This window comes from Streptomyces sp. AN091965 (assembly GCF_022698285.1).
Lineage (GTDB): Bacteria > Actinomycetota > Actinomycetes > Streptomycetales > Streptomycetaceae > Streptomyces.
In genome coordinates this window covers 5360870-5817692 of sequence record NZ_JALDMY010000001.1, presented here as the reverse complement: position 1 = coordinate 5817692, position 456823 = coordinate 5360870, and the positions used below count along the sequence as shown (strand labels likewise).

General features: G+C 71.8%; 411 protein-coding genes, 5 tRNA genes, 3 rRNA genes and 4 pseudogenes (2 of these 423 cut by a window edge). 138 read left to right on the top strand and 285 right to left on the bottom strand.

Going from position 1 to position 456823, the window contains the following annotated elements; translation table 11 throughout:
• From alr to MQV74_RS24825, 3 genes are all read right to left on the bottom strand, one after another.
• Positions 1-277, bottom strand: the 5' portion of a protein-coding gene (alr, locus tag MQV74_RS24835; protein WP_242721198.1) for an alanine racemase. Its footprint begins 881 nt before the window's first position; the window shows 277 of its 1158 coding nt (coding positions 1-277); the start codon lies at positions 275-277; its stop codon lies off the left edge, out of view.
• Between the two features lie 410 nt (positions 278-687).
• Positions 688-2157 carry an NAD(P)H-hydrate dehydratase gene (locus MQV74_RS24830; RefSeq protein ID WP_242721196.1) on the bottom strand — a complete coding sequence of 490 codons (1470 nt, stop codon included), beginning with the start codon at positions 2155-2157 and terminating at the stop codon, positions 688-690.
• A gap of 49 nt (positions 2158-2206) precedes the next feature.
• The gene (locus tag MQV74_RS24825; protein ID WP_242721194.1) at positions 2207-2575 is read right to left on the bottom strand and encodes a holo-ACP synthase; all 369 of its coding nucleotides are present in this window, start codon (positions 2573-2575) and stop codon (positions 2207-2209) included.
• Positions 2576-2740: 165 nt separating this feature from the next.
• Here MQV74_RS24825 and coaA point away from each other — a divergent pair, with 165 nt between their 5' ends.
• Positions 2741-3739: a type I pantothenate kinase gene (gene coaA, locus MQV74_RS24820; RefSeq protein ID WP_242721192.1), complete on the top strand. Its 999-nt coding sequence runs from the start codon at positions 2741-2743 to the stop codon at positions 3737-3739.
• Between the two features lie 55 nt (positions 3740-3794).
• On the top strand, positions 3795-4745 hold the full coding sequence (locus MQV74_RS24815; protein WP_242721190.1) for a DUF389 domain-containing protein: 951 nt from the start codon (positions 3795-3797) through the stop codon (positions 4743-4745).
• On the opposite strand, the gene glmM is transcribed toward MQV74_RS24815, so the two are convergent.
• From glmM to MQV74_RS24795, 4 genes are all read right to left on the bottom strand, one after another.
• A complete protein-coding gene (gene glmM / locus MQV74_RS24810) occupies positions 4742-6100 on the bottom strand; it encodes a phosphoglucosamine mutase (RefSeq protein WP_242721188.1) in 1359 nt (452 codons plus the stop codon). The two genes, MQV74_RS24815 and glmM, sit on opposite strands and share 4 nt — an antisense overlap.
• A gap of 128 nt (positions 6101-6228) precedes the next feature.
• Complete coding sequence (rpsI, locus tag MQV74_RS24805; protein ID WP_138961328.1) at positions 6229-6744, bottom strand: 30S ribosomal protein S9; 516 nt, start codon at positions 6742-6744, stop codon at positions 6229-6231.
• 41 nt (positions 6745-6785) lie between these two features.
• Positions 6786-7229 (bottom strand): 50S ribosomal protein L13, encoded by a 444-nt coding sequence (gene rplM / locus MQV74_RS24800; protein WP_172384587.1) that lies wholly within the window; start codon positions 7227-7229, stop codon positions 6786-6788.
• A 210-nt stretch (positions 7230-7439) separates the two neighbouring features.
• A complete protein-coding gene (locus tag MQV74_RS24795) occupies positions 7440-8666 on the bottom strand; it encodes a glycosyltransferase 87 family protein (RefSeq protein ID WP_242721185.1) in 1227 nt (408 codons plus the stop codon).
• Between the two features lie 74 nt (positions 8667-8740).
• Here MQV74_RS24795 and MQV74_RS24790 point away from each other — a divergent pair, with 74 nt between their 5' ends.
• The gene (locus MQV74_RS24790; protein ID WP_242721184.1) at positions 8741-9589 is read left to right on the top strand and encodes a hypothetical protein; all 849 of its coding nucleotides are present in this window, start codon (positions 8741-8743) and stop codon (positions 9587-9589) included.
• 21 nt (positions 9590-9610) lie between these two features.
• Here MQV74_RS24790 and truA read toward each other — a convergent pair whose 3' ends face one another.
• The 48 genes from truA to MQV74_RS24550 form a co-directional block, all read right to left on the bottom strand.
• Positions 9611-10465, bottom strand: coding sequence for a tRNA pseudouridine(38-40) synthase TruA (gene truA, locus MQV74_RS24785; RefSeq protein WP_242721181.1), 855 nt, complete (start codon positions 10463-10465; stop codon positions 9611-9613).
• A gap of 121 nt (positions 10466-10586) precedes the next feature.
• Complete coding sequence (gene rplQ, locus MQV74_RS24780) at positions 10587-11087, bottom strand: 50S ribosomal protein L17 (RefSeq protein WP_242721179.1); 501 nt, start codon at positions 11085-11087, stop codon at positions 10587-10589.
• A gap of 137 nt (positions 11088-11224) precedes the next feature.
• Positions 11225-12247: a DNA-directed RNA polymerase subunit alpha gene (locus tag MQV74_RS24775; protein WP_016645160.1), complete on the bottom strand. Its 1023-nt coding sequence runs from the start codon at positions 12245-12247 to the stop codon at positions 11225-11227.
• Positions 12248-12362: 115 nt separating this feature from the next.
• Positions 12363-12767, bottom strand: a complete 405-nt coding sequence (gene rpsK, locus MQV74_RS24770; protein ID WP_003948617.1) for a 30S ribosomal protein S11 — start codon at positions 12765-12767, stop codon at positions 12363-12365.
• A gap of 65 nt (positions 12768-12832) precedes the next feature.
• Positions 12833-13213, bottom strand: a complete 381-nt coding sequence (rpsM, locus tag MQV74_RS24765; RefSeq protein WP_242721177.1) for a 30S ribosomal protein S13 — start codon at positions 13211-13213, stop codon at positions 12833-12835.
• Between the two features lie 190 nt (positions 13214-13403).
• Positions 13404-13517 carry a 50S ribosomal protein L36 gene (gene rpmJ / locus MQV74_RS24760; RefSeq protein WP_003948619.1) on the bottom strand — a complete coding sequence of 38 codons (114 nt, stop codon included), beginning with the start codon at positions 13515-13517 and terminating at the stop codon, positions 13404-13406.
• A 59-nt stretch (positions 13518-13576) separates the two neighbouring features.
• Positions 13577-13798 carry a translation initiation factor IF-1 gene (gene infA, locus MQV74_RS24755; protein WP_003948620.1) on the bottom strand — a complete coding sequence of 74 codons (222 nt, stop codon included), beginning with the start codon at positions 13796-13798 and terminating at the stop codon, positions 13577-13579.
• A gap of 218 nt (positions 13799-14016) precedes the next feature.
• Positions 14017-14853 (bottom strand): type I methionyl aminopeptidase, encoded by an 837-nt coding sequence (map, locus tag MQV74_RS24750; RefSeq protein WP_242721174.1) that lies wholly within the window; start codon positions 14851-14853, stop codon positions 14017-14019.
• Between the two features lie 151 nt (positions 14854-15004).
• Positions 15005-15661 carry an adenylate kinase gene (locus tag MQV74_RS24745; RefSeq protein ID WP_242721170.1) on the bottom strand — a complete coding sequence of 219 codons (657 nt, stop codon included), beginning with the start codon at positions 15659-15661 and terminating at the stop codon, positions 15005-15007.
• Positions 15661-16974 carry a preprotein translocase subunit SecY gene (secY, locus tag MQV74_RS24740; RefSeq protein WP_242721167.1) on the bottom strand — a complete coding sequence of 438 codons (1314 nt, stop codon included), beginning with the start codon at positions 16972-16974 and terminating at the stop codon, positions 15661-15663. Before secY ends, MQV74_RS24745 begins: the two co-directional genes overlap by 1 nt.
• Before the next feature lie 248 nt (positions 16975-17222).
• Complete coding sequence (rplO, locus tag MQV74_RS24735) at positions 17223-17678, bottom strand: 50S ribosomal protein L15 (RefSeq protein ID WP_138961319.1); 456 nt, start codon at positions 17676-17678, stop codon at positions 17223-17225.
• A gap of 2 nt (positions 17679-17680) precedes the next feature.
• A complete protein-coding gene (gene rpmD, locus MQV74_RS24730) occupies positions 17681-17860 on the bottom strand; it encodes a 50S ribosomal protein L30 (protein WP_052580766.1) in 180 nt (59 codons plus the stop codon).
• Positions 17860-18465, bottom strand: a complete 606-nt coding sequence (gene rpsE, locus MQV74_RS24725) for a 30S ribosomal protein S5 (RefSeq protein WP_030685449.1) — start codon at positions 18463-18465, stop codon at positions 17860-17862. Before rpsE ends, rpmD begins: the two co-directional genes overlap by 1 nt.
• A gap of 40 nt (positions 18466-18505) precedes the next feature.
• Positions 18506-18889: a 50S ribosomal protein L18 gene (gene rplR, locus MQV74_RS24720; RefSeq protein ID WP_138961318.1), complete on the bottom strand. Its 384-nt coding sequence runs from the start codon at positions 18887-18889 to the stop codon at positions 18506-18508.
• 3 nt (positions 18890-18892) lie between these two features.
• Positions 18893-19432, bottom strand: a complete 540-nt coding sequence (rplF, locus tag MQV74_RS24715) for a 50S ribosomal protein L6 (RefSeq protein WP_242721164.1) — start codon at positions 19430-19432, stop codon at positions 18893-18895.
• A 24-nt stretch (positions 19433-19456) separates the two neighbouring features.
• Entirely contained in the window at positions 19457-19855 is a 399-nt protein-coding gene (gene rpsH / locus MQV74_RS24710) for a 30S ribosomal protein S8 (protein ID WP_018528360.1), read from the bottom strand.
• A gap of 212 nt (positions 19856-20067) precedes the next feature.
• A complete protein-coding gene (locus MQV74_RS24705; RefSeq protein ID WP_003948630.1) occupies positions 20068-20253 on the bottom strand; it encodes a type Z 30S ribosomal protein S14 in 186 nt (61 codons plus the stop codon).
• 5 nt (positions 20254-20258) lie between these two features.
• Entirely contained in the window at positions 20259-20816 is a 558-nt protein-coding gene (gene rplE / locus MQV74_RS24700) for a 50S ribosomal protein L5 (protein WP_138961315.1), read from the bottom strand.
• A complete protein-coding gene (gene rplX / locus MQV74_RS24695; protein WP_018543913.1) occupies positions 20816-21139 on the bottom strand; it encodes a 50S ribosomal protein L24 in 324 nt (107 codons plus the stop codon). Before rplX ends, rplE begins: the two co-directional genes overlap by 1 nt.
• 2 nt (positions 21140-21141) lie before the next feature.
• Positions 21142-21510 carry a 50S ribosomal protein L14 gene (gene rplN, locus MQV74_RS24690; RefSeq protein WP_003974257.1) on the bottom strand — a complete coding sequence of 123 codons (369 nt, stop codon included), beginning with the start codon at positions 21508-21510 and terminating at the stop codon, positions 21142-21144.
• Positions 21511-21619: 109 nt separating this feature from the next.
• Positions 21620-21907 carry a 30S ribosomal protein S17 gene (gene rpsQ, locus MQV74_RS24685; protein WP_016434628.1) on the bottom strand — a complete coding sequence of 96 codons (288 nt, stop codon included), beginning with the start codon at positions 21905-21907 and terminating at the stop codon, positions 21620-21622.
• Positions 21907-22131, bottom strand: coding sequence for a 50S ribosomal protein L29 (gene rpmC, locus MQV74_RS24680; RefSeq protein ID WP_010036720.1), 225 nt, complete (start codon positions 22129-22131; stop codon positions 21907-21909). Before rpmC ends, rpsQ begins: the two co-directional genes overlap by 1 nt.
• A complete protein-coding gene (rplP, locus tag MQV74_RS24675; protein WP_030685469.1) occupies positions 22131-22550 on the bottom strand; it encodes a 50S ribosomal protein L16 in 420 nt (139 codons plus the stop codon). Before rplP ends, rpmC begins: the two co-directional genes overlap by 1 nt.
• Positions 22551-22555: 5 nt before the next feature.
• On the bottom strand, positions 22556-23395 hold the full coding sequence (rpsC, locus tag MQV74_RS24670; protein ID WP_030567260.1) for a 30S ribosomal protein S3: 840 nt from the start codon (positions 23393-23395) through the stop codon (positions 22556-22558).
• Positions 23395-23742: a 50S ribosomal protein L22 gene (gene rplV, locus MQV74_RS24665; RefSeq protein WP_030685471.1), complete on the bottom strand. Its 348-nt coding sequence runs from the start codon at positions 23740-23742 to the stop codon at positions 23395-23397. Before rplV ends, rpsC begins: the two co-directional genes overlap by 1 nt.
• A gap of 42 nt (positions 23743-23784) precedes the next feature.
• Positions 23785-24066: a 30S ribosomal protein S19 gene (gene rpsS / locus MQV74_RS24660; RefSeq protein WP_003948639.1), complete on the bottom strand. Its 282-nt coding sequence runs from the start codon at positions 24064-24066 to the stop codon at positions 23785-23787.
• Positions 24067-24078: 12 nt separating this feature from the next.
• On the bottom strand, positions 24079-24915 hold the full coding sequence (gene rplB, locus MQV74_RS24655; RefSeq protein WP_030685474.1) for a 50S ribosomal protein L2: 837 nt from the start codon (positions 24913-24915) through the stop codon (positions 24079-24081).
• 38 nt (positions 24916-24953) lie between these two features.
• Entirely contained in the window at positions 24954-25370 is a 417-nt protein-coding gene (gene rplW, locus MQV74_RS24650) for a 50S ribosomal protein L23 (RefSeq protein WP_030685476.1), read from the bottom strand.
• Complete coding sequence (rplD, locus tag MQV74_RS24645; protein WP_030685479.1) at positions 25370-26020, bottom strand: 50S ribosomal protein L4; 651 nt, start codon at positions 26018-26020, stop codon at positions 25370-25372. Before rplD ends, rplW begins: the two co-directional genes overlap by 1 nt.
• 8 nt (positions 26021-26028) lie before the next feature.
• On the bottom strand, positions 26029-26673 hold the full coding sequence (gene rplC, locus MQV74_RS24640; protein ID WP_138961312.1) for a 50S ribosomal protein L3: 645 nt from the start codon (positions 26671-26673) through the stop codon (positions 26029-26031).
• Positions 26674-26687: 14 nt separating this feature from the next.
• A complete protein-coding gene (gene rpsJ / locus MQV74_RS24635) occupies positions 26688-26996 on the bottom strand; it encodes a 30S ribosomal protein S10 (RefSeq protein WP_003948644.1) in 309 nt (102 codons plus the stop codon).
• 512 nt (positions 26997-27508) lie between these two features.
• A complete protein-coding gene (gene tuf, locus MQV74_RS24630; protein ID WP_030685484.1) occupies positions 27509-28702 on the bottom strand; it encodes an elongation factor Tu in 1194 nt (397 codons plus the stop codon).
• A 149-nt stretch (positions 28703-28851) separates the two neighbouring features.
• A complete protein-coding gene (gene fusA, locus MQV74_RS24625) occupies positions 28852-30978 on the bottom strand; it encodes an elongation factor G (protein ID WP_030685487.1) in 2127 nt (708 codons plus the stop codon).
• A 39-nt stretch (positions 30979-31017) separates the two neighbouring features.
• Positions 31018-31488: a 30S ribosomal protein S7 gene (rpsG, locus tag MQV74_RS24620; RefSeq protein WP_003974303.1), complete on the bottom strand. Its 471-nt coding sequence runs from the start codon at positions 31486-31488 to the stop codon at positions 31018-31020.
• A gap of 2 nt (positions 31489-31490) precedes the next feature.
• On the bottom strand, positions 31491-31862 hold the full coding sequence (gene rpsL, locus MQV74_RS24615) for a 30S ribosomal protein S12 (protein ID WP_003948652.1): 372 nt from the start codon (positions 31860-31862) through the stop codon (positions 31491-31493).
• A gap of 334 nt (positions 31863-32196) precedes the next feature.
• Positions 32197-32649 (bottom strand): DUF1707 and DUF4190 domain-containing protein, encoded by a 453-nt coding sequence (locus MQV74_RS24610; RefSeq protein ID WP_278195087.1) that lies wholly within the window; start codon positions 32647-32649, stop codon positions 32197-32199.
• Between the two features lie 176 nt (positions 32650-32825).
• Positions 32826-36725, bottom strand: coding sequence for a DNA-directed RNA polymerase subunit beta' (locus MQV74_RS24605; protein ID WP_242721158.1), 3900 nt, complete (start codon positions 36723-36725; stop codon positions 32826-32828).
• 94 nt (positions 36726-36819) lie between these two features.
• Positions 36820-40305: a DNA-directed RNA polymerase subunit beta gene (rpoB, locus tag MQV74_RS24600; protein WP_242721155.1), complete on the bottom strand. Its 3486-nt coding sequence runs from the start codon at positions 40303-40305 to the stop codon at positions 36820-36822.
• 605 nt (positions 40306-40910) lie between these two features.
• Positions 40911-41300 (bottom strand): 50S ribosomal protein L7/L12, encoded by a 390-nt coding sequence (rplL, locus tag MQV74_RS24595; RefSeq protein ID WP_172384593.1) that lies wholly within the window; start codon positions 41298-41300, stop codon positions 40911-40913.
• A gap of 111 nt (positions 41301-41411) precedes the next feature.
• Positions 41412-41939 carry a 50S ribosomal protein L10 gene (rplJ, locus tag MQV74_RS24590; protein ID WP_030685499.1) on the bottom strand — a complete coding sequence of 176 codons (528 nt, stop codon included), beginning with the start codon at positions 41937-41939 and terminating at the stop codon, positions 41412-41414.
• Between the two features lie 311 nt (positions 41940-42250).
• A complete protein-coding gene (locus MQV74_RS24585; RefSeq protein WP_242721152.1) occupies positions 42251-43114 on the bottom strand; it encodes an LppX_LprAFG lipoprotein in 864 nt (287 codons plus the stop codon).
• Between the two features lie 125 nt (positions 43115-43239).
• Positions 43240-44142, bottom strand: a complete 903-nt coding sequence (locus MQV74_RS24580) for a hypothetical protein (protein WP_242721137.1) — start codon at positions 44140-44142, stop codon at positions 43240-43242.
• Between the two features lie 228 nt (positions 44143-44370).
• Entirely contained in the window at positions 44371-45093 is a 723-nt protein-coding gene (gene rplA, locus MQV74_RS24575; RefSeq protein WP_138961307.1) for a 50S ribosomal protein L1, read from the bottom strand.
• A gap of 81 nt (positions 45094-45174) precedes the next feature.
• Positions 45175-45609 carry a 50S ribosomal protein L11 gene (gene rplK / locus MQV74_RS24570; RefSeq protein ID WP_016645192.1) on the bottom strand — a complete coding sequence of 145 codons (435 nt, stop codon included), beginning with the start codon at positions 45607-45609 and terminating at the stop codon, positions 45175-45177.
• Positions 45610-45881: 272 nt separating this feature from the next.
• Positions 45882-46409 carry a hypothetical protein gene (locus MQV74_RS24565; RefSeq protein WP_242721134.1) on the bottom strand — a complete coding sequence of 176 codons (528 nt, stop codon included), beginning with the start codon at positions 46407-46409 and terminating at the stop codon, positions 45882-45884.
• A gap of 285 nt (positions 46410-46694) precedes the next feature.
• Positions 46695-47606: a transcription termination/antitermination protein NusG gene (gene nusG / locus MQV74_RS24560; protein WP_242721131.1), complete on the bottom strand. Its 912-nt coding sequence runs from the start codon at positions 47604-47606 to the stop codon at positions 46695-46697.
• 77 nt (positions 47607-47683) lie between these two features.
• The gene (gene secE, locus MQV74_RS24555) at positions 47684-47968 is read right to left on the bottom strand and encodes a preprotein translocase subunit SecE (RefSeq protein WP_242721128.1); all 285 of its coding nucleotides are present in this window, start codon (positions 47966-47968) and stop codon (positions 47684-47686) included.
• A 107-nt stretch (positions 47969-48075) separates the two neighbouring features.
• A tRNA-Trp gene (locus MQV74_RS24550) sits at positions 48076-48148 on the bottom strand.
• Between the two features lie 362 nt (positions 48149-48510).
• Between MQV74_RS24550 and MQV74_RS24545 the strand changes: the two genes are divergently transcribed.
• Complete coding sequence (locus MQV74_RS24545) at positions 48511-49737, top strand: pyridoxal phosphate-dependent aminotransferase (RefSeq protein ID WP_138961303.1); 1227 nt, start codon at positions 48511-48513, stop codon at positions 49735-49737.
• A gap of 129 nt (positions 49738-49866) precedes the next feature.
• Positions 49867-50886 carry an adenosine deaminase gene (locus tag MQV74_RS24540; RefSeq protein WP_242721125.1) on the top strand — a complete coding sequence of 340 codons (1020 nt, stop codon included), beginning with the start codon at positions 49867-49869 and terminating at the stop codon, positions 50884-50886.
• Here MQV74_RS24540 and MQV74_RS24535 read toward each other — a convergent pair.
• On the bottom strand, positions 50876-51487 hold the full coding sequence (locus tag MQV74_RS24535) for a TetR/AcrR family transcriptional regulator (protein ID WP_242721122.1): 612 nt from the start codon (positions 51485-51487) through the stop codon (positions 50876-50878). The two genes, MQV74_RS24540 and MQV74_RS24535, sit on opposite strands and share 11 nt — an antisense overlap.
• 83 nt (positions 51488-51570) lie before the next feature.
• Between MQV74_RS24535 and MQV74_RS24530 the strand changes: the two genes are divergently transcribed.
• Positions 51571-52209, top strand: a complete 639-nt coding sequence (locus MQV74_RS24530; RefSeq protein WP_242721119.1) for an NAD(P)-dependent oxidoreductase — start codon at positions 51571-51573, stop codon at positions 52207-52209.
• Positions 52210-52254: 45 nt separating this feature from the next.
• Here the strand turns inward: MQV74_RS24530 and MQV74_RS24525 are convergent, their stop codons facing one another.
• From MQV74_RS24525 to MQV74_RS24490, 8 genes are all read right to left on the bottom strand, one after another.
• Entirely contained in the window at positions 52255-53310 is a 1056-nt protein-coding gene (locus MQV74_RS24525; protein WP_242721116.1) for a UDP-N-acetylmuramate dehydrogenase, read from the bottom strand.
• A gap of 120 nt (positions 53311-53430) precedes the next feature.
• Positions 53431-54879, bottom strand: coding sequence for an MFS transporter (locus tag MQV74_RS24520; protein ID WP_242721113.1), 1449 nt, complete (start codon positions 54877-54879; stop codon positions 53431-53433).
• 127 nt (positions 54880-55006) lie between these two features.
• Entirely contained in the window at positions 55007-55627 is a 621-nt protein-coding gene (locus tag MQV74_RS24515) for a TetR/AcrR family transcriptional regulator (RefSeq protein ID WP_242721110.1), read from the bottom strand.
• Positions 55628-55798: 171 nt separating this feature from the next.
• Positions 55799-56227, bottom strand: coding sequence for a MaoC family dehydratase (locus tag MQV74_RS24510; protein ID WP_138961296.1), 429 nt, complete (start codon positions 56225-56227; stop codon positions 55799-55801).
• Positions 56228-56231: 4 nt separating this feature from the next.
• Positions 56232-56690, bottom strand: coding sequence for a MaoC family dehydratase N-terminal domain-containing protein (locus MQV74_RS24505; protein ID WP_242721107.1), 459 nt, complete (start codon positions 56688-56690; stop codon positions 56232-56234).
• A 261-nt stretch (positions 56691-56951) separates the two neighbouring features.
• Positions 56952-57116, bottom strand: a complete 165-nt coding sequence (gene rpmG, locus MQV74_RS24500; RefSeq protein WP_003956487.1) for a 50S ribosomal protein L33 — start codon at positions 57114-57116, stop codon at positions 56952-56954.
• A gap of 88 nt (positions 57117-57204) precedes the next feature.
• A tRNA-Met gene (locus MQV74_RS24495) sits at positions 57205-57277 on the bottom strand.
• Positions 57278-57326: 49 nt separating this feature from the next.
• Positions 57327-57399: transfer RNA gene (locus MQV74_RS24490), tRNA-Thr, on the bottom strand.
• Between the two features lie 394 nt (positions 57400-57793).
• Between MQV74_RS24490 and MQV74_RS24485 the strand changes: the two genes are divergently transcribed.
• Positions 57794-59026, top strand: coding sequence for an amidohydrolase family protein (locus tag MQV74_RS24485; protein ID WP_242721104.1), 1233 nt, complete (start codon positions 57794-57796; stop codon positions 59024-59026).
• A 79-nt stretch (positions 59027-59105) separates the two neighbouring features.
• Positions 59106-59762 carry an SDR family oxidoreductase gene (locus MQV74_RS24480; protein WP_242721101.1) on the top strand — a complete coding sequence of 219 codons (657 nt, stop codon included), beginning with the start codon at positions 59106-59108 and terminating at the stop codon, positions 59760-59762.
• Positions 59763-59790: 28 nt separating this feature from the next.
• On the opposite strand, the gene MQV74_RS24475 is transcribed toward MQV74_RS24480, so the two are convergent.
• Entirely contained in the window at positions 59791-60012 is a 222-nt protein-coding gene (locus tag MQV74_RS24475) for a hypothetical protein (RefSeq protein WP_138961292.1), read from the bottom strand.
• Positions 60013-60343: 331 nt separating this feature from the next.
• A tRNA-Tyr gene (locus MQV74_RS24470) sits at positions 60344-60425 on the bottom strand.
• A 196-nt stretch (positions 60426-60621) separates the two neighbouring features.
• Here MQV74_RS24470 and MQV74_RS24465 point away from each other — a divergent pair.
• Complete coding sequence (locus tag MQV74_RS24465) at positions 60622-61110, top strand: YajQ family cyclic di-GMP-binding protein (RefSeq protein WP_030684979.1); 489 nt, start codon at positions 60622-60624, stop codon at positions 61108-61110.
• A gap of 148 nt (positions 61111-61258) precedes the next feature.
• On the opposite strand, the gene MQV74_RS24460 is transcribed toward MQV74_RS24465, so the two are convergent.
• A complete protein-coding gene (locus tag MQV74_RS24460) occupies positions 61259-61525 on the bottom strand; it encodes a GlsB/YeaQ/YmgE family stress response membrane protein (RefSeq protein WP_242721098.1) in 267 nt (88 codons plus the stop codon).
• A 98-nt stretch (positions 61526-61623) separates the two neighbouring features.
• On the opposite strand from MQV74_RS24460, the gene MQV74_RS24455 reads away from it, so the two are divergent.
• Positions 61624-62895: an APC family permease gene (locus tag MQV74_RS24455; RefSeq protein WP_242721095.1), complete on the top strand. Its 1272-nt coding sequence runs from the start codon at positions 61624-61626 to the stop codon at positions 62893-62895.
• A gap of 244 nt (positions 62896-63139) precedes the next feature.
• Here the strand turns inward: MQV74_RS24455 and MQV74_RS24450 are convergent, their stop codons facing one another.
• The 12 genes from MQV74_RS24450 to MQV74_RS24395 all read right to left on the bottom strand — a co-directional run bounded on the left by MQV74_RS24450 (position 63140) and on the right by MQV74_RS24395 (position 74694).
• Positions 63140-63577 carry a YccF domain-containing protein gene (locus tag MQV74_RS24450; protein WP_138961289.1) on the bottom strand — a complete coding sequence of 146 codons (438 nt, stop codon included), beginning with the start codon at positions 63575-63577 and terminating at the stop codon, positions 63140-63142.
• Entirely contained in the window at positions 63574-64437 is an 864-nt protein-coding gene (htpX, locus tag MQV74_RS24445) for a zinc metalloprotease HtpX (RefSeq protein WP_138961288.1), read from the bottom strand. Before htpX ends, MQV74_RS24450 begins: the two co-directional genes overlap by 4 nt.
• Positions 64438-64619: 182 nt before the next feature.
• The gene (locus tag MQV74_RS24440; protein WP_374120679.1) at positions 64620-66188 is read right to left on the bottom strand and encodes an NADH-quinone oxidoreductase subunit N; all 1569 of its coding nucleotides are present in this window, start codon (positions 66186-66188) and stop codon (positions 64620-64622) included.
• Positions 66185-67762, bottom strand: a complete 1578-nt coding sequence (locus MQV74_RS24435; protein WP_242721092.1) for an NADH-quinone oxidoreductase subunit M — start codon at positions 67760-67762, stop codon at positions 66185-66187. Before MQV74_RS24435 ends, MQV74_RS24440 begins: the two co-directional genes overlap by 4 nt.
• A gap of 6 nt (positions 67763-67768) precedes the next feature.
• Positions 67769-69802 (bottom strand): NADH-quinone oxidoreductase subunit 5 family protein, encoded by a 2034-nt coding sequence (locus tag MQV74_RS24430; protein WP_242721089.1) that lies wholly within the window; start codon positions 69800-69802, stop codon positions 67769-67771.
• Complete coding sequence (nuoK, locus tag MQV74_RS24425; RefSeq protein WP_242721086.1) at positions 69799-70233, bottom strand: NADH-quinone oxidoreductase subunit NuoK; 435 nt, start codon at positions 70231-70233, stop codon at positions 69799-69801. The genes MQV74_RS24430 and nuoK (MQV74_RS24425) overlap by 4 nt, the downstream gene beginning before the upstream one ends.
• Positions 70233-70871, bottom strand: coding sequence for an NADH-quinone oxidoreductase subunit J family protein (locus MQV74_RS24420; RefSeq protein ID WP_242721083.1), 639 nt, complete (start codon positions 70869-70871; stop codon positions 70233-70235). The genes nuoK (MQV74_RS24425) and MQV74_RS24420 overlap by 1 nt, the downstream gene beginning before the upstream one ends.
• Positions 70868-71380, bottom strand: coding sequence for a 4Fe-4S binding protein (locus MQV74_RS24415; protein ID WP_242729084.1), 513 nt, complete (start codon positions 71378-71380; stop codon positions 70868-70870). The genes MQV74_RS24420 and MQV74_RS24415 overlap by 4 nt, the downstream gene beginning before the upstream one ends.
• 110 nt (positions 71381-71490) lie before the next feature.
• Positions 71491-72459 carry a complex I subunit 1/NuoH family protein gene (locus tag MQV74_RS24410; protein ID WP_138961283.1) on the bottom strand — a complete coding sequence of 323 codons (969 nt, stop codon included), beginning with the start codon at positions 72457-72459 and terminating at the stop codon, positions 71491-71493.
• Positions 72456-73667 carry an NADH-quinone oxidoreductase subunit C gene (locus MQV74_RS24405; protein ID WP_242721080.1) on the bottom strand — a complete coding sequence of 404 codons (1212 nt, stop codon included), beginning with the start codon at positions 73665-73667 and terminating at the stop codon, positions 72456-72458. Before MQV74_RS24405 ends, MQV74_RS24410 begins: the two co-directional genes overlap by 4 nt.
• Positions 73664-74311: an NADH-quinone oxidoreductase subunit B gene (locus MQV74_RS24400; protein WP_242721078.1), complete on the bottom strand. Its 648-nt coding sequence runs from the start codon at positions 74309-74311 to the stop codon at positions 73664-73666. The genes MQV74_RS24405 and MQV74_RS24400 overlap by 4 nt, the downstream gene beginning before the upstream one ends.
• Entirely contained in the window at positions 74302-74694 is a 393-nt protein-coding gene (locus MQV74_RS24395; RefSeq protein ID WP_030684951.1) for an NADH-quinone oxidoreductase subunit A, read from the bottom strand. The genes MQV74_RS24400 and MQV74_RS24395 overlap by 10 nt, the downstream gene beginning before the upstream one ends.
• A gap of 248 nt (positions 74695-74942) precedes the next feature.
• On the opposite strand from MQV74_RS24395, the gene MQV74_RS24390 reads away from it, so the two are divergent.
• The 5 genes from MQV74_RS24390 to MQV74_RS24370 all read left to right on the top strand — a co-directional run bounded on the left by MQV74_RS24390 (position 74943) and on the right by MQV74_RS24370 (position 82254).
• Positions 74943-76124 carry a sensor histidine kinase gene (locus MQV74_RS24390; protein ID WP_242721075.1) on the top strand — a complete coding sequence of 394 codons (1182 nt, stop codon included), beginning with the start codon at positions 74943-74945 and terminating at the stop codon, positions 76122-76124.
• 258 nt (positions 76125-76382) lie between these two features.
• Positions 76383-77774 carry a sensor histidine kinase gene (locus tag MQV74_RS24385; protein ID WP_374120678.1) on the top strand — a complete coding sequence of 464 codons (1392 nt, stop codon included), beginning with the start codon at positions 76383-76385 and terminating at the stop codon, positions 77772-77774.
• Between the two features lie 421 nt (positions 77775-78195).
• Positions 78196-78855 carry a response regulator transcription factor gene (locus MQV74_RS24380; protein ID WP_275940281.1) on the top strand — a complete coding sequence of 220 codons (660 nt, stop codon included), beginning with the start codon at positions 78196-78198 and terminating at the stop codon, positions 78853-78855.
• Between the two features lie 392 nt (positions 78856-79247).
• Positions 79248-81179, top strand: coding sequence for a 2-oxoacid:acceptor oxidoreductase subunit alpha (locus MQV74_RS24375; protein WP_242721069.1), 1932 nt, complete (start codon positions 79248-79250; stop codon positions 81177-81179).
• On the top strand, positions 81172-82254 hold the full coding sequence (locus MQV74_RS24370; protein ID WP_242721066.1) for a 2-oxoacid:ferredoxin oxidoreductase subunit beta: 1083 nt from the start codon (positions 81172-81174) through the stop codon (positions 82252-82254). Before MQV74_RS24375 ends, MQV74_RS24370 begins: the two co-directional genes overlap by 8 nt.
• Positions 82255-82297: 43 nt before the next feature.
• Here MQV74_RS24370 and MQV74_RS24365 read toward each other — a convergent pair whose 3' ends face one another.
• Positions 82298-82684: a winged helix-turn-helix transcriptional regulator gene (locus MQV74_RS24365; RefSeq protein WP_242721063.1), complete on the bottom strand. Its 387-nt coding sequence runs from the start codon at positions 82682-82684 to the stop codon at positions 82298-82300.
• A 102-nt stretch (positions 82685-82786) separates the two neighbouring features.
• On the opposite strand from MQV74_RS24365, the gene MQV74_RS24360 reads away from it, so the two are divergent.
• Positions 82787-83647, top strand: coding sequence for an SDR family oxidoreductase (locus tag MQV74_RS24360; RefSeq protein WP_242721061.1), 861 nt, complete (start codon positions 82787-82789; stop codon positions 83645-83647).
• Positions 83648-83856: 209 nt separating this feature from the next.
• Positions 83857-84777: an EamA family transporter RarD gene (rarD, locus tag MQV74_RS24355; protein WP_242729082.1), complete on the top strand. Its 921-nt coding sequence runs from the start codon at positions 83857-83859 to the stop codon at positions 84775-84777.
• On the opposite strand, the gene MQV74_RS24350 is transcribed toward rarD, so the two are convergent.
• Complete coding sequence (locus MQV74_RS24350; RefSeq protein WP_242721058.1) at positions 84731-85597, bottom strand: NmrA family NAD(P)-binding protein; 867 nt, start codon at positions 85595-85597, stop codon at positions 84731-84733. The genes rarD and MQV74_RS24350 overlap by 47 nt on opposite strands.
• A gap of 101 nt (positions 85598-85698) precedes the next feature.
• Here MQV74_RS24350 and MQV74_RS24345 point away from each other — a divergent pair, with 101 nt between their 5' ends.
• Positions 85699-86559: an AraC family transcriptional regulator gene (locus MQV74_RS24345; RefSeq protein ID WP_242721055.1), complete on the top strand. Its 861-nt coding sequence runs from the start codon at positions 85699-85701 to the stop codon at positions 86557-86559.
• On the opposite strand, the gene MQV74_RS24340 is transcribed toward MQV74_RS24345, so the two are convergent.
• A complete protein-coding gene (locus MQV74_RS24340; RefSeq protein ID WP_242721052.1) occupies positions 86496-87962 on the bottom strand; it encodes an MFS transporter in 1467 nt (488 codons plus the stop codon). The two genes, MQV74_RS24345 and MQV74_RS24340, sit on opposite strands and share 64 nt — an antisense overlap.
• An 89-nt stretch (positions 87963-88051) precedes the next feature.
• Between MQV74_RS24340 and MQV74_RS24335 the strand changes: the two genes are divergently transcribed.
• The gene (locus MQV74_RS24335) at positions 88052-88561 is read left to right on the top strand and encodes a winged helix-turn-helix transcriptional regulator (protein WP_242721049.1); all 510 of its coding nucleotides are present in this window, start codon (positions 88052-88054) and stop codon (positions 88559-88561) included.
• An 8-nt stretch (positions 88562-88569) separates the two neighbouring features.
• Positions 88570-88764, top strand: a complete 195-nt coding sequence (locus MQV74_RS24330; RefSeq protein WP_242721046.1) for a VOC family protein — start codon at positions 88570-88572, stop codon at positions 88762-88764.
• A gap of 9 nt (positions 88765-88773) precedes the next feature.
• On the opposite strand, the gene MQV74_RS24325 is transcribed toward MQV74_RS24330, so the two are convergent.
• Complete coding sequence (locus MQV74_RS24325) at positions 88774-89160, bottom strand: cupin domain-containing protein (RefSeq protein ID WP_242729080.1); 387 nt, start codon at positions 89158-89160, stop codon at positions 88774-88776.
• 288 nt (positions 89161-89448) lie between these two features.
• Between MQV74_RS24325 and MQV74_RS24320 the strand changes: the two genes are divergently transcribed.
• Positions 89449-90390: a helix-turn-helix domain-containing protein gene (locus MQV74_RS24320; RefSeq protein ID WP_242721043.1), complete on the top strand. Its 942-nt coding sequence runs from the start codon at positions 89449-89451 to the stop codon at positions 90388-90390.
• A gap of 629 nt (positions 90391-91019) precedes the next feature.
• On the opposite strand, the gene MQV74_RS24315 is transcribed toward MQV74_RS24320, so the two are convergent.
• Positions 91020-91907, bottom strand: coding sequence for a TIGR03619 family F420-dependent LLM class oxidoreductase (locus MQV74_RS24315; RefSeq protein ID WP_242721040.1), 888 nt, complete (start codon positions 91905-91907; stop codon positions 91020-91022).
• Between the two features lie 135 nt (positions 91908-92042).
• Between MQV74_RS24315 and MQV74_RS24310 the strand changes: the two genes are divergently transcribed.
• From MQV74_RS24310 to MQV74_RS24295, 4 genes are all read left to right on the top strand, one after another.
• The gene (locus MQV74_RS24310) at positions 92043-92753 is read left to right on the top strand and encodes a hemerythrin domain-containing protein (protein WP_242721037.1); all 711 of its coding nucleotides are present in this window, start codon (positions 92043-92045) and stop codon (positions 92751-92753) included.
• Positions 92754-92847: 94 nt separating this feature from the next.
• Complete coding sequence (locus tag MQV74_RS24305) at positions 92848-94293, top strand: hypothetical protein (RefSeq protein WP_242721034.1); 1446 nt, start codon at positions 92848-92850, stop codon at positions 94291-94293.
• Between the two features lie 209 nt (positions 94294-94502).
• Positions 94503-95456, top strand: a complete 954-nt coding sequence (locus tag MQV74_RS24300; RefSeq protein WP_242721030.1) for a M28 family metallopeptidase — start codon at positions 94503-94505, stop codon at positions 95454-95456.
• Positions 95457-95536: 80 nt separating this feature from the next.
• Positions 95537-96133, top strand: coding sequence for a flavodoxin family protein (locus MQV74_RS24295; RefSeq protein ID WP_242721027.1), 597 nt, complete (start codon positions 95537-95539; stop codon positions 96131-96133).
• Positions 96134-96188: 55 nt separating this feature from the next.
• Here the strand turns inward: MQV74_RS24295 and MQV74_RS24290 are convergent, their stop codons facing one another.
• The 7 genes from MQV74_RS24290 to MQV74_RS24260 form a co-directional block, all read right to left on the bottom strand.
• Positions 96189-97157 (bottom strand): ABC transporter permease, encoded by a 969-nt coding sequence (locus tag MQV74_RS24290; protein ID WP_242721024.1) that lies wholly within the window; start codon positions 97155-97157, stop codon positions 96189-96191.
• The gene (locus tag MQV74_RS24285) at positions 97144-98076 is read right to left on the bottom strand and encodes an ABC transporter ATP-binding protein (RefSeq protein ID WP_242721022.1); all 933 of its coding nucleotides are present in this window, start codon (positions 98074-98076) and stop codon (positions 97144-97146) included. The genes MQV74_RS24290 and MQV74_RS24285 overlap by 14 nt, the downstream gene beginning before the upstream one ends.
• Complete coding sequence (locus MQV74_RS24280) at positions 98073-98222, bottom strand: hypothetical protein (protein ID WP_242721019.1); 150 nt, start codon at positions 98220-98222, stop codon at positions 98073-98075. Before MQV74_RS24280 ends, MQV74_RS24285 begins: the two co-directional genes overlap by 4 nt.
• Positions 98223-98429: 207 nt before the next feature.
• The gene (locus tag MQV74_RS24275) at positions 98430-99644 is read right to left on the bottom strand and encodes a LolA family protein (protein ID WP_242721016.1); all 1215 of its coding nucleotides are present in this window, start codon (positions 99642-99644) and stop codon (positions 98430-98432) included.
• 344 nt (positions 99645-99988) lie between these two features.
• Complete coding sequence (locus tag MQV74_RS24270; protein WP_242721013.1) at positions 99989-100930, bottom strand: CHRD domain-containing protein; 942 nt, start codon at positions 100928-100930, stop codon at positions 99989-99991.
• Between the two features lie 141 nt (positions 100931-101071).
• A complete protein-coding gene (locus tag MQV74_RS24265; protein ID WP_242721010.1) occupies positions 101072-102082 on the bottom strand; it encodes a polyprenyl synthetase family protein in 1011 nt (336 codons plus the stop codon).
• A 353-nt stretch (positions 102083-102435) separates the two neighbouring features.
• On the bottom strand, positions 102436-103281 hold the full coding sequence (locus tag MQV74_RS24260; protein ID WP_242721007.1) for an HAD family hydrolase: 846 nt from the start codon (positions 103279-103281) through the stop codon (positions 102436-102438).
• 438 nt (positions 103282-103719) lie between these two features.
• Between MQV74_RS24260 and MQV74_RS24255 the strand changes: the two genes are divergently transcribed.
• The gene (locus MQV74_RS24255) at positions 103720-104013 is read left to right on the top strand and encodes a hypothetical protein (RefSeq protein ID WP_242721004.1); all 294 of its coding nucleotides are present in this window, start codon (positions 103720-103722) and stop codon (positions 104011-104013) included.
• A 72-nt stretch (positions 104014-104085) separates the two neighbouring features.
• Here MQV74_RS24255 and MQV74_RS24250 read toward each other — a convergent pair whose 3' ends face one another.
• Both MQV74_RS24250 and MQV74_RS24245 read right to left on the bottom strand, forming a co-directional pair.
• On the bottom strand, positions 104086-105288 hold the full coding sequence (locus MQV74_RS24250) for an FAD-dependent oxidoreductase (protein ID WP_242721001.1): 1203 nt from the start codon (positions 105286-105288) through the stop codon (positions 104086-104088).
• Positions 105289-105405: 117 nt separating this feature from the next.
• Positions 105406-106653, bottom strand: coding sequence for a carboxylate--amine ligase (locus MQV74_RS24245; protein WP_242729078.1), 1248 nt, complete (start codon positions 106651-106653; stop codon positions 105406-105408).
• Between the two features lie 213 nt (positions 106654-106866).
• On the opposite strand from MQV74_RS24245, the gene fahA reads away from it, so the two are divergent.
• Entirely contained in the window at positions 106867-108186 is a 1320-nt protein-coding gene (fahA, locus tag MQV74_RS24240) for a fumarylacetoacetase (RefSeq protein ID WP_242720998.1), read from the top strand.
• A gap of 42 nt (positions 108187-108228) precedes the next feature.
• On the opposite strand, the gene recQ is transcribed toward fahA, so the two are convergent.
• Positions 108229-110085: a DNA helicase RecQ gene (recQ, locus tag MQV74_RS24235; protein ID WP_242720995.1), complete on the bottom strand. Its 1857-nt coding sequence runs from the start codon at positions 110083-110085 to the stop codon at positions 108229-108231.
• Between the two features lie 258 nt (positions 110086-110343).
• Between recQ and MQV74_RS24230 the strand changes: the two genes are divergently transcribed.
• On the top strand, positions 110344-110892 hold the full coding sequence (locus tag MQV74_RS24230) for a hypothetical protein (RefSeq protein WP_242720992.1): 549 nt from the start codon (positions 110344-110346) through the stop codon (positions 110890-110892).
• 70 nt (positions 110893-110962) lie between these two features.
• Here the strand turns inward: MQV74_RS24230 and nuoN are convergent, their stop codons facing one another.
• The 14 genes from nuoN to MQV74_RS24160 all read right to left on the bottom strand — a co-directional run bounded on the left by nuoN (position 110963) and on the right by MQV74_RS24160 (position 127143).
• On the bottom strand, positions 110963-112612 hold the full coding sequence (gene nuoN, locus MQV74_RS24225; RefSeq protein ID WP_242720989.1) for an NADH-quinone oxidoreductase subunit NuoN: 1650 nt from the start codon (positions 112610-112612) through the stop codon (positions 110963-110965).
• A complete protein-coding gene (locus tag MQV74_RS24220; protein WP_138961254.1) occupies positions 112609-114180 on the bottom strand; it encodes an NADH-quinone oxidoreductase subunit M in 1572 nt (523 codons plus the stop codon). The genes nuoN and MQV74_RS24220 overlap by 4 nt, the downstream gene beginning before the upstream one ends.
• 5 nt (positions 114181-114185) lie before the next feature.
• Entirely contained in the window at positions 114186-116132 is a 1947-nt protein-coding gene (gene nuoL / locus MQV74_RS24215) for an NADH-quinone oxidoreductase subunit L (protein WP_242720986.1), read from the bottom strand.
• 14 nt (positions 116133-116146) lie between these two features.
• Entirely contained in the window at positions 116147-116446 is a 300-nt protein-coding gene (gene nuoK / locus MQV74_RS24210; protein WP_030678055.1) for an NADH-quinone oxidoreductase subunit NuoK, read from the bottom strand.
• Entirely contained in the window at positions 116443-117309 is an 867-nt protein-coding gene (locus tag MQV74_RS24205; RefSeq protein ID WP_242720941.1) for an NADH-quinone oxidoreductase subunit J, read from the bottom strand. The genes nuoK (MQV74_RS24210) and MQV74_RS24205 overlap by 4 nt, the downstream gene beginning before the upstream one ends.
• On the bottom strand, positions 117306-117995 hold the full coding sequence (nuoI, locus tag MQV74_RS24200) for an NADH-quinone oxidoreductase subunit NuoI (RefSeq protein ID WP_242720939.1): 690 nt from the start codon (positions 117993-117995) through the stop codon (positions 117306-117308). Before nuoI ends, MQV74_RS24205 begins: the two co-directional genes overlap by 4 nt.
• Positions 117988-119346, bottom strand: a complete 1359-nt coding sequence (gene nuoH, locus MQV74_RS24195) for an NADH-quinone oxidoreductase subunit NuoH (RefSeq protein WP_242729076.1) — start codon at positions 119344-119346, stop codon at positions 117988-117990. The genes nuoI and nuoH overlap by 8 nt, the downstream gene beginning before the upstream one ends.
• Before the next feature lie 5 nt (positions 119347-119351).
• Entirely contained in the window at positions 119352-121868 is a 2517-nt protein-coding gene (locus MQV74_RS24190) for an NADH-quinone oxidoreductase subunit G (protein WP_242720936.1), read from the bottom strand.
• Positions 121865-123226 carry an NADH-quinone oxidoreductase subunit NuoF gene (gene nuoF / locus MQV74_RS24185; protein WP_242720933.1) on the bottom strand — a complete coding sequence of 454 codons (1362 nt, stop codon included), beginning with the start codon at positions 123224-123226 and terminating at the stop codon, positions 121865-121867. Before nuoF ends, MQV74_RS24190 begins: the two co-directional genes overlap by 4 nt.
• Entirely contained in the window at positions 123223-124053 is an 831-nt protein-coding gene (nuoE, locus tag MQV74_RS24180) for an NADH-quinone oxidoreductase subunit NuoE (RefSeq protein ID WP_242720930.1), read from the bottom strand. Before nuoE ends, nuoF begins: the two co-directional genes overlap by 4 nt.
• A gap of 26 nt (positions 124054-124079) precedes the next feature.
• Entirely contained in the window at positions 124080-125417 is a 1338-nt protein-coding gene (locus MQV74_RS24175; RefSeq protein ID WP_242720927.1) for an NADH-quinone oxidoreductase subunit D, read from the bottom strand.
• On the bottom strand, positions 125417-126166 hold the full coding sequence (locus MQV74_RS24170) for an NADH-quinone oxidoreductase subunit C (RefSeq protein WP_242720925.1): 750 nt from the start codon (positions 126164-126166) through the stop codon (positions 125417-125419). The genes MQV74_RS24175 and MQV74_RS24170 overlap by 1 nt, the downstream gene beginning before the upstream one ends.
• Positions 126163-126717, bottom strand: a complete 555-nt coding sequence (locus tag MQV74_RS24165) for a NuoB/complex I 20 kDa subunit family protein (protein WP_030678080.1) — start codon at positions 126715-126717, stop codon at positions 126163-126165. The genes MQV74_RS24170 and MQV74_RS24165 overlap by 4 nt, the downstream gene beginning before the upstream one ends.
• A gap of 66 nt (positions 126718-126783) precedes the next feature.
• Positions 126784-127143: an NADH-quinone oxidoreductase subunit A gene (locus MQV74_RS24160; RefSeq protein ID WP_138961244.1), complete on the bottom strand. Its 360-nt coding sequence runs from the start codon at positions 127141-127143 to the stop codon at positions 126784-126786.
• Positions 127144-128125: 982 nt separating this feature from the next.
• Between MQV74_RS24160 and MQV74_RS24155 the strand changes: the two genes are divergently transcribed.
• Positions 128126-128986: a C40 family peptidase gene (locus MQV74_RS24155; protein ID WP_242720922.1), complete on the top strand. Its 861-nt coding sequence runs from the start codon at positions 128126-128128 to the stop codon at positions 128984-128986.
• Positions 128987-129060: 74 nt separating this feature from the next.
• Here the strand turns inward: MQV74_RS24155 and MQV74_RS24150 are convergent, their stop codons facing one another.
• On the bottom strand, positions 129061-130353 hold the full coding sequence (locus MQV74_RS24150; protein WP_242720919.1) for a geranylgeranyl reductase family protein: 1293 nt from the start codon (positions 130351-130353) through the stop codon (positions 129061-129063).
• A gap of 97 nt (positions 130354-130450) precedes the next feature.
• Here MQV74_RS24150 and MQV74_RS24145 point away from each other — a divergent pair, with 97 nt between their 5' ends.
• Both MQV74_RS24145 and MQV74_RS24140 read left to right on the top strand, forming a co-directional pair.
• A complete protein-coding gene (locus tag MQV74_RS24145; RefSeq protein WP_374120677.1) occupies positions 130451-130996 on the top strand; it encodes a GNAT family N-acetyltransferase in 546 nt (181 codons plus the stop codon).
• A gap of 88 nt (positions 130997-131084) precedes the next feature.
• Positions 131085-131450, top strand: coding sequence for a PASTA domain-containing protein (locus MQV74_RS24140; RefSeq protein ID WP_242720916.1), 366 nt, complete (start codon positions 131085-131087; stop codon positions 131448-131450).
• Between the two features lie 174 nt (positions 131451-131624).
• Here the strand turns inward: MQV74_RS24140 and MQV74_RS24135 are convergent, their stop codons facing one another.
• From MQV74_RS24135 to MQV74_RS24060, 15 genes are all read right to left on the bottom strand, one after another.
• On the bottom strand, positions 131625-134207 hold the full coding sequence (locus MQV74_RS24135; protein WP_278194209.1) for a zinc-ribbon domain-containing protein: 2583 nt from the start codon (positions 134205-134207) through the stop codon (positions 131625-131627).
• Between the two features lie 151 nt (positions 134208-134358).
• Complete coding sequence (locus MQV74_RS24125; protein WP_242720913.1) at positions 134359-135054, bottom strand: demethylmenaquinone methyltransferase; 696 nt, start codon at positions 135052-135054, stop codon at positions 134359-134361.
• Positions 135055-135187: 133 nt separating this feature from the next.
• Positions 135188-135730: an imidazolonepropionase-like domain-containing protein gene (locus tag MQV74_RS24120; protein WP_242720911.1), complete on the bottom strand. Its 543-nt coding sequence runs from the start codon at positions 135728-135730 to the stop codon at positions 135188-135190.
• A 17-nt stretch (positions 135731-135747) separates the two neighbouring features.
• Positions 135748-136962: a cyclic dehypoxanthinyl futalosine synthase gene (mqnC, locus tag MQV74_RS24115; RefSeq protein WP_242720908.1), complete on the bottom strand. Its 1215-nt coding sequence runs from the start codon at positions 136960-136962 to the stop codon at positions 135748-135750.
• Between the two features lie 94 nt (positions 136963-137056).
• Positions 137057-137779: a prepilin peptidase gene (locus MQV74_RS24110; RefSeq protein WP_374120676.1), complete on the bottom strand. Its 723-nt coding sequence runs from the start codon at positions 137777-137779 to the stop codon at positions 137057-137059.
• Between the two features lie 2 nt (positions 137780-137781).
• Positions 137782-140853: a bacterial transcriptional activator domain-containing protein gene (locus MQV74_RS24105; RefSeq protein WP_242720905.1), complete on the bottom strand. Its 3072-nt coding sequence runs from the start codon at positions 140851-140853 to the stop codon at positions 137782-137784.
• Between the two features lie 386 nt (positions 140854-141239).
• Positions 141240-141719: a TadE/TadG family type IV pilus assembly protein gene (locus MQV74_RS24100; RefSeq protein ID WP_242720904.1), complete on the bottom strand. Its 480-nt coding sequence runs from the start codon at positions 141717-141719 to the stop codon at positions 141240-141242.
• Positions 141716-142165 (bottom strand): TadE/TadG family type IV pilus assembly protein, encoded by a 450-nt coding sequence (locus tag MQV74_RS24095; RefSeq protein WP_242720901.1) that lies wholly within the window; start codon positions 142163-142165, stop codon positions 141716-141718. The genes MQV74_RS24100 and MQV74_RS24095 overlap by 4 nt, the downstream gene beginning before the upstream one ends.
• The gene (locus MQV74_RS24090) at positions 142162-142596 is read right to left on the bottom strand and encodes a TadE/TadG family type IV pilus assembly protein (RefSeq protein WP_242720898.1); all 435 of its coding nucleotides are present in this window, start codon (positions 142594-142596) and stop codon (positions 142162-142164) included. The genes MQV74_RS24095 and MQV74_RS24090 overlap by 4 nt, the downstream gene beginning before the upstream one ends.
• A 68-nt stretch (positions 142597-142664) precedes the next feature.
• A complete protein-coding gene (locus MQV74_RS24085) occupies positions 142665-142916 on the bottom strand; it encodes a hypothetical protein (RefSeq protein WP_138961232.1) in 252 nt (83 codons plus the stop codon).
• A gap of 76 nt (positions 142917-142992) precedes the next feature.
• Positions 142993-143922, bottom strand: coding sequence for a type II secretion system F family protein (locus MQV74_RS24080; RefSeq protein ID WP_242720894.1), 930 nt, complete (start codon positions 143920-143922; stop codon positions 142993-142995).
• Positions 143919-144914 carry a type II secretion system F family protein gene (locus tag MQV74_RS24075; RefSeq protein ID WP_242720891.1) on the bottom strand — a complete coding sequence of 332 codons (996 nt, stop codon included), beginning with the start codon at positions 144912-144914 and terminating at the stop codon, positions 143919-143921. The genes MQV74_RS24080 and MQV74_RS24075 overlap by 4 nt, the downstream gene beginning before the upstream one ends.
• Before the next feature lie 4 nt (positions 144915-144918).
• A complete protein-coding gene (locus MQV74_RS24070; protein WP_242720888.1) occupies positions 144919-146226 on the bottom strand; it encodes a CpaF family protein in 1308 nt (435 codons plus the stop codon).
• On the bottom strand, positions 146223-147056 hold the full coding sequence (locus tag MQV74_RS24065) for a hypothetical protein (protein WP_242720885.1): 834 nt from the start codon (positions 147054-147056) through the stop codon (positions 146223-146225). The genes MQV74_RS24070 and MQV74_RS24065 overlap by 4 nt, the downstream gene beginning before the upstream one ends.
• Positions 147057-147075: 19 nt before the next feature.
• Entirely contained in the window at positions 147076-147804 is a 729-nt protein-coding gene (locus MQV74_RS24060) for a hypothetical protein (protein WP_242720882.1), read from the bottom strand.
• Positions 147805-148458: 654 nt separating this feature from the next.
• On the opposite strand from MQV74_RS24060, the gene MQV74_RS24055 reads away from it, so the two are divergent.
• Complete coding sequence (locus MQV74_RS24055) at positions 148459-149352, top strand: S1 family peptidase (protein ID WP_242720879.1); 894 nt, start codon at positions 148459-148461, stop codon at positions 149350-149352.
• 181 nt (positions 149353-149533) lie between these two features.
• Here MQV74_RS24055 and MQV74_RS24050 read toward each other — a convergent pair whose 3' ends face one another.
• Positions 149534-150055, bottom strand: coding sequence for a DinB family protein (locus MQV74_RS24050; RefSeq protein WP_242720876.1), 522 nt, complete (start codon positions 150053-150055; stop codon positions 149534-149536).
• Positions 150056-150381: 326 nt separating this feature from the next.
• Here MQV74_RS24050 and MQV74_RS24045 point away from each other — a divergent pair, with 326 nt between their 5' ends.
• The 11 genes from MQV74_RS24045 to MQV74_RS23995 all read left to right on the top strand — a co-directional run bounded on the left by MQV74_RS24045 (position 150382) and on the right by MQV74_RS23995 (position 159175).
• Positions 150382-151050 carry a hypothetical protein gene (locus tag MQV74_RS24045; protein WP_242720873.1) on the top strand — a complete coding sequence of 223 codons (669 nt, stop codon included), beginning with the start codon at positions 150382-150384 and terminating at the stop codon, positions 151048-151050.
• Positions 151047-152093, top strand: coding sequence for a hypothetical protein (locus MQV74_RS24040; RefSeq protein WP_242720871.1), 1047 nt, complete (start codon positions 151047-151049; stop codon positions 152091-152093). The genes MQV74_RS24045 and MQV74_RS24040 overlap by 4 nt, the downstream gene beginning before the upstream one ends.
• Before the next feature lie 213 nt (positions 152094-152306).
• The gene (locus tag MQV74_RS24035) at positions 152307-152615 is read left to right on the top strand and encodes a hypothetical protein (RefSeq protein ID WP_242720868.1); all 309 of its coding nucleotides are present in this window, start codon (positions 152307-152309) and stop codon (positions 152613-152615) included.
• Between the two features lies 1 nt (position 152616).
• A complete protein-coding gene (locus MQV74_RS24030; RefSeq protein ID WP_242720865.1) occupies positions 152617-153855 on the top strand; it encodes an enoyl-CoA hydratase/isomerase family protein in 1239 nt (412 codons plus the stop codon).
• A gap of 33 nt (positions 153856-153888) precedes the next feature.
• Positions 153889-154791: a hypothetical protein gene (locus tag MQV74_RS24025; RefSeq protein ID WP_242720862.1), complete on the top strand. Its 903-nt coding sequence runs from the start codon at positions 153889-153891 to the stop codon at positions 154789-154791.
• A 38-nt stretch (positions 154792-154829) separates the two neighbouring features.
• Positions 154830-155492 (top strand): hypothetical protein, encoded by a 663-nt coding sequence (locus tag MQV74_RS24020; RefSeq protein ID WP_242720859.1) that lies wholly within the window; start codon positions 154830-154832, stop codon positions 155490-155492.
• Between the two features lie 258 nt (positions 155493-155750).
• A complete protein-coding gene (locus MQV74_RS24015; RefSeq protein WP_138961220.1) occupies positions 155751-156071 on the top strand; it encodes a hypothetical protein in 321 nt (106 codons plus the stop codon).
• Positions 156068-157279 (top strand): putative T7SS-secreted protein, encoded by a 1212-nt coding sequence (locus tag MQV74_RS24010; protein WP_242720856.1) that lies wholly within the window; start codon positions 156068-156070, stop codon positions 157277-157279. The genes MQV74_RS24015 and MQV74_RS24010 overlap by 4 nt, the downstream gene beginning before the upstream one ends.
• Before the next feature lie 2 nt (positions 157280-157281).
• Positions 157282-157905, top strand: a complete 624-nt coding sequence (locus MQV74_RS24005) for a hypothetical protein (protein ID WP_242720853.1) — start codon at positions 157282-157284, stop codon at positions 157903-157905.
• An 8-nt stretch (positions 157906-157913) separates the two neighbouring features.
• Positions 157914-158603: a hypothetical protein gene (locus MQV74_RS24000; RefSeq protein WP_242720850.1), complete on the top strand. Its 690-nt coding sequence runs from the start codon at positions 157914-157916 to the stop codon at positions 158601-158603.
• Positions 158600-159175: a hypothetical protein gene (locus tag MQV74_RS23995; protein ID WP_242720847.1), complete on the top strand. Its 576-nt coding sequence runs from the start codon at positions 158600-158602 to the stop codon at positions 159173-159175. Before MQV74_RS24000 ends, MQV74_RS23995 begins: the two co-directional genes overlap by 4 nt.
• Positions 159176-159266: 91 nt before the next feature.
• Here MQV74_RS23995 and MQV74_RS23990 read toward each other — a convergent pair whose 3' ends face one another.
• Positions 159267-159566, bottom strand: a complete 300-nt coding sequence (locus MQV74_RS23990) for a WXG100 family type VII secretion target (RefSeq protein WP_150512489.1) — start codon at positions 159564-159566, stop codon at positions 159267-159269.
• 364 nt (positions 159567-159930) lie between these two features.
• Between MQV74_RS23990 and MQV74_RS23985 the strand changes: the two genes are divergently transcribed.
• The gene (locus MQV74_RS23985) at positions 159931-164520 is read left to right on the top strand and encodes an FtsK/SpoIIIE domain-containing protein (RefSeq protein WP_242720844.1); all 4590 of its coding nucleotides are present in this window, start codon (positions 159931-159933) and stop codon (positions 164518-164520) included.
• Between the two features lie 119 nt (positions 164521-164639).
• Here the strand turns inward: MQV74_RS23985 and MQV74_RS23980 are convergent, their stop codons facing one another.
• Positions 164640-166343 (bottom strand): protein kinase domain-containing protein, encoded by a 1704-nt coding sequence (locus MQV74_RS23980; RefSeq protein WP_242720841.1) that lies wholly within the window; start codon positions 166341-166343, stop codon positions 164640-164642.
• Between the two features lie 145 nt (positions 166344-166488).
• Between MQV74_RS23980 and MQV74_RS23975 the strand changes: the two genes are divergently transcribed.
• Positions 166489-167496: an alpha/beta hydrolase gene (locus MQV74_RS23975; RefSeq protein ID WP_278194206.1), complete on the top strand. Its 1008-nt coding sequence runs from the start codon at positions 166489-166491 to the stop codon at positions 167494-167496.
• Between the two features lie 18 nt (positions 167497-167514).
• On the opposite strand, the gene MQV74_RS23970 is transcribed toward MQV74_RS23975, so the two are convergent.
• Positions 167515-168369 (bottom strand): menaquinone biosynthetic enzyme MqnA/MqnD family protein, encoded by an 855-nt coding sequence (locus MQV74_RS23970; RefSeq protein ID WP_242729058.1) that lies wholly within the window; start codon positions 168367-168369, stop codon positions 167515-167517.
• A gap of 560 nt (positions 168370-168929) precedes the next feature.
• Here MQV74_RS23970 and MQV74_RS23965 point away from each other — a divergent pair.
• Positions 168930-169133, top strand: a complete 204-nt coding sequence (locus MQV74_RS23965; RefSeq protein ID WP_016645643.1) for a cold-shock protein — start codon at positions 168930-168932, stop codon at positions 169131-169133.
• A gap of 388 nt (positions 169134-169521) precedes the next feature.
• Here MQV74_RS23965 and MQV74_RS23960 read toward each other — a convergent pair whose 3' ends face one another.
• From MQV74_RS23960 to MQV74_RS23935, 6 genes are read right to left on the bottom strand one after another with little or no spacing between them, the layout of a single operon-like run.
• Positions 169522-170349 carry an ABC transporter ATP-binding protein gene (locus MQV74_RS23960; protein WP_242720838.1) on the bottom strand — a complete coding sequence of 276 codons (828 nt, stop codon included), beginning with the start codon at positions 170347-170349 and terminating at the stop codon, positions 169522-169524.
• Positions 170346-171293 (bottom strand): ABC transporter ATP-binding protein, encoded by a 948-nt coding sequence (locus tag MQV74_RS23955; RefSeq protein ID WP_242720835.1) that lies wholly within the window; start codon positions 171291-171293, stop codon positions 170346-170348. The genes MQV74_RS23960 and MQV74_RS23955 overlap by 4 nt, the downstream gene beginning before the upstream one ends.
• A complete protein-coding gene (locus tag MQV74_RS23950) occupies positions 171293-172141 on the bottom strand; it encodes an ABC transporter permease (RefSeq protein WP_242720833.1) in 849 nt (282 codons plus the stop codon). The genes MQV74_RS23955 and MQV74_RS23950 overlap by 1 nt, the downstream gene beginning before the upstream one ends.
• Positions 172138-173097 carry an ABC transporter permease gene (locus MQV74_RS23945; RefSeq protein ID WP_278194205.1) on the bottom strand — a complete coding sequence of 320 codons (960 nt, stop codon included), beginning with the start codon at positions 173095-173097 and terminating at the stop codon, positions 172138-172140. The genes MQV74_RS23950 and MQV74_RS23945 overlap by 4 nt, the downstream gene beginning before the upstream one ends.
• 6 nt (positions 173098-173103) lie before the next feature.
• The gene (locus tag MQV74_RS23940) at positions 173104-174795 is read right to left on the bottom strand and encodes an ABC transporter substrate-binding protein (protein ID WP_242720830.1); all 1692 of its coding nucleotides are present in this window, start codon (positions 174793-174795) and stop codon (positions 173104-173106) included.
• Positions 174792-176054, bottom strand: coding sequence for a C45 family autoproteolytic acyltransferase/hydolase (locus tag MQV74_RS23935; RefSeq protein WP_242720827.1), 1263 nt, complete (start codon positions 176052-176054; stop codon positions 174792-174794). The genes MQV74_RS23940 and MQV74_RS23935 overlap by 4 nt, the downstream gene beginning before the upstream one ends.
• A 91-nt stretch (positions 176055-176145) precedes the next feature.
• Between MQV74_RS23935 and MQV74_RS23930 the strand changes: the two genes are divergently transcribed.
• Positions 176146-177240 carry a MurR/RpiR family transcriptional regulator gene (locus MQV74_RS23930; protein WP_278194204.1) on the top strand — a complete coding sequence of 365 codons (1095 nt, stop codon included), beginning with the start codon at positions 176146-176148 and terminating at the stop codon, positions 177238-177240.
• A 26-nt stretch (positions 177241-177266) separates the two neighbouring features.
• Here MQV74_RS23930 and MQV74_RS23925 read toward each other — a convergent pair whose 3' ends face one another.
• Entirely contained in the window at positions 177267-177782 is a 516-nt protein-coding gene (locus MQV74_RS23925) for a helix-turn-helix domain-containing protein (RefSeq protein WP_242729052.1), read from the bottom strand.
• A gap of 199 nt (positions 177783-177981) precedes the next feature.
• Here MQV74_RS23925 and MQV74_RS23920 point away from each other — a divergent pair, with 199 nt between their 5' ends.
• Together MQV74_RS23920 and MQV74_RS23915 are read left to right on the top strand one after the other, a co-directional pair.
• Positions 177982-178716 (top strand): AzlC family ABC transporter permease, encoded by a 735-nt coding sequence (locus tag MQV74_RS23920; protein ID WP_242720824.1) that lies wholly within the window; start codon positions 177982-177984, stop codon positions 178714-178716.
• Complete coding sequence (locus tag MQV74_RS23915) at positions 178713-179027, top strand: AzlD domain-containing protein (RefSeq protein WP_242720821.1); 315 nt, start codon at positions 178713-178715, stop codon at positions 179025-179027. The genes MQV74_RS23920 and MQV74_RS23915 overlap by 4 nt, the downstream gene beginning before the upstream one ends.
• Before the next feature lie 74 nt (positions 179028-179101).
• Here MQV74_RS23915 and MQV74_RS23910 read toward each other — a convergent pair whose 3' ends face one another.
• On the bottom strand, positions 179102-180868 hold the full coding sequence (locus MQV74_RS23910; protein ID WP_242720818.1) for an AMP-dependent synthetase/ligase: 1767 nt from the start codon (positions 180866-180868) through the stop codon (positions 179102-179104).
• A 166-nt stretch (positions 180869-181034) separates the two neighbouring features.
• On the opposite strand from MQV74_RS23910, the gene MQV74_RS23905 reads away from it, so the two are divergent.
• Together MQV74_RS23905 and MQV74_RS23900 are read left to right on the top strand one after the other, a co-directional pair.
• On the top strand, positions 181035-182087 hold the full coding sequence (locus tag MQV74_RS23905; RefSeq protein ID WP_242720815.1) for an AraC family transcriptional regulator: 1053 nt from the start codon (positions 181035-181037) through the stop codon (positions 182085-182087).
• Between the two features lie 98 nt (positions 182088-182185).
• Positions 182186-183352: a lipase family protein gene (locus MQV74_RS23900; protein ID WP_242720812.1), complete on the top strand. Its 1167-nt coding sequence runs from the start codon at positions 182186-182188 to the stop codon at positions 183350-183352.
• Between the two features lie 60 nt (positions 183353-183412).
• Here MQV74_RS23900 and MQV74_RS23895 read toward each other — a convergent pair whose 3' ends face one another.
• The gene (locus tag MQV74_RS23895; RefSeq protein WP_242720809.1) at positions 183413-184933 is read right to left on the bottom strand and encodes an MFS transporter; all 1521 of its coding nucleotides are present in this window, start codon (positions 184931-184933) and stop codon (positions 183413-183415) included.
• A gap of 212 nt (positions 184934-185145) precedes the next feature.
• Between MQV74_RS23895 and MQV74_RS23890 the strand changes: the two genes are divergently transcribed.
• Complete coding sequence (locus MQV74_RS23890; RefSeq protein ID WP_242720806.1) at positions 185146-186015, top strand: helix-turn-helix domain-containing protein; 870 nt, start codon at positions 185146-185148, stop codon at positions 186013-186015.
• Between the two features lie 13 nt (positions 186016-186028).
• On the opposite strand, the gene MQV74_RS23885 is transcribed toward MQV74_RS23890, so the two are convergent.
• The gene (locus MQV74_RS23885; protein ID WP_242720804.1) at positions 186029-187552 is read right to left on the bottom strand and encodes an alpha/beta hydrolase; all 1524 of its coding nucleotides are present in this window, start codon (positions 187550-187552) and stop codon (positions 186029-186031) included.
• A 374-nt stretch (positions 187553-187926) separates the two neighbouring features.
• On the opposite strand from MQV74_RS23885, the gene MQV74_RS23880 reads away from it, so the two are divergent.
• Together MQV74_RS23880 and MQV74_RS23875 are read left to right on the top strand one after the other, a co-directional pair.
• Positions 187927-189249, top strand: a complete 1323-nt coding sequence (locus MQV74_RS23880) for a 3-oxoacyl-ACP reductase (RefSeq protein WP_242720801.1) — start codon at positions 187927-187929, stop codon at positions 189247-189249.
• A 786-nt stretch (positions 189250-190035) separates the two neighbouring features.
• Positions 190036-190866 (top strand): MaoC/PaaZ C-terminal domain-containing protein, encoded by an 831-nt coding sequence (locus tag MQV74_RS23875; protein ID WP_242720799.1) that lies wholly within the window; start codon positions 190036-190038, stop codon positions 190864-190866.
• Positions 190867-190963: 97 nt separating this feature from the next.
• Here the strand turns inward: MQV74_RS23875 and MQV74_RS23870 are convergent, their stop codons facing one another.
• From MQV74_RS23870 to MQV74_RS23855, 5 genes are all read right to left on the bottom strand, one after another.
• A complete protein-coding gene (locus MQV74_RS23870) occupies positions 190964-192304 on the bottom strand; it encodes a dicarboxylate/amino acid:cation symporter (protein ID WP_242720796.1) in 1341 nt (446 codons plus the stop codon).
• Between the two features lie 88 nt (positions 192305-192392).
• Positions 192393-192524 (bottom strand): hypothetical protein, encoded by a 132-nt coding sequence (locus MQV74_RS40875; RefSeq protein WP_267885626.1) that lies wholly within the window; start codon positions 192522-192524, stop codon positions 192393-192395.
• 154 nt (positions 192525-192678) lie between these two features.
• Positions 192679-192972 (bottom strand): DUF4229 domain-containing protein, encoded by a 294-nt coding sequence (locus MQV74_RS23865; protein WP_242720793.1) that lies wholly within the window; start codon positions 192970-192972, stop codon positions 192679-192681.
• A 106-nt stretch (positions 192973-193078) separates the two neighbouring features.
• Positions 193079-194242: an aminofutalosine synthase MqnE gene (gene mqnE, locus MQV74_RS23860; protein ID WP_242720791.1), complete on the bottom strand. Its 1164-nt coding sequence runs from the start codon at positions 194240-194242 to the stop codon at positions 193079-193081.
• 105 nt (positions 194243-194347) lie between these two features.
• Positions 194348-194803 (bottom strand): Lrp/AsnC family transcriptional regulator, encoded by a 456-nt coding sequence (locus MQV74_RS23855; protein ID WP_138961196.1) that lies wholly within the window; start codon positions 194801-194803, stop codon positions 194348-194350.
• A 139-nt stretch (positions 194804-194942) separates the two neighbouring features.
• Between MQV74_RS23855 and MQV74_RS40870 the strand changes: the two genes are divergently transcribed.
• Complete coding sequence (locus tag MQV74_RS40870) at positions 194943-195074, top strand: hypothetical protein (RefSeq protein WP_269078153.1); 132 nt, start codon at positions 194943-194945, stop codon at positions 195072-195074.
• 31 nt (positions 195075-195105) lie between these two features.
• Here the strand turns inward: MQV74_RS40870 and MQV74_RS23850 are convergent, their stop codons facing one another.
• From MQV74_RS23850 to MQV74_RS23840, 3 genes are read right to left on the bottom strand one after another with little or no spacing between them, the layout of a single operon-like run.
• On the bottom strand, positions 195106-195780 hold the full coding sequence (locus MQV74_RS23850) for a UbiX family flavin prenyltransferase (RefSeq protein ID WP_374120675.1): 675 nt from the start codon (positions 195778-195780) through the stop codon (positions 195106-195108).
• Between the two features lie 35 nt (positions 195781-195815).
• Entirely contained in the window at positions 195816-196718 is a 903-nt protein-coding gene (mqnP, locus tag MQV74_RS23845; RefSeq protein ID WP_242720784.1) for a menaquinone biosynthesis prenyltransferase MqnP, read from the bottom strand.
• Positions 196715-198166: a menaquinone biosynthesis decarboxylase gene (locus MQV74_RS23840; RefSeq protein ID WP_138961193.1), complete on the bottom strand. Its 1452-nt coding sequence runs from the start codon at positions 198164-198166 to the stop codon at positions 196715-196717. Before MQV74_RS23840 ends, mqnP begins: the two co-directional genes overlap by 4 nt.
• 88 nt (positions 198167-198254) lie before the next feature.
• Here MQV74_RS23840 and MQV74_RS23835 point away from each other — a divergent pair, with 88 nt between their 5' ends.
• Positions 198255-198554 carry a PLD nuclease N-terminal domain-containing protein gene (locus tag MQV74_RS23835; protein ID WP_242720781.1) on the top strand — a complete coding sequence of 100 codons (300 nt, stop codon included), beginning with the start codon at positions 198255-198257 and terminating at the stop codon, positions 198552-198554.
• A 118-nt stretch (positions 198555-198672) separates the two neighbouring features.
• Positions 198673-199593 carry an isopenicillin N synthase family dioxygenase gene (locus MQV74_RS23830; protein ID WP_242720778.1) on the top strand — a complete coding sequence of 307 codons (921 nt, stop codon included), beginning with the start codon at positions 198673-198675 and terminating at the stop codon, positions 199591-199593.
• A gap of 5 nt (positions 199594-199598) precedes the next feature.
• Here the strand turns inward: MQV74_RS23830 and MQV74_RS23825 are convergent, their stop codons facing one another.
• Positions 199599-199925: an ArsR/SmtB family transcription factor gene (locus MQV74_RS23825; RefSeq protein WP_242720775.1), complete on the bottom strand. Its 327-nt coding sequence runs from the start codon at positions 199923-199925 to the stop codon at positions 199599-199601.
• Between the two features lie 110 nt (positions 199926-200035).
• On the opposite strand from MQV74_RS23825, the gene MQV74_RS23820 reads away from it, so the two are divergent.
• The gene (locus tag MQV74_RS23820) at positions 200036-201013 is read left to right on the top strand and encodes a quinone oxidoreductase family protein (protein WP_242720772.1); all 978 of its coding nucleotides are present in this window, start codon (positions 200036-200038) and stop codon (positions 201011-201013) included.
• Here MQV74_RS23820 and MQV74_RS23815 read toward each other — a convergent pair.
• The 8 genes from MQV74_RS23815 to hemL all read right to left on the bottom strand — a co-directional run bounded on the left by MQV74_RS23815 (position 201010) and on the right by hemL (position 209783).
• Entirely contained in the window at positions 201010-201513 is a 504-nt protein-coding gene (locus MQV74_RS23815; RefSeq protein WP_242720769.1) for an SRPBCC domain-containing protein, read from the bottom strand. The genes MQV74_RS23820 and MQV74_RS23815 overlap by 4 nt on opposite strands.
• A 52-nt stretch (positions 201514-201565) precedes the next feature.
• Complete coding sequence (gene ccsB / locus MQV74_RS23810) at positions 201566-202690, bottom strand: c-type cytochrome biogenesis protein CcsB (RefSeq protein WP_242720765.1); 1125 nt, start codon at positions 202688-202690, stop codon at positions 201566-201568.
• Positions 202687-204591, bottom strand: a complete 1905-nt coding sequence (locus MQV74_RS23805; RefSeq protein ID WP_242720762.1) for a cytochrome c biogenesis protein ResB — start codon at positions 204589-204591, stop codon at positions 202687-202689. Before MQV74_RS23805 ends, ccsB begins: the two co-directional genes overlap by 4 nt.
• 3 nt (positions 204592-204594) lie before the next feature.
• Entirely contained in the window at positions 204595-205317 is a 723-nt protein-coding gene (locus MQV74_RS23800; RefSeq protein ID WP_242729050.1) for a cytochrome c biogenesis CcdA family protein, read from the bottom strand.
• 65 nt (positions 205318-205382) lie between these two features.
• Positions 205383-206030 (bottom strand): TlpA family protein disulfide reductase, encoded by a 648-nt coding sequence (locus MQV74_RS23795; RefSeq protein ID WP_242720759.1) that lies wholly within the window; start codon positions 206028-206030, stop codon positions 205383-205385.
• A 102-nt stretch (positions 206031-206132) separates the two neighbouring features.
• Positions 206133-207479, bottom strand: a complete 1347-nt coding sequence (locus tag MQV74_RS23790; RefSeq protein ID WP_242720756.1) for a hypothetical protein — start codon at positions 207477-207479, stop codon at positions 206133-206135.
• 298 nt (positions 207480-207777) lie between these two features.
• Positions 207778-208425, bottom strand: a complete 648-nt coding sequence (locus MQV74_RS23785) for a histidine phosphatase family protein (protein WP_242729048.1) — start codon at positions 208423-208425, stop codon at positions 207778-207780.
• 32 nt (positions 208426-208457) lie between these two features.
• Positions 208458-209783 carry a glutamate-1-semialdehyde 2,1-aminomutase gene (hemL, locus tag MQV74_RS23780; protein WP_242720753.1) on the bottom strand — a complete coding sequence of 442 codons (1326 nt, stop codon included), beginning with the start codon at positions 209781-209783 and terminating at the stop codon, positions 208458-208460.
• 368 nt (positions 209784-210151) lie between these two features.
• On the opposite strand from hemL, the gene MQV74_RS23775 reads away from it, so the two are divergent.
• The 5 genes from MQV74_RS23775 to fxsT all read left to right on the top strand — a co-directional run bounded on the left by MQV74_RS23775 (position 210152) and on the right by fxsT (position 219387).
• Positions 210152-210589 (top strand): hypothetical protein, encoded by a 438-nt coding sequence (locus MQV74_RS23775; protein WP_030565229.1) that lies wholly within the window; start codon positions 210152-210154, stop codon positions 210587-210589.
• A 160-nt stretch (positions 210590-210749) separates the two neighbouring features.
• Positions 210750-211790 carry an effector-associated domain 2-containing protein gene (locus tag MQV74_RS23770; RefSeq protein WP_242720750.1) on the top strand — a complete coding sequence of 347 codons (1041 nt, stop codon included), beginning with the start codon at positions 210750-210752 and terminating at the stop codon, positions 211788-211790.
• Positions 211787-213406: a VMAP-C domain-containing protein gene (locus MQV74_RS23765; protein ID WP_242720748.1), complete on the top strand. Its 1620-nt coding sequence runs from the start codon at positions 211787-211789 to the stop codon at positions 213404-213406. The genes MQV74_RS23770 and MQV74_RS23765 overlap by 4 nt, the downstream gene beginning before the upstream one ends.
• A 6-nt stretch (positions 213407-213412) precedes the next feature.
• On the top strand, positions 213413-214744 hold the full coding sequence (locus tag MQV74_RS23760) for an AAA family ATPase (protein ID WP_242720745.1): 1332 nt from the start codon (positions 213413-213415) through the stop codon (positions 214742-214744).
• Entirely contained in the window at positions 214741-219387 is a 4647-nt protein-coding gene (gene fxsT, locus MQV74_RS23755; protein WP_242720742.1) for an FxSxx-COOH system tetratricopeptide repeat protein, read from the top strand. The genes MQV74_RS23760 and fxsT overlap by 4 nt, the downstream gene beginning before the upstream one ends.
• A 51-nt stretch (positions 219388-219438) precedes the next feature.
• Here fxsT and MQV74_RS41210 read toward each other — a convergent pair whose 3' ends face one another.
• Positions 219439-221358 carry an aKG-HExxH-type peptide beta-hydroxylase gene (locus MQV74_RS41210; protein WP_242720737.1) on the bottom strand — a complete coding sequence of 640 codons (1920 nt, stop codon included), beginning with the start codon at positions 221356-221358 and terminating at the stop codon, positions 219439-219441.
• Positions 221355-221573 carry a hypothetical protein gene (locus tag MQV74_RS23745; RefSeq protein ID WP_242720734.1) on the bottom strand — a complete coding sequence of 73 codons (219 nt, stop codon included), beginning with the start codon at positions 221571-221573 and terminating at the stop codon, positions 221355-221357. The genes MQV74_RS41210 and MQV74_RS23745 overlap by 4 nt, the downstream gene beginning before the upstream one ends.
• Positions 221574-221713: 140 nt before the next feature.
• Between MQV74_RS23745 and MQV74_RS23740 the strand changes: the two genes are divergently transcribed.
• The 5 genes from MQV74_RS23740 (at position 221714) to MQV74_RS23720 (ending at position 224775) form a co-directional block, all read left to right on the top strand.
• The gene (locus MQV74_RS23740) at positions 221714-222250 is read left to right on the top strand and encodes a GNAT family N-acetyltransferase (RefSeq protein WP_242720731.1); all 537 of its coding nucleotides are present in this window, start codon (positions 221714-221716) and stop codon (positions 222248-222250) included.
• Between the two features lie 124 nt (positions 222251-222374).
• Positions 222375-222710: a YnfA family protein gene (locus MQV74_RS23735; RefSeq protein ID WP_138966917.1), complete on the top strand. Its 336-nt coding sequence runs from the start codon at positions 222375-222377 to the stop codon at positions 222708-222710.
• Between the two features lie 73 nt (positions 222711-222783).
• Positions 222784-223572: an SDR family NAD(P)-dependent oxidoreductase gene (locus tag MQV74_RS23730; protein WP_242720727.1), complete on the top strand. Its 789-nt coding sequence runs from the start codon at positions 222784-222786 to the stop codon at positions 223570-223572.
• Positions 223569-223778 (top strand): hypothetical protein, encoded by a 210-nt coding sequence (locus tag MQV74_RS23725; RefSeq protein WP_242720724.1) that lies wholly within the window; start codon positions 223569-223571, stop codon positions 223776-223778. Before MQV74_RS23730 ends, MQV74_RS23725 begins: the two co-directional genes overlap by 4 nt.
• 169 nt (positions 223779-223947) lie before the next feature.
• On the top strand, positions 223948-224775 hold the full coding sequence (locus tag MQV74_RS23720; RefSeq protein ID WP_242720721.1) for a hypothetical protein: 828 nt from the start codon (positions 223948-223950) through the stop codon (positions 224773-224775).
• A gap of 44 nt (positions 224776-224819) precedes the next feature.
• On the opposite strand, the gene MQV74_RS23715 is transcribed toward MQV74_RS23720, so the two are convergent.
• Positions 224820-226013, bottom strand: coding sequence for an RtcB family protein (locus tag MQV74_RS23715; RefSeq protein ID WP_242720718.1), 1194 nt, complete (start codon positions 226011-226013; stop codon positions 224820-224822).
• A gap of 192 nt (positions 226014-226205) precedes the next feature.
• Here MQV74_RS23715 and MQV74_RS23710 point away from each other — a divergent pair, with 192 nt between their 5' ends.
• Both MQV74_RS23710 and MQV74_RS23705 read left to right on the top strand, forming a co-directional pair.
• The gene (locus tag MQV74_RS23710) at positions 226206-227117 is read left to right on the top strand and encodes a DUF3558 domain-containing protein (protein ID WP_242720715.1); all 912 of its coding nucleotides are present in this window, start codon (positions 226206-226208) and stop codon (positions 227115-227117) included.
• Positions 227118-227252: 135 nt separating this feature from the next.
• Positions 227253-228146: a DUF3558 domain-containing protein gene (locus tag MQV74_RS23705; protein WP_242720713.1), complete on the top strand. Its 894-nt coding sequence runs from the start codon at positions 227253-227255 to the stop codon at positions 228144-228146.
• A 93-nt stretch (positions 228147-228239) separates the two neighbouring features.
• Here MQV74_RS23705 and MQV74_RS23700 read toward each other — a convergent pair whose 3' ends face one another.
• Positions 228240-229163 carry a trypsin-like serine peptidase gene (locus MQV74_RS23700; protein ID WP_242720710.1) on the bottom strand — a complete coding sequence of 308 codons (924 nt, stop codon included), beginning with the start codon at positions 229161-229163 and terminating at the stop codon, positions 228240-228242.
• Between the two features lie 226 nt (positions 229164-229389).
• Between MQV74_RS23700 and MQV74_RS23695 the strand changes: the two genes are divergently transcribed.
• Complete coding sequence (locus MQV74_RS23695; RefSeq protein WP_242720707.1) at positions 229390-230904, top strand: DUF2637 domain-containing protein; 1515 nt, start codon at positions 229390-229392, stop codon at positions 230902-230904.
• A 377-nt stretch (positions 230905-231281) separates the two neighbouring features.
• Here the strand turns inward: MQV74_RS23695 and lysS are convergent, their stop codons facing one another.
• Positions 231282-233048: a lysine--tRNA ligase gene (lysS, locus tag MQV74_RS23690; RefSeq protein ID WP_242729047.1), complete on the bottom strand. Its 1767-nt coding sequence runs from the start codon at positions 233046-233048 to the stop codon at positions 231282-231284.
• Between the two features lie 226 nt (positions 233049-233274).
• Between lysS and argS the strand changes: the two genes are divergently transcribed.
• Positions 233275-235032, top strand: a complete 1758-nt coding sequence (argS, locus tag MQV74_RS23685; protein ID WP_242720705.1) for an arginine--tRNA ligase — start codon at positions 233275-233277, stop codon at positions 235030-235032.
• 25 nt (positions 235033-235057) lie between these two features.
• Here the strand turns inward: argS and MQV74_RS23680 are convergent, their stop codons facing one another.
• Both MQV74_RS23680 and MQV74_RS23675 read right to left on the bottom strand, forming a co-directional pair.
• Positions 235058-236263 carry an aminotransferase-like domain-containing protein gene (locus MQV74_RS23680; protein ID WP_242720702.1) on the bottom strand — a complete coding sequence of 402 codons (1206 nt, stop codon included), beginning with the start codon at positions 236261-236263 and terminating at the stop codon, positions 235058-235060.
• Between the two features lie 119 nt (positions 236264-236382).
• Positions 236383-237933: a helix-turn-helix domain-containing protein gene (locus tag MQV74_RS23675; RefSeq protein ID WP_242720700.1), complete on the bottom strand. Its 1551-nt coding sequence runs from the start codon at positions 237931-237933 to the stop codon at positions 236383-236385.
• Between the two features lie 206 nt (positions 237934-238139).
• Here MQV74_RS23675 and MQV74_RS23670 point away from each other — a divergent pair, with 206 nt between their 5' ends.
• From MQV74_RS23670 to MQV74_RS23660, 3 genes are all read left to right on the top strand, one after another.
• The gene (locus MQV74_RS23670) at positions 238140-238865 is read left to right on the top strand and encodes a DUF4232 domain-containing protein (RefSeq protein WP_242720698.1); all 726 of its coding nucleotides are present in this window, start codon (positions 238140-238142) and stop codon (positions 238863-238865) included.
• 86 nt (positions 238866-238951) lie between these two features.
• Positions 238952-239485, top strand: coding sequence for a DUF4232 domain-containing protein (locus MQV74_RS23665; RefSeq protein WP_278194202.1), 534 nt, complete (start codon positions 238952-238954; stop codon positions 239483-239485).
• A 199-nt stretch (positions 239486-239684) separates the two neighbouring features.
• Complete coding sequence (locus MQV74_RS23660; RefSeq protein ID WP_242720695.1) at positions 239685-240575, top strand: NAD(P)-dependent oxidoreductase; 891 nt, start codon at positions 239685-239687, stop codon at positions 240573-240575.
• A 10-nt stretch (positions 240576-240585) separates the two neighbouring features.
• Here the strand turns inward: MQV74_RS23660 and MQV74_RS23655 are convergent, their stop codons facing one another.
• From MQV74_RS23655 to MQV74_RS23625, 7 genes are all read right to left on the bottom strand, one after another.
• Positions 240586-241548, bottom strand: a complete 963-nt coding sequence (locus MQV74_RS23655) for a zinc-binding dehydrogenase (RefSeq protein WP_242720693.1) — start codon at positions 241546-241548, stop codon at positions 240586-240588.
• 92 nt (positions 241549-241640) lie between these two features.
• Positions 241641-242630, bottom strand: coding sequence for a porphobilinogen synthase (gene hemB, locus MQV74_RS23650; protein ID WP_242720691.1), 990 nt, complete (start codon positions 242628-242630; stop codon positions 241641-241643).
• A 140-nt stretch (positions 242631-242770) separates the two neighbouring features.
• Positions 242771-244441 carry a uroporphyrinogen-III synthase gene (locus MQV74_RS23645; protein ID WP_242720689.1) on the bottom strand — a complete coding sequence of 557 codons (1671 nt, stop codon included), beginning with the start codon at positions 244439-244441 and terminating at the stop codon, positions 242771-242773.
• Positions 244438-245397 carry a hydroxymethylbilane synthase gene (hemC, locus tag MQV74_RS23640; RefSeq protein ID WP_242720687.1) on the bottom strand — a complete coding sequence of 320 codons (960 nt, stop codon included), beginning with the start codon at positions 245395-245397 and terminating at the stop codon, positions 244438-244440. The genes MQV74_RS23645 and hemC overlap by 4 nt, the downstream gene beginning before the upstream one ends.
• Positions 245394-247085 carry a glutamyl-tRNA reductase gene (locus MQV74_RS23635; RefSeq protein ID WP_242720685.1) on the bottom strand — a complete coding sequence of 564 codons (1692 nt, stop codon included), beginning with the start codon at positions 247083-247085 and terminating at the stop codon, positions 245394-245396. The genes hemC and MQV74_RS23635 overlap by 4 nt, the downstream gene beginning before the upstream one ends.
• Complete coding sequence (locus MQV74_RS23630) at positions 247082-247837, bottom strand: redox-sensing transcriptional repressor Rex (protein ID WP_030687529.1); 756 nt, start codon at positions 247835-247837, stop codon at positions 247082-247084. Before MQV74_RS23630 ends, MQV74_RS23635 begins: the two co-directional genes overlap by 4 nt.
• Before the next feature lie 456 nt (positions 247838-248293).
• Positions 248294-248593 carry a glutaredoxin family protein gene (locus tag MQV74_RS23625; RefSeq protein ID WP_242720683.1) on the bottom strand — a complete coding sequence of 100 codons (300 nt, stop codon included), beginning with the start codon at positions 248591-248593 and terminating at the stop codon, positions 248294-248296.
• Between the two features lie 130 nt (positions 248594-248723).
• On the opposite strand from MQV74_RS23625, the gene MQV74_RS23620 reads away from it, so the two are divergent.
• From MQV74_RS23620 to MQV74_RS23610, 3 genes are all read left to right on the top strand, one after another.
• Entirely contained in the window at positions 248724-249662 is a 939-nt protein-coding gene (locus tag MQV74_RS23620; RefSeq protein WP_242720681.1) for an HAD family hydrolase, read from the top strand.
• Positions 249663-250358: 696 nt separating this feature from the next.
• Positions 250359-251129 carry an ECF subfamily RNA polymerase sigma factor, BldN family gene (locus MQV74_RS23615; RefSeq protein ID WP_138961157.1) on the top strand — a complete coding sequence of 257 codons (771 nt, stop codon included), beginning with the start codon at positions 250359-250361 and terminating at the stop codon, positions 251127-251129.
• A 346-nt stretch (positions 251130-251475) separates the two neighbouring features.
• On the top strand, positions 251476-252708 hold the full coding sequence (locus MQV74_RS23610) for a DUF5667 domain-containing protein (RefSeq protein WP_242720679.1): 1233 nt from the start codon (positions 251476-251478) through the stop codon (positions 252706-252708).
• Between the two features lie 89 nt (positions 252709-252797).
• Here the strand turns inward: MQV74_RS23610 and MQV74_RS23605 are convergent, their stop codons facing one another.
• The 11 genes from MQV74_RS23605 to MQV74_RS23555 all read right to left on the bottom strand — a co-directional run bounded on the left by MQV74_RS23605 (position 252798) and on the right by MQV74_RS23555 (position 265378).
• Positions 252798-253970 carry a lysophospholipid acyltransferase family protein gene (locus MQV74_RS23605; RefSeq protein ID WP_242720677.1) on the bottom strand — a complete coding sequence of 391 codons (1173 nt, stop codon included), beginning with the start codon at positions 253968-253970 and terminating at the stop codon, positions 252798-252800.
• Between the two features lie 14 nt (positions 253971-253984).
• Positions 253985-255088, bottom strand: coding sequence for an NAD-dependent epimerase/dehydratase family protein (locus tag MQV74_RS23600; RefSeq protein ID WP_242720675.1), 1104 nt, complete (start codon positions 255086-255088; stop codon positions 253985-253987).
• Between the two features lie 337 nt (positions 255089-255425).
• Positions 255426-255524 (bottom strand): 30S ribosomal protein bS22, encoded by a 99-nt coding sequence (locus MQV74_RS23595; RefSeq protein ID WP_003948845.1) that lies wholly within the window; start codon positions 255522-255524, stop codon positions 255426-255428.
• 132 nt (positions 255525-255656) lie between these two features.
• On the bottom strand, positions 255657-255866 hold the full coding sequence (locus MQV74_RS23590; protein WP_157164103.1) for a helix-turn-helix domain-containing protein: 210 nt from the start codon (positions 255864-255866) through the stop codon (positions 255657-255659).
• Positions 255867-255995: 129 nt separating this feature from the next.
• Positions 255996-256811: a phosphatase gene (locus MQV74_RS23585; RefSeq protein WP_242720672.1), complete on the bottom strand. Its 816-nt coding sequence runs from the start codon at positions 256809-256811 to the stop codon at positions 255996-255998.
• A gap of 250 nt (positions 256812-257061) precedes the next feature.
• Positions 257062-258234, bottom strand: a complete 1173-nt coding sequence (locus MQV74_RS23580) for an acetoin utilization protein AcuC (RefSeq protein ID WP_242720670.1) — start codon at positions 258232-258234, stop codon at positions 257062-257064.
• A complete protein-coding gene (locus MQV74_RS23575; RefSeq protein ID WP_242720668.1) occupies positions 258185-259450 on the bottom strand; it encodes an MFS transporter in 1266 nt (421 codons plus the stop codon). The genes MQV74_RS23580 and MQV74_RS23575 overlap by 50 nt, the downstream gene beginning before the upstream one ends.
• 43 nt (positions 259451-259493) lie before the next feature.
• Positions 259494-260150, bottom strand: a complete 657-nt coding sequence (locus tag MQV74_RS23570; RefSeq protein WP_242720666.1) for an HAD family hydrolase — start codon at positions 260148-260150, stop codon at positions 259494-259496.
• Between the two features lie 62 nt (positions 260151-260212).
• Positions 260213-260329: ribosomal RNA gene (rrf, locus tag MQV74_RS23565) — 5S ribosomal RNA — on the bottom strand.
• A 90-nt stretch (positions 260330-260419) separates the two neighbouring features.
• Positions 260420-263543: ribosomal RNA gene (locus MQV74_RS23560) — 23S ribosomal RNA — on the bottom strand.
• Positions 263544-263853: 310 nt separating this feature from the next.
• Positions 263854-265378: ribosomal RNA gene (locus tag MQV74_RS23555) — 16S ribosomal RNA — on the bottom strand.
• Together the 16S, 23S and 5S rRNA genes form the textbook arrangement of a ribosomal RNA operon.
• An 867-nt stretch (positions 265379-266245) precedes the next feature.
• On the opposite strand from MQV74_RS23555, the gene trpS reads away from it, so the two are divergent.
• A complete protein-coding gene (gene trpS / locus MQV74_RS23550; protein WP_242720664.1) occupies positions 266246-267283 on the top strand; it encodes a tryptophan--tRNA ligase in 1038 nt (345 codons plus the stop codon).
• Here trpS and MQV74_RS23545 read toward each other — a convergent pair.
• Positions 267211-268209: a GlxA family transcriptional regulator gene (locus MQV74_RS23545; protein ID WP_242729043.1), complete on the bottom strand. Its 999-nt coding sequence runs from the start codon at positions 268207-268209 to the stop codon at positions 267211-267213. The genes trpS and MQV74_RS23545 overlap by 73 nt on opposite strands.
• Positions 268210-268385: 176 nt before the next feature.
• Between MQV74_RS23545 and MQV74_RS23540 the strand changes: the two genes are divergently transcribed.
• Complete coding sequence (locus MQV74_RS23540) at positions 268386-268985, top strand: cysteine hydrolase family protein (RefSeq protein ID WP_242720662.1); 600 nt, start codon at positions 268386-268388, stop codon at positions 268983-268985.
• A gap of 94 nt (positions 268986-269079) precedes the next feature.
• Here MQV74_RS23540 and proC read toward each other — a convergent pair whose 3' ends face one another.
• From proC to MQV74_RS23520, 4 genes are all read right to left on the bottom strand, one after another.
• Positions 269080-269907, bottom strand: coding sequence for a pyrroline-5-carboxylate reductase (gene proC / locus MQV74_RS23535; protein WP_242720660.1), 828 nt, complete (start codon positions 269905-269907; stop codon positions 269080-269082).
• 101 nt (positions 269908-270008) lie between these two features.
• A complete protein-coding gene (locus MQV74_RS23530) occupies positions 270009-270746 on the bottom strand; it encodes an ABC transporter permease (RefSeq protein WP_242720658.1) in 738 nt (245 codons plus the stop codon).
• Between the two features lie 195 nt (positions 270747-270941).
• The gene (locus MQV74_RS23525) at positions 270942-271790 is read right to left on the bottom strand and encodes an ABC transporter ATP-binding protein (RefSeq protein ID WP_242720652.1); all 849 of its coding nucleotides are present in this window, start codon (positions 271788-271790) and stop codon (positions 270942-270944) included.
• Between the two features lie 224 nt (positions 271791-272014).
• On the bottom strand, positions 272015-272521 hold the full coding sequence (locus tag MQV74_RS23520) for an EamA/RhaT family transporter (protein WP_242720650.1): 507 nt from the start codon (positions 272519-272521) through the stop codon (positions 272015-272017).
• A 162-nt stretch (positions 272522-272683) separates the two neighbouring features.
• Here MQV74_RS23520 and MQV74_RS23515 point away from each other — a divergent pair, with 162 nt between their 5' ends.
• Positions 272684-274936, top strand: coding sequence for a protein kinase domain-containing protein (locus MQV74_RS23515; protein ID WP_242720648.1), 2253 nt, complete (start codon positions 272684-272686; stop codon positions 274934-274936).
• A 98-nt stretch (positions 274937-275034) separates the two neighbouring features.
• On the opposite strand, the gene MQV74_RS23510 is transcribed toward MQV74_RS23515, so the two are convergent.
• The 5 genes from MQV74_RS23510 to MQV74_RS23490 all read right to left on the bottom strand — a co-directional run bounded on the left by MQV74_RS23510 (position 275035) and on the right by MQV74_RS23490 (position 280289).
• On the bottom strand, positions 275035-275352 hold the full coding sequence (locus MQV74_RS23510) for an SH3 domain-containing protein (RefSeq protein WP_242720647.1): 318 nt from the start codon (positions 275350-275352) through the stop codon (positions 275035-275037).
• A gap of 162 nt (positions 275353-275514) precedes the next feature.
• Positions 275515-277368, bottom strand: a complete 1854-nt coding sequence (ilvD, locus tag MQV74_RS23505; protein ID WP_242720644.1) for a dihydroxy-acid dehydratase — start codon at positions 277366-277368, stop codon at positions 275515-275517.
• A 165-nt stretch (positions 277369-277533) separates the two neighbouring features.
• A complete protein-coding gene (locus tag MQV74_RS23500; RefSeq protein ID WP_242720643.1) occupies positions 277534-278166 on the bottom strand; it encodes a TetR/AcrR family transcriptional regulator in 633 nt (210 codons plus the stop codon).
• The gene (locus MQV74_RS23495) at positions 278163-278987 is read right to left on the bottom strand and encodes a sugar phosphate isomerase/epimerase family protein (RefSeq protein ID WP_138961140.1); all 825 of its coding nucleotides are present in this window, start codon (positions 278985-278987) and stop codon (positions 278163-278165) included. Before MQV74_RS23495 ends, MQV74_RS23500 begins: the two co-directional genes overlap by 4 nt.
• A 369-nt stretch (positions 278988-279356) precedes the next feature.
• On the bottom strand, positions 279357-280289 hold the full coding sequence (locus MQV74_RS23490) for a Ppx/GppA phosphatase family protein (RefSeq protein WP_242720641.1): 933 nt from the start codon (positions 280287-280289) through the stop codon (positions 279357-279359).
• A 71-nt stretch (positions 280290-280360) separates the two neighbouring features.
• Between MQV74_RS23490 and MQV74_RS23485 the strand changes: the two genes are divergently transcribed.
• On the top strand, positions 280361-281371 hold the full coding sequence (locus MQV74_RS23485) for a hypothetical protein (RefSeq protein ID WP_374120674.1): 1011 nt from the start codon (positions 280361-280363) through the stop codon (positions 281369-281371).
• A gap of 9 nt (positions 281372-281380) precedes the next feature.
• Here MQV74_RS23485 and MQV74_RS23480 read toward each other — a convergent pair whose 3' ends face one another.
• Complete coding sequence (locus MQV74_RS23480; RefSeq protein WP_374120673.1) at positions 281381-283096, bottom strand: BACON domain-containing protein; 1716 nt, start codon at positions 283094-283096, stop codon at positions 281381-281383.
• Positions 283097-283334: 238 nt separating this feature from the next.
• Here MQV74_RS23480 and radA point away from each other — a divergent pair, with 238 nt between their 5' ends.
• Together radA and disA are read left to right on the top strand one after the other, a co-directional pair.
• Positions 283335-284744 (top strand): DNA repair protein RadA, encoded by a 1410-nt coding sequence (radA, locus tag MQV74_RS23475; RefSeq protein WP_242720637.1) that lies wholly within the window; start codon positions 283335-283337, stop codon positions 284742-284744.
• A gap of 90 nt (positions 284745-284834) precedes the next feature.
• Positions 284835-285959, top strand: a complete 1125-nt coding sequence (gene disA, locus MQV74_RS23470; RefSeq protein WP_144320268.1) for a DNA integrity scanning diadenylate cyclase DisA — start codon at positions 284835-284837, stop codon at positions 285957-285959.
• A gap of 108 nt (positions 285960-286067) precedes the next feature.
• Here the strand turns inward: disA and MQV74_RS23465 are convergent, their stop codons facing one another.
• Entirely contained in the window at positions 286068-286892 is an 825-nt protein-coding gene (locus MQV74_RS23465; RefSeq protein WP_242720635.1) for a hypothetical protein, read from the bottom strand.
• 229 nt (positions 286893-287121) lie between these two features.
• Here MQV74_RS23465 and MQV74_RS23460 point away from each other — a divergent pair.
• A pseudogene (locus MQV74_RS23460) lies at positions 287122-287748 on the top strand (phosphatase PAP2 family protein); the annotation flags it as partial.
• A 465-nt stretch (positions 287749-288213) separates the two neighbouring features.
• On the opposite strand, the gene MQV74_RS23455 reads toward MQV74_RS23460, so the two are convergent.
• On the bottom strand, positions 288214-288900 hold the full coding sequence (locus tag MQV74_RS23455; RefSeq protein WP_242720633.1) for a response regulator transcription factor: 687 nt from the start codon (positions 288898-288900) through the stop codon (positions 288214-288216).
• The gene (locus tag MQV74_RS23450) at positions 288897-290474 is read right to left on the bottom strand and encodes a sensor histidine kinase (protein WP_242720631.1); all 1578 of its coding nucleotides are present in this window, start codon (positions 290472-290474) and stop codon (positions 288897-288899) included. The genes MQV74_RS23455 and MQV74_RS23450 overlap by 4 nt, the downstream gene beginning before the upstream one ends.
• Positions 290475-291269: 795 nt before the next feature.
• Here MQV74_RS23450 and MQV74_RS23445 point away from each other — a divergent pair.
• From MQV74_RS23445 to cseC, 5 genes are all read left to right on the top strand, one after another.
• Complete coding sequence (locus MQV74_RS23445) at positions 291270-292202, top strand: A/G-specific adenine glycosylase (RefSeq protein WP_138961133.1); 933 nt, start codon at positions 291270-291272, stop codon at positions 292200-292202.
• Between the two features lie 256 nt (positions 292203-292458).
• On the top strand, positions 292459-292998 hold the full coding sequence (locus MQV74_RS23440; RefSeq protein ID WP_138961132.1) for a SigE family RNA polymerase sigma factor: 540 nt from the start codon (positions 292459-292461) through the stop codon (positions 292996-292998).
• An 86-nt stretch (positions 292999-293084) separates the two neighbouring features.
• Positions 293085-293672: a hypothetical protein gene (locus tag MQV74_RS23435; protein WP_374120672.1), complete on the top strand. Its 588-nt coding sequence runs from the start codon at positions 293085-293087 to the stop codon at positions 293670-293672.
• Positions 293673-293757: 85 nt separating this feature from the next.
• On the top strand, positions 293758-294471 hold the full coding sequence (gene cseB, locus MQV74_RS23430) for a two-component system response regulator CseB (RefSeq protein ID WP_242720627.1): 714 nt from the start codon (positions 293758-293760) through the stop codon (positions 294469-294471).
• 14 nt (positions 294472-294485) lie between these two features.
• Positions 294486-295958 (top strand): two-component system sensor histidine kinase CseC, encoded by a 1473-nt coding sequence (cseC, locus tag MQV74_RS23425; protein WP_374120790.1) that lies wholly within the window; start codon positions 294486-294488, stop codon positions 295956-295958.
• Between the two features lie 10 nt (positions 295959-295968).
• Here cseC and MQV74_RS23420 read toward each other — a convergent pair whose 3' ends face one another.
• From MQV74_RS23420 to MQV74_RS23410, 3 genes are all read right to left on the bottom strand, one after another.
• Entirely contained in the window at positions 295969-296412 is a 444-nt protein-coding gene (locus tag MQV74_RS23420; protein WP_242720623.1) for a VOC family protein, read from the bottom strand.
• Positions 296413-296469: 57 nt separating this feature from the next.
• Positions 296470-296928 (bottom strand): helix-turn-helix transcriptional regulator, encoded by a 459-nt coding sequence (locus tag MQV74_RS23415; RefSeq protein ID WP_374120671.1) that lies wholly within the window; start codon positions 296926-296928, stop codon positions 296470-296472.
• Positions 296929-297109: 181 nt separating this feature from the next.
• Positions 297110-298669, bottom strand: coding sequence for an MDR family MFS transporter (locus MQV74_RS23410; protein ID WP_374120670.1), 1560 nt, complete (start codon positions 298667-298669; stop codon positions 297110-297112).
• Positions 298670-298847: 178 nt separating this feature from the next.
• On the opposite strand from MQV74_RS23410, the gene MQV74_RS23405 reads away from it, so the two are divergent.
• Positions 298848-299429 (top strand): TetR/AcrR family transcriptional regulator, encoded by a 582-nt coding sequence (locus MQV74_RS23405; protein ID WP_242720621.1) that lies wholly within the window; start codon positions 298848-298850, stop codon positions 299427-299429.
• Between the two features lie 24 nt (positions 299430-299453).
• Here MQV74_RS23405 and MQV74_RS23400 read toward each other — a convergent pair whose 3' ends face one another.
• Positions 299454-300011 carry a M23 family metallopeptidase gene (locus MQV74_RS23400; protein WP_242720619.1) on the bottom strand — a complete coding sequence of 186 codons (558 nt, stop codon included), beginning with the start codon at positions 300009-300011 and terminating at the stop codon, positions 299454-299456.
• 345 nt (positions 300012-300356) lie between these two features.
• Here MQV74_RS23400 and MQV74_RS23395 point away from each other — a divergent pair, with 345 nt between their 5' ends.
• Positions 300357-303443: an NACHT domain-containing protein gene (locus MQV74_RS23395; protein ID WP_242720617.1), complete on the top strand. Its 3087-nt coding sequence runs from the start codon at positions 300357-300359 to the stop codon at positions 303441-303443.
• Between the two features lie 180 nt (positions 303444-303623).
• Positions 303624-304601 (top strand): PDDEXK nuclease domain-containing protein, encoded by a 978-nt coding sequence (locus MQV74_RS23390; protein ID WP_242720614.1) that lies wholly within the window; start codon positions 303624-303626, stop codon positions 304599-304601.
• Positions 304602-304963: 362 nt separating this feature from the next.
• Here MQV74_RS23390 and MQV74_RS23385 read toward each other — a convergent pair whose 3' ends face one another.
• A complete protein-coding gene (locus MQV74_RS23385; RefSeq protein WP_242720612.1) occupies positions 304964-307489 on the bottom strand; it encodes an ATP-dependent Clp protease ATP-binding subunit in 2526 nt (841 codons plus the stop codon).
• 465 nt (positions 307490-307954) lie between these two features.
• Between MQV74_RS23385 and MQV74_RS23380 the strand changes: the two genes are divergently transcribed.
• Entirely contained in the window at positions 307955-308611 is a 657-nt protein-coding gene (locus MQV74_RS23380; RefSeq protein ID WP_242720610.1) for an SCO3374 family protein, read from the top strand.
• Here MQV74_RS23380 and MQV74_RS23375 read toward each other — a convergent pair.
• The 11 genes from MQV74_RS23375 to MQV74_RS23325 form a co-directional block, all read right to left on the bottom strand.
• Positions 308590-308925 carry a histone-like nucleoid-structuring protein Lsr2 gene (locus MQV74_RS23375; protein WP_030679881.1) on the bottom strand — a complete coding sequence of 112 codons (336 nt, stop codon included), beginning with the start codon at positions 308923-308925 and terminating at the stop codon, positions 308590-308592. The two genes, MQV74_RS23380 and MQV74_RS23375, sit on opposite strands and share 22 nt — an antisense overlap.
• A gap of 224 nt (positions 308926-309149) precedes the next feature.
• Positions 309150-309743 carry an amino-acid N-acetyltransferase gene (locus MQV74_RS23370; RefSeq protein WP_242720608.1) on the bottom strand — a complete coding sequence of 198 codons (594 nt, stop codon included), beginning with the start codon at positions 309741-309743 and terminating at the stop codon, positions 309150-309152.
• A 9-nt stretch (positions 309744-309752) separates the two neighbouring features.
• On the bottom strand, positions 309753-310187 hold the full coding sequence (locus MQV74_RS23365) for a BlaI/MecI/CopY family transcriptional regulator (RefSeq protein ID WP_242720606.1): 435 nt from the start codon (positions 310185-310187) through the stop codon (positions 309753-309755).
• Between the two features lie 165 nt (positions 310188-310352).
• Complete coding sequence (locus MQV74_RS23360; protein WP_242720604.1) at positions 310353-310532, bottom strand: hypothetical protein; 180 nt, start codon at positions 310530-310532, stop codon at positions 310353-310355.
• Positions 310533-310545: 13 nt separating this feature from the next.
• A complete protein-coding gene (locus tag MQV74_RS23355; RefSeq protein ID WP_242720602.1) occupies positions 310546-311211 on the bottom strand; it encodes a hypothetical protein in 666 nt (221 codons plus the stop codon).
• A 198-nt stretch (positions 311212-311409) separates the two neighbouring features.
• On the bottom strand, positions 311410-311628 hold the full coding sequence (locus MQV74_RS23350) for a hypothetical protein (RefSeq protein ID WP_242720600.1): 219 nt from the start codon (positions 311626-311628) through the stop codon (positions 311410-311412).
• A 138-nt stretch (positions 311629-311766) separates the two neighbouring features.
• Positions 311767-312573, bottom strand: coding sequence for a type III pantothenate kinase (locus MQV74_RS23345; RefSeq protein ID WP_242720598.1), 807 nt, complete (start codon positions 312571-312573; stop codon positions 311767-311769).
• 6 nt (positions 312574-312579) lie between these two features.
• On the bottom strand, positions 312580-313602 hold the full coding sequence (nadC, locus tag MQV74_RS23340; RefSeq protein ID WP_242720596.1) for a carboxylating nicotinate-nucleotide diphosphorylase: 1023 nt from the start codon (positions 313600-313602) through the stop codon (positions 312580-312582).
• A complete protein-coding gene (locus MQV74_RS23335; protein ID WP_242720594.1) occupies positions 313599-315302 on the bottom strand; it encodes an L-aspartate oxidase in 1704 nt (567 codons plus the stop codon). The genes nadC and MQV74_RS23335 overlap by 4 nt, the downstream gene beginning before the upstream one ends.
• Positions 315303-315357: 55 nt before the next feature.
• On the bottom strand, positions 315358-316359 hold the full coding sequence (gene panC / locus MQV74_RS23330) for a pantoate--beta-alanine ligase (protein ID WP_242720592.1): 1002 nt from the start codon (positions 316357-316359) through the stop codon (positions 315358-315360).
• Entirely contained in the window at positions 316356-317354 is a 999-nt protein-coding gene (locus MQV74_RS23325; RefSeq protein ID WP_374120669.1) for a Rossmann-like and DUF2520 domain-containing protein, read from the bottom strand. Before MQV74_RS23325 ends, panC begins: the two co-directional genes overlap by 4 nt.
• 136 nt (positions 317355-317490) lie before the next feature.
• On the opposite strand from MQV74_RS23325, the gene MQV74_RS23320 reads away from it, so the two are divergent.
• Positions 317491-318729 (top strand): threonine aldolase family protein, encoded by a 1239-nt coding sequence (locus tag MQV74_RS23320; RefSeq protein WP_242720590.1) that lies wholly within the window; start codon positions 317491-317493, stop codon positions 318727-318729.
• Here the strand turns inward: MQV74_RS23320 and MQV74_RS23315 are convergent.
• Positions 318689-318925 carry a hypothetical protein gene (locus MQV74_RS23315; RefSeq protein WP_242720588.1) on the bottom strand — a complete coding sequence of 79 codons (237 nt, stop codon included), beginning with the start codon at positions 318923-318925 and terminating at the stop codon, positions 318689-318691. The genes MQV74_RS23320 and MQV74_RS23315 overlap by 41 nt on opposite strands.
• Positions 318926-319209: 284 nt before the next feature.
• On the opposite strand from MQV74_RS23315, the gene MQV74_RS23310 reads away from it, so the two are divergent.
• Positions 319210-320319: a DUF5937 family protein gene (locus MQV74_RS23310; RefSeq protein WP_242720586.1), complete on the top strand. Its 1110-nt coding sequence runs from the start codon at positions 319210-319212 to the stop codon at positions 320317-320319.
• Positions 320320-320347: 28 nt separating this feature from the next.
• Here MQV74_RS23310 and MQV74_RS23305 read toward each other — a convergent pair whose 3' ends face one another.
• Both MQV74_RS23305 and MQV74_RS23300 read right to left on the bottom strand, forming a co-directional pair.
• The gene (locus MQV74_RS23305; protein WP_242720584.1) at positions 320348-321022 is read right to left on the bottom strand and encodes a response regulator transcription factor; all 675 of its coding nucleotides are present in this window, start codon (positions 321020-321022) and stop codon (positions 320348-320350) included.
• A 160-nt stretch (positions 321023-321182) separates the two neighbouring features.
• Positions 321183-322385 carry a sensor histidine kinase gene (locus MQV74_RS23300; RefSeq protein ID WP_242720582.1) on the bottom strand — a complete coding sequence of 401 codons (1203 nt, stop codon included), beginning with the start codon at positions 322383-322385 and terminating at the stop codon, positions 321183-321185.
• Between the two features lie 105 nt (positions 322386-322490).
• Here MQV74_RS23300 and MQV74_RS23295 point away from each other — a divergent pair, with 105 nt between their 5' ends.
• Complete coding sequence (locus MQV74_RS23295) at positions 322491-323519, top strand: SAM-dependent methyltransferase (RefSeq protein ID WP_242720580.1); 1029 nt, start codon at positions 322491-322493, stop codon at positions 323517-323519.
• On the opposite strand, the gene MQV74_RS23290 is transcribed toward MQV74_RS23295, so the two are convergent.
• Positions 323484-324626 (bottom strand): NADH-quinone oxidoreductase subunit D, encoded by a 1143-nt coding sequence (locus MQV74_RS23290; RefSeq protein ID WP_242729027.1) that lies wholly within the window; start codon positions 324624-324626, stop codon positions 323484-323486. The two genes, MQV74_RS23295 and MQV74_RS23290, sit on opposite strands and share 36 nt — an antisense overlap.
• A gap of 115 nt (positions 324627-324741) precedes the next feature.
• Here MQV74_RS23290 and MQV74_RS23285 point away from each other — a divergent pair, with 115 nt between their 5' ends.
• Positions 324742-325254: a PH domain-containing protein gene (locus MQV74_RS23285; RefSeq protein ID WP_242720578.1), complete on the top strand. Its 513-nt coding sequence runs from the start codon at positions 324742-324744 to the stop codon at positions 325252-325254.
• Positions 325251-326609: a PH domain-containing protein gene (locus MQV74_RS23280; RefSeq protein ID WP_374120668.1), complete on the top strand. Its 1359-nt coding sequence runs from the start codon at positions 325251-325253 to the stop codon at positions 326607-326609. The genes MQV74_RS23285 and MQV74_RS23280 overlap by 4 nt, the downstream gene beginning before the upstream one ends.
• A 234-nt stretch (positions 326610-326843) precedes the next feature.
• On the opposite strand, the gene MQV74_RS23275 is transcribed toward MQV74_RS23280, so the two are convergent.
• The 4 genes from MQV74_RS23275 to MQV74_RS23260 all read right to left on the bottom strand — a co-directional run bounded on the left by MQV74_RS23275 (position 326844) and on the right by MQV74_RS23260 (position 330541).
• Positions 326844-327926 (bottom strand): hypothetical protein, encoded by a 1083-nt coding sequence (locus MQV74_RS23275; RefSeq protein ID WP_242720576.1) that lies wholly within the window; start codon positions 327924-327926, stop codon positions 326844-326846.
• Positions 327927-328085: 159 nt separating this feature from the next.
• A complete protein-coding gene (locus tag MQV74_RS23270) occupies positions 328086-329048 on the bottom strand; it encodes an ABC transporter substrate-binding protein (protein ID WP_242720574.1) in 963 nt (320 codons plus the stop codon).
• Between the two features lie 75 nt (positions 329049-329123).
• The gene (locus MQV74_RS23265; protein ID WP_138961108.1) at positions 329124-329804 is read right to left on the bottom strand and encodes an ABC transporter permease; all 681 of its coding nucleotides are present in this window, start codon (positions 329802-329804) and stop codon (positions 329124-329126) included.
• Positions 329801-330541 (bottom strand): ABC transporter permease, encoded by a 741-nt coding sequence (locus MQV74_RS23260; RefSeq protein ID WP_242720572.1) that lies wholly within the window; start codon positions 330539-330541, stop codon positions 329801-329803. The genes MQV74_RS23265 and MQV74_RS23260 overlap by 4 nt, the downstream gene beginning before the upstream one ends.
• A gap of 308 nt (positions 330542-330849) precedes the next feature.
• Here MQV74_RS23260 and MQV74_RS23255 point away from each other — a divergent pair, with 308 nt between their 5' ends.
• Positions 330850-332007 (top strand): ABC transporter ATP-binding protein, encoded by a 1158-nt coding sequence (locus MQV74_RS23255; RefSeq protein ID WP_242720570.1) that lies wholly within the window; start codon positions 330850-330852, stop codon positions 332005-332007.
• Between the two features lie 69 nt (positions 332008-332076).
• Here the strand turns inward: MQV74_RS23255 and MQV74_RS23250 are convergent, their stop codons facing one another.
• Entirely contained in the window at positions 332077-333210 is a 1134-nt protein-coding gene (locus MQV74_RS23250) for an alpha/beta hydrolase (RefSeq protein ID WP_242720568.1), read from the bottom strand.
• A gap of 280 nt (positions 333211-333490) precedes the next feature.
• Here MQV74_RS23250 and MQV74_RS23245 point away from each other — a divergent pair, with 280 nt between their 5' ends.
• The 6 genes from MQV74_RS23245 (at position 333491) to MQV74_RS23220 (ending at position 338536) form a co-directional block, all read left to right on the top strand.
• Positions 333491-335308 carry a phosphatidylglycerol lysyltransferase domain-containing protein gene (locus MQV74_RS23245; RefSeq protein ID WP_242720566.1) on the top strand — a complete coding sequence of 606 codons (1818 nt, stop codon included), beginning with the start codon at positions 333491-333493 and terminating at the stop codon, positions 335306-335308.
• Between the two features lie 30 nt (positions 335309-335338).
• A complete protein-coding gene (folP, locus tag MQV74_RS23240) occupies positions 335339-336232 on the top strand; it encodes a dihydropteroate synthase (RefSeq protein WP_242720564.1) in 894 nt (297 codons plus the stop codon).
• A gap of 182 nt (positions 336233-336414) precedes the next feature.
• Positions 336415-336858: a nuclear transport factor 2 family protein gene (locus tag MQV74_RS23235; protein WP_374120789.1), complete on the top strand. Its 444-nt coding sequence runs from the start codon at positions 336415-336417 to the stop codon at positions 336856-336858.
• Positions 336859-337034: 176 nt separating this feature from the next.
• Positions 337035-337394: a dihydroneopterin aldolase gene (gene folB, locus MQV74_RS23230; RefSeq protein WP_138961101.1), complete on the top strand. Its 360-nt coding sequence runs from the start codon at positions 337035-337037 to the stop codon at positions 337392-337394.
• Complete coding sequence (gene folK / locus MQV74_RS23225) at positions 337391-337987, top strand: 2-amino-4-hydroxy-6-hydroxymethyldihydropteridine diphosphokinase (RefSeq protein WP_242720560.1); 597 nt, start codon at positions 337391-337393, stop codon at positions 337985-337987. The genes folB and folK overlap by 4 nt, the downstream gene beginning before the upstream one ends.
• A gap of 60 nt (positions 337988-338047) precedes the next feature.
• Positions 338048-338536, top strand: a complete 489-nt coding sequence (locus tag MQV74_RS23220; RefSeq protein WP_242720558.1) for a DUF3180 domain-containing protein — start codon at positions 338048-338050, stop codon at positions 338534-338536.
• A gap of 243 nt (positions 338537-338779) precedes the next feature.
• Here the strand turns inward: MQV74_RS23220 and folE are convergent, their stop codons facing one another.
• The 6 genes from folE to dacB all read right to left on the bottom strand — a co-directional run bounded on the left by folE (position 338780) and on the right by dacB (position 346424).
• A complete protein-coding gene (gene folE, locus MQV74_RS23215) occupies positions 338780-339385 on the bottom strand; it encodes a GTP cyclohydrolase I FolE (protein WP_138961098.1) in 606 nt (201 codons plus the stop codon).
• A 113-nt stretch (positions 339386-339498) separates the two neighbouring features.
• On the bottom strand, positions 339499-341535 hold the full coding sequence (gene ftsH / locus MQV74_RS23210) for an ATP-dependent zinc metalloprotease FtsH (RefSeq protein ID WP_242729023.1): 2037 nt from the start codon (positions 341533-341535) through the stop codon (positions 339499-339501).
• Between the two features lie 203 nt (positions 341536-341738).
• Positions 341739-342299: a hypoxanthine phosphoribosyltransferase gene (gene hpt / locus MQV74_RS23205; protein WP_030679974.1), complete on the bottom strand. Its 561-nt coding sequence runs from the start codon at positions 342297-342299 to the stop codon at positions 341739-341741.
• Between the two features lie 76 nt (positions 342300-342375).
• Positions 342376-343461, bottom strand: coding sequence for a tRNA lysidine(34) synthetase TilS (gene tilS, locus MQV74_RS23200; RefSeq protein WP_242720556.1), 1086 nt, complete (start codon positions 343459-343461; stop codon positions 342376-342378).
• A gap of 237 nt (positions 343462-343698) precedes the next feature.
• Positions 343699-344820 carry a zinc-dependent metalloprotease gene (locus MQV74_RS23195; RefSeq protein ID WP_138961095.1) on the bottom strand — a complete coding sequence of 374 codons (1122 nt, stop codon included), beginning with the start codon at positions 344818-344820 and terminating at the stop codon, positions 343699-343701.
• Between the two features lie 92 nt (positions 344821-344912).
• Entirely contained in the window at positions 344913-346424 is a 1512-nt protein-coding gene (gene dacB, locus MQV74_RS23190) for a D-alanyl-D-alanine carboxypeptidase/D-alanyl-D-alanine endopeptidase (protein WP_242729021.1), read from the bottom strand.
• Between the two features lie 97 nt (positions 346425-346521).
• Between dacB and MQV74_RS23185 the strand changes: the two genes are divergently transcribed.
• A complete protein-coding gene (locus MQV74_RS23185; protein ID WP_138966881.1) occupies positions 346522-347013 on the top strand; it encodes an inorganic diphosphatase in 492 nt (163 codons plus the stop codon).
• A gap of 183 nt (positions 347014-347196) precedes the next feature.
• The gene (locus MQV74_RS23180; protein WP_242720553.1) at positions 347197-348855 is read left to right on the top strand and encodes a threonine/serine exporter family protein; all 1659 of its coding nucleotides are present in this window, start codon (positions 347197-347199) and stop codon (positions 348853-348855) included.
• Positions 348856-348871: 16 nt separating this feature from the next.
• Here the strand turns inward: MQV74_RS23180 and MQV74_RS23175 are convergent, their stop codons facing one another.
• Together MQV74_RS23175 and MQV74_RS23170 are read right to left on the bottom strand one after the other, a co-directional pair.
• Positions 348872-350056 (bottom strand): DedA family protein, encoded by a 1185-nt coding sequence (locus MQV74_RS23175; protein ID WP_242720551.1) that lies wholly within the window; start codon positions 350054-350056, stop codon positions 348872-348874.
• A 204-nt stretch (positions 350057-350260) separates the two neighbouring features.
• Positions 350261-351019, bottom strand: a complete 759-nt coding sequence (locus MQV74_RS23170; RefSeq protein WP_242720544.1) for a MerR family transcriptional regulator — start codon at positions 351017-351019, stop codon at positions 350261-350263.
• 167 nt (positions 351020-351186) lie between these two features.
• On the opposite strand from MQV74_RS23170, the gene MQV74_RS23165 reads away from it, so the two are divergent.
• Positions 351187-352599, top strand: coding sequence for a glutamate decarboxylase (locus MQV74_RS23165; RefSeq protein WP_242720542.1), 1413 nt, complete (start codon positions 351187-351189; stop codon positions 352597-352599).
• Between the two features lie 113 nt (positions 352600-352712).
• Here MQV74_RS23165 and MQV74_RS23160 read toward each other — a convergent pair whose 3' ends face one another.
• The 6 genes from MQV74_RS23160 to MQV74_RS23135 form a co-directional block, all read right to left on the bottom strand.
• Complete coding sequence (locus tag MQV74_RS23160) at positions 352713-353546, bottom strand: ABC transporter permease (RefSeq protein ID WP_242720540.1); 834 nt, start codon at positions 353544-353546, stop codon at positions 352713-352715.
• Complete coding sequence (locus MQV74_RS23155) at positions 353543-354505, bottom strand: ATP-binding cassette domain-containing protein (protein ID WP_242720538.1); 963 nt, start codon at positions 354503-354505, stop codon at positions 353543-353545. The genes MQV74_RS23160 and MQV74_RS23155 overlap by 4 nt, the downstream gene beginning before the upstream one ends.
• A 138-nt stretch (positions 354506-354643) precedes the next feature.
• Positions 354644-355291 (bottom strand): PadR family transcriptional regulator, encoded by a 648-nt coding sequence (locus tag MQV74_RS23150; protein ID WP_242720536.1) that lies wholly within the window; start codon positions 355289-355291, stop codon positions 354644-354646.
• Between the two features lie 67 nt (positions 355292-355358).
• Positions 355359-355907, bottom strand: a complete 549-nt coding sequence (locus MQV74_RS23145) for a DinB family protein (protein ID WP_242720534.1) — start codon at positions 355905-355907, stop codon at positions 355359-355361.
• A gap of 388 nt (positions 355908-356295) precedes the next feature.
• The gene (locus MQV74_RS23140; RefSeq protein ID WP_242720533.1) at positions 356296-357753 is read right to left on the bottom strand and encodes an aldehyde dehydrogenase family protein; all 1458 of its coding nucleotides are present in this window, start codon (positions 357751-357753) and stop codon (positions 356296-356298) included.
• 61 nt (positions 357754-357814) lie between these two features.
• Complete coding sequence (locus tag MQV74_RS23135; protein ID WP_242720531.1) at positions 357815-358726, bottom strand: helix-turn-helix domain-containing protein; 912 nt, start codon at positions 358724-358726, stop codon at positions 357815-357817.
• Between the two features lie 316 nt (positions 358727-359042).
• On the opposite strand from MQV74_RS23135, the gene MQV74_RS23130 reads away from it, so the two are divergent.
• A complete protein-coding gene (locus tag MQV74_RS23130; protein ID WP_242720529.1) occupies positions 359043-359558 on the top strand; it encodes an ATP-binding protein in 516 nt (171 codons plus the stop codon).
• A 201-nt stretch (positions 359559-359759) separates the two neighbouring features.
• Here the strand turns inward: MQV74_RS23130 and MQV74_RS23125 are convergent, their stop codons facing one another.
• The 5 genes from MQV74_RS23125 to rpmG (MQV74_RS23105) form a co-directional block, all read right to left on the bottom strand.
• Positions 359760-359999 (bottom strand): DUF397 domain-containing protein, encoded by a 240-nt coding sequence (locus MQV74_RS23125; protein ID WP_171075823.1) that lies wholly within the window; start codon positions 359997-359999, stop codon positions 359760-359762.
• A gap of 309 nt (positions 360000-360308) precedes the next feature.
• The gene (locus tag MQV74_RS23120; protein ID WP_242720527.1) at positions 360309-360644 is read right to left on the bottom strand and encodes an ArsR/SmtB family transcription factor; all 336 of its coding nucleotides are present in this window, start codon (positions 360642-360644) and stop codon (positions 360309-360311) included.
• 307 nt (positions 360645-360951) lie between these two features.
• The gene (locus MQV74_RS23115) at positions 360952-362094 is read right to left on the bottom strand and encodes a CobW family GTP-binding protein (protein ID WP_242720525.1); all 1143 of its coding nucleotides are present in this window, start codon (positions 362092-362094) and stop codon (positions 360952-360954) included.
• Positions 362094-362381, bottom strand: a complete 288-nt coding sequence (locus MQV74_RS23110; RefSeq protein WP_242720523.1) for a type B 50S ribosomal protein L31 — start codon at positions 362379-362381, stop codon at positions 362094-362096. The genes MQV74_RS23115 and MQV74_RS23110 overlap by 1 nt, the downstream gene beginning before the upstream one ends.
• A 5-nt stretch (positions 362382-362386) precedes the next feature.
• Positions 362387-362551 carry a 50S ribosomal protein L33 gene (rpmG, locus tag MQV74_RS23105; RefSeq protein WP_030361075.1) on the bottom strand — a complete coding sequence of 55 codons (165 nt, stop codon included), beginning with the start codon at positions 362549-362551 and terminating at the stop codon, positions 362387-362389.
• A gap of 72 nt (positions 362552-362623) precedes the next feature.
• Here rpmG (MQV74_RS23105) and rpmB point away from each other — a divergent pair, with 72 nt between their 5' ends.
• Together rpmB and rpsN are read left to right on the top strand one after the other, a co-directional pair.
• A complete protein-coding gene (rpmB, locus tag MQV74_RS23100; RefSeq protein ID WP_138961079.1) occupies positions 362624-362860 on the top strand; it encodes a 50S ribosomal protein L28 in 237 nt (78 codons plus the stop codon).
• The gene (rpsN, locus tag MQV74_RS23095) at positions 362860-363165 is read left to right on the top strand and encodes a 30S ribosomal protein S14 (protein ID WP_242720521.1); all 306 of its coding nucleotides are present in this window, start codon (positions 362860-362862) and stop codon (positions 363163-363165) included. Before rpmB ends, rpsN begins: the two co-directional genes overlap by 1 nt.
• Before the next feature lie 134 nt (positions 363166-363299).
• Here rpsN and MQV74_RS23090 read toward each other — a convergent pair whose 3' ends face one another.
• The 3 genes from MQV74_RS23090 to MQV74_RS23080 all read right to left on the bottom strand — a co-directional run bounded on the left by MQV74_RS23090 (position 363300) and on the right by MQV74_RS23080 (position 367333).
• Positions 363300-365432, bottom strand: a complete 2133-nt coding sequence (locus MQV74_RS23090; RefSeq protein WP_242720519.1) for an FUSC family protein — start codon at positions 365430-365432, stop codon at positions 363300-363302.
• Positions 365433-365688: 256 nt separating this feature from the next.
• Positions 365689-366066, bottom strand: coding sequence for a MerR family transcriptional regulator (locus MQV74_RS23085; RefSeq protein ID WP_242720517.1), 378 nt, complete (start codon positions 366064-366066; stop codon positions 365689-365691).
• Position 366067: 1 nt separating this feature from the next.
• Positions 366068-367333 carry a DUF2786 domain-containing protein gene (locus MQV74_RS23080; RefSeq protein WP_242720515.1) on the bottom strand — a complete coding sequence of 422 codons (1266 nt, stop codon included), beginning with the start codon at positions 367331-367333 and terminating at the stop codon, positions 366068-366070.
• 84 nt (positions 367334-367417) lie between these two features.
• On the opposite strand from MQV74_RS23080, the gene MQV74_RS23075 reads away from it, so the two are divergent.
• The gene (locus tag MQV74_RS23075; RefSeq protein WP_242720513.1) at positions 367418-369598 is read left to right on the top strand and encodes an FtsX-like permease family protein; all 2181 of its coding nucleotides are present in this window, start codon (positions 367418-367420) and stop codon (positions 369596-369598) included.
• Between the two features lie 91 nt (positions 369599-369689).
• On the opposite strand, the gene MQV74_RS23070 is transcribed toward MQV74_RS23075, so the two are convergent.
• Complete coding sequence (locus tag MQV74_RS23070; RefSeq protein ID WP_242720511.1) at positions 369690-370529, bottom strand: nitrilase-related carbon-nitrogen hydrolase; 840 nt, start codon at positions 370527-370529, stop codon at positions 369690-369692.
• A 119-nt stretch (positions 370530-370648) separates the two neighbouring features.
• Here MQV74_RS23070 and MQV74_RS23065 point away from each other — a divergent pair, with 119 nt between their 5' ends.
• Positions 370649-372352 (top strand): bifunctional 3'-5' exonuclease/DNA polymerase, encoded by a 1704-nt coding sequence (locus MQV74_RS23065; protein WP_242720509.1) that lies wholly within the window; start codon positions 370649-370651, stop codon positions 372350-372352.
• A gap of 50 nt (positions 372353-372402) precedes the next feature.
• Here the strand turns inward: MQV74_RS23065 and MQV74_RS23060 are convergent, their stop codons facing one another.
• The 7 genes from MQV74_RS23060 to MQV74_RS23030 form a co-directional block, all read right to left on the bottom strand.
• Positions 372403-375390 carry an AfsR/SARP family transcriptional regulator gene (locus MQV74_RS23060; protein ID WP_242720507.1) on the bottom strand — a complete coding sequence of 996 codons (2988 nt, stop codon included), beginning with the start codon at positions 375388-375390 and terminating at the stop codon, positions 372403-372405.
• A 147-nt stretch (positions 375391-375537) separates the two neighbouring features.
• The gene (locus MQV74_RS23055) at positions 375538-376803 is read right to left on the bottom strand and encodes a tyrosine-type recombinase/integrase (protein ID WP_242720505.1); all 1266 of its coding nucleotides are present in this window, start codon (positions 376801-376803) and stop codon (positions 375538-375540) included.
• Between the two features lie 646 nt (positions 376804-377449).
• Positions 377450-377692, bottom strand: a complete 243-nt coding sequence (locus MQV74_RS23050; RefSeq protein WP_242720503.1) for a helix-turn-helix transcriptional regulator — start codon at positions 377690-377692, stop codon at positions 377450-377452.
• Positions 377693-377944: 252 nt separating this feature from the next.
• On the bottom strand, positions 377945-379558 hold the full coding sequence (locus MQV74_RS23045) for an ATP-binding protein (protein WP_242720500.1): 1614 nt from the start codon (positions 379556-379558) through the stop codon (positions 377945-377947).
• Between the two features lie 59 nt (positions 379559-379617).
• The gene (locus MQV74_RS23040) at positions 379618-380220 is read right to left on the bottom strand and encodes an HNH endonuclease (protein ID WP_242720498.1); all 603 of its coding nucleotides are present in this window, start codon (positions 380218-380220) and stop codon (positions 379618-379620) included.
• Positions 380221-380222: 2 nt separating this feature from the next.
• Complete coding sequence (locus MQV74_RS23035) at positions 380223-381011, bottom strand: hypothetical protein (RefSeq protein WP_242720497.1); 789 nt, start codon at positions 381009-381011, stop codon at positions 380223-380225.
• Complete coding sequence (locus MQV74_RS23030; protein ID WP_242720495.1) at positions 381008-381568, bottom strand: hypothetical protein; 561 nt, start codon at positions 381566-381568, stop codon at positions 381008-381010. Before MQV74_RS23030 ends, MQV74_RS23035 begins: the two co-directional genes overlap by 4 nt.
• A gap of 366 nt (positions 381569-381934) precedes the next feature.
• On the opposite strand from MQV74_RS23030, the gene MQV74_RS23025 reads away from it, so the two are divergent.
• On the top strand, positions 381935-383071 hold the full coding sequence (locus MQV74_RS23025) for a helix-turn-helix domain-containing protein (protein ID WP_242720493.1): 1137 nt from the start codon (positions 381935-381937) through the stop codon (positions 383069-383071).
• Here the strand turns inward: MQV74_RS23025 and MQV74_RS23020 are convergent.
• From MQV74_RS23020 to MQV74_RS23000, 5 genes are all read right to left on the bottom strand, one after another.
• A complete protein-coding gene (locus MQV74_RS23020; RefSeq protein ID WP_242720491.1) occupies positions 383055-383861 on the bottom strand; it encodes an NUDIX domain-containing protein in 807 nt (268 codons plus the stop codon). The genes MQV74_RS23025 and MQV74_RS23020 overlap by 17 nt on opposite strands.
• Positions 383862-385733: 1872 nt before the next feature.
• Positions 385734-387692 (bottom strand): sensor histidine kinase, encoded by a 1959-nt coding sequence (locus MQV74_RS23015; RefSeq protein ID WP_242720489.1) that lies wholly within the window; start codon positions 387690-387692, stop codon positions 385734-385736.
• Positions 387693-387768: 76 nt separating this feature from the next.
• Entirely contained in the window at positions 387769-388530 is a 762-nt protein-coding gene (locus MQV74_RS23010; protein WP_242720487.1) for a response regulator transcription factor, read from the bottom strand.
• A gap of 92 nt (positions 388531-388622) precedes the next feature.
• Positions 388623-388991 carry a hypothetical protein gene (locus MQV74_RS23005; RefSeq protein ID WP_242729014.1) on the bottom strand — a complete coding sequence of 123 codons (369 nt, stop codon included), beginning with the start codon at positions 388989-388991 and terminating at the stop codon, positions 388623-388625.
• Between the two features lie 82 nt (positions 388992-389073).
• Entirely contained in the window at positions 389074-392526 is a 3453-nt protein-coding gene (locus MQV74_RS23000) for a BTAD domain-containing putative transcriptional regulator (RefSeq protein WP_242720485.1), read from the bottom strand.
• A 120-nt stretch (positions 392527-392646) separates the two neighbouring features.
• On the opposite strand from MQV74_RS23000, the gene MQV74_RS22995 reads away from it, so the two are divergent.
• The 4 genes from MQV74_RS22995 to MQV74_RS22980 all read left to right on the top strand — a co-directional run bounded on the left by MQV74_RS22995 (position 392647) and on the right by MQV74_RS22980 (position 396922).
• A complete protein-coding gene (locus MQV74_RS22995; RefSeq protein WP_242720483.1) occupies positions 392647-393582 on the top strand; it encodes an alpha/beta fold hydrolase in 936 nt (311 codons plus the stop codon).
• 99 nt (positions 393583-393681) lie between these two features.
• Positions 393682-394935 (top strand): sensor histidine kinase, encoded by a 1254-nt coding sequence (locus MQV74_RS22990; RefSeq protein ID WP_242720481.1) that lies wholly within the window; start codon positions 393682-393684, stop codon positions 394933-394935.
• Positions 394899-395543, top strand: a complete 645-nt coding sequence (locus tag MQV74_RS22985) for a LuxR C-terminal-related transcriptional regulator (RefSeq protein WP_242720478.1) — start codon at positions 394899-394901, stop codon at positions 395541-395543. The genes MQV74_RS22990 and MQV74_RS22985 overlap by 37 nt, the downstream gene beginning before the upstream one ends.
• Positions 395544-395707: 164 nt before the next feature.
• Positions 395708-396922, top strand: a complete 1215-nt coding sequence (locus tag MQV74_RS22980) for an RICIN domain-containing protein (protein WP_242720476.1) — start codon at positions 395708-395710, stop codon at positions 396920-396922.
• On the opposite strand, the gene MQV74_RS22975 is transcribed toward MQV74_RS22980, so the two are convergent.
• Both MQV74_RS22975 and MQV74_RS22970 read right to left on the bottom strand, forming a co-directional pair.
• On the bottom strand, positions 396892-397596 hold the full coding sequence (locus MQV74_RS22975) for a class I SAM-dependent methyltransferase (RefSeq protein WP_308402304.1): 705 nt from the start codon (positions 397594-397596) through the stop codon (positions 396892-396894). The two genes, MQV74_RS22980 and MQV74_RS22975, sit on opposite strands and share 31 nt — an antisense overlap.
• Positions 397597-397652: 56 nt before the next feature.
• On the bottom strand, positions 397653-398417 hold the full coding sequence (locus MQV74_RS22970; protein WP_242720474.1) for a hypothetical protein: 765 nt from the start codon (positions 398415-398417) through the stop codon (positions 397653-397655).
• 130 nt (positions 398418-398547) lie between these two features.
• Here MQV74_RS22970 and MQV74_RS22965 point away from each other — a divergent pair, with 130 nt between their 5' ends.
• Positions 398548-399327 (top strand): TetR/AcrR family transcriptional regulator, encoded by a 780-nt coding sequence (locus MQV74_RS22965; RefSeq protein ID WP_242720473.1) that lies wholly within the window; start codon positions 398548-398550, stop codon positions 399325-399327.
• Between the two features lie 84 nt (positions 399328-399411).
• On the opposite strand, the gene MQV74_RS22960 is transcribed toward MQV74_RS22965, so the two are convergent.
• The 9 genes from MQV74_RS22960 to MQV74_RS22920 form a co-directional block, all read right to left on the bottom strand.
• On the bottom strand, positions 399412-400959 hold the full coding sequence (locus MQV74_RS22960; RefSeq protein ID WP_242720471.1) for an AMP-binding protein: 1548 nt from the start codon (positions 400957-400959) through the stop codon (positions 399412-399414).
• A gap of 199 nt (positions 400960-401158) precedes the next feature.
• Positions 401159-401232, bottom strand: a tRNA-Thr gene (locus MQV74_RS22955).
• Between the two features lie 109 nt (positions 401233-401341).
• Positions 401342-402949, bottom strand: a complete 1608-nt coding sequence (locus MQV74_RS22950; RefSeq protein WP_242720469.1) for an alpha/beta hydrolase — start codon at positions 402947-402949, stop codon at positions 401342-401344.
• Between the two features lie 325 nt (positions 402950-403274).
• On the bottom strand, positions 403275-404480 hold the full coding sequence (locus MQV74_RS22945) for a DNA polymerase III subunit delta' (RefSeq protein WP_242720467.1): 1206 nt from the start codon (positions 404478-404480) through the stop codon (positions 403275-403277).
• A gap of 381 nt (positions 404481-404861) precedes the next feature.
• The gene (tmk, locus tag MQV74_RS22940; RefSeq protein ID WP_242720465.1) at positions 404862-408224 is read right to left on the bottom strand and encodes a dTMP kinase; all 3363 of its coding nucleotides are present in this window, start codon (positions 408222-408224) and stop codon (positions 404862-404864) included.
• Between the two features lie 252 nt (positions 408225-408476).
• Positions 408477-411299, bottom strand: coding sequence for a type I DNA topoisomerase (gene topA / locus MQV74_RS22935; protein WP_242720463.1), 2823 nt, complete (start codon positions 411297-411299; stop codon positions 408477-408479).
• Positions 411300-411681: 382 nt separating this feature from the next.
• Entirely contained in the window at positions 411682-411879 is a 198-nt protein-coding gene (locus tag MQV74_RS22930) for a hypothetical protein (RefSeq protein WP_242720461.1), read from the bottom strand.
• A 287-nt stretch (positions 411880-412166) separates the two neighbouring features.
• The gene (locus MQV74_RS22925) at positions 412167-413675 is read right to left on the bottom strand and encodes a DUF7059 domain-containing protein (RefSeq protein WP_242729010.1); all 1509 of its coding nucleotides are present in this window, start codon (positions 413673-413675) and stop codon (positions 412167-412169) included.
• Between the two features lie 32 nt (positions 413676-413707).
• Positions 413708-414307, bottom strand: coding sequence for a TetR/AcrR family transcriptional regulator (locus MQV74_RS22920; protein ID WP_242720459.1), 600 nt, complete (start codon positions 414305-414307; stop codon positions 413708-413710).
• A gap of 179 nt (positions 414308-414486) precedes the next feature.
• Here MQV74_RS22920 and MQV74_RS22915 point away from each other — a divergent pair, with 179 nt between their 5' ends.
• The gene (locus tag MQV74_RS22915; protein WP_242720457.1) at positions 414487-415314 is read left to right on the top strand and encodes a class I SAM-dependent methyltransferase; all 828 of its coding nucleotides are present in this window, start codon (positions 414487-414489) and stop codon (positions 415312-415314) included.
• A gap of 213 nt (positions 415315-415527) precedes the next feature.
• Here MQV74_RS22915 and MQV74_RS22910 read toward each other — a convergent pair whose 3' ends face one another.
• From MQV74_RS22910 to bldG, 4 genes are all read right to left on the bottom strand, one after another.
• On the bottom strand, positions 415528-416112 hold the full coding sequence (locus MQV74_RS22910) for a small secreted protein (RefSeq protein WP_138961052.1): 585 nt from the start codon (positions 416110-416112) through the stop codon (positions 415528-415530).
• Positions 416113-416318: 206 nt separating this feature from the next.
• The gene (locus MQV74_RS22905; RefSeq protein ID WP_242720455.1) at positions 416319-418721 is read right to left on the bottom strand and encodes a sodium-translocating pyrophosphatase; all 2403 of its coding nucleotides are present in this window, start codon (positions 418719-418721) and stop codon (positions 416319-416321) included.
• Positions 418722-419494: 773 nt separating this feature from the next.
• Positions 419495-419914 (bottom strand): ATP-binding protein, encoded by a 420-nt coding sequence (locus MQV74_RS22900; protein ID WP_242720453.1) that lies wholly within the window; start codon positions 419912-419914, stop codon positions 419495-419497.
• Between the two features lie 118 nt (positions 419915-420032).
• Entirely contained in the window at positions 420033-420374 is a 342-nt protein-coding gene (bldG, locus tag MQV74_RS22895; RefSeq protein ID WP_030677886.1) for an anti-sigma factor antagonist BldG, read from the bottom strand.
• 81 nt (positions 420375-420455) lie between these two features.
• Here bldG and MQV74_RS22890 point away from each other — a divergent pair, with 81 nt between their 5' ends.
• A complete protein-coding gene (locus tag MQV74_RS22890) occupies positions 420456-422909 on the top strand; it encodes a DEAD/DEAH box helicase (RefSeq protein ID WP_242720451.1) in 2454 nt (817 codons plus the stop codon).
• A 405-nt stretch (positions 422910-423314) separates the two neighbouring features.
• On the opposite strand, the pseudogene MQV74_RS41205 reads toward MQV74_RS22890, so the two are convergent.
• From MQV74_RS41205 to MQV74_RS40850, 3 genes and pseudogenes are all read right to left on the bottom strand, one after another.
• Positions 423315-423515: pseudogene (locus tag MQV74_RS41205) on the bottom strand (Rv3654c family TadE-like protein); the annotation flags it as partial.
• A 134-nt stretch (positions 423516-423649) separates the two neighbouring features.
• Entirely contained in the window at positions 423650-424114 is a 465-nt protein-coding gene (locus MQV74_RS22880) for a TadE family type IV pilus minor pilin (RefSeq protein WP_242720450.1), read from the bottom strand.
• Positions 424101-424208: a DUF4244 domain-containing protein gene (locus MQV74_RS40850; protein WP_278195030.1), complete on the bottom strand. Its 108-nt coding sequence runs from the start codon at positions 424206-424208 to the stop codon at positions 424101-424103. Before MQV74_RS40850 ends, MQV74_RS22880 begins: the two co-directional genes overlap by 14 nt.
• Before the next feature lie 450 nt (positions 424209-424658).
• Here MQV74_RS40850 and MQV74_RS22870 point away from each other — a divergent pair, with 450 nt between their 5' ends.
• The 3 genes from MQV74_RS22870 to MQV74_RS22860 are packed head-to-tail and all read left to right on the top strand — an operon-like array spanning position 424659 to position 428039.
• Entirely contained in the window at positions 424659-425756 is a 1098-nt protein-coding gene (locus MQV74_RS22870) for an ABC-three component system protein (RefSeq protein ID WP_242720448.1), read from the top strand.
• The gene (locus MQV74_RS22865) at positions 425753-426214 is read left to right on the top strand and encodes an ABC-three component system middle component 2 (RefSeq protein ID WP_242720446.1); all 462 of its coding nucleotides are present in this window, start codon (positions 425753-425755) and stop codon (positions 426212-426214) included. The genes MQV74_RS22870 and MQV74_RS22865 overlap by 4 nt, the downstream gene beginning before the upstream one ends.
• On the top strand, positions 426207-428039 hold the full coding sequence (locus MQV74_RS22860; protein ID WP_242720444.1) for a hypothetical protein: 1833 nt from the start codon (positions 426207-426209) through the stop codon (positions 428037-428039). Before MQV74_RS22865 ends, MQV74_RS22860 begins: the two co-directional genes overlap by 8 nt.
• Positions 428040-428150: 111 nt before the next feature.
• Here the strand turns inward: MQV74_RS22860 and MQV74_RS22855 are convergent, their stop codons facing one another.
• On the bottom strand, positions 428151-429335 hold the full coding sequence (locus MQV74_RS22855) for a helix-turn-helix domain-containing protein (RefSeq protein ID WP_242720442.1): 1185 nt from the start codon (positions 429333-429335) through the stop codon (positions 428151-428153).
• A gap of 190 nt (positions 429336-429525) precedes the next feature.
• On the opposite strand from MQV74_RS22855, the gene MQV74_RS22850 reads away from it, so the two are divergent.
• From MQV74_RS22850 to MQV74_RS22820, 8 genes are all read left to right on the top strand, one after another.
• A complete protein-coding gene (locus MQV74_RS22850; RefSeq protein WP_242720440.1) occupies positions 429526-429921 on the top strand; it encodes a hypothetical protein in 396 nt (131 codons plus the stop codon).
• The gene (locus MQV74_RS22845; RefSeq protein WP_242720438.1) at positions 429918-430100 is read left to right on the top strand and encodes a hypothetical protein; all 183 of its coding nucleotides are present in this window, start codon (positions 429918-429920) and stop codon (positions 430098-430100) included. The genes MQV74_RS22850 and MQV74_RS22845 overlap by 4 nt, the downstream gene beginning before the upstream one ends.
• A 221-nt stretch (positions 430101-430321) precedes the next feature.
• Positions 430322-430795, top strand: coding sequence for a GNAT family N-acetyltransferase (locus tag MQV74_RS22840; RefSeq protein WP_242720437.1), 474 nt, complete (start codon positions 430322-430324; stop codon positions 430793-430795).
• A gap of 46 nt (positions 430796-430841) precedes the next feature.
• A complete protein-coding gene (locus MQV74_RS40845) occupies positions 430842-430970 on the top strand; it encodes a hypothetical protein (RefSeq protein ID WP_278194198.1) in 129 nt (42 codons plus the stop codon).
• 64 nt (positions 430971-431034) lie between these two features.
• Complete coding sequence (locus tag MQV74_RS22835; protein WP_242720434.1) at positions 431035-432633, top strand: asparagine synthase-related protein; 1599 nt, start codon at positions 431035-431037, stop codon at positions 432631-432633.
• 203 nt (positions 432634-432836) lie between these two features.
• Positions 432837-433676 carry a hypothetical protein gene (locus MQV74_RS22830; protein ID WP_242720433.1) on the top strand — a complete coding sequence of 280 codons (840 nt, stop codon included), beginning with the start codon at positions 432837-432839 and terminating at the stop codon, positions 433674-433676.
• Complete coding sequence (locus MQV74_RS22825) at positions 433676-434671, top strand: hypothetical protein (RefSeq protein ID WP_242729000.1); 996 nt, start codon at positions 433676-433678, stop codon at positions 434669-434671. Before MQV74_RS22830 ends, MQV74_RS22825 begins: the two co-directional genes overlap by 1 nt.
• The gene (locus MQV74_RS22820; RefSeq protein WP_242720431.1) at positions 434668-435240 is read left to right on the top strand and encodes a hypothetical protein; all 573 of its coding nucleotides are present in this window, start codon (positions 434668-434670) and stop codon (positions 435238-435240) included. Before MQV74_RS22825 ends, MQV74_RS22820 begins: the two co-directional genes overlap by 4 nt.
• A gap of 49 nt (positions 435241-435289) precedes the next feature.
• Here the strand turns inward: MQV74_RS22820 and MQV74_RS22815 are convergent, their stop codons facing one another.
• The 6 genes and pseudogenes from MQV74_RS22815 to MQV74_RS22790 form a co-directional block, all read right to left on the bottom strand.
• Entirely contained in the window at positions 435290-435868 is a 579-nt protein-coding gene (locus MQV74_RS22815; RefSeq protein ID WP_242720429.1) for a DUF6262 family protein, read from the bottom strand.
• A complete protein-coding gene (locus MQV74_RS22810) occupies positions 435865-438216 on the bottom strand; it encodes a tyrosine-type recombinase/integrase (protein WP_242720427.1) in 2352 nt (783 codons plus the stop codon). The genes MQV74_RS22815 and MQV74_RS22810 overlap by 4 nt, the downstream gene beginning before the upstream one ends.
• A gap of 173 nt (positions 438217-438389) precedes the next feature.
• Positions 438390-439559, bottom strand: a complete 1170-nt coding sequence (locus MQV74_RS22805) for a tyrosine-type recombinase/integrase (protein ID WP_242720425.1) — start codon at positions 439557-439559, stop codon at positions 438390-438392.
• 417 nt (positions 439560-439976) lie between these two features.
• Positions 439977-440792, bottom strand: a complete 816-nt coding sequence (locus MQV74_RS22800) for a type II secretion system F family protein (protein ID WP_242720423.1) — start codon at positions 440790-440792, stop codon at positions 439977-439979.
• Positions 440792-441703 (bottom strand): type II secretion system F family protein, encoded by a 912-nt coding sequence (locus MQV74_RS22795; protein WP_242728998.1) that lies wholly within the window; start codon positions 441701-441703, stop codon positions 440792-440794. The genes MQV74_RS22800 and MQV74_RS22795 overlap by 1 nt, the downstream gene beginning before the upstream one ends.
• Positions 441704-441711: 8 nt before the next feature.
• Positions 441712-442014, bottom strand: a pseudogene (locus MQV74_RS22790) (TadA family conjugal transfer-associated ATPase); the annotation flags it as partial.
• A 196-nt stretch (positions 442015-442210) separates the two neighbouring features.
• On the opposite strand from MQV74_RS22790, the gene MQV74_RS22785 reads away from it, so the two are divergent.
• Both MQV74_RS22785 and MQV74_RS22780 read left to right on the top strand, forming a co-directional pair.
• The gene (locus tag MQV74_RS22785) at positions 442211-442717 is read left to right on the top strand and encodes a DUF6932 family protein (RefSeq protein WP_242720421.1); all 507 of its coding nucleotides are present in this window, start codon (positions 442211-442213) and stop codon (positions 442715-442717) included.
• Positions 442714-443685: a hypothetical protein gene (locus MQV74_RS22780; RefSeq protein ID WP_242720419.1), complete on the top strand. Its 972-nt coding sequence runs from the start codon at positions 442714-442716 to the stop codon at positions 443683-443685. The genes MQV74_RS22785 and MQV74_RS22780 overlap by 4 nt, the downstream gene beginning before the upstream one ends.
• On the opposite strand, the gene MQV74_RS22775 is transcribed toward MQV74_RS22780, so the two are convergent.
• The 4 genes and pseudogenes from MQV74_RS22775 to ssd form a co-directional block, all read right to left on the bottom strand.
• Entirely contained in the window at positions 443682-446132 is a 2451-nt protein-coding gene (locus tag MQV74_RS22775) for a site-specific integrase (protein WP_242720417.1), read from the bottom strand. The genes MQV74_RS22780 and MQV74_RS22775 overlap by 4 nt on opposite strands.
• Positions 446129-447424, bottom strand: a complete 1296-nt coding sequence (locus tag MQV74_RS22770; protein ID WP_242720415.1) for a tyrosine-type recombinase/integrase — start codon at positions 447422-447424, stop codon at positions 446129-446131. The genes MQV74_RS22775 and MQV74_RS22770 overlap by 4 nt, the downstream gene beginning before the upstream one ends.
• Before the next feature lie 57 nt (positions 447425-447481).
• Positions 447482-448357: pseudogene (locus MQV74_RS22765) on the bottom strand (TadA family conjugal transfer-associated ATPase); the annotation flags it as partial.
• Positions 448354-449496: a septum site-determining protein Ssd gene (gene ssd, locus MQV74_RS22760; protein WP_242720413.1), complete on the bottom strand. Its 1143-nt coding sequence runs from the start codon at positions 449494-449496 to the stop codon at positions 448354-448356. The gene ssd and the pseudogene MQV74_RS22765, both read right to left, overlap by 4 nt.
• Before the next feature lie 523 nt (positions 449497-450019).
• Here ssd and MQV74_RS22755 point away from each other — a divergent pair.
• Positions 450020-450847, top strand: a complete 828-nt coding sequence (locus MQV74_RS22755; protein WP_242720411.1) for an HAD family hydrolase — start codon at positions 450020-450022, stop codon at positions 450845-450847.
• A gap of 483 nt (positions 450848-451330) precedes the next feature.
• Here MQV74_RS22755 and MQV74_RS22750 read toward each other — a convergent pair whose 3' ends face one another.
• Complete coding sequence (locus MQV74_RS22750) at positions 451331-452158, bottom strand: oxidoreductase (protein WP_242720409.1); 828 nt, start codon at positions 452156-452158, stop codon at positions 451331-451333.
• Between the two features lie 101 nt (positions 452159-452259).
• On the opposite strand from MQV74_RS22750, the gene MQV74_RS22745 reads away from it, so the two are divergent.
• Positions 452260-453240, top strand: a complete 981-nt coding sequence (locus MQV74_RS22745) for a nucleotide-binding protein (protein WP_242720407.1) — start codon at positions 452260-452262, stop codon at positions 453238-453240.
• A 93-nt stretch (positions 453241-453333) separates the two neighbouring features.
• Here MQV74_RS22745 and MQV74_RS22740 read toward each other — a convergent pair whose 3' ends face one another.
• A complete protein-coding gene (locus MQV74_RS22740; RefSeq protein WP_242720405.1) occupies positions 453334-454623 on the bottom strand; it encodes a hypothetical protein in 1290 nt (429 codons plus the stop codon).
• A 294-nt stretch (positions 454624-454917) separates the two neighbouring features.
• On the opposite strand from MQV74_RS22740, the gene MQV74_RS22735 reads away from it, so the two are divergent.
• Positions 454918-456823, top strand: partial view of a bifunctional SulP family inorganic anion transporter/carbonic anhydrase gene (locus tag MQV74_RS22735; RefSeq protein WP_242720403.1) — the 5' portion only. The gene runs 527 nt beyond the window's last position; the window shows 1906 of its 2433 coding nt (coding positions 1-1906); its start codon is at positions 454918-454920; its stop codon lies off the right edge, out of view.

The window sequence follows — 456823 nt, the reverse complement described above, 5'->3', positions numbered from 1 at the left end:
AGGGCGACCCCGGCGTCCACAGCCAGCACATCACGCGCCCACCGACACCCGCGGCCCGCAGCGCGAGCGCCTCCTCCGGCGTGGCGGTCCCGACCCAGTCGGCCCCCGCGTCCAACGCGGCCTTGGCACACGGCACCATTCCGTGCCCGTACCCGTCCGCCTTCACGACGGCCATGAACGCGGCACCGGGCGCGTGCGCACGCAGCGTCCGCACGTTGGCCCGAAGGGCAGCGAGGTCGATCTCAGCGCGCACGCGCGGCAGTGCAGTATCAGTCATCGTCGAACAGTCTCTCAGAGCGGAAGAGAACCCCGCCGAAGAGCCACCCCACATGGCACGTACGGGACAAATCACCACCACCGGAAGAACACCGAACGTCCGCCCCACCGACGGAAAGCCGCCGACGAAACATGAGGGGACGCACCGGTATGTCCGCCCGGAGCACCCCGAGTGCGCCGCGTCGCGCGGGGAGGCCGACCCGCGCAGGTGACGGCGAGGACGGACATACCGGGGCGGCCCCGCCCCACCACGGCCGGACGGCACACCACGACGCAGGCGCAGACGAACGACGCACCCCGGGAGGCGTCACACCCCAGGGAAGGCGACGCACCCCAGGGAAGGCGACGCACCCCAGGGAAGGCGACGCACCCCAGGGAAGGCGACGCACCCCAGAATGGCGGCGCCCCGCGCTAGCCGCGCCGCACGTCCCGCCAGGCCGCCGGAACGGCCTCCGCCACGTCCTGCGCGCCCACCGGCGCCCCCTCGGCCGCGAGCCGCCCCGCGAGCCCGTGCAGAAACGCCCCCACCGCCCCCGCGTCCCGAGCCCCGAGCCCCGCCGCGAGCAGCGCCCCGGCAAGCCCCGACAGCACGTCCCCGCTCCCCGCGGTGGCCAGCCACCCGGTCCCCGTCGGATTGACCCGCACGACACCCCCGCCGGCCCCGGCGACCAGCGTCGTGGACCCCTTGAGCAGCACCGTGGCCCCGTACCGCCCGGCCAGCTCCCGCACCGCGTCGAGCCGGGCCGCCTCGACCTCCGCCCGCCCCACCCCGAGCAGCGCGGCCGCCTCCCCCGCGTGCGGGGTGAGCAGCGTCGGCGCGCCCCGCCTCCGCACGGCCGAGGCGTCCACGAGCCGCAGCCCGTCCGCGTCGACGAGCACGGGCACCTCCGCGGCGACCACGTCCCGCAGCCGCTCCCCCGCGTCCCCGTGCCCGTCCCCGAGCCCCGGCCCCACCACCCAGGCCTGCACGCGCCCGGCCTTGGGCACCGGCCCCGCCGACACCAGCGCCTCGGGGAAGCGGGCGATGACGGCGTCCGCGGCGGGCCCCACGTACCGCACGGCCCCGGCGCCCCCGCGCAGCGCGCCGGCGACGGTGAGGACGGCCGCGCCCGGGTAGCGGGCGGACCCGGCGACGACGCCGAGGACCCCGCGCCGGTACTTGTCGCTCTCGGCCCCCGGAACCGGAAGAAGCTGCTCCACATCGGCGTACTGCAGGGCCTCCACCGCGGGCGCGTACGCGGAGAGTTCAGCACCGAGCCCGATGTCCACGAGCCGCAGGGCCCCGGCGTACTCCCGGGCGGGATCGACGAGGAGCCCGGGCTTGTACGCGCCGAACGTCACGGTCGCGTCCGCGCGCACGGCCGCGCCGCGCACTTCGCCGGTGTCGGCGTCGACCCCGCTCGGCAGGTCGACGGCCACGACCAGGGACCCGGACTCCTCGGCGGCACGGGCGAGTTCGGCGGCGCCGGGCCGCAGGCCGCCCTTGCCGCCGATGCCCACGATCCCGTCGACAACAAGGTCGGCACCCGAAAGGGAGGCGAAGGCAGGGCCGGAACCGCCCCCCGAGCCGTCGACCACCCGCCCCCCGGCCCCCCGCAACGCCGCGAGCCCGCCCGCATGAGCCCGCTCCGGCGAGAGCAGCACGGCCGTCACCCCGCCCCCGCGCCGAGCGAGCCGCGCCCCGGCATGGAGCGCGTCACCGCCGTTGGCCCCGCTGCCGACCAGGAGCACGACACGCGCCCCGTACACCTTCCCGAGCAATTGCCCGCAGGCCACGGCGAGCCCCGCCGCGGCCCGCTGCATCAGCGCCCCTTCGGGAACCCGCGCCATCAGCGCGCGCTCGGCCGCCCGTACGTCCTCCACGCGATACGCAGTACGCATCCACCAAGTCTCGCGCACACCGCGCGCCCCGGCAGCACCGCGGCAGGGGCTACCCCTCGGCGATGACGACCGCGGAGGCCACGCCCGCGTCGTGGCTCAGGGACACGTGCCACCCGCGCACCCCCAGCGCCTCGGCCCGCGCGGCCACGGTCCCGGAGACCCGCAGGCGGGGCTGCCCGGTCTCCTCCACGTACACCTCGGCGTCGGTCCAGCGCAGCCCGGGCGGCGCGCCGAGGGCCTTGGCGAGCGCCTCCTTGGCGGCGAACCGGGCGGCGAGGGACGCGACCCCGCGCGGCTCACCGCTGGGCAGGAACAACTCCTGCTCCACGAAGAGCCGTTCCCGCATCCCCGGCGTCCGCTCCAGGGACGCGGCGAACCGGTCGATCTCGGCGACGTCGATACCCACACCAATAATCACGGCGGCAGCTAACCACGAAGGCCGTAGCGCCGAAGCACCACCACAACGACGGAGGAGCCCGAACGGATCGGAGGGCCCCGGACAGGAGAGATCGGAGGGCCCCGGACAGGAGAGAGGTGACACACCCCACCCGCACGGACGTTCAAACTGCCGTAACAATGGACTGTGATCTCTTTGGTCTCCTCGCCGCCACGGGGCGCCAACCGGCACAAGCCGGAGGCGACCCCTTACGTCGACCTCACCCGTTCCGAGTGGAGCGCGCTGCGCGAAAAGACGCCGCTGCCCCTGACCGCCGCCGAGCTGGAGAAGCTGCGCGGCCTCGGCGACGTCATCGACCTCGACGAGGTGCGGGACATCTACCTCCCGCTCTCCCGCCTCCTCAACCTCTACGTGGGCGCCACCGACGGCCTGCGCGGAGCGCTCAACACCTTCCTGGGCGACACCGGCGTGAAGGGCTCCCAGTCGGGCACGCCCTTCGTCATAGGGGTCGCGGGTTCCGTCGCCGTGGGCAAGTCGACGGTGGCGCGGCTGCTCCAGGCCCTGCTCTCGCGCTGGCCCGAGCACCCGCGCGTGGAGCTGGTGACGACGGACGGCTTCCTGCTGCCCACCAAGGAGCTCCAGGCGCGCGGCCTGATGTCGCGCAAGGGCTTCCCGGAGTCGTACGACCGCAGGGCACTGACCCGCTTCGTCGCCGACGTCAAGGCGGGCAAGGACGAGGTGACGGCACCGGTCTACTCGCACCTGATCTACGACATCGTGCCCGGCCAGCGCCTGACGGTCCGCCGCCCCGACATCCTCATCGTCGAGGGGCTGAACGTGCTGCAGCCCGCCCTGCCCGGCAAGGACGGCCGCACCCGCGTGGGCCTGGCCGACTACTTCGACTTCAGCGTGTACGTCGACGCCCGCACCGAGGACATCGAGCGCTGGTACCTGAACCGGTTCCGCAAGCTGCGCGAGACCGCCTTCCAGAACCCGTCGTCGTACTTCCGGAAGTACACGCAGGTCTCCGAGGAGGAGGCGCTCGACTACGCCCGCACCACCTGGCGGACCATCAACAAGCCGAACCTGGTGGAGAACGTGGCGCCCACGCGCGGCCGCGCCACGCTCATCATCCGCAAGGGCCCCGACCACAAGGTGCGCCGGCTCAGCCTGCGCAAGCTCTGAACCGGCCCGCGCGAACTCTGAAGGGGACGCGTCAGCGGGGCGTTAAGGTGCGGGCATGCTCCATCTGCGCCTGATCACCCCGGCGGACCGAACGGACGCCGTGGTGCGTCTGATCGAGAAGACGCCCGGTACGACCCACCTCGCCGTCGTGCCGGGCGCGGCCCGCAACCCGTCGGGCGACATCGTGATGTGCGACGTGGCCCGGGAGGCGGGCGACGAGCTGCTCGGCGGCCTGCGCGCCCTGGAGATCGACAAGCACGGCTCGATCGCCCTGGAGAACATCGACCTGTCGCTGTCCCTGCGGGCCGACAAGGCGGAGGACGAGGCGCCGGGCGAGGGCGCGGACGCGGTCCTGTGGGAGCACCTGGCGGACGCCACGCACGAGGAGTCCACGCTCTCCGTCACGTACGTCGCCTTCATCACGCTCGCCACGATGATCGCCGCCTGCGGCGTCGTCCTCGACAACGCGATCCTCATCGTGGGCGCGATGGCGGTGGGCCCGGAGTTCGGCCCGCTCGCGGGCTTCTGCACGGCGCTCGTGCAGCGCGCCCCGCGCCTGGCGCTGCGCTCCCTGACCGCGCTGATCGCGGGCTTCGCGATCGCCATGGCGGTCACGGTGGCGTTCAGCTTCTTCATGGACGCGGTCGATCTCTTCGACCAGGCGGCGCTGGAGGCCAAGCGGCCCAACACCAACTTCATCTACCGGCCCGACTGGTTCTCCTTCGTCGTGGCCGTCCTCGCGGGCGCGGCGGGCACCCTGTCGCTGACGTCGGCGAAGTCGGGCGCGCTCGTGGGCGTCGCCATCTCGGTGACGACGGTCCCGGCGGCGGCGAACGCCGCGGTGGCCTTCAGCTACGACGAGTACCGCCAGGCCTGGGGCTCCACCGAGCAGCTCCTGCTCAATCTGCTCGGCATCGTCCTCGCCGGTACGTTCACGCTGCTCGCCCAGAAGCTGCTCTGGGCCCGGCAGCGCGAACGCACCGCGAAGAAGTTCGGCCTTCCCTAACCGAGCGCGGACTTCACCACGTCCGCGAGGCGCCCGGCCACCGAGCGGGCCTGCTCGATGTCGGCGGCCTCCACCATCACGCGCACCAGCGGCTCGGTGCCGGAGGGGCGCAGCAGCACCCGGCCGGTCTCGCCCAGCTCGCGCTCGGCGTCGGCGACCGCGGTGGCCAGCTCCGTCGAGGTCCGCACCCGGGTCCGGTCCACGTCCGGCACGTTGATGAGGACCTGCGGCAGCCGCTCCATGACGGCGGCCAGGTCCTTGAGGCTGCGGCCGGTCTCGGCGACGCGGGCCGCGAGCAGCAGGCCGGTGAGGGTGCCGTCGCCGGTGGTGGCGTGGTCCAGGGCGATGACGTGCCCGGACTGCTCGCCGCCGAGCGCGTAGCCGCTGGCCTTCATCTCCTCCAGGACGTACCGGTCGCCGACGGCGGTCTGCACGAACTTCAGGCCCTCGCGCTCCATGGCCAGCTTGAAGCCCAGATTTGACATGACTGTGGCGACAACGGTGTCGCGGCGCAGCACACCGCGCTCGCGCATGCCGAGCGCGAGCACGGCGAGGATCTGGTCGCCGTCGACCTCGGCGCCCGTGTGGTCCACGGCGAGGCAGCGGTCGGCGTCGCCGTCGTGCGCGATGCCGAGGTCGGCGCCGTGCTCGACGACGGCGGCCCGGAGCAGCTCCAGATGGGTCGAGCCGCAGCCCTCGTTGATGTTCAGGCCGTCGGGGGACGCGCCGATGGTGACGATCTCGGCGCCCGCGCGCGCGAAGGCCTCCGGGGAGACCCGGGCGGCGGCCCCGTGTGCCTCGTCCAGGACGATCCTCAGCCCGTCGAGGCGGTTCGGCAGTACGCCGATCAGATGCGCCACGTACTGGTCGAGCCCCTGGTCGTACGAGGTGACACGGCCGACCCCGGCGCCGGTGGGCCGTTCCCAGGGAGCGCCGGTGCGGTGCTCCTCGTAGACGGACTCGATGCGGTCCTCCAGGTCGTCGGCCAGCTTGTGGCCGCCGCGCGCGAAGAACTTGATGCCGTTGTCGGGCATGGCGTTGTGGCTGGCGGACAGCATCACACCGAGGTCGGCGCCGAGCGCGGCGGTGAGATGGGCCACCGCCGGGGTGGGCAGCACGCCCACGCGCAGGACGTCCACGCCCGCGCTCGCCAGGCCCGCGACGACCGCGGCCTCCAGGAACTCCCCGGACGCGCGCGGGTCACGCCCCACCACCGCTGTCGGGCGATGGCCCTCGAAGGTGCCCGCTTCGGCGAGCACGTGCGCCGCGGCGACCGAGAGACCGAGCGCGAGCTCCGCCGTCAGATCGGCGTTGGCGACACCGCGCACACCGTCCGTGCCGAAGAGTCGTCCCACTGCTGTCCTCCGAACATTCCGACATTCCGAGCGTCCACCCCGGATCGACGGGGCGCTGATAAACGAAACGCCCCGGCAGCACACAGGGTGCCGCCGAGGCGTTCGTGAGTACTAGCAGGCAGCGATGTTTAGCGCTTGCTGTACTGCGGGGCCTTGCGGGCCTTCTTGAGACCGGCCTTCTTGCGCTCGACCGCACGGTCGTCGCGCTTGAGGAAGCCGGCCTTCTTGAGGGCGCCGCGGTTGTTGTCCACGTCGGCCTCGTTCAGGGCGCGGGCCACGCCGAGGCGCAGGGCGCCGGCCTGACCGGAGACACCGCCACCCGCGATGCGGGCGACGACGTCGTAGCGGCCCTCGAGCTCGAGGACCTTGAACGGCTCGTTGACTTCCTGCTGGTGCACCTTGTTGGGGAAGTAGTCCTCAAGGGTGCGACCGTTGATCTTCCACTTGCCGGTGCCCGGGACGATCCGGACGCGGGCGATGGCGTTCTTGCGACGGCCCAGGCCGGCGGCCGGCTGCGGGTCGCCGAAGCGCGCGGCGTTCGACTCCGAGGTGTACTCGCCCTCGACGGGCGCCTCGGACTCGGTGGTGTAGTGCTCGATGTCGACGGTCTCGTCGATCGGCTGCTCAGCGGTGGTCTCGGCCACGATGATCCTCAGATTCTCTTCGTCTTAGGGGGTGGCCGGACTTACTGCGCGACCTGGGTGATCTCGAACGGCTGCGGCTGCTGCGCGCCGTGCGGGTGCTGGTCACCCTTGTAGACCTTCAGCTTCGAGAGCATCTGACGGCCCAGCGAGTTCTTCGGGAGCATGCCCTTGACGGCCTTCTCGACGGCCTTCTCGGGGTTCTTCTCGAGCAGCTCGTCGTAGCGGACCGAACGGAGGCCGCCCGGGTAGCCAGAGTGGCGGTAGGCCATCTTCTGGGTCTTCTTGTTGCCGGACAGGTGCACCTTGTCGGCGTTGATGATGATGACGAAGTCACCGGTGTCAACGTGGGGCGCGTAGATCGGCTTGTGCTTGCCGCGCAGGAGAGAGGCGGCGGTGGTCGCCAGACGTCCCAGGACGATGTCCTGGGCGTCGATGACGTGCCACTGACGGGTCACGTCGCCGGGCTTGGGGCTGTACGTACGCACTTCGTAGCCTTCGCTTCTTCAGTGGATGGGGTCCAGACACACGGCACCCAGGAAGCGATCATGCAGCTGGGGCTCACAATGCCGGGGACGCTGCCCGTATGCGAGCCACTGGTAACTGCTCCAGGGAACCTACGTAAGGGCCCTTTCGCGTGAGAACGAGGAAGCCAATACGTATCAGTCCCCGAGACTACCCGCGCCGCCCCGTATGGGTCAAAACGCGGCCCTGGAGACCGGCACCGCCGACCCCGCCGCCTCGGGCGGTCCTGCCGGTCCTGCGTCATCCACAGTAACCGCCCTCGGCCGCAGACAGCACCGCGCGACCGCGAAGGCCAGCACACAGAGCGTGACGCAATCCTTGAAGGCCCGCCGCACCCCCGGCTCGAGCCCCACCCACGCGAACCCCGGCACCTGCGGCACCAGCGCCACCCAGAACCCGGCCCCGCGCACCACGGCCCCCGCCTCCCCCGCCCCCGCGAGGAGCAGCGGCACCACGACCAGCAGATAGTGGTCGTACGAGGGCCGGGACACCAGGAACGCGGCCAGCATCAGGGCCACCGCCGTCTCCACGACCCGCCCCGCCCCCGCGTCCCCGCGTCCCCACCGCCGCCACGCACACCACACCCCCACCACGGCCCCCGCCCCCGCCACGAACGACGCCGCCACCCCCGGCACCCCGAGCCGCGGCAGCACGGCCGCCGGCGAGGCCTCGTAGAGCCGGACGAAGCTGTCGCCGCCGCGCAGGAGGAAAGGGAGCGTACGGGTGAGGAAGCCCGCCGGGTCGGGCAGCAGGAGCGCCGCGGCGGCGGAGACCGCGACCGGCACGCCCACCGCGATCCCCAGCTCCCGCCACCGCCGCGCGAAGACGAAGAGGAGCAGCACCGGCACCAGGAGCGGCTTCACGGCCACCGCGACCCCGAGCACCGCCCCGGCCCGCCCCCACCGGCCCCGGCACACGCACAGCAGCGCCAGCGGCAGCGCGGCCGCCGACGCCACGGTCCAGTTCCCGAGCTCCACCAGGTGCCCGAAGGGCGCGAAGCCCAGGGCGAGCCCGAGCAGGCCGAACACCGCGAAGCGGCTCCCCAACGGCACCCCGTGGATGCGCAGCGCACCCGCCCAGCCGCCCGCGAGGGCCGCCACCACCCCCACCGGCACGAGGACCCGCACCACCCCCTGCGGCAGCACGGCCTGCGGCACCGCCGCGAGCACGGCCCCCGGGAGGTACAGGAAGTGCCGGTCCGCGTACGGAGAGCGCCCTTCGAGCCAGGCCCCGGCCGCCCGCACCACGATCCCGTTGTCCATGCCGCCGTCCGGCACGCGGCAGGCGACGCGCAGCACGAGCGCGCCGAGGACCACCCCGAGCACCGCCCACGCCTGCCACGCGGCGGGCCGCAGCCACCACCCCGTACCACCGGAAACATCACGTTTGCCCGCGTTCATGCGGCTCAGGCTAGGGCGAGAACCCGCCCCGGCCCCGGCTCAACATCCCCACCGCCCCGTCTAAGATGCCGCGCATGAGCTTTGGGCAAGGGGGACCTCAGTGGGGTCCGGGGGGCTCTCAGACCCCGGACTGGGCGGCGCTGGCCGAAGCCTCCGAGAAGCGCGCCCGTCGCCGCAAATGGCTCCTCCTCGGCGGCGGCGCCCTCGCCACCATCGGCGTCGCCACGGCCGTGGCCGTCGCCGTCGTCTCCGCGAACGGCGACGACGCCGCCGCCTCCAACAAGCCCGCGAACGAACTGCCCTCGTCACCGGACATCCCCGGCGCCTCCTCGGCCCCGGAGCCGTCCTTCGAGGCGACCACTCCCCCGCCCCCGCCGGACCCGAAGGACTACATCTCCGACGCGGACAAGGACAAGGCGCCCCTGAGCGCCGCGATCCTCTTCCCCGGCACGAAGCTGACCTCCGGCGACAAGGTCTACAAGAAGGGCGCCACCGCCGACACCAAGCGGTGCGCCTCGGTGACCCAGCCGGTCCTCGGCCGGGTCCTCACCAAGAACAAGTGCACCAAGCTGATGCGCGTCACCTACGCCCGCAACGGCATCGCCGTCACCGTCGGCGTGGCCGTCTTCGGCACCGAGGCCCAGGCCGCCGAGGTCAAGAAGCAGGCCGACAAGGGCCTGGTCACCTCGCTGCCCGGCAAGGGCGTCGCCACGTTCTGCCGCACGGCCGTCTGCCGCGGCACGTACAACGCGTACGGCCGCTACGCGTACTTCACGACGACCGGCTTCCTCGGCGGCAAGGACGTCACGGAGAAGGACCGCAAGGCGTACGAGGTCGGCGACGACCTCGCCCGCTTCGCCTTCAACCAGATCAACCGCCGCGGCGAGGCACAGGCCTCCGCCGCCGCCAACAACCCCGAGTAGAACGAACGCTCTATCCAGAGCTCAGCAACAACCCGCCGACGGCAGCGACCGCTTGTTCCGCGCCTCCGCGCTGCGCGCCGCGAGCAGCTCGTCCGCCGGATAGCCGACCTCTTCGAGCGTGAGCCCGTGCGGCCGCACCACGTGCACCGCCGAGTCCCGCACCCCCGCCGCGAGCACCTTGCCCGGCCAGTCCGGCGGCCGGTGCCCGTCCCCCACGAACAGCATGGCCCCCACCAGGGACCGCACCATGTTGTGGCAGAAGGCGTCCGCCCGCACGGTCGCTTCGAGGATCCCGTCGGGACGCCGCTCCCAGCGCAGCTCCTGGAGCGTGCGGATGGTCGTCGCCCCCTCGCGCCGCTTGCAGTACGCGGCGAAGTCGTGCTCGCCGATGAGCGCCCGCGCGGCCTCGTTCATCGCGTCCAGGTCGAGCGTCCAGTCGTGCCACAGGACGTGACCGCGCAGCAGCGGATCGACGCCGCCGGGATGGTCGGTCACGCGGTACGCGTACCGCCGCCAGATCGCCGAGAACCGCGCGTTGAACCCGGCCGGAGCCTCCTCCGCCCGCCAGATCCGCACGTCGTGGGGCAGCCGCCCGGCGAGCCGCCGCAGCAGCTTCTCGCGGTGCTCGGCCCACAGGCCCTCCGGCAGGTCGACGTGCGCGACCTGGCCGCGCGCGTGCACCCCGCTGTCGGTCCGCCCGGCCACGGTCAGCTCGTACGTCTCGCTCGACCGCGTGACCGTGCGCAGCGCGTCCTCGATCTCGCCCTGGACGGTCCGCTGGCCTTCGCGCTGCTTCGCCCACCCGGAAAAGTCCCGGCCGTCGTACGACAGATCAAGGCGCACCCGGACGAACCCGGGCTTCACTTCCTCACTCACACACAGATCCTCTCAGGAACGCGAAAGCGGGCCCGCCCCGAAGGGCGGACCCGCTCCTGACCCGCTTCCGAAGGCTCAGCCTCAGGCGTCCGGATCACCTCCGCTGACGCGGAGAAAGGACTCAGGCGTCCTTGGACTCCTCGGCCGGGGCCTCGACAGCCTCGTCGGACTTGGCCTCGACGGCCTCGTCCTTCTTCAGGGCGTCTTCCTTGACGGCGCGCTTCGTCGCCGCCTCGGCCTCACCGGTGGCCTGCTGGGCCACGGTCAGGGCCTCCACCAGCTCGATGACGGCCATGGGCGCGTTGTCGCCACGGCGGTTACCGATCTTGGTGATACGGGTGTAGCCACCCGGGCGGTTCTCGTAGCGCGGGCCGATCTCGGCGAAGAGCGTGTGGACGACGCTCTTGTCCGTGATGACCTGGAGCACCTGACGGCGGTTGTGAAGGTCGCCCTTCTTCGCCTTGGTGACCAGACGCTCCGCGAACGGACGCAGGCGGCGGGCCTTCGCCTCGGTCGTGGTGATGCGGCCGTGCTCGAAGAGATCCTTGGCGAGGTTCGCCAGCATCAGCTTCTCGTGCGCGGCGCTGCCGCCCAGACGGGCACCCTTGGTGGGCTTCGGCATGGTGTTTCTCCTAGTGATCTGCCCCGGCCGTATCAGGTACCGGGGTCAGTGGACCCGCGCCCCGTAAGGGGTGCGGGGAACTGCGCGCGCAACCACAACGCGCGCGCAGCCAAAATCAGACCGTCAGTCCCGAGCTCTTAGTACTGCTCAGTCTCGACGAAACCCGCATCCGCGTCGTCATCCGCGCCGAAGGCGTCCGCCGCAGCGGTCGGGTCGAATCCGGGCGGGCTGTCCTTGAGGGCCAGACCCATGCCGTTGAGCTTCATCTTGACCTCGTCGATGGACTTCGCACCGAAGTTGCGGATGTCCAGGAGGTCGGCCTCGGAGCGGGCGACGAGCTCACCCACGGAGTGGATGCCCTCACGCTTGAGGCAGTTGTAGGAGCGGACCGTGAGCTCCAGCTCCTCGATCGGCAGCGCCAGGTCGGCGGCGAGCGCGGCGTCCGTCGGGGACGGACCCATGTCGATGCCCTCGGCGTCGATGTTGAGCTCGCGGGCCAGACCGAACAGCTCGACCAGGGTCTTGCCGGCGGACGCCATGGCGTCGCGCGGGCGCATGGCCTGCTTGGTCTCGACGTCGACGATCAGCTTGTCGAAGTCGGTGCGCTGCTCGACTCGGGTGGCCTCGACCTTGTAGGTCACCTTGAGGACCGGCGAGTAGATGGAGTCGACCGGGATGCGGCCGATCTCCTGGCCGACCTGCTTGTTCTGCACGGCGGAGACGTAGCCGCGACCGCGCTCGACGGTCAGCTCCATCTCCAGCTTGCCCTTGCCGTTGAGCGTGGCGAGGACGAGGTCGGGGTTGTGCACCTCGACACCGGCCGGCGGCGCGATGTCGGCGGCGGTGACCAGACCCGGGCCCTGCTTGCGCAGGTACATCACGACCGGCTCGTCGTGCTCCGAGGAGACGACCAGCTGCTTGATGTTGAGGATGAGGTCGGTGACGTCCTCCTTGACGCCCGGCACGGTGGTGAACTCGTGCAGGACACCGTCGATGCGGATGGACGTGACAGCCGCACCCGGGATCGAGGAGAGGAGCGTACGACGCAGGGAGTTGCCGAGGGTGTAGCCGAAGCCCGGCTCCAGCGGCTCGATGACGAACCGGGAGCGGAACTCGTCGACGACCTCTTCGGTCAACGAGGGACGCTGAGCGATCAGCATGTAGCGATTCCTTCAGTCAGGGGCACCCACTATTTGATGCCCTGAGTAGTACAAGGGTACGGGCGGTACGGCCCAAAGGAGCCGTACCGCCCGAAAACCTCAAGTCAAGCGAACGTCAGACGCGGCGACGCTTGGGCGGACGGCAGCCGTTGTGCGGGGTCGGCGTGACGTCCTGGATCGAACCGACCTCGAGGCCCGTGGCCTGGAGGGAGCGGATCGCGGTCTCGCGGCCGGAGCCCGGACCCTTCACGAAGACGTCGACCTTGCGCATGCCGTGCTCCTGCGCGCGACGCGCGGCCGACTCGGCGGCCATCTGCGCGGCGAACGGGGTGGACTTGCGCGAGCCCTTGAAGCCGACGTGGCCGGCGGAGGCCCAGGAGATCACGTTGCCGGTCGGGTCCGTGATGGACACGATCGTGTTGTTGAACGTGCTCTTGATGTGCGCGTGGCCGTGAGCGACGTTCTTCTTTTCCTTGCGGCGCACCTTCTTGGCAGCGCCCTGACGACCCTTGGGGGGCATCTTTAACTCCTACGGGAGGTGGTCGGTCCTGCAGCGTCAGCTGTCGATAGACCGCTGAGCGAGGACTACTTCTTGCCCGGCTTCTTCTTACCGGCGATGGCGCGACGCGGGCCCTTGCGGGTGCGAGCGTTGGTGCTGGTGCGCTGACCGCGGACGGGCAGGCCACGACGGTGGCGCAGACCCTGGTAGCAGCCGATCTCGACCTTGCGGCGGATGTCGGCCTGGATCTCGCGACGGAGGTCACCCTCGGTCTTGACGTTCTGGTCCACGTACTCGCGGATCTTGACGAGGTCGTCCTCGGTCAGGTCGCGAACACGGGTGTTGCGGTCGACACCAGTGGCGTCCAGCGTCTGCTGGGACAGCGTCCGGCCGATGCCGAACACGTAGGTGAGGGCGACCTCGATGCGCTTGTCGCGCGGGAGGTCAACACCTTCAACGCGTGCCATTCATGGCTCCTGTGAATCTACGGAGGTCTTCAGCAGAACCACTCCCAGCCGCCGTATGAGGTACGTACTGGGTCCCCGGCCTCCGACCGGGGGTGTCGCCCTCCATTACCTGATGGACCTAGAGAGGGACGGGTCCTGCATATGTGCTGTTACGTGCGTCGCGCGAAAATCTGCGAGTGCAGTACGTGCGTCAGCCCTGGCGCTGCTTGTGGCGCGGGTTGTCGCAAATGATCATGACCCGGCCGTGACGGCGGATCACCCTGCACTTGTCGCAGATCTTCTTGACGCTCGGCTTGACCTTCATGGGTGTGAGGTTCTCCGGGTCAGTGCCACCACCCCGCCGGAGCGGGATACAGGCAAGATCTACTTGTACCGGTAGACGATCCGGCCACGCGTCAGGTCGTACGGAGACAACTCCACCACGACCCGGTCGTCAGGGAGGATGCGGATGTAGTGCATGCGCATCTTGCCGCTGATGTGTGCCAGGACCTGGTGGCCGTTCTGGAGCTCGACCTTGAACATGGCGTTCGGCAGAGACTCGACGACAGTGCCCTCGATCTCGATGGCACCTTGCTTCTTGGCCACGCTTCGCCCTTCGAATCGACTACCTTGATCGACTCTCTGCGGAGACGCAGACATGCGGATGCACGAGAGCCGACGCGTCAGTCTACGTCAGTGCACCCGGAAAGACGAATCGAGAAAGAATGCCCGCCCGGGAAGATCCTTAAGCGGCACCGCGGCAGCCCTCACCCACTGTGCCCAGACGCCGCACAAACGTGGACCGGGGCGCGGCCCGGCAGGCCTCAGCCCAGCGGGTCGGGCGCAGCGGTGACGCCGTACTCGGCGAGCTTCGCCTTGCCCCCGTCGGGCGCGGTGAGCACCAGCGGCCCCTGCTCGGTCAGCGCGACCGAGTGCTCCCAGTGCGAGGACCACGTGCCGTCCGTGGTGATGACCGTCCAGTCGTCCGACAGGACCTCGGTCTTCGCGGTACCGAGCGACACCATCGGCTCGATCGCGAGGCAGAACCCGGGCACCAGCTTGGGGCCGCGCCCGCGCCGCCGCTCCACGTAGTTCAGCACGTGCGGGTCCATGTGCATCTCGGTGCCGATGCCGTGGCCGCCGTAGTCCTCGATGATCCCGTACTTGCCGGACGCGGGCCGCGGCTGACGGCGGATGTACGTCTCGATGGCGCGGGAGACGTCGACGAGCCGGTTGCCCAGCTTCATGGCCGCGATGCCGGCCCACATCGACTCCTCGGTCACCCGGGACAGCTCGACCAGCTCCGGAGCGTGACCGCTGCCCACGAACGCGGTGAAGGCGGCGTCGCCGTGCCAGCCGTCCACGATCGCGCCCGCGTCGATGGAGATGATGTCGCCGTCCTCCAGGACGACCTCGTCGCTCGGGATGCCGTGCACGACGACCTCGTTCTTCGAGGTGCAGATGGTCGCGGGGAAGCCGCCGTACCCGAGGAAGTTCGACTTGGCACCGTGCTCGGCGATCACCTTGCGCGCCACGTCGTCCAGGTCCTTGGTGGTGGCGCCCGGCACGGCCGCCGCCCGCGTGGCCTGGTGGATGGCGGCGACGACAAGTCCCGCCGCACGCATCTTGGCGATCTGCTCGGGAGTCTTGATCTGCACCATGTCCGGGCCTGAGCCTTTCTGAACCTACGAGTACGACGTACGGCATACGAGGAGCACTCACCACGATACGGCCGCGGCAGTGCCCCTCGCGCCCCGCCCACAGCTGGGCCGCGGCACCCGCCCGGGGTGCCGCGGCCCAGTCACATCCGTGTCAGGCGTTCTCGCCCTGGAGGGCGGACATCGCCCGCTGCGTGACCTCGTCCACCTTGCCGAGGGCCGAGATCGTGACGACCAGGCCCTGCGCCTTGTAGTGATCGATGATCGGCTCGGTCTCGCGGTGGTAGACGTCGAGCCGCTTGCGCACGGTCTCTTCCTTGTCGTCGCCGCGCTGGTAGAGCTCGCCGCCGCAGACGTCGCAGACGTCCTGCTGCTTCGGCGGGCTGTACGTCACGTGGAAGACGTGGCTGGAGTCGTTGCGGCAGATGCGGCGGCCCGCGATGCGCTTGACCACCTCGTCCTCGGGGACCTCCAGGTCGAGGACCGCGTCCAGCTTCTGGCCGTCGGCCTTGAGGGCCTCGTCCAGGGCCTCGGCCTGCGACACGTTGCGCGGGAAGCCGTCCAGCAGGAAGCCGTTCTCCGCGTCGGCCTGGGCCATGCGGTCCTTGGCCATGCCGATGGTCACCTCGTCCGGGACGAGGTTGCCGGCGTCCATGTAGGACTTGGCCAGCTTGCCGAGCTCCGTCTGCTGGCTGATGTTGGCGCGGAAGAGGTCGCCCGTGGAGATGTGCGGGATCGACAGGTTCTTGGCAAGGAACGCGGCCTGCGTTCCCTTGCCGGCACCGGGCGGCCCGACGAGGACGATTCGCATCAGCGGAGGAACCCTTCGTAGTTGCGCTGCTGGAGCTGGCTCTCGATCTGCTTCACGGTCTCCAGGCCCACACCCACGATGATGAGGATGCTCGTTCCACCGAAGGGGAAGTTCTGGTTGGCCCCGAAGCCGACCAACGCCATCGTTGGCACAAGAGCGATCAGACCCAGATACAGCGAGCCCGGCCAGGTGATCCGGTTGAGTACGTAGCTCAGATACTCAGCGGTCGGTCGGCCAGCCCGGATGCCCGGGATGAAGCCACCATACTTCTTCATGTTGTCCGCGACTTCCTCCGGGTTGAAGGAGATCGCCACGTAGAAGAAGGCGAAGAAGACGATCAGGACGAAGTAGGTGACGATGTAAATCGGGTGGTCACCCTTGGTCAGGTTCTGCTCGATCCACGTCTTCCAACCGGACTGACCACCGGCGAACTGGGCGACGAGCGCCGGGATGTAGAGCAGCGACGAGGCGAAGATCACAGGGATGATGCCCGCCTGGTTGACCTTCAGCGGGATGTACGTCGACGTGCCGCCGTAGGACCTGCGGCCGATCATGCGCTTCGCGTACTGCACCGGAATGCGGCGCTGTGCCTGCTCGACGAAGACCACCAGGCCGACCATGAACAGGCCGACGAGGATGACGGTGCCGAACTCGATCCAGCCGCCGGCCAGGTCACCCGACTTCTTGATGCCCCACAGGGCGGCCGGGAAGGTCGCGGCGATCGAGATGAACATCAGGATCGACATGCCGTTGCCGATGCCGCGGTCGGTGATGAGCTCACCGAGCCACATGACGGTGGCCGTACCGGCGGTCATGGTGATGACCATCGTGATGGTGACGAAGATCGACTGGTCGGGGACGATCTCCGAGGCGACCGGGCAGCCCTGGAACAGGGTGCCGGTGCGGGCGGTGGCCACCAGGCCGGTGCCCTGCAGGATCGCCAGCGCGATGGTCAGGTAGCGCGTGTACTGCGTGATCTTGGCCGTGCCCGCCTGGCCCTCTTTCTTGAGGGCTTCCAGACGCGGGATCACCACGGTCAGCAGCTGCAGGATGATGCTCGCCGTGATGTACGGCATGATGCCGAGCGCGAAGATCGTGATCTGCAGGAGCGCGCCGCCACTGAACATGTTGACCAGACCGAACAGGCCCTGGTTGGCATTGGCCGCGTCGATACAGGTCTGGACGTTCTTGTAGTCGATGCCCGGAATCGGGATATGCGTCCCGAGCCGGTAGATCACGATGATGCCGAGCGTGAAGAGCAGCTTCTTGCGCAGGTCGGGCGTCTTGAACGCCCGGGCGAACGCGGTGAGCACGGTGCCTCCTGCGACCCCCGCGCTACTGCGTCAGAGGTGACGGTGGTGTGTCCGACGGATAAGTACGTGTGTGTCTAACTGAAAGCCAAGAACCGCCCGGCCGGTCGCGAGGACAGACCGCGCGGAAAGTAACAGTGCACGCCACCTTACCGGCGACCGTGCCCCCCTTGGAACGACCAACCGGGGATGCCCCTTTTGTGGGGCATCCCCGGTCGGGATCGCTCAAGTCATCGAGACGCCTGAGAACTTCAGACGAGCTCGGTGACGGTACCGCCGGCGGCGGTGATCTTCTCCTTGGCGGAGCCGGAGACGGCGTCGACCGTCACCTGCAGCGCCACGGTGACCTCGCCCTGGCCGAGGACCTTGACAAGGCTGTTCTTGCGAACGGCGCCCTTGGCGACCAGGTCGGCCACCGTGACCTCGCCACCCTCGGGGTAGAGGGCGGTGAGCTTGTCCAGGTTGACGACCTGGTACTCGGTCTTGAACGGGTTCTTGAAGCCCTTCAGCTTCGGGAGACGCATGTGGAGGGGCATCTGGCCACCCTCGAAGCGCTCCGGAACCTGGTAACGGGCCTTCGTGCCCTTGGTACCACGACCGGCCGTCTTACCCTTCGACGCCTCACCACGACCGACACGGGTCTTGGCGGTCTTGGCGCCGGGAGCCGGACGGAGGTTGTGGATCTTCAGCGGGTTGTTCTCCGCCATGATCAGACCTCCTCAACCGTCACGAGGTGGCGGACGGTGTGCACCATGCCGCGGAACTCGGGGCGGTCCTCCTTGACGACCTGCGTGTTGATGCCCTTGAGACCAAGGGAACGCAGGGTGTCACGGTGGTTCTGCTTGCTGCCGATGTACGACTTCACCTGCGTGATCTTGAGCTGCGCCATTACGCACCAGCCCCGGCACGCGCACGCAGCAGAGCGGCGGGAGCGACGTCCTCGAGCGGCAGACCACGGCGGGCCGCGATCTCCTCGGGACGCTGCAGACCCTTGAGGGCCGCCACGGTCGCGTGCACGATGTTGATCGCGTTGTCGGAGCCCAGGGACTTCGACAGGATGTCGTGAACACCGGCGCACTCGAGCACGGCACGCACGGGACCACCGGCGATAACACCGGTACCCGGCGAAGCCGGCTTGAGCAGGACGATGCCCGCGGCCTTTTCACCCTGAATCGGGTGCGGGATGGTACCGGCGATACGCGGGACCTTGAAGAAGTGCTTCTTGGCCTCCTCAACGCCCTTGGCGATGGCGGCCGGCACCTCCTTGGCCTTGCCGTAACCGACACCCACGGTGCCGTCGCCATCGCCCACCACGACCAGCGCGGTGAAGCTGAAGCGACGACCACCCTTCACAACCTTGGCGACGCGGTTGATCGCGACAACGCGCTCAACGTACGCGGTCTTCTCGGCGGCAGCTGCGCCGCCGTCACGGCCCTTCCGGTCCCGCCGCTCGCCGCCACCGGCACCGCTGCCGCGGCGCTGGGGTCCAGCCATTGGATTTACCTCTCTCTTTTCCGCTAGCTACGCAGCGAGCTCAGAACTTGAGCCCGGCCTCGCGGGCGGCGTCGGCCAGGGCCGCGATGCGACCCGCGTACCGGTTACCGCCACGGTCGAACACGACAGCCTCGACACCGGCGGCCTTGGCACGCTCGGCGACCAGGGCGCCGACCTTGCCGGCCTGCGCCGACTTGTCGTCCGAGCCACCACGGATGGACGCGTCCAGGGTCGACGCCGACGCCAGGGTGTGACCCTGGATGTCGTCGATGACCTGGGCCACGATGTGGCGGTTGGAGCGCGTCACGACCAGGCGCGGACGCTCAGCCGTACCCGAGATGTGCTTACGGATCCGGATGTGACGACGCTTGATGGCAGCACGCTTGTAAGCGTCGCCCTTAGCAATCTTGACACCGTATGCCATGGCTTACTTACCCGCCTTTCCGACCTTGCGGCGGATGACTTCGCCCTCGTACTTGACGCCCTTGGCCTTGTACGGGTCAGGCTTGCGCAGCTTGCGGATGTTGGCCGCAACCTCGCCGACCTTCTGCTTGTCGATGCCCTCGACCGAGAACTTGGTCGGCGACTCGACCTTGAACGAGATGCCCTCGGGCGCCTCGATCAGGATCGGGTGGCTGTAGCCGAGCGAGAACTCCAGGTTGGAGCCCTTCGCCAGGACGCGGTAACCGACACCGCTGATCTCGAGCTTCTTCACGTAACCCTGGGTCACACCGGTGATCATGTTCGCCACCAGCGTGCGGGACAGGCCGTGCAGGGCCTTGTTCTGACGCTCGTCGTTCGGGCGGGTGACGTTCAGAACGCCGTCCTCACCCTTAGCGATCTCGATCGGCGACACGACGGTGTGGTTCAGGGTGCCCTTGGGACCCTTCACCTGGACCGTCTGGCCGTCGATGGTGACGTCCACGCCGGCGGGAACCGTGATGGGGAGCTTGCCAATACGCGACATAGCTGTTTCCTCCGTTCCCTTCCGCTACCAGACGTAGGCGAGGACTTCCCCACCCACGCCCTTCTTGCCCGCCTGCTGGCCGGTGAGCAGACCGTGGGACGTGGAGATGATGGCCACGCCCAGGCCGCCGAGCACCTTCGGCAGGTTGGTGGACTTCGCGTAAACACGCAGACCAGGCTTCGAGATCCGCTTGATGCCCGCGATGGAGCGCTCACGGTTCGGCCCGAACTTGAGCTCGAGAACGAGGTTCTTGCCGACCTCGGCGTCCTCGACCTTCCAGCCCGTGATGAAACCCTCCTGCTGGAGGATCTCCGCGATGTGCGACTTGATCTTGCTGTGCGGCATCGCCACGGTGTCGTGGTATGCCGAGTTCGCGTTCCGCAGACGCGTAAGCATGTCTGCGATCGGATCAGTCATGGTCATGAATTGGCCTTCGGCCTCTCTCGCCGGGGTTTCCTGTCTGCGCCATCCCTCTCCCCACTCATGGGCGGGACGGGTGCGGCGCGGGGACCTACGGCGTAGTAAGTCGTACGAGGGCGGCAGGGCGCCCAACCACACAAGCCTAAGGCATGCGCGGCCGGGCCCCCACCGACCTCATTGCTTACCGAGAGACTCCGGTCATCCCAACTAGGGGATTACCAGGAGCTCTTGGTCACGCCCGGCAGCTCGCCACGGTGAGCCATCTCACGAAGGCACACGCGGCACAGGCCGAACTTGCGGTACACGGAGTGCGGGCGGCCGCAGCGCTGGCAGCGGGTGTAGCCACGCACACCGAACTTGGGCTTGCGAGCAGCCTTAGCGATCAGAGCCTTCTTCGCCATCTCGCTCACGCCTCCTTGAACGGGAAGCCGAGGTGACGAAGGAGCGCGCGGCCCTCAGCGTCGTTGGTCGCCGTGGTCACCACGGTGATGTCCATACCCCGGACACGGTCGATCTTGTCCTGGTCGATCTCGTGGAACATGACCTGCTCCGTGAGACCGAAGGTGTAGTTGCCACGGCCGTCGAACTGCTTGGGGGACAGACCACGGAAGTCGCGGATACGCGGCAGCGCGAGCGACAGGGTGCGGTCCAGGAACTCCCACATGCGGTCGCCACGGAGCGTGACGTGGGCACCGATCGGCTGACCCTCACGCAGCTTGAACTGCGCGATGGACTTGCGGGCCTTGGTGATGGCCGGCTTCTGACCGGTGATCGTGGTCAGGTCACGGACGGCACCGTCCATGAGCTTGGAGTCACGGGCGGCGTCGCCGACACCCATGTTGACCACGATCTTCACGAGGCCGGGGATCTGCATGACGTTCTCGTACGAGAACTCCTCCTGCAGCTTGCCCTTGATCTCCTCGCGGTACTTCGTCTTGAGGCGCGGAGTGGTGGTGGTCGTCATCAGATGTCCTCACCCGTCCGCTTGGCAACGCGGATCTTGTTGCCCTCGTCGTCGAAGCGGTAGCCGACGCGCGTGACGACCTTGTTGCCGTCCTTCTCAACGACCAGCTGGACGTTGGAGACGTGGATCGGCGCCTCGGTCGTGACGATGCCACCGGCCTGGGAGCCGGAGGCCGTGGGGCCGGCCTTCGTGTGCTTCTTGACCCGGTTGACACCCTCGACCAGGACGCGCTCGTCGCGCGGGTAAGCGGCAATGACCTTGCCCTGCTTGCCCTTGTCCTTGCCGGTGATGACCTGGACCAGGTCACCCTTCTTGATCTTCATGCTTACAGCACCTCCGGCGCGAGCGAGATGATCTTCATGAACTTCTTCTCGCGCAGCTCACGGCCCACCGGGCCGAAGATACGGGTGCCGCGAGGGTCGCCGTCGTTCTTCAGAATGACGGCGGCGTTCTCGTCGAAGCGGATGTACGAGCCGTCCGGACGGCGGCGCTCCTTGACGGTGCGAACGATGACCGCCTTGACGACGTCACCCTTCTTCACGTTGCCACCGGGGATCGCGTCCTTGACGGTGGCGACGATGACGTCACCGATGCCCGCGTAGCGGCGACCCGAGCCACCGAGAACACGGATGGTGAGGATTTCCTTCGCACCCGTGTTGTCGGCGACGCGAAGTCGCGACTCCTGCTGGATCACGTCTATCTCCTGTTTGTCTGCCGGTTCCCGGCAGGGGCCTCGTCCCTAGAGGGAGTGGGGCCCCTGCCGAGCCTGGCGGAACTGAACCTGAAGGAAACCCTTCAGGTAATTACTTGGCCTTCTCGAGGATCTCGACGACGCGCCAGCGCTTCGTCGCGGACAGCGGCCGGGTCTCCGCGAGGAGGACACGGTCGCCGACGCCCGCGGCGTTCTGCTCGTCGTGCGCCTTGAGCTTGTTCGTACGGCGGATGACCTTGCCGTACAGCGCGTGCTTGACGCGGTCCTCGACTGCGACGACGACGGTCTTGTCCATCTTGTCGCTGACGACCAGACCCTCACGGGTCTTGCGGAAGCCGCGTGCGGCCTTCGTCTCTTCAGTCACGTTGCTCTCGCTCATCAGGCGCTCTCCACCGTCTCGATGCCCAGCTCGCGCTCACGCATCAGGGTGTAGATCCGCGCGATGTCCTTACGGACGGCCTTGAGCCGACCGTGGTTCTCGAGCTGGCCCGTCGCCGCCTGGAAGCGGAGGTTGAACAGCTCTTCCTTGGCCTCGCGGAGCTTGTTGAGGAGCTCCTCGTTGCCCAGCTCGCGCAGCTCGGACGCCTTGGTACCGGCCGACATCACGCTTCACCTGCCTCGCGCTTGACGATCCGGCACTTCATCGGCAGCTTGTGGGCCGCACGGGTCAGCGCCTCACGGGCGATCTTCTCGTTGGGGTACGACAGCTCGAACATGACGCGTCCGGGCTTGACGTTGGCGATCCACCACTCCGGCGAACCCTTACCGGAACCCATGCGGGTCTCGGCAGGCTTCTTGGTGAGGGGACGGTCCGGGTAGATGTTGATCCAGACCTTGCCGCCACGCTTGATGTGGCGGGTCATCGCGATACGCGCGGCCTCGATCTGACGGTTGGTGACGTACGCCGGGCCCATGGCCTGGATGCCGTACTCACCGAACGCAACCTGCGTGCCACCCTTGCTCATGCCCGAGCGCTTGGGGTGGTGCTGCTTGCGGTGCTTGACCCTACGGGGGATCAGCATGTCGGTCAGGCCTCCGTTCCGGTGCTCTCAGCAGCCGGAGCGGCAGCGGCGGGAGCCTCGGCCTTGGGGGCCTCGGCAGCCGGCGCGGACTGCTGCTGCGGCTTGCGGCCGCGGCCGCCACGCTCGCCACCACGGCCACCGCGGGCCGGGCGGTCGTTGCCACCACGGGCCGGGCGGTTGCCGGCGCGGGCAGCGGCGTTCTCGGCGCGGACCTCAGCGATGTTCTTGACGTCGCCCTTGTAGATCCAGACCTTCACGCCGATGCGGCCGAAGGTCGTCTTGGCCTCGAAGAAGCCGTAGTCCACGTTGGCGCGGAGCGTGTGCAGGGGCACACGGCCCTCGCGGTAGAACTCCGAGCGGGACATCTCGGCACCGCCGAGACGACCGCCACACTGGATCTTGATGCCCTTGGCGCCCGCCTTCATCGCCGACTGCATGCTCTTACGCATGGCGCGACGGAAGGAGACGCGGGAGGACAGCTGCTCGGCAACGGCCTGGGCCACGAGCTGAGCGTCCGTCTCGGGGTTCTTGACCTCGAGGATGTTCAGCTGGACCTGCTTGCCCGTGAGCTTCTCGAGGTCACCGCGGATGCGGTCGGCCTCGGCGCCACGGCGGCCGATGACGATGCCGGGACGAGCGGTGTGGATGTCCACACGCACGCGGTCACGGGTGCGCTCGATCTCCACCTTCGAGATGCCGGCGCGCTCCATGCCGGACGTCATCATCCGACGGATGGCGACGTCTTCCTTGACGTAGTCCTTGTACAGCTTGTCGGCGTACCAACGCGACTTGAAGTCGGTCGTGACACCGAGCCGGAACCCGTGCGGGTTTACCTTCTGGCCCATTACCGGGTTCCTTCCTTGCTGCTGACGACCACGGTGATGTGGCTGGTCCGCTTACGGATCCGGTAGGCACGGCCCTGAGCACGCGGACGGAACCGCTTCAGGGTCGGGCCCTCGTCCACGTACGCCTCGCTGATGTACAGCGACGACGCGTCCGTGTGGTCGTAGTTGTGCGCGGCGTTGGCGATGGCGCTGTCCAGCACCTTGCCGACCGGCACGCTGGCGGCCTGCGGGGCGAAACGCAGGACCGCCTGAGCCTCCGTGGCATCCATGCCACGGATGAGGTCCACCACGCGGCGGGCCTTCATGGGCGTGACGCGGATGTACCGCGCCTGGGCCCTGGCTTCCATGGTTGTCCCTTCGGTGTTAGTCATAGTCGATTCCACCCCGCCTTAGCGGCGCTTCGACTTCCGGTCGTCCTTGACGTGACCCCGGAAGGTGCGCGTCGGCGAGAACTCGCCGAGCTTGTGGCCGACCATCGACTCGGTGACGAACACCGGGATGTGGGTCTTGCCGTTGTGCACCGCGATCGTGTGGCCGAGCATGGCCGGGACGATCATCGAGCGGCGGGACCAGGTCTTGATGACGTTCTTGGTGCCGGCTTCGTTCTGGACATCCACCTTCTTGATCAGGTGGTCGTCGACGAAGGGCCCCTTCTTCAGGCTACGAGGCATCTCAACCCGTCCTTAGCGCTTCTTGTTCGTCTTGCGGCGGCGGACGATGTACTTGTTCGACGCCTTCTTGGGCGAACGAGTACGGCCTTCCTTCTTGCCCCAGGGCGAGACCGGGTGACGACCACCGGAGGTCTTGCCCTCACCACCACCGTGCGGGTGGTCAACCGGGTTCATCACGACACCGCGAACGGTGGGACGGACGCCGAGCCAGCGCTTGCGGCCGGCCTTGCCCCAGTTGATGTTCGACTGCTCGGCGTTGCCGACCTCACCGATGGTGGCGCGGCAGCGGACGTCGACCAGACGGATCTCGCCCGACGGCATGCGCAGGTGGGCCATCGAGCCCTCCTTCGCGAGCAGCTGCACCGAGGCACCCGCGGAGCGGGCGAACTTGGCGCCGCCGCCCGGACGGAGCTCGATCGCGTGGATCGTGGTACCGACCGGGATGTTGCGCAGCGCCAGGTTGTTGCCGGGCTTGATGTCGGCGCCAGGGCCGTTCTCAACCCGGTCACCCTGCGACAGGTTGCGCGGAGCGATGATGTAGCGCTTCTCGCCGTCTGCGTAGTGCAGCAGGGCGATGCGCGCGGTGCGGTTCGGGTCGTACTCGATGTGCGCGACCTTCGCCGGCACGCCGTCCTTGTCGTGACGACGGAAGTCGATCACGCGGTAGGCGCGCTTGTGTCCGCCACCCTGGTGGCGAACGGTCACACGACCGGCGTTGTTACGGCCGCCCTTGCTGTGCAGCGGGCGGACCAGCGACTTCTCCGGCGTGGACCGCGTGACCTCGACGAAGTCGGCGACGGAGGAGCCACGGCGGCCCGGCGTCGTCGGCTTGTACTTGCGGATTCCCATTTCTCAGTCCTCGTCCGATATTCGGACCAGGGTCTCCGTTAGGAGGCCTGGCCGAAGATGTCGATACGGTCGCCCTCAGCGAGGGTCACGATCGCGCGCTTGGAGTCGGCACGCTTGCCGAAGCCCGTACGAGTGCGCTTGCGCTTGCCCTGGCGGTTGAGCGTGTTGACGCCGGTGACCTTGACCGAGAAGACCGCCTCGACGGCCTGCTTGATCTGGGTCTTGTTGGCGCCGGGCGCGACGACGAAGGTGTACTTGCCCTCGTCGAGCAGCGCGTAGCTCTTCTCCGAGACGACCGGCTTGAGGAGCACGTCACGGGGGTCCGTGAAGCTCTTGCTCAGCGGCGTCTCGACGGTGTTCTTGCCCTCGGTGGCGTGGCGCTTCGCCTTGGCGACGCGCGCGGCCTTGGCGGCCTTGGCGGCCTTCGAGGCGATAGCGGGGTGACGGATAGCCATCAGGCCTCGCTCCCTTCGGTGTCATTGGCCTTCGGGCCCGACACGAAGGACTCGAACGCGGCCTGGGTGAAGACCACGTCGTCCGAGACGAGAACGTCGTACGTGTTCAGCTGGCCCGGCTCCAGGATGTGGACCTGGGGCAGGTTACGGGCGGACAGCACGGCCTTCTCGTTCTCGCGCTCGACGACCAGGAGCACGTTCTTGCGCTCGCTGATCTTGCCGAGGAGAGCCTTGACGGCCTTCGTGGAGATGTCGCCCTCGACCACGTCGGAGACGACGTGGATGCGGCTGTTGCGGGCCCGGTCGGTGAGGGCACCGCGCAGGGCGGCGGCCTTCATCTTCTTCGGGGTCCGCTGCGAGTAGTCACGCGGCACGGGACCGTGCACGACGCCACCACCGGCGAACTGCGGCGCGCGGGTCGAACCCTGGCGGGCGCGGCCGGTGCCCTTCTGGCGGTACGGCTTCTTGCCGCCACCACGGACCTCGCCGCGCGTCTTGGTCTTGTGCGTGCCCTGGCGGGCAGCGGCCAGCTGCGCGACAACGACCTGGTGGATCAGCGGGATGCTGACCTTCGCGTCGAAGATCTCCGCGGGGAGCTCGACGGTACCGGCCTTGTCGCCTGCCGGCGAAAGGATCTCAACAGTGCTCATCGGTTACCTCAGGCCCCCTTGGCCGCGGTGCGGACCAGGACGAGGCCGCCGTTCGGACCGGGAACCGCGCCCTTGATGAGCAGCAGACCCTTCTCCGCGTCAACGGCGTGGACGGTCAGGTTCTGGGTGGTGACCCGCTCGTTGCCCATGCGGCCCGCCATGCGGAGGCCCTTGAACACGCGGCCCGGGGTGGCGCAGCCACCGATGGAACCGGGCGAGCGGTGCTTGCGCTGGGTGCCGTGGCTGGAGCCGAGGCCACCGAAGTTGTGGCGCTTCATGACACCGGCGAAGCCCTTGCCCTTGCTCTTGCCGGTCACGTCGACCTTGACGCCCGACTCGAAGGTCTCGGCGGTGAGCTCCTGGCCGAGGGTGTACTCGGACGCGTCCGAGGTACGGATCTCGACGAGGTGGCGACGGGGGGTCACGTCGGCCTTGGCGAAGTGGCCCTTGAGGGGCTTGTTCACCTTGCGCGGGTCGATCTCGCCGAAGGCGATCTGGACCGACTCGTAGCCGTCGCTGTCATTCGTACGGACCTGGGTAACAACGCAGGGCCCGGCCTTGACCACGGTCACGGGGACGACACGGTTGTTCTCGTCCCAGACCTGGGTCATGCCGAGCTTCTCGCCCAGGATGCCCTTGATCTGCTTGGTCATCTCTTCCGTGCCTCTCAGAGCTTGATCTCGATGTCAACGCCGGCCGGAAGGTCCAGGCGCATCAGCGAGTCAACGGTCTTGGGCGTCGGGTCGAGGATGTCGATCAGGCGCTTGTGCGTGCGCATCTCGAAGTGCTCGCGCGAGTCCTTGTACTTGTGCGGCGACTTGATGACGCAGTACACGTTCTTCTCAGTGGGCAGCGGCACCGGGCCCGCGACCGACGCACCAGTACGCGTCACCGTCTCGACGATCTTCTTCGCCGAGGAGTCGATGACCTCGTGGTCGTAGGCCTTGAGCCGGATGCGGATCTTCTGTCCCGCCATGGCTACTTAGTAGTCCTTTGTCTCGAACGCTCTGGCCCCCGGAAGGCCCGTTTTTCTACTTCCTCCGACCCACGCGGTCGGGCGTGTCGCAGTCCCGCTCACACAGATCTCCCGAAGGATTTCCCTGCTAGGGGCTGCGGCCCTGGATGACCGCGGGTCCGGGGGAAGAAACCCACCGGGTGCCTGGCCGAGCCACCGCACCGCACTTCCCGAAAGATTCCCGTACGTCCGCCACAGCGCTGCCTTACGGCAGATGGGGCGACGAGTACTGTGGGACTCGCTTTCAGTCCTCCCGGCGGGAGGCGCACAGCATCGGCACTCAACCGAGCAACCTGAACAGTGTGCCACACCTGGGACGACGAAGGCCAATCGAGCCGATTGTCAAGCGGCACGGCCGCCCGCGGCGCGCCCCGGAACGACAAAAGGCCCCACCCGCCGTAACGGCGAGCGGGGCCTCTTGCTGCGCTCAGTTCAGAGCAGCCGGGTCACCCCGACCAGCAAGCAAGCGGAGCTTACTTGGTGATCTTGACGACCTGGCCGGCGCCGACGGTCCGGCCACCCTCACGGATGGCGAACTTCAGGCCCTCTTCCATGGCGACGGGCTGGATGAGCTCCACCTTCATCTCGGTGTTGTCACCCGGCATGACCATCTCGGTGCCCTCGGGGAGGGTCACGACGCCGGTCACGTCCGTCGTACGGAAGTAGAACTGCGGGCGGTAGTTGTTGAAGAACGGGGTGTGACGGCCACCCTCGTCCTTCGACAGGATGTACGCCTGCGCCTCGAACTCGGTGTGCGGGGTGACCGAGCCCGGCTTGATGATGACCTGGCCGCGCTCGACGTCCTCGCGCTTGATGCCGCGGAGCAGCAGACCGACGTTCTCACCGGCCTGGCCCTCGTCGAGCAGCTTGCGGAACATCTCGATGCCGGTGACCGTGGTGGTGGTCTTCTCGGTCTTGATGCCGATGATGTCGACGGTCTCGTTGACCTTGAGGACACCACGCTCGATACGACCGGTGACGACGGTGCCACGACCGGTGATCGTGAAGACGTCCTCGATCGGCATCAGGAACGGCTTGTCGACGTCACGCTCGGGCTGCGGGATGGCCTCGTCGACGGCCTTCATCAGGTCGAGGACGGACTTGCCCCACTCGGCGTCGCCCTCGAGCGCCTTGAGCGCCGAGACCTTGACGACCGGGACGTCGTCGCCCGGGAACTCGTACTCGGAGAGGAGCTCACGGACCTCGAGCTCGACGAGCTCCAGGATCTCCTCGTCGTCCACCATGTCGGCCTTGTTCAGGGCGACGACGATGTACGGAACGCCGACCTGGCGGGCCAGGAGCACGTGCTCCTTGGTCTGCGGCATCGGGCCGTCGGTGGCGGCGACCACGAGGATGGCGCCGTCCATCTGCGCGGCACCCGTGATCATGTTCTTGATGTAGTCCGCGTGACCGGGGCAGTCGACGTGGGCGTAGTGACGCGTCTCCGTCTGGTACTCGACGTGCGCGATGGAGATGGTGATACCGCGCTGACGCTCTTCGGGAGCCTTGTCGATCTGGTCGAAGGCCGAGGCCTCGTTCAGGTCGGGGTACGCGTCGTGCAGCACCTTGGTAATGGCGGCCGTGAGGGTCGTCTTACCGTGGTCAATGTGACCGATGGTGCCGATGTTGACGTGCGGCTTAGTCCGCTCGAACTTCGCCTTCGCCACTGGGGTCCTCCTGTGGAGTGGTTCTGTACGCCTTACTTCATCGGCGCCAGGTGATCTTTGCTGGGGTGCCGACCGCCGGGGCATTCCTCACGGATCGCGGGGTTTGCCCCGGCCGACGGTGTCAAGCCTAAAGCGTGTGCTCGGGTGAGCTACTCGCCCTTGGCCTTCGCGATGATCTCCTCGGCGACGTTCCGCGGAACCTCGGCGTAGGAGTCGAACTGCATCGAGTAGCTTGCGCGACCCGACGTCTTGCTGCGGAGGTCTCCGACGTAGCCGAACATCTCCGACAGCGGAACCAGGCCCTTGACGACCCGGGCGCCACTGCGCTCCTCCATGGCCTGGATCTGGCCACGGCGGGAGTTGATGTCGCCGATGACGTCGCCCATGTAGTCCTCGGGCGTGGTGACCTCGACGGCCATCATCGGCTCGAGCAGCACGGGCTTGGCCTGCCGCGCGGCCTCCTTGAAGGCCTGCGAACCGGCGATCTTGAAGGCGAGCTCGGAGGAGTCGACCTCGTGGTAGGCGCCGTCGAGCAGCGTGACGCGGACGCCCGTCATCTCGTAGCCCGCCAGGATGCCGAACTGCATGGCCTCCTGCGCACCCGCGTCCACCGACGGGATGTACTCCCGCGGGATGCGGCCACCGGTGACCTTGTTCACGAACTCGTACGACGCGTCGCCGTCGACGATGGGCTCGATCGCGATCTGCACCTTGGCGAACTGACCGGTACCACCGGTCTGCTTCTTGTGGGTGTAGTCCACGCGCTCGACGGCCCGACGGATCGTCTCGCGGTACGCGACCTGCGGCTTGCCGACGTTCGCCTCGACGCGGAACTCGCGCTTCATGCGGTCGACGAGCACCTCGAGGTGAAGCTCGCCCATACCACCGATGATGGTCTGGCCGGTCTCCTCGTCCGAGTGGACCTGGAAGGAGGGGTCCTCCTCCGAGAGGCGCTGGATGGCGACACCCAGCTTCTCCTGGTCGCCCTTGGACTTCGGCTCGATGGCGACCTGGATGACCGGCGCCGGGAAGTCCATGGACTCCAGGATGACCGGGGCCTTGTCGTCACAGAGCGTCTCGCCCGTGGTGGTCTGCTTCAGACCCATGACGGCGACGATGTCACCGGCGCCCACCGACTCGATCTCCTCACGCTTGTTCGCGTGCATGCGGTAGATCTTGCCGATGCGCTCCTTCTTGCCCTTGACGGAGTTCAGCACGGCGGTGCCGGAGTCAAGGCGACCGGAGTAGATCCGGACGAAGGTGAGCTTGCCGAGGTGCGGGTCGCTCGCGATCTTGAACGCGAGGGCCGCGAGCGGCTCGTCGTCGGACGGCTTGCGCTTGACGATCTCCTCCGGGTCCTTGGTGCCGTGGCCCTCGATGGCCTCGACGTCCAGGGGGGAGGGGAGGTAGCGCACGACCGCGTCGAGCAGGGGCTGGACGCCCTTGTTCTTGAACGCGGTGCCGCAGAACACGGGGGTGACGGTGGTGTCGCCGCCCTTGCCCGAGGCGATGGTGATGCGACGGATCGCCGCGTACAGCTGCTCCTCGGTGGGCTCCTGGCCCTCGAGGTACAGCTCCATCATCTGCTCGTCGTTCTCGGCGACGGCCTCAAGCAGCTTGCCGCGCCACTCGTCGGCGGCCTCGGTGTGCGTGGCCGGGATGTCGACGATGTCGTAGGCCTCGCCCATCTTGGTCTCGGCGGACCAGACGAAGGCCTTCATCGTGACGAGGTCGACGACGCCCTTGAAGTCAGCCTCCGCGCCGATGGGCAGCTGCATGACGATCGGGGTCGCACCGAGGCGGTCGACGATCATGTCGACGCAGCGGTGGAACTCGGCACCCGTACGGTCGAGCTTGTTGACGAAGCAGATGCGCGGGACGCCGTAGCGGTCCGCCTGACGCCACACGGTCTCGGACTGGGGCTCGACACCGGCGACGCCGTCGAACACCGTCACGGCACCGTCGAGCACGCGCAGGGAGCGCTCCACCTCGACGGTGAAGTCGACGTGCCCGGGGGTGTCGATGATGTTGATCGTGTGGTCGACGTCGTTCAGCGGCCAGTGACAGGTGGTGGCAGCAGAGGTGATCGTGATGCCACGCTCCTGCTCCTGCTCCATCCAGTCCATCGTGGCGGCACCGTCGTGGACCTCACCGATCTTGTACGAGACACCGGTGTAGAACAGGATCCGCTCGGTGGTCGTCGTCTTGCCCGCGTCGATGTGAGCCATGATGCCGATGTTGCGCACCTTGGCCAGGTCAAGTGAAGTGGTAGCCATATCGGCTCAGTCTTCTCTCGGTCTCGATGGGGGTAGCGACTACCAGCGGTAGTGCGCGAAGGCCTTGTTGGACTCGGCCATCTTGTGGGTGTCCTCACGCTTCTTCACAGCGGCACCCAGGCCGTTGGAGGCGTCGAGGAGCTCGTTGAGCAGACGCTCGGTCATGGTCTTCTCGCGACGGGCGCGGGAGTAACCCACCAGCCAGCGCAGGGCCAGCGTGTTGGCACGACCGGGCTTGACCTCGATCGGCACCTGGTAGGTCGCACCACCGACGCGGCGGGACTTGACCTCGAGGGTCGGCTTGATGTTCTCCAGCGCGCGCTTCAGCGTGATGACCGGGTCGTTGCCCGTCTTCTCACGCAGACCCTCCATGGCGCCGTAGACGATGCGCTCGGCGGTGGAGCGCTTGCCGTTCAGCAGCACCTTGTTGATGAGGGAGGTCACCAGAGGAGAGCCGTACACCGGGTCGATGATGACCGGGCGCTTCGGGGCGGGGCCCTTACGAGGCATTCTTACTTCTCCTTCTTGGCGCCGTAGCGGCTGCGGGCCTGCTTGCGGTTCTTGACACCCTGGGTGTCGAGGGAGCCGCGGATGATCTTGTAGCGAACACCCGGCAGGTCCTTCACACGGCCGCCGCGCACGAGCACGATGGAGTGCTCCTGCAGGTTGTGTCCCTCACCCGGGATGTAGGCCGTGACCTCGATACCGGAGGTCAGACGCACACGCGCGACCTTCCGGAGCGCCGAGTTCGGCTTCTTCGGGGTGGTCGTGAACACACGCGTGCAGACGCCACGGCGCTGGGGCGAACCCTCGAGTGCGGGCGTCTTGTTCTTCTCGACCTTGTCCTGCCGGCCCTTCCGGACCAGCTGCTGGATCGTAGGCACTACTTCTCCGGTTTCTGTGTGCCGAATAGTAAAGCTAACCTGGAACGTTGCCGACCCACGCGGTCGGGTGTGTCGAATGCTGCAGACCCCCGCTAAAAGCGAGAAGGGCGCAGATTGCGGTGGCCGGATCAGACTCACGATGCGGTTGAAGACACGCGCGCGAGCCCAGGCACACCCCAGGCACAAGGTCTGAGCGTACCTACCTCATTGGCTGCGGTCAAAACAAATACCCCGCACCCCGGACACGCCGGGCGCCTCGGGCGCCGTGAACCGTTGATCGACTTTCGGCCCCGTCCGCCGTCACCGTCCGCCGACTTCTGCCGCCGGACGAGCCCTATCCCCCGGCCGCCGCAGTGATCAGCAGCAGGAGGAGCGCCCACCCGGCGATCCACACCCACCCCAGGGCCAGGCCCGCCACCGCCTGGCCGTCGCCGCCCTCGCGGCTGCGGCGGATCTCCGAGCGGGCGATGTGGCCGAGAACGACCGCGGGCAGCGCCGAGGCGCCGAAGGTGAAGAACGTCGCGATCCCGCACACCAGGGCCGCGGTGGCCTTGCCGTTCGTGGGCGGCGCCGCCATGAAGGTGTGCGGCACCGCGGGCGGGGCCTGGGGGAAGCCCGTGGGGCCCTGCGGCAGGTCGGCGACCAGGAGGCCCAGCTCCCCCACCGTACGCGCCTGGTAGGCCCGCTCGACGCGGCGCTCGTACTCGTCCTGCTGGAGGCGGCCCTCGGCGAAGCCCGCGCGCAGCACGTCGACCGCGCGCTCCCGGTCGGAGTGGCCCGCCAGCATCGACGGCTGCCCCTGCTGTCCCGGCCACGGCGCCGGCTGCCCCCACGGACTGGTCACGATACGCACGCTCCCCCACACGATGTGTGCCCTCCATCATGCGGCAAAGCGCCGCGGGGCGGCCACCCGACTCTCGTCGGGCGACCGCCCCGCGGTGTGTCTCGCGCTGGAGGCGAGGACTACTGGTTGTAGGGACCGTAGTCGTAGTCCTCCAGCGGAACGGCCTGGCCGGAGCCCGTGCCGAACGGCGAGTAGTCGATGTCGTCGTAGCCGACGGCCGAGTACATCGCGGCCTTGGCCTCCTCGGTCGGCTCGACCCGGATGTTGCGGTAGCGGGACAGACCCGTACCGGCCGGGATGAGCTTACCGATGATGACGTTCTCCTTGAGGCCGATGAGGCTGTCGGACTTGGCGTTGATCGCCGCATCCGTCAGGACTCGGGTCGTCTCCTGGAAGGAGGCGGCCGACAGCCAGGACTCCGTCGCCAGCGAGGCCTTGGTGATACCCATCAGCTGCGGACGGCCGGAGGCGGGGTGACCGCCCTCGGTGACCACACGACGGTTCTCGGTCTCGAACTTCGAGCGCTCGACGAGCTCGCCCGGCAGCAGCTCCGCGTCGCCGGACTCGATGATCGTCACGCGGCGCAGCATCTGCCGGATGATGATCTCGATGTGCTTGTCGTGGATCGACACGCCCTGCGAGTTGTAGACCTTCTGGACTTCGCCGACCAGGTGGACCTGGACCGCGCGCTGGCCGAGGATGCGCAGCACGTCGTGCGGGTTGGTGGCACCCACGGTGAGCTTCTGGCCCACCTCGACGTGGTCGCCCTCGCCCACGAGCAGACGGGCACGCTTCGAGATCGGGAACGCCGTCTCGTCGCTGCCGTCGTCCGGGGTGACGACGAGCTTCTTGGTCTTCTCGGTCTCCTCGATGCGGACGCGGCCCGCGGCCTCGGAGATCGGGGCGACACCCTTCGGCGTACGGGCCTCGAAGAGCTCGACGACACGGGGCAGACCCTGGGTGATGTCGTCACCGGCCACACCACCGGTGTGGAAGGTACGCATCGTCAGCTGGGTACCGGGCTCACCGATGGACTGGGCGGCGATGATGCCGACCGCCTCACCGATGTCGACCAGCTTGCCGGTGGCGAGCGAGCGGCCGTAGCAGAAGGCACAGGTGCCGACCGCGGACTCACAGGTCAGGACCGAGCGGGTCTTGACCTCCTCGACGCTGTTGGCGACCAGGGCGTCGATCAGGACGTCACCCAGGTCGACGTTGGCGGGCGCGATGACCTTGCCGTCGATGACGACGTCCTCGGCCAGCATGCGGGCGTACACGGACGTCTCGACGTTCTCCGTCTTGCGGAGCACGCCGTCCTCGCCACGGACCGCGATCTTCAGCTTCAGGCCGCGCTCGGTGCCGCAGTCCTCCTCGCGAATGATGACGTCCTGGGAGACGTCGACCAGACGACGGGTGAGGTAACCGGAGTCGGCGGTACGGAGAGCCGTGTCCGCCAGACCCTTACGGGCACCGTGCGTGGAGATGAAGTACTCGAGCACGGAGAGGCCCTCGCGGAACGAGGCCTTGATCGGACGCGGGATGGTCTCGTTCTTCGCGTTCGACACCAGACCGCGCATACCGGCGATCTGCCGCATCTGCATCATGTTTCCTCGGGCACCCGAGTCAACCATCATGAAGATGGGGTTGGTCTTGGGGAAGTTCGCGTTCATCGCCTCGGCGACCTCGTTGGTCGCCTTGGTCCAGATCGCGATGAGCTCCTGCGTGCGCTCTTCCTTGGTGATCAGACCGCGCTCGTACTGCTTCTGGACCTTCTCGTCCTGCGCCTCGTAGCCCGCGACGATCGCCTTCTTGGCCTCGGGGACCACGACGTCGGAGATGGCCACGGTGACGCCGGAACGGGTCGCCCAGTAGAAGCCGGCCGCCTTCAGGTTGTCGAGCGTCGCCGCCACGATGACCTTGGGGTAGCGCTCGGCGAGGTCGTTGACGATCTCGGAGAGCTGCTTCTTGCCGACCGAGTAGTCGACGAACGGGTAGTCCTCGGGCAGCAGCTCGTTGAAGAGCGCGCGGCCCAGGGTCGTCCGCAGCCGGAAGCTGTCGCCCTGCTGGTACTCCTGCTCACCCTCCTCGGCGACCGGCGGCACCCAGCCACGCGGCGGGATGGTGCCCACCGGGAAGCGGATGTCGACGGACGACTGGAGCGCGAGCTCGTCGGCGTCGAACGCCATGATCGCCTCGGCGGTGGAGCCGAACGCACGGCCCTCGCCCTTGACGTCACGCAGCTCGCCGTCGGTGGTGAGGAAGAACAGACCCAGGACCATGTCCTGCGTCGGCATCGTCACCGGACGGCCGTCGGCGGGCTTGAGGATGTTGTTCGAGGACAGCATCAGGATGCGGGCCTCGGCCTGCGCCTCCGCGGAGAGCGGCAGGTGCACGGCCATCTGGTCACCGTCGAAGTCCGCGTTGAACGCGGTGCAGACGAGCGGGTGGATCTGGATGGCCTTGCCCTCGACCAGCTGCGGCTCGAAGGCCTGGATGCCGAGGCGGTGCAGCGTCGGCGCACGGTTCAGCAGAACCGGGTGCTCGGCGATGACCTCTTCGAGGACGTCGTACACGACCGTGCGGCCGCGCTCGACCATCCGCTTGGCGCTCTTGATGTTCTGCGCGTGGTTCAGGTCGACCAGGCGCTTCATCACGAACGGCTTGAAGAGCTCAAGCGCCATGGCCTTGGGCAGACCGCACTGGTGCAGCTTCAGCTGCGGACCGACGACGATCACGGAACGCGCGGAGTAGTCCACGCGCTTACCGAGAAGGTTCTGACGGAAGCGGCCCTGCTTGCCCTTCAGCATGTCGCTGAGGGACTTCAGGGGGCGGTTGCCGGGACCGGTGACCGGGCGACCGCGGCGGCCGTTGTCGAACAGCGCGTCGACGGCCTCCTGGAGCATGCGCTTCTCGTTGTTCACGATGATCTCGGGCGCACCGAGGTCGAGAAGGCGCTTCAGGCGGTTGTTGCGGTTGATCACGCGGCGGTACAGGTCGTTCAGGTCGGAGGTCGCGAAGCGGCCACCGTCCAGCTGCACCATCGGACGCAGGTCCGGCGGGATGACCGGGACGCAGTCGAGGACCATGCCCTTGGGGCTGTTGGAGGTCTGCAGGAAGGCAGACACGACCTTCAGCCGCTTCAGCGCACGGGTCTTCTTCTGGCCCTTGCCGGTGCGGATGATCTCGCGGAGGCGCTCGGCCTCCTCGTCGAGGTCGAAGGACTCCAGGCGCTTCTGCAGCGCCGCGGCACCCATCGAGCCGTCGAAGTACGTGCCGAAGCGGTCACGCAGCTCGCGGTAGAGCAGCTCGTCGCCCTCGAGGTCCTGGACCTTGAGGTTCTTGAAGCGCGACCAGACCTCGTCCAGGCGGTCGATCTCGCGCTGCGAACGGTCGCGCAGCTGCTTCATCTCGCGCTCGGCGCCCTCGCGCACCTTGCGGCGCACGTCGGCCTTGGCGCCCTCGGCCTCGAGCTCGGCCAGGTCGGTCTCGAGCTTCTTGGCGCGGGCCTCGAGGTCGGCGTCGCGGCGGTTCTCGATCTGCTGACGCTCCACGGAGACGTGCGCCTCCAGGGAGGGCAGGTCGCGCGTGCGGCGCTCCTCGTCCACGAACGTGATCATGTACGCGGCGAAGTAGATGACCTTCTCGAGGTCCTTCGGCGCGAGGTCGAGCAGGTAGCCCAGACGCGACGGGACACCCTTGAAGTACCAGATGTGCGTGACGGGCGCGGCCAGCTCGATGTGGCCCATCCGCTCACGACGCACCTTGGCGCGAGTGACCTCGACGCCGCAGCGCTCGCAGATGATGCCCTTGAAGCGGACACGCTTGTACTTGCCGCAGTAGCACTCCCAGTCCCGGGTCGGACCGAAGATCTTCTCGCAGAAGAGTCCGTCCTTTTCGGGCTTGAGGGTGCGGTAGTTGATGGTCTCGGGCTTCTTGACCTCGCCGTGGCTCCACTGACGGATGTCGTCCGCGGTAGCCAGGCCGATCCGGAGCTCGTCGAAGAAGTTGACGTCGAGCACTATGCGTCAATCCCTCTCAGGGTCGTGTCTCAATCAATGGTCTGTCGGGGTCCGGGGGCCCGCCACCCCGGTGTCGGGGGTGGCGGGGGACCCGTCAGACCTCTTCGACGCTGCTCGGCTCGCGCCGGGACAGGTCGATACCGAGCTCCTCCGCGGCGCGGAAGACGTCCTCATCCGTGTCGCGCATCTCGATGGACATGCCGTCCGAGGACAGCACCTCCACGTTGAGGCACAGGGACTGCATTTCCTTGATGAGCACCTTGAAGGACTCGGGAATGCCGGGTTCGGGAATGTTCTCGCCCTTGACGATGGCCTCGTAGACCTTCACGCGGCCGGTGACGTCGTCGGACTTGATCGTCAGCAGTTCCTGGAGGGCGTACGCGGCGCCGTAAGCCTCCAGCGCCCACACCTCCATCTCACCGAAGCGCTGGCCACCGAACTGAGCCTTACCACCCAGCGGCTGCTGGGTGATCATGGAGTACGGACCGGTCGAGCGGGCGTGCAGCTTGTCGTCGACCAGGTGGTGCAGCTTGAGGATGTACATGTAGCCGACCGAGATCGGCTCCGGGAACGGCTCGCCGGAGCGGCCGTCGAACAGCGGGGCCTTACCGGTCGGAAGCACCATGCGCTCGCCGTCGCGGTTCGGGATCGTGTGCTCGAGGAGACCGGCCAGCTCGTCCTCGCGGGCGCCGTCGAACACCGGGGTGGCGACGTTGGTGCCCGGGGCGACCGAGTCGGCGCCGATCGCCTGCAGGCGCTCGGCCCACTCGTCGGCGAGGCCGGAGACGTCCCAGCCGCGGCTGGCGAGCCAGCCGAGGTGGATCTCCAGGACCTGTCCCGGGTTCATTCGGGACGGCACACCCAGCGGGTTGAGGATGATGTCGACCGGAGTTCCGTCCTCGAGGAACGGCATGTCCTCGATCGGAAGGATCTTCGAGATGACGCCCTTGTTGCCGTGACGGCCGGCGAGCTTGTCACCGTCGGTGATCTTGCGCTTCTGGGCCACGTAGACGCGGACCAGCTGGTTCACGCCCGGCGGGAGCTCGTCGCCCTCTTCGCGGTCGAAGACGCGGACGCCGATGACCTTGCCGATCTCACCGTGCGGCACCTTCAGGGAGGTGTCACGGACCTCGCGGGCCTTCTCACCGAAGATCGCGCGCAGCAGGCGCTCCTCCGGCGTCAGCTCGGTCTCACCCTTGGGCGTGACCTTGCCGACGAGGATGTCGCCGGCGACGACCTCGGCACCGATGCGGATGATGCCGCGCTCGTCGAGGTCGGCGAGGACCTCCTCGGAGACGTTCGGGATGTCCCGGGTGATCTCCTCGGGGCCCAGCTTGGTGTCACGGGCGTCGACCTCGTGCTCCTCGATGTGGATCGAGGAGAGGACGTCGTCCTGCACGAGGCGCTGCGACAGGATGATCGCGTCCTCGTAGTTGTGGCCCTCCCACGGCATGAAGGCCACGAGCAGGTTCTTGCCCAGGGCCATCTCGCCTTCCTGGGTGGCGGGACCGTCGGCGAGGACCTGGCCCTCGATGACGCGCGCGCCTTCCTCGACGATGACCTTCTGGTTCACCGAGGTGCCCTGGTTCGAGCGGGAGAACTTCGCGACGCGGTACGTGGTGTACGTGCCGTCGTCGTTCGTGACGGTGATGTAGTCCGCGGAGACCTCCTGGACCACACCCGCCTTCTCGGCCTTGATGACGTCACCGGCGTCGACGGCGCAGCGGTACTCCATGCCCGTACCGACGAGGGGGGCCTCGGCGGTGATCAGCGGCACGGCCTGGCGCATCATGTTCGCGCCCATGAGCGCGCGGTTGGCGTCGTCGTGCTCGAGGAAGGGGATCATCGCGGTCGCGACCGACACCATCTGGCGCGGCGAGACGTCCATGTAGTCCACGTCCGTCGGCGCGACGTAGTCGACCTCGCCGCCGCGGCGGCGGACCAGGACGCGGGCCTCGGCGAACCGGAGCTCGTCGGTCAGCGGCGCGTTGGCCTGGGCGATGACGAATCGGTCCTCTTCGTCAGCGGTCAGGTAGTCGACGTCGTCGGTGACCTGACCCTCGACGACCTTGCGGTACGGCGTCTCGATGAAGCCGAACGGGTTGATGCGGCCGTACGAGGCGAGCGAACCGATCAGACCGATGTTCGGGCCTTCGGGCGTCTCGATCGGACACATGCGGCCGTAGTGCGAGGGGTGCACGTCACGGACCTCGAAGCCCGCCCGCTCACGGGAGAGACCACCCGGACCGAGCGAGTTCAGACGCCGCTTGTGGGTGATGCCCGACAGCGGGTTGTTCTGGTCCATGAACTGCGACAGCTGGCTGGTGCCGAAGAACTCCTTGATGGAGGCGACGACCGGCCGGATGTTGATCAGGGTCTGCGGCGTGATCGCCTCGACGTCCTGGGTGGTCATGCGCTCGCGCACGACGCGCTCCATACGGGCGAGACCCGTACGGACCTGGTTCTGGATCAGCTCGCCGACGTTACGGATGCGGCGGTTGCCGAAGTGGTCGATGTCGTCGGTCTCGACGACGATGGACGCACCGCTGTCGCCCACGGTCTCGGTCTCACCGGCGTGCAGCTTCACCAGGTACTTGATCGAGGCGATGATGTCCTCGACCGTGAGGACGCCGGCCTCGAGCGGGGCGTCCGCGCCCAGCTTCTTGTTCACCTTGTAGCGGCCGACCTTCGCGAGGTCGTAGCGCTTCGGGTTGAAGTACAGGTTCTCGAGCAGCGTCTGCGCGGCCTCGCGGGTCGGCGGCTCGCCCGGACGGAGCTTGCGGTAGATGTCGAGCAGCGCGTCGTCCTGGCCCTGGGTGTGGTCCTTCTCCAGGGTGGCGCGCATGGACTCGTACTCGCCGAACTCCTCGAGGATCTGCTCGGTCGTCCAGCCGAGGGCCTTGAGCAGCACGGTGATCGACTGCTTGCGCTTGCGGTCGATGCGCACGCCGACCATGTCGCGCTTGTCGATCTCCATCTCCAGCCAGGCACCCCGGGACGGGATGATCTTGACCGAGAAGATGTCCTTGTCGGACGTCTTGTCGATGGAGGAGTCGAAGTAGACGCCGGGCGAACGGACGAGCTGCGACACCACGACACGCTCGGTGCCGTTGATGACGAAGGTGCCCTTGTTCGTCATGAGCGGGAAGTCGCCCATGAAGACCGTCTGGGACTTGATCTCGCCGGTCTCGTTGTTGGTGAACTCAGCGGTGACGAAGAGCGGGGCGGCGAACGTGAAGTCGCGCTCCTTGCACTCGTCGATGGAGTTCTTCGGGGGCTCGAAGCGGTGGTCCCGGAACGTCAGGGACATCGACCCGGAGAAGTCCTCGATCGGGGAGATCTCCTCGAAGATCTCCTCCAGACCGGACTTGGTGGGGACGTCCTGTCCGGACTCCAGAGCCGCCTCGACACGAGCCTTCCACGCGTCGTTGCCGAGCAGCCAGTCGAAGCTCTCGGTTTGCAGCGCAAGAAGGTTCGGAACCTCGAGGGGCTCCTTGATCTTTGCAAAGGAGATGCGCAGCGGGGCGGTGCTGGCGCCGTTGTTCGTATTCGCGGTCGAGGCAGTGCGCGAGGCGGCCAAGAGGGGGTCCTTCCGAGGGCTCGGACTCACTACGCGCGTACCGGTCCCAGCCCTGGCACGGAGGAGAGACGGTCCCGAAGTGGCCAAAAGGCCAGGTCAGAGCGGCTTCAACTCACGATGCTCACGGATGGGCATGCCCCTGGTGACGGGCAGGAGGCAGCTAACAGGCAGCGCAAAGGGTCAGTGTAGCCACCTGGCCCACTGATGTCCAGTGCGGGTTTCTGAAGACCCTCTGTGTTCTCAACACCTGCGGCAAGCCACGTCCTCAACGCACATCGATACTGCCCTCTTCGCCGCCGATCCATGCCTCGGATGCGGATCCTTGTGACGACGCGTCCTGAGAATTGCGCGCTGCGTGCGGTTCGTCAAGGCCCCCCTGCCCTGACAGGCTCCGATTCAGGAACGTTCGGAGTCCGCTCGGAGGCACAACGAAGATCACCATACTCGCCGGTGCCGACAGTGCAAGGCAGCCGTCACGGGAACGCCGAAGGGCGACCACCCAACTGGGTGATCGCCCTTCAGTGTGTGCGCGTTACAGCGCGGGAGCCGTGTGGTCCCTCACAGGACCACGAGGCTCGAGGAGTCGCGTACGACCCCGTGAGGTGTTACTTGACCTCGACGGAGGCGCCGGCGCCCTTGAGGGCCTCGGCGGCCTTCTCCGCGGCGTCCTTGGCGACCTTCTCGAGGACCGGCTTCGGGGTGCCGTCGACGAGGTCCTTGGCCTCCTTCAGACCCAGGGAGGTCAGCTCACGCACGACCTTGATGACCTGGATCTTCTTGTCGCCGGCGCCGGTGAGGATGACGTCGAACTCGTCCTTCTCCTCCTCGGCAGCGGCGGCGGCGCCACCAGCGGCACCACCGGCGACGACGACCGGCGCGGCAGCGGCGGCGGTGACGTCGAACTTCTCCTCGAAGGCCTTCACGAACTCGGAGAGCTCGATGAGGGTCATCTCCTCGAACTGCGCGAGCAGCTCGTCCTGGGTGAGCTTCGCCATGATGGCGGTCCTTCCACTAATTCGGCAGGTGCCGGATGTACTGGTGTGGCGGGCGTACGTCTGGCCCGCTGTGACCGTCGCCGTCAGACGGCGGTCAATGTGCGAGCCGAGTTACTCGGCACCGCCCTGCTCGTCCTGCTTGGCACGGAGCGCGTCCACGGTGCGGACGAGCTTCGACGGCAGCGCCTGGAAGACAGAGGCAGCCTGAGACTGCTTGCCCTTGAAGGCACCGGCCAGCTTGGAGAGCAGAACCTCGCGGGACTCGAGGTCCGCAAGCTTCTTGATGTCGTCGGCGGACAGCGCCTTGCCGTCCAGAACGCCGCCCTTGATGACAAGAGCGGGGTTCTCCTTGGCGAAGTCACGCAGACCCTTCGCCGCCTCGACCGGGTCACCGGTCACGAAGGCGACAGCGGTCGAGCCCTTGAGGTGCTCGTCCAGCTGAATCCCGGCCTCGTTGGCCGCGATCTTGGTCAGCGTGTTCTTCACCACACGGTACTGAGCGTTGTCGCCGAGAGAACGACGGAGCTGCTTGAGCTGCGCCACGCTCAGTCCGGTGTAAGAAGTCACAACAGCAGCGTTGGAGTCGCGCAGCTTCTGCGTGATCTCCTCGACGGCTGCGACCTTGTCGGACGTCGCCATGAGCCTCGGCCTCCTTCCGGGGTGATGATCCTCGACTGACCCTTCTCGATCAGCCGTGTCGCCGGACCGCCTGAATCAGGCACAAGGAAGGGGCTCTGCACAAAACGAAACGCCCCGGCGCAGGCGCACGGGGCGTGAGCTCGACCGGACACTGACGCGTCCAGGAGCACTTCCTCGGTCACCTGCGCGGGTCGTCCGCAGTTCAGCGGATCCTTCGGCCGCCGCGCACTCTCACGAGCACACGACAACGACCAGCGGTCTTTGGCTTCTCCGGAAGGCTACGCGAACGGGGCCGCGTCAGGCAAATCGGGTCAGCCCTTGGCACCCGCGCCCTTCATCATCTCGGCGAGGTCCATGACCTGGCTCTTCGGCGGCGCCGTGACCGTCACCGGCTTGTTCACGTCGAAGAACGTGATCGTCATGTCGAACTTGCCCTTGTCGCCCTTGCCCTGGGTGCGGAACTGCTTCGCCCGGTCGTCACCGTCGATCCACATGTCCATCGAGAGCTTCTCGATGCCCATGGCCTCGAACTTCTCGATGTTCTTCGTCCGGCTCGCCCGCGTCTTCGCGTCCTCGTCCTTCAGGTCCGCGCGGAGGTCGGCCAGGGTGACCGTGCCCTTGTAGCGGGTGGTCTCGACGCCGTCGACCTTCTCCTCGCCGACCTTCTTCACGTCCTTGGAGCCGGTCAGGAAGGCGGCCTCCTCGGCCGGGTTCTTCTCGGCCTGGCTGGACATGGAGGAGCCCGCGGGCTCGCCCGCGCCCTGCTTCTGCATGGCCTTGGCGTCGAACTTCATCCAGCTCTTGCCGTCCGTCTCGGCGGTGGGCTTGCCACCGCCGAGGTACAGGCCGCCGTCGACGAGCCGGATCTCGGCCTTCTGACCCGGCTGGTCGAGCGAGGTCATCTTCATCCGCATGGCGAGCGGCTTCGCCGTCATCGACGCCTCGGCCTGCACGCGCCCGTCGCCGGGCACCTGGCCCTTCATGCGGAAGCTGAACGACTTCAGCCGCTCGCTGTTCTTCGCGGCCTTCTTCACGGCCGCGGCAGGCGAGAGGTCGTCCCCCGCGCCGTCCGACTTCTTCTCCGTGCCGCAGCCCACCGCACCACCGGCGAGCAGCAGGGCCGCCACGGCGGCCCCCACCGCCCTCTTACGACCCTTACGTACGGAAACGATCATTACCCCACCCCTAGGAACATTTGATCCATTTATTGCGGTGGGCTGAGGTTACCTGACGGACGCGCGCGGGGGCTCGGGGATATCTTCCGAGGTCAGACCGAGATCGGGCCGCTATCGGACCGAGATCAGGTGGCGGGCTGACGGTTCATCAGGTCCTTGAAGTCGGCGGTGTCGGCCGCGGGCGGCTCCTCGGCGGAGACCGCGGTGCCGTAGTCGCTGTAGTACGCGGTCGCGGCCAGCTCGCCGGTCTTCATCTGGCCCTTCTCGACCTTCTTGACCAGCAGGTTCTCGTCGTTGACCCAGATGTCGACGGTCTCGGTGGTGACGCCCGCCTGCTCCAGCTGCCGCTTCATGTCGGAGAGCTGGGAGGCGCTGAGGCCGGAGGACTTCTCCGCGAGCTCGGCGACGTCGACGGTGCCCGAGTAGTGCGTGGTGTTCACGCCCCGGACCTTCTCCTCGCCGACCTTCTTCACGTCACCGGAGGCGAGCAGCATCTTCACCGACTGGTGCGGCGTGCTGTTCTGCATCGCGTCCTTCATGTACGCGCCCGAGCCGCCGCCGACCCGCTCCAGGTCGTCGTACGCGTACTTCACCCAGTGCTTGCCGTCGGCCTGCGCGGCGAAGCGGTCGCCCATCTTCGCGTAGTACGCGTCGGGCAGATAGCGGGCCTCCATCGAGGTGCTGCCCGTCTGGCGCATCGTTTCCGCGAGCTGGCCGCCGGTGTACGTGATCGTCATGTTGCCGGTGAGGCCGTCCTGCCAGCCGAGGACGCCGCTGGCCTTCATGGACATCACCGAGCCCATGGTGGTCTCGGACTCCACCTTGGCCGAGTCCGCCTTGTCGGTGGACTTCTCGATGGTGCGCAGGGCGGCTATCGGGCCGGCGCCGAGGCCGCCGCCCCCGCCCTTGCCGGAGGAGCCCTTGGAGTCGCTGTCCGAGCCGTCCGACGAGCCACAGGCGGTGATGCCGGTCAGTGCCGTCGCGGCCGCGATCGCCAGCGCCACGCGGCGTACTGTCGTGCCGTTCATGTCGTCCCACCCCTTGCGTCCATGGAGAGCCAGCACGCTAGCGCGGCCCACCCCCCGGCGTCCTCCGTACGTAGTCGACATCACGTACGGCGAAGTCACTTGCGGAGAAAGCTCGTTCACGGGAAAACCCGTTCCCCCAGCATCTACCCGTACAACGGGACGGGTCCCGCACCACGAATGGTTGCGGGACCCGTCGGATACGCGCCAGACGCGCGGCTGCCGTCAGTGTCAGACGGCGGCCGGGTCCTCCTCGACGAGGAGGTTGCGGGTGCGGTTGGAGTCGACCGGAATGCCGGGGCCCATCGTGGTGGTGATGGCGGCCTTCTTGATGTAGCGACCCTTGGCGGCCGACGGCTTCAGACGGAGGATCTCCTCCAGGGCCGCGGCGTAGTTCTCCACCAGCTTGGTGTCGTCGAAGGACACCTTGCCGATGATGAAGTGCAGGTTCGAGTGCTTGTCGACGCGGAACTCGATCTTGCCGCCCTTGATGTCGTTGACAGCCTTGACGACATCGGGGGTCACGGTGCCGGTCTTCGGGTTCGGCATCAGACCACGCGGACCGAGCACGCGGCCGAGGCGGCCGACCTTGCCCATGAGGTCCGGCGTGGCGACGACGGCGTCGAAGTCCAGGCGGCCCTTGGAGACCTCGTCGATCAGCTCGTCGGCGCCGACGATGTCGGCCCCGGCGGCTTCCGCGGCCGCAGCACGGTCACCGGTCGCGAAGACCAGGACCCGGGCGGTCTTACCGGTGCCGTGCGGGAGGTTCACGGTGCCACGGACCATCTGGTCGGCCTTGCGCGGGTCGACACCCAGACGGAAGGCGACCTCGACGGTGCCGTCGAACTTGGTCGAGGAGGTCTCCTTGGCGAGACGGACGGCCTCGAGCGGGGCGTACAGCTTCTCCCGGTCGATCTTGGCGTCCGCAGCGCGGAGAGTCTTGCTGCGCTTCACTTCGTACTCCTGAGGTTCAGGTTTGGAGTTCGTGGTCCGGGCCAGCGCTGGCCCTGCCACTCAAGGTCAAACGGGGGAGGATCAGCCCTCGACCGTGATGCCCATGGAACGGGCGGTGCCGGCGATGATCTTCGACGCGGCGTCCAGGTCGTTCGCGTTGAGGTCGGGCATCTTGGTGGTGGCGATCTCGCGGACCTGCGCCTCGGTGATCTTGGCGACCTTGGTCTTGTGCGGCTCGCCGGAGCCCTTCTCCACGCCCGCGGCCTTGAGGATCATCTTCGCGGCCGGCGGGGTCTTGGTGATGAAGGTGAAGGAGCGGTCTTCGTAGACCGTGATCTCCACCGGGATCACCCAGCCACGCTGCGACTCGGTCGCGGCGTTGTAGGCCTTGCAGAACTCCATGATGTTCACGCCGTGCTGGCCCAGCGCGGGGCCGACAGGCGGGGCCGGGTTGGCGGCGCCGGCCTGGATCTGGAGCTTGATCAGCCCCGTGACCTTCTTCTTCTTGGGAGGCATTGCTCTCTCCGGGTCCTAGTGAGAGTGTTGAGCAGCCCCCTCCGACATGATCCAGCGGCGTTCCGCGACGACCGTCACACGATCGTCTGGATCATTTGGATGGAGGCATACCGCCCTACGATAACGGGTAACGCGCTGGGGCCCAAACCGGCCCCCGAGCAGGCCCGTGGGCCCGCCCCCGTGTGACGGGCCCACGGACGTATCGGTGGCCCCGCTCGGCGAGGGCCGGGAGGGCGACCCCCGCCGAGCGAGCATGGGAAGCGCGGCTCGGCTCAGCAGCGCTTGGACGTCAGCGCCTGGCCCGGCAGCGGGTCGCCGGGGGCGCGCAGCTGGCCGATCGCCGCGGTGCACTCGGCGGCGGTGGCGGCGGGCAGCGACCAGAACTCCGCGCTGTTGGTGCGGTTCCACCAGTCCTGGCCGACGATCTCGTCCCGGGAGTAGCTGTAGACGCCGGTGCTGACGTCGTAGTCCTTGATTTTGTCGCGGAAGCTCTTCCACACCCACACGTAGCCGTAGTTCTTCTTGCACGAGGGCGAGTAGAACTGCTTGACCGATGCCGCGTGCGCGCCGCCCCGGTCGATGTAGGCGGTGGCCCCGATCTGGTACGCGTCGGCACAGACCCCCGCGGCCTGTGCCTTGGCGCTCCTCGGGTTGCCGTCCGCGGAGGGCGCCGTCGACTGGGGCGCGACCCCGCGGGCGCCGGGCGCGGGGGCGGGGCCGGTGCCGGCGAGCGCGGAGCCGCCGCCGAGCAGGACGAAGGCACAGGCAGAGGCGGCGATCGCGGTCTTGCGAGCTCTCATGAGGTGTCCCCTTGCTCGTGGTGAGTGAGCCCATCCGGCCATAGCGCAGCAGAGCACCACAAATCGCCGCGCCAGGGTCGCAGGAATCCCCTTGGGCGTGGGTGGTGCGTCGTGGAGAGCGGCGGGAGGCCGGAAGGTTCCGTCTATCAGGTCAGACAGCCCGAGCCGCCCGATGGTTGTGGTGCGGAACACATTTACTTGCCCCGGGCCCGTGCGGGGGCATGCGACAGGGCCCCCGCCCGGCGGAAGTCCGCTGGTCGGGGGCCCTGTCGGAAGAGCGTCGCGTCAGTTCTTCTGGATCTGGTCGAAGCTGAGCTCGACCGGGGTCTCGCGGCCGAAGATCTCGACGAGGCCCTTGACCTTCTTCGAGTCGGCGTTGATCTCGTTGATCGTGGCCTGGAGCGTGGCGAAGGGGCCGTCGGTGACGGTGACCGAGTCGCCGACCTCGAAGTCCAGGACCTGGACCTCGACCTTGCGCTGCGGGGCGGGCTTGCCCTCGGCCTCGGCGGCCTCGCGGGCTGCCTTCTCCTCGGCCTCCGGGGCGAGCATCTTGACGATCTCGTCCAGGGTCAGCGGGTACGGGTCGTAGGCGTTGCCCACGAAGCCGGTGACGCCGGGGGTGTTGCGGACGACGCCCCAGGACTCGTTCGTCAGGTCCATGCGCACCAGGACGTAGCCGGGGAGCTTGTTCTGACGGATCGTCTTGCGCTCGCCGTTCTTGATCTGGGCGACCTCTTCCTGCGGCACCTCGGCCTGGAAGATGAAGTCCTCGACGTTGAGCGAGACGGCGCGCTGCTCGAGGTTGGTCTTCACGCGGTTCTCGTAACCGGCGTAGGTGTGGATGACGTACCACTCGCCGGGCAGGCCGCGCAGCTCGTCACGGAGGGCGGCGACGGGGTCGACCGGCTCGGCGGGCTCCGCCTCCTCGACGTCGGCGTCGGCCTCGTCCTCGACGGACTCGGCGGCAGCGGCGTCCTCGTCGAGCTCGGCGACGGCGTCGTCGTCCTCGTCGGTCTCCGCGACGGCCTCGGCCTCGTCGTCCTCGTGCACAGCGGCTTCTTCGGCAGCCTCACCGGCGGCGGCGTCGGCAGCCTCGACCTCGTCCGGGTCCACGGCGTCCGCCGCCTCGACGATGTCGATCTGGTCCTCCACGGACTCCGCCGACTCGATGGCGTCGTTCAGGTTCGGGTCAGACACGGTGGCTGCTTCTTCCTGGATGCATGGGGGTGGAACGCGCGAAAGGGACGCCTGGTGCGGCGCCCTTCGCTTTCGGCCTAGCCGAAGACGTACTTGATGAGGTGGCTGAAGCCGTAGTCAATCACGGTCACCAGACCGATCATGATGACGACGAAGACGATCACGACGGTGGTGTACGTCGTGAGCTGGTTCCGGGTGGGCCAGACGACCTTGCGAAGCTCGGCGACGATCTGGCGGTAGAAGAGCGCGAGACGGCCCAGGGGGCCCTTCTTGCCGCGCTTGCCGCCCTTGCGGCTCTTCTTGGACTCCGGCGCCTCGTCCTGGGCATCAGGCATGTCGATGGAGCCCACGGCGTCCGTCACTCGTCCTCACCTGATTCCGGGTCGTGGCCGTGCCGCGCCCGGTTGAGCCGCACGGCGGTGCAATGCAGTACGTACATGCGCACACATCCTGGCGAAGGAGTGTGTAGCAGGGCCGGAGGGACTTGAACCCCCAACCGCTGGTTTTGGAGACCAGTGCTCTACCAATTGAGCTACGACCCTTTGGTTTCCCCCAACCTACCGCATCCGACCATGTGCACGGAGTGCGGTGGAAGGAGCGGCCGGTGAGGGCCAACGACGAGTGAGTGTACGTGGTCCGGAGCGCCCCGTCGAACAGCTTGGGTTCCGCCGGTCGTTCCGGGGGCGCTCGCGGGTCCGGCGGGCGCCCCGCGAGCGGCCGGACCAGGGGCGGGTCGGGGGCGGGCCGGGGCCGTCGGCGAAGGCGACCCGGCGCCGGGAGAGGGGCGGGGCCGAGGCCCGGGACGGGGCGGAGCCGAGGCCGGGAGCGGGGCGGGGCCGAGGCCCGGCGGGCCATCCGGCAAACCCGTGTGCCCGGGCCCCTCGGGGTCTGGAACGATGGGCGCATGAGCGCTGTCACTCCACCCACCGAGCGCCGGGTCTCCGCCCGAGTCGGCGCGATCTCCGAGTCCGCGACCCTCGCCGTCGACGCCAAGGCCAAGGCCCTCAAGGCCGCCGGGCGCCCGGTGATCGGTTTCGGCGCGGGCGAGCCCGACTTCCCGACCCCGGACTACATCGTCGAGGCGGCCGTCGAGGCCTGCAAGAACCCGAAGTACCACCGGTACACCCCGGCAGGCGGCCTGCCCGAGCTGAAGGCCGCGATCGCCGCGAAGACGCTGCGCGACTCGGGCTACGAGCCCGAGGCCGCCCAGATCCTCGTCACCAACGGCGGCAAGCAGGCCATCTACGAGGCCTTCGCCGCGATCCTCGACCCGGGTGACGAGGTCATCGTCCCGGCGCCGTACTGGACGACGTACCCGGAGTCGATCCGTCTCGCGGGCGGCGTCCCGGTCGACGTCGTCGCCGACGAGACCACCGGTTACCGCGTCTCGGTCGAGCAGCTGGAGGCCGCGCGCACGGAGAAGACCAAGGTCGTCCTCTTCGTGTCGCCGTCGAACCCGACGGGCGCGGTCTACAGCCGCGAGGACGCGGAGGCCATCGGCCGCTGGGCGCACGAGCACGGCCTGTGGGTGATGACCGACGAGATCTACGAGCACCTCGTCTACGGAGACGCCGAGTTCACGTCGCTGCCCGCGCTCCTGCCCGAGCTGCGCGACAAGTGCATCGTGGTGAACGGCGTCGCGAAGACGTACGCGATGACCGGCTGGCGCGTGGGGTGGATCATCGGCCCGAAGGACGTGGTGAAGGCCGCGACGAACCTCCAGTCGCACGCCACCTCCAACGTCTCCAACGTCGCGCAGGCCGCCGCCATCGCCGCCGTCTCCGGCGATCTGACCGCCGTCGAGAAGATGCGCGAGGCCTTCGACCGCCGCCGCAGGACGATCGTGCGGATGCTGAACGAGATCGACGGCGTCGTCTGCCCCGAGCCCGAGGGCGCCTTCTACGCGTACCCGTCGGTGAAGGGCCTCATCGGCAAGGAGATCCGCGGCAAGCGCCCGCAGGACTCCGTCGAGCTGGCCGCGCTGATCCTGGACGAGGTCGAGGTCGCGGTCGTCCCGGGCGAGGCCTTCGGCACGCCGGGCTATCTGCGCCTGTCGTACGCCCTCGGTGACGAGGACCTCGTCGAGGGCGTCTCGCGGATCCAGAAGCTGCTCGCGGAGGCGCGGGACTGACCCGCCGCCGCCCCGGGGAACGGGCCCGCCGCATCACGTGATGCGGCGGGCCCGTTCCTTCGTTCGGTGACGTACCTCATGGGAAGAAGCGGCTACCGGGACCGGGGGTGCGTACGGCAAGATCCTGGAATGGAGCGTGTACGAGACGTCAGCGAGCTGCCCAAAGCCCATCTGCACCTGCACTTCACCGGGTCGATGCGGCCCTCCACCCTCCTGGAGCTCGCCGACAAGTACGGCGTCCATCTGCCGGCCGCGCTGACCGGCGGGACCCCGCCGAAGCTGCGCGCCACCGACGAGCGCGGCTGGTTCCGCTTCCAGCGGCTCTACGACATCGCGCGGTCCTGTCTGCGCGAGCCGGAGGACATCCAGCGGCTGGTGCGGGAGGCCGCGCAGGAGGACCTCAGGGACGGTTCCGGTTGGCTGGAGATCCAGGTCGACCCGACGTCGTACGCGCCCCGGCTCGGCGGGCTCATCCCGGCCCTGGAAGTCATCCTGGACGCCGTCGACAGCGCCTCGCGCGAGACCGGCCTGGGGATGCGCGTCCTGGTCGCCGCGAACCGCATGAAGCACCCGCTGGACGCGCGCACGCTGGCCCGGCTCGCGGTCCGGTACGCCGACCGCGGCATCGTCGGCTTCGGCCTGTCCAACGACGAGCGGCGCGGCATGGCCCGGGACTTCGACCGGGCCTTCGCGATCGCGCGGGAGGGCGGCCTGCTCGCGGCCCCGCACGGCGGTGAGCTGACGGGCCCCGCCTCGGTGCGCGACTGCCTCGACGACCTGCACGCGCGCCGCATCGGCCACGGCGTGCGCGCGGCCGAGGACCCGCGGCTCCTGAAGAAGCTCGCGGAGCGCGGTGTGACCTGCGAGGTGTGCCCGGCGTCGAACGTGGCCCTCGGTGTCTACGAGAAGCCCGAGGACGTGCCCCTGCGCACGCTGTACGACGCCGGGGTGCCCATGGCGCTGGGGGCCGACGACCCGCTCCTGTTCGGCTCGCGGCTCGCCGCGCAGTACGAGATCGCGCGGCGCCACCACGGCTTCAGCGACGCCGAGCTCGCCGAGCTCGCGCGGCAGTCGGTGCGCGGCTCGGCCGCCCCCGCCGGGGTGCAGGAGAAGCTGCTCGCCGGGATCGACGGGTGGATCAGCGGCTGACGCCGGCCAGGAGCGTGCGGGCGATCCCCGCGGCGAAGGCGTCCACGGGCTGCGGGGGCCGCTTGCCGACCGTGGCGTCGTAGGCGAAGGCGCGCTGGGCGCAGGCGCCCAGGAGCAGCGAGGCCGCGGCGAAGGTGTCGGCGTCGGGGCCGATGCGGCCCGCGTCGCGTTCGGCCCGCAGATAGGTGTCCAGGGCCTCGATGGGCATGTGGGGGCCCATGCCGCGCTCGCGCATGGCGTCGTCGTGGCGGCGCTTGAGCTTGGTCTCCGCGTACAGGGAGGCGGCGACCGGGAAGCTCTGTGCGTAGAACTCGCAGGCCAGGACGGCGATCTCGGTGAGGTTCTGCTCGACGGTGCGCTCCCCCGGCTCCTCGATGAGGCGGCGAAGGAGCGGTCCGAGGCGCGGCAGGCGCTCCTGGAGGACGCCGACGAACAGGTCTTCCTTGCTCGTGAAGTGCTTGTAGAGCGCGGCTTCGGAGCAGCCCGCGGCCTTCGCGATCTCCTTGGTGGTGGCCCGGGCGAGACCGAGCGTGACCATGAGCTCGTGGGCCGCGTCGAGGATGCGTTCGCGCGTGGGCCGCTGCGGTGCCTGCCGTTCCATGAACCGTCCAAACGGGCTTGACGACGGGGTGAGTGCGTACTCACTCTAGTGGTGAGTGAATACTTACCCACCTGGAGGGCGCGATGAGGATCACGGTGTTCGGGGCGAGCGGCGGCATCGGCGGGGAGATCGTCCGGCAGGGCCTCGCGGCGGGGCACGAGGTCACGGCGGTGGTGCGCGACCCGGCGCGCCTGGCGGCGACCGGGGACCGCCTGGAGGTGTTCCGCTCCGGCCTCACGGACCCGGAGGAGCTGCGCGGGGCCGTGGCGGGGCGGGACGCGGTGCTCTCCGGCCTGGGGGCGCGCGGACGCGAGGACGCGCGCGCGGGGATCGCGACGCGCCTCACCGTGCCGGTGCTGCGCGCCATGGAGGCGGAGGGCGTGCGCCGCCTCCTGGTGGTGAGCGCGGCGCCGCTGGCCCCGGCGGCGGAGCGCGAGCCGCTCGCCGACCGCGCCATGATGGCCGTGGTGAGCAGGGTGCTCAAGCCGGTGTACGCGGATCTGCGCGTCCTGGAGGGCGAGCTGGCGCGCAGCGCGACGGACTGGACGTCCGTCCGCCCACCGCGGCTCCTCGACAAGCCGCTGACGGGCGTCTACCGCACGGCCGTCGGGCGCAATCCGCGCGGCGCCCGGCAGATCGGCAGGGCCGACGTGGCGCACGCCATGCTGACGATGATCGACGACCCGGCGACGGTGAAGCAGGGCGTGGGCGTGGCGTACTGAGCGCCCCCGGGGCCTGCGGGCTCATCGGGCTCTACGGGGGCGGCGCTACAGGCTGACGCCCACCGTCACCGGCTCGTTGACGAGCGTGACCCCGAAGGCGTCCCGTACGCCCGCGACGACCTCGCGCGCCAGGTCGAGCAGGTCCTGCGTGGTGGCGCCGCCGCGGTTGGTGAGGGCCAGCGTGTGCTTGGTGGAGATGCGGGCGGGGCCCTGGCCGTAGCCCTTGGGGAACCCGGCCCTGTCGATGAGCCAGGCGGCGGAGGTCTTCACGTGGCCGTCGCCCGCGGGGAAGGCGGGCGGGGCGACATCCGGGCCGAGCCGGTCGGCCACGCGCGCGTGGAAGGCGGCGAACTCCGCGTCGGTGAGGATCGGGTTGGTGAAGAACGACCCGGCCGACCAGCTGTCGTGGTCCTCGGCGTCGAGCACCATGCCTTTACCCGCGCGCAGCTTCAGGACGGTCTCGCGGGCGACGGCCGCCGGGACGCGGTCGCCGACCTCGACGCCGAGCGTGCGGGCCGTCTCCGCGTACCGGATGGGGGCGCTCATGCCGTCCGCGTCCTCCAGCGCGAAGCGCACGCGCAGGACCACATAGCGCTCGGGGTCGGCCTTGAAGCGGCTGTGGCGGTACGAGAACACGCACTCCTCGTTCGAGAGGGTGACCGTCTCGTGGGTCCTGCGGTCGTACGCGACCACTTCGGTGATGGTCTGGGAGACCTCCTGGCCGTACGCGCCCACGTTCTGGATGGGGGTCGCGCCCGCGGAGCCGGGGATCCCGGCGAGGCACTCGACGCCCGCGAGGCCGGCCGCGACGGTCCGCTCCACGGCGTCCGTCCACACCTCGCCCGCCGCGAGCTCCAGCGTGGTGCCGTCGAGCGCGAAGCCGGTGGTGGCGATGCGCAGCGCGGTTCCGGCGAAGCCCTTGTCGCCGATGACCAGGTTGCTGCCGCCGCCGATGAGCAGCAGCGGCGTACCGGAGGCGTCGGCCTCGCGGACGGCGGCGACCACCTCGGCGTCGGTCGTCGCGGTGATCAGCCGGTCGGCGGGGCCGCCGAGCCGGAAGGTGGTCAGCGGGGCGAGGGGGGCGTCGTCAAGTACCTGCACGCACACCAGGGTATGCGGGCCCGCTCCCCCACCCGGGCGGCGGGCCTCCGGGACACCGGGCGGGGAAGCAAGGAACCCACCCGCCCAGGAGGGGCGGGTGGGTTCCTGGGCGCTACGGCCTCACGCGCTGACCGGCACCCGGTCCTCCGCCGCCGCAGGGACGCCGGAGCCGTCGGCCTGCCCGGCCCGCCCGGCCCGGCGGCCCGGCAGCAGCGCCGCGGCGGCGGCCGCCAGGGCGACGACTCCCGCGCCCACCCACAGCGCGGGCTCCAGCCCGTCCACGAACGCCCGCGGCGACTCGTACCCGCCCTGCGCGGAGAAGACCGAGGCGAGGACGGCGATGCCGAGCGCGCCGCCCACCTCGCGCAGCGCGTTGTTCGCTCCGGAGGCGATGCCCTGCTCGGCGGGGCGGACGCTGGACATGACCAGGCTCGCGGCCGGGGCGAAGTACAGGGCCATGCCGATCCCGCTGATGATCAGGGCGGGCAGCTGGGCGGCGTACGACACGTCCGGGGAGACGATCATGGCGAACCAGCCGAGGCCCACGGCCTGGAACGCGAGGCCCGCGGTGACGACCGGGCGGCCGCCGATGCGGTCGGAGAGGTACCCGGCGATGGGGGCGACGATCATCGGCATGCCGGTCCAGGGCAGCATCCGCAGCCCCGCCTCGGTCGGCGAGTAGCCGAGCACGCCCTGGAGGAACTGGCTGAGCAGGAAGATCGAGCCGAACATCCCGACGAACATCAGCAGGCTGGCGGCGTTGATCGCGGAGAAGGCACGGTTGCGGAACAGCCGCATGGGCAGCATCGGGGCCCGGTTGTGGATGCCGTGGTGCACGAACCCGGCGAGCAGCGCGCCGCCCGCGATCAGGCCGGTCAGGACGGGCGCGCTGGTCCAGCCGTCGACGTTGCCGCGGATCAGGGCGTAGACGATGCCGAACAGACCGCCGCTGGCGAGCAGGGTGCCGGCGATGTCGAGCCGGGCGCCGGTGCCGTACGACTCGGTGAGGCGCAGGCGGGCCAGCGGCAGCAGGGCGATGCCCAGCGGAACGTTCAGCCAGAAGATCCACTGCCAGGACACGTGTTCGGTCAGGGCGCCGCCGATGAGCGGCCCGCTGGCGACCGCGAGGCCGTTGACGGCCCCCCAGATCCCGTACGCCATGCCGCGCTTGGCCGCGGGCACGGCGGCCGTGAGCAGGGTGAGGGTGAGCGGCATCATGATGGCCGCGCCGACGCCCTGCACCGCGCGGGCCGCGATCAGCTCCTCCAGGCCGGGCGCGAGGGCGGCGGCCGCGGAGGCCGCGGTGAAGACGGCGAGGCCCGCCCCGAAGAGCTTGCGGCGTCCGAACCGGTCCCCCAGGGCCGCGCCGAACATCAGGAGCACGGCGAAGGTGAGGGTGTAGGCGCTCACCGTCCACTCCAGGTCCTCGAGCCCGCCGCCGAGGTCCTCCCGGATGGAGGGCAGCGCGGTCGTGACGACGAGGTTGTCCAGGGCCGCCATGAACCCGGCGACGCTGGTGATGACGAGGGCCCACACGACTCTTCCGCGCGGTGCTGCTTGCTGTGACATCGCTCCCCCAGAGACTGTTTTACAGACGCCGTCTTTGCAGACGCCGTTTTGGTTAGTAATTGATGACTAACTTCTGCGGGCAGAAGAACGCCCGGACACCGGGCGATTCCACCGGGGCCGGACGCCCCTACGAGGACTGCCCCGGAGCCCGCGCCGCCTCCGGCTCCTTCACGAGCAGGGGCCTCTTCGCCTCCCCCGGAGGCTGCGCCGAGGCGTAGAACCCTTCCCACACCCGGTGCTCAGGCGGAAAACCCATGGCCGACAGGGCATTGAGCAGCATCCCGTAGGCCAGGAAAGTCGTCGTCTCGTCCACGTCGGCGCCGAGCGGCAGGTGCACGGTCTCCCAGAGCTCCATCCAGCCGGCGCGCACCATCTCGCCGAATTCGTAGTCCCCGGCCGCCTCGGCGGCGGCCACGGCCACGTACGTCTGGAGCTGCATGTGCAGCTTGTCGGGATCCTCCGTGATGAGGCCGTGGTACGCCCGCGCCATGGAGTGCAGGGCCTCTTCGCCCTCGAGCCCCTCGCTCGCCGCCTCGAACACCTTCCGGACCTCTTCGCAGCAGCGCGCCGACGCCGCGAGGAACATCGCCTTCTTGCCGGGGAAGAGACGGAAGAGATACGGCTGCGAGACCCCGACGCGCTTGGCGATCGCCTCGGTGGACGTCCCGTGATAGCCACCTCGGGCGAACTCGCTCATCGCCGCCCGAATGACGCTCTCGCGTCGCTCCTCCGCGCTCATCCTGACCATGCGAGTAAGTTAGTACTCAATCACTAACTAAGTCAAGGGGGTCGGGACGGCGTCAGCGGGTCCTGCGGAACGCCGCCCCGGCGCGGAGCGTTGATCAGGCCGGGGGCCCACAACGCGTAAGGGGCGCCCCGCAATGGAGAACGCCCCTTACCTCTCGCTTCCTCGCCGCCGTCAGGCCAGCCGCACGACCGCGCGCGACATCCCGAGGACCTTCTGCCCGGCGCTGGTCGCCAGCAGGTCCACGCGGACCTTGTTGTCGTCGAGCTTGGCCGCGACCTTGGCGCTGACCTCGATCGTCGCGCCCTCGTCGTCGTTCGGGACCACGACGGGCTTGGTGAAGCGCACGCCGTACTCGACGACGGCGGCCGGGTCACCGGTCCAGTCCGTCACGACGCGGATGGCCTCGGCCATGGTGAACATGCCGTGCGCGATGACGTCCGGCAGGCCGACCTCCACCGCGAACTTCTCGTTCCAGTGGATGGGGTTGAAGTCCCCGGAGGCGCCCGCGTACCGCACCAGCGTGGCGCGCGTCACGGGGAAGGTCTGGGCCGGCAGCTCCGTGCCGACCTCCACGTCGTCGTACGCGATCTTCTCTGCCATCGCCTTACGCCTCCTCGGTCGCGGCCGCGCGCGCGACGAGCTTGGTCCACGCGGTCACCACGTGCTCGCCCGCCTCGTCGTGGACCTCGCCGCGGATGTCCAGGATGTCGTTGCCCGCCATCGACTTGATCGCCTCGATGGTCGAGGTGACGGTGAGCCGGTCGCCCGCGTACACGGGGCGCGTGTACGCGAACTTCTGGTCGCCGTGCACGACGCGGCTGTAGTCGAGCCCCAGCTGCGGGTCCTCGATGACCTGGCCCGCGGCCTTGAACGTGATCGCGAACACGAAGGTCGGCGGGGCGATGACGTCCCGGTGGCCGAGCGCCTTGGCGGCCTCCGGGTCGGCGTACGCCGGGTTGGCGTCGCCCACCGCGACCGCGAACTCGCGGATCTTCTCGCGGCCGACCTCGTACGGGTCGGTGGGCGGGTAGGTCCGCCCGACGAAGGACTGGTCGAGCGCCATGGCTCGGCACCTCCTGCAGCTGGGTTCCAATGAGCTCGGATTCTCGCGAGCCCGGTACCGCCGGTGGCGCGCCCGCACGGAGCCGCAGACCGGCTACGGGCTGGGCGAGAGATCGAGCAAGAGACGCTACCGGCGATCCGTGAAGACTGGGTCCAGCAGATCTCTTCTGGATCTACTGGATCTACAAACAACTACTGGATCTACAAACGACTAGAGGCCGCCCCCGAAACAACGGGGGCGGCCTCTAGTTCTAGCCTGTGTTTATCGCGTCTCGCGGTGCGCGGTGTGCGAGTTGCAACGCGGGCAGTGCTTCTTCATCTCAAGACGGTCCGGGTTGTTACGCCGGTTCTTCTTGGTGATGTAGTTCCGCTCCTTGCACTCCACGCAGGCCAGCGTGATCTTCGGGCGGACGTCGGTGGCAGCCACGTGAGTGCTCCTATGACGGACGGATGGACGGATGAACGCATAAAGAGTAGCCGATCGAAGGACCGACCCCGCAATCGGCTACTGTGTGTAGCGGTGACCGGACTTGAACCGGTGACACAGCGATTATGAGCCGCTTGCTCTACCGACTGAGCTACACCGCTGCAGATGTGATGCGGTTCCTCGCCGAGGCGAGGAAACCCTTCACATCAGAGCCCCAAAACGGAATCGAACCGTTGACCTTCTCCTTACCATGGAGACGCTCTACCGACTGAGCTATTGGGGCGAGCGATGAAGACATTACACGCTCGGCAGCCGTTCGCCCAAATCCGTTTCGCGAGGCCCGTCCGGGCTCGTGGCAGGTGCCCCGATCGGCCCGTCCCGTACGCGTCGCAGCGCCTCACGAGCCATCACCGAGCACGCGCGCCACACCGGTACGCGGACCCCCTGGCGTCACGCGGGCACGTGGGTCCACCAGCGCCGCACCGGCACGCCTGAGCGCGCCCGCGCCACGGCGGCAGGGCTCACGCGCCCCGACAGCGCGGCTCCCGCACCACAGCGGTACGACTATTGCGCTCCTCCGCGAAGCGGGGCCGCCGCCGTCCTAGGCTCGCCTCACGCTGCGTGATCTTGCGCGCCTCGAAGCCGCGTCCGCGCCGCCCCCGAGCCCCAGGAGCGCGATGCCCGACAGTCAGCCGCAGCAACCCCACTCCGCCGAGCCCGACGCCACCTCCGGAGCCCTGCTGCTCTGCGGGGCACGGCTCGTGGACGGCAGGGCCGTGGACGTCCGGGTCGGCGCCGGGCGCATCGAGGCCGTCGGCACGGCGGGCAGCCTCAGCGCGCACGCCGCGCGCGTGGACCTGAGCGGCTTCCTGCTGCTGCCCGCCGCCGTCGAGCCGCACGCCCACAGCGACACGGCGCTGTCCGCGCTGCGCGAGGGGCCCGTGTCGTACGACGCGCAGGACGTCCAACGCCGTACCACCGAGGCGGCGTTGTTGCAGCTGGGGCACGGGGCGACGGCGCTGCGCGCGCACGTACGCGTCGGGGACGTGCAGGGTCTTGGCTGTCTGGAGGCGGTGCTCCAGGCGCGCCGGTCGCTGCGCGGGCTCGTCGACCTGTCCGTGGTCGCGGTGCCGCGGCTCCTGACGGGCGCGGCCGGGGCCGACGGGCTCGCGATGCTGCGGGACGCGGTGCGGATGGGGGCCTCCGTAGTGGGTGGTTGCCCGGATCTGGACCCCGATCCGACGGGGTACGCGGAGGCGGTCCTCGACCTCGCGGCGGAGTACGGCCGCCCCGTCGACCTGCACACGGACGGCGGCGACCCGGCGCGCCTCGGCCGGTTCGCCGCCATGGCCGGGGGCTTGCGGCCCGGTGTGGCCGTCGGCCCCTGCGGTGGTCTGCGGCGGCTGCCCTCCGACGTGGCCGCGCGTGCGGCGGAGCAACTCGCGGCGGCCGGGGTGACGGTGGTGTGCCTGCCGCAGGGCGGCTGCGGCGCGCTGCCGGGCGGCACTGGCACGCCTCCGGTGCGCCTGCTGCGGGCCGCCGGGGTGCGGGTCGCGGCGGGCAGCGGCGCGCTGCGCGACGTCGCGAACCCCGTGGGCCGCGGGGATCCGCTGGAGGCGGCGTACCTCCTGGCCTCGCGCGGCGGGCTGCGCCCCGACGAGGCGTACGCCGCGGTGAGTTCGGTCGCCCGCGAGGCCATGGGCCTGCCGCCGGTCAGGGTCGAGGCGGGCTTCCCCGCCGAACTCCTCGCCGTGCGCGGCGACAGCCTCGAAGGGGCGCTGTCGCTGGCGTACAGCCGTGTGGTGGTGCATCGGGGGCGCGTGGTGGCGCGGACGAGCGCGGTGCGCGAGTACTGCGACTCCGCGGCCGCGGTGGCGCTCGGCCTGCCGCGGCAGGGGCGGGGGGCGTGACGGCGTACGCCTGCGGGGACAGGGGCGTCGCGGGTGCCGTCCGAGGCCGAGCGGCCGGATCTGCCGTACCGTCGGAGGCATGCGCATTGTCATCGCTGGAGGCCATGGACAGATCGCCCTGCGTCTGGAGCGGCTGCTCGCCGCGCGCGGGGACGAAGCCGTAGGAATCATCCGCAATTCGGCGCACGAGTCGGACCTGCGGGACGCCGGTGCCGAGCCGGTGCTGTGCGACCTGGAGTCGGCGTCCGTCGAGGAGGTCGCGGGGCATCTGGAGGGCGCGGACGCGGTCGTGTTCGCCGCGGGCGCGGGCCCGGGCAGCGACGCCGCCCGGAAGGACTCCGTGGACCGCGCGGCCGCCGTCCTGTTCGCGGACGCGGCGGAGCGGGCCGGGGTGCGGCGGTACGTGGTGGTGTCGTCGATGGGCGCGGACCCGAACCACGCGGGGGACGAGATCTTCGACGCGTATCTGCGGGCCAAGGGCGAGGCCGACGCGGACGTACGCGGCCGTGCGGCCCTCGACTGGACGATCCTGCGCCCGGGGATGCTCACGGACGACGCGGGCACGGGTCTCGTGCGCCTGGAGGCGTCGACGGGGCGCGGCCCCGTCCCTCGCGACGACGTGGCCGCAGCGCTCGCCGAGCTCCTGGAGACCCCGGCGACGGCGGGCCTGACCCTCGAACTGGTCAGCGGTTCCATGCCGGTGTCGGTGGCCGTGAAGTCGGTCGCCGGGAACTGACCCGCACGTCACCGGTCGCGGACGGGGCTCAGAACAAGGGCAACTGTCCGGGGAATTCAGGCACTACGTAGCCGTCGAGTGCGGGCTGCGCGGCACCGATCTGGGCGTGCCGGCGCGAGCCGGGGCACGAGACCAGGTCCTCCCCGCCGCGGGGCCCCGGCGGATCGTGACGAGCGAACCGCCCGCCGACGACGGCGATTTCGCGCCGACACTCCGGGCAGTGCCTGCGACGCGCTGAACTGGACGACATGTCACCAGTGTGCCCACGGCACCCGCGTGCGTCGCGCACCCGCTCCCGCGTCGGCGCCACCTGACCGTCGGCGCCACCTGGCCTGCGAAGGGGGCCGCCGCTCCGGGGGCCGGGCCGCCCCCGCACGTCCCGGGGCCTTGGCCGACGGCGCCGTGCGCCCAGGGCGAGGGTGCGATCGAGGCAAGGGCGGGACCGGGCCATTGTGAGGCAGATCACCCATTTTCGATCTGCTTTTCGATCGGCGCAAGTGATCGCCGAATACCCCCTCAGGGAAACGCAAAGACCCTCTCCGACCTGCGTAAACACAGATCGGAGAGGGTCTCTCTCAGCGTGGCGGCGCCAGGATTCGAACCTGGGAAGGCTGAGCCGGCAGATTTACAGTCTGCTCCCTTTGGCCGCTCGGGCACACCGCCGGGTTTGCTGCCTGGCCCCGCTCTCGCGGTGCTCCGTGGCAACGACGTAAACGATACCCGATGCCCAGGGGTGCTTCGCCACCCGATTGATCGGCACCCGGCGCGGGGGCAGTGGCTAGGCTTTGCGGATGCGGTCGGCGACTGAAGGCCGTGTACCCGCTGAGTACGCAGATACCGATACAAGGAGCCACAGGACATGGCCGACTCCAGTTTCGACATCGTCTCGAAGGTCGAGCGGCAGGAGGTCGACAACGCCCTCAACCAGACGGCCAAGGAGATCTCGCAGCGCTACGACTTCAAGGGCACGGGTGCCTCGATCTCGTGGTCCGGCGAGAAGATCCTGATGGAGGCGAACGGCGAGGACCGCGTGAAGGCGATCCTCGACGTGTTCCAGTCCAAGCTGATCAAGCGGGGCATCTCGCTGAAGTCGCTGGACGCGGGCGAGCCGCAGCTGTCCGGCAAGGAGTACAAGATCTTCGCGTCGATCGAGGAGGGCATCTCCCAGGACAACGCGAAGAAGGTGGCGAAGATCATCCGCGACGAGGGCCCCAAGGGCATCAAGGCGCAGGTGCAGGGCGAGGAGCTGCGCGTCAGCTCGAAGAGCCGTGACGACCTCCAGACCGTGATCGCCCTCCTGAAGGGCAAGGACTTCGACTTCGCGCTGCAGTTCGTGAACTACCGGTAGGTAGTCGAGTACGCGGTCGAGTCGTACGCACGCCGTGGGACACAAGGGGGCGGGCACCCGGATCGGGTGCCCGCCCTTGCTGCTGGCTGCGGTCTGTGTGGGGAACTCGTAGGTGCCTCGCGGGGACGTCCACGGCCGTCCGGCGGAGTCAGCGCCGGGAGTGGCCGAAGAGGATGCGGTAGGCGATGAGCAGGACGAGCGAGCCGCCGATGGCCGCCGTCCAGGTCGCGCCGTCGAAGAAGTGCTCGGCTATGGGCCGGTCGAGGAAGCGGGCGGAGATCCAGCCGCCCACGAAGGCGCCCGCGATGCCGATCACCGTCGTGCCGACGAAGCCGCCCGGGTCGCGGCCCGGGAGCAGGATCTTGGCGGTGGCACCGGCGAGGAGGCCCAGAATGATCCAGCTGATGACACCCATGCGGTGACCTGACCTTTCGTGCCTTTTCGTGCGTTGTTGTCCTGTGGGACGTCGCGAGGGGCGGTGGCGGTTCCCTCAGGTCGCTAGGGTGCGGGCCCATGACGGGGCGGACGGGACGACGGGGGCCTGGCGAGGCCGGGGAGCTGCGGCGGACGCTCGGGGTCCGCGACGCCGTGGTGATCGGGCTCGGCGCGATGGTGGGGGCCGGGATCTTCGCGGTCCTCGGGCCCGCGGCCGCCGCGGCCGGGTCGGGGCTGCTGGTCGCGCTCGCGGTCGCCGCCGTGGTCGCGTACTGCAATGCCGTGGCCTCGGCCCGGCTCGCGGCGCGCTACCCCGCGTCCGGCGGGACGTACGTGTACGGGCGGGAGCGGCTCGGGGAGTTCTGGGGCTATCTGGCGGGCTGGGCGTTCGTCGTCGGCAAGACGGCCTCCTGCGCGGCCATGGCGCTGACGGTGGGGGCGTACGCGTGGCCCGGGCAGGCGCACGCCGTCGCGGTGGCCGCCGTGGTGGCCCTGACGGCCGTGAACTACCTGGGCGTGCGGAAGTCGCTGTGGCTGACCCGGGTGATCGTGGCTGGGGTGCTCGCGGTCCTCGTGCTGGTCGTCGCGGTCTGTCTGGGCTCTTCGGAGGCCGCGGCGGGGCGCGTGGACGTGGGGCTCTCCGGCGGCTTCGGCGGGGTCCTGGAGGCGGCGGGGCTGCTGTTCTTCGCCTTCGCCGGGTACGCGCGCGTGGCGACGCTGGGCGAGGAGGTACGCGACCCGGCCCGCACCATTCCGCGCGCGGTTCCCCTGGCCCTCGGCATCGCGCTCGCGGTGTACGCGTGCGTGGCCGTGGCGGTGCTCGCCGTCCTGGGGGCGGGCGGGCTCGCGGAGGCTTCGGCTCCGCTGGCGGACGCCGTACGGGCCGCGGGGGTGCCGGGCCTGGTGCCGGTGGTGCGGGTGGGGGCGGCCGTGGCGGCGCTCGGGTCGCTGCTCGCGCTGATCCTGGGCGTGTCGCGGACGACGCTCGCCATGGCGCGCGACCGCCATCTGCCGGGGGCGCTCGCCGCCGTGCACCCGCGCTTCCAGGTGCCGCACCGGGCGGAGCTCGCCGTGGGCGCAGTGGTGGCCCTGTTGGCCGCGACGGTGGACGTGCGCGGCGCGGTGGGCTTCTCGTCGTTCGGGGTGCTCGTGTACTACGCGATCGCCAACGCGTCGGCGTGGACGCTGAGTCGGGCGCCCCTCGCGCGCGTGGGGCCGGTGGTGGGCGCCGCGGGGTGCGTGGTGCTGGCGTTCGCGCTGCCGGGGGTTTCGGTGGCGGTCGGTGCGGCAGTGGTGGCGATGGGGGGCGTGGCCTACGGGGTGCGGCGGTGGCTCGGGGGGCGGGGCTGACGTGGGGCCCGGGGCCGGCCCGGCGGGGCGTCAGTTCCTGGCGGGGGCAGACGATCCCCGGCGGTCCCCGGTTCGCGGTCCCCCGGCTATGGCCCTGCCTTGTCCGCGAGTGAGCCCCTGCTGCGGGGTGTGCCGTGCTCGGGAAGGCGCCGCCGGGCCGTGCCTTCGCCGCCGGGGCGCCGCGCCGACCCACCGGACAGGCCCTAGTGGGCCCTCGGCCGGAACCCCGCCTCTTCGGAGCGGGTCACCACCCCTGGTTCTGCGGATGCCCGGCGGGTGCCGGTCGTACCGACGCCGCGCCGAACGGCTCGTCCGTGGGCACGATTTCGCGGCCCAGGGGCATCAGGGAGATCGGGATCATCTTGAAGTTGGCGAGGCCCAGTGGGATGCCGATGATCGTGAGGCACAGCAGGACGCCGGTGATGATGTGGCCGATGGTCAGCCACCAGCCCGCGAGGATCAGCCACACCACGTTGCCGATCAGGGACGGCGCGCCCGCGTCGGACCGCTCGACGGCCTTGCGGCCGAAGGGCCACAGGGCGAAGAGGCCGATGCGGAAGGCCGCGAGGCCGAGCGGGATGCCGATGATCGTGATGCACAGGACCACGCCCGCGACCAGGTAGGCGAAGCACATCCACAGTCCGCACAGGACGAGCCAGATGAGGTTCAGGATTACTTTCATCGCGGGCGACCTGCCATCTTTTCGAGCCGGGCGATGCGCTCCGCCATCGGCGGGTGGGTGGAGAACATCTTCGACATACCCTGGCCCGGCCGGAACGGGTTCGCGATCATCATGTGACTCGCCGTTTCCAGCCGCGGCTCGGGAGGGAGCGGCAACTGCTTCGTACCGGCGTCGAGTTTACGCAACGCGCTCGCGAGGGCCAGGGGGTCGCCGGTGAGCTGGGCGCCGGACGCGTCGGCCTCGTACTCCCTGGAGCGGCTGATGGCGAGCTGGATGATGGAGGCGGCCAGCGGGCCGAGCAGCATGATCAGGAGCATGCCGAAGATGCCGGGGCCCTCGTTGTCGTTCGACCGGCCGATGGGAATCAGCCAGGCGAAATTGACCAGAAACATGATGACCGAGGCGAGGGCGCCGGCGACCGAGGAGATCAGGATGTCCCGGTTGTAGACGTGGCTCAGCTCGTGGCCGATGACGCCGCGCAACTCGCGCTGGTCGAGGATGCGCAGGATGCCCTCCGTACAGCAGACGGCGGCGTTGCGCGGATTGCGGCCCGTCGCGAAGGCGTTCGGCGCCTCGGTGGGCGAGATGTACAGCCGGGGCATGGGCTGGCGGGCCTGGGTGGAGAGCTCGCGCACCATGCGGTACAGCTCGGGGGCCTCGAATTCGCTGACCGGGCGGGCGCGCATGGCGCGCAGGGCCAGCTTGTCGCTGTTCCAGTACGCGTACGCGTTCGTCCCGATGGCTACGAAGAGCGCGACGATCAGGCCCGTACGCCCGAAGAAACTGCCGATGACGAGGATGAGTGCCGACAGTCCCCCGAGGAGTACGGCGGTTTTCAGCCCGTTGGTTCGGCGGTGCACGGTACGCCCTCCTGGTGGTGCGCGGGGGAACCCTCTGCTTGCTGGTCTTCCACTGTTCAGTGGACCCTCCCTTCCTGGTCAACGCCAGGCGGGGGGAGCTAGTTCCCTTGTGCGCGCCGGAGCCGCTGTGGGCCGCCCGGGTGACGCGGTCGTCTCCCGGGCGGAGCGGCTTCAGGAGGGCGTCAGAACGGGCTGGTCCCGGTGAACCTCAGGACGATCTGGGGCGCTCCGGAGAGGGCGATTCCGAGGACCGCGGTCGCGGCGATGGCCGCGGTGAGCGGGGCGGGGACGCGGTGCCGGGCGGGCTCGCCCTCGGGGGCGCGGAACAGCAGCGCCGTCCACTGGAGGTAGTAGTACAGGGCGATCACCACGTTGACGGCCATGATCACGGCGAGCCAGCCGAGGCCCGCGTCGACGGCCGCCGAGAAGACGGTGACCTTCGCAAAGAGGCCGATGATGCCGGGGGGCAGGCCGGCGAGGCAGAGCAGGAAGAAGGCCAGGGTGAGGGCGGACAGCGGGCTCTTGGCGTACAGGCCCCGGTAGTCGCTGACGCGGTTCTTGCGCTGCGTGCGGCCGACGAGCGCGGCGACGGCGAAGGCCCCCAGGTTCACGACGGCGTACATCAGGGCGTAGGCGACGGTGGCGCCGACGGCGTCCCTGGGGGCGTCCTCGCCCCGCCCGTTGTCGAATCCGGCCGACGCGATCGGCACCAGGAGGTAGCCCGCCTGGGCGACCGACGACCAGGCGAGCAGTCGGACCGCGCTGTACGCGCGCGTGGCCTGTTGTCTGAGGGCAGCGACGTTGCCCGCCGTCATGGTGAGCGCGGCCAGTGCGGCGATGGCCGGGCCCCACACGTCGTCGTACGACCGGAAGCCGACGACGGTGACGAGGATGAGGCCGGTGAAGCCGACCGCCTTGCCGACGACCGAGAGGTACGCGGCGACGGGCAGGGGCGCGCCTACGTAGGCGTCGGGTACCCAGAAGTGGAAGGGGACGGCCGCCACCTTGAAGGCGAATCCGACGAGGGTCAGCACGACACCGGCCTGGGCGAGCGTCTCCAGCTGCCCGTCGACCTGCCCGAGCTTCTCGTCCAACTCGGTGAGGTAGAGGGTGCCCGTGGCCGCGTACACGAAGCTCACGCCCAGGAGGGTCACGGCGGTGGCGGCGACCGAGGAGAGGAAGAACTTCAGGGCGGCCTCGGAGGACCACTTGTCCCCGCGCTTGAGGCCGACCAGGGCGAACGCGGGCAGGGAGGCGACTTCGAGGGCGACGACGAGCGTGGCCAGGTCGCGGGAGGCGGGCAGCAGGACGGCGCCCGCGACCGATGACAGGAGCAGGAACCAGAACTCCCCTTCGGGGAGCTCCCTCTTGGCGGCCCGCGCGTCCTTGAGGGTGCTCAGGGACAGCAGACCGGCGAGCAGCGCTCCGCCGAGGACGAGGAGCTGGATGGCGAGGGTGAACTCGTCGACCGTGTAGCTGCAGACGGTGCCGCCCGTGCCGACCACGCAGAAGGTGTCGCGGTGGTGGGAGTCGGCGATCGGCAGCATGGAGAGCGCGGCGGCGGCCAGGCCCGCGAGGGAGATCCAGCCGAGGAGCGCCTTGCGGTGCTCCCCTACGAAGAGGTCGATCACGAGCACGGCGAGCGCGACGACGGCCGTGATGGTGGGCGGCAGGATCGCGGGCCAGTCGACGCTCTGGACGACGCTGGCCGCGCTCTCGACGAAGGCGCTGTCGGTGGGGGCCACGGTCACGACTTTCCTCCCGCGAGGAGCTGCTGCACGGCCGGGTCGGTGAGGCCGAGGAGGGCCGCGGGCCAGAGTCCGGCGAGGACGGTGAGGGCGACGAGCGGCGTCCAGGCGGCGAACTCGTAGGCGTGGACGTCGGCGAGCCGGGGCGCTTCCGCTCCGACGGCCGGGCCCATGCACACGCGGCGGACGACGATGAGCATGTACGCGGCCGTCAGGAGGGTGCCGAAGGCGGCGACCGCCATGAACGTGAGGTACGCCGGGCGGCTGAGGTCGTCCGCGGGCTTGAACGCGCCGAACAGAGACAGCATCTCGCCCCAGAACCCGGCGAGGCCCGGCAGCCCGAGCGAGGCGACGGCCCCGAAGGCGAGCAGGCCGCCGAGGCGCGGGGCCTTGCCGTAGAGGGCGGCGCCGGACCCCTCGGAGAGGGCGTCGAGGTCGCTGGTGCCGGTGCGGTCCTTGAGGGCGCCGACGAGGAAGAACAGCAGGCCGGTGATCAGGCCGTGGGCGATGTTCGCGAACAGGGCGCCGTTCACGCCGGTCGGGCTCATCGTGGAGATGCCGAGCAGCACGAAGCCCATGTGGCCGACGGACGAGTACGCGATGAGGCGCTTGAGGTCGCCCTTCGCGCCGGGTCGCGCGAGCGCGAGGCAGGCGAGCGAGCCGTAGATGATCCCGACGACGGCGAACGCGGCGAGGTAGGGCGCGAAGGTCCGCATGCCGTCCGGCGCGATCGGCAGCAGGATCCGGACGAACCCGTACGTACCCATCTTCAGCAGGACACCGGCCAGCAGGACCGAGCCGACGGTCGGGGCGGCGGTGTGGGCGTCCGGCAGCCAGCTGTGCAGCGGCCACATCGGCGTCTTGACCGCGAGCCCGACGCCGATCGCCAGAACGGCGATGACCTGCACGGACTTGGTGAGCTCGGGGTGATTGTCAGTGGCGAGTGCCACCATGTCGAACGTGCCCGACCTGAGACCGATGAGGAGGAGGCCGAGCAGCATCACGACGGAGCCGAGCAGCGTGTAGAGGATGAACTTCCAAGCCGCCTGCGTGCGTTCGGCGCCGCCCCAGCGGGCGATGAGGAAGTACATCGGGATGAGGACCATCTCGAACGCGAGGAAGAACAGCAGCAGGTCGAGGACGGCGAAGGTCGCGAGGGTGCCGGACTCCAGCACGAGCACCAGCGCGACGAATGCCTTGGGGGACGGCCCCGCAGGCATTTTGAAGTAGCTGTACAGCGCGCAGAGGAAGGTCAGCAGCGCGGTCAGGACCAGAAGGGGGAGGGAGATGCCGTCGATGCCGAGGTGGATGCGCACGTCGAGCGCGGGGATCCAGCTGATGTCGGTCGTGGCCTGCATCTTCGACGGGTGGTCGTGGTCGAAGCCCAGCGCGAGGACGATCGCGGCGAGCAGGATCGCGCCGGTCACGGTCACGCCGTGGCGCAGCACGGCCTGGTCGGGCGACTTCCCCTTCAGCCCGGGCGGCGCCGGGAGGAGGGCGGCCACGGCGCCGACGAGCGGACCGACCACGATCAATGCGAGAAGGAACTGCATCACGGACTCACTGATACCGATCACTGCTGCTCACGCTCCGGCGGTGGCGACGAGGACGGCGGCGACCGCCAGGACGACGGTGCCCGCGAGCAGCGCGCTCAGATAGGTCTGCACGTTGCCCGTCTGCGCGCGCCGGACGGCCGCACCGAGCAGGCGGGGCGCGGCGCCCGCACCGCGGACGTACGTGTCGACGACCTCGCGGTCGAGGAAGCGGACGAGGCGGGCAGCCGCCTGGACGGGGCGGACGAACAGGGCCGCGTAGACGGCGTCCAGGTGGAAGCCGGCGGCGGCGTGGCGGTGCAGCGGACCGAGCAGCAGACGGCCGGGGTCCGCCGGGTCGGGGGCGCTCGCGATGTCGCCGTACGCGGGGGTGTGGGTGGCGATGGCCTCCGCCTCGACCTCTCCCCCGTCGGCCTCGGACGGGGTCTCCCCGGTTCGAGCGGAGCCGAGGACGTGGAGACGGGCGGCGACGGCGCCGATCGGCACGCGGGCCGCGAGGGCCGTGGTGTGCCGCCAGGCGCCGTAGGTGACGAGGGCGCCGACGAGGGCGAGGCCGGTGCCGAGGACGGAGGTGGTGAGCTTCGGGGCGAGTTCGTGGCCGTCGAACCAGTCCGGCAGGGCGCCGACGGCCAGGCCGAAGGCGAGCGAGGGGACGGCGAGCACCCAGAGCACGGCGGTCATCGTGACGGGCTGCCTGCCGTGGTCGGGGGCTTCCGTACCGGTGCCGTGGAACGCCAGGAGCCATAGCCGGGCCGCGTAGGCGGCGGTGAGGAGGGCGCTGACCAGGCCCGCGGCGAGGACGATCCAGCCCGCCGCTCCGGGGACGGACGCGGCGTGCCCGGTGGCCGCGTGCTCGGCCGCGCCGAGCACCGCCTCCTTGGAGAAGAAGCCGCTGAACGGCGGGATCGCGGCGAGCGCGAGGAGCGCCACGGTCATGGTCCAGTAGGCGTCGGGGACGCGGGCGCGCAGGTTCCGCATGCGGGACATCGCGGCCAGGGAGTTGGTGCCCGCCGCGTGGATGACGACGCCGGCGGCGAGGAAGAGGAGCGCCTTGAAGGCGCCGTGGGACAGGAGGTGGAAGACGGCGGCACCCCGGTCGCCGACGGCGAGTGCGCCGGTCATGTAGCCGAGCTGACCGATCGTCGAGTACGCGAGGACGCGCTTGATGTCGTCCTGGGCGAGCGCGGCCAGGGCGGAACCGGCCATGGTGACGGCGGCCATGACGGCGAGGACGACCAGGGCCGCCGACGAGGCGGCGAAGACGGGGAGGAGCCGGGCGACGAAGTAGACACCGGCGGCGACCATCGTCGCGGCGTGGATCAGCGCGGAGACGGGTGTCGGGCCCGCCATCGCGTCGGGCAGCCAGGTGTGCAGCGGGAACTGCGCGGACTTGCCCGCCACGCCCGCGAGCAGCAGCAGGGCGATCAGCGTCGGGTGGTCGAGGCCGCCGTCCGCGACGGTCGCGAGGACGGTGGTGATCCGGAACGAGCCGGCGTCGACGGCGAGCGCGAACAGGCCGATCAGGAAGGGGACGTCGCCGAGCTTGGTGACCAGGAAGGCCTTCAGGGAGGCGGCTCGGGCCTCGGGGGTCTCCCAGTAGTGGCCGACGAGGAAGTACGAGCAGATGCCCATGACCTCCCAGCCGACCAGGAGCACCATCAGGTCGCCGGAGTAGACGACGAGCAGCATCGCGGAGGTGAACAGCGACACGAGGGCGGCGTACGAGGGGTAGCGCGGGTCATCGCGCAGGTAACCCGTCGAGTAGATCTGCACGCAGGAGGCGACGACGCCGACGAGGACGGCGACGAGCGCGGCGAAGCCGTCGATGTGCAGGGCGAGGTCGATCGGCACCGAGCCTGTGGGCGTGAGCTGGGTGGCCGCGTCCACGGCGGAGTCGCCGCCCTGGCGGGCGGCCACGACGGCGGCGAGGACCAGCGACGTCAGGGTGGGCAGCACCGCGAGGGGCCGCACCAGGCCGGGGACGGTGCGGCCGAGCAGCAGCCCGGCGGCGGCGCCGAGGAAGGGCAGGAGGGGGACGAGGACGGCGAGGGTGGTCGTGGTCACGCGGTGGCCTCGGCCTTCTGCGACTGCTGAGACGTCGGGGGCTGCTGGGCCGCCTTGTCGGGGGCGGGCTCGGGCTCGTCGAGGGCGGCGCCGTCCAGGTCGTCGTCGCCGTCGTCGCCGTCGGGGAGTTCGGCGGTGTCGCGGAGGTCGTCGACGGCGGAGGTGCCGCGGTTGCGGTAGACGGCCAGGACGATCGCGAGGCCGATGCCGATCTCGGCGGCGGCGATGGCGATGGTGAAGAGCGTCAGGGCCTGGCCGGAGTGGAGCGTGTCGCGCAGCCAGACGTCGAAGGCGACGAGGTTGAGGTTGACGGCGTTGAGCATGAGCTCGACGGACATCAGGACCAGGATCGCGTTGCGGCGGGCGAGCACGCCGTACAGGCCGACGCAGAAGAGGAGGACGGCGAGGACGGCGGGGTAGGCGAGGTGCATCAGCGGGTCCTCTCCTGTGGGGCCGTCGCGCCCTTGGGGGGCTGCGGGCCGCTGCGGCTCTTCGGGCCCCTCGGGGGCTTGCCGCCGGGGTCCTCCTTGGACTTGCGGGACAGCACGATCGCGCCGACCAGTGCGGCGAGGAGCAGCACGGACAGCGCCTCGAAGGGCAGCACCCAGTTCCGGAAGAGGAAGGCGCCGGTCACCTCGGTGGAGCCCTGGGCGGGGCCGTCCAGGTCGATCCACTGCGTACGGAAGGCGTCCACGACGACCCACACCAGGGCGGCAGCGGCGGCGAGGGCCACGGCGAGCGCGACCCAGCGGTTGCCCGAGTCGGCGTCCGGGGAGCGGCCGATGGGGGCCCTGGTGAGCATCAGGCCGAAGAGGAGGAGGACCACGACGGAACCGACGTAGATGAGGACCTGCACCCAGGCGATGAACTCGGCGCTCAGGAGCAGGTACTCGACGGCGAGCCCGCCGAGCGCCACGACCAGCCAGAGCGCGGCGTGCACGAGCTGTTTGGTGGTGACGGTGACGATCGCGGCGCCGAGGGTGACGAGGCCGACGAGGAGGAAGGCGATCTCGACGCCGTTCGGGGACAGGAAGCCGTGGGGGGCCGCGGCGGCGACGTGGGCGTTCACGCGTCCCCCTCGGGCTCGGTGGCCTGCTGTTCGGCGGCGTCCCGCTCGGCGGCGAGCTTGTCGGCGGCCTTGCGGGCGGCGGCCAGTTCCTTGGGTTCCTCGGCGGCGGGGTCGAGGGCGGGCGGGGCCGGGACGGTCCACATCCACTCGCGGAGCTTGTCGCGCTCGTGGGTGAGCTCGCGGATGTCGGTCTCGGCGTACTCGAACTCCGGGGACCAGAACAACGCGTCGAAGGGGCAGACCTCGATGCAGATGCCGCAGTACATGCAGAGGGAGAAGTCGATGGCGAAGCGGTCGAGGACGTTGCGGCTGCGCTCACGGCCGCCGGGCGCGGCGGCCGGGACCGTCTCCTTGTGGGAGTCGATGTAGATGCACCAGTCGGGGCACTCGCGGGCGCAGAGCATGCAGACCGTGCAGTTCTCCTCGAACAGGCCGATGACGCCGCGAGTACGGGGCGCCAGGTCGGGCTGGACGTCGGGGTACTGCTCGGTGACGGACTTCCGCGTCATCGTGCGGAGGGTGACGGCCAGGCCCTTGGCGAGGCCGCTTCCGGGGATGGATAGGCGGGGCCGCCCGGAGGGCGTCGTCGAGGGGCGGTGGTCGGGTGACGGGCGGGCCATCAGTTGATCGCCACCTTCACGATTCCGGTGAGCGCGATCTGCGCCAGGGCGAGCGGGACGAGGAGGGTCCAGGAGAGCTTCTGGAGCTGGTCCTCGCGGAGCCGGGGGTAGGTGACGCGCAGCCAGATGACGACGAAGGCGAGGAGGCCGGTCTTCAGGAGGGTCCACACCCAGCCGAGGCCGTCGGCGCCCCCGGGGCCGTGCCAGCCGCCGAGGAAGAGGACGGTGGTGAGGCCGCACAGGACGACGATCCCGGCGTACTCGGCGAGGAGGAACAGCGCGAAGCGCAGTCCGGTGTACTCGGTGTACGCGCCGAAGATGATCTCGGAGTCGGCGACCGGCATGTCGAAGGGCGGGCGCTGGAGTTCGGCGAGCCCGGCCACGAAGAAGACCACGGCGCCGACGATCTGCCAGGGCAGCCACCACCACTCGAAGGCGTTGAGGATGCCGGGCAGCGAGACCGTGCCCGCGGCCATCGCGACGGAGGCGGCGGCGAGCAGCATCGGCAGTTCGTACGCGAGCAGCTGGGCCGCGGTGCGCAGGCCGCCGAGCAGGGAGAACTTGTTGGCCGACGCCCAGCCCGCCATCAGCGAGCCCAGGACGCCGACGCCCATGACGGCGAGAACGAAGAAGATGCCCGCGTCGACGACCTGGCCGACGGCGCCCTCCTGGGGGCCGATGGGGATGGCGACGAGGACCAGGAGGTAGGGCAGCAGGGCGACGGCCGGGGCGAGCTGGAAGATGCGGCGGTCCGCGTCGGCGGGGACGACGTCTTCCTTCTGCGCGAACTTCACGCCGTCGGCGACGAGCTGGGCCCAGCCGTGGAAGCCGCCCGCGTACATGGGGCCGAGGCGGCCCTGCATGTGGGCCATCACCTTGTGCTCGGTCTGGCCGACGATCAGGGGCAGGGCGAGGAAGGCGACGAAGACGACGAGGAGTCGCAGGGTGACGTCGAGGGCGTCGTTCACTGCGGGCCTCCTTCGGTGCCGGTGTCCGGGGCGTTGCCGGTGTCCCGGGTGGTTCCGGTGCCCCGGGTGGTGCCGTTCTCCCCGGTGTCTCCGGTGTCTCCGGTGTCTCCGGTGGTCCCGGAGTCCTCTTCGTTCGCTGTGGTCTCTGTGGTCTCGGTCGGTGCCGTGTTCTTCGCCGGTGCCGCGTTCTCTGGCGGTGCCGTTTGAGGTTTCCGCTCGGGGTCCTGCTGCGGCGTGTCGAAGGCCGGGCGGGCGTGGTGCCACGGGGCGTCGGAGGCGCGCGGCGCGGGCTGCGGCTTGTCCGGCGCCGGGGCGGCCGGGGCGGGGGCGTCGGCGGCAGGGGCCTCGGGGGGCTGCGCCGCGTCCGCCGGAGCGGGTGTCTGCGCCGCCGTACGCTGCGACGCCGACCCCTGGCTCACGCTGCGCGCGCGGCGCGGCGGCCGGGCGGGAGCGGGGGCCTGGTCGGCGGCGGGGGCGCCGGTGGCCGGAGCCTCGGCGGTCGGGGCCTCGGCGGTCGGGGAGGCGCTCTGGCTGGCCGAGCCCGCGCTCGCCGTCCGCGTGCGCCGTGCGGGGCGCTCCCCCGCGGCCGCGGCACGGCCCGCGCCGCGTGCGGGGCGCGCCGGGGCGGCGGGCAGCTGGCCCTTCAGCGGGCCCCACTCGTTCGGGTCGGGCACGCCGGGCGGAAGCATCTGGCGCCGCTTGGGGCCACCGTGCGCCGCCCCCGCCGCGGGCTCCCCCGGTTCCTTCGCCCCTGGCCACGCCTTCGCGACCCGGGCCGCGAGCACGAAGTCCTTGCGCAGCGGATGGCCTTCGAAGTTCTCCGGAAGCAGCAGCGGAACCAGGTGCGGATGGCCCTCGAAGCGCACGCCGAACATCTCGTGGGTCTCGCGCTCGTGCCAGGCCGCGCCCGCGTAGACGTCGACGGCGGAGGGCAGGACGGGCGCCTCGTGCGGAACCGTCGTACGGACGAGGAGGCGCCGCACCGGGGACAGCGCCACCACGTGGGCGCTCACGCGAAAGCCCGTGCCCGGTTCGTCGACGGCGCTCAGCCAGTCGAAGTACGTGCAGCCGAGCGTGGACCGGGCGGTGCGCAGGGCTTCGGGCCAGGACGCGGGCGGCACGTCCACGGTCAGGAGTTCGTACGACTCCTCGGCGGTCGCCTCCGCGCCGAACAGTTCCTCCACGGGGGCGGACAGCCAGCCGGTCATCTGCCGTCCTCCTGTGCCGAAGCCGAAGCTGCCGCGGACGTGGGCGCGGGCGCGGGCGGCGCCACCAGATCGCTGCGCAGCGCGGCCGTCGACGGACGCGCCCCGTTGGCGGCGTACCGCTCACCGAGGGACTCCCGCGCGATCTTCTCCTGGAGCTTGAGGATGCCCTGGAGCAGCGCCTCGGGGCGGGGCGGGCAGCCAGGGACGTACACGTCGACCGGGATGATCTGGTCGACGCCCTTGGTGACGGAGTACGAGTCCCAGTACGGGCCGCCGCAGTTGGAGCAGGCGCCGAAGGAGATGACGTACTTGGGCTCGGGCATCTGCTCGTACAGGCGCTTCACGGCGGGCGCCATCTTGTCCGTGACCGTGCCGGACACGACCATCAGGTCGGCCTGGCGCGGGCCCGGTGCGAACGGGATGACGCCGAGCCGGATGAAGTCGTGGCGGGCCATGGAGGCCGCGATGAACTCGATGGCGCAGCAGGCGAGCCCGAAGTTGAAGACCCACAGGCTGTAGCGGCGGCCCCAGTTGAGGACCACCTTCATCGGCTCGGGGGCGAGCCGGGACAGGACGCCCAGCTTCTTCGGCTCCGGGAGGAGCACGGGCTCGGCCGGCCCCGCGGGCTCCTGGTTCACGTCCATGTGAGGACGCCCTTCTTGTAGGCGTACAGCAGTCCCACGGCGAGGAAGCCGAGGAAGATGAACATCTCGACGAGGGTCGTCGCGCCGTAGCCGGACTCGGCGAAGACCGTCGCCCACGGGAAGAGGAAGATCGAGTCGACGGCGAAGATCACGTAGAGGAAGGCGTACACGTAGTAGCGCACCTGGGTGTGCGCCCAGCCCTCGCCGACCGGGTCCACGCCGCACTCGTACGTGAGGAGCTTCTCGGGGGTCGGCACGACGGGCCGCAGCAACCGCCCGGCGCCGAAGGCGACGGCGACGAACAGCACGCCGACCACGGCGAGCAGTCCGACGACGGAGTACGACTCGTAGTAGCTCGCCGCGACGTACGTCGTCCCTGGCACGTCAGCCCCTCGCTCCCTGCACTCCGTGACTCGCCCTGTTCGACGATCTGTACGCACGGGAGTCTAGGGCCTGCTAAAGGCGAGGTAAGCAGACCGTCACGGACCGGTCGGCCGCGGGTCCGTCATCGGCCGGATCCGCCGGATCGGTTCGCCGGATCCACCACAGCGATCTGGTGGGGTTATCCACAGTCCGGTTCGGCGGCCCCCCTCATGGCGCGCGGGGCCGCACGCCGGGCACTCTTGCTCATATGACCCCACGTTCCACGTCTTCGCAGGCCACACCTGAGCCACTGCCGCCTGCCCGGTTCGCGTACGACGCGCACACCTGGAAGGAGATCCTGCACCTCCTGCTGAATCTCCCGGCGGGCCTGGTCGGTTTCACGTACGTGGTGACGGCGTGCTTCATCGGCGGATTCCTGTCGTTCACGGTCATCGGTCTGCCGCTGCTCGCGCTCGCGTTGTACGGGGCGCGGCTCTTCGGCAAGTTCGAGCGGGCGCGGGCCCGGACGCTGCTCGGCGTGCACATCGACGAGCCGAGCCCCATGCCGCTGAGAGCGCGGCGCGGCGGCGGGGTCCTCACCTGGCTGTGGTCGACGCTGAAGGACCCGGTGGGCTGGCGGGCCGTGCTGTACGGCTTCATACGCCTGCCGTGGGGCATCGCGACGTTCACGCTGACGCTGTGCGGCCTGTTTCTCCTCTGGCCGGTGCTGCCGTTCGTGGTGCGGGCGCTCGCCAACGCCGACCGGGCGATGGCCCGCGGCCTGCTCTCGCCGTCGGACGAGCTGGAGCGGCGCATCGCGGAGCTGGAGTCGGACCGGGGTGTGGTCGTGGACACCGCCGCGGCGGACCTGCGGCGCATCGAGCGGGACCTGCACGACGGCGCGCAGGCCCGGCTCGTCGCCCTGGCCATGGGGCTCGGCCTCGCCAAGGAGAAGCTTCTTGAGGACCCGGACGCGGCGGCGGCCATGGTCGACGAGGCGCACGGCGAGGTGAAGCTCGCCCTCCAGGAGCTGCGCGACCTGGCCCGGGGCATCCACCCCGCGGTCCTCACCGACCGCGGCCTGAGCGCGGCGCTGTCCTCGGTGGCCGCGCGGTGCACGGTGCCGGTGAAGGTGACGGCCGATCTCCCCGCGCGCCCGGCGGCGGCGATCGAGGGCATCGCCTACTTCACGGTCTCCGAACTCCTGCAGAACGTGTCCAAGCACAGCGGCGCCCGCACCGCCGGCGTCGAGGTGTGGCGCTCGGACCAGCGGCTGCTCATCCAGGTGCGCGACGACGGGCGCGGCGGCGCCAGCCTGGACGGCGGCACGGGCATGGCGGGCCTCTCGGAGCGGCTCGGCGCGGTCGACGGCCTGTTCATCATCGACTCGCCGCAGGGCGGTCCGACGACGATCACGGCGGAGCTGCCGTGGCGTGACCGGACGGAGTGAGACAGGCGGGTGAGACAGGCGGAGTGAGGCGGACGGAGTGAGGCAGGCGCGGCGCGGACGCCGGGCCGGAGCACGCCCTTCCGCCGACGGGGCCCACATCCCCCCGGAGGGTAGGGAAAACCCCCGGCCGAAGACGCCGACGCGCTCCATGGTCCATCACACGCCCCGGAGCGCACTCTGGGAGTACGACAAGAGGGAGCCCGCGCCGGTCACGGAGGGCCGGGAACCGCGCGGGACGAACAGGAACGGACGGCAGCGATGGCCACGGACTACGGACAGGGGTACGGACGCCTCATGAGGAGCGACCTCGACGGCCGCTGGGCCGAGGACCACGGGGGCGACGGGGGGAACGGGGCCCTGACGGCCCGCCACCACCGCCTCCCGGTCTGGCTGCGGGCGCCCTTCGAGGGGCGCACCCTGCGGGAGTTCGTGTACGTGCTGCTGTCGATGCCCCTCAGCGTCATCGGCTTCTCCTTCGCGGTGACGACGCTCACGCTCGGCGTGGGTCTGCTGATCACGTTCATCGGCATCCCCGTCCTCGCCCTGGCGCTGACCGCCTGCCGCGGCTTCGGCGCCCTTGAGCGGGTGCGGGCGCGGACGCTGCTCGGCGTCGACGTGAAGGACCCGCACCCCCTCCAGCCGCGCGGCTCGGGGCCGCTGGCCTGGATGGGCGCCGTCCTGAAGAGCGGCGTCTCCTGGCGGCACGCGGTGTACGCCGTCGTCCACATGCCGTGGGCGATCTTCGCCTTCGTGGTGGCGCTGGTCTTCTGGACGTACGGCTGGGCGATGCTCACGTACCCGCTGTGGTTCTGGGTCTTCCCGGCGTACGCGGGCCAGGGCGGCATCCAGCTCTACGGGGACGCCACGCACCACATCTACCTGGACAACCCCTTCGAGATCGGGCTCACCGCGCTCACCGGTCTGCTGATCACGCTGGCCACGCCCTGGATCATCCGTGCCCTGACCACCGTCGACCGCGTCCTGGTCTTCGGGCTCCTCGGCCCCTCGCGGCTGGTGTCGCGCGTCGAGGAGCTGGAGTCGGACCGGGGTGTGGTCGTGGACACCGCCGCGGCGGACCTGCGGCGCATCGAGCGGGACCTGCACGACGGCGCGCAGGCCCGGCTCGTCGCCCTGGCCATGGACCTCGGCCTCGCCAAGGAGAAGCTCGCGGAGGACCCGGAGGCGGCGGCCCGGATGGTCGACGAGGCCCACGGCGAGGTGAAGGTGGCCCTCCAGGAGCTGCGCGACCTCGCGCGGGGCATCCACCCCGCCGTGCTCACCGACCGGGGGCTGGACGCGGCCCTCTCCTCCCTCGCCGCGCGGTGCACCGTGCCGGTGGAGGTGGAGGTCGACCTGCCCGCCCGGCCGGCGGCGGCGATCGAGGGCATCGCGTACTTCACGGTCTCCGAGCTCCTGCAGAACATCAGCAAGCACAGCGGGGCCTCGCGGGCGTCCGTGGACGTGTGGCGGGTGGCGGACCGGCTGATGCTCCAGGTGACCGACGACGGGCGGGGCGGGGCCGACGTGGATGCGGGCTCCGGGCTCGCGGGGCTCGCTGAGCGGTTGGACGCGGTGGACGGGATCCTCGTGGTGGAGTCCCCCGTCGGCGGCCCGACCCTGGTGACGGCGGAGCTCCCCTGGCGGGGCTAGCCCCCCCGGCCCCGGGCGGCCCTGACCGGCGCCCCACCCCCGCGCCACGTCAGCCCTGACCAGCGCCCCCACCCCGCGCCACGTCAGCCCTGACCGGCGCCACCCCACCCGCGCCCCGACGCCGTGACCGGCGCACCTCACCCGCACCCCGGCGCTCTGACCGGCCCAGCCCCACCCGCACCCCGGCGCCCCGGACCGGCGCCCCACCCCCGCCCCGCCCCGCTCCGCGCCGCGTCTCCTCCACGACCACCGGAGCGGCCGGAAAGCCACGCCCCGGACGGGCTTGATCTGCCCGTTCGGGGCGCTCGGCTGTTCGGACGTGGCCGGAGTCAGCCCCATGGGGGTCCGGATGCTGGGATGCTGGGGTCTGGCAATGGGGTGGGGACAGGCTGTGGGGGGCCGGAACATCGTGGAGGACAAGGTGCGGGTGGTCATCGCCGAGGATTCAGTGCTGCTCAGGGAGGGGCTGACCCGGCTGCTGACCGACCGCGGACACGACGTGGTCGCGGGCGTGGGCGACGCGGACGCGCTGATCAAGACGATCACGGAGCTCGCCGCCCAGGACGAGCTGCCGGACGTCGTGGTCGCGGACGTGCGGATGCCGCCGACGCACACGGACGAAGGGGTGCGCGCGGCCGTGAAGCTGCGCAAGAGCCATCCGGGGCTCGGCGTGCTCGTGCTGTCCCAGTACGTGGAGGAGCAGTACGCGACGGAGCTGCTCGCGGGGTCGAGCCGGGGCGTGGGCTATCTGCTCAAGGACCGGGTCGCGGAGGTCCGCGAGTTCGTGGACGCGGTGGTGCGGGTGGCGCAGGGCGGGACCGCGCTCGACCCGGAGGTCGTGGCGCAGCTGCTCGGGCGCAGCCGCAAACAGGACGTCCTCGCGGGGCTCACCCCGCGCGAGCGGGAGGTCCTGGGCCTGATGGCCGAGGGGCGGACCAACTCGGCCATCGCACGGCAGCTCGTCGTGAGCGACGGGGCCGTGGAAAAGCACGTCAGCAATATCTTCTTGAAGCTCGGACTTTCCCAGAGCGACGGCGATCACCGCAGGGTGCTTGCCGTGCTCACGTATCTGAATTCCTAATTCCGTATTTCCGGTGTCCTTCCGGAAACGTCCGGCCCCATTCCGGGGCGTTCGGGATTCACCATCCGCCCACCGCGCTGACATCGTGTCAGGGGCGCCGGACGAGGTACTCCGACCAGGGCGGGGACGTCCCGGCAGCGGGACAGCGCCCAGCGCAGGAAGGCGCCGGTCCTAGGCCCGGCGCCCTACAACCAAAGGATGAGCGGAGAGCGTCTTCATGAGAGGCCGGGGGGCGAGGCAGAACGTGATAAATCAGGGCATCAAGCTGTCTCAAAGGTGCGTCCACCATGCGAGCAGCCCCAGGAAGGTACCCCTTACAGACGTAGGGTGGGCGGTGGGAGGGCAGGTCTGCCTGCGATCCCGCACAGTCGCCTCGAGGGAGGTCCAGTTCAGTGACCAGCCAGGTCAGTAGCCCGGCCGAGCAGGCCGACGAAGCCGTAGTCGGGGAACAGCGCAGGCCCGCGGGCGAGAAGGACGTACGCCGTCTCGACCGAGTGATCATTCGTTTCGCGGGTGACTCCGGTGACGGCATGCAGCTCACCGGTGACCGGTTCACCTCCGAAACGGCATCCTTCGGCAACGACCTGTCGACGCTGCCGAACTTCCCCGCCGAAATCCGTGCCCCCGCCGGCACCCTGCCGGGCGTCTCCAGCTTCCAGCTGCACTTCGCCGATCACGACATCCTCACCCCGGGCGACGCGCCGAACGTATTGGTCGCGATGAACCCGGCCGCCCTCAAGGCGAACATCGGCGACGTGCCGCGCGGCGCCGAGATCATCGTCAATACGGACGAATTCACCAAGCGGGCCATGCAGAAGGTGGGGTACGAGACCTCGCCGCTGGAGGACGGCTCGCTCGACGGGTTCCAGGTCCACCCGGTGCCGCTGACCACGCTGACGGTCGAGGCGCTGAAGGACTTCGACCTGTCCCGCAAGGACGCGGGCCGCAGCAAGAACATGTTCGCGCTCGGTCTGCTCTCGTGGATGTACCACCGGCCGACCGAGGGGACCGAGCGGTTCCTGCGGACGAAGTTCGCCAAGAAGCCGAACATCGCGGAGGCGAACATCGCCGCGTTCCGCGCGGGCTGGAACTTCGGCGAGACGACCGAGGACTTCGCGGTCTCCTACGAGGTGGCGCCCGCGGCGACCGCGTTCCCGCCGGGCACCTACCGGAACATCTCCGGCAACCTCGCCCTCGCCTACGGCCTGATCGCCGCCTCGCGCCAGGCCGACCTGCCGCTGTACCTGGGCTCGTACCCGATCACGCCCGCCTCGGACATCCTGCACGAGCTGAGCAAGCACAAGAACTTCGGCGTGCGCACCTTCCAGGCCGAGGACGAGATCGCGGGCATCGGCGCCGCCCTCGGCGCCGCTTTCGGCGGCTCGCTCGCGGTGACCACGACGTCGGGGCCCGGCGTGGCCCTGAAGTCGGAGACGATCGGCCTCGCGGTGAGTCTGGAACTGCCGCTCGTGGTCGTGGACATCCAACGCGGCGGGCCCTCCACCGGCCTGCCCACCAAGACGGAGCAGGCCGACCTGCTCCAGGCGATGTACGGCCGCAACGGCGAGGCGCCGGTGCCGGTGGTCGCCCCGCGCACCCCGGCGGACTGCTTCGACGCCGCCCTGGAGGCGGCCCGGATCGCGCTGACGTACCGCACGCCCGTCTTCCTGCTGAGCGACGGCTACCTGGCCAACGGCTCCGAGCCGTGGCGCATCCCGGAGTCGGACGAACTGCCGGACCTGCGCGTGCAGTTCGCCTCCGGGCCGAACCACACCCTGGCGGACGGCACCGACGTCTTCTGGCCGTATCTGCGGGACCCGAAGACCCTCGCCCGGCCGTGGGCGATCCCCGGCACGCCGGGCCTGGAGCACCGCATCGGCGGCATCGAGAAGCAGGACGGCACGGGCAACATCTCGTACGACCCGGCCAACCACGACTTCATGGTCCGCACCCGTCAGGCCAAGGTCGACGGCATCGACGTGCCGGACCTCGAGGTCGACGACGCGACCGGCGACGCACGGCTCCTGGTCCTCGGCTGGGGCTCCACGTACGGGCCGATCACCGCCGCCGTGCGCCGGCTGCGCGCCGCGGGGCAGAGCGTCGCGCAGGCCCATCTGCGCCACCTCAACCCCTTCCCGCGGAACCTGGGCGACGCCCTGAAGCGTTACGACAAGGTGGTGATCCCCGAGATGAACCTCGGTCAGCTCGCCACACTGATCCGCGCCGAGTACCTCGTGGACGCGGTCTCCTACAACCAGGTCAACGGAATGCCGTTCAAGGCCGAGCAGCTCGCCACGGCTCTCAAGGAGGCCATCGATGGCTGACACCACGATCGAGGGGCCCACCGGCTCCGAGACGCTGCTGAAGCTCGTGCCCAAGGCCGAGGCCAAGCAGTCGATGAAGGACTTCAAGTCCGACCAGGAAGTGCGCTGGTGCCCCGGCTGCGGTGACTACGCGGTCCTGGCCGCCGTCCAGAGCTTCATGCCCGAGCTCGGCCTGGCCAAGGAGAACATCGTCTTCGTCTCCGGCATCGGGTGCAGCTCCCGCTTCCCGTACTACATGAACACGTACGGGATGCACTCCATCCACGGCCGCGCCCCCGCCATCGCCACCGGCCTCGCCTCCTCGCGGCGCGACCTGAGCGTCTGGGTCGTCACCGGTGACGGCGACGCCCTGTCCATCGGCGGCAACCACCTGATCCACGCCCTGCGGCGCAATGTGAACCTGAAGATCCTGCTGTTCAACAACAGGATCTACGGCCTCACCAAGGGCCAGTACTCCCCCACCTCCGAGGTCGGGAAGATCACCAAGTCGACGCCGATGGGTTCGCTCGACGCGCCCTTCAACCCGGTGTCCCTCGCGATCGGCGCCGAGGCATCCTTCGTCGCCCGCACGGTGGACTCCGACCGCAAGCACCTGACCGAGGTCCTCCGCCAGGCCGCCGACCACCCGGGCACGGCCCTGGTGGAGATCTACCAGAACTGCAACATCTTCAACGACGGCGCCTTCGAGGTCCTCAAGGACAAGCAGCAGGCCGAGGAGGCCGTGATCCGCCTGGAGCACGGCGCGCCGATCCGCTTCGGCACCGAGGGATCCAAGGGCGTCGTGCGCGACCCGGCCACCGGCGACCTCAAGGTCGTCCCCGTGACCGCGGAGAACGAGGGCGACGTCCTCGTCCACGACGCCCGCGCCGCGTCCCCGACCACGGCCTTCGCGCTCTCGCGCCTGGCCGACCCGGACACGCTGCACCACACCCCGATCGGCGTGTTCCGCAGTGTGGAGCGGCCGGTGTACGACACGCTCATGGCCGACCAGCTCGACACGGCCATCGAGCAGCACGGCAAGGGCGACCTCGCGGCGCTGCTCGCCGGCGGCGACACCTGGACGGTCGTCGGCTAGCCGCCGCCACCGCCCGCGTACGACGAGGCCCGGTCCTGACCCTTCAGGACCGGGCCTCGTCGTACTTCTCGCGCGCCTTCAGTACGTCGTCCATGCGCCGGTCCGTCCAGGCGGCGAGGGCCCTGACCTGCTCGGCGGCCTCGCGCCCCAGGCCGGTGAGGGAGTAGTCGACGTGCGGCGGGATGACCGGCCTGGCCTCGCGGAGCACCAGGCCGTCGCGCTCCAGGGTCTGGAGGGTCTGGGCCAGCATCTTCTCGCTGACGGTCCTGCCGGTCCTGCTGACCTCGCGGCGCAGCTCGCTGAAGCGGTACGAGCGCTCCGCGAGCGCGATCAGGACGAGGACGCCCCAGCGGCTCGTGACGTGCTCCAGGACCAGGCGGTGGGGGCACAGCTGCTCGGCGTCCGGGGTCCCCTGATTGCTTACGGCCATGCCAGTACCTTACTTCAAAGTGGGTACTTACGGATGGTTAGTGCCCTAGCTAGGGTGAGTGCCATACCTCATCCCAACAGGACGTACAGGGAGCAATCACCCATGAGCATCGTCGTCACCGGAGCCACCGGACACCTCGGCCGCCTCGTCGTCGAGGGGCTGCTCGACGCGGGCGTCCCCGCCGACCGGGTCGTGGCCGTCGTACGGAACAAGGAGAAGGCCGCCGGCCTCGCCGCGCGCGGCATCGAACTGCGGATCGCGGACTACAGCGCGCCCGAGACCCTCGCGGGCGCCTTCGCGGCGGGCGACAAGGTCCTGCTCGTGTCCGGCAGCGAGATAGGCCGCCGGGTGCCGCAGCACCGGGCCGTCATCGACGCGGCGCGGGCCGCCGGGGTCGCGCACCTGGTGTACACGGGCGTCCTCGGCGGGCCCGACGCCGACTTCGACCTCGCCGCCGAGCACAAGGAGACCGAGCGGGCGGTGCTCGAATCGGGCCTTCCGTACACGTTCCTGCGCAACGGCTGGTACCACGAGAACTACACCGAGCACCTCGCCCCCGTCCTGGAGCACGGGGCCGTCGTCGGCAGCGCCGGGCCCTCGGGCCGCGTCGCCTCCGCCGCCCGCGCCGACTACGCCGCCGCGGCCGTCGCCGTCCTGACCGGCGAGGGCCACGAGGGGCGCGCGTACGAGCTGAGCGGGGACGTGGCGTGGAGCTTCCCCGAGTACGCGGCGCAGGTCGCGGAGGTGTCCGGCAAGGACGTGACGTACGCCGAGGTGTCGCCCGCGGAGCATCTGGCGGTGCTGACCGGGGCGGGGCTGCCGGAGCCCATCGCCGCGGTGCTCGTGGACGTGGACGCGGCGATCAGGCGCGGGCTGCTGGCCGGGACCAGCGGGGACCTCGCCCGGCTGATCGGGCGGCCCACCACTCCGCTCGCCACGGCTGTTGCTGCCGCCCTGGCCTGATCGTCTCGTCTGTGGCCGCCGGCCGGTGGGCACAGCGGGGGCGGGGGGTGTCATGACCGTATTCCGATACGGGCATGACAGGCGGGTGTCACGGGCGCTACCTTCGGGATGCAGCGTGGGGCTGCCGGTACGGAGGAGGAACTGTGGGACCTGCGCAGGCGAAGGGGGAAGCCCGCACAGGCCTCCTGAACGGCATCGCCGCCTACGGCATGTGGGGCCTCGTGCCCCTCTTCTGGCCGCTCCTCAAGCCCGCGGGCGCGGGCGAGATCCTGGCCCACCGCATGGCCTGGTCCCTCGTGGTCGTCGCCGTCGCGCTGCTCTTCGTACGCCGCTGGGCCTGGGCCGGTGAACTGCTCCGCCAGCCCCGCAAACTGGGCCTCGTCGCCATCGCCGCGTCCGTCATCACCATCAACTGGGGCATCTACATCTGGGCCGTGAACACCGGCCACGTCGTCGAGGCCTCCCTCGGCTACTTCATCAACCCCCTGGTCACCATCGCGATCGGCGTCCTGCTGCTGGGCGAGCGGCTGCGGCCCGTGCAGTGGGCCGCCGTCGCCGTGGGCCTGGCCGCCGTGCTCGTCCTCGCCATCGGCTACGGCAGGCCGCCGTGGATCTCGCTCTGCCTGGCCTTCACCTTCGCGACGTACGGCCTGGTGAAGAAGAAGGTCAACCTCGGCGGCCTGGAGTCCCTGGCCGCCGAGACCGCCGTGCAGTTCCTGCCCGCCGTCGCCTATCTGGTGTGGCTCGGCACCCAGGGCGACCTCGTGTTCGGCACGGAGGGCGCCGGGCACGCCGCGCTCCTCGCCGCGACCGGTGTGGTGACGGCGGCGCCGCTGGTCTGCTTCGGCGCCGCCGCGATCCGCGTGCCGCTGTCCACGCTGGGGCTGCTGCAGTACCTGGCGCCCGTGTTCCAGTTCCTGCTCGGCATCCTGTACTTCCACGAGGAGATGCCGCCGGAGCGGTGGGCCGGGTTCGCCCTGGTGTGGCTGGCGCTCGCGCTGCTGACCTTCGACGCGTTCCGCTTCGCGCGGCGCAACGCGGCCCGGGCCGCCGCCGCGCGGCAGGCCGTCCCGCCTCCCGCCGTCAGGCCCACGCACCCCGCGCCGCCGCCGACTTCACGTACGCGCTGAAGTCCCTCGGCGCCCGGCCCAGTACGTCCTGGACGCCCGTCGCGAGCGGCGAGAGGTGGCCCTCGGCCGTGAACGTGAAGACGGCGGCCAGTTCGCGCGCCAGCGGCTCGGGGACCTCCGTCGCACGGAGCTCCGTCAGGAACTGCTCCTCCGTGACCGCCTCGAAGCGCATCGGGCGGCCCGACGCCGCCGCGATCTCCGCGACCGCGTCCGCGTAGCTGAGGGCGCGCGGCCCCGAGAGGTCGTACACACGGTGGGTGTGGCCCTCCTCGGTGAGCAGCGCGGCCGCGACCTCCGCGATGTCCTCGACGTCGACGAACGGCTCGACGACGTCGCCGACCGGCAGGGCGAGGCGGCCCGCGAGCAGCGGCGCGTGGGCGAAGTCCTCGTCGAAGTTCTGCGCGAAGTTGTTGGCGCGGATCACCGTCCAGTCGACGTCCGTCTCCCGGACCACGCGGTCCGCCCGGGCCATGCCCGCGAGGAAGGACTCGCCGGACACCTCGACGCCGCGCCCGGACAGGACCACGAAGCGGCGCACGCCCGCCGCCACGGCCTGGGCCACGAAGTCGGTGACGGGCTCCGGCTCCTCCGGCGCGACCAGGTAGAGGGCGGACACGCCGTCCAGTGCCGCCGACCAAGTAGAGCGTTCGTTCCAGTCGAAACGGGTCTCGCCGGAGCGGGAGGCCGCCCGCACGGTGTGGCCCGCCGCACGCAGCCGGGGCACGAGCCGGCGCCCGGTCTTGCCGGTGGCGCCGAGCACGAGGATCAGATCGTCGGTACGCGGTGTCGTCTGAGGCGCTGTCTGGGGTGTCGTCGTCATGCGTCCAGCCAACCCCCGTGCCGCTCCTGGAGACATGGGCGTCCGTCTCGACCCCATAGGCATCCGTCCAACCGACCCGGACGCCCGTCTACGGTGGGGGCATGGACGCTCTGGGGGATCTGCTGCGCGGCATCCGCGCGGACGGCGCGCTGTTCGCTCGTACGGTGCTGCGCGGGGCGTGGGAGCCGGAGCGGACGGAGCCCGCCGCGCTGACCCTGGTCATGGTGTTGCGGGGGCAGGCACACGTCACGGGACCGGGCGGGACGCGCACCCTGGGGCCGGGCTGCGCCGCCGTGTGCACCTCGGGCCCGTTCGGCGTCGCCGCCACGGGCGACGCGGAGACCGAGCTGGTCACCGGCACCTACCAGTGGGACGGCAGTGGCGGGCGGCGGCTGCTCAGCGCGCTGCCGCCGGTGCTCGTGGTGCCCGGCGGCGAGGAGTGTCTGGCCATCATCGGCCTGATCGCGGACGAGGTGGCGACCGACCGGGCGGGGCGCCAGTACGTGATGGACCGGATGCTCGACTGGCTGCTCGCCTGCACCTTGCGGGAGTGGTTCGACCTGCCCGAGTCCTGCCCGCCCGCCTGGTACCGGGCGCTGGGCGACGACGTGGTGGGCCCGGCCCTGCGCGCCATGCACGAGGAGCCGGGCCGGGCCTGGACGGTGGCGGCGCTGGCCGCGCGCGCCCGGGTCTCGCGCGCGGCCTTCGCCCGCCACTTCACCGATCTCGTCGGGCGGCCGCCGATGGCGTACCTCACCGAGTGGCGCATGACGCTGGCCGCCGAGCTGCTCGCCGAGCCGGGTGCGACGGTGGCGTCCGTGGCCGGACGGGTCGGATACGCCGACGGGTTCGGCTTCAGCGACGCCTTCAAGCGGATCCGCGGGATCACCCCGAGCGGTCACCGCGCGTCGCTGCTCACGGGCAGGGCGGCGGCGGGCTCCTCGCTCCGGGCCGCGGGCTGACCCGGCCGCCCACCGCGCACCACCCCGGCCAGGGCGACGGCCACGCCCACCAGAGCGAGGGCCACCGGCACCACGAGGGCCGCGCGGAAGGCGTCGAGCGAGTGCCCGGTCCCGTCCGCGCCGCCGTGGCCCCCGGCGACGAGCCCGTACACGGCCGTCACGCCCGAGACCCCGATCGCCGCCCCGAACTGCGTGGCGGTGTGCAGGATTCCGCCCGCGAGGCCCTGCTCCCGCGCGGCGACGCCGTCGGTCGCCGCGATCATCAGCGGCCCGTACGCGAGGGCGAAGGACGTGCCCGCGATGAGCAGCGTCGGGAACATCGCCGCGTACGTCCAGTCCATGCCGACCGGCAGGAAGAGCGCGTACGCGAGGGCCGCGAGCAGGAAGCCGCCGAGGATCACGCGGGCGTGGCCGTAGCGGTTCACCAGGCGGGGCGTGAGGGTCGGCGCGAGCACCACGTCGCAGCCCATCACGACGAGGGCGACCGCCGTCTGCCACGACGACCAGCCGCGCAGCTCCTGCAAGTACAGCGTGAGCACGAACTGGAAGCCCATGAAGGCGCCGAGGAACAGCAGCGCGCCGAGCCCGGCCCGCACCACCGTGCCGGTGCGGAAGATGTCGAGGCGCACGAGCGGCACGGCCGCGCGGCGCTCGATGCCGACGAACGCGGCGATGAGCAGCAGCCCGCCGAGGGCCGCGCCGAGCGTCAACGGCCAGCCGTCGAGGCCGTGTTCGAGCCGTACGACGCCGTAGGCGAGCAGCAGCATGGCGCCCGCGGCCGCCGCCGCGCCCGGCAGGTCGAAGCCGCCCGAGCGCAGGGTCGCCGACGCCTTCGCCGCGGGCGCGTCGGCCGCGGGCACCAGCCGGACGGCGGCGGCGAGGATCGCGGCGGCGAGGACGACCGGGGCGAAGAACACCCACTGCCAGCCGAGTTCGGTGAGCAGTCCGCCGATGACCAGGCCGAGCGAGAAGCCGCCCGCCGAGGTGCCCGCGAACACGAGCAGCGCCTTGTTGCGCTCGGGGCCCTCCGCGTAGGAGGTGGTGATGATGGACATCGCGGCGGGCGTCATGAACGCGGCGGCCACACCGGTCACGAACCGGGCCACGATCAGCATCCAGCCCTCGGTCGCGAGGCCGCCCAGCCCGGAGAAGACCAGGAAGACGCCGAGCCAGGTCAGGAACATCCGGCGCCTGCCGAGCAGATCGGCCGCGCGGCCGCCGAGCAGCGTGAAGCCCGCGTAGCCGAGGACGTACGAGCTGATCACCCAGGCCGCGGTGGCCGTCGACAGGTCGAGGTCGGACCTGATCGTGGGGATCGCGATGGCGAGCATCGCGATGTCGGCACCCTCCAGGAAGATCGTGCCGCAGAGGACGAGCAGCAGTGCCCACGCACGGGCGCCCATGGTGACTCCTCGATTCAACCCGTTGGTTACCCAACTGATGGCCGGTTCCTTCTTGTAACCGTGGACAGCGTGCGGCAGCATCGACGGGTATGGAAGAAGGCACTTTGAAGTCACCGAGTAACTCCGGAGGCACCGTGCCCCACGGCGCGGCCCAGGAGTACGGGAACGGGCTGGACTACGGGGACGCCGACCCCTTCCAGTGGGACACCCGCGAGGACTGCCAGGTGCGGCAGATCCTCGACCGGATCGCCGACAAGTGGTCACTCCTGGTGATCGCGCTCCTCGACCAGCGCCGACTGCGCTTCACCGAGCTGCGGCGCGAGATCGACGGCATCAGCCAGCGGATGCTCACCGTCACCCTGCGTCAGCTGGAGCGCGACGGCCTCGTGCGGCGCACGGTCCACCCGGTGGTGCCGCCCCGCGTCGAGTACGAGCTGACGCCGCTGGGCGGCACCCTGCACCACACCATCCAGTCCCTGGTCACCTGGACCGAGGAACACCAGAACGAGATCGCGGCGGCGCGGTCGTCGTACGACGCGCGGGCGAACGACGCCGGGGCGGGCGCGGGGGCCGACCCCGGCCCGGGGGCGGGCGCTTGAATGGCCGCATGACCCTGCACTGGAAGCTCGTCATCGACGCGCACGACCCGCACGCCCAGGCCGCCTTCTGGGCCGAGGCGCTCGGCTACGTGGTCGCCCGCCTGGAGACGCTGGGCGCGGCCGTGCAGCGGCGGGTGCGGGCCGCGGGCGGCGCGTGGACGCTGATGACGGACCCGGAGGGGAACGAGTTCTGCGTCCAGTGAGGGCTGACGCTAGGCGTTGAGGGCGTGACCGGTGGTCACGTCCACGTGGTCGGGGACCTCGTCGTGGCGGTCCCCGACCGTCAGCGTGCCCGTGGGCTCGAAGAGCAGGATCCGGGTGCCGGGGCGCGCGGTCGGCTTGTGCTCGGTGCCGCGCGGGACGGTGAAGACCGACCCCTTGGGCAGGGTCACCGTGCGCTCCCCCGCGGGCTCGCGCAGGGCGATCTCCAACTCCCCCTCCACGACGAGGAAGAACTCGTCGGTGTCATCGTGCACGTGCCACACGTGCTCGCCCTCGACCTTCGTGACGCGCACGTCGTAGTCGTTGACGTGCGTGACGATACGGGGGCTCCAGTGCTCGTCGAAGGCAGCGAAGGCCTGGTCGAGAGCGATCGGCATACGCCTCTGAACTGCGCTTTCCATGGTCATGAGGCCATCGTGACCCTTGGCGCGCGCGACCACGAGTGCTAGAAATCGCATATGGCGCAACAAAACTCGCGGGGGCCCGGGGGCGGGCCGGGGACCGGGGCGTGGGGTGGGGCCGAAGCCCGGCGGGCGGGGGCCGAAGCCGGGCTGTCGGGAGCCGGGGCCGGACGGCCGGGGGCCGAAGCCGCACGGCCGGGGGCCGGGGGCGGGCGGCCCGGGGGCGGGGGCGGGCGGCCCGGGGGCGGGGCGGGGCATCGGGTCGTGGTCATCGTTGATGAGAACTCCAATCCCTTCGAACTCGGGTGCGTCACCGAGATCTTCGGCCTCCAGCGGCCCGAACTCGGCCGCCCGCGGCCCGCCCTGTACGGCTTCGCGCTGTGCTCGCCCGAGCCTCGCACCCTCATGCGGGACGGCTTCTTCACGCTCACCGGGGTGGCCGGGATCGAGGCCGCCGACACCGCCGACACGCTGATCGTGCCCAACCGGCCCGACACCGAGGTGCCGCGCCGCCCCGCCGTCCTGGACGCCGTACGGCGCGCGCACGCGCGCGGGGCCCGGCTCGTCGGCTTCTGCAGCGGCGCGTTCACGCTCGCCGAAGCCGGGGTCCTCGACGGGCGCCGCGCCACCGCGCACTGGCAGTGGGCCGACGACTTCCGGGCCCGCTTCCCCGCCGTCCGGCTCGAACCCGACGTCCTCTTCGTCGACGACGGCGACATCCTCACCGCCGCGGGCAGCGCCGCCGCGCTCGACCTCGGCCTGCACATCGTGCGCCGCGACTTCGGCGCGGAGGTCGCCGTGTCCGTGTCCCGGCGGCTCGTCTTCGCCGCCCACCGCGACGGCGGACAGCGGCAGTTCGTGGAACGGCCCGTCCCCGACGTCCCCGACGAGTCCCTCGCGCCGCTCCTCGCCTGGGCCCAGGAGCGGCTCGACGAACCCCTCACCGTGGGCGGGCTCGCCGCGCGGGCCGCCGTCAGTCCCGCCACGCTGCACCGGCGGTTCCGGGCGCAGTTGGGTACGACGCCGCTGGCCTGGCTGAACGGGGAGCGGGTGGGGCTCGCGTGCCGGCTCATCGAGCGCGGGGAGGAACGGCTCGACGTCGTGGCCCGGCGCAGTGGGCTCGGCTCCGCGGCCAACCTCCGCGCGCGGCTGCGCCGGGCCACGGGGCTCAGCCCCTCCGCGTACCGCCGCCGCTTCGGCCCCTGACGGGTAGGTTTCCCGCTCCCCGGCGCGGCCCCGGCTTCGCCGGGCGGGGGCCGAGGCGTGGCACCGTGGCCGACGCCCCCCGCTACCGCGGCGGGTCTCTCCCACCCACCCACCCGTCACACCCGGCTTCGCCCGACCGGCCCCGACGCGGGGCGCCGCGGGTGCGTGATCGGCTGACACCGCCCCTGCGGGGCGGGGGTGGCGGGCGGGTCCACGCCTGCCGGGGCGCGGGGTCGGTGCGAAGGCAGCGCTTCGCTGGGCCCGGGCGGGGGCGGCGGGCGGGTCCACGCCGCGCGGAGGAGCGGAGCTGGTGCGGGGGTGGGCCCCGCTGGGCCCGCGCGGGGGCGTGGGGCCGGTGCGAGGGGCGAGCCTCGCTGGGCCCGGGCGGGGGCGGTGGGTGGGGCCACCCCGCGCGGGGCGCCGCGCCCCCCGCTGTGGGCAATCGTCCCGCAGGGCGAGTGGGGCATCCCCTGCTCGACCGAAGCCGAGAGCTCGGGGAAGGGAGGGCACAGCCCCAGGTGCCGCCCAGCCGTTGGGCAGGGGGGCACCCGGGCCCCGCCCGGCAAAACGGGCCGAGCCGAGCGCGGCGGGCCCCGGCTGGGGCGGAGGCCGAGCCCCGGGCGGCGGGGTCAGCCCGCGCGGAGCAGGTCCAGTACCCGGGCGCCCAGGTCCAGCGCCGCCCCCGGCTCCCGTACACACTGCTGAAGGTCCACGAAACACCCCTCGACCTCGGCCCCCCGGACCCCGCGCAGCACCCCCGCGATCTCCTCCGCCGAAGCCCCCGGCTTCGGGTTGTGGCGGATCTCGCGGCGCAGCGCGCCGGGGTCGCGCCCGGCGGCCTCCGCGGCGCCGCGGGCGATGGACCACAGGCCCGCCAGCGCCTCGGGCGGCAGCGTGACCCCGACCCAGCCGGCGGCACGGCGGCCGACGCGGGCCATCGCGGCGGGGCTGAAGCCGCCCAAGTACACCGGAGGACCGGCCTGCTGGACGGGCCGGAGGCCGACGTAGGAGCGGGGGATCCGCCAGTGCGGCCCCTCGTGCTCGAAGGTCTCCTCGGTCCAGATGCCCTCCAGGACGTCCAGGATCTCGTCGAGGCGCGCCCCCCGCTTGCCGAAGTCCGCGTTCACGGCCGTGTACTCGTCGCGCAGCCAGCCGATGCCGAGCCCCGCGTCGAGGCGGCCCCCGCTGACGCGGTCGAGCGTGGTCAGGGTGCGGGCGAGCAGCAGCGGCGGGTACCAGGGGGCGTTGAGGGTGCTGGTGCCGAGCCGGACCCGGGTGGTCGCCGCGGCGGCGACGGTGAGGACCGTCAGGGGGTCCATGAAGGTCTTGTACTCGGGCGGGTACGGGTTGTCCGGGGTGTGACCGGGGTACAGATCGCTGGGCGCGACCGGCGTGAGCGAGCGGTCCCCGACCCACAGCGAGTCGAACCCGGCGGCCTCCGCGTCCCGGGCGAACGGCGCGATGGACTCTTCCCGGGCGTGGGTGCCGTACTGCGGCAGGGCGATACCTATGTGCATGGGCCCATCCTGCGTGCGGGGGCGGCCCCGGACCGCGTAGCTCCACGTGTGACCCGCGCCACCCGAGCCCGTGGAGGGCCCGGTCGTTCAACGGCTGTTGACCGGTTCTGTACCTGCCTCCTCCACAGTCTCTCCATGACCAACCACGCCCTGGCCCCCGCACCCGACCTGACCGGCATCCGCCTCGCCCACCGCGCGATCACCGGCGACATCGCGCGCCTGGCCGCGCTGGTCGAGGGCATCGCCGCGTCCGGCCGCCCGGTGACCGGCGCGTGGGCCCTCTCCATCGCCACGTACGTGCACCGCTACAACGTCGGCGTCCGGCACCACCACGACAACGAGGACGCCGTCCTGTGGCCGGTGATCGCCGCCGCCGTCGAACAGGCCCTGACGGACGGCTCCTTCGTGGAGGGCCTCTCCCCCGAAGGCGTCGCCGACCTCGCCTCGCTCACCGAGGACCACACCGCCCTCGACCGGCTCCAGGACGCCTGCGACTGGGCGGCCACGCTGTTCGGCGAGGATCCCGCGCGGCACGCCCGCCGTCTCGCCGACGCGCTCGCCGTGCAGCACGCGGCCCTCGCGGGGCACATCGCGGCTGAGGAGCGGGAGCTGTTCCCGGTCATCACGCGGCACGTCGGCGCCGAGGACTACGCCGCCGCCGAGGCCAGGATCCGCGCGGCCACGCCCGTCGAGCACGCGCCGTGGCTGCGGGCCTGGCTGATGTCGTGGGCCACGGCCGACGACCTGCGCGCCCTCGCCCCGCGCGGCGGCACGTCGCCCGTGGCCGACACGGTGTTCCGGGCCTACGCCGAGCACGAGGTGGAGGTCTTCGGCCCGGTCTCCTGACGGCCCGGGAGAGCGCCACGTTCACGACAGCGCGGGCCACGCCCGGCGGCAGGCGTACTCCCGCCGTAATGCCCGTATTCCTTACGGTTGTCGGGTGGCGCTCGACTTGCGGAAACAGGAAGCGCGACGCTCCACGCGTCGCGACCGCGAACAGCGTGCTCACCGGCTTCTGCTCGCCGTCTGCGCGCTGTTCGCCCTCACCTCGCTCGCCCTCGTCCCGCTCGGGCTGCGGCTCGGCTGGGACGAGCTCGTCTACGCGAGCCGCTTCGGCCCGTTCGCGGGCCCGGGCGCCGGGGTGCCCTTCAGCGCGCCCCGCACCCGGGGCGTACCGCTGCTCCTCGCGCCCGTCGCCACCTGGAGCGACTCGGCCGTGCTGCTGCGCGCCTGGCTGACGCTCCTGGCGAGCGCCGCGCTCTACCTCGGCTTCCGCCCCTGGGTGCGGGCCGCGCCGGACCGCCCCGAGGCCGCTCCGGTGGCCGCGGGCCTGTACGGCAGCCTGTGGATCACCCTGTTCTACGCGAACGCCGCCATGCCGAACCACTACACCGCCATGGGCGCCACCGGTGCCGTCGGGCTCTACCTGCACCGCCGTCCCACGGCGGGCGCCTGCGCGGGCGTCGCGGGCGGCCTCGCCCTCGCCACCCTGATGCGGCCGAACGACGGGGCCGCCGTCGCCGGGCCGCTGCTGCTCGCCACGGCCCTGGTGCCGAGGTGGCGCTCGGGCGCCCGCGCGGCCGCGGCCCTCACCGGCTTCGCGGCGGGCTTCCTGCCCTGGGCGATCGAGGCGTACGTTCGCTTCGGTGGCGTCCGCGAACGGCTCAGCTCCGCGAGCGAGGTGCAGGGCGGGCTGCGGCTCACCGACTCCGCGCTGCACCTGTTCACCGCCCTTGACGGGCCGCTGCTCTGCCGCCCGTGCTCCGGCGACGGGGTGCGGCCGACCGCCCTGGGGTGGTGGCTGCTGCTCGCCGTCCTGGTGCCGCTCGGCCTGTGGTCGGTGCGCGGGCTGCGGCGCACGGCCGCCGGGGGTCTGCTGGCCGTGGCCGTCGCGGTCTCGGCCGCACTGCCGTACGTGCTCGTGGTGCCCTACACCGCACCGAGGTTCCTGCTGCCCACGCACGCGCTGCTCGCCGTGCCCGCCGCCTTCGGGGTGCTCGCGACGGCCCGTGCGGCGCGGCGCGCGCGGCTGCGGAAGGCGGCGGTGGGCGCCTTCGCCCTGGCCCTCGCGGCCCATCTAGCCGCGCAGCTCACCCTGGCCTCCTCCACCTACCGCATCCAGGAGTCCGCGAGGCGCGACTGGGTGCGGGTCGCCGCCGTCCTGCACGAGCGGGGCGTACGGCCGCCCTGTCTCCTCGGCGGCAACACGTCGGTGATTCCGCTTGCCTATGCCGCGGGCTGCGAGCCCTCGCCCCGCGGTGCCGAACGCCGCCCCACCGCCCTGGTCATGCGGGAAGCGCCGCCGCCGGCCTGGGCCCGGTCCTGGACCCGGGCACCGGTTCCGGATACATACGCGCCCGGCTGGGTCGTGTACGTGCGGCCCTGAGACGGCCGGCCCTGCCGCGCCCCCGCGGATCCGCCCACACGCGTACGAAGAGCGCACGGTATGCGGAACTACGCGTCCGGATCCCGCTCTTGACGTGAACTCAACACGCCTCCACCATCGGGCACTCCAGGCTCATTCGACGTTCAACTCGGGATGTGAGCCCCGGGAATCCACCCGGAATTCACCACACAGAAGCCGGAGCCCCCCACATGAGACTCTCCGCTCCCGGACGCACCGCGACCGCGGCCGCCATAGCCGTCGCCGCGCTCCTGACGACCAGCGCGATATCCACCGCGGCCACCGGGACGACGGCGCCGACGCGCGCCGCCGCCCCCGACATCCCGGTGGCCAACGTCAAGGCGCACCTCTCGCAGCTGCAGTCCATCGCCTCCGCCAACGGCGGCAACCGCGCGCACGGCAGCGCGGGCTACAAGGCCTCGATCGACTACATCAAGGGCAAGCTGGACGCCGCCGGATACACCACGACCGTCCAGCAGTTCACGTCCAGCGGCCGGACCGGCTACAACCTGATCGCCGACTGGCCCGGCGGCGACCCCAACCAGGTCATCATGTCGGGCTCGCACCTCGACAGCGTCAGCCGCGGCGCGGGCATCAACGACAACGGCTCGGGCTCGTCGGCCGTCCTGGAGACGGCGCTCGCCGTGTCCCGTGAGCAGTACAAGCCCACCAAGCACCTGCGGTTCGCCTGGTGGGGCGCGGAGGAGCTGGGCCTCGTCGGCTCCTCGTACCACGTGCGGAACCTGCCCGCCGCGGAGCGCACGAAGATCAAGGGCTATCTGAACTTCGACATGATCGGCTCGCCGAACCCCGGCTACTTCGTCTACGACGACGACCCCACCATCGAGCGGACCTTCAAGACCTACTACTCGGGCCTGAACATCGGCACCGAGCCGGAGCGCGAGGGCGACGGCCGCTCCGACCACACCCCGTTCAAGAACGCGGGCGTCCCGGTCGGCGGCATCTTCACCGGCGCGAGCACCGCCAAGACCTCGGCCCAGGCCCAGAAGTGGGGCGGCACCGCGGGCCAGGCCTTCGACCGCTGCTACCACTCGTCGTGCGACACCACGGCGAACATCAACAACACGGCGCTGGACCGCAACAGCGACGCGATCGCCTACGCGGTATGGGGCCTGTCGCAGTAAGCCGATCATCCCTGGACGGAGATCCTTGCGTGTGCATATAGTGCACGCGCAAGGATCCGCCGCACCGCCCAGGGAGCGTCATGACCCGGAAATTCCTGTTCGTCCTCGGCAGCGCCCGTCCCGACGGCAACACCGAGATCCTGGCCCGCAAGGCCGCCGAGCAGCTCCCCCCGGACGTCGAGCAGCGCTGGCTCAGCCTGGCCGACCACCAGGTCCCCGACCTGGAGGACCTGCGCCACCACCCGTCGTACGGCCGCGCCCGCCCGCTGCCCGTCGGCGACAACGAGGCGCTGCTCCTGGAGGCCACCCTCGACGCCACGGACATCGTCATCGTGTCGCCGCTGTACTGGTACTCGGTCTCGGCCTCCGTCAAGCGCTACCTCGACTACTGGGACGCCTGGCTTGAGGTCCCGGAGCTCGGCTTCCAGGACGCCATGAAGAGCCGCACCCTGTGGGGCGTGACGGCGCTCGCGCACCGCGAACAGGAGGTGGCGGAGCCGCTGATCGGCACGCTGCGCTACTCGGCGGCGTACTTCCCGATGCGCTTCGGCGGCGTCCTGCTCGGCAACGGCACCCGGCCCGGCCAGGTGCTCGACGACACCGAGGCGCTGACCCGCGCCAAGACGTTCTTCGCCCAGGAGCCGCCGCTCGCGCGCTACCCGTACGACACCGAGTGACCGGTGGCCGTCAGCTCGGTGCCCGCCCGCTCGGCGGCCGTCAGCCCGGAGGCCGTCAGCTCGCGATGTCCTTCGCCCCGAAACGCGCCCACGCCGCCGAGCCGAACACACCCGCGTACAGCGCCTGAAGGCCGAGGTTCCGCACCAGGTCGTCCCAGTAGACCGGGTCGCGCATGAGGTCCGCGAAGGACAGCCAGTAGTGCGGGAACAAGTACGGGTGGACCGCGTGCAGCTGCGGGATCTGGTCGACGATCTGGACGGTGATGAGCAGGCCCACCGTCGTCGCCATCGCGGCGATGCCACTGCCCGTCAGCGTCGACACGAAGAGCCCGAGCGCCGCCACGCCGATCAGTGAGGCGGCGACGACGAGCGCGATGAGCAGCGCGCGCAGCAGCCCGTCGGCGAAGCCGATGCGCGTCCCGGAGATCGTCGTGACCTCTCCGAGCGGGAACAGCAGGGCGCCGACCGCGAGCGCCGACGCGGCCACGACCAGAGTCGCGACCACGCAGAAGACCAGCATGGTCGCGTACTTGGCGAGCAGCAGCCGGGTGCGGCCCGCGGGCGCCACCAGGAGATAGCGCAGCGTGCCCGCGCTGGCCTCGCCCGCGATCGCGTCGCCCGCGACGACGCCGACCGCCATCGGCAGGAAGAACGGCAGCGTCGCGGCGAGCGCTGTGAAGACCAGGAACAGGCCGTTGTTGGTGACCTGCGCGATGAACGCGGGACCCTCGCCGTCCGGGCCGCCCGCGCCGACCGAACCGCCGTCGCTGGTCTCGATCTTCACGGCGATGCCCACGAGGATCGGCACGGCGGCCAGGACGGCGAGCAGCGCGAGGGTGCGCCAGCGCCGGAACGTCACGGACAGCTCGCTGCGGAACAGACCGAGGCTCCACAGGAGGCTCGGTGTGCGGGGCGCGCCGCCGCCCGCCTTCTCCGCGGAGCCCTTGCCCGTCACACCCGTCTCGTCTCTCACGCCCGCCTCGCCTGTCATGCCGGCCCCTGGTGTCACTTCAGCCCGCGACATCGAATCCCTCTCCCGTCAGCGCCACGAACGCGTCCTCCAGGGAGGCCCGTTCGACGCCGAAGCCGCGGACGCGGACGCCCGCGCCGACCAGCGCGGCGGTCACGTCGGCGAGGTCCGGCACGCGGTCCGGGCCCGGCGGCTCGCCCGTCACGCGGTCCTCCTCCACGACGACGTCCGCGACGCCCTGCTCCTTCAGGACCCGGGCGGCGTCGGCGGTGTCCGGTGTCGTCACGACGAGCCGCCCCCGCGCGCCCGCGGCGAGCTCGGCCACCGGGCCCTGGGTGATCAGACGGCCCTGTGCCATCACCGCGGCGTGCGTGCACACCTGCTCGATCTCGTCGAGCAGGTGGGAGGAGAGGAAGACCGTCGTGCCGTCGGACGCCAGCTCCCGCACCAGGGAGCGGATCTCCCGCATGCCCTGCGGGTCGAGGCCGTTCGTCGGCTCGTCGAGCACCAGCAGCTCGCGCGGCTGGAGCAGCGCCGTGGCCAGGCCCAGGCGCTGCTTCATCCCGAGCGAGTACGCCTTGGCCTTCTTGCCCGCGGCGGCGGTCAGGCCGACCCGGTCGAGCGCGGCCTCGGCGCGGGCGCGGCGGGTGCGGGGGTCGGCCGTCGGATCGGCGGCGTCGTACCGGCGGAGGTTCTCGCGGCCGGAGAGGAAGCCGTAGAGGGCGGGGCCCTCGATGAGCGCGCCCACGCGCGGGAGCACGGTGCGCTGGGCGCGCGGCATGGGGCGGCCGAGCACCGAAGCCCGGCCTGACGTCGGCTCGATCAGGCCCATCAGCATGCGGATGGTCGTGGTCTTGCCCGAGCCGTTGGGCCCGAGGAAGCCGAAGACGCTGCCGCGGGGCACGACGAGGCTCAGCCTGTCCACGGCGACGTGTTTGCCGTACCGCTTCGTCAGCGCGGAGGTCTCGATCACGCTGTCCCCGCGCGCGCGGTCACCACGTGCACGGTCTTCACGTGCGCCGCCTCCGCTTGCACGGTCTCCGCGTGCGCGGTCGCCATGTGCACGGTCTCCGCGTGCACCGTCCTCGCGTGCGCCGTCCCCGCGTGCATGTTCTTCACGTGCACTGTCCCCGCGTGCACGGTCACCGCGTGCGCTGTCGCGCGAGTCCCCGTCGGTGCTCGGCACCCGTTCCTCCTGTCGTCCGGCCGGCGGCCGGTGGTCGTGCTGGTCCCGCCGTCGCCGGTAGGGGGCCGGGGCCGAGCGCCGTCGCGGCGGGCCGGGGGGGTGCCCCGGCCCGCCGCCCGGTCGCCCGTCGGCGCCCCGCGCTAGCGGTTCGCCGCCTCGACCAGCGCGTCCTTCGTCACCGCGCCCACGTACACCTTGCCGTCGTCGGTGATCAGGGCGTTGATCAGCCGGGTCTTGAAGACCGTGCCCGAGCCGAACTTGCCGCTGACCTTGTCCCCGAGGGAGTCCAGGAACCGCTGGGCGTCCGCCGGTACGTCGGCGGAGCCCGACGTGGGCAGGCCCTGGCCGCCGGGCAGTTCCAGCTCGGCGACGGACGTCCAGCCCTCGCCGATCACGTTGACCGCGGGCTCCGCGCCCTTGAAGTCGCCGGACCCGTGCTTGCCCGCCCTGCCGTCCTCCTCGGTGACCTTCGTGCCCTTCGCGGGCTTGAAGTCGAAGGTGGACGCGGACGGCTCGGCGAAGTCGACCTTCGTGAAGCCGACGTCGACGACCGCCGCGCCGCCGCTCGCCGGGGTGAGCGTGAACTTCAGCGGCGTGCCCGTCTTCGCGTCGACCGCGATGGTGATCCGGCCGACCGTGGTGCCCGCGTCCTTCGGCTTGAGCACCAGGCGGTACGCGTCGCGGCCCGCGACCTTCGCGCTGCCGTCGACCTTCACCGACGTCGTCTTGTCGGCCGCCTTCAGGGCCTGGCGCGCGAACTCCTTGGGCGTGGCCGGGACGTCCTTCGGCAGGTCGCCCTTCTTGCCGGACCGGTCACCGGACTTGCCGGTGTCCTTGGTGTGGTACGCCTCGTTCGTCGCGCTGTCGTACGCCCATACGTCGTCGCCGTTGTGGATCACGCTGTACTCGGCGGCGTCGTCCAGGACGGAGACCTTCTGCTTGTCGGGGCCGTCCGCCGCGACGCGCAGCGTGTGCGAGCCGGACGCCAGCTCCATCAGCTTGGCCGCCGGGTCGGCGGCCGAGCCCTCGTCGTCCTCGCCGCCCCCGCCACCGGCGCCGCCCGGCGCGAACGCGCCGGCGCCACCGCCGAACGACGGCAGGCCCAGATCCGTGTTGATCTTCACGGTGCCGGACAGCTGCTCGGTGTCCGACGCGGCGATCTTCTCGATGAGTTCCTGTGCGGTCAGCTTGGGCAGGTCCGGGTCGCCGCCGGACGCGAGCGCCGGGACCAGCCCGATGGTCGCCGCCGCCACCCCCGCCACCGCGACCGGGACGAGGTAGCGCGCCGCCTTGCGGCGGCCCGCGCTCAGCTCCTCGGCGTCGGTCGTGCCCTGCTCCGGTTCGTACGGTGCCATTGTGTGCCTTACCTCCGTGGTCGGCGGCGGCTTTCCGTTTCGTAGACGCGCTCGTCCACCCCGCGCCGCCATTCTCACCCGAATTGGTCAGGAGTGGTGGTCCCTGTTCGCCTTTCGACGGTCTCCATCCGACCAAATCGGCCAGCGGGAAGCGTCAGACCCCGGGAGCAACTCCGCGTACTGCTACGGGATGACAAAAAGGGGCGGCGCCTCCCCCGTCCCGTAAGGGGAGGCGCCGCCCCGGAGGTGACGACCGGCCCGCCGGGGGGCTGCCGGGCCGGTCGTCCGCACAGTGGTTCGGTGGGCCGCGCGCGCCGCCGGAGCGGGCGCGCGGGCTTGCCCGGTCAGCGCTGGACGAACACGTAGTCCGCCGCGTACGGCACGGAGGCGATCGCGCCGGGCCTGCACGCGCCCGCGGGCTGGACGCCACCCACCGTGTTCAGGCGCAGGATCTCGACGGTGTGCGCGAGGAGGCCGGTGTGCCGCCCGGCCTGCTCGGCCATGAGGTCGAGCTCGGGGATGTTCTTCGCGCCGTTCGGCGTCTTGGAGAGCAGCCGGCCGGTGACGGCGCTGCGGTCCGGGGCCCGCCAGCGCGGCGTACCGGAGTTCGGGGCGACGAAGTCGTGCGCGATGCGGCCGCCGAGCGTCGCGCGCACGTCGCGCTGCGCGAAGGCGTACGTCCCGTCCGGGCGCTCGGCGCACTGGTAGATCTGCTCGCCCTTGACGACCGGGGCCTGGAAGCCGCGGGCGGCACCGGCGGTGACCCGGTGGAGCTGGCCCCGGACGGCTCCGCCCGGGAACTGGGCGGTGTGCAGGTTGGCGTAGAAGGCGGTCGGCTTCGTCTTCAGGCGCTTGAGCAGGGCCGGGTCGCGCACCGTGACCGTGCCGGTGACCCGCCGGTGCTCGGCGTCGGCCAGGAGCCCGGTGAAGTCGACCTTGACGCCCCCGTTCGTTCCCTTCCCGCCCTGGTGGATGTGGAGGGCGGTGGGCCTGGCCGTGCCGCGCCACGTGGCGGTGACAGTGACCTTGTCGCCCTTGATCCGGACGAACTGGAGCGCGGCGCCGTCCTTGTCGCCGACGGCGGGGCCGCCGGGCACGGGCACCTCGTTGGCGCCGTTCAGGCTCGCCACGAGGAGGGCGCCGCCGGTAGCAGTGCCGGTGCCGGTGGCGTCCCTCGCCGTCGCGGGGAGCACGGCCGCGCCCAGGGCGCCGGCAGTGGCCACCGCGACCCCGGAGGCGAGCAGCGCCCGGCGGCGGTTCTTCGCATACGCAGTGAAAGCGCCCATGGCGTGAAATCTCCCCGTTCCGCAGCCAACGCCCCCTGCGTCGGCTTCCGGGCATGAGTACGGAACGGATCTGAGCCTGGACTCAATCCAGGCTCAGCCAATTGATGTGACACGCACCACAGGGACGGCAGGCCCGGAGGGTCACCCCGCCCGGTGCACCACCAGGTCGCAGAGCTCGACGAGGGCCGCCTTGGCGTCCCCCTCCGCCAGCGGCGCCAGCGTGGCGCGCGCCTCCTGCGCGTACCGCACGGTGTCCCGCCGCGCCTGCTCGAGCGCGGGGTGGGCGCGCAGCAGCGAGAGCGCCTCGGCGTGCCGGGCGTCGTCCGTGAGGTCGGAGTCGAGCAGCTCGCTCAGCGCGACGTCCTCCGCGAGCCCGAGCCGCTCCACCCGCTCGCGCAGCCGCAGCACCGGCAGCGTGGGGATGCCCTCGCGCAGGTCCGTGCCGGGCGTCTTGCCGGACTCGGTGGAGTCGGACGCGATGTCGAGCACGTCGTCGGCGAGCTGGAAGGCGACCCCGAGCCGCTCCCCGTACTGGGTCAGGACGTCCACGACCGTCTCGTCCGCGCCGGACATCATCGCGCCGAAGCGGCCCGCCACGGCGATCAGCGAGCCGGTCTTGCCGCCGATGACGTCCAGGTAGTGCTCGACCGGGTCGCGCCCGTCACGCGGCCCCGCCGTCTCCAGGATCTGCCCGGTGACGAGGCGCTCGAAGGCCTCGGCCTGGATGCGTACGGCCTCGGGGCCGAGGTCGGCCAGGATGTGCGAGGCGCGCGCGAAGAGGAAGTCGCCGGTGAGGACGGCCACGGAGTTGCCCCAGCGCTGGTTGGCGCTGGGCACGCCACGGCGCACATCGGCCTCGTCCATCACGTCGTCGTGGTAGAGCGTCGCGAGGTGCGTGAGCTCCACGACCACGGCGGACGGCACGATGCCGGGCGCGTAGGGATCGCCGAACTGGGCCGCCAGCATCACCAGGAGTGGCCGAAAACGTTTGCCCCCCGCGCGGACGAGGTGCTGCGCCGCCTCGGTGATGAACGGCACTTCGCTCTTGGTGGCCTCGAGCAGGCCCTCCTCGACAGCCGCCAATCCGGCCTGGACATCGGCTTCGAGAGCCTGGTCCCGCACGCTCAGCCCGAAGGGCCCGACGACGGTCACGAGGGGTTCTCCTGTCTGCTGACGATCACAAGTCGATCACTCGGTCGATCACTCGTCGATGACACGGTTTGTCGATGTGTCGCTGCCATCACTCAAGTCAGCGTATCCGGTCGCCTTTCGATCACAGCGAGCACCTGCCCGACCAGAGGGGGCCAGCCTGCCCGATAGACATGAAATGACCGCTTTGCCACCCGACGGGCGATGCGCCCCACATGCCGAGCACCCTCCTCGCGGCCGTCGCCGCCGGGCGGCGGCGCAGCCCGCGACGGGGCCGCACGACGGGGCCGCGACAGCCCGCGCCGCCGGGCCACGCTGAGTGATCCGGCGGCCACCCAGCACCCTCCCGGGCGGCCTCAGGTGCGCCGTCCGCCACCCACCGCTTTCCGGCCATCGGCACTCAGCATCCGCTCCAGGACCACGGCGATCCCGTCCTCCTCGTTGGACAGCGTCAATTCGTCCGCCACCGCCTTCAGTTCGTGGTGGGCGTTGGCCATCGCCACGCCGTGCGCCGCCCAGACGAACATCGGGATGTCGTTCGGCATGTCACCGAACGCGATCGTGTCGGCCGCCCGCAGGCCGAGCCGCTCCGCCGCGAGGGCGAGCCCGGTCGCCTTGGTGACCCCGCAGGGCTGGAGTTCCACCGTGCCGGGCCCGGACATCGTCACCGTCGCGAGCGAGCCCACGACTCCCCGGGCGACCTGGGCCAACTCGTCGTCCGCCAGCGTGGGGTGCCGCAGGAGCACCTTGCTGATCGGCTCCTCCCAGAGCACGTCACGGCCGGGCACCCGCATCGCGGGCAGCGTCGGGTGCGGCATCTCGTACCCGGGCTCGATCAGGGTCAGGCCCTCGGCCCCGTCCTGGTCGACCGCCGCGAAGACCTGGCCGACCTCCGCCTCGATCTTGCCGAGCGCCACCTCCGCGAGCTCCCGGTCCAGGGTCACCGACCACACCATGCGGTCGGCCCCGGCGTCGTACAGCTGCGCGCCCTGCCCGCACACGGCGAGCCCGTCGTACCCGAGGTCGTCGAAGAGCGGGCGCACGCGGGGCGCGGGGCGTCCGGTGACGACGAGGTGCCGCGCTCCGCCCTCGCTCGCGGCGGCCAGCGCCCGGCGGGAGCGGTCGGAGACCGTGTCGTCGCCGCGCAGCAGCGTTCCGTCCAGGTCAGTAGCGATGAGGGAATATGCGAGGGGAGCGGCCATGATCCGAAGAATACGGATCCGAGCCCGGCCGGTAAGCCGTGTGACAGGACCTGTGACGCTTTGGGTGCGCCCGGCGCACTCCCGGCATGCACCAGGTCGTGCGGCCAACGTCCCCTGCCCGTACGCGCCGGGGGCGCAGAAGCGCGCCGGGCGTGACCGCCCGCTCCCGGTTCACCGGAACGAGGCGGGCCGTACGGCGGCCGCGGCGACGGGGGTGCCGGTTCGCCCCGCGTCCCGCCGTCCGTCCCGGGCGCCCCGGGCCGCCGCCGGACGCCCGTGCGCACACCCGCGCGCCCTGCCCTCGAACTCCCCTGTGAACGCGGGGCCTTCGCCGTGCCTCACGAGCGCTCCGCCGGAGCTCGCGCAGGTGACGGAACCTGTCGGCGCCCGGCCACGTCACACGACAGGACCGGCACGACCCGAGAAGCAAGGAACGACATGGCCCTCCCGCAGCACCGCAAGCTCGCCCTCACCACCGCGACCGCCCTCGCCCTGCTCACCGCGGGCCTCGCCTGGCAGGCCTCGGCCGCGGACGGCGGCGGGCGCCCGGCCTCGCCCGGGGCGGGGGCGAAGTCGGACACCGTGCGCAGCGAGCGCGCCGAGCACGGGCCGGGCGCGGCCGGGGACTACTGGACGCCGGAGCGCATGCGCGCCGCCGAGCCCGCGCCGATGCCGACAGCGCCCCTTGAGGGGCGCGGGGAACTGCGCGATCAGCCACAGCGGACCCGCTGACGACGACGGCCCCCCTCTCGCGGCCCCCCTCTCGCGGCGGCCGACCGGCGCGACGGCCGGTCGACGCGGCCCTCAGCCGTACGCGGCCGCCAGGTGCCGGGCCAATCGCGGCGACGCGAACTCCGTGCCGCACACGAACCGCATCACGGGCCCGTACGACGACCCGGCCAGCATGCCCGTGAAGTACAGGCCCGGGACCGAGGACGCATAGCCCTCGCCGAGCCGGGGCGTGCCGCGGCTGACCGCCATGCCGGCGCGCAGGCCGTGCCCGAGGAAGCTGAGGGCGGCAAGGTCGACGCGGTAGCCCGTGGCGGCGATGACGTGGTCGGCGGTGAGCTCCCGCGTGCGGCCGCCGAGCGACTCCACGGTGAGGAGGGGCCGGCCGTCGTGGACCTCGGCCCGCACCACGCGCCGCATCTCCCGGGCATCGACCCGCGCCTGGAACCGCTCGCGCAGCCACCAGGCGCCGAGCGGCCCGAGGACCCGGCGGACGAGGAAGTGCCGGGCCTGCGGCGGGAGATGGCGGTACAGCTCGGCGTGGTAGCTCAGCGCGTACAGCGACCAGGCGCGGCCGAAGGGCGACTCCGGGCGCATCCTGGGCTGCTGCCACGGGGGCGCGCCGAAGCCGATGGCGCCCCTGCCGCGGGCCACGAGCCGGACCCGGGCGCCCGCCTCGGCGGCGAGCACGGCCGTCTCCAGGGCGGACTGGCCCGCGCCGACGACGAGCAGGTCGGTGTCCGCGTACCGCGACAGGTCGTGGTGCTGGGAGCTGTGCGAGAAGGGGCCCGCGGGCGAGGGCCCGTCGGGCACGGCGGCGGCCAGGGCGGGCGGGAGCTGCGCGAGGCCCGTCAGACCGCTGGCGACGACGACCGCGGGGGCCGTGAACTGCTCCCCCGAGTCGAGCTTGAGCTCGAACCCGCCGCGCTCACCGCGCTCGACGGACACCACCCGCACCCGCTCCAGGCCGGGCACGAGCTTCTCCTGGAACCACTGTCCGTACCGGACGAACGTGTCGGCCGGGATGATGTCCTCGTCCGTGACCAGGCGCGGGATGCCCGCCGCCGCGCAGTAGTCGGTGAGGGTGTGGCCCGGCTGCGGGGCGTCGATGGTCGACGCCGCCGGGGTCGACTTCAGGAGCATTCCCGCGGGCATGTGGGAACGCCAGCTGACCATGGGGTCGCCGAAGACGCGGACGCGGACGCCCCGCGCGCGGAGATGAGCTGCGGCGGACAGGCCGTAGGGGCCTGCCCCGATGACTGCTACTGGTTGCTTCACGAAGTCCCTCCCCAGGACATCGCATGCACCGTGCCGTCGCACGGCACACTGCCTTACCTCGTGGATCTTCTCCTTGCTCCCCCGTGACTGCGTCCCCCGTAGCTGCGGTCCCCCCGGTTACCGCGTCCCGCACCGCCGTCCGGCCCGCCACAGCTGATACAGGTGGACCGCCCCCGGTCGGATGAAGCGTGCCAGCATCGTGAAGAACGGCTTCATGTCGTCGGCGGCGAGCCAGGCGAGCTCGGTGCCGCTGGCTCGGGCGGGGGCGTGCGGCGTGACGTATCCGCTGCGGCGGTAGGCGATGAGGGCGGGCAGGTCGATGTTCTCCACCACATAGCGGTGGCCGGCGCGCTGATCGCCCTCCGGAACCTCGCGGCCCGTCAGGTGCAGATGCATGGCCCGCACGACGTCGATGCCCGTCTCGCTTTCGAAGAGACGGAACTGGGCGCCCATGCGCGGGTTGAAGTCGAGCAGTTTGTACTGACCGTCGCGGCGGTCGAAGCGGAGGTCCAGGTCGATGATTCCGGTGAAGCCGATCTCTTTGATGAAACGTGCGGCGAGGTCGGCGAGTTCCGGATTGTCGACGACGTATGCGTGGGCCGTCATGCCCGCGTGCGGCGGCCAGGAGCGGACCTTCACCCCGGTGAACAGCGCGAGGGGCGCGGAGTTGGCGTCGAAATAGGCGTGCACCACCCAGTCCTCGGCCTGCTCGCGCGGCAGATACTCCTGGAGGATCACCCCGGGCCGCTCGCCCCAGTCCCGGGCCAGCCGGCGCAGGCCCTGGGCGGTGTCGATGCGGGTGGTGCCGTTCACCGCGGGCCGTTCGCGGCGCTGGAACGCCTCGCGGTTCTTCGCCACCACCGGGAAGGCCGCCGTCGCCGCGAACTTCTCGATGTCGTCCTGGCTCTGCGGGCACGCCGACGCGGGCGAGCTGAGGCCGTGCTCCACGCACAGCTCGTGCAGGCCTTCCTTGCTGGCGAGGCGGCGCGGCAGGGCGGCGTCGACGCGCGGGAAGAGGAAGCCCCCGAAATCCGTGTCGGTCAGCTCCCGCTGGTGCTCGGCGATGAGCACGGCCGCTTCCTCGTCGGTCGGTATGAGCACCGCCGGCCTGCCGATGCGCCGTCCGATCCGCAGCAGCCCGTCGATCAGATATCCCGGCTCCTCCGCCCCGGTGGTCCGCCAGGGAAAGGCGCCGGTGAGATAGCGGGACGCGGCGGCGGGCGTGTGCCGGTCCTCCGTGATCGCGTACATCGGTACGCCGACGCGGCCGAGGCTCCGGATCGCCCCCACGCCGCCGTGGTGCAGTGGATAGTCGCCGAACTTCACGATGAGTCCGGGTACTTCGCGGTCGGGCGTGCACGGCACACCACCGCTGGAATTGGTCACGGGTCCCCCCACGCGTCCCCTTCGCACCGACCCGGACCCACCCCGTCCGCGTCCCCCCCGAGGAACCTAAGCCGGAACTGAACCCTCCATGCGTGGTTTATCGGGACATTGCTAACTCTTTAGGCACTGCCCGAATACAGGGCTTCCACGTAACGTGTGGGGCACCCAGATTGGAAAGCGAGGCAGGAACGCATGTCCGAGCAGAATCCGCTCGATCTCCCCGAGGGCGACCCCTTCGGCCCGCACAATCTTCCGTACGGAGTCTTCTCCCCGGCCGGATCCGCCGACCCCGGGTCCGGTTCCGCTTCCGGCTCCGTGCCTGGGTCGGTGCCCGTCGGCGAGGGCCGTCGCGTCGGTGTCAGGATCGGCTCCCACGTCCTCGACGCGGGGGCCGCCGCGGCCGCCCTCGGCTCGCCCCATGTGTCCCTGCTCGCCCAGCCCACGCTGAACCCGCTGCTTGCCGCGGGCCGCCGGACGTGGAGCGACGTCCGCCGCGCCCTGACCGCCTGGGTGACGGAGCCCGCACACCGCGACGCGATCCGCCCGCTGCTCCACCCCCTCTCCGACGTCACCCTGCACCTGCCCTTCGACGTCGCCGACTACGTGGACTTCTACGCCTCCGAGCACCACGCGTCGAACCTGGGCCGCATGTTCCGCCCCGACGCACCGGCCCCGCTCACCCCCAACTGGAAGCACCTGCCCATCGGCTACCACGGCCGCTCGGGCACCGTCGTGGTCTCCGGCACGGAGGTGATCCGCCCCGCCGGGCAGCGCAAGACACCCGCCGACGCCGCCCCGGTCTTCGGCCCGTCCGCCAAGCTCGACATCGAGGCGGAGGTCGGCTTCGTCGTCGGCAAGCCCTCCACGCTCGGCACGCCGGTGCCGCTGGCCGACTTCCGCGAGCACGTCTTCGGCCTGTGCCTCCTCAACGACTGGTCGGCCCGTGACATCCAGGCCTGGGAGTACGTGCCGCTCGGCCCGTTCCTCGGCAAGTCCTTCGCCACCTCCGTCTCGGCGTGGGTCACGCCGCTCGACGCCCTGGACGCGGCGCGGGTCGCCCCGCCGGAGCGCACCGAGCCGCTCCTGCCGTACCTGGACGACACAGCCGACACGGCCGATGCGGCCGGATCCGCCGACTCCGCGTCCGACGGGCCCGGTGGCTACGACCTCCGCATCACGGTCACCCTGAACGGCGAGGTCATCTCCAACCCGCCCTTCTCCACCGTCTACTGGACCGCCGCCCAGCAGCTCGCCCACATGACGGTCAACGGCGCCTCCCTGCGCACCGGTGACTTCTACGGCTCCGGCACCGTCAGCGGGCCCTCCCCCGACCAGTTCGGCTCCCTGATCGAGCTCACCTGGAACGGCCGCGACCCCCTCGAACTCCCCTCCGGCAAGCGGACGTTCCTGGAGGACGGCGACGTGGTGACCCTCTCGGCCTGGGCACCGGGCCCGGGCGGCACCCGGGTGGGCCTGGGCGAGGTGACGGGCCGGGTGGCCCCGCCGCGCTGACACGGCCCCCCGGCGAGAGGTCCGGGGCGCCGCCCGCGAGGGCTACGCCCCGGCCTCCGCCAGGACCTCTAGGACCCCTTCCCCATACGTCGCCAGCTTCTTCTCGCCGACCCCGCTGATGCCACCGAGGTCCGCGACGGACGCGGGCCGCGCGGCCGCGATCTCCCGCAGTGTCGCGTCGTGGAAGATCACATACGCGGGCACGCCCTGCTCCCGCGCCTGCGCCGCCCGCCAGGCCCGCAGCGCCTCGAAGACCGGCACGGCCTCCTCCGGCAGCTCGGCCGCGGCAGCCGCCGCCTTGGCCTTGCGCTCGCCCCGCGGCGCGGACCGCGCCGACCCGGCGGGCTTCTTCGGCTCCTTGCGCAGCGGCACCTCCCGCTGCCGGCCGAGGACGGCGGCGCTCTCCTCGGTCAGCACGAGCGTGCCGTACTCCCCCTCGACGGCGAGGAGGCCCTGCGCAAGGAGCTGTCGCACCACGCCCCGCCATTCGGCCTCGCTCAGGTCGTCGCCGATGCCGAAGACGGACAGCTGGTCGTGGTCGAACTGGATGACCTTGGCGGTCTTGCGGCCGAGCAGGATGTCGACGATCTGGCCCGTGCCGAACTTCTGGCCGCGCTCCCGCTTCAGGCGCACCACCGCGGAGAGGACCTTCTGCGCGGCGACCGTGCCGTCCCAGGTCTCCGGGGGCGTCAGACACGTGTCGCAGTTCCCGCAGCCGGTGGCCGTCGGGTCCTGGCCGAAGTACCGCAGGAGCTGGGCGCGGCGGCAGGAGGCCGCCTCGCACAGCGCCAGCATCGCGTCCAGATGGGCCGCCGAGCGGCGCCGGAACGCCTCGTCGCCCTCGCCGGACTGGATGAGCTTGCGCTGCTGCACGACGTCCTGGAGGCCGTACGCCATCCAGGCCGTCGAGGGGAGGCCGTCGCGGCCCGCCCGGCCCGTTTCCTGGTAGTACCCCTCCACCGACTTGGGCAGGTCGAGGTGGGCGACGAAGCGGACGTCCGGCTTGTCGATGCCCATGCCGAAGGCGATCGTGGCGACCACGACCAGGCCGTCCTCGCGCAGGAAGCGCGACTGGTGCCGGGCGCGGGTGCCACCGTCCAGACCCGCGTGGTACGGCACCGCCTCGACTCCGTGGGAGCTGAGGAAGTCGGCGATCTGCTCGACCGACTTGCGCGAGAGGCAGTAGACGATGCCCGCGTCGCCGTCGTGCTCCTCCTTCAGGAAGGTGAGGAGCTGCTTCTTCGGGTCGGACTTCGGCACGATCCGGTACTGGATGTTCGGCCGGTCGAAACTGGCGACGAAGTGCTTGGCGTCCGGCATGGCCAGGCGCTCGGTGATCTCGCGGTGCGTGGCGTCCGTCGCCGTGGCCGTCAGCGCGATGCGCGGGACGTCCGGCCAGCGCTCGCCGAGGACGGAGAGGGCCAGGTAGTCCGGCCGGAAGTCGTGGCCCCACTGGGCCACGCAGTGCGCCTCGTCGATCGCGAAGACGGAGATCTTCGCCCGGGAGAGCAGATGGAGCGTGGTGTCGAGGCGCAGCCGCTCCGGCGCCAGATACAGCACGTCGAGCTCGCCCGAGAGCAGCTCGGCCTCGACGAGGCGGCGCTCGTCGAAGTCCTGCGTCGAATTCATGAACCCGGCGCGCACGCCGAGGGCGCGCAGCGCGTCGACCTGGTCCTGCATGAGTGCGATCAACGGTGAGACCACCACGCCCGTACCGGGTCTGACCAGGGCCGGGATCTGATAGCACAGGGACTTTCCGCCGCCGGTCGGCATGAGGACGACCGCGTCGCCGCCCGCCACCACGTGCTCGATGATCGCTTCTTGCTCGCCCCGGAAGGCGTCGTACCCGAACACCCGGTGGAGCGTCCGCAGCGCGTCGCTCTCCACCACCTCTGTCATGCCGACCCCACTGCTCCCGCTCATCGCCGTGCCCCCGCCTGTCGCACCTCGACCACTGCCTCCACGATAGGCGCCCGCGCCGACACCCCGGGAAGTTATCCACAGGCTGGTCGGGCGCTTCTCGGTCAGTCCAATGGCCCAAGCGCTCTGGCCGCCCGGTCCGCCCCGGGTGATCCTGCTGCTTGCGGCGGCCCGGGGGCCCAGCCCGCCCCAGGTCATGGCGCCCGAGCGCGCCTCACCCGCCCGAGGAGCCCCTCCATGCCCCTGCCCCGTACCGCCCAGGCCGCCCTGGCGCTGGTCGCGGCCTCCGGTCTGGCCCTGTCCATAACGCCCGCGCGAGCGGCCGCCCCGGCACCTCCGCCGCCCCCACAGCAGGCGCAGTTCGCCAAGGTCTACGCCGCGACCGCCAAGTACGCCTACGAGCCGCTCGCGATCAAGGCGGGCTTCGCCCGCACCGACGAGTGCGTCGCCGACCCGGACCTCGGCGGGATGGGGTACCACTACGTCAACCCGGCGAACTTCGGCTCCGTCGATCCGGCGAAGCCCGCCGCGCTGCTCTACGAGGACACGGCCGACGGCAAGCGCAAGCTCATAGCCGTCGAGTGGATCGTCGTCGACGCCGACCAGGACAAGGGCACCGACGACGACCGCCCGTCCCTGTTCGGGCGGCCCTTCGACGGGCCGATGGACGGGCACTTCCCGGGCATGCCGATCCACTACGACCTGCACGCCTGGCTCTACAAGGACAACCCGAGCGGCAAGCTCGAACCCTGGAACCCGACCGTCCGCTGCCCCGAGCAGTCCTGACGGCGCACGCGAAGGGCCCCGGCCTCCCGAAGGAGGGCCGGGGCCCCGCGCGCGGCAGCGGACGACCGGGTCAGCGCACGAACACACCCGCCTGGTTCGCCAGGTCCAGGAAGTACTGCGGCGCCACGCCGAGCACCAGCGTCACGGCGACGCCGATCCCGATGGCCGCCGTCGTCAGCGGCGACGGCACGGCCACGGACGGGCCGTCGGCCTTGGGCTCGCTGAAGAACATCAGCACGATCACCCGGATGTAGAAGAACGCCGCGATCGCCGACGAGATCACACCGACCACCACGAGCGCGCCCGCGCCGCCCTCGGCCGCCGCCTTGAACACGGCGAACTTCCCCGAGAACCCGGAGGTCAGCGGGATGCCCGCGAAGGCGAGCAGGAACACCGCGAAGACCGCGGCGACCAGGGGCGAGCGGCGTCCGAGCCCCGCCCACTTCGACAGGTGCGTCGCCTCGCCGCCCGCGTCCCGCACCAGCGTCACGACGGCGAACGCCCCGATGGTCACGAACGAGTACGCGCCCAGGTAGAAGAGCACCGACGAGACGCCCTCCTCCGTGGTGGCGATGACACCCGCGAGGATGAAGCCCGCGTGGGCGATCGACGAGTACGCGAGGAGCCGCTTGATGTCGGTCTGCGTGATCGCGACGATCGCGCCGCCCAGCATCGTGATGATCGCGACGCCCCACATCACCGGCCGCCAGTCCCAGCGCAGGCCCGGAAGGACCACGTACAGCAGCCGCAGGAGCGCGCCGAACGCGGCCACCTTCGTCGCGGCCGCCATGAAGCCGGTGACCGGTGTGGGCGCGCCCTGGTAGACGTCCGGCGTCCACATGTGGAACGGCACCGCGCCCACCTTGAACAGCAGGCCCATGAGGATCATCGCGGCGCCGATCAGGAGCAGCGCGTCGTTGCCCATGGTGTTCGCGAGGGCCGGGTCGACCGTCTTGACCGTGCCGTCGACGACGTCGGCGATGGCGCCGTACGACACCGAGCCCGCGTAGCCGTAGATCAGCGCGATGCCGAAGAGGGTGAACGCGGACGCGAAGGCGCCGAGCAGGAAGTACTTCACGGCCGCTTCCTGCGACATGAGGCGCTTGCGGCGGGCGAGCGCGCACAGCAGGTAGAGCGGGAGCGAGAAGACCTCCAGGGCGATGAACAACGTCAGGAGGTCGTTCGCCGCCGGGAAGACGAGCATGCCGCCGATCGCGAAGAGGGCGAGCGGGAACACCTCCGTGGTGGTGAACCCGGCCTTGACCGCGGCCTGTTCGCCCGCGCCGCCGGGGACGGCTCCGGCCTGGGCCACGAAGGAGTCGACGCGGTTGCCGTGCGCCTCCGGGTCGAGGCGCCGCTCCGCGAAGGTGAAGATCGCGACCAGGCCCGCAAGGAGAATGGTGCCCTGGAGGAACAGCGCGGGCCCGTCGACCGCGATGGCTCCCATCGCGGCGATGCGCGCCTTCGTGGTGCCGTACCCGCCGGAGGCGAGTGCGACGACCGCGGCGAAGGCGGCGGCGAGCGCCACGACCGACACGAACAGCTGGGCGTGGTAACGGGACTTGCGCGGCACGAAGGCTTCGATGAGCACTCCGATGACGGCGGCGCCGATGACGATGAGCGTCGGCGCGAGCTGGCCGTACTCGATCTTCGGCGCGTCGATCTTGTCGATCGGCTCGGCCGCCACTGTCCACAGGCTGTGGACGGCTGTCGCACTCACTTGGCGGCCTCCACCTCGGGCTCGGGATCTTTCTTCTGTACGTCGGACATGGTGTGCTCCACCGCCGGGTTCACCAGGTCGGCCACCGGCTTCGGGTACACGCCGAGGCCGATGAGGAGCACGATCAGGGGGGCCACCACGACCAGCTCGCGGGCCCGCAGGTCGGGCATCTTCGCGAGCTCGGGCTTCACCGGGCCCGTCATCGTCCGCTGGTAGAGGACGAGGGTGTAGAGCGCGGCGAGCACGATGCCGAGCGTCGCGATGATCCCGACCGCCGGATAGCGCGCGAACGCGCCGACCAGGACCAGGAACTCACTGACGAACGGCGCGAGCCCCGGCAGCGAGAGCGTGGCGAGACCGCCGACCAGGAAGGTGCCTGCGAGCACCGGGGCGACCTTCTGCACCCCTCCGTAGTCCGCGATCAGACGCGAGCCGCGGCGCGAGATCAGGAAGCCCGCGACCAGCATCAGGGCGGCCGTCGACAGGCCGTGGTTGACCATGTAGAGCGTCGCGCCGGACTGCCCCTGGGAGGTCATCGCGAAGATGCCGAGGACGATGAACCCGAAGTGGGAGATCGACGCGTAGGCCACCAGGCGCTTGATGTCTCGCTGGCCGACGGCGAGCAGCGCGCCGTAGATGATGCTGATCAGGGCGAGCACCAGGATGACCGGCGTCGCCCACTTCGAGGCCTCCGGGAACAGCTGGAGGCAGAAGCGCAGCATCGCGAACGTGCCGACCTTGTCGACCACCGCCGTGATCAGCACGGCGACCGGGGCGGTGGCCTCCCCCATCGCGTTCGGCAGCCAGGTGTGCAGCGGCCACAGCGGGGCCTTCACCGCGAAGGCGAAGAAGAAGCCGAGGAAGAGCAGCCGCTCGGTGTTGGTCGCCATGTCCAGCGAGCCGTCGGCCCGCGCGGCGGCGATCTCCTGGACCGAGAAGTTCCCCGCGACCACGTAGAGACCGATCACGGCGGCGAGCATGATCAGGCCGCCGACCAGGTTGTAGAGGAGGAACTTCACGGCCGCGTACGAGCGCTGCGCCGAGGCGTTCTCGTCGCTGCCCGCGTGGGCGCGGTCCCCGAAGCCGCCGATGAGGAAGTACATCGGGATGAGCATGGCTTCGAAGAAGATGTAGAACAGGAAGACGTCGGTGGCCTCGAAGGAGATGATCACCATCGCCTCGACGGCGAGGATCAGGGCGAAGAAGCCCTGGGTCGGGCGCCAGCGCGACGACTTCGTCTCCAGGGGGTCGGCGTCGTGCCAGCCCGCCAGGATGATGAAGGGCAGCAGCAGGGCGGTCAGCGCGATCAGGGAGACCGCGATGCCGTCCACGCCCAGCTCGTACCGCACCCCGAAGTCCTTGATCCAGGAGTGCGACTCGGTCAGTTGGTACCGGTCGCCGTCCGGGTCGAACCGGACGACCGCCGTGATGGCAAGCGCGAGCGTGGCCAGCGAGAAGAGCAGCGCGAGCCACTTGGCGGCGGTGCGCCGGGCGGCCGGGACGGCCGCCGTGGCGATCGCGCCCACCGCGGGCACCACGGCCGTCGCTGTCAGCAGAGGAAAGGACATCGGTATCAGACCGCCCTCATCAGCAGCGTCGCGGCGATGAGGACCGCCGCGCCGCCGAACATCGAGACCGCGTAGCTGCGGGCGTAGCCGTTCTGGAGCCTGCGCAGGCGCCCGGAGAGCCCGCCGACCGAGGCCGCCGTGCCGTTGACCACGCCGTCGACCAGGGTGTGGTCGACGTACACCAGGGAGCGCGTGAGGTGCTCGCCGCCGCGCACCAGGACCACGTGGTTGAAGTCGTCCTGGAGCAGGTCGCGGCGGGCCGCGCGGGTGAGCAGGGAGCCGCGCGGGGCGACGACCGGGACCGGCCTGCGCCCGTACTGCGCCCAGGCCAGGGCCACACCGACGACCAGGACGACCACGGTGGCGCCCGTGACCGTGGCGGCGCTCAGCGGGGAGTCGCCGTGGTCGTGGTGCGTGACCGGCTCCAGCCAGTTCAGGAAGCGGTCGCCGATGCTGAAGAAGCCGCCGGCGAACACCGACCCGAAGGCCAGCAGGATCATCGGGATCGTCATGGTCTTCGGGGACTCGTGCGGGTGCGGCTCGGCGTGCTCGCCCTGCGTCTCCGCGGCGGGCTCGGCACTCGGCTCCTCGGGAGAGGCCGTCTTCCGGTGCCGCCAGCGCTCCTCGCCGAAGAAGGTCAGGAGCATCACGCGCGTCATGTAGTACGCCGTGATGGCCGCGCCGAGCAGGGCCACCGAGCCGAGGATCCAGCCCTCCGTGCCGCCCTTGGCGAACGCCGCCTCGATGATCTTGTCCTTGGAGAAGAAGCCGGAAAGACCCGGGAAGCCGATGATCGCGAGGTAGCCGAGCCCGAAGGTCACGAACGTCACCGGCATGTACTTCCGCAGGCCGCCGTACTTCCGCATGTCCACCTCGTCGTTCATGCCGTGCATGACCGAACCGGCGCCGAGGAAGAGCCCGGCCTTGAAGAAGCCGTGCGTCACCAGGTGCATGATCGCGAAGACGTAGCCGATCGGGCCGAGGCCCGCGGCCAGGATCATGTAGCCGATCTGCGACATCGTGGACCCGGCAAGGGCCTTCTTGATGTCGTCCTTCGCGCAACCGACGATCGCACCGAAGATCAGCGTGACCGCGCCGACCACCGCGACGGCCAGCTGCGCGTCCGGCGCGGCGTTGAAGATCTCGCCGGAGCGCACGATCAGATACACGCCCGCGGTCACCATCGTCGCCGCGTGGATCAGGGCGGAGACCGGGGTCGGGCCCTCCATCGCGTCCCCGAGCCAGGACTGCAGCGGCACCTGCGCGGACTTGCCGCACGCCGCGAGCAGCAGCATCAGGCCGATCGCCGTGAGCTTGCCCTCGCCCGTCTGGTCCGTCGACTCCAGGACGGACCCGAAGGCGAACGTCCCGAAGGTGGTGAACATCAGCATGATCGCGATCGAGAGGCCCATGTCGCCGACGCGGTTGACCAGGAAGGCCTTCTTCGCCGCGGTGGCCGCGCTGGGCTTGTGCTGCCAGAACCCGATCAGGAGGTACGAGGCGAGGCCGACGCCCTCCCAGCCGACGTACAGGAGCAGGTAGTTGTCGGCGAGGACGAGGAGCAGCATCGCCGCGAGGAACAGGTTCAGATAGCCGAAGAAGCGGCGGCGGCGCTCGTCGTGCTCCATGTACCCGACGGAGTACAGATGGATCAGCGTGCCGACGCTGGTGATCAGCAGGACGAACGTCATCGACAGCTGGTCGAGCTGGAAGGCGACGTCGGCCTGGAAGCCCTCGACGGGGATCCAGCTGAACAGGTGCTGGTGCAGGCCGCGGTCCTCCGCGTCCTTGCCGAGCATGTCGGTGAAGAGCACCACGGCGAAGACGAAGGAGACGGCCGAGAGCAAGGTGCCGAGCCAGTGGCCGACGCGGTCGAGCAGGCGCCCGCCGCACAGCAGGACGGCCGCTCCGAGCAGAGGCGCCGCGACGAGCAGCGCAATCAGTTTCTCCACGATTCAGCGACCCCTTACAGCTTCATCAGACTGGCGTCGTCGACCGAGGCCGAGTGGCGGGAGCGGAACAGCGACACGATGATCGCGAGCCCGACCACGACCTCGGCCGCGGCGACGACCATCGTGAAGAAGGCGATGATCTGGCCGTCGAGATTGCCGTGCAGCCGGGAGAACGCGACGAACGCCAGGTTGCAGGCGTTGAGCATCAGCTCGATGCACATGAAGACCACGATCACGTTCCGCCTGATCAGGACGCCGGTGGCACCGATGGCGAACAACAGGGCCGCCAGATAGAGGTAGTTGACCGGATTCACTTCGACGCCTCCTCGGTCTGCTCGGCCCGGTCGCCGCCCGCGCCGCGCCCGGGATCCGTGCGGCGCAGGTCGGGACGTTCGAGGCGGTCGGTGGAGCGCTGCTCCAGGGCCCGCAGGTCCTCCAGGGCCTCACTGGAGACGTCGCGGATCTGACCGCGCTCCCGGAGCGTCTTGTTGACCGTGAGCTCCGAGGGCGTGCCGTCGGGCAGCAGGCCCGCGATGTCCACGGCGTTGTGCCGGGCGTAGACGCCCGGGGCCGGGAGCGGCGGCAGGTGCTTGCCCGCGCGCACCCGCTCCTCGGCGAGCTCGCGCTGGGTCTTGGCGCGCTCGGTGCGCTCGCGGTGGGTGAGCACCATCGCGCCGACGGTCGCGGTGATCAGCAGGGCGCCGGTGATCTCGAAGGCGAAGACGTACTTCGTGAAGATGAGGGCGGCGAGGCCCTCCACGTTGCCGCCCTCATTGGCCTTGCCCAGGCCGTTGAAGTCCTTCACCGAGGCGTTGCCGATGCCCGCGAACAGCAGGACGGCGAAGCCGATGCCGCACAGGGCGGCCAGCCAGCGCTGACCCTTGATGGTCTCCTTCAAGGAGTCCGCGGCGGTGACGCCGACGAGCATCACGACGAACAGGAAGAGCATCATGATCGCGCCGGTGTAGACGACGATCTGGACGATGCCCAGGAAGTACGCGCCGTTGGCCAGGTAGAAGACCGCCAGGATGATCATGGTCCCGGCCAGGCAGAGGGCGCTGTGCACCGCCCTCTTCATGAGGATCGTGCTCAGCGCGCCGATCACGGCGACCGTGCCGAGCACCCAGAACTGGAAGGCCTCGCCCGTGGAGGTGGTGTAGGCCGCGACGGAGGTCACGCGTCCACCCCCTCGGCCCTGGGCTCCGGCTCCCGCTCGCCCTTGGAGGCGGCGACCTGGCGCTCCGTGCCGGGGGCCGCCCGCGTCACCAGACCGCGGTAGTAGTCCCCCTCGTCCGTGCCGGGGTAGATCGCGTGGGGCGCCTCGACCATGCCCTCGTCGAGGCCCGCGAGCAGCTGTTCCTTGGTGAAGATCAGGTTCTGGCGGCTGCTGTCGGCGAGTTCGAACTCGTTCGTCATCGTCAACGCGCGCGTGGGGCACGCCTCGATGCACAGGCCGCAGAAGATGCAGCGGGCGTAGTTGATCTGGTAGACGCGGCCGTAGCGCTCGCCCGGGGAGTAGCGCTCCTCCTCGGTGTTGTCCGCGCCTTCCACGTAGATGGCGTCCGCCGGACAGGCCCAGGCACACAGCTCACAGCCGACGCACTTCTCCAGGCCGTCCGGATGGCGGTTGAGCTGGTGCCTGCCGTGGAAGCGGGGAGCGGTGGTCTTCTGCTGCTCCGGATACTGCTCGGTGAGCCGCTTCTTGAACATGGCCTTGAAGGTCACGGCGAAGCCCGCGACGGGGTTCTGGAACCCCTGATCCGACTGGTTCGCCTGCGCTGCTTCCTGGCCCGCCGGCCGCTCGGGCGGCTGACCGCGCCGCGGCCGGTCCGGCGTGTTCGACTGCTCGGACTGCTCAGCCATCGGACGCCTCCTTTCCGTCACTTTGAGTATCCGGGCCACCACTGACAATCAACTCCCGCTCATGGCGCGGGCGTCGGCGCGGCACGGGTGGCAGGGTCTGGCCGGGCAGCGGTGGCACCGGGAAGCCGCCCGCCATCGGGTCGAAGGCGTCGGCCTCGGCGGGCTCGGCGGCGGCCGCGGCCTCCTTCTCGCGCTTGTCCCGGAACAGGTCGTACAGGACGGAGAGCAGGAGCAGCGCGATGACTCCGCCCCCTACGTAGAGGGCGATCTCGCTGAAGTCGTAGTCCTCGTTGCGCAGCGCGCGGACGGTGGCGACGAGCATCAGCCACACCACCGACACCGGGATGAGGACCTTCCAGCCGAGCTTCATCAGCTGGTCGTAGCGGACGCGGGGCAGCGTGCCGCGCAGCCAGATGAAGAAGAACAGCAGCAGCTGCACCTTGAGCGTGAACCAGGCCATCGGCCACCAGCCGTGGTTGGCGCCCTCCCAGAAGCCGCTGATGGGCCAAGGAGCGCGCCAGCCGCCGAGGAAGAGCGTCGCGGACACGGCCGAGACGGTGATCATGTTGATGTACTCGGCAAGCATGAAGATCGCGAACTTGATCGACGAGTACTCGGTGTTGAAGCCGCCGACGAGGTCGCCCTCGGACTCCGGCATGTCGAACGGCGCGCGGTTGGTCTCGCCGACCATCGTCACGATGTAGATCAGGAACGACACCGGCAGGAGCACGATGTACCAGCGCTCCTGCTGCGCCTCCACGATCGCCGACGTGGACATCGACCCGGAGTACAGGAAGACGGACGCGAACGCGGCGCCCATCGCGATCTCGTACGAGATCATCTGCGCGCACGAGCGCAGACCGCCGAGGAGCGGATAGGTGGAGCCGGAGCTCCAGCCCGCGAGCACGATGCCGTAGATGCCGACCGAGGCGACCGCGAGGATGTAGAGCATCGCGATCGGAAGGTCGGTGAGCTGCATCGTGGTGCGGTGCCCGAAGATCGAGACCTCGTTGCCCGCGGGCCCGAAGGGGATCACCGCGATCGCCATGAAGGCGGGGATGGCCGCGACGACCGGCGCCAGGATGTAGACCACCTTGTCGGCGCGCTTGACGATCAGGTCTTCCTTGAGCATCAGCTTGATGCCGTCCGCGAGGGACTGCAGGAAGCCCCAGGGGCCGTTGCGGTTGGGGCCGATGCGCAGCTGCATCCAGGCCACGACCTTGCGCTCCCACACGATGGCGAAGAGCACGGACACCACGAGGAACGCGAAGCAGAAGACCGCCTTGACGGCCACCAGCCACCAGGGGTCGCGGCCGAACATGGAGAGGTCTTCGGCGGCGAGCTGGGTCATGGGGCTCACGACTGCACCTCCTGGGCGCCCTGGGCGGGCTCGACGCGGACAGCGGGGCCGATCCTGACCAGCGCGCCCGGCCGCGCCCCCGTGTCGGAGGCGACGCCGCCGCCCACGGAGTTCAGCGGCAGCCACACCACGCGGTCGGGCATCTCCGTGACCGCGAGGGGGAGTTCGACCCGCCCCGCGGTGCCGGTGACGGCGAGGGTGTCGCCGTCCTTGACACCGGCCTCGGCCGCGGTGGCCGCCGAGAGCCGGGCCACCGCCGCGTGCCGCGTCCCGGCGAGCGCGTCGTCGCCCTCCTGGAGGCGGCCCCGGTCGAGCAGGAGCCGGTGCCCGGCGAGCACGGCCTCCCCCGCGGCGGGCCGCGGCAGCTGGACCGCGGTCTCCAGGGGCTCGGTCGCGCGCGGCCCGTCCCAGCCGCCGAGCCGGTCGAGCTCGCGCCGGACGGTCAGCAGGTCGGGCAGGCCGAGGTGCACGTCGCCCGCGTCGGCCAGCATGTGCAGGACGCGGGCGTCGGTGGGTGCCAGTCGGCGCGTCATCTGGTCCGGCTTGAGCGCGGCCTCGAAAAGCCGGGCCCTGCCTTCCCAGTTGAGGAAGGTGCCCGGCTTCTCGGCGACGGCGGCCACCGGGAGGACCACGTCGGCGCGCTCGGTCACCTCACTCGGCCGCTGTTCCAGCGACACCAGGAAGCCGACCGCGTCGAGCGCCTCCCGCGCGCGCGGCGGATCAGGCAGGTCAGCGACCTCGACGCCGCCTACCAGGAGGGCACTCAGCTCGCCGGTCGCGGCGGCCTCGACGATCTGGCCGGTGTCCCGGCCGTAGCGGTGCGGGAGTTCGGCCACGCCCCAGGCGGCCGCGACCTCGTCCCGCGCGCGCGGATCGGTGGCCGGGCGGCCTCCCGGAAGCAGCGACGGCACCGCGCCGGCCTCGACCGCACCGCGCTCGCCCGCGCGGCGCGGGATCCACACCAGGGCCGCGCCGGTCGCGGACGCGGCCCGCACGGCGGCGGTGAGCGCCCCCGGCACGGCCGCGAGCCGCTCCCCCACGACGATGACCGCGCCCTCGGCGCGCAGCGCCTCGGCGGCCTTCGCGCCGTCGTCCTCCAGGCCGACCCCGGCGGCGAGCGCGTCCAGCCACTCGGTCTCCGTGCCGGGCGCCGCGGCGAGGAGCGTGCCGCCCGCCTTCTCCAGGCCCCGCGTGGCGTGCGTGGCGACGGCGTACGTGCGCTGGCCGTGCTTGCGCCACGCCTTGCGCAGCCGCAGGAAGACGCCGGGCGCCTCCTCCTCGGCCTCGATGCCGACGAGCAGGACGGCGGGGGCCTTCTCCAGGGCGGTGTACGTGACACCGGTGCCGTCGAGGTCCCGGCCGCGCCCGGCGACACGTGCCGCCAGGAAGTCGGCCTCCTCGCTGGAGTGCACCCGCGCGCGGAAGTCGATGTCGTTCGTGTCGAGCGCCACGCGCGCGTACTTGCTGTACGCGTAGGCGTCCTCCACGGTGAGGCGCCCGCCGGTCAGGACGCCGGCCCGCCCGCGCGCGGCGGCCAGGCCGTGTGCGGCCGCCGCCAACGCCTCGGGCCAGCTCGCCGGTTCGAGCTCACCGGAGGACGCGTTGCGCACCAGCGGCGTGGCCAGGCGGTCGGGCTTCTGCGCGTACCGGAAGCCGAAGCGGCCCTTGTCGCAGATCCACTCCTCGTTGACCTCGGGGTCGTCCTGGGCGAGCCGCCGCATGACCTTGCCGCGCCGGTGGTCGGTGCGGGTCGCGCAGCCGCCCGCGCAGTGCTCGCACACCGACGGCGACGACACCAGGTCGAAGGGGCGCGACCGGAAGCGGTAGGCGTGCGAGGTGAGCGCTCCCACCGGGCAGATCTGGATGGTGTTCCCGGAGAAGTACGACTCGAAGGGGTCGCCCTCGCCGGTGCCCACCTGCTGGAGCGCGCCCCGCTCGACCAGCTCGATCATGGGGTCGCCCGCGATCTGGTTGGAGAAGCGGGTGCAGCGGGCGCACAGCACGCAGCGCTCGCGGTCGAGCAGCACCTGGGTGGAGATCGGCACCGGCTTCTCGTAGGTGCGCTTGCTGCCCTCGAAGCGGGACTCGGCGTTGCCGTGCGACATGGCCTGGTTCTGCAGCGGGCACTCGCCGCCCTTGTCGCACACCGGGCAGTCCAGCGGGTGGTTGATGAGCAGCAGCTCCATCACGCCGTGCTGGGCCTTCTCGGCGACCGGCGACGTCAGCTGCGACTTGACGACCATGCCGTCGGTGCAGGTGATCGTGCAGGACGCCATCGGCTTGCGCTGGCCCTCGACCTCGACGATGCACTGGCGGCAGGCGCCCGCGGGATCGAGCAGCGGGTGGTCGCAGAAGCGCGGGATCTCGATGCCGAGGAGCTCGGCGGCCCGGATGACCAGGGTCCCCTTGGGGACGCTGATCTCGATGCCGTCGATCGTCAGCGTGACCAGGTCTTCCGGCGGCACCGCCGCCTCCCCGCCCCCGGAGGGAGCGCTATTGGTGGTCACTGTCATGCGTTCACCTCCGTGTTCTCCAGGGGCCTGTCGGCCCAGAGCGTCGATTTGGCGGGGTCGAAGGGGCAGCCCCTGCCCGTGATGTGCTCCTCGTACTCCGCGCGGAAGTACTGGAGCGAGGAGAAGATCGGCGAGGCGGCTCCGTCGCCGAGGGCGCAGAAGGACTTGCCGTTGATGTTGTCGGCGATGTCGTTCAGCTTGTCGAGGTCGGCCATCACGCCCTTGCCCGCCTCGATGTCGCGCAGCAACTGCACGAGCCAGTACGTCCCTTCGCGGCAGGGCGTGCACTTGCCGCAGGACTCGTGGGCGTAGAACTCGGTCCAGCGCGTCACCGCGCGGACGACGCAGGTGGTCTCGTCGAAGCACTGCAGCGCCTTGGTGCCGAGCATGGACCCGGCGGCGCTGACGCCCTCGTAGTCGAGCGGCACGTCGAGGTGCTCGTCGGTGAACATCGGCGTCGAAGAGCCGCCCGGCGTCCAGAACTTGAGGCGGTGCCCGGGGCGCATGCCGCCGCTCATGTCGAGCAGCTGGCGCAGCGTGATGCCGAGGGGCCCCTCGTACTGGCCGGGCGACGCGACGTGCCCGCTGAGCGAGTACAGCGTGAAGCCGGGGGACTTCTCACTGCCCATCGAGGTGAACCAGTCCTTGCCCCGCTGCAGGATCGCGGGAACCGATGCGATGGACTCGACGTTATTGACAACAGTGGGGCACGCGTAGAGACCCGCGACCGCAGGGAAGGGGGGACGCAGTCGCGGCTGGCCACGGCGGCCTTCGAGCGAGTCGAGCAGCGCGGTCTCCTCACCGCAGATGTACGCGCCCGCGCCCGCGTGCACGGTGAGTTCGAGGTCGAGTCCGCTGCCCAGGACGTTCTTGCCGAGGTAGCCCGCCGCGTACGCCTCGCGCACGGCCTCGTGCAGCCGCCGCAGTACGGGGACGACCTCACCACGCAGATAGATGAAGGCATGCGACGAACGGATCGCGTAGCAGGCGATCACGATGCCCTCGATGAGGGAATGCGGGTTCGCGAAGAGGAGCGGGATGTCCTTGCAGGTCCCGGGCTCCGATTCGTCGGCGTTGACAACTAGATAGTGCGGCTTGCCGTCGCCCTGCGGAATGAACTGCCACTTCATCCCGGTGGGGAAGCCCGCCCCGCCACGGCCGCGGAGCCCGGAGGCCTTCACATAGGCGATGAGGTCGTCCGGCTCCATCGCGAGGGCCTTGCGCAGTCCCTCGTAACCCTCGTGGCGCCGGTAGACGTCGAGGGTCCAGGACTTCTCCTGGTCCCAGAAGGCCGAGAGGACCGGGGCGAGCAGCTTCTCCGGGCTGGTCTCGTTGATCTCGGCGGCCAAGGTCATCACTCTCCCTCCTCGCGGCCCTCGCCGACCGGGCCCGCGGGATGCGAGGGGTCGGATGCCGAGGTCCTCTGCGGCGCGTCGTGCGAGCTCAGGTGCTCGCTGGGCGACGGGTCGTGCGGCTGGGCGCCCTCCGGTCCGCCCGTGCGCGGATGGACCACGCGCGCGGGGGGTGCCTCGCCCTTGGCCAGGCGCAGCCCGATCAGCGAGGCCGGTCCCGCGCCGCCGGTGGCCTCGACGGCTCCGGGGCGCTCGTCGGGGAAGCCCGCGAGGATGCGGGCCGTCTCCTTGAAGGTGCACAGCGGGGCGCCGCGGGTCGGCTCGGCCTGGACGCCCGCGCGCAGGTCGTCGACGAGGCGCTTGGCGCTCTGCGGGGTCTGGTTGTCGAAGAACTCCCAGTTGACCATCACCACGGGCGCGAAGTCGCAGGCGGCGTTGCACTCGATGTGTTCGAGCGTCACCTTGCCGTCCTCGGTAGTGCCGCCGTTGCCGACGCCCAGGTGCTCCTGGAGGGCCTCGAAGATGGCGTCGCCACCCATGACGGCGCACAGCGTGTTGGTGCACACGCCGACCTGGTAGTCCCCGGAGGGCTTCCGCCGGTACATGGTGTAGAAGGTCGCGACGGCCGTGACCTCGGCGGTGGTCAGGTCGAGCACCTCCGCGCAGAACCGCATCCCGGTGCGCGTCACGTACCCCTCTTCCGACTGCACGAGGTGCAGCAGCGGCAACAGGGCGGAGCGGGAGTCCGGATAGCGGGCGATGACCTCCTTGGCGTCCGCTTCGAGCCGGGCCCGTACGTCGGCCGGGTAGTCGGGGGCGGGGAGTCGGGGCATCCCCAGGCTCGTCGGCGATGCGTCTGTCACCGGTCGACGCCTCCCATCACGGGGTCGATGGACGCGACGGCGACGATGACGTCGGCGACCTGGCCGCCCTCGCACATCGCCGCCATGGCCTGCAGGTTGGTGAAGGACGGATCGCGGAAGTGCACCCGGTAGGGGCGGGTGCCGCCGTCGGAGACGACGTGCACGCCGAGTTCGCCCTTGGGCGACTCCACGGCGGTGTAGACCTGGCCGGGCGGCACCCGGAAGCCCTCCGTCACCAGCTTGAAGTGGTGGATCAGGGCCTCCATGGAGGTGCCCATGATCTTCTTGATGTGGTCGAGCGAGTTGCCGAGGCCGTCGGGGCCGAGCGAGAGCTGGGCGGGCCAGGCGATCTTCTTGTCGGCGACCATGACCGGGCCGGGCCGCAGCCGGTCCAGGCACTGCTCGATGATCCGCAGCGACTGGCGCATCTCCTCCAGGCGGATGAGGAAGCGCCCGTAGGAGTCGCACGTGTCGGCGGTCGGGACCTCGAAGTCGTAGGTCTCGTAGCCGCAGTACGGCTGGCTCTTGCGCAGGTCGTGCGGGAGCCCGGCGGAGCGCAGGATGGGGCCGGTGGCGCCGAGTGCCATGCAGCCGGTCAGATCGAGGTAGCCGACGTCCTGCATGCGGGCCTTGAAGATGGGGTTCCCGGTGGCGAGTTTGTCGTACTCGGGGAGGTTCTTCTTCATCTTCTTCACGAACTCGCGGATCTGGTCCACCGCGCCGGGCGGCAGGTCCTGGGCGAGTCCGCCGGGCCGGATGTACGCGTGGTTCATGCGCAGGCCGGTGATCAGCTCGTAGATGTCGAGGATGAGCTCACGATCGCGGAAGCCGTAGATCATGATCGTGGTGGCGCCCAGCTCCATGCCGCCGGTGGCGATGCACACCAGGTGGGAGGACATCCGGTTCAGCTCCATCAGGAGCACGCGGATGAGGGTGGCGCGGTCGGGGATCTGGTCCTCGATGCCGAGGAGCTTCTCGACGCCCAGGCAGTACGCCGTCTCGTTGAAGAACGGCGTCAGATAGTCCATGCGCGTGACGAAGGTGGTGCCCTGGGTCCAGGTGCGGTACTCGAGGTTCTTCTCGATGCCCGTGTGGAGGTAGCCGATGCCGCAGCGGGCCTCGGAGACCGTCTCGCCCTCGATCTCCAGGATGAGCCGGAGCACGCCGTGCGTGGAGGGGTGCTGCGGGCCCATGTTCACGACGATGCGCTCGTCGTCGGCCTCGACGGCCGACTTGGCGACCTCGTCCCAGTCGCCACCGGTGACCGTGTAGACGGTGCCCTCGGTGGTCTCGCGCGCGGAGGCGGAGGAGGCAGAGGTGAAGGGAGTGCTCATCAGCTGTACGACCTCCGCTGGTCCGGAGCCGGGATCTGGGCGCCCTTGTACTCGACGGGAATGCCTCCGAGCGGGTAGTCCTTCCGCTGCGGGAAGCCCTGCCAGTCGTCCGGCATCATGATCCGCGTGAGCGCGGGGTGGCCGTCGAAGACGAGGCCGAAGAAGTCATAGGTCTCGCGCTCGTGCCAGTCGTTCGTCGGGTAGACCGCGACGAGGGACGGCACGTGCGGATCGGCGTCCGGGGCGCTGACCTCCAGGCGGAGCAGCCGGTTGTGGGTGAGCGAGCGCAGGTGGTAGACGGCGTGCAGCTCGCGGCCCTTGTCGCCGGGGAAGTGCACGCCGGACACGCCGGTGCACAGCTCGAAGCGCAGCGCCGGGTCGTCCCGCAGGGTCCGGGCCACCCGGACGAGATGCTCGCGCGCGATGTGGAAGGTGAGCTCGCCGCGGTCGACGACCGTCTTCTCGATGGCGTTCTCGGGGACGAGGCCCTGTTCCTCCAGGGCGCCTTCGAGTTCGTCGGCCACCTCGTCGAACCAGCCGCCGTAGGGCCGGTTGGCCGCGCCCGGGAGCCGGATGGAGCGGACCAGGCCGCCGTAGCCGGAGGTGTCGCCGCCGTTGTTCGCGCCGAACATGCCGCGCTGGACGCGGACCTCCTCGCCGCGCTCGCCGCGCTGGCCGGGGAGGTTGGAGGCGCTGAGGTCCTTCTCGGGGTTGACCCCGTTGCTCGCGCCGTCGTGGGGGTCGGTCACCGCAGCAGCCCCTTCATCTCGATGGTGGGGAGGGCCTTGAGGGCCGCTTCCTCCGCCTCGCGGGCCGCTTCCTCCGCGTTCACACCGAGCTTGGTGTTCTGGATCTTGTGGTGCAGCTTGAGGATCGCGTCCAACAGCATCTCGGGCCGGGGCGGACAGCCGGGCAGATAGATGTCGACCGGGACGACATGATCAACGCCCTGGACAATCGCGTAGTTATTGAACATTCCGCCGGAAGACGCGCAAACCCCCATGGAGATCACCCACTTGGGGTTGGGCATCTGGTCATAGACCTGTCGCAGGACGGGCGCCATCTTCTGGCTCACGCGCCCGGCCACGATCATCAGGTCCGCCTGCCGCGGCGAGCCGCGGAAGACCTCCATGCCGAAGCGCGCCAGGTCATAGCGCCCGGCGCCGGTCGTCATCATCTCGATGGCGCAGCACGCGAGGCCGAACGTGGCGGGAAAGACGGATGCCTTGCGCACCCACCCGGCGGCCTGCTCGACGGTGGTCAGCAGGAATCCGCTCGGCAGTTTCTCTTCGAGTCCCATGCTCAGTGGCTCCTCTGTCCCCTTCCGGGGCTCAGTCCCATATCGGGGGTCAGTCCCTTGCCGGGGTCAGTCCCATTCCAGGCCGCCGCGCCGCCATACGTACGCGTACGCGACGAAGACGGTGAGCACGAAGAGCAGCATCTCCACGAGCCCGAAAATCCCCAGGGCGTCGAAGCTCACGGCCCAGGGGTAGAGAAAGACGATCTCGATGTCGAAGACGATGAAGAGCATCGCCGTCAGGTAGTACTTGATGGGAAAGCGCCCGCCGCCGGCCGGCGTGGGGGTCGGCTCGATTCCGCACTCGTAGGCCTCGAGCTTCGCGCGGTTGTAGCGCTTGGGGCCGACAAGCGTGGCCATGACCACGGAGAAAATCGCAAAGCCTGCCCCGAGGGCTCCCAGTACGAGGATGGGCGCATACGCGTTCACCGCTCCTCGCTCCTCTCAGTCGGCACTGACTGCTGGCGGTTGCGTCGGACCCGCTCGCCGCCCCGCCCGTCCGCGATCCCCGGGCCTTCGGAGCTCTCGAAGATCGCTTACATGTGAAGCAGGTCACAAGCCCAACTGCCCCGCATCTTATGCCCGCCGGTCTGTGATCTGCGACACGGGGTACGACAACGGCTTTGTGATCTCCACCACCTGACGAAGGATCATGAAGTCGGATGAGCGGTGATCTTCGTACGCGAAGCACCTGAGTGATCACCAGAGGTGACATCTTGACGCGTCGGGGCAGGTCGGGGCGGTGTTGCATTATCAAGAGGTGGCCACTACAGGCAAATTGGCGCTGGACGTGATCACTTGATAGAGGGTCGCGTTCACACTTTGGCGGCAGAGGTGTGGACGGCGGTGGACGCCTCCGCGCGGGGGCGCCGGGACGGGTGGGAGGCTCCGTTGCGTGCACGCGTTCACGAGCCCCCTCGTGGAAGCGGGGCACTCCCTCCGCCAGTCACGCATTCCGCCCGCCGGTCACGCGCCCCCTCGGCCGAAGTCGGGAGGTGCCGCGCGCGAAGCATCCGCAGAGAAGCGACAGCGCGCATGGAGAAGCGACAGCGGGAGACCGGAGGAGTACGGAGGGACTCGGCGGGAACCCGCGAGATACCCGGGAGATATCGGCCAGGTCTCAGCCAGGTCTCGGGCGGCCCTCACGGGCCCCACGATGTGACCTGTACCACACTCGAACCTCGGGTCGAACAACCGGGCTTGGCCAACGGCCTGAACACGTGTTAGACCACGGGCAATTCGGACGTAACTCGGAAAACCCATGATCACAGGCGTGATCACCACTGTCCGCATTGCCCTTTACGGCGTCAATAAGATGCGACACGCCCGGGATTCACGGCCGCACGGGACAACTGTGGCGCAGCACACGTTTCTTGAAGGGAACCCCCACTCCTTGATAGCGGTTGTTCCCATGTCCCACACCGCTCACATACCCAGCCACCGGAAGCCCCGTCGCAGCGCGTCGAAGATGGCTCTGCGCGCCGGAGTTGCCGGTGGCGTCCTCAGCACCCTGGCCGTGGCCGGCGCCGCCGGCACGGCGAACGCCGCCGAGCCGGTGACCGAGACGATCGAGCTGCCCACGCTCACCGCCGATCTGTCCGCTCAGATCGCGCAGTCCGCGGACGCCACCCAGCAGACCGCCGACAGCTACGAGGCGCGTGCCCAGCAGGAGGCCGCCGCCGTCAAGGCCGCCAAGCAGGCCAGCAAGGACCAGAAGGCCGCCGAGAAGAAGGCGGAGGCCGAGAAGAAGGCCAAGGCCGCGGCCGAGGCCAAGCGCGAGAAGGAGGCCCAGGAGCGCGCTGCGCGGGCCACCGAGCGCACGCAGCTCAGCACCAACTCCGCCCCCGCGGGCGGCTCCGGCGGCTCCGGCGGCGGCTCCTCCGCCTCCGACTCCTCGAACGTCTCCGCGCCCTCCGGCGGCAGCGTGGCGACGGTCATCAGCTTCCTCAAGGCCCAGCTGGGCGACGCGTATGTGATGGGCGCCTCCGGCCCCAACGCGTGGGACTGCTCCAGCCTCGTGCAGGCCGCCTTCAAGCAGGTCAACGTGGACCTGCCGCGCGTCTCGCAGGCGCAGTCGACCGCGGGCACCCCGGTCTCGCTCTCCAACATCCAGCCGGGCGACATCCTGTACTGGGGCGGCGCGGGCTCCGCGTACCACGTCGGTGTCTACATCGGCAACGGCCAGTACCTGGACGCCGCGAACCCGAGCAAGGGCGTCGTGATCCAGGACCTGTCGGGCTACCCGGCCTCCGGAGCCGTGCGCGTCCTCTGACGGCCTCTCTCAGCCACGTCTAAGGGCCGGAACCCTCCTGGGAGGGTTCCGGCCCTTAGACGTGCGGCGAGGCGTCAGGCCTTGGGGGCCACCCGGCTCAGGCCGTTGATGATGCGGTCCATCGCGTCGCCGCCCGTCGGGTCCGTCAGGTTGGCGAGCATCTTCAGGGTGAACTTCATCAGCAGCGGGTGCGTGAGGCCGCGCTGGGCGGCGATCTGCATGACCTTCGGGTTGCCGATGAGCTTCACGAAGGCGCGGCCGAGCGTGTAGTAGCCGCCGTAGGTGTCCTTGAGGACCTTCGGGTAGCGCTGGAGGGCCAGTTCGCGCTGGGCGGGCGTGGCGCGGGCGACGGCCTGCACGATGACGTCGGCGGCGATCTGCCCTGACTCCATGGCGTAGGCGATGCCCTCGCCGTTGAACGGGTTGACGAGGCCGCCCGCGTCGCCGACGAGCAGCAGGCCGCGGGTGTAGTGCGGCTGGCGGTTGAAGGCCATCGGCAGGGCGGCGCCGCGGATCGGGCCCGTCATGTTCTCCGGGGTGTAGCCCCAGTCCTCGGGCATGGAGGCGCACCAGGCCTTGAGGACCTCGCGCCAGTCGAGCTCCTTGAAGGCGGCGGTGGTGTTCAGGACGCCGAGGCCGACGTTCGACGTGCCGTCGCCCATGCCGAAGATCCAGCCGTAGCCGGGGAGCAGTCGGTCCTGGGCGCCGCGGCGGTCCCACAGCTCCAGCCAGGACTCCAGGTAGTCGTCGTCGTGGCGGGGCGACGTGAAGTACGTGCGCACCGCGACGCCCATCGGGCGGTCCTCGCGGCGGTGCAGGCCCATCGCGAGGGACAGGCGCGTGGAGTTGCCGTCGGCGGCGACCACCAGCGGCGCGTGGAAGGTGACCGGCGTCTTCTCCTCGCCGAGCTTGGCCTCCACGCCGGTGATGCGGCCGGTGCGGTCGTCGACGATGGGAGCGCCCACGTTGCACCGCTCGTACAGACGTGCGCCCGCCTTCTGGGCCTGCCGGGCGAGCTGCTCGTCGAAGTCGTCGCGCTTCCGGACGAGTCCGTAGTCGGGGTAAGAGGCGAGATCCGGCCAATCCAGCTGCAGGCGTACGCCGCCCCCGATGATGCGGAGGCCCTTGTTCCGCAGCCAGCCGGCCTCTTCGGAGATGTCGATGCCCATGGACACCAACTGCTTCGTGGCACGCGGCGTCAGGCCGTCACCGCAGACCTTCTCCCGCGGAAACGCGGTCTTCTCCAGGAGAAGCACGTCGAGCCCGGCCTTCGCCAGGTAGTACGCGGTGGTCGAACCGGCGGGACCCGCGCCGACGACGATGACGTCCGCGGAGTTGGCGGTGGTGTCGGAGAGCGGCTCGGTCACGGAGGGTTCTCCCCAAGGCTCGAAATCGGTGTGCCGACCGGCACGGGATGAGGGCAGTCTATGAGGCGGTACTGATCAATCACCCGAAGGGCCACTTGTGAGCGACGTGAGCGAGCTGGACGACGCCCCCCACCGGACCCGCAGCGCCCCCGCCGTCGGCCTGCGCGTGCCGACCCACGAGGACGCCTTCGTCTGGCACCGGCTCTTCGACGACCCTCAGGTCATGGAGTACGTGGGCGGCGGTGTGTCCAGCGAGCTCTCCGTGTACGAGGAGCTGACCGCGCGCCAGCGCCGCCACGACGCGGAACTGGGCTTCTGCCTGTGGACGTTGCTGGACCCGGGCGGCGAGCCCGTGGGCCTCGCCGGGGCCCAGCCGTGGCCGCGCGAGTGGGGGCCCACGGGTGAGATCGAGATCGGCTGGCGGATCGCCCGCCGGGCGTGGGGGAACGGCTACGCGACCGCGGCGGCCCGCGCGAGCCTGGACCGGCTGCGGGCGGCGGGCGTGCCGTCGGTGGTCGCCGTGATCGACGTGCGCAACGAACGGTCCATGGCGGTGGCCGCGCGCCTCGGCATGGAGCGCCAGGAGACGTACGACGTGCCCGGCGCGGACCGCCGCGCGTGCTGCTACCGCGTGGGGTTGTAGTCCGGCCCGGCCGGGCTACCCTTCCCCTACCGCCGGGGCCTCCCCTACCGCTGGGGGTTCGCGCCCCTGCCGCTGAGGGGTGACGCCTGTGCCGAGGACGCCGGGGGACGCCGGGCCGCTGGAAGTGCGCGTACCGCGCTTCGTGGGCCTGATGGCGATGGACGCGCGCAAGAGGGCCGCCGAGCGCGGCGTGCGCCTGGTGGCGGGCGACCGTTCCGAACTCGACGACGTGGTCCTTGAGTACGTCGTGCGCCAGTACCCGCTGCCGGAGGTCGAGGTGCCGCGCGGTGCCGTCGTGACCGTGTGGTTCGACCTCGGCCCCGGCGAGGGCGAGGGCGGCGCCGGGGTGCGCGAGCCGCGGCTGCCCGGCCCGTCGGACGGCGGCCTCCAGCGGGAACTGGCCGAGCCGGGACAGCCGGAGGTCGGCGTCGGGGCTGAGGCGTTCGAGGGCTGAGGCGTTGGAGGGCTGAGGCGTTGGAGGGCTGAGGCGTTCGAGGGCTGAGGCGTTCGAGGGCTGAGGGTTTCCAGCGCTGAGGCCTGAGGCCCCGGGGCCCGGACCGGCCGACGCCGCGGTGGTGGTGCGCACCACCACCGCGGCGCCCCGCCCCGCGGGGTCGGCCCGTTGCCGTCAGCCCGAGGTCCGCCAGGTGTCGAGCGCCGTCCGGTGCGTCCGCGTGCCGCGCTCCGTCGACCACACCTTCGCGCGCCAGGACAGCTGGATCGCGTACTCGGTGCCGTCGGCGGTGACGTAGCTCTGGTCGATCGCGTGGATCTTGCGGCCCGACGTGTCGGTGTACGTGTACTCCCACACCGCGCCCGCGCGCCCCTGGAAGGTGTTGTCCTCCAGGCGGATGCGCCGGTAGTCGGACTTGTCGGGGTCCTTCTCGGCGTGCTCCTCCATGTTCGTGAGGTTCTCGTACGAGGTGTAGCCGGCGTCCGGGATCACGCCGACGAGGAAGTTCTCCGCCCCGCTCGCGCCCGCGTACATGGACTGCGTGGGGTTGTCCCCGGCCCGGCTGCTCCAGCCCTCGGGCGCGGCGAACGAGAACCCCTTCGGGTCGGTGACGCGCTCGGAGCCCGGCGGCACCGCGGCGTCCCCCGCACTCTCGCCGCCGTCGCTCTCCCCGCCGGAGGGCCGCGCGGGGGCGGTCGGCGGGGTCCGGCTCGGCTCGTCGGTGCGGCTGACGGCCGGGCCGTCGTTCTTGCCGTCGTCGTCGGAGCCGGTCCCGGTGCCGGACGCGTCCTGGCCCGCCTTGTCGGACGTGCCCGCGTCGTCCGAGGTGCTCTGGTTCTCCTGCCAGACGACGATGCCCGCCGTCGTGCCGCCGCCCACGAGGAGGGCGACGGCCAGCGTGAGCGCCCAGACCCCGGCGCGGCCGCGCGGCCGCGCGGGGGCGGGCGGCGACGCCAGTACGCCCTGGGTGGGGGCCGCGCTGGGGTCGTACGGGCCGGGGACGGCGTACGCCGCGGGCGCGCCGGGGCCCGCCGCGCCGGGAGCGGGCGGCGGCAGCTGGCCCGGCGGCAGCCCCGGCGGAACCGGCGGCACCCCGCTGCCGCGCGCGGTGAACACGGCCGCCACCAGCACCGCTCCGGCCACCCACAGCAGCCCGAACAGCAAGAGGTCCGGCATGCTCACGCCCGCGTCGAAGGAGCCGCTCGACGTCTCGCCGCCGAGCCCGCGCTGCCGGGCGGTGGTCTCCACGCCGAAGCCGCCGACGGCGGCGAGCAGCAGGATCAGCCCGAAGGAGAGCCCCGCGGCCAGGATCTGCTCGCCGCGGCGGGCGCAGCGGCGCGCGCCCACGAACGCGATCACGAGGGCGCACACCAGGCCGAGCGCCAACGCGCCCACGACCGCGCCCGAATTGACCAGGTCGCCGAGTTTCGACAGGCCGAACGACTCGCTCTCGCCGCTGTCGCCGTAGCCGCCGTACCGCGAGCCCCTGCTCGCCTCGGACTTCAGGGGCGCGCCCCAGCCGAGGCCGAGCGCGTGCAGACCGAGGTTCGGCAGGAGCATCAGGGCGACGAGGTAGGGCGAGACCCGGTCGTTCGAGACGTCGGAGCCCGGCACCTCGGAGTCGCCGTTGAAGGCGTCGATCTGCGTGACGCTGAAGTACGCGGTGACGGAGCTGAGGACGAGCACGACGGCAAGGGCGCGCAGGGACGCGCCCAGGGCGCGGGTGAAGAACTGCGCGCCGGGGCGGGTGGCGAGCCAGGGGGCGGCGCCGTCGCGGTGCAGCACGGCGGCCGAGACCCCGAGGGCGAGCGCGAGCGCGCCGAGCATCGCGAGGAGCGGGCCGGACGACACCTCGGCGCGCTGGATCTCGGGCTGCCCGAAGAGGGCGAGCACCAGCACGCCGAGCGCGGTGAGCAGCCCGACGCGGACGGCCGCTTCGAGGCCCGCCGTGCTCCCCGGCAGGCTCTGCCCGCGCAGCCGCAGGCGGTTCCTGAGGATGCGCGCGCCGATGACGAGCCCGCCGATGAACAGCGCCGTCACCGTGAGCGGCACCAGGTGCACGCCGAAGGTGCCCTCGACCACCCGTTCCGAGACAGAGCCGTCGAAGCCGGTCTCCTCCTCGGTGCCCGAGAGCTCCAGGCGGCCGCCCACCGCCTGGAGGACGAAGGCGAGGGCGATCCGCAGCCGGTCGGCGAAGCCGACGAAGTCCTCGTCGTCCTGTCCGTACTTCGGCGCGGCGCACACGAGCGCGGAGAGCAGCAGCGCCGCGAGCGGCCACAGCGCGGCCTGCGCGGAGCCGGCCCAGTCACCGCGCGCGGTCCGCCCGAGGAAGGCGCCGACGGGTGAGGGCGCGGCGGGGACCGGTGCGTAGGCGGGCGTGGCGGGGTGCGGGGGCGCCGCTGCGACCGGGGCCGCCGCAGGGGCGGGTGGGGCTGCCGGGGAGGGCGGTGCCGGTGGGGCCGGTGGGGCCGGCGGTGCCGTCGGTGGCGGCGCGGCCACCGGGGCCGGGGGAACCACCAGCGTCTCGGGGTGACTTGGGGCTTCGGCGGGGGCGGCGGGCGCGCTCTCCGGAGCGCCCTGGGGCGCGTCCCGAGGAGTGTCGCCGGGCGCGTCCCGGGAGGGGTCCTGGGGTGCGTCCCGGGGTGCGGCGTCCGAGGCCTCCCCCGTCGGCTCCGGGAGGCGTTCGCGCCCGCACTTCATGCAGAAACGGGCCTCGTCCGGGGATGGCGCCCCGCAGTGCGGGCAATACGACGACATCGGAACGCTCCGTCTTGAGGAGATCGTCAGGGGGACGGGTCGGTGAGCGCCGACCGTTATGCTCCGGCCACGTGGAGTGGCCGGTACATATCAACTGACACATCTTCTCCGGCGCGCGGTTCCCGTCAACCGCCGCGTCCGAAACGACCGTTCAGCCCTTCTTGAAACCCCGGTGGAGCGCCACCACGCCACCCGTCAGGTTCCGGTACGCCACCTTGGACCAGCCCGCGTCGGCCAGGCGCGCCGCGAGCTGCGGCTGGTTCGGCCAGGAGCGGATGGACTCGGCGAGGTAGACGTACGCGTCCGGGTTCGAGCACACCGTGCGGGCGACCGGCGGGAGCGCCCGCATCAGGTACTCGATGTAGACCGTGCGGAAGGGGCCCCACGTCGGCTCGGAGAACTCGCAGATCACCACGCGCCCGCCGGGCCGGGTGACGCGGAACATCTCGCGCAGCGCGGCGTCGGTGTCCTGCACGTTGCGCAGGCCGAAGGAGATCGTGACGGCGTCGAAGGTGTCGTCCTTGAACGGCAGCTTCGTGGCGTCCCCCGCGGTGAACGGCATCCACGGGTGGCGCTGCTTGCCGACCCGCAGCATGCCGAGCGAGAAGTCGCACGGCACCACGTACGCGCCCGCCTGCGCGAAGGGCTGCGAGGACGTGGCCGTCCCGGCGGCGAGGTCGAGGATCTTCTGCGCGGGCCGCGCGTCGACGGCCCTGGCGACCTCCTTGCGCCACAGCCGGGCCTGGCCGAGCGAGATCACGTCGTTCGTGAGGTCGTACCGTTCCGCGACGTCGTCGAACATCGAGGCGACTTCGTGCGGCTGCTTGTCCAGGGATGCGCGGGTCACCCGGCCCATTGTGTCAGGCCGGTCTTCTTCCTTGGCCGGGGCCTCTCGCCTGCCCTCTTCCCGTAGTGGGCGGGTGCGGCGTTCGCCGTGGTTGCTCGCGCAGTTCCCCACGCCCCTTTCAGGGCGTCCTGCCTCAGCGGCGGCGGAACAGGAGGCGGCCCTCGATGGCTGTCGCCACGCAGGTTCCGTCCTCGGTGAAGATCGCGAAGTCCGCGGGGGCCGACGACGCCAAGGGTGCTTCGGGCGGGGCCGCGGTGACGACTCTGATGCCTGAACGGGTGACGGCCGTGCGGACCGAAGGGTGGGTGAAGGGGCCCGCCAGGGTGGTGGTGCCGGTGGCCAGGAGGCGCTGGAGGCCGCGGCGGGCGCTGTGGCCCCAGCGGGTGTCCGTCATGCCGAGCCCGTCCAGGTCCGCTCCGGTCAGCGGGTCCGTGCCGAGCTCGTCGGCCTCGCGCGGGTCGGGCCAGTACGCGGACTCCAGGAGCGCCACGGCGTCGGGCTCGTGGCGGCCGGGGGTCAGGACGCCGTCCCAGCGCCGGACCCGGGCGCGCTCGCCGTACGCCGCGTGCAGTTGCGCGTACGGGCCGACGGCCGCGATCCGGGCGCCGTCGACGACGACGGCGTCCGCCCCCGCGGGGGCGGGCCGGACCGCGTCCACCTGGTGCAGTGTCAGCAACTGGCCCTCGCGCGGCCCTAGTTGGAGGTGAGGAGCTTCAGCTCCGGGTGGGCCGTGCCGCCCTCGATGGCGGTGGAGGAGATGTGCGAGGCGACGCGCTCGTCCACCGGGTCGTTCGCCGGGTCGTCGTGCACGACCAGGTGCTCGTACGTCGTGGCGCGCTGCGCGGGCACGCGGTCGGCGGAGCGGATCATGTCGATCATCTCGCGCAGGTTGGAGCGGTGCTTGGCGCCCGCCGAGGAGACCACGTTCTCCTCCAGCATCACCGAGCCGAGGTCGTCCGCGCCGTAGTGCAGCGTGAGCTGACCGGCCTCCTTGCCGGTGGTCAGCCAGGAGCCCTGGATGTGCGCCACGTTGTCCAGGAAGATCCGCGCGATCGCGATCATGCGGACGTACTCGAAGATCGAGGCCTGGGTGCGGCCCTTGAGGTGGTTGTTCTCCGGCTGGTACGTGTACGGGATGAAGGCGCGGAAGCCGCCCGTCCGGTCCTGTACGTCGCGGATCATGCGCAGGTGCTCGATGCGCTCGGCGTTCGTCTCGCCGGTGCCCATCAGCATCGTGGAGGTGGACTCCACGCCCAGCTTGTGGGCGGTCTCCATGATCTCCAGCCAGCGCTCGCCGGACTCCTTCAGCGGGGCGATGGCCTTGCGCGGCCGCTCCGGGAGCAGCTCGGCGCCCGCGCCCGCGAAGGAGTCGAGCCCGGCGGCGTTGATCCGCTGGATGGCCTCCTCGACGGAGACCTTCGAGATCCGGGCCATGTGCTCGACCTCGCTCGCCCCCAGGCTGTGGATGACGAGCTGCGGGAATTCCTTCTTGATGGCCGCGAAGTGCTTCTCGTAGTACTCCACGCCGAAGTCCGGGTGGTGGCCGCCCTGGAACATGATCTGCGTGCCGCCGAGCTCCACGGTCTCCGCGCAGCGGCGCAGGATGTCGTCGAGGTCCCGGGTCCAGCCCTTCTTGGTGTCCTTCGGGGCGGCGTAGAACGCGCAGAACTTGCACGCCGTCACGCAGACGTTCGTGTAGTTGATGTTCCGCTCGATGATGTACGTCGCGATGTGCTCGGTGCCCGCGTACCGGCGGCGGCGCACGGCGTCGGCGGCCGCGCCGAGCGCGTGCAGCGGGGCGTCCCGGTACAGGGCGAGCGCCTCTTCGGCGCTGATCCGTCCGCCCGCCGCGGCACGGTCGAGGACGGCTGTGACATCAGAGGACGTGAGGTCGGCCTTCTCGGTCACCGGTGCGTCCCTTCCGTAAGGGGGTTGGACAGATCGCTCTTCAGCGTACGCCAGGGCTCCTGGGCCCCGGCGTCCGGTGGGCCGCGCCCCGGCGTCAGGCCGCGTGCGCGCCGAGCAGGACGCCCGCGAGCCCCCCGGCCAGCAGGAACGGGCCGAAGGCTATCGCCGTCCTGCGGCCCGCCCCGCGCACCACGACGAGCCAGCCGCCGTACAGCGCGGCGCAGACGAACCCGGTGAACGTGCCGAGCACCAGCGCGCCCCAGCCGTACCAGCCCAGGGCCGCGCCGAGCGCGAGCGCGAGCTTCACGTCGCCGAACGCCATCCCGTTCGGATTGATCAGGAACAGCACGAAATAGCCGCCGCTGAGCATGAGCGCGCCGAGGACCGCCTGCGTCCAGTCGCCGCCGTGGCCGGGCAGCGCGGCCGCCACGCCGAGGAGCGCGAGCGCGGCCGCGGCCAGCGGCAGCGTCAGCACGTCCGGCAGGCGCATGACGGCACGGTCGACACAGGCGAGGACGAGGGCGGGCGGCACGCACAGCAGCCACACCACGAGCTCGGGGCGCGGGCCCGTCGCAAGACCGAGCAGGGCGCAGACGACCGCCGCGACGGCGGCGAGGGCGGGGGCATGGGGGCCGTACCGCTCCCCGTCGGGGCAGCGGCCCGGGCCCAGCCAGCCCCGCACCTTGTGCGCGTCGCTCGGGCAGCGCTCGCGCCAGGGCTCACCGGCCGGGGCCGAGAAGCGGTACACGGCGCGCGGCAGGGCGAGCCCGGCCAGGGCGCCCCACAGGGCACCGCCGAGCGCGAGCGGCAGTTCCACGGTCACCCCACCGCCGTGAGTCCGTCGCGCCACGCCGGGAGCAACTCGTCGAGCAGCGCCTCCGTGCGCGGCGGCAGACCGCGCGCGCCGCTGCGGGCGACCAGGTCGGCGGCCAGCGCCCGGAGCCGGGCCGGGTCGTCCGTGGCGTGCGTGGCCCGCAGCAGTTCGTTCCACAGGCGCTCGTCGGCGGGGGCCGAGGCGCGGGCGGAGGTCAGTGCCTCGATGGCCTGCTCGGCCCGGCCCTTCTCCAGGTGGAACTCGCTGAGGGCGAGCCCGATGTCCGCCACGAGCAGCGGCAGCTGCGCGTCGACGATCTCGTGCGTCAGCCAGCCGTAGCGTCCCTGGGGGCGGTCCGCGAGCAGCGGGCCGCGGACCAGGACGAGCGCGTCCGTGAGCATGCGGCCGCGCACCGCGCGGTTGGCGGCCCCCCGCCCCTGCGTCGCCTCGTGGTACAGCGAGCGCAGCACGTCCAGGTCGGAGACCACGGAGGGGGCGAGCGTGAGCCGGCCCGACGCGTCGGCGCGCAGCCGGGGCGTGCCGTCCTGATCGCTGCCGAGCCACGCGCGGACCCGGTCGACGAGCGCGTCCCGCACGTCCTCGGTCACACCGCGCGGCCACAGCGCGGAGGCGAGCACGCGCGGGTGCACCCCTTCGCGGTGGAGCAGCAGCAGCGCGAGCGCCTCGTGCATCAGCGGACTGCGCTCGCCGTCGGGCGTCTCCAGGCCGATGATCTCGTACGTCCCTACCAGGCGCGCGTACACCGCGGGGCGGCCCTGCTCGCTGACGTCGACGAGGAAGGGGGGCACGGCCGCGCCGCCGGTGGAGTCGTCGTCGCCGTCCCCGCCGTCGGGGTCGGCCGCGGTGAACAGCTCGACCACCGCCTGCTGGAGCGCGTCCGGCAGCTGCTGCGCCGCCAGCTCCAAGCCGAGCAGCGGGGCCAGCAGCCTGCCGTCGCCGGTGATCTCCATCTCCCAGGCGGCACCGGGCAGTTCGCCGGAGTCCGTGCCGACGAGACAGCCGATGCCGAGGCGGCTCGCGTCGGCGGCGAGCTCGGCGAGCCGGACGGCCTCGTCCGCGGTGGGCCCGGCCGCGAGCAGGACCAGGTGCGGCGCCCAGCGGGTGTGCCGGGCGGGGCCGGTGCGGCCGGTGAGGACCGAGTCGTGCCCGGCGGCGCCGAGCGCGCCGCGCCGCTGCCGCGTCTCGGCGCCCATGGTCTCGATGAGCGCTTCGACGTCCTCCAGGTGCCGCAGCCTGTTCGGCGCGAGCGGGGTGAGGTCCCGGCCGAAGCCGACGAGGGTGATCGTCATGCGGTCCGACCAGCCGTTGGTGGCCAGCTCGGCGGCGACGGACGCGAACACGGCGGCCCGGTCGGCGGCGGCACCGCTCAGCGAGACGATGCCCGGCACCGCCTCCAGGTTGAGCAGCAGGCGCGAGTCGTCCATCGTGCCGAGGCAGACCAGGCCGGGGTAGGGCGCCGCCGCGTCCACGTCCTCGTACGCCTCGGCGTCGGCGCGGGTCAGCATCCAGAACGTCTGGTCCTGCCCCACCTGCCAGGGCGCGGGCGGCCGTCCCGCGGGCTGGGCGAGCTGGAGGTGCAGATCGCCGTTGCTCAGCCAGGCCGCGTACACCGTCGGCAGGGCGCGGGACTCCGCGGTGAGCGCGGCGGCCAGGCCGCGCAGGGCGCGGTCCAGGAGCCGGACGCCCTCGGGGTCGGCGCCGACGAGGAGCGCGTCCTGCGCGTCGGCCGCGGTGCCGGTCGGCGTGGGCGGCTCCATGCCGCGGCGCCCGCCGACGGCGCCCATCGCCGACTGCCACAGCGCGTGCCGACGGCGCCTGCCGAGCGCGCCGAGCAGCCCGGCGGCGAGCAACGGCGCCCCGACGAGTGCCTCGGGCAGGCCGAAGGAGAAGCCGTCGGACGCGGCCTCGGTGCCCTGCTCGGGCGCGGCGGGGGTGGCCGGTGTGGCGGGCGTGGCGGGTTCGCCGCTGCCCCGGCCGTCGCCTCGGCCATCGCCCCTGTCGTCGCCTCGGCCGCCGTCCCGCTCCTCGCCGCTGCCCGGGCGCTGCTCCGGGATCGTGATGTGCGCCGTGTCCCGGTCGACGGATCCGCCGCCCTTGCGGTCGCCGCCCTGCTGCGCGCCGCCGCCCTGGCGCTCGTCCCCGGTCTTCGCGTAGTCGGAGATCTGCTCGCGGACCTCCTCGGGCACCTCGGGCGCCTCGTCGGGCATCTCGACGAGCTCGCCGCCGTGGGCGTCGGCGGGCATCTCCATGATCCAGCCGGGCCGGATCAGGCTGGCCTCGGAGAGGCGGGAGCCGTCGGGCTGCTCGCGGTCCTTGTTGAGCTGGTAGATCTCCTTGTACCTGCGGCCGTCGCCCAGGTGCCGCTCCGCTATCTCCCACAGCGAGTCGTGGTGGCGGCCCTCGGGCGGCTGGATGCGGTAGAACTTCGTGTCGCCGTCCTTGGCGGTGCCCGCGCGGTCGGCGGCCCGCGCGGCCTGGTCCGCGACCGCGTCCGCCGCGGCCGCCGCGCCGCGCTGCTCCTGCGCGAAGAGCCCCGGCGTCCGCTGGGTGGCCGCGGCGGGGGGCTGCTGGTTCCCCTCGGGGGACTGCCCGAACTGCGAGAGCCCCGGCGCGAAGCCGGCCGCCGTGGCGCCGATGAGCAGCAGCGCGGCGACCAGCTGCCGCGCGAGCACCTGGCTCGGCCCCGCGCCCGGCACCCGCCCCGGCATCCCGACCCCGGAGAGGGCGGCCTTCACCTCGACGAGCACGCAGGCGGTGAACTGGGCCCAGGCCAGCCACACGACCACCGTCAGCACCTTGACGAACGTGCCGACCGTGACCTCCTGCTGGAGCCAGTCGAGGGACGGCGCGCCGTCCGGGAGCGGCCAGCCCACGAAGTACGCGAGCGCGCCGGGCACGCCGACGAGCAGCACGGCGAGGGCGACGAAGGCGAGGAACGCCTTGACGAAGTCCCCGGCCGAACGCCGACGCGTCGGCAGCGGCTGCGGCGTCCTGTTCCGCGGCGCCGCCGGGCTGTCCGGCGAGCCGTTCGAGGAGCGGGTGTTGCGTCGCGCCATGGCGGGTGTCCTGGTCCTGGTCCTGTAGATGCCGGTGGTGTCTGGAAGGGGGTGGTGCCTGGATGCCGGTGAGGTCGGATGCCGGTGCGGTCGGGCGCCTGGGGTGTCAGGTCAGATGCCCGTGGTGTCGGAGGAACGTACTGCTGGTGAACGTACTGCTGGCCGTATGAACGCGATCGTACGGAAGGCGTCTCCGACCGGAAGCGCCCTGTGGACAACTCCCCGTCTGTGGACAACTTCCGCCGAGCCGCGCCGCCACCATGCCGCCGCCGCAACCATGCCGCCGGGCCGCGCCCCCGGCCTGCCGCCGAGTCGCGCCCCCGCCATACCGCCGGGCCGCGCCCCCGATCCGCCGACGGACCGTGCCCCGCCCTGCCGAACTCGCCTCACCCCACTTGGTTCTCCGCCGTAGCCCGCCCGTGCACCACGACGTCCCCGCCGTAGAACAGGCCGGTGAAGACCGGGCTGTACGTCATCTGGACCTCGACCTCCACCTGTTGGGCGTCGGCGCTCACGCAGTGCGTGGCCGCCACGTCCGCGCCGCGCAGGCCCATCTCCCGGGCGAACTTCTGTACGCGGGCACCGCAGTTCTCGTAGCGGATGGGCGCCTCCTCGCCCGCGTACAGCCCCTCCCGGTCGATGTCCTGGGCCGCGTAGCGCGCGGCCTGCTCCGCGATGTCCGCGGCGCGTTCGCGCTTCGAGATGGACATGCCGCCGTCGATCACGAACGCGGCCAGGGTCAAGAAGACGATCGCGAAGACGATGACCGCGCCCGCGCCCGAGCCCCGGTCGTCCAGGCGGGCGCGGCGGGCATCGAGCCGGGGCCGGACCCGTGCCGCGTACGCGCGGCGCGCTCCCGTCCTCATGTCCCGGCCCTCCGCAGCGGATCGAGCGGCGAACTGAACGTGGACTTCAGCGTGGTCGGCACGTCGAGGCCGAGCATCCCGAGGCCCCGCACCCGACAGCTCACTTCGACCGTGAAGAGCGAGTCGGGCCGGAACCCGGCGCTCTTCCGCACGACGTTCACGGGGCCGGAGCAGACGTCCTCCAGGTTCGCCGCCGCGGCCCTGCGCGCCTCGGTCATCGCCGTGCCCAGGTCCTTCTGGATGGAGCCGGCGCGGGCCGCGTCCCGCGCCGCCCCGTCGAGGGCGCCGCGCCCGTCCACGAGCTGCCCGAAGGCCACCAGGACGAGGATGAAAAGGATCATCACGGGCGCGAGGATGACGACTTCGACCGTGGAGAGGCCGCTGTCCCCCGCCCGGGGCCGCGCCGGGCCCGCGAGGCGTCGGCGGCCTGGTTCGGGCCGTGTCATCCGCCCTCCTCCACGAACCGCTCCACCGGGCCCGCCGACCGCGCGTGCACGGTCAGGTCGAGGCCCGGGAACACCGACGGCACGTGGGCGGTGATCTCCACGCCGACGGTGTTCTGTTCGGGCTGGATCGTCTTGACGTCGGGGCCGAGCACCAGCTCGGGCCCCAGTTGGCTGATGTAGTCCTCGACGACGTCGTTCGCCTCGCCGCGCCAGCCGCCCGGGTTCTCGTCGGCCGTGGCACGGGCCTTGCGCGCGCCCGCCTGGGCCGCGGCCTGGGCGACGTGGTCCGCGAAGAAGTACAGCGCGAACTGCACCGTCGCGAAGATCATGAAGAACAGCACCGGGGTGAGCAGCACGAACTCGATCGCGGTCATGCCGGACTCGCCGCGGGTGGAGGCGGCCTCCACTCGACGGCGTACGCATCCGGGCATCCGGTCGCGGTGCGGCGCGGCTGCGCCCCGGCCCCCGTGGCCCCACATGGTCGTAGGTGACCCGTCGCTCAGCAGGTCTTGCCCGCGTCGGCGCCCTCGATGCAGTCGCCGACCTTGTCGGCACCGCCCTTGAGGGCGTTGTTGATGATCGCGGCGACCACGCCGACGATCGCCACGACGACGGCCGAGATGATCACCCACTCGACCGCCGACGCGCCCCGGTCCAGCTCGCCGGAGCGCGCGCGGCGCACCCGGGTCCGCAGGAAGGTCACGAGGAAGTCGACCGCCGGGATGCCGGTGCTGACGTTCCGTCCGTTCATGGTGAGGTGTCCTCTCAGGAAGCAGGATGGGGGGCTCGTAGGGGCCCGCCCGCGGTGGGGGACCGGAGGATGGGGTTCAGACCTGGAACACGCGCATCGCCGCCGGGAAGATGAGGAAGACCAGGAACCCCGCGCACAGCAGCAGCTGGGCCACCAGCATCGACTGGGACTTCTCGCCCGCGCTGCCCTCGATCTCGGCGAGTTCGCGGTGGCGCATCGTCTCGGCGCGGGAGGCGAGGGAGTCGCGCACCTTCGCGCCGTCGTCGGCCACCAGTGCCAGGGACGCGGAGAGGTCCTTGAGCTCCTCGACGCCCAGTTCCTCGCCGAGCGAACCGAGCGCCTGCCACTGGCTGACGCCGGTGATGCGGGCGTCCGCCAGGGCGTTCCTGATGCGTTGGGTGGCCCAGCCGTCGGAGACCTCGGCGGCGGCCATGAGTGCCTCGGGCAGGCCGCGGCCGCCCGCCAGGCTCATGGACACCAGGTCCAGATAGGCGCCGATCACGCGGCGCAGGTCGCGCCGCTTCTCCTGTGCGTCCCGCCGCACCTCCAGGTCCGGCAGGAAGAAGAAGAGCACCCCGAACATCAGGGCCAGCCAGACCGGGATGATCGGGCTGCGGCCGAAGCCGAGCGTCCAGACGACGGCGAAGAGGAAGGGGCCGAAGAACACGCCCGCCACCGCGAGCAGCACCTTCGTCGCGAGGAACTTCTCCCAGCCGCGGTCGAGCACCGCGAGGTCGGCCCGCAGGGACCGCAGTTCCCAGCCCTGCTGGACGTAGAACTCGGCGACCCGGGCGCCCACCCGCGCGCGCAGCGTGCCGAAGCGCCCCGTGGCCTCCGCGTCCGCCGTGCGGTGCGAGGACTCGTACGCGGCGCCGCGCGCCCGCATCGCGTCGATCCGGGCGACCGTGGCGACGGCGCTGCGCCTGCTCGGCAGCAGCGCCCGGACCAGGGCGAAGACGCCGAGGCCGAGCGTGGCGCCGATGAGGATCGGCAGGGTCAGGCTCATCGGCGTACCCCCTCGGTGGGCGTGTGCGCGTGCGGCGGCAGCGTCTGGGCCTGGCCCGGGGTGCCCTCGCCGCCCGCCGCCCGCGGGCGCACGAACTGCACGCCCGGCTCGTCGCGGACGAGGAACCGGTCCGGCGTCTCGACCGTCGACAGCTTGCGCAGCCACCAGAAGCCGAGCGCGAACAGGCCGCACACACAGGCGAGGACGAACTGCCCGACGGCCGTGCCGTACGGCGAGACGAACTCGCGGTTGAAGATCGAAAGGCCCAGGACGAAGGCGATCGAGACGGCGACGACGATCTGTACGGAGCGGCGCGTGGACGCGCGCTGCGCCATCACGCGCTGACGCATGTCGACCTCCTCGCGCGCCGACTTGGCGAGCGCGCCGAGGACCTGGCGCAGACCGGGGCCGCGGAGGCGGGCGTTGAGGATCAGCGCGGCGACGATGATGTCGGCGGAGGCGTCGTCGATCTCGTCGGCCAGCACCTGGAGCGCGTCCGGCAGCGGCGTCCGCGCGCGCAACCGGTCCACCAGCGCGTCCAGATGCGGCCTGAGCACCGGCGCCGCGGCCCGCGCGGAGGCCGGGATGGCCTGCTCCAGGCCGACGGCGCCCGCGATGGTGTCGCGCAGGGACTCGGTCCAGGCGGCGAGCGCCTCGACCCGCTTCATCTGCGTACGCTCCTCGGCGGCCCCGCCGAACAGCTTGTCCCAGAAGAAGACGAGGACGCCGGAGGCGATGCCCGCGACCGCCCACCGGGTGAGCAGCAGCACGACGAGGCCGACGCCGACCGCGAGCGAGCCGCGCCGCCCGGCGAACCGGACGAGCTCGCTCATCCGCCGACTGGCCCGCTGCTTCTCGTGCTCCGGCTTGGCGGGCAGCCCGCGCAGCGCGACGGCCAGGAGGGCGAGCCCGCCGCCGACGGCGACGCCGCACGCGAGGCCGTAGAGCACGTTCAGCGAGAACAGACCACCCGTGGATCCCAGCGAGTTCATGTGCTCACCCCCATTGGCCCGCGGGCCGGTAGCCGTACGCGACGAGGTCGTCCAGGCACGCGATCGGGGCGTGGGCGACGACGCGCCCGTCCGGGGCCTCCGCGAACACCTCGCTGGACAGGACCCGGCCGTCGACGCCGTTGACCTCGCGGACGGAGGTCACGACGCGCTGCAGCTTGCCGCCGGTCTGGTAGGCGTTGCGGCGCTGGATGAAGACGACGAAGTTCACCGCGCCCGCGACGAGCATCTGGCTGGCCTCGATCGGCAGCCGCTCGGTGGCCTGGAGCGCGTACGTGGAGATCCTGTTGAAGACCTCGCTGGAGCTGTTGGCGTGGATCGTGGACAGCGAGCCGTCGTTGCCCTGCGACATGGCGTTGAGCATGGTGACGATCTCGTCGCCGAGGACCTCGCCCACGATGACGCGCGAGGGGTTCATGCGCAGCGAGCGCCGCACCAGCTCGGCCATGCCGATGGCGCCCTGGCCCTCGGAGTTGGGCAGGCGCTCCTCGAAGGCCACGACGTTCGGGTGCAGATCGGCGAAGGTGTCGAGGCCGAGCTCCAGGGCGCGCTCGACGGTGATGAGGCGCTCGTGCGGCGGGATCTCGTTGGCGAGGGCGCGCAGGAGCGTGGTCTTCCCGGCGTTGGTGGCGCCCGCGATCATGATGTTCTTGCGCGCCCGCACGGCGCAGGCCAGGAAGTGCGCGACGTCGGGCGTGAGCGTGCCGTTGCCGACGAGGTCGGACATGAACACCTTGCCCATGCGGGCGCGGCGGATGGACAGGGCGGGCCGCCGGGCCACGTCCATGACGGCCGAGAGCCGGGACCCGTCGGGAAGGCGCAGGTCGAGCTGGGGATTGGCCGAGTCGAAGGGGCGCGACGAGAGGCCGGAGTAGGCGCCGAGCACCTGGATGAGCTCGACCAGCTCCTCGTCGGTCTCGGCGACCGGTTCCCCGGTGACCTCGCGGCCGTCGGCGTATCCGACGAAGACCTGGTCGCAGCCGTTGATGTCGATGTTCTCGACCTCGGGGTCGTCGAGCAGCGGCTGGAGCCGGCCGACGCCGAAGAGCGCGGCGTGCACGGCGGCCGCGTACTGCTCCTCGGTCTCCGCGTCCAGGGGGGTGCGCCCGGTGTTGATCTCCGTGCGGGCGTGCTCCTCCAGGATCTGCGCGATGACGGCGCGGGCGTACTGCCGCTCGTCCTCGTTCGACATCGGGGTGACGCCGGAGACCTGGTCGAGGCGGCGCTGCTCGGCGATGCGGTCGCCCGCGTCCTGCCGGAACCGCTTGACCAGCTGGTGGTCGACCGCGCTCACCGCCCGGCCCCCGCTCCGGCGGCGGGGCCCGACCAGGCGGCGCCGTAGCTCTGGTAGAGGTCTGCGGTCACCTTGCGCGCGGAGCGGATGAGCATCGACTTGTCGAGCCGTCCGCGTCGGCGTCCGGCCAGTTGGGCGGCGCCCGTGGGGTCGTCGGCGAGCGTGCCGACGACGCGGGCGCCGGTCTGCGCCGCGACCAGCATGTCGTTGACCTGGTGGACGAGCTTGGCGGAGTGCGCGGGGTCGGCGACGAGGACGACGCCGATGAGCGGCGTCGCGAGCGAGGCGGCCCCGCGCGGCCCGCCGTGCAGCTTGGCGGCCAGGGCGGCGGCGCGGTCCCGCACGCGGGCGAGCGACTCCGGTTCCGCGCGCGCCACCAGGAGCACGAGCGCGGCCTGCGGGAACATCTCGACCACCGGGCTGTCGCCGCTGATCCGGCCGCAGTCGGCGATGACGTCGGCGGGCGCGTGCGGCGAGTCGGCGAGCTGGGCGAAGGCCCGGCCGAGCGTCGGCCAGATCCCGGCGAGCCCGGCGGCCTGCTCGGAGACGCCGAGGCCCACGAGGACGTCGAGGCCGCCGGAGAGCGGCTGGGTGTGGTCCCACAGCTGGTCGGGGACGAGGCCGCGGCGCGCGGTCGCGGCGATCGACAGCATGCCGGTGTTCGGGTTGAGGGGCCCGCCGTGCGCGGCGGCGCTGCGGTAGACCAGGTCGCCGCCCGCGGGGTCGGTCTCCGCGACGAGCACGCGCCGCGGCCAGACGGCGGCGAGCGCGACGGACGCGGTGGTGACGCCGGGCGACCCCTTGTCGGCGGCGAGGGCGATGAGAGCCATGGGTGGTCCGCTCGCCCTTCTAGTCGCCGGAGGTGCCGGCGCGGCCGGGCACGACGACCAGGGAGACCTCGCCCGCGGACGCGGCGGCGGTGAGGGACGCGGCGTCGTCGGCGTCCACGAGGAGGGTGACGCTGAGGTTGCCCGTGCTGATCGTCGAGTCGTTCTTGCTGGCGACCGTGTTCACGCGCGCGTCGGCGACGATCGGCGTGCTGCCGCCCGCGCCGCGCTCCGCGCCCTTGCCGCCGGAGCCGCCCGCGGCCACGCGGTACGCGGCCACGGTGTCGCCCTGCTTCAGGGTCGAGGGGTACTGCCCCTCCTTGAGCGAGAGGCCGACCGTGGACTTGCCCGACGGCACGCCGCCGTCCACGGCGAACATCTGGCCCACGGCGACGGAGCCCGCCGGGATGGTGCTCTTGGCCTTGTAGTCCTCGAGCGTCTTGCGCTGGGACCACTTCACGTACTTGATGCCGGTGTCCTCGGCGACCAGGACGGGCGAGATGTTCACGCCCTCCTTCGGCGACTCTCCCGCGGGGATCTCCTTGGTGACCTTCACGACCTCGATCCGGTCACCGGCGCGCAGTACGAGCACGGTGGCGCCGAGCGCGCCCACGAGGATGAGCAGGACCGCCAGCGCGGCCAGCGCCGGTTTGCGCTCGCGAGGTGCGGTGGGAAGTCGCTCGCCGACCCCGGCCTGAGCCGATACGCCGGTACGGTTTCCGCCCGCCCCCGTACGCTCTTGGATCTTCACGCAACCGCTCCCCGTACACCCAAGAAAAAACCGTCATTTGGACACCATCGAGGCACTTCGGCCCCACCTCGGCCGGGGTTCCCTTGGCCCGTCAGCCACAGGCGCGGTGTCAAGCCACCGCACCGTATCAGCAGCACATAAGCCCCTCAAGGCGCGTTTTGAATCGCGAAGCCCATGCGATCCATCGTTATTCACGCGCAATACGAGGTGCGCGGTTCCCCTTGCGGGACCACACCTTGCAACACCCCTTGAATGTGCATATGCGAACCAAACCCCCTCATGAGGGCCGGAGTTCACATCGGCGCGGGAGGGCGTCCCGCGCACCGTCGGCCACACGGGGGACGCGCCGAACGAGGGCGGCGGTTCCCCTGAGGCGCAGGGGGATCGCGTTCCCCCGGGTCAGGGATGCCAGAAGTGTCCGTATTGGGGCGGGTGTTGGGCAAGAAGCCGCTGGTCGGAGAGTGAACCCCGGGTGTCCGTACGTCATCTGACAGATCGGCGCGCGGCTTCCGTGCGCCGACGGGCCGGAGGGGTGCGGCATTCGTACGCCGATGTCCCAGGCGGACGCGCGGCTTCCGTGCGCCCGCGCTCCACGGCTCACCACATCAATAGTTCAACGGTTCCATAGTTCAACGAAAGAGAAATTCGACCCCCATGAGACTTTCCTTTCCCTCCCGCGCCGCCCGGCTCTCCCGCCCGCAGCGTGCCGCGGCCGCCGGTCTCGCCGGTGCCGCCGCCCTCGCGATGGTCGCCACCGGCGCCCCCGCCGCCCACGCCATCGTCGGCGGCACCGAGGTCTCCAACGACGCGTACCCGTTCATGGTCGCCGTCCTCGACAAGGGCCCCGGCCCCGTCAAGGACCGCCAGTTCTGCGGCGGCAGCCTGGTCGCGCCGGACACCGTGATGACGGCCGCGCACTGCCTGGTCGACGACGCGCGCAAGCCGGTCAAGCCCAAGAGCATCCAGACGGCCATCGGCCGCACGGTCCTCTCCAACTCCCGGCAGGGCCAGATACGCAACGTGGCCAAGGGCGGCATCCTCGTCCACCCCCGCTACCTCCAGGGCAAGGACTCCTATGACGTGGCGTTCATCAAGCTCAGCAAGCCCGTGCGCGGCATCAGCGCCGTCAAGCTCCCCACCCAGGGCACCGACTCCCTGCTCCGCCCCGGCCAGAAGGCCACCGTGGCGGGCTGGGGCAACACGGACACCGAGCTGACGCACCAGCCGGACCGGCTGCGCCAGGTCCGCGTGCCGATCCTGTCGCACGCCGAGTGCAAGACGAGCTACGGCGAGTACGACACCAAGCTCAACTTCTGCGCCGGGGTCGAGGGCAAGGACTCCTGCCAGGGCGACAGCGGCGGCCCCGTCTTCCGCAAGGTCCCCGGCCGTGAGGCGCCGATCCTGATCGGCGTGGTCTCGTACGGCGAGGGCTGCGGCGACCAGGGCGCCCCCGGCGTCTACACGTCGACGAGCTCGGCGAAGCTGTGGAAGACGCTGGGCGACACGGCCGAGGCCAAGCGCGTCAAGCGCAGCCTGCGCCGCGGCTGATCCGGCGGGGACCGCTGACACGGCCCCGCTGACACAGCTCCGCTGACGCGGCGTGCCGGTGCCCTTGCGGCAGGGGGCACCGGCACGCCGTATCGTTTCCGCCCGCTCCGGGGCGGGCCGCGCGAGCCGAGGGCGGCCGGGGCCGGGGGCCGCCGGAGCTGGGAGCAGCCGGGACCGGGGGCTACTCCCCCGTGACCCCGTCGATCCGCTCCCGCAGCAGATCGGCCTGGCCGTTGTGCCGGGCGTACTCCTCGATCATGTGGATCAGGATGTGCCGCAGCGAGTACGCCGTGCCCTCGTGCTCGCCGGTGACCTCCAGGGAGGTCGCGGCCGCCACCGTCGCCCGGGAGCGGTCGCACTCCGCGCGCCAGACGCGGAACGCGTCGTCGGGGTCGGCGAGGTCGACGTCCCAGGCCGCGGAGCCGTCGTCCACGGGCCCCGTCCAGTGCGGCTTGTCCGGCTCCCCCAGGAACACGCACCGGAACCAGCCGCGCTCGACCTCGGCGAGGTGCCGCACCAGGCCGAGCAGGCTCAACGAAGAGGGGGGAACGGCCCACCGCCGGAGCCGGTCGGGGGTCAGGCCCGCGCACTTGAGGGCGAGGGTCGCGCGCTGGTAGTCGAGGAAGGCACTGAGCATCGCGCGTTCGTCGGCGACACCGGGCGGCTCAGTCCGGGCAGCTGTGTGACCGTCATCACTGGGCATCGCCCCATCATGCCGAGTCCGCACCTCCCCCACCAGAGCCCGCGCACGCCCCCGTGCCCGCGGGTCCCGCCCGGTCGAACCTCATGCGCTCGGGCCCTGTCAGGGCCGGATCGAGCATCCCGTACGCGGCCCGCGCGCGGCCGTCGCCGAAGGGGCCGTCGGCCCGGAGGAGCACGGGGCGGGAATACGTCGGAGGACGCTTCAATTCCGCCCGCTTTCTCAGCATTGCGCCTCGCTGTAAGGCAGTTCACTCTGGCGAAACCACACACCCCACCGTTAGCGTCATGCCCCTTGACAGCACGTCCGCCTCATTCGGGGAGAAGACCGTGAAGCGCCGCACTGTGCCCCTTGCCGCCGCATTCGCCGTCACCGCGGCTCTTCTGCTGACGGCTTGTGGCGGGGACGAAAGCTCCGACGGCGCCAAGGACGGCGGGAAGATCGCCGGGGCGGACGAGGGCGGCGGGAAGAAGAAGGACGCGCCGTCTCCGACGGCGTCCCAGGACGGCCCCGCCGACCGCCCCGCGGCCGATCTCCCGGCCGACGTGAAGAACGTCTTCGAGAGCTGGAAGACCGGCGATCCGGTGAAGGACGCCGCGCTCGCCGACGCGCGGCGGCGCATCGACGCGACCGACGCGGCCATCGTCGACGGCGCGTCCGAATCCGAGGCCATTCCCTTCTACTACAAGGGAGAAGCCCTCGTCGGAGCCGCCGAGTGGATCTCCGGATTCAAGAAGAACGGCCTGACCGTCACGGGCACCACGCGCTATTACGCACCCCAGGTCACACCCCACGGAAAAACCTCGGTCGGCATTCAGTACTGCGCCGACGAAAGCAAGGCGTACACCAAGAACCGAAAGTCCGGAAAGACCGACAAGACGCCTGTCACCGACAAGTCGTACGTGCTCTACAACACCCGTCTCGACAAGAACAAGCAAGGCGTCTGGCAGACCACGATGCTCAGCTCGGAGAGAGGGAACGCGAAGTGCACGCCATGATCACACGCAGGTCGTGGGCGGTGGCCGGGCTGACGGCCGCCGCCACGCTGCTGCTGGTGCCGGGCCCCGCGCACGCGGACAAATCCCCCGGCAGCGGCTCTCAGGGGAACGCCGACTCCGGCGGGGGCCGCGAGGGGCAGGACATCGTGTCCGTCATCCGCTTCTCGGGCGCGACGCGCGGCGGCGGGGGTGACGGGGGCGGGGGCGCCCTCAAGCCCGTCGGCACCTGGTCGCCCCCCGCCTGCTGGTACGAGCCGCGCACGGCCGAGCAGTTCCGCGACCAGGTCGAGCGGAACTACGAGAGCACCGTCAACTTCCCCGGCCAGCACAGCTACGCGAAGGCCGCCGTCGCGCAGTTCCGCTCCAAGTACAAGGACGGCGACTACAAGAACTACAACCTCAAGGAGAAGGACAAGGGCAACTGGTGGGTGGCCGTGCGCGACCCGGACCGGTGGCTGGAGGACGCGGCGCAGAAGTGCGACAAGGAACCCTTCTGGGTCGAGAACGGCGACCCGCCGCCGGTGGCGAACGCCCTCACCCCCGAGCTCCTCGCCGAGCTCGCCTACAACCGGCTGCGCCTTCCCGACACGAAGGTCAGCCTCGCGCCCGAGGACACCACCAAGGTCAACCTGCCCACGTGGGCGTGGCTGGACAAGGCCGAGTTCAAGCCCGTGTCCGTGACGGCCTCCGTCGACGTGCCCGGCCTCGACCTGCGGGCCACCACCACGGCACGGCCCGACGCCCTGCGGCTCGACCCCGGCACGCCCGACGCCCGCGTGCACCCCGCGTCCGGCGAGTGCGCGCCCCACGGCGACGGCTCCATCGGCACGCCCTACCGCAAGGGCAAGGCCGACGAGACCCCGCCGTGCGGCCTCACCTATCTGCGCTCCTCCGGCAAGGGCACGTTCAAGCTCCAGGCCACGATCACCTGGAAGGTCAGCTGGACGGGCACGGGCAACGCGGGGCCCAACGGGCTGCCGAGCGGCTCGTTCGGATCGGATCAGCCGGTGACGGTGGAGGAGGTCCAGTCGGTCAACCGCTGAGGTCCAGTCGGTCAACCGCTGAGGTCCAGTCGGTCAGCCGCTGAGGTCTTGGCGGGGGCGCGCGCTGTCGCGCGGCGGAAGCTGAGCACGCCCCCGCCCCTCCACTTGACGTACGGGAACTCCAACTGCCGTCGGCTGTGCCGATGTTCACATCAGCGAATCCGCTGATAGCGTCGGATGCTCCACGTCGGCTGAAGGGGCCTGTACCGAAGCATGAGCGACTTACGCCTGGACGGCACGGTCTTCGAGGACCTGAGGAAGACCTTCACCACGATCAGCGACCGGATGGACGCGGCCCGCCGCGTGCTCCACGGCACCGACGCGACGGCCGTCGGCGCGGGGCGGCTCGTCGATGAGGTCCGCGACTTCGCCGACGAGTGGGGCTACGGCATCAAACAGCTCCGCAAGCACACCGGCGGCGCGGTCCGGATGATCGACAAGATCGACGAGGAGTTCGGCAAGCTGGACCTGGCGCTCGCCGCGTCCCTGACGTCCGCCCGGGCGCCGCGGCGGGGCCGCTGACGTGTCCGGCGGACGGCCCGCCTTCCCGCACATCGGCTGGGACCCGACGCCCGGCGACGTCCAGGACACCCGGGACCTCGCCAGGAAGCTGGGCGGCCTCGCCCGTGAACTCGGCACCTCCGTGCGGGAGCTGGAGCGCATCGAGTGCGGGGCCTGGAAGGGCGACGCCGCGCGCGCCTTCGTCGAGTACGTCGGCGCGGACGTGGCCCCGCTCATCCGCAAGAGCCACGAGTCCTTCGGCAAGGCGTCGCGGGCGCTGTACCGGTGGGCCCGGGAGCTCCAGGAGTTCCAGGACGAGGCCGACCGCCTGGAGAAGGCCGCCGGGGACAAGCTGGAGGCCCGCGCCAAGGCCGCGGCGCAGGCCGACGGCGAGGGCAGCAAGGCCCTGGCCAAGGCCTCCGGCGACGTCACCCACGTCACCGGCCAGGTCCACGACCTGGAGGACCGCTACGCGCGCGCCGCCGACGCCATCGCCCGTGAACTCGACAAGGCCGGCGACATCGCCCCCGACGAGCCCGGCTTCTGGGACCGGCTCACCAAGGGGATCACGGACGCGTGGGATGCCACGGGGAAGTGGCTGAAGGACCACACGGACCTGGTCAAACTCATCGGCGACCTCCTGAGCGACCTGACGGCGGTGCTCGCCGTACTGGCCATCGCCACGCTCCCGGTCCCCCCGCTCGCGGCGGTCTTCGGCACGGCGGCCCTCCTCACGAGCGGACTCGCCCTGGCCTCCCACGGCATCGCCAAGGCCGCGGGCGCGGACGTGAGCTGGATGCAGCTCGGCTTCGACGCGCTGGGGCTGCTGCCCGGGATCGGAGCCCTGGGCAGAGGAGCCAAGGTGATCGGCCGAGGGCCGGCAGACGATGCGGCCAGGGCGCTCGGTAAGGGGTTCACCTCGAAGTCCATCGGTGCCCAGCGCATCAAACTCGCTACGGGTGACGACGCCGCGCAAGTCACCGGCGGCCTGCCGCTGCTGCCGGGCAAGGTGATCATCGGTGGCACGGCCGAGGATGTCTACTCGGTCTCGCACCCGTCCAGCGGACTGTTGTCACGCATGGGGGGACTCGCCCACACGGGCTATCTGCCGGGGCAGTTGATCGGAACCAAAGGGCTGAACAGCGTACCGAGCTGGAACATCGGTCCCACCTCTGTCGGCGGCCGCGTCCTCGACAGCACGCTCAAGATCGGGCCCAAGATCCCCTACATCCCCGATCACGTCGACGAGGCCGTCAACTAGGTACACGAGGGACGACTCCCGCAGGGAAGGGACATGGACATCTGGCAGCCAGAACCGGGCGAGACACTCCTCACCCGCGCGTACGTGGCCTTTGCCACGGGCGACGCCACCCCTGTATCGGGGATGCGTTGGTTCCGCGACACCGAACGCAACGACATCCAGCACGAACTGCCGGGTTGGCCCGAAGGCCCGTTGTACACGGCCAATTCGCCCGGAAGGTCGCTCGGGCGGAACGCGGCAAAGGTCGGCCTCAAAGCCCTGTACGTGACCGTCGTGGGCGCCCTCACCTCCCAGGGCGGCAGCGTCGGTCCGGCCCCGCATGCGAGGAGTTCCGCCGACCGCGCCGACGAGGTCGATGATTTCCCGGTGATGTGGGCAGCACCAGGCAGCGTCGCACGGACCCTGCCCTGGCAGCTGGACCCCGGTCGCACAAGTGAGAGGCACTACCGGACCCACGCCGTCGTCACAGACCGGCGTCTGGTCATCGTCGGTCTTCAGCACTACAAGAAGGACCACTCGGTCATCGAGGACGAAATCCTCTGGGAGGTCGAGCGTCCTCGAATCCACCATGTGGAGCTGCGGGATTACAAGCAGGCGTCAGACATCAAGGTCACGTTCACCGACGACTCGTGGTGCAGGCTTCGGGCCCTCAACCGGGCGAAGCTCGCGCGGTATCTGGCCCACCCCTTCACTCTGATCACCCCGGATCACCTCACGCCAGAACTGCGCGGAGCCACCGAGACATTCATCGCGACGGCCAGAGTGCCGGGTCTACGTGACCCTGTAGTGACTCGCCGCCCTTGCGGCCACTATCTGATCGAGGCCTTGGTGCCGGGCGAGCTCAATTCGACGTTCGGCGCAGGCAGCATCACTCACTCGGTCAACGCCGACGGCACCGACCCGCGTCCCGGAGAACTCCACCCGGAAGACCTCTGACCCCCGCGCCCCGACTCACCCCACCAGGACGAGCCCTCATGACCACCCCGCCGCCCATGTCCTTCAACACCCCGGAAGGCTTCTTCGCCCTGCCGCTGGGCGGCACCGCGGAGGACCGTGCCGAGCGGGCCGGGTTGTTCGCACGGGGGTTGTACGCGCGCGGGGACGACGAGATCTGGGCTCCCGCCGCGCCCTACTACGAGGCGCTCGGCGAGTTCCTGTCCGACGGCGGCGTCACCTACGCGGCGATGGGGTTGTTCTCCACCGCCGACGCGGACGGCACCGCGGCCCCGGAAGGGCACGGCGCCCGCTACGAGGGCTCCCTGGGCGTGGCCCAGTGCGCCTTCACGCTCGCGGCCGTGCCGACGGAGCAGGCCGATCCCGAGATCGCGGCCCAGGGACTTTTCGCGCTGTGGTCGCAGGACGAGTACAACGACGTCGACTGGCTCGACCTGCCCTGTGGACCCGCGGTCACCCGCACCGCCGTGAGCGGCTACCGGCTGAGGCCCGAACTCACGGGAGACGGCGGGGAAAAGGAGCTCCTCACCGGACAGATACAGAGCCACGTGCCCTTCCCCCGGGCGCCGTTCACCGCGGTGTTCACGCTCCACACGGCTTCGATGGACCACTGGGGCACGTTCCGCGATCTGATGACGGCGATTCTGCACACGGTGGAGTTCCCGGTCGCGGCCGAGGCATAGGGCCGCGCTCAGCCCCCTCAAGAAGCCCTCGCCCGGGCGGGAATTGTCCGGGCCCCTCCCCCACAACGAAACAAATTGGCGACAGACCTGTCCGCTTCGGGCCGCTAAGTCCGGGCATATGGCGCCCTGTTGCAGGCGATGTGTCTGGCGAGATCTCGATGGTCGCGGATACCTTATTTCCTCTTGTCCGGGCCCTCGTAGCACCGCTCGGTCCGGAGGTCCGTCAGGCGTACGGGACGAGCAGGCACGGGGGAACCGATGAGTGACAGAACGAGGGCGGATCTCGGGATGATCCGGGACTGCTCGGACGCGTTGTTCCGGATTCACCGGGAGTTCAAGGAGAACAGCAACCCGGCCGACGAGTACGGCGACGCGCTCGGCAGCAAGAAGCTCCGGGACGTCTTCGACGACTTCTCCGGCACGTGGAAGAAGACGCGGAAGAAGCTGATGGCGGACATCGAGAAGCTCGCCAAGTTCACCGACTCCGCGGCCGACACGTACGACAAGGTCGACCACGAGCTGGCCGAGGCCCTCCGCAACGCCCGCAAGGAAGCCAAGGAAGCCAAGGGGAAGAAGTGACGCGCCCGACCGACTGGGAGCCGCTGCACGACGGCGACCCCGTTCCCGGTGATCCGTACGAGGTCGCGCGGCTCGGCAAGGAGCTGCGGAACATGGCCGACGAGATAGACAAGCAGGCCCGCAACATCAAGGCCCTCTCGTCGGTGGAGAGCTGGGACAGCGACGCCGGGCGCGCCTTCCACGAGATCGCGGACGGCACGTCGGGCCGGCTGAAGCGTTCCTTCGAACGGTACGACGAGGCCGCCAAGGCCCTGGGCACGAAGGTCGTCGAGGGCGACACCGAGTCCAAGGAGTACGCCAGCGAGCTGTACCGCGCGCAGAAGGTGGCCGACAAGGCGCTGGAGAAGTACCGCGCGGCACGGTCCGACCAGCAGACCGCGGTCGGTGACCTGGACAAGTACAAGGGCACCGTGCCGAGCAAGGACGACATCGGGGACCGTACGCGCCTGGAGAAGCAGCGCGACGAGGCGATGAACGTCATCCGTGACTGCCACGGCGAGATCGCGCGCGCGAAGAGCATCCGCGACGACGCCGCGAGCGCGGCGGCCAAGCACATCAAGAACATCATCCACCACGACGGCGTCCGCGACCCGGGCGGCTTCATGAACTGGCTGGCCGATTGGGCCGACCGGTTCTCGAACCTGTCGGCGATCTTCGCGATCCTGGCGGTGATCTGCACGTTCGTGCCACCGCTGCAAGTGCTCGCCCCGGTCTTCGCCGCCCTGTCCGTCGTGTGCAGCGCGGCGGCGCTCGCGGGGCACGCGTACGACATGTTCAAGCGGGGCGGGAAGCTCAACCTCCTGAAGCTGGGCCTGGACGTGCTCGGCGTCATGCCGGGCCTCGGCGCCCTGAAGGGGTTCAGCGCGCTCAAGGGCCTGAAGGGCCTGTCGAAGCTGGGCGGCATCCGCTTCAGCGGCCTGGGCGCGCTCAAGGGGGTCGGGTTCAAGTTCAACAACGGCATCGCCGTGAACCTCACCAACAGCATCCTCACCAAGGCGAAGCTGCCGACCATCGCGGGCGAGAAGATCACCGCCGGGATCAAGGCGGCCGGGTTCGGCAGCGCCCTGTACAAGATCTTCACCGGCAAGGACGGTGCCCGCACCGGCGACCCGGGCGACCCGGTGAAGCCGGCGAACCTGCCGCGGCCCTCGCCGCGCCCCGCGCCCACGCCGTCGCCGACGCCGTTCCGCACCGCGATGGCGCGGTAGCCGTGTCCGCGCCCTTCGACGAGCGTCCCCTCGGGCCCGGCGCGTACCGGGCCCGGGGGGACGTCGTCCGGTCGCTGGTCCCGGGCGCCGTGCTCGCCGCGGTGCCCGCGGCGCGCGCGGCCGCCGAGGCCGAGGGGCACCGGCTGCGGTTCGACTTCCTCGACGACGCGGCGGTCCTGGAGCTGCTGCGCCTCCGCCACCTCGACGAGGCGGCGCTGCACCGGGCCGGAGTGCGCCTCGGCGTCCCGACCGCGCTCGTCGCCTTCGCGCTGTTCGCGGGCTGGGGCGCGTACGTGCAGCACTGGGAGCCGGGCCGGGACCAGTACCTGTACTACGGCCTGTGCGGCGCGGCCTGCGCCCTGGTCGTCGTCCTGTACGCCGTCACGCTGACCCGGCACTGGGGCAGCCGCCCGCGCCAGCGGGTGCGGGCGCGGGCCGCCGCGTACCGCAGGATCGCGCACCTCGCCCGCGACGGCGGGGCCCGGCTGCCGGACGCGTACCCGCACTACGGCCCGTACCCCTTCGCGGCCCGCTTCCACCCCGAGGCCGACGACGATGACCTGGACATGCCCGCAGACCGGCGCGGAGGACCGCCCGGCGCGCCCGATGGGAAAGGCCCCCGATGAGTTCCGTGGTGTCCGAGACGACCGGGGTCGCGACCGCGGCCGGCGGCGAGCTGTTCCACGTCCGGTGGATCATGCCGGAAGGGTTCTTCGAACTCCCCACGGAGGCCGAGGACATCGACGAGCTCGCCGACAAGCTCATCGACCTGGCCCGGGAGATCCAGCCGAAGTCCCCGCCGGAGATGCAGTACCTGTGGGCCGCGATGGTCGGGTCCACGTACGACGAACTGGTCGACGCCGGGGTCCAGTACGCCGGGTTCGTCGTCACCGAGGTCGACGGCGTCCGCTGCACGGCCAACGTGTCGATCGCGCTCGCCGATCTGCCGGACGAGGCCCGCTTCAGCCCGGTGGAGGGCACCGCGCGGGCGCTGCGCGCGCTCGGCCGGGGCGAGGTGGAGGAGCTGTCCCTGCCGTGCGGGCCCGGCGTGTCCTGGATCGGCTCGCGGCGCGCCGCCGTCGACGGGTCGCTCACGCCGTCCGGCGAGGAGGAGCCGTTCTGGACGTCGTTCATCAACGTCCAGGTGCCGCTGGTCAACGGCACCGCCGTGGTCCTGGAGATGTCCACGCCGACGATGGAGGGCTGGGACGTCTTCTCCAGCATGTTCGCGGGCGTCTGCCGGAGCCTCCAGCTCTTCGACGCCGCCGGGAACCCGGTGGACAGCAAGGGCCGCCCCGTCGACATGGCGGAGGACGCGGAGTGACCGGCACGGACCCGCGAACGGAGCGGCCCGGGGCGGACGCACCGCCGGAGGACTACCGGCTCCTCGTCCCCCGCGACTGGTTCCGCGTCGACCTCACGCTCGACCGCTGGCGGCCCCAGCTCAAGACGTTCGCCGACCGGCAGGCGGCCCGGCGCCGGATGTCCGCGCAGGCCGCGCGGGGGTTGTGGGCCACCCTGCGCAACACCGCGGAGAGCGGGGCGGCTCAGGGCGCCATCGAGCTGTTCCTGCGCTCGGAGATCGACGACACGGGCGCGACCCCGGCCACGCTGCTCGTGTCCCTGCTGCCGATGTCCGGCGCCCTGTACGTCACGCCGCAGGACCTGGCGCGGAGCGTCGCCGAGCACCGGGGCGCGGGCACGAAGGCGACCGTGACGGAGCTTCCCGCGGGCGAGGCGGTCCGCGCCACGACGGCGACGACGCTGGACCTGTACGTCGCCATGCCCGGCAGGTCCGGGTATTTGCTGCTCGCCTTCAACGTGCCGCTGAGCGGCGTCGAGAGCCCCCTGGGCGGCCTGTGCGAGGCGATCGCGGCGTCGCTGCGCTGGGTCTGAGCCCGGGACGGCGGCGGCAGGCCGGGGAAAAGGGGCGGGGCGAGGGGTGGTTGCCCCTCGCCCCGCCCCTGCCTCCGCCCGGCCCGGGGGACTAGCCCCGCGCGGCCTTGCCCAGCTCGTCGTCGATCTGCTCGAACTTGTCCGCGGCGGTCGTCAGGTAGTCGCCCATGCCGTCGAGGCCGTCGAGCATGTCCTTGGCGCCGCGCACGAACTCGTCGAAGTTCTCGTCGAACGCCTTCGAGGAGCTCTTGGTGACGTAGCCCGTCTCGACGAGGTTCGCGATGTACTTGCGGAGGCCGTCGAGCTTCTCCTTGAGCTTGTCCTTCTCCTTGACGACATGCTTGGCCGCATCCCGCATGTCCTGGTATGTGACGTCAAGGTCCTTGGCCATGAAGCCCACTCCCTATCCAACACGCCGCAGGGCCGGCCCCCGTGGCTCCACTGATGGGTGCGCATCGCACCTGAAACGGCGCGCATCACGCTGTCGGCACGGCGGCTGCGCCCGAACACACCCGGTGCGGCCGTCCGCCAGTGCGCCAGCAGCTTACGGGTGTGGTCACAGAGGGAATACCCCAGTTGAGTCACAGCTCTGCTATGAGCGCGTGCCGGGGTGGAAGTGCCGCAACTGGCGGGCGTGGCCAGGGGAAAGCGTGCGCCGACAGCCCGTTGCCCCCGGCCGGGAGCCAGCGGTTAGGGTCGCTTCCACTGTGGGCCGTGGTCCGGAAGCGGTCACGGGGGGCCATGGGAGGACGAGCGTGCGTCTGACACTGACCGTCGTCGATCCGATCGGCGGTGGCTCCGCCGACGTCGTGCTCGACGCCGACCCCGACTCCTCCGTCAGGGACATAGCCGCCGAACTGGCCCGCACGGCGGGCCGCAGCGGCGCCCAGGTCATCCCCCTCGGCCCGCACCAGGCGGCGCCCGACGGCGCGCCGGTGCTCTACGTCGACGGGTACGCCGTCGACCCCGGCGCCACGGTCGTCACCTCGCCCCTGCGCGAGGGCGCCGTCGTCAGCCTCCACGACCCCGCGGGCTGCGTGCCCGGCGAGCCGACCGGCCTGGTCGAGCTGCGCGTGGTGGGCGGCCCGGCCGCGGGCGCCGTGCACCGGCTCGGCATCGGCCGGTACGACATCGGCAGCGGCCCGGCCGCGTACGTCCGCGTCGATGACCCCGAACTCCCCGCGCGCGCCCTGACGTTGTCGGTCGCCACGGACGGCACCTGCCAACTGGCCGCGCACGGCGACGAGGAGGAGCGGGGCGACGTCACCCTCGACGGCGCGGAGTTCACCGGAGCCGAGGGCGGCACCTGGCCCCTCGGCGCGCAGATCGCCGCCGGGAACACCCTGTTCGAGCTCGTGCGGTACGCGCCGCCCGACGCGGCCCTCAAGTGGTCCGAGGACGGCGCGGGCCTCGACTACAACCGGCCGCCACGGCTGCGCCCGCCCGAGCGGCAGACCACGTTCCGCCTGCCGTCCCCGCCGCGCGACTTCGAAGCCCGGCCACTGCCGTGGCTGATGGCCCTGTTCCCGCTGGTCGGCGCCGTGATCGCAGCGATGATCTTCAACCGCTGGTACTACCTCATCATCGCCGGGCTCAGCCCGATCATGCTGTTCGGCAACTACTTCCTGGACAAGAAGCACGGCCGCAAGTCCCACGCCAAGCAGGTCAAGGAGTACAAGGAGACCAAGGAGCGGATCGAGAAGGACGCGCAGGACGCCCTGGTCGCCGAGCGGCTCGACCGGCGGCGCGCGATCCCCGACCCGGCGGCCGTCCTCACCCTCGGCACCGGCCCGCGCACCCGCCTGTGGGAGCGGCGCCGCACCGACGCCGACCATCTGCTGCTGCGCTTCGGCACCGGCCGGCTGCCGTCCGACGTGGTCCTCGACGACCCGGAGCAGGACGAGCACAAGCGGCAGGTCACCTGGACCATCGAGGACGCCCCGGTGGCGCTCGGCCTGAAGCAGCTCGGCGTCATCGGTCTGGCCGGGCCCGGCGGCGCGGCGGCGGCCCTCGGCCGCTGGGCGGTCGCGCAGACCGCCGCGCTGCACAGCCCGATGGACGTCCAGTTCTACGTCCTGACGGAGAACTCCGCCTGGGAGTCCTGGGACTGGCTGCGCTGGCTGCCGCACGCCCGCCCCGGCAGCGGCCAGGACGTCAACGTGCTGATCGGCACGGACGCCGAGACCGTCGGCGCCCGCGTCGGCGAGCTGACGCAGGTCCTCGACGCGCGCGAGAAGGTCAAGCAGGAGACCCGGGGCCAGAGCGGCGGGTTCACCGACCCGGACATCGTCGTCGTCTGGGACGGCTCGCGACGCCTTCGCTCGCTGCCCGGCGTCGTCCGGATCCTGCGCGACGGCCCGGCCGTGGGCATCTACGCGCTCTGCCTCGACACCGAGCAGCGGTTCCTGCCCGGCGAGTGCCAGGCCTTCGTCGTGGCCGAGCCCAGGGCCCGGGAACTCACGGACCCGGCCGCCGGGGCCGCGCCCGTGGCGGGCGGCATCCCGCCCCGGCCCGCCACCGCCCCGGCGGGCGGCGGCTTCCCCTCCTTCCACGCCTGGCACACCGCCGACGCCGACGCCGGCCGGTCGGACACCACCGACGAGCTGCGGCTGCGCGTCGAGCAGACCGGCGCCCGGCGCCTGCTCGACGTGCGCCCCGACTTCGTCTCGCCCGCCTGGTGCCTGCGCCTCGCGCGCGCCGTGTCGCCGCTGCGCGACATCAGCGGCGAGACCGAGGACTCCGCGCTCCCCGGCGCCAGCCGGCTGCTCGACGTGCTTCAGCTGGAGCCGCCGTCCCGCGAGGCCGTCGCCGCGCGCTGGCGGTCCGGCGGACAGTCCACGACGGCCGTCATCGGCGAGTCGTACGACGGTCCGTTCGGCATCGACCTGCGCAAGGACGGGCCGCACGGCCTGATCGCGGGCACCACCGGATCCGGCAAGTCGGAGCTCCTGCAGACCATCGTGGCCGCGCTCGCCGTCGCCAACACGCCCGAGAACATGACGTTCGTCCTCGTCGACTACAAGGGCGGCTCCGCGTTCAAGGACTGCGTGCAGCTGCCGCACACCGTCGGCATGGTCACCGACCTCGACGCGCACCTCGTCGAACGCGCCCTGGAGTCCCTGGGCGCCGAGCTGAAGCGGCGCGAGCACATCCTTGCCGACGCCGACGCCAAGGACATCGAGGACTACCAGGACCTGGTGCGCCGCGACCCCACGCGCGCGCCGGTGCCCCGGCTCCTCATCGTCATCGACGAGTTCGCCTCCATGGTCCGCGACCTGCCCGACTTCGTCACCGGTCTGGTCAACATCGCCCAGCGGGGCCGCTCCCTCGGCATCCACCTGCTCCTCGCCACGCAGCGGCCGAGCGGTGTCGTGTCGCCCGAGATCCGCGCCAACACCAATCTGCGCATCGCCCTGCGCGTCACCGACGGCGGCGAGTCGTCGGACGTCATCGACGCGCCCGACGCCGGGCACATCTCCAAGAACACACCGGGCCGCGCCTACGTCCGCCTCGGCCACGCCTCCCTGGTGCCCTTCCAGTCCGGCCGCGTCGGCGGCCGCCGCCCCGGCGCCGCCGACCCGCAGGCGCTCGCGCCCTGGGCCGACGAACTCACCTGGCCGGGCCTCGGGCGCGCCGCGGCCGCCCGGCCCAAGGCCCCGGCCCGCGAGGACGCGGAGATCACCGACCTGAAGGTCCTCGTCGACGCGATCCGCGAGGCCACCACGGCCCTCGCCATTCCCGCCCAGCACAGCCCCTGGCTGCCCGCCCTCGACGAGACGCTGCTGCTCGACGCCATCGTGCCGCCGCCCGCCCCCGCCGGTGCGCTCCCGGCCGCTCCGTACGGCGTCGAGGACCTGCCCGCCGACCAGGCGCGCCGCCCCGTCACCGTGGACTTCGCGACCTTCGGGCACCTGATGATCGGCGGCGCCCCGCGCAGCGGCCGCTCCCAGGTGCTCCGCACGATCGCGGGCTCCCTCGCGCGCACGCACTCCTGCGCCGACGTCCACCTGTACGGCATCGACTGCGGCAACGGCGCGCTCAACGCGCTGACCCGGCTGCCGCACTGCGGCGCCGTCGTCGGCCGCAACCAGACCGAGCGCGTGGTCCGCCTCGTCAACCGGCTCAAGGGCGAACTCGGCCGCCGCCAGGACCTCCTCGCCGAGAAGGGCTACGCCGACATCGGCGAGCAGCGGGCCGGTGCCGCGGCCGACGAGCGCCTGCCGCACCTCGTGGTCCTCCTCGACCGCTGGGAGGGCTGGCTGCCCACGCTCGGCGAGATCGACCACGGCAGCCTGACCGACGAGGTCACCACGATGATGCGGGAGGGCGCCAGCGTGGGCATCCACCTGGTCCTCACCGGCGACCGGCAGCTCCTCGTCGGCCGCGTCTCGTCCCTCACCGAGGACAAGTACGGCCTCCGGCTCGCCGACCGCTCCGACTTCTCCCTGCTCGGCATCCCCTCCCGCAAGGTGCCCGAGGAGATTCCCCCGGGGCGCGCCTTCCGCAACGAGAGCGGTACGGAGACGCAGTTCGCCCTGCTCTGCGAGGACGCCACCGGGCAGGGCCAGGCCGCCGCGCTCGCCGCCATCGGTGAGGCCGCCGCGGTCCGCGACGCCGACGTGCCGCGCCGGCTGCGCCCGTTCCGCGTCGACACGCTGCCCGGCCGGATCTCCTTCGAGGAGGCCTGGGAGCTGCGCGACCCCGAGGCCTCGCGCTCGAAGCTGTGGGCCCTGATCGGCGTCGGCGGCGACGAACTCATGGGCCACGGGCCCGACCTGGCCGAGGGCGTGCCCGCCTTCGTCGTCGCGGGCCCCGCCAAGTCCGGCCGCTCCACCGCCTTGATGAACGCCGCCCGCTCCTTCCTCGCGCAGGGCGTACGCCTCGTCGTCGCCGCGCCCCGCCCGTCCCCGCTGCGCGGGCTCGACGGCACCGAGGGCGTCCTGAAGGTCTTCACCGGCGACGACATCGACGAGGACGACCTGGAGGAGGCCATCGACTCGGCGACCCTCCAGTCGCCGATCGCCGTCCTCGTCGACGACGGCGAGATCCTGGAGGACTGCGACGCCGCGAGCCAGTTCAAGCGGATCATCCAGCGGGGCGCCGACGAGGGCCTCGCCCTCGTGCTCGCCGGGGACGAGGAGGACGTGTGCAGCGGGTTCTCCGGGTGGCAGGTCGACGCGAAGAAGGGGCGGCGGGGCATCCTGCTCTCCCCGCAGGACTCGTCCAGCGGCGACCTCATCGGCGTCCGCGTCTCCCGGAGCATGGTCGGCGGCCCCGTGACCCCCGGCAAGGGCCTCCTCCACCTGGGCACGGGCGAACCGGCGACGGTGACGACTCCCCTCTAGCACAGGGGAGTTCCAGCCCGTCCGGCGTTTGAGGACGAGGCGCGGAGCGCCGACGAACGGGGGCACGGGGGCGGGGCCCCCGGACCGGGAAGGGGCGAGCCTGGGGCGCACCGCGGGGGTCAGCCCCGCACGCGCCGCAGCCGCGCCTCCGGGTCACCGGCCTTGGGATCATCGGAGGTGTACTGGAGCTCCGTCCCCACCGGCCGCAGCCACACCGTGTGGGCGGCCTGCGAGCACCCCCCGCCGTTGGACTTCGCCCCGACCGCCTTCATCACCAGCTCCTTCTCCGTGGCCGACGTGAGCGTGAGCACGTCGACACACGTACCGCCGATGAGGTCCGTCTGCGTCACCGTGCCGACCCGCTCCCCCCGCTTCGCGACCTGCCGGACCGTCACGTCGAACGTGCCCAGGGCGACGAGCCCGTCCTGCGCGGAGGCCTTGCCGCGCCACGTGCCCAGATACCTCTTGGGCACGAGGCCGTCGGAGTCGGAGGCGCCACCGGTGGCGGCGGGCGGCCGCTTCCCGGCGCTGCCGTCGCCGTCGCCGCCCGCGCCGGAACCGGGCAGCACGTCGAACAGGAACGCCGACCCCACCATCACCGCCGCGAGCGCCCCGGCCACGGCGAGGGCGACCGTGCAACTCACCCTCCGCCCGCGGCCGTCGGGCGACCCGGGCGCGGTCGTCGCGGCGACGGAGAGGGAGACCTTGCCGGGCGAGGCCGTGGCGGGCGCGGACGGCACCGGGGACGGCCGCGCGTCGGCAGGGCCCCCTTGCGGAAGCGGAAGCGGCGGTGGAAGCGGAGTCGGCGGAACCGCCGCCCCCGGCCCGCCCGCCCCGTACGACGCGTCCGGCGGCCCGAACACGCCCACCGCGGGTCCCGCGAACGACACCGGCCCCGACGCCGCCGCGCCCCCGGCGCCGTCCTCCTCCGCCTCCAGGTCGAGCAGCCGCACCGCGCTGCGGCTCACGCGCTCCACCAGCGGCCCCGGCAGCCAGCCCGCGGCCACCAGCGGGGCCGCGCCCGCGGGGGCGAGGCGGTGGGCGACCTCGGCCGGGGCGGGCCGCGCCGCCGCGTCCTTGGCCAGGCAGGCCGCGGCCAGGTCCCGCAACTCTCCGCTCAGCGCGCCCAGTTCCGGCTCCTCGTGGACAACCTTGTAGAGCAGCGCGGCCGACGTGTCACCGGCGAAGGGGGGCTCCCCCGTCGCCGCGTACACGAGTGAGGCGCCGAGCGAGAAGACGTCCGCCGCGCCCGTGGCGCCCTTGCCGAGGATCTGCTCCGGCGCCATGTAGCCGGGCGAGCCGATGGACACGCCGGTGGACGTGAGCGAGGCCGTGCCGTCCGTCGCGCGGGCGATGCCGAAGTCGATCAGGCGCGGGCCGTCCAGGGTCAGCAGGACGTTGGAGGGCTTCACGTCGCGGTGGACCAGGCCGAGGGCGTGGACGTGCGCGAGCGCCTCCGCGAGGCCCGCGCCGAGGACGCGGGCCGAGTGCTCGGGCAGCGGGCCCGCGTCCCGTACGGCCTCCGTGAGGGACGGGCCCGCCGCGTATCCGGTCGCGACCCAGGGCAGCGCGGCCTCGGGGTCGGCGTCCAGGACCGGGGCCGTCCACTTGCCGCCGACCCGCCGGGCCGCGTCGACCTCGCGGCGGAAGCGGGCGCGGAACTCCTCGTCGAGGGCGAAGTGCGGATGCACGACCTTCACCGCGACCGTGCGGCCGCCCGCGCTGCGGCCCACGTAGACGCGGCCCATGCCGCCGGAGCCGAGCCGGCCGAGCAGCCGATAGGGCCCGATGGCCGCGGGCTCGTCCGGTTCTAGCGGGTGCATCGCGAAGGCCTCCCCCTGGTGCGCCGTACGCGGACCACTGCCACGGATCAGCCTACGACCCGGGGAACCCCCGTCCGGGTTTCTCCCTCTACCCAGACGGAATTGACCGTATTGCCGTCCTTGTCCCCAGGTCCGTCGAGGTCATATGAACATCCGCCGCACCACCGCCGCCCTGACCGCCGCGCTCGCCGCCGCCGCGGTCCTGCTCACCGGCTGCTCGTCCGACGGGGGCGAGCCCATGAGCTTCGACAGCGCCTCCGCCCCGGCCCCCGCGAAGGGCCGCGGGAGCGAGGGCTCGGGCATCCGGCTCCCCACCGGGCCCCGCGCCTCCTTCACCACCGAGAGCACCCTCGACGACGGCACCAAGATCGGCGTCACCACCCTGCACGGCAAGAAGTCGGGCTTCACCGGAAAGGTCTGGGTCTGGGCGCCGAAACAGTACTTCGACCCGAAGTACTCCCGCAGCGGCTTTCCCGTACTCATCGCGCTGCCCGGCGGTCCCGGTTACCCCAATAACTACTGGATGGGCACGGACCTGAAGCTGGAGAGCTCCATCGCCAGGTGGTCGAAGGAGGGAAAGAGCCTTCCGTTCATCGTGGTGATGCCCGTGCTCAATCCCGACGACAAGTTCTATTACGACGGCAGTGACATACCGGGGCAGCCGAAAATGGGCACCTGGATGACCGAGGACGTACCGGATTTCGTCAAGGCGAATTTCCGCACCTTCACGTCCCGTGACGGGTGGGGCTTCATGGGCTCCTCGTCGGGTGGTTTCGTGGGCCTGAAGTCCGTCCTGAAGCACCCGGAGAAGTTCAGGGCCGTGATCGCGTCGGGCCCGGACACCGTGCCCGACTCACCGCTCTGGCGCGGGCACGAGCCGCAGCGGCTCGCCAACGACCCGGGGCGCCTCGCCGAGCGCCTCATCCGGCGCGGCGGACCCGAGGTCGACATCGCCTTCCAGGTCGGCACGGCGGAGTCCGGGCAGCCGAACCTGCGGGCCTTCATGAAGAAGTACGGCAAGGGGCCGGTCAAGACCCGGCTCAACGTCATCCCGGGCGGCACCCACAGCGCCCGCTCGTACGTCCCCGCCATGGACGACGGGCCGATCCAGTGGATCAGCAAGAAGATGAAGGGCCCGGTCCCCAGCGGCTGAGGTCCGGGCCCGGCACGGCTACGGCCGCAGCAGCTCCACCTTCACGTCCCCGGGGAAGCCCGTCGTCGGCCCTACCCGGCGCGCGAACTCCGTGACGCCCTCCAGCTGCGCGCCGCCGAAGCGGAAGTCCAGGGTCGTGAAGTACCGCTCCAGGACGCCCGCGTCGAAGGACTCCCAGCGCGAGGCCTGCTCCGCGACCTTCGCGACCTCCTCCAGGGACAGGTCACGGGAGGCCAGGAACGCCTTGTGCACCTCGCGGACCACCTCGGGCTCACGCGCGAGGTAGTCGCGGCGGGCCGCCCACACCGCGAAGACGAACGGCAGGCCCGTCCAGTCCTTCCACATCTGCCCGAGGTCGTGCACCTCCAGGCCGAGCTTGGGGGCGTCGATCAGGTTCGCGCGCAGCGCCGCGTCCCCGATCAGGACGGCCGCGTCCGCCTCCTGCATCATCAGGCCGAGGTCGGGCGGGCAGGTGTAGTACTCGGGGCGCACGCCGTGGCGCTCGGCGAGCAGCAGCTGCGCCAGGCGCACGGAGGTGCGCGAGGTGGAGCCGAGCGCCACCCGCGCCCCGTCCAGGCGGTCGAGCGGCACCTGCGAGACGATCACGCACGACATGACCGGGCCGTCGCAGCCCACGGCCAGGTCGGGGAAGGCCACCAGGTCGTCGGCGTTGCGCAGGAACTCGACCAGAGTGACGGGGCCGACGTCGAGGTCGCCGCGCACGAGCTGCTCGCTGAGCTTCTCCGGGGTGTCCTTGGTGAGCTCGAAGTCGAGGAGGGTGCCGGTCCGCGCGAGGCCCCAGTACAGGGGCATGCAGTTCAGGAACTGGATGTGGCCGACGCGCGGCCGTGCGGTGCGGCGGGAGCTGGGGATGGGGTACCCCTTGCCCGCGCGCAGCCGAGAGCTTGAGGAGGGGTCGGCTTCGACCGCCCCGCCCGTGGTGTCAGCGGGAGAATTGTCCACATCCGTGAGGCTAGCCCTCGTGCGCCACGGAGCGAGCGCCGGGTCCCGCGGCCACCGGGACCGCGCCGCTACGCGCCCCACGCCGGGCTTCTTCCGGTGCCCGCGCTGCGCTTCGGCGGGGATTCGCCGGGGCGTCCGGGCCTCGCTTCCGCCGAGGTCCGCGGGCCCCCGCGCGGGGGCCTTCTCCGTGGCCCACCTCGCGCTTTCGCCACGGCTCCCGCCAAGGCCTCGACGGGCCCGTGTCAACCCGGCGCGAGGGCCCGTCAAACCTCCGGGTGACGTGATCTTGATCCCTATTGCTTCCGGGTGCCTGCGTGCTAAGCTCGCCGCAAGTTGCAGTTTGGTTTCCCTTGCAGTACAGAGCCTGCGGAGCATGTAACCCGCAGGCTCTCGTCGTTTTCAGACTTTTGCAGTTGTTTCAACAATCGCAGGTTCTGGAGCAGGGCAACCCTTTGGCCCAAGGAGGGCTTATGGCTACCGGAACCGTGAAGTGGTTCAACGCCGAAAAGGGCTTTGGATTCATCGCCCAGGAAGGCGGCGGCCCCGACGTCTTCGTTCACTACTCCGCGATCAACGCCAGCGGTTTCCGTTCCCTCGAGGAGAACCAGGCCGTGACCTTCGACGTCACGCAGGGCCCGAAGGGCCCGCAGGCGGAGAACGTCACCCCTGCCTAGTCAGGACGGCTTGATCCTCCCGTAAGGGTGGCTTGATCCAACGGAAGCAGTACCCAAGGGGCCCCGCGCCCTCGCTTCGGCGAGGCACCGGGGCCCCTGCCTTTTTCTGGCGGGGGCGCCTTGGGCGGGTGGGCTCCCTCGGGCGGGCGGGCCTCCTCCCGGCGCGGCCCCATCGGCCTGCGGCCTCGTCCTCAAACGCCGGACGGGCTGGATGGTGCCGGTGCGCGCCGGATCCTGTCTGCGGCTCGCAGACGAGATCCCGGCCGCACCGGAACTCTCAGCCCGTCCGGCGTTTGAGGACGAGGCGCGGAGCGCCGATGAAGCGGGGGCGCGGGGGCGGAGCCCCCGGAGCGGGAAGGGGCGGGCCCGGGGCGCCACCCGCGAGGGGTCAGCCCGCCGTCAGGGCCTCGCGCGTGCGGGACACCGCCGCCGGGTCCCAGTTCTCGCCGGGCACGCTGGCCAGGAGCAGCCGGGTGTAGGCGTGCTCCGGGGCCGCGAGGACCCGGCCCGTCGGCCCCTGCTCCACCACTTCACCCCGCCGCATCACCAGCACCTCGTCCGTCACATGCCGCACCACCGCCAGGTCATGGCTGACGAAGACGAGCGCCACCCCCGTCTCCTCCCGGATCTCCCGCAGGAGCTGGAGTATCTGCGCCTGGATCGACACGTCGAGCGCGGCGACGGCCTCGTCGAGCACCAGGACCCGGGGGTCGACCGCGAGCGCCCGGGCGATCGCCAGCCGCTGGCGCTGCCCGCCGGACAGGTCCCGGGGCCGCGCGTCCGCCTCGCGCGCACCGAGACCGACGCGGTCCAGGAGCTCGCGGGCCGCCGCCCCGCCCTTCTCGTCCTTGCCGTGCAGACGCAGCACCGTACGGAGGCACTGCGTGGCGGTGAGCCTCGGGTCCAGGGAGACGTACGGGTCCTGGAAGACCATCTGGATCTCCCTGGCCCTGGCAAGACGGGCCCGGGAGGTGCGCGGGGTGCGGGACTCGCGGCGGCGGCCCGCCACGGTGATCTCCCCCCGGTCCGCGGGGACGAGGCCCACCAGCATGCGGGCCACGGTCGTCTTGCCGGAGCCCGACTCGCCGACGATGCCGAGGGAGCCGCCCTCGGGGACCGTGAAGCCCACGTCGTGCGCGGCCCGGTGGCTGCCGCCGCCGGGCAGGGGGTAGGTCTTGCTCAGCCCGGTGGCCCGGAGCAGGGCGGTCTTCGTCACGGCTTCACCTCGATCTGCACAGGGGTGCCCGCGGCGAGGCAGGCGGACGCGCCCCCGTCCGGCAGGGGCACCGGCTCCGGGACCCACGTCCCGCACTCCGGCCGCGCCTCACCGCACCGCTCCACGAACGCGCACCCCTCGAACACGTCCGCCAGGGACGGCGGACGGCCCGGGATCGGGCGCAGCGGGGCCTCCAGGGCGTCCAGGGTCGGGGAGCAGGACAGCAGGCCGCGGGTGTAGGGGTGGGAGGGCGTGGTGAACAGGGACTTCGCCGTGCGCTCCTCCACCACCCGGCCCGCGTACATCACGTACACGCGGTCGCTGTACGCCGCCGCCAGGTGCAGGTCGTGGGTGATGAACAGCAGGCCGAGGCCGTGCTCCGCGCGCAGGGTGCGCAGCAGGGCGAGGATGTCGGCCTGGGTGGTGACGTCCAGGGCGCTGGTGGCCTCGTCGGCCAGGAGCAGGCGGGGGCGGGCGGCGAGGGCGCCCGCGATGACGACCCGCTGGAGCATGCCGCCGGACAGCTCGTGGGGGCGCTGGCGCACGCGGCGCTCGGGGTCGGGCAGGCCGACGGAGGCGAGCAGCGCGACGGCCTCGGCACGGGTGGCGCCCCGCTCGGTGAGGAAGTCGCCGACGCGGCGCACCGGGTTGAGGGCCGCGCGCGGGTCCTGGTGGACCAGGGCGACCGACCCCGCGCGGTGGGCGCGAAGGCGCTCGCCGGTCAGGGTGAGGACCTCGGTGCCGTCGAAGCGTACGGAACCGGAGGCGCCCGCCCCGTCCGGCAGCAGGCCGAGCGCCGTGCGCGCGGTGGTGGACTTGCCCGAGCCGGACTCGCCGACCAGGGCGACCACCTCGCCCTCGGCGACCCGCAGGGACACGGAGTCGAGGAGCGGGCGGGCGGCGCCCGGCACGGTCACGGTCACGTCGTCGATGTCGAGCAGCATCACTGCCTCCCCAGGCGGTCGGCGGCCCAGACGCCGACGACGTTGAAACAGACGACGACCAGGGCGATCGCGGTGCCGGGCACCAGGGCGGGGAGCATCGCGCCCTGGACGATCGCCGCCTGCCCCTCCTGCACCATCAGGCCCCAGTCACAGGACGGGGGCTGGGCGCCGAAGCCCAGGTAGGAGAGGGTCGCCAGGGACATCAGGGCCTCGCCGAAGAGGACCACGAGATAGCCGAGGACGGACCGGCCCAGGTTCGGTATCAGATGGCGGGCGCAGATGCGGGCGCCGCCCATGCCCTGCACGCGGTACGCGTCGACGTACGGCTTGCGGGCCTCGGACAGGGCCAGGGAACGGGTGTACTTGGCGATGGTCGGCGTGAAGGCCAGGCCGAGGGCGAGGACGGACGTCGTCGTGCCCGTGCCGAAGACGGCGATGATCAGGACGGTGAACAGCAGGCCCGGGAAGGCGTACATCACGTCCGTGAGGCGGGAGACGAGCGTGTCCACCCAGCCGCCGCGCCAGGCGGCGAGCACCCCGAGCGTGACGCCGAGCACCCCGGCGACGGCGAGCAGCAGGAGCGGCGCGACCAGGCTGGTCCGCGCGCCGTACAGCGCGCGGGAGAGCAGGTCCTGGCCGGAGGAGTCGGTGCCGAGGAGGTGCTCGCGGCCGGTGCCCACCAGGGAGGAGGACAGGTCGATCGCGTCCGGGGCGTAGGGCGCGAGGAGGGGGGCGAGGACGGCCGCGACGACGACGAGGCCGAGCAGTGTGCCCGCGGCCAGGACGCCGAGGGGGCGCCGGGCCCGGGCCGCCTTCGCGGCGTTCGTACCGCCGAGGGTCAGGGTCATGAGCGCACCTCCTTCACGCGCGGGTCGAGCAGCGGGTGGACGGCGTCCACGGCCGTGGTGACGACGATGTATCCGGTGACCATCAGGAGCAGGACGGCCTGCGCCACGGGGAAGTCGTGGGTGTTGATGGCGCCGACGAGCAGGGAGCCGATGCCGCTGAGGCCGAAGGCGGTCTCGACGACGACGGTGCCGGCGAGCATGCCCGCCATGACCAGGCCGCACATGGTGACGATGGGCCCCAGCGCGTTGCGCAGGACGTGGCGGCGGACTATCTCCCGCTCGGGCACGCCGGACGCGCGGGCCGCCGCCACGTGGTCGGAGGCCGCCGCGTCCACCATCGCCTGCCGGGTCACGCGGCTGACCAGGGCGAGCGCGCCGAGCGCCAGCGACAGGGCGGGCAGCGTGAGGTGGTGCACGGTGCCGAGGAAGCCGTCGCCGCTGCCGGTCACCGGGAACCAGCCGAGCCGGACGCCGAAGAACGACACCAGGGCGATCGCCGCGACGAACGACGGCACCGACGCGGCGAGCGTCGTGACCCCGACGACCGCCGAGTCCACCCAGGTGGACCGCTTCACGGCGGCGAGGATCCCGGCGCCCACACCGAGGACGACGAACAGGACGGTGGCGTACAGGACGAGCTGGAGCGTCGTCGGGAAGCGGGCCGCCACCAGGTCGGACACCTGGTCGCTGTACTTGAACGACCGGCCGAGGTCGAGGTGCAGGCAGTCCCACAGCCAGCGGCCGTACTGGGCGGCCAGCGGCTCGTCCAGGTGGTACTCGGCGCGCACCTGGGCCAGGCGCTCGGGGGTCAGCTTGTCGCGGCCGCCCGCGAGGAAGACGGCGGGGTCGCCGGGCGCGGCGTACACGGCGGCGAAGATGACGAACGACGCGGCGAGGAGCGTGGCGAGCACGCCCGCGAGCCGGCGTACGAGACGGACGGCGATGCCCGTTCCCATGGCGGCCTAGCCTTTCCGCGCGCCCAGCCGGGCGGCCCACGGGTAGTAGAGGTACGACTGGGAGGAGGGCGGTCCGGTCAGCCGGTCACTGAGGACGAGCGCCGTCGGCACCTGGGCGACGGGGATCCACACGGCGGCGTCGACGAACCGCCGCTGCGCCTCGGTCGTGAGCCGGGCGCGCTCGGTGTCGTCGAGCGTGGCGAGGGCCTTGTGGACGAGGCGGTCGTACACCGGGTCCTTGAAGCCGACCCAGTTGTTGGAGGAGTCGGACAGGCCGTTGTCGTAGAAGCCCATGGGGTCGGCCTTGGAGATGTACCAGTCGCCGACGAGGACGTCGATTCCGTCGCGGGCCTGGGGGTCGCTGTAGAACTCCTCGAACTGCGCGGGCGGCACGGTCTTGATCTGTGCCCGCACGCCGATCCGCTGGAGCGCGGCGCGGGTGGCGTTGGCGACGACGGTGCGGCCCTGGCTGCTGTCGGTGCCGATGACGACGGGGTCGTCGGGGGCGCCCGCCTCCTTGACCAGCTTCTTGGCCTCGGCGAGGTCGTCGGCGGTCGGGGTCACGGGGGCGGCAGTGCCCAACTTCTTCTGGGCGGCGGCGAACCGGGGCCGCTCATAGCCCCAGGCCCCCGCGCCGACGGGGGCGGCCCAGGGCTGCACCAGGCCGCCGTAACCGGAGTTGGCGATGCCCTTGCGGTCCAGGGAGAGGGACAGGGCGCGGCGGATCGCGGGGTCCTTGAGGCCGCCGCGCCCGGTGGGGATGAGCACGAGCGAGGCGGTGGAGGGGCCGTAGTACTGCCGGAGGTTCTTGGCGCGGCGCAGGGCCGCGGCCGTGTTCGGCGACTCGGCGTACGTGCCGTCGGCCGCGCCCGTCCGCAGGGCGTTGACCAGGGCGCTGTCGGAGGCCCAGCGGAAGACGACGCGGCGGGTCAGGGGCTTGGTGCCCCAGTAGTCCTCGTACGCCTCGATGGTGAGGGAGTCGCCGGACTTCCACTCCTTGAGGCGGTAGGGGCCCGAGCAGGCGTCGGCCTGGCCGGGGGTGCCGAACTCCTTGCCCGCGGCGGCGACCCGGCGGGGGTTCCACACGATGCCCGCGTCTCCGGCGAGCGCCTTGGTGAACAGGGCGTAGGGCTCCTTGAAGCGGATCGTCAGTTCGCGGGGTCCTGTCCTGCGCATCGAGGACACGTTGCCGAACTCGTCCGACTGCTCCATGTCCTTCGCGGCGTGCCGCTTGAGGCTCCACAGGACGTCGGCGGCGGTGAGCTTCGAGCCGTCGTGGAAGGTGACGCCGTCGCGGACGGTGAGGACGAGCGTGCGGTCGTCCGGCGTGCGGGCCTTCTCGGCGAGGAACGGCTCGACGCTCATGTCGGGCTGGAGCTGATACAGCCGCTCGCAGATGTTGGTGAGGACGACGCGGCCCGCGCTGCCGCCCTGGCGGTCCAGGTCGAGCGAGTCGGGCTCGTCCTCAAGGAGCCAGTCGGCCCGGTCCAGACGGCCCTGCGCGGGCGGGGTGGTGGCGCGCAGGGCCAGCTTGGCGGCGTCGGCGGGGGCGCCACCGAGGGCGTTGGTGTCGGCCCCGGCGCAGCCCGCCGCGAGCAGGGACGCCGCGACGAGCCCGGCGGCGGCGCGCGCGGCCCGCCGCGGCCCGGCCCCGGCCGGGCCCGTCGGGCTCGATGGTCGCGTCGGTGGGTGCGTCATCTGGCGTCTCCGAACGGGCCGTCGTACAGGTTCCAGGGAAGGTGCTGGTAGTCGCGGTCGCACGGGGTGCCCGCCGTGACGCGGTAGTCGCCGGTGGTGAGGTCCACGCAGGAGGAGACGAGCGTGGCCCAGCGCCGCAGCTCGGGGCGGCGCGGGTCCGGATGGGTGCACAGGGACTCGGGGTGCCCCAGGTGGTCGGACATCGCCTGCTTGATGATCTTGATCGACTCGTCGGGTCCCGTGGCGCCGCGCAGGGCGGCCAGGCCCTCCTCCGCGCGCGGAACGCGGACCAGGGAGTCCGGGGACAGGGGGCGGTAGTCGGGGGCCAGGGCGGCGGGCACGCCCGCCTGGTAGTGGTTGCCGTGCACGAGAAGGCCGTCCTTCGGATACATCCAGCCGTGCCCCGCGGGGGTCGTCTCCAGGTCGATGGCGAAACCTTCGCGGCAGGTGAGCAGCGCGTTCGACGCGATGTGGGCGCGGGTGCGGCAGAGCACGTCCACGGCGTCGGTGACGGCGTGCTGGTCGAGCACGCTGCGGCGCACCACGGTCTGCGGCAGGCCCACCGCGTCGCTGAAGCGCCCGCCCAGGCCGTTCGCATTGAGCGCGATGCCCGCCGAATTGGCTCCCTGGCGGCCGATCTGGCCCGCCTCGACCTGCATGATCAGGGTGGGCCTCGGGGGCTGCACGACGCGCAGCATCACCACGGTATCGGCCACTCCGGCGCGCCAGTCCCAGTTCTGTCCCGCGTACACATGGCCGTCGCCGCTGGCCGGGCCGTACGCCGCGAAGGAGGTGCAGCCGTCGGCGGCTTCGGCGGAGGCGTCGGCTGCGGCTCCGGCGGAGGCTTCGGCTGCGGCGGAGGCTTCGGCTCCGGCGGGGGTTTCCGGAGCCGTGCCCTCCGCCCGCTCGGGGGCCGCCATCCGCTTGAAGGATCTGTCGTAGATCACCTCACCGCGCGCGTTCAACGCGAGGACGTCGAGGAGGTCCACCCCCGCGCCCTGCGCTATGCCCGCCATCTCCTCCTCCAGGTGCGGCGCGTACTCCCGGACGGGCCGGAGCCAGCGGGCGGCGCGGTCGGTCACCTGGCCCCAGGTCAGACCCGCCGACTGGCCGAACGCGGCCGCGTAGTACCCGAGGGCCGCGTGCAGTTGGGGGCGGACGGCCTCGCCGTACTGCCGGCCGCGCTCGGTCGGCGTGCCGGAGATCTCGACCACGGGGAGGACCCGGGCGGATCGGTCGGAGGTGGTGCGCGGGGCCATTCTTCTCCTGTAACGTCGGTTACGAAAGGCTCGATGCTTGGAACGTGCCATCCAGCATGTAACGTCCATCACACGGGAGTCAAGACCTGTAATGAATATTTCAGAGCCGTCGGAGGGCGGAGCGGTGGACGGGCCGGACGGAACGGCGGGCGAGGCGGGCGGGATCGGCGCCCCGGGCGGGCCGACGGCGGGATCGACGGGCGCGTCGGCGGGCGGACCGGCAGGCGGCCCGGCGGGTGGCCCGGCAGGCGGCCCGGCAGGTGGCCCGGCCGATGGATGGACGGGCGGATCGACGGGCGGGCCCGATGACGCGGGCGGCGCCGCGCGGCTGCGCACCGCCGTGCGCGGGCAGTGGGAGACCCTGTCCGCCTCCGAGCGCGCCGTCGCCCAGTACCTGGCGAGCGTGCCCGCCGAGTCCCTCCTCTTCGCCTCCGCGCAGGAGCTCGGCTCGGCCAGCGGGACCAGCAACGCCACGGTGGTCCGCGCCCTCCAGCGCCTCGGCTACGCGGGCCTGCCCGCGCTCAAGCGCGACCTCGCCACGGACTTCACGGCGGCGGTCGCCCCCGAGGTGCGGCTCGCCAAGCGCATCGCACACGTCGGCCGCGACCTCGGCGGCATCTGGGACGAGGTCTTCGACGAGGCGCAGGAGCGCATCGAGCACGCCCGCCGCCTCACCCCCGACGACGCGCTGCGCACGGCGGTCGGCGTCCTCGCCGACGCGGGCGAGATCCACGCGTACGGCGTCGCCGCGTCCGAGCTGGCCGCCCGCCACCTCGCCCTCACCCTGGGCCGCGTCGGCCGGCGCGCGCGGTACGTGGGCGCGACCGGGTTCGCGCTCGCCGACCACCTGCTCGCGCTGCGCCAGGGCGACGCCGTGGTGATCTTCCAGCCGGGCCGGGACCTGGCGGAGCTCTCCGTGCTCATCGAGCGGGCGCGGGCGGTGGGCGCGCGGGTCCTGCTGGTGACGGACGAGCTCGCCGAGCGGTACGGGGGGCGCGTGGACGCGGTGCTCACCGCCCCGCACACGCCCACGGGGATCACCACCGAGGCATTGACCGCCCTGGTCGTGGCGGACGTCCTGCTCCTCGCGCTGACCACGCTCGACGAGGCCAGGGCCGTGGACACGTCCCATCAGCTGACGGCCCTGCGCGAGCAGTTGCTGGCACCCAGGCCGCGCAAGGGATAGCGCCCCGCCCGACCCCCGGGCCCCTCCTACACGTGCTGCATGACCAGCACGAACGTCGTCCCCGGCACCAGCGCCTCGTACGCGTGCGGCACATCGCCCCGGTACGCCATGTAGTCGCCGGGGGACAGCTCCACCGGCTCGTCGCGGGGGCCCGCGAGGAGGCGGCCGGTGGAGACGATCAGGTGCTCCACGGTGCCGGGGTTGTGCGGGTCGGACTCGCGCGCCGGGCCGGGCTCCATGGCGCCGTGGTAGATGTCGCGACGCAGGCCGGACGGGCCCCTGGACAGCAGCGTGCCCGCATACGAGGAGCGCTCCGCGTGCATGGTCGGGCCCTCGCCCGCGCGAATGACGGTGACGGCGGGGGCGGGCGACTCCATGAGCGCGCTGAAGGGCACGCCGAGCGCCACGGCGAGCGCCCAGACCGTCTCGATGCCCGGGTTGCCGGTCGCCGCCTCCAGCTGGGACAGCGTGGACTTGGCGATTCCGGCACGCTTGGCCAGCTCGGAGAGGGAGAGCCCGGCGCGCGCCCGCTCCCGGCGCAGCGCCTCGGCGACCCATTCGCGCGGGGCGCGTGGAGCACTCGGGGTGCGAGGGGCGCGCGGGGCCTCCGCGCCGCCTTCGGCGCCTTCGGCGCCTTCGGTGTTGTGGTCCGTCCTCACCGTTACGACTCCCGACCGTTCGGCATACCAGTCCATTCGTTCGCCTTGACGAACATGATCCCCCTGAACCATCCTACGGGTCATGCGTTCGACACAGCGAACGGATGACCCGACAGAGCGAACAAACGGGTTCGTCCGTTTCTCCGACCTGCCCTCCGACGTGCTCCGCGACATCGCCCTCGTCCTGCTCGCCGACCTCGTCGTCGGCGTGTCCTTCGGCGCCATCGCCGTCGCGGGCGGCCTGCCGGTGTGGGTGCCGGTCACCATGTCACTGTTCGTGTACGCGGGCTCCGCCCAGTTCAGCGCGGTCGCCGTGCTCACCTCGGGCGGCGGCCCTGCGGCCGCCGCCGCGACCGGGCTGCTGCTCAACACCCGCACCGCGGCCTTCAGCCTGGCCGTGGCCGACAGCCTGGGCCGCTCCTGGGCGGCGCGGCTCGTGGGCGCACACCTGGTCACCGACGAGACGGCGGCGTTCGTCCTGGCCCAGCCCGACGCGCGGCGACGCAGGGCCGCGTTCTGGATATCCGGGATCGGCCTGTTCCTGGCCTGGAACGTGAGCGTCCTCGCGGGCGCGCTCGCCGGCTCCGCGCTCGGCGACACCGCCCGGTTCGGCCTCGACGCCGCCTTCCCCGCCGTGCTCGTGGCCCTCGTCCTGCCCGTCCTGCGCGACGCCGACGGCGGCGCGCGCCGGGCCGCCGCCCTCGGCGCGGTGCTCGCCGTGGCGGCGGCTCCGGTGCTGCCCGCGGGCCTGCCCGTGCTGCTCGCGCTCCTCGGCCTGCTCGCCGTCGGCCGCCGTCCCGCCGGAGGTGCGGCATGAACGCCCAGCTCGTCTGCGTCCTGGCCCTGGCCGCCGGGACCTATGTCTTCCGGCTCGCCGGACCGCTGCTCCACGGCCGGGTCGAACTGCCCGCACGCGTCCAGGAGTTGCTGGCCGTCGCGGCCACCGTGATCCTCGTCGCCCTCCTCGCGACCGGCGCCTTCACCGAGGGGCACGCCTTCGCCGGCTGGTCGCGCCCGGTGGGAGTCCTGGTGGGGGCGGCGCTCGCCTGGAAGCGCGCGCCCTTCGTGATGGTGGTCCTCGGCGCGGCGGGCGCCACGGCCCTGCTGCGCCTCGCCGGGCTGCCGTAGCCCGCCGCCCCGCCCCTCGGTGACGGGGCCGGTCCCCCACGGCCCGGCCCCTGCCACGCCCGGCAGGCCCCCCGCTACGCCTCGCCGCCCCGCCGCAGCCCGCCGTACAGCTCCTCCACGACCGGCCCGTACCGCTCCGTCACCGCCCGCCGCCGCACCTTCAGGCTCGGCGTCAGGAGCCCCGACTCCACCGTGAAGTCCTCCTCCAGGACGGCGAAGCCGCGGATCCGCGCCGGGCGCGACACCCGCGCGTTGGCCTCGTCGACCGCCTCCTGGACCAGGGCGCGTACCGTCGGATCGGCCGCGAGCGGCTCGGTGAGGGCGACGCCCGCGCGCCCCGCCCACCCCGTGACCTCCTCCGCGTCGAGCGTGATCAGTGCGACGGGGTAGGGCCGCCGGTCGCCGACGAGGACCGCGCGCGAGACGTACCGCGAGGCCTGGACGGCGAGTTCGGTCAGCGAGGGCGTCAGGTTCTTGCCGCCCGAGGTGATGATCAGGTCCTTCTTGCGCCCGGTGAGGGTGAGGTAGCCGTCCTCGTCGAGCGCGCCCAGGTCGCCGGTGTGCAGCCAGCCGTCGGCGTCGAGTGCCGCGCGGGTCGCGGCCGGATCGCCGTGGTAGCCGGGGAACACGTTGGGCCCGCGCGCGAGGACCTCCCCGTCGTCCGCGATCCGCACCTCGCAGCCCGCGATGGGCCGCCCCACCGTGCCGTACTTGACCGCACCGGGGTGGTTCAGGGTGATGACGCCGCCGGACTCCGTCATCCCGTACCCCTCGAAGACCTGGATGCCGCAGGCCCGCAGGAAGTCCAGGACGTGCGGGGCGATCGGCGCGCCGCCGGTGAGGGCCCAGCGCACCCGGCCCCCGAGCGCCTGTCTGACCGGCGTGAACAGCGCCTCGTCCGCGGCCTCGTACGCCTCCCCGAGCTCCGGCGTCAGCGCCCCGTCCGCCGCGAGGACGCCGACGCGCACCGCCTCCGCGAAGCGCTCGCGGCCGCCCTCCCGGGACTCCGCGAGGGACAGGACCGTCGAGTACACCTTCTCGAACAGGCGTGGCACCGACGGCAGATGCGTCGGCCGGGCCTCGGCCAGTTCGGCGACGACGTCCTCGATCCGGCCGCCGAAGTACACGACCGTGCCGCCCTCGATGAGCGTCGTGACCTCGATGAGCTGCGCGAGCAGGTGCGCGAGCGGCAGATAGAGGTACGTCGCGTCCCCGGGGCCGCCCTCGATGAGCGGCAGCGACGCGTCCTGCACGGCCCCGAGGTTGCCGTGGGTGAGTACGCAGCCCTTGGGCGGCCCCGTGGTGCCGGAGGTGTAGATGACGGTCGCGGGGTCCGCGGGGCCGCGGCCGCCCGCCCGGTCGAGCAGCACCTCGTCGGTGACCCCCTCGGCGTCCTCGTACGCCCGCGGGTCCGTCATCGCCACGAGCCCGCGCAGCCCCGGCAGTTCGCCGCGCAGCCGCTCCACCTCGGCGACGCGCGCCGCGTCCTCGCACAGCACCACCGAGGCGCCGGAGTCCCCGAGGACCCAGGCCAGTTCGCCGGCGCCCGCCGTCGGATACACGGGCACGAGAACCGCGCCCGCCGCGAGCACCCCGAGGTGCGCGTACGTCCACTCGGGGCGGGTCTCGGCGAGCACGGCGACCCGGTCGCCGGGCGCGACGCCCATGCCGACGAGCGCCCGGCCCACCCGCCGCGCCTCGGCGCGCAGGGCCTCGTACGACACCTCCCGCCACCGCCCCGCGCGCTTGAACCGCAGGGCGGGCAGCGTGCCGTGGCGGTCCGCCGCCCACTCCGCGAGCACGGACAGGGTCGGGGGCCGGAGCGTCAGCTGATCCGTCATGCGTCGACGCTAGGGACGTGGACCGGCCGCACGGCATGACGCGAAACGTCACCACGGCTGACCCGCGCGCTCACCACCGCGCGCCCCCGCCGTGAATCGGCCAACCCCGCGCACGCCGGCGGGCACGCCCTTCTTGAGCAGGTGCCCTGCGGCTAACGTCATGGTCATGGCCAGGCGGACGATCACCGTGCACCACGTGCGGGCCGTGCTGCGCGGCGTGGAGCGGCGCGGCATCGACACCGCGCCCCTGCTCCAGACCGCCCAGATCCCGCCCCTGCTGCTCGGCGACGACCGGGCCCGGATCACCGCGCCCCAGTTCGCCCGGCTCTTCCGGGAGTTGTACCGGACGACGCACGACGAGTTCCTCGGCCTCGGCTCCTCGCCCAGCAGGCCCGGCACCTTCGCGATGATGTGCTACGCCGCACTCGGCTGCCGCGACCTGGGCGCGGCCATGGAACGCGGGGTCACCTTCTACGGGCTCTTCCCCGGCGGCCCCGACCTCGTCCTCACCCGCGCCCCGGACGCCGCCGTCTTCACCGTGCGCAACGACCTGGAGCAGGACTTCTTCCTCGCCGAGTGCCTCGTCATCATCTGGCACCGGCTGTGCAGCTGGCTGATCGGCCGCCGCATCCCGCTGCGCTGGGCCGACTTCGGGCATCCGCCGCCCCCGCACAAGGACGAGTACGAGCTGCTCTTCGGCTGCCCCGTGCGCTTCGGCGCCGAGCGCACCGGCGCCGGGCTCGCCCCGCACTGGCTGAACGCGCCGCTCGTGCGCGACGAGGACGCGCTCGCGGCGATGCTGCGCCGCGCCCCCTTCGACCTGCTCTCGCGGCGCGACTACGGCACCACGGTCGCCGAGCAGGTGCGCAGGACCCTCGCCACCGCGCTGCGCGCCTCGCCGCGCCTGCCCTCGCTCGGCGAGATCGCGGCGCGCCTCGCGCTCAGTCCGTCGACGCTGCGCCGCCGCCTCGCGCTGGAGTCCACGTCGTACCAGGAGCTGAAGGACGCGGTGCGGCGGGACGCGGCGATAGCCGGACTCGCGGAGGGCCGCGAGCCGATCGCGGACCTCGCGGCGCGGCTCGGCTTCTCCGAGGACACGGCGTTCCACCGGGCGTTCCGGCGGTGGACGGGGACGACACCGGGCGCGTACCGGTACGCGTACCGCGACGGGTACGACGGAGCTGTGCCCGGCCGTGGTCCCGGCGGTCAACGAAGCTGAGCGTTCCCGCCAGCCCCGCGCCTACTCGCGGGTCACTACGGTCGTCGGCGTCTGGGTGACCAACGGCCCAGCCCCCCACGCACAGTTGGGAGACCCGCATGCACGTACGTACGTCCTTCAGATGGCTGGCGGTGACGGCGGCGGCGGGCCTGGCGGCCGCGACGCTCGCCTCCACCCCGGCGCAGGCGGACGACGCGAAGGCTCCGGGTGACGTCGTCAAAGCCGAGCCGAGCGCCTTCCACCCGCTGCCCGGCCAGCCCACGCACACCAAGGCCTGGAAGATCCACTACCGCTCGACCACGGCGAAGGGCGAGCCGAACACCGTCTCCGGCACGGTCATCGTGCCGCAGGACGGGCACAAGGGCCCGCGCCCGCTGATCACGTACGCCGTCGGCACGGTCGGCGTCGGCGACCAGTGCGCGCCGAGCGCGGGCTTCCCGCGCGGCACCACCCTCGAAGCCAACCTCATCCAGCAGCTCACCCTGCGCGGCTGGGCCGTCGTCGTCACCGACTACGAGGGCCTCGGCACGCCCGGCGACCACACGTACACGGTCGGCCGCGCGGCGGGCCACGCCGTCCTCGACGCGGCCCGCGCCGCGATCCGGCTGCCCGAGGCGGGCCTCGCGGGTGTGTCGGCGGATTCCCCGGTCGGCATCATGGGCTACTCGCAGGGCGGCCAGGCCACGTCCTGGGCGGCGGAGCTGCACCGCTCGTACGCCCCCGAACTGAAGGTGAAGGGCACGGCGACCGGCGGCGTGCCCGGCGACCTGCCGAAGGTGGCCGCCTTCAACGACGGCTCGTACGGCGCGGGCCTGATCTTCATGGCGGCGATCGGCCAGAACGCGGCCTTCCCCGAGCTGAACCTGGAGTCGTACCTCAACCCCGCCGGGCGCTCCCTCATCGGCGCGCTGCGCACCAGCTGCGTGGCGGACGGCTCGGTCCTCGGCGCCTTCAAGAAGATCAGCGACGTGACCACCAAGAACCCCCTGGAACAGCCCGACTGGCGCCAGCGCCTGCGCGAGTCCCAGGTCGGCACGCGCGCCCCCGACGCGCCGGTGTACCTCTACCACGCGCTCGCCGACGAGCTGATCCCGTACGGCGTCGGCAAGCAGGTCCGCGAGGACTGGTGCGCGAAGGGCGCGCGGGTCGAGTGGCACCCGATCCCGCTCGGCGAACACGTCAGCGGCGTCATCACCCAGTCCCCCCTGGCGACCCAGTGGCTGGCCGACCGCTTCGCCGGCAAACCCGCCCCCGGCAACTGCTAGCCACGCCCCCCCCTGAAACACGCGCCGCGCGAGCCGGGACCCCGCTCACGCGGCGCGACCTCAGCGTCGCCCCCGCGGCAGCCGCCACACCGAAAGCGCCGCCGTGGCGAGCAGCACCAGGCCCACCACCACGAGCCCCTGGCGCATGCCGTTCAGCGAGAAGCCGCCGTCGCCGCCGATGAGGGCGCCGAACAGCGCCACCGAGAGGGCGCCGCCCGTCTGGCGCAGCGAGTTGAGGAGGCCGGAGGCCGTGCCCGCGCGGTGGCCGGGGACCGCGTCCATCAGCAGGGCCGTCAGCGCGGGCACGGCGAGCGCGCCGCCGATGCCGGTCGGTACGAGGAGGACGACGACCAGCCACAGCGGGGTGTCCGCCGCGAGCGGGAGCAGCGCGAACATGGCCGCGGCCAGGATGAGTTGGCCGGTCACGATCACCGGGCGGCGGCCCGCGCGCTCCGCGAACCGGGGCGAGACGAGGTTCGTCGAGGTGATGAGCACCGCGAGCGGCACGAACGTCAGGCCCGCCGCCACCGCCGACATGCCCCGCAGCTGCTGCAGGTACAGGCCGAGCAGGAACACCACCCCGTAGAAGCCCGCGTTCACCGCGAAGCCGACCGCCAGCGACGCGCTGACCTCGCCCTTGCGCAGCAGGGACAGCGGCACCATCGGCGCCGGGTGGCGCCGTTCGGCGGCGCGGAAGGCGAAGGCCGCGGCCACCGCGAGCCCCGCAGCGAGCAGCACCGAAGGGCTCGTCGGGCCCGCGTGCCCGCCCTCGATGACGGCGTACGCGAGCGCGCCGAGGCCGAGCACGGCGGTGAGCTGGCCGGGCACGTCCAGCGGCGCCGGGCGGCGCGGCGACGGCGCGGTGCGGGCGAGCAGCGCCAGGATCAGGGCGCCCAGCGGCAGGTTGAGCAGGAAGACCGCGCGCCAGCCGACCGTCTGGGTCAGGACGCCGCCGAGCACCGGGCCCGCCGCCATCGCCGCGGAGCCGCCCACCGTCCACAGCGCGATGGCGCGGGCGCGGCGCTTCGCGTCGTCGTACGCCTGCCGGATCAGCGCGAGCGAGGCGGGCATCACGACGGCGGCCGCGGCCCCCTGGGCGACCCGGGCGGCGATGAGCGCGCCGATGCCGGGGGCGAGGGCGCAGGCCAGCGAGGCGAGCGTGAACAGGGCGGTGCCCCAGGCGTAGGCACGCCGCGCCCCGGCCCGGTCGGCGAGCGCCCCCACGGAGATCATCAGCGCCGCGAACATCAGCGTGTACGCGTCCACGACCCACTGCAGGCCCGTCATGCCGCCGTGCAGCGAGGAGCCGATGTCCGGCAGGGCGATGTTGACGGCGGAGACGTCGACGGTGATGACGGTGAAGCCGAGGAGGGAGGCGAGGAGGGCGGTGCCCGCGCGTGGTGCCGGGCGGGGTGCTTCCGGTGAGCCCGGCGATTCCGGCGATTCCGGTGATTCCGGTGATTCGGCTGCTTGTGCTGCTTCCGTTTTTTCTCTTGCCTCCGTTGCTTCTGTTGCTTCTGTTGCTTCTGTTGCTTCCGGCGAGGCCGGGGTGGGGGCCGGGACGCGGACGGTGGTGGACATCGGGCGTTCCTCTCTGGGGCCGTCGCGGAGCGGCGGGGACCGGGGGCAGCGGGGCGGGAGACCGTCGCGGAGCGGCGAAGGCCTTTGGCCGAGGCGGCCTCGGCACCACCCTCGGCCCTGGCCGCCGCCCCCGGCAGACCGCCGTGTTCCTGGCCCTGACACGGCCCCCCACCGGCCCACCGCCGCGCCCCGGGCCCGGGGACAATGAACGTATGAACAGCAACGGCGGGACCGAGCTCGGCCGCTATCTGCGGGCGCGCCGCGCCCAGATCCGCCCCGAGGACGCGGGGCTCCCGGCCGGGGCGGGCATCCGGCGGACGCCGGGCCTGCGGCGCGAGGAGCTGGCGACGCTCGCCGGGGTGAGCGTCGACTACTACACGCGCCTGGAGCGCGGCCGCGAGTCCAACCCGTCACCGGCCGTGGTCGACGCCCTGGCACGCGCCCTGCACCTGCGCGGCGACGCCCACGAGCGGCTGCACGAGCTGGCGGAGCTGGCCTCGGGCCGCCTCTCCGAACCGCGCCCCACCGACGAGTTCACCGTCCGTGAATCCGTGCACCGGATGCTGGAGGCGCTGCGCCCGCTGCCCGCGTACGTGGTGAGCCCGCACAGCGACATGCTCGCGGCGAACGCGCCGGGCCGCCGCCTCATGCCGGGCCTGTGGGACTGGCCCGCGCCGGAGCGCAACCTGGTGCGCTATCTCTTCCTGCACCCGGTGGGCCGCACCCTCTACGTCCCGTGGGAGGAGACGGTCGCCCTGTCCATCGCGCATCTGCGCGCGGTCGGCGGCCGCGACCCGGACTCCCCGCGCCTGACCGCCCTCGTGGGCGAACTGATGCTCAAGTCCCCCGACTTCGCCCGCCTCTGGGACCGCTACGAGGTCTGCGAGCGCGGCGGCGGCGTCAAGTCCTTCGCGCACCCCAAGGCCGGCCCGATGACCCTCACGTACGAGGTCATGTCCCTGGCCCGCACCGGCGGCCAGCGCCTGGTCACCTACCAGGCCGAGCCGGGCACGGCCGACGAGGCGGCGCTGCTCCGCCTGGACTCCGCGGCCCGCACGACGGCCGCGCCGAGGACGCGCTAGGGCCGGCGGGAGGTCACTCCCGCCACTCCGCCGAGCACGAACTCCCGTTCTTCGGCAGCTCCTTGTACAGCAGGAACCCGTCGACCTTCGCCTTCACGCACTTGGAGCCGAAGTAGCCGGTGTGCCCGTCGCCCTTGTTGTCGAGCACGACCGCGGCCGAGCCGAGCCGCTCCGCGGTCTCCACCGTCCAGCGGTACGGCGTCGCCGGGTCGCCCCGCGTCCCGACGAGCAGGAGCTTCGGCGTGCCGACGTCCCGTACGTCCTTGCGGATGTACGAGGTGCCCGCGGGCCAGCCGAAGCACATCAGGACGAGCCCCAGATTGTGCTCGCCGAAGACCGGCGAGGCCTCCTTGAACTCCCGCTGGAGCCGCCCGATCTCCTTCTCCACCTTGCGCGCGTCCGGCCGGTCGGGGTCGTCGGCGCAGTTCACCGCGGCGAGCGCGGCGGTCTCGTTGTCCTGGGGCACGTCCTGGCGCCCCATGCCCCCGGCGCCGCCGACGCGCAGCAGCGCCCGCGGGTCGCCGTCGGCGAGCAGCGCGCCGAGCGCCTGCGACAGGGCGGGCCAGGCCTGACGGCTGTACAGGGCGGAGCCGATCACGCTCACCACGTCCTGACCGGTGAACTTCTCGCCGTCCGTGGAGCGCAGCGGCATCGCGTCGAGGTCCTCGATGACCTTCACCATGGTCTCCCTGGCCCGGCGCGAGTCGTTGCCGAACACACACCCGGCGTTCTTCGTGCACCACAGCAGGAAGTTGTCGAGCGCGGTCTGCTGCCCCTCGGCGGACACGAGCCCCTGCTCGTCGACGGGCTCCGTCAGCGTGTCCACGCCGTCGAGCACCATGCGCCCGACCTTCTTCGGGAACTGTGCCGCGTACACCGCGCCGAGCCGCGTCCCGTACGAGAAGCCCAGGTAGTTGAGCTTCTTGTCGCCGAGGGCCGCGCGCATGACGTCCATGTCGCGCGAGACGTTCACGGTGCCGATGTGCTCCAGGACGGGGCCCGACTCCTTGGTGCAGCGCTCGGCGGTCCTGCGCAGCTGCTCCAGGACGGCCGCCGCGTCGTCCGGGTCGTCGAGCCCCTCGGGCTCCGGTTCGTCGCCGCAGCTCACGGGCTCGCTCAGGCCCACCCCGCGCGGGTCGAAGCCCACCACGTCATAGCCCTTGCCGAGGTCCCCGAAGCCCTTCAGATCGGCCCCGAGCCCGGCCACTCCGGGGCCGCCGGGGCCGCCGAAGTTCACCAGGAGCGAGCCGCGCTTCTTGCCGCTCGCCTTCACCTTCAGCATGGCCAGATCAACGGTGCCGGACCCCGGCCGCGCGTAGTCGAGCGGCACGGTGAGCGTGCCGCAGCGGACGTCCCCGTTCTCCGTGACCGTCTCCGGGAGGTTCTGCTTCTCCGGCGTGCAGGCGGCCCACTTGACCTTCTGGGCGTAGAAGCGCTTGAGGTCCGGCCGTGGGGGCGCGGATCCCGTCGTGGTGGCGGGCAGGGCCGTGACGGCCAGGGCGAGGGCGGTGACGCCCGTGAGCGCCGGTATGCGCACGGCGGCCTCCAAGAGGTGCGGTCCCCTTCCGCAAGGCTAGGCGCCCCGGCCGCACCCCGCCCCCCAGCGCGGCTACGCCCCGTGATCACCCCTGCTCAGGGCGGATGCGGGAGATCAGTCACCTCTGCCGCAGCCAGGAGCCCGGCCGGGATTCGACGGTATCCCTCGACCAGCTCCTGACCCTTGAGTAACCTTACTGAAGGGTAAATCGAAGCAGCCGTACGCCTGTTGGGAAGCGGACGGACGACCGTTGAGAAGTGGGCGGACGACCGTGGGAAGCGGGCGGCCGCCTAGGGGAAGCAGGCGGCCGTCGGCGGGAAGCGGGCGGGCGCCTGCTCGTCCCGCCGAGAACCGACCGAGCTGGGAGCTGGGCCATGGCCGACCGCTATCTGACGTTCACCCGCACCGCGCCCGGCCGGTTCCTCACCCGCAAGCTCGGCCTGCCCCGCCCCGTGCCGCTGCGCCGCTGGTCGCCCGAACGCCCCGCGCTCGACGGCCCGTTGCTGCACCTCACGGCGGGCGACGTACCCCTGCCCGGCCTGCACGAGGTGCTCACCCGCACCGGACTGCCGCCGCACGCGGGGCCGTTGGGCACCCGGCGCCCCGCCGCCGTCGTCCTGGACGCGACCGGGGTCGCCACCGTCACCGCCCTCGTGGACGTGCACGCCACGCTGCACCCCGTGGTGCGGTCGCTCACGGACTGCGGCCGGATCGTCGTCCTCGGCACGCCGCCCTCCCCGGCCGACCACCACCAGGCCGCCGCGCAGCAGGCCCTAGACGGGTTCGTCCGCTCCCTCGCGAAGGAGCTCGGCCGGGGCAGCACCGCGACGCTCGTCCGCACCACCTCCGCCCCCGCCGCCGAGCCCACCCTGCGCTTCCTCCTCTCCCCCAAGTCCGCGTACGTCAACGGCCAGACCATCGAGGTCACCGAGGACACCCACGACGAGGACGCGCACGAACTCCGCGACCCCGCGCGGCCGTTGGCGGGCCGCACCGCACTCGTCACCGGCGCGGCCCGCGGCATGGGCGAGGCCGTCGCCCAGGTCCTGGCCCGCGACGGCGCCCACGTCGTCGCCCTCGACGTGCCCGCCGCGCACACCGATCTCGTACGCGTCGCCGAACGCGTCGGCGGCACCCCGCTGACCCTCGACATCACCGCCGACGACGCGGGCGAACGGATCGCCGCCGCCGTGCCCGACGGCCTCGACGTCCTCGTCCACAACGCGGGCATCACCCGCGACCGGCGCCTCGCCAACATGGCCGCCGACCGCTGGAGTCCGGTCCTCGACGTCAACCTGGGCAGCGTCCTGCGCACCACGGACTTCCTCCTGAAGTCCGGCACCCTGCGGCGCGGCGGCAGCGTCGTCGCCACCGCGTCCATCGCGGGGCTCGCGGGCAACGCCGGGCAGACCAACTACGCCGCCGCCAAGGCGGGCGTCACCGGCCTCGTCCGGTCCCTCGCGCCCCGGGCCCTCGCCGAGCACGGCATCGCCGTCAACGCGGTGGCCCCCGGCTTCATCGAGACCCGCATGACCGCGGCCGTGCCCCTCCTCATCCGCGAGGCCGGACGCCGCATGAACTCCCTCGCGCAGGCAGGGCAGCCCGTCGACGTCGCCGAGACGGTGGCGTGGCTGGCCCTCGGTGAGGTGAACGCCCAGGTGGTACGGGTCTGCGGCCAGAGCCTCCTCGGCGCGTGACGCCAGCGCTGTGCTTGAGCCGTGCCCTCCCGCCGCGCCCCGGCCTCGCGAGCCCGGGCCCTGCCGCGCTTCCGCCCCGGGGGTCCTGCCGCGCCCCCACCCCGGGCTCTCCCGCCCACCCACCCGCAGGTCCCCGGCCTCGCGAGGCCGAACCCCGACACGTCCGCGCCACCGCTCAGCAGTCGCCGCCGCCGCTACCGCGGCGGTTCTCCCACCCACCCACCCGAAACCTCGGCGTCGCCCGCCCGGCCCCGACGCGGGGCGCTGCGCCTTGCGACGTCACCGTCCCCAACGGTGGAGGCGGGCGGGAGGGCCCACCCCGCGCACAGCACGACGCCCCGCCCGCTGTGAACCATCCCCCCGCAAGGCAGAACCCCCGAGCGCAGCCCCGGCGCCACGCAGCCCTCCCGCCCCTGACGGGCACGGGCAGGCGGGCCCACCCCGCGCACAGCACGACGCCCCGCCCGCCGAGGGCCACCCCCTCCCCGCAAGGCGGAACACCTGGCCACAGCCCCGCTGCCGCACAGCTTCCCCGCCCCCGGTCGGCACGGGCGGGAGGACCCACCCCGCCCACACGCAGCGCGACGCCGCCACCCCAGCCACCGTGGGCCGTCTCCCCGCAACGCAGAACCCCCGAGCACAGCCCCGCTGCCGCGCAGCGCTCCCGCCCCTGGCGGGGGGGGCGGGTGGGTGGGACCGCCCGGCGCCGCCGCCCCTCCCCCCGGCCCCAGGGGCACAGCCCCGGCGCCGCGCAGACGTCACACCGACCCCCGCGAAAGGCCCCCCATGCCCCCGGCCCCGCTCCCCCTCACCCTCCTCAAGGGCGCCTTCCTCTCCCCCTTCAAGCGCCCGGGCGCCGGGCACCCCGGGCCGCCGGGCCGGCAGGGCCGCGCCCGGATCGCACCCGGCCGAGTGGACGCGTACCGCCGGGTCTGCGGGTTCGCCCCCACCGGGGCCACCGTCCCCCTGCCGTACCCACACGTCCTCGCGTTCCCCCTGACCACCCGCCTCCTGGCCGCCCGGGCCTTCCCGCTGCCGCTGCTCGGCCTGGTGCACACCTCCATCGAGGTCGTACGGCACCGCGCCCCACGGCTCACGGACGAGCTCGACCTCACCGCGTACGTGGCGGAACTGACCCCGCACCACCGCGGCACCGAGGCCACCGTGGCCCTGGAGGCAGCCGTCGCCGGAACCGTCCTGTGGGAGTCCCGCAGCACCTACCTCGCCCGCCACCGCACCCCCACAACGGCACCGGGGCGGAGCCCCGACGCGGAGCCTCCGCTGCCCACCGGCGCGCGGTGGCGGCTCGCGGCCGGTCTGGGCCGCCGCTACGGCGCGGTCTCCGGCGACCGCAACCCCATCCATCTGCACCCGCTCACGGCCCGCCCCTTCGGCTTCCCGCGCGCGATCGCCCACGGCATGTGGACGTTCGCCCGCTGCCTGGCGGAGTACGGGATCGACGACATCGAGCCGGTCCGCGTGACCGCCGAGTTCCGGGCGCCCGTACTGCTGCCCTCGACCGTCACGTACGGCCGCCGGGGGCAGGACTTCGAACTGCGCGACAGCACGGGACGCCCGCACCTGCGCGGCCGGGTGGAGCCGCTGGCGGGGCGGTGAACAGGTCTTCCCCGGAGTTCGGGTACGGATCAGCGTACGGCCGTGCCCCGCACCGGAGTTCCGGTGCGGGGCACGGCCCTACCGGGCGAACGCCCGCCTACGCGGCGGCAGGCAGCGGCCCGTCGTCCAGCGAGTCGTCGAGCGGCGAAGCCGACGCGTGCTCGTACGCCTCGCGGTCGAGGATGTTCTCGCGGGCCGCGACCACGACGGGGACCAGGGCCTGGCCCGCGACGTTCGTGGCGGTGCGCATCATGTCGAGGACCGGGTCGATGGCAAGGAGCAGGCCGACGCCCTCCATGGGCAGGCCGAGCGTGGACAGGGTCAGGGTCAGCATGACCGTGGCGCCCGTGAGGCCGGCCGTGGCGGCGGAGCCCACGACGGACACGAAGGCGATCAGCAGGTACTCCTTGATGCCCATGTTCACGTCGAAGATCTGCGCGACGAAGATCGCGGCGATCGCCGGGTAGATCGCGGCGCAGCCGTCCATCTTGGTGGTGGCGCCGAACGGCACCGCGAAGGACGTGTACTCCTTCGGCACGCCGAGGCGCTCGGTGACCTTCTGCGTGACCGGCATCGTGCCGACCGAGGAGCGGGAGACGAAGGCCAGCTGGATGGCGGGCCAGGCGCCCTTGAAGAACTGGAGCGGGTTGACCTTGGCGACGAACGCGAGCAGCAGCGGGTAGACGCCGAACATCACCAGGGCGCAGCCGATGTAGATGTCCGCGGTGAACGTGGCGTACTTGCTGATCAGGTTCCAGCCGTAGTCGGCGATGGCGAAGCCGATGAGGCCGACGGTGCCGATCGGGGAGAGCTTGATGACCCACCACAGGGCCTTCTGGAGCAGCGCGAGGACGGACTCGCTGAGGTCCAGGATGGGCTTGGCCTTCTCGTCACCGATCTTGAGGATGGCGATGCCCGCGACGGCGGCCATGAAGACGATCTGCAGGACGTTCAGCTCGGTGAACGGCGTGATGACGTCGGTCGGGATGATGCCGGTGAGGAAGTCGATCCAGGAGCCCTCGTGCTCGGGCTTGGCGCCGTCCTTCGGGGTCAGGCCCGTGCCCGCGCCGGGGTTGGTGACCAGGCCGATGACGAGGCCGATGACGACCGCGATCAACGACGTGATCATGAACCAGAGGAGCGTCCGGGTCGCGAGCCGCGCGGCGTTGTTGACCTTCCGCAGATTGGTGATCGAGATCAGGATGGCGAAGAACACCAGCGGGGCGACGGCCAGCTTGAGCAGGCCGATGAAGGTGTCGCCGACCTTGGAGAGGGTGGTGACGAGCCAGCTGATGTCCTGGCTGCGGGCGAGCCAGCCGAGCAGGACGCCGAGGACCAGACCGCCGAGGATCTGGGCCCAGAAGGGCATCTTGAGGAACCTGGGTATCCGGAAGCCGGATCGGGGCTCGTCGGTGGGGGACGCGGAATTCGCGGACACGGACACACTCCGGGTAATGACGGGGGACGTGAGGAGCGGCGGCCCGAAGGGGTCACGGGCGCCGCTGCAGTGCAGATGTCGAAGTCGTTCAGATGACGCGACAGGCCGCGGACATGCAGCGGCAGAGATCGACATGCAGGCGCTCCACGAGCGGGACGCTGCGCAGGCGCGCCACGAGCGGGACGCTCATGGCGTTGCGGTGCGCGGCTGCTGTCTTCATGTCGAACACGTTAACACTTGAACTTTGAGTACATCAAAGCCCTTGTTTGAGGTAGGAGGGGTCCCAAGGGTCCCAGAAACGGCAGAACCCCGGTACCGGAGCGGCATGCTCCGGTACTGGGGTTCGCTGTGTGGCGAGTGGGGTGTGACGAACCTTACGACTGCGCGGTGCGCGCCGAGTCGTCGGCGTCGTCCTCCTGGGTGCGGTTGCGCTCCAGGTTGGCCTTGACGTTGTCGACCTTCGCGACGACCTTCTCCGAGGCCCGGTCGCGCTCCTTGCGCAGGAGGACGAAGCTGATGGGCGCGGAGACCACCAGGGAGAGCAGCGCCACCCACAGGAGGTTGGAGCCGCCGAGCCCGCGCGGCACGATGCCGGAGTAGACGAGGCCCCAGACGACCAAGAAGCAGCCCGCGAAGACCCCGAGGCGCATCAGCGTGTAGCGGAGCATGTCAATCCACTCTTCCGTTCCGACATAGGCCCGAGCATCCCGAATCAGCCCGAGCCGGACGAGCCCCTCCAGTGAAGCACGGCGACGCGCCCCCGCAGGAGGCGGGTCAGAACCGCATCGGCTGCGGCGACTCGCGCAGCTCCCGGTCGGGGCCGGGGAACTCGCGGATGACCTCGTAGCGCGTGTTGCGCTCCACCGGGCGGAACCCGGCCTCGCGGATCAGGTCGAGCAGGTCGTCGCGGGTCAGCTTGTTCGGCGTGCCGAAGTTGTCCGCGTCGTGGGTGATCTTGTACTCGACGACGGAGCCGTCCATGTCGTCCGCGCCGTGCTGGAGCGCGAGCTGCGCGGTGGCGAGGCCGTGCATGACCCAGAAGACCTTGACGTGCGGCACGTTGTCGAACAGCAGCCGGGAGACGGCGAAGGTCTTGAGGGCCTCGATGCCGGACGCCATCTTCGTGCGGGCCTGGAGCCGGTTGCGGACCTTGCCGTCCTGCACGTCCACGAAGTCGTGCTGGTAGCGCAGTGGGATGAAGACCTGGAAGCCGCCGGTCTCGTCCTGGAGCTCACGCAGCCGCAGCACGTGGTCGACGCGGTGCCGGGGCTCCTCGATGTGCCCGTACAGCATCGTCGCGGGGGTCTTCAGACCCTTCTCGTGCGCCAGGCGGTGGATGCGGGACCAGTCCTCCCAGTGGGTCCGGTGGTCCACGATGTGCTGGCGGACCTCCCAGTCGAAGATCTCGGCGCCGCCGCCGGTCAGCGACTCCAGACCGGCGTCGATCAGCTCGTCGAGGATCTCGGAGGCGGACAGGCCGGAGATGGTCTCGAAGTGGTGGATCTCGGTGGCCGTGAAGGCCTTCAGGGAGACGTGCGGCAGCGCGGCCTTCAGCTCCCGCAGCGAGCGCGGGTAGTAGCGCCAGGGGAGGTTCGGGTGCAGGCCGTTGACGATGTGCAGCTCGGTGAGGTTGTCGGCCTCCATCGCCTTGGCGAGCCGGACGGCCTCCTCGATGCGCATCGTGTACGCGTCCTTCTCGCCCGGCTTGCGCTGGAAGGAGCAGTACGCACAGGAGGCCGTGCACACGTTGGTCATGTTGAGGTGCCGGTTGACGTTGAAGTGCACCACGTCGCCGTTCTTACGGGTGCGCACCTCGTGGGCGAGACCGCCGAGCCAGGCCAGGTCGTCGGACTCGTACAGGGCGATGCCGTCCTCGCGGGACAGCCGCTCCCCGGAGCGGACCTTCTGCTCAAGGTCGCGCTTGAGCCCTGCGTCCATGTGCCCTACCTCTAACTTTCCGCCGACCGACGACCTGTGACAGACCCGCCCAACCGTACTCCCCCGCCCTTCGGGCGGAAGGTGCCCCCTCACGGCGCTCCACGCCTACACCTCTTCGGGAAGTTCCCCGACCCGGTTCTCCCACTTGGTGGAGAGGACGATCGTCGTCCGCGTCCGCGAGACGCCCTTGGTGCCGCTGAGGCGGCGGATGGTCTTCTCCAGGCCGTCCACGTCGTTGGCGCGGACCTTGAGCATGTACGAGTCGTCGCCCGCGATGAACCAGCAGTCCTCGATCTCGTGCAGGTCGCGCAGGCGCCGGGCGACGTCCTCGTGGTCGGCGGCGTCGGACAGCGAGATGCCGATCAGCGCGGTGACGCCGAGGCCGAGGGACGCGGAGTCGACCGTCGCGCGGTAGCCGGTGATGACGCCGGCCGCCTCCAGGCGGTTGATGCGGTCGGTGACGCTGGGCCCGGAGAGACCGACGAGGCGCCCGAGCTCGGCGTAGGAGGCACGGCCGTTCTCGCGCAGAGCCTGGATGAGCTGCCTGTCCACGGCATCCATAGGTCGAAGCCTTTCATTATTTAGCGTTTTCGCGAGTCTACGTGTAGAATCTAAGGCGTAACAGGGTCCAGACCCTGCGAATCTTCCGGATGTTCAGCCGATCAACGACGATCCTTCGAATTCTTCAGGAGTGTTCCCCGTGTACACGATCGAGATGGCCTACGCCCGTATGCGCGAGCTTCAGGACCTGGCCAACCGCTCGCGTGCCCACCAGTCCGTCACGGCCGCCCGCAAGGCCGCCAAGAAGTCGCGGGGCGCGAAGAAGCGCTAGCCCCGCCCCTGAGCGTTCCCTTCCGGGGCGCTCAGCCCTCACGGGAGCCGCCTCCTAGCTCCCCTTTCCAGCGGCGGTACAGCTGGTGCGGCACCCCTGCCGCGTCCAGCGTCCGCCCGGCGACGAAGTCCACCAGATCCTGGATGTGCGTCGCCCCCGCGTAGAACGCCGGAGAGGCGGGCAGCACGATCGCGCCCGCCTCGTCCAGGCTCACCAGGTGCCGAAGCGTCTGCCCGTTCAACGGGGTCTCCCGTACGCAGACCACGAGCCGCCGCCCCTCCTTGAGCGTCACGCTCGCCGCGCGCTGCAGCAGGTCCTTCGAGAGCCCCAGCGCCACCCCGGCCACGCACGCCGTGGACGCGGGCACGATCAGCATCCCCTTCGTCGCATACGAACCCGACGACGGCCCCGCCGCCAGATCACCGGCCGCCCAGTAGCGCACGGCCTCCGCGCTCACCCCGAACGTGCCCGGCTTGCCGTCCGCGCCCCGCGCCAGCCACTCCTGGAGGTCCTCGCGCCAGTGCGCGTCCCGGAAGGAGATGCCGGTCTCGTCGAGCAGCGTCAGGCGCGAGGCCCGCGAGACCACCAGGTCCACGCTCTCCCCGGCCGCGAGCAGCGCCCGCAGGACCGCCGCGGCGTACGGGGTGCCGGAAGCGCCCGACACCCCCACGACCCAGGGCCTACGCTCCGTATCTCCCGCGTTCACGCCCCGCAGCCTATCCACGGGCTCGCCGCCTGCCGTCATACCGTGAGCCCGCGCACCAGCAGGTCGAGCAGCGCGCACACGAAGAGCGCGATGCCGATGAAGCCGTTGACCTGGAAGAAGGCGCGGTTGAGGCGGGACAGGTCGTGCGGCCGCACGATCGAGTGCTCGTACAGGAACGCACCCGCGACGATGAGCAGGCCGAGCCAGAAGAACGCGCCCGCGCCGGTGGCCAGGGCGTACCAGACGAACAGCGCCGTCGTGACGGCGTGGCAGCCGCGCGCGCCCCGGACGGCGGCCGGGATACCGAACCGCGCGGGCACCGACATCACGCCGACCTCCCGGTCGGTCTCCACGTCCTGGCAGGCGTAGATCAGGTCGAAGCCGCCGATCCACACGCCCACCGCGAGGCCCAGGATCGCCGCGGTCCAGGACCACTCGCCGCTGATCGCGAGCCAGGCGCCGACGGGCCCGATGGCCTGCGCGAGACCGAGGATGGCCTGCGGGAAGTTGGTGAACCGCTTGCCGTACGGATAGACCACCATCGGGATCACGGCGACCGGCGCGAGCGCCAGGCACAGCGGGTTGAGCAGTGCGGCGGAGCCCAGGAAGACCACGACGGCGACGAGCGCGCCGGTCCACGCGGACTTCACCGTGACGGCGCCGGTGACCAGCTCGCGGTGGGCGGTGCGCGGGTTACGGGCGTCGATCTCGCGGTCGATGATGCGGTTCGCGGCCATCGCGAAGGTGCGCAGGCCCACCATGCAGATGGTGACCAGGAGCAGCCGCCCCCAGTGGATGTTCTTGTCCCACTCGTACATCGCCGTCAGGGAGGCGATGTAGGCGAAGGGCAGCGCGAACACGGAGTGCTCGATCATGACCAGCCGCAGGAAGGCTTTCGTACGTCCCGGCTGCGGCAGCGCGGCGGAAGCGGAGCTCACAGGCCGTACTCCCGCCAGCGACGGTCCACGAGCGCGGCGGTGTCCGGGTCCGACTCGACCATGTCCGGCCAGCCCCCGTCGCGGGTGTAGCCCTCCTCGGGCCACTTCTTCGTCGCGTCGATGCCCGCCTTGCCGCCCCAGAACTGCTGGTAGGAGGCGTGGTCGAGATGGTCGACCGGTCCCTCCACGACGGTCAGGTCACGGGCGTAGTCGGTGTTGCCGAGCGCCCGCCACGACACCTCGTGCAGGTCGTGGACGTCGCAGTCGGAGTCCACGACCACGATCAGCTTGGTCAGGGACATCATGTGCGCGCCCCAGATGGCGTGCATGACCTTCTGCGCGTGCTTCGGGTACTTCTTGTCGATCGAGACGATCGCGCAGTTGTGGAAGCCGCCCGACTCCGGCAGGTGGTAGTCCACGATGTCCGGCACGATGATCTTGAGGAGCGGCAGGAAGAACCGCTCGGTGGCCCGGCCGAGCGGGCCGTCCTCGGTCGGCGGGCGCCCCACCACGATCGACTGGAGCAGCGGCCGCTTGCGCATCGTCACGCAGTCGATCGTCAGCGCGGGGAACGGCTCCTGCGGCGTGTAGAAGCCGGTGTGGTCGCCGAAGGGCCCCTCGGGGAGCATCTCGCCCGGCTCCAGCCAGCCCTCGATGACGACCTCGGCCTGCGCGGGCACCTGGAGCGGCACGGTCTTGCAGTCGACCATCTCGATCCGCTTGCCCTGGAGGAAGCCCGCGAAGAGGTACTCGTCGATGTCGCCGGGCAGCGGCGCGGTGGACGCGTACGTCACGGCGGGCGGGCATCCGAAGGCGATGGCGACCGGAAGGCGTTCGCCCCGCCGCGCCGCCACCTGGTAGTGGTTGCGGCTGTCCTTGTGGATCTGCCAGTGCATGCCGATGGTGCGCCGGTCGTGGCGCTGAAGCCGGTAGAGCCCGAGGTTGCGGACGCCGCTCTCCGGGTCCTTCGTGTGGGTGAGCCCCAGGTTGAAGAAGGACCCGCCGTCCTTCGGCCAGGTGAACAGGGCCGGGAGCCGGTCCAGGTCCACGTCGTCGCCCCGGAGCACGACCTCCTGGACCGGTGCGTCCTTGACCTTCTTCGGCGGCACGTGCGTCATCGCGCCGAGCTTCCCGAAGGCCTCGCGCACCCCGACGAAGCCCTGCGGCAGCTCCGGTCTGAGCAGCCCGCCGATCTTCTCGCTGATCTCGCCGTACGACTTCAGGCCGAGGGCCTTGAGGAGGCGCCGGTCGGTCCCGAACACGTTCATCGCGAGGGGCATGTCACTGCCCTTGACGTTCTCGAAGAGGAGCGCCGGGCCGCCGGACTTCTGGACGCGGTCGACGATCTCGCCGACCTCCAGATACGGGTCGACCTCGGCCTTGATCCGCTTCAGATCGCCCTCGCGCTCCAGTGCCCTCAGCAGAGAGCGGAGATCGTCATAAGCCATGCGGTCAAGTATCGGTCACCGGCTACCCTGGCCCCGTCACCGGGTACGCCCGGCGCCCGCACTCCGCTCTCTGGGGGATCTCCGACACATGCTCAGGTATCTGCCGTTCCTGCTGGTCCTGGCCGTGTGGATCTACGCCTTCATCGATGTGCTCAACACGCCCGAGAAGGAAGTGCGCCATCTGCCGAAGGTGGTGTGGGTCATCATCGTCCTCCTCTTCGGCGAGGTCCTCCTCGGCCCGATCGCCTGGTTCGTCACCGGCAAGAAACGCCACCCCGCCGCGGGTGGCCCCCGTAGGTCCGGTGGCTGGGTCGCTCCCGACGACAACCCCGAGTTCCTGAAGAACCTGAACAAGGACCTGGACGACAAGCGCGACGAGGGCAAATAGCCCGTCCGGCGTTTGAGGACGAGGCGCGGAGCGCCGAAAAGGCGGGGGCACGGGGGCGGCAGCCCCCGGAGTGGGAAGGGGCGGGTCAGGGGCGCCCCGCGAGGGCACCATAGCCACCATGACGATCCCCACCGTCGACCTGCGCACCTGGCGCACCGGCTCTCCCGGCGCCCGTCAAGAGATCACCAGGGCCGTGGACGAGGGCCTGCGCACCGCGGGTTTCCTCCTCGTCACGGGCCACGACGTGGCGCCCGACCTGCGCACAGCCATCCGCGAGGAGTCCCGCGCGTTCTTCCGCCTGCCGCCCGAGGCCAAGCGGCGCTACGCCGTGCGCGTGGGCGCCCGCGGCTGGCTGGGCCCCGGCGCGGAGGCCAACAGCTACGCGGAGGGCACCCCGTCCCCGCCGGACCTGAAGGAGTCGCTGTCCTTCGCCGCCGACGAGCCGACCGGCGACCCGGCCGTCGACGCGGAGTGGTTCGCGCCCAACACCTGGCCCGCCGAGACCCCGGGCCTGCGCACCCCCGTGGAGACGTATCTGTCGCTGATGCGCGCGCTCTCCGACCGGCTCCTCGAACTGCTCGCGGCCGCGCTCGGCGAGCCCGAGGACTTCTTCACCCGCCACACCGGCCACCCCACCTGGGGTTTCAACATCAACTGGTACCCGGGCCGGGACACGGTCGGCACCCCCGAGCCGGGCCAGTTCCGCATCGGCCCGCACACCGACTTCGGCACGGTCACCGTCCTGGACCGGCAGGCGGGCCGGGGCGGCCTCCAGGTGTTCACGGACGCCGACGGCTGGCAGGACGCGCCCTGGGACCCTGCGGCCTTCACGATCAACATCGGTGATCTGATGGCGCGCTGGACCGGCGGCCGCTGGCGCTCCGGCCGCCACCGCGTCCTGCCGCCCCCGGCCGAGGTGCCCGCCGAGGAGCTGATGTCGTTGGTGTACTTCTACGAGTGCGACCCCGGCACGGACGTGCGCGGCACCGACTCGCACACCTATCTGCGCGCCCAGCTGGACGCGATCGCCTCCGACTGAGCCCGTCAGTCCCCGCGCAGCACCAGGGCGAGCAGCCCCGGGAAGCGCGCGTCGAACTCCTCGCGCCGCAGCCGGTTCACCCGCCGCGGGCCCTCGTCGCGCTGCTCGACGACGCCCGCGGCCCGCAGCGCCGCGAAGTGGTGGCTCAGCGCGGCCTTGCCGACGGGCACGTCGAAGCTGCCGCAGGCCCGCGACCAGTCCGGCGAGCCCGCGAGCTCCCGCACCAGACGCATCCGTACGGGGTCGGCGAGCGCGGCGAGGGCCTCCTGGACGGTGACGTCCTCCAGGTGCGCGTGCACGGGTGCCGCGCGGTGGCTGGTGCGTGGGGCCACGGGACCGCCTCCCCGTTTCGTGAGGGTCAGGGACTTGCCGAGTGTTCGATGGAAACCATACAGTCCCGAGTGTTCAACGCAGATCGAACACCAAGTACCGGGAGACACCCATGCGCGCAGTCCAGTTCCGCGAGTTCGGCGGACCCGATGTCCTTGAGGCCGTCGACGCCGACGCCCCCGAGCCCGGGGCGGGGCAGGTCACCGTCGACGTCGCGTACACGGGTGTGAACTTCGCCGACCTCAAGGCCCGCGCCGAGGGCTACCGCGTGCCGGGCCTGCCGTTCGTGCCGGGCCTCGAAGTGGCGGGGCGGGTGCGCGCGGTGGGCGCGGGCGTCGAGGGCGTCGTGGCGGGCCAGGAGGTCGCCGCGCTCACCGCGGGCGGCGCCTACGCCGAGGTGGCCGTCGCCGACGCCGCCACGGTCTTCCCGGTCCCCGCGGGTGTCGACCTGCGGACGGCCGCCACGCTGCCCACCGTCCTTCCCACCGCCCACGCCCTGCTGCACGAGGTCGGCCGGCTGCGCGCGGGCGAGACCGTGCTCGTGCAGGGCGCGGCGGGCGGGGTCGGCACCGTCGTCGGCCAGCTGGCGAAGGCCGCGGGCGCCACGGTGTTCGGCGTGGTGTCGAGCGCGGCCAAGGCGGAGTACGCGGGCCGGTACGGCTACGACGAGGTGTTCGTCGACAGCGGGGCCGGTTTCGCCGCCGCGGCCCGCGCGGCCACCGGCGGGCGCGGCGTCGACCTCGCCCTCGACCCGGTCGGCGGCGCCGCCTTCCGCGCGGGCCTCGACGCGCTGGCCACCTTCGGCCGCCTGGTCTCGTACGGCAACGCGAGCTCGGCCGAGCCGTGGCGCGTGGGCCAGGCCGAGCTGTTCCCGGGCACGCGGTCCGTGGCGGGCTTCTCCATCCTGACGCTGGCGCGGGAGGACCCGCGTGCGCTGCGCGCGATCGCCGAGCGCGCCTTCGAGGCGGTCGCCGACGGCACCGTCACGCTGCCCGTCACCGCCGAGTTCGCGCTCGAGGACGCCGCGAAGGCCCACGAGCTGATGGGCGGCCGCACGACGACGGGAAAGCTGCTGCTGCGCGTGGGCTAGGCGTAGGTCTCCCGCAGCTCGCGCCACCGGTCCAGGTTCCACGTCGACCAGTCCTTCGGCCGCCCGTCGAGCGCGTCCACCAGGAACTCGAAGTGGTCGTGCCACCCGGCGAGGCAGTCGCGGCGGAAGGCGTCGTCGCCGGTGAGCTCGTTGGTGAAGCGCAGCGTCGCACCCGCGGCCCCGGCGGGCTCCAGGTGGAACCGGCAGCGCCCGTGCAGGTCGATCGTGTACTCGGCGACGACCTCCGGGTCCCAGGCGGTGAGGTGCCCGGAGTGGACCGCGGCGGCCGCGTCCTCCTGGTTGAGCCAGCGCAGGCTGACGGCGCCGCCGAGGCGCGGCTCGAACACGTCGGCGGCGGCGAGCCACCCGGGAAGCCCCTCCGGGGTGGCCACCGCCGCCCAGACCGCCGCCACCGGGTGCGGCAGCCGCAGCACCCAGTGGAGCGTGTGCGTGTCCCCCGTGGTCCGGCTCGTCCCCTGTTCGACCGTCGTCTCACTCATGGGTCCCAGGGTCACGCACCCGGCGCCTCAGGTCACGCAGCTGGGCCGGGGATCAGACCCCGGCGTAGGAGTGCTTGCCGCTGACGAAGATGTTCACGCCGTAGTAGTTGAACAGCCAGCAGCCGAAGGCGATGAGCGCCAGGTAGGCGGCCTTGCGGCCCTTCCAGCCCGCGGTGGCGCGCGCGTGCAGATAGCAGGCGTACGCGACCCAGGTGATGAAGGACCAGACCTCCTTGGGGTCCCAGCCCCAGTAGCGGCCCCAGGCGTCGCCCGCCCAGATCGCGCCCGCGATGATCGTGAACGTCCACAGCGGGAAGATCGCGGCGTTCATGCGGTACGTGAACTTGTCGAGCGAGGCCGACGCGGGCAGCCGCTCCATGACCGAGGTCGCGAACCTGCCGGGCGTGCCGCCGTTCTGCAGCTTGGCCTCGTAGCTGTCCTTGAACAGGTACGCCGCGGTGGACACCGCGCCGACGTAGAAGGCGGCGCCGCAGAAGATCGCGGTGGAGACGTGGATCCACAGCCAGTACGAGTGCAGCGCGGGAACCAACTGGTCGCTGTCGGTGTACAAGACAGTGACGGCCAGGCCCAGGTCGAGCAGGACCGTGGTGATCAGCGGCAGACCGATCCAGCGGACGTTCTTCTTCAGGGCGAGCAGTCCCAGGAAGACACCGATCGCGACCGTGGAGAAGGTGATGTTGAACTCGTACATGTTGCCCCACGGCGCGCGCTGCACCGAGAGCGCGCGGGTGAGGACACCACCGGCCTCGACGAGGAAGCCGAGAGCGATCATCGAGACGGCGATGCGGCCGTAGAGGTCGCCCTGCTCGTCACCGGCGGCGGCACCCGGACCGTCCGGCACGTCGCGGCTGCCCGCGGCCGCGCGGGTGACGACCTTGGGCGCGGCCTCGGGCCGCTCCAGGGTGGCCGTGCCGCCCTTGGCCCGCACCGTGACGGCAGGACCGGAGGCCTTGGCGGCGGCGGTCTCCTTCGCCCCGTCGCTCGCGGTGAGCGCGGCGGCGGTGCGGGCGACCTTGCTTCGGCTGCCGAACAGCCACTCCGCCATGAGCGCGAAGAAGGCGAGGAGGTAGACGGCCATCGCGGAGTAGATCAGCACATTGCTGATGTGCGCGAGGTTCTCGTTGGTTTCGGCGGCGAGGGTGGTGGCGAGCGTCACTTCTCAGCCCCTTCGGCAGGAACAGCGGGGGTGGGGTGGGGGTCGTCGGTGTCCGGGGTGTCCTTGCCCGGGGTCTCGGTGTCCGGGGTCTCGGTGTCCGGGGTTTCGGCGTCCGGGGTTTCGGCGTCCGGGGTTTCGGCGTCCGGAGCTTCGGCGTCCGGGTCGCCCGCGTCCTTGCCGGACGGCGCGGCGGCCTCAGCGGTGTCGGCCGGGTCGGCCGTATCGGCGGCCTCCGGTTCCGGCGCGCTCGGTGCCTGCCCGTGCAGGCTCTCCGCCAGCGCGGCCAGCTCCTCGGGCACCTTGGCGGACTCGCTGCGGCCGAGGCCCGCCATCTCGACGACCGTGACGCCGTCGGCGCCCCGCACCGCCCGGACCCAGACGCGGCGGCGCTGGATGAACAGCGAGCCGGCGAGGCCCGCGATCGCGGCGATCGCGCCGCCCAGGGCCCAGCCGCTGCCCGGCTCCTGGGAGATCTGGAAGGTCGCCCACTGCTTGAGCTCCTTCTCGAAGGTGATCGAGCCCGCGCCGTTCGGCAGCTTCATGGTCTCGCCGATCTTGAGCCGCTTCTTCAGCAGCTCGCCCTTGGCGTCCTTGAACTTCTGCATCTTGCGCGTGTCCAGCTGGTACACGTTCTGCGGGATGCCGGAGTCCACGCCGAGGCTGCCGTGGTACGCGGAGAGCGCGAGCCGCGGATTGAAGGGCGCGGGGAACTGGGAGAACATCTGGCCGTTGCCCTCGCCCGCGAACGTGGGCACGAAGAAGGCGTTGAAGCCGAGCTGCTCCTTCTTGCCGTTCTTGTCGCGGTAGCCGTCGAGGATCTTGATGGCGCCGGTGGCCGTGCCCATGGAGTCGATGGGCAGCAGCGGCACGGAGACGCGGGAGACGACCTTGCCCCGGCCGTCGCGGACGGTGACCGTGGGCGCATAGCCGTGGCCGATCAGATAGACCTTCGTGCCGTTGACCTCAAGGGGCTTGTTGACCTCGATGGCCTTCTGCTTCTCCGGCCCGTCGGCGCCCTCGGTGTAGGTCACGTGCGCCTTGTAGGTGCGGGCCGTGCCGCGCTGGGGTCCCGACGTCTCGTACGTGCCCTCGAAGCTGCGCAGCTTGAAGCTGAACGGCTCCAGTTCGTCGGTGCTGAACAGGCTGCCGGACTTGAAGTCGTCGTACTGCGTGAGCGTGTTGGAGAATCCGTCGCCCTCCATGATCAGCTTGCCGCCCTCGGACTTGAACAGCTGTCCGGCGGCGAAGGCGAGCAGGAGCACGATCAGGGCGATGTGGAAGGCCAGGTTCCCGGCCTCGCGCAGATAGCCCTTCTCGGCGGCGACGGCCCCGCCCACCTGGTGGGAGCGGAAGCGCCGCTGCTTGAGCAGCGCGAGCGCGGCCTCGTTGACCTGCTCGGGCGAGGCGTCGGTGCGCCAGGTGGTGTACGCGGGCAGCCGGGTGAGCCGCTTGGGCGCGGCCGGCGGGCGGCCGCGGAGCTGGCCGACGAACTGCCAGGTGCGCGGCACGATGCAGCCGATGAGCGAGACGAAGAGCAGGATGTAGATCGCGGAGAACCACACCGAGCTGTAGACGTGGAACAGGCCGAGCTTCTCGTAGATCGGCGCGAGCGTGGTGTGGGTGTCCTTGAAGTCCTGGACCTTGAGCTCGTCGGTGCCCTGCTGCGGGATGAGCGAGCCGGGGATCGCGCCGAGCGAGAGCAGGAGCAGCAGGAGCAGCGCGACCCGCATGGAGGTCAGCTGCCGCCAGATCCACCGGAACCAGCCGATGACGCCGAGCGAGGGCAGGCTCGGCCCGCCGCCGGTGACCTCGTCGAGGGGGGCGGTGGACAGCTGCGCACCGGCCGCCCCGAGCTCGTCCTGGGCGACGGACTCGTCCCGGGTGGTCGTGGTCTTGCTCATGGATCAGATCCCCACCGAGTAGCTGTTCGACCAGACCTGCATCTGCTGCATGACGCTGTCCCAGACGCCGGTCAGCATCAGCAGCCCGGTCACGATCATCATGCCGCCGCCGATCCGCATCACCCAGGCATAGTGCCGCTTCACCCAGCCGAACGCGCCGAGCGCCTTGCGGAACGCGACGGCCGCGAGGATGAACGGGATGCCGAGGCCGAGGCAGTACGCGACGCCGAGGAGCGCGCCGCGCTGCGGGTCGGCGCCCTCGAACGACAGGACGTTGACGGCCGCGAGCGTCGGGCCGATGCACGGCGTCCACCCTACGGCGAACAGCGCGCCCAGTATCGGGGCCCCGACGAGCCCGGTGGCGGGCCGCTTGTGGAAGCGGAACTCGCGCTGGGTGAGCCAGGGCATGAGGCCCATGAAGAAGAGCCCGAGCAGGAGCATCACCACGCCGAGCACGTTCGTGACGGTGCTCTGGTGCTCCTTCAGGGTCTGCCCGAGGGCCCCGACGAACATCCCGGCGGGTACGAAGATCGCGGTGAAGCCGAGCACGAAGAGCCCGGCCCCCGCGACCATCCGGCCCCGCTTGGCCTCCTCCAGGTCCTGCCCGGTCACGCCGGTCACGTAGGAGAGGTAGCCCGGCACCAGCGGCAGGACGCACGGGGAGAAGAACGAGACGAGGCCTCCGAGGATCGCGACGGGAATCGCGAAGAGCAGGGCTCCGCTCATCACGGTCTGGTTCGGATCGGACACGGCGAGCGTCTGGGCGGCGGCGATGGCGGTCGACACGTCGGTCACTTCTCCGCGAGCACGGGGTCGATCATCTTGCGCAGCTTCTCCTCGCTGAGGGCCCGCTGCGAGCGCGCGGCGATCTTCCCGTCCTTGTCGATGACGAGGGTGGAGGGGATGAAGTTCGGGTTGAGCGTGCCCCGCGGGAAGCGCAGCATCAGCTTGCCCATCGGGTCGTACAGGCTCGGGTACGGCACGCCCTTGTCCTTCTCGAAGGCGATGGCCGGGCCCTTCTCGGGGTCGCGGGCGTTGATGCCGACGAACTCCACGCCCTTGGCCTTGGTCTCCTTGGCCACCTTCGCGAAGGTCGGCGCCTCGGCGCGGCACGGCGGGCACCAGGAGCCCCAGACGTTGACGACGAGGACCTTGCCCTTGTAGTCGCCGAGGCTGAGCTTCTCGCCTTCGAGGCTCTCACCGTCGAGGTCCGGCGCGTCGTGCCGGTCGGCCTTCTTCACGGTGGAGATGCCGTCGGAGCCGACGATGAAGTTCGTGTTGCCGGAACCGCCCGACGTACCGCCCGAACTGCAGGCCGTCAGGGTGAGCGCGGCGGCCGCCGCAGCCGCCGCCAGCGCCGACGCGCGACTGCGACGGCGGCTGGCACGGCGGTCAAGACTGCGGTTCTGGCTGCGGGGGGCGCGGCAGGCGGCACTCATGTGAAAAGTTTCGCATGCCCGATTCGGGGATCTTCGACGCCCCCCGCGGTAGCGGAAAGTCCCATTTCAGACAAGGTTTCCGCGTGTTTTCAAGGCGGTGGTTCAGGCCGCGTTGCCGGTGCTGCCGGTGTCCTTCTCGGCGTCCTTGCGGCTGCCGCCGGAGCCCGCGTCGGACAGGAAGCTCTTCCAGCCGCCGGTGGGCTTCTGGCCGACCTCCAGGCTGCGCAGCTTGGCGAGCACCTCGGGCTTCTGCACGTCGAGCCAGTCCACGAACTGCCGGAAGGAGACCAGACGTACGTCCTTCTTCCCGGCGATGCCCTTGATCGCGGCCTCGACGGCGTCCATGTAGATGCCGCCGTTCCACTCCTCGAAGTGGTTGCCGATGAAGAAGGGGGCACGGTTGGACTCGTAGGCGCGCTTGAAGCCCGCGAGGTAGGCCTCGGTGGCCTGCTTGCGCCAGCCCGGGTAGTTGGCCGGCGGGGCCTTCGTGGAGTTCTTCGACTGGTTGGCGAGGATGTTGTAGTCCATCGACAGGACCTCGAAGGAGTGCCCGGGGAACGGGACCTGCTGCAGCGGCAGGTCCCAGATGCCCAGCTTCTTCTCGGGCCACTTCTGGCGGCCGCCGGGCGAGGACGCGTCGTAGCGCCAGCCGAGCTTCTTGGCGGTCGGCAGCAGGTTGTTCTGGCCGAGCAGGCACGGCGTGCGGCCGCCGACCAGCTCCTTCTCGTAGTCGAACGGCAGCGGCGGCAGGTCCGTCCAGCCCGTGTTCGTCCGCCACTTCTTCACGAAGGACTTGGCCTGGTCGATCTCGCTCTGCCACTGGGCGGGCGTCCAGTTGCCGACGGTGCCGGTGCCCGCGCAGAAGTGGCCGTTGAAGTGCGTGCCGATCTCGTGGCCCTCCAGCCACGCCTGGCGGACGTACTTCAGGGTCTCCTTGATGTGGCCGTCCGTGAGGTAGCCGATGTCGGAGGCGCCGACGGCGTTGTTCGGCGGACGGTAGAGCCGCTTCTTCGACTCGGGCAGCAGATACAGCCCGGAGAGGAAGAACGTCATCCCCGCGTCGTGTTCCTTCGCGAGCTTCAGGAAGCGCGGGAACAGGCCGTTGCCGACCTCGCCCGCGCCGTCCCAGGAGAAGATCACGAACTGCGGCGGCGTCTCCCCCGGCTCAAGGGGGCGGGGCGCCTCCGGCTGGTTGGGCTGCTTTCCGGTGAACGCCGTGGAGCCGTCACCGATCGGCTTGGCCGGGCGCTCCGGCTCTGCGCCGCCGCCCTTGCCCTTGTCGGCGGCGGCGGAGCCCGAGTCCCCGGAGCCGGAGCCGCAGGCGGTGAGCCCGAGGGCCGCCGCGGTGCCTATGCCCAGGCCTATCGCGCCCCGCCGGCTCAGCGCACCACGGCTCGCGGCCGGTGCTCCGCCGCCCAGGTCCGTGTCCGTCCGGCTGTCGTCGCGCATTCCATCCCCATTCGTCGCGCCCTCGGTTGTGCAAAGGACAACCACTTAGAGGGCACGACGCCGGGACGGGTTCCGGCCAAGCCGGACCTATTCGGGGCCTATTACAGAGAACAGACATTCCACGCCATAGGGTGGCCACCCCATCACCCGCCGCACACAGCAACCACACAGGAAGCGCCCCCAAGGGGCGCGGGGAACTGCGCGCCAAGGCACGGGCGACCCGCGGCGAAAAGACGGCAGGCGGCAGCGCCAGGCCCGGCCCCGCAGGGGCCGACGCTGCTCAAGCCCAGCGCACCGGCTAGGCCCCGAAGGCCTTGGCCTTGCCCTTCACCGGCTTGGCCCCTGCCAGGAGGTGCTTAGGCACCAGATCCCGCGCCGGCTCCGAGTACCCCACCGACACGATCTTGTCGCCGCGGTACGTGAACGACGTGAGCGAGGCGAGCGTGCACTGCCGCTTGCGCGGGTCGTGCCACAGGCGCCGCTTCTCCACGAAGCTGCGCACGATCCAGATCGGCAGCTGGTGGCTGACGCACACCGCCTCGTGCCCGCGCGCCGCGTCCCGCGCCGCGTCGAGCGCGCCCATCATCCGCACGACCTGCTCGACGTACGGCTCGCCCCAGGACGGCTTGAAGGGGTTGACCAGGTGCTTCCAGTTCTCCGGGTTCTTCAGGGCGCCGTCGCCGACGCCGAAGGTCTTGCCCTCGAAGACGTTGCCGGCCTCGATGAGCCGCCCGTCCGTCGCGAGGTCGAGGCCGTGCGCCTTGGCGATCGGCGTCGCCGTCTCCTGCGCCCGGTCGAGCGGCGAGGCGACGACGTGCGTGACGTCCCGCGACGACAGGTGCTCGGCGACCCGGTCGGCCATCTGCCGCCCGAGCTCGGAGAGGTGGTAGTCGGGCAGGCGCCCGTACAGGATCCCGTCCGGGTTGTGCACCTCGCCGTGGCGCATCAGATGGACGACGGTCAGCTCATCGGCCCCGCTCACGCGCTGACCTCCTCGGCCTCGGCGGCGGCGCGCGCGGCCGCCGGAAGGGCCGCCGCGATCTTCTCGACCGCACGCTCGTCATGGGTGGTGGACACGAACCAGGACTCGAAGGCCGACGGCGGCAGATACACGCCCTGCGACAGCATCGAGTGGAAGAACGCGGTGAAGCGGAACGACTCCTGCGCCTTCGCGCCCTCGTAGTCCCGCACCTCGCGGTCCGTGAAGAACACGGAGAACATGTTGGAGGCGTTCTGGACGCGGTGCGCCACGCCCTCCTTGGTGAGTGCCTCGCCCACCAGGCCGCGGATCCGCTCGGAGACCGCGTCGACCTTCGCGTACGCGGCGTCGTCGAGCAGCCGCAGCTGCGCGAGGCCCGCGGCGGTCGCGACCGGGTTCCCGGAGAGCGTGCCCGCCTGGTAGACGGGGCCCGCCGGGGCGAGGTGCGCCATCACGTCGGCGCGGCCGCCGAACGCCGCGGCGGGGAAGCCGCCGCCCATGACCTTGCCGAAGGTCATCAGGTCGGGCACGACCCCGTCCACCCCGAACCAGCCGGCCCTGCTCGTCCGGAAGCCGGTCATGACCTCGTCGGAGATGAACAGCGCGCCGTTCTTCTCGCACGCGGACTTCAGGCCCTCGTTGAAGCCGGGTCCGGGCGGCACCACGCCCATGTTGCCCGGCGAGGCCTCCGTGATCACACAGGCGATCTGGCCCGGGTGGTTGTGGAAGGCCTCGTGCACGGCCTCGATGTCGTTGTACGGAAGGACGATGGTGTCGCCCGCCTGGGCGCCCGTGACCCCGGGCGTGTCCGGCAGGCCGAGGGTGGCGACGCCGGACCCGGCCGCGGCGAGGAGCGCGTCCACGTGGCCGTGGTAGCACCCGGCGAACTTGATCACCTTGGCGCGCCCGGTGAACCCGCGGGCGAGGCGGATGGCGGACATCGTCGCCTCGGTGCCGCTGGACACCAGGCGGACCTGCTCGACGGGGGCGATCCGGGCCACGATCTCCTCGGCCAGGGCGACCTCGCCCTCGCCCGGCGTGCCGAAGGACGTGCCGCGCGCGACGGCCTCCTGGACCGCCGCGGTCACCTCGGGGTGGGCGTGGCCGAGGATCATGGGCCCCCACGAACACACGAGGTCGACGTACTCGCGACCGTCGGCGTCCGTGAGGTACGGACCGGTACCGGACACCATGAAGCGGGGCGTACCACCCACCGCGCGGAAGGCGCGCACGGGCGAGTTCACACCGCCGGGCGTCACGGCCGCCGCACGGTCGAAAAGAGTCTGCGAAACTGGGGCGCTATACGGGAAGCTCACATGAACCATGGTGTCAGAGGGTCCGGACGGCGCGCCGGGGCCTCCTGCGCGCCGGCTTTCCGGCCGCACCGCCTTCCCTCGGGGCGGGTGGTGCGGAGATCCTGTGGACTGGTGTTTCACCCCACGTTTCGGCGGGTGACCGTGGGGGAGGTCACTGACACGATGATCGGGTTGCGCGGCAAGGCCCGCGCGCCCTGGAAAAGCAGTCGGGTGGAGATATGCAGCGCGGTGGTGGACTGGGCGAGGGGACCGACGGCCTGGGTCCCCGGCGTGCCCGGCGGGGCAAGCACCGGCGAGATGCGGAGGCGGCCCCGGCCCCCGAGCAGCGGGCGCCGGACAGGGCGAGGCGTGACCGTACGGGAAGCAGGAGCAGCGGGGTGGGGGTGACCTACAAGTACTTCGGGGCCCCGGACGGCGCGACCGCGGCCCGGGTACCGATCTCGATGCGGCCCGAGGAGCTCGGCGGCGACGAGCTGGGCATGGGCGGCATGTTCACGAAGATCAAGCCGGAGACGATGGCCGCGATGGTCCTCACCGGCATCGAAGGCATACCCCTGCACAAGGTCCCCCCGCTGGAACTGGTCGTCCTCCACCCCGACTACGCGGTCGTGAAGCTCCCCATGACGGTCGTCGACCCGCTGCGCGGCGTCGGCGAGGAGTCGGTCGGCGCCGCCGCCTTCATCTGGTCCACGGTCCCGGACCGCGGCGGCCCCCGCGACGCGTTCAACGTCTACCAACTCCTGCACGAGTGGCAGGACTTCAGCCACCGCCTGCACGACGCGGGACATCAGGCGTACTGCCTGGTCTGGCCGTGAACGCCCGGTTCCCCGGGTAGGCACCGGGGAACCGGCGGTTACGGACCCGGGACACTCCGGTGCGCGCAGCGCCGGTGCGCGGAGCGTGCGTCCTTCGTACGCTGGCTCCGTACCGGGAAGTGCGCGCCGTCGGATCCGTGCCGGGGGAAGGGGCGGGGCAGTGGCCGAGGGGGATGGGCAGAGCACGCCCGCGGCGGGGCGCGTGCGCGTCCTCACGCCGGCGGGCGACTTACGGGGCGCCGGCATCATGGTGGCGCCCTGCTACGTGCTGACCTGCGCGCACGTGGTCGCGGGCGCCCTGCGCCGGACGAGCCCCGACGCTCCCGCCGACCCGGTCCGCGTGGACGTCGGCGGCCACCCGGGGGTGGCGCCCGGCGAGGCCACGGTCGTGCCCGGCGGCTGGTTCCCCGGCCCGGAGGAGGGGGTCGGTGACCTCGCGGTCCTCACCACCACCTGGCGGCCGCCCCCCGACGTCGGCTTCGCCCGGCTCGGCCCCTGCGGCGAACCCGACCGGCGCGAGGTGAGCGTCTACGGCCACCCCGCCCGCGCGCCCGACGGGCTGTGGTCCAGAGCGAGCCTCGCGGGCCGCGGGGGCCCGCACATGGACTGGGTGCAGCTCGACGGGCTCGACGCCGCGAGCGCCTGGATCGAGCCGGGCTTCAGCGGCGCGGGCGTCTGGGACCCCGCCACGCGCAGGGTGGTCGGCATGCTCACGGCCGCGCTCGGCGACCGGCGCACCAGGGCCGCGTGGATGCTCCCCATGGAGGCGGCGGCCCGTCTGTGCCCCGCCCTCGCCGACGCGGTCGACGGCGGCGCGAACGGCAGCGCGGGCCCGGCGGAGCCCCCGGGCCGCGGCACCGCGGCGGGACCCCGCGCCGAGCGCCCGCCGCCCCAACTCCCCACCGACCGCGAGCAGTTCGCCCTCGCCGACGCCCTCCTGGGGGTGCCCCTGGTCGAGGAGGACCGCGCGGCCACCCTGCGGCGGCTGCTGCCCGCGCACATCCGGCACGGCGTCCGGGACCACCCCAGACCGCGCCTCCAGGTCTTCCACGTCGTGCAGGCCTGCGTCGACCACCGCGACGGCAGGGAGGCGCTCGTGACCGCGCTGCGCATGCTTGACGAGTCGTCAGAACCGGCACGGGCGGCGCTCGCCCTGTTCGACGAGGTGTGGCCGCAGGCCCCGGGCGGCGATGCCCCGTGACGCAGTCCTGGGGACCGCCCAAGATCGTGCTCGACGCCCTCGACGGCGTACCGGCCTTCGACGAGACGGCCACCCTTCGCGAGTGCACCCGCATGGTGGGCCGGGCCCTCGGCGCGACGGTCGCGGTGCCGGACAGCGCCCGGCGGCGGACGTACCTCTCCTCGCTCCTCATGGCCGTCCTGGAGTACGCCGACGGCCTCCAGGTCCTCGGCGGCGTCGTCGAACTCCTCGAAGGCAACACGCGCTACACCGAGCGCGTACGGACCGCGATCGCCGTGGCGGAGGTGCCCTTGTTCCCGCCGGAGGACTGGTCCCGTCTGATGGAGGCGCTCGGCGGTCTCGAAGTGCTCGACGTCGCGGGCGCGTACCAGGAGGTCATGCGGTACCGCGCCGACCCGCTGCCCGCCCACTGCACCGAGCCCTGGCTCGCCGTCGTGCACGCCGCGACGCTCAACGCCCGGCCCGGCGAACTGCCGCCCTGCGTCCTGCTCGTCGAGCACCTCGCCCGCTACGCGAAGGGCCAGCAGCAACAGGACCTGCTCGACTGGGCGATGGAGCACCGCGCCCGCCCCGAGCCGTACGGCGACGGGCCCGTGCGCCCGGCCGCCTGCCGGGGCGAGCGGGGCCGGGGCCGCCCGGCGAGGGCCGAGAACGTGCCCGTCGTGCCGGTCGAGAGCGGCGATCCCGTCCTGCCCGTGGCGGCAGGGGCGGAATCCGGCCTTCTTGGGCGCGGCGTCCGCGCGGCGGCCCCCACCCCCGCGCCCCCGGTGCGTGCCGTGGGCCAGGAGCCGGTGTGGGCGCCGAGCGCCTGTCTGCTGATCCGGCTGCGCCCCCTGCCCGACCCCGACCACGCGGACGAGCGGCTGCTCTCGTACTGGTGGCAGATCGAGGGGCCCGAGCCCTATCCGGTGCGCGGCGGGGATCTGCGCGTCGACGTGGCCGAGCTGCCCGAGCAGGTGAAGTCCCTGGTGGAGGAGGCGGAGACGGGCTGGGCCTACTTCTGCAAGGAGGACCTCACGCTGGAGTTCGTGCTGCCCAGGGAGCTGTTGGGACTGCCGGTCGAGCGGTGGGCCAAGAGGGGCTTCCACGGCGCGGACGGCAGCCTCGGGGAGGACCACCCGGTGCTCCTGCGCAGCCTCGAACGGATGGAGCGCACGGACACCCACGGCCGCTGGGCGCGCCGCTGGGACGCGCTCCTCACCGGCCGCGCGGGCCCCGTGCACTGGTTCCCCGACGACGGCCGCTCCCGGCTGCTCTCGGACCCCCGGCGCGTCATGGTGGTCCTCAGCGACCCGCCGGGCCACGTCGGAGGAAGCGGTTCCGGTGTCGACGAGTTGGCCGAGTCGCTGCGCGCCGGGGTGCCGATCGTGGTGTGGGACAGGCGGGGCGGCATAGATCCGGTGTTCCGCGGCGAGCTGGCCGACTTGGCCGCTCGCACAGGAATCCATCAACTACCCGATGCCGTCCGGTCGTTGCGCATAGAGGCAAAAGCCGGGGATGCTGCTGAGGGCGACTCTACGCTCGGTCGCCACGCAGCACTGCTCTGGGACGATCCGTACCGCCTTCCAGGAGGGGGCGGCGCCATGGCGGATGCTTCCGCACAGGGGGGAGGGTAGGACGCGATGCTTCCCGAGGACGGCGTGCCCCAAGGGATCCGTCCGGTCGGCGCGGCGGGCGCCGAGGACGTCCGGTCACAGGACACGACTGCGGACACGGACGCAGCGGCACCCGCGGAAGCGGCGGACCCGGCGGCCACGGGCCCCGGCCCCGCCGAGGGCGACCCCGGGTCCGGCCCGGACCCCGGCTCCCCCAACTCCGCCGCGCCTGCCGGAACTTCCGGCTCCGCCAGCCAGAACCGCTGGTGGATCTACCGGGGTTCGGGGCAGCCGCTGTACGACACGACCCTGCGCGAGCTGCTGCCCGAACCACCGCCCTGGCGCCGGTTCACCGGCGGGCCCGTGGTGCCGCCGCCCCCCGCCGACGACGACGAGGTCGCGCGCAGGCTCGGCAGCCCTTCGGGGCGCTCCCCGGCCTCCGAACAGTTGCGGCGCGAGGCCGACATGGTCAACGCGGCTTTGCTTCTGCGACGCCCGCTCCTGGTGACGGGCCGCCCCGGCACGGGCAAGAGCAGCCTCGCCTACCGCATCAGCCGCGAGCTGCGGCTCGGCCGGGTCCTTCGCTGGCACATCACCAGCAGGACGACACTGCGCTCGGGCCTGTACGAGTACGACGCGATCGGCCGCGTCCAGGACTCCGCCGCGCTGCGCGCGCTGCGCACGGCGGAGGACTCCCCCGTCGCACCCCGGACGGCCGACGGCGCGACGGCAGCCGACGAGCAGCTCCCCGGAATCGGTGACTACGTCCAACTCGGCCCCCTGGGAACGGCGTTGCTCCCGTACGAGAGCCCGCGCGTCCTGTTGATCGACGAGCTGGACAAGAGCGACCAGGACCTGGCCAACGACCTGCTGAGCGTCTTCGAAGAGGGCCAGTTCCCGGTCTCCGAGCTGCTGCGGGCCCGGCGGCGCCATCCGCGCGTGACCGTCCTGACCGACGACCCGGAGGGCGCCGCGGAGATCACCGGCGGTGTCGTCCGGTGCCGCGCCTTCCCGATCGTGGTCATCACGTCCAACGGCGAACGCGAGTTCCCACCCGCCTTCTTACGGCGCTGTTTGCGCCTGCATATGCCGGATCCGGATCGTACACAGCTCGTCGACATGGTGACGGCACACCTCGCGGAAGGCGCGGCCACCCGCGGCGGGGACGGCGGCGATCTGATCGAGCGGTTCCTGAGGCGCAGCCGGGAGCGCGGCGGCCTCGCCATCGACCAGCTGCTGAACTCCGTGTACTTGACGACATCGGGACGCCTACCCGCCGACGCGGGGGCGCTCGACGAACTGGTCGACGCCCTGTGGCACCGGCTCGACGGGGCGGGGGCGGAATCGAGGCCGGGATGACGGTCGCCGCCGCGGAGCCGCCGCCCGAGGCCGCACGGGAGTCCGCGCGCGCCGGGCAGGCCCCGGACACCCCGAATCCGGACGCGCCCACGTGGACGGAGCTCGCGGACGCCGTGTACTTGGCCGCCTGCCGGGACGCGGCACTGCCGGTGTTCCCGCCGCAGCAGGCGACGCGCGGCACGAGGGCGCGCGGCGCGGTCGGGCCGGGGCGCCCCGCCCCCGATGCCCCCGATGCGCCCCACGCGCCCGGCGCCCCTGACGCCCCGGGCGAGCACCCGGAGGACCGTCCCCAGGAACCCGCACGGGAACGCCCGCAAGAGCACCCCCAGAAGCACCCCCAAGACCATCCGCAGACCGACCACGAGAAGGCGCCGCCCGTCGCCGCCGCCCCCGTCAGGCCGCTCGTCGGCCTGCGCGGCGGCTTCGGCGGTGCCCCGAGCGCCGAGCAGGCCGCCCGCGCCGAGGGCACGCGGCTCGACTCCCTCGCCCTCGGCCGCGCCCTGCGCCCGCTGCGCCTGTTCCGGTCCTCGCCGTACGACACGGCCCTCGACGAGGAGGCCACCGCCGAGCGGGCCGCCGTGGACGGCCTGTGGACGCCGGTGTGCCGCTCGCTGCCGGAGCGGCGGCAGGACCTGCTGCTGCTCGTGGACGACGGCCCCTCGATGGCCCTGTGGCGCCGCACGGCCCGCCAGATCGGCGAACTGATGGAGCAGACGGCGGCGTTCCGCACGGTGCGGCGGCTGCGCTGGACCCCGCACGGGGCCCCGCCCGCCGCCTTGTCCCCCGGCGCGCGCCAACTGGTCCTCGTCGTCACGGACGGCGGCCACGACGCCTGGCGCGACGGCAGCGCCGCCGCGTTCCTGCACCGCCTCGCGGGCACCTCCCCCACCGCCGTCCTGAACGTGCTGCCCCAGCACCTGTGGGACCTCACCCTGCCCACGGTCACGCCCGTCCGGCTGCGCACCGCGTCCCCGGCCGAGCCCAACCGCCGCTACGACGCCGAGACCTGCTCCCCGGAGGCCGACGCCCTGGCGCCCCACGCCGTCCCCGAGCCGGGCCCCGCGGACGCCATCGCCGTCCCGGTGGTGGAGCTGCGCCCGGAGTCGCTCGGCCGCTGGGCCCGCCTGGTGGCCGCGGCCGACACCAGCCAGTGGCACCGCATCGCCGCGCTCCTGACGGCACCGGCCGGGGACCTGCGCGCGGAGGCGGTCGGCCCGGTGCCCGAGCGCCTCGCCGACGTGCTCCTGGACGGCCTCGACGAGACCGACGAGCCGGGCCGGGGCGCCGCGCCCGAGCCGTCGCCGGAGCGGGACCGCGCCGAGCGGGCGGCAGCCGTGGTGCGCCGGTTCCGCGCCACCGCGTCGCCCGCGGGCTTCGCCCTGGCCAAGCGCCTGGCCGCGGTGCCCCTGAACCTGCCGGTCATGCGGCTGCTCCAACAGGCCCTGCCGGGCACCCGGTTCTGGAACCTGGCCGAGATCGTGCTGCTCGGCCTGGTGCGCCGCGGCGACGACACCGCCGACGTCGAGGACGCGTACCGCGTGTCGTACGACTTCGTGGAGGGCGTGCGCGAGGAGTTGCTCGCGCTCGGGCGGCGCGCCGACACCATCGGGGCGCTGCGGCAGGTCCAGGGGTTCCTGGGGCCCCGGCTCGAAGCGCTCTGGGAGGGCGGCGGCGCCCTGGTCGCGCCGGACGGCGACCCCGCGGACCCGCCGATCACGGACCAGACGCGCCCTTTCGTGACCCATCTCTACACCGCGCTCTGCGCCCTTTCGGGGCCCTATCTCGCCCGCGCCAATCACTTGGGAAGGCTGTTGCAAAGCCATGCGGCAGGCCCGCGCGCCCTGACTCGCGACGAAGCCTTTACATCAGGACATAAGCATTCATTACAGTACTCAAAGGCTGATAGCGGGTCAAACTTGAAAAAGAGCCATCAAACTGCGATACGGTACCGGCCGCAAGCCCCGGCGAACACCCCGGACCGCGAGGGCTTTTCGGCGCCGCCCCCATCCCGGGCCGCGTCCTCCACCGCCCCACCCCCCACTGCTCCAAGCCCCTCCGCAACCACCCCGCCCCCCTCTCCCTCAGCTCCCCCTCGCTCCCTTTCTGGAGGCCCCGCCGTGTCTGCCGGTCTGCCGGTTGCCCCGGGCCCGCGCGGCCCGCACGACCCGCCCCGAATCTGGGGGAACGTACCGCAGCGGAACAGGAACTTCACCGGCCGCCAAACCCTGCTCGAACAGCTGCAGGACCGCCTCGGCACCGGAGTCACCGCGGTGCTCCCCGAGGCCCTGCACGGCATGGGCGGCGTGGGGAAGTCACAGATCGCCGTCGAATACGTGTACCGGCACAGCCGTGACTACCGGCTCATCTGGTGGGTGGCCTCCGAGCAGGAGAACCAGATCGTCCAGTCCCTCATCGAACTGGGCGAACAGATGGGGCTCCAGGCCGGCTCCGAGATCTCCGCGGTCCCGGCCGTCCTCGACGCGCTGCGCAGGGGCGAGCCCTACAGCGATTGGCTGCTGGTGTTCGACAACGCCGAAGACCCCAAAGAAGTACGCAAGTACTTCCCCAGTGACGGCCCCGGACGGATCCTCGTCACCTCCCGCAACGTCCAGTGGTCCAGCACGGCGAGCTCCCTCGAGGTCGACGTGTTCGCCCGCGAGGAGAGCGTCTCGCTGCTGCGCCGCCGCAGCCCCGAGCTCCCCGACGAGGCCGTCAACCACCTCGCCGCCTCCCTCGGCGACCTCCCCCTGGCCGTCGAACAGGCCTCCGTCTGGCTGGCCGAGACGGGCATGCCCGTCCAGCAGTACCTGGAACTCTTCGAACGCAAATGGGCCGAACTCCTCCAGTCCGACCCGCCGCCCGACTACGAGATGCCGGTCGCGGCCGCCTGGAACGTGTCCCTGGAACGCCTCCGCGAGGACCGCCCCGACGCCCTCCAGCTCCTCCAGGTCTGCGCGTTCTTCGCCCCCGAACCCATCTCCTGGGACCTCTTCTCCGCCGTCCGCGGCATCTCCGTGCCCCAGGAACTCCAGGCCGCGCTCGACGACCCCGTCAAACTCGGCCGCGCCGTGCGCGAGATCGGCCGCTACGCCCTCGCCCGCATCGACCACCGCCAGTCGACCGTCCAGCTGCACCGCCTGGTCCAGCGCGTCCTCGTCGAGCAGATGAACCCCCAGGAGCGCGCCCAGATGCGGCACGCCGCCCACCAGCTCCTGTCCAACGCCGACCCCAGGAACCCCCAGCGCGCCACCTTCTGGCCGCGCTACTCCTCCCTCCTCACCCATCTGCGGGCCTCCAACGCCGTCGAGTGCGAAGAGGGCTGGACCCGCCGCCTCGTCCTCAACGAGGTGTGGTTCCTGCGGGCCAGGGGGGACTACTCGGCGGCCCTCAACCTGGGAGAACGCGCCGGCGACATCTGGCGGCAGCGGCTCGGCGACGACCACGAGGAAGTCCTCGGCATCGACCAGCAGATCGCCCAGGCCCTGCGCGAGCAGAACCTCGACCTCGACCGCGCCTTCCACCTCCAGGCCGAACTCGTCGACCGCTACCGCAGGGCCCTCGGCGACGCCCACGAGAACACCCTCCAGGCCCAGAGCTTCATGGCGGGCAACCACCGCATCCGCGGCAACTTCTACGAAGCCCGCGAGATCGACCAGCGGGTCTACGAAACGAGCCTCGCCGAATTCGGCCCCGACGACCCCGCCACCCTCCTCACCGCCCACAACTACGCGGTGAGCCTGCGCCTCGCGGGCTCACCGGAGAAGGCACGGGAACTGGACCACGACACGTGGCAACGCCGCGTGGAGGTCCTCGGCGAGGACCACCTCTACACCCTGACCACCTACAACGCCTACCTGCTCGACCTCCAGGAAGTGGGCCGGTACGAGGAGTCGCTCGAAGGCTACGAGCAGCTCGCCGAGGAACTGCGCGACCAGCTCGGCGGAGACCACTGGTTCACCGTCCAGGTGATCCGCAACCTCTGCGTGACCCGCCGCAAGAAGGGCGACCACGAAGGCGCCTACGAACTCTCCACCCCGTACATCTCCCTGGTGCGCAACCGCTTCGGGGAGCGCAGCCGCCAGTACCTGCAGATGGCCATCAGCCACGCCAATGACCTGCGCCAGGTCGGCAAGCTGCAAGAGGCCAGGCAGCTGACCGAACAGGCCCTGGAGGAGCACCGCGGACTCTACGGCCGCGAACACCCGCACAGCCACGCCATGGCCATGAACCTCGCCGTGACCCTGCGGCTGCTCGGCGAGAACGACAGCGCCCTCGCCCTGGACCAGGAGATCGTCGACGGGCTGACCCGCACCCTCTCGGCCGAGCACCCGCGCACCCTGCTCGCCCGGATGAACCTGGCCAGCGACCACTTCGCGCTCGGCCGCCCCGACCGGGCCCACGAGATCGACGCGGCCGTCGCCGAAGAGGCCGCGCGGCTGCGCGAACGGCACCCCGCGAACCTCGCCGTCCAGCTGAACCTCAGCCACGACCTCAAGGCCCTGGGCCGCACGGAGGAGAGCAACCAGATCCTCGAAGAGGCCCTGTCCACCTACCGGACCATCCTGGGCCCGTCCCACCCCGCGACCCGCGACGCCGAGAAGGGACTCAGGGCCAACGCGGACATCGACCTGATCTCGCTCTAGCCACACCGGTCGCCGCTACCTGCTACCGCCGCTCCACCTGCTGTCGCCGCTCTACTTGCTGTCGCCGCTCCACCCGCTGTCGCCGCTGTCCCCTCCGGGCGCGGCGACAGCGCCGCGCAGCCACTCCGCGAGCTCCAACGGGCCCGGCGGCGCCGCCCCTTCGGCCGCCGCCGCCCGGCGCACCGCCGCCACGGCCTCCGGGCGGCCGAGCAGCAGCTCCCCGGCCGCCGAGCGGCCCGGGTCCGCGAGCACCGCGCCGATCCACGCCTCCACGTCGCCCGGCGCCGCCTCGGCCCACGCCGCGTAACGGCGCGCGGCACCGTCGGCGTCCCCGGCCACCGCCGCGCACTCGGCACCGATCACCACGTCCCCCGCCGCGTCGGCCCTCCGCCAACGGCGGGCGAACTCGTCCGGCGTCCCCAGATGGAGCCGGACCACATGCCCGAAGGTGTCCGTACGGATCGCGTCCGGACGCGGCCGCAGACGCGACCCCGGCAGCGGCGGAGCCGCCTCGCCCGCCGCCTGCGCGGCGGCGGCCCGCCGCGCCACCGTCCCGTCGAACTCCAGGTGCCGCGCCCGCCACACGGCCCGCCGCAACGCGCAGTAGTGCGCGGCAAGACGCGCGGGCTCGGCCATGACGTCCTCCTTCACCCACCCCTCGGCCGCCGCCGCGATCTCCGCCACGAACAGCCGCCCCGCCGCGGTGAGTTCCGCACCCGCCAGCAGAGCGGCGGCGACCTCCCGCACCTGGTCCCGGAACACGGCGAACTCGAAGTCGGCACGCCGCGCCTCGTCCCCCGTGACGAACTCCCGGTGCAGCCGCCAGAAGCGCGTCACCCCCGCGAACGCGAACACCCCGTGCAACAGGCCGTGCACGGGCCGCGGATCGCTGCGCCAGGGCGCGTAGTGCAGCGGACGCCCCCCGCCCGCGCCCGGCTCCCGCACCAGCGGCACGAGGCTGAGCAGCGCGTTCAACTGCTGGTGGCGGGTCTCGTGCACCAGCGTGGCGGCCATCTGCGCCTCGTCGTACGGCAGCGACAGCGTGACCGCGCCGAAGGCGTCGGGCGAGGAGGAACTGGCCACCTGGCCGCGCGTGGACGCGGCGAAGGCCCGGGGCACCAGGACCCGCACCAGCGCCGCGAGCCGCACCGCGTCCGCCGGGGACTCGCGGGCCAGCAGGGCGCACGCACCGGCGACCCGCTCCCGCCACAGCCCGGACCGCCGCCCCGCCATCCGCACCGGAGCCCGCGGGGACACCACGAAGTCGCGGTACGGCGTCACCGTGTCGAAGCAGAGCGCGGCCCCCGGCTCATCGGACCAGGGCGCCGCGTCCCACAGCACCGGAAGCGGATGCCACCCCGGCGCGGACTCCCCCAGGTCCCGGGGCAGCCGCACCTCCCCGCCCTCCCCCCGTACGACCGCGCCGTGCGCGGACACCCGGACCTCGGCCCCGCTCCACCTGCGCGCCGACAGCGGCCCCACGGCCCCGGCGCCGGGCACCCACACGACGCCCCGGTGGGCCGGCACACCCACCACGGCGTCCCGCCCGGCACGCAGTGCCGCCGCCGCGGCCAGCGCGTACAGCTGGCCGACATCCGCCCACAGCGGCGCCGCCGAAGAAGCCGCCGAGGGCGCGGCACCCCGGCCGACGCCGCGCAGACGCCGCAGCAGCCGCATGGCCCAGGCCATCACCATGGGGTCCGCGAGGACCGCGTCGACCGCGCCCGGGTCACTGCGCTGCACGGCGGCGAGCAGGCGCCAGGCCGCCTCCGCCGACGCCACCGCGCCGACGCGGGGCGGCCGGGCCCGCGCCACGCCGCCGTGCTCGACCAGCGACCTCAGGACGAGCAGCAGGTGGCTGCGCTGGGCGGAGCGCAGCAGCCGCAGCTCCGGAGCCCGGGCGTCACCTGCGGCGATGGACCTCAACGACTCCTCGGGGAGCCGGTACAGGTCCAGCCGCCCGTCGGTCACCCCCGGCGCCTCGGCCGGTCCCCGCGCAGCAGTGCCATTTCCTCGCTGTTCTGCTCGTCCAGCGTGCCGGCGAACACGCTCGCCCGGCGCGCGGCGCGGTGCAGTGCCCGCCGCAGCACCGGATCGTCACCGGCGTGCAGCTCCGCCAAGGAGACCAAGGAGACCCCGGACAGATCGACCAAGTCGGAACAGAAGTCCTTCGCAGACTCCGCCATACCGTGGTTCCCCCTGACGTTACGGTTCCGCGACTCAGAATCCGCTTCCATGGTGGCTGCATTGGCACGCCAGCGGAAGACTGACGCTGGTCATCCCGTGCCAGGGCGGCGTTGTCAGACCCTCCCCCTACCGTGAGGACATGGAGCGCACACCCACCACGGCACAGCCGCCACCGGTTCGCCTCGTCCCTTACGGCGAGGGCGACTTCCCGCAGCTCGTCCTGCACAACACCCCCGCGATGACGGCGCACTTGGGCGGCCCCGAGCCGGAGGAGAAGCTCCGCGACCGCCACCACAGATATCTGCACCTGGGCGGCACCGGCCGGATGTTCAAGATCGTGACGGCGGACGCGGGAGAGGCCGCGGGCCTCGTCGGCTACTGGGAGGCGATCCACGCCGGGCAGACGATCTGGGAGACGGGCTGGGGCGTGCTGCCGGAGTTCCAGGGCCGGGGCCTCGCCATCACCGCCACCCTCCTGGCCGTCGAGGACGCCCGCGCGGCCCGCCGCCACGGCTCGCTGCACGCCTTCCCCGCCGCGACGAACGCCCCGTCCAACGCGGTCTGCCGCAAGGCGGGCTTCACCCTCGTGGGCACGGGCGACTTCGAGTACCCGAAGGGCCGCTGGAGCCGGTGCAACGACTGGGCACTGGACCTGACGGAGGCCCGGACCGGCTGAGGCCCGGGGAGGGACGGCGCGGCACGGGGCGGTGGCGGACCGGCCCACGCGACGACGCGGCACAGCCGCCGGGACCAGGGCCGCGGACCGGCCGACGCCGCGGCCCCGTGACACCCTGGGTGCCATGCTCGTCGCCCGCTCCGCCGCCCTCTTCGCCGTCGCCGCCCTCTTCGAGATCGGCGGCGCCTGGCTCGTCTGGCAAGGCGTGCGGGAGCACCGGGGCTGGGTGTGGATCGGCGCGGGCGTCCTCGCCCTCGGCCTCTACGGCTTCGTCGCGACGCTCCAGCCCGATGCCGAGTTCGGCCGCATCCTGGCGGCGTACGGCGGCGTCTTCGTGGCCGGGTCGCTCGCCTGGGGCGCGGTCGCGGACGGCTACCGGCCCGACCGGTGGGACGTCACCGGCGCCCTGGTGTGCCTCGCGGGCATGGCCCTGATCATGTACGCGCCGCGAGGCGAGTGAGACACCCCGCCTATCCTGGCTGCCGGAGCGAGAGAACGCCCGTACGAGCCCCGCACCCGAGGGAGCAGCCCCCATGCCGTCCACGCCGCACGCCGACACCCCCCGCAAGCCCGGCATCGCCGTCGTCACCGGCGCCAGCGGCGGCATCGGCGCCGCGACGGCGCGCGGCCTCGCCGAGGCCGGATACCGCGTCGTCCTGACGGCCCGCCGCAAGGACCGCGTCGAGGCGCTCGCGGCGGAGCTGACGGAGGCGGGCCACAGCGCGACGGCGTACGGCCTCGACGTCACCGACCGCGCGGCCGTCGACGCCTTCGCCACCGCCTTCCAGCGCATCGCCGTCCTGGTGAACAACGCGGGCGGCGCGCTCGGCGCCGACCCCGTCGCCACCGGCGACCCGGCCGACTGGCGGCAGATGTACGAGACGAACGTCATCGGCACCCTGAACGTCACCCAGGCCCTGCTGCCCGCCCTCACCGCGAGCGGCGACGGCACGGTGGTCGTCGTCTCCTCCACCGCGGGCCACGCCACGTACGAGGGCGGCGCGGGCTACGTGGCCGCCAAGCACGGCGCCCACGTCCTCGCCGAGACCCTCCGCCTGGAGATCGTCGGCACCCCCGTCCGCGTCATCGAGATCGCCCCCGGCATGGTCAGGACCGAGGGCTTCGCCCTCACCCGCTTCGGCGGCGACGCGGAGAAGGCCGCCAAGGTGTACGCGGGCGTGGCCGAGCCCCTGACCGCCGAGGACGTCGCCGACACGATCACCTGGGCGGTCACCCGCCCGCCGCACGTCAACGTCGACCTGCTGGTGGTCCGCCCCCGCGCCCAGGCCTCCAACACGAAGGTCCACCGGGAACAGCCGTGACCTACGCCGCCGACGACCCCGGCACCCCCGGCGGCTCCCCCGACTCCTCCGACCCCCTCGACCGCCTCCGCCACGAGCAGGAGTCCCGCCGCCTGGCCGAGGAGAAGAAGAACGAACGCATGGTGTGGTGGTACCTCGCGTACTTCCTCTTCGGCATCCACATCGTGGCCTTCGTCATGATCTACGCGGTCTCCCACGCGAAGTAGGGCCCCACCACCTCGAACGCGTTCACCTATCCAGGTGAACGCGTTCTATCGCCATTCCTCCGTGCTGTCCGGCCTGCCTAGGCTCAAGCCGACAACAGCACACAGACGGCCCCCGGCCGGGCGGCATCCCGAACCGAGGGCCTGACCAGACAGGAAGGCACCCTTCCTCATGGCTGCACACGAGCCTAGCGGTCACGACTTCATGGACCTCGAAGTCCCCGAGTACGCGTACATGTTCGGGTTCTTACAGATGGACGGACACCTGTCCTCACAGTCGCGGGACAGAGGACGCCTCAGCGTCGAGCTCAGCGCACGGGACATCGAGATACTGCGTGCGTTCCAGCGCTTGACCCCGTACAACAGCACCATTCGTCAACGCACCCGCGCGACGAACTTCACCGCAAGCCACACCTCCGCCACCTGGAGCCTGCACTCCCTGGAAGCCCGCAACAGGCTCACGGAGCTCGGCCTGCCGCACGGCAGCAAGTCCACGGTGATCGCACCACCGAGCGTGGCCTTCTCCCGTCGCGACTACGTCCGAGGCGTCGTCGACGCCGACGGCTCAGTCGGCCGTACGAGCCAAGGCTTGCCGTTCGTCGCGCTGACCACAGCGAGCACCGCGATCGCCACGTTCTTCTGTGACCACGCCCGCGAACTCACCGGCGCCGAACGCACCATCAAACGCAACACACGCGACGGGATCTACAACATCCTCTACGTCACGGAGACCGCGCAAGCACTCGTAGGGGACCTCTACTACCGGGACTGCCTCGCCCTGGAGCGCAAGCACGCCTCAGCCCTGTCGGTCGTGAACTGGCTGCGCCCGGAAGGTAGTCAGCCCAGGCCCGCGCGCATCCGCTGGACGCGCGACGAGGACAGGGCCCTGCTGGCCGCACCAACACTGGCCGCAGCCGCCACGGAGCTGGGCTACTCACAGAGCGCCTGCCAGGTGCGTCGCTGGAAACTGCGGAACGGAGCGGTCCCACTGCCTGACTGACAGCTCCGGGCGGGGCGGCCGCACAGGCCGCCCCGCCCGCCCCGTCAGCCCTTCACGCACACCACCTGCTTGAGCTTCGCCACCACCTCGACCAGGTCGGTCTGCTGGTTCATGACCTGTTCGATCGGCTTGTACGCAGCGGGGATCTCGTCCACGACGCCCGAGTCCTTGCGGCACTCCACGCCCCGCGTCTGCTCCTCCAGGTCCTGCGTGGAGAAGCGCTTCTTCGCGGCGTTCCGGCTCATCCTGCGGCCCGCGCCGTGCGAGGCCGAGTTGAACGACGCCTCGTTGCCGAGGCCCTTCACGATGTACGAGCCGGTGCCCATGGAGCCCGGGATGATGCCGTAGTCGCCGGAGCCCGCGCGGATCGCGCCCTTGCGGGTGACGAGCAGGTCCATGCCGTCGTACCGCTCCTCCGACACGTAGTTGTGGTGGCAGGAAATGACATCGCCGAAGGTGACCTTCGCCTTCTTGAACTCCCGGCGAATCACGTCCTGGGAGAGGGCCATCATGATCGCCCGGTTGTACTTCGCATACTCCTGCGCCCAGAAGAGGTCGTTGCGGTACGCAGCCATCTGCGGGGTGTCCGCCACGAAGACAGCCAGGTCACGGTCCACCAGACCCTGGTTGTGCGGCAAGTCGCGGGCTACCCCGATGTGATGGTCGGCCAGTTCCTTGCCGATGTTGCGGGAGCCGGAGTGGAGCATGACCCAAACCGAATTGTCCGAATCAAGGCACAATTCCCAAAAGTGGTTGCCCGAGCCAAGTGTCCCCATCTGTGCCATTGCGCGCCCCTGGCGGAACTTCACCGCGTCCGCCACCCCCTCGAACCGCCCCCAGAACCCGTCCCACCCCGCCGTGGCGAAGCCGTGGAAGCCCCCCGGGTCGACCGGGGAATCGTGCATCCCCCGGCCCACCGGAATCGCCTGCTCGATCTTCGAGCGGAGGCGGGACAGGTCGCCGGGGAGGTCGTTCGCGGTGAGGGACGTGCGGACGGCGGACATGCCGCAGCCGATGTCGACGCCGACCGCCGCCGGGCACACCGCGTCCTTCATGGCGATCACGGAGCCGACCGTCGCCCCCTTGCCGAAGTGGACGTCCGGCATGACGGCCAGACCCTTGATCCACGGCAGCGTGGCCACGTTCCGCAGCTGCTGCATCGCGACGTCCTCGACCGTGCTGGGGTCGGCCCACATCCGGATCGGCACCTGCGCGCCCGGAACCTCTACGTACGACATACCATCCTCATTCCCCCGGAACCAAAGCAAAAGCACTGGAGCGCAAATACCGGCGCCAAGGTCAACGAATGGGAAAACGGACCGGCGTCCACGGCAGCGCGTGCGATACACATTGTGTCCACCGGCCGCCCGCCGGCAGCAACCCAATAACCAGGCCGGACGGACCGGACAGGACCGAGAGGAGCCAGCACGGTGCAGCGGAGGAAGGTCTACGTACCGGGCGCCGCGGTCCTCCTCGTGGCGCTGCTCGCCGGCTGCACCGGCGGCTCGGGCCACGACGACGGCAGCGACGGCAAGTCCGGTGACGCGGGCGCTTCGACGACGGCCGCCGAGCCCGGCAGGTACCGCACCCTGCCCGAGCCCTGCGGCGCGGTCGACAGCTCGACGCTCGACGCGATGCTGCCCGGCATCGAGGAGATCGAGGACGCCGGCCGGCGCGAGAAGGCCTACGGGGGCTCCCCCACGGTCACGTACGACACCGACCGCCGCGTGGGCTGCCGCTGGAAGGTCGAGTCCCCCGACGCCACGCACCACCTGCTCGTCGACTTCGAGCGCGTCGTCTCGTACGACGGGGCCGTGAGCGACGACGCCCGCGCGCAGGAGGTCTACCGGACGAAGCTCCGCGAGGCGGACGTCCCGGAGCCGTCGGCCTCGGGGTCCGAGGAGGAGTCCCCGTCCCCGTCCGGATCCGAGGGGTCGGACGAGTCCGAGGGGCCGACGAAGCCCAAGGAGTCCGAGAAGTCCAAGGGGACCGAGGGGACCCAGGTCGCCGCCGAGGCGCAGGGCGGCGCGGTCGCCGAGGTCGGGAAGGGCGACGGGGCCGAGCCGGGGGACACCCCCGAGCCCGAGGCCACCCCCGAGGGCCTGGAGTCCCGCACCCTGGACGACCTGGGCGACGAGGCGTTCCTCGCGGACGTGCTCAGCACCGCCTCGTCGGCCAGCCGCCACCGGACCGTGACTGTGGTGTTCCGCACGTCGAACGTCGTCGTCACCGTCGAGTACGACGAGCAGCCCGCCCGCCGCACCGAGGTCCCGGACTCCAAGGAAATGCAGGACAACGCGCGCGAACTGGCCGAAAACCTCACCGACAGGTTCAACGGCTGACGGGTCCGGGAGGCCGGACCGGGCTCCCGGGAAGCCGGGTCGCCCGCGTCGCTCACCGCGTACGGTGGCCCAACGGACCCTGTGGTCCATGCGCACCCGGCACGGACGCCACGAGCGAACACGAGTGAAGGAACCATGCACCGACCCGCACAGCGACAGCGACAGCGACTCACCCGCGTTCTGGTGGGCGCGGCCGCCGCACCGGTGATCCTCTTCGCCGCCGCCTGCAGCGGCGACGACTCCGGCTCCGGCTCGGACGGCGGCAAGAAGGACTCCGCGGACAAGCCCTCCGCCTCGGCGTCGAAGGGCTCCGGCGGCGAGGCCGCGACCGTCGAGAAGGCCGCGTACGGCAAGCTTCCCGAGCCCTGCAAGACGCTCTCGAAGAAGACGCTCGACGGCCTCGTCCCGTCCGCCAAGGACAAGGCGGGCAAGACGGGCACGTCGGAGGACGTGTCGACGCGCGGCAACTGCACCTGGGAGAGCCTGGAGGACAACGGCGTCGACGGCTCCCAGTTCCGCTGGCTGCGGGTCTCCCTGAACCGCTTCGAGTCCGACCAGTCCCTGGGCAGCGGCGCCAAGCGCGCGCAGGCCAACTTCGCCAAGCAGGTCGCGGACGCGCAGGCGGTCAAGGGCGCGAAGAGCGTGAAGACCACTCCGGTGCCGGGCACGGGCGACCAGGCGACCCTGGTCAGCTACGACGTGACCAAGGGCAAGGAGACCTTCAAGCAGCAGACCCTGGTGACGCGCGTGGAGAACGCCGTCGTCACGGTCGACTACAACGGCGCGGGCCTCGCCGGCGACGAGCAGCCGAACGCCGCCGACCTCGGCAAGGCCACGCAGAAGGCCGCCAAGGAGGCCGCCGCGTCGGTCGTCGCGGCGAACAAGGCGGGCGGCGCGGCGACTTCGGACAAGCCGAAGGGCGACGCCGAGGACCCCGCCGACGACGGCGCGAAGAGCGACGCCAAGGACAAGCCGAAGGCCGGTGACGGCAAGGGCTCGGCCCTGGACGGCGCCAAGCACAAGAGCTAGCCCGCAGGCCGGTCGGCCCGGCAGACCGCCGAACAGCCACACAGACACGGAAGAGCCCGGCCGCGGCGCGCGGCCGGGCTTCCGGTTGTTCGGTCAGCGGCCCTGCGCCCGGTCGTAGACCTTCTTGGCCGTGGCCTTCCACACCTCTCCGTACATCTTGGTGGGGGTCAGCGAGTCCAGCGCGCTGTTGACCGAGACCAGGACGCCGCCCTTGCCCGTGGCGGTGTTGAATCCGGCCAGCCACGGGCCGCCGCTGGAGCCGCCGCTCATGTCGCAGGAGACGGCCTGCTGGCCGTGCTCCTTCTTGGCCGTACCGGTGCAGCGCAGGAGTTCCTCGCCGCGCTGCGGGCGGGTGGCGGAGTAGCCGAAGGCGGAGACGGTGCCGCCCACCGGGCGGTTGAAGGCGATGGCCTGGCCGCCCACGACGTCGGTGACCTTCTTGCCGTTCTCGCCGGCGTCGACGGTCAGCGCGGACATGTCGTTGACGGAGTCCTTCTCCCAGGTGCGCGGGGTCGCGGCCTGCCGGACGGCGAACGCCCCGTACGGCGTCCTGCCCTTGTGGTAGGCGGGGACGAACACCATGGCGGTGTTGGTGTTGTACGGCGACGAGCCCCGGCGCACGCAGTGGGCCGCGGTCATCACGGCGGAGCGGTTGGCGCTCTTGACGGCCGTGGCCGTGCACCAGGTGTCGGCGCCGCCCGCGTTGACGAAGAAGAGCCGCCCCACGGTCTTCAGCGCGGGGCCCCGCCACGGCTTGGCTTTCGGGCCCGTCGGGCCGAGGTCCACGGACTTCCCGACGGCCTTCATCCGGGCGGGCGTCCAGTAGGCGAGGGCGTCCTTGCGCTCCTTGGCGGTGTACTTCAGGACGGAGACCGGGTCGGCCGACGCGGCCGCGCCCTGTCCCGCGAGGGCCGTCGCCGAGGCCGGGACGGCGAGAACGAGGGCCGTACCGGCGACGGCGAGCCCCGTGGCCCGGCGCCGGAAGGTGCGGGTCCTGGCGGTGGCGGTCTCGGTCATGGCGGGGGTCTCCTCGGCTGGTGCGGGCGGCGGACGGGGGCTTTCCGTCCGTGCTGCAAGAGAGCGGAACTTCCCGTTCGGTTGGCGCTGTTGACGACCTGTGACACACGGGCCGAACGGCGTCCCACCGCCCGGGCCAGCGGTACCGGCTCACGCTCGGCCGCACACATGTGCCACGCTGTCGCTCGCAACAGCCGGAATAGGGAGGGGTTCGCGGGTGGCCGCGATGCAGCTGACACGCATGCACCGGATACTCATCGGGGTCGTCGTCTTCGGTGCGCTCGTCATCGCCGGTATCGGCTTCGCCGGTTCGTACGCGGCCGTGCGCGAGCTCGCCGAGAAGAAGGGCTTCGGCACCTTCTCCGTGGTGTTCCCCATCGGCATCGACGCGGGCATCTGTGTGCTCCTCGCGCTCGACCTGCTCCTCACCTGGATCCGCATCCCGTTCCCGCTGCTCCGCCAGACGGCGTGGCTCCTGACGGCGGCGACGATCGCGTTCAACGGCGCGGCGGCGTGGCCGGATCCGCTGGGCGTGGGCATGCACGCCGTGATCCCGGTGCTCTTCGTGGTGGCGGTGGAGGCCGCGCGGCACGCGGTCGGGCGGATCGCGGACATCACGGCCGACAAGCACATGGAGGGCGTGCGCATGACGCGCTGGCTGCTCTCCCCGCTGCCCACGTTCCTGCTGTGGCGCCGGATGAAGCTGTGGGAGCTGCGGAGTTACGACCAGGTCATCAAGCTGGAGCAGGAGCGGCTCGTCTACCAGGCGCGGCTGCGCTCCCGCTTCGGTCGCCGCTGGCGCACCAAGGCTCCGGTGGAGTCGCTGATGCCGCTGCGGCTCGCCCGTTACGGCGTGCCGCTGGCGGAGACCGCTCCGGCGGGGCTGGCCGCGGCGGGCATCGAGCCGGCCGTGCTGCCGCCCGCTCCCGTGCCCGCTGCCGTGCCCGTGGTCGCGCCGGTCGCCCCGCAGCCGGAGCTGGCCCCGGCGCCGGGCCCGGCGGCGCCCGTCTCCGCCCCTGCTCCTGCCGCTGAGCCCGAGCCCGAGCGGCCCGAGCAGGCCGTGGACCTCCAGAAGCCCCAGCGGCCCCAGCCGCCTCAGCAGTCCGAGGAGGCCGAGGAGCAGCAGGCGCCCGGGCAGCACGGCAGCCCGTGGTTCGCGGCGCCGCAGCAGCAGCGCCCCCAGGGCGAGGCGCCGCTCCCGTACGACCCGGAGGGGCCGTACGACGAGTGGTACGAGGAGCAGGCGGCGTACGAGGAGCCGCAGGCGTACGAGGCCTACGAGACGTTCGAGGACGCGCGGCCGTACGCGCGGCAGGTGCCGGTCGCCGCTGCGGAGGCGGCGGAGGCTCCGGACGCGCCCGAGTTCCGTGTCCCGTCGGGTCCCGGCCGCACCCGCCCGCTGGCGAACGGGCAGCTGATCCCGAACCCGCGCGCGGAGCACGCCGCCGAGGAGCCGCGGCCCGAGGCGGAGCCGGAGCCGCTGCCCGAGCCGGTCGAGGGCGGTCCGGGGCTGCCGGACGACATGACGCGCGAGGAGGCGTACTTCAACGCCTTCCGCAAGTACGTGAGCGAGATGGGGGACTATCCGAACGCCCGGCAGTTCAGCCTGTACCTGATGGACCTGTACGGGATCACGGGCCAGGCGGGCGGCCCCCTCGCGGAGAGCACGCTCCGCCCCTACCTGCGCGGCTTCCGGGACCGGTACCAGCAGGACCTCGACGCCGAGGAACACATCGCCTGACCGAGCGCGGCCAAACGGGTTCCCTCTCCCACCCACCCGCCCGCAACACCAGGCTCCGCCAGCCCGACCCCGACGCCCCGCGCCGCGACTGCGTGGTCAGCGGCCCCACCGCTACCGCGGCGGGATTTCCCCACCCACCCACCCGTCACACCAGGCGGCGCCACCCCACCCTCGCCCTCCCCGCTGTGGGCAATCGTCCCGCAGGGCGGGACGGGTGGGCACAGCCGCAGGCGCCGAGCAACCGTGTCACCGGGGCCCCGCCCCGCGGTGGGCGCAGCTGCCGAGCAACCGGGTCGCCTGGGCCCGGGCGTTACGGCTCGGCGGGGGCCACACCGCTCGCGCGCGGCGCGACCCCCGTTCAAGGCCCAGGGGCCAGGTCAGGCTCCGAGGAGCTTGCGCACCCGCTCCGCCCCCACCGCGAGCAGCAGCGTGGGCAGCCGCGGCCCGGTCTCCCGGGTGACCAGGAGGCGGTACAGGAGCGCGAAGAAGGAGCGCTGCGCCACCTTGATCTCCGGCGGCAGCTCCTTGGCCGTGGCATCGGCGGAGAACCCGGCCCGCACCTTCGGCACGCCGTACACGAGGTGCGTCAGACCGTCCAGGGACCAGTGCGAGTCCAGGCCCTCCAGGAGGAGCCGCAGCGACTCGCGGCCCTCGTCGTCCAGGGACGACAGGAGCTCCGCGTCGGGCTCGGCCCTGACGATCGTGCGGGCGTCGGCCGGAACCTGCGTGGTGATCCAGTTCTCGGCGCGGTCGAGCCGGGGCCGGACCTCGTCGAGGGAGGCGAGCGGCGCCGACGGGTCGAGGTCGCCCAGGATCCGCAGGGTCTGGTCCTCGGCCCCGGCGGTGATGTCGGCGACGGAGGCCAGCGTGCGGTAGGGCAGCGGACGCGGGGTCCGCGGCAGCTCGCCCGCGGCGGTGCGCACGGCGCGGGCGTGCGCGGCGGCGTCGGCGGGCAGCGCGCTGCCGTCGGCGACCTTGGCCTCCAGCTTGTCCCACTCGTCGTAGAGCCGCTGGATCTCCTGGTCGAAGGCGATCTTGAAGGACTGGTTGGGCTTGCGGCGCGCGTACAGCCAGCGGAGCAGCGGCGCTTCCATGATCTTCAGCGCGTCGGCGGGCGTGGGCACGCCGCCGCGCGACGAGGACATCTTGGCCATGCCGCTGATGCCGACGAAGGCGTACATGGGGCCGATGGGCTGCACGCCGTCGAAGATCTGCCGGACGATCTGTCCGCCGACGACGAACGAGGAGCCGGGGGACGAGTGGTCCACGCCGCTCGGCTCGAAGACCACGCCCTCGTAGGCCCAGCGCATGGGCCAGTCGACCTTCCAGACGAGCTTGCCGCGGTTGAACTCGCTCAGCAGGACGGTCTCGTCGAAGCCGCACGCGGTGCAGACGTAGGCCAGCTCGGTGGTCCCGTCGTCGTACGAGGTGACGGTGGTGAGGTCCTTCTCGCAGCGGCCGCAGTACGGCTTGTACGGGAAGTACCCGGCGGAGCCGCCGCTGCCGTCGTCCTCAGCGGCGGCGCCGGAGCCCTCCGCGGCCTCCAGCTCGGCCTCGTCGACGGGCTTCTGGGCCTGCTTCTTGCCCTTGGCGGGGTCCTTCTTCGTGCGGTACTGGTCGAGGATCGCGTCGATGTCGGCGCGGTGCCGCATCGCGTGCAGGACCTGCTCGCGGTAGGCGCCCGAGGTGTACTGCTCGGTCTGGCTGATCCCGTCGAACTCGACGCCGAGCTCGCGCAGGGAGGCGATCATCGCGGACTTGAAGTGCTCGGCCCAGTTCGGGTGGGCGGACCCGGCGGGGGCGGGCACCGAGGTCAGCGGCTTGCCGATGTGCTCGGCCCAGGACTCGTCGATGCCGGGGACACCGGCCGGGACCTTGCGGTAGCGGTCGTAGTCGTCCCAGGAGATCAGGTGGCGGACCGTGTGGCCGCGGCGGCGGATCTCGTCGGCGACCAGGTGCGGGGTCATGACCTCGCGCAGGTTGCCCAGGTGGATGGGGCCGGAGGGGGACAGGCCCGAGGCCACCACGATCACCGGTGCGGCGGTGGCGGATTTCGCGCCCGCGGCACGACGCTCCGACTCGGCGATGACCTCGTCCGCGTAGCGGGAGACCCAGTCGGTGGTATCGGTGCTCTGAGCCACGATCGGCGCCCTTCTTTTCCTGCCTCGATGCCGGTACGTACGGGCGTACCGCTGGACCGCACCATTCTCCCAGGTCGCCCCGCGAGCGCGAAAACGCCTTTCCGTTCCGCCCGCCGACCTGCGGTGGAGCACGGGCGTGCGGGCCCGTCGCGACCGCGAAATCCGTTGGACGCCCCGTGGGATACTGACCAGGTCTACCCACACCCTCGAGGAGAACGGCACCCACTCCATGGCCTCGGTCCAGTCCCTCACCGCCTCCGTCCACCAGCGCCTCGCGGACGCCCTCTCGGCAGCCCTGCCGGAGGCCGCCCCCGCCGACCCGCTGCTGCGACGCAGTGACAGGGCCGACTTCCAGGCCAACGGGATCCTCGCGCTCGCCAAGAAGCAGAAGGCCAACCCGCGCGACCTCGCGACGCGGGTCGTCGAGTCGATCGACGCCCCGGAGCTCCTGAAGGACGTCGAGGTCTCCGGCCCCGGCTTCCTGAACATCACGGTCACGGACCGGGCGATCACCGAGACGCTCGCGGCCCGCGCGGCCGACGGCGACCGCCTCGGCGTGCCCCTGAAGGCCGAGCCCGGCACCACGGTCATCGACTACGCCCAGCCGAACGTGGCGAAGGAGATGCACGTCGGCCACCTGCGCTCGGCGGTCATCGGTGACGCGCTGCGCGGCATGCTCGACTTCACCGGCGAGAAGACGATCGGCCGGCACCACATCGGCGACTGGGGCACCCAGTTCGGCATGCTCATCCAGTACCTGATCGAGAACCCGGACCAGCTGTCCGCGGAGACCGACACGGACGGCCAGCAGGCCATGTCGAACCTGAACCGGGTCTACAAGGCCTCGCGCGCGGTCTTCGACGCCGACGAGGACTTCAAGGAGCGGGCCCGCAAGCGGGTCGTCGCCCTCCAGTCCGGCGACAAGGAGACCCTGGAGCTGTGGCAGCGGTTCGTCGACGAGTCGAAGGTCTACTTCTACTCGGTCTTCGAGAAGCTGGACATGGAGGTCCGCGACGAGGAGATCGTCGGCGAGTCCGCGTACAACGACCTGATGCCCGAGACCGCCCGCCTCCTGGAGGAGTCCGGCGTCGCGGTCCGGTCGGAGGGCGCGCTCGTCGTCTTCTTCGACGACATCAAGGGCAAGGACGACAAGCCGGTCCCGCTGATCGTGCAGAAGGCCGACGGCGGCTTCGGCTACGCGGCCTCCGACCTGTCCGCGATCCGCAACCGCGTCTTCGACCTCGACGCGACGACGCTCCTGTACGTGGTGGACGTGCGGCAGTCGCTGCACTTCAAGATGGTCTTCGAGACGGCCCGGCGCATGGGCTGGCTGAACGACGACGTCACCGCGCACAACATGGGCTACGGCACGGTGCTCGGCGCGGACGGCAAGCCGTTCAAGACGCGTGCGGGCGAGACCGTGCGCCTGGAGGACCTCCTGGACGAGGCGGTGCAGCGCGCCGCCGAGGTCGTGCGCGAGAAGGCACGGGACCTCACCGAGGACGAGATCCAGGAGCGGGCCGCGCAGGTCGGCGTCGGCGCGGTGAAGTACGCGGACCTGTCCACGTCGCCGAGCCGCGACTACAAGTTCGACCTGGACCAGATGGTGTCGCTCAACGGCGACACGTCCGTCTACCTCCAGTACGCGTACGCCCGCATCCAGTCGATCCTGCGCAAGGCGGGCGACACCACGCCGGCCGCGCACGCGGAGCTTGAGCTGGCCCCGGCGGAGCGCGCCCTCGGCCTGCACCTGGACGCGTTCGGCGACACGGTCTACGAGGCCGCCGCCGAGTACGCCCCGCACAAGCTGGCGGCCTACCTCTACCAGCTGGCGTCCCTGTACACGACGTTCTACGACAAGTGCCCGGTCCTGAAGGCGGACACCCCGGCCCAGGTCGAGAACCGCCTGTTCCTCTGCGCCCTGACGGCCCGCACCCTCCACCAGGGCATGGCCCTCCTGGGCATCAGGACGCCCGAGCGGCTGTGACGGTCGACTCCGGGCCGGGCACCCGTCAGGCGAGCCCCGCCCGGAGTCTGCGCAGGCCCTCGGTGATCTCGTCGGGGGTCTGGGTGACGAAGCACAGGCGGAGGGTGGCGGGGTCCGGGGTGCCCGCGTAGAAGGGGGCCCCGGGGACGTAGGCCACGTCGTGGGTGATGACCTCGCGGAGGCGGGCCGTCGCGTCGTGGCCCGAGGGCAGGCGGGCCCACAGGAACATGCCGCCCTCGGGGCGGTTCCACGTGGATCCTTCGGGGAGCGCGGCCGCCAGGCCCGCGAGCATCGCGTCCCGCCGCTCCCGGTAGGCCCCGGCGACCTTCGCCACGTGGGCGTCCAGGTCGTAGCGCTCCAAGTACCAGGCGGCGGCGAGCTGGTTGACGGTGGGCGTGTGCAGGTCGGCGGCCTGCTTGGCGATGGCGCAGGCACGTCGCAGCGCGGCGGGGGCCCGCAGCCAGCCGAGCCGGAGGCCGGGCGCCATCACCTTCGAGAAGCTGCCGAGCAGCGCGGTCCGGTCCTCGGCCCCGGCGTGGGCGGCGATCCACGGCACGCGCTCGCCCTCGAACCGCAGCTCCCCGTAGGGGTCGTCCTCGACGATCCAGAGGCCGCGCCGACCGGCCACGGCGGCGACGGCGGCGCGCCGCCGGGCGGACAGGGTGCGCCCGGTCGGGTTCTGGAACGTGGGCACGGTGTACAGGAGTTTGGGCCGGTGCTCGGCGATCAGTGACTCCAGGGCGCCGGGGTCGATGCCCTGCTCGTCGCCGGGCACGGCGACGACGCGCGCGCCCGCGAAGGCGAACACCTGGAGTGCCGCGAGGTAGCAGGGGTTCTCGACGAGCACGGTGTCCCCGGGCTCGACGAGCGCCGTGGCGAGCAGCGAGAGGGCCTGCTGGGAGCCGGTGGTGACGAGGATGTCGTCGGCGTCGGTGGCGAGCCCGCCGTCGGTGTACCGCCCGGCTATGCGGGCCCGCAGCGCGGGCTCCCCCTCGGTCGTCGAGTACTGGAGCGCCTGCCCGGGCCGGGTGGTGAGGACGGCCTGGTAGGCGGCGGCGACGCCCTCGCTGTCGAAGAACTCGGGCGCGGGCAGACCGCCCGCGAAGTTGATGACCTCAGGGCGTGCGGTGACCGCGAGGATGTCCCGTACGGGCGAGCCGCCGACGGCGGCGGCGCGGGCCGCGAGGGCCGGAACGGGGGCGGTACTGGGCGCGGATGCGGTGGCGGTCATCGTCTGCTCCTTCGGTTGCCGAGCAGCCTAGGCCGCTGGGTGGCCCTTACAGGAGTCGTTTCTCGCGATGCGGACGCGCGCGCCCCGGGCGGGCCCGGTCCCGCCCGGCCCCGCCGCCGCTAGTCGCCCTCCCAGTCGTACCCGTCCTCGCCGTTGGGGCGGCGCCACGCCTTCACCCACTCCTTGTCGTCGAGGGTGTAGCCGTAGATGCGGTTCTTCGCGGAGCCGCTCGTGCGGAACGGCTTGCCCTCGTCGTCGATGACGACCGTGCCGTGCCGGGAGCCGCTGGACCACTCCAGCTCCAGGTACCAGCGCACGTAGCGGGTCTTGCTGGTGGCGAAGACGTAGAAGGTCTCGGGGTCGTTCTCGCTGACCTTGTACGGGAACGCGTCGCCCTGGGAGACGAGGGCGGCCTGTCCCCTGTCGAGCTGCACGTCGAAGGAGTGCTTGGGGACGCCGCTGCCGCAGCCCACGCCGAGGTAGCCCATGAGGTACATGTTCCGGGCGAGCGGTTCGCTCTTGCCGACGACGCGGACGTTCAGGGACTCCAGGACGACGGTCTCCTTGCCGGTCCCCTGGACGGTGAACTTCACGTCGTGCCGCTCGGCGGAGACCCCGTCGAACGCGGACACCCAGCCCGTGGCGTCCTGCGAGGTGGGCGGCGCGGGCAGCCGGCTCGGCGCGCGGCTGATGAGGTACGGGCGCCCGCAGTCGGACTGCCAGTACTGCGGGTTGGTGGACACGGTGACGGGGGCGCGGGCCGAGGCGGTGCCGGGCGCCTCGCCTCCGGCGCCGGAGGAGCGGTCTTCGCTGCCTTCCCCGCCGCCCTTGGGGGCGCCCTTCGGGCCGCCGCCGTCCTTCTTGTCCACGTCCTTCTCGGGGGGCTTGGCCGAGGAGGTGACGGAGGGCCTGCCGGACGGCTCCTTCCTGTCCGGCGTGCCGGACGGGGAACGCTCGGCCCCGGGGCGGGGGCCTTCGTCCGCGGCGGCGTTCCTGCCGTTGCCGCCGGAGCTGCCCGACGCCGAGTGCACGGCGAGGGCGGTGCCACCGATGGCGAGCACGACGCCGACGGCGGCGAGGACCCCGAGCCGCTGTCGCTTGCCGCGCGGGAGGCGGGGGGTCCTGCGGGGGCGGGGCCGGGGGTGGCGCCGCAGTTCGATCTCCGGTTCCGGCTCCCGGCCGGGTCCGGGAGCCGGCTCCGCTTCCGGGTCCTGTACCTGTTCCTGCTTCTGTTCCTGCTTCTGTTCCTGGACGGCTTCCGGTTCCGGCCGGGGCGCGGGTGCGTCGACGACGCTCGCGTGCTCCGGCTCCGGCTCCGGCTCGGGGTCCGGTGCGCCCTGGGTGGTCGCGGCGGACTCCGGGGCTGCCACGGGCTCGGGGGCCGCCGCGGCCCCGGAAGGCGCCGAGGGCGCCACCGGCTCCGCCTTACGCCCGCGCGTCGCGTCGGCGACGATCCACCTGCGGTGGACCTCCACCAGCTCCTCCGGAGTGGCCTTGCACAGCCGGGCGAGGCGCTCGACCGGGGCGAACTCCGTGGGCACGGCGGTGCCGTTCACATAGCGGTGGAGCGTCGACGTGCTGACGTGCAGTCTCTTGGCGAGGGCTCCGTAGCTGAGCCCGGACCGCCCCTTCAGTTCTCGCAACAGCTCCGCGAGATCGCCCGCCCCCACGTGTTCTCCTTCCCGTGCCACCGTTCCAGGCGACACCTATTCCCCCAGCTCAGGGCCGGTACGAACATTCCAGCGTCCCGAACGCCGCGGTGAGGCTAACGGCTGGGACGAAACCCCGCACAAGCTGTTGGTCATCCAAGCACGCCGCTCGCCACGGCCCGGCCGAGCGGCACGCGTCTACCCCGTCACACGAGAAGAGACCAGCCATGCGTGCGCCCGTCCGACGTCCCCGTACCCGCTTGCTCGCCGCCGCGACGATCGCGGTCGCCGCGCTCTCGCTGACGGCGTGCGACGACGAAGACGGCACCCGGGACGAGGGCGCCGCGAAGTCCACGCAGTCCTCCACGGGCGGCTCGTCACAGGAGTCCGACGGAGCACAGCAGCCCGACAGGACTGACGACGGTTCAGAGGCCGACGGTTCCGGTGGGAGCGGCGGAAGCAAGGGCTCCGGCGGCTCCTCCGGGAGCGGCAAGGGCACGTCCGGCGCGTCCGGCGGCACGGAGTCCGACCCGTACGACCCGGCGAACCGCGTGCCCTGCTCCGCCGCCAACACCTCGATCACCGCGACCCCGGTGCAGCGCCCCCTCAACTACATGCTCATCACGGTCACCAACACCGGCTCCAAGATGTGCGACCTGAAGGGCTACCCGCGGCTCAAGTTCGAGAACGCGCAGTCCGTCCCGCCGGTCATGGAGAACACCAAGCCGCAGGCCGTCACCTCGCTCAAGCCGGGCGCCAAGGGCTACGCCGGGGCGATCCTGTCCGCCGGGGACGGCAGCGGCGGCGAGGGCTACACCGCGCAGAGCCTGGAGGTCGGCTTCGAGGGCAGCGACCGGATGGCCGAGGCCGCGCTCCAGGCGAAGGGCGTCCACGTGGACGACAAGCTGCGCGTCACGTACTGGCTGACCAGCTCGACCGACGCGCTCAACTGACCACCTCCCGCGTCCGGCCGCCCGGCCGGACCGCACCCACCGCACCCACCGCACCCACCGAACTCGCGAAAGAGACGGACCCGACCATGCGCACCAACCGCCGCACCGCCGCCGCCCTCGTCACCCTGACCGCCGCGCTCTCCCTGACCACCCTCGCCGGGACGGCGGCGACGGCCGCCGCGCCCGCCAAGTCCGCCGCGCCGGTCGCCTGCTCCGCCGCCACCACCAAGGTCACCGTCAAGGAGGTCCAGCGCCCGATCAACCACCTGCTGCTGACCGCCAAGAACACGGGCACCAAGACCTGCTACGCGTACAACGCCCCGTACCTGCGCTTCGACGACGCGCAGTCCGCCACCCACGTCCTCCGGGACAGCGTCCCGCAGGCGGTCGTCACGCTGAAGCCGGGCCAGTCGGCGTACGCGGGCATCGGCACCTCGTCGCCGGAGGGCGAGGACGGCTACGACGCCAAGAAGCTCGGCGTCCTCTTCTCCAACCGCGCGGCGAACGGCAGCGTGGGCACCACGGCGCACCCCAAGCTCCCGGGCGGCAGCGTGTACGTGGACAGCTCCGCCTTCGTCACCTACTGGCAGTCGACGGCCGCGGACGCCCTTTACTGGTAGCCCCCTACCGGTAAGTCCGCGGGACCCGTACGACTCGCCCCGGCCGCGCCCGCGCACCTCCCCCTGGTGCGCGGGCGCGGCACCTTCACTGACCAAAGCGTAAGTACGCACTAAAAAGTCGGTACTTGTCCGAAGGATCGTGGGGCCGGAGGATCGAGGCATCACCTCGATCCCCCCTTTCTCCCTCCAAGGAGCACCCATGCCCTCCGCGTCCTCCGCGTCCGCCAAGCCGCCCGTGTCCGTCCTCGGTCTCGGCAACATGGGCAGCGCCCTGGCGGCCGCCCTGCTCAGGGCGGGCCACCCCACCACCGTCTGGAACCGTACGGCCGCGAAGACGGGCCCCCTCGCGGCCCAGGGCGCGACCCCCGCCGAGACGCCCCTGGCCGCGGTCGCCGCCGGCCCGCTGGTGATCGCCTGCCTCACGCTCAACGACCACGTCCGGGACGTCTTCGAGCCGCTCACCGAGGAGCTGCGCGGCAAGACCCTGGTGAACACCACGAACGGCACCCCGGCGCAGGCCCGCGAGCTCGCCGCCTGGGCGGCGAAGCACGACATCGCGTACGTCGACGCCGGGATCATGGCGATCCCCCCGATGATCGCGACGCCGGGCGCCTACATCCTCTACAGCGGCGACGAGAAGGCGTTCCAGGAGCACCGCGAGACGCTGGCCGCGATGGCCGACACCAAGTGGGTCGGCCAGGACGCGGGCCTCGCCGCGCTGTGGGACCTGTCGCTGCTCACCGGCATGTACGGGATGATCCAGGGCGTGGCGCAGGCGTTCGCCCTGACGGGCCGGGCGGGCGTGCCGCCGCAGGAGTTCGCGCCGCTCCTGGCCGACTGGATCGTCGCGATGACCCGGGGCATCGTGCCCGGCACCGCGGCCGCCCTGGAGTCGGGGCAGCACCTGACGGACGTGTCCAGCCTGGAGGTGAACCAGGCGGCGTTCCCGAACCTCCTCGCGGCCTTCGCGGAGGCGGGCGTCAGCGACGAGCTCTTCGCAGGTGTGCAGCCCCTGCTCGACCGCGCGGTGGCGCAGGGCCACGGCGCGGACGGCCTGTCCCGGCTCGCCGAACTCCTCCAGCGGGGCTAGGCGTTCGCCCTCAGGGTACGAGGACGACCTTGCCGGTGGTCTCCCGGCGTTCCAGGGCGGCGTGCACTTCGGCCGCGTGGGACAGCGGGAAGGACTGCACGGCGGGCACGAGTTCGCCGCGCGCGCCCGCGTCCAGGGCGCGGCGCTCGTAGCCGGGCCGGTCCTCGGGCCGGGCCAGGAGGTCGAGCAGCGCGTCGACGTAGGCGACCCGGTCGGACGCGGGGGTGAAGGCGACCTGCGAGGCGGCCCCGATGGATACGAACCGGCCGCCGTCACCGATGAGTTCGAAGGCGGTGGCGGCCAGGGCGCCGCCCACCCCGTCCAGGACGACGGTGACCGGCCGGTCGGCGCCGAGCAGGTGGCGGACGGTGTCGTCCCAGCCGTCCTCGCGGTAGTCGACGGCTTCGGCGCCGAGCTTGCGCACGGCCTCGGCCTTGGCGGGTCCGCCCGCCGCGCCGACCACGGTGGCGCCCACGGCGAGCGCGTGCTGGACGACGAGGCGGCCGACGCCCCCGGCCGCGGAGGTCACGAGGACCACGTCGTCAGCGGTGATCCGGGCGATGTCGAGCAGCCCCACGGCGGTGGCGCCGGTGACGACCATGGCGACGGCATCCTGGAACCCGAGCCCCTGAGGCAGGGGGTAGACCTGTTCCACCCCGGCGACGGCCAGCTCGGCGTAGCCGCCGGGTGCCCCGAAGGCGGTCACGACGGCCCGCCCGAGCCAGGAGGCGTCGACCCCGGGGCCGACCGCGTCGACGACCCCGGCGACCTCGCCGCCGAGGATCGCGGGCAGCTCGGGCAGCGGAGGCGCCAGGTCGCTGGCGGCTCCCGCCCGCATCACGGTTTCGATGAAGTGGACCCCGGCCGCCCGTACGGCGATCCGGACCTGGCCGGGCCCCGGCTCGGGGTCCGGCACGGTCTCGTAGCGAAGGTTCTCCGCGGATCCGAATTCGCGCAGTACGACGGCGTGCATCTGTGGTCCTCCCGGGCGGGTGACGAACGACCTGACGCACACCACTCTGAAACGTCAACATAAGTTGAGGTCAAGCGCGGCCGGGAGACGGCTCAGAGCTGGCGGGCCACCTCGGTCGCCCAGTAGGTGAGGATCAGATTGGCCCCGGCCCGCCTGATCCCGGTGAGCGACTCCATGATCGCCTTGTCCCGGTCGATCCACCCGCGCTCGGCGGCGGCCTCGATCATCGCGTACTCACCGGAGATCTGGTACGCGGCCACGGGCACGTCCACGCGCTCCGCGACCTTGGCGAGGACGTCGAGGTAGGGCCCGGCAGGCTTCACCATCACCATGTCGGCGCCCTCCTCCAGGTCGAGCGCCAGCTCCCGCAGGGACTCGCGGAGGTTGGCCGGATCCTGCTGGTAGGTCTTGCGGTCGCCCTTCAGCGAGGAGCCCACGGCCTCCCGGAAGGGGCCGTAGAACGCGGACGAGTACTTGGCGGTGTAGGCGAGGACCGCCACGTCCTCGTGGCCGGTCTGGTCGAGGGCGTCCCGGATGACGCCGACCTGACCGTCCATCATGCCGCTCGGCCCGACCACGTGCGCGCCCGCGTCGGCCTGCACCTGCGCCATCTCGGCGTACCGCTCCAGGGTGGCGTCGTTGTCCACGCGGCCCTCGCTGTCGAGGACTCCGCAGTGCCCGTGATCCGTCGTCTCGTCCAGACACAGGTCGGACATCACGATGAGGTCGTCGCCGACCTCGGCCCGCACGTCGCGGATCGCGACCTGGAGGATGCCCTCCGGATCGGTGCCCGGCGTGCCCAGGGCGTCCTTCTTGGACTCCTCCGGCACGCCGAACAGCATGATCCCGGAGACCCCCGCCTCCAGCGCCTCGACGGCGGCCTTCTTCAGGGTGTCCCGCGTGTGCTGGACGACACCCGGCATCGCGTCGATCGCCACGGGCTCGTCGATGCCCTCCCGCACGAAGGCGGGCAGGATCAGATCGGCCGGGTGCAGCCGCGTCTCGGCGACCATCCGCCGCATCGCGGGGGTGGTGCGCAGCCGCCGGGGCCGCGAGCCGGGAAACGAACCGTAGGTGCTCACTCTTGACTCCCTTCCGGCGGGCTGACCCAGCCCGTCCGGCGTCTCAGGACGAGGCCGAAGGCCGATGAACGGAGGTCCCGGAGGGCAGCGCCCTCCGGTCCGGGAAGGGGCGGGCCCGGGGCACGCCCCGCGAAGGCACCTTACGGCGCCGCGGCCCGCCGCCTCCGCGCTCCTGGCCGACGCTCGCTGGGCCTGGTCACCGGGTCCCCCGCCGCCAGCGCGGCCGTGCGGCGACGCGCGCCGAACTCCGCGAGCGCGGCGGCCAGCTGGTGCACGGACGGCTCGGGAGCCATCACGTCCACGCGCAGGCCGTGCTCCTCCGCGGTCTTCGCCGTGGCGGGCCCGATGCAGGCGATGACGGTCACGTTGTGCGGCTTGCCGGCGATGCCGACCAGGTTGCGCACCGTGCTGCTCGACGTGAAGAGCACGGCGTCGAAGCCGCCGCCCTTGATGGCCTCACGGGTCTCCGCGGGCGGCGGCGAGGCCCGCACGGTCCGGTAGGCGGTGACGTCGTCGACCTCCCACCCGAGGTCGATGAGCCCGGCGACCAGCGTCTCCGTGGCGATGTCCGCCCGGGGCAGGAACACCCGGTCGATCGGGTCGAAGACGGGGTCGTAGGGCGGCCAGTCCTCCAGGAGGCCCGCGGCGGACTGCTCGCCGCTCGGCACCAGGTCCGGCTTCACGCCGAAGGCGACCAGCGCGGCCGCCGTCTGCTCGCCCACGGCCGCGACCTTGATGCCCGCGAAGGCACGGGCGTCGAGCCCGTACTCCTCGAACTTCTCGCGCACCGCCTTGACGGCGTTCACCGAGGTGAAGGCGATCCACTCGTAGCGCCCGGTCACGAGCCCCTTGACGGCCCGCTCCATCTGCTGGGGCGTGCGCGGCGGCTCGACGGCGATCGTCGGCACCTCGTGCGGCACCGCGCCGTACGAACGCAGCTGGTCGGAGAGCGACGCCGCCTGCTCCTTCGTGCGCGGCACGAGCACTCGCCACCCGAAGAGCGGCTTCGACTCGAACCACGACAGCTGGTCGCGCTGGGCGGCGGCGGAACGCTCGCCGACCACGGCTATGACGGGCCGGCCGCCGTCGGGCGACGGGAGGACCTTCGCCTGCTTGAAGACCTGCGCGACGGTGCCGAGCGTCGCGGTCCAGGTGCGCTGGCGCGTCGTCGTACCGGCGACGGTCACCGTGATCGGCGTGTCGGGCTTGCGCCCGGCGGCCACCAGCTCACCGGCGGCCGCGGCCACCGAGTCCAGGGCCGTCGAGACCACCACGGTCCCGTCCGAGGCGCCGACCTCGCTCCAGCAGCGGTCGGACGCGGTGCGCGCGTCGACGAAGCGCACGTCGGTGCCCTGCGCGTCCCGCAGCGGCACCCCCGCGTAGGCGGGCACGCCCACCGCGGCCGCGATGCCCGGCACCACCTCGAAGGGGATGCCCTCGGCGGCGCAGGCGAGCATCTCGTCCGCGGCGTCCGTGTCCAGGCCGGGATCGCCGGTCACCGCACGCACGACCCGCCTGCCGCCCCGCGCCGCCTCCATGACAAGATTGGCCGCAGCCCGATCCGGTACAGCCGTCGGCGCCTGAGCGCCCTCTGACGTGCCGTCAGCGTCCTGCTGCAGGGGTGTGTCCACACCCCCTCGGGCGTGCACACGTACGACATCGAGAACATCCGGCTCGGCGATCAGCACATCCGCTCGGGCCAGCGCCTCGACGGCGCGCAGAGTCAGCAGTCCCGGATCTCCGGGTCCGGCACCGAGAAAGGTGACGTGCCCGTGTGCGGGAAGGCCGGGAAGGTTCGAGGTGGGGCTCAAAGTGCTCGCTCCCCCATCAGACCGGCCGCGCCCTTGGCGAGCATCTCGGCGGCGAGTTCCCGCCCGAGCGCCATCGCCTGGTCTTCCGTCTCGGGCACGGGACCGGTGGTGGTCAGCTGCACCAGCGACGAGCCGTCGGTGGCACCGACGACGCCGCGCAGGCGCATTTCCTTGACAACCTGTCCGTCGGCCAGCAGGTCGGCCAGCGCCCCCACGGGTGCGCTGCAGCCGGCCTCCAGGGCGGCGAGCAGGGATCGCTCGGCGGTCACGGCGGCCCGGGTGTACGGGTCGTCGAGCTCGGCGAGCGTGGCGACGAGGGCCGCGTTGGACGCGGCACACTCGATCGCCAGTGCCCCCTGGCCGGGGGCGGGCAGAACCATGTCGACCGACAGGAAGTCGGTCACCTCGTCGAGCCTGCCGACGCGGCTGAGTCCGGCGGCGGCGAGGACGACGGCGTCGAGCCGCCCGTCGTGCACGTATCCGATCCGGGAGTCGACATTGCCGCGGATCGGCACGGTCTCGATGGTCAGACCGTGAGCGCGGGCGTACGCGTTGAGCTGCGCCATGCGGCGCGGCGAGCCGGTGCCCACCCGGGCTCCGTCGGGCAGCTGCGCGAAGGTCAGGCCGTCGCGCGCGATCAGCACGTCCCGCGGGTCCTCGCGCACCGGAAGCGCGGCGAGCGTGAACTCCTCGGGCTGCGCGGTCGGCAGGTCCTTCAGGGAGTGCACGGCGAAGTCGACCTCGCCGTCGCGCAGCGCGTCGCGCAGCGCGGTCGCGAACACACCGGTGCCGCCGATCTGCGCGAGGTGCTCGCGCGAGGTGTCGCCGTACGTGGTGATCTCGACCAGCTCGACGGGACGCCCCGTCAGCTGCCTGACCTCCTCGGCCACCTGGCCGGACTGGGCCATCGCCAGCTTGCTGCGCCTGGTCCCGAGCCTGAGGGCCCTCTCGGTCATGCCCGGCCTCGCTTCGGGTCGTCGTTCTGGTGGTGCTGGTCCTGCTGGCCCGCCTGCGCGCCGGGGGCGTCCCGCAGGTGGTCGGCCCGGGAGACGGCCGCGACCGTCTCCGGGTCCAGGTCGAAGAGGGTGCGGAGCGCGTCCGCGTACCCGGCGCCGCCGGGCTCGCTGGCCAGCTGCTTCACCCGCACCGTCGGCGCGTGCAGCAGCTTGTCCACGACGCGGCGCACGGTCTGCGTGATCTCGGCCCGCTCCTTGTCGCCGAGCCCCGGGAGGCGGCCGTCGAGCCGGGCGATCTCGCCGCTGACGACGTCGGCGGCCATGGTGCGCAGCGCGACCACGGTGGGCGTGATGTGCGCGGCCCGCTGGGCGGCGCCGAACGCGGCCACCTCGTCGGACACGATCGTGCGCACGGCGTCCACGTCGGCGGCCATCGGCGCGTCGGCGGAGGCCTCCGCGAGCGACTCGATGTCGACGAGCCGGACGCCCTCGACGCGGTGCACGGCCGCGTCGATGTCACGCGGCATGGCCAGGTCGAGCAGGGCGAGCGCGACGGCACGGGCCGGGGCGGCGACATGAGCGCGGGCCACGGCCGTGGCGGTCCGCGCCGCGGCGCCACCGCCGACGGAGGGGCTGTTGTCGACGAGCGCGCCGTGCTGCTCGTACGCGTGGGCGTCGCCGATGTGCGGTCCGGCGTCGGGGCCGCCGGTGCCTTCGGTGCCGTCGCCGGGCGTGACGAGGCAGGTGTCGTCCGCGCAGGCCCGGTCCGCGTCACCGGCGGCGGGGGTGCCCGCCTGGCCGGGAAGCGTCACCGCGGGCGCGCCCGTGCGGCCGGAGACCGCCGCCGCGACATCGGCGCCCGAGAGTACGAGGCCCGTCGCGCCGGTACAGGACACGGCCACGTCGGCACGTGTCAGCTCGGCCGCCACCGCGTCCATCCGGACCGCCCGGGCCCGCACGCCGGTGCCGCCCTCGGCCAGGCTGTTCGCGTTTCGCTCTTCGAGCAGGTGGGCGAGCCGCTCGGCCCGCTCCAGGGTGCGGTTGGCGATCACGATCTCGTCGACGCCGGAGCGCGCGAGGGTCGCCGCCGCGAGGGACGACATGGAGCCCGCGCCGATCACCAGGGCGCGCTTGCCCTTGGCCCACGCCTCCACCGGCTCGCGCCCGGCGAGCTGCTCCAGGCCGAAGGTCACCAGGGACTGCCCGGCCCGGTCGATGCCGGTCTCGGAGTGCGCCCGCTTGCCGACGCGCAGCGCCTGCTGGAAGAGGTCGTTGAGCAGCCGCCCCGCGGTGTGCAGGTCCTGCGCCCGCGCCAGGGCGTCCTTGATCTGGCCGAGGATCTGTCCCTCGCCCACGACCATCGAGTCGAGGCCGCACGCCACCGAGAACAGGTGGTGCACCGCCCGGTCCTCGTAGTGCACGTACAGATAAGGGGTGAGCTCTTCCAGGCCCACGCCGCTGTGCCGGGCGAGCAGCGTCGACAGCTCGGCCACGCCCGCGTGGAACTTGTCCACGTCCGCGTACAGCTCGATGCGGTTGCAGGTGGCGAGCACGGCGGCCTCGGCCGCGGGCTCGGCGGCCACCGTGTCGTGCAGCAGCTTGGACTGCGCGTCGACGGTGAGCGCGGCCCGCTCCAGGACGCTCACCGGAGCGCTCCGGTGGCTGAGGCCAACGACGAGGAGACTCATGCCGGCATCACCGCGGGGACGTCCCCGTCGGGTCCCTTCCGGTGCTCCTGGGAGGCGGCGGGCGCGGCGGCGCCGTCGCCCGCCCCTTCCTCGCCGGCCTTGCGCTGCTCGTGGAAGGCGAGGATCTGCAGCTCGATGGAGAGGTCGACCTTGCGCACGTCGACGCCGTCCGGGACGGTCAGGACGGTCGGCGCGAAGTTCAGGATGGAGGTGACACCGGCGGCGACGAGACGGTCGCAGACCTGCTGGGCGGCGCCCGCGGGGGTCGCGATCACGCCGATCGAGACACCGTTGTCCGTGATGATCTTCTCGAGGTCGTCGGTGTGCTGCACCGGCATGCCCGCGACGGGCTTGCCCGCCATCGCCGGGTCGGCGTCGATGAGGGCGGCCACGCGGAACCCGCGCGAGGCGAACCCGCCGTAATTGGCCAGGGCGGCGCCGAGGTTACCGATGCCGACGATGACAACCGGCCAGTCCTGGGTCAGGCCGAGCTCACGGGAGATCTGGTAGACGAGGTACTCGACGTCGTAGCCGACGCCCCGCGTTCCGTACGAGCCGAGGTACGAGAAGTCCTTGCGCAGCTTCGCGGAGTTGACCCCCGCGGCGGCCGCGAGCTCCTCGGAGGAGACCGTGGGCACGGAGCGCTCCGACAGTGCGGTCAGCGCCCTCAGGTACAGCGGAAGCCTGGCGACGGTGGCCTCGGGGATCCCTCGGCTACGGGTCGCCGGTCGGTGAGTTCGGCCAGTTGCCACGGTGCTCCTGCGGGTAGAGCGGGGCTGCGGGCGGCCCCATGTCCCCAGACCGCCCCGTCGAATGCAGGCTATGTCTTTGTGAACGCGTGCACAAAGATGGTGTCCGATTTGCCCGCCCAACGTGACCGGGGTCACGCGCCCCTGGCGCACTTTCGTGGAACCGGCGCACGGCCAGGAACGACACTCACCTGACGGGGGCAAAGCCGCACACACTCCTCATGATCATCGCCCCCGAGACCTCACAAACCGCACCCGATGCTAAACGACTTTCCGGACAGCTCCGGACGTCATAACCAGCCATCGGTACACCGGAGCCTCCTCACACCCGTGCTATGCGATCACCCCTGGCGACGCACGCCCGGCGACGCCCCCCGTCCGTCATGACCTCCGCCCGCCATGACCTCCGCCCGTCATCGCCTCCGCCCGCCATGGCCTCCGCCCGCCGTCGCGCCCCCGCTACTCCGTCAGCGCCCGCCGCAGCCGCCCGGCGTCGACCTTCCAGAAGGTGTGCTGCTCCCCGTCCACGAGCACCACCGGAATCTGCTCCCAGTACTCCCGGTGCAACGCCTCGTCCTCGGTGATGTCCTTCTTCTCCCAGGCGACGCCGAGCTCACCGCACACCTGCGCGACGACAGCCTCGGCGTCCTCGCACAGATGGCACCCGGGCTTGCCGACCAGCGTCACCAGCCGGTCCCCGGGTGCCTTCGCGGCGCTCTTGGCCGCCTGCTTCGCCGTCCTACGAAAAATCGGGCTCATGCATCCAGCTTCCTACGCGCTCCCGCACGCCGGGCGAACCTCGCGCTGTGACCAGCACGACACAGCGAGTTGACGGGTTCGCATCCTCACATTCACGGGACAACCGAACAGAGTGGCTATGCTCGACGGCATGGCCGCTCTCGGTTGGCTCCATCCCCGTAGGCGCTCCGCCACCGCGCGCAGCGTCCTGGCAGGCGAGGCCTCGGCGGAGGCCGCCCGCAAGTCCTCGCAGGAGCTGGAGGACCTCGCGCGGACCCCGGCGCCCGACGAGGCCGAGGGCCCCGAGTTCCCGGTGGCCGGCGACGACAAGGCCGCCGCCTTCTTCGACCTCGACAACACCGTGCTGCAGGGCGCCGCGCTCTTCTACTTCGGCCGCGGCCTGTACCAGCGCAAATTCTTCCAGCGCCGCGAGCTCACCCGGTTCGTCTGGCAGCAGGCCTGGTTCCGGCTCGCGGGCGAGGACCCCGAGCACCTCCAGGACGCCCGCGAGAGCGCCCTGTCCATCGTCAAGGGCCACCGCGTCGCCGAGCTGATCTCCATCGGCGAGGCCGTGTACGACGACTATCTGGCCGACCGCATCTGGGCCGGCACCCGCGCCCTCGCCCAGGCCCACCTCGACGCGGGCCAGAAGGTCTGGCTGGTCACCGCGGCGCCGGTGGAGATGGCCACGATCATCGCCCGCCGCCTCGGCCTGACCGGCGCCCTCGGCACGGTCGCCGAGTCCGTGAACGGCGTCTATACGGGCAAGCTCGTCGGCGAGCCCCTGCACGGCCCCGCCAAGGCCGAGGCGGTGCGCGCCCTGGCCGCCGCCGAGGGCCTCGACCTGGCCCGCTGCGCCGCCTACAGCGACTCCCACAACGACATCCCGATGCTCTCCCTCGTCGGCCACCCCTACGCGATCAACCCCGACGCCAAGCTGCGCAAGCACGCCCGCGCCCGCGACTGGCGACTGCGGGACTATCGCACGGGGCGGAAGGCCGCGAAGGTCGGCATCCCGGCCGCCGCCGGGGTCGGAGCGCTGGCGGGGGCTGCTGCTGCGGCGGTGGCGCTGCACCGTCGCCGCCACTGAGCCCTCGGGGCGCGTGAGCCGTTCCTCGGCGCTGCGCGCCTCGTCCTCCGGCGCCGGACGGGCTCCCCCTTCGCGCTGCGCGCTCGTCCTCAAACGCCGGACGGGCTTCCCTGTGGCACTGATCGCCTCACCCTCGGGTGCCAGACCGGCTTCCCTGTCGCGCTGCGCGCTCGTCCTCAAACGCCGGACCGGCTTCCCTGTGGCACTGATCGCCTCACCCTCCGGCGCCGGACCGGCTCCTCTGTCGCTGCGCGCTCGTCCTCAAACGCCGGACGGGCTTCCCTGTGGCGCCGGACCGGACTTTCTTTCGCGCTGCGCGCGCCCTCTGGCGCGTCGCTCGATCGTGTGTGCGGGGCGGTTGGTCGCCACGTACCGTCACCTGTGCGAAAACGGCGGTAATCGTTCTCTCTTACCCTTCGGGCCTCCCGCCAGTCCCGTTCGTTCAACTCGGCCACAACACGCCCCCCGCTCAGCCGGAATGCGCGCTGTTTCGATCAACAAGCGTTCAATAACCGGTACTTGTCCGACCGCTGATCGGTAAGAGAAGCGACGTAATCGATGATTTGAGCAACTGGGTGTAGCGCTGCCTGTACGAAGCGTTATTCTCCTCAGACGCATGACAGGACCTTGCACGTCGCTACGACGGGTGAACGGTCCCGCACTGCACGTGATGGAAGCTCTGCCTCTGGGAGTCCCGTGTACCCACACGTCGGGGTTGACGCCTCGGGCCTGGCTACGCTGCGCGCAACGGTCCTCGACCGCCTGCGCGGCTTCGTCCCCACCGCGTACGCCGTCCCCGCCTTCGCCGTCCCGGCACCCGCCGGGCCGTGCTACGCCTTGGCGGACGGCGGTGCCGCGGTCAGCAGACGGTCGCGCTCCGGCGCCGCCACCACCACCCGCCGCCCCGCCGCGGACAGTGACAGCGCCCGCATGATGGACCTCGTCGAACGCGCCCAGGCGGGCGAGGCCGACGCGTTCGGCCGCCTCTACGACCAGTACAGCGACACGGTCTACCGCTACATCTACTACCGCGTCGGCGGCAAGGCGACCGCGGAGGACCTCACCAGTGAGACCTTTCTGCGCGCCCTGCGCCGCATCGGCACCTTCACCTGGCAGGGCCGCGACTTCGGCGCCTGGCTGGTCACGATCGCCCGCAACCTCGTCGCGGACCACTTCAAGTCGAGCCGGTTCCGCCTCGAAGTGACCACCGGCGAAATGCTCGACGCCAACGAGGTCGAGCGCAGCCCCGAGGACTCCGTCCTCGAATCCCTGTCGAACGCCGCGCTCCTGGACGCGGTCCGCCGCCTCAACCCGCAGCAGCAGGAGTGCGTGACCCTGCGCTTCCTCCAGGGCCTCTCCGTCGCCGAGACCGCGCGCGTGATGGGCAAGAACGAAGGCGCGATCAAGACCCTCCAGTACCGAGCGGTCCGTACGCTCGCCCGGCTCCTCCCGGACGACGCCCGCTGACCGGCCGCACCCCGGCCGCGACGCGGTCACCCAGCGGCCACCGACCCGGCCGAGCCCTCGCCCCGACACCCTCGGCGACGGCCAACTCACCGTCCGTGGCGGCCAGATGGCCGTCGCGGCGCCTCCCCATTCTCTGGCGGTCCGATCATCCGCCGTCCGTAACCCAAGTGCCGCGACGCTCGTTGTGCGGGATGCAGGCTCCCTGTGGTCGCATCCTGACCTCCCCCGAGCTCCGAAAGAGCAGGGGGACGCTCCATTCGCTCACCCGATCGTGTGGAAGCGCTCAGGACCTGCAACCCTCAGGACCCCTGGGGAGTCGACGTCATGACGAGAGGAGGTGCCGCCAGTGATCGCGAACGTATCGGCCCACCGGCGGGCGAACGCCTTCGCCCAGGCCCTGGAGGAGCACTCCGGCCAGGACCCGGCGGCCGAGCAGCCCGAAGAACCCGCCGACCCCACGGTCGCCCGCACCGACACCGCGGCCCCCGGACCGGCCGAGCGCGACCGCCTGCTGGCGCTCGCCGACGGCCTGGCCCAGCTCCCGAGGCCGGAGCTGGATCCCGAGGTCAAGGTGGTGCAGCGGGCCCAGCTCGTGGCGGCCATGGAAGCCATGCTCGCGGAAGGCACCACCGGCGATACCGCCTCCGTGCCGCGCCAGCGCTCCCGCAAGGGCGCCCACCGCGCGCTGCGGAAGCTCAAGCCGCGCTCCCGCCTGTCCAAAGGCATCGCCGCCGGCGGACTCACCGTGGGCGTGGCCGCCGGAGCCTTCGGCGGCATCGCCGCCGCGAGCAACGACGCGCTGCCGGGCGACTCGCTCTACGGCCTCAAGCGCGGCATGGAAGACCTCAAGCTCGGCATGGCCGACAGCGACACCGACCGCGGGCAGATCTACCTCGACCAGGCCTCCACCAGGCTCAGCGAGGCCCGCCGCCTGATGGAGCGCACCCGCGCGGGCGAACTCGACCACGAGTCCCTCGGCGAGGTCCGCCGCGCCCTCTCCGGCATGCGCCACGACGCCTCCGAGGGCCACCGCCTGCTCCGTCAGGCCTACGAGCGCGACGGCTCCCTCGGCCCCATCCAGGCGCTCTCCTCCTTCGCCAAGGCCCACAGCGCCAGCTGGCGCGACCTGCGCGCCAAGCTCCCCGTCCAGCTCGGTGACGTGGGCGAAGAGGTCACCTCGGTCTTCGACGCCATGGAGCAGCAAGTCGACCCGCTGCGCTCCCTGCTCCCCAGCTCCCCCGGAAAGCACCGCGCACCGGACGACCGCCCCCGCCAGGAAGCCCCCGACACGCCCCGCGGGGACCGCCCCTCCCCGCACGCCTCGGACGACTCCCAGCCCCACCGCGCCCCGGGCAGGCCCCAGGCCCCCGCTCCCTCCCACAAGGAGAGCGACGGCCTCCTCCCCGGAGTCACGGACGGGCTGATCGAGCCCCCCAAGCCCCACACCCCGCCGCCCTCGCACAACACCTCGGAAAAGCCCCACAGCAGCCTCACGCCCGCGAAGCCGGAAGTGACGCTCCCGCCCCTCATCCCCGGCCTCCTCCCGGAACTGGGAATCGAGGACGAGGAACAGAAGTAGCGCTCAACGCCTCCGCCCACTCGTTCCCGAAAAATCAGGGGCGAGTGGGCGGAGGCGTCTGCATCGGAAGCCGGGAGCGACAGCCCCACTCAGAAGAAAACCGACCTCCGCTGCACCAGCAACTTGTACAGCGTGTGCTGAATCTGCTCCCGCACCTGATCCGTGAGGTTGAACATCAGCATCGGATCCTCGGCGGCCTCCGGCGGATACCCGTCCGTGGGAATCGGCTCCCCGAACTGAATGGTCCACTTCGTGGGCAACGGCACCATTCCCAAAGGCCCCAGCCAAGGAAACGTAGGAGTCAGCGGAAAGTAGGGAATGCCCAACACCCGGGCCACCGTCTTCGCGTTGCCCACCATCGGGTAGATCTCCTCCGCCCCCACGATGGAGCACGGCACGATCGGCGACCCGGTCCGCAGCGCCGTGGACACGAAGCCGCCCCGCCCGAACCGCTGCAACTTGTACCGCTCCCCGAAGGGCTTCCCGATGCCCTTGAACCCCTCGGGCATCACCCCGACGAGCTCCCCCCGCTCCAGGAGCGCCCCCGCGTCCTCCGCACAGGCCAGCGTGTGCCCGGCCTTGCGCGCCAGCTCGTTCACCACCGGCAGCATGAACACCAAGTCGGCCGCGAGCAGCCGCAGATGCCGCTGCTGCGGATGGTGATCGTGCACGGCGACCTGCATCATCAGGCCGTCCCACGGCAGCGTCCCCGAGTGGTTGGCGACGATCAGGGCCCCACCGTCACTCGGCACGTTCTCGATGCCCTTGACCTCGACCCTGAAGTACTTGTCGTAGACCGGCCTGAGCAGCGACATCAGCACCTGGTCGGTGAGCTCCGCGTCGTACCCGAACTCGTCGACCTCGTAGTCCCCCGTGAGCCGCCGCCGCAGGAAGGCCAGGCCGCCGGCGATCCGCCGGTCCCAGCCGCCCCCGCCGCCACCGCGCGGCTCGGGCACGCGGGGCGCCACCGCCTCCTGCTCCTCGGCGGAGGCGGTCCCGGCGCGGGAGACCCCGGCGCGGGCCCGGCCGTCCCGCTGCGGCCGCCGCCCCGACGGCTCGGGGGAAGCCCCGCCCGCGGCCCCCGGCTCCGTCTCCCCCACCGCCGGAACGTCACCGTCCCCTCCGGTCGGCACCGCCTTGACCTCGCGCACCTTCGCCGCGTCGCCCTTGCGGCGCGACACGGTGGTCCGGCGGCGCGGCGGCCGCTGGCCGGCCCCACGCGACCGGTCGTCGTCGAACGGAATGACCTTGGCGTCCGCCATCGTTGACGATCTCCTCAGTTGGCGCTGTGGTGGGCACTGTCGTCGGCTCCGCGTCCGGCGCCCGCGGGGGCGCCGCGCTCCGTACCGCCGCCCGCGAACGGCAGTGCCGCGACCCGGTCGACGGCCGCCGCGAGCGCGTCCGGAGGCAGCAGCCCGGGGCCCCGGCCGCGTACGAAGTCCGCGAAGGTCTCCGCGGTCGTGTACTTCGGCTTGAACCCCAGTGTCTCGCGCATCTGCCGTGTCGCCACGACCCGGCCGTGGGTGAGCAGCCGGATCTGCTCGCGCGAGAAGTCCGTGACGCCGAGCGTGCGCAGCGCGGTGCCCACCCAGGTGACGGCGGGCAGCAGCACCGGCAGCGTCGGGCGGCCGAGACGGCGCGCGCACTGCGAGAGCAGCAGCAGACCGTCCCCCGCGATGTTGAAGGTGCCGCTGTTGAGCGTGGACCGCGCCGGTTCGCGCGAGGCGAGCCGCAGCACCTCGATCACGTCGTCCTCGTGGACGAACTGCAGGCGCGGGTCATAGCCGAAGACCGTCGGCAGCACCGGCAGCGAGAAGTACTCGGCGAGCGGCGAGTCCGCGGCCGGGCCGAGGATGTTCGCGAACCGCAGGACGCACACCGCGACGTCCGGGCGGCGCCGCGCGAAGCCCCGCACATAGCCCTCGACCTCGACGGTGTCCTTGGCGAAACCGCCGCTCGGCAGCGACTTGGGCGGCGTGGTCTCGGTGAAGACCGCCGGGTCGCGCGGCGCCGAGCCGTAGACGTTCGTACTCGACTTCACCACCAGGCGCTTGACCGTCGGCGACTTCTGGCAGGCGCCGAGCAGCTGCATGGTGCCGATGACGTTGGTCTCCTTGACCGAGCCGCGGCTGCCGCCGGCGAGCGCGGTGCCCGTGACGTCCATGTGCACGACCGTGTCCACGGCGTGCTCGGCGAGCACCCGGGTGATCGTCGGCTGCCGGATGTCGGCCTGTACGAAGTCGGCGCCGCCCAGATGGTGCTCGGGCGGGATCGCGTCCACGGCGACCACCCGCTCGACCTCGGGGTCGCGCTGAACGCGCCGGACGAACCTGCCGCCTAGCTGCCGGGCCACCCCGGTCACGAGCACGACCTTGCCCAAGATCAGCGCCGCCTTTCCCCAGCCCCGCGTTGCCCCGGTTGTTGCGGGCCGCGTACCGCGCTACGGCCTCTTCAGACCTCGCGGCGCGTCCGGCCTCGCGTTACGTGCGTGGCCAACGCTAGCGGGTCGATGTTGCGCTGTGATGACTGCGAGCTGCGTGAAGTGACGACGGCCACACGACTTCGTAGAGATCAAGCCGTTCGCCCGCCTTTGAACAGTTGAACCCCATATGAGAGAGCCCTCAATGATTCCGAGGGTTCCAGAACGCACCGAAGCCCTCCCGTCGGACGACGGGAGGGCTTCAGTACGTGCGCTGGCTCGCTCGCTCAGCTGCCGCTTACTTCTTGTTGCGGCGCTGAACGCGCGTGCGCTTCAGCAGCTTGCGGTGCTTCTTCTTCGCCATCCGCTTACGCCGCTTCTTGATAACAGAGCCCACGACTACCCTCGCTCACTTCTCGGATCACCCCCGCGTCAGCGGGGATATCGGTGCGGGGCGTCTGGGCCCACACGACCTACGTCGGCCTAGCCTACCCGCCCGTTCGCCGAGCCTGTAATCGAGAGAGGTCGCTCAGGCTGTCTCCACCCCCACGTATGAGTCGCGAAGGTACTCGTGAACCGCGTTCTCGGGCACTCGGAAGGACCTTCCGACCCGGATTGCGGGCAGATGACCGCTGTGCACCAGCCGGTACACGGTCATCTTCGAGACTCGCATCACCGCGGCGACCTCCGCCACGGTCAGGAACGCAACCTCGCTGAGAGGCCTCTGGTCAGCAGCCATGACACACCTGAACCTTCCGCACATGACGCGCACCGGCTTCCCCTTCCGGTGACTCCTCGTCGCTGTGCGCTCACTCCCCAGAGTAGGGGCGGGTGATGCGAGTGGGGAAGAGGAGCTGCCATCGGCCGTTTACTGTGACAGACACGCTCGATTGAGTACATAGCGAGTAAGCGGTCGGTAGTAATCAGACCGCACAGCGTCATCAAGCGGAACGACGACGGACACTCGCCCCTCCGCCTCTCCGACGAACAGGGCCGGATCGTCCGTATCCGCCAGACCGATCGCCTCAAACCCCAGCTGACCTGCTCCGCAGACCCATCCGTGGTCCCCGATGACCAGCTCGGGCAAGGGGCCCCCGGACTCCGCCTGGACCCCGAGAGCCCGTCGAACCGGCAAGGGTGAATGGCTGTGTGCGCCGGTCTCACTCCCGGTGGGACGCACGCCGGGTTCGCGCACCAGCGCGACACCTTGTACGTAGTCAAGGTTGTACGTGCGTAGGCCGAACCGGGTCGTTATGTCGACACGGCAACCCTGCGCCGGAGTGAGGATCTGGCAGCCCGCCGCCGACAGGGCATCGGCCAACGCGGCGTAGAAGCCGAGGAGTCGGTGCGGGTGCCCCGTCCCGAGCAGCACGGGAACCCGCCGCCGGGCCGCCTCCCGGAGCCGCTCGGCGAACGCGTCGAGCGCCGCCAACGTCCGCTCCGGGTCAATGACATCGGCCCCCGTAGTGTGCCTCGGGTCGCCGGACACCCCGCACTTGTCGGCCATGAGCCGCAGCAAGTCGCCGGTGCCCCAGGTCCATTCGGGATCGAGCCCGAGCAGTATCCGCGGGTCCCGGGCGGCGAAGAGCCGGTAGCTCCGCAGGCTCTCCTCCCGCGACGTGGCCACGGGCCCGGCGAGCCGGGCCGCCAGCAAATGCGCGCGCAACGCTCCGGTGCTCAACACGCCCCGATGCTGCCGCAGCCACCCCACCCCCACCCCGAAAACACCGAAAACACCGCACAGTTGGCCTAACACCCCTACGCTCGGGCGCTCCGGCGGCGCCCTCCGGCCCGCCCGCCGTGTGCGGACGAGGCGCGGAGCGCCGATTGCGCGGCCCGGCCCCTGGCCCGGCGGGATCGCTCCCCTGGTCCGGCAAGGGGCGCCCGCGCGCGGAACGCTCTGACGGACACAGCGGGGCACACCCGCGAGGGCCTCAGGCGAGCAGCCCCCGCAGCGGAAACGCCGCCCGCCGAGCCGCCAACACGGCCTGATCCACACGGTCGGCGGGGTCGTACCCCTCGTCCCAGCCCCGCCACCGCACCGGCCACCGCCCGTCCGTCATCCGCCCGGGCGCGAGAACCCGCGCCCGCGCGAACACCTCCCGCCCCCACTCCTCCGGTACTCCCGCCGAGGGGTCGACCTCCTGCCCCGCCACCACGCCCACCAGGTGCGTCCAGGACCGCGGCACCACGTCCACCACCGCGTACCCGCCTCCACCGAGGGCCACCCAGCGCCCATCCGCGTACTCATGGGCCAGCTCATGACAGGCGACCTGCACCGCCCGCTGCGCGTCCAGCGACACCGCCAGGTGCGCCAACGGGTCCTCGAAGTGCGTATCGGCGCCGTGCTGCGTCACCAGGACCTGCGGCCGGAACTCCGCGAGCAGCTCCGGCACCACGGCGTGGAACGCCCGCACCCAGCCCTCGTCCCCGGTGCCCGCGGGCAGCGCCACGTTCACCGCACTGCCCGGCGCCGCCTCGCCTCCCGTCTCCTCCGGCCATCCGGTCTGCGGGAACAACGTCCGGGGATGCTCGTGCAGGGAGATCGTCAGGACCCGCGGATCGTCCCAGAACGCGGCCTGCACCCCGTCCCCGTGGTGCACGTCCACGTCCACATAGGCGACGCGCTCGGCCCCCAGCTCCAGGAGGCGCGCGATGGCCAGCGCGGCGTCGTTGTACACACAGAAGCCCGAGGCCGCGCCCGGCATGGCGTGGTGCAGCCCGCCCGCGAAGTTCACCGCGTGCAGTGCCTCTCCGTGCCACACCGCCTCTGCGGCACCGACCGACTGCCCGGCGATCAACGCGGACACATCGTGCATCCCGGCGAACGCGGGCACGTCCATCGTGCCCAGCCCGTACTCCTCCCGCGCCGAAGCCGGGTCGGCGGAGGCCGCCTTCACCGCCGCCACATAGTCCTCGCGGTGGACGAGGCCCAGCGTCGACTCACCGGCACGCTTCGCCGCGACGACGTCCAGCTCCCGGTCGAGCCCGAAGGCACCGATCAGGCTCCTCGTCAGCGCGAGCCGGACCGGGTCCATGGGGTGCTCTGGACCGAAGTCATAGCCCGTTACCGCCTCGTCCCACATCAGCTGTGCGCGCCCGCTCATGTCCGTCACCGTATCGGTCCGGTCCGGGGGCGAACGACCGGGCGTACCGCAGGATCACGAGCACCAACACCAAGGGAACGACCATCGCGCCGCGATAGTTCCACCCGTCCCCCAGCGCCCCCACCAGCGGCGAACCGACCAGGAACCCGACGTAGTTGAAGATGTTGAGCCGCGCGACGGCCGCGTCCGAGGCCCCGGGGAACAGCCGTCCCGCCGCCGCGAAGGTCTGCGGCACGATCACACACAACCCGAGCCCCAGCAGCGTGAACCCACCGATCCCCACCCACGCCCCAGGAGCCACAGCCACCACGCCGAACCCGACAGCGCCCAGCACCGCTCCGGCCCGCACCACGGCCACCGCCCCGAAGCGCCGCACGCCCAGGTCCCCAACTCCCCGCCCCACCAGGGCCGTCACCATGTACACGTTGTACGGGACCGTCGACAGTTGCTCCGAACTGCCCAGCACGTCCTGGAGGTACTTGGCGCCCCAGTTGGAGACCGTCGAGTCGCCGATGTACACGAACGCCATCACCAGGCACAGCGGCAACAGCGTCCGAAAAACGACCACGCCGCCCTCGATGTTCCGGCCATCGACCTGGCCCTCCTGGTCCTCCGGGCCCTCCGAAGCGCCTCCGGTCCCCTCGTCCCCGCGGCCGCGCACGTCGTCGACGTACCACCGGCTCACCAGGAATGCCGCGGGCAGCAGCACCACGACCACCGGCAGGTACAGCACGAACAGCGACAGGTCCCAGTGCGCGCCGGCCCACGCCAGCGAGGCCCCCACGATGCCGCCCAGGCTGTACGCGGCGTGGAAGCCGAGCATGATGCTGCGCCCGTAGGCCCGCTGGAGGCTCACCCCGAGCATGTTCATCGAGGCGTCGAGCGCCCCCACCGCGACCCCGAACGCCGCGAGCGCCACAGCGATCTCCCACATCGCGTCGCCCGCCCCCGCGCCGAGCAGCGCGAGCAGCACGGCGGGCTGCGACCACCGCATCACCCTGCTGGGCCGCACGCGCCTCACCAGCCGCTCGGCCCCCACACTCCCGGCGCCGGCCAGCACGGGCACAGCCGCCAGGAAGACCGGCAGCAGCCCGTCGGATATCCCGTACTGGTCCTGCAGCGCCGGTATCCGCGTCACCAGGAGCGCGAACGCGACGCCCTGTGCCAGGAAGCCGAACGCGAGCGAGGTCCTGCCCCGCCGCAGCGTCTCCGTCATGACGGCGAAGCGTAGGGCCGGGCGCTACCGCTGGGTAGATAGATCACCCATCAACTTCGGTGAGAAGGGTGGTCAGCTCCCTCAGGTCCCCGAAGAGCCGGGTGGCCCCGGTCAGCCGCTCGGCCGGGGTCATGCCCGTGAAGCCGTAGACGTCCATCCCTGCCGCCCTCGCGGCCTGCACCCCTAGGGGGCTGTCCTCCACTACGACGCACCGCTCGGGCGCGACCCCCATCCGCTCGGCGGCGTACAGGAAGAGGTCCGGCGCCGGCTTTCCCCGCCCCACGTCCTGCGAGCTGAAGACGCGCTCTTTCCCGAACCACGTGTCGAGCCCGGTCTTCCGGTGCCCGACCCGAATTCGCTCATGGCTCCCCGAGGACGCGAGACAGTAGGCGACTCCGTCGGCAGTCAGCTTCTCCAGCACTTCGAAGGCCCCGGCCATGGGTTCCAATTCCCGCTCGAAGGCTGCGAAGACCTTGCCGTGGAAGATGTCGTCGAAGTCTGCGGGCAGCCGCTGCCCCGACCGCTCGAGAACGGTGTCGTGTACGCGGTGGAGTGCGGCGCCCATGTAGTCGCGCAGGGAATCCTCGTACGTGGTGGGGTGTCCGAGCTCGGTCAGATATCCGGCGAGGATCGTATTGGAGAGCGGTTCACTGTCCACCAGGACACCGTCGTTGTCGAAGATGACAAGGTCGTATCGCATGGTTCGACCCTAAACGCAGAAAACCCCCGTGCCATCCGGCACGGGGGTTTCCCTCAAAATTTGTTCGGCGGCGTCCTACTCTCCCACAGGGTCCCCCCTGCAGTACCATCGGCGCTGTAAGGCTTAGCTTCCGGGTTCGGAATGTAACCGGGCGTTTCCCTCACGCTATGACCACCGAAACACTATGAAACTGTGAACTACCGCACCACACCACCCAGGGTGTGGGGTTGTTCGTGGTTTCAGAACCAACACAGTGAACGCGAGCAACTGAGGACAAGCCCTCGGCCTATTAGTACCAGTCAACTCCACCCGTTACCAGGCTTCCATATCTGGCCTATCAACCCAGTCGTCTACTGGGAGCCTTACCCCATCAAGTGGGTGGGAATACTCATCTCGAAGCAGGCTTCCCGCTTAGATGCTTTCAGCGGTTATCCCTCCCGAACGTAGCCAACCAGCCATGCCCTTGGCAGAACAACTGGCACACCAGAGGTTCGTCCGTCCCGGTCCTCTCGTACTAGGGACAGCCCTTCTCAATATTCCTACGCGCACAGCGGATAGGGACCGAACTGTCTCACGACGTTCTAAACCCAGCTCGCGTACCGCTTTAATGGGCGAACAGCCCAACCCTTGGGACCGACTCCAGCCCCAGGATGCGACGAGCCGACATCGAGGTGCCAAACCATCCCGTCGATATGGACTCTTGGGGAAGATCAGCCTGTTATCCCCGGGGTACCTTTTATCCGTTGAGCGACGGCGCTTCCACAAGCCACCGCCGGATCACTAGTCCCGACTTTCGTCCCTGCTCGACCCGTCAGTCTCACAGTCAAGCTCCCTTGTGCACTTACACTCAACACCTGATTACCAACCAGGCTGAGGGAACCTTTGGGCGCCTCCGTTACCCTTTGGGAGGCAACCGCCCCAGTTAAACTACCCATCAGACACTGTCCCTGATCCGGATCACGGACCCAGGTTAGACATCCAGCACGACCAGAGTGGTATTTCAACGGCGACTCCCCCGATACTGGCGTACCGGGTTCACAGTCTCCCACCTATCCTACACAAGCCGAACCGAACACCAATATCAAACTGTAGTAAAGGTCCCGGGGTCTTTCCGTCCTGCTGCGCGAAACGAGCATCTTTACTCGTAGTGCAATTTCACCGGGCCTATGGTTGAGACAGTCGAGAAGTCGTTACGCCATTCGTGCAGGTCGGAACTTACCCGACAAGGAATTTCGCTACCTTAGGATGGTTATAGTTACCACCGCCGTTTACTGGCGCTTAAGTTCTCAGCTTCGCCACCCCGAAGAGTGACTAACCGGTCCCCTTAACGTTCCAGCACCGGGCAGGCGTCAGTCCGTATACATCGCCTTACGGCTTCGCACGGACCTGTGTTTTTAGTAAACAGTCGCTTCTCGCTGGTCTCTGCGGCCACCCCCAGCTCTGGCAGCAAGTGCCGTCACCGGGTGTGGCCCCCCTTCTCCCGAAGTTACGGGGGCATTTTGCCGAGTTCCTTAACCATAGTTCACCCGAACGCCTCGGTATTCTCTACCTGACCACCTGAGTCGGTTTAGGGTACGGGCCGCCATGAAACTCGCTAGAGGCTTTTCTCGACAGCATAGGATCATCCACTTCACCACAATCGGCTCGGCATCAGGTCTCAGACTATGTGTCAGGCGGATTTGCCTACCTGACGTCCTACACCCTTACCCCGGGACAACCACCGCCCGGGCTGGACTACCTTCCTGCGTCACCCCATCGCTTACCTACTACCACCTTGGGTCAGCGGCTCCACCACTCCCCTTTGCCCGAAGGCTCCAGGGCGGCTTCACGGCCTTAGCATTAATGGGCTCGATATTGGGCGTTTCAAAGCGGGTACCGGAATATCAACCGGTTATCCATCGACTACGCCTGTCGGCCTCGCCTTAGGTCCCGACTTACCCTGGGCAGATCAGCTTGACCCAGGAACCCTTAGTCAATCGGCGCACACGTTTCTCACGTATGTATCGCTACTCATGCCTGCATTCTCACTCGTGAACCGTCCACCACTGCCTTCCGGCGCAGCTTCACCCGGCACACGACGCTCCCCTACCCATCACAGTCCCCGTTGGGGGTATGTACTGCAATGACACGACTTCGGCGGTACGCTTGAGCCCCGCTACATTGTCGGCGCGGAATCACTAGACCAGTGAGCTATTACGCACTCTTTCAAGGGTGGCTGCTTCTAAGCCAACCTCCTGGTTGTCTCTGCGACTCCACATCCTTTCCCACTTAGCGTACGCTTAGGGGCCTTAGTCGATGCTCTGGGCTGTTTCCCTCTCGACCATGGAGCTTATCCCCCACAGTCTCACTGCCGCGCTCTCACTTACCGGCATTCGGAGTTTGGCTAAGGTCAGTAACCCGGTAGGGCCCATCGCCTATCCAGTGCTCTACCTCCGGCAAGAAACACACGACGCTGCACCTAAATGCATTTCGGGGAGAACCAGCTATCACGGAGTTTGATTGGCCTTTCACCCCTAACCACAGGTCATCCCCCAGGTTTTCAACCCTGGTGGGTTCGGCCCTCCACGAAGTCTTACCTCCGCTTCAGCCTGCCCATGGCTAGATCACTCCGCTTCGGGTCTTGGGCGCGCTACTCAATCGCCCTATTCGGACTCGCTTTCGCTACGGCTTCCCCACACGGGTTAACCTCGCAACACACCGCAAACTCGCAGGCTCATTCTTCAAAAGGCACGCAGTCACGAGACACCAAGCAAGCTTGATGTCCGACGCTCCCACGGCTTGTAGGCACACGGTTTCAGGTACTATTTCACTCCGCTCCCGCGGTACTTTTCACCATTCCCTCACGGTACTATCCGCTATCGGTCACCAGGGAATATTTAGGCTTAACGGGTGGTCCCGCCAGATTCACACGGGATTTCTCGGGCCCCGTGCTACTTGGGTGTCTCTCAAACGAGCCGCTGACGTTTCGACTACGGGGGTCTTACCCTCTACGCCGGACCTTTCGCATGTCCTTCGCCTACATCAACGGTTTCTGACTCGTCTCACAGCCGGCAGACTGTAAAAGAGAGATCCCACAACCCCCCAAGCGCAACCCCTGCCGGGTCTCACACGCTTGAGGTTTGGCCTCATCCAGTTTCGCTCGCCACTACTCCCGGAATCACGGTTGTTTTCTCTTCCTGCGGGTACTGAGATGTTTCACTTCCCCGCGTTCCCTCCACACCGCCTATATATTCAGCGGTGGGTGACAGCCCATGACGACTGCCGGGTTTCCCCATTCGGAAACCCCCGGATCAAAGCCTGGTTGACGACTCCCCGGGGACTATCGTGGCCTCCCACGTCCTTCATCGGTTCCTGGTGCCAAGGCATCCACCGTGCGCCCTTAAAAACTTGGCCACAGATGCTCGCGTTCACTGTGCAGTTCTCAAACAACGACCAACCACCCGTCACAACCCGCCGAAGCAGATCTTTACCGGGGTCGGCATTGAGGTCGGGAACAAGTTCCGTACCCTCAGATACCCAACAGCGTGCCCGACACCCTCGCCCCTCCTCGTTCCGTTCCACGCCGAAGCAGTACTGGGAAGAGAAGCAGGTCAAGTGTGCCGAGTAGTCAACGTTCCACCCATGAGCAACCAGCATCAGACATTCGCTGATGTACTGGCCTCTGGACTGTCAGCCAAGCTGGCAGCCAAGAAGTGCTCCTTAGAAAGGAGGTGATCCAGCCGCACCTTCCGGTACGGCTACCTTGTTACGACTTCGTCCCAATCGCCAGTCCCACCTTCGACAGCTCCCTCCCACAAGGGGTTGGGCCACCGGCTTCGGGTGTTACCGACTTTCGTGACGTGACGGGCGGTGTGTACAAGGCCCGGGAACGTATTCACCGCAGCAATGCTGATCTGCGATTACTAGCGACTCCGACTTCATGGGGTCGAGTTGCAGACCCCAATCCGAACTGAGACCGGCTTTTTGAGATTCGCTCCACCTCGCGGTATCGCAGCTCATTGTACCGGCCATTGTAGCACGTGTGCAGCCCAAGACATAAGGGGCATGATGACTTGACGTCGTCCCCACCTTCCTCCGAGTTGACCCCGGCGGTCTCCCGTGAGTCCCCAGCACCACAAGGGCCTGCTGGCAACACGGGACAAGGGTTGCGCTCGTTGCGGGACTTAACCCAACATCTCACGACACGAGCTGACGACAGCCATGCACCACCTGTACACCGACCACAAGGGGGCGACCATCTCTGGCCGTTTCCGGTGTATGTCAAGCCTTGGTAAGGTTCTTCGCGTTGCGTCGAATTAAGCCACATGCTCCGCCGCTTGTGCGGGCCCCCGTCAATTCCTTTGAGTTTTAGCCTTGCGGCCGTACTCCCCAGGCGGGGCACTTAATGCGTTAGCTGCGGCACGGACGACGTGGAATGTCGCCCACACCTAGTGCCCACCGTTTACGGCGTGGACTACCAGGGTATCTAATCCTGTTCGCTCCCCACGCTTTCGCTCCTCAGCGTCAGTATCGGCCCAGAGATCCGCCTTCGCCACCGGTGTTCCTCCTGATATCTGCGCATTTCACCGCTACACCAGGAATTCCGATCTCCCCTACCGAACTCTAGCCTGCCCGTATCGACTGCAGACCCGGGGTTAAGCCCCGGGCTTTCACAACCGACGTGACAAGCCGCCTACGAGCTCTTTACGCCCAATAATTCCGGACAACGCTCGCGCCCTACGTATTACCGCGGCTGCTGGCACGTAGTTAGCCGGCGCTTCTTCTGCAGGTACCGTCACTTTCGCTTCTTCCCTGCTGAAAGAGGTTTACAACCCGAAGGCCGTCATCCCTCACGCGGCGTCGCTGCATCAGGCTTTCGCCCATTGTGCAATATTCCCCACTGCTGCCTCCCGTAGGAGTCTGGGCCGTGTCTCAGTCCCAGTGTGGCCGGTCGCCCTCTCAGGCCGGCTACCCGTCGTCGCCTTGGTGAGCCATTACCTCACCAACTAGCTGATAGGCCGCGGGCTCATCCTGCACCGCCGGAGCTTTCCACACAGGATCATGCGATCCCGTGTCGTATCCGGTATTAGACCCCGTTTCCAGGGCTTGTCCCAGAGTGCAGGGCAGATTGCCCACGTGTTACTCACCCGTTCGCCACTAATCTACCCCGAAGGGCTTCATCGTTCGACTTGCATGTGTTAAGCACGCCGCCAGCGTTCGTCCTGAGCCAGGATCAAACTCTCCGTGAATGTGTACCCGTAATCGGGTGCAACACCACGAGAGCGGAACAACCAGGAGGAATAATCCCGGTCGTTCACAGCGTCCTCGCTGTGCGCCTCCCACAACGTGGGAGGACTTTTTCAAAGGAACCTCGTCACTGGACATGATGTCCAGTAGACGGGGTATCAACATATCTGGCGTTGACTTTTGGCACGCTGTTGAGTTCTCAAGGAACGGACGCTTCCTTTGTACTCACCCTCTCGGGCTTTCCTCCGGGCGCTTCCCTTCGGTATTTCGTGTTTCCGACTCTATCAGATCTTTCCGGCTTCCCGGTCCGTTCCGATTTCCTCGGTGCTTTCCGGCCTCTCGGCCTTCCGGCGGTGTTGACTCTATCAGATCCTTTCGGGCCCGATTCCCAGTCAACTTGGGCTGTCTTCCCGGCTGTTGGGCCGTTCCGACGAGTGAGACTTTAGCGGAATCTCGGCTCCCGACCTAATCGGGGGCGTTCCTTCGAACGCCGATTCCTCATTTCGCAAAAACACATGGAAACGAGCCGACGACGGACACTTCGCGAACACGAAGAGGCTGCGCGTCGATCATTTGATGGTTCTTGCGGAATGGCCGCCCGGGGACCGACCTGGGGTCGGCGCTCACGTCGGGCAACTCGGAGAACACTACGTTCCGGGTCTGGGGGTGTCAACTCCGGGCCCCGGAGCGCTACGGTGGAGTCGTGACTACGCACGCGTGCATCCAACTGTGGTGGGCCGCCTGACGGCGGCCGTACTCACGCGTGTACTCAACGGCCGCCGCCTCGGCGGCCGTTCGTGTATCTCCCTCCGGAGGACCTGAGCCCGGCCGCCGCGGCGACGGCCCCGTTCTGGAGGTGGAGAGCAGTCATGACGCGGATCTTCAGTGGGGTCAAGCCCACCGGACACCTGACGCTGGGGAACTACCTGGGAGCCGTCCGGCGCTGGGCCGAAGTGGATCAGTACCGCGCGGAGGCGTTGTTCTGCGTAGTGGATCTGCACGCGCTGACCGTGGAACACGATCCCGGCCGGGTGCGCAGGCTCAGTCGGCAGGCGGCGACGCTGCTGCTCGCCGCGGGGATCGACCCCGAGCGGTGCACCGTCTTCGTGCAGAGTCATGTGGACGAGCACGCGCGGCTCTCGTATCTGCTCGAGTGCGTCGCGACCGACGGCGAGATGCGCCGGATGATCCAGTACAAGGAGAAGGCGGCCGTCGAACGGGCCCGGGGCGGGAGCGTGCGCCTGTCGCTGCTGACGTATCCCGTGCTGATGGCGGCGGACATCCTGGCGTACGGGGCCCATGAGGTTCCGGTGGGGGACGACCAGACGCAGCACGTCGAGCTGACGCGGGATCTCGCGGTGCGGTTCAACCAGCGGTACGGGCACGCGTTCGTCGTGCCGCGGGCGACGCCGCCGCAGGTGGCGGCGCGGGTCATGGACCTGCAGGACCCGACGTCGAAGATGGGCAAGTCCCACGAGTCCGGCGCCGGCATCGTCTATCTGCTGGACGAGCCGGACGTGGTGCGGAAGAAGATCATGCGGGCCGTGACGGACAGCGGCAGCGGGGTCGCGTACGACCGCGAGGCCCGGCCGGGGGTCGCGAATCTGCTGGAGATCCTGGCTTCCTGCACGGGTGGGAACCCCGAGGAGCTGAGCGGTGTATACGAGTCGTACGGGGCGTTGAAGAAGGACACCGCGGACGCGGTGGTGGAGCTGCTGCGGCCCGTGCGGGAGCGGCACAAGGAACTGGTTGCGGACACGGCGTATGTAGAGGAGGTGTTGCGGGCCGGGGCGGAGCGGGCCAGGGGGATGGCACGGCCGACGGTCGATGCCGCCTATCGAGCGATCGGGCTGCTGCCCCCTGCGGCCGAGGTGCCCGCGGCGGTGACGGTGAACGAGGCGCGGTAGGCGCGTGGGCTGGTGGCGAGGCGCGATGCGAAGTGCTGCCGCATCGTGATCTCGCTGCCGAAGCCCGCGCGGCGGGCGACCTCGGGCATGGGCAGGTCGGTGCGTTCCAGGAGCTTCTGCGCGGCGGCGACGCGCTGGTCGAGGAGCCAGCGCAGGGGGGTGGTGCCGGTCGCCGCGGTGAAGTGGCGGGCGAAGGAGCGTGCCGACATGCCCGCCCGGGTGGCCAGGTCGGCGACGGTGAGCGGCTCGTGGAGGTGACGGAGGGCGTATTCGCGGACGGCGGCCAAGGCGTCGGCGTCGCGGTCGGCGCGGGGTGTGGGGTGCTCGATGAACTGCGCCTGACCGCCGGTGCGGAAGGGGGCGGTGACCATCGAGCGGGCGATCGTCGCAGCGGTCTCGGAGCCGTGTGCCATGCGGACCAGGTGCAGGCACAGGTCGATTCCGGCGGCGGTGCCCGCAGCGGTCCAGATGTTGTCGTCCTCGATGAAGAGAGCGTCGGGCACGACATCGACGAGGGGGTGATGGGCGCGCAGTAGATCGACGAGGTGCCAGTGGGTGATGGCCCGGCGGCCGTCGAGCAGGCCCGCCTGGGCGAGCGTGAAGGCGCCGCCGCAGAGGGCCGCGACGGGGATGCCGCGGGCGTGGGCGCGGCGCAGGGCTTCGAGGATCGGAGGTGGTGCGGGGGTCAGGTGGTCATCGAGGCCGGGCACGACGATCAGGTCGTGGTCGGTGAGCCGGGTCAGCCAGGTGAGGGTGCGGTCGGGGGCGAGGCTGAGGCCGCCGCGCATGGGGACGGGCCCGGTTTCGGCGGCGACGCGGCGCAGTTCGAAGGGGGGTACGCCGCGGTCGCTGCGGTCGGCGCCCCAGACCTCGGTGATCACGGAGACGTCGAAGGCGCGGATGCCGGGAAAGGCGAGCAGGGCGATGCGCTGCGGGGCGCCGCGCCGGGGGCGCGGGGGCTCCGGGGCCGCGGGCGCCGGGGTTGGAGGCACGGGGGTGGTGGGTGACGGCTCGGCGGCGGTGGACACGCTGGCAGTAAACCATCGATCGGTGGCTTCTGTACCTCTGGGGCGGCGGGCCGGGGGGCGGCAGCATCGAGGGCATGGAGATCACAGGGAACGCAGCACTGATCGTGGTGGACGTACAGCAGGGCTTCGAGGAGGTGGAGTACTGGGGAGAGCGGAACAACCCGGAGGCGGACGACAACATCGCCGCGCTGATCGGGGCCTGGCAGGAGACGGGGCGGCCGGTGGTGTTCGTACGGCACGACTCGGCGAAGCCGGACTCGCCGCTGCGGTCCGGGTACGCGGGCAACGACTTCAAGGAGTACGTCGAGGAGCGGCGTGGGAAGGGGGCCGGTGGTGAGCTCCTGGTGACGAAGAGCGTGAACTCGGCCTTCTACGGGACGCCGGATCTGGACGCCTGGCTCAAGGAGGCGGGAATCTCGCAGTTCGTGGTGACCGGGATCCAGACCAACATGTGCGCGGAGACGACGGCGCGGATGGGCGGGAACCTCGGGTACGACGTGCTGTTCGCGCTGGACGCGACCTACACCTTCGACCTGGAGGGGCCCTTCGGCTGGCGGCTCGGGGCGGAGGAGATCGCGCGGGCGACGGCGGTGTCCCTGCACGGGGGCGGGTTCGCGCGGGTGGTGCGGACGGCGGAGCTGATCGCGGGGGTGTCCGGGCCGTCCGGCAAGTGAGCACGAGGGGCGGTTCGCCGGTGCCGGGGCGGGGGGCACGGGTCCCCCGGGCCCCCGGCGCGGGTGAGCGGTAAGAAAGGAGAGGGGCCAGGGTTCAGTTGCTGCCCGAGGCGAGCTCGCGGCTGCGGTCGCGGGCGGCCTCCAGGGCGGCGATGAGCGCGGCGCGCACCCCGTGGTTCTCGAGCTCGCGGATGGCGTTGATCGTGGTGCCTGCTGGCGAGGTCACGGCCTCGCGGAGCTTCACCGGGTGCTCGCCGCTGTCGCGGAGCATCACGGCGGCGCCGATCGCGGCCTGGACGATCAGGTCGTGGGCCTTGTCGCGGGGCAGGCCGAGGAGGATGCCCGCGTCGGTCATGGCCTCGACCAGGAAGTAGAAGTACGCGGGGCCGGAGCCGGACAGGGCCGTGCAGGCGTCCTGCTGGGTCTCGGGTACGCGGAGGGTCTTGCCGACGGCGCCGAAGATGTTCTCGGCGTGGGTGAGGTGGTCGGCGGTGGCGTGGGTGCCGCCCGAGATGACGGACATGCCCTCGTCGACGAGGACGGGGGTGTTGGGCATGACGCGGATGACGGGGGTGCCGGTGGTCAGGCGCTCCTCGATGAAGGAGGTGGTGATGCCGGCGGCGGCGCTGATGACGAGGCGGTCGGCGGCGACGTGCGGGGCCAGTTCGTCGAGCAGCCTGGCCATGTCCTGTGGCTTGCAGGCGAGGATCAGGGTGTCGGCGCGCTTGGCGGCCTCGGCGTTGGTGAGGGCCTCGACGCCGTAGCGGGTGCGGAGTTCGTCGGCGCGCTCCTGGCGGCGGGTGGTGACCAGGAGTTCCGCGGGCGCCCAGCCACTGCGGATCATGCCGCTGAGCAGGGCTTCGCCGATCTTTCCGGTGCCGAGGACCGCGACGGTCTGGCTCGGCTTGCGCGTCTGGCTCATGTGCGAGGGCCTCTCCCGGGGTGCGTCGTTCGGGCCATCCTCGCATCGGGCGGGGTGGGTCACGGTGGGGCGTCCGGTGGGCGGACGGTCGCGGTCCGTGGTCAGGCCGTGCGGCGGCGCAGGGTGGCGGCGCCCAGGGCGAGGACGAGGACGGCGCAAGCGGCGACGATGACGGCGTCACGGACGAAGGCGCCGGTGATGTCGGGGTGGCGCAGGACCTCGTTCATGCCGTCGACGGCGTAGGACATGGGCAGGGCGTCGGAGAGGGCTTCGAGGGCGGGCTGCATCTTGTCGCGGGGGGTGAACAGGCCGCAGAGGAGGAGCTGGGGGAAGATCACCGCCGGCATGAACTGGACGGCCTGGAACTCGGAGGCGGCGAAGGCCGAGACGAACAGGCCGAGCGCGGTGCCGAGCAGGGCGTCCAGGAGGGCGACCAGGAGCAGCAGCCAGGCGGAGCCGGTGACGTCGAGGCCGAGGCCCCACAGGGCGAGGCCGGTGGCGAGGGCGGACTGGACGATGGCCAGGGTGCCGAAGGCGAGGGCGTAGCCAGCGATCAGGTCGGCCTTGGCGAGGGGCATGGCGAGGAGGCGTTCCAGGGTGCCGGAGGTGCGTTCGCGCAGGGTGGCGATGGAGGTCACCAGGAACATCGTGATGAGCGGGAAGATCCCGAGCAGGGAGGCGCCGATGGAGTCGAAGGTGCGGGGGCTGCCATCGAAGACGTAGCGCAGGAGCAGCAGCATCACGCAGGGGACGAGGAGGAGCAGCGCGATGGAGCGCGGGTCGTGACGGAGCTGGCGCAGGACGCGGGCGGCGGTGGCGAGGGTGCGATGGGTGTTCATCGTGGGCTCCGATGGTGCCTGGGTCGGTGACGTCCGGGGTGGGTGGCCCCAGGGGCTTCTGGGTCTTCTGGTGCTCCTGGGGTGGTCATGTCTCATGGGCTGGTCGTGGCCAATGAGGTAGCCATGGCTCTTGAGGTGCCGATGGCTTCTGGGGTGCCGTGGGCTGTTGGGGCGCCAGGGCTCCTGGGGTGAAGGTCAGGGGAGCTGGGGCTCTCGGTAACCGGAGGGTTGGGCGGTGTTCGGCTCGTCGGAGGTCCGGGCGGCGTTCGCCTTGTCGACGAGGTGGAGGAAGGCCTCCTCGACGGTGCTGGTGCCGGTGCGTTGGCGCAGGGCGTCGGGGGTGTCGTCGGCGAGGATCTCGCCCTCGCGCATGAGGAGCAGGCGGTGGCAGCGTTCCGCCTCGTCCATGACGTGGGAGGAGACGAGGATCGTGGTGCCGCGCTCGTCGGAGAGGGTGTGGAAGAGGTTCCACAGGTCGCGGCGGAGGACGGGGTCGAGGCCGACGGTGGGCTCGTCGAGGACGAGGAGTTCGGGGGCGCCGAGGAGGGCGACGGCGAGGGAGACGCGGTTGCGCTGCCCGCCGGAGAGGTTGCCCGCCAGGGCGTCGGCGTGGCTGGTGAGGTCCACGTCGGCGATGGCGCGGGTGACGTCCTCGCGGCGGCGGGCAGCGGCGGGGCCGTGGCCGGGGGTGAGGACGGCGGCGAAGTACTCCAGGTTCTGGCGGACGGTGAGGTCCTCGTAGACGGAGGGGTCCTGGGTGACGTAGCCGATGCGGGAGCGCAGGGCGGGGGTGCCCGCGGGGTGGTCCAGGACGTCCAGGGTGCCGGTGACCTTGGCCTGGGTGCCGACGACGGCGCGCATCAGCGTGGACTTGCCGCAGCCGGAGGGGCCGAGCAGACCGGTGATCTGGCCGCGCGGGACGGTGAAGGTCAGGTCGCGCAGGACGGTGCGGTGGCCGCGGGTTGCCCTGAGGGCTTGGGCGTGGATGGCGGGCGGGGTGGTGGGGCGGGCCGGGGCGCGGGGCGGGGTCGCAATATTCATCATGCGATGAATATTGCTCCTGGGGGGCCCGCCTCGTCAAGGTGTCGGCCGGGGGCTGGGCCCTCGCGGGTGCGCCCCAGGCCCGCCCCTTCCCGAAACCAGGGGGCTCCGCCCCCCGGACCCCCCGGTATCGGCGCTGCGCGCCTCGCCCTCAAACGCCGGACGGGCTGGATGGCTGCCACGTGCGGCAGCCATCCAGCCCGTCCGGGTGGTGGTGGGGTCGGTCGTTACTTCTGGCGGCGCTTGCGCCTGGAAGGGTTGCCCGCCCGGCGCTTCGTGCGGCGCTCGTACTGGTCGCGCGCCGTCTCGTACTCCTCGCGATGCAGCTGCTCGCCCGGGGCCTCCTTCAGGGAGCGGAAGAAGTAGGCGAGGAGGGAGCCGATGAAGCCGATGGTCATCAGGCTGCGCATGGACGCCACCGACTGCGGGTCGTGACGCTTGGAGAACCCGTCCCACGTGCGCCGGAACGCGATCGCGCTGCAGATGGCGAACATGACCACGACCAGCAGGTTCACGAAGGTGCCCACGTCCGCGATCTCCAGGCCCTGGTACGCGAAGCGCAGCACCAGGCAGCCCGCGGCCGCCGCCACGAGGGAGCCGGCGGCGACGCCGACACGGCGCGCGGCGTAGCCGTCGGTGTGCTCCAGCCACGTCGTACCGAAGAAGCGGATGGGCTCGGGGCGGGGGCCCGCCGGAGTGCCCTCGGTCTGTTCGGTACGTCGTTCGTCGCTCACGTCCTCGATTATCGCCCGGCCGCCCTCCCCCGTGCCGCGGCGGCGCGGGCGGTCGGGAGAGGGGCGAAGGGCGGGCCGCCTTGCCCCACCTCCGGGACCGGCCGCTAATTTGTGCGGGCAGGCAGTTGTACGGGGGACGACCGGTACCGGGAGGTCGAAGAGGTGTCGCTCCGCTCAGGGGACCCTGAGGAGATCGGTGGCTATCCACTGGAGTCGCGGCTCGGCTCCGGTGGCATGGGCACGGTCTTCCTCGCACGTACGGCTTCGGGGCGGCCGGTCGCTATCAAGCTGATCCACCAGCAGTTCGCGGGCGACGAGGAGTTCCGCATCCGGTTCCGGCAGGAGGTCGCCGCGGCCCGCCGGGTCAGCGGCGCGTTCACCGCGGCCGTGGTCGACGCCGATCCCGAGGCGCAGCAGCCGTGGATGGCCACCGCCTACATAGAGGGCCCCACGCTCGCCCAGCGCATCGCCCAGCGCGGTCCCATCGTCGGCATGGAGCTGCGTACGCTCGCCATCGGGCTCGCGGAGGCGCTGCGGGACATCCACCGCGCGGACGTGGTGCACCGCGATCTGAAGCCGTCGAACGTCGTGCTGTCCGCCGAAGGGCCGCGCGTCATCGACTTCGGCATCTCGCGCGCCGCCGACCAGCAGACGCTGACGATGACCGGGCGGGTCATCGGCACTCCGCCGTTCATGTCGCCGGAGCAGCTCCAGACGCCGCGCGGTGTCGGTCCTTCGTCGGACGTCTTCTCGCTCGGCACGCTCCTGGTGTACGCGGCGACGGGGCAGGGGCCCTTCGACGCGGACAGCCCGTACATGACCGCGTACCAAGTCGTGCACGAGGCTCCGGCCCTCGACGACGTCCCGGGCGCGCTGCGCACGGCCGTCGAACCCTGCCTCGCCAAGGATCCCGCCGTGCGGCCCACCATCGACGAGCTCCTCGTCCGGCTGCGGGACCTGCCGGTGGACCTCGGGTCGGCGGCGGCCGGGGACGGCGGAAGCCGTACGCGGGACACGGACACGCAGCACCATCTGTCGGACACCTCGGGCGCCGCGGGCACAGCAAGCGCCGCGGGCACCTCCGGCGGCCCGGACGCCTCCGACGGCTCGGGTGCCGCGTCCGCCCGTGGGCTCGGCGGGCGGCTGCGCCGCCGCTGGCGGCCCGTGCTCGCCGCCGTCCTGGGCGTCGCCGTGATCGCCGGGTGTGTCGCGCTGCTCAGGCCGGGCGCGGACGGCCCCAGCGGCGACGGGCCCGACGACAACGGCCGCAACGTGGCGGTGGTCGGTTCGCCGCTCCCCCACGGCTTCAAGGCCTGGCGGCAGAACGTGCCGCCGGGCGGGGCGAAGCTTCCGGACGAGCTGCGCTGCGTGGCGCGGGGCGACTCGGCGTACTGCGGGGGCGGCGGTGTCATCGCCACCCGGATCCGCGTCGCCGACGGCCACCGGATGTGGACGGCGCACCACCCGGGCGTCCCCATGCAGAACACGTATCTGGTCGGCGTGTCCGGGAACACGGTCCTCGGCTACCGGCTGCTCCCCGACAACTCGGGCCCCGGCGAGATCGTGGCCCTCGACGCGGCGCGGGGCAAGGAGCTGTGGTCGACCCGGTTCGGCAGCAAGTCGACGGCCGTCACGGGCCGTTTCGCCGACGCCGAGGTGATCGGCTCCACCGTGATCATGCTCAACGCGGCCCGTACCCACGTCGAGGGCCGCGCGGTCCGCTCCGGGAAGGTGCTGTGGAGGACCCCGGTCCCGGCGGGCGCCGTCTGCGCGCCGCTCACCGCCGGGGGCGCGGCCCACGTGATGTGCGCTCCCGCCGCCGAGGTGGAGGCCACCACGATCCGGCACGCCACGGTGCGCGGCCTCGACCCCGCGTCCGGGACCTTCGGCCGGGCCGTCGCCCTCGCGGGGCCGCTCCAGGTGCTCGGCGCGCACGACGGACGGCTCGTCCTGGCCAAGGAGCGGGTGGGCGAGATCGGCGTCGTCGAGTACGAGGCGGTCGTCCGCGTGGACGTGGCGCGGGGCAAGGCCACCACGGTCCGGCTGCCGAAGCGCTACGGCGGCTCCCCGAGCCTGGCCGCCGGGACGGTGTACTTCACCGAGCAGAACGGCGAGGTCAGCGCGGTCGACGCGGTGACCGGCAAGCTCCGGTGGACCCGGCAGGCGGGCGTGGAGGGGGCGTCAGGTCCGGTCGCCGGGCCCGGGGCGCTGTACTTCAGCTCGGCCAGTGGCCGCGTCGCCGCGCTCGCGCCGCGCGACGGCAGGCGCCTCTGGACGGCGGACCCCAAGGCCAATGGCTCCGCGGAGGTGGGCACGAGCCCGCGCGTCGCCCTCGCGGGTCGCGCGGCGATCGTGACCGGGGCCGGGAACCTGGTGTACGCGTTCGACACGGCGAAGCCGCCGACGTCCGGGTGATCCCCGGGCCCGGCGGCCTCTCGTACCGGATGCGGCACCGGTCCGCGGCATCAGTCAGCGGGACCGGTCAACAGCACAGGACGGCGTGACGGCGCCCGTCAGCAGCGCGGCGCCACATAGCCGTTGCTGCCCGTGCGCACATAGGTGTCGGAGACGTAGCGTCCGCTGCCGATGCGGTCCCAGATCTTCGACGTGCCGGTGGGGCCGGTCACCGTCTCGCCGGGCTTCTGGCAGCCGATGGTGACGAAGGTGCCCGCGGAGAGGCGGCCGACCTTGTCGTATCCGGTGCCGGGGCCCGAGCGGACGTTGACGTCCTCGACGATCGCGTACCGCCGGGCCGTCGCCGCCTCTATCGTCAGTCCCGCCCCGTCCGCCACATCGGCGGTCGCGGGCATCGTCAGTTCTTCGCTGCTCATGGTGATCCCCCGTGTGTCCCCGTGTTCCCCGTGAAACGGGCGGCGCGGGCCGCCCATGGCATGTACTCCACACCATAGACGTGCCCGCGCGCCACGCCAGTTGCAGGACAAACAGGGACAGTCGGCCCGTGTGCGGCCGAGCGGCCCCGCCGCGGCGGGGCGTCAGCCCAGCCGCGACACGTCGCGCACCGCGCCCTTGTCCGCGCTCGTCGCCATCGCCGCGTACGCCCGCAGGGCCGCGGAGACCTTGCGCTCGCGGGACCTGGGCGCGTACGTGCCGCCGAGGGCCTCGCGGCGGCGGGTCAGCTCGGCGTCGTCGACCAGGAGGTCGATCGAGCGGCCCGGGATGTCGATGCGGATGCGGTCGCCGTCCTCGACGAGGGCGATGGTGCCGCCGGACGCGGCCTCCGGCGACGCGTGGCCGATGGACAGGCCCGACGTACCGCCGGAGAAGCGGCCGTCGGTGACCAGGGCGCAGGCCTTGCCGAGGCCGCGGCCCTTGAGGAAGGAGGTGGGGTAGAGCATCTCCTGCATGCCGGGGCCGCCCTTGGGGCCCTCGTAGCGGATGACGACGACGTCGCCCTCCTTGACCTGCTTGTTCAGGATCTTCTCCACGGCCTCCTCCTGCGACTCGCAGACGACGGCCGGACCCTCGAAGGTCCAGATGGACTCGTCGACGCCCGCGGTCTTCACGACGGCGCCGTCGACGGCCAGGTTCCCCTTGAGGACGGCGAGGCCGCCGTCCTGGGAGTAGGCGTGGGCGACGTCGCGGATGCAGCCGTTCGCGGCGTCCGTGTCGAGGGTCTCCCAGCGCTCGGACTGCGAGAAGGCCTCGGCGGAGCGCTTGCAGCCGGGGGCCGCGTGCCACAGCTCCAGGGCCTCGGGGGCCGCGGAGCCGCCGCGCACGTCCCAGGCGTCGAGCCACTGCTTGATGGAGGGCGAGTGGACCGTGTGCACGTCCTCGTTGAGGAGGCCGCCGCGGTACAGCTCGCCGAGGATCGCGGGGATGCCGCCCGCGCGGTGCACGTCCTCCATGTAGTACGTGCCCTGGGGCGCCACGTTCGGGGCGACCTTCGCCAGGCAGGGGACGCGGCGCGAGACGGCGTCGATGTCGGTCAGGTCGTAGCCGACCTCGGCCTCCTGGGCGGCGGCCAGGAGGTGCAGGATGGTGTTGGTGGAGCCGCCCATGGCGATGTCGAGGGCCATGGCGTTCTCGAAGGCGGCGTGGGTCGCGATGTTGCGCGGCAGGACGGAGGCGTCGTCCCCGTCGTAGTAGCGCTTGGTGATCTCGACGACCGTCGCGCCCGCCCGCTCGTACAGGGCCCTGCGGGCGGTGTGGGTGGCGAGCACCGAGCCGTTGCCCGGCAGGGACAGGCCGATGGCCTCGGTCAGGCAGTTCATCGAGTTGGCCGTGAACATGCCGGAACAGGAGCCGCAGGTCGGGCAGGCGTTCTCCTCGATGCGGAGGATGTCCTCGTCGGAGACGTTCTCGTTCGAGGCGTCGACCATCGCGTCGATCAGGTCGAGCTTGCGGACGGTGCCGTTGACCAGGGTGGCCTTGCCCGCCTCCATGGGTCCGCCGGAGACGAAGACCGTCGGGATGTTCAGGCGCAGGGCGGCCATCAGCATGCCGGGCGTGATCTTGTCGCAGTTCGAGATGCAGATCAGGGCGTCGGCGCAGTGGGCCTCCACCATGTACTCGACGGAGTCGGCGATCAGGTCGCGCGACGGCAGGCTGTAGAGCATGCCGCCGTGGCCCATCGCGATGCCGTCGTCCACGGCGATCGTGTTGAACTCGCGCGGGATGCCGCCCGCCTCCCGGACGGCCTCGCTGACGATGCGGCCGACCGGCGCCAGGTGGGTGTGGCCGGGCACGAACTCGGTGAAGGAGTTGGCGACGGCGATGATCGGCTTGCGGCCGATGTCCGCGCCCGGTACCCCGGAGGCCCGCATCAGGGCGCGGGCGCCCGCCATGTTGCGTCCGTGGGTGACTGTGCGGGACCTCAGCTCGGGCATCGTCGCTCGCTCCTTCAAGGGCAGGTCTCGTTCAGGGGCAGATCTCGATACGGCTGTCGATACGCCTCTCGACACGGCCGAGCGTACGCCGATGATCCAAGATCCGGACAGGGCGTCCGGATGGCGGGACGGCCGTCTCATGTCCTCCGCCGCGGAGCCGCGCCGTCAGGCCGGTCCCGGGAAGCCCGTCAGATGCCCCTGGACCACCGGCGCCACCCGCGCCACCAGCTCCTCCAGGTCCGCCGACGCCAGCGGCTCCACCTGGATGACGTAGCGGAGCATCGCGACGCCCACCAGCTGGGCCGCCGCCAGTTCGGCGCGCAGCTCCGCGTCGGGCAGGTCGAGGGTGCCGGCGATGCGGGACAGGAGCTGGGTGGAGACCAGGCGGCGGAAGACGGCGGCGGCCGTCTCGTTGTTGACCGCGGAGCGGACGATCGCGAGCAGCGGCGTGCGGGTGGCCGGGTCCTCCCAGACGCCGAGGATGAAGCGGGTCAGGCGCTCGCCGACGGCGTCGAGCGGGCCGTCCTGGATCGCGGCCGGGGCCTGTAGCGCGGGCGCGAAGGAGACCTCGACGGCCGCCGCGAAGAGCTGCTCCTTCGTACCGAAGTAGTGGTGCACGAGGGCGGAGTCGACGCCCGCCGCCTTGGCGATGGCGCGTACGGAGGTCTTCTCGTAGCCGTGCGCGGAGAACTGGTCGCGGGCCGCGTCCAGGATCGTCTCGCGGGTGGCGGGCCCGCGCTCGGTCTGGGTGCGCGAGGGGCGGCCCCGGCGCCGGGGCGCGGCGGCGCCCGCCGTCACGGGCGCGGCACCTTCGCCGACGACGCCAGGTGCAGCCGGGTGAAGGCCAGGGCCTCGGCGAGGTCGGCCTCGCGCTCGGCGCTGGACATGGCGCGGCGGGTGTTGACCTCGATGACCACGTGACCGTCGAAGCCGGAGGTCGCGAGGCGCTCCAGGAGCGCGGCGCAGGGCTGGGTGCCGCGGCCGGGCACGAGGTGCTCGTCCTTCGCGGAGCCCCTTCCGTCGGCGAGATGGACGTGGCCGAGCCGGTCGCCCATGCGGTCGACCATCTGCAGGGCGTCCGTACGGGCGGTGGCGGTGTGGCTGAGGTCTATCGTGAAGTGGCGGTAGTCGTCCTTGGTGACGTCCCAGTCGGGGGCGTACGCGAGCATCTCGCGGTCGCGGTAGCGCCAGGGGTACATGTTCTCCACGGCGAAGCGCACGTCCGTCTCCTCGGCCATCCGCCAGATCCCCTGGACGAAGTCCCGGGCGTAGCCGCGCTGCCAGCGGAAGGGCGGGTGCACGACGACCGTCGACGCGTCCAGCTTCTCGGCGGCGGCCCGGGCGCGCTGGAGCTTCACCCAGGGGTCGGTGGACCAGACGCGCTGGGTGATCAGGAGGCAGGGCGCGTGCACGGCGAGGATGGGGATCTGGTGGTAGTCGCTGAGGCGGCGCAGCGCCTCGATGTCCTGGCTGACGGGATCGGTCCACACCATGACCTCGACGCCGTCGTAGCCGAGGCGCGCCGCGATCTCGAAGGCCGTCGCCGTCGACTCCGGATAGACCGAGGCGGTCGACAGGGCGACCTTCGCGTCCGGGATGCGTACGACTGGTTCCACCACGGGGAACAGCGTACGGGGCCCTGCGAGGGAGCGGGGAGGTGGTGTCCGGCCCGGGCCCCGGGCCGGCCCCCGGCCCCTTCTTGGCGCTCCGCGCCTCGTCCTCAAGCGCCGGACGGGCTGGATGGTTGCCGGTGCACGCCGGATCCCGCCTGCGACACCGTCGTCGCCCATCGCGCTCCGCGCTCGTCCTCAAGCGCCGGACGGGCTGGGTGGGGGCCGGTGCGCCCGGATCTTGTCTGCGGGGCCGCAGCGGAGATTTCCAGCCCGCCCGGCGTTTGAGGACGAGGCGCGGAGCGCCGAAAAACGGGGGCGCGGGGGCGGAGCCCCCGGATCGGGAAGGGGCGGGTCTGGGGCGCCCCCCGTGAGGGATCAGCCCGCGGGCAGGTGGTCCAGCCGCCGCAGGATCACGCCCTCCCGAAGGGCCCACGGGCAGATCTCCACGGACTCGACCCCGAAGAGATCCATCGCGCCCTCCGCGACCAGCGCCCCCGCGAGCAACTGCCCGGCCCGCCCCTCGGACACCCCGGGAAGCTCGGACCGCTCCCCCGTGGTCATCGCGGCCAGCTGCGGAACCCAGTCCTCCAGAGACTTCCGCTTCAGCTCGCGCTGCACGTAGAGCCCCTCCGTGGACCGCGCCGCGCCACCGAGCCTGGCGAGCTGCTTGAAGGTCTTGGAGGTGGCCACGACGTGGTCGGGGCTGCCGAGGCGGCTGAACTCCCCCACGGTCCGCGCGATCTGCGCCCGCACGTGCCGCCGCAGGGCGCGGACGTCCCCCGGCTCCGGCGGGTCCTCCGGCAGCCACGCGGCGGTGAGCCGCCCGGCGCCGAGCGGCAGGCTGACCGCGGCGTCGGGCTCCTCGTCCATGCCGTACGCGATCTCCAGGGAGCCGCCGCCGATGTCGAGGACGAGGAGCTTGCCCGCGGACCAGCCGAACCAGCGGCGGACGGCGAGGAAGGTGAGCCGCGCCTCCTCCTCGCCGGTGAGGACCTGGAGGTCGACGCCGGTCTCGGCGCGGACCCGGGCGAGGACGTCGTCGGCGTTGGTGGCCTCGCGCACGGCGGAGGTCGCGAACGGCAGCAGATCCTCGACGCCCTTGTCCTCGGCGGCCTGGAGGGCGTCACGCACCGTGGCGATGAGCTGGTCGACGCCTTCGGGGCCGATCGCGCCCGCCGGGTCGAGCAGTTGGGCAAGGCGCAGGTCGGCCTTGTGGGAGTGCGCGGGCAGCGGTCGCGCGCCGGGGTGGGCGTCCACCACCAGCAGATGCACCGTGTTCGAACCCACGTCGAGGACACCGAGTCTCATATACGGAACGCTACTGCGCTCACGGCTTTCGCTGGTCCCGGGGCGGGTGTGAGCACGCATACCCTGGAGGCGTGCCAAAGACGAAAAAGGCGAAGACCGACAAAACGAAGTCCGCGCGCTCATCGGAGCCCACGGACCTGTCGGCGCCGCCCGCGCGCGGCGGCGCGGACGGCAAGGCGAGCAAGGCGGGCAAGGCGGACGGGGCTGCCAAGGAAGCACAGGTCGAGAAGACCGCCAAGGCGGGCAAGAAGGACAAGGCCGGTAAGGCCGGCCGTGCCGACAAGGCCGTGCGGAAGCTCCGCAGGACGGCCGAGGGCGCCGTGCCCGCCGACGACGAGAAGGGCCTCGACTTCCCCCGGGCCTGGGTGGAGTTCCCCGACCCGGCGGACGAGGAGCAGCTCTTCCGCTGCGACCTGACCTGGCTGACGTCCCGCTGGACCTGCGTCTTCGGCAGCGGCTGCCAGGGCATCCAGGCGGGCCGCGCCGACGACGGCTGCTGCACGCTCGGCGCGCACTTCTCCGACGAGGACGACGAGAAGCGCGTCGCCACCTTCGTGGAACGGCTTACGCCCGACATCTGGCAGCACCACGACGTGGGCCGGGAGACCGGCTGGGTGTCGCAGGACGAGGACGGCGAGCGCCAGACCCGGCCGTACAACGGCTCGTGCATCTTCCAGAACCGCCCCGGCTTCGCGGGCGGCGCGGGCTGCTCGCTGCACATCCTGGCGCTCAAGGAGGGCCGGGAGCCGCTGGAGACCAAGCCGGACGTGTGCTGGCAGCTGCCGGTGCGGCGGACCTACGACTGGATCGAGCGGCCTGACGACACCAAGGTGCTCCAGGTGTCCATCGGCGAGTACGACCGCAGGGGCTGGGGGCCGGGCGGCCACGACCTGCACTGGTGGTGCACGTCGGCGACCTCGGCACACGGGGCGGGCGATCCCGTGTACGTCTCCTACCGGCCGGAGCTGATCGAACTGATGGGCAAGGCGGGCTACGACCGGCTCGTGGAGCTGTGCGAGGCGCGCCTCGCCTCGCAGCTGCCGCTGCTGGCTCCGCATCCGGCCGACCCGCCGCGCGCCTAGCGGGGCCGCTCAGCCCTGGCCGGGGCTGCCGTCGCCGCTCGGCGGGGGCGTGGAGCCGGGGTCCGAGGGGCTCGGCGCGGGGTCGGTGGGCGCCGGGTCCGTGGGGGTCGGGTCGGGGTCGGGCGGGGTCGGTGTCGGGTCGCCGTCCCCGCTGGGGGTGGGTGTCGGGTCCGGGTCGGCGGGGCCCGGGCGGGTCGGCGTCGGGCGGGGGCCGGGGTGGCTGGGCCGGGAACTGCCGTACCCCTCGATGGAGATGACGGCTCCCGAGGGTGCGATCGTGACGCGCGCGCTCCAGTGGCCGGGCGGCTCGCGGTCGTCGTCGACGTACACCCGGATGGTGAACGAATCGCCCGGCGCGAGCGTTCCCGACGCGTGGCTCAGGAGGAGCCAGGGGGCTCCGGTGCTCGCGGACCAGCGCACCGGCGAACTCCCGGACGCGGTCAGCGTGATGAGGGTGACGCCGCCGTTCGACCGGGCCTGGACGCCGATGCGGCCCGCGCCCGGCGCGGCGGGGGCACCGGGGCTGATGACCTCCACGGAGACGCCGGGGCCGCCGCGCCCGGCGGCGAAGCGGGGGTCGGGGGTGGTCCTGGCGTTGCCCGCGTTCTCGTAGCTGTCGCGGCCTCCGGAGCCGTCGCGGCCGCCGTCGTCGGCCTCGGAGGCGCTGGACGCGCGGCCGTCGGTGCCCTCGCCGGTCAGGGGGGCGCCCCGGTAGGCGGCCCACAGGGCGAGGACGGGGGCGGCCACGACGGTGGCGACGACCGTGGTCGTGACGGCACGCGCGCGGAAGCGCTCCCGGCGGGCGGCGTGGTCCTTGGGGTCCATGGGGAAGCCGCGCCGGTCGAAGCGGGGCCCGCCGCGGTTCCTGCGGGGGGCGCGCGGGGCGTGGGCCATGGCGTGGTGCAGGGCCGCGCGCGGGGCTTCGATCAGGGGCAGCGCGGCCGGGGTGACGGCCGTGCCGGGCCAGGCTCCGGCGCCGGCGCGCTCGGCGGTGCGGCGACAGCGCGGGCAGTCGTCGACGTGCCGGACGAGCTCGCGGCGCAGGGCGGTGCCGAGGAGGACCTGGTTGTCCCCGGTGAGGCGGGCGACGATGGGGCAGGTGCCGGTCTCGACGACGGCGAGCGCGGCGCGGGTGCGCTCCACCTCGCAGGCGGCGGACGCGAGCAGTTCGCGCGCTGCCGTGGGGTCCAGGCCGAGGACGGCGGCGACCTCCTTGGGCGCGAGCTGGTGGCGGACGGCGAGCTCCAGGGCCTCGCGCTGCTCGGGCGTCGTCCCGGCGGCCTCGGGCCAGGCCAGCTGGGCGAGCTCGCGGCGGCGGGCGCGCTCGGCCTCGTCCGCGGGCGGCGCCTCCGTGGCGCGCGGGGGCGCGGGCGGGGTCTTGCCCGACCCGGCGGCGTGCGCTCCTTGGCGGCCGCCCTTGCGGGCCTCGGCGAGGGCGCGCAGACACATCCAGCGGGCGAGCGCGTACAGCCACGCGCGCGTGTCGCCGTCCGGCCGGGCCCCGCGGCGCTCGGCGAGCGCGAGGACGTCGCCGAGGGCGGTGGTGGCGGTGTCGTGGTCGCAGAGGACGGACAGGCAGTACGTGAACAGGCCGTCCAGGAACGGTTCGTAGGGCGCGGCGGGCGCCTGCGCGACCGTGCGCGGCACCACGCGGCTGCGGGGGCCCGCGTAGGCACGGTGCGCGCCGGTGGTGTGCGTGGGGACTTCCGGACTGCTGCTCATCACCCGTGCGAAGTTAGGCGCATGATGCCGGGGGCCTCCTCCCCCTTGAGCACATTTAATCCTTACGGGTGAACAGATCCCTCAAAAGGGGACAGGAAGCCACGATTCCGTTGTCTGTTCGAGCCATGCCGCGTCGGAGGGGCGCGATTGTGGGCCCTGGCGGGCCGGGGTGGCCCCTGGTGGCGCGGCCTGGCGGGCGGGTCCGGCGGCGTTGTCAGTGGCTGCCGCTACGGTTCGTCCCATGGCTGCCCGTACGAAAACCGCCAAGGACCGTCCGTCCTACCGCTGCACCGAATGCGGCTGGCAGACGGCCAAATGGCTCGGCCGCTGCCCCGAGTGCCAGGCCTGGGGCACGGTCGAGGAGTACGGCGCGCCCGCGGTGCGCACCACCACGCCCGGCCGCGTCACCACCTCCGCGCTGCCCATCGGCCAGGTCGACGGCCGCCAGGCCACCGCGCGCTCCACCGGCGTCCCGGAGCTCGACCGCGTCCTCGGCGGCGGCCTGGTGCCCGGCGCCGTGGTGCTGCTCGCGGGCGAGCCCGGCGTCGGCAAGTCCACGCTGCTGCTCGACGTCGCGGCGAAGGCGGCCACGGACGGCCACCGCACGCTCTACGTGACCGGCGAGGAGTCGGCCGGCCAGGTCCGGCTGCGCGCCGACCGCATCGGCGCGCTCGCCGACGACCTGTATCTGGCGGCGGAGACCGACCTGGCCGCGGTCCTCGGCCACTTGGACGCGGTGAAGCCCTCCCTGCTGATCCTGGACTCGGTGCAGACGGTCGCGTCCCCGGAGATCGACGGCGCGCCCGGCGGCATGGCGCAGGTCCGCGAGGTCGCCGGGGCCCTCATCCGCGCCTCCAAGGAGCGCGGCATGTCCACGCTCCTGGTCGGCCACGTCACCAAGGACGGCGCGATCGCGGGCCCCCGCCTCCTGGAGCACCTCGTGGACGTGGTGCTGCACTTCGAGGGCGACCGGCACGCGCGCCTGCGCCTGGTCCGCGGCGTCAAGAACAGATACGGGGCGACGGACGAGGTCGGCTGCTTCGAGCTGCACGACGAGGGCATCGTCGGGCTCGCCGACCCCAGCGGCCTGTTCCTCACCCGCCGCGCCGAGCCCGTGCCCGGCACCTGTCTGACGGTGACCCTGGAGGGCCGCCGCCCGCTGGTCGCCGAGGTCCAGGCGCTCACCGTGGACTCCCAGATCCCCTCGCCGCGCCGCACCACGTCGGGCCTGGAGACGTCCCGGGTGTCGATGATGCTGGCCGTCCTGGAGCAGCGCGGCCGCATCAGCGCCCTCGGCAAGCGCGACATCTACAGCGCGACGGTCGGCGGCGTGAAGCTGTCCGAGCCCGCCGCCGACCTCGCCGTGGCGCTCGCGCTCGCCTCCGCCGCCAGCGACACCCCGCTGCCGAAGAACCTGGTCGCGATCGGTGAGGTGGGCCTCGCGGGCGAGGTCAGACGGGTCACCGGGGTGCAGCGCAGACTGGCCGAGGCACACCGCCTGGGCTTCACGCACGCGCTCGTACCGGCCGACCCCGGGAAGGTCCCGGCCGGTATGAAGGTCACCGAAGTCGCCGACATGGGGGACGCGCTGCGCGTCCTTCCGAGATCGCGTCGCCGAGAGGCCCCACGGGAGGAGGAGGACCGCCGGTAGACTTTGCCCTGGTCTCGCCCGTCCGTACGAACGCATGCGTGTGGCAGAGGGTCGGCCGAGCCTCGGACAACCTGCGACCGGAGGAGTGCAGTGGCAGCCAACGACCGGGCAGCGGTTCCCGGGAAGCCCGGTGGCGGCTCCGGCGCCGACGGGCTGATGCGCGCCTCCCTGAGCGCGGTCGCGCCGGGCACGGCCCTGCGGGACGGCCTGGAGCGCATCCTGCGGGGCAACACGGGCGGGCTCATCGTCCTCGGCTCCGACAAGACCGTCGAGTCGATGTGCACGGGCGGATTCGTCCTGGACGTCGAGTTCACCGCGACGCGTCTGCGCGAGCTGTGCAAGCTCGACGGCGGCATCGTGCTCTCCTCGGACCTGTCGAAGATCCTGCGGGCGGGCGTCCAGCTGGTGCCGGACCCGACGATCCCCACGGAGGAGACGGGCACGCGGCACCGCACGGCGGACCGCGTGAGCAAGCAGGTCGGCTTCCCCATCGTGTCCGTGTCCCAGTCGATGCGCCTGGTCGCGCTGTACGTGGACGGGCAGCGCCGGGTCCTGGAGGACTCGGCGGCGATCCTGTCACGTGCCAACCAGGCCCTCGCCACCCTGGAGCGCTACAAGCTCCGCCTCGACGAGGTCGCGGGCACGCTCTCCGCCCTGGAGATCGAGGACCTGGTGACCGTGCGGGACGTCACCGCCGTCGCGCAGCGCCTCGAAATGGTGCGCCGCATCGCCACCGAGATCGCCGAGTACGTGGTGGAGCTGGGCACCGACGGCCGCCTCCTCGCCCTCCAGCTCGACGAGTTGATCGCGGGCGTGGAGCCCGAGCGCGAGCTCGTCGTCCGGGACTACGTGCCCGAGCCCACGGCCAAGCGCTCGCGCACCGTCGACGAGGCACTGGCCGAGCTGGACTCCCTGACCCACGCCGAGCTCCTGGAACTGTCCACCGTGGCCCGTGCGTTGGGCTATACGGGCTCGCCCGAGACCCTTGACTCCGCCGTCTCGCCGCGCGGCTTCCGCCTCCTGGCGAAGGTGCCCCGGCTGCCCGGCGCCATCATCGAGCGCCTGGTGGAGCACTTCGGCGGCCTCCAGAAGCTGCTGGCCGCGAGCGTCGACGACCTCCAGACCGTGGACGGCGTCGGCGAGGCCCGGGCGCGCAGCGTGCGCGAGGGGCTTTCGCGGCTCGCGGAGTCGTCGATCCTCGAGCGGTACGTCTAGCCTCCGGCGGGCCGCGGGTGCCGGGGCCGGGCCCCGGCGTCCCTCCCGGGCGGGGCTCTCCGCGCCCGCCCGCCCCCCAACCCCGGCTCGGGAGGAGGGTTCCGGAGGTCAGTCGGCCGTCAGGACAAAGGAGGCGCGGTCCGAGCCGAGGGCCTCGGACTTGGCCTCCACCAGATAGGTGTCGGGCTTCGCCGTCCCGGCCGGAGGCGTGGCGCACTGGGGCGCGCTGGCCTTCAGGTCCCACTCGACGACGTGCGAGACCCGGCCGCCACCGGGAACCCGGAAGAGCAGGCTCGTACCGCCCGCGGCGGGGCAGTCGTCGGACGACCAGATCTCGTCGCCCGAGCCGGACTGAGTGATCGTCAGGACCGCGCCCTTGGCTCCGAGATCGACCTTGCAGGCCTTGCTGCCGGTGTTCACCGCGGTCAGCTCCAGCTTCGGCTTCTGCCCGGCCTCGTACTCGTTCCGCAAGCTGCGCAGCTTCAACTTCACGGCGCCCGGCGCGCAGTTGGGGAGCGTCGAGCCGGCCGGGAGCCGGTTGCCCGAGCCACCGCCGCCCTTCGCGCCGTCGTCGGAGCCGGAACCGGCGCCGCCGGAGTCCTCGCCCGAGCCACCGCCGGAACCGGAGTCCCCGCCGCCGCCCGAACCGCCGGATCCGCCGGAACCACCGGAGCCGCCGGAGCCCTCCGACTCGTCCCGGCCGCCCGGGTGTTCGCTGATCGCGGGGCCCGAGCCGGAGGGGCCCGGCGTGATGGACGTCGCGGGGCCGTTGCCCGACGGCCCGTCAGCACCGGTCTTCCCACCGCCTCCGCCCGAGGCGAGCGCCCAGATGACGAGGAGCAAGAGGAGTCCGAGCACGGACAGCAGAACGGCCCTCCGGCGCCAGTAGATGGAGGAGGGAAGCGGCCCGATCGGATTGCGCAGAGATCCCACGCCCAAACCTTACGAGAGAACGGCGCGTTCTCTGGCCCCACCCGCCGCCCAGGGCCACAACTTTTGCGGATCATCATCACGGTTCCGGCCACGCGCACCGCCCCGCACCCGCCCCGCACCCGGCCTGTCGCCCCGCTCGCGCCCCGTTCCCTCCCTGTCTTTCGTCAGGTCGGATATCGGTCCATCGCTGGATGTGACGATTCGAGATCCCTACGTACGGTCCGTAATCATGGACACCATGGATTCCTCCGGCCTTTACCGCGACATCACCGAGTTCGCCCATGACACCCCCGGCTGGGTGCAGCACATCGCCGAGGTGTGGACGGAACTCGGCCTGCTGCTCTTCGGCGCGCTGTTCGTCGTCGCCTGGTGGCGGGCCCGGCGCGGGGACTCGCGCGCGTTCGCGGTGGCGGTCCTGGCCCCCCTGGGCACGGCGCTCGCGTATGTGATCAGCGAGGCGGCGAAGTCCGTGGTGGACGAGGAACGGCCGTGCCGGGCCGTGAAGGGCGCGCTCACGCCGCTCGTCGAGTGCCCGCCGCACGGCGACTGGTCCTTCCCCAGCAACCACTCCACGATCGCGGGCGCCGCCGCCGTCGGCCTCGCGCTCGCCTGGCCGCGCATCGCCGCCTTCACGCTGCCGATGGCGGTCCTCATGGCCTTCTCGCGGGTCTTCGTGGGCGTGCACTACCCGCACGACGTGGCCGTCGGCCTGGTGCTCGGCGCGGTCGTCGCGTTCCTCGTGGTGCGGCTCGCCACGCGCCCCGTGGCGCGGGTCGCCGAGACGATGCGGGGGTCGCGCGCGGCGCTCGTCACCTGGTTCGCGGGCCCCGGCCCGGCCACGGCGTACGCGGCGGGGCAGCCGGCCGCTCCCGCGCCCGCGTACGCGGCGTCCACGTCGTACGACACGCCCTCGCCCTACGGCGCTTCGTCGGCGTACGACGCGACGCCGACGTACGCGCCCTACTCGCCGTACGCCGACGGCGCACAGGCGGCGCCGCACGCGGCAGCGCACTCCGACACCACCCACGCCCCGTACGGCGACACCACTCACGCCCCGTACGGCGACAGCACGCACGCCCCGTACGGCGATGCGGCGCCGTACGGGTACGGCAACGGCACGCAGGCCCCGTACAACCCGCAGGCCCCCTACGGGGACGCGGCGTACCCGGCGCAGAGCACGGGCCCCTACGTGCCGCGCCCCCAGCAGGGCGACTACCAGCACAGCGACTACCAGCAGGGCGGCTACTACCAGGGCGACCACCAGCAGCCCCCGACGCACCGTCCCTGAGGCACCCCCTGCCGCACCGGCCCCGTGGCGGGGTCAGCCGGGGGCGCCCGGGGCGGTCCGCGCGCCGTCGTCCGCGACGAGCCCCGCCTCGTACGCGACGATCGCCGCCTGGACGCGGTTCTTGACCTCCAGGCGGTCGAGGACCGCGCTCACATACGCCTTGACCGTGCCTTCGACGAGGTGCAGGCGCGCGGCGATCTCCGGGTTGGACAGACCCGCCCCCACCAGGCCCAGGACCTCGCGCTCGCGCGGGGTCAGCGCGGCCACGCGCGTGCGGGCGGCCGACTCGCGGCCGATGCGCCGCCCGCCGAGCCCGTCGATGACGTACCGGGCCACCTTCGGCGACAGGAACGCGGCGCCGCCCGCCACCGCCCGTACGCCCGCGATGAGTTCGTGCGGGTCCCCCGACTTCAGCAGGAAGCCGGTGGCGCCGCCGCCGAGCGCGCGGGCGACGTACGCGTCCTCGGAGAATGTCGTCAGCATCGCGACCGCCGTGCCCGGCAGCGTCCGTACGATCTCCTCGCCCGCGGCGAGGCCGTCGAGGCGGGGCATGCGGATGTCGAGGAGCGCCACGTCGGGGCGGTGCGCCTGGGCCAGTTCGATCGCCTCCCGGCCGTCGGCGGCCTCGGCGACGACCTCGACGCCGTCGCCCGCGGTGAGGATGGCCCGCACCCCCGCACGGATCATCGCCTCGTCGTCGGCGAGCAGGACCCGGATCACCGCCGTCCTCCGGCGCCGTTCACGGAGGCCGAACCGGCCTTGGGGATCACTGTTTTGTCCACGAGCTTTCCGTTCTCGAAGCAGAGCCTGAAGTGTGCGGAGGAGGTGAAGAGTTGACCGCTGGCGCGGTAGTAGCGGCAGTCGGCGCCCGGGGGCGGCGGGCTCGGCGCCCGGTCCACGGGCGGATCGCTCACGCCGCGCTCCGGCAGCACGGCCGCGACGTCGGCCTGTGCGGCGCCCACGCGCAGCGCCGCGAAGTCGGCGGGCCGCAGGACGGAGTGCGTCTTCGTGTACGCGTACCAGCCGAAGGTTCCGGCGATCAGCACGGCGCCGGTCGCGGCGGCGGCCCCGAAGGCGAGCACGGTGCGGCGCCGGGCGTGCGCGAGCGTCCCGGAGGGCAGCGGCACGGCGTCCGCCGGTGCGGTGTCCGCGGGGGCGAGGGCCGTCACCGTGACGCCCGCGTCCGCCGGGATCACCGCACGCACCCGGAAGCCCCCGGCGTGCGCCCCCGCGTCGAGGTCGCCGCCCAGGGCCGCCAGCCTGGTGTGCAGATCCGCGAGGCCGGAGCCGCCGCCGGGTGGTGAACCGGGCTCCCGGGGCGCGCCGTTGACGACCGTGACCGTCGTACGGGCGTCCGCGCGGGTCGCCGCGACGGTGACGGGGGCGCCGGGCGCGTACTTCGCCGCGTTGGTCAGGGCCTCCTGGACCACGCGGTAGGCGAGGCGCTCCGCCGGGCCCGGCTCCTCGGCGCCGTCCGCGACGTAGCGCACGTCGAGGCCCGACTCGCCCGCGCGTGCCACCAGTTGCTCCACCGTCTCGCCGGGCGGCGCGAGCGGGGCGGGCTCGTCGCCCTCGTCCCGCAGTACGCCGATGATCTCGCGCAGCCGGTCCGTGGCGTCGGCCGCCGCGACGCGCAGGTCGCGGGCCGCGGCGCGATGGTGTTCCGGCAGGTCGGCGGCCAGCTGGAGGGCGCCCGCGCGCACCGCGATCAGGCTCAGCTCGTGGCCCAGCGAGTCGTGCATGTCCTGCGCGATGCGGGCCCGCTCCCGCAGCCGGGCCCGGTCGGCGACGATCCGCTGCTCGCGCTCCAGCTGGTCGGCACGGGCGAGCGCGGAGGCGGTCAGGGCGCGGCTCTGCCGCAGGTAGCGGCCCGCGAGCCAGGGGAAGACCGCGCCGAACAGGAGCGTGGCCATGAGCACCAGCCACTCGACGACCGGGTCGACGTCGCGCACCACCACCTTGCCGGTGCCCGCCACCGCGACCGCCGCGAACGCCAGGAGCGCGGGCCTGGCCCGCGGGCCGTGCCTGCCGAGCAGGAACGCGAAGACGGCCAGGGCCATGCCGTACGAGACCGTGAACAGGGAGGGGGCGGTGGCCTCGCCCGGGGCCGCGGCGAGCAGGAACGCGAGGGTGGGGCGGCGGCGCCAGATCGCGGCGGCCGCGGCGAGGGCGGCGAGGCCGCCGAGCTGTTGCCAGGCCGTGCGGGGTTCGTTCAGGCCGATCGCGTCGGCCGTCGCCGCGGGGGTGGCCAGGGCCAGCCACAGCAGGGCGTCCACATGGCGTCGGGTTCTCACCCCCTCGACGCTACGTGCCTGCGGCCGCGCCTGTACCTGCCGATCGACAGGGGCTTCTCTCCCCCCGCCCACCCGCCCTTCCGCCACGCTCCGCGCCCGCCCTCGCAACGTCCCCTGCCGCCCGCCACCGCATCGCGCTACCGCGCTCGTCCTCAAACGCCGGACGGGCTGGGTGGGTGCGCTGGGCACGCTCGTCGGCCGACGGCGGGCCGGAGGGCTGACTGCTGGGGCCGGGGTCCGGCCTGTGGAGGGCCCGGGGGGTGAGCGAGAGCCGACGCGCAGCGGCACCCGGGCGGAGCCGGGGTCCGGCCTGCAAAGGACGGGTGGGTGGGGGGGAAGAGCCGACGCACAGCCGTACGCGGAGCGGGCCCGCCGGGGTGAGGCCTGAGGAGGGCGGGTGGGTGGGGGAAGAGCCAGCGCGCAGCGGCCGGCCGCGCCTGGGGCAGGGCCCACCGGGCGAAGCCGGGGCCCGGCCTGAGAAGGGCGGGCGGGTGGGAGAAGAGCCAGCGCGCAGCGGCTGGCCGCGCCCGAGGCGGAGCCAGGGTCCCGTCTGGGGAGGGCGGGCAGGTGGGGGAAGAGCCGGCGCGCAGGGGCCGGCCGCGCCGGGGGCAGGGCCCACCGGGCGAAGCCGGGTCCGGCCTGAGAAGGGCGGGCGGGTGGGGGAAAGAGCCAGCGCGCGGGGGCGGGCCGGGCTTGGGGCGGGGGCCGCCGGGGTGGGGCCGAGGGTTCAGCGCGCTGCACAGCGTGCCGTGCCGTTGGCCCGGGCCCCGCGCCCTCCGTGGCAGGATCGTGGGCATGCCGACCGCACTCGCCGCCGACCGAGCCGACAGCCGAGCCGCAGAGGGGCCTTCGTCCCACGGCCGGCTCCACTCCCCCGTCATCGCCTGGTTCGAGGCACACGCGCGTGACCTGCCCTGGCGTCGTCCGGACGCCGGGCCCTGGGGCGTCATGGTCAGCGAGTTCATGCTCCAGCAGACGCCCGTCGCCCGGGTCCTGCCCGTGTACGAGCAGTGGGTCGCCCGCTGGCCGCGCCCGGCCGACCTGGCCAAGGAGGCGCCCGGTGAGGCCGTGCGCGCCTGGGGGCGGCTCGGCTATCCGCGCCGCGCGCTGCGCCTGCACGGGGCGGCCGTCGCCATAACGGAGCGCCACGGCGGCGACGTACCGACGCAGCACGCACAGCTGCTCGCGCTGCCCGGCATCGGCGAGTACACGGCGGCGGCCGTCGCGTCGTTCGCGTACGGGCAGCGGCACGCCGTGCTCGACACGAACGTGCGGCGCGTGTTCGCGCGGGCCGTGACCGGCGTGCAGTACCCGCCGAACGCCACCACCGCAGCCGAGCGCAAGCTCGCCCGCGCGCTGCTGCCCGAGGACGAGGCCACCGCCGCCCGCTGGGCCGCCGCGTCCATGGAACTCGGCGCGCTGGTGTGCACCGCCAAGAACGAGGACTGCGGGCGCTGCCCGATCGCCGCGCACTGCGCGTGGCTCACGGCGGGCAAGCCCGCGCACGAGGGCCCCGCGCGCCGCGGTCAGACGTACGCCGGTACGGACCGCCAGGTGCGCGGCAAGCTGCTGGCGGTGCTCCGCGAGGCCGTGACGCCGGTGCCGCAGTCGGCGCTCGACCGGGTGTGGGACGAGCCGGTGCAGCGGGCCCGCGCGCTGGACGGGCTCGTCGCCGACGGTCTGGTGGAGCCGCTGCCGGACGGCTTCTACCGGCTGCCGCTGACCTGAGACCGGCCGCCCCGGGGGCCCGCCGCACGGCGTCCGCAACAAGTCCCCGGCGACAAATCGGGCAACCTCTCCCACATGGAGCTGCGGATTTACGCCTGGCCTACTTCTGTTACACAACCGACGTACAGCCGTGCGTCCGCCGCTGGCTGCTCCGCACAGCGCCGTGACAACGCCTCCGTAACTTCGTTCCCGTACCGCACAGACAAGGGATCGCGGTCGGCGAACCGGGGACGAACGGGAACGGAGGCGGTTGGGAATGGCGCACGGCGAGGTGCTCGAGTTCGAAGAGTACGTCCGCACTCGGCAGGACGCCCTGCTGCGCAGCGCCCGACGGCTCGTCCCGGACCCCGTGGACGCCCAGGACCTGCTGCAGACGGCGCTCGTGCGGACGTACGGCCGCTGGGACGGCATAGCCGACAAGCGGCTCGCGGACGCCTATCTGCGCCGCGTCATGATCAACACGCGTACCGAGTGGTGGCGTGCCCGCAAGCTCGAAGAGGTGCCGACCGAGCAGCTGCCGGACGCCTCCGTGGACGACTCCACCGAGCAGCACGCGGACCGTGCCCTGCTGATGGACATCATGAAGGTGCTCGCCCCCAAGCAGCGCAGCGTCGTCGTGCTGCGACACTGGGAGCAGATGTCCACCGAGGAGACGGCCGCCGCGCTCGGCATGTCGGCCGGGACGGTCAAGAGCACGCTGCACCGGGCGCTCGCCCGGCTCCGCCAGGAGCTGGAGAGCCGCGACCTGGACGCCCGCGTGTTCGAACGTGAGGAGCGGGAGCGTTGCGCGGCCTGAGTGCCCGGGCCACCCGAACCGGCCGGACCGGTCGGGCGGGACAGGACAGACGACCGGGTGTGAGTCCGAAGGCGGGGAGTACGGCAGTGGCCGTGCTCGCCGCCCTCGGGCTTTCGGTCGCCGTGACGAGCTGCTCCACGGGCGGCTCCGGCACCCGTGACGAGGGCCCGGCGCGTACCGGGGCCGTGCCCTCGGCATCCCCCTCGGAGTCGCCGTCCCCCGCTCCCAAGAACGTCGACGCGGTCCAGCTCGTGAAGAACGACCCGAAGGTCAGCCTCGCCGTGAAGCGGGACCTGAAGCCGTGCGCCGAGGACGAGTACCCGGTGGACGTCTCGTACGGCAACCTGACCGGAGCAGCGTCGTCCGACGTCGTCGTGAACGTGCTGACCTGTGGTGACGCCGTGGGCATCGGAAGTTACGTGTATCGCCCCGACGGCAAGAAGTACGAGAATGTCTTCGTCGACGAGCAGCCTCCCGTCTACGCCGAGATCGACCGTGGCGACCTGGTCATCAGCAAGCAGCTGTACGGCAAGGACGGCTCGGTGGCGGAGCCCACGGGCGAGGACGTCATCACGTACCGCTGGGCGACGGACCACTTCACCGAGCGGGGCCGCGTCCGCAACAACTACAGCAGCGCGGTGGGCGGCGAGCCCACCCCTTCGAGCGACAACTGAGCCACGCCCGCCGCACGACCCGAGCCAACCGGACCGGACAGTGACCACCCCGACCGCCCTGACCACCTCGAACTGAGAGCACCCGATGGCAGAACACACCCATGTCCTGTTCGTCGAGGACGACGACGTCATCCGCGAAGCCACGCAGCTCGCCCTGGAGCGCGACGGCTTCGTGGTCACCGCCATGCCCGACGGGCTGCTCGGCCTGGAGGCGTTCCGGGCCGACCGGCCCGACATCGCGCTGCTCGACGTGATGGTGCCCGGCATGGACGGCGTCTCGCTGTGCCGCCGCATCCGCGAGGAGTCCACGGTCCCGGTCATCATGCTGTCGGCCCGGGCCGACTCCATCGACGTCGTCCTCGGCCTGGAGGCGGGCGCCGACGACTACGTGACCAAGCCGTTCGACGGCGCCGTCCTGGTCGCCCGCATCCGCGCGGTCCTGCGCCGCTTCGGGCACGCCAGCGGCTCCGGCACGGGGGCGCCCGCGGCCCAGGACCAGGGTCCCGGGGACGGCGGGGTGCTGACCTTCGGCGACCTGGAGATCGACACCGAGGGCATGGAGGTGCGCCGCGGCGGCGAGCCGGTCGCCCTGACGCCGACGGAGATGCGGCTGCTCCTGGAGTTCTCCTCCGCCCCGGGCACCGTCCTGTCCCGCGACAAACTTCTTGAGCGCGTCTGGGACTACGGCTGGGGCGGCGACACGCGCGTCGTCGACGTCCATGTGCAGCGGCTGCGCACGAAGGTCGGCCAGGACCGCATCGAGACGGTCCGCGGCTTCGGCTACAAGCTCAAGGCGTGAGCTTGCGGGACTCGATACGAGGCGCAGCGCGCCGGGTCCGCGGCAGCGGTGCCCGCGCGGCGGTCCAGGGGGCGGGCATGAGCGGGGCGGCACGGCGCGGGCGGGACGGCCGCACCGGCTTCGGCGGCCGGGCCGGCGGCCTGCGGGACCGGCTGCTCGGCCTGGTCGGTACGCGGCTGCGGACCGGCGTGCGGTGGAAGATCGCCACCGCCATCGGCTTCGTCGGCGCGCTGATCGCGGTCGCGCTCAGCCTCGTCGTGCACAACGCCGCCCGGGTGTCCATGCTCGACAACGCGCGCGACCTCCAGGACGAGCGCGTCCAGATCGCCCAACGCAACTACGAGGCGCGCGGCACCACCACCGCCATATACGGCACCAAGATCGACGACCCGGAGCTGCCGAAGGAGCTGCGCCGCCAGGTCCTCAAGGGGCGCCGCGCCACCTACGTCCAGGAGCGCGGCGAGGGCACGCCCGACATCTGGGCGGCCGTGCCGCTCAGCAACGGCCACGTCCTTTCGGTGCACACCCGCTTCACCGACCGCAGCGCCACCATCATGAAGGACCTCGACCAGGCCCTGGTCATCGGCTCCATCTCGGTCGTCTTCGGCGGCTGCGCGGTCGGCGTGCTCATCGGCGGCCAGATGGCGCGCCGGCTGCGCAAGGCGGCGACGGCCGCGCGCGAGGTCGCGCAGGGCCAGACCGAGGTGTCCGTACGGGACGCCGTCGGCGGTGTCGTGCGCGACGAGACCGACGAGCTCGCGCGGGCCGTGGACGCCATGGCGGACGCGCTCAAGCAGCGTCTTGAGGCCGAGCGCCGGGTGACCGCCGACATCGCGCACGAGCTGCGCACACCGGTGACCGGGCTGCTCACGGCGGCCGAGCTGCTGCCGCCGGGCCGCCCCACGGAGCTGGTCAAGGACCGCGCGCAGGCGATGCGCACGCTCGTCGAGGACGTCCTGGAGGTGGCCCGGCTCGACTCCGCCTCGGAGCGGGCCGAGCTGCAGGACATCCTGCTCGGCGAGTTCGTGAGCCGGCGGATGGCCACGCTGCCCGTCGAGGTGACGGTGACCGTGGTGCACGAGTCGGAGGTCACCACCGACCCGCGCCGCCTGGAGCGCATCCTGTACAACCTGGTCACCAACGCCGCCAAGCACGGCAAGCCGCCGATCGAGGTGAGCGTGGAGGGCCGTGTGGTGCGGGTGCGCGACCACGGCCCCGGCTTCCCCGAGGCGCTGCTCGCCGAGGGCCCGAGCCGCTTCCGCACCGGCTCCGCGGACCGCGCGGGCCGCGGCCACGGCCTGGGCCTGACCATCGCGGCGGGCCAGGCGCGGGTGCTCGGCGCCCGGCTGACCTTCCGCAACGTACGCCCGCCCGGGGAGTCCACGGACGGGCCCGCCGAGGGGGCGGTGGCGGTCCTGTGGCTGCCCGAGCACGCGCCGACGAACACGGGCAGCTACCCGATGCTCCAGCTGCCGGACCTCGACTGAGGGCGGGGGCTCAGCAGCCCCAGTCCTTGTCGAGGTCGAGGTCGCCCTCGCGCGGCTGGGTGAACGAGAACCAGTTCCCGGAGTCGTCGCGGAAGATCGCCTCGATGCCGTACGGGCGCTCCTGGGGCTCCTGGAGGAAATCGACTCCGCGGGCCTTGAGCTTCTCGTAGTCCCCGTGGATGTCGTCCGTGCTCAGGGCCGCGCCGAGGGTGCCCTTGCCGACCAGCTTGCGCAGCGCCTCGGCGGACTCGGCGTCCATGCCCGCCCCGCCCGGCACCATCAGGGCGATCATGACCTCGGGCTGGTCCTTGGCGCCCACGGTGAGGAAGCGCATGCCGCCCTCGCCGAGGGTCATGTCGGTACGGACCTCCAGGCCGAGCTTCTGCGTGTAGAACTCCTTGGCCCGGTCCTGGTCGAGGACCCAGACGGTGGAGATGGCGAGTCCCTTGATCATGGTGTGCTCCTGTGTGCGGGGGATGTCCTTGTCCGGCCACCGTAGGCAGCGGCCCGGTCAGCCTGCTTCTTGAGAATTGCGGTCTCCTCCGGCCTCGGGTGCCAGGGCGTCCGGGCGGCCGGAGCGGCCCGGGAAGCCGCCCGCCCACAGCAGCGCGTAGCACCCCGGTATGAGCGCGGAGCCGCGGCCCAGGTGCTTGCGCCGGTACGCGCTGGGGGTGAGGCCCGTGTGGCGCTTGAACGTGGACGAGAACGTGCCGACGCTGGTGAAGCCGACCAGCATGCACACCTCCGTGACCGCGAGGTCGGCCGAGCGCAGCATGTCCTCGGCCCGCTCGATGCGGCGCCGGGACAGGTACTGGCCCGGGGTCTCGCCGTACGTCTCCTTGAAGGCGCGCAGGAAGTGGTAGCGGGAGTACCCGGCGTGCGCGGCCACCGCGGCCAGGTCGAGGTCGGGGTCGGCCCAGTCACGGTCCATCGCGTCCTTCGCCAGGCGCAGCTGCCGCAGTTTCTCCACCCGTCCGATGCTGGCACGCGCCACTGACAACGGCCCCCCGACGGCCCCCGGGCACGGCGACGGCCCCCGGCGCGGTCGCGCCGGGGGCCGTCGTGGGCCGGGGTGCGGGGCGGCCGCTCGGACGGCTCGGTGGCCGTCGCTCCCGCCCCGCGCGCGGAGTCCCCTTCCGCGCTCCCGGCTGCTACTGGTCGGCGGGGGCCGCGGGGGCCGACCCCCGCAGCGGCGTCTCCCGCACGAACACCGCGGCGCACAGCGCGGCCACGGCCATCACGGAGCCGAGGACGAAGGCGGCGTGCGTCCCGGACGACACCGCGTGCTGGTAGGCGTCGCGGACCACGTCCGGCAGCTTGGCGAGGCTCGCCGCGTCGAGCTGCGCGGACTGCTCGGTGACCTTGCCGCCCGCGGCACCGGCCCGCTCGGCCATCTCGTCCTGCACCCGGTTGTTGAACAGCGCGCCCATGACGGCGACGCCGAAGGACGAGCCGAGCGTGCGGAACAGCGTGGCCGAGGAGGACGCGACGCCCATGTCCTTCATCTCGACGCTGTTCTGCGCGACGAGCATGGTGATCTGCATCAGGCAGCCCATGCCCGCGCCGAGGACCGCCATGTAGATCCCGGAGGTCAGCCGGGAGGTCTCGGTGTCCATCTGGGCCAGCAGGACGAGGCCCACGCCCATCAGGACGCTGCCGGCGATGGGGAAGAGCTTGTACTTGCCGGTGGAGGTGGTGACGCGGCCCGCGACCATCGAGACGGCCATCATGGCGAGCAGCATCGGCATGAGCAGCAGGCCGGAGTTGGTGGCCGAGGCGCCCTGTACGGCCTGCTGGTACAGCGGCAGGAAGAGCATCGCGCCGAACATCACGAAGCCGGACAGGAAGCCGATCACGGCCATCAGCGTGAAGTTGCGGCTGCGGAAGATCCGCAGCGGCATGATCGGCTCGGCCGCCTTCTGCTGGACGAAGTAGAAGCCGACGAGCGAGGCGACGCCGAGGCCGATGAGCTCCATGATCACGGCCGAGCCCCAGGCGTACTCGGTGCCGCCCCAGGTGGTGACCAGGACGAAGGACGTGATGCCGACGGTGAGCAGCGCCGCGCCCAGGTAGTCGATCCGCCCGCCGGTCTGCTTCTTCGGCAGGTGCAGCACGGCGCTCACCATGAACAGGGCGACGATGCCGAGCGGCAGGTTGATGTAGAAGGCCCAGCGCCAGCCGAGGTGGTCGGTGAGGGTGCCGCCGACGAGCGGGCCGCCGATCATCGCGACCGCCATGACGCCGGTCATCATGCCCATGTACTTGCCGCGCTCACGGGGCGGCACCAGCTCGCCGATGATCGCCATGACGCCGACCATCAGACCGCCCGCACCGAGCCCCTGGATCGCGCGGAAGCCGATGAGCTGCCCCATGTCCTGGGCCAGACCGCTGAGCGCGGAGCCGATCAGGAAGATCACGATGGAGGTGAGGAAGGCGCCCTTGCGCCCGTACATGTCGCCGAGCTTGCCCCAGATCGGGGTGGAGGCGGCGGTGGCGAGGGTGTACGCGGTGACGACCCACGACAGGTGCGCCAGGCCGCCGAGGTCACCGACGATCGTCGGCATCGCGGGGCTCACGATCATGTTGTCGAGCATCGCGAGGAGGATCGCGACCATGAGCGCGAAGACCACCACCCGCACGCTCCGCTGGGGTGGCTCCTGCGCCGCCCGTTGCTCCTTGCTACCCGGCCCGACTGCTACCGCACTCGCCATGTCGCTCCCCGCTCGCCAGCTACTTACTTGCCGCCCGGCAAGTTGACTACACTGAGGGAAGGTAGACCCCCGACTAGCCGGGCGTCAAGTAAGTTAGCTAGCCGGGCGTCAAGCAAGTCCCAAGGGGCCGTAAAAAGCGGAGCTCCCTCGGGCGGAGAAGGAGTGCGAGGATCGCCCCATGGGCACAGGGAAGCAGCAGCGCCGCGGTGACACCCGCCAGCGCATCCAGGACGTAGCACTCGAACTGTTCGCCGAGCAGGGGTACGAGAAGACGTCGCTGCGGGAGATCGCCGAGCGTCTCGAGGTCACGAAGGCGGCGCTGTACTACCACTTCAAGACCAAGGAAGACATCCTCACCAGCATCTTCGAGGACATCACCCGCCCCATCGACGAGCTGATCGACTGGGGCAGGCAGCAGCCCCGCACGCTCGACACCAAGCGCGCGATCCTCACGCGCTACAGCGAGATCCTCACGAACGCCGCCCCGCTCTTCCGCTTCATGCAGGAGAACCAGGCGACGATGCGCGACCTGAAGACCGGCGAGAGCTTCAAGGACCGCATGCTCGCGCTCCTGGACATCCTCAGGGACGACGATCCGGCGACGCCGATGACCGCGCAGGTGCGCTGCTTCAGCGCGCTGTTCACCATGCACGGCGGGATGTTCGTGCTCAAGGACGCCGAAGGCGACCCCGAGGAGAAGCGGAAAGCCATCCTCGAGGTCGCCATCGACTTGGTGACCCAGGCGCACGAAGGCGCCTGAGTCAGAGCGTGCGCGCGGAGGGGATCACACGCGCACGCCCTGCTGGCGCAGGAAGGAGACCGGGTCGACGGCCGAGCCGTAGTTCGGCGTCGTACGGATCTCGAAGTGCAGGTGGGGGCCGCTGGAGTTGCCCGTGTTGCCGGAGAGGGCGATGCGCTGGCCGCCGGCGACGGCCTGGCCGACGCGCACCTCGACGCGGGAGAGGTGGGCGTACTGCGAGTACGTGCCGTTGGCGTGCTTGATGACGACGGCGTTGCCGTACGCGGGCCCGTCACCGGCGCCGTTCGGGCCCGCCTTCACGACGGTCCCGGCGTGCACGGACTTGACCACGGTGCCGCTCGGGACGGCGAAGTCCTGACCGGAGTGCTTGTGGGCCCACATGCTGCCGCCCAGACCGAAGGTCGCGGAGAGGCGGTAGCGGTCGACCGGGTCCTGCCAGGAGGGGGCGGCCGGGGCCTTCACGGCGGCGCCCGCGGCACCCGCTCCGAGCGCCGTCACCGCGCCGACGCCGACGGCGACGACGGCCGCGCGGACGCGGCGGGACGGACGGCCGGAAGGGTGGGACTTCGAGCGCTTCGACATGGGGACCTCCGGGGCGGGCGGCACACGGGGTGCCGGGCACGGGCCGCGGGGGCGCGGCTCGCACGCTGGGGACGTACAAGACAAGAACGGCAAAGCGAATCCGGCACGCTTGGGGGTGCGTGCCGGATGGCCATCCCTTGGTAACCCCCAGCCCGCCCGGCGCCCAAAACGCGCTTCTACTAGGGGCGGCCGTAGTCCCGGGGGCGGGTTGCGGGCCGAAAGTCCCTGCCACCGCGCCGAAGGGCACCACTACCCGTCCTCGTATGTGACGTATGCCCTGTGCCCCATGTCACCGCCGCCAAGATCCACCACCGGCGGGATGTGACCGGCGCTACGCTCGCGCGCATGGAACCCGCGGCCGTCGGCATCCGTCTCGCGTCCACCGTCGCCAGCCCTCTGGTCAAGAAGCTGTTCGCGCGCCCCGGCCCCGGCGCCGCCCTGGTGGACAAACCCGTACGCATCGACTCCTTGGTCTCCTTCACGGGAGAGCGCCGGAAGCTGACGGAGAAGGACCTGCGCGGCCTGGCCGCCGAACTGGTCCGGCAGGCGGTCCGCGCGGGCGAGCGTCCGCTGCCCGCCGACGAGGAGCAGGCGGTGGTCCACGCCCTGGCGGACACGCTGCACGCCCTCGGCGACCTCACCCTGACCGACGTGGAGGCCGTGGAGCTCGGCCACGACGAGCTGGCGCGGGGCCTGCGCCGGGCGGCCGCGGCGGCGACCGGGGACCCGGCCCGCGACCTCTCGGCGGACGCCACGTACTTCTACGAGCGCCTGCTCACCGCCACCTGTCTGCACGTCCTGAACTTCTTCACGCAGCGGTCGACGTTCGTGGCCCACACGCTGGTCCGCCAGAGCCGCCGCCAGGCGGAACTCATAGTCAAGATTGACGAGCTGATCAGAAGGGACCCCCTTCCGGGGGCGGAGGACGCGGCTTTCGAGCAGCGGTACCTGGAGTACGTCGCGAAGAGGCACGGCAAGCTGACGATCTTCGGGATCGACCTGGCGAACTCGCCCGGGAAATGGCCGCTGGACGCGGCGTACATGAGCCTGATGGCGACCCCGCGGGACGAGGTCCCCGTCGCCGACGTCCAGCCGGGCGACGACTGGCGGGACATCCTCGGCAAACAGCTGGAGCAGGAGGAACCCCACCCCGCCGACCAGGCCCTCGCCACCCACGACCGCGTCCTGCTGCGCGGCGAGGCGGGCTCCGGCAAGACGACCCTGGTGCAGTGGCTCGCGGTCTCGGCGGCCCGCCAGGACCTCGACGACCGGATGGCCTACCTCCACAACCGCGTCCCCTACGTCCTGCCCCTGCGCACCCTCACCCGCCACGGCGAACGCCTGCCCGCGCCCAGGGACTTCCTGGCGGCCGTGGGCTCGCCCCTGGCCGGGGAGCAGCCCGGCGGCTGGGAGGCGCGCGTACTCACGGCGCGGCGCGCCCTGCTCCTGGTCGACGGCATCGACGAGGTGCCCGACGCGGAGCGCGCCCGCACGCGCGCGTGGCTCGCGGACCTCATGGACGCCTACCCCGGCAACCGCTGGCTGGTGACGTCCCGCCCCTCCGCCGTACGGGAGGACTGGCTGGCGGACGAGGAGTTCACGGAGCTGACGCTCACGCCGATGCGCGGGCCGGACGTGGCCGCGTTCATCGGGCGCTGGCACGCCGCCGCGACGACGGGCACCCCGGACGACGACGCGGAGCTCGCGGCGTACGAAAGCCAGCTCCTCGCGGCCGTGCGCGCCAAGCCCGACCTGGGCCGCCTCGCCACCAACCCCCTGATGTGCGGCCTGATCTGCGCGCTGCACCGCGACCGCAGGGGCTTCTTGCCCCTCGGCCGCAAGGACCTCTACACGGCGGCCCTGTCCATGCTCCTGCTGCGCCGGGACCGCGAACGCCACATGGACATGCCGGAGCTGCGCGAGGAGCCCCAGCTCCAGGTCCTGCAGCGGCTCGCGTACTGGCTGATCCGCAACGGCCGCACGGAGATGGACCGCTCACGGGCGGAGACGATCATCGCGGACGCGCTCCCCGCGGTGCCGGAGCTCGCCGCGCTCGGCGGCGCCCCCGCGGTGTACGACCACTTCCTCCAGCGCAGCGGGCTGCTGAGCGAACCGGGCCCGGACACGGCGGTGTTCGTCCACCGCACCTTCCAGGACTTCCTCGGCGCGCGGGCGGCCGTCGACGAGGGCGACTTCGGGATGCTCGCACGCCACGCGGCGGACGACCAGTGGGAGGACGTGATCCGCATGGCGGTGGCGCAGGCGCGCCCGCGCGAGCGGGCCGAGATCCTGCGCGACCTGCTGGCCCGCGGCGACGGCCTGCGCGACGCCCCGCGCGCCCGCGTCCACCTCCTGGCGGCGGCCTGCCTCGAACACGCGGCGGAGCTGGACCCGGCGGTGCGGGCCGAGGTGGAGCGGCGCACGGCCGCGCTCGTCCCGCCCCGCGACGCGGCCGACGCCCGCAAGCTGGGTGCGGTCGGCCCCATGGTGCTCGACCTGCTGCCGGGCCCCGACGGCCTGACCGAGGACGAGGCCCTCAACGTCACCATCGCGGCGACCCACGTCCCGTCCGACGCGGCGATCCCCTTCCTGGCCCGTTTCACTGGGCACCCGAACCAGTCCGTACGCGGCCAGCTCATGTGGGGCTGGAGCCGCTTCGACCGCCGCCTGTACGCGGAGCAGGTCGTCGCCCGGCTCGACGACGGCGAGACCCACTTCACGCTCCGCTCCGACGACGAGATCGCCGAGCTCGTGCGGCTCGGCCTGCGCCCCCGGTACCTGGACATCAGGGAGACGGTCGGCGTCGAGGCGGCCTCGCGCATCCTCGCGGCCTGCGACCCCGTCGTCCTGGACCTCCGGGTCCCGCCCGGCCGCCTGACGCCCGAGGCGTGCGCGTCCCTGGGTTCCCTGACCGAACTGCGCGTCTTCGACGTGCGCGAGCCGTGGAGCCTCGCGCTCTTCCCCGCGACAGCACCCCTGCGGACGTTCGGCCTCTTCGGCCAGCGCCGGTATCTGCGGGACGTGTCCGAGATCGACCGGTGGCCGACCCTCACCTGGGTGATCGCCGCACGGGACTCCTACCCCTCGGCCGCCGCGCACTGGCAGGCGCTGGCCCGCCTCCCCGAGCTGAACCAACTCACTCTGTCCAGCGGCCCCCTGGCCACCGCCCCGCCGGGACTGCGCCTGCCGACGGTCCGCACCCTCCGCCTGAACCACTCGACCCTCTGGGAGTCCGCGGCCCACCGGCTGCCCGAGCTCTTCCCGGAGCTGCGCCTCCTGCGCGTGATGGCGCACAAGGTGGAACTGGACCTCTCGGCGCTCGCCCCGCATCCGACACTGACCCACGTCGTGGCGCACGCCAAGCGGGTGCACGGCCTGGAGGCCCTGCCCGCCCGCATGACGGTGGAGACGCACGCCTCACTGACCGACTGAACAGCCGCGCCGCGCCCGGTCAGGGAGCCGTGCCGCGCCCGGTGAAGGAGCCGAGCCATGCCCCATGAGCCGCCTCGTCACGCCCCGTGGGAAGCCGAACTCCCAAACCACCCCCACACGTTCGGATGACCCCACAGGGTTCCCGCCCCTGTAAAGCGCCCGCTGCGTCAGCCTCGCCCCATGCACAAGTACGAAGATCTGCTGGCCGAAGCGAAGGCCACGGCAGAGGGGGCCCGCCTCCGCACCCGGAGGGCCGTGAACGCCGAACTGGTCCAGATGTACTGGCGGATCGGCAAGCTGATCCTGGCCCGCCAGACAGAGGACGGCTGGGGCACCGGCATCGTGGCCAGGCTCGCCACGGACCTCCGGGGCGCCTTCCCCCGGCAGCGGATCTTCTCGTACCGGAACCTCGTGCAGACCCCGAAGATGGCGCACACCTGGCCCGCGCTCATCACCCAGCGGCCGGTCGCGCAGCTCCCCTGGAGCCACATCACGGTGCTGCTCGACAAGTTGCACACCCGCGCGGAGCGGGACTTCTACGCGACCGAGGCCGTGCGCAACGGCTGGTCGCGGGCGCAGCTGAACCTGGCCATCCGCCAGCGCCTGCACCTCCCGCAGCGCGGCACCCCGCCGCTCCCCGACGACGTGACCCTGCCCGCGGGCTCCCCCGCCCTCGCCGAACTCGCCCGCGACCCCTACCGCCTGGACTTCCTGCGCCTGGACGACCAGCGCCCGGCCGACCCCACGTACGAGGAGTCGATCGCCAACCGGATGGTCCGCGTCCTCACCGGCCTCGGCAGCGGCTTCGCGTTCGTCGGCTGCCGCTACCCCGTCCTCGCCGGTGACCAGTACCACCGCGTGGACCTGCTCTTCTACCACCTCACCCTGCGCCGCTACGTGGCCTGCGCACTCGGTACGAGCACCACGCGCCCCACCCACCTCACCCGCCTGGACGCCCAGGTGCGGGCGGTGGACGAGCTGGTCCGCGACCCCGACCGGGACGCCCCCACCATGGGCGTCCTCATCGAGACGAGCAGCGGCCAGGCCACCTACACCTCGCTCCCGCCGCGCGGCCGCCAGCTCCTGCCCACGGAGGAGGACCTGGCCCGCGTCCTGCGAGAGGCCATCGCCCCGGCCGACGCCACTCCACACCTCTGAGCCGACGCCGGGGACCCGACGGCGCTCGGCCCCGGGGCGGCCGCTGTGCCCGGATGAGCATTTCCGCCGCGCGCCCGCCCGGGGAACTGCTCGCATTCGTCGATCCGGACGTACTCCGGTCTCTCAGTGCCTTAGCCGACCGGCCCTGGCACAGATCTCGCCCCGGTGGCCTCATTGCGCCGGAAAAGGCCGTACCCGCGCGGTGCGGACAATGCCGTTTCCTCACGCGGGGAAACGCCGAGGACACCGTGCGTTCCCTCTCTGTCCGGCCTTTGGAACACCCCGGCCCCCAGCCGGAAAAAGGGCTGCCCCGGACCGTACGAAACGGTCCGGGGCAGCCCCGTCGGCGTGCTCTCGAAGAGCTACGCCTCCTTGCTCAGGTTCGGCCCCGAGCCACCGGCGGCCGACTCGATCGGCGGCACGTCCGGCAGTGCGGCCTTTTCCTCGCCACGGAAGGTGAACGTGGCATTCTCGCCCTCGCCCTCCGTGTCGACGACCACGATGTGGCCCGGACGCAGCTCACCGAAGAGGATCTTCTCGGAGAGCGTGTCCTCGACCTCGCGCTGGATGGTGCGGCGCAGCGGCCGGGCACCCAGGACGGGGTCGTAGCCCTTCTTGGCGAGGAGCTCCTTGGCGGACTGGGAGAGCTCGATGCCCATGTCCCGGTCCTTCAGGCGCTCGTCCACCTTGCTGATCATGAGGTCGACGATCTGGAGGATGTCGTCCTGGGTCAGCTGCGGGAAGACGACGACGTCGTCGACGCGGTTGAGGAACTCGGGGCGGAAGTGCTGCTTGAGCTCGTCCGAGACCTTGTTCTTCATGCGCTCGTAGTTGGTCTTCTTGTCGCCCGAGGCCGCGAAGCCCAGGTTGAAGCCCTTGGAGATGTCCCGGGTGCCGAGGTTGGTCGTCATGATGATGACCGTGTTCTTGAAGTCCACGACCCGGCCCTGGGAGTCGGTCAGACGACCGTCCTCCAGGATCTGAAGGAGCGAGTTGAAGATGTCCGGGTGGGCCTTCTCGACCTCGTCGAAGAGGACGACGGAGAACGGCTTGCGGCGGACCTTCTCGGTCAGCTGGCCGCCCTCCTCGTACCCCACGTAGCCGGGGGGCGAGCCGAAGAGGCGCGACACCGTGTGCTTCTCGCTGAACTCCGACATGTCGAGGGAGATCAGCGCGTCCTCGTCACCGAAGAGGAACTCCGCGAGGGCCTTGGACAGCTCGGTCTTACCGACGCCGGACGGGCCCGCGAAGATGAACGAGCCGCCGGGGCGCTTCGGGTCCTTCAGACCGGCACGCGTACGCCGGATCGCCTTCGAGAGCGCCTTGACGGCGTCCTTCTGGCCGATGACGCGCTTGTGGAGCTCGTCCTCCATGCGGAGCAGACGGGAGGACTCCTCCTCCGTCAGCTTGAAGACCGGGATGCCGGTGGCCGTGGCGAGGACCTCGGCGATCAGCTCGCCGTCGACCTCGGCGACGACGTCCATGTCGCCGGCCTTCCACTCCTTCTCGCGCTTGGCCTTCGCGGCGAGGAGCTGCTTCTCCTTGTCGCGCAGGGACGCGGCCTTCTCGAAGTCCTGGGAGTCGATCGCCGACTCCTTGTCCCGGCGCACGCCCGCGATCTTCTCGTCGAACTCGCGGAGGTCCGGCGGCGCGGTCATCCGGCGGATGCGCATCCGGGAACCGGCCTCGTCGATCAGGTCGATCGCCTTGTCCGGCAGGAAGCGGTCCGAGATGTACCGGTCGGCGAGGGTGGCCGCCTGCACGAGGGCCTCGTCCGTGATCGAGACGCGGTGGTGGGCCTCGTAGCGGTCGCGCAGACCCTTGAGGATCTCGATGGTGTGCGGAAGGGACGGCTCCGCGACCTGGATCGGCTGGAAGCGGCGCTCGAGGGCCGCGTCCTTCTCCAGGTGCTTGCGGTACTCGTCCAGGGTGGTCGCACCGATGGTCTGGAGCTCGCCGCGGGCCAGCATCGGCTTGAGGATGCTCGCCGCGTCGATGGCGCCCTCGGCGGCACCCGCACCCACGAGCGTGTGCAGCTCGTCGATGAACAGGATGATGTCGCCGCGGGTGCGGATCTCCTTGAGGACCTTCTTCAGGCGCTCCTCGAAGTCACCGCGGTAGCGGGATCCGGCGACCAGGGCGCCGAGGTCCAGCGTGTAGAGGTGCTTGTCCTTGAGCGTCTCGGGCACCTCGCCCTTGACGATGGCCTGCGCGAGCCCCTCGACGACGGCGGTCTTGCCGACGCCGGGCTCACCGATCAGGACCGGGTTGTTCTTCGTGCGGCGGGACAGCACCTGCATGACCCGCTCGATCTCCTTCTCGCGCCCGATGACCGGGTCGAGCTTGGACTCACGAGCGGCCTGGGTGAGGTTCCGGCCGAACTGGTCGAGGACCAGGGACGTGGAGGGCGTGCCCTCGGCAGGACCGCCGGCGGTGGCGGTCTCCTTGCCCTGGTAGCCGGAGAGCAGCTGGATGACCTGCTGCCGCACCCGGTTGAGATCGGCACCCAGCTTGACCAGGACCTGGGCGGCGACGCCCTCGCCCTCGCGGATCAGGCCGAGCAGGATGTGCTCCGTGCCGATGTAGTTGTGGCCCAGCTGAAGGGCCTCGCGGAGCGACAGCTCCAGGACCTTCTTGGCACGGGGGGTGAAGGGGATGTGGCCGGACGGGGCCTGCTGGCCCTGGCCGATGATCTCCTCCACCTGCTGGCGGACCGCCTCGAGCGAAATCCCGAGGCTCTCCAGGGCCTTAGCGGCGACACCCTCACCCTCGTGGATCAGGCCCAGGAGGATGTGCTCGGTGCCGATGTAGTTGTGGTTGAGCATCCGGGCTTCTTCCTGAGCCAGGACGACAACCCGCCGCGCGCGGTCGGTGAACCTCTCGAACATCGTTAATCGCTCCTCAGAGCGGTCAGGCAGTAAGGGGTCGGTCCCCTCCCTGTCCTTCCGCAGCTTAGTCCCGCAAGCGGGGACCGCTCATTCCAACTGCCGACACCGGTCGGATCACCCTCACTACGGTAGGGAACGCTTCCTGACTCATACGCCGACACATGCTCCAACCTGATGGTGCGAGACGATGTTCCCGCAGGCCAGGCAGTTACCCTCGCCATCAGTACGCCGTTGGCGAACGTGAGACGCCTGAACACCGCGTGTCGCCCCTCCCCACTAGGGATGTCTTACCCGTATGCACGGACACTCCATGCGGCGCACACCGGTTCCCTCCGCTACGGGCGAACACCCTTGCGCCGGGGAGTGTCCTGACACGCCCCCACTTTCGCCACCGTACGCAACCAGTGCACCACCCTGCGTGACGTTCGCCGTAACTCCCGTACGCCTCGGGCGGTTGCTCCTGGCATGGCCCTTCCCAGCGTTCCGCACCCCCGGCCGTCCGCCGAACCGCGTACCCGGCGCGCGGAGGCGCTGGGGGACGACCCGGTGCGGCGGTGGTACGAGCGGGAGCTCGGCTGGCCGGTGCGCCCCGGGCCGGGACCAGGGGCCGCCCTCCGCCTGGTGACGGGGGTGCGCTTCGACGTCCTTCAGCTGCCGGCCGAGGCGGGCTTCGCCGCGCTGCGCCACCTGGGCCCGAAGGCCCCCGTGGCCCTGCACGGCGGGACAATGCGGCTCCTGGTGGCCGCGGGCAGCGCCGACGAGCTGCCGGGGCTGCTCGACTGGCTGGAGTGGGGAGGTGTCCCCCTGGACCTCACGGCGATCGGCACGGGCGGCCTGATCGACGCTCCGACGCCTCCGGGCCTGCCCGGCTCACGAGGGGCCGCCGTGTGGCTGCGCCCCCCGGAGCCCGGACACGACGTGGAAGCCGCACTGCCGTCGCTCACGACTCTGGCGGCCCTGGCGCCACGGGCGGCGGCGCGGGCCCTGGACGGCAGCGGAACCGACCCCCATTCCGGCTCCGCCGCGGGCTCCGATCTCGTACGGCTCGTGGACACGGCGGCGACGCAGTGCCACCGGGTCCGCTTGCGGCGTGCGAGCAATCAGCCGTTGGCCTTCTCGTAGGCCTCGCGGATGGACGCGGGGACGCGGCCGCGGTCGTTGACCTCGAAGCCGTTCTCCTTCGCCCAGGCGCGGATCTGCGCGGTGTCCTGGCTCTGGCTCGCCGCCGGGGCGCGCCCCTTGCCACGACCGCTCGCGCGGCCTCCGGTACGCCGACCGCCCTTGAGGTACGGCTCGAGGAGTCCGCGGAGCTTGTCTGCGTTGGCGGTGGTGAGATCGATCTCGTAGCTCTTGCCGTCAAGGGCGAACGTCACGGTCTCGTCCGCCTCGCCGCCGTCGAGGTCATCGACAAGAAGGACCTGAACCTTCTGTGCCACCGGATTTCCTTTCATCGATAACTTCAGGGCCGGGCCACGCGGCCTGAGCCGCCGATTCGCCGCCCCCTGTTATATGCAGCACTGCAGTACGTCGGAAAGCAAACCGCTTTTCCTGGAAAAACACAAACCCCTGGGAGAGACCGGCTCCGCGAGATCCCGGGAAACATGCGCGTTTCGGACATAGGGCACCGGGCTTGTGACAGCCCGGAATAGTCCCGTCACGATCACAGATGCAGAAGCATCCGGCTGTTGCCCAAGGTGTTCGGTTTCACTCGTTCGAGGCCCAGGAACTCCGCTACGCCCTCGTCATAGGAACGAAGGAGCTCTGTGTAGACATCTGTGTCGACGGTATCGGCGGGCGTCTCGCCGATCTCCACGAAGCCGTGCTTGGCGAAGAAGTCGACTTCGAAGGTGAGGCAGAAAACGCGCCGGACACCGAGCCAGCGCGCGGTCTCCAGCAACTTACCGAGCAGCAGATGCCCCACGCCCGCGCCCTTGACCTGAGGATTCACCGCGAGGGTACGGACTTCGGCCAGGTCTTCCCACATCACGTGCAGGGCCCCGCAGCCGACCACCGCGCCCGCTTTGCCGTTGCCGCCGCCGCGTTCCGCGACCCAGAACTCCTGGATGTCCTCGTAAAGCGTGACGGTCGCTTTGTCGAGCAGGACACCCCGGCGGGCGTACGAGTCGAGCAGCGACCGCACGGCGGGCACATCCGTGGTGCGCGCCCTGCGTACGGAGACGGCATTTGGCGCGGAGTCGCTGAGCGGCGGGACTTCGGCACGCTCCGCGGGGAGTTCGTCGGGCTCGGCTGGCATGGGCGGACGCTATCGCTCGGTCACGCGGTCCGGCCCGTCGGGGTTCTCGGGGTTCGCCTGGTTCGCCGGGCTCGCGGGGCTCTCATGGGATTCGACCATGCGGACCGCGTCGCTGAGGGCTTCCCGCTGCTGCGGCGACATCATGCCGAAGAACGCGACGAGAGCGGCCGCCGGGTTGTCGCTCTGCGACCAGCCTTCGTTCATGAGTGCGGCCGAGTAGGCGGCGCGGGTGGAGACCGCCTCATATCGATAGGCGCGGCCTTCCGCTTCGCGGCGCACCCAGCCCTTCTGATGGAGATTGTCCAGAACGGTCATCACCGTGGTGTACGCGATCGACCGTTCCTGTTGCAGGTCTTCCAGGACTTCTCGAACGGTCACGGGGCGGTTCCACTTCCACACCCGCGTCATCACTGCGTCTTCGAGTTCTCCCAAGGGGCGAGGCACAGCAGAACAATAGTGGGCGAAGTGACCTAAGTCACTGAAGCCGCGAAAGAAGGGACGGGTGGGGCAGGCATCCCATAACGCCTATTTTCGTGACAAAAAGGGCGTACGGCCCGCATGGAAGGGGTGGGTCGTACGCCGTTGGGGGGCCGTGGACGGGCGCGCCGGTCAGGCGCCGCCAGCCTTCGGCGACTGCCGGACGGACTCGGCACTGGAGAGCGCCGCGTCGACGGCGGCGTCCTCCTTCGCCTTGTTGGCGCCGCCCTGGGTCTTGACGATCGTCACGATGAGGCCGATGAAGAACACGGCCATCACTACGGGCGGCACGAGCGCGGAGACGTATTCCATGCCCCCAGCGTAGCTAGCCCGCCGCGAGCCGCTGTGACGGGGCGGGGGGCTGCGCCGGGCGCTTGGGCGGGAACACCTCGGCCGGGGTGGGCACCGGGCGCGGCCGCTCGGGCGGGGCGGGGCGCTCGGCGGGCGGCTCGGGCCGGGGCGCGGGCTTGTCCCCGTCGGCGGCACGGCCGCCGGGCAGGGCCAGGAGCCGGGTGCGGGACTGCGGCACGAGGGGCCGGGGCGGGGGTGCGGTGCGGCCGTCCGCCGCCCGGGCCTCGCTCGCCGCCGCGAGGCGGGCGCGCAGGGCCCGCTCGGCGAGGCCCTCGCAGCGGGCGAGCAGGGCGGCCGCGCGCGGAGTGCCGCGCAGGGCGCGCAGCGCGGCGAGGTCGTCGGGGGCGGGCCGGTAGCCGGTGGCGAGCACGTCCTCCAGGAGCTCCAGGTAGCCCGCGGCGGTGCCGGGGAGCGCCGCCCGGTAGCGCGCGAGGTCGGCCACCAGGAAGGCGCGCAGCCGTGCGCCTTCGCGCACCGTCTCGTCGATGTCGTCGGCGAGGCGCACGCAGTCCTGCACGGCCTGGTCGTCGAGGGCGTGAGCGGTACTGGGGTGCAGGGCGAGGGCCAGGGCGCGGCGGAGCACGCGCAGCTCCTGAGCGCCGAAGGCCATGCCGCCCCGGGATCCGTATGGCGTGGGCATGGGGTGACGATACGCGCGCAAGGGACAAAATCGTCTTAACTCACCCGTTTGCGCGACACGAGCCTGCGGCCGCGCTTGTCGGGGCAGTGGGCTCTGCCTTCCCACCCGCCCGCCCGACATTCCCCGCCCTTGCCGGGCCGGGCGTCCCCCCGCCCGCGGTGGGCAGTCGTCGCAGGGCCCCGCCGGAGCAGGGGCGGCCTATTTCGAGCGGCGGCGCGTCGTGGCGAAGGCGACCGCGCCCACGCCGAGGGCCGCCGCCCCGGCGGCCGCGGCCCAGGGCAGCACCCCCGCGCCGGTCTCGGCCATGCGGCCGTCCGGGCGGGGCCCGGAGGGCGCGGAGGGCTCGACCGTGGACAGGGCGGGCCCGGGCGGCGGCTCCTGTGCCGAGGCGGGCGCGGCGAGCGTCAGCGTCGCCACCGCCAGGGCCGCCGTGGCACCCCACCGCCCCCTACGTTTCCTGCATCCCCTGCCCATCAGGCACCCAGCCCCCACACCCGCTCAGAACCCCTCCCTGGGGAGACTCCACGCGGCGGTTCCGGGTTGCCTGAGGGGACGTCAAGTACGCGACACGTTCCGCTCGTAGACCAGACGGAGGCCGATCAGCGTCAGCCACGGCTCGTGCTCGTCGATGACCGTCGCCTCGCCGAGCACCATGGGCGCGAGCCCGCCGGTGGCGATGACCGTGACGTCGCCGGGCTCCCCGTGCGGGCCCGCGAGCTCGCGGGCCATGCGCCGTACGACGCCGTCGACCTGGCCCGCGAAGCCGTACAGGATGCCCGCCTGCATGGCCTCCACGGTGTTCTTGCCGATGACGCTGCGCGGCCGGGCCAGCTCGATCTTGCGCAGCTGCGCGCCGCGTACGCCGAGGGCCTCCACGGAGATCTCGATGCCGGGCGCGATGACACCGCCCGCGTACTCCCCGCGCGCGGAGACCGCGTCGAACGTCGTCGCCGTACCGAAGTCCACGACGATCGCGGGGCCTCCGTAGAGCTCGACCGCCGCGACCGCGTTGATGATGCGGTCGGCGCCGACCTCCTTGGGGTTGTCCATGAGGATGGGGACGCCGGTCTTGATGCCGGGCTCCACGAGGACGGCCGGGACGTCGCCGTAGTAGCGGCGGGTGACCTCGCGGAGCTCGTGCAGGACGGACGGGACCGTGGAGCAGATCGCGATGCCGTCGATGCCGTCGCCCAGCTCCTCGCCGAGCAGGGGGTGCATGCCCATCAGGCCGTTGAGGAGCACCGCCAGTTCGTCGGCGGTGCGCCGGGCGTCGGTGGAGATGCGCCAGTGCTCGACGATGTCCTCGCCGTCGAAGAGCCCGAGGACGGTGTGGGTGTTGCCGACGTCGATCGTGAGCAGCATGGCGGGTTACTCCGCCCCGCGCGCGGGGGCCTCGGCGGCGTCCCTCAGGTCGAGGCCGATGTCCAGGATCGGCGAGGAGTGCGTGAGGGCGCCCACCGCGAGGAAGTCGACGCCCGTCTCCGCGTACGCCCTGGCGTTCTCCAGGGTGAGGCGGCCGGAGGACTCCAGGAGCGCGCGGCCGCCGACGATCGCGACGGCCTCCGCGGTCTCCCCGGGCGTGAAGTTGTCCAGGAGGATCAGGTCGGCGCCCGCCTCCACGACCTCGCGCAGCTGGTGCAGGGTGTCCACCTCGACCTCGACCGCCACGTCCGGGAAGGCGTCCCGGACGGCCTTGAAGGCCTGGGCCACGCCGCCCGCCGCGACCACGTGGTTGTCCTTGACGAGGGCCGCGTCGGCGAGCGACATGCGGTGGTTGACGCCGCCGCCCGCGCGGACGGCGTACTTCTCCAGGGAACGCAGGCCCGGCGTCGTCTTGCGGGTGTCGCGGACCTTCGTGCCGGTGCCCTCCAGGGCGTCCGCCCACGCGCGCGTGGCGGTCGCGATGCCGGACAGGCGGCACAGCACGTTCAGCGCGCTGCGCTCGGCGGTGAGAAGGTCGCGGGTGCGGGTGGTGATGCTCATCAGGACGTCACCGGCCTCGACGCGCTCGCCGTCCTCGACGTGCCGCTCGACCTCGAACTCGTCCGCGCAGACCACGGAGACGATGGCCTCGGCGACCCTGAGGCCCGCGACGGTGCCCCCCTGACGCGCGGTGAAGTCGGCGGTGGCGACAGCCTCTTCGGGGATGGTGGCGACCGTCGTGACGTCCACGGCCTCCGGCGAGAACTCCATGTCCTCGGCGATCGCGAGGTGTGCGATGTCCTCGACCTGGACGGGGTCGAGCCCGGCGTCGGCGAGGAGCTGGGCGAGCGAGGGGTCGAGTCCGCACGCCATGGCGTCGGGCGCCTCGTCGCCGCAGCCGCAGGCGTCGCCGCAGCCGCTGTCGGCGAGGGGGAGTTCGGGGGTGCCGGTGGTGCTCACGTCGGTCACTGCTCCTGAGTGCTGGGGAAGCTGGCGTTGTCGGTGGTGCGGGTGGCGAGAGTGCGATCGGGGTTGATGCGTACGACGATGTGGCGTCCCCACGCCTCGTCGTCGCGGGTCCCGTGGTCCTCGCGCCAGTGGCAGCCACGAGTCTCCTCGCGCCGCTGGGCCGCCGCCACCAGGACGCGGGCCACGCACAGGAGGTTGGTGGTCTCCCAGGCGTCGACGCCCGGCTCGGCGGTCTTGCCGTCCTCGGCGAGCGCGCCCGCCGCGGCCGCGTGGATCCCGGCGAGCCGCTCGGCGGCCTCGGCGAGCGAGGCGGCGGAACGCAGCACTCCGGCGCCCTCGGTCATGGCCCGCTGGATGGCGAAGCGGGCCTCCGGGGGGAGCAGCGGGTGGGCGGGCTGGTCCGGGACCGCCACCGGGGCGGGCACGCGCGCGTGGAGGGTGTCCGCGGCCTGCCGGGCGGCGATGTCCGCCGCGATGCGCTCGGCGTAGACCAGGCCCTCCAGGAGGGAGTTGGACGCCAGCCGGTTCGCGCCGTGCACGCCCGTGCAGGCGACCTCGCCGCACGCGTACAGGCCCGCGACGGTGGTGCGGCCGTGCAGGTCGGTGCGGACGCCGCCGGAGGCGTAGTGCGCGGCGGGGGCGACCGGGATCGGCTCGGTCACCGGGTCGATGCCGTGGGCCCGGCAGGCGGCGAGGATCGTCGGGAAGCGCCTGGCCCACATGTCGGCGCCGAAGTGGCGGCCGTCCAAGTACATGTGCTCGGCGCCCTGTTCCAGCATGCGGCGCGTGATGCCCTTGGCGACGATGTCGCGCGGGGCCAGCTCGGCGAGCTCGTGGGCGCCCACCATGAAGCGCACGCCGTCCGCGTCCACGAGGTGCGCGCCCTCGCCGCGCACGGCCTCGGAGACCAGCGGCTGCTGGCCCTCCGCGTCGGCGCCCAGGAAGAGCACCGTCGGGTGGAACTGCACGAACTCCAGGTCGGAGACCTCCGCGCCCGCGCGCAGGGCGAGGGCCACGCCGTCGCCCGTGGACACGGACGGGTTCGTCGTCGCCGAGAAGACCTGGCCCATGCCGCCGGTGGCGAGCACCACGGCGGGCGCGCGCACGGCGCCCACGCCGTCGTGCTGGCCCTCCCCCATGACGTGCAGGGTCACGCCCGCCGCGTGTCCGTCGGCGTCGGTCAGGAGGTCCAGGACCAGGGCGTTCTCGACGGTGGGTATGCCGCGCTCGCGGACCGCTGCGACGAGGGCGCGGGAGATCTCCGCTCCGGTGGCGTCGCCGCCCGCGTGCGCGATGCGGCTGCGGTGGTGGCCGCCCTCGCGGGTCAGGGCGAGACCGCCCCCGGCGGCCGCGTCGAACCGGGCGCCCGTGTCGATGAGGCGGCGCACGGCGTCGGGGCCCTCGGTGACCAGGAGGCGCACCGCCGCCTCGTCGCACAGGCCCGCGCCCGCCACGAGGGTGTCGTCCAGGTGCTGCTCGGGGGTGTCGCCCTCGCCGAGCGCGGCGGCTATGCCGCCCTGCGCCCAGCGCGTGGAGCCGTCGTCCAGGCGGGCCTTGGTGACGACGACGGTCTCCAGGCCCGCCGCCGCGCAGCGCAGAGCGGCCGTCAGACCGGCCACTCCGGAGCCGACGACCACGACGTCGGCGGTCAGCGACCAGCCGGGGGCGGGAGCGTGCAGCCGTATGCCAGTACCGCTCATGCGAGGGCTCCGATCACGGTCGTACGGGGGCGCGTGGCGGCCCCGGTGGGCGCGCTCACGCCGGACCTCCGAAGGTCAGCGGGATGTTGTCGATGAGGCGGGTCGTGCCGACCTTGGCGGCGACGGCGAGCACCGCGTCGCCCCGGTGGCCGCGCACGACCGGACGGAAGTCCGACGGGTCGACGAGCGCCGCGTAGTCCAGGACGAGCGGGGGCCGAAGGCGCGCCGCCTCGTCGAGGACCTGCCGCGCGGCCGCGAGGACGGCCTCGGGGCCCGCGGGCGCGGCCTGGGCGACCGCGTGGGCGTCGGCGGCCGCGCGGGACTCACCGAGCGCGTTCAGCGCGTCCGCGCGCGCCGGGGTGGCCGGGGCGAACGCCGCACGCGCGCGCAGGGCCTCCTGCGCGGCGTGCCGGTCGCGGCCCGCGAACAGGGCGCGGGAGAGCGCGAGCGCGGTGTGCCGCTCGGCCGGGGACAGATAGCGGTTGCGGCTGGAGCGGGCGAGGCCGTCCTCCTCGCGGACCGTCGGCACGCCGGCGATCTCCACGGGGAAGTTCAGATCCCGCACCATGCGGCGGATCAGGGCGAGCTGCTGGGCGTCCTTCTGGCCGAACAGCGCCACGTCGGGGGCCGTCAGGTGCAGCAGCTTGGCGACGACGGTGAGCACGCCGTCGAAGTGCCCGGGGCGCGTGGCGCCTTCGAGGACCGTGCCCATGGGGCCCGCGCCGACGCGCACCTGGGGCTCGCCGCCGGGGTAGACCTCCTCCGCGGAGGGCGCGAACACGACGTCGGCGCCCGCCTGCTCGGAGGTCTTCACATCGGCTTCCAGGGTGCGCGGGTAGCGGTCCAGGTCCTCGCCCGCGCCGAACTGGAGCGGGTTCACGAAGACCGTGACGACGACCTCGCCGTCCGCGCCCGCCGCGCGCCGCGCCTCGCGGATCAGCGTGGCGTGGCCCTCGTGCAGGGCCCCCATGGTCATGACGACGGCCCGGCGGCCCGTACGCGCGCGTGCGCGCAGGTCGTCGGCGGTGTGCAGCAGCCGGATCGGTGCGCCGCTCATCGGTCTCCTCCGTCCGCTCCGCCGTCGCGGAATCCCTCGGTGCCGCCCGCGGCTCCCCCGGGGCCCGCGAGCACGCCGAGGAGGTCCTCGGCGAGCTCCGGCTTCAGGAGGCCGTGCGCGAGCGCGCGGTCGGCGGTGGCGCGGGCCATCGCCAGATACCCGGCCACGGTCTGCGGCGCGTGCTTGCGCAGCTCGGCGACGTGCGCGGCGACGGTGCCCGCGTCCCCGCGCGCGACCGGGCCGGTCAGGGCGGCGTCACCGGAGCGCAGGGCGTTGTCCAGGGCCGCGCCGAGCAGCGGGCCGAGCATGCGGTCGGGGGCCGCGACGCCCGCGCCGCGCAGCAGCTCCATGGACTCGGCGACCAGGGTCACCAGGTGGTTGGCGCCGAGCGCGAGCGCCGCGTGGTACAGCGGCCTGGCGTCCTCGGCGATCCACTCGGGCTCGCCGCCCATCTCGATGACCAGGGCCTCGGCGGCGAGCCGCAGCTCGTCGGGCGCGGTCACGCCGAAGGAGCACCCGGCCAGGCGCTGGACGTCCACGGGGGTGCCGGTGAAGGTCATCGCGGGGTGCAGCGCGAGCGGCAGCGCGCCGGCGCGCAGCGCGGGGTCGAGGATCTTCGCGCCGTACCGCCCGGAGGTGTGCGCCAGGAGCTGACCGGGGCGCACCGCGCCGGTCTCGGCGAGGCCTTCGACGAGGCCGGGAAGGGCGTCGTCGGGCACGGTCAGGAGCACCAGCTCGGCGCGTTCGAGAACCTGCGCGGGCGTGACCACGGGCACGTCCGGGAGCATGGCCGCGGCCCGCCTGACGGAGCTGTCGGAGACGCCCGAGACGGCCACCGGACGGTGCCCGGCGAGCTGCAGCGCGGCGGCGAGGGCGGGGCCGACGCGGCCCGCGCCGACGACGCCCACGGTGAGCCGCGCGGGCCGGTCCTTGGGGTCGTGGCCGTGGCCCGCTCGGGGGTCGGAGTGGGGCTCCGGCCGGTGAGGTGCGTTCACGCGATGACGCCTTCCCGTTCCAGTCCGCTCGGGGTACCGGACGATTTCTCGTCATGCTAACGCTATCCGTCCGCGCGGCGCCGTCGGCTGTCCACAGGCTGTGGGCATTCGTACGACCGCGCGGGATGATCTGTGGATGACCGCACACGACGCGCAGGACGACGCGCTCGCTCCGCAGGAGAGCCCCGGCGCGACCGGGCCGGAAACCCGGCAGGAGGGCCCCGGGGCGGCCGGGCCCGAAGGCCGGGGCGAACCCGACGAGCGGGAGCGGCGCATCGCGGCGGCCCGGGGCGCTCGGCGGGTCCTCGCCCGCCACCCGGTGACCGTTCCGCTCGGCGAGCACCTCTCCGCCCTCGCCGCGGGCGCGGCGGACGTCGCGGACCTCGGCAGCCCCGCCGACCTGTACGGCGACGGCGTCGTCGAGGACCTGGAGGACGAGGTCGCGCGGCTGCTCGGCAAGGAGGCCGCCGCGTTCTTCCCGACGGGCACGATGGCGCAGCAGGTGGCGCTGCGCTGCTGGGCGGGCCGCACCGGCAACGCGACGGTGGCGCTGCACCCGCGCTCCCACCCGGAGGTCCACGAACGGGACGCCCTGGTCGCGGTGAGCGGTCTGCGCACGGCGCACCCCACGGACGCCCCGCGCCTGCCCACGGCCGACGAGGTGCGGGACTTCGAGGAGCCCTTCGGCACGCTGATGCTCGAACTGCCCCTCAGGGAGCCCGGTTTCCTGCTGCCCACGTGGGACGAGCTCCAGGAAGTGGTGGCCGCGGCACGCGAGCGGGACGCCGTGGTCCACTTCGACGGTGCCCGGCTGTGGGAGTGCACACCGCACTTCGGCCGCCCCCTGGACGAGATCGCCGGGCTCGCGGACAGCGTGTACGTGTCGTTCTACAAGTCCCTGGGGGGCATCGCGGGCGCCGCGCTCGCCGGCCCGCAGACGCTCGTCGAGGAGGCACGGGCCTGGCGACACCGCTACGGAGGGCTCGGTTTCCAGCAGTTCCCGACCGCCCTGTCGGCGCTGCTCGGCCTGCGGAACGTCCTGCCGCGCCTGCCGGAGTACGTGGCCCACGCGCGCGTGGTCGCCGACGCGCTGCGCGAGGCCTTCGGGGCCTCCGGGGTGCCGTGGTCGCGCGTGCACCCGCAGCCGCCGCACACCCACCAGTTCCAGGTGTGGCTGCCGTACCCGCCCGACGTGCTGAACGAGGCGGCCCTCGCGCAGGCCGAGGAGACGAAGACCCTGCTGTTCTGGCGCTGGTTCCCGGACGGCCCGCCCGGCCTGTCCGTCACGGAGGTCACCGTGGCCGGGCCGGCACTCGCGTGGACGGCCGACGACGTCAGGGAAGCGGTCGCGGAGTTCGTACGGCGCCTCCCCTGAGACCGTGCAGGGCCCGGCGGAGGGCGGCCCGCAGCCGCCCGTGCGCGGGGCGTTCGTGGACCACGGCCTGGAACCGGCCGTAGTCGCGCACCTCGCGCACGACCTGCCAGTCGTGGGCACCGGGCGCGGGCGGCGCGGCCTCGCCGTGCTGGGCGGCGCGGTAGCTGTCGAGCAGGAACTGCTGGGTGACGCTCATGACGTACGACCTTTCATGGCAAATGGTACTTAACGGGTGGCGCAAGGGCAGCGGAGTCCGTCGGGCGTCCGGGGCGGGGCCCCGAGGGCCAGCGAGCGGGAAGCGGAGAGAGGGCCGGAGGGAAGGACGGGCCGGAAGGAACGGCGCCGTCGGGGCGGGGCGGCGACATCGGCGCCCCGTCGATGGCTCAAGCCTGCGCCAGGCCCGGCGGCCAGGTCCCGCCGATTGACGTCAGTCGTCAATCGGCGGCGGCGATGTCAGTGGCCCGGTGCACCATGGGGACCATGAGCGTGAGCATCGACATCACCGGCCTGGCGCCGGAGCGGGTCCACGTCGTGCCCTCGCCCCTCGCCGAGCTCGGCATGGCGCTGCACGCCCTGTCCGAGCCCGGTCACCACCCGGGGCTGCAGGGCTGGGCGACGGCGGTCACCGCGCGTCTGGACCAGAGCCTCGCGGACCGCCTGTGCGAGGCGGACTTCCTGTGGCGGACGACGTTCTCGGACGTCTTCGCGCCGTTCGCGGGCATCCCCGGCAAGCGGGCGCTGCCCGGTGCCACGCTCGCCGAGGAGCTCGACCAGCTGGACAAGCTGACGGACGAGCAGTTCGTGGACGCCGCCCTGGAGTTCACCTGCCAGCTCGCCTACGACCAGAACCGCGTGACGGACCCGCTGAACGACCCGGACATGCGCCGCCACGCCCTGGAGCTGGCCGCCGCGCGGGGCGAGCACCAAGTGGCGTTCACCGAGCGCCTCCTGGACGACCCGCCCGCCGTGCGCGCCTGGTTCCGCCAGCTGATGCAGGACTGCGACGAGGCGTTCTTCTCGGACACCTGGGCCCGGGTGAGCCACCAGCTCGCCGCGGACGCCCGGCACAAGACCGAGCTGCTGCGCCGCAAGGGACTCGGCGAGGCCCTCAAGGCGATGTCCGGGGCGGTGACCCTGGACGAGGAGGCCCGGCGGATCACGGTCGACAAGATGGCGTCGGGCCACACCAGGACGGCCGAGGGCGGCCTCGTCCTGGTGCCGACCAGCCTCGGCTGGCCGCACGTGATGGTCCTGCACCGCTACGGCTGGCAGTCCTCGATCACCTACCCCATCAGGACCCCGGGCCTGACCGAGCCCGCCTCCGTGGAGCAGCTCACCCGCCGCATGGCCGCGCTCTCGCACCCGGTGCGGATGCGCCTGTGCCGCCACCTGGCCCGCGGCGCCTACACCACGGGTGAGCTGGCGGACGCCCACGGCATGACGGCCCCGGAGATATCCCGGCACCTGAGCGTCCTGAAGAAGGCCGAGCTGATCACCACCCGCCGCCGCGGCCGGTACGTGCAGCACCAGCTGGACCTGGGCGTGGTCTCGCGGCTCGGCAGCGAGTTCATCGAGGGCGTGCTCCGGTAGGCCGCGCCGGGCCCGCCGAAGGGGGGTGTCAGACCCCGCCGCCGCCCGCGCGCACCAGGCCGGTCTCGTAGGCGAGCACCACCACCTGCACCCGGTCCCGCAGGCCCAGCTTGGTCAGGATGCGGCCCACGTGGGTCTTCACGGTCGCCTCGGACAGCACGAGACGGGCCGCGATCTCGCCGTTCGACAGGCCCTGGGCGACGAGCACCATGACCTCGCGCTCGCGCTCGGTGAGCCGCTCGAGGCCCTTGTGCTGCGGCTGTCCCGACGCGCTCGGCAGCATCGGCGCGAACCGGTCGAGCAGCCGGCGCGTCGTGGACGGCGCGACCACCGCGTCACCGCTGTGCACGGCCCGGATCGCGGCGAGCAGCTCACCGGGCGGCACGTCCTTGAGCATGAACCCGGACGCGCCCGCCTTCAGGCCCGAGAAGGCGTACTCGTCGAGGTCGAAGGTCGTCAGGATCAGCACCTTCGGGGGGTTGGCGTCGGAGCAGATGCGGCGCGTCGTCTCCACGCCGTCCAGCTTCGGCATGCGCACGTCCATCAGGACCACGTCGACCGCCGTGGCCCGCAGCACCTGCAGCGCCTCCACGCCGTCGCCCGCCTCGGCGACGACCTCCATGTCCGGCTGGGCGGCGAGGACCATCCGGAATCCGGTGCGCAGCAGCACCTGGTCGTCGACGAGCATCACGCGGATGGACATCACACGGTCCCTTCAGGGTGGATCGGCGGCAAGGACATCGGCAGAACGGGCGGGAGCGGGCCGAAGCCGGACCCCACGGGCGGAGTCAACCACGGCCGCACGGTCCCGGTGCAGTCGGCGACGTCATCGCCCCCTGTCACCGGTGCACCGGTGACAGGTGTCAGTGTGCGGGTTTGAGCGGCAGCAGCGCGCTGATGCGGAATCCGCCCCCCGGCCGCGGGCCCGCGTCCAGGGTGCCGCCGACCATGCCGACGCGCTCACGCATGCCGATCAGGCCGTGGCCGCTGCCGTCCGCGCCGCCGTCCTCGTACAGCTCGTGCGGGGCGCCCTTGCCGTCGTCCTCCACGAGCAGCCCGAGGCCGTCGTCGAAGTAGACGAGCCGGACGCTGGCCCCGGCGTTCTCACCGCCGTGCTTGCGGGTGTTGGTGAGGGCCTCCTGCACGATGCGGTACGCGGTGAGCTCCACGCCGCTGGGCAGCGGGCGCGGGGTTCCCTCGACCTTGAAGTCGACCGGCAGACCGGCGCCGCGCACCTGCTCGATGAGCTCGTCGAGCTGCTCGACGTCCGGCTGCGGGACGTACTCCCCGCTCTCCTCGGGCTCGCCGGTGCGCAGCACGCCGAGCAGCCTGCGCATCTCCGCGAGCGCCTGGCGGCCGGTGCCGGAGATCGTCGCGAGGGCCTGCTTGGCCTGGTCGGGCGCCGCGTCCAGGACGTACGCGGCGCCGTCGGCCTGGACGACCATCACCGACACGTTGTGCGCGACCACGTCGTGCAGCTCGCGGGCGATGCGGGCGCGCTCGGCCGCGACCGCGACCTTGGCCTGCGCCTCGCGCTCCTTCTCCAGGCGGGCGGCGCGCTCCTCCAGCTGCGCGAGGTAGGCGCGGCGGGTGCGGATCGAGTCGCCGAGCACCCAGGCGAGGGCGAACGGCACGACCATGAAGACGGTGTAGAGCACCTTGCCCCACACCCCGGCCCCCGTCTCCGGCCAGCGCAGCTGCGACAGCGGCGCGGCCGCGAGGCCGCCGGTGAGGGCGAACCGCGAGGCCCACTTGGGGCCGTCGGCGGCCGCCGTGTAGATGATCACGAGCATCGCGAAGTTCGCCGTGTTCGGCCGCACGTCGCCGGCCATCTGCACGGCGCCGAGCACCGCGGCGAGCACGAGCATCTGTTCCGTGAACCGGCGGCGCAGCGCCACCACCACGCACAGGCCGATGACGACCGGGATCGCGAGCAACGTGGGGTCGTGGCCCTCCGAGTCGGCGACGGCCACCACGCTCAGCCCGGAGAGACCGAGGAGAACGAACGCCCAGAAGGCGTCGACCCCCGTCGGGTGTCTGCGGAGAAAGTCATAGAGGCGCTGCACGTAACCCAGCGTAGGCAACCGGCCCGGGCCCCCGGGTCAACCCGAGGTGCGATCCGTACGGCCGTCTCGTACTCCCCAAGGTGGAGGCCGCATAGCCTTCTCGCTGTGACGCACGAGGCACAACGAGCGGCAGGGCGCCCCGCACGGGGCTGGCAGGAGGCCACCGAGGAGGCCCTGTACGGGCCCCACGGCTTCTACCGCAGGGCCGAGGGGCCTGCGGGGCACTTCCGCACCTCCGTGCACGCCTCGCCCCTGTACGCGGCCGCCGTGGCCCGGCTCCTGCGCCGCGTGGACGCCGCGCTCGGGCACCCCCCGGAGCTGGCGTTCGTGGACGTGGGCGCGGGCCGCGGCGAGCTGACGACGGGCGTCCTCGCGGAGCTGCCCGCCGACGTGGCGGCCCGCACGCGCGCGTACGCCGTGGAACGTGCCGCACGCCCCGAAGGCCTCGATCCGCGCGTGCGGTGGTGTGCCGCACCGCCCGCCGGGGCGAGCGGCCTGCTCTTCGCCAACGAGTGGCTCGACAACGTCCCCTTGGACGTCGCCGAGACCGCCCCCGACGGTTCGGTGCGCCACGTCCTCGTCCACGAGGACGGCACCGAGGAGCTCGGCGGCCCCTTGGCGGGCCCCGACGCCGACTGGCTGGCCCGGTGGTGGCCCCTGGGCACCGAGCCCGGCCTGCGGGCGGAGATCGGCCGCCCCCGGGACGCGGCCTGGGCGGCGGCCGTCGCGACGCTGGACCGCGGCCTGGCGGTCGCCGTCGACTACGCGCACACCCGGGTCGCGCGGCCGCCCTTCGGGACGCTGACGGGCTTTCGCGACGGCCGGGAGACGGCGCCCGTGCCCGACGGCGGCTGCGACATCACCGCCCACGTGGCGCTCGACGCCTGCGCCCTGCCCGGCGGACGGCTGCTCACCCAGCGGGCCGCGCTCGCCGCCCTGGGGGTGCGTGGCGGCCGCCCGCCGCTGACTCTGGCCTCCACCGACCCGGCCGCGTACGTCCGCGCCCTCACGCGCGCGGGCGAGGCGGCCGAGCTGACCGCGCGGGGCGGGCTCGGCGACTTCCGCTGGCTGACGCAGCCGGTGGGGATCCCGGACCCGCTACTTGTCGATGTCGCCGACCACGAAGAACAGTGACCCCAGGATCGCCACCATGTCGGCGACCAGCTGACCCGGCAGGAGCTCGGCGAGCGCCTGGATGTTGTTGTACGACGCCGAGCGGAGCTTGAGGCGGTACGGGGTCTTCTCGCCCTTGGACACCAAGTAGTAGCCGTTGATGCCGAGCGGGTTCTCCGTCCACGCGTACGTGTGGCCCTCGGGGGCCTTGAGCACCTTCGGCAGGCGCTGGTTGATGGGCCCCTGGGGCAGCTCCGCGATCCGGTCCAGACAGGCGTCCGCGAGGTCGAGGGCGTTGTGCGTCTGCTCCAGGAGGCACTCGAAGCGCGCCAGACAGTCGCCCTCCTCGCGGGTCACCACCTTCAGGACGTCACCCAGCTCCCCGTACGCCAGATACGGCTCGTCGCGGCGCAGGTCGAAGTCCACTCCGGAGGCACGGGCGATGGGACCGCTCACCCCGTAGGCATGCACCGCCTCTTCGGAGAGCACGCCCACGCCGCGCGTGCGTCCCCGGAAGATCTCGTTGCCGAGCACCAGGCGGTCGTACACGTCCATGCGGGAGCGCACCGAGGCGACGGCCGCACGCGCGCGGGTGGTCCAGCCCGCGGGCAGGTCCTCCTTGAGGCCGCCGACCCGGTTGAACATGTAGTGCATCCGGCCGCCGGAGATCTCCTCCATGACGTTCTGGAGCTCCTCGCGCTCCCGGAACGCGTAGAAGACCGGCGTGATGCCGCCCAGTTCCAGCGGGTACGAGCCGAGGAACATCAGGTGGTTCAGCACGCGGTTCAGCTCGGCGAGCAGCGTGCGCGTCCACACCGCGCGCGGGGGCACCTCCATGCCGAGCATCCGCTCCACGGCGAGCACCACGCCCAGCTCGTTCGAGAACGCCGACAGCCAGTCGTGGCGGTTGGCCAGCATCACGATCTGCCGGTAGTCGCGCGCCTCGAAGAGCTTCTCCGCGCCCCGGTGCATATAGCCGATGACCGGCTCCGCGTGCTGGATGCGCTCGCCGTCCAGGACGAGGCGCAGGCGCAGCACGCCGTGGGTGGACGGGTGCTGCGGCCCGATGTTCAGCACCATGTCCGTGCTCTCGGCGGCACCGCCGACCCCGACCGTCGTCTCGGTCAGCTCCGTACCCGCCACTGTCCGCGTCTTCCCGTGCTCCGTCATGGGGCTCATGCGCACAGTCTGACGCACGGGCGCGACCACGCCACTGTCAGCTGCCGTACGTAGGCTGGGGGGCATGGAGACGGGGACAGGGGCGCCGGGGACGGCGCCCGGCGCGGACGCGGGCGAGCCGGTGTGGACCGGGCTGCCGCGGGGGCTGCTGAAGATGCGCCGGATGCTGCTCGTGGTCTGGCTGGTGCCGACCGCGGTGGCGCTGGGGGTGCTGCTCGGCCTGTTCGCCGGACCCGTCTGGGCCGTCCTCGCGGCCCTTCCGCTCGCCCTCGCGGCCTGGGGCTGGGTCCTCCTGGAGCGCAACTGGCGCTCCTGGCGGTACGCGGAGCGGGTCGACGACCTGCTCATCAGCCGGGGCGTGCTGTGGCGCGAGGAGACGGTCGTGCCGTACGGCCGGATGCAGCTCGTCGAGGTGACCTCAGGCCCCGTGGAGCGCTACTTCGGCCTCGCCGGGGTCCAGCTGCACACCGCTGCGGCCGCCACGGACGCGCGCATCCCCGGCCTCGACCCGCAGGAGGCCGAGCGCCTCCGCGACCGCCTCACCGAGCTCGGCGAGGCCCGATCGGCGGGGCTGTGACCGGGGAGCCGACCACCGGGCCGCGCGCGGAGGCCGCGCCCGGGCCGCAGGCCGACCGGGAGGGCCCGGAGGAGCGGCGGCTGCATCCCGTGACCCCGCTGCGGCGGGCCTGGGCGCCCGTCGCCGTGCTCATGGGCTGGGCCGTCCACGACCCGGACGGCGCCCAGCGCCGCATGGCCGACATGACCGCCACCTCGCTCGCCCTGGTCGCCACGGCCGTCGTCATCGGCGGCTCCCTGTACGGCTTCCTCAGCTGGTGGTACACGCACTACGCCGTCACCGACACCGAACTGCGCATCCGTACGGGCCTGGTGTTCCGGCGCACCGCGCACATCCGGCTCGACCGCCTCCAGGCCGTCGACCTGACCCAGCCGCTCGCGGCCCGCGTCGTCGGCGTCACCAAGCTGAAGCTGGACGTCGTCGGCACCGACAAGAAGGACGAGCTGGCCTACCTCGGCGAACGCGACGCCACCGCGCTGCGCGCCGAGCTCCTCGCGCGGGCGGCCGGTTTCGCCCCCGAGACGGCCCACGAGGTCGGCGAGGCGCCCTCGCGGCGGCTGCTGCACGTGCCGCCGCGCATGCTCGCCGTCTCCGTGCTGCTCACCGGCGCGCCCTGGCTGCTCCTGCTCGCCACGCTCGTCGTCCCGACCGTCCTGTGGTTCCTGACGCACAGCGTGTGGACGGTCATCGTGACCGGCCTTCCCATGCTCGGCGGCGCCTTCGCCAGCAGCGTCGGCCGTTTCGTCGGGGAGTACGACTGGACGGTCGGCGAGTCCCCGGACGGTCTGCGCCTGGACCACGGCCTGCTCGACAAGGCGCACGAGACGGTGCCGCCGGGCCGCGTGCAGTCCGTACGGCTGGTGGAGCCGCTGCTGTGGCGCCGGTTCGGCTGGGTGCGGGTCGAGCTGGACGTGGCCGGGTCGGCGAACGGCGTGCTCGTCCCGGTCGCCCCGCGCGAGCTCGCCGAGTCGGTGATCGCGCAGGTCCTGCCGGGGGTGCGGGTGCCGGGCCCGGACGAGCTGTCCCGGCCGCCCGCGCGCGCGTCGTGGTGCGTCCCGGTGTGGTGGAAGGGGCACGGGCTCGCCGTCACCGACGCGGTGTTCGCGGCGCGGCACGGTCTGCTCCGGCGGCGGCTCTCGCTGGTGCCGCACGCGAAGGTGCAGAGCGTGCGCCTCGTGCAGGGGCCCTGGGAGCGGTTCAAGGGCGTCGCCGACGTGAAGGTGGACACCGGGGCGGGCCGTACGGTGACGGCTCGGCTGCGGCCCTCCGGGGAGGCGGCGGAGCTGTTGCGCGGGCAGGCGGAGCGCTCCCGCACGGGGCGCCGGGCCGCGCGGCCCGACCGGTGGATGGCCTGACCCCGGCTGCCCTCCGCGGGCGGTGCCGCCGCTGCCGCGGCGGCTGCTTCCCACCCTCCCACCCGGGACTGCCCGGCCTTGCGACGCCCGGCTCCGACGCGGAGCGCTGCCGCTGAGTGGGTGGTGCCGCCGCTGCCGCGGCGGAGTTTCCCGCCCTCCCACCCGAAACTCCTCAGCTTCGACGCCCGAGCCCGGCGCAGAGCGCTCGCGGGTGGGTCCCCAGCGGCCCTCTGCTCAGGCGCGCAGCGCCGTGCGGAGGCCCTTCAGATCGATCTGCTCCGTCTCGTCGTGGGCGGTCAGGTCGATGACCTGGCCCACGCCGCGCTCCGCGTCGGTCGTCGCGTCCGACGGCTTGAACTCGGCTTCGGCCTCCGCCTTGTGGACCGCGAGGGCCTCCTCGCCCACGACGTCGGCGAGGTCCTCGTTCTGCACGGCGTCGAGGGCGGCCGGGGCCGCGCCCTTCGTGCCGAAGAAGTCGAAGCCGCCCTCTCCGGCGGTCCTGCGGACCTGCGCGGGCGGCACGACGGCTGCCGCGGCCGGAACCAGCAGGTGCGCGCCGGTCGCGCGCTCGTGGCCGTCCACGGCCTCGTCGGCCGCCGCAGGCTCGTCGGCCGCCTCAGCGGCCTCAGGGGTGCTCAGCTCGTTGTCGTCCGCCGCGTCCGCCACGGCCTCCGGGGCGTCGGGAGTGCCGGAGGCATCGGAGGCGTCGAGGTCCTCGACGGCCTCGGGCTCGGCTTCGGTATCGCCGCTCCGTCCCGCCAGGCGCTCGAGCGCCGCGTTGGCCCGCTCGTACAGCGAAGCCTCGGACGTCTCGTCCTCGGAGTCCTCCGAAGAGGCCGCCGGGAGCGCCCGCGTGGACGTCGTGGCCTCGATGGCGAGCAGCCGCCGCCCTTCGAGGGCGCTGGCCCGCTCGGTCTCCGCCGTCGCGTACCGGCGCAGCAGCGCGGCGTGTTCGTTGCGCAGCGCGGCCAGTTCCGCCCGCTTGGAGCGCAGCTTGTTCTCCAGCTTGGAGCGCAGCTCACGCGCCTCGTCGAGGTCGGACTCGCACTCCGCTATGCGCTCCTCGTAACGCCACTCCTCGCTCGCGCGCGCCCTGCCGAGCTCCGCGACCCGCTTGCCCGCGGCCCGGTCCCAGCGGCGCATGACGACGGAGCCCAGGACGGCGCTCGCGGCCGCGGCGGCGGCGAGCCCGCGCAGGACGACGGGTTCCGCGAACAGCCAGGCGCCGCCGGCCGCAGCGAGGGAGAAGCCTGCGACCGCCGACGGAGGAAGCAGCCTGTGCAGTGGTGGGGAATGGCGGTGACGTCCACGTGGCATGGCCAGAAACTTACCGCGCGTAGGCGAAGTCTGGTGCCCCGCCCGCCAAAATCCCGGTGCCCCCACCACAACTCCCCACCCCGCCGAGCCACTTCTTCTCCGACCGGCCACTCCACCGCCTCCGGCCGGATTCCGCAACCCGGCACGCGATCTCCGCGCTTACTTCTCGATCAGGCCCTTGGACTTCAGATAGTCCTTCGCGACGTCGCCTTCCTTCTGGCGCTCCTCGTCGACCTTGCGGTTCAGTTCGATGAGATCGTCCGTCGTGAGCGTCTTGGTGAGCTTGCCGAGGGCGTCGGCTATCTCCTTGTCGCCCGCGGACTTCTCGTTCACGACGGGAAGGATGTTGTCGGCGTTCTGGAGCTTCTTGTCGTCCTCGAGGATCACGAGGCCGAAGTTCTTCAGCGTCGCGTCCGTGGTCGTCGTCAGGACCAGTTGGTCCGTGCCGTTCTTCACGGCCTGCTTCGACTGGGTGGTGCCGACGCCCTTGGGGTCGATTCCGGCGACGTCGATGCCGTACTTCTTCTTCAGGCCGGGGGCGCAGAACGGCCGGGTCTCGCATTCGTCACCGGCGGCGATCCTGACCTTCTCGCCGGACTTGCCAAGATCCGAAAGCGTCTTGAGCTTGTGCTCCTTCGCGTAATCCTTGGTCACCGCGAACGCGTTCTGATCGACCGCGCCGCCCGCCGGAAGCACCTTGAGGCCGCGCGCCTTCGCCAGCTTGGTCAGTTCGCCGACCGTCGCGCCGAGGTCACTGGACGCGACCGGCTCGGCGTCCGAGCCGTTCTTCTTCAGGTTCAGGAATTCCGCGAGCGTGGCCGCGTATTCGGGGGTGACGTCGATGGAGCCCTTCTTCAGCTCCGGCTCGTACACCTCGCGGTTCTGCACGGTCTTCACCGACGCGTCGTATCCGGCGTCCCGCAGCACGCCCGCGTACAGCTCGGCGAGCACCTTCTGCTCGGTGAACCGCGCGGAGCCCACCACGATCGCGCCCTTGCCGCCGCCCGAGTCCTTGTCGTCCTCCAGGCTGTCGCCGCCGCACGCGGCGAGGCCCGCGCCCAGCGTCACGACGGCCGCGGCCGTCCCTGCCATCCGTCGCGCGCGACGCGTTCTGCTGTTCATCGGTGAACCACCATTCGAGAGTTTCAAGACCACAGGTGTGGAGGGAGGGAGGAGGGCCCGGGGCCCGTCAGGCGCTCAGGCACGCATACGGGACCGCCCCCGCATCGGGTCGCAGGCCCAGCCGACCGCGACGAGCACACCCTCCACGGCCAGGGCGAGCAGCGCCACCAGGAAGGCGCCCGCGACGACCTGCGGCGTGTTCTGCAGATTGAACCCGGCCGTGATGATCCGGCCCAGGCCGCCCTCGCCCGCCATCGCGGCGAGCGTCGCCGTGGCGACGACCTGCACCGCGGCCGACCGCACCCCGGTCATGATCAGGGGGTACGCCAGCGGCAGCTCGACCCGCCCGAAGACCTGACGGCCGCTCATCCCCATGCCGCGCGCGGCCTCGACCACCGAGCGGTCCACCTCGCGCATGCCCACGTAGGCGTTCGTCAGGAGCGGCGGCACGGCGAACAGGACCAGGGCGATCAGCGTCGGCACGTCCCCGTGCTCCCCGAGCGGGGTGAGCGTGAGCAGGATGAGCACGGCGAGGGTCGGGACCGCGCGCCCCACGTTCGAGATGTTCACCGCGAGGGCGCCGCCCTTGCCGATGTGCCCGAGCAGCAGGGCGATCGGCAGCGCGATGGCGCACGACACGGCGAGGCAGACCCCGCTGAAGTAGAGGTGCTCGGCGAGCCGGTGCCACACCCCTTTCTCGCCCTGCCAGTTGGCGGACGTGGTCAGCCACTCATAGGCACCGGATATCGCGTTCATACGGGCTCAGCCACCTTGCCCACACCGGGGGCCGCGTCCGCCTTGCGCGAGAAACGGCTCGTACGTATTCGATGCGCCCGGGTCCACGGGGTGAGCCGGCGCTGGAGCGCGAGCAGCAGCAGGTCGGCCGCGAGCGCGAGCAGGACGCACAGCACCGACGCCGTGAGCACCTGCGCCTTGAACTGGGTGTCGAGGCCGTCGAGGATCATCGTGCCCAGGCCGCCCTTGTCCACGATGGCGCCGACCGTGGTGAGCGCCACCGTCGAGACCGTGGTGATGCGCACGCCGGCGAGCAGGGAGGGCAGCGCCAGCGGCAGTTCGACCTCCCACAGCAGCCGCAGCGGGCCGTACCCCATGCCCTTGGCGGCCTCCCGGGCCTCCTCGGGGACCGCGCGCAGGCCCGCGAGGATGTTCCGCACGAGGATCGTCAGGGAGTACAGGACGAGGCCCGTGACCACGAGCGACGCGGACAGGCCGAAGAACGGGAGGAGCAGCGAGAACATCGCCAGCGACGGGATCGAGTACAGCACCGTCGTCACGCCGAGGATCGGCGCGGCGAGGAACCGCCAGCGCCGCGCGAGCAGGGCGAGCGGCAGCGACACCGCCACGCCTATCGCCACGGACACGGCCGTGATGCCGATGTGCTGCACCGTCGCGTCGATCAACTCCTGACTGCGCGAGCGGACGTACTCGCCGCAGATCCAGTCGTTCGTCACGAGACAGTTCCGCTTGCTCACCCGCCCCGCCTCCCCCGATTCCCCGAAGCCATGCCGATCGGGCGTGTGCTCCATCGCACACGCGCCGCGTGTCCTGTCGACCGCACAGGCCGACCCGGTGCGCGGGCCGCGTGCGCCGACCGCGCGCGGCCCCTCCACCCGGGCCCCGCACGGACCGTGACACGTGCCCAAACGCACACGTCCATCTGTCCCGCGACCCTAACGCCGAGCACTGACAATCGCCGAGACTCGTCGTGCGGGCGCAACACGGCCTTCACAGACGCGGGCGCACCATGGCCCTCTCAGCACACGCGCCACAATGGGGACTCATGATCCGGTTCGAGCATGTGACCAAGCGGTACGCGGACGGCACGATGGCCGTCGACGACCTGTCCTTCGAGGTCAACGAGGGTGAACTGGTCACACTCGTCGGCCCTTCGGGCTGCGGCAAGACCACGACGATGAAGATGGTGAACCGGCTCATCGAGCCCACCGGCGGCCGGATATTCCTCGACGGTGACGACATATCGGACATTGATCCGGTCCAACTGCGCCGCCGCATCGGCTACGTCATCCAGCAGGTCGGCCTGTTCCCGCACAAGACGGTCCTGGACAACACCGCGACCGTCCCGCACCTCCTCGGCGTCAAGCGCGCCAAGGCCCGTGAGCGCGCCGCCGAGCTCCTCGACCTCGTGGGCCTCGACCCGGCGGTGTACGGCGACCGCTACCCCGAGCAGCTCTCCGGCGGTCAGCGCCAACGCGTGGGCGTGGCGCGGGCGTTGGCGGCCGATCCGCCGGTGCTCCTGATGGACGAGCCGTTCGGCGCGGTCGACCCGGTGGTGCGCGAGCACCTCCAGAACGAGTTCCTCCGCCTCCAGCAGGCCGTGCGCAAGACCGTGTTGTTCGTCACGCACGACATCGAGGAGGCGGTCCGGCTCGGCGACCGCATCGCCGTCTACGGCCACGGCCGCATCGAGCAGTTCGACACCCCGTCGACCGTCCTCGGCGCGCCCGCCACGGAGTACGTCGCGGACTTCGTCGGGGCGGACCGGGGTCTGAAGCGCCTCTCCGTGACGCCGATCGAGGAGGGTGACCTGGAGCAGCCGCCGGTCGTGCACCTCGACGACGCGCTGCCCAGGGAGCTGGACGCCCGCTGGGCCGTCGTCCTGGACGGCGACAACAACCTGCACGGCTGGATCTCCGCGGAGCACGCACGCGTGGGCACCGGTACGGTGCGCGAGCACGCGCGGCGCATGGAGGCGTGGCTGCCGGTGGGCGCGAGCCTGAAGCAGGCGTTCTCCACGATGCTCCAGCACGACGCGGGGTGGATCGCGGTCATCGACGAGCGCAGCGAGGGGCGGTTCCTCGGGGTGCTGACCCCGGCCCGGCTGCATGAGGCGCTGCGGCGCTCGACGACGGCGGACGTGCTGGACATCGCGCGCGGAGATGTCGAGCTGGAGAGCGTGGCTTCGGTGACGGGTGGCTGAAACGGTTGCTCGGCACCCCGATGCCGAGCAACCGTTTCAGCCCTCCGGGACGGGTCCCCCTGGAGGGGGCTACCGCACGTCCGAGCCGCCCGTCAGGCGTTCGCTCATCCACACCAGGGACCCCGGGATCTCCCGTCGCCACGTGTTGAAGTTGTGGCCGCCGCTGTCGAGGATCATCGACGAGACGCGCGTCGGCGGCTTCACCTTGTCGATGAACTTCAGGGTGTCCTTGTAGTTGCCCTCGCCCTTCTTGCTGCTGCTGAGCAGCAGGGAGGTCTTCGGGGGCGGCATGTGCTCCAGGTACCACATGAGGTTGGCCTGGTTCTCCAGGTCCTTGTCCCCGTGGAAGAGGTTGCCCGTGGTGACGTCCTGGGCGGCCTTGTAGTAGCCGGACAGGCTCGCCCCGGCGCCGTACACGTCGGGGTGGTGCATCGCGAGCTTCAGCGCGCAGTAGCCGCCCGTGGAGTCACCGATGACGCCCCAGGAGTCGGGCTTCTTGCCCGCGCGGTAGTGCTGGGTGATGGCGTCCGGCAGGTCCCGGGCGAAGAAGGTCTCCGTCTGCGGGCCGCCGGGAATGTCCACGCACTCGGTGTCGCGCGGCGGTGCCACGGTCGGCCGGAGCATGACCAGGATCATCGGCTGCATCTTGCCCTGGCGGGCCTGCTTGTGGGCGGTCTGCGGGTAGTGCAGGCCCTTGATGAGCGCCTCGGCGGTCCCGGGGTAGCCGGTCAGGACAACGGCCGAGGGGAAGGTGCGGTGGCGGTACTGCGGCTGGAAGTACTCCGGCGGCAGGTACACGTACGCGGGGCTGGCGATCTTCGAGTTCCGGCCCTGCACCTGGACCTTCTGGATCTGGCCGCCGATACGGGGCGTCTCGCCGCCGGGGACGTCCACGGTCTGCGTGTCCGTCACCTTCACCGGGCCCTTCTCGCCCTTGAGCACGTCGTGGTCCACGACGACGCCCTGCTCGGTCTCCTGGCCGAGCAGATCCGCCCAGCTGGCGTAGAACCCGAACGCCTGGTTGGTGTAGAGACCGATGGAGGCGAAGACCGCGACCTGCGTGGCGAGGAGCAGCCCGACGCGCCCGGTGATGGCACGCCAGCTGCGACGTGCGAGCCGCGGCCACAGCCAGATCGTGCCGATGAACAGCAGCACGGCCAGCGCGATCGCGAGTGCCAGCACTTTGTTGCTCGTGAGACCCATGGGAAGATCCTGCCTGCGCTTTCTGCCTGTTCACTCCCGGGGGCCGGAAGGGCGGGCTCCGGACTCGGGTCAGAGCCCTGGCCCGGGTTCGGCCGGGGCTTTCCCCGGCCTTGCCATGCCTTTTCCGCCAGCTTTGCGCTGGTTTTCCGGTTCGGAGTGAACCCGTGTCCCCGAAGGACCGTCCTAGAGGGCGCAATATTGCCGGTTGCCGGATTTGGCGCCGGATCGAAGCTCTCTCGCGGAACTACGGGATGCGATGTCTGTCAGGATAGATGGGGAAATGTCGGGTGTGGTTCCAGAAGGCAAGGGTGGGCTGCGCCGCATCCTCCGCGGCCCCCGCCCCGAAGCCGTCCCCACCCTGGTCGCCAGAGCCTGTGCGCTCGTAGGGCTCCTGAACGTGGCGGCGGGGGTGTTCCCCCGCTTCCGCCACAGCCGTCTGCACACGTTCGCCGAGGTCCTGCCCGGTCTGTTCGGGCCGTTCGCGGCCGCGCTCGCGCTCAGCTGCGGCGTGCTGCTCCTGCTCCTCGCGCACGGTCTGCGCCGCAACAAGCGCCGGGCGTGGCGCGCCGCCGTGGTGCTGCTGCCGCTCGGCGCCGTGGCACAGTTCACATACCGTCACTCGTTCATCGGTGTGCTGATCCCGATCGCGCTGCTCGTCCTGCTGCTCCGGCACCGCAAGGAGTTCGCCGCGCTGCCCGACCCGCGCAGCCGCTGGCGGGCGCTCGCCAACTTCGTGGTGCTCGGCGCCGGGTCCCTCGCGCTCGGCCTGGTGATCGTCAGCGTGCACCCGGACAAGGTCGTGGGCGACCCCAGCATCTCCGAGCGCCTGATGCACGTCCTGTACGGCCTCTTCGGCGTCGAGGGCCCCGTCGACTACACGGGCCGCACCCCCTGGACCGTCGGCTTCTCGCTCGGCGCCCTGGGTCTGCTCACCGCCCTCACCACCATCTACCTGGCCTTCCGCCCGGAGCACCCGGCGGCGCGCCTCACCGAGGACGACGAGACCCGCCTGCGCGAGCTGCTCGCCAAGCACGGCGGCCGCGACTCGCTCGGCCACTTCGCGCTGCGCCGCGACAAGGGCGTGGTGTTCTCGCCGAGCGGCAAGGCCGCGGTCACGTACCGCGTCGTGTCGGGCGTGATGCTGGCCTCCGGTGACCCCATCGGCGACGTCGAGGCCTGGCCGGGCGCGATCGAGCGCTTCATGGACGAGGCCAAGGCCCACTCCTGGACGCCCGCCGTCATGGGCTGCTCCGAGACGGGCGGCCAGGTGTGGACGCGCGAGACCGGACTCGACGCCCTGGAGCTGGGTGACGAGGCGGTGGTGGAGGTCGCGGATTTCTCCCTGTCCGGGCGCGCGATGCGCAACGTGCGCCAGATGGTCAAGCGGATCGAGCGCAATGGCTACGAGACGCGCGTACGGCGCATCCGTGACCTCGGCGAGCAGGAGCTGGAGCGCATCCAGCGGGCCGCCGACGACTGGCGCGGCACCGACACCGAGCGCGGCTTCTCCATGGCCCTCGGCCGCATCGGCGACCCCTCGGACGGCGACTGCCTGATCGCGACCGCCCACAAGACCGACGAACAGCCGGGTCCTTACGGCGACTTGAAGGCCGTGCTGCACTTCGTGCCGTGGGGCAAGGACGGCGTGTCGCTCGACCTGATGCGCCGTGACCGCAGCGCCGACCCGGGCATGAACGAGCTGCTGATCGTGGCCGCCCTGCAGGCCGCCCCGCAGCTCGGCGTCGCGCGCATGTCGCTGAACTTCGCGATGTTCCGCGCCGCCCTCGCGCGCGGCGAGAAGCTGGGCGCGGGGCCGGTCCTGCGGGCCTGGCGCGGACTGCTCGTCTTCCTCTCGCGCTGGTTCCAGATCGAGTCGCTGTACAAGTTCAACGCCAAGTTCCGGCCGCGCTGGGAGCCGCGCTTCGTGGTGTACCGCTCCAGCCGCGACCTCCCCCGGATCGGCTTCGCCGCCATGCAGGCGGAGGGCTTCGTGACTCTCGCGCTGCCGCGGTTCCTGCGCCGCCGCACGGCGGGGCCCCGCCCCTGCACGCACCAGGCGGTGCGGTCGGCCGAGCAGCACGAGGTCCGCGCGGCGTAACACCCGCGCACCCGGGCCTAGGCTGGAGGCATGAGTACGTTGCGCGGGCGGGGATCGGTCGAGGGGCTCCCCCAGTGGGACCGCTGTGCGGTCATGGGTGTCGTGAACGTGACCCCCGACTCCTTCTCCGACGGCGGCCGCTGGTTCGACACCACGGCCGCCGTCAAGCACGGCGTCGACCTGGTCGCCCAGGGCGCCGACCTGGTCGACGTGGGCGGCGAGTCGACCCGTCCCGGCGCCCCGCGCGTGGACGAGGACGAGGAGCTGCGGCGCGTGGTGCCCGTCGTGCGGGGCCTGGCCGCCGAGGGCGTCATGGTCTCCGTGGACACCATGCGCGCCGCCGTGGCCCGCCAGGCGCTCGCGGCGGGCGCGGTGCTCGTGAACGACGTCTCCGGAGGGCTCGCCGACCCGGACATGATCCCCTCGGTCGCCGCCGCGGGCGCGCCGTTCGTCGTGATGCACTGGCGCGGCTTCCTCACGGACATGCACGCCAAGCCGGTGTACGAAAACGTGGTCTCCGAAGTCGTCGATGAGATCCACGCGCGCGTGGAGGCCGCGATCGCGGGCGGCATCGCCCCGGAGCGGATCGTCGTCGACCCGGGTCTCGGGTTCTCCAAGGACGCCGAGCACGACCTGGCCCTCGTGGCCCATCTGGAGCGGCTGCGCGACCTCGGCCGCCCGGTGCTCGTCGCGGCCTCCCGCAAGCGCTTCCTCGGCCGGGTCCTCGCAGGCCCCGGCGGCTCGCCGCCCCCCGCCCGCGAGCGGGACGCGGCCACGGCCGCCGTCTCCGCGATCGCCGCGCACCAGGGCGCCTGGGCGGTCCGGGTGCACGAGGTACGCGCGACGGCGGACGCGGTACGGGTGGCGCAGGCCGTGACGGACGCGGGCGCCGCGGGAACGGCCGAAGCGGCGGGCGCTCGGTGACACGCGCCAGAACGGACATCGAGCAGGTCGAGAGGGCGAACACCGCCTTCTACGAAGCCCTGGAGCGCGGCGACTTCGACAAGGTCACGGACCTCTGGCTGGATCCGGCCGACCTCGCGGACGGCACCGGAAGCGGCGGCCCGTCGAGCCTGACCAGCGCCCTCTCCCGCCTCCCCGTGGACCTGGAGGACGACGAGGACCCCGGCGCTCCCGACGGAACGGACGACGACAGCAGCGACGGCGGCGCCGACGGGTTCGGCGAGGACGCGGACGACGGCGCCGCGATCTCCTGCGTCCACCCGGGCTGGCCGGTCCTCACCGGCCGCGGCGAGGTCCTGCGGTCGTACGCGCTGATCATGGCCAACACGGAGTACATCCAGTTCTTCCTCACCGACGTACGGGTCAGCGTGGCCGGGGACACCGCCCTGGTGAGCTGCACGGAGAACATCCTCAGCGGCGGCCCGGCGCCCCGCGACGGCGACGAGCTCGGCCCGCTCGTCGGACAGCTCGTGGTCGCCACGAACGTGTTCCGGCGCACCTCCGACGGCTGGAAGCTGTGGTCGCACCACGCGTCGCCCGTACTCGCCGAGTCCGGCGACGACGAGGACGACGAGAGCCCCTCCTGAGGGAGTGGGGCCCCGCCCCGAGTGGGTAGGGGCACCGGCGGACGCCGGCGGCGAGGCCTTCCGGCGGCCCCGCGGGCGAACGCTGTCGGTGCCCGCAGGTAGATTCGAATGTGGCTGGGGTGCCGACCGCACTCGGCAGGGACCGGCCGTACCGACGACTGTCAGGAGTGATTCGCGTGGATCGTGTCGCGCTGCGCGGCCTGAAGGCCCGTGGGCACCACGGCGTCTTCCCGCGGGAACGCGAGGAGGGCCAGACCTTCATCGTGGACCTGGTCCTGGGCCTGGACACCCGTGCGGCCGCTGCCGACGACGACCTGGCGAAGACCGTGCACTACGGCATCGTGGCGGAGGAGGTCGTGGCCGTCGTGGAGGGCGAGCCGGTGAATCTCATCGAGACGCTCTCCGAGCGCATCGCCCAGGCCTGTCTGAAGCACGACGGCGTCCTGGAGGTCGAGGTCACCGTGCACAAGCCGGACGCCCCGATCACCGTCCCGTTCGACGACGTGACCGTCACCATCACCCGGAGCCGCGTATGACCCCCCACAGCGACCCCACCGTCCAGCCGGTCCCCGCCTCCGTGGTGGAGCAGGTGGACGCCGCCGACACCACGCTCTCCAACCCCCACCGCGCCGTGCTCTCCCTCGGCGCGAACCTGGGCAACCGCCTGGAGACCCTCCAGGGCGCCGTCGACGCCCTGGAGGACACCCCGGGCCTGCGCGTCAAAGCGGTCTCCCCCGTGTACGAGACGGAGCCCTGGGGCGTCGAGCCCGGCTCGCAGCCCTCGTACTTCAACGCGGTGGTGGTCGTGAAGACCACGCTCCCCCCGGCCTCGCTCCTGGAGCGCGCGCAGGCCGTCGAGGAGGCCTTCCACCGCGTCCGCGACGAGCGCTGGGGCGCCCGCACGCTCGACGTGGACATCGTGGCGTACGCCGACGTCGTCTCGGACGACCCGGTGCTCACCCTGCCGCACCCGCGCGCGCACGAGCGGGCCTTCGTGCTCGCCCCGTGGTACGACGTGGAGCCGGAAGCACGGCTCACCGGCCGCGGCCCGGTCGCGGACCTGCTCGACGACGTCACCCGCGAAGGCGTCACGCCGCGCGCCGACCTGGAACTCCGCCTGCCCGAGTAGTCGTTAGGGTCTACCGAGAAGGCGGCAGCGGGACAGAGGCAAAAAGGGGCGACCTCCGGAATGAAGCAACTGCGCGTGAGGACGCTGGCAGGTCTCTTCGTCGTCGCCGGAGTGCTCTCCTGGGCGGGCGCCCGGCTGTGGAACTCCGTGGACACGCTGCCGCGCGTGCCCCTCGCCGCGCCCATCGTCCTCGCGGTGATCGCCGTGGTGCTCCTCGCCACGGCGATCTCGCTGCGCGCCCGGCTGCGGGCCCAGCGCGAGCGGCGGCCCGGAGCCAAGGGTGTCGAGCCGCTGATGGCGGCCCGCGCGGTGGTCTTCGGCCAGGCGAGCGCCCTGGTCGCGGCCCTGGTGTGCGGGATGTACGGCGGCGTGGGCGTCTTCCTGCTCGGGTTCCTCGACATCCCCGACCGCCGCGACCAGGCGTACTACGCGGCCTTCTCGGTGGTCGCGGGCATCGGCGTGATAGCTGCCGCGTTCTTCCTGGAGCGCGTGTGCAAGCTGCCGGAGAACGGCGACGACGAGCACGGCGGCGCGGCCCCGGCGGCCTGACCCGACGACGCCGCCCCGACCACCCGGGCAGAGCCCCAGCCGCCCAGGCAGAGCCCCGGCAGCACCCGGCTGTCCCGGCGGCGTGACACGTCCCCGGCGGCGCGGCCCGGCGCCCACGCACCCCCGACGGCGCACCCCGGGCCCCCGCAAGGCCTCACCGGCCCCACAGGCGCCCGCGGCCCCCCGCAGGAGCTCCCGCTCCCCCGGAGGGCCGTTACGCCGTGTACGGGCCTCTCAGCCGCCTCAGCGCGCCAGTATCAGACTCATCGCCTCGGCCCGGGTCGTCGCGTCCCGGAGCTGGCCGCGCACCGCCGACGTCGTGGTCTTGGCACCGGGCTTGCGGATGCCCCGTACCGACATGCACATGTGCTCGGCCTCCACGACGACGATCGCGCCGCGCGCTTCGAGGATGCGCATCAGGGAGTCGGCGATCTGCGTGGTCAGCCGCTCCTGGACCTGCGGACGGCGGGCGTACACGTCGACGAGCCGGGCCAGCTTCGACAGACCCGTGATCTTGCCGGAGTCCGCGGGGATGTAGCCGACGTGCGCCACGCCGTGGAACGGCAGCAGGTGGTGCTCGCAGAGGCTGACGATCTCGATGTCCTTCACCAGGACCATCTCGTCGTGGCCCAGGTCGAACGTGGTCGTCAGGACGTCCTCGGGCTCCTGGCGGAGCCCGGAGAGTATCTCCCGGTAGGCGCGCGCCACCCGGGCCGGAGTGTCGCGCAGGCCTTCGCGATCCGGGTCCTCGCCGACCGCGATCAGCAGCTCCCGCACGGCGTTCTCGGCCCGCTTCTCGTCGAACTCGCCGATCGAGCCCTCGCCGGCCAGCGTCACGGGGTCGGTCATCTGTGCCTCGTTCCTGGTTCCTGGTACTTGCGGACGGCCGAAAAGAGCCGTGCCCCCCAGGCTAGAACCAGGGGGGCACGGCATCCATTCCGGGCCTGCTGAGGCGCGCGGGATCAGCTCTCGGGGCGGTCCTCCGGGGCCACCTCGAGGGACTTGGTCTCTCCGCTGGAACCGCTGGAGGCGGTCACCGCGGGAGAGGCCCCGTTCGCGCCGTTCGTCAGGGACAGCTCCTTGGGCGAGAGCACCGGCGGGCGGGTCGACGGCGTGCGCCGCGTGGAACCCGTCCAGGCCGGGCGGGCCGGGCGCTTGACGATCGGGGCGAAGACCTCGGCGATCTCCTCCTTGCCGAGGGTCTCCTTCTCGAGCAGCGCGAGGACCAGGTTGTCCAGGACGTCGCGGTTCTCGACGAGGATTTCCCAGGCCTCGTTGTGCGCGGTCTCGATGAGCTTCTTGACCTCTTCGTCGACCAGCGCCGCGACCTCTTCCGAGTAGTCGCGCTGGTGCGCCATCTCGCGCCCGAGGAACGGCTCGGTGTTGTCGCCGCCGAACTTGATCGCGCCGAGCCGCTCGGTCATGCCGTACTGCGTGACCATCGCGCGGGCCGTGGCGGTGGCCTTCTCGATGTCGTTCGCCGCACCGGTGGTCGGGTCGTGGAAGACGAGCTCCTCCGCCGCGCGGCCGCCCAGCATGTAGGCCAGCTGGTCCAGCATCTCGTTGCGCGTGGTGGAGTACTTGTCCTCGTCCGGGAGGACCATCGTGTAACCGAGGGCACGGCCGCGGGACAGGATCGTGATCTTGTGAACCGGGTCGGAGTTCGGGGAAGCCGCCGCGACCAGGGCGTGTCCGCCCTCGTGGTACGCGGTGATCTTCTTCTCCTTGTCGGACATGATCCGGGTCCGCTTCTGCGGGCCCGCCACGACGCGGTCGATGGCCTCGTCCAGCATGTGGTTGTCGATGAGCTTCTTGTCGCTGCGGGCCGTGAGCAGCGCCGCCTCGTTCAGCACGTTGCTCAGGTCGGCGCCGGTGAAGCCCGGGGTGCGGCGGGCGACCGCCGCGAGGTCGACGTCCGGAGCGACCGGCTTGCCCTTCTGGTGGACCTTGAGGATCTCCAGACGGCCCTGCATGTCCGGGCGGTCGACCGCGATCTGCCGGTCGAAGCGGCCGGGCCGCAGGAGGGCCGGGTCGAGGATGTCCGGGCGGTTCGTGGCGGCGATCAGGATGACGCCGCCCTTCACGTCGAAGCCGTCCATCTCGACGAGCAGCTGGTTGAGCGTCTGCTCGCGCTCGTCGTGACCGCCGCCGAGGCCGGCGCCGCGATGGCGGCCGACGGCGTCGATCTCGTCGACGAAGACGATCGCCGGGGCGTTCGCCTTGGCCTGCTCGAAGAGGTCACGGACTCGGGAGGCACCGACACCGACGAACATCTCGACGAAGTCGGAACCGGAGATCGAGTAGAACGGGACGCCCGCCTCGCCCGCGACGGCGCGCGCGAGGAGCGTCTTGCCCGTACCGGGCGGGCCGTAGAGCAGCACGCCCTTGGGAATCTTGGCGCCGACCGCCTGGAACTTGGCGGGCTCCTGGAGGAACTCCTTGATCTCGTGGAGCTCCTCGACCGCCTCGTCCGAACCGGCGACGTCGGCGAACGTCGTCTTGGGGGTGTCCTTGGTGATGAGCTTCGCCTTGGACTTGCCGAAGTTCATGACCCGGCTGCCGCCGCCCTGCATCTGATTCATCAGGAACAGGAAGACGACGACGATCAGGACGAAGGGGAGGAGCGACAGCAGGATGCCGACGAACGGGTTCTGCTTCGACGGCGAGACGGTGTAACCGTCGGGGATCTGCTTGTCCTCGTACTTGGCCTGCAGCATCTTGGCGATGTCGACGCCCTGGTCGCCGATGTAGCTCGCCTGGATCTTGCTGCTGCCCTTGACCTTCTGGCCGTCCTTGAGCTCGACCTTGATGGTGTGATCGTCACCGGTCGTGAGCTTGGCCGACTCGACCTTGTTGTCGTCGATGGCCTGCACGACCTGGCCGGTGTCCACTGTCTTATAGCCGCCACCCGAACCGACGACCTGCATCAACACGACCACGGCAAGGACGGCCAGCACGATCCACATGACTGGCCCACGGAAGTATCGCTTCACGTCCATCCACACGGAGCGATGCCGCTCCGTACCTCCTGCCATAGTGAGTTTGATAAAAGACTGTTCTTCGGACGGTACCCCAGCATTGTCACCCGAAGCCGCACGGGACGGCTGGCAATCCCGCCTTCGCATGCTCCAACGGCGGGAAACGGCTGGGGGTTCCCGGGCGTCTTACGCCGCCCGGGCCACCCCGCGCAAGTCGCGCGCCGTCAGCCGCCGTACACGTGCGGGGCGAGGGTGCCCACGAACGGCAGGTTGCGGTACTTCTCCGCGTAGTCCAGGCCGTACCCGACGACGAACTCGTTCGGGATGTCGAAGCCGACCCACTCGACGTCGATCGCGACCTTCGCGGCCTCCGGCTTGCGCAGCAGCGTGCACACCTTGAGGGACGCGGGCTCGCGCGAGCCGAGGTTGGACAGCAGCCAGGACAGGGTCAGGCCGGAGTCGATGATGTCCTCGACGATCAGGACGTGCTTGCCCTTGATGTCGGTGTCGAGGTCCTTGAGGATCCGGACCACGCCCGAGGACTGGGTGCCCGCGCCGTACGACGACACCGCCATCCAGTCCATGGTGACCGGGGTGGACAGGGCGCGAGCCAGGTCCGCCATGACCATGACGGCGCCCTTGAGCACGCCGACGATGAGCAGGTCCTTGCCCGCGTACTCCGCGTCGATCTTCGCGGCCAGCTCAGCCAGCTTCGCGTCGATCTCTTCCTTGGTGATGAGCACCGACTGGAGGTCGGTGCCCATGTCTTTCGCGTCCACCCGCATCACTTTCGGTCGTCCCACCGGCCCGCGGAGAAGAGTCGGGAAAACAGCTGGAATCAGTTGCAACCGGTCTTCCGCGTCAGCCTTGCCGGATCACCAGTCTGCCACCCTGCCGCTGAGCGACGACTTTGCCCGGGAGATTGATGGCCCCCTGGCCGCGCCATCCGGTGATGAGCCGGTCGACCTCTTCGATGTGCCGGGCGAACAGCGCGCCCGCCGGAGCACCGGCCTCGATGGCCGCCCTGCGCACGATGCGGCGGCGCACCGCGGGCGGGAGGGCGAAGAGCTTCGCGCACTCCAGGCGTCCGTTCGCGTCGCGTACGGACGTCTCGGCCTGGGCGGCCCAGGCGTCCAGCGCGTCGGCGTCGTCCCGGGACAGCTGGGCCGTACGGGCGAGTGCTTCCACGACGCCCTTGCCGAGCGCCTTCTCCAGGGCGGGCAGGCCCTCGTGGCGCAGGCGGGAGCGGGTGTAGGCCGGGTCCGCGTTGTGCGGGTCGTCCCAGACCGGCAGGGACTGGACCATGCACGCCTTGCGCGCGGTCTGCCGGTCGATGTGCAGGAACGGCCTGCGGTAGCGGCCCTGGGTGCCGGACACGGCGGCCATGCCGGACAGGGAGCGGATGCCGGAGCCGCGCGCGAGGCCGAGCAGGACCGTCTCGGCCTGGTCGTCGCGGGTGTGTCCGAGGAGCACGGAGGCGGCGCCGTGGCGGTCGGCGACGGCGTCCAGGGCCGCGTACCTGGCGTCGCGGGCGGCGGCCTCCGGGCCGCCGCCGCGGCCCACCGAAACGGCGAGCGACTCGACCGGGTCGAGGCCGAGGGCGGTCATGCGCGCGACGACCTCGGCGGCCCGCAGGTCGGAGCCCGCCTGGAGGCCGTGGTCGACGGTGACGGCGCCGGCGCGGATGCCCAGCTTGGGGGCCTCGAAGGCGAGGGCGGAGGCGAGCGCCATGGAGTCGGCGCCGCCCGAGCACGCCACGAGCACGAGCGGCGAGGGGAGCGGCTCGTGTGCGGGCGGCGTCGGGCGTGAGGTCGGGGAGGCGTGCGCGTCTGCGTGGGGGGCGTGCGGGGAGTCGAGTTCGCGCTGGGCGGCGACGTCGGTCAGTACGTCGTGAAGTACGCGGCGGACCGCCAGGCGTATCGCCGCGACCGCAGGATGGGGACCCATTCCGGTTGGTTCCCTTCATGAAGTTCGGGGGGTGAGCCTCGGGGCTGTCACTCAGCGCCCTCGCGTGGGGGTCGCGAGGTACGGATCCCATGATCCCCACACAATCGGTCACTGAGAGTGTGTCGATGGTGACAGAACCGAGCCGTTACCCGAGCATTGCACGCCTACCCATGGCTCACGGTCCCTCGGACGGGTGATAACGGGGGCGTTCTCCTGCCGTCGGCCGCATCTGTTCGCTCAGTCTGCCTTACGGTGCACCCGCGCGACCCAGTCCGCTGGTTTGGCGATCTCCGCCTTGGTGGGAAGCGTGTTCGGAGAGGTCCACACGCGGTTGAAGCCGTCCATGCCGACCTCGTCGACGACGGCCCGCACGAAGCGCTCCCCGTCGCGGTACTGCCGCAGCTTGGCGTCCAGGCCGAGGAGCTTGCGCAGGGCCTGGTCGAGGCGGCTCGCGCCGCGCTGGCGGCGCTCCTTGAACTTCTCGCGGATCTCGCCGACGGACGGGACGACACCGGGCCCGACGCCGTCCATCACGTAGTCGGCGTGGCCCTCCAGGAGGGACATCACGGCCGTCAGGCGGGCCAGGATCTCGCGCTGCGTCGGGGTCTGCACCAGGTCGACGAAGGAGCGGCCGCCGTCGTCCTCCTCGGCCTCCGGACGGCCGCCCGCCAGGCTCTGCGCGGCCTCCCTGATGCGCTCCAGGACGGTCATCGGATCCACCTCGGTCTCCCCGAGGAAGGCCTGGATCTCACTCTCCAGGTGGTCGCGCAGCCACGGCACGGACGAGAACTGGGTGCGGTGCGTCTCCTCGTGCAGGCACACCCAGAGGCGGAAGTCGTGCGGGTCGACGTCCAGTTCGCGCTCCACGTGCACGATGTTCGGCGCGACGAGGAGGAGCCTGCCGCCGCCGTTCGCCCCGGCGGGCAGCTCGCGGGTGGCGGGGGCGAAGGTCTCGTACTGGCCGAGGACGCGGGACGCGAGGAAGGACAGCAGCATGCCGAGCTCCACGCCCGTCACCTTGCCGCCGACCGCACCGAGGACGGCGCCGCCCGGGCCGCCGCCGCGCCGGTCCTTCATCTTCTCCAGGAGGGGCTTGAGGACCTCCCGGAACCCGGCCACGTTCGCCCGGACCCAGCCCGCGCGGTCGACCACGAGCACGGGTGTGTCATGTGTCGCGTCCGTACCCATCCTGGTGAAGGAACGGACGTGCTCCTCCGAGGACTTGGCGTGCCGGCGCAGCTCCGCGACCACGGCGCGGGCCTCGTCCCGGCTCACCTCCGGGCCCGGCCGCACGAGCCGGGTCGCGGTCGCCACCGCGAGATTCCAGTCGACCATCTCCGCACCACCGAGGCTCGTCATGTGTCAACGGTACGTGGTCGGCCGCGCGCGCGTACCGGGTTGGGGCGCCCTTCGGCCGGGCCCACCGGCCGCGCCGGGGCCGGTGAGCGCGGCTACGGGGCGCAGCCGCAGGCGGCTGTCGCCGAGGCCATGGCGTCCAGGGCCGCCTGGGCCCCGACCGCGTCCGTCGTGCCCGTCGTCATGAAGGCGAAGGCCAGGAGTCGCCCGTCGGCGGTGACGACCGTGCCGGCCAGGGCGTTGACGCCGGTGAGCGTGCCGGTCTTGGCGCGGACCAGGCCCGTGCCCGGCGACCCCTTCGGGTAGCGGTCGACGAGGGTGCCGGTGAAGCCCGCGACGGGCAGGCCGGTGACCACGGAGCGCAGTTCGGGGTGGTCGCGGTCGGCGGCGCGGGCCAGCAGCGCGGCGAGCAGGTCCGCGCTGAGCCGGTCCTCGCGGTCGAGGCCGCTGCCGTCGGCGAACTCGGCCCCCGACAAGGGGAGGTCGAGCTTCTTCAGACGGGCGCGGACCGCCCGGGAGCCGCCGTCGAAGCTCGGCCGCTGCTCGCTCGCCCGGGCGGCCTCGCGCGCGAGGGCCTCGGCGATGTCGTTGTCGCTGTGGGTCAGCATGCGCTCGACGAGCACGGAGAGGGCGGGCGACGAGGTCCGCGCCAGCTTGCCCGCGCGCGGGGAGGCCTTGGCGCGGGCGGGCTCTCCCTGGACGTCGACACCCCGCTCGCGCAGCAGGTCCGCGAATTTCCGCGCGGCGTCCGCCGCCGGGTCGGTGGAGCGCGGGGCGGGGCCCGAGGTGGAGTCGTCGAGGCGGCCCTCGTCGACCATGAGGGCGCTGACCGGCGTGATGTTCTCGTTCGGCCCGATGGGGTGCTGCGCCGGGCCCGCGTACCGGGAGGTGTCGTAGGCGAGCGTCACCCGGCCCTTGGTGCCGCGCTTCTTCAGGGCGCGGGCCGTGTCGTCGGCCAGGGCGCGCAGGCTGGCGAAGCCCGTCACGTACCGGCCCTCCTTGCGCGCGGTCAGGGTGGGGTCGCCGCCGCCGACGAGGACGACCTTCCGGGAGCCGGGTTCGAGGACGGTCCGCGTGGTGAGCCGGTGGTCGGGGCCCACGGCGGTGAGCGTGGCCACCGCGGTGGCGATCTTCGTGGTGGAGGCCGGTGTGAGGGCGTCGCCCGCTCGCTCGCCGTACAGGCGCTTGCCGGTGGCGACGTCGACGACGACGGCGGCCCGCTCGGGGCCGAGCGCCCGGTCCTTCAGGACCGGGTCCAGGACGTCGGAGAGCGACTTGCCGCCCGGCTTCGCGCGGGCCGGGGCGCCGAGCCCGGCGAGCACGGCCGGGGCGCTCGGAGCGGCCTGCGGGCCCCGCATTCCCGGAAAGCCGAGGTGATCTGCGCCACCCCCGGCTTCCTGAGAGGCGGCGGAGCGACGCTCCGCCGTACGCTGACCGGAGGAGTCCCAGGGCCCGGCCGCGGTGACCGCCACGGCCGCGACGGCGAGGCCCACGGCGGCGGAGCCCGTCGTGACCTGCCACGTCTTGGCTGTCCGGAGCTGTCCGGCAGGCCCGACGGCAAGCCGCCGCAGCAGCGGCAGCGGCCGCCGAAGCCACCGCCGAGTCATGCGCTCGTCCACGACGACCTGCCCCTTTCGCGATCACACATCTGCGTGAGGGACACTTAACCACCCGAAGTATGTGCTGATCATGGAGGAGCCACCCGTGGAGTTCGACGTCACCATCGAGATTCCGAAGGGTTCGCGGAACAAGTACGAGGTCGACCACGAGACCGGCCGTATCCGCCTGGACCGTCGACTCTTCACGTCCACCAGCTACCCGGCGGACTACGGCTTCGTCGAGAACACCCTGGGCGAGGACGGCGACCCGCTGGACGCCCTGGTGATCCTGGACGAGCCGACCTTCCCCGGTTGCCTCATCAAGTGCCGCGCGATCGGCATGTTCCGGATGACCGACGAGGCGGGCGGCGACGACAAGCTGCTGTGCGTTCCGGCCTCCGACCCGCGCGTCGAGCACCTGCGCGACATCCACCACGTGTCCGAGTTCGACCGCCTGGAGATCCAGCACTTCTTCGAGGTCTACAAGGACCTGGAGCCGGGCAAGTCCGTCGAGGGCGCCGACTGGGTCGGCCGCGCCGACGCCGAGGCCGAGATCGAGGCCTCGTACAAGCGCTTCCAGAGCAACGGCGGCCACTGAGCCTCACGTACACGAACGGGCCGTGTGACCCCTCCTGGGGTCACACGGCCCGTTCGTGTGCCCGGACGCATACTGAGACGAGCGAAAACGGCAACGATCAATTGAGACACCCCCACGGCGGGTGACCACATCCGCGAGAGCGGCGCGCCGGTGCAGGCGCATGGAAGGGAGCGAGGGGAAGCGGTGGCTGACCCGGAGGACGAGGACCGCAAGCCGCAGTCGGACGAGGCACGCAGCGCCTTCGCCCCGGTGGGCGGGGTCGAGCAGACGGCGGCGCCGGAGGAGGATCATCCGTCCTCGGAGTTCACGATCCCCACGGGGCTGAGAATCCCCGTCGTGCCCGAGGACAAGGAGTCCTCGGCCTTCACCACGCCGCAGGCGTACGACGGACGGCAGTCGCCGCCCGCCTTCACGCCGCCGGGCGGTGTGCCGGTGGTCCGGCTCACCAAGGAGGCGCCCTGGCAGGACCGGATGCGCACGATGCTGCGCACCCCGGTCGCCGAGCGCCCGGCCCCCGAGGCCACGCAGCGGCACGAGGACGAGTCCGGGCCCGCCGTGCCGCGCGTGCTCGACCTGACGCTGCGCATCGGGGAGCTGCTGCTCGCGGGCGGCGAGGGCGCCGAGGACGTGGAGGCGGCAATGTTCGCCGTCACGCGCGCGTACGGCCTGGACCGCTGCGAGCCGAACGTGACGTTCACGCTGATCGCCATCTCGCACCAGCCCTCGCTCGTCGACGACCCCGTCACGGCGTCCCGTACGGTACGCCGCCGGGGCACCGACTACACGCGGCTGCAGGCCGTCTTCCGGCTCGTCGACGACATCAGCTCCGAAGAGGTCGACGTCTCCCCGGAGGAGGCCTACCGGCGTCTCGCGGAGATCCGGCGCAACCGCCACCCCTACCCGGGGTGGGCCCTGACGGCGGCGGGCGGGGTGCTCGCGGGCGCCGCGTCCGTGCTCGTGGGCGGCGGGGTCGTGGTGTTCGTCGCGGCGGCGATCGGCGCGATGCTGGGCGACCGCCTTGCGTGGCTGTGCGCCGGGCGCGGGCTTCCGGAGTTCTACCAGTTCGTGGTGGCGGCGATGCCGCCCGCCGCGATGGGCGTGGCGATCAGCCTCCTCGACCTGCCGGACGTACGGGCCTCCGCGGTGATCACCGGTGGTCTCTTCGCGCTGATCCCGGGGCGGGCCCTGGTCGCGGGCGTGCAGGACGGTCTGACCGGCTACTACATCACCGCCGCGGCCCGGCTCCTCGAGGTCGGGTATCTGATCGTCGGGATCGTCTGCGGCGTCCTGCTCGTGCTCTATCTGGGCGTGCAGCTGGACGCGGGGCTCAATCCGGAGACGTCGATCCACTCCACCGACCGGCCGTTGCTCCAGATCCTGGCGTCCATGGCGCTGAGCTGCGCCTTCGCGATCCTGCTCCAGCAGGAACGATCCACCGTGCTGCTCGTGACCCTGAACGGCGGCGTGGCCTGGGTCGTGTTCGGGGCGCTCGCCCGGGCCGGGGACATCTCGCCGGTGGCCGCGACGGCCGTCGCGGCGGGGCTGGTGGGCCTGTTCGGGCAGCTGCTCTCGCGCTACCGGTTCGCGTCCGCGCTGCCGTTCGTGACGGCGGCGATCGGCCCGCTGCTTCCCGGTAGCGCCACGTACTTCGGGCTGCTGGAGATCGCCCGCAACAACCTCAACCCGGGGCTCGCCTCGCTGTCCAAGGCGGCGGCGCTCGCCCTCGCCATCGCGATAGGGGTGAACCTGGGCGGGGAGCTGTCGCGGCTCTTCCTCAAGGGACCGCGGCCGCCGCAGGAGGCACAGGGGCGCCGCGCGGCCAAGCGGACGCGCGGCTTCTAGCGTCTGTCCTGCCCGGTCAGTACCGGGGGTGGCCCTGCTGGGGCTCTTCGGGGTGCTGCGGCTGCTGGCCCGGGTACTGGCCCTGCTGGTGCTGCTGCGGGGCCTGCTGGTGCGGGTACGGCTGCTGGGCCTGGTACTGCTGGCCGTCCGAGGGGGCGGCGTACTGGCCGCCGTGCTGGCCCTCGTACTGGTTCCCGTACTGGTTGTCGTACTGGTTGTCGTAGGGGTACGGCTGCTGGGGCTGCTGGTACTGCTGCTGGCCCTCGTAGGGGGAGGCGTACTGCTGGTGGTCGGCCTGGCCTCCGTACTGCTGGTGCTGGGGCTGCTGGCCGGGGTGCTGGTACTGCTGCTGGTACTGACCGCCGGGGTACTGCGGCCGCTGGGCCTGGTACTGGGACTGGTCGGGGTACTGGCCCGGATACGAGGACTGCTGGTGCTGCTGGTGCTGCTGCTGGCCCGGGTACTGCGGCTGCTGGCCGGGGTGCTGGTACTGGCGCGCGGCCTCGGGGGTGCTCGCGGAGGTGTCGTCCTGGGCCGCCGGGGAGGCCGGGGCCGCCGCCGGGGCCTGGGCGGCCGCCTTCTTCTTCTGCGAGCGGGCCCGCAGGAACTCGATGATGATCGGGACCACCGAGATGAGGACGATCAGGATGAGGATCGCCTCGATGTTCTTGTGCACGAACTCGTGCTTGCCGAGCCACGCACCGAGCAGCGTGACCCCCGCGCCCCACAGGATGCCGCCGATGACGTTGAACGTGATGAACGAGCGGTAGCGCATGCCGCTGACGCCCGCGATGATCGGCGTGAACGTACGCACGATCGGCACGAAGCGGGCCAGGACCAGGGACTTCGGACCGTGCTTCTCGAAGAACTCGTGGGCCTTGACCACGTTCTCCTGTTTGAAGAGCTTGGAGTCCGGACGGTTGAACAGGGACGGGCCGACCTTCTTGCCGAAGAGATAGCCGGCCTGGTCACCGGCGATCGCGGCGATGCAGATCAGGATGCAGGCCAGCCACAGCGGAGTGTCCAGCTTGCCCGTCGTGATCAGCAGGCCCGTGGTGAACAGGAGCGAGTCGCCCGGCAGGAAGAAGCCGATGAGCAGCCCCGACTCGGCGAACACGATGAGGAGCAGGCCCCACAGACCGAACTGGTTCAGCAGGTAGTCCGGATCCAACCAGGTTGGTCCGAGCGCAAGCGTCTGCACGGTTCCGGGCTCCTGTGGGTGTGAGGCGTATGGAGGAGGGGGTGCGGGGCGGGCCGTGCGTAGTGATGGCTTCGGCCACGCCGCTCAAAGCTATCAACGCGGGCCGGGAGCGACAGGTTCCACCGCTCGAATCCCGCTGGGCGCACGGCCCGCACGCTCGTCGCCCCTCGGCCCCCTCTCGGCCCCCCTCGGCCGCTCGGGGCGCTATCCGTGCCGCGCCGTGTTCGCCGCGATCGCGTCGCGCAGGTAGGCCGCGAGACCCGGCCGGATCGCCTCATAGGTGGCCGTGAAGCGCGGGTCGTCCACGTACATGGCGCCCAGGCACGCGTGCATCTCGTGCGAGCAGTCGTAGTAGCTGTCGCTGATCAGCAGCCGGTGGGCCTCGGCCGCGTCCATGGCCTCCGCGGACGCGGCGGGCGTGCCGGCGTCGAGCAGGTCCGCCACGCGCGCGTGCAGGGCGTCCATGGCGTCGTTGATCCGCTTCCAGTCCTCCTTCGTGTACGCGGCCGTGCGGCGGCGCGACTCGGCGTACGCCTCCGTGGCGCCCCAGCGCTGCTGGACCTCGTCCTCGTACTGGTCGGGATCGAAGTCTCCGAAGACCTCGAACTTCTCCTCGGGCGTGAGGTTGATCCCCATGCGTCTCGCCTCCATGGCGGTCTCGACAGCGGCGGCCATCTCCTGGAGCTTGGCGATGCGCTCGGTGAGCAGCCCGTGCTGGCGCCGCAGCTGTTCCTGCGGGTCGGCGTCGGGGTCGTCGAGCAGCGCGGCGACCTCGTCCAGCGGAAAGCCCAGCTCGCGGTAGAACCGGATCTGCTGGAGCCGGTCGAGGTCGGCGTCGCCGTAGCGCCGGTGGCCCGCGTGGCTGCGCCCTGAGGGCACGAGGAGGCCGATCTCGTCGTAGTGGTGCAGGGTGCGCACCGTGACCTTGGCGACGGCCGCCACCTGTCCGACGGAGTAGCTCACCGCTGTCTCCTTTCCTTCTGACACCGACAAGCCTGGGTCCTCACGTCGCGTGAGGTGCAAGCCCAGGATGCCTCCGGATGTTGCGCCGGTTCCGTCCGCTTACAGTGGCCGCAAGGGCCGGGGTGGGCGTGGAGGAGCCCGGAAGCCGACCTCCGGGAGGCACCGCCATGTCGCTGCACCGTGGCGCCGACGAGGGCGACGCGCGCCCGCTGTCCGTGAACCCGTTCTTCGGCGAGGCGAACCCCGTCGGGGGCATGACCGAGGCCCCGCCCAAGCACCGCCTCCCCCAGGACCCGCTGCCGCCCTCCACGGCGTACCAGCTGGTCCACGACGAGCTGATGCTCGACGGCAACTCCCGGCTCAACCTCGCCACCTTCGTCACCACCTGGATGGAGCCGCAGGCGAGCGTGCTCATGGCGGAGTGCCGGGACAAGAACATGATCGACAAGGACGAGTACCCGCGCACCGCCGAGCTGGAGCGGCGCTGCGTGGCCATGCTCGCCGACCTGTGGAACGCGCCGGATCCGGCGGCCGCCGTGGGCTGTTCGACGACCGGGTCCAGCGAGGCGTGCATGCTCGCGGGCATGGCGCTCAAGCGGCGCTGGGCGCGGCGCAACGCCGACCGGTACCCGTCCCGCGAGGCCCGGCCCAACCTCGTCATGGGCGTGAACGTGCAGGTGTGCTGGGAGAAGTTCTGCACCTTCTGGGAGGTGGAGGCGCGGCAGGTCCCCATGGAGGGCGACCGCTACCACCTCTCCCCCGAGGCCGCGGCCGCGCTCTGCGACGAGAACACGATCGGGGTCGTCGCCGTCATGGGGTCCACGTTCGACGGCTCGTACGAGCCCGTGGCGGACGTCTGCGCGGCCCTCGACGCGCTCCAGGAACGCACCGGGCTCGACGTCCCCGTGCACGTGGACGGGGCCTCCGGGGCGATGGTCGCGCCCTTCCTCGACGCGGACCTCGTGTGGGACTTCCGGCTGCCGCGCGTGGCGTCGATCAACACCTCCGGGCACAAGTACGGCCTCGTCTACCCCGGGGTCGGCTGGGCACTGTGGCGCACGCCCGCCGAGCTGCCGGAGGAGCTGGTCTTCCGCGTGAACTACCTGGGCGGTGACATGCCGACCTTCGCGCTGAACTTCTCCCGGCCCGGGGCGCAGGTCGTCGCGCAGTACTACACGTTCCTGCGGCTCGGCCGTGCCGGGTACCGGGCGGTGCAGCAGGCCTCGCGGGACGTGGCCCGGGGGCTCGCCGGACGGATCGAGGACCTCGGGGACTTCCGGCTCCTCACGCGCGGGGACGAGCTGCCGGTGTTCGCCTTCACGACGTCGGACGACGTGCGCGCGTACGACGTCTTCGACGTGGCCCGGCGGTTGCGGGAGCGGGGGTGGCTGGTGCCCGCCTACACCTTCCCCGCGCACCGGGAGGACCTGGCGGTGCTGCGGGTGGTGTGCCGCAACGGGTTCTCCGCGGACCTGGCGGGGCTGTTCCTGGAGGACCTGGGGCGTTTGCTGCCGGGCCTGCGGCAGCAGCCCGGTCCGCTGACCCGGGACCGGGACGGGGCTACGGGGTTCCACCACTGAGCCGGGCCCTCGCGGGTGCGCCCCGGACCCGCCCCTTCCCGATTCCTGGGGGCTCCGCCCCCAGACCCCCGCTCCTCGAACGCGCGGAGCGCCGACGGAGCGGGGGCGCCCGGCTAGCGGCTCAGTGCGCCGAAGCGGCGTACCGCCAAGGGGAGGAACACCGCCACCAGGACCAGTGGGGACAGGACCGCCAGGAGGTCGGCGTGGGTGGTGGCCCAGGAGGAGGCGGTGGAGGCGGGGGCGTTGCCGAACAGGTCGCGGGCCGCCGTGGCGGTCGCCGACATCGGGTTCCACTCCACCGCCGCGCCCAGCCAGTCCGGCATGCTCCCCGGCACCGTGAACGCGTTGGAGAAGAACCCGACCGGCCAGACCAGGATCTGCACGGCCACCACCAGCTCCGGCCTGCCCGCGACCATCGCCAGGTAGATGCCGAGCCACAGCATCGCGAACCGCAGCAGGAGCAGCAGCCCGACCGCGCCCGCCGCCCCGCCGAGGGACCCGTGCCAGCGCCAGCCGATCGCGAGGCCGACGCCCATCATGACGAGGAGGGAGGCGAAGGACTGGAACATGTCCGCGACGGAACGGCCCACCAGGACCGCGCCGTTGGTCATCGGCATGGAGCGGAAGCGGTCCACCACGCCCTTGTTGAGGTCTCCGGTGACCGCGACCATCGTGGCGTCCAGGCCGAACACCATGGTCAGCGCGAACATGCCGGGGACGAGGAACTCGACGTAGTCCCCTTCGACGCCCTTACCGCCGCCGATCAGGTAGTTGAACATCAGCAGCAGCATGACCGGGAAGGCCAGGCCGACGACGACCTGCACGGGCTGGCGCGCCCAGTGGGCGAGCTCGCGCCGGGTCATGGTCCAGGAGTCGGCGAGGGCCCAGCCGACGGCCGTGCCCGCCCCCGCGCCCGGTCGGGTACTCGTGCTCGTGCTCGTGCTCATACGGTCTCCTTCGCGCGGTCGTCGGCCTCGGCGCGTCCCGTCAGGCGCAGGAACACCTCGTCCAGGGTCGGTCTGCGCACCGCGATGTCCTCCGCCTCGATGCCCGCCTCCTGGAGCGCCCGTACGACCCGCGTCAGGGCCTCCATGCGGTCCGCGACGGGCGCACTGGCCAGGCGGCGGTCGGCGTCGACCGTGACGTCGCCCGGGTCGCCGGGGAGCAGCCGGGCCGCCCGCACCAGTTGGGCTCCGTCGCGGACGACCACGTCGATGCGGTCGCCGCCGAGGCGCGCCTTCAGCTCGTCCGCCGTGCCCTCGGCGATCGCCTTGCCGCTGTCGATCAGGGAGATGCGGTCGGCGAGCTGGTCGGCCTCCTCCAGGTACTGGGTCGTCAGGAGCACCGTCGTGCCGCCGCCCACCAGGGAGCGCACCGCGTCCCACACCTCCGCGCGGCCGCGCGGGTCCAGGCCCGTCGTCGGCTCGTCGAGGAACAGCACCTCCGGCTCCGTGATCAGCGACGCGGCGAGGTCGAGGCGGCGCCGCATGCCGCCGCTGTAGCGCTTGACCGCCTTGCCGCCCGTGCCGTCGAGGCCGAAGCGGGCCAGCAACTCCTCGGCCCGCACGCCCGCGCGCCGCACACCCAGGTGGTAGAGCCGCCCGAACATCTCCAGGTTCTGCCGGCCGCTCAGCTCCTCGTCGAGCGCCGCGTGCTGGCCGAGCAGGCCGATGCGGCGGCGCACCTCCCCGGCCTCGCGCCGCGCGTCGCACCCGGCGATCTCCACGCGGCCCTCGTCGGCCGTGAGCAGCGTGGACATGATGCGCACCGCCGTGGTCTTGCCCGCGCCGTTGGGGCCGAGCACGCCGTGCACCGTGCCGCGCCCCGCCACCAGGTCGAGCCCGTCCAGGGCCCGCTTCTCGCCGTATCGCTTCCGTACGCCGTCCAGGACGATCGCGTCCGTCATCCGACTCCTTCCGGGCTCCGCCTACGCACCCTAGTCAAGTTTGACTAGGGTGAGGCAGAGGAAAGTACTCCCCTGGAGTTGGGTTAGTCAAACTTGATTACTTGGACGGAAGGGAGGGCCTCGACGGGCCGCTCCCGGCTAGCGGCGGTCTCCGGGGTGCTTCTCCCCCGTCGCGTACGGGTTCTCCTCGCCCTCCCCGAGGACCCCGACGAACGGCTCCCCCTCGCCGGCGAAGGCGTACGCGCCGTTCTCGATCCGCTCGATGAGGCCCTTGGTCCACTCCGCGCCCGCGTCGGCCGAGTGGACCCAGAGGTTCATGATCTCGCCGATGTGGCCGAGCTGCCCGGGGCCGTCCTCGGGCGTGTAGTACTCCGTGACGCCGTGGCGCCAGTCCTCGATGGCGCGCACCCGCTCCTTGAGGAGCGAGACGACCTCCTCGCGCGGCAGGAAGACCATGAAGCCGACGGCCGCCGAGAGCACGTCGGACTTCTGGTCGTGCGCGACGGCGGTCAGGGCCGCACGGAGAAGGGCCAGGAACTCCTCGGTGCCCTTCTCCGTGATCTCGTACTCGGTGCGGGGCGGGCCGCCCGCCGTGGACGGGGCGGTCTCGTGCTCGTGCAGCAGTCCCTGCTTGGTCAGCTGCCGCAGCGCGTGGTAGATCGACCCGGGCTTGGCGTTGGACCACTCGTGGGCGCCCCAGTACTCCAGGTCGTTGCGCACCTGGTAGCCGTGCGCCCGCCCGTGCTGGTGGACCGCCCCGAGGACGAGCATCCGGATCGCCGACATTCACCGCACCCTTCGGCTTACAGTCATCAACTTTGACTAGGGTACGGCCCGGGAGGCCCATGACGTCTCAGCCCCAGGACTGGCCCGACTCCAGCGCCACCAGTTCGAAGGCGGTCTTGCCGTCCAGGCTCTCGCGGATGATGTCCGCGTGGCCCGCGTGGCGGCCGATCTCCTCGACGAGGTGCAGCAGCAGCCAGCGCATCGACACCGCACCGTCCTGGGGGAACCACGGCGCCTCGGGCAGCGGGAAGGTGTCGTTCAGGCTCGGCACGGACCGGATGAACTCCTCGGTCTCGGCGGCCACTTCGGCCCAGAAGGCGAGGGTGTCGGCGAGCGTCTCGCCCTCGACGAGCCGGAAGCTCTCACCCCAGGTCTCCTGGGTCCGCTGGCGCTCGTTGGGCTTCTGCTGGGCCATGCGCAGCCAGTTCAGCTCGGTCTCGGCGACGTGCTTGACCAGGCCCCCGAGGGTCAGCTCGCTGGCGCTCGGGCGGGTGACCGCCTGCGTGTCGTCCAGGCCGAGCACCGAGCGGCGCAGACCGCCGCGCTGGGCCTCGACGAAGGCCAGGAGCGCGCCGCGCTCGTCGCCGTGGGCTTCCGCGTTGACGTGAGTGGGCATGGGATCCGCCTCTCCCGAAGGGTGCTCGCCGGGCTTTCCGACACCTCATACGCTACGGACCCTCGCGGACAACTACTGTCCTCAAGGGTCCGGGGGCTTTCCGGCACGGGTGCGGGGTCAGACCTCCCTGCGCCCGACACGTTCCTGGGGTCGCGCTTGAGATGCCCCGTGGCCGCGTCCAGGGCGGCGGGCTCCCACGGGGCCTGCCAGGTCACTCGCCGCTCCCGGCCGCTTCGAGGAGGGCGCGGCGCGCTTCGTCGTGCGGGATGGGCGCTTCCGCGCGACCGAGCGCACGGTCACGCTCCAGACGGGCGAGGGCAAGCGCGTCCGCACACCTAGGTATGTGTCTGGGGCGATGCCGTAAGCGCGCCCGGAGTTCCGGCCCCGCTCAGAACGGGAAGCGCGAGCGGCCGTGCTGGACCGAGATCCACTTCAGCGCGGTGAAGGCCTCGACGGTCGACTCGCCGTTCAGGCGCCCCACGCCCGAGTGCTTCTCGCCGCCGAACGGCACGATCGGCTCGTCGTGGACGGTGCCGTCGTTGATGTGGATCATGCCGGTGCGGATGCGCCGGGCGACGCGGACGCCGCGCTCGGTGTCGCCGGTGTGGATCGCGCCGCTCAGGCCGTACGGCGTCTCGTTGGCGATGCGGACGGCCTCCTCCTCGCCGTCGAACGGCAGGATGATCGCGACCGGGCCGAAGACCTCCTGGCGCAGCACCGGGGAGTCGTCCGGCAGGTCCGTGAGGACGGAAGGGGACACGAGGTTGCCGTCGGTGGCACCGTGCAGCAGGGCCGTGGCGCCCGCCTGGACGGTCTGCGCGACCAGCGAGGAAACGCCTTCCGCCTGCGAGGAGTTGATGAGCGGGCCGATGTGCGTCGACGGGTCCGCGGGGTCGCCGACCTTCAGGGTCTTGACCTTGGCGACGAACTTCTCGGTGAACTCGTCCCGCAGCGAGCGGTCCACCAGGATGCGGTTCGCTGCCATGCACACCTGCCCCTGGTGCACGAAGCGGCTGAACACGGCGGCGTCCACCGCGTAGTCGACGTCCGCGTCGTCCAGGACGATCAGCGCGCTGTTGCCGCCCAGTTCGAGGATGCAGCGCTTGAAGGTCTGGGCGCAGACCGTGGCGACGTGGCGGCCGACGGCGTCCGAGCCGGTGAAGGAGATGACGCCGGGCACCGGGTGCTCCAGGAGGGCGTCGCCGATCTCGGCGATGTCCGTGATCACGACGTTCAGGACGCCCGGGGGCAGCCCTGCCTCCTCGAAGATCTTGGCGACCAGGCTGCCGCCGAGCACCGGCGCGTTCTGGTGCGGCTTGAGGACGACGGCGTTGCCGAGCGCGATGGCCGGGGCGACCGACTTCAGCGAGAGCAGGAAGGGGAAGTTGAAGGGGCTGATGACGCCGACGACGCCGACCGGGACGCGGTAGAGGCGGTTCTCCTTGGTGTCGTCCGGCGAGGGGAGTATCCGGCCCTGCGGGGCGAGCGCCAGGTGCACCGCCTCGCGCAGGAACTCCTTGGCCAGGTGCAGCTCGAAGCCCGCCTTGACGAGGGTGCCGCCGAGCTCCGCGACGATCGCCTCGGTGATCTCGGCCTCGCGCTCCTCGACTATGCGCAGGGCGCGCTCGAAGACCGTGCGGCGCGTATAGGGGTTGGTCGCGCCCCAGGACTCCTGCGCGCGCTGGGCGGCGCGGTAGGCCTGGTCGATCTCGTCGGCCGTGGCGACCGTGATCGACGCCAGCTTCTCCCCGTCGTACGGGTTGAAGTCGATGATGTCCCAGGAACCTGAGCCGGCCTTCCACTCACCGTCGATGTACTGGTGAGCCAGATCGGTGAAGAAGGACATGAGTCGGGACCCCTTGCCGCGGATGAGCAGACACCTGAATTCCAGTCATACTACTGACGATTCAGGTCAGTTGGAGTAGACCACGGAGAAGGTCGCGACTGTCGGCCGGATTCGGACAGTCCTCCTGGAGCTCGGCCATCGCCCGCTCGTACTGGGCCACTTCCTCCCGCTTGTCCAGATAGAGGGCGCCGGTCAGCTGCTCCAGATAGACGACGTCCGAGAGATCGGACTCCGGGAAGCTCAACATCGTGAACGCGCCGCTCTCGCCCGCGTGTCCGCCGAAGGTGAAGGGCATGACCTGCAGCGTCACGTTCGGCCGCTCGGAGATGTCGATCAGGTGCTGGATCTGACCCCGCATCACTTCCCGGTCGCCGTACGGCCGTCGCAGCGCGGCCTCGTCGAGGACGCACTTGAACTGCGGCGCGCGCTCGGACACGAGGAGCTTCTGTCGCTCCAGGCGCAGGGCCACTCTGCGGTCGACGTCGGCCTGGCTCACCTTGGCCGGGCGGCCGGTGCCTCCCCGGCCTGCGGCCTTGCCCGCGGCGATCTTCATGCCGCGCTCGACGACAGCGTGGGCGTACGCCTCCGTCTGCAACAGGCCGTTGATGAACTGGACTTCGTAGACGCGGATGAGGGACGCGGCGCCCTCCAGGCCGATATATGTCTGGAACCAGCCCGGCAGGACGTCGGAGTAACTGTGCCACCAGCCGGTCAGGTTGGCCTCCTTGGCGAGCGAGAGGAGCGCGGAGCGCTCGGCCTCGTCGATGACGCCGTAGAGCGTGAGGAGGTCTTCCACGTCCCTGGATTTGAAGCTCACCCTGCCCAACTCCATGCGGCTGATCTTCGATTCGGACGCGCGGATCGAGTAACCGGCCGCTTCGCGGGTGATGCCGCGTGCCTCCCTCAGGCGCCTCAGTTGCGAGCCCAGCAGGATGCGCCGTACCACCGAGCCGCTCGACTCCCCAGCGGTCACTTCGCTCAGTCCTCCCCAAGGTGTTGAGACTCGCAGTCTGCCATTAAACGCTTCGGGCGGTACTCGTTCGGTTACGGAAAGGGAAAGCGTAAGGCAGGTCTCCGCAAGAAACCGTAGGAAGAAATAGGCAAGAAGCGCCCTAGGAGCGGTCAAGTCCGGCGCGTGCACGTGCATCTGCCCTTGCATCTGCTGTACGCATTCGGAACCATGGTCGGCGCGCCACTTCTGTGCCGCTGCTCCACCGACCAGCTGTACCGACCGCGCCACCGTTCGATCGCTTTGTACCGCGAGCCGCGAAAACCGGGGAGTGCCTCGCATGGGGACGAATGGATCAACCATGCTCGAGCCATTACGGCAGGGGCTTCCTCCGCTCGATCCCTCCGCGGTCTCCAGCGCCGCTTCCTGCGCCCTCCCCGCCCGCTACGAAGCCGTGGGCAGCGCACGCCAGTTCACTCGCAAGACGCTCGCGTCGTGGGAGCTCGACGACCGCTTCGACGACATCGCGCTCGTCGTCTCCGAACTCGTCACCAACGCCCTGAGACACGCGCTTCCCGGCGACAGGACGCACACCGAGGTGCACTGCGTCGTCGGCGAGGACTCGCCCGTGCGGCTGCACATGATGCGGTGGACCTCACGCCTGGTGTGCGCGGTACGGGATCCCAGCGACGACGGTCCGGTGGCGCGCGAGGCCGGTGACACCATCGACGACTTCGCCTCCGAGTCGGGCCGCGGGCTCTTCCTGGTGGACTCGTTCAGCGACGGCTGGGGCTGGCACCCGCTCGCGGGCGCGCTGAACGGCAAGGTGGTGTGGGCGCTGTTCCAACTGGCCTGACGGCCCGGCCCCGCCGTGGGCCGGGCGGCCTTCCGGCCGGCCGGAACAGCCCTGCCCCCGTCTCCCGCGGGTGTTCACCCCCCGCGTCCCCGTGAACGATCGCCTTCCGTCGCGGTTTCCCCCACGGACGATCGTTTCTGCTGACCTCGTCTGCCTTGCTTCCGCTTGCGCGCTCCTCGTCGACCGGTCGGATCGAAGTGGTCAGCCGCCGAGCAGATGGTCGAACTCGCCGTCCTTCATGCCGAGCAGCATGGCCTCGATCTCGGCGCGCGTGTAGACGAGCGCGGGCCCGTCCGGAAAGCGCGAGTTGCGGACGGCGACATCGCCGCCCGGCAGCTTCGCGAACTCCACGCAGGAACCCTGCGAGTTGCTGTGCCTGCTCTTCTGCCAGACCACCCCGTGAAGATCCGTGGCCGCCATGCCGTTGAACACGTGGTGCACAGGTCGCTCCCCGGTGGTGCCGTGGCTGTTGTTGTAGCCGTCAACTGTCCCGGATCATAGCTGTGTTCATGTGCCGATGCATGGGCAGATGCACGTGCACGCGGCGTGGTGAGCTGGTTACAGCTCCCTCGCCACCACGCCGAACCCCGCATGACATGCGAACGCCAGCCCCCGTCCATGATCTTCCGCGCCCTCTTCCGCGCGGGGTTGACCGAATCCGATGACCTCGTACATGAGGAACAGACGCGCGCGGAGGCCTTCTGGTGGCAGGTGAATTTTCCGGCTGCGCGCGGCGGCGGGCGGTACGGGCTACTCCGGGGGCTCGCTCGTGCGCTCGCACGTGCGTTGACACGTGCGTTCGTGCCAGAGGTGTTCGTACGGTCCCAGCCAGTCGCGCACCTCGGCGAGACGGAATGCTTCGATCCGGTAGATGCGCTGGCGGCCCGCCCGCTCCCCGGAGACGAGACCGGCCTCCCGCAGCACCTTCAGGTGCTCCGAGAGGCTGGGCCTGCGCATGTCGAAGTGCGAGGCGAGGGCCTGTACGGGCTGCGGGCCGCGGTCGCGCAGCAGGCGCAGGACCTCGCGGCGGGTGCCGTTGGCCAGCGCGGCGAACAGCCGGTCCTCGTGTTCGCCGGTGCTGACCATGGTGGGCGCCGCCTCTCCTTGACCTCGGGGCCCGCGGGTCTGCCCGGTGGCAGGGGGGCCGTCCGGGGGGACGAGCAAGATCCGTCGGGGGGTTCCCGGTGGGGGCGGGGCCCTGGCCGGGCGGAAGCGCGGGCGCTGCGCGTGCGCCCCCTGGTGGCTTCGGGCGCCGCGGGGCCCGGGGGCTGGTCGAGCGGCTGAGCGGCACCTGGGGCTGTACCCACCCTTCCCCAAGCTCTCGGCTGCGCTCGAGCAGGGGATGCCCCCACTCACCCTGCGGGACGATTGCCGGACAGCAAGGAGGAGAGTTTCAGACCTCCAGGAACTGGTCGAAGGCCGGAGGCAGGGATTTCCAGGCCGTGCGGCCCGCCGCGTATTCCTCGTCCGTGAGGAGGCAGGACTCCAGGACCTCGGTGAGGGCGTCGCGGTCGAGGCCCGGCGAGGTGAACACGAGGTGCTGGCAGCAGTCGCCGTGTTCGGGGTGCCAGTCGAGGGCGGCGGCCGCGCGGCGCACCGGCGGCACCAGGTCCCAGGCGGCGTCCGGCAGGGACGCCAGCCACGGCCCCGCGCTCTCGACGCACAGCGCGCCGCCCGCCGCGTCCCAGGCGAGCAGCGTGTCCGGCCGGTCCGCGAGCCAGAACCGGCCCCGGCTGCGGGCGGCCGCACAGGTGAGTTCCTCCAGGGCCGCGTACAGGCGCTCGGGGTGGAAGGGCCTGCGGCGGTGCCACACGAGCGTGGCGACGCCGCCGTCGTCGGCCTCGGCGGGCAGCAGCGCGCACGCCGGGTGCTGCGCGGCGGCGGCCGCCTCCACGTCGAAGCCCGCGAGCGCGGCGCCCGCCAGGTCGCCGTCGCCGATCGGGACCTGACGGGCCGTCGGGTGGAGCTGGGCGAGGAGCGCGCGGTCCTCGGCGTCGGCGCCCGCCGTGTCCAGGACGGCGAGCACCGGGGCGTACTCCAGCTGGCGCGCCCAGGTGTCGGCGACGGTGCGCCGGTCGCCGGGCGCCGCGGCGAGCCCCGCGTCCGCCAGGTCGTCGCCGCCTGCGAGGCAGGGCAGGAGCAGGCCCGGGTCGACGGCCGTGATGACGCCGCTCAGGCGCAGCGCCCGCGAGCCGTGTCCGGCGATGACCTCGGCCATCGCCTTCGGTTCGACGGAGTCCCACAGTTCGACGACCGCGAGCCGGGTGAGACCGCCCGCGGCGAGCCGCTCCAGCTCCGGGACGAGGTCCTCGCGCAGGGCGCAGCAGGCGCAGTCGTTGACGAGAGGGGTCTCGCCGGTGGAGAGGACACCGGTGGCGTCGCGCACGGTCCGTACGACCCGGCCCGTGGCGGCGGTGGAGAGGTCGTGGTGCAGGGCCACGCTGTCGGGGACGGTGGCCAGGAGCCGCGCCACGGCCGCGGCCCTGGCCTCCGTGTGCAGGCCCCCGACGAGGGCGACGGCCAGGGTGGCGCCCATCAACGGGCCCCGTCGTCAGCGGTGTCGGGCGCCGCGGACGGGCGGGCGCTCCCGTAGCGCCGCTCGAAGCGCTCCACGCGGCCCGCCGTGTCGAGGACGCGCTGCTGCCCCGTGTAGAAGGGGTGGCTCGCGGAGGAGACCTCGACGTCGATGACGGGGTACGTGCGGCCGTCCTCCCAGTCGACCGTCCTGTCGCTGGTGGCCGTCGAGCGGGTGAGGAAGGCGAAGCCCGCGGCCTTGTCGCGGAAGACGACGGGCCCGTACGGCGGGTGGATTCCGGGTCGCACGCGGATCAGCGCTCCTCTCGGAAGTCGACGTGGCGGCCTGCCACGGGGTCGTACTTGCGCAGGGTCAGGCGGTCCGGGTCGTTCCGGCGGTTCTTGCGGGTCACGTACGTGTAGCCCGTGCCGGCGGTGGACCGGAGCTTGATGACGGGGCGGAGTTCGTTGCGAGCCATGAGGGCTAGTATATGAAAATGGATCCCGTTTCCAAATGGCCGGAGCCACCACCGAACGAGAGGTGCGTCACCTTGTCCGCCCACTGCCAGCTGACCGGCGCGAAGCCCGGCTTCGGCAAGAACGTCTCCCACTCCCACCGGCGCACCTCGCGCCGCTTCGACCCGAACGTCCAGAGCAAGCGCTACTGGCTGCCGAGCGAGAGCCGGTACGTGCGCCTGCGGCTGAGCGCCCGGGGCATCAAGACCGTCGACGTGATCGGCGTCGAGGCCGCCGTCGCCAGGATCCGGGCGCGCGGGGTGAAGGTCTGATGGCCAAGAAGAGCAAGGTCGCGAAGAACGAGAAGCGGCGCGAGGTCGTCGCCCGGTACGCCGCGCGGCGGGCCGAGCTGAAGGAGCTGCTCCGCAGCCCGTCCACGCCGGACGCCGAACGGCTCGCGGCCCGGCGGGAACTGGCGCGCCAGCCGCGCGACGCCAGCGCCACGCGCGTCCGCAACCGCGACAGCGTGGACGGGCGGCCGCGCGGGTACGTGCGGACGTTCGGGCTCTCCCGGGTCCGGCTGCGCGAGCAGGCGCACGCCGGATTCCTGCCCGGCGTGCGCAAGTCCTCCTGGTAGCCCGGCCGCCGAGCGCTTCGCTGGAATCGCCCCGATGGGCCGTCGATCACCTGCGGGACCGTCGTGGCTGAACGCGCAGTTCCCCGCGCCCCTTCGGGGCGCTGCCGAACCGCACCGCACTCGCACAAGACCGCTCAGTGCCCGCCGCCGCTGTCCGTGCCGTCCACCAGCATCGGCGGCGGCGTGGTGTCCAGGGCGTCGGAGAGGTCGTCGAGGGCCTGGAGGAGCAGGCCCGTGCCGCGCCGGACGACGCGGTCCGGGACGCCCTCGCCGTCCCAGGCGTCCAGGGCCTCGCGCACCGGGCCCCAGTCGGGGACGCGGCGTTCGCGCACGGCCCGCGCGCCCTGGGCGGTCGCGGTGCGCAGGGCGTCCGCGAAGCGGGCGGCGGCCGGGACCGGGGGCGCGCCGCGTTCCGGCAGGTGCGCCTCCATCAGCATGGCGACGCGGCCGATCTGCACCAGGGCCAGCTCGGCTCCCTGCGCGGCGGCGCGGGACAGGCCGCGGTGGCGCACGGGCTCCCGCTGGGCGCGCTCGGCCGCCTCCTGCCAGGCGACGCGGGCGTCGCGGGCGGCGAGCAGGGCCTCGCGGACGTCCGGGCAGGACTTGCCGGCGGGCTCGGCGTAGTGGCCGACGACGGCGGCGGCGTACCGGCCGTCCGCCGCCAGCCAGTCCGCGAGGCGGGTGCGCAGGCGCGGGGTCTCCCAGGCCGGGTAGAAGGCGTACGCGAGCATCGCGAGGGCGCCGCCGAGCAGCGTCAGGAAGACGCGCTCCGGGACCGTCTGCGTCCACTCCTCGCCGCCCATGCCGAGCAGGAACACCACGTACGCGGCGACGCAGGCCTGCGCGGCGAACTGGCCCGTGCGCATCAGCAGGTACATGAGCCCCGCGCAGAGGACGGCGAGCGCCGCGGAGAGGCGGGTGCCGGGGTGGACGAGCTGGACCAGGCCCGTGGCCAGGGCCACGCCGACGAGGGTGCCGGCGAAGCGGGCGACGGCGCGGGAGTACGTCTGGGAGAAGTCCGGGCGCATCACCATGACCGAGGCCATGGGGGCCCAGTAGGCGTGGCCCAGGGGGAGGTGGGTGCCCAGGGCGTAGCCGGCGGTGGCGACCGTGGTGACGCGAAGGGCGTGGCGGGTGACGGGGGAGCCGCGTCGCCGGAGCTCGGTGCGCATGGCCTTGGCGGCGGCGGGGACCAGGGCCGCCAGGCCCGGGCGGAGGAGGTGCTTGGCGCTCGCCCTGGCGTCACGGTCGCTCGGCGCCTCGGGCGCGGCGGGAGCGGTCGCGCGGCCGCCTGCCACTTCCACCACGTCCTTGAGCAGGGCTCCCAGGCGCGTCGCCGCCCTGTGGGGTGGGCCCTGGAGGATGGCGCCCGTGTCGGGGGTCTGGAAGGCGGCCACGGCGGGGGGCGGAAGGCGGACGGGGGTGCCGTGGCGGATGGCTCGGGCGGCGGCGTCGAGGATGTCGGCCGCGGCGGCGAGGAGTTCACGGGCGCGGGCGCGTTCGGGGCCCTCCTCGGGGACGCCCATCGCCGGGTCGGCGAGCGAGGCGAGCACCGGGCGGATGCGTTCGGCGAGGCCGCGGGCGCCGTGGAGTTCGGCGGGGCGGGTGCGGGCCTGGCGCGGAGTGATCGTCGCGGCGTCGCGGGCCGCCATCAGCGGGACCGGGTCGAAGGGGGCCGCCGGGTCGTGGCGCAGGCGGCGGGCGTAGTCGGCCTCCGCGGCCAGGGCGTCGGCCAGGGCGTCGCGGTGGGCGCCCCAGCGGCGTACCGGGAAGACGACCACCAGGGCCGCCTGGACGAGGCCGCCGACGACCATCGTCGCGGCGTGGCCCGCGGCCGCCGCGATGGAGGTGGGGAGGGTGATGGTCACCAGCATGATGGCGACGTTGGACGTGGCGATGAGGCCGATCGTGGGGCCCGCCGCCCAGCTCAGGCCCGCGAGGAAGGTCCACAGGGCGAGCAGGGCGAGAAACAGCGGCTGGTGGGAGCCCGTCACGTAGCCGAGGAAGGTGGAGACGGCGAGGCTCGTGCCGGAGGCGATGGCGAGCTCGGGGCGCGGGCGCCAGCTGCGCTGGAAGGTGGCGATGGCCGCCTGGTACGCGCCGAACGCGGAGCTTGCCGCCACGGCGGGGCCGAAGAGGGTGAGGCTCGCGCCGATGACGAGGGCGAGGCCGGTGGCTCCGCGCAGGGCCACGAGGGGTTCCAGGCGGCGGCGCTCCACGGACAGGCCCGTGTGGGCGGTCTGTCTCAGTGCTCGCCACCAGGTCACTCCGTGATGGTACGCAGGGGTTTGGGGGTTTATGGGGTGGGGCTCGGTGTGCGGGTGCTGGCGTGGTGGGGCGCGGGTGGGGTTCGCGTCGCGCGGCGGTCCGCCCTGTGCCCGCCCGTTCCGCCCCCTGGGCGGACCAGCCGCCCACAGGGCGGGGGGGTGGACCAGCCGCCCACAGGGGCGGGGGTGGGGAAGGCGGGCCAGCCGCGCACAGGGCGGGGGGGGCGGGCCGGTCGTCCGCGGGCGGGCTTCGGGGTCAGGCCGGTTGTTGGGCTCGGGTTCGGGTTACCGCTGCCAGGTATTCCGCGATCGCGTCGCGGTTGCGGGTCAGGCATTCGACGCGCTCGGTCATGCGGTCGCGCTCGTGTGCCAGGGTGGCGAGCATCTCCGGCGTCGCGTCGGGGAAGTGGATGACGCGGGGCTTGTTCAGGCAGGGCAGGATCTGCTTGATGATGCGGGTGGGCAGCCCGGCCTCCAGGAGGCCGCGGATCTGCAGGACGCGGTCGACGTAGAACTCGTCGTAGTCGCGGTAGCCGTTGGGGGTCCGGTCGGCGACGATCAGGCCCTGTTCCTCGTAGTAGCGCAGCAGCCTGCGGGACGTGTCGGTGCGTTCCGCCAGTTCTCCGATGCGCATGTCAGTCCCTCGTGTCCGTCGTGTCCGTAAGGGTGTCCGGAAGCCTCACACGTGCGTGAAGGTTAGCGCCCGCCGCGGCGGCCGCGCCCTCGGCCCAGCCCGCGCCGTCGTGCACGCCGCGCACGCGGGTCGTGGTGGTCTCGGGGAACATCCGCTCCGTGCGGTCGGTGACGGAGACGTCCCGGGCCGCGAGCACCGGGAGCAGCGCGCCGTCCGCGCCCTCGTGCGTGACGGGCGCGGCAGCGGCCTCCAGACGGGCGCCGACGCGGTGGGCGTACGCCATCCAGAAGGCCTGGCGGAAGGTCTTGGTGCGGTTGCGGCCACCCGCGCGCTGGCCCGCCTCGGCGGTGGTCATGGCCGCCGTGCCCTGGACCAGGAGGGAGGCGTACAGCAAGGCGACGACGTCCAGGTCGGGTTCGAAGCCGACGACGGTGGAGAAGGCGAAGGCCTCGTTCCACACGGCGCGGCAGCGGTTCGCGGTGGCGACGGCGTCGAGGAGGATCGCCTTCGCGGTCTCGTACGGGGCGTCGACGCCGACGCGGCAGGCGCCGGGCGTGCCGGTGGCGTGCGTGCGCGCGGCGAGCAGCGCCTCGTCGACGCTGTACCGGGCCGTCAGCTCCTGCGCCTTCGCGGTCAGGGCCTCCGCCTCCTCCGGGAACGTGGTCGCCTCGGCCTTGGCCAGCAGGGCGCGGATCCGGGTCAGGGCGCGCGGCTCGTCGTGCGCGGGCGGGGCGTCGAGCGGGCCGCGGGCGCCCGGGGGCGGGCCGACCGGCTCGATGGCGGGCAGGTGCAGGAGGAGGCGGTAGAGGGTGAGCAGGGCGGTGGCGCGCGTGAAGCGGTCCGGGGCGCGCCACGGGGCGAGCGCGTCGAGGTCGGCGAGCTGGCCGGGCCAGCGGGCGGGCAGCTCCTCGGGGGCGTAGCGGCGGGTCTCGGCGCGGATGAGCTCGGCGGCGAGGCGTACGTGGTCCTCGTCGAGGTCGCGGCGCACGAGCCGGACGACGTCGGCGGGCTGCCAGCCGCGCTCCCAGGCGCGGCGCACGAACTCCTCGCCGCGGCGGGCCACTTCGGCGTCGGCGGCGGGGGCGGCGGCGAGCAGGGAGGCGGCGGTGTCGAGGGCGTCGTCGACGTGCCGCGCCGCGACGGCACCACGGCCGCGCCGCCCGCGGCGTCCGCGTCCGCTCGCGCCGTCGCCGGGCCCGGTGGTCGCGTCAGGGGGCGTGTGCGCGTACAGGGCCGCCGCGAACGCCTTGTCGATCACCGAGTCCATACCCCTAAGGGTAGGTCTGGCCCTACCTCCGATCCGCCCGCCAGGGGGCGTGAGGCGGGAGGCCGGGGGCGGTTCGCTTGGGGCATGATCTTTGCTTCGCTCCGTTCTCGCTGGGCCGGGTTCCTCGGGGCCTTCGTCGCCGTCGCCCTCGGGGTGGCCCTGACCGCCGCGATGGGGGTGGGGCTCGCCGCGAGCACGGGCGGCGCGGAGCGCGGGCCCCAGCGGTTCGCGGCGTCGCCCGTGGTCGTGGCGGGGCGGGACACGCTGAGCGTGCCGGTGCGGCGGGGGCCGCGGACCGAGCGCGTCGAGGAGCGGCTCGTCCATCCACACCCTGTGGACAAGGAACTGCTCGCCGACCTGCGGCGGCTCGGCCCGGTGCGGGTCAGCGGCGGGCCGGACGCCGTCGGCGTGCGCGCGCCCGTCGGCGCGGTGCGGGCCGCCGTCGCCGCGTCCCGCACCGGGGCCCGGGTGCTCACCGGCGCGGACCGCGCCCGCGTCGACCCGGGCGCGGAGCGGGACGGGCGGGCGCTCGTGGCCGTGAACGCGTTCCTCGGCACGGCGGGCGGCGTCGCCGTGTTCGTCTCGGCGTTCGTGACCGCGTCCACGTGCGCGTTCGTGGTGGCGCTGCGCCGCCGTGAGCTGGGGCTGCTGCGGGCGGCCGGGGCGAGCCGGGGCCAGGTGCGGCGCTGGCTGCTCGGCGAGGCCCTGGTGGTCGGGTCCCTGGCGGCCGCCACCGGCTGCGGGCTCGGGGCCTGGGTCGCCCCGCGCCTCGCGCGGGCCCTGGTGGACGCGGAGGTCGCACCGCCGTGGTTCACGGTGGCCGAAGGCCTGCGCTGGACCTGGTGGCCGTATCAACTCGCCTTCTGGACCGGGCTCCTCGTCGCCCTGGCGGGAGCCTGGAGCGCGGCGCGGCGCGCGGCCCGGGTCAGCCCCGTGGAGGCGCTGCGCGAGGCGTCGCTCGACACCGGGGTGATGCCGCCGGGCCGCCGCGTCGCGGGCGCCGCGCTGCTCGCGGGGGCGCTCGGGATGCTCCTGTGGACGCTGTGGTCGGACCCTTCGGACCTGCTCAAGCGCAAGACGTACACCGTCTTGCCGATGTTCCTGGCCACGGCGGTCGCCGCGCTCGCGCCGCTGCTCGTACGGCACGTCGTGGCGCTCTTCCCCCGTCCCGCCGTCGCGCGGCCCGGGCGGGCCCGCCGGGCGGCCGCCCTCGCCCGGATCGTCCGCGCCGGCTGCGGCGCCGGGGTGCGCCGCACCGCCGCCGTCGCCGCGCCCGTCCTCGTCACGGTGGCACTGGCGGGCTGTCTGTTCGGCTCCGCCGGGACGGTCGGCGCGGCGAAGGCGGCGGAGGCCCGGCAGCGCACCGCCGCCGACCTCGTCGTCACCGGCGCGGGGCTGCGCCCCGCGGGTCCGGTCGCGGGCGCCACCGTCGCCGCGTCCGCCGCCACCGCCGTGTTCGTGCCCGAGGACGACGGGTCGGCGGTGGTCAGGGCCGAGGCGCGGGCGGTGGCCGACCCGGCGGCGTTCGCGGCGGTGACCCGGCTGCCGGTGGTGGCGGGCGACGTGCGCGACCTCGACGACCGTTCGATCGTCGTCGACGAGGAGTGGCAGCGGCACCGCGTCGGCGAGCGGGTGTCCGTGTGGCTCGGCGACGGGCGGCGGGCCCGGCTGCGGATCGTGGCGGTCCTCGCGCGCGGCACCGGCGACAACGGCGCGTACGTGACCGCCGCGAACGCGGCGGGCGCACCCGTGGACCGCCTCGACGTCCGGCTCGGGGCCGGGGCCGACCGCGCCGCCGTGGCGCGGGTGCTGCGCGCGAGCGGCGGTGTGGTGCGGCCGGTCGACGACTGGCTCGCCACCACGTACCCGGAGATGCGGCGCCAGACCCGGCTCGGCCTGCTCATGCTGCTCGCGCTCTGCCTCACGTACGCGGCGATCTCCCTGGTCTCCACGCTGCTGATGACCGCGCCGGTACGGGCTCCCGAGCTGCGGTCCCTGCGCCTGGCGGGGGCGACGCCCGGTCAGCTGCGGCTCGTGGCGGCCGGGGAGGCGGTGGTCGCGGTGGCGGTGGGCGTGGTGCTGGGGCTCGCGGTGACGGCGGTCGGGCTCGGGGGGCTCGCGCTGGCTCTCGCACGCCTTTCGGTGCCGGTGGGGGTGGTGGTGCCGTGGGGGGCCATGGGGGTGTGCGCGGGGGTGTGCGGGGCGGTGGCCGCGGTGGCGGGGGCGTGGCGGGTGCCCCGGGCCTGCCTGGCCTCGGACGGCTGAGGCCTTGCGGCCCTGGTGCGACGGCTGGGCGGCGCCGCGGTGCTGTGCCCACCCGTCCCGCCCTGCGGGACGATTGCCCACAGCGGACAGGCTAAGAGTCGCCGCCCTCGTCGATCAGGCGGCGGACCTCTCGGTCGATGAGGCCGAGGCGGGCCTCCGCGACCAGGGGGACCGCGCGGCGCTGGCGCCGGGCCTCGTGCAGGTCGATGTCGACGGTGACCAGGCCCGGCTCCCACTTGGGCGCCTGCGCGACCACCGTGCCGCGCGGGTCCACGACCCGTGAACCGCCCCAGAACGTGGCCCCGTTCTCGTTGCCGACGCGGTTCACGAACACCACCCAGCACTGGAGCATGCGGGCCGTGTACGACAGCAGGGTGTCCCAGTACAGGCCCGTGTCCATCGCCTCCGGGTCGAGGCTCGCCGCGCTGTTCGTGGGGACGACGATGACCTCCGCGCCGTCCTGCACCGCGAGCCACGGAAGCACCGGCTGCCAGGCGTCGTTACAGATGAGCGTGGCCGCGCGGCCGTGCCCGCCGGGCAGGTCGTAGGCGCGCAGGTGCTGGCCCGGGCTGACGTGCTTGCGCTCCTCCCAGGCGAGGTAGTTCGGCAGGTACAGCTTGCGGTGCGCGTGCCGCAGGGCGCCCGCCGCGTAGTAGCCCGACGTGTTGTACGCGCGCAGGCTGGTGTGCTCGTGCAGGCCGAGCAGGACGTCCGGGCCGAGCAGGGACAGGCCGAGCAGGCGCGGGTCGTCGGCGGGCAGCGAGGTGTCCCGCTTCAGGGCGCCCAGGTGGTAGCCGTGCAGGCTCAGCTCGGGGAACACCACGAGGTCGGCGGACTGGGCCCGTGCCTGGGCCACGCACTCGCGGGCGACCTCCAGGTTCTCGTCCACCTCGCCGAGCACGCAGTCGGTCTGGGCCAGGGCGACGCGCATGGCACCGAGCGTGGCAGGGGCGGCCGGGGGCGGCATGCGGGGTGGGCCATGCGGGGTGCGGCCGGGCGGCCGCCCAGGTCCGGGGCCCGATTGTCAGTGGCGGGTGCGATCGTCGAGGGGTGGAAGCGCAACGGTGGGCCATCGCGGAGGACGGGCCGGGGGTGCTCGTGGCACAGCTCGGGGACGACGGGCTGCCCGTCGGGCCCGCCGTGCGGGAGGACGACCTCGCCGGGGCGGTGCGGCGGCGCCCCGGGGTCGGACGCTGGGTGTGGCGGTCCACCGCCGGCCTCTATCCCCGGCTGCTCGCGGCGGGCGTCCGGGTCGAGCGCTGCTACGACGTGGAGGCCGCGGAGGCGCTGCTGCTCGCGCACGAGGGGCGGCTCGGCGAGCCCCGTTCGGCGGCGGCCGCCTGGGCGCGCGGCAGGCGAAGACCCGTGCCCCCGGACCCTCCGCCCCGCGCCGCGGTGCCTGGCGCGCAGGACTCCCTCTTCGAACCGTCCGCGTCCGCCCCACTGCCCTTCGACGCCCTCCTGGAGGTGTACGCGGAGCAGCTCGAACGGCATGGGGCGACCGCGCACCCGGGTCGGATGCGGCTGCTCACGGCCGCCGAGTCGGCGGGCATGCTCGTGGCCGCGGAGATGAACGGGGCCGGGCTGCCGTGGCGCGCGGACGTCCACCGCGACGTCCTCACCGAGCTGCTCGGCGAGCGGTACGGCGGCGGTGGCGAGCCCCGGCGCCTGGCCGAGCTGGCCGACGAGGTGTCGGCGGCCTTCGGGCACCGGGTGCGCCCCGACCTGCCCGCGGACGTGGTCAAGGCGTTCGCGCGGGCGGGCGTCAAGGTCCGCTCGACCCGGCGCTGGGAGCTGGAGGAGATCGACCACCCCGCCGTGCGCCCGCTCCTGGAGTACAAGTCGCTGTACCGCGTGTGGACCGCCCACGGCTGGTCCTGGCTCCAGGACTGGGTGCGCGACGGCCGCTTCCGGCCGGAGTACACGCCGGGCGGCACCGTCACCGGCCGCTGGACCACGAACGGCGGCGGCGCCCTGCAGATCCCCAAGGTCATCCGGCGCGCGGTGGTCGCGGACCCGGGCTGGCGGCTCGTCGTCGCCGACGCCGACCAGCTGGAGCCGCGCGTCCTTGCCGCCATCTCGCGCGACCGGGGCCTGATGGACGTGGCGGCCAGCCCCGACGACCTGTACGCACGGCTGTCGGACCGCGCGTTCTCCGGCGACCGCGAGCACGCCAAGCTGGCGCTGCTCGGCGCGGTCTACGGCCAGACCTCCGGCGACGGCCTGAAGAACCTGGCGGCGCTGCGCCGCCGCTTCCCGCAGGCCGTCGCGTACGTCGACGACGCGGCGCGCGCGGGCGAGGAGGGCCGGCTCGTGCGGACCTGGCTGGGCCGGACCAGCCCGCCCGCGGCCGGCACGGGCGAGGACGCCTTCGGCGAGGCGGGCCTGCCGCAGGAGGACGCCGCCGAGCCCGACGACACCCCCCGGGAGGGCGGCTTCACCCCCGGGTACGCCTCCACCAACGCCCGCGCCCGCGGTCGCTTCACACGGAACTTCGTGGTGCAGGGCAGCGCCTCCGAATGGGCTCTGCTCATGCTCGCCGCGCTGCGCAGGGCCACCGCGCACCTCCGCGCCGAGCTGGTCTTCTTCCAGCACGACGAGGTGATCGTGCACTGCCCGGACGAGGAGGCGGAGGAGGTCGCGGCGGCCGTGCGGGAGGCCGGGGACCTGGCGGGGCGGATCGCGTTCGGCGAGACCCCGGTGCGGTTTCCGTTCACCACGGCGGTCGTACGGTGCTACGCCGATGCCAAGTGAAGCGTGCGGCCACCCTTCGGACCGGGCCCTTTCGCGCTGCGCGCTCGTCCTCAAACGCCGGTCGGGCTCGATGGTCCGCCGGTGAGTTCGCGCAGTTCCGTCACTACCTTGGGGCTCGCTCCGTCCAGGGACTCCAGGGCGGTGAGGGCCGAGCGCCACTGCTCCTGGGCCTGTTGGGGACGGCCCTGGGCGCGGAGGAGGAGGCCGTGCTGGTGGCGGGCCAGGCCGGTCATGTGGGTGTCACCGCGGTGGGCGGCGCGCTCCAGGAGGAGGGCGCAGGCGCGGTCCGCCTCCGCGGTGCGGCCCAGGGCGCGCAGGGCGCGGACCAGGCCGAGGCGGGTGTGGGACTCGCCGTGCCAGTCCTCGTACTCGCCGTGCACGCGCAGGCTGACCTCGAAGTGGCCGAGGGCGGCGGCCGGTTCGCCGAGGGCGAGGTGGGCGTAGCCGATGTTGCAGTGCGCGGACTGGCGGACGACGGCGTGGCCGATGCGTTCGCCGATGGCGAGGCTGCGCTCGTGGTGGACGATGGCGAGCCGGGCGTCGCTGTGCTCGTAGAGGTTGCCGAGGTGACTGAACGTGATGGCCTCGCTGAGCGGGTCGTCCAGGGAGCGGGCGAGGTCCAGGGCCCGGGTCAGGGCGTCCACGGCCTCCGCGCGGCGGCCCAGGCCGTCGAGCAGCAGGCCCCGGTGGTTCAGGCCGCGGCGCACGCAGGACGCGCGGCCGATGCCGTGCCACAGGGCGAGCGCCTCGTCGTTCAGGGCCAGGGCCTCGCCCGCGCGGCCCGTCATGAAGCGGTGGCCCGCGAGGTCGGTGAGGGCCTGCGCCGTCACGGCCGGGTCGCCGTGCAGCCGCGCGGTGTCCACGGCGATCGCGGCGAGGGTGCCCCACTCGGTGAGGCGGCCGCGGCGCTGGAGGTACGGGAAGAGGTTCCGCACCAGGGCCGGTACGAGCCCGGAGGCGTCGCCGGTGTGCCGTTCGGTGAGGGCGACGACGTTGTCCAGCTCCCCGTCGGCCCAGGCGAACGCGGCGTCCAGGGAGCCGAAGGGCTCCAGGTCTTCGGGCGCGGGGACGGCGGGCGCGGGGACGGCGAGGCGGTCCTCTCGGTCCCGGCTCTCCGGGGCGATCGCGAGCAGCGCCGCGCGGGCGGTGTCGCCGTACCAGCGCAGGGCCGTCGCGCCGAAGGCGCCCGCGGGACGGGGCTCGCGGTGGGCGCGGGCGAAGTCCCGTACGAGGTCGTGCGGGGCGTAGCGGCCGTACGCGGTCTCTTCGAGGAGGGCGACGTCGACGAGGCGGTCCAGGGCGGCCTGGGCGCGCCAGCGCTCCGTGCCGAGCAGCCTCGCGAGGAGCTGCGCGCCGTACGCGGGCAGGTCGAGCGCGCCGATGACGCCGAGGGCGCGGGCGGCGTCGCGGTCGCTGTCGCGGTCGGAGGTGCGCAGCGCCTCCAGGGCGACGTCGAGGGAGCGCCGCACGCTCAAGTCGTCGTACTCCAGGTGCCTCAGGCGGCCCTCGCAGTCCGTCAGGAGGCCCGCGAGGGCGTCCGGGGTGAGCGCGCGGCGGGCGGCGAGCCGGGCCGCGACGATCCGCAGCGCGAGCGGGAGGCGGCCCGTGAGCCGCACCAGCGGGTGCCCCGCGCCGAGGTCGGCCCGCCCCGACGCGGCGCGCAGCAGCGCGGTGCTGGCCTCGGCGGACAGCGGGGGCAGCGGGAAGCGGGCGGCGCCGTCGAGCGCGGTGAGCGGGGAGCGGCTGGTCACGAGGGTGCCGCAGCCCGCGCCGCCGGGCAGCAGCGGCCGCACCTGCGCGGCGCTCGCGGCCCCGTCGAGGACGAGGAGCGTACGGGTGGGGGCCAGGAGCGAGCGCAGCAGCGCGGCCGCCGCGTCCGGGTCGTCGGGGGCGTGCCGGGCCTCGGCCCCGAGGTCGCGGAGCAGCGCGGCGAGGGCCTGGCCCGGGGTGAGCGGGGCGACGCCGGGGGTGGCCCCGTGCAGGTTGACGTAGAGCTGGCCGTCGGGGAAGTGCTCCCGCAGGCCGTGTGCGACGTGCAGGGCGAGGGCGCTCTTGCCGACGCCCGCCATGCCCGAGAGCACGACCACGGGCGGGGCGCCCCCGCTGCCGTCGGTGAGCCGTTCGCGCAGCTCACGGGCCGTGTCCTCGCGCCCTGTGAAGTGCGAGGGCGCGGGCGGGAGCTGGGCGGGGCGGGGCGCGCGGCGCGGCGGTGACGTGGTGGGGCGACCCCCGGCGAGGACGGCGCGGGTCGGCTGCGCGGCGGGGGTGGCGCGGGCTCCGGGGCTGCTGAGGATCTCCCGGTGGGCCGCGCGGACGCCGTCGCCCGGCTCGACGCCGAGCTCCTCGACCAGCCTGCGGCGCAGTGCGCGGTGGACGGCCAGGGCCTCCGCCTGGCGGCCGGTGCGGTGCAGCAGGAGCATGAGCTGGCGGTGGAACGCCTCGCGGAGCGGATGCTCAGTGACGAGCGAAGCCAACTCCGGTACGAGGGCCGCGAGTTCGGGTCCACGCTCAAGGGTGCGTTCCAGGGCCGCGTCGTGGCGCCACTCCAGGACGAGCAGGCGGGCCTCCTCCAGGCGCTGGACCAGGGCGTCACCCGCGGTGGTCGTGGAGAGGCCGGAGAGCGGGGCGCCGCGCCACAGGCACAGGGCCGCCGCGGCCTCGGCCTCGGCGGTGTCCCAGTCGCGGGCGGCGTGGGCCGCGCGGGCCGCGGCGGCGTGCCGTTCGAAGACGCGGACGTCGAGTTCGCCGTCGGCCACGAGCAGCCGGTAGCCCGGCGGTACGGCGCGCAGCCGGGCCGGGTCGTCGAGGAGGCGGCGCAGCCGGGTGACGTGGTTCTGCAGCGAGGCACGGGCGGAGGCGGGCGGCGCGTCGCCCCACAGCGCCTCCGTGAGCGCGTCGGCGGAGACCACGCGGCCCGGTGCGAGCAGCAGCGCGGTCAGCAGGGCGCGGGCCTTGGGGCTGCGGAGCGGGCGGGGTTCGCCCGCCGCGTCGTACACGGCGGGCACGCCGAGGAGCCCGAACCGCAGCTCGCCTGCCATGCGTGCCCTACTCCCCCAGTGCCCGCAGCCCCCGTTGGCTGTCGCGGCCACGCCAAAACGGGGGCCGTTGGGCACATGTTAGCCATCTGTGCGCCAGACAGGCCGATATGCCTCTGACCTGCGGCGGAGCCGCCGTACCGGGCCTTCTCAGGCAGCGTGGGCCGTCCCAGGGCCGTGATCATGGGAACCGGCCGCGCGGAACACCCCGTCGACAGCCTTCCGGGTGCGCCCCTCGCTGCTCGGCATCAGGTGCGTATAGACCCTGAGCGTGAAACCGGGGTCGCTGTGCCCCAGGTAGGTACTCAGAGCCTTGATGCTCTCCCCGGCGTCCAGGAGCACGGACGCGTAGAAGTGCCTGAGGGCGTGCATGCCGTGCGCTCGCGCCGCCGCGTACCGCTCGCCCGCCCCCGGCACCGGAATGACGTCAGCGGCAGCCAGAGCGGGTTTCCAGGCGACGTCGTTGAAGACGTCGCGCCAGAGCGCCCCGCCCTGCGGTGCGACGAACACGAGCTTCTTGGTGAGCGGTTCGCCGTCGGGCGTCAGCCAAGGCAGGGTGACGTCGACCGGCGGGAACCGCCGAACATGCTCGGTCAGCACCTTCGCGACCTCCGCAGGCAGGGGCACGTCCCGCACCTTGCCCCGCTTCGGGGGCGCGAACACCTGCCTCCCCCGGACCTGCTTCACCTGGAAGCCGACGTGCAGCCAGCCAGTGAGGAATCCGACCTCGTCGACCGGCAGGCCGAAGATCTCGCCCTGCCGCAGTCCGCACCCTGCCCCAAGGTCGGCCATCGCGCGGTACTGCTCGGGGAGCGCCGCCCGCACGGCGAACATCCGCGCGGCCGTCCACGGCTTGACCCGCGTCGGTACAGGCTCAGGCGCCTTCACCGACGTCGCTCGGCACGGGTTGCGCCGCAGAATGCCGTCGTCAAGCGCCGCGTTCATGACGGACGAGACGTTCTCGAAGATGAGGCGCCGGTGCGTCGCATTCGGCACTGCTTGCTTGAGTTCGCCCAGCCAATCCCGGATGTGTTCCGGCTGGAACGAGCCGAGCGGCCGAGAGCCGATGTTCGGGTAGGCGTACAGCCGGAGCCGAGACTTGACCGCCGCATGGCTGTTCTCGTCGGAAGTGAGGCTCTTGACCCACTTCTCGGCGTACTGCCGGAAGGTGGTGCGGGCAGCCTTCGGATCGATGAACTGGCCCGCGTCCATGTCCGCTTCGATCCGCGTCAGCCACTTCTCGGCAAGCCGCTTCTTGCCGTCGGAGAAGCTCTTGTTCTGCTCGGTGCCGTCGGGGCCGATGTAGCGGGCGCGGTAGCGCAGGCCCTTGCCGTAGCGGTCGGTCCTGACGCGGACGGTCTTGCCGTCGGCGGCGGTCCCGGTCTTGTACCAGCGGTCTTGGATGTGGCCAGCCATCGGGGCTGACTCCCTTCTCGGTAGCAGGACGTTGCGGGGCCTGGTGGCCCGTGCGGTGGGTCTCAGGGAGGCGGAGACAGGGGTCTCGGTCGGCTTCCTGAGGGGGTGTTCGGGGGTGTTGGGGGTGCGCCTCCCTGCCTCCCTGAGAGGCCTTTTGCGCTGGTCAGGTGGAGGGAGGCGGGGTAGGGAGGTGGTCAGGGAGTTCTCCCTGGCTCCCTGGGGGCGGTGGGCGGAGCTTCCTGCCGCTCGTCGTGCCGCCGGGGGAGGTGGAGGCGGGGGCCCGAAACGGCCGCCAGAGGGGTGTTCCGGGGGATCTCCGTCGGTGCCTCCCCTGCCTCCCCCGGGGCCGTTTCCGCAGGTGGCTGCGGGGGAGGGCGGCCGGGGAGGTGCCGGGGGACTTCTCCCCCCTTCCCCGGCCGGGCGGGTGCTGCCTCCCTCGCCGTTCGGGCCCGTTTCACGAGTGCCAGCGGGTGGGGGTGCTAGGCGCTAGGCAGCTGGTCAGAGGGCGGATCGGCTGCTAGTAGGGCTGCTAGGCCTAGCAGGGGCGGGCGCTAGACCTAGCACCCCGCTGGGCCGGTGCCGGTCGCGTGACGAAACCTGGTGCCGCTGCCGGGAGTTCCGTCACGCCCGCTGTCGCACCGGCGGTTCAGGCCGCCTCGTCGTCGAGGGCGGTTCGCTCGGTTTCCCAGGCTTGTACGGCGGCGGGGTTGAAGCGGAGGTAGCGGCCGACGCGGAAGCCGGTGGGGCCGATGCGTTTGCGGCGCCACTGGTAGACGGTTTCGACGCTGGGGAGGCTGAACAGGGTGACCAGGTCCTCGGGGGTGAGGTAGCGGTCGGGGAGGCCGCCGCGCAGGGTGGCGCGTGGGTCGGTGGGCTCTTCTCTGGCCATGGCTTTGGTGACTCCTCGTGTCCGTTGGGGCGGTGCGTGGGAGTGGTGCCGGTTGCCGTCCTAGAGAGTTGGTGTATTTCAGCGTCCGCAGCGCTCCAGCGTCCGCAAGGCCGTGTTGTGGCAGGCCAGCGGGGGTGCGGGGTGCGGACGCTAGTGCGGACGCTGAGGACGCTGGACGGCTGTAGCGTCCGCAGCCTTTGACGTGTCCGGGCCGCTGGTGTGCGGCCCGGCCCGGCGGGTGGTCCGGCTACGTCAGGACTGGTCAGGCAGGGTTCTGCCGTGCCCCGGTGGGGCCACCTCCGGCCAGAGGGAGGCCTGTTCGGGTGCGGACGCTGACGCGTCTTCGTCGGGTGCGCGGGACAGGGTGAGGAGCTTGTGCCGGGTCCGGTCGCGGCTACGCTGCGTGTCGTCGACCATGATTCCGATGGAGCGCAGCAGCGGGGCGAGGCGCTTGACGCGTCCGCTGGTGCGGGTGGCGTCCTTGGGCCAGTTCGGCGGGCGGACCAGCGGCGCGGGCAGGGCTTCGAGGAGCTGTCCGGCGGTGCCCTGCCAGGTGCCCGCCTGCTCCACCAGGTGGGCGATGGCCATGGCGAACAGGTCGCCTTCCAGGGCGTCGGTGGCGACGTTCGCGGAGGTGGCGAGGTAGTCGTTCAGGGTGTTCCAGCCCTGTGTCTGGTCGACGGCGGCGAGGACGCGGGCGAAGTCGGCCATGCGCGGCATGGACTGAAGCCGCACGCCGGGCAGGACCGCGAGCACGCACGCGAGGACGTCGAACAGGGCGCCGAGCACGGCCGGGCGGACGGCTTCGAAGGTGGCGTCGAGTTCCTCTTCGGAGCGGCGGTGTTCGGAGTCGATGAGCTGGAGGTCGAGCAGGAGGACGCGTTCGGCCAGGTCCCCGGCGAGCGCCCCGGCGTCGATGGTGGTCAGGGCCAGCACCCGTTTGAAGGTGAGCACGACCACGTCGTCGTCGGTGTACAGGGCGCGGTCGACCACACCGTCTCCGGTCACGGCCTTGCACAGGGTGTCCGAGAGCCACGGCGGGATCGTGCTCACGTTGTCCAGGCACAGGGCCCATGAGCTGAACGCCTGCCGCGACCAGGCCTTTTCGTCGCGTGGCTGGCTGCGCTTGGCGGCCGGGGACGGGTCGATGAGGTTGATGAACATCTGCGCGGCCTTGGACTTGCCCGTGCCCTGCTCGCCCTTGCAGACGAGGGCGGGGTGGGGGATGTCGGGAATCCAGGCCGCGACCAGCCACGCGACGAGCTGGTGGAAGGAGGGTTCGTCCATGTTGAGCAGGGCGTGGAGTTTGGCCAGTCCGTCGCCGTCCAGCACCGGGGCAGGCATCGGGGCCATGGCACCGGAACGCCGGAAGAGCACCGGGGCCCGCTCCACGACGTTCCACCCTGTGGCCGTGACCACGACCGCGCGGCCGTCGGCGCTGGCGAGGTCGACCACGATTCCGCCGGCGGGGTCCCGGCCGACCCGCAGGTGCACGGGTTCGGGGTCGCCGGAGTCGGCGATGCCTTCCAGGACGGTCATGGCGTCGGCGAGCGCGGATTGCGAGGCGACTTCGCCGGGGTAGGCGTCGGCGAACTGCCGGGCCAGCCGCTGCCGCAAGCCGCCCTTGTTCCGCAGCGGCAGCGCGACGTTCGGCCCCTCCAGGGCGACCGCGTAGGGGCGGCCGTCGGGGGACGTCACGAACCGGTACTCCTCGCGGGCGAGCGCCACGAGCCGGGAAGCGGCCGATGGCTTCTTGCCGCCGTCGTCGCCGTGGTCGGGCCGACGGCGGGTCGACCGGGCCGGGTCGACTGGCGCCCGACTCGCGTCGAGGGCAGAGGTGTTCATGGAGTCGGCTGTCTCGTTCACGGTGGTGTTCACCGTCTTCACGGGTCGGGCCGATCCGTTCACGGGGGTGTTCAGCGCGTTCACGCGGGCACCGCCTCTCCGGTGGGGCCCGCGCACGCCCGCCCTGGTCGGGGTGCGCGCAGGCAGCCCGGTCGGGCCGACGGATGCTGTTCACGGCGGTCGTGGCATGCCGATTGACGCCGGTCAGGGGTCGACCGTCGGCTGGTCGGGTCGGGCGACCACACGGCCGTGAACGTCGGCTGGTGGCTGTGTGCGAGTCGGGCCAGAAGCCGCCAGAGGCCGAGCGTGAACGGCGCCGTGAACACGGCATGAGCGGCCGTGAGCGTGGGACCGTCGACGTGAACAGTCGGGGCGTCGACGGTCGGGGCGACGGGCGTCGAAGCGTCGTTGACGGGCGTCGACGTGAACACTGCGCACAGCACCAGGGCCAGCGAGAGCGGCAGTTGGTTCGCCTTGGCGCGGTTGCAGTCGACACAGGCCAGCATCAGCGAGGTGACCGACCACGAACGCCACAGCGAGCACGGCGCCACGTGGTCGAGGGTGGCCTCACTCAGGCAGGAGAACGGGCGGCGGCAGTAGGCGCAGCGCTGCCCGTGGCGGCGCGCGAGCTGTTCCTTGCGCACGCGCCGCCTGGCGGAGTTGAGGGGGTGTCCGGGGCGCACGGCTACCACTCCGCCCGCAGGGGCCGCAGCCAGGTGCCCTCAGGGCCGGGCGGCGGGGTCAGGCCGATGGTGTAGCCGCCGGAGTCGGGGCGCACGATCAGCGGCGCGGGCTGGCTGCGGTCGAAGCGCACCAGGTCGAACGCGAAGCGGCGGCGGTGGTAGTCGGGCAGGGCCTGCTTGTACAACCACTCCCGCTCACGGTCACGGTCGGCTCCACCCAACTCCCCGCCCATCACCGCACCCAGACGGATCAGGGTCTCGGTCGGCACCGCCGTGACGCCCTCGTGGATCGCGCGGGCCAGCAGCAGCTTGCGGCCCGGCAGCTCGCGGAAGACCTCCGCCCGGTAGCGGTTCAGGCTGGAGAGGTACACGGCCGCGCCGACCTCCCCGGCCGTCATCGGCCGCGAGCGTGCTCCGGCGTACCAGAACGACAGGGCCAGCCGGTAGGCGAACCGGCGGCAGGCAGCCACCTCCGGCCACTCCACCGGATCTCCGTCCAGGCCCTCGAACTCGGGCGTGTGCTCCGCGATCCCTGTCGGGCCCAGCGTGTTCACGGCGGCGGTGAGCGCCGCGTACAGGGCGTCGGTGCTGGGCACCGGAAGCGCGAGGTCATCCGCAGCCGTCTCGAACAGCGCGGCGGCCGCCTCGCCCACCGTCAGCTCCAGCCCGGCCACGGGGATGGTGGCGAAGGTGTCGCCGTCCCGGCGCCGGTCCATCCCCGCAAGGGAGACGACCGGCGCCGCAGCGGCCCCAACCTGCGTGTACAGGGCGTCCAGGGCGGCGGTGCTCATGCCGTCACCCCGTACACCCGCTGGATGGCCTGCCCCACGCAGTACACATACGTCGGGTCCACCTCCGGCAGGCCCGCCGGGGCGCAGGCCTGCGGCCGACGGCGGTACAGGGACACGGCGTAGTCCGCGCGGTCGTCCAGGGCCAGCAGATCATTGGCCAGCACGGCAAAGCTCACGCCCTCCCGAACCGCAACGTCGTCGTCCTCCAGCTCGGACCACAGCAGATTCAGCCCCGGCGTGAACAGCAACAGGGCCAGCAGTTCACCGAACGACAGGTGCGAGCACACATCCACGGTCACCCGCGTGGGAGCTCCCGGCTCCGGGTCCCCGAGCACGTCCACGTTGTCCACCAGGCGGCCAACCGGGCCGCTCGCGACGACCGTCCCCGGCTGCCCTGCCTTCGACACGGCCGGGATGCGCGCCGCGCTCTCCAGCGCATCGATCCGCCGCTCCATACCGGAGATCGACTTCCGGATCTCCCGCAAGTGGTCCAGCAGAACGCCGAGTTCGCTGCGGGTGATCCCTAAGCCCGCATCCTGCGCGGTGCCCTGCTCCATGACAGTTCCAGGCATGATGGAGGTACCCCTTTCGGGTCGAGGAGCGGCTATCTGCTTGGCGGTGGAGGCCGCTCCTTGCTGTGTCGACCCATGGCGACGTAAGAGCGCCACGGGCCGCTTTCGCGTCCAATCTGGTGCGCACCAGTAGCTTGCATCTGGTGCGCACCAGATGCAAGAGGGTGTGCACCAGGACTGGAAGATTCGCGGTTGCTGCATGCTCCGAGGGAACTCCCGCGCAGGGGTGCACCGGTAGCCAACAGGCCTTAACAACTGGGAAGTTAAGAGGAGTGTTAACCCCCTTCGACCTCGGGATTTGGTGCATCCTGGTGCGAGGTCCGAACGGCCTAGCGACTGGGGGCGATATGCGTGAGTGAACAGCTCAGGGACGCTCGAACTGCCCGCGGCTGGTCTCAGGAACGTCTCGTCCGGGAGGTCGAGCGATACGCCCGGCAGCACGCGCTTGACGTCCCGACGACCGCGAGTCTCCGCGTCTACGTCTCCGAGTGGGAGAACGGCAAGCGCAAGATCTCAGTGCGGTTCGCGGCGATCCTCCGACCTCTCCTCGGCCTCACCGACGAGGAGTTGCTCGGCGGGACGCAGGCAGCCGGGCCGCCACTGGTGGGCGGCTATGACGAGCTGATCAGCCGTATCGATTCGGCCCGGAGCGTCGGCCTCGGCATGGTGAAGACCTTCACTGATCAGACCGAGCTGTTCCGCACGATGGACAGGCAGATGGGGGCTGCCGCTCTCGTCGACCAGATGACGGGCCACCTGACCAGGCTTGAAGACGCGCTCACGTTCGCGGTCCTCCCTGACGCCCGACGGCCTATTGCTCAGGCGTTGGCTGCTGCCGCGACGCTCGCAGCATGGCAGGCCTTGGACGCGGGGGCCATCGAACGAGCGTGGCGAAACTACGAGTTGGGCAAGCGCGCGTCCCAGGAAGCCGGAGAGCCCATGTACCTCGCGCACGCCATGGCAGAGCAGGCCTACGTCCTCAGCGAGGCGGGACGGCCTGAACTGGCCGTGGCACTTGTGCGCGACGCCCGTAGGGCGGCTGAAGGCCACATGTCTCCACGCCTTCAAGCGTGGCTCTACGCGGCCGAAGCGGAGTTGTGCGCCAAAGCCGGGCCCGAACTGGCCGACGACTGCCGCCGCGCCCTTGACCTGGCCGCGTCCGTGCTGCCGCCCGGCGACGAAGCCAGGGACCCGGACATGTTGAGCATTTTCCTTAATGCCTCGCACCTGGCTCGATGGCGCGGTAACGCGCTCGCGATGCTCGGGGACGACGATGCGGTTAGCAGCCTCTACCAGGCGCTTGGCTCTCTCGATTCCACGTTCGTCCGTGCCGAATCGGGGCTCCGGTGCGACCTTGCCCAAGCGCACCTGGCGCGCGGCGAGTACGACCAGGCGCAAGAGCACCTGAGGACCGCGCGCCTGTTGGCAAGCCGCACCGGTTCGGCGCGGCATCGCCGCCGCATCGATCAGCTCACACAGAGGCTGTAGGAGCGTTCTTCCTGTTCGCGAGCACGTGCAGGAGTGCAACGAGGGTTCCGGACCCCATGAGTTGACCACGCGCCATCAGGCCGGGGACATCCGTGAGCGGCACCCACTCGACTCGGCCAGCTTCCTCTGCGTCTGTCGGTTCACCGATCTGCTCCGCACCGTGCGCTACGAAGATCTCGTGCGGTGAGTCCACCATGCCGACCATGGGCTGATACGTGACTACGTGCTCAAGGGCAACAGGGCGCCAGCCCGTCTCTTCCTCGACTTCCCGCGTGGCGCACGCATGGGCGTCCTCGCCCTCGTCCACGATGCCGCCGGGAAGCTCCCAGCCCCATTGATCCGGCACGAAGCGGTAGCGCCAGAGCATGAGTACGCGGTCTTGGTCATCCAGTACGGCCGTGATCGCGACGTGCTGAAGGCGCACCACATGGTGCTCAAAGCGCTTCACGCCTGGGGGCTCGACGTCGACCAGGTCGAGTCGAACCCAACGGTTGTCGTACACGGGCCGCTCGCCGTAGATCTGCCACGGCTCCAGCTCTCCCGACGTGGTGGCACCGACCCGCCGCTGGCTCGGGGAGGGCGCCGGCACTCGGTACGAACTGCGGCCGTGCACCTCCAACACGCCTTCTCCTACGAGCCGCGCGAGGACCTGCCGCAGCGCGGTGCGGCCGATGTCGAGTTCCGTCGTCAGGGTGCGCTCCGACGGAACCTTGTCCCCGGGGGCGAGCTTCCCCCCTCCGACCCACTCTCGGATCGTGCGTTCCACCCGAGCCGACTTGGTCTCTGCCATTCCCGCAGCACGCTCCCCATTCGTTGGCTGGTGCACACCAGCGTAGCCAGTCAGAACCTTGCAAGGAGCGGCCTGCGGCCGCTCGGCCCTTGGCAGCTCGCTGCGCTCGCGCGCGACAGCCGCCGTGCCGCGTTGAGCCTCGTCGCGCACGACCGGCCGTCGACACCACGAAGAGGCCACCCCCGCGCCCCGAGTGGTGGCCTCTTCGTCGGAGTCATCGGATGCATCAAGGAGGGGCAGGATCACAGCGTCCGCACCCCTCTCCCTCTAAGAGCAGCCGTGAGCTGCGGAATCCTGCTCTCAAGGGGAGAGCAGGTGCGGACGCTGCGGACGCTGCGAAAAGCTAGCGTCCGCACTTAGCGTCCGCACCATTCATGCAGCTCAGAGCATGTGTGCGTGGGCTTGCGGACGCTGCGGACGCTATTCCCTCTCAACTCTCTAGTAGAGAGAAGAGATCCGAAGTCTTGGGACGGCCCGTCGCCCCCTGGATCGCTCCTCGCGCACAAGCAAGAGGAGCACCCCGCGCCGCGTGCTCTTCTTGCTTGTGGGCAGGTGCCGGAGCCATGGCGGGCCGTACGGAGCGGCAGAGGGCCGCTGGGGCGCGCCAGGACTGCCTCCCCCTTGGAAGGCCCCACAGGACCGCCTTCCAAGGGGGGTCTCCCTCCCTCGCCCTGGTTGCCGTCCTGTGGCGCGATCGGGCGGGGCGTCAGGGCGAGCGTCAAGCGGTGTCAGCGTCAGGCGTCAGGGCGCGTGACACCGCGTGTGCCTAGGGGTTTGGGTGTCAGGGCGCCGTGACAGTGTCAGGCGTCAGGCAGCTGTCACGGCCGCCCGCGGCCCGCAGTCGCCGGATCGGGGCCAGTCCACGGCGCCCCGGCGCGCGAGCGCAGCGAGCTGCCAGAGGTCGTGCGGCCGGAGGCCGCTCCTTCATGTTCTTCCCCGCAGCGGGGCGGGCGGGCGCGGTCCGGCCGGGGCTGATAGCGATCCGGCGGCACCCCTCCCAGGGGCCCCTAGCGGCCGGATTCCGGAGTCTGCCCGCATGCCCCGCTATCAGCTAACGACCAGGTCGGCAGCGGTTTGGGCCGCTGTCAGGGGCGCTAACGTTAGCGACCCCTGCCGCTATCGCTAGCGGGTCTCACGACTCGCGGTCGCGGGCCGGAGGGAGCGTCGGGCCCGAGCCGCTAGAGCTCTCAGCGCGACCGCCGCAGGCCCAGCCTCAGGGTGTCATCCGCCGATTCCGCAGAGGCAGCCTCTAACGTCTAGCGCCCTGGTCAGAGGTGGTGCAGACCGCTAGTGAGACCTCTAGCGCTAGAGGTTCCGGCCTCTACCAGTAGAGGCCGTCACGGGCCGCCCGTGGGGCCGTCTGTGGGCCGTCCGAGGGTGCCCGACGACCGCCAACGACGACAGGTGCCGACAGACGCCGGAGAGTACCAGCGGTCTCCCGCCGCAGGTCATGCGCATCTGCCCTGCGTGTTCCCGTCGGGCGCTCAGAACAGCCAGGGTTGTTGGCCACACGTTAGCCATCTGTTGGCGAGGCCTGATCTGATCCCTGCATCGGACCTGGCCCCGACGGTGCATGCGCTTGGCGCGTGGCTCGGGGGAGTGTCGCCGCCGCGGCCGGGTCCGCCCAAGCCGACCCCTGGCCTCCAACGGTCGGGCCGAGCCCCACCGCCCTCCCGCCGCCACGGCCGCCCGGGGCCCTCCATCGGCTCAGGTCACATCACCGCGCTATCGCGCTCGTCCTCAAACGCCGGACGGGCTGGATACGTGCTCTCGGCCCACTGGCTGGTTTTCCCCGCCCACCCACCCCTTTACGACAGAGGGGGACCGGCCTGGTCGTGGGAGAAAACCGCCGCGGTGGCGGGGAGGGCGGGGTCAGGTGATGGGGAAGTGGAGCGTGAAGGTGGTGCCGTGGCCGGGGAGGCTCTCGACCGAGACGGTCCCACCGTGCGCCCGCACGAGGTCACGAACGATGGCCAGCCCCAGCCCACTCCCTCCCGTGGCCCGCGTACGCGACTTGTCGGCGCGCCAGAACCGGTCGAAGACGTGCGGAAGATCCGCCGCGGAGATCCCGGTCCCCGTGTCCGCGACCGCGATGACCACCCGCCCGGAGACGACCCGGGAGGTGACGGTGACGCTGCCCCCGGCGGGCGTGTGCCGTACCGCGTTGGAGACGAGGTTCCCGATGGCCTGCCGCAGCCGCAGCGGGTCGGCGGTCAGCCACGGGTCGCCCTCCGCGCGGGCGAGGAGACGTACGCCCGCCGCGTCCGCCCGCGCCTGGTGCGCGGCCACGACCTGCTCGGCGAGGTCGGCGGCGCAGGCAGGCTCCCGGTGCAGCCGCAGCGTCCCGGCGTCGGCGGCGGCGAGGTCCTGGAGGTCGTTGACGATGTGCTGGAGCAGCAGCGCCTCCTCCAGGAGCGAGGTGACGAGCTCGGGATCGGTGGCGACGACCCCGTCCTCGGCGGCCTCCAGCCACCCCCGGATGTTCGACAGGGGCGTACGCAGCTCGTGCGCGACGTCGCTGACCATGGCCTTGCGCTGCTCCTCCAGGGCCTTGCGGTGCGCCGCCATGTCGTTGAAGGCGGCCGCGAGCTGGCTGATCTCGCCCGCCGAGCGGGCGGGCACCGGCTCGGTGGCCTCGCCGGTCTTCAGGCGCTGCGTGGCCGTGGTGAGCGCGCGCAGCGGCCGGGTGAGCCGGGTCGCGGCGAAGGCGGTGACGGCGACGGTCAGGGCGAGCACGACCGCGGCGAGCCCGACGAGCCGCGCGGTGTTGGCGCCGGAGAGCCGGAAGCCGCTCGCGGAGGGGCGGCTGCCGTCGGGGCTGGTGATGAAGAGCAGCGCGGGCGAGGAGACGTACGGGCCGAGCTGTTCGCGGCGCGCGCTGTCCACGCAGTTGGCGGCGAGTGCCGCGACGGGGTCGTTGGCCGAGGTGGGCCCGGTGACGGACGGCGCGGGGGCCGGGACCGCACCGCCGCCGAGGGCGGCCTCCTTGGGGGGCGCGACCGGCGACTTCACGCCGCCGCCCGAGCCCGGGGTCGCGTACAGCCAGGGCGAGCCGCCGCGCGAGATGGTCAGGCCGAGTTTCACGGGCTCGCTGCCCTTGCGGCGCATGCACGCGCCGGCCAGCTTGCTGACCTTGTCGAGGGCCTTGCGCTCGGTGGCGGTCGGCTCGTTCAGGGCGATGGCGCCGCACCGGTATTCCATGAAGTCGCTGCCCTCGCCCGCCATCTCCAGGTACGGGCGGCCGCTCGGCCCCTCCACGCTCTTCACCGTCGTACCGGCGTCCTGGGCGCACCCGACGACCTTCTCCGCGAGGGCCCGCAGGTCGGCCCGCTCGTTCGCGGGGAGCCGGAACGGCCCCACGGCGCGCGGGTCGATGCGGTCGACGGCGCCCGTGCCGCTGTCGATGCCTGCGTCGCCGCCGAGGCCGACCGCCCTGTCGGCGTCGCGCCCCGCGGCCAGCGTCGAGTCCACGGCCAGCGGGTCGACGACCGCCGAGGCCCGCGCGGGCAGCCGGGAGCCGGGCACACCGCCCTTGCCGCCCGCCGCCGAGTCGGCGATGACCTCGCGGTCCTGGGTGGTCAGGGCGATGCGCCGCCCCGTCTCCTTGGAGAGCTCGCGCACCGTACGGCCCGCGCCGCGCCAGTTGGGCGTGCCTGCGGCGAGGCCGAGGAGCCGGTCGTAGATCCGCGCGTCGTCGGCGAGCACCTGGCCCTGTTCCTGCCGGATGGCCCCGGACGTGGTCTGCGCGGCGAGCCAGGCGGTGGCGGCGATGGACAGCACGGAGACGAGGACGGACACCGCGAGCAGCCGCGTGAGCAGGCTCTTGCGCACGGGTACGCGGGTACGGACCGGGGCGCCGCCCGGCGTCTCCGCCCCGCGCTTCCCGGCCTCGGTCCCGGCCCCGGCCTCACGCCTCACGACGGGCCGGATCCCGGTGCGCGACGAGCTTGTACCCCACCCCGAAGACGGTGACGAGGCGGCGCGGGGCGCGCGGATCGGCCTCGATCTTCTTGCGCAGGTTCAGTACGTGGACGTCCACGGTGCGCACGGATATGTACCCCGAGGAGCCGTGGATCCGGTCGAGCAGCTGGGGGCGCGTGAACACCCGCTCCGGCTCCGCCGCCATGGCCGCGAGCAGCTCGAACTCGCCCGGCGTGCACTCCACGCGCTGCCCGTCCACGGTCACCTCGTGCCGCAGCGCGTCCACGACGAGGCCGCCCGCGCGCAGCACCCGCGCGTCCGCCTCGGGCGCCGGGCTGTGCGCGGCCCCGCTGGCGCGGCGCAGCAGGGTGCGGACGCGGGCCATCAGCTCGCGGGGGCTGTAGGGCTTGGTGAGGTAGTCGTCGGCGCCGAGGTCGAGGCCGAGCAGCAGGTCGTCCTCGGTGGAGCGGGCGGTGAGCATGAGGATGGGCAGCGTGCCGGTGCCGCGCCCGGCCGCCTCGGTGCCGGGCGCCGGTGCCGCGCGCAGCACGCGGGTCACGCCGAGCCCGTCGATCTCCGGCATCATCACGTCGAGGATCAGCAGGTCGGGGTCGTGCAGCCGGACCCGTTCCAGGGCGGTGCGCCCGTCGTGGGCCACGCCGACGGTGTGCCCCTCACGCTCCAGATAGCGGCGGATGAGGTCGGCCTGCTTCTCGTCGTCCTCCGCGACCAGGACAAATGCGCACATGCGCCGAGCATAGGTGGCCGCCGCACGATTCCGGTCGCCGCGTCCGCGCCCTGACAGGATCCTCATAACCCGCAGCCGCGCGGTCCGCCGGTTCAGCCGTGCGGTACGACGACGACCTGGACGTCGTCCTCGTAGATCACCCGCCCGGGGTCGGCGGAGCGCACCTCGCGGCACGGCACGCCGTGCGCGGCGAGGAGCTCCAGGTATCCGGGGACCCGCTCGATGAGGTGCGTGGCGGTGGTCTTGAACCAGGAGACGGCGCCGGGGTGCCGCTCGGGGTCGTAGAAGGACGCGTCGGGTGTCGGGTACGCGGCGTCGTACCAGTCGTTGGCGGCGCGCCAGAAGCGCTGCTGTGCCGCGGTCAGTCGCCCATCCCGCGCGAGCCCGTTGGCGAGGGCGAACACGCCGGGGAAGTGGCCGCGTTCATGGCGCTGCGGCGATTCGAAGCGTATGTACGTCACCGTGCCCGCCGGTGCCGGTGCCGGTGCCGGTGCGGGTGCCGGAGTCGGTGCCGGGGTCGAAGTCGAAGTCGTCGTCGCGTCCTCAGAGTTCACCGCCGCATCCTCGCACCGCCGCGAGCGCGGCCCGGGCCGTGGCCGCCCAGTGCGGGGCCCCGGCGCGTTCGGCGACGGCGAGGGCCGTGCGGTAGTGGGCGGCGGCGGGGCGCCCCAGGGCCACGGCCAGGTCCCCGAGCTCCTGGGCGACGGGCCCGAGCGCGACGAGGCCGCTGCCCGCGCCCGCCAGCTCGTCCCCGGCGGGCAGCAACCGGCGGTACGCGTCCGCCATGGCCGCCGCGTCCCCGGAGCGCACGGCGGCGCGGGCGTCCAGGCACAGCCGCACGTCGAGGAGCTGCCCCGCGTCGGGCACCTCGGCGTCCTCCACCAGCCCCAGGCACCGCAGGGCGAGGCGCAGCAGCTCGTCCTCCGGCATGCCGCTCATCCCGCTGCCGCGCAGCCGCCCGGCGGCACTGCGGTACGCGGCCTCCGCCTCCTCCGTGCGCCCGGCGACGGCGGCGCGCAGGGCGGCGTACCAGGACGTGAACACGCCCACGAGCGGCAGCCCGTACCGCTCGGCGAGCCGGTCGGCGGCGGCCGCGGCGGCGTCGGCGCGGGCGAACTCGGCGCGGGCGCCGTGCGCCTGGATCAGCATGAGGTGGCCGAGGACCTCGAAGCCGACGAGCCCGTGGCGGGCGGAGAGGGCGACGAGGTCCACCCCGATGCGGGCGCGCTCGCGGGCGAGTCCGGGGCGGTGGAAGGTGTGCAGGAAGCGCCCGTTGAGGGCGTACGCGAGCAACGCGGCGTCCCGCTCCGGGTGTTCGCCGTCGGCGCCCTCCCCGGCGGCCAGGTCCCGCGCGAGCGCCTCCGCCGCGCGGGCCGCGGCGGCGCCCGCGCCCGTCGTGTCCCCGCGCGTCTCCATGGCGATGCCGCTCAGGAGGCGGCAGCGGGTGACCGCGCGGGCCCGCGTCCCGTCGTCGGGCAGCGCGTCGAGGGCCCGCCGGGCGGCGGCCACGACGCGGCGGGACAGCGCCTCGTCGTCGTTGCGGGCCCAGATGCCGGGCACGTCGAAGGCGCCGATGACGCGTGCCGTGAGGGCCGGGTCGCCGTCGGCCTCGGCGGCGGCGAGCGCCTCGGCCCGGTACCGCCGGGCCTCCGCCAGACCGCCGGTGACGGCGAGGCCCCGGACGAGGCCCATGAGCAGGGTGAGGCGCTCGGCGGGGTCCCGCTCCGCCGCCCCGCGGTCGTGGGCGTCGAGGGCCGCGCCCCACAGCCGCCGGGCCCGGTGCGGCGCCCCCGCGGCCTCGGCGCGGCGGGCCGCGCGGCTCGCGTGGGTGACGGCGCGGGCGGCCGTGGCGCGCGTGCCCGCGCTGAGGTAGTGGTGGGCGAGGGCGTCGGCGGCGTCGGGGCGCAGCCGCTCCAGGGTCTCGGCGACCGCCGTGTGCAGCCGGGCGCGGCGCGGCCGCGACAGGTCGTCGTACACCGTCTCGTGGACCAGCGCGTGGGCGAACCGCACCTGTTCGGCGGCCTCTTCGGGCACGGTGAGGAACCCGGCCGAGGCCGCCGCCTCCACCGCGTCCAGGACGACCTCCTCGTCCCCGGCGAGCGCGCACAGCACGTCCAGGTCGGCCTCCGCCCCGACGACGGCGGCGAGCCGCAGCACCGTGCGCGCCTCCTGCGGAAGCGTGCCGAGGCGGGCCCGGACGAGGTCCCGTACGCCGACGGGGACCCCGGAGAGGGCCGCGGCGCCGTCGGCTGCGTAGAGCCGGGCCAGTTCGCGGACGAAGAAGGGGTTGCCGCCGCTGCGGCGGCGCACGGCGCGGGCGGTCGCGGCGTCGACCTCCCGCCCGGAGACGGCCGCCACCAGGTCCCGTACGGGGCCTTCGGCGAGCCCGCCCACGCGCACCCGCACCGGCTCGGCCCGCGCCGCGCGCCCCAGGAACTCGCCGAGCAGCGGCGGGACTTCGGTGTCGCGGTAGGTGCCGACGACGAGCACGGGCGCGGCGGGCGGCGCCGTCGCGAGCCCCGCGAGCAGGTCGAGGGACTCCTCGTCGGCCCAGTGCAGATCGTCGAGGACGAGCAGCAGCGGCCGCCCCCGCGCGGCCAGGGAGGCGAGCCGCTCGCCCACCCACCGGCGCCGCCGCAGCCGCAGCGCGACGGGGTCGCCGCCCCCGGGCCCGTCAGGGGTGAACTCCCTTGCCGGAAGGCCGAGTTCCGTCAGCGCCTCCGTCCAGGGCCACCCCGCCGGGACGGCCGCCCCCTCCGGCACCCGCCCCCAGGCCGCCGTCCAGCCCGCCGCGCCGAGGCGTCCCGCGAGGTCCCCGGCCAGCGCGGTCTTGCCCGCGCCCGCCTCGCCGGAGAGCAGGGCGAGGGTGAACCGGCCCGTGCGCAGGGCGGTGTGCGCGGCGGCTTCGAGGGCGGCGGTCTCGGCGTCCCGGCCGAGCAGGACGGCGGCGTCCACCGCGAGCGGGGCCGCCGCGCCCCGCACGACCGGAGCGACCACGCCCGGCACAGCTGCGGACAGCACGTCGGGGGCGCCGGGGGCCGCCCCGTCCCCCACGCCGGAGACCGCCGCGCCCCGCACACCCGCCGATGGCCCGTTCCGTACGTCTGCGACCGCCCCGTCCCGTCCGCGGAGCGCCGCGGTGCCCGGGGCCGCCCCGGGGCGGCCGTCGCCGGGCCCGGGCGCCGCCTGGGCCAGGATCTCCGCCTCCGCCCGCCGCAGCCCCTCCCCCGGGTCCACGCCCAGCTCCCCCGCGAGGTTCGCGCGCGCCCGGCGCAGCACGGCGAGGGCGTCCCCCTGGCGCCCCGCCCGGTACAGGGCGAGGGCGAGCAGCTCCCACGCCTCCTCCCGCCAGGGGTGGGCCTCGGCGTGGGACTCCAGGTCAAGGACCGCCTCGGCGGCCCGGCCGACGGCGAGGGCGAGGCGGGCGCGGCGCTCCACGGCGAGCAGGCGCAGCCCGTCCAGGCGGGTCACCTCCGCCCGGGCCCAGTCGGCGTCGGCCCACTCGGCGTAGGCGGGGCCGTGCCACAGGGCGAGCGCGTCGTCCAGGGCGGCGAGCGCGGCCACGGGCACCGGGCCGCGGCCGTCGAGGAGCCGGCCCGCGTCCCGTACGGCCGTCTCGAACCGCCAGGCGTCCACCGCGTCCGGCGCGGCGAGCAGCGCGTAGCCCGGCCCCGCCGTCACCAGGAGGCGGGCGGGCGCCCGCTTGGCCCGCCCCGGTTCGAGGGCCTTGCGCAGGGCCCCCACGAACGTGCGGATCGTGCCGACGGCGGTCGGCGGCGGCTCGTCCCACAGGTCGTCGACGAGCCAGCTCACGGGGACGGTCCTGCGCCGGGCGACGATCAGCCGGGCGAGCACGGCACGGTGCCGCGGGCCCTTGAGGCCGAGGGCGCGCCCCTGGCCGTCGCGGGCGCCGAACGGCCCGAGCACCTGGAACGCCACGGCGTCGGGCACGGGCCCCGGCACCGCCTCCGACGTCGCCTTTTCCTTCTCCGGCACCTCTTCAACGTACCCGCAGGAACCGCTCGGCCCAGCGCGCACCGGCGCACTGCCCAGGACCGGACCTCCGCCGGATCCCTCACTGATCCAGTGCTGATTCGCGCCCCGCACGCTGACCGCATGACACCCAGCACCCGCGACACGCACCGCGACCACGCACCCACCGGGCCCGGGCCCTGCATCGAGGGCTTCGCCCAGCACCGCGTACCGGTCGCCGACGACGTCCACCTGAGCGCGGCCGTCGGCGGCGACCCGGCAGGACCGGCCGTCGTCCTCCTGCACGGCTTCCCGCAGACCCGCCTCATGTGGCGCCACGTGGCGGCGGACCTCGCGGCCGACCACGCCGTCATCGTCCCCGACCTGCGCGGCTACGGCGCCAGCGACAAACCGGCCGAGGCCGCCGACGGACAGACGTACGCCAAGCGCACCATGGCGGCGGACGTCGTGGCGCTGGCCCGCGCGCTCGGGCACGAGCGGTTCGCGCTCGCGGGCCACGACCGGGGCGCCCTCGTCGCGATCCGGGCGGGGCTCGACCACCCGGAGGCGGTCACGCACCTCGCGTCCCTGGACGTGCTGCCGACGCTCGACATGTGGGACGTGATGCGCGGCACGGGCGCGGCCGTCGGCTTCCACCTGTATCTGATGGCGCAGCCGCCGGGCCTTCCGGAGCGGATGATCGCGGCGGACCCGGACGGGTTCTTCGGGCACTTCCTCGACCTGTGGGCCAAGGACCCGGACGCGCTCCCCGCCGATGTACGGGCCGCGTATCTGACGGCGTGCCGGGAGGCCGTCCCCTCCATCGTGGCCGACTTCCGGGCGTCGTCCTTCGCGGACGTCGAGCACGACGCGGCCGACCGCGCCGCCGGGCGGCGGCTGCGGATGCCGGTGACGGTCCTCCAGCAGGACTGGGGCGCGGCGCTCGGCTTCGACGCGGCGGGCCTGTGGCGCGCGTGGGCGCCGGACCTCGTGCACCGAACGGTGCCCTGCGGCCACTTCATGGCGGAGGAGTCCCCGGCGGCGGTCACGGAGGCGATCCGCGCCCTGCTGCTGCGCTGACCACCCCGTACGGCCCCGGTCCACCGCCGTGAAGTACGGCCCGAAGAGGGGAGTTTTCACCACCGACTGCGGGCCGCCCGGCCTTCGATAATGGCCGCCATGACCCCGATAGGCCTCACCGGCTTCCGCCGCTCCCTGACCCTCTGGCGCCTGTCGCTGCGCGCCTTCTGTCTGTCGCTGTGGCTCGGCTTCGTGTACGCCACGCTCACCACCGGGCTCGGCATGCGGCTGCTCCCCGGCGCCGTGCGCGCCACCCGCGCGCTCGCCGACCGCCAGCGCGCCCTGGCGAAGGAGTGGTCGGACGTCGACGTCCCCGTGGCGTACGCGCGGGCCGAGACCGCCGCGGACCTGCGCGCCCAGCTGCTCGACCGGGGCAGCCAGGTCCGCCGGGACTGGCGCTGGGTCACCGTCGACCCTTACGTCGGCGGGGTGCTGGCCTTCGTGCCGACGCTGTTCCTGCTCAGCGGGGTGTGGGGCCTGGGCACCGCCGTGTTCGGACCGCGTCTCGCCGACGACTGGGACAGCCTCTGGTACCTCTTCATCCCCGTCTACGACACGGCCACGGCGCTCCTCGCGGGCGCGCTCGCCGCGCTCGCCTTCCCGCTGGCCCTGTTCTGGGCGGGCCCGTACGTCGTCCGGCGGCACGCCCGCTATCTGCGCGTGCTGCTCGCGCCCGACGAGGCCGCGCTGCTCGCGGCCCGCGTCGAGCACCTGCGGACGACCCGGTCCGACGCCGCCGACACGCAGCTGGCCGAGATCCGCCGCATCGAACGGGACCTCCACGACGGCGCGCAGGCCCGCCTGGTCGCGATGGGCATGACCCTCGACGCCGCCGAGCACCTCCTGGAGGCCGACCCCGACGCCGTGCGCGACCTGCTCGCGGAGGCCCGGCAGTCCTCCACGGCCGCCCTCAAGGAGCTGCGCGACCTGGTCAAGGGCATCCATCCGCCGGTCCTCGCCGACCGGGGCCTCGCCGATGCCGTACGCTCCCTGGCGATGATCAGCCCGTTGCGGACCGAGGTGGTGGCCGACCTGCCCGCCCGCCCCGAACCCCCGGTCGAGTCCGCCGTCTACTTCGCGGTCTCCGAGCTGCTCACCAACGCCGCCAAGCACGCGGGCGCCGGGCGCGCCTGGATCGACCTGCGGCACGAGGACGGCTCCCTGCGGGTCACGGTCACCGACGACGGCCACGGCGGCGCGGACCCCGCCCGCGGCACCGGCCTGCGCGGCATCGAGCGCCGCCTCGCCCACTTCGACGGCGTCCTCGCCGTGAGCAGCCCCGTCGGCGGCCCCACCCTGATGACCCTGGAGGTCCCGTGCGCGTTGTCCTCGCCGAAGACCACTTCCTGCTGAGGGACGGCGTCGCCCGCCTCCTGCGGGCCTTCGACCACGAGGTCGTCGCCGCCGTCGACAACGGCCCCGACCTGCTCGGCGCGCTCACCGGCCTGCGGCCCGACGTGGCAGTGGTGGACGTCCGCCTCCCGCCCACGTTCTCCGACGAGGGCCTGCGGGCCGCCGTCGCCGCCCGCACCGAGGTCCCGGGCCTGCCGGTCCTGCTCCTCTCCCAGTACGTGGAGCCGCTGTACGCCCACGAGTTGCTGACCACGGGCTCCGAGGGGGTCGGCTACATCCTGAAGGAACGGGTCTCCAACGGCGCCGAGTTCGTCGCCACGATCGAGCGCGTCGCGGGCGGCGGCACCGCGATGGACCCCGAGGTCGTGGCCGAGCTCGTCACGGGCAGGTCCCGCGACGAGCCCTTCGGCACGCTCACCCCGCGCGAACGCGAGGTCCTGGAGCACCTGGCCCAGGGCCTGTCCAACGCGGGCATCGCGGAGGCCCTGTTCGTCACGGAGAAGGCCGTCGCCAAACACATCGGCAACATCTTCAGCAAGCTGACCCTGCCCCCCTCAGAAACGGCCAACCGCCGCGTCCTGGCCGTACTGGCCTATCTGAACCGCTGACGCGGGGCCCTCGCGGGGTCGCCCCGGACCCGCGAGGGACAGGGCCGCCTCGTTGCGGGGTCAATAACGTCCGAAACCATGCCGTATCGGGATCACGGCCCCCGCTCCTAGGCTGACCCCCGCACCCTGCCCGACGCACCAGCCCTACGTACCAGGAGGCCGACGTGGCAGCGTTATCCGAGGGCATCTACCTCATCAGGAACGAGGCGAGCGGGATGTACGCGACCGTGCAGCCCGGCGCCGGGGCGAAGCAGAGCGCCAAGGTCGTACTGGAGGACCTGCACGGCGAGGGCGCGGCACGGCACGGCCAGCTGTGGCACGCGCGGCCGCACAGCGCGCGCGAGGGCGCGTGGACGCTGCGGAACGTGCACAGCACGTACTTGATGGACATCATGGCGGGCCGGGGCCGAGCGGGCGCGGCGGTGCAGCAGTGCGCCGCGGAGTCGCGCGACGACCTGCTGGCCTCGCAGCTGTGGCGCCCCCGGCAGCTCGACGAGGACGTGTACACGCTGACGAACGGCTACAGCGGCAAGGCGCTCGCCGTGAAGGGCGGGAGCCACGAGGCGAACGCGCCCCTGGAACAGGCGGATCCGGCCCTCGGCGAGGACCTCGGCACCCAGGCGTGGCGCCTGGAACGGGTGCCCGCCCGCGGCGAGTCGAAGGGCTTCGACGCCCTGACCGCGTCGGTCGTCTCCGGCCACGGCGGCCCCATCGGCGCCACCCTCAGCGGTCTGACGGGACTCGCCAAGGGCGTCCTGGACGCGGGCGGCGGCGTCTTCGAGACGATGGCGAAGGTCGTGACCGACCCCAAGGCGCCGTACCTGCGGTTCGACGGCTTCCGCGGGGACGAGTTCATCCGCTTCTCGCAGCGCCACGGCATCGAGGCGGGCCCGAAGAAGATCAGCGAGCACTTCACCCGGCCGCCCCGGGGCTTCCGCGCCGACTACGAGGACGTCCTGACCGCACGCAAGGGCAGCGGCCACACCCACGCGGCCCTCATCCGCGACGAACTCCTGGAGTTCTCCGAGCGGTCGGCGAGCGACACGCCGCGGATCCTGCCGAGGGAGCTGCGCGAGCGGCTGCCGGTGAAGGCGGCCACCGTCGCCGACGCCAAGGGCGAGACGGTGGCGTTCTTCACCGGCGAGGCCGTCGTGGTCACCGACGGCTCGCTGCGCCCCACCGGTGAACTCCGCCTGCCGCACGCCCCTGACGCCTTCCGGACGGACCTCGACACCGCCACCGCCGTCTCCGTCGACGACGAGATGCACTTCTTCCTCGTCAAGGGCGAGGAGTTCGTCATCGTGAGCGAGGGCAAACTCGTGCAGGGCCCGGCCAGGCTGACCGACGCCTACTCCTTCCTGACCGGGGTGTGGATGTAGGGCTCGCGGGCGGCGAGCACGCACGCCTGCTGGGTCCGCTCCCCCTCGTACGGCTCGCGGACCAGCTGCCCGGTCGGGACGAGACCGGCCTCCCTCAGCTGGTCCGCGATCCGCTCGGGCCGCCAGCGGTGGAAGTCGAGGTCCACCGCGTGCCCGAACGCCTCGTCGTAGTGGCGGGGTTCGTCACCGACCTGGAAGCCGAGCAGGAGCGGGGCGCCCGGGGCGAGCACGCGGCGGAACTCGGCGAAGACGCCGGGCAGTTCGCGCGGCGGCACATGGATCGTCGAGTACCACGCGACCACCCCGCCCGCCGCCCCGTCCGGCAGGTCGAGCGCGGTCATCGAGCCCTCGTCGAACCGCAGGTGGGGGTAGGTGGCCCGGGCGAGCGCCAGCATGCCCGGCGACAGGTCGATGCCCCGCGTCGCCACCCCCAGGCCGTCCAGGTACGCGCTCACCTTCCCGGTCCCGCACCCCACGTCGACGACCTCCCCCTTCACCAGCTCGGCGAACGCGGTGAGCATGGCCCGGGACAGCGGACAGGAGTCCAGCGCGTCACGCCACTCCTCGTGGACGACGTCGGCGATGGCGTCGTAGGAGGTACGGGTCCTGGCGAGGTACGCGGCTTCGGCCGTGTCAGTCGCATCGGTCACGGTCGTGTCAGTCACATCGGTCACGGAAACGGACCATAGCCGCCCCCACTGACAACGCGCGCCGTCACCGGGACCGGCGCTCACACCTCCTGCGGAGCCACCGTCGGCAGCGGCAGCGGCGGCGACATCGGGTACGCCGAGGGCGCGCCGCCCGCGCGCCGCGACCTCGGCAGCCACAGCGAGAGGACCGCGCTGGTCCGGTCGAAGACGGGCTCGGTCCGCAGCGCGGCGGGCAGCAGCGGGGCGAGCCAGGAGTCGCCCGCGAGCTCGTCGGCCTCCGCGGCGATCGTGTGCAGGCCGATCAGCCGGTGCTCCGGCTGGTGCAGGAGCCAGGCGCCGCCCAGGCCCCGCGCCTCGGCCTCGTCGCGCACGCGCGCCCAGGCGCTGTCGAGCGCGGCCTCGGCGTCGCCCTCGTACCGCAGCCGCTCGAAGCGGCTGACGTGGTGCGCGTCGAGCGGCGTGAAGTTGTGCGCCCCGGCGACCCGCCATATGTACCGCTCGACGTTCAGGAAGAACGGGCGGCTCCAGAACTTCACCCCCGGCTCGAACTCCAGCTCCTGGCTGGTGAAGCGCTCGTAGTCGAGCACGTCGGCCCACGTCTCGAAGAGGTAGCGGCCACCGGTGTGGTGCTGCCCGCCGAAGGCGTCGAACCGGCTCGGCATGTACTTCGCGTACATGCCGGGCCGCGCGTCCATCACGCGCCGCTCGATCTCCTGCTTGTCGACGATCTCCTGTACGCCGACGCCGTCCGCGAGCGGGAAGTCCGAGGTGAACGCGGCCTCCATGGGGATCGGGCCGACGTCGTAGCCCTTGATCGGGCCGGGTCCGTACGCATGCGTGGTCATGACACTCCTTCGAGCAGGGGTGGGTGGCGCCCGGCGCGGATCGCGCCGCCGCCGTACGCCACGACCGTATGCCGAACACCGACCAAACTCCAAACAGTGTTCAATCTTTGTCCGCCGTACCATGGCGGGTATGACCAGCCCGAAGGAAGGCGCGAGCAGACGCGCGCGCCACCGTGCCCAGACCACCGCCGAGATCAAGGCCACCGCGCTGAAACACCTGGTGGAGGGCGGTACCGACGCCGTCGCCCTGCGCGGGATCGCACGGGACATGGGCATGGCGCCCGGCACCTTCTACAGCTACTTCGACACCCGTGAGGCCCTCCTCGCGGCACTCGCGGCCGACGCGTACCGCGCCCTCGCCGCACATCTGCACACGGCCCGCGACGGCGCGCGGGAGCCCGCGGACCGCGCCCTGGAGCACGGCCTCGCCTACCGCGCGTGGGCCCTCGCGCACCCGCAGGAGTTCCGCCTGCTCTTCAGCGGCCGCAGCCCGCACGCGCGGACGCCGGACAGCACCGAGGCGGAGTACGAACTGTGCCTGGGCATAGTGGAGATCGCGGCGACGGCGCGGTCCGCAGGCGCATCCACGGGGGCGCGGCCCAGGGCCGGATCCACGAGGGCGCGGCCGGACGCCGGATCCACGGCCACAGGACAGGGCGCCGAAAGCCTCTGCTCCGACTACTCCTGGGGGGACTTCGACCCGGCCTTCACGGAGGTGGCGCGCGCGGCCTTCCCGGGGCTCACCCCCGCGACGCTCGCCCGCTCCCTGCGCCTGTGGGGCCGGCTGCACGGCCTGGTCACGCTGGAGATCGACGGCCTGCTCCGCCCCCAGATCGCGGATCCGGAACGGCTGTACCGCGACGAACTCGCGGACGTCACCGCGTGGTTGAGGGGGTCATGGCGTGGTTGAGGGGGTCATGGCGTGGTTGAGGGGGTCATGGCGTGGTTGAGGGGGTCATGGCGTGGTCGAGGGGGTCATGATCCTGCTCCGGGGCTACGCGCCCGTGATGCGGATCTCCCGCCGCAGCACCTTCCCGGCCTCCGACCGGGGCACCTCCGCGCGCAGCTCGATCACCCGCGGCACCTTGAACCCCGCGAGCGCGCCCCGGCAGTGCGCGACGAGCCGCTCCACGAGCCCGTCGGCGGCGTCCGCGCCCGCCTCGGGCCGCACGACGGCGCCGACCCGCTGCCCCCACTCCTCGTCCGGCACGCCCACGACGGCCGCGTCGGCGACCTCGGGGTGCGCGAGGAGCACGGCCTCGACCTCGGCCGGGTACACGTTCACGCCCCCGGAGACGATGAGGTCGGTGCGCCGGTCACGCAGGAAGAGCCAGCCGTCGGCGTCCAGATACCCGTAGTCACCGGCGGTGAAGTACCCGTCGCACATGGCCCGTCGGGTCTTGTCCGGGTCACCGTGGTACGCGAAGGGGATGACCGGCCGGAAGTACACCCCGCCGGTCTCTCCCGGGGGCAGCGGCCGCCCGTCCTCGTCGAGGACGCGGACCTCGACGTCGGCCAGCGGCAGGCCGACCGTGCCGGGCCTGGCCAGCCAGTCCGCGCTGTCCACGGCGGTCACCCCGCCCTCCGTGGCCGCGTAGAACTCGTACAGGACGGGCCCGAACCAGTCGATGGCGCGCCGCTTCACGTCCGGTGGGCAGGGCGCGGCCCCGTGCACGACGGCGCGCAGGCTCGACGTGTCGTAGCGCGCGCGGGTCCCGGCGGGCAGGCGCAGCAGCCGGTGCAGGACCGTGGGCACGGTGAACAGGAAATCGACGGCGTGCTGGTCGACGAGCCGCAGCCAGTCCTCCGTGCGCGGGCGCTCCGCGAGGACGACGGTGTGGCCGAGCTGGAGCGCCATGTTCGCGAACAGGCCGGGGGCCGCGTGGTAGAGCGGCGCCGCGCACAGCTGCGTGAAGGGCCCGGGCCCGACGCCGCACCGGGCCATGAAGTCCAGCTCGTACGGGCTCGGCCCGGGGGGCGCCGCCGGCAGCTGCCTGCGGACGGCCTTGGGCCGCCCGGTCGTCCCGGAGGTGTAGAGCATCACGGCGCCCGCGCGCGGCTCGGCCGGAGGCGTGGCGGCCTCGGCGGCGAGCAGCTCCTCGTACGCCACCCAGCCGGGCGCGCTGCCGCCCCACACGACCCGCCGCTCGACCGGCACCCCCGCGGCATCGAGCGCGGCCCCGGCGACCCCGACGAGCCCCACGTCCACCACAACAACCCGGGCCCCACTGTCAACGACCACATGCTCGACTTCAGGCGTGGTGAAGTGGTGGCTGAAGGGCGTGAAGTACAGCCCCGACTGCCCGGTGGCCAGCCGCAGTTCGAAGAAGGCCCGGCTGTTGGGAAGCATCGCGGCAACGCACTCCCCCGGCCGCACCCCGAGCCGCGCGAGCGCAAGCGTCAGCCGATGAACCCGCCCCGCCAGCTCCGCGTACGTCACCTCACCCCCGTCGGCCTCAACCACCGCGACCCGCTCCGGCCAGACCCCAGCCACAGCCCCGAACCCGACGGGCCCCCTCTCCCCGCGCCCACCCACGCCCATCCGCTCCACCCCTCTCACCGTCCGCGCATCGTAGGCAGCCCTCCACCGACCCCGTACATAACGCCTCAGCACACGGATCCCCCCACGAATCTGTGCACTGCACACAGGCCGCTGCACCTCACACGTGCGGTACGGGACGGAACCCTGGAGACACAGAAAAACCCCAGGCCGTGATCTACACGACCTGGGGTCCCAGCGGAGCCGCCTTCGGGATTCGAACCCGAGACCTACGCATTACGAGTGCGTTGCTCTGGCCATCTGAGCTAAGGCGGCGCGCGTCCCGCACCTATGGTGCGATCAGCAACGTCAGCAAGTCTACACAGTTTCCGGGGGTGCTCCGTACACCCCTCCGGGCGGGCGGCCGGAGGGGTGTGAGCTGGGGTTACGCGCAGCGCTTGGTCGTACGGGGGGCGCGGCCCTCCAGGAGGTAGGTGTTGATCGTGTCGTCGACGCAGCGGCTGCCGCGGCCGTACGCCGTGTGGCCGTCGCCCTCGTAGGTGAGGAGGCGGCCCGAGGAGAGCTGGGAGGCGAGAGCCTTGGCCCAGCGGTAGGGGGTGGCGGGGTCGCGGGTGGTGCCGGCGACGAGGATCGGGGCGGCGCCCTTCGCCTCGATGCGATGGGGCTCGCCCGTGGCCCGCACGGGCCAGTACGCGCAGTTCAGGGCCGACCACGCGAGGCCTTCGCCGAAGACGGGCGAGGCCTTGGCGAAGGCGGGGAGGGCGGCCTTCACGTCCTCGGGGGAGCGGAAGGACGGCGGGAGGTCCAGGCAGTTCACGGCGGCGTTGGCGTACATGAGGTTCGAGTACGCGCCGTCGCCGTCCCGCTCGTAGTAGCTGTCGGAGAGGGCCAGCAGGGCCGAGCCGTCGCGGTCGCGCATCGCCGCGTCGAGGGCGTCGCGCAGCTGGGGCCAGGCCGACTCGTCGTACATCGCGGCGATCACGCCCGTGGTGGCGAGCGCCTCGCCGAGTGCGCGGCCACCGGCCGGGCCCGGGTCGCCCGCGGGGAGCGGGGCGCGGTCGAGGTCCGCGAAGAAGCCCTTCAGGCGGCGGCCCGCGTCCGCGGGGCTCTTGCGGCCGAGGGGGCAGTCCGCCCGCCGCGCGCAGTCCTTCGCGAACGACTGGAAGGCCGTCTCGAAGCCCGCCGTCTGGTCCTCGTTCATCCGGCGGGCCGAGAGCGACGGGTCCATCGCCCCGTCCAGGACCAGGCGGCCCACCCGGTCGGGGAAGAGCCCGGCGTACGTCGCGCCGAGGAACGTGCCGTACGACGCCCCGACGTACGTCAGTTTCTTGTCGCCGAGGGCCGCCCGCAGGACGTCCATGTCCCGGGCCGTCTCGACGGTGGAGACGTGCTTCAGGAGGCCGCCCGCACGCCGCTCGCAGCCCGCCGTGAACTTCCGGTAGGACGCGGTGAGCCCCTTCGTCTCGGCCGCGTCGTCGGGCGTCACGTCCGTCTGCGTGTACGCGTCCATCTCGCGGTCGTTCAGGCACGTGACGGGCTCGCTGCGGGCCACGCCGCGCGGGTCGACGGCCACCATGTCGTAGCGGGCGCGGACTTTGCCGGGGTAGCCGAGCGCCGCGTACGACTGGAGGTAGTCGATCGCCGAGCCGCCGGGGCCGCCCGGGTTGACCAGGAGCGAGCCGAGGCGGTCACCCGCCTTGCCCGTCGCCCGCTTGCGGGACACGGCGAGGCGCAGGTCACCCGCGTCCGGGGCGGCGTAGTCACGCGGCACGCGCAGCGTCGCGCACTCGAAGTCAGGCACCCCGCAGGCCCGCCAGCGCGGCTTCTGGTCGTAGTACGACGTCAGGTGCTCCGGCGTGGCCCGGGGCAGCGCGGCCAGGGCGACGTTCGCCGAGGGATCTTCCGAACCGCCCGACGAGCAGCCGGGGATGAGCAGCGCGGCGGCCAGCAGCGCGAGGACGCCCCGGCGGGCGCGGGACGCCCTGGGGCGGCCTGGGGGACGGGGGCGTCGGGCGCGGCTGGTGGTTCCCATCCGGCGAGAGTAACGCTCCGGTGTCGCACGATCACCATGCGTGCCCTTTCGGGTGACCTGCTGTTCGCATCTCCGCGCCGGTGACCGGTATCCACGGTCTTGTCCCCTCAGTGCCCCGTGTTGGCGTCCCGTCAGTGCCCTGTGTCGGTGTGCCGTCGGTGTCACGTGCCGGTGACCGGCAGGGGCCCGTGCCAGTGCCAGTGGGTGCCTCGTGCCGGTGGCCCGTGCCGGTGCCCGTCGGTGCCTCGTGCCGGTGGCCGTCGGTGCCTCATGACGGTGACCCGTCAGTGCCCCGTGCCGGTGCCCCGTCAGCCCTCCCCCGCGCTCACCCCGCCCGCAGCGCCACCGTCATCGCCTCCACCGCGAGCAGCGGTGCCACATTGCGGTCCAGCGCCGTGCGGCAGGCTCCGATCGCCTCGATGCGGCGCAGCGTGGACTCCGGTGACGTGCCACGCGCCAGGCGCTCCAGCATGTCCTGCACCTCCGTGTTGGCCAGCGGCACGCGGGAGCCCAACTGGAGCGCGAGCACGTCCCGGTAGACACCGGTCAGGTCGATCAGGGCCAGGTCGAGGCTGTCGCGCTGCGTACGGGTCTTGCGGCGCTTCTGCTTGTCCTCCAGCTCCTTCATCGCACCCGCCGTGCCGCGCGGCATCCGGCCACCCTGCGCCGCGCCGAGCGCCGCCTTGAGTTCCTCGGTCTCCTTGGCGTCGATGTCCTCGGCGACCTGCTTGGCCTCCTCGGCGGCCGTGTCGATCAGCTCCTGCGCGGCCCGCAGACAGCCGCCGACGTCGTCGACCCGCAGCGGCAGCTTGAGCACGGCGGCACGGCGCTGCCGCGCGCGCTCGTCCGTCGCCAGGCGGCGGGCCCGGTCGATGTGCCCCTGGGTGGCGCGGGCGGCGGCCGCGGCGGCGGCGGGCTCGATGCCGTCGCGGCGTACGAGCATGTCGGCGACCGCGTCCACCGACGGCGTACGCAGCGTCAGGTGGCGGCAGCGGGAGCGGATGGTGGGCAGCACGTCCTCCAGGGAGGGCGCGCAGAGCAGCCACACGGTGCGGGGGGCGGGCTCCTCCACGGCCTTCAGGAGGACGTTGCCCGCGCCTTCGGTGAGGCGGTCGGCGTCCTCCAGGACGATGACCTGCCAGCGCCCTCCGGCAGGCGAGAGCTGGGCGCGGCGGACCAGGTCGCGGGTCTCCTTGACGCCGATGGACAGGAGGTCGGTGCGGATGACCTCCACGTCCGCGTGGGTGCCGATCAGGCTCGTGTGGCAGCCGTCGCAGAAGCCGCAGCCGGGCTCCCCGCCGAGCGCGCGGTCGGGGCTCACGCACTGCAGGGCGGCGGCGAAGGCGCGCGCGGCGTCGGCGCGGCCCGAGCCGGGCGGGCCCGTGAACAGCCAGGCGTGCGTCATCTTCGAGGCCTCGGGCGCGGGCGCGCCGGTGGCGGCCGCGGTGACCAGGGTGTCGGCGTCACGCGCGGCGGCCGCGAGCTGCACGCTCACCTTCTCCTGGCCCACCAGGTCGTCCCATACCGGCACGGGTCACCGCCTTCGCCTAGCTGTCGCACGGATAGCACGGACAGCACAGATAGTTGTCGCACGGACGCCACCGCCCACGGATGCCATCGCCGCACGCACGCCGTCACTGCTGCACGCCGTCACTGCCACATGCACGTCACCGTCGCACGCACGTCACCGTCGCACGCGGCCACCGGCACCGTCCGTCCGCGAGCAGCCGCCACCACCGCTGCCGCGCACACGCCACCGTCACCACGCACGTCATACGCCGCACGCCGCACGCCGCACGCCGCACGCCGCACGCCGCAGCATCACGTCGCACTGTCGGAATTCATTGTGGGGCACGGCACTGACAACCCCGACCGTGCACCCGCTGACCTGCGCTTTCGTTCCGTCGTACGGTCAACGGCGGCGGCGCCTGCCCCGGTCCTCCGGCTCGTCCTCGTGCGACCCGAGGAGTTCGTCCGCGAGCGACGGCAGGTCATCCATCGGCGTCTCCTCCGCCCACTCGGAGCGCTGGCGGCGCGGGGTGCCGTTCTCGTCGACCTGCGGCAGCTCGCGCGTCCGGTCGTTCGGGCCGAGGTCGTCGTGCGCGGAGGGCTGCGTGGCGGGCTGGGCGGCGGGCTGGTCCCGCTCGTCGCGGAAGTAGCCGGGCGGCACCCGGTCCGCCACGTCGTCCCGGACGGCCGGAAGGACCGTCGTCTCGTCCGCCGAGCCGTCCACGGTCACCTGCGGAAGGACAGTGGTCTCATCGGCGGCGCCGTCCACGGTCGCCTTCGGGAGCACGGTCGTCTCATCGGCGGCGCCGTCCACGGTCGCCTTCGGGAGCACGGTCGTCTCGTCGGCCGCGCCCTTCGTGGCCTGCGGCAGCTTCGCCGTCTCGTCGGTGGCGCCGAGCGCCTTCGGGTCCACGACCGGCGTCGTCACGGTGGTCTCGTTGTCCGGCGAGGTCGGCCGGTCGTCGGACGAGGCCTGCTTGGCCGAGGGCCGCTCGGACGAGGCCTGCTCGGCCGAGGGCGAGGGGGCCTCCGCCGCAGCGGGCTTCTTGTGCAGCGAGGCCTTCGCCTCGGCCGGGCGAGCCGCCGAAGCCCGGGCCGGGGCGCGGCCCGGAGCAGGCGGCGCCTCCGACGGAGAGGCCGTCACCGTCGCGGACGCCGCGGCGGACGCCGCCGCCTCCGCGAGCCGCCGTGCCTCCTCTGCACGCCGCAGCGCCTCCTCCGCCTTGCGCTGCTTCTCCAGGCGCCTGGCCTCCGCCTCGGCGCGCAGCCGGGCCTCTTCCTCGGCCTTGCGCCGGGCTTCCTCCTCGGCGCGCCGCCGCGCTTCCTCCTCGGCCTTGCGGGCCGCTTCCTCCTCGGCGCGCCGCCGGGCCTCTTCCTCGGCCTTGCGGCGGGCCTCCTCGGCGCGCTGCCGGGCCTCCTCCGCCTGGCGTTCGGCCTCGCGGCGCTGGGCCTCCTCCAGCTCGCGCCGCTTGCGCTCCTCCTCCTCGGCGCGCAGCTTGGCGAGCTGCTCCTGGCGCTCGCGCTCCTTGCGCTCCTCCTCGGCCTTGCGGGCTGCCTCTTCCTCGGCGCGCCGCCGGGCCTCCTCCTCGGCCTTGCGGCGGGCCTCCTCCTGGGCCTTGACCTCGGCTTCGGAGAGCGGCAGGACTACGTCGAGCCGGTGCCGGATGACCGTCGTGACGGCCTCCGGCTCCTGGGCGGCGTCGACGACCAGGTAACGGCCGGGGTCGGCGGCGGCCAGCGTGAGGAAGCCGGACCGCACGCGCGCGTGGAACTCGGCGGGCTCGGACTCCAAGCGGTCGGGCGCCTCGGTGAAGCGCTCGCGCGCGGCCTCGGGCGCCACGTCGAGCAGGACGGTGAGGTGCGGGACGAGACCGCCGGTCGCCCAGCGGTTGATGCGGGCCACCTCGGTCGGGGACAGGTCGCGGCCCGCGCCCTGGTAGGCCACGGACGAGTCGATGTACCGGTCGGAGATCACCACGGCTCCGCGTGCGAGGGCGGGCCGTACGACGGTGTCGACGTGCTCGGCGCGGTCAGCGGCGTACAGGAGTGCCTCGGCGCGGTGCGAGAGACCGGCCGACGACACGTCGAGCAGGATCGACCGCAGCCGCTTGCCGACGGGCGTGGCGCCCGGCTCGCGCGTGACGACGACCTCGTGGCCCTTGGCCCGGATCCAGTCGGCGAGCGCCTCGGCCTGGGTGGACTTCCCGGCGCCGTCGCCGCCCTCCAGGGCGATGAAGAAGCCGGAGTCGGCGGGCGTCTGCACCGGGTCGTCGCCGCCGCGCAGCGCGTCCCGCAGGTCGTGCCGGAGCGGTACGCCCTGCCGGTCGTCGACCTTGGCGAGGACGAGCGCGGCCACCGGCAGGAGCAGCGCGCCGACCAGCATCAGCGTGAAGGAGGCGCCCCCGTGGTCGAACACGAACTTGCCGTTGACCATGCGGTGCGGCCCGATGACGGCGGCGAGCAGCGGCGCCACGAGCACGGCGAGCGCCACGAAGAGGCGGACGGCCGCCTGGAGGTGCTCGGTGGTGCGGGCCCTGCGGTAGTCCTCGACCTCCTGGTCGAGGAGCGCGTGCCCGGTGTTGGCGGCGACGCCCGCCGCGACGCCCGCGAGCAGCAGGATCAGCAGGACGGTCGTCAGGTCCGGCACGAGCCCGGCCGCGAGGAGCGCGACGCCGGTCACGGCGATGGCGAGGGCGAACAGCCGGCGGCGCGACAGCGAGGGCAGCAGCGCGGGCGCCAGGCGGATGCCCGCGACCGTGCCCCCGGTCAGCGCGAAGACGAACAGGCCGTACGTGACGGGCCCGCCCTGGAGGTCCTTGGCGTGCAGCACGGCGACCGCGACGGCCGCGGCGACCGCCCCGGCGACGGCGGTGCAGGCGGCGACGAGCAGCGGGATGGCGCCGGTGCGGCCCTTGTCGGTGCCGCTTCCGGTACGGGGCCTGCGCAGGCCCTCCAGGGGGCTGCGCGGGCGCGGCGTCTGCGTGCCGGGCAGCCGGATGGCGTACACGACGGAGGCGGACGCGGCGAAGAGCCCGGCGGCGACGAACGAGGCGAGCCCCGCCTGGTGCCGCTCGAACCAGTCGACGCCCGAGCCGAGCACGTTGCTGACGAGGCCGACCGCGACGAGCGCGAGGGCGGCCAGGGGCAGCGCCACGAAGCCCGTACGCAGCGACAGGCGGCGCAGTGCGTCCAGGTGGTCGGGCAGCGGGCGCACGGCGGCGCCCTCCGGCGGCGGGTTGGGCAGCAGGGCGGGCGCGGCGCTCTCGCGGGCGACGGTCCAGAAGCGCTCGCTGACCCCGGCGACGAAGGACGTGACCAGGAGCAGCGCGAGCGCGTTGTCCGGCGTCCAGACGCTCCACAGGGGCGCGCAGACGAGGAGCGCGGCCCGCACGCCATCGGCGCCGATCATGGTCCAGCGGCGGTCGAGGGGCCCGTCGGGCGAGGTGAGGGTCGTCAGCGGGCCGAGCAGGACCGCCCCGAAGAGCAGCGTCGCCAGGACGCGGGCCCCGAAGACGGCGGTCACGGCGATCGCGACTCCGCGGTAGCCGCCGCCGAAGGCTCCTTCGGCGATGGCCGACTGGAGCCCGAGGACGACGAGGACGAGCAGCGCCAGGCCGTCGCCGACGCTCCCGACGAGGTGCGCGCTCCACAACCGCTTCAGCTGCGGCACGCGCAGCAGGGCACGCACCGCGCGCTCGCGGGAATCCGCGGCCAGGGAGTCGTCGGGAACCGTGGTCATGGCGGGTGGCTGTTCGGCACGCGTCATCCGTCCAGCCTATCTGGAGGCAGGGCCTCACAGCGGCGACGCCCGAACATACGGGCGTCGCCCACGGGGAGTACCGGAAGGGCGCCGGGGCGCTCGGTACGACGCGAGCCCCTGACCGGGAACAGTCAGGGGCTCGGCAGGAGTGGATCGCCGGTCAGCCGGGAAGGGGTTCCCGTTCAACCGGTGGCCTCCCGGCCAGGCGGCAGGATCCCGGTCCGTCGGTGGTCTCCCGGTCACGCGGCAGGGCACCGGTCAGTCGGTGGTCTCCGCGGCGGCCGTCTTCTTGGCGACGGCCTTCTTCGTAGTCGTCGTCTTCTTGGCGGCCGTCTTCTTTGCCGTCGTTTTCTTGGCAGCGGTCTTCTTGGCCGCCGTCTTCTTGGCGGGGGCCTTCTTCACGGCCTTCTTGGCGGTCTTCTTCGCGGGGCCCTTCGCCCGCTTCTCCGCGAGCAGCTCGAAGCCGCGCTCGGGCGTGATGTCCTCCACGGAGTCGGCCGCCCGCAGCGTCGCGTTGGTCTCGCCGTCGGTCACGTACGGACCGAAGCGGCCGTCCTTCACGACGACCGGCTTGCCGCTGACCGGGTCCTCGCCGAGCTCCTTGAGCGGCGGCTTCGCGGCGGCGCGGCCGCGCTGCTTGGGCTTGGAGTAGATCTCCAGGGCCTCGTCGAGGGTGATGGTGAAGAGCTGGTCCTCGGTCTCCAGGGAGCGCGAGTCCGTGCCCTTCTTCAGATACGGGCCGTAGCGGCCGTTCTGCGCGGTGATCTCGACGCCCTCGGCGTCGGTGCCGACGACGCGCGGCAGCGACATCAGCTTGAGCGCGTCGGCGAGCGTCACCGTGTCCAGGGACATCGTCTTGAAGAGCGAGGCCGTGCGCGGCTTGACCGCGTTCTTGCCGGTCTTCGGGGTGCCCTCGGGGAGCACCTCGGTGACGTACGGGCCGTAGCGGCCGTCCTTGGCGACGATCTCGCGGCCCGTCTCCGGGTCGGTGCCGAGCTGGAAGTCGCCGCTCGGCTTGGCGAGCAGCTCCTCCGCGTACTCGACGGTGAGCTCGTCGGGCGCCAGGTCGTCCGGGATGTCGGCGCGCTGGTGGTTCTCGGAGTCCTTCTCGCCGCGCTCGATGTACGGGCCGTAGCGGCCGACGCGCAGCACGATGCCGTTGTCGACGGGGAAGGACGACACCTCGCGGGCGTCGATCGCGCCCAGGTCGGTGACGAGCTCCTTGAGGCCGCCGAGGTGGTCCCCGTCGCCGTTCCCGGCGTCCGCGGCACCGCCGGTGCCCTCGCCCTCGCCGAAGTAGAACCGTCGCAGCCACGGCACGGCCTGCGCCTCGCCGCGCGCGATGCGGTCGAGGTCGTCCTCCATGCGGGCGGTGAAGTCGTAGTCGACGAGCCGCCCGAAGTGCTTCTCCAGGAGGTTCACCACGGCGAAGGACAGGAAGGACGGCACCAGGGCCGTGCCCTTCTTGAAGACGTAGCCGCGGTCGAGGATCGTGCCGATGATCGACGCGTACGTCGACGGGCGGCCGATCTCGCGCTCTTCGAGCTCCTTGACCAGGGAGGCCTCGGTGTAGCGGGCCGGGGGCTTGGTGGCGTGGCCGTCGACGGACATGTCGTCGGCGGACAGCGCGTCGCCCTGGGAGACCTGCGGGAGGCGGCGCTCGCGGTCGTCCAGCTCGGCGTTCGGGTCGTCGGCGCCCTCGACGTAGGCCTTGAGGAAGCCGTGGAAGGTGATGGTCTTGCCGGACGCGCTGAACTCGGCGTCACGGCCGTCGGCGGCCCGGCCGCCGATCTTCACGGTGACCGAGTTGCCCGTCGCGTCCTTCATCTGGGAGGCGACGGTCCGCTTCCAGATCAGCTCGTAGAGCCGGAACTGGTCGCCGGTCAGGCCGGTCTCGGCGGGCGTGCGGAAACGATCACCCGACGGGCGGATCGCCTCGTGCGCCTCCTGCGCGTTCTTGACCTTCCCGGCGTACGTGCGCGGCTTGTCCGGCAGGTAGTCGCCGCCGTACAGCTGCGTGACCTGTGCGCGGGCCGCCGTGACCGCCGTGTCGGACAGGGTCGTTGAGTCCGTACGCATATAGGTGATGAAGCCGTTCTCGTACAGCTTCTGGGCCACCTGCATGGTGGCCTTCGCGCCGAAGCCGAGCTTGCGCGAGGCCTCCTGCTGCATCGTCGTCGTACGGAACGGTGCGTACGGGGAGCGGCGGTAGGGCTTGGACTCGACGGAGCGGACCGCGAAGTCCGTGTGCTCCAGGGCGGCGGCCAGCGCGCGGGCATTGGCCTCGTCCAGGTGCAGGGTGTTCTGGCTCTTCAGCTGCCCGAGGGAGTCGAAGTCGCGGCCCTGGGCGACGCGCTTGCCGTCGACCGTCGTCAGCCGGGCCACCAGCTGCGAGGGGTCGCTTGGGTCGCCGGCACGGCCGGTGCCGAAGGTGCCGGTCAGGTCCCAGTACTCGGCGGAGCGGAAGGCGATGCGCTCGCGCTCGCGCTCGACGACGAGCCGGGTCGCCACGGACTGCACGCGGCCCGCGGAGAGCCGCGGCATGACCTTCTTCCAGAGCACCGGCGAGACCTCGTAGCCGTACAGGCGGTCGAGGATGCGGCGGGTCTCCTGGGCGTCGACCATGCGCTGGTTGAGCTCGCGCGGGTTGCGGACGGCGCCCTGGATCGCGTCCTTGGTGATCTCGTGGAACACCATGCGCTTGACCGGGACCTTGGGCTTCAGGACCTCGAGGAGGTGCCACGCGATGGCTTCGCCCTCGCGGTCCTCATCGGTGGCGAGGAAGAGTTCGTCGGACTCCTTGAGGAGGTCCTTGAGCTTCTTGACCTGGGCCTTCTTGTCGGCGTTGACGACATAGATGGGCTGGAAGTCGTGCTCGACGTCCACGCCGAGGCGGCGGACCTCGCCCGTGTACTTCTCGGGGACCTCAGCGGCGCCGTTGGGAAGGTCACGGATGTGCCCGACGCTCGCCTCGACGATGTAGCCGGGGCCGAGGTAGCCCTTGATCGTCTTCGCCTTGGCAGGCGACTCGACGATGACGAGTCGGCGGCCGCCCTGTGCGGTCTCGCTGGTCGGGGACAACTTCGCTCTTCTCTCCGGTCGACGCTCGGTTGGCAGTGCGGTGCCCGGCGCCCCCCTTGGGGGGTCGCCGCGACTGCGCTTGCGGTTGCGCTGTCGCTGCGGAGTGTGACGGTACATCCCGCCCCCGTGTCAAACGGGAAAAGCCCGCAACGGCCACTCGAACGGTAACCCGACTACCGCCATTCCTGCCGCCTGGGCTGGCCTCAGGCCGTGCGCCGTGCTCCGTGCCGGGTCTCGCCGGGTCTCTCGGCTTCCCGGGTCCCCAGGCGGTACGTAGGCCGGTGGCCGTCCGTCACGTCGCACGCCCGGCCGAAGGCCGACGGGGGCGGGGCCCCGGGGGTGCGGACTCCCGGTTCCGGGCCCGGGGCGCCCCGGGCGGGCTTCACACGCGTGTGAAGGACCACACCGCCAAGGCCAGCGCGCCGAGGCCCGCGACGGCGGCGAGGGTCGCGGCGGCCGTCTGCTGCACGCCGTGCGCCACCGGGGCGCGGTGGGCGACGCGGGTGCCGGTCCACAGCAGCAGTGCCGCGCCGAACAGCGCGAACACCGCCCCGGCGAAGATCGCTGGTCCGCTCTCCATGGCCTGGCCTCCCCGTGCCGGTTCCGTACGTGGCACCTCATGGATGCCCCGGCTGCGGACGCTGGCACGCCCAGGCGGCGGAACCACGAAATCCGGGTGAACGAGGGGCGGCGGGCCGGGGCGACAATGGCCGGTTCCCTACGCGGAAGGGCCGACTCCGGGTGGGTACGGGGGTCGGCCTCCCAGGGTGGCAGGGACTCGTCACGTTGCGTACGGAAGTCGCTCACGCCACGTACGTGACCGATCGGGGCCGGTACGAGCCGCGGCCCCGGTCGGCACCCCCGTCCCTACTGCCCCACCGGCTCCAGGAACCCCTGCTCCACCAGGAGCCGGATCTGGGCCGGGGTGCGGTCCCGGAGCGCCACCGGGTCCTCGCCCATCAGCTGGGCGATGGCGTCCAGGATGCGGCCCGCGCCGAGCGTGCCGTCACACACGCCGGCGAAGCCCGCGCCCACCGTGTCCACGCGGGTCGCCCGCCGCATGCCGCGGTGCTGGCGCAGCACGACGTGCTCCGGGTCCTCGGCGCCCGGCATGCCGACCTGCTCCTGCACCACTTCGGCGGCGAGCTTGAAGTGGTCGCCGAGCAGCGCGGCGTCGTCGTGGGCGCGCAGATAGTCCTGGCGGGCGAAGTGGGCCCGGACCGTGTCGCCGAGGGGCTGCTCGACGGGGTGCGGCCACTCCTCGATGGTCACGGACGGCTCCGCGGCACCGGACTTGCGCAGCGTGACCCAGCCGAAGCCGACGCCCTTGGTCCTGCGGGCCTCGAACTCGTCGAGCCACGCGTCGTACAGCGCCGCGTACTCCGCCGGGTCGGTGCGGTGGTCCCCGGCGTCGCGCAGCCACAGCTCCGCGTACTGCGTGATGTCCTGCACCTCGCGCTGCACGATCCACGCGTCACAGCCGCGCGGCACCCAGGAGCGGACGCGCTCGGTCCACTCCTCGCCGTCCACGTGCTGCCAGTTGGCGAGGAACTGGGCGTACCCCCCGTCGTTCAGCCTGTCCCCCGCCTGCTGAACGATCGAGCGGCACAGATCGTCCCCGCCCATGCCGCCGTCGCGGTACGTGAGCCGCGCGCCCGGCGAGATCACGAACGGCGGGTTGGACACGATCAGGTCGTACGTCTCGCCCTCGACCGGCTGGTACAGCGAGCCCTCCCGCAGGTCCGCGTCCGGCGCCCCGGAGAGCGCGAGCGTGAGCCGGGTGATGTGCAGGGCACGGGGGTTGAGGTCGGTCGCGGTGACCCGGGTGGCGTGCTGGGCGGCGTGCAGCGCCTGGATGCCGGAGCCCGTGCCGACGTCGAGGGCGCTGGCCACGGGCGTGCGCACGGTGATCCCGGCGAGCGTCGTGGAGGCCCCGCCGACGCCGAGCACCACGCCCTCGTCGCGGCTGCCGATGCCCCCGGCCCCGCCGACCGCGCAGCCCAGGTCCGAGACGATGAACCAGTCCTCGCCGTCGGGCCCCCCGTACGGGCGTACGTCGACGGTGGCCTTGAGGCCGCCGCCCTCGCCCGCCGCGCGGTCCTCCGTGAGCCAGCCGCTCTCCAGGAGAGGGCCGACGGGCAGCACGCGCTCCACGCGCGCGTGCGGCACGGAACGCTGCAACAGGAAGAGCCGTACGAGCGTCTCCAGGTCACCGTCGCCCCGGGTGGCCCGCAGCGCGGGCACGGTCTCGCTGCGCGCGAGCGCGGCGTACGCGGACGCCCCCAGGAGTTCGAGGAGTCCGTCCGCGGTGAAGTCGGCCCCCAGGAGGGCCTCCCTCAGGCGCGGGGTGACATCGGAACGGTCGGTCAAAGGCAGGCCATAACTCACGCCCACATTGTGACCCGTCCTCAGGCCAGAGGTCCGCGCACAACGCCCGCGACGACCGTCCGCACGACCTTCACGACGGCCTCGGCCTCCGGCGGGGCGCCCTTCCTGTCGGCGAACAGCAGGTGTCCCGCGCCGATCAGTGTGGGTGCGAGCGTGTCGACGTCGGCGTAGGCCGCGAGACGACCCCGTTCGCGCTCGGCGCAGAGGTAGGCGGCGACCATGGCGGTGGCCTCCGCGAGCACCGGGACCCCGGTGGGACGCGTCCGCCGCAGCCGGGCGCGCAGCTCGTCCCGCGAGGTGACGAGGCCGACCACCGCCACGGCGACCGATCCGAACAGCTCCGTCAGGGCGTCGGCGAGGTTGTCGACGACGGTGCCGGTCCCGGCGGAGGCGCGCAGCTCCGCGGCCTGCCGGTCCACCCGGGCGACGCGGTCCAGGACCAGTTCGGCGAGGAAGGCGTCGAAGTCGGCGAAGTGCCGGTGCAGCACGCCCTTGGCGCAGCCCGCCTCCGTGGTGACGGCCCGGCTGGTCAGCGCGCTCGGCCCGTCCCGGAGCAGGACGCGCTCAGCGGCGTCGAAGAGCTGCTCGCGCGCGTCACGGATGGCTACTCCTGTGGGCACCGGGGCGCTCTCCTCTCTTTCTGTGGCCGTCGGCCACAGGGGCGTTCGTTTCCGCCGTCGTCGGCCGACGGCGGGTTGGCTGGCGGCCGACGGGCGCGTCGGCGGGTGGGCGACGGGCCCCTTGACCGGTGGCGACCGGGCCGTTGACGAGTGGGCGATCGCCCACTCATAGTGGGCGCATGCCCACTTTACCGCCGGGGCCGCCGGAACAGGGCCCTCCCCGTGAGCCCACACCCCATCAACACCGCGACGTGGCCGAGTCGTTCGGCGCCGACGCCGCTCGCTACGACCGGGCCCGGCCCCGCTACCCCCAGGCCCTGGTGGACCGCGTCGTCGGCGCGTGTCCGGGACCGGACGTCGTCGACGTAGGCACGGGGACCGGCATCGCGGCCCGCCAGTTCCAGGCGGCCGGTTGCCGGGTGCTCGGGGTCGAGGTGGACCCGCGGATGGCGGCCCTGGCGCGACGGCGCGGCCTCACGGTGGAGGTGGCGGCGTTCGAGGAGTGGAACCCGGCGGGGCGGGTCTTCGACGCGGTGGTCTCCGGCCAGACGTGGCACTGGGTGGACCCGGTCGCGGGCGCGGCGCGGGCGGCGCGGACGCTGCGGCCCGGCGGCCGCCTCGCGGTGTTCTGGAACGCGGGCGAGCCCCCGGCCGACCTGGTGCGCGCCTTCGCCGAGGTCTACCGCCGCCTGCTGCCCGACTCGCTCGCCGCCCGCCAGTGGGCGATGCCCGCCGGGGACGCGTACGCGGCCCTCGCCCTGAGGGCCGTCGACGGGATGCGGGCGGCGGGCTCGTTCGGCACGCCGGAGCACTGGCGCTTCGCCTGGGAGCGGGACTACAGCCGCGACGAGTGGCTGGACCAGGTGCCCACGACCGGCGGCCACACCGGCCTCCCTGCACCCCTCCTGGAGGAGGTCCTCGCGGGCGTCGGAGCCGCCGTGGACGCGGCCGGGGGCGGCTTCACGATGCGGTACACGACGGTGGTGGCCACGGCGGCACGCACGTAGGGCCCGCCGGGGCACGCGAGAGGGGCGCCTCCTGTCGGGAGGCGCCCCGCAGCACGGATCCAGCCGACGGGCCAGTCAGGACGCCGGCCGACGGGCCGTCAGACTCCTGGTCGACAGGCCGTCAGGACTCGGGCCGACGGGCCATCAGACTCCCGGTCGACGGGCCGTCGGGACTTGGGCCGACGCGCCATCAGGACTCCGGCCGACGCGCCGTCAGGAGGACGACGGCGAGCTGCCTGCCTTGCAGCTGTCCTGCTCGCGCATGGCCTTGCCGACGTCCCCGGCCTCCAGCTGCTTCTGGGCCGTGTTCTCGCTCTTGCTGAGCTTGCCGAGGCCCTCGGCGACCTTCGCGAGGTCGTCCGCGAAGGCCGACTGGTTCTTCGTGTCGAGCTTGTCGGTCTGCGCCTTGAGGTCCGCGTACGACTTGGAGAGGCCGTCCAGCTCCTTCACGGCGGCGTTCAGCTTCTTCTCGCCGTCGTCGACCGGCGGCGCGCCCGCCTTCTTCAGGGCGGCGCTGCGCTCCTTGTAGGCGTCGGAGATGTCCTGGAACGCCTGCGAGTCGGTCTTCTTCACTTCCTCCGGCGAGCTGTTGTCCGCGGTCTGCTTCTTGATCGCCGCGTTGGCGTTCGCGATCTTCTTCGACTGTGCCTGTACGGCCGTGTCGCAGACCTTCTTGGCCCAGTCGTCCAGCTTCTTGTTGCCGTCGTCGTCCGAGCACCCCGACAGCGCCAGTACCAGTACCGCACCGCCGGACACTGCGGCCGCGAGCTTCTTGTTCACCGGATTGGTCCCTTCCATGGCTCTCGGCCCCGGAACTTACACGCCGACCGGGCCGGGACCCCACGCCGGGCATCCCCTATCGCCGCTATTGCAGCCATTTGCACCAAGGGGCCCGGCGCGAGAGAAGGCTCACGACACGCGCCGTGGCGCCCGCCGGCACGCACGAGGGGCGGGCGGCGCCTCAAGAAGCGCCACCCGCCCCCGTGTTGGGACGGCGGGACCGGCTACGAGACGACCGCGGGGTCGGCCGAGCTGGCGACCTTCCCCGAGTTCTCCTCGTCACCGACGGCGATGCCGCGCCGCTTGGAGACGTACACCGCGCCGACGATGACCGCGATGGACAGGACCGCGATCAGGACGCGCATCCCGACGCTCTTGTCCTCCCCGTAGCTGAACTTGACGACGGCGGGCGCGATGAGCAGCGCCACCAGGTTCATCACCTTCAGGAGCGGGTTGATCGCCGGGCCCGCGGTGTCCTTGAACGGGTCGCCGACCGTGTCGCCGATCACCGTCGCGGCGTGGGCCTCGCTGCCCTTGCCGCCGTGGTGACCGTCCTCGACGAGCTTCTTCGCGTTGTCCCACGCGCCACCGGAGTTGGCGAGGAAGACCGCCATCAGCGTGCCCGTGCCGATCGCGCCCGCGAGGAACGCGCCGAGCGCGCCCACGCCGAACGTGAAGCCGACCGCGATCGGCGTGAGCACGGCGATCAGTCCGGGCGTGGCCAGCTCGCGCAGCGCGTCCTTGGTGCAGATGTCGACGACGCGCCCGTACTCGGGCTGCTCCGTGTAGTCCATGATCCCGGGACGCTCGCGGAACTGCCGCCGCACCTCGTACACCACGGCCCCGGCCGACCGCGACACGGCGTTGATCGCGAGCCCCGAGAAGAGGAACACGACCGCGGCGCCGAGCACGAGGCCCACCAGGTTGTTGGGCTGTGAGATGTCCATCACCAGGTTCATCGGGGCGCCGTCGCCGAGTTTCTGGCCGACGTCGTCGGCCGCCTCGGCGATCGCGTCCCGGTACGAGCCGAACAGCGCCGAGGCCGCGAGGACGGCCGTGGCGATGGCGATGCCCTTGGTGATGGCCTTGGTGGTGTTGCCCACGGCGTCCAGGTCGGTGAGCACCTGCGCGCCCGCGCCCTGGACGTCGCCGGACATCTCGGCGATGCCCTGCGCGTTGTCGGAGACCGGACCGAAGGTGTCCATGGCGACGATGACGCCGACCGTGGTGAGCAGGCCGGTCCCGGCGAGCGCCACCGCGAACAGGGCGAGCATGATCGACGTACCGCCGAGCAGGAACGCCCCGTACACACCGAGGCCGATCAACAGCGCCGTGTAGACCGCCGATTCCAGGCCCACGGAGATGCCCGCGAGGACGACCGTGGCCGGGCCCGTGAGCGAGGTCTTGCCGATGTCCCTGACGGGCCGTCGGGTGGTCTCGGTGAAGTAGCCGGTCAGCTGCTGGATCAGCGCGGCCAGGACGATGCCGATGGCGACCGCCACGACCGCGAGGACCCGCGGGTCGCCGCTCTTGGCCAGGATCGCCGCGTCCTCGACCCCGTCCAAGTCCGCGTACGAGGACGGGAGGTAGACGAAGACGGCCACCGCGACGAGGGCGAGCGAGATGAACGCCGAGATGAAGAAGCCGCGGTTGATGGCGGTCATCCCGCTGCGGTCGGAGCGCCGGGGCGCCACCGCGAAGATGCCGATCATCGCGGTGATCACGCCGATCGCGGGCACGATCAGCGGGAAGGCGAGCCCGGAGTCACCGAACGCGGCCTTGCCGAGGATCAGCGCGGCGACGAGCGTGACGGCGTACGACTCGAAGAGGTCGGCGGCCATCCCTGCGCAGTCGCCGACGTTGTCGCCCACGTTGTCGGCGATGGTCGCGGCATTGCGCGGATCGTCCTCCGGAATGCCCTGTTCGACCTTGCCGACCAGGTCGGCGCCGACGTCGGCGGCCTTGGTGAAGATGCCGCCTCCGACACGCATGAACATCGCGATCAGCGCGGCTCCGAGGCCGAAGCCTTCGAGCACCTTCGGTGCGTCCGCCGCGTAGACGAGCACGACACAGGAGGCGCCGAGCAGACCGAGCCCCACCGTGAACATGCCGACGACGCCGCCCGTACGGAAAGCGATCTTCATCGCTTTGTGCGAGACGGCGGTGAGATCCTTTTCCGGCTCGCCTTCCGCCGGTGTCGCTTCCCGGGCCGCGGCGGCCACGCGCACATTGCTGCGCACGGCGAGCCACATACCGATATAGCCGGTGGTGGCCGAGAAGGCCGCACCGATCAGGAAGAACACCGACCGGCCGATGCGCTGATTCCAGTCGTCCGCGGGCAGCAGCATGAGCAGGAAGAACACCACGACGGCGAAAACGCCGAGGGTCCGCAACTGCCGCCACAGATAGGCATTCGCGCCTTCCTGCACCGCCGCGGCGATCTTCTTCATGCTGTCGGTGCCCTCGCCGGCCGCGAGCACCTGGCGCACGAGCACCCAGGCGACCGCCAGGGCCGCGATCGCGACGGCCGCGATGACCATCACGATGAGGCGGTTGTCGTCGGTCAGTACCGGACCCGCGAGGATTGAGGGGTGGTCAAGCTGATGAGGGGTAGAAAGCCCCGCCATTCGTCCTCCTTGACGCTTGGGCTGAGCTCAAGATGTGGACGGATTGTAGGGAGCCGAACCTGATCAAAACAGAGCGGCGCAAACGGAATTGGCGCACAGGTGCGTATCTTCAAAAGATCGCGCCCGTCGATTGACCCCGAAAGCGGTAATGCCTCAAAACCATTGACGCCGGAGTTGACCAAGGCCTCCCCGCCCCCACCTCCATTGATCACCGTTCCCTCGCTCACCAATTTCCTCACTTGTCACATAAACGAAAACCGTGCGCAGGCATGCGGCGAACAGATTTCTGTAACGAGGGAGACGGTGGGAGGCCGGTTCGGCGGGGCGGGGCGAGGTAGGTGCGCCGCGCCGGGCGGGGGCACAGGGCCCGCAGGGCCTTCGGCCGGGCCCTCGGGGCGCGGTTGGGACGGCCCTCGGGGCGCGGTTGGGACGGAGGGGGCCGGGGATGCGCTGCCCGGTCCTGTGCAGCCCGGCCGGGAGGCCTCGCTGCGGCCCGCGTGGCGCTCGGCCGGCCGGCATCGCTGGATCCCGCGCGCAAGGCCCGCGCGCAAGGCCCGAGTGGGAGGCATCGCTGGTGGAGCCCGCCCGCGTGGGAAGCCCCACTGGGAATCCTTGGCGGGAAACACCACTGGGGCGTCGCTCTGGAGAGCGCCGGCCGGAGCGGGCCTGTCGCTCGGGAGCGCGGCTCGGGAGAGCGTTGGCCAGGGGCGGCTTGTCGCTCGGGGGGAGGCGGCTCGGGAGAGCGTTGGCCAGGGGGCGCGGCCGGGGTGTCGCTAGGGCGTCGTGGGCCAGCTCATGCGGATCAGGCCGCCGCCCTCGTCCGCCGTGACCTCCACGTCGTCGACGAGCCCGCTGATCACCGCGAGGCCCATCTCGTCCTCGCCCTCGGCCTCCGGGTCCTCCGCGCCGGGCCGACCGCCCGACGCGGCCGCGGGCACGACGCGCGGCGCCTCGTCACCGACCTCGATGGAGAACTGCTTCTCCTCCTCGACCAGCGCGACGCGCACGGGCGCGGTGATCCCGGCGGCCTGATGCAGCCCCACGGCACGGGTGCAGGCCTCGCCGACCGCGAGCCTGACCTCGTCGAGGACGGCCTCGTCCACTCCGGACCGTCGCGCCACCGCGGCCGCCACCAGTCGGGCGGTCCTGACGTGCTCGGGCAGCGCGCTGAAGCGGAGTTCAACGGTGGCCATGCATCCCCCTCGGACATACACGCGTGCTGTCGAAGGGCCGGGCCGACGGCCCGGCCCCCCGCCGTACTGCCACTCCGGGACGGAGCCCGGAAACCCCGGACCTGCCGGGGCGTCCGGCTCAGTCGGTGGCCGCGACCGCTTCGTCGACCGAGGTGTGGATCGGGAACACCTTGGTCAGGCCGGTGATGCGGAAGATCTTGAGAATGCGCTCCTGGTTGCACACCAGGCGCAGCGAGCCCTCGTGGGCCCGCACGCGCTTCAGGCCGCCGACCAGCACGCCGAGTCCGGTGGAGTCGAGGAAGTCCACGCGCTCCATGTCGACGACCAGATGGAAACTGCCGTCGTTCACCAACTCGACCAACTGCTCGCGCAGCTTGGGCGCGGTATAAACATCGATTTCGCCACCGACCTCGACGACCGTACGATCGCCGACGGTACGGGTCGACAGAGACAGGTCCACGGATCCTCCAGCACCTTGCTATCGAGCGGTCGCCCCTCGGGACACCTCGGCCCACGCCCCCGGGACGGATCGCCAGCCGCGATGGCATTCAATCACTTACGGGCAGGCGTGCACGACGCCTTCGGACCATTGTCCATCCCGCCAGTGACACACTCGATGCCGATGGCCAACTTTTCCCCTTCCGGAAGACCCTCGGCGGACACCCCGGCACACGTCTCCCCGCAGACGGTCCTGGACCGTCTGACCACGGGGCCGAGCCGGGCTGCGCGCGTCACTCATACGGAGCACCTGCCCCCGAGGGCGGCCCGCTATGCCGTCTGGCCCGATCGCATCCGCTCCGAGGTCGTCGCCGCCGTCCAGAAGGCCGGAATCGAGCACCCCTGGGCCCACCAGGCACGGGCCGCCGAACACGCGCTTGACGGCACGTCCGTCGTCGTCGCCACCGGCACCGCGTCCGGCAAGTCCTTGGCATATCTCACACCGGTGCTCTCCGCCCTCCTGGACGGCGCCGAGGCCGCGAACGGACGCGGCACCACCGCCCTGTACCTGGCCCCCACGAAGGCGCTCGCCGCCGACCAGCGCCGCGCCGTGCGCGCCCTGGCCGAACCGCTCGGCCCGTCCGTCAGGGCCGCCGTGTACGACGGCGACACCCCCGTCGAGGAGCGCGAGTGGGTGCGCCAGTACGCCAACTACGTCCTGACCAACCCCGACATGCTGCACCGCGGGATCCTCCCGTCCCACCCTCGCTGGTCCTCCTTCCTGCGGGCCCTGCGCTACGTCGTCATCGACGAGTGCCACACCTACCGCGGCGTCTTCGGCTCGCACGTCGCCCAAGTCCTCCGCCGCCTGCGCCGCTTGTGCGCCCGCTACGGCTCCGATCCCGTCTTCCTCCTCGCCTCCGCCACGGCCGCGGACCCTGCCGTGGCCGCGGGGCGCCTGACCGGCCTGCCCGTCACCGAGGTCGCCGACGACGGCTCGCCCCGGGGCGAGGTCGTCTTCGCTCTCTGGGAGCCGCCGCTCACCGAGCTCCACGGCGAGAAGGGCGCCCCGGTGCGCCGCACCGCCACCGCCGAGACCGCCGACCTGCTCACCGACCTGACCGTGCAGGGCGTCCGCTCCGTCGCCTTCGTACGCTCCCGGCGCGGCGCCGAGCTGATCTCCGTGATCGCCCAGGAGCGCCTCAGCGAGGTCGACCGCTCCCTGGCCCGCCGCGTCGCCGCCTACCGGGGCGGCTACCTCCCCGAGGAACGCCGCGCCCTGGAACAGGCCCTGCACTCCGGCGAACTCCTCGGCCTCGCCGCCACCACCGCTCTCGAACTCGGCGTGGACGTGTCCGGCCTGGACGCCGTCCTCATCGCGGGCTATCCCGGGACCCGGGCCTCGCTGTGGCAGCAGGCGGGCCGCGCCGGGCGCTCCGGGCAGGGCTCCCTGGCGGTGCTCGTGGCCCGCGACGACCCCCTGGACACGTATCTCGTCCACCATCCCGAGGCGTTGTTCCACCAGCCCGTCGAGTCGACCGTTCTCGATCCCGACAATCCGTACGTCCTCGCGCCCCACCTGTGCGCCGCCGCCGCGGAACTTCCCCTCACCGAGGAGGACTTCCCGCTCTTCGGGCCGACCGCCGAGGAGCTGATGCCGCAGCTGGAGGCCGCGAAGCTGCTGCGTCGCCGCACGAAGGCCTGGCACTGGACCCGCCGCGAGCGCGCCGCCGACCTCACGGACATCCGCGGCGAGGGCGGCCGCCCCGTCCAGGTCGTCGAGGAGGGCACGGGGCGGCTGCTCGGCACCGTCGACGCCTCCGCCGCGCACACGACCGTCCACGAGGGCGCGGTCCACCTCCATCAGGGCCGTACGTACCTCGTGCGCCACCTGGATCTCGAGGACTCCGTCGCGCTCGTCGAGGAGGCCGTCCCGCCCTATTCGACGACCGCCCGCGACACCACCGCCATCTCGGTCCTCGACACGGACACCGAGATCCCCTGGGGGCCCGGCCGTCTCTGCTACGGATCCGTCGAAGTCACCAACCAGGTCGTCTCCTTCCTGCGTCGCAAGCTCATCACCGGCGAGGTGCTCGGCGAGACCAAGCTGGACCTGCCGCCGCGCACCCTGCGCACCCGGGCGGTGTGGTGGACGGTCACCGAGGACCAGCTCGACGCGGGCCGGATCAACCCGGAGATCCTCGGCGGCGCCCTGCACGCCGCCGAGCACGCCTCCATCGGCATGCTGCCGCTCTTCGCCACGTGCGACCGCTGGGACATCGGCGGCGTCTCCGTGCCGCTGCACCCGGACACGCTCCTCCCGACGGTCTTCGTGTACGACGGTCATCCGGGCGGCGCCGGGTTCGCCGAGCGCGCCTTCCACACCGCCCGCGCCTGGCTCACCGCCACTCGCGAGGCCATCGCCTCCTGCGAGTGCGAGGCCGGGTGCCCGTCGTGCATCCAGTCCCCCAAGTGCGGCAACGGCAACGAGCCCCTGCACAAGCGCGGCGCGGTCCGCCTGCTCACCACCCTCCTGAAGGACGCGCCGGCGGACTGAGCCCTGGCTGGGGGTACCGACTGAGCCCTTCGCGCGAGTGCCGACTGGCTCCTGCGCGCGAGCGCCGACCAAGCCCCGCCTGGGAGCGCCAACCAGGCCGAGCGCTGGAGCACCGACCCGGCCTCGCTCAGGGGCGCCGTCTGGGCCCTGCGCGCGAGCGCCGACCACCTCCGGCCCGGCAGCGCCGACCGAGCCCCGTCCAGGGGCGCCGACTCGGCCCCGCCCGGGTTTCCCGCGAGGCCTCACCGGCCCAGGGCTCGTCACGAGGCCCACAGGCTCCATGCGACTCCTTGGCATCTTGGGCCCTGTGTGGCCTGAAAACCCCGCGAGTCCCGTTGGCATCGCGGGCCCCGCCCGTGATCTGACCTCCGTCGTGAACGGCCCCAGCTCCGCTGCCGCCGTCACGTCCGACACCTGGCCCCGGACCTCGCACCGCACGATCCGCGTGCCCTGCGCCCGTGCCACCCGGCCCGCCCGCGCGCACGCCTCGTCGGGCCCGGCCGTCCAGTGGTCCGCCGCCGCGAGCGCGGCCAGATCCGCGGCGCCGCCCGCCCGGTGCCGGGCGACCGTCACCTGCGCCATCGCCAGGACGGCACCGGTGACCACGCAGAGCACAGCGAGGACGACCACCACCCACACCGTGGCGGCACCCTTGTCGATCTGGGCGGCGCTCCGGCCCGACTGAGCAACGCCCGGGGCCACCCGGGCAGCGCTCCGGCCCGCCCGCGGCCCGGCCCGTCTCACGTGCCCACCCCCGCCGCGCCCGCCCCCACCGCGTCCTCCGCCAGCGCCACGGCCTCCGCGCGCAGCCGCACGGCGAGCCCCAAGGGCCGCGGGCCCGGTGACGGTGCCACCACCTCGACCCGCACCAAGTCCCCGTCCCGGCGCACGGAGACGTGTGCGCCGCGCGGTGCCGCCTGCCGGGCCGCCGCCACGGCCGTGCCCTGCGGGTCCTGACGCGCCATCGCCCGAGCCCCCGCCCTGGCCGCGTCCACGCACTGGATCTGCGCGGACGCGGTCATGAGAACCCACAGGAGCCCCATCGTGAACAGCACCAGGGTCGGCAGGACCACAGCCGCCTCCGCCGTCACGAACCCGGCGTCGCCCCGCCTCCCGGACCCGCCCGGTCCGGCGCCTCCAGCAGCCCCGTCCCCGGCCTGCCCGGAGGCGCCCTCTCCGGCCGCCCCCGCCTCAGAACTGCACATGGAGCGCCCTCTCCACCAGCGCCTGCAGCCCGGCGTGGACGGGCCCGCTCGTCACCACCTTGTAGAGCAACCCGGCGAAGCCCACGGCTGCCAGGGTTATCTAGGGTGTCAAGCCATAACTACAGGTGAGCGGCCTAGCCGCCTGTTAGGTACGTAAGGCATGTGGGAGTCAGTCTCGGGCCCACCGATTGTTGATCACAGTGGGGCGGCCTGCGGGCCTCGCTGAGTTTGGATGAATCGGTGCAGGTGTGACTGAGCGTGCCCCTTGGCTCTTTGAGCATGCTTGTTGGCCCTAAACGACAAGTTGGACCGCTGAGGAGCGTTTGCCTCGTCCATTGCTTTGTCTGGAACTTCGAAAACCGCCCGCCCGCTGCGGCGGCGGTGTCGCCGACTCTCGACCTGCCCTGCGCTTCGTCCGAGCTCTGGAGCATTGCGTCGTCACCGTCGGTGTCTTGAAGGTGGCTCTTTTGTGAACGATCGATCAGTGATATCCCTAGTCGCAGCCGCAGCAACGGCCACCGACCGGTCTGCACGAGGGGGGAGCGTGTCGGATCAGACGCGTGGGCCACAAGGTGATCCCGCCGAGCCGCCGTTGGTGCTCACGGGCCCGGTGATGCAGTTTCCGTACATGCCGAGCCCCAAGAAGATCGTCTTCGGCTACGACCCGGACGAGTTCGAGGAGTTCGTCAAGGAATGGGTTCCGGCCCTCGAAGCGGACTATGTGCGCGTCGAGCGGCAGGGCGGCACCGGGGACCACGGCATCGACGTGGCCGCCTACCGCAGCGAGCAGGGCCTGGAAGGGCCGTGGGACAACTACCAGTGCAAGCGCTACAAGACCGCCTTGAACTGGAGTACAGCAGCCGGTGAGATCCGCAAGATGTTCGCTGGAGTGGTACTGGAGCATTTCGTCCTGCCCACCCGGTACGTGTTTGTCGCCCCCGCCTTCGCCCGCCCTCTGCGCGCGGCACTGGCGAAGCCAGAGCGGACCAGAGCGAAGTTTCTGGAGGAGCTAGCCGCAACAAACGATGAGGTCATCACCCGGTTGACGAGCGATCAGTGCCAGGAAGTGGCCCAGCTCGCCGCGCAGACGGACTTTTCCATGTTCGTGCCCATCGACATGGATCTTATGCTCGAACAACATAAGACCACGCCGTACTGGGCCATGCGATTCCAGGACGAACAGCGCAAACGCCCGGCGATCATGACACCCCCGGACGAGCATGATCCGGAAGAGGCGCGCTATGTGCAGCAGCTGATGCGGGTGTACGCGGAGCGGTGGAAGACGGAGGTCGACACCCTGGAGTCGATCACCCAGCACCCCACGGCCGGCGATCACATGCGACGCCAGCGCGAGGCGTTCTACAGCGCCGAATCTCTGCGACGCTTCGCCCGGGACGCCTATCCGGACGGACACTTCAACGCCGTCATGGACGACGTCCACACCATTGCTGTAGAGGTGGGCGACCGGCGTTTCGAGCTCGGCTGGGACCGGCTGCAGGCGGTGCTGGAAGCCGCCGGGGCCGTGGCGCTGACACAGACAGTCCTTACCCGGTATGTGAGACCCCTGGACCGAAAAGGGGTATGCCATCACCTAGCGAACGATGGCCGACTGACATGGTGTGAGGAAGGGGGAGCCGCATGAACCCGCTCAACAGTCCGCTGGAGATCGGGGTGCGGGCGCTGGTACTGCTGGCCGAGAGCCACCCCCAGCCCCTCGATCTGGCACAGCTGGCCGTCCTCGACCACGCCGTCCTCCACAGCGGCGACCTCGACGGCCCGCCCTCCCTGCACCCATCGCTGCCCGGACACTCCGGAGAGCTGGGCATGAAGCGCACCGTGCTGGAACAAGCGCTCCTCGTTCTCATCCGTGCCGGGCTCGCCGGCGTGGAAGGAGATGAGACAGGGTTGGTCTACCGAGCCACCGAGCGCGGGCCTGCGTTCGTCGACATTCTTGAGGCCCCCTACGTGGAACGCCTGCGCGAGCGCGCCGAGTGGGCCGTGCACCACTGGTCCCCCGACCTAGATGTCCGCAGGGCCACTGCGGAACTCCTAAACGGCTCCCTATCCGCGACCACGCCAGTCGAGGGCCACCGTGAGTGAACTGCAGCTGACCCATCTCACCTTCTGCGGGCCCGACCTCGCCTCAGCGCAGATCGTCTTCGGACCGGAGCTGACCGTCATCTACGGCACCTCTGACACCGGCAAGTCATTCATCGTAAAGTCGATCGAATACATGCTGGGCGGCGCCGATTTGGCGATGGTCCCCGAAGGCCACGGCTACACCCAGATCCTCCTCGGTCTGCTCATGCCGGATGGCAGCCCGCTGACCCTGCTGCGCGCCCCCGATAGCAACAGCATCTTCCTCTACCACGCGGACCTGCGCGGCTATGTGACGGGCTTACCGGATGCATCAGTGACAGCTGTCCACAACGCCCGCAGCCGCAACAGCCTGTCCATCCATCTGCTGCGAGAACTGGGCCTGGACGAGGTCTTGATCCGCAAGAACGAAACCGGCGGCACTCGCCCCCTCGCGCTGGCCGATCTGCTGCACCTGGCGCTGGTCACCGAGAACCGCATGGTCGGCGACGTGCCTCCGGTGCTTCGCACGGGGACGGCGAGTACGCGGACCGCGGAGCTGTCAGTGATGCGGTTCCTAGTCACCGGGAAAAGTGATCCGGCCGTAGACACCGGCCTCAACGCCGGGCAGCGCCGCGTCCACAAGGGCCAGATACAGCTGCTAGACCAGCTTGTTCTCGACCTGTCGTCCAAGCTCACCACGCAGGAGAACGAGCGCCAGCTCCGCGACCGGCACATTCGGATCCGTACCGCGCTGGACGAGCAGTCGGCGCCGCTGCGCGAGACCAATGAGTCCCACCGCGAAGCGGTCGACGCCCGCATGCAAGCCGCTCGCGAGCTGGCCGCGCTCGATGAGCGGCTGACCGAGGTCAGTGACCTGCTGGGCCGCTTCAAGTTGTTGGAGGCGCAATACCGTTCGGACCTGGAACGGCTGGCCATGGTCAACGAAGCGGGCAGCATCCTAGGTTACTTCAAAGTCGGCGCTTGCCCGTTTTGCGGCGCCGAACGCGAGCACCAGCAGCCCAACCACCGCCTGGAGGAGACCACCCAGCTGCACACCGCCGTTGCAGCAGAAGCCGCCAAGACCACCGCACTACTCGCCGACCTGCTGCCCACGATCGCCCATCTGGAAGGGGAGCAGACGGCCTTGGTGAGCCGCCGGGTAGAGGCGCAGTCCGACATCGGGGTGTGGGATCAGATCATCGCCGAGCTGGAGGTCGGAATCGCTGCGCTTCGCTCCGATATCGAAGACCTGGTCGAGGAACGCTCCGTCGTGGAGCGGGAACTAGAGTTGCAGGCCCGCATCGCCGAGCTGGACGACAAAAAGTCTCGGCTGGTCGGAGATGGCGTCGTCGCCACCGCGCGCCCCACTCAGCACATCCCGACGGCCACGTTGGGCGAATTCGACTCCATCCTCCAACAGACCCTCAATGCCTGGCAGGTGCCAGTCGCTGACCACGCCGAATACGACCAGTATTACGCTGAGATCCGCGCCGGCGGCCGCAAGCGGATAGAACGCGGCAAAGGGATGCGCTCGGTCCTGCACTCGGCGTTCACCACGGCACTGGCCCGTTTCTGCATGGACCGGGACCTGCATCATCTCGGCTTCGTCGTCCTAGACTCCCCCGTGGTCACCTACCGTGACCCCGAGCCCGACGAGATCGACGATGTGGAACTGACCTCCACCGTCGTGGACCGGTTCTACAAGGACATGCTGTCCTTCCCCGGCCAGGCCATCATCATCGAAAATGGCGACCCGCCTACCAAGGTGCTCTCCGAAGCCGTCACCTACCACTTCACCGGAACGGCAAGCGGCAGAGCGGGCTTTTTCCCCACATCCAGGTACTAGCACCAACCAGCTCTTGTTACTGCGCCAAGTGAAGACCCGTTGTCCTCTCTCCTGCTGCCTGCCACTGCGACGAGCATTGTCGACGGTAGACATCCGCATCGGCCAGTGGAGTCAGTCGGTGAGTCCGGTTCTCTTGGCCATGGCCAGCAGGGCGGGCCGGCTGCGCTGGTGCATGACGAACAGGACGCGGATGACCTCGCGGCTCATGGGGTGGATCTGCGTCATTTGCGGCGCTACGGCGAACGCACGGTTCAGCCACCGTTCGGCCTCGTCAAGGTGGTGAGTCGCCAGTGCTGCCCGTGCCCCGTCGATGCACAGGCGTCCGATCCGGGAGGCGGCGAGTCCCCGGGGCGGGTTGTCCTTGAGCGGGTCGGACATTTCTACGGCCCGATCGGGCCGGTCGAGCTCGATGTGAGCGGCGAGCTCGTATAGGGCGGTGTTGCCCGCGCCGAAGGTGAGGTTGTGCCGCAGGAGGTCGCCATCGTCACCGAGCTGCGTGGCGAGGCGCTTGGCGTGGCGCAGGTGGTCGTCGGTGGCGTGCTCGTCCCGGTTGCGTGAGGCCAGGACGACGCCGCGCAGGTGGAGGGAGCCGAGCGTGACGATGTGGTCAGCGCCGCTGCCCCTGGCCTGTTCGTACTGGGAGATGGCCTGCTCGACGATGGCGAGGCCCTCGTCGTACTGGCCGGCCGACTGGAAGGTGCCCGCCAGGTTCCATGCCGTGGCGGCCTCGGCGTCGGGGTTCCAGGTCCGCTGTGCGGCCCATGACTGCCGGGAGACGATCATGTCCGCCAGGTCGTACTCCCCCATCCGGTGGGCGACGGCGTACGCGCACCCGTACAGATCCGCGACCTGACCCCACGCGATGGCGTCCCCGCCCGCGTCGAGGGCGGTCGCGGTCGCCTGGCCGAGGAGCCTGGGCAGTATCCGCAGCAGCTCCAGGTACTTGGTGTCCGCCCTGAGCTGGGCTGCGGTCTGAAGGCCCACGGCCAGCTCGCCCTGGGGCGGTGTGTCCTCGCTGGGAAGGGTGTGGCGGCGCACGGCCAGACGCAGTGCGTGGAGGTGGTCGGCCTGCTCCAGGGGGCTGCGGAAGGGCTGGCCGTAGATCCTCCCGGTGGTCACGTGCAGGGCCTTCGAAGCCGCGGCCGCGACCGGCGGCGTGACCGGCCGCTGGGCTCCCTCGATCTTCTTCAGGTAGGACACCGAGATGCCCATCATCCGGGCGCACTTGGTCTGGCCCAGTCCCCGTGCCTTGCGCAAGACCGCGATGTTCTCCCCGGCCGCTGGTGCCTTGTCCATGCCCTCAACTGTTGCACGCGGGCGTGTGTCCGGAAAGCAACTCCCTTATGGCCCAGAGGTGTTGTGTCCCTCTTGTGTCCACTGATCTTCCTCGCCGGGAGTTCTCTGATGTGACCGGACGGCATACGCAGGGACGGAGACGACCATGAGTGGAAGACCGGCCCCCCACCAGCCCACGCAAGGAACTCTGTTGGGCACGGCATCCCCTTTCCTGCCCCGCACGGGTGACCTGGCCGCTGACCCAGGCAGGGGCGGCCGGATCGGGATCATCACGTCCCTGCCCAGCGCTGAGTGCGCCCACTACCGTCTGCGGTCGCCCGCGGGCGACGAGGAGTGGACCGCGCCAGCCGACGGCACCACACTCACGCCGGTCCCGGCCAAGCCCACCCACGCCACGCTCGCCACGGGCCCTGAGCCGGTCTACGACCGCCAGGCCAGCCAGGCCTCCATGCCCATCGTGGTCCACTTCGAGGACGGCACCACCGCCGAGGCCACGGCGATCCTCACCCCCGCCGAGATGGAGCGCCTGTACGCGCAGGCAGGCCGCCTGCTGGCCGATCACGACGCCCGCTGGGGTAAGCCGTGAAAGGCCAGCACCGGACCCCGGCGCACGGTCGTGACCTGCTCACCCCCGCCCTGGCCGTCATCGGCACGCTGTGCTCCGCGGTGAGCGTTGCCTTGTTCGGGGTGGCCCTGGACACAGAGCTGCGTAGCCAGGCACCCGAGCAGCCTGTCTCCCGTGCGGACATCCCGCCGCACGACTGATCTCCCGCCCGCCCGAGCCCAGACCCCGCGATCGGGCGGGCGGGCCCCTCACTGCGGCCCGCCCCCGGCCCGCTTGGTCTGGCCAGACTGGGTCGGCGCGTGTGCTGCAGGACACGTGCCACCGCCGAACTGTCAGGGAGCTGCTTGTGTACGTGATGCGTCCGGCCGCCGCCGGGGACCAGGAACCGATCGCCGTCATGGTGCGTGCGCGGTGCGCGTGGATGCGTGAGCGCGGTATCCCCGACTGGCCCCGCACCGAGGAGGACGTGCGGATCGTCGCCTCGCAGGCCGCCGACCCCCACTTCCCCGTGTGGGTACTGACCGAGGGCGAACAGATCATCGGCTGCACCACCGTGTTCACCAAAACGCCCGAGTGGGGCTGGACGCCTGAGGAACTGCAGGAGAGCGCGCTGTTCCTGGCGTCGTCCTTCACCCACCCCGACCACCGCCAGCACCAGCCGGGCCGCCTCATGGCCTGGTGGGCACTGGACCGGGCCGCCCGCGACGGCATCACCTGGGTGCGGCGCGGCACGTTCGTCGAGCGGCTGATGGCCTACTACCGCGATGTGCAGGGCTGGCAGCTGGTCCACACCCCGCAGCGCAAGGGCCGCACCGCCTACCTGATGGCCCGCCGCGCGGAGCCCATGCCTGCGCTGGCGGAGCTGGTCAAAGACTCCGGCGCCCCGTTGGGATGACCGGGCCGCACCACCACTCGTACCGCCAACGAGAGAGGTGACCGCCATGAACGAACCCACCCCGTTCGAGAGCCTGTTCGCGGACAAGGAGGTCCGCAAGGTCCCGGGCCTGGAACTGCTCTACACGAAGAAGGAAGGCAACTCCGACACCCAGACCGAGACCGACGACATCTGACCGCAACCGGGCGGGGCAGCCTTGGGCCGCCCCGCCCGGCATCACGCCAAGGGGAGGAAACGACATGTTCAAGCTGCGGTTAGCGGGCACCCCGGACGCGGAGGGCTGGCGGTTCGACGGGCGCCGGTGGTGGTGCGGGGCCTCGTGGGTCGAACCGTTCGCGCACCCGGCCATCGAGCACGTCGCCTTCGTGGCCCGCCAGCCCCGACGGACCGTCCTGATCATCCGCGAAGTGGCCACCGGGCAGCCCCGGATGACGACGTACCGCCAGAGCGTCAGCAGCGGCGGGTACCAGCGCATGCTCGACCAGGCCGAGCAGTGGCCGCTGCACGCCATGCGAGTGGAGGTAACCGACGGGCATCCGGTACGGATCACGTGCGGGCCGCGCGGCGTCGCGCCCCTCTACCTGTGTGCCGCCCACGGCAGACTGGATGCCTCCTGGGACGTCCTCGACTTGGACCCCAACCCCGGCGACCTGGACGCGCGGGAGGTGGCGGCGTATCTCGCCTACCGCCCCCGGTACAGCACCGCCACCGTCTTCTGCGGTATCCACCGGCTCACCGAACGCGCCACCGCCTCCTGGACCCCGACCGGCGGGCTCGCCCTCACCTACCCGGAACCGGCCCCGCACTCCCTGCCACGCGTTCTTCGCGACGACGCCGACCCCGTGGCCGCCTTCACCGGCCTGCTGCGGCAGGAGATCACCGCCCGCCCGCTCACCGCCGACCAGTGCGCCGTGGAGCTGTCCGGCGGCATGGACAGCACCATGACCGCCCTCGCCACCGCCGAAGCCGTCGGTCCCGCCCGCACAGCCGCCCTCCTTCTTGGCGGCTCCGCGGGCGCCCAGCAGGCCCGCCGACGGCGCCAGATCAGCGAACACGCCGGCCTCGGTCCCGACGTGACCGTGCCGGTCGAGGACTGCGCTCCCTTCCGGCCCGGCGGCCGCCGGGCCACTGGACGGCCCTGGAGCCCGCTGGACGGCACCTACGCGGAGGCGATGAGCAAGCTGTACGCCCGCCTGCGGGACGCCGGAGTGCGGTGGGTCCTGACCGGCATCGGCGGCGACGAGCTGTGCTTCCAACGGCCCGAGGAGCGAGCCCGCAGCGGCGACCCGTGGAACCTACGGCCCATCCCCGGCCATCTCGGCCCCCAGGCCCGCCGCCACCTGCCGCATCTGACGGACGACCTTGCCCCGGCCTCCGTCCTGCATGCCTCCACCGTCGCCTCCGTCGGCGTTCACAGCGCTACCGCCATGCGCCACGGCCTGTGGCCCATCAGCCCGCTGGCGACCCCGCTCATCCTGCGGTTCGCCGAGTCCCTGCCACACACCTGGCGCTGCAACAAGCACCTCATGCGCCGCCTGCTGGAACGGGCCGGGTACTCCGCCGAGGTCGCCCACCCGCCCATCCCGGAGAACTTCACCACCACCTGCGAGAACGCCATGCGCCACCACGGCCGCCCGCTGCTGCAGAGCTGGCTGCCTGATCTCCTCCTCGCCAAGAGCGGCCTCATCGACACGGAACAGCTCACCACGCAGTGCGCGAGCGTGGCCGCCACCGGCCAGCACGCCAGTGAGCTGTACCGCCCACTGGCGCTCGAAGCCTCATTGCGAGCCCTGACCTCGGCTCATCCGAACCGCGCGACATCCAGAACCATGGCGTGACCGGGTTCCCCGTCCGACGGCTTACTGACGCCCACCGGTCCCCCACGCGGGTGCTTCTGGCAAGGGCCGGTGACACGGCGAGGGCGCCTCAAACACGACCAACGCGTCAACCTGGCTCCCGCGCTGGAAAGTTCAGAGTCATCGCAGCGTTTTCATCTGATTACACTGCGCGGCCGTCGAGTTGACTGCGATGGGACTTCCGTATGAGCTACAGCGACCACGATGTTCACGAGGGCCGACGGCTGATGAACGACGGCCGCGAAAACCGGCTGGTGATCGGCGACAAACTGCTGTCCGTGACCGCCGCGGGCGGTGACGGCGACTTCGACCGGTACTGCGACGAGATCAGCCTGAGCCCTCGCACGGGGCGCCAGTATCGGCACACTGCTCGCCTGTGCACCCCGCCGGTTCGGCAGCTCGTGGCCGAAAGCGGCGTCCACGTCAGCTACAGCGCGCTGAGGGAGGGCGCCCGCCTGGCGCCCTCCGGCAAGCCTTACGACGAGGGCTACAGCACGCTCCGCGAGCTGCTTCAGGAAGCCTGTGATGCAGGCGCTGCCCGCATCAGCATCCAGCAGTACCAGCGGGCCCTGGGGGCGGGGCCAGGCCTCCAGGAACTGCTCGACCCCTCCGGCACCACGTCGGTATCTGAATACCTGGCCGCACTACCACCCCTGGAGCGCGAGAAGGTTCTTCGCGAATTGGTGGAGGAGGACGCCGGGCTCCACGACGCCATCAAGCGCGTCATGGACGACAAGCGCCGCCGGGAGCGCGAGATGCGCGGTCCCGAGTGCGGCGGAGGCAAGCCCGACAAGGCCCAGGCTCTGGCGAGGGACCTGGTGCGGCTGCGGGACCAGGCCACTGCGTGCATGCACCGGTACCCGCCGTCCGTCGCCATGACGTTCACCGGCGAACAGCGGGCCGCGTGCAAGGAAGTACTCGGCACGCTGGAAGTCCTCACGACCTGGGTCAGGGTCAGGACCGACGACCAGGCGGCTGGGGCTGCCTCGGAGCGGGCCGCAGCCCGGGACCTGGTGGGCGTGTGATGCAACCGGCCGCTGACGACGGCGAGACCCGTCTCGATGCCGACGTCGACGAGTTCGCCACCCACGACCGCAAGGGGGGATGGGCCCGGGCACTGATCGTTGCCCGCCGCGTCACTCCCCGGGCTGGCCAGGGCTTGCGCACCGACCGGCAACTTCCTTTCGCACGAAAGGAAGTCTTCCTCCAGATCAGCGCCACAGAGTTCGCCCGCCGTACGGGGGTGAGCATCAAACGCGTCATGGCCTTCTACCAGGCGTGGGAGCGTGCAGCCCGGGACGGGATTGTCCCCACGGCCAAGGACTTGGCGCCCGGTACTGCGGTCGCTCTGCCGGATGAGGACGCCGTCCCGTTCTTCGGCGAGAACGGCTACTACCGCAGCTGGGAAGCGAGCCTGAGAGAAGAGCGCCGCCAGGCCATCGTGGTCGAGGCCGAGCGTGCTGGCGTCAAACCCAACAGCTCTGTCTTCATCGCCGGTCATCCAGCAGCCTTGACGGCCGCGGTCGTGGCTGACGCCACCTCCCGCAACGCGGCCCTGAGGGGCATCGAGGAATTCGAGCGGCGACAGGACCAAGAGGACACCGAGGCGCGGGCCGCAGCCCAGCAAACCGTCGAGGAGCGCGACCGTCAGCGCGGCTTGGAGCAAGAATCGCCGGACGCGCCAGGGTGTGACGCGGGGGCAGCCCCGGAGCCGGAGACCGCCTTGGACGTCAAGCGGGCCGTACGTGCCGCAATCCAGGAGAAGGCCGACCAGGACGTGGCCTTGCAGGTCTTTACCGAGATGACTGAGGTCCGCTTGGGCACGCTGCGGGCCCTGTCGTTGCTGCAGCGTTATCAGGTGCAGTTCACAGGCGACCGGAGCCGGGCGATCAGCGAGCTGTGCGGGGCCGCGCAAGCCGCCCTCGCCTTCATCCGCGATCTGGCTTCTGGCCCCTACACCGCACTCAACGACGAAGCCCTGCAGGCATTCTTGAACGAGAGCGAGAAGAAGCTGGGATGAGTCCCAAACGCGACAACGCCGCCCCGTCCCGGGGTGAACAGGACGCGATCGACGTGCTGCTGTGGCTGGGCCACAATGCCGGCCGGGAGCTGGCTTACGCGGATATCGCCCGCGGCACCGGCATCCCCGACAGCAGTCGGCTGCGGCGTGCGGTGCCGAAGGCTCGGGCTGCTGCCGCCTTGCTCGGTCACCGCCTGGAGCAGTTCCAGGCCTCCCGCGACCCGCTACGGCGCGGAGTGCGGGTGACGCGATTCCACAAGCTGGGCCAAGGCGATGAGTTCGGCGCTCGGGATGCCTTGCTCGCCTGCCGCAAGGCCGTGGCGTACATGGGCGACATGCATCGCGCCTGCACGTTCGAGGCCAGTAATCCGCACAGCATCGAGCCGGAGGCGTTCGGGCAGATGGCCGGTGCTGTCGACGGTTGCATGAAGACCGTCAGCGGTGTGGAGGGTCTGGGCAGCAAGGTCTTCAAGGCTCAGGGGACCATCCGGCGCCAGGCTGAGAGGATCGCGGACCTGGAGGCCCAGGTCGCCGAACTGACCTCGCCGCCGTCCGCCGCCTCGGCCTGACCCGGGCGCCTGGCACGGTCCTGCGGCGCCAGCCGCAGGACCGTGCGCGTCACCGCAGGTCAGCCCGGTTGATCTGCTTGAGCATCTGCTTGCCCGCTTCGCGGGCGGCGGCCAGGTCGTCCTCGGTCTCGGCGAGCTTGCGCCGTAGGTCATCCCGTTCGGCGCGTATTTCGTCGCGTTCCAGGGTGAGCCGCTCCACAGCTGCCAGCAGTTCGTTGACCCGAGCGGTCAGCTCTTTGGCGCCGGCCTGCTCGATCTGGGCGCCCAGCTGGCGCTGGACGACCTTTCGCAGGCGGTCGCGCTCCTCGCGCAGGGCTTTGTTCTCTTCCTTCAGCAGGGCCAAATCGGTGGCCAGGCTCGCCGCCGACGCGTTCGCCCCGGCCTGGACTGTGCGTCGTTCGGCCTTGGCCTGGCCCTTCATGGCGGTCTCGATGGGCTCACGCACGCCCTCGGCGTAGACGAGCCAGTTGGAGACTCCGGCGGCGCGGGCCACCCCAGCGAAGGTGATCTTCTCCCCTCGCTCCTTCATAGCGTCCAGGACGGCCAGGACCTTGGCGCGTTTGGTGTAGCTGTCCTTCTTGCGGGCTTCACGCAGCACGTCGCCGGGGGTGCGCTGGGCCTTGCTCATGCCGTGTCACCGTCCCGTGGGGCGGGGAAGTCGGGCATGCCCAGCGCGACCGAGCGTCCTTGGGCGGCCCGTACCTTGCGCAGGGTCGTCGCGGCCTGCTCGACCTCGTCCCGCCCTTCCACGCTCATGGCCTCCATCAACTTCCGCATCGTGTTGACGACCCCCTTGAATGTTGCGATCTGGTCGTCCAGGTTCTGGATGATGAACGCGTCCGTCTCCATCATGACGGCCATCTCCTTGTTGGCCTTGAGGGAGCGGATGTGGTCCTCGATGGCGGGCAGGTAGGACGGATCAGGCCGGTAGGAGGGACAGCCGGAGCACTGGAAGCGGATCGGACATGCCTTACCTCCGGCCTTGACGTTGGACGGCTCGGTGCAGTTACCGAATGGCACCGCCACCGCGCGGGCCTGGTAGGCCGTGGCGGAGGCCATCGGAGCGGACCGGCCCGTGCGGTCCACGGTGTGCAGGCGCATGACGTTGACGGCCTGCCGCTTCCGCTTCTGGCTGATCTTGTAGTAGCGGTGGGTGGTCTGGATCGACTTGTGGTCCATCAGCTCACGCAGCACGTCGATGGGAACCCCGGCATCCGCATGCCGCTGAGCGTAGGAGTGACGGAAGGCGTACGGGAAGATCAACGACGTGTCGAAACGCACCCGTTCGCTGTCGCGGCCGATCTCCTCTCCGAGCAGGGGCGGCAGGATCTTGGTCCACTCCCGGATGATGGTGGCAATCTGGCCGGAGTCCAGGTGCCGCACCATGCCGCCGTCTCCAGCGGGCGGGAAGAGGTAAGGCTCGCTGCCCACGGGCAGGTCGAGGGTGTCGCGTACGGCCAGCCAGGTCCGGATGGTGGTGACGGTGTCGGTGTCGACGGGCAGGCGCCGCCTCTTGCGGCGGGCCTTGCGGTTGTCCCAGACCAGTTCCCAGTCGCCGTCGGCGTACTGGAGACAGTCTGTACGCAGTTCGCCGATCTCATAGGGGCGCCGACCGGTGTCCCGCAGCAGCTCGTAGACGGCGCGGGCCATCGCCTGCACCTGCTCGGCCGTCATCCGGCCATGGGACAGGCCACGGCCCAGCAGCCCGATGTGCTGGTCGAGTTGAGCGATGACTGTCTCGGGCAGGGCCTTGCCCGGCTCCTCCTCGGCTGCCTCATCGTGCTTGATGACGTGCGTGGAGTGGCGGGCGAAGCGGCCGGACATGCCGTCCAGGTGCCCGGCGGCTCGGTTGTAGTCCAGGACCTTGAAGAAGAAGGACAGCAAGGCACCGCGCTGCCTGCTGGACAGCGGGGAGCCGTCCCGCTTGGGCAGGTGGCGGAAGGTGTCGACCACCGCGTTCATGTCGGCGAAGGCGAGCGCGGCCGGGTCCTGGCCGCCGCCGGGACGCACGTCCAGGGCGCGGGCAGCGGCCAGGCATGCCTGGTGGGCTCGGCGGACCTCGGCGGTGGTCGGCTTCGTCTCGTTGATCCAGGTGACCAGGATCTGCCGCAGCCACCCCTGACGGATTCCGGTGACATCCAGGAGGGCGGGCCGGTGGGTGGGCCCCCCGCGCACACCGCGCACGCCGAGTTCCGACAGGTCCAGCACGTCCCGGCTGGTCGGGTCGATGCCGTTGAAGCGGTCGAAGGCCGAGCGCAGGATGCGGTGGGTCTCGCGCAGCAGAGCGTCCACGTTCGCCTGCCGCGGGCCTTGTACCCGTTCGACTTCGGCCGCAGCGATGCTCTCCACCCGGTCGGCGAGGTAGGCCACCGCCTGCCGCACGGCGACCGGGTCGATCTTCTGCCCGCGCTCGTCGCGCTGCTGGAGTGCGTAGAGCACTTCCAGGCGGGCCACCGCCCCCAAGGGCGCCAGGGAGAACTGGTGGACGTTCAGGTGCGGCGCCTGACGCTCCAGCCATTGTGCATCCACCACCGTCGGCCGCTGCCCGCCGGAGGTGGCAATGTGCTTCTTCCAGCGGGTCTGGTGCATCTGGCACAGCCCGTGGGTGGCCCGCGCGTCGTAGCGGCAGCCGTCCACCCGGCAGGCCGGGGAGGGCGGATACGGGCTCTGCCTGGCGATCCAGGCGTCCAGGTCAGAGCCGGGGTCGCGCTGCAAGTCCTTGTGCCGCAGCGAGCCGTGGGCGTTGCACAGCCCCCATAGGACCGCATCGCGTGGGCACTCCCCAACCTTGCAGGAGACGCGCTGCCCGGAGATCACCCGGTTGCGGTCGGGCACGAAGACGGCCGTGAACTCCTTCAGGGCCAGACCACTTGCGCGATGTGCCTTCTCGCAGGTGGCGCACAGGCCCCGGGTCTTCGACAGGCCGCCGCAGGCTGCCACGGTGCACCGGAAGACCACCGTGCGGCGATTGTTCACATCCCCGGTGAACAGCCGAGCACCCGCATCCCACTCGTCCGGCCGCCACCCGTCTGCGAGGTGGTCACGAAGCCACGTAACCCACTCGGTCAGGACCTGGTGCGTCACTTCTTCTGGCGTGGGCTCGGCGGCCGGGCGCGGGCCGTGCAGCGGTACGACATTCCCCGTCGCCGTCACGCGCGGGCTTCCCTTCTCTTGGCGGCCACCATCTTCACGGCGTCGCGTTTGTCCTGGTCAGTGGCGTGGGTATACGGGTCCATGGACTGCGGCGCGGCGTGTCCGGCCATGTTCTGGGCGACATCGCGGGGCACCCCGGAGCGGACCCACCGGGTGATCGCGGAGTGGCGGAACATGTGCGGGCGGGCGGTGAACCCGGCCCGCTTGGCGAGCCGTTTGAAGAGCTCGTACGTGCTGGGGTACTTCATCGGCTCGCCCAACGGGGCGTGGAAGAGGTTGACGAACACCATGTCGCAGCCTGCAGCCTCGCTCACCTCGTCACGCTCGTAGCGGTAGTCGGCGTACAGGGCGACGGTGTCGGCCTCCACCGGAATCCAACGCGGCTGAGCGGACTTGGCGAATGCGCCGTTGCTGTTCAGGCGGCGGCGCACGTGGATGTGGGGGCCCTCTATCCGGCAGCCCAGGGCCGTGGAGTCGGGCAGGAAGTGCATGTCCTCCCGGCGTAGCCCCAGCGCCTCACCGATGCGGACCCCGGCGACTGCCAGTAGTGAGACGAGGAACCGGTCCCGGGCATGGGTGGTGCAGTCGATGACTTGCGTGATCTGCTCGTCGGACAGCCACTCGTACCCTCGCACCGCGACACGGAACTTGATCCGCCTTGCCTGAATCGCGCGGTGCTGGCCGTCCTCGCCCGGGTCGAAGCCCGGCGGGGCAAAGTGCAGGAACTTCGGCTGCACCAACTGGCTGACTACGCTGGCCGGAACCCAGCCCTGGAGTGCGGACCATGACAGGAACTCGCCGACCGTCCCCATGATCGCGTTCGCGGTCTCCTTGCTGCGAAACCGCGGCTCCGGATCAGGCCTCCGCCCCCGCGGCGGCAGCGGCTCATCGATCAGCCACCGCATCATCGCCATCAGTTGGGCCAGGCTCGGCCGTGTCCAGTCCATGCCGACCTCGGCGCAGTACGACAGGTACAGGGCGATCCGACCCGCGTACGTCCGCTCGGTGTTGTACGCGCGGTCGGCGCCCCGCAGCCCGGCCAGGTAGGCACACGCCTCAACGTGCAGCTCGAAGGACTCGTTGACGACGACCCAGTACGTGGTCTCGTCAGCGGCTATAGCTCGCTCAGATCGGAAGTGACGGCGCAGAGCAACAGTGGTACCCAACGTGCCTAACATCCCTTGGATATGTGTGAGGCAAGTACGAGCTCATCCTACTTGCCTCACATGTCTTAAGGAGCTTCAGCACCCAAGATAACGATCAGTCCCATGGCGTACTCGGACGTTGCCATTCCGGCATCCCGGGCGCCGGTGCGCGTCCCCGCCCATCGACGTGACACCCACGCCCGCGCCGAGCCGTACCCATACCCGTACCCGTACCCGTACCCGTACCCGTGATCGTGATCGTTTCCCTGGAACCGCCCCTGTCCCTGCCCCGACATACCAACCCCCATGAGATGTCCCCTCGTTGAGATTCGAGATTTCCTGTCCTTGCTCACAGCCCTCTCCCTTCCGGGCTCGCAGCCGCTCCGCTTCCTTCCTGGCTCGCGACCGCTCCTCCTGCGCGCGGCCGACGGCACCCCTTCAGCGCGCGCCGAGCAGCGCTCCCCCGAGGCCCATGACCACCGGCACCACCCCGAGCGCGATGAACGCGGGCAGGAAGCACAGCCCCACCGGCGCCGTCATCGCGACCGCGGCCCGGCGTGCCCGGGCGGTCGCCTCGCGGGCTCTCTCCGCCCGGCAGTCCGCGGCGAGGCGGGCCACGGGAGCGGCCGCGGGCGCCCCGGACTCCCCCGCCCGCTCCAGGAGCCGGGCCAGCGCCCCGGCGCCCGGCACAGCGCCCAGCTGCCGCCAGGCATCCGCGGGCTCACCACCGAGCCGCACCTGTGCCGCGCCCCACGCGAGCCGCTCGCCGACCGGCCCGCGCAGCGACTCCCCGACGGCTTGGGCCGCCACGACAGGCCCGGCCCCGGCAGCCACGCACGCCGCCACCAGGTCGGCCGCCAAGGGCAGTTGCCGCGCCGCCTCAGCCGTGTCGAACTCCGCCTCCGCGACGGAGCCCCGCCCCATCCGCGCCACGACGCAACCGAGCCCCACGCCGACCACGAGGCCCGTCACCCCGCCGAGCAACGCCCACCCGGCGGCGACCGCGCCGACCACGGCGAGCCGCACGCGGACCCCGTCCCGCCGCCCGGACAGGCCGCCACGCCACCGCCCGCGCCACTCCGGCCTCCACGGCCAGGGCCGATCCGCCCGCCCCTGCCCGCCCAGAGCGGCCACCACGCGTCGGCCCAGGGCCCGTTCACGCCGGACCGCCGTCGCCGCGAGGGCCAGCCACAGCACCGCCACCGCCGACCACACGGCCACCCCCAGCCTGTGGAAAACCTCGGCCTCGCTCATCAACCTTCCGCCTTTCGCATGATCCGCAGCGCCCACCAGGCACCCGCGCCCTCCAGGAGCCCGCCCACGAGGAGGCAGCCGAAGCCCGCTCCCGTGTGCAGCAGCACCCACAGCGGCCGGGCACCGAGCGCGCTGCCCATCAGCAGGCCGAGGGCGGGAAGCCCGGCGAGCAACACGGTTGTCGACCGGGCGCCCGCCAACTGCGCCCGCAGGTCGGAGCGTTGGTCTCGCTCGGCGCGCAGGGCGCCCTCCAGTCGCTCCAGTCCCGTCGCGAGCCCCGCGCCCCGGTCGACGGCGACCCGCCAGCAGGCCGCGAGCCCCAGGAGCCCCTCGGCGCCGGGCTCCCGGGCGGCCTCGCGCAGCGCCCCCGGCACATCCCCGCCGAACCGCGCCGCCGCGAGCACCCCGGCCCACTCCCCGCCGAGCCCCCGGCCCAGCGACCCACCGGAGCCCGTCGGACCTGTGGCCCTCGGATCGGCCCGGCCCGCTGCGGGGCCTTCCGTGGCCGTCCGCAGCGCCTCGCCCGGCTGCCGCCCCGCGCGCACCTCGCCCGCGAGCGCACCGCACAGAGCGATCACCGCGTCCGTCCGCCGCTCCCGCTCCCTGCGGGCCTCCCGGGCCCTGCGCAGCCGCCCGGCCAGTGGCACGCCGACCGCCCCCGCGACGAGCGGAACCATCGATTCACCCAGGGCCGCGATGGCCAAGCCGCCTGCCAGGACCCACACTTCGGGCCCCACGCGGCCGCCGAGCCGGTCGCGTGCCCCGGCAACTGCCCGGCGCCACAAGGGCCCGGGGCCCACCGTCCCGGGCACTGCGAGCGCCAGCCTGGCCCGCCGCAGCTCCCGGCCCCGGGCGCGCCCTCCCAGGAGCCACACCGAACCACCCGCGCACAGCGCCGCGCCCCATGCCATCGCCGCGCTCACGGGGTCTCACCCCGGCTTCCCAGCAGGGTGCTCAACCGCCGCCAGCCCCGCTCCTGGACGAAGCCGCGCTCGCCCCACCGCAGCGCGGGCACCGTCGTCACGAGCCCGGTGGGGTCGCGCTCCAGGACGTGCACCTCGGCCACGCGGCGGCGCCCGGCCCGGTCCCGGGCGAGGTGGATGACCACCGAGAGCGCGGCCGCGACCTGGCTGTGGAGGGCCGCGCGGTCGAGCCCGGCGGCCGTGCCCAGGGCTTCCAGGCGGGCCGGGACGTCCGCCGCGGCGTTCGCGTGCAGGGTGCCTTCTCTGAACTACCGAGACGACGCGAACCGACGTGTCCAAACCTGACCTCATGGGAATCCTGAGGATCCGGGCAACGCCCGCACCTCCGTGTCCGTCCTGACACAGTCGTTCCTATTTCTGACGGCTTTGACTGACGACTATGGTGAGCGGCCAGAGCTGCGGGACGGGCGGCTGACGCCGACCTGAGGGGGGACCGTGATTCCAGCACTCACCGGTGGCGGCCTGCTGCCGCCTGGCCGTCATCCTGCGACGATTGCCGAGATCGAAGACTTCTTCGTGGAGCGAGCACCCCACGCCGATCACCGACGGCGTATCTTCCGTGCCTTCCAGCTGTACTCGGAGCTAATCGGGGAGATCGTCGCGAGCGGGACCTTTTGGGTTAACGGAGGGTTCTGCACGTATAAGGAGGAGCCGCCGGAGGACATTGATCTAGCGGTACTCGTTGACCCGACACTGCCTCTGACGGGTAAGGATCACGAGAAGCTGGCATCTCTGATCACGCTCAAAGGTGTGCAAGCGATGGAACCTCAGGTCTTGGCTGCCCGTCTGCAGCCCATGGGGGGCTTGATCGACAGCTTCTTGATTGTCGCGGGCGTCGTCGCGCAGGAGGAGTATTGGGATGAGACGTGGTCCAAGGTGAAGGGGCCCGACGGGCAACTGATCCCCGGGGCAGTCAAGGGATATCTGGAGGTGAGCTGGTGAATAACGATCTTCGGGAGAAGTATCTGCGCGCCCTCCAGACGACTGAAGGTGATGATCCACTATCCCGACTCGCCAGGGCCAGCCTTCAGGCATCAGCGACAAAGTTCAGTGGGCTGGGCCTGCTGGAGACCGCTCAGGGACCTGGCCTGAACTTCCGACTTGCGGACACAGAGCACGGTGGCTTGATTTCCGCCAACGAGGTAGCGGACTTCCTGCAGCGTGTCCAGCGCGCTGTGGCCCGGCTCGCCAAGGCTCGACGCGCTCGCGTCGCAGATGTGGTCAAGCTGCAACTGCTGGACTTTGAGGTTGCTCGGCTCGACGTGGCTGCTTCCACGCCTGGATCGGTCATTGTGGACCTTCGGCCTCACGCGCAACCAGCGGATGAGGAGAGCGGCGAGTTGGCTCCTGTTGGCGTTTCCTGGGCCGAGATCGGCGCTGTTGAGCTTGTCCGAGCTCTGCCCGAGGGGCCCGAGGATGAAGAGTCCTTGGACTCACTCTTCAGTGCGTCGCCGGTCGTGCGCCGAGCAGTGTCCGACTTGATCGTCGGTTTGCCTAATCCGAAGCTCGACATCAGCCTGGCTGTCCAGCGCGGAACTGGCGAACGCGTCGTTTCTGCAATCTCGGCAGGTCAAGCCGAGTCTTTGCGTGAGCGTCTCAACATCTTCCGTGAGGAGCGGGAGATCATTCGGATGCAAGGTCGGCTCGATGGCCTTCGGACCCGGCGCCAGATCTTTTACTTTGAGACGCCAGCAGGTGTGGAGATTCACGGCTTCGTGGACGAGTCGCTGGTCAACGTAGTCAAGGCCAACTTGGACGAAGAGGTCGAGGTCGCACTTGAAAGCTTCGTCCTGCGCTCAGCCGCCGGCAGGCGGAGCCAGCGCCGCTATCGGCTGATCGAGGTGGCTGGCCAGCAGTCCCAGCTCCCTCCTGCCAGCGAACTAGACGATGAATCAGCTCAGGAATCCTAGAGGCCCTCCGCTTTGTTACTGCGGGCCGCGGCCTGATCCAACTTGGGAATCCCGAGGAAGATTGATTTTTTCTTCCGTTCTTGCCTCGCTGTGATCTGAGAGATCTTCTCTTGGGTCGCAGCGAGGCTTGTAGATAGACCTTCCACTTCACCGAGCCATCCTTCGCGCTCGGCTTCACTGATTCGGGCAGTAAGATTTTCACGAATCTCGACCAGGCGTGACATGTCTCCGAAATCGACGATAAGGACCGGGCAGCGAACACAAGCGTGCTCGTGAACGCATTCCGTTCCGTAGGCCCGCCCGCAGCTGCCGAGGGCGAGCTTTCGCTTCTCGAAGTGGCCGAGGAAGTCGTTCCACTCTTCGGGGGTGACAGCGCGGTATTCTTCGACAGGCCTGAGTGCCCGCCGGCGCGCGATGAAAGCCCGGTGGGACTCGATCGCGTCGACCGGATAGATCGCCGCGTAGCCCATCGTGCTGTTGATGTTGTTGTGGCCTGCGACGACTTGGGCAATGTGCGGTGGTAGGCCGCTGAGGATCGCGTCGGTGATGAAGATCCGCCGGAAGTCGTGGAGCTGGAACGTCAGCGGCTTGCCCGCGCTGTCGGTGAGCCCGGTGGCTTCGAGGGTCTGGTTGATCGCCTTGCGGATCGTGCTCTCCGCGAGCGGCCGGTTCTGGCCGGAGACGTGCCACTGATAGAGCAGCGGCATGGGAGGGCTCCAGACGCCTTCGTGTTGGTCGTAACTGGAGACCAGGGGGACGCTCCCGTCCGGACCGCGGACGCGCGACACGATCGCGCTGAGCACGTCAGCGAGTTCAGGGCTAATGAGCAGGAGACGTTCTTGGTCGGTCTTCGACGGCGCGATCTGTAGCAGCGGAACCACTTGCCCGGTGCTGGGGAGCTTGTAGCTGATGATGCTGTGGTGGCCGAGTTCGCGGAGTTCTTCGATGCGAATGCCGGTGTGCTGGAAGATCTCGATCGTTGCCCAGGCCCAGAACGCGATCTTTTCCTCGGTCGCGAGCAACCGGCGGCGACCGTGCTCGTCGCGGACGCTCGCTGGCCGTCCCTCTGGGCGATTCGTTAAGCGGGGGGCGGTGAAGGTCTCGCCGAGCACTGTGAACGGCGCCCCTGGGGCTGCGGCATAAAGAGCTTCGAGGCGAAGGCGGGCTTCTTTCAGGCGACGGTCAGCGACTCGGACGAGCGTGGGCAGGACAGGCAAGCGTTCACGAGTCCGCTGGTCCTTCCTGGACTTTTGCTGCCTTTCGAGCTTCCTGTCGGAGCATTCACCCTCGCTGATGGGGACGGGCGCCGCCCATTGCCCCCAGCGTTCCGGCTCGTCAAGAGCCCACTGGGCGATGTCCAGGTAGAAGGCCCGGACTTGGAGCTTGACGGAGACCGCGCTGGACCGCGGTTCGACGGACTCCGTGACAGTTCCATCGGCTTGGCGCCGACGGACCGTCCTGGTCGCCAGGCGGACCTTCCAGGCCTCACTCACGTCGAGCGGGAGATGCAGCGAGTCGATGCCTGGGTGATGTTGTTCGAGGTCAGCCCAGAAGTTCTTGGCGAGAAGCGACGACAGCCTCTTCAGCGAGTTGTAGTCAAGGGCGGGCTGGCGCTCGGTGAGGTAGGCGACCAGCAGGTCACGGATCGGCTGGCACTTCAGGTGGTAACGGTCCACGAGTTCCGCGGGTCCCACTTGACCCGTGCGGTGTTCGATCATGAGGAGCGTTGAGGGTGCGTCGGGCGGGAACTGGCCCTGTTCGCGGAGCCAGGAGTAGGCAAGCCGGGCGCCTCGCGCGGTCTCGGACTTCCCCAGCTGGACCTGGACGAGGAAGTCACCGACCACGATGTCCCGGACCTTGCCGCCGTAAGACCCGATGATCTGCGCGACCGCCTTCAGCCCGTCCGAGACGTAGCGGGTGCCGCGGACAGACTCCGGGACTTCTGCTTCGAGTTGTGCGAAGCCTTCCGGGTCGCGGCCAGCCGCAATGGCCGGACGGGCGTAGCGCGATGTATTCGCAGCGAACCACGGCGGTGCCGGGCGGACGACATCAACGCTGATCAGTGCCAGCAGGCCAGTTCGGACCATCGCCGATGAGGGCTTCCGCCCCACCGATCTTCCCCACTCCATCGCCGACTCGTGCCAGGTGCCCGCTGTCATGTCGGCGCCGGTGGCCTGCCATCGCTGCTGCCAGGTCTCCCCGGGAAAGGTCTCCAGCCAGGACAGAACGAATCGGGCCCCGACCGCGCGGACGGATCTCGCCGAGTTGCTCACGTCCCCAGGAAGCCGCTGGACTCGGAGGAGAATCCGTTCGCGGTTCGCTGTCGTCTCCGGCCAGCTGGTGGGGCGGGCCCGAGGCGGGAACTTCTGCAGTAGCACCGTCACCTCGCCGCCGGCCAACGTGCGGTTGAGAAGCAGCTTGGGCGACTCGATGGTGCGTGAGGTCATGCCCTCGGTCCTCCGAACAGGTTGCGGAGCGACTCCGGGTCGTAGCCGGGTGCCGGAACCTCCACCGGAGCGGCGGTCCGCCTGCGCTCGCGGCGGGCGTGATGGGCGAGACCCGCCTGGATCACCTCGTCCTTGCTGGGGGTGAGGTACTTCTGCGTCGTGGTCAGATATCGGTGAGCGAGGATGTGCTGGACATAGGTCACCTGCATCTCCGGGTCGTTCGCCATCCGGTAGGCCGCGGTGTGGCGCAGATCGTGCAGGGTCCAGTTCGCCCCGAGGACCTCGTTGACGCGGACGAACATGGCTCGGGCGGCGTGGTAGTTCAAGGGTCGCCAGGGTCGCCGCAGGGTGCACCACAGCGGCTGGTTCCGCCCCCGCGGGACACCCTTTTCCCAGGCGTCCTCCTGGTAGAGCCGCAGCCAGACGAACATGTCCGGTGAGGCGGGCAGCTGCTGGTAGGCCTGGGTGCCCTTGCGGACGACGCCGACCAACTGTTGCCCGGGCAGTGCATCGCGTTCCTTGGCTGTCAGGAGCTCGCTGGCCCTGGCGCCGGTGGAGACCCAGCCAGCCAGCAGTGCCCGGTCCCGGTCCGAACGCAAAGCTGCGAAGACCTCGGTGTACTTCTCGTCCGGGATTCGCCGTGGTGCTCGCTCCGGGACCTTGGGACGGTAACGGCCTGCTCTGGCGGCCTGGAACTCGTCCATCGGGTTGTGGTGGGCATGCGCGCGGCCACGCCGCCGCGTGCGGTCCAGCGGGAAGGGGTTGACCAGGAGGGAGCCGCTGTTGAGGTCCAGGTGGAAGTCGTAGAACGTCCGCAGCACCGTCTCGCAGTGTGCGCGAGTGGAGGCCGCGTACTTCGTGCCGATGGTGGGCTTCCCGGTCACGGGATTCGGCGACCCCGCGGGCAGCTTCCCCGCCTGATGCTGTCGGGGCTCCGGCAGCCCGGCACTGTCCTTGCCGCGTCGACGCCAGTGCGTCCGTACCGGCTTCGAGGCGAGCCGCATCCAGAGCATGAAGTCCCGCGCATCTTCGCGGACGGCGCGGTCCCAAGGCGTCTCCGTGGCCCACAGGAACCGCCACCAGCGCAGCAGGTCGTGGCCGTACGACCGCAGAGTGGAAGCTGGGGTCGAGCTCGCGAGTAGGTCCTTGAAGTAGAGCGCGACCGGCTCCACACGTTGCCCTGTGCCGTCGAGCAGCCGATACGGCTCCCAGGAATCGCCAGTCTCCTGTAACGCTCCGACCTCCGGCAGCACGAAGTCCATCAGGTCCCTCACGGGACGCGGCTCAAGCATGCGCGGAAGCTAGCAGGGAGGGGCTCTGAACTGCGAGAAGAACTAGGTTAGTTCAGTCAACACACCGCAGCCGCCCTCGTGGCCCGTGTTGAGCGCGGCCAGGAGATGCACGACCTCCGCGCCCCGGACCTCGCCCACGACGAGCCGGTCGGGCCGCATCCGCAGGGCCTGGCGCACCAGGTCGTCGAGGCCGACGAACCCCGCGCCCTCCTGGTTCGCCGGCCGGGTCTCCAGGCGCACCACGTGCGGGTGCTCGGGGCGGAGCTCCGCGGAGTCCTCGGCGAGCACGATCCGCTCCCCCGGGCCGACCAGGCCCAGCAGGGTGCTCAGGAGCGTCGTCTTGCCGCTGCCCGTGCCGCCGCTGATCACGTACGACAGACGGGCGTCGAGCAGGGCGCGCAGGACGCGCTCGCCGCCGGGCGGCACCGTGCCCGCGGCCGTGAGCTCCGCGAGGGTGAAGGCCCGCGGCCGTACGACCCGCAGCGACAGGCAGGCCGAGCCGACGGCGACCGGGGGCAGGACGGCGTGCAGCCGGGTGCCGTCCGGAAGGCGGGCGTCCACCCAGGGCCGCGCATCGTCCAGGCGCCGCCCCGCGACCGCCGCGAGCCGCTGGGCGAGCCGCCGCACGGCCGCCGCGTCCCGGAACGCCACCTCCGTGAGCTCCAGGCCGCCGCCCCGGTCCACCCACACCCGGTCCGGCCCGGACACCAGCACATCGGTCACCGAAGGGTCCGCGAGCAGGGGTTCGAGCGGGCCCGCGCCCACGAGCTCGGAGCGCAACTCCTCGGCCGCCCCGAGGACTTCGGCGTCTCCCAGGACGCCTGCCTGCGCCCGCAGGGCTTCGGCGACCCGGGCCGGGGTCGGCTCCGTGCCGTTCGCGGCGAGCCACTGGCGTACGCCGTCCAGCATGCGGGCGCCCACGACCGCGTTCATACGCGCCCTCCGGTGGCGTCGGCCGGAAGCTGCTGCCAGAAGGCGGCGCAGAACCGGGCGAGCGGTCCGCGCGCCAGGCCGCCGGGTGGCTGCCCGCCGTCCTGGGCCGTCACGAGGCCGTGCTCCCAGGGCAGCTCGCCGATGAGCGGCAGCTGGAGGAGGCGCGCGACCTCGCCCGCGTCGAGCCCGTCACCGCCGTCGAGCGCGCCGCGCCCGGACCGGCCGGGGGTGGCCACGACCCGCAGGTCCCGCAGCACCATCCCTGCGGCCGACGCGACCCGGCGCGCCCCGGCCACCGCGCGCAGCTCGCGCGGCACCACCAGGAGGCCCAGGTCGAGCTGGGCGAGCGCCTCGCCCACCGTCTCGTCCACACGGCGCGGCAGGTCCACGACGACCACGCCGCCGCGCCTGCGGGCCGCGGCGAGGACGGCCCGCATCGCCTGTGGGGCCACGGCGACGGTGTCGCCGCGATCCCAGCTGAGCACCCGCAGGTCGTGCAACTGGGGCAGCGACTCCTCCAGGGCGCCGCCGCCGACCCGTCCGCGCGACTGGGCGAAGGCGGGCCAGCGCAGCCCGTCCGCGGTCTCGCCGCCGAGCAGGACGTCGAGCCCGCCGCCCAGCGGGTCGGCGTCGATGAGCATGGTGCGCCGCCGGGAGCGCGCCGCCGTGACGGCGAGGGCGCAGGCCAGGGTGGAGGCTCCGGCACCGCCCCGGCCGCCGATGACGCCGAGGGTGAGGGCGGGCCGCCCCACGCCCTCGGCCACGTCGGCGATGCGGTCCACCAGCCACTGCTCGCCGTCCGGCAGGACGAGGACCTGCTCGGCGCCGATCTCCACCGCGCGCCGCCACACGTCGGAATCGTCCTGATCCCGCCCAACCAGCACCACCCCGCGCCGCCGCGCGGCTCCCCGCACCCGGTCCGCCGCGTCGTCCCCGACCAGGACGAGCGGGGCCGACGCCCAGGTGTCCCTGCCGCCCCCGCGCTCCGGCACCCCGTGGTGCACCTCGGGTCGCGCACCCGCCGCGGCACACAGCCGCAGCAGGTCATCCAGCAGGTCCGCGTCCTCGGTGACGATCAGTGGTGCGCCCGGCCGCCCCTCGGACGGCGGCGACGCGTCGCCCGCAATGACTCCGCCCACGATCTCCAGCCCCCTCTCGCTGCAAGTCCTTCGAATGCGCGCCGTGCGCATCCGGATCCGAGCCCGCGGAGACCGGCCAATGGAATCCGGCCATGAACTTCACGAGCGGAATCAGCGTGCTGCGCCCCCGGAAATCGTGTGGATCTTGGTCAATAACTGTGGAGAAGACGGGGGCTGTGAATATCTCCGTCACCCATACCGGTGAGGCCCCGAACGACTTCCGCAGCGCAGCGCTACGACTACACACAGTGAGGAATCTTGGGCATGGCTCAGCGTCGTTCAAGCGGCTCATGAGGGTGCTGGGCGATCATTAAAGATCAGAAACCGGGGGCGAAAACCCATCCGGACATGCGACGACCCCCGCCGGGGGGGAGAGCGGGGGTCGTCCCCTCGGTCCGACTCGGGGGGGGAGGAGCCAGACCGGGTTAGCACGGTCGCGAACGATCCGTGACTTCCATGGTGTACCCGAGAGCCTTCTCAGGCAAACCCACGCGCCTCAGCTTACGCCGAATGGTGGGCGCCTATGCTCGGGCTCGTGGAAAACCACTCCTTGCCTCGCACGGCCGCCTTCTTTGACCTGGACAAGACGGTCATTGCGAAGTCGAGCACCCTCACCTTCAGCAAGTCGTTCTACCAAGGCGGCCTGATCAACCGCCGAGCGGTACTGCGGACCGCATATGCCCAGTTCGTGTTCCTCGCCGGCGGCGCCGACCACGACCAGATGGAACGGATGCGCGAGTACCTGTCCGCGCTCTGCCGGGGGTGGAACGTGCAGCAGGTCAAGGAGATCGTCGCCGAGACCCTGCACGACCTGATCGACCCGCTCATCTACGACGAGGCCGCCTCACTCATCGAGCAGCACCACACCGCCGGGCGGGACGTCGTCATCGTCTCCACCTCGGGCGCCGAGGTGGTCGAGCCGATCGGTGAACTGCTCGGCGCGGACCGGGTGGTGGCCACCCGGATGGTCGTCGGCCCCGACGGCTGCTTCACGGGTGAGGTGGAGTACTACGCGTACGGCCCGACGAAGGCGGAGGCGATCAAGGAGCTCGCCGAGTCGGAGGGGTACGACCTGGAGCGCTGCCACGCCTACAGCGACTCGTTCACCGACATGCCGATGCTGGAGGCCGTGGGCCACCCCCACGCCGTCAACCCCGACCGGGCGCTGCGCCGCGAGGCCCTCGCGCGCGAGTGGCCGATCCTGGACTTCCACCGCCCGGTGCGGCTCAAGCAGCGGCTGCCCGCGCCGCCCCGCCCGGCGCTCGTCGCCGCGGCCGCGGTGGGGGCCGCGGCGGCCACCGCGGGCCTGGTCTGGCTCGCCACCCGACGCCGCGCCGCGGCAGCGAGCTGACACGCGCGCGTGGGATGCGCCCGGCCTTCGACGCGCGGGATGCACCCGGGCTTCGAGGGGCGACCGGAAAGACCCGTCCGTTTCACCCTTGTTTGAACCTAAAAGTAAAGAAGTGCGGCCAGGGCTTCCGCTTCCCCCAGGACAGTAGTACAAAGGAGTCAACGGCCCGCGAGACCAAGGACATCCGAGAGGATTACCTTCAACCGCAGAATTGGCCCCACGGACCGAAGCATGAACACCGAGCACCCACGCGACGTCGACCCGTCGATTACGGGCCAGCCGCACCAGGTGACGGGCAAAGTTCCCGACCTGATGGGCACATGATTCGAGGACGCTTGGTAACCCGGTGGACATGCCAGCGGCGGTACGACATCTCGTACCGCCGCAACCCTGTTCAGGGCCGGTCGCACACCCCGACCCCACGCTCGGGGAGCTCCTCGATCGCCCTCCCCAGGAGACGATCGCACTCCCCTGGAGCCCGCCTCAGGCGGCGCCCCGCTGCAGCGCCTCGCACACCGCCGTCGACTCCCTGACACCCAGCTCAACGGCCTTGCCGCAGTGGGCGATCCAAGCGGCGACCCCCTCCGGCGTCCCGGACGCGTAGCCCGCGAGCGCCGCCGCGTAGGCGTCGCGCCCCAGCTCCGCGTGGCCCGCCTCCGCCGGGCAGACCGACTTCGGATCGAGCCCGCTGCCCACCAGGACGACGCGCTCGGCCGCACGCGCGACCAGACCGTTGTGCGAGCCGAAGGGCCGCAGCACCGCCAGTTCGCCGTGCACGACGGACGCCATCACCAGGGCGGGTGCCGAACTGCCCGCGACGACGATGCGCGAGAGCCCTTCCAGGCGCCCCGCCACCTCGTCGGCATCCGGCAGCGCCAGCGCGGCCACGGGCCCGTCCAGGGGCTCGTCGACCGGCTCGCCCGGGAGGCGCGGACGGCCCGCCGCCTCGTCCGAGTCGGCCGCCGCGACCAGATGCAGCCGCGCGAGGACCCGCAGGGGCGACTGGCGCCAGATCGAGAGCAGCTGCCCCGCCTCGGCCGTGAGCCGCAGCGCGGCGCCCACCACGCGCGCCTCGGCGTCACCGCTGAAGTCGCTGCGCCTGCGCACCTCTTCGAGCGCCCACGCGGCACCGGACAGCGCGGCGGAACCACGGGCTCCGCGCAGCGCGGCCTCCGAGGTGATCTCGTTGCTGCGGCGGCGCATGATCCGGTGTCCGTAGACGCGGTCCACGGCCTTGCGCACGGAGTCCACGGCTTCCGGGACGCCGGGCAGGGCGCCCAGGGGAGCCAGCGGATCGGGTGTCGTACTCATGAGTACGACCCTACGCACTCGGGGCCGCCGCCCCACGAAGGAGTGGTCTTCTTCACTCAAGGGCCCGTGTGTCGCGGGGCTCGCCACTACGCTAACCGACCATGAAAATCGCTTTCGTAGGGAAGGGCGGCAGCGGCAAGACCACGCTGTCCTCGCTCTTCATCCGACACCTCGCCACCACCGGCGCACCCGTCGTCGCGGTGGACGCCGACATCAACCAGCACCTCGGCGCCGCGCTCGGCCTCGACGACGAGCAGGCCGCCGAGCTGCCCGCCATGGGCGCCCGGCTGCCGCTCATCAAGGACTATCTGCGCGGCGCCAACCCACGGATCGCCTCCGCCGAGACGATGATCAAGACGACACCGCCCGGTGACGGCTCCCGGCTGCTGCGGCTCCGCGAGCAGAACCCGGTGTACGACGCGTGCGCGCGGCCGGTGGAACTCGACGGCGGCACCGTGCGTTTGATGGTCACCGGGCCGTTCACCGAATCCGACCTCGGTGTCGCCTGCTACCACTCCAAGACCGGAGCGGTGGAGCTGTGCCTGAACCACCTGGTCGACGGCCGTGACGAGTACGCCGTCGTCGACATGACCGCCGGATCGGACTCCTTCGCCTCCGGAATGTTCACCCGCTTCGACATGACGTTCCTCGTCGCCGAGCCGACCCGGAAGGGGGTCTCCGTCTACCGCCAGTACCGGGACTACGCACTGGACTTCGGCGTCGCCCTGAAGGTCGTGGGCAACAAGGTCCAGAGCCAGGACGACATCGACTTCCTGCGCGAGCAGGTCGGCGAGGACCTCCTGGTGACCGTCGGACACTCGGACTGGGTGCGCTCCATGGAGAAGGGCCGCCCGCCCCGGTTCGCCCTCCTGGAGGACACCACCCGCACCGCCCTGCGGACGCTTCAGGACGCCGTCGACGCCACGTACGAGCACCGCGACTGGGAGCGGTACACGCGCCAGATGGTGCACTTCCACCTGAAGAACGCGCAGAGCTGGGGCAACGCCAGGACCGGAGCCGACCTGGCGTCCCAGATCGACCCCGACTTCGTCCTGCGCGAGGAAGCGGTCGCCACGGCTTGAGAGGCCCCACAGACGGGGGACCCATAGACGGGACCCACAGACGGGCCCGCAGGCGGGTGGGGCCCACCGGCGGGCCCCACGGGCGGCTCGCGGCTACCTCTTGGCCGGTTCGGCCCCCGGGACCCCCTTGGGTGCCGGGGCCGGGCGGGCCGAGAGGAAGGCGGGCCAGCCCTCCTTGGGAGCCTTGCCGACGCCGAGCTTGGTCAACTTGGCGAGGACCTGCGGATCCTGGGCGTCCAGCCAGTCGGCGAGCTGCCGGAAGGACACGCACCGCACGTCCCTCTTGGTGCAGACCCGCTCGATGGTCTCCTCGATGGCGCGCATGTACGTGCCGCCGTTCCAGGACTCGAAGTGGTTGCCGATGATCAGGGGCGCGCGGTTGCCGTAATAGGCGCGGTCGAAGCCCTTGAGGAGGCCGTCGCGCATCTGGTCGCCCCAGTACTCATGCCGGGACGGATCGCCCTGGGAGGTCGAACCGGACTGGTTCACCATGAAGTTGTAGTCCATGGTGAGCGTCTCGAAGCCGCGCCCGGGGACGGGGACGAGCTGCATCGACAGGTCCCACAGGCCCTCCTTCTTCTCGGGCCAGAGCTGGTTGTTCACCCCGCTGGTGTCGTAGCGGAAGCCGAGTTCGCGCGCCGCCCTCATGAAGTTCTTCCGGCCTTCGAGGCAGGGGGTGCGGGCGCCGATGAGCTCTTTGTCGTAGTCGAAGGGCAGCGGCAGGGCGCTCTTCATGCCCGCGTTCGTCTTCCAGGCCTTCACAAAGGACTTGGCCTGCTGGATCTCGCTCTTCCAGTCGTCGACGGACCACTCGTCGACGCCCCGGCCCGCGCCGCAGAAGTGGCCGTTGAAGTGCGTGCCGATCTCGTTGCCCTCGAGCCAGGCGCCGCGGAGCTGGTCCACGGTGTCCCTGATTCCCTTGCGGTCGTTGAAGCCGATGTCCGAGCTGCCCGCCAGGTGCTGCGGCGGCTTGTAGAGCCCGCGCTTCTCCTGCGGAAGCATGTACACGCCGCTGAGGAAGTAGGTCATCGTGGCGTTGTTGCGCTTGGCGACCTTGCGGAAGTACGAGAAGAGCTTCTGCCCGTCCTCGCCCGCGCCGTCCCAGGAGAAGACCACGAACTGCGGCGGCTTCTGACCCGGTCCAAGCCGTTCCGGCCGGGGCAGCAGCGGTTGCTTGCCGGTGAAGGCCGTGGAGCCGTCGCCGATCAGCCGGACCGGCGACTTGGGCGCGGCGGCACCAGCCGGCTTCTTCGCGCCGTGCGCGCCCTCGCGCGCGCTCTTCTTCGTGTCGGACGCGCCACTCCCGCACCCGGCCAGGGCCGCGACGCAGACCACGAGGGCGGCGAGCCCGGCCGCGGCGGCAGTCCTCTGGTTGGCGGCCATCCGCCCACCTACTTCCGTACGAATCGGGACAGAACCCGAGCAACTTCGCACAGAGGTGCGGGAGCCCCATTACGACAAGCCGATGAATAGGCTTAATCACTCGTTGAGGTGATCACTTGCCCCATTTGCGCCGAAAATCCTGCCGTGACCTTTACTCTGCATTACGATTCGTTTACCGAGAGTTGAGTCGTCCCGCCGCTGCAACGCCGTGACCCACGGCCGCGACCCGCCCTCCGGCAGCCCGTCGGAGGCCCACCTGTTCCGCGACCGCGCCGCCCCGGAGGAGTCGGGAAAATGTCTGCCAGCGTCCCCTCACGCGCCACCGACTCGGCCCCGGCCGCAAGCGCCCGGCAGCCGCACGCGCCACCGCCGCGCCGCGTCTTCCGCATCGCGGGCGCCGACCTCTCCGCGTCGATCGCCGTGTTCCTCATCGCCCTGCCCCTGTCCCTGGGCATCGCCCTCGCCACCGGAGCGCCCCTGCAGGCGGGCCTCGTCGCCGCGGCCGTCGGCGGCGTCGTGGGGGGCCGTCTCGCCGGGTCCCCGCTCCAGGTCAGCGGCCCCGCCGCCGGGCTCACCGTCGTCACCGCCGACCTCATCCAGCGCTACGGCTGGCGCACCACCTGCGCGATCACCGTCCTCGCCGGGCTCACCCAGGTGGGCCTCGGCTGTCTGCGCGTGGCCCGCACGGCCCTCGCCGTCAGCCCCGCCGTCGTGCACGGCATGCTCGCCGGGATCGGCGTCACCATCGCGGTCGCCCAGCTGCACATCGTGCTCGGCGGCACCCCGCAGAGCTCCGTGATCGACAACCTCCGCGCACTGCCCGCCCAGTTGGCCGAGGTGCGCCCGGCCGCCCTGTCGATCAGCCTCCTGACCCTCCTCCTGCTGCTCGTCTGGCCGCGGCTGCCCGGGCGCGCGGGCCGCGCCGCGCGCGTCCTGCCCGCGCCCCTGGTGGCCGTCGCCGCCGCCACGGCGCTCGCGGGCTTCACGTCGCTCCATCTGGACAAGGTCGACCTGCCGTCCTGGCGCAGCCACGCGCTCGTGGGACTGCCCGAAGGGCCCGCGCTCGGCCTGGTGGCGGCCGTGCTCACGATCACGCTGGTGTGCAGCGTGCAGTCGCTGCTCGGCGCGGTCGCCATCGACAAGCTCACGTCCGGCCGCCCCGGCTCGCCCCCCGGAGTGGGCCGTTCCGATCTCGACCGCGAGCTGCGCGGCCAGGGCGTGTCGAACATCGTCTCCGGCCTGCTCGGCGGCCTCCCGGTCGCCGGAGTCGCGGTGCGCAGTGTGGCGAATGTCCGGGCGGGTGCCGTCAGCAGGAACTCCACGATGCTGCACGGCGTTTGGGTAGTAGTAGCCGCCCTGCTGCTCGTGCCCGTCCTGGAGCTGATCCCGCTCGCCGCCCTCGCCGCCCTCGTCATGGCCGTCGGCATCCAGATGGTCAGCCTGAACCACATCCGTACCGTCACCCGGCACCGCGAGATCCTGGTCTACGCGGTCACCACCCTCGGCGTGGTCGTGCTCGGCGTCCTCGAAGGGGTCGCGCTCGGCGTCGCCGCCGCCGTGGCCGTGGCCCTGCACCGCCTCGCCCGCACCCGCATCACCTGCGACGAAGACACGGAAGGAGTCCATCATGTGCACGTCCGAGGCCAGTTGACGTTCCTCGCCGTGCCCCGTCTCAGCCGCTGCCTGCACCACATCCCGCACCGGGCGCACGCCGTCGTGGAGCTGGACGGCTCCTTCATGGACCACGCGGCGTACGAGACGCTGCAGAGCTGGCAGGACGCGCACGCCGCGCACGGCGGCACGGCCGAGATCACCGGCCGTGGCGGCCAGCGGATCGCCGAGCCCGCCAGGATCGCCCACTGCAGCTGCCGCCCCTGGACGCCGTGGCGCAACCACAACTGCGAGGCGCCCCCGCAGCACTCCCCCGACGCCCCCCACGACCACCCCCACCACCAGCACGAGCTGGCCCAGGGCATCAGCGCCTTCCAGCAGCACACGGCCCCCCGGGTGCGGGGGGAGCTGGCCCGGCTCGCCCGCGAGGGCCAGCGGCCCGTGCAGCTGTTCCTGACGTGTGCCGACTCCCGGGTCGTCACCTCCATGATCACGTCCAGCGGCCCGGGCGACCTCTTCGTCGTGCGGAACGTGGGCAATCTGGTGCCGCTGCCCGGCGCCGAGAGCGGCGACGACTCGGTCGCCGCCG

Bases quoted from the DNA above. Each gene is read 5' to 3' on its own strand.
- MQV74_RS24830 (WP_242721196.1), bottom strand. From the start codon at position 2,157: ATGCGTACTGCGTATCGCGTGGAGGACGTACGGGCGGCCGAGCGCGCG.
- MQV74_RS24815 (WP_242721190.1), top strand. From the start codon at position 3,795: ATGCTCCATCTGCGCCTGATCACCCCGGCGGACCGAACGGACGCCGTG.
- MQV74_RS24795 (WP_242721185.1), bottom strand. From the start codon at position 8,666: ATGAACGCGGGCAAACGTGATGTTTCCGGTGGTACGGGGTGGTGGCTG.
- MQV74_RS24790 (WP_242721184.1), top strand. From the start codon at position 8,741: ATGAGCTTTGGGCAAGGGGGACCTCAGTGGGGTCCGGGGGGCTCTCAG.
- rplQ (WP_242721179.1), bottom strand. From the start codon at position 11,087: ATGCCGAAGCCCACCAAGGGTGCCCGTCTGGGCGGCAGCGCCGCGCAC.
- MQV74_RS24775 (WP_016645160.1), bottom strand. From the start codon at position 12,247: ATGCTGATCGCTCAGCGTCCCTCGTTGACCGAAGAGGTCGTCGACGAG.
- rpsK (WP_003948617.1), bottom strand. From the start codon at position 12,767: ATGCCCCCCAAGGGTCGTCAGGGCGCTGCCAAGAAGGTGCGCCGCAAG.
- rpsM (WP_242721177.1), bottom strand. From the start codon at position 13,213: ATGGCACGCGTTGAAGGTGTTGACCTCCCGCGCGACAAGCGCATCGAG.
- rpmJ (WP_003948619.1), bottom strand. From the start codon at position 13,517: ATGAAGGTCAAGCCGAGCGTCAAGAAGATCTGCGACAAGTGCAGGGTG.
- map (WP_242721174.1), bottom strand. From the start codon at position 14,853: ATGGTGCAGATCAAGACTCCCGAGCAGATCGCCAAGATGCGTGCGGCG.
- MQV74_RS24745 (WP_242721170.1), bottom strand. From the start codon at position 15,661: ATGCGAATCGTCCTCGTCGGGCCGCCCGGTGCCGGCAAGGGAACGCAG.
- rplO (WP_138961319.1), bottom strand. From the start codon at position 17,678: ATGGCGGAGAACAACCCGCTGAAGATCCACAACCTCCGTCCGGCTCCC.
- rpmD (WP_052580766.1), bottom strand. From the start codon at position 17,860: ATGGCGCAGCTCAAGATCACGCAGGTGAAGTCGTACATCGGCAGCAAG.
- rpsE (WP_030685449.1), bottom strand. From the start codon at position 18,465: ATGGCTGGACCCCAGCGCCGCGGCAGCGGTGCCGGTGGCGGCGAGCGG.
- rplR (WP_138961318.1), bottom strand. From the start codon at position 18,889: ATGGCATACGGTGTCAAGATTGCTAAGGGCGACGCTTACAAGCGTGCT.
- rplF (WP_242721164.1), bottom strand. From the start codon at position 19,432: ATGTCGCGTATTGGCAAGCTCCCCATCACGGTTCCCGCCGGCGTGGAC.
- rpsH (WP_018528360.1), bottom strand. From the start codon at position 19,855: ATGACCATGACTGATCCGATCGCAGACATGCTTACGCGTCTGCGGAAC.
- MQV74_RS24705 (WP_003948630.1), bottom strand. From the start codon at position 20,253: ATGGCGAAGAAGGCTCTGATCGCTAAGGCTGCTCGCAAGCCCAAGTTC.
- rplE (WP_138961315.1), bottom strand. From the start codon at position 20,816: ATGACGACCACCACCACTCCGCGCCTCAAGACGAAGTACCGCGAGGAG.
- rplX (WP_018543913.1), bottom strand. From the start codon at position 21,139: ATGAAGATCAAGAAGGGTGACCTGGTCCAGGTCATCACCGGCAAGGAC.
- rpsQ (WP_016434628.1), bottom strand. From the start codon at position 21,907: ATGAGCGAGAGCAACGTGACTGAAGAGACGAAGGCCGCACGCGGCTTC.
- rpmC (WP_010036720.1), bottom strand. From the start codon at position 22,131: ATGTCGGCCGGTACCAAGGCGTCCGAGCTGCGCGAGCTGGGCAACGAG.
- rplP (WP_030685469.1), bottom strand. From the start codon at position 22,550: ATGCTGATCCCCCGTAGGGTCAAGCACCGCAAGCAGCACCACCCCAAG.
- rpsC (WP_030567260.1), bottom strand. From the start codon at position 23,395: ATGGGCCAGAAGGTAAACCCGCACGGGTTCCGGCTCGGTGTCACGACC.
- rplV (WP_030685471.1), bottom strand. From the start codon at position 23,742: ATGGAAGCCAGGGCCCAGGCGCGGTACATCCGCGTCACGCCCATGAAG.
- rpsS (WP_003948639.1), bottom strand. From the start codon at position 24,066: ATGCCTCGTAGCCTGAAGAAGGGGCCCTTCGTCGACGACCACCTGATC.
- rplB (WP_030685474.1), bottom strand. From the start codon at position 24,915: ATGGGAATCCGCAAGTACAAGCCGACGACGCCGGGCCGCCGTGGCTCC.
- rplW (WP_030685476.1), bottom strand. From the start codon at position 25,370: ATGGCTATCCGTCACCCCGCTATCGCCTCGAAGGCCGCCAAGGCCGCC.
- rplD (WP_030685479.1), bottom strand. From the start codon at position 26,020: ATGAGCACTGTTGAGATCCTTTCGCCGGCAGGCGACAAGGCCGGTACC.
- rplC (WP_138961312.1), bottom strand. From the start codon at position 26,673: ATGACCAAGCAGATCAAGGGCATCCTGGGCGAGAAGCTCGGCATGACC.
- rpsJ (WP_003948644.1), bottom strand. From the start codon at position 26,996: ATGGCGGGACAGAAGATCCGCATCCGGCTCAAGGCCTACGACCACGAG.
- fusA (WP_030685487.1), bottom strand. From the start codon at position 30,978: ATGGCTACCACTTCACTTGACCTGGCCAAGGTGCGCAACATCGGCATC.
- rpsG (WP_003974303.1), bottom strand. From the start codon at position 31,488: ATGCCTCGTAAGGGCCCCGCCCCGAAGCGCCCGGTCATCATCGACCCG.
- MQV74_RS24610 (WP_278195087.1), bottom strand. From the start codon at position 32,649: ATGCTGGCGGGCCACTCCGACCGGGAGCGCGCGGTCGACGTGCTGCGC.
- rplL (WP_172384593.1), bottom strand. From the start codon at position 41,300: ATGGCGAAGCTCACCCAGGACGAGCTGCTCGCGCAGTTCGAGGAGATG.
- rplJ (WP_030685499.1), bottom strand. From the start codon at position 41,939: ATGGCGACGTCCGACAAGGTCGCAGCCGTCGAGGAGATCACGCAGAAG.
- MQV74_RS24585 (WP_242721152.1), bottom strand. From the start codon at position 43,114: ATGATCGTTTCCGTACGTAAGGGTCGTAAGAGGGCGGTGGGGGCCGCC.
- MQV74_RS24580 (WP_242721137.1), bottom strand. From the start codon at position 44,142: ATGAACGGCACGACAGTACGCCGCGTGGCGCTGGCGATCGCGGCCGCG.
- rplK (WP_016645192.1), bottom strand. From the start codon at position 45,609: ATGCCTCCCAAGAAGAAGAAGGTCACGGGGCTGATCAAGCTCCAGATC.
- MQV74_RS24565 (WP_242721134.1), bottom strand. From the start codon at position 46,409: ATGAGAGCTCGCAAGACCGCGATCGCCGCCTCTGCCTGTGCCTTCGTC.
- MQV74_RS24545 (WP_138961303.1), top strand. From the start codon at position 48,511: ATGAGCGCTGTCACTCCACCCACCGAGCGCCGGGTCTCCGCCCGAGTC.
- MQV74_RS24540 (WP_242721125.1), top strand. From the start codon at position 49,867: ATGGAGCGTGTACGAGACGTCAGCGAGCTGCCCAAAGCCCATCTGCAC.
- MQV74_RS24535 (WP_242721122.1), bottom strand. From the start codon at position 51,487: ATGGAACGGCAGGCACCGCAGCGGCCCACGCGCGAACGCATCCTCGAC.
- MQV74_RS24530 (WP_242721119.1), top strand. From the start codon at position 51,571: ATGAGGATCACGGTGTTCGGGGCGAGCGGCGGCATCGGCGGGGAGATC.
- MQV74_RS24520 (WP_242721113.1), bottom strand. From the start codon at position 54,879: ATGTCACAGCAAGCAGCACCGCGCGGAAGAGTCGTGTGGGCCCTCGTC.
- MQV74_RS24515 (WP_242721110.1), bottom strand. From the start codon at position 55,627: ATGGTCAGGATGAGCGCGGAGGAGCGACGCGAGAGCGTCATTCGGGCG.
- MQV74_RS24510 (WP_138961296.1), bottom strand. From the start codon at position 56,227: ATGGCAGAGAAGATCGCGTACGACGACGTGGAGGTCGGCACGGAGCTG.
- MQV74_RS24505 (WP_242721107.1), bottom strand. From the start codon at position 56,690: ATGGCGCTCGACCAGTCCTTCGTCGGGCGGACCTACCCGCCCACCGAC.
- MQV74_RS24485 (WP_242721104.1), top strand. From the start codon at position 57,794: ATGCCCGACAGTCAGCCGCAGCAACCCCACTCCGCCGAGCCCGACGCC.
- MQV74_RS24480 (WP_242721101.1), top strand. From the start codon at position 59,106: ATGCGCATTGTCATCGCTGGAGGCCATGGACAGATCGCCCTGCGTCTG.
- MQV74_RS24475 (WP_138961292.1), bottom strand. From the start codon at position 60,012: ATGTCGTCCAGTTCAGCGCGTCGCAGGCACTGCCCGGAGTGTCGGCGC.
- MQV74_RS24465 (WP_030684979.1), top strand. From the start codon at position 60,622: ATGGCCGACTCCAGTTTCGACATCGTCTCGAAGGTCGAGCGGCAGGAG.
- MQV74_RS24460 (WP_242721098.1), bottom strand. From the start codon at position 61,525: ATGGGTGTCATCAGCTGGATCATTCTGGGCCTCCTCGCCGGTGCCACC.
- MQV74_RS24455 (WP_242721095.1), top strand. From the start codon at position 61,624: ATGACGGGGCGGACGGGACGACGGGGGCCTGGCGAGGCCGGGGAGCTG.
- MQV74_RS24450 (WP_138961289.1), bottom strand. From the start codon at position 63,577: ATGAAAGTAATCCTGAACCTCATCTGGCTCGTCCTGTGCGGACTGTGG.
- nuoK (WP_242721086.1), bottom strand. From the start codon at position 70,233: ATGCACCTCGCCTACCCCGCCGTCCTCGCCGTCCTCCTCTTCTGCGTC.
- MQV74_RS24415 (WP_242729084.1), bottom strand. From the start codon at position 71,380: ATGACGCGGAAGTCCGTCACCGAGCAGTACCCCGACGTCCAGCCCGAC.
- MQV74_RS24405 (WP_242721080.1), bottom strand. From the start codon at position 73,667: ATGACCGGCTGGCTGTCCGCCCCCGTGGAGGAACTGTTCGGCGCGGAG.
- MQV74_RS24400 (WP_242721078.1), bottom strand. From the start codon at position 74,311: ATGGACGTGAACCAGGAGCCCGCGGGGCCGGCCGAGCCCGTGCTCCTC.
- MQV74_RS24390 (WP_242721075.1), top strand. From the start codon at position 74,943: ATGACCCCACGTTCCACGTCTTCGCAGGCCACACCTGAGCCACTGCCG.
- MQV74_RS24385 (WP_374120678.1), top strand. From the start codon at position 76,383: ATGGCCACGGACTACGGACAGGGGTACGGACGCCTCATGAGGAGCGAC.
- MQV74_RS24370 (WP_242721066.1), top strand. From the start codon at position 81,172: ATGGCTGACACCACGATCGAGGGGCCCACCGGCTCCGAGACGCTGCTG.
- MQV74_RS24365 (WP_242721063.1), bottom strand. From the start codon at position 82,684: ATGGCCGTAAGCAATCAGGGGACCCCGGACGCCGAGCAGCTGTGCCCC.
- MQV74_RS24360 (WP_242721061.1), top strand. From the start codon at position 82,787: ATGAGCATCGTCGTCACCGGAGCCACCGGACACCTCGGCCGCCTCGTC.
- rarD (WP_242729082.1), top strand. From the start codon at position 83,857: ATGTGGGGCCTCGTGCCCCTCTTCTGGCCGCTCCTCAAGCCCGCGGGC.
- MQV74_RS24350 (WP_242721058.1), bottom strand. From the start codon at position 85,597: ATGACGACGACACCCCAGACAGCGCCTCAGACGACACCGCGTACCGAC.
- MQV74_RS24345 (WP_242721055.1), top strand. From the start codon at position 85,699: ATGGACGCTCTGGGGGATCTGCTGCGCGGCATCCGCGCGGACGGCGCG.
- MQV74_RS24340 (WP_242721052.1), bottom strand. From the start codon at position 87,962: ATGGGCGCCCGTGCGTGGGCACTGCTGCTCGTCCTCTGCGGCACGATC.
- MQV74_RS24335 (WP_242721049.1), top strand. From the start codon at position 88,052: ATGGAAGAAGGCACTTTGAAGTCACCGAGTAACTCCGGAGGCACCGTG.
- MQV74_RS24330 (WP_242721046.1), top strand. From the start codon at position 88,570: ATGACCCTGCACTGGAAGCTCGTCATCGACGCGCACGACCCGCACGCC.
- MQV74_RS24325 (WP_242729080.1), bottom strand. From the start codon at position 89,160: ATGCCGATCGCTCTCGACCAGGCCTTCGCTGCCTTCGACGAGCACTGG.
- MQV74_RS24315 (WP_242721040.1), bottom strand. From the start codon at position 91,907: ATGCACATAGGTATCGCCCTGCCGCAGTACGGCACCCACGCCCGGGAA.
- MQV74_RS24310 (WP_242721037.1), top strand. From the start codon at position 92,043: ATGACCAACCACGCCCTGGCCCCCGCACCCGACCTGACCGGCATCCGC.
- MQV74_RS24300 (WP_242721030.1), top strand. From the start codon at position 94,503: ATGAGACTCTCCGCTCCCGGACGCACCGCGACCGCGGCCGCCATAGCC.
- MQV74_RS24295 (WP_242721027.1), top strand. From the start codon at position 95,537: ATGACCCGGAAATTCCTGTTCGTCCTCGGCAGCGCCCGTCCCGACGGC.
- MQV74_RS24290 (WP_242721024.1), bottom strand. From the start codon at position 97,157: ATGTCGCGGGCTGAAGTGACACCAGGGGCCGGCATGACAGGCGAGGCG.
- MQV74_RS24275 (WP_242721016.1), bottom strand. From the start codon at position 99,644: ATGGCACCGTACGAACCGGAGCAGGGCACGACCGACGCCGAGGAGCTG.
- MQV74_RS24270 (WP_242721013.1), bottom strand. From the start codon at position 100,930: ATGGGCGCTTTCACTGCGTATGCGAAGAACCGCCGCCGGGCGCTGCTC.
- MQV74_RS24260 (WP_242721007.1), bottom strand. From the start codon at position 103,281: ATGGCCGCTCCCCTCGCATATTCCCTCATCGCTACTGACCTGGACGGA.
- MQV74_RS24255 (WP_242721004.1), top strand. From the start codon at position 103,720: ATGGCCCTCCCGCAGCACCGCAAGCTCGCCCTCACCACCGCGACCGCC.
- fahA (WP_242720998.1), top strand. From the start codon at position 106,867: ATGTCCGAGCAGAATCCGCTCGATCTCCCCGAGGGCGACCCCTTCGGC.
- recQ (WP_242720995.1), bottom strand. From the start codon at position 110,085: ATGACAGAGGTGGTGGAGAGCGACGCGCTGCGGACGCTCCACCGGGTG.
- MQV74_RS24230 (WP_242720992.1), top strand. From the start codon at position 110,344: ATGCCCCTGCCCCGTACCGCCCAGGCCGCCCTGGCGCTGGTCGCGGCC.
- MQV74_RS24220 (WP_138961254.1), bottom strand. From the start codon at position 114,180: ATGTCCTTTCCTCTGCTGACAGCGACGGCCGTGGTGCCCGCGGTGGGC.
- nuoI (WP_242720939.1), bottom strand. From the start codon at position 117,995: ATGGCTGAGCAGTCCGAGCAGTCGAACACGCCGGACCGGCCGCGGCGC.
- nuoH (WP_242729076.1), bottom strand. From the start codon at position 119,346: ATGACCCAGCTCGCCGCCGAAGACCTCTCCATGTTCGGCCGCGACCCC.
- MQV74_RS24190 (WP_242720936.1), bottom strand. From the start codon at position 121,868: ATGACAGTGACCACCAATAGCGCTCCCTCCGGGGGCGGGGAGGCGGCG.
- nuoE (WP_242720930.1), bottom strand. From the start codon at position 124,053: ATGCCCCGACTCCCCGCCCCCGACTACCCGGCCGACGTACGGGCCCGG.
- MQV74_RS24175 (WP_242720927.1), bottom strand. From the start codon at position 125,417: ATGAGCACTCCCTTCACCTCTGCCTCCTCCGCCTCCGCGCGCGAGACC.
- MQV74_RS24165 (WP_030678080.1), bottom strand. From the start codon at position 126,717: ATGGGACTCGAAGAGAAACTGCCGAGCGGATTCCTGCTGACCACCGTC.
- MQV74_RS24155 (WP_242720922.1), top strand. From the start codon at position 128,126: ATGTCCCACACCGCTCACATACCCAGCCACCGGAAGCCCCGTCGCAGC.
- MQV74_RS24135 (WP_278194209.1), bottom strand. From the start codon at position 134,207: ATGTCGTCGTATTGCCCGCACTGCGGGGCGCCATCCCCGGACGAGGCC.
- MQV74_RS24105 (WP_242720905.1), bottom strand. From the start codon at position 140,853: ATGGCGCGACGCAACACCCGCTCCTCGAACGGCTCGCCGGACAGCCCG.
- MQV74_RS24100 (WP_242720904.1), bottom strand. From the start codon at position 141,719: ATGAGGACGGGAGCGCGCCGCGCGTACGCGGCACGGGTCCGGCCCCGG.
- MQV74_RS24095 (WP_242720901.1), bottom strand. From the start codon at position 142,165: ATGACACGGCCCGAACCAGGCCGCCGACGCCTCGCGGGCCCGGCGCGG.
- MQV74_RS24090 (WP_242720898.1), bottom strand. From the start codon at position 142,596: ATGCCCGGATGCGTACGCCGTCGAGTGGAGGCCGCCTCCACCCGCGGC.
- MQV74_RS24085 (WP_138961232.1), bottom strand. From the start codon at position 142,916: ATGAACGGACGGAACGTCAGCACCGGCATCCCGGCGGTCGACTTCCTC.
- MQV74_RS24080 (WP_242720894.1), bottom strand. From the start codon at position 143,922: ATGAGCCTGACCCTGCCGATCCTCATCGGCGCCACGCTCGGCCTCGGC.
- MQV74_RS24075 (WP_242720891.1), bottom strand. From the start codon at position 144,914: ATGAACTCGCTGGGATCCACGGGTGGTCTGTTCTCGCTGAACGTGCTC.
- MQV74_RS24065 (WP_242720885.1), bottom strand. From the start codon at position 147,056: ATGGCTCTCATCGCCCTCGCCGCCGACAAGGGGTCGCCCGGCGTCACC.
- MQV74_RS24055 (WP_242720879.1), top strand. From the start codon at position 148,459: ATGAGACTTTCCTTTCCCTCCCGCGCCGCCCGGCTCTCCCGCCCGCAG.
- MQV74_RS24050 (WP_242720876.1), bottom strand. From the start codon at position 150,055: ATGCCCAGTGATGACGGTCACACAGCTGCCCGGACTGAGCCGCCCGGT.
- MQV74_RS24040 (WP_242720871.1), top strand. From the start codon at position 151,047: ATGATCACACGCAGGTCGTGGGCGGTGGCCGGGCTGACGGCCGCCGCC.
- MQV74_RS24035 (WP_242720868.1), top strand. From the start codon at position 152,307: ATGAGCGACTTACGCCTGGACGGCACGGTCTTCGAGGACCTGAGGAAG.
- MQV74_RS24025 (WP_242720862.1), top strand. From the start codon at position 153,889: ATGGACATCTGGCAGCCAGAACCGGGCGAGACACTCCTCACCCGCGCG.
- MQV74_RS24020 (WP_242720859.1), top strand. From the start codon at position 154,830: ATGACCACCCCGCCGCCCATGTCCTTCAACACCCCGGAAGGCTTCTTC.
- MQV74_RS24015 (WP_138961220.1), top strand. From the start codon at position 155,751: ATGAGTGACAGAACGAGGGCGGATCTCGGGATGATCCGGGACTGCTCG.
- MQV74_RS23990 (WP_150512489.1), bottom strand. From the start codon at position 159,566: ATGGCCAAGGACCTTGACGTCACATACCAGGACATGCGGGATGCGGCC.
- MQV74_RS23980 (WP_242720841.1), bottom strand. From the start codon at position 166,343: ATGCACCCGCTAGAACCGGACGAGCCCGCGGCCATCGGGCCCTATCGG.
- MQV74_RS23975 (WP_278194206.1), top strand. From the start codon at position 166,489: ATGAACATCCGCCGCACCACCGCCGCCCTGACCGCCGCGCTCGCCGCC.
- MQV74_RS23965 (WP_016645643.1), top strand. From the start codon at position 168,930: ATGGCTACCGGAACCGTGAAGTGGTTCAACGCCGAAAAGGGCTTTGGA.
- MQV74_RS23955 (WP_242720835.1), bottom strand. From the start codon at position 171,293: ATGCTGCTCGACATCGACGACGTGACCGTGACCGTGCCGGGCGCCGCC.
- MQV74_RS23950 (WP_242720833.1), bottom strand. From the start codon at position 172,141: ATGACCCTGACCCTCGGCGGTACGAACGCCGCGAAGGCGGCCCGGGCC.
- MQV74_RS23945 (WP_278194205.1), bottom strand. From the start codon at position 173,097: ATGGGAACGGGCATCGCCGTCCGTCTCGTACGCCGGCTCGCGGGCGTG.
- MQV74_RS23940 (WP_242720830.1), bottom strand. From the start codon at position 174,795: ATGACGCACCCACCGACGCGACCATCGAGCCCGACGGGCCCGGCCGGG.
- MQV74_RS23935 (WP_242720827.1), bottom strand. From the start codon at position 176,054: ATGGCCCCGCGCACCACCTCCGACCGATCCGCCCGGGTCCTCCCCGTG.
- MQV74_RS23930 (WP_278194204.1), top strand. From the start codon at position 176,146: ATGAATATTTCAGAGCCGTCGGAGGGCGGAGCGGTGGACGGGCCGGAC.
- MQV74_RS23920 (WP_242720824.1), top strand. From the start codon at position 177,982: ATGCGTTCGACACAGCGAACGGATGACCCGACAGAGCGAACAAACGGG.
- MQV74_RS23915 (WP_242720821.1), top strand. From the start codon at position 178,713: ATGAACGCCCAGCTCGTCTGCGTCCTGGCCCTGGCCGCCGGGACCTAT.
- MQV74_RS23910 (WP_242720818.1), bottom strand. From the start codon at position 180,868: ATGACGGATCAGCTGACGCTCCGGCCCCCGACCCTGTCCGTGCTCGCG.
- MQV74_RS23905 (WP_242720815.1), top strand. From the start codon at position 181,035: ATGGCCAGGCGGACGATCACCGTGCACCACGTGCGGGCCGTGCTGCGC.
- MQV74_RS23900 (WP_242720812.1), top strand. From the start codon at position 182,186: ATGCACGTACGTACGTCCTTCAGATGGCTGGCGGTGACGGCGGCGGCG.
- MQV74_RS23895 (WP_242720809.1), bottom strand. From the start codon at position 184,933: ATGTCCACCACCGTCCGCGTCCCGGCCCCCACCCCGGCCTCGCCGGAA.
- MQV74_RS23890 (WP_242720806.1), top strand. From the start codon at position 185,146: ATGAACAGCAACGGCGGGACCGAGCTCGGCCGCTATCTGCGGGCGCGC.
- MQV74_RS23880 (WP_242720801.1), top strand. From the start codon at position 187,927: ATGGCCGACCGCTATCTGACGTTCACCCGCACCGCGCCCGGCCGGTTC.
- MQV74_RS23875 (WP_242720799.1), top strand. From the start codon at position 190,036: ATGCCCCCGGCCCCGCTCCCCCTCACCCTCCTCAAGGGCGCCTTCCTC.
- MQV74_RS40875 (WP_267885626.1), bottom strand. From the start codon at position 192,524: ATGAAGACAGCAGCCGCGCACCGCAACGCCATGAGCGTCCCGCTCGTG.
- MQV74_RS23865 (WP_242720793.1), bottom strand. From the start codon at position 192,972: ATGCTCCGCTACACGCTGATGCGCCTCGGGGTCTTCGCGGGCTGCTTC.
- mqnE (WP_242720791.1), bottom strand. From the start codon at position 194,242: ATGGACGCAGGGCTCAAGCGCGACCTTGAGCAGAAGGTCCGCTCCGGG.
- MQV74_RS23855 (WP_138961196.1), bottom strand. From the start codon at position 194,803: ATGGATGCCGTGGACAGGCAGCTCATCCAGGCTCTGCGCGAGAACGGC.
- MQV74_RS23840 (WP_138961193.1), bottom strand. From the start codon at position 198,166: ATGGCTTATGACGATCTCCGCTCTCTGCTGAGGGCACTGGAGCGCGAG.
- MQV74_RS23835 (WP_242720781.1), top strand. From the start codon at position 198,255: ATGCTCAGGTATCTGCCGTTCCTGCTGGTCCTGGCCGTGTGGATCTAC.
- MQV74_RS23830 (WP_242720778.1), top strand. From the start codon at position 198,673: ATGACGATCCCCACCGTCGACCTGCGCACCTGGCGCACCGGCTCTCCC.
- MQV74_RS23820 (WP_242720772.1), top strand. From the start codon at position 200,036: ATGCGCGCAGTCCAGTTCCGCGAGTTCGGCGGACCCGATGTCCTTGAG.
- MQV74_RS23815 (WP_242720769.1), bottom strand. From the start codon at position 201,513: ATGAGTGAGACGACGGTCGAACAGGGGACGAGCCGGACCACGGGGGAC.
- MQV74_RS23805 (WP_242720762.1), bottom strand. From the start codon at position 204,591: ATGAGCAAGACCACGACCACCCGGGACGAGTCCGTCGCCCAGGACGAG.
- MQV74_RS23800 (WP_242729050.1), bottom strand. From the start codon at position 205,317: ATGAGCGGAGCCCTGCTCTTCGCGATTCCCGTCGCGATCCTCGGAGGC.
- MQV74_RS23795 (WP_242720759.1), bottom strand. From the start codon at position 206,030: ATGAGTGCCGCCTGCCGCGCCCCCCGCAGCCAGAACCGCAGTCTTGAC.
- MQV74_RS23790 (WP_242720756.1), bottom strand. From the start codon at position 207,479: ATGCGCGACGACAGCCGGACGGACACGGACCTGGGCGGCGGAGCACCG.
- MQV74_RS23785 (WP_242729048.1), bottom strand. From the start codon at position 208,425: ATGCGCCACGGCGAGGTGCACAACCCGGACGGGATCCTGTACGGGCGC.
- hemL (WP_242720753.1), bottom strand. From the start codon at position 209,783: ATGGTTCATGTGAGCTTCCCGTATAGCGCCCCAGTTTCGCAGACTCTT.
- MQV74_RS23760 (WP_242720745.1), top strand. From the start codon at position 213,413: ATGCTTCCCGAGGACGGCGTGCCCCAAGGGATCCGTCCGGTCGGCGCG.
- fxsT (WP_242720742.1), top strand. From the start codon at position 214,741: ATGACGGTCGCCGCCGCGGAGCCGCCGCCCGAGGCCGCACGGGAGTCC.
- MQV74_RS23745 (WP_242720734.1), bottom strand. From the start codon at position 221,573: ATGGCGGAGTCTGCGAAGGACTTCTGTTCCGACTTGGTCGATCTGTCC.
- MQV74_RS23740 (WP_242720731.1), top strand. From the start codon at position 221,714: ATGGAGCGCACACCCACCACGGCACAGCCGCCACCGGTTCGCCTCGTC.
- MQV74_RS23735 (WP_138966917.1), top strand. From the start codon at position 222,375: ATGCTCGTCGCCCGCTCCGCCGCCCTCTTCGCCGTCGCCGCCCTCTTC.
- MQV74_RS23730 (WP_242720727.1), top strand. From the start codon at position 222,784: ATGCCGTCCACGCCGCACGCCGACACCCCCCGCAAGCCCGGCATCGCC.
- MQV74_RS23720 (WP_242720721.1), top strand. From the start codon at position 223,948: ATGGCTGCACACGAGCCTAGCGGTCACGACTTCATGGACCTCGAAGTC.
- MQV74_RS23715 (WP_242720718.1), bottom strand. From the start codon at position 226,013: ATGTCGTACGTAGAGGTTCCGGGCGCGCAGGTGCCGATCCGGATGTGG.
- MQV74_RS23705 (WP_242720713.1), top strand. From the start codon at position 227,253: ATGCACCGACCCGCACAGCGACAGCGACAGCGACTCACCCGCGTTCTG.
- MQV74_RS23700 (WP_242720710.1), bottom strand. From the start codon at position 229,163: ATGACCGAGACCGCCACCGCCAGGACCCGCACCTTCCGGCGCCGGGCC.
- MQV74_RS23695 (WP_242720707.1), top strand. From the start codon at position 229,390: ATGCAGCTGACACGCATGCACCGGATACTCATCGGGGTCGTCGTCTTC.
- argS (WP_242720705.1), top strand. From the start codon at position 233,275: ATGGCCTCGGTCCAGTCCCTCACCGCCTCCGTCCACCAGCGCCTCGCG.
- MQV74_RS23680 (WP_242720702.1), bottom strand. From the start codon at position 236,263: ATGACCGCCACCGCATCCGCGCCCAGTACCGCCCCCGTTCCGGCCCTC.
- MQV74_RS23670 (WP_242720698.1), top strand. From the start codon at position 238,140: ATGCGTGCGCCCGTCCGACGTCCCCGTACCCGCTTGCTCGCCGCCGCG.
- MQV74_RS23665 (WP_278194202.1), top strand. From the start codon at position 238,952: ATGCGCACCAACCGCCGCACCGCCGCCGCCCTCGTCACCCTGACCGCC.
- MQV74_RS23660 (WP_242720695.1), top strand. From the start codon at position 239,685: ATGCCCTCCGCGTCCTCCGCGTCCGCCAAGCCGCCCGTGTCCGTCCTC.
- MQV74_RS23655 (WP_242720693.1), bottom strand. From the start codon at position 241,548: ATGCACGCCGTCGTACTGCGCGAATTCGGATCCGCGGAGAACCTTCGC.
- hemC (WP_242720687.1), bottom strand. From the start codon at position 245,397: ATGACCGAGAGGGCCCTCAGGCTCGGGACCAGGCGCAGCAAGCTGGCG.
- MQV74_RS23635 (WP_242720685.1), bottom strand. From the start codon at position 247,085: ATGAGTCTCCTCGTCGTTGGCCTCAGCCACCGGAGCGCTCCGGTGAGC.
- MQV74_RS23625 (WP_242720683.1), bottom strand. From the start codon at position 248,593: ATGAGCCCGATTTTTCGTAGGACGGCGAAGCAGGCGGCCAAGAGCGCC.
- MQV74_RS23620 (WP_242720681.1), top strand. From the start codon at position 248,724: ATGGCCGCTCTCGGTTGGCTCCATCCCCGTAGGCGCTCCGCCACCGCG.
- MQV74_RS23605 (WP_242720677.1), bottom strand. From the start codon at position 253,970: ATGGCGGACGCCAAGGTCATTCCGTTCGACGACGACCGGTCGCGTGGG.
- MQV74_RS23590 (WP_157164103.1), bottom strand. From the start codon at position 255,866: ATGGCTGCTGACCAGAGGCCTCTCAGCGAGGTTGCGTTCCTGACCGTG.
- MQV74_RS23580 (WP_242720670.1), bottom strand. From the start codon at position 258,234: ATGAGCGGGCGCGCACAGCTGATGTGGGACGAGGCGGTAACGGGCTAT.
- MQV74_RS23575 (WP_242720668.1), bottom strand. From the start codon at position 259,450: ATGACGGAGACGCTGCGGCGGGGCAGGACCTCGCTCGCGTTCGGCTTC.
- MQV74_RS23570 (WP_242720666.1), bottom strand. From the start codon at position 260,150: ATGCGATACGACCTTGTCATCTTCGACAACGACGGTGTCCTGGTGGAC.
- trpS (WP_242720664.1), top strand. From the start codon at position 266,246: ATGACGCGGATCTTCAGTGGGGTCAAGCCCACCGGACACCTGACGCTG.
- MQV74_RS23540 (WP_242720662.1), top strand. From the start codon at position 268,386: ATGGAGATCACAGGGAACGCAGCACTGATCGTGGTGGACGTACAGCAG.
- proC (WP_242720660.1), bottom strand. From the start codon at position 269,907: ATGAGCCAGACGCGCAAGCCGAGCCAGACCGTCGCGGTCCTCGGCACC.
- MQV74_RS23530 (WP_242720658.1), bottom strand. From the start codon at position 270,746: ATGAACACCCATCGCACCCTCGCCACCGCCGCCCGCGTCCTGCGCCAG.
- MQV74_RS23525 (WP_242720652.1), bottom strand. From the start codon at position 271,790: ATGATGAATATTGCGACCCCGCCCCGCGCCCCGGCCCGCCCCACCACC.
- MQV74_RS23510 (WP_242720647.1), bottom strand. From the start codon at position 275,352: ATGAGCAGCGAAGAACTGACGATGCCCGCGACCGCCGATGTGGCGGAC.
- ilvD (WP_242720644.1), bottom strand. From the start codon at position 277,368: ATGCCCGAGCTGAGGTCCCGCACAGTCACCCACGGACGCAACATGGCG.
- MQV74_RS23490 (WP_242720641.1), bottom strand. From the start codon at position 280,289: ATGAGACTCGGTGTCCTCGACGTGGGTTCGAACACGGTGCATCTGCTG.
- radA (WP_242720637.1), top strand. From the start codon at position 283,335: ATGGCTGCCCGTACGAAAACCGCCAAGGACCGTCCGTCCTACCGCTGC.
- MQV74_RS23445 (WP_138961133.1), top strand. From the start codon at position 291,270: ATGCCGACCGCACTCGCCGCCGACCGAGCCGACAGCCGAGCCGCAGAG.
- MQV74_RS23440 (WP_138961132.1), top strand. From the start codon at position 292,459: ATGGCGCACGGCGAGGTGCTCGAGTTCGAAGAGTACGTCCGCACTCGG.
- cseB (WP_242720627.1), top strand. From the start codon at position 293,758: ATGGCAGAACACACCCATGTCCTGTTCGTCGAGGACGACGACGTCATC.
- MQV74_RS23420 (WP_242720623.1), bottom strand. From the start codon at position 296,412: ATGATCAAGGGACTCGCCATCTCCACCGTCTGGGTCCTCGACCAGGAC.
- MQV74_RS23410 (WP_374120670.1), bottom strand. From the start codon at position 298,669: ATGGCGAGTGCGGTAGCAGTCGGGCCGGGTAGCAAGGAGCAACGGGCG.
- MQV74_RS23405 (WP_242720621.1), top strand. From the start codon at position 298,848: ATGGGCACAGGGAAGCAGCAGCGCCGCGGTGACACCCGCCAGCGCATC.
- MQV74_RS23400 (WP_242720619.1), bottom strand. From the start codon at position 300,011: ATGTCGAAGCGCTCGAAGTCCCACCCTTCCGGCCGTCCGTCCCGCCGC.
- MQV74_RS23395 (WP_242720617.1), top strand. From the start codon at position 300,357: ATGGAACCCGCGGCCGTCGGCATCCGTCTCGCGTCCACCGTCGCCAGC.
- MQV74_RS23390 (WP_242720614.1), top strand. From the start codon at position 303,624: ATGCACAAGTACGAAGATCTGCTGGCCGAAGCGAAGGCCACGGCAGAG.
- MQV74_RS23385 (WP_242720612.1), bottom strand. From the start codon at position 307,489: ATGTTCGAGAGGTTCACCGACCGCGCGCGGCGGGTTGTCGTCCTGGCT.
- MQV74_RS23380 (WP_242720610.1), top strand. From the start codon at position 307,955: ATGGCCCTTCCCAGCGTTCCGCACCCCCGGCCGTCCGCCGAACCGCGT.
- MQV74_RS23370 (WP_242720608.1), bottom strand. From the start codon at position 309,743: ATGCCAGCCGAGCCCGACGAACTCCCCGCGGAGCGTGCCGAAGTCCCG.
- MQV74_RS23360 (WP_242720604.1), bottom strand. From the start codon at position 310,532: ATGGAATACGTCTCCGCGCTCGTGCCGCCCGTAGTGATGGCCGTGTTC.
- MQV74_RS23355 (WP_242720602.1), bottom strand. From the start codon at position 311,211: ATGCCCACGCCATACGGATCCCGGGGCGGCATGGCCTTCGGCGCTCAG.
- MQV74_RS23345 (WP_242720598.1), bottom strand. From the start codon at position 312,573: ATGCTGCTCACGATCGACGTCGGCAACACCCACACCGTCCTCGGGCTC.
- MQV74_RS23335 (WP_242720594.1), bottom strand. From the start codon at position 315,302: ATGAGCGGTACTGGCATACGGCTGCACGCTCCCGCCCCCGGCTGGTCG.
- panC (WP_242720592.1), bottom strand. From the start codon at position 316,359: ATGAGCGGCGCACCGATCCGGCTGCTGCACACCGCCGACGACCTGCGC.
- MQV74_RS23320 (WP_242720590.1), top strand. From the start codon at position 317,491: ATGACCGCACACGACGCGCAGGACGACGCGCTCGCTCCGCAGGAGAGC.
- MQV74_RS23315 (WP_242720588.1), bottom strand. From the start codon at position 318,925: ATGAGCGTCACCCAGCAGTTCCTGCTCGACAGCTACCGCGCCGCCCAG.
- MQV74_RS23310 (WP_242720586.1), top strand. From the start codon at position 319,210: ATGAGCGTGAGCATCGACATCACCGGCCTGGCGCCGGAGCGGGTCCAC.
- MQV74_RS23305 (WP_242720584.1), bottom strand. From the start codon at position 321,022: ATGTCCATCCGCGTGATGCTCGTCGACGACCAGGTGCTGCTGCGCACC.
- MQV74_RS23285 (WP_242720578.1), top strand. From the start codon at position 324,742: ATGGAGACGGGGACAGGGGCGCCGGGGACGGCGCCCGGCGCGGACGCG.
- MQV74_RS23275 (WP_242720576.1), bottom strand. From the start codon at position 327,926: ATGCCACGTGGACGTCACCGCCATTCCCCACCACTGCACAGGCTGCTT.
- MQV74_RS23270 (WP_242720574.1), bottom strand. From the start codon at position 329,048: ATGAACAGCAGAACGCGTCGCGCGCGACGGATGGCAGGGACGGCCGCG.
- MQV74_RS23265 (WP_138961108.1), bottom strand. From the start codon at position 329,804: ATGAACGCGATATCCGGTGCCTATGAGTGGCTGACCACGTCCGCCAAC.
- MQV74_RS23255 (WP_242720570.1), top strand. From the start codon at position 330,850: ATGATCCGGTTCGAGCATGTGACCAAGCGGTACGCGGACGGCACGATG.
- MQV74_RS23250 (WP_242720568.1), bottom strand. From the start codon at position 333,210: ATGGGTCTCACGAGCAACAAAGTGCTGGCACTCGCGATCGCGCTGGCC.
- MQV74_RS23245 (WP_242720566.1), top strand. From the start codon at position 333,491: ATGTCGGGTGTGGTTCCAGAAGGCAAGGGTGGGCTGCGCCGCATCCTC.
- folP (WP_242720564.1), top strand. From the start codon at position 335,339: ATGAGTACGTTGCGCGGGCGGGGATCGGTCGAGGGGCTCCCCCAGTGG.
- folK (WP_242720560.1), top strand. From the start codon at position 337,391: ATGACCCCCCACAGCGACCCCACCGTCCAGCCGGTCCCCGCCTCCGTG.
- MQV74_RS23220 (WP_242720558.1), top strand. From the start codon at position 338,048: ATGAAGCAACTGCGCGTGAGGACGCTGGCAGGTCTCTTCGTCGTCGCC.
- folE (WP_138961098.1), bottom strand. From the start codon at position 339,385: ATGACCGACCCCGTGACGCTGGCCGGCGAGGGCTCGATCGGCGAGTTC.
- ftsH (WP_242729023.1), bottom strand. From the start codon at position 341,535: ATGGACGTGAAGCGATACTTCCGTGGGCCAGTCATGTGGATCGTGCTG.
- hpt (WP_030679974.1), bottom strand. From the start codon at position 342,299: ATGCGGGTGGACGCGAAAGACATGGGCACCGACCTCCAGTCGGTGCTC.
- tilS (WP_242720556.1), bottom strand. From the start codon at position 343,461: ATGGGTCCCCATCCTGCGGTCGCGGCGATACGCCTGGCGGTCCGCCGC.
- MQV74_RS23195 (WP_138961095.1), bottom strand. From the start codon at position 344,820: ATGACGAGCCTCGGTGGTGCGGAGATGGTCGACTGGAATCTCGCGGTG.
- dacB (WP_242729021.1), bottom strand. From the start codon at position 346,424: ATGACTCGGCGGTGGCTTCGGCGGCCGCTGCCGCTGCTGCGGCGGCTT.
- MQV74_RS23165 (WP_242720542.1), top strand. From the start codon at position 351,187: ATGTCGCTGCACCGTGGCGCCGACGAGGGCGACGCGCGCCCGCTGTCC.
- MQV74_RS23160 (WP_242720540.1), bottom strand. From the start codon at position 353,546: ATGAGCACGAGCACGAGCACGAGTACCCGACCGGGCGCGGGGGCGGGC.
- MQV74_RS23155 (WP_242720538.1), bottom strand. From the start codon at position 354,505: ATGACGGACGCGATCGTCCTGGACGGCGTACGGAAGCGATACGGCGAG.
- MQV74_RS23150 (WP_242720536.1), bottom strand. From the start codon at position 355,291: ATGTCGGCGATCCGGATGCTCGTCCTCGGGGCGGTCCACCAGCACGGG.
- MQV74_RS23145 (WP_242720534.1), bottom strand. From the start codon at position 355,907: ATGCCCACTCACGTCAACGCGGAAGCCCACGGCGACGAGCGCGGCGCG.
- MQV74_RS23140 (WP_242720533.1), bottom strand. From the start codon at position 357,753: ATGTCCTTCTTCACCGATCTGGCTCACCAGTACATCGACGGTGAGTGG.
- MQV74_RS23130 (WP_242720529.1), top strand. From the start codon at position 359,043: ATGGGGACGAATGGATCAACCATGCTCGAGCCATTACGGCAGGGGCTT.
- MQV74_RS23120 (WP_242720527.1), bottom strand. From the start codon at position 360,644: ATGGTCAGCACCGGCGAACACGAGGACCGGCTGTTCGCCGCGCTGGCC.
- MQV74_RS23115 (WP_242720525.1), bottom strand. From the start codon at position 362,094: ATGGGCGCCACCCTGGCCGTCGCCCTCGTCGGGGGCCTGCACACGGAG.
- rpmG (WP_030361075.1), bottom strand. From the start codon at position 362,551: ATGGCTCGCAACGAACTCCGCCCCGTCATCAAGCTCCGGTCCACCGCC.
- rpsN (WP_242720521.1), top strand. From the start codon at position 362,860: ATGGCCAAGAAGAGCAAGGTCGCGAAGAACGAGAAGCGGCGCGAGGTC.
- MQV74_RS23085 (WP_242720517.1), bottom strand. From the start codon at position 366,066: ATGCGCATCGGAGAACTGGCGGAACGCACCGACACGTCCCGCAGGCTG.
- MQV74_RS23080 (WP_242720515.1), bottom strand. From the start codon at position 367,333: ATGGACTCGGTGATCGACAAGGCGTTCGCGGCGGCCCTGTACGCGCAC.
- MQV74_RS23075 (WP_242720513.1), top strand. From the start codon at position 367,418: ATGATCTTTGCTTCGCTCCGTTCTCGCTGGGCCGGGTTCCTCGGGGCC.
- MQV74_RS23070 (WP_242720511.1), bottom strand. From the start codon at position 370,529: ATGCGCGTCGCCCTGGCCCAGACCGACTGCGTGCTCGGCGAGGTGGAC.
- MQV74_RS23060 (WP_242720507.1), bottom strand. From the start codon at position 375,390: ATGGCAGGCGAGCTGCGGTTCGGGCTCCTCGGCGTGCCCGCCGTGTAC.
- MQV74_RS23055 (WP_242720505.1), bottom strand. From the start codon at position 376,803: ATGGCTGGCCACATCCAAGACCGCTGGTACAAGACCGGGACCGCCGCC.
- MQV74_RS23050 (WP_242720503.1), bottom strand. From the start codon at position 377,692: ATGGCCAGAGAAGAGCCCACCGACCCACGCGCCACCCTGCGCGGCGGC.
- MQV74_RS23035 (WP_242720497.1), bottom strand. From the start codon at position 381,011: ATGAGCACCGCCGCCCTGGACGCCCTGTACACGCAGGTTGGGGCCGCT.
- MQV74_RS23030 (WP_242720495.1), bottom strand. From the start codon at position 381,568: ATGGAGCAGGGCACCGCGCAGGATGCGGGCTTAGGGATCACCCGCAGC.
- MQV74_RS23020 (WP_242720491.1), bottom strand. From the start codon at position 383,861: ATGGCAGAGACCAAGTCGGCTCGGGTGGAACGCACGATCCGAGAGTGG.
- MQV74_RS23010 (WP_242720487.1), bottom strand. From the start codon at position 388,530: ATGTGCGCATTTGTCCTGGTCGCGGAGGACGACGAGAAGCAGGCCGAC.
- MQV74_RS22995 (WP_242720483.1), top strand. From the start codon at position 392,647: ATGACACCCAGCACCCGCGACACGCACCGCGACCACGCACCCACCGGG.
- MQV74_RS22990 (WP_242720481.1), top strand. From the start codon at position 393,682: ATGACCCCGATAGGCCTCACCGGCTTCCGCCGCTCCCTGACCCTCTGG.
- MQV74_RS22970 (WP_242720474.1), bottom strand. From the start codon at position 398,417: ATGACCACGCATGCGTACGGACCCGGCCCGATCAAGGGCTACGACGTC.
- MQV74_RS22965 (WP_242720473.1), top strand. From the start codon at position 398,548: ATGACCAGCCCGAAGGAAGGCGCGAGCAGACGCGCGCGCCACCGTGCC.
- MQV74_RS22960 (WP_242720471.1), bottom strand. From the start codon at position 400,959: ATGGGCGTGGGTGGGCGCGGGGAGAGGGGGCCCGTCGGGTTCGGGGCT.
- MQV74_RS22950 (WP_242720469.1), bottom strand. From the start codon at position 402,949: ATGGGAACCACCAGCCGCGCCCGACGCCCCCGTCCCCCAGGCCGCCCC.
- tmk (WP_242720465.1), bottom strand. From the start codon at position 408,224: ATGACGCGTGCCGAACAGCCACCCGCCATGACCACGGTTCCCGACGAC.
- MQV74_RS22930 (WP_242720461.1), bottom strand. From the start codon at position 411,879: ATGGAGAGCGGACCAGCGATCTTCGCCGGGGCGGTGTTCGCGCTGTTC.
- MQV74_RS22915 (WP_242720457.1), top strand. From the start codon at position 414,487: ATGCCCACTTTACCGCCGGGGCCGCCGGAACAGGGCCCTCCCCGTGAG.
- MQV74_RS22910 (WP_138961052.1), bottom strand. From the start codon at position 416,112: ATGGAAGGGACCAATCCGGTGAACAAGAAGCTCGCGGCCGCAGTGTCC.
- MQV74_RS22905 (WP_242720455.1), bottom strand. From the start codon at position 418,721: ATGGCGGGGCTTTCTACCCCTCATCAGCTTGACCACCCCTCAATCCTC.
- MQV74_RS22900 (WP_242720453.1), bottom strand. From the start codon at position 419,914: ATGGCCACCGTTGAACTCCGCTTCAGCGCGCTGCCCGAGCACGTCAGG.
- MQV74_RS22890 (WP_242720451.1), top strand. From the start codon at position 420,456: ATGGCATTCAATCACTTACGGGCAGGCGTGCACGACGCCTTCGGACCA.
- MQV74_RS22880 (WP_242720450.1), bottom strand. From the start codon at position 424,114: ATGTGCAGTTCTGAGGCGGGGGCGGCCGGAGAGGGCGCCTCCGGGCAG.
- MQV74_RS22865 (WP_242720446.1), top strand. From the start codon at position 425,753: ATGAACCCGCTCAACAGTCCGCTGGAGATCGGGGTGCGGGCGCTGGTA.
- MQV74_RS22855 (WP_242720442.1), bottom strand. From the start codon at position 429,335: ATGGACAAGGCACCAGCGGCCGGGGAGAACATCGCGGTCTTGCGCAAG.
- MQV74_RS22840 (WP_242720437.1), top strand. From the start codon at position 430,322: ATGCGTGAGCGCGGTATCCCCGACTGGCCCCGCACCGAGGAGGACGTG.
- MQV74_RS40845 (WP_278194198.1), top strand. From the start codon at position 430,842: ATGAACGAACCCACCCCGTTCGAGAGCCTGTTCGCGGACAAGGAGGTC.
- MQV74_RS22835 (WP_242720434.1), top strand. From the start codon at position 431,035: ATGTTCAAGCTGCGGTTAGCGGGCACCCCGGACGCGGAGGGCTGGCGG.
- MQV74_RS22830 (WP_242720433.1), top strand. From the start codon at position 432,837: ATGAGCTACAGCGACCACGATGTTCACGAGGGCCGACGGCTGATGAAC.
- MQV74_RS22825 (WP_242729000.1), top strand. From the start codon at position 433,676: ATGCAACCGGCCGCTGACGACGGCGAGACCCGTCTCGATGCCGACGTC.
- MQV74_RS22820 (WP_242720431.1), top strand. From the start codon at position 434,668: ATGAGTCCCAAACGCGACAACGCCGCCCCGTCCCGGGGTGAACAGGAC.
- MQV74_RS22815 (WP_242720429.1), bottom strand. From the start codon at position 435,868: ATGAGCAAGGCCCAGCGCACCCCCGGCGACGTGCTGCGTGAAGCCCGC.
- MQV74_RS22800 (WP_242720423.1), bottom strand. From the start codon at position 440,792: ATGAGCGAGGCCGAGGTTTTCCACAGGCTGGGGGTGGCCGTGTGGTCG.
- MQV74_RS22795 (WP_242728998.1), bottom strand. From the start codon at position 441,703: ATGGCATGGGGCGCGGCGCTGTGCGCGGGTGGTTCGGTGTGGCTCCTG.
- MQV74_RS22775 (WP_242720417.1), bottom strand. From the start codon at position 446,132: ATGACCTCACGCACCATCGAGTCGCCCAAGCTGCTTCTCAACCGCACG.
- MQV74_RS22770 (WP_242720415.1), bottom strand. From the start codon at position 447,424: ATGCTTGAGCCGCGTCCCGTGAGGGACCTGATGGACTTCGTGCTGCCG.
- MQV74_RS22755 (WP_242720411.1), top strand. From the start codon at position 450,020: ATGCTCGGGCTCGTGGAAAACCACTCCTTGCCTCGCACGGCCGCCTTC.
- MQV74_RS22750 (WP_242720409.1), bottom strand. From the start codon at position 452,158: ATGAGTACGACACCCGATCCGCTGGCTCCCCTGGGCGCCCTGCCCGGC.
- MQV74_RS22745 (WP_242720407.1), top strand. From the start codon at position 452,260: ATGAAAATCGCTTTCGTAGGGAAGGGCGGCAGCGGCAAGACCACGCTG.
- MQV74_RS22740 (WP_242720405.1), bottom strand. From the start codon at position 454,623: ATGGCCGCCAACCAGAGGACTGCCGCCGCGGCCGGGCTCGCCGCCCTC.